Raw genomic sequence first — 460,312 nt, 5'->3', positions numbered from 1 at the left:
AGCAGCCAGGTCTCGACGATCGCGGGCACCCGGTCGGCGAAGGGCAGCGCGACGACGCCGCCGTTCGAGAGCACGACGACCGTCGCGGGATTCGCCTCGATCACGGCGTCGAGCACCGCCAGCTGAGCCGCCGGAAGGTCGATGTGCTCGCGGTCGAAGCCCTCCGACTCCTCCGCGGCGGGGAGGCCGAGGAACACGACCGCGACATCCGCTGCGGACGCGGCGGCGACCGCCTCCGCGCGCAGGTCGTCAGCGGAGCGACCGGATGCAGCGGTGTCGCCGCCTTCCACGGCGAAGCCCGGCGCATATGCGACGTCGTCCCCACCGATCGCGCGCAGCTCGTCCAGCGCCTTGTCGACCCTGGTCGGGTTGATGAGCGACGATCCTGCTCCCTGGAATCGCGGCTCGGTGGCGAAGGCGCCGATGACCGCGATGCGCTGCTCGGGGGCGAGCGGCAGCAGGTCTCCGTCGTTCTTGAGCAGCACGATCGAGCGACCGGCCGCCTCCCTGGCGAGCGCATGGTGCGCGTCGACGTCGAGCGGGCCGGAGACGGCCGGACGCCGCTGCGCCTTGCGGACCAGATCGATCGCGCGGTCGGCCGCTGTGTCCAGCACGCTCTCAGCGAGCTCGCCGGCCCGCACGGCAGCGACGAGCTGCGCATCCGTCCGACCTCCCGACGACGGCATCTCGAGATCGAGGCCGGCGGCGACGCCCGCCACACGGTCGTTCACGGCGCCCCAGTCCGACACGACGAGGCCGTCGAAGCCCCAGTCGTCGCGGAGCACCTGGGTGAGCAGCCAGGGGTCCTCCGATGCGTAGACGCCGTTGATGCGGTTGTACGAGCACATGACCGTCCATGGCTGAGCGTCCTTGACCACGCGCTCGAAGCCACGCAGGTAGATCTCGTGCAGCGGTCGCGGGTCGACGTCGGAGCTCGCCCGCATCCGGTCGAACTCCTGGTTGTTCGCGGCGAAGTGCTTCAGCGACGTGCCGACGCCCTGCGACTGCACACCGCGCACCGAGGCGGCACCCAGGGTTCCCGAGACGATCGGGTCTTCGGAGAAGTACTCGAAGTTGCGGCCGCACAGCGGCGACCGCTTGATGTTGATGCCGGGGCCCAGCACGATCGCGACGTCTTCGATGGCCGCCTCGACTCCGATGGCGGCGCCGACCCGCTCGATGAGCTCGGGGTCGAACGACGATCCGATGCCGACGGCCGGTGGGAAGCACGTCGCCGGCACGCTGCTCGAGAGGCCGAGGTGGTCGGTTCCCGCCGACTGCTTGCGCAGGCCGTGCGGCCCGTCGGTCATCATGATCGACGGCAGACCGACGCGATCGATGGCCTTCGTGGTCCAGAAGTCCGCGCCGCTCGTGAGCGACGCCTTCTCCTCGAGGGTGAGATCGGATGCCGAGGTGTCGGTCATGGTCTTCCTTTCGCGCGCGACAACGGTGTCTTGCGAAAACTATATGCCAGTAAGTATTGGATCTCAAACGTTGTTCAGGATTACTCTCGAGGAATGGCACGACGAGGTTCATACGCGAAGGGCGTCGCCAGGCGCGAGGAGATCCTCGAGAGCGCTCTCGATGTGATCGGCCGCAAGGGCTATCAGAACGCCTCACTCAAGCAGATAGCGGAACTCGTCGGCGTCACCCCGGCCGCCCTGCTGCACTACTTCGGCAGCAAGGAGGAGCTGTTCACCGAGGTGCTGCGCACGCGCGACGAACACGACGGGATGGCGCCGCAGACCTCGAACTCCGAAGACGCGAAGTCCGCCTTCGTCGACGTCATCCGCCACAACACCGAGGTCCCGGGTGTCGTGGAACTGTTCTCCCGACTCTCCGTCGATGCCGTCGACCCCGCGCATCCCGCGCATCAGTACTTCCTCGAGCGCAGCGAGCGACTCCGCGAGAGCATCACCGACGCCTTCGCCCACGATGCCGACCGTCGAGCCACTCTCGATCCGGACACCATGGCGCGCGTGATCCAGGCGGTCGCCGACGGACTCCAACTGCAGTGGATGATCGACCGCTCGGTCGACATGCCCGGCATCATCAGCGCTCTGATGGATGTGCTCTACCCGCCGACCGATCAGCCCGACGCGCAACAGGGCTGAATGCGGAGAACCGCCCCTCGCGCTGTAGGCGAGGGGCGGTTCTTCGTGACGGAGAGTGCAGTCGGCGCGTCAGCGCACGTTCCCGTTCGAGCAGGTCTGCTGTGCGGCCGAGTTGCCCTTGATCGTGTCGGGCAGCGCCACCACGTTCTCGGGTGCGGCCGAGGGGTCCGGCGTCGCCGCCTCCGCTCCCGGCTCCGCCGGTGCCTGCGTTCCCGGGTCCGTGACGACGACGCCGTCGTTCTCGGTGTTCTGATGCGTGACCTGCAGCTGAGCGTTCTGGTTGATCGCGTCCCACATGGCCTCTGCTGACGTCTTGTCCGGCACGACGCGGTTGGGGTCGTCCGGGTCCGTGAAGGTCGGGTACTGCAGGAAGACGATGTCCTCGAAGGGCACGGACTTCACCGCGAGCGCGATCTGCACGATCTTCATCGGGTCGGCCAGCGACGTGCTCGCCTCGACGTTGTCGAGACCGGTCGTCGCCAGCTTCAGCATCATCGGCACGTTGCCGAGCGTCTCGCCGCTGATGAGCGTGCGCGCGAGGCTCGACATGTACTGCTGCTGGTTGCCGATGCGGCCGAGGTCGCTTCCGTCGCCGACTCCGTGTCGGGTCCGCAGGAACTGCAGCGCGGTGATGCCCTCGATCACATGGTTTCCGGCTGCGAGGTCGAGGCCCGTGTACCGGTCCTTGATCGGGGAGGCGAGGCACACCTCGACGCCGCCGATCGCGTTGGTGATCTCGATCACGCCGCCGAAGGTGACCGAGGCCGCGAACTGGATGTCCTGACCGGAGAGGTCGGAGACCGTCTTCGCGACGCAGTTGAGTCCTCCGTCGGTGTAGGCGACGTTGATCTGCTGCTTGTTCATCGCGGAGTGCACCTCGCCCTCTGCGTCCTCGCACTCGGGGATCGGGACCATCATGTCGCGCGGAAGGCTGACGACGGTGATCCGGCGCGGCTCCTCCGACACATGCATGAGGAGGTTCACGTCGTTGAGGGTGCCTTCGGAGTCCGCGCCCGTGCAGCGGTCGCCGAAGTACTGCGCGTACGCCTCTTCGCACGTGTCGACACCGGTGAGCAGCAGATTGAATCCGCCCTTGTACTCACTGATGTCGGGCGGCAGCTCCTCGGTGCTGTCGAGTTCGACAGCGTTGGCCGAGACGGTGCTCGAAAGGTCGTAGACGATGTAGGAGACGACGCCGAAGCCGCTCACCAGGACGACGGCGAGACCGATCGCGATGAACTTGAGCAGTTGGCTGAGGGGGCCCGGCGTGTGGAGCTGACCGTGGCGCGCGATGGTGCGGCGGCGTCGCGTGGTGGGACTCACTCGGGGCCTTTCGGTTCAGCGTACGGCGCGGAGGCACCGTCCCTGGAATGCGGAGGGTGTGGGATTCGAACCCACGAGACATCTCTGCCCACTGGTTTTCAAGACCAGCTCCATCGGCCACTCGGACAACCCTCCCGACAGACGAATCTGCCGACAAGCCGTGAGTCTAGCCGAGTTCTATTCTCCCGCGCTGACCTGGGCGGCCGCTGGAAGCGTGTTCAGCGCCATCGCGAGACCGCCGTCCTCGACATCGCCGGTCACCTCGCCCGCGGCATCCTTCACCTCTGTCGGCGCCTGCCCCATGGCGACCGCCCGGCCGTCGAGACCCAGCGCCCAGCCGAACATGCCGATGTCGTTGCGCCCGTCGCCGGCCACGAAGACGTGCCCGCGCTCGAAGCCGAGCTCGGTGCGCACGCGCTCCAGCGCCGTGCCCTTGTCCACTCCCTGCGGTGCGATGTCGAGCCACGCCGTCCAGCCGATCGCGTAGGAGACCTCATTCAGCCCGGCGTCCGCGACGAGGCGGTGGAAGTCCTCCTCATCGTGCCCGGGAGAGACGACGACGACACGGGACACCGGTTCGGCGACGAGCTCTTCGAAGCCGACCTGCCGTCCGCCGTCGAGCGTCCAGTCGTCCAGGTGCTCGGTGTAGAGCCGCAGCCCTGACCCGAGCTCGACCATGTAGCGGGCTTCCGGGAGCCGCTCGCGCAGCAGAGCGAGCACAGGAGACGGATCGAACGTCTCGATGTGCCACCGCTCCCAGTCGTCTCCCACACGGCGCATGGTCACCGCACCGTTCGAGCACACCACGAAATCGGCGGTCAGCTCGAGCTGCTCGACATAGCGACGCGTCGCCATCCAGCTGCGTCCGGTGGCGATCGTGACCACATGGCCGGCGTCTCGCAGGCGCGCGACCGCCTCGGGAACACCGGGACTCATCGTCTCGTCCTGCAGGATGATCGTGCCGTCGACGTCGAGCCCGACGAGCCAGGGAGCTGTCACGCGGTCGGCTCCAGAACCTCGAGCCCGCCGAGGTACGGGCGCAGCACCTCCGGCACGCGGACCGATCCGTCGGCCTGCTGGTGCGTCTCGAGCAGCGCGACGATCCATCGGGTCGTCGCGAGGGTGCCGTTGAGGGTGGCGACCGGCTGCGTCTTCGCGGTCTGCCCCTCCTGAGCCTCGGGTCGGTGGCGGATGTCGAGACGACGCGCCTGATACGTCGTGCAGTTCGAGGTGGAGGTGAGCTCGCGGAACGCGCCCTGCGTCGGGACCCACGCCTCGATGTCGTACTTGCGTGCGGCGCTGGAGCCCAGGTCGCCGGCGGCGACGTCGATCACGCGGTAGGCGAGACCGAGCGAGGTCAGCATCTCCTCCTGCAGCGCGACGAGGCGCAGGTGCTCGGCCTCGGCGTCCTCCGGGTTGGTGTAGACGAACATCTCGAGCTTGTTGAACTGGTGCACCCGGATGATGCCGCGGGTGTCCTTGCCATGGGAGCCCGCCTCGCGGCGGTAGCAGGTCGACCATCCGGCGTACCGCAGCGCGCCTTTGCCGAGGTCGAGGATCTCGTCCTTGTGGTATCCGGCGAGTGCGACCTCGCTGGTGCCGACGAGGTAGAGGTCGTCGTCCTTGTCCAGGTGATACACCTCGTCGGCGTGCTCGCCGAGGAATCCGGTGCCCTGCATGATCTCGGGCCGCACCAGGGTGGGCGTGATCAGCGGGATGAAGTCGTTCTGCAGCGCCTTGTCGAGGGCGAGGTTCATGAGCGCGATCTCGAGCCGCGCTCCGATCCCGCGCAGGAAGTAGAAGCGGGCGCCCGACACCTTCGCGCCGCGCTCCATGTCGATCGCGCCGAGGATCTCGCCGAGCTCGAGGTGGTCTCGCGGCTCGAAGTCGAATGCGGGGACCTCGCCCACGCGTCGCAGCTCGACGAAGTCCGCCTCGCCGCCCGCGGGGACGCCGTCGACGACGACGTTCTCGATGCGTGCGAGAGCCACCGCCAGGGCGTCTGCCGCCTCATTCGCCGCCTGCTGCGCCTGCTTGACGCGCTCGGCGAGGTCTTTGACCTGAGCGACGAGTGCCGCCTTCTCCTCCTTGGGAGCCTTCGCCACCAGCTTGCCGAAGGCGTTCTGCTCGGCGCGCAGCTCTTCGAACGCGGCGAGCGCCGCTCGGCGCGATCGATCAGCCTCGAGCGCGGTGTCGACGGTGCCCTGGTCGTTGCCACGGGCGGCCTGAGAGCGGCGGACGATCTCCGGATTTTCGCGGAGGAGTGCGAGGTCGATCATCCATCAAGTCTATGGTGCGGCCCGGGCGCGTCCGCCGCGTTCGGGCGGGCCGACGCCCGGGCTAGAGTAGCGCCATGACCACGAGCGCCACCGGCCGACGCCAGGCAGCGCTCGTCTACAACCCGATCAAGGTCGACGGGAAGCAGCTGCGGGCGCGAGTCCGCGCTCTCTCGCACGAGGCCGGGTGGGAGCATCCGGCCTTCTATCCGACCACGATCGAAGATCCCGGTCAGGGTGCGACGGCCGAGGCCCTCGCACGCGGCGTGGATGTCGTGCTGGTGGCCGGCGGAGACGGCACGGTACGCGCTGTCTCCGAAGCCATCGCCAACACCGGGGTGCCGCTCGCGATCCTGCCGAGTGGCACGGGCAACCTGCTGGCGCGCAATCTCGGACTCCCGCTGGCCGATCCCGACGAGATGATCCGCGCGGCGCTGGGCGAGTTCCGCCACGCGATCGACATCGGCTGGGCGCGTCTGACGAGAGAGAGCGGGGAAGACGAGGAGCACGCCTACGTCGTGCTCGCCGGCGTCGGGCTGGATGCGGACATGATCGCCAACACGCGCCCCGACCTCAAGAAGTCGGTCGGCTGGATCGCGTACGTCGACGGCGCGGCGAGGTCGCTCGTGAGCGCCGAGCCGTTCCGATCCGTGTTCCAGATCGACGACGGCCGCCTGCACTCGACGAAGGTGCACAGCATCCTGTTCGCCAATTGCGGGACCCTGCCTGCGGGAATCGCGCTGATCCCCGACGCCTCCATCACCGACGGCGTCCTCGACGTCGCCGTGATCCAGCCGACCGGCGTCTGGGGCTGGCTCGGCGTGTGGCGCAAGATCTGGTGGGACAACTCGGTGCTGCGACGCTCGCGCGCCGGCCGTCGCGTGCTCGAGCGACGGGGCCGGGACGCATCGGTGCACTACTTCCGCGGAGCCGTCGCCGAAGCCGCGGTGACCTCTCCCACCCCGATCGAGCTCGACGGCGACGAGTTCGGGACAGCGGTGCGCATCACGTGCCGGGTCGATCCCGGGGCTCTTCTGCTGGCGCTCCCCGCCGATCACCCGGTCGCATCGCTCTGATCCACCGGGGCGCGCACTTCTTACAGCGTCAGCTGCGCACCTCGACCGTGCCGTCGAGGTTCCCGCCGACGAGCGTGAGGGTGAAGGCGTCATCATCGACGGCGTCCTCGCCGAATTCCAGGATCGTCGCGCGCGGTGCCATGTCCATGGTGCACACCTGATCGTCGTCGGTCGTGAAGGTCGCGGTGCCCGATGCACCAGATCCCTCGAGGCTCTCGACCACCGGGGGGCAGCCTGACGAGCCCCACGTGAGCAGCACCAGCGAGCCGTCATCGAACCAGCCGGCACTCGGCGCGTACTCCGTCGATGAGCCGGGGGTGCCGGTGAACGACGGGTCGCCGTCGAGCTCGACGTCGTCGACCATGTCGCCGTACGTCACCTGCAGAGTGATCTCCTTCGTCGGGTCGACTCCCTCGGGCAGTGCGCCGATGCTCGCGCGGGAGGCCAGGTCAGCGGTGCACGCCTTCTCGCCGTCCGTCTCTGACTCCGGCTCGACAAGCGTCACCGATACCGTCTGCCCCTCGGCCGTCACCGCGTCGACCTGGGGAATGCACGTCGAGGAGCCCCACGTCACCACGGCGAACATGCGGCCGTCGTCGAGCAGCGTGCCTTCGACGTCGTCCGAATCGTCGGTGCTCTGCCCGGGCCCGCTCGACGGGTTCGAGGTCGCCTGCGATCCTGTGGCCCCGGGGCCGATCGTGCACCCCGCGATCAGCAGCAGAGCGGCCAGGGACGAGAGAGCGGCGACGACACGCGACGGGGAAGCCATGCACACAGGGTACCGGCCGCGGTCTGCCGAAAGCACCCCCCCTATCGGCGCCCTATTGCAGCGCCGAGGTGAGACGGGCGAGGTTGTCGAGGACTGTCGACCGGAGCGGCTGCTGCATCCACTCCTCGAGAGTGAGCTCCCGGCTGAGCGAGCGGTAGACGTCTTCGACCGCGCGCATCTCGAGGACGAACTCCTCGCCGCGGACGAGCATCGACACCTCGAGGTTCAGACCGAACGAGCGCATGTCCATATTGCTCGAGCCGATCACGGCGACCTGGTCGTCGATGGTCAGGCTCTTCGTGTGCAGGATGTACGGCTTGCGATACATCCAGATCCGCACCCCGGCCTTCAGCAGCGCCTCGTAGTAGCTGCGCTGGGCGTGGTAGACCATCGCCTGGTCGCCCTCTTCGGAGACGAACAGCTCGACCGCGACTCCCCGGTCGACCGCTGCGGTGACCGCGAGCAGCAGCGCTTCATCCGGCACGAAGTACGGGCTGACGATCATGATCTTCTCTTTGGCCGCGTAGAGCAGCCCGAGGAACAGACGCAGGTTGTTCTCGACCTCGAACCCCGGTCCCGACGGCACGACCTGGCAGTCCAGGTCGCCCGAGCCGGCCTCGGCGTGCGAGATGTCGATCTCCTGCAGCACCTCGTCGGTCTCGCTGTACCAGTCGCTGAGGAAGATGGCGTTCACGCTCAGCACGACCGGCCCGTCGATGCGGACCATGAGGTCGACCCAGTGCAGACCCCGCTTGATGTTCTTGGGAAGGTTGTAGGTCGAGTCCGTGACGTTCTGGGAGCCCAGGAACGCGACCTTGCCGTCGACCACGAGGAGCTTGCGGTGGTTGCGCAGGTCGGGCCGCTGCATGCGTCCCTTCAGCGGCTGCACCGGCAGCATCAGGTGCCAGTTCGCGCCCATCCGATTGAGCCGGGCGACGGTCTTCCGGTACTTCGGCTTCCACCTGTTCGCCCAGTGGTCCAGCAGCACGCGGACATGCACGCCGCGTTCTGCCACCTCTTCCATCGCGCGGAAGAAGTTGTCCGTCGACGCATCGGACTGGAGGATGTAGAACTCGATGTGGACGTAGTCCTGGGCCTTGCGGATCTCGTCGGCCATCGCGTCGAGCGAGTCCTGATAGTCCGCGATCAGATGCGCGCCGTTGTCGCCGGAGATCGGCAGCGCTCCGAGACGGTGGTTCATCTCGACGAGCGGGGGAAACCAGCTCGGCGCATTCGGGCGCAGGGTGCCGAAGTGCAGGTGCTCGCTCGTCTCGGCGATGTACTCGTTGATCTGATCCTGCTTGCGACGCCGCGCTCGCGGCAGCCGTGGATTTCCGATGAGCAGGAAGAGGAACACGCCGACGAACGGGATGAAGAAGACCGCGAGCAGCCAGGCCATCGCCGCCGTGGGACGCCGGTTGCGCGGGATGATGATGATCGCCGTGATGCGGATGGTCAGGTCGAGGGCGATCAGGAACGCCGCGGTCCACCAAGCCCAGATCTCGGGCGTCATCCCTCGTCCTCTCGGCCGCTCGGCACTTCGACGCCGGGCGCTTCAGTGGGCACCGATGACGGTGCGCTGGCTACACAGTAGCCGATGGTTCCGACGCCGCTCAGGAGCGCGGCGGCAGACCGCGTGCGGCCCGCTCCTCGGCTTCGATCCGTGCGTGCACCTTGCGTTCGGTGCGATCGAACCGCAGGATTCCGCGGAGCACGAAGAAGAACACGACGCTCACCCCGATGGTCGGGATGAGCGACCATGCGGCTGCGAGCCAGAAGTTCTCCATGGCTCCATGGTACGCGACTCACTACCCCACTGCTCCTCCACACTCGGGCGCAGAAGGGGGATAGGCCATCGGCGCTGTGGAGACCGACCGCGAGCGTGCTCGTGCGATGAGACTCGCCGGATGACAACACTGCTCCGCGCTTCCGGCTCCGCTGAGTTCCTCAGCATCGTCCCCTCTCTCGCAGGCTTCACCCCGACTGAGAGCCTCGTCCTGCTGCCGTTCCGTGGCACCCGCACGTACGGCGCGATGCGACTCGACCTCCCCCGCAGCCACGACGACCTCGCCGACTACGCGGATGCCGCGGTCGGCCTCGTCTCGCGAGTCGAGCGGACGGATGCGGTCGCCCTCGTGGTCTATACGGATGACACCGTGCAGCGCACACGCGACGGGCTGGTGCTCCCCTTCGCCGTCGAGGTCGATGAAGTGCTGGGTCGGGCGGAGGACGCCGGACTGCGTATCGTCGACGCGCTCTGCGTGACCCCCGACGGGTGGTCGAGCTACCTCGACGGCGATCCGCAGGTCCGCCGTCTCGACCGCCTCGCACCCGAGGTGCCGGGCGTCGGTGACGTCTCCGGGGACCAGCTGTCCGGTGCTGCTCTTCCTGCGGTCGGCTTCGCCGGCAAGGAGCGGGTGGGGCGCGCACTGCGTGACGTCGGCGGTCTCCTCGAACGAGGCGGCACACCTGGGGCGACGGGCACGGAGAACCCTCAGGCGATCGCGGCGCTCGTGCTCCTCGAGGACATCCCGGCCTTCTTCGAGTCCGTTCTGGCATCCCCGGACGATCTGCCGCCGTTCGCCACCGCGGCCCTCCTCTGGTGCCTCGATCGCCCGCTCTTCCGAGACGTCGCGCTGACCCAATGGGCGACCGATGCGCGCGGCGGCGAGCGCACGCTCCAGGCGCAGCTCGACTTCGCGGGCGCGATGACCAGGGTGCCCGACGACCTCGGCGATGTCTTCCTCGGTCGGGGACCCACTCCTGATCCGCAGCGACTCGCAGTCGCCCTCTCACTCGTCCGCACGGCTGCCGCTCTCGCCCCGCCTGCGGCGAGACCTGCTCCGCTCACCGCTGCGGCATGGCTCTCGTGGGCACTCGGCCGCTCGAGCCATGCCGCGCAGTACCTCGATCTCGTGCGGGCGATCGATCCCGAGTACGGTCTCGCCGCGCTGCTCGCGTCGATGATCGACGCGGCGATGCTGCCGGAGTGGGCGTTCAGACGCGGCGCGACGCCCGCTATTTGACGAGGGGGAAGAGGATGGTCTCGCGGATGCCGAGCCCGGTGATCGCCATCAGCAGGCGATCGATGCCCATGCCCATGCCCCCGGACGGCGGCATGCCGTGCTCGAGCGCACGCAGGAACTCCTCATCGACCGGCATCGCCTCGACGTCACCGCGGGCAGCGAGCTTCGCCTGCTCGACGAAGCGCTCGCGCTGGATGACGGGGTCGACGAGCTCGGAGTATCCGGTCGCCAGCTCGAACCCGCGGATGTACAGATCCCACTTCTCCACGACGCCCTCGATCGAGCGGTGCTCGCGAACAAGGGGCGAGGTGTCGACGGGGAAGTCCATGACGAAGGTCGGGCGCACGAGGTCGCCCTTCACGAAGTGCTCCCACAGCTCTTCGACGAGCTTGCCGTGCGTGGCCTGAGCGGGCAGGTCCACGCCGTTCGCCTCGGCGAAGGCGATCAGGTCCTCGACCGGATCGCTCGGGGTGATCGTGCGACCGGATGCCGCCGACAGCGACTCGTACATCGAGATGCGATCCCATTCGCCACCGAGGTCGTATTCGGTGCCGTCCGCCCAGGTGACCGTGGTCGAACCGGCGACCGCGATCGCCGCCTGCTGCACCAGCTCCTGCGTCAGCGCGGCCATCTGGTTGTAGTCGCCATAGGCCTGATAGGCCTCGAGCATCGCGAACTCGGGGCTGTGGGTCGAGTCTGCGCCCTCGTTGCGGAAGTTGCGGTTGATCTCGTACACCCGCTCGATGCCACCGACCACGGCACGCTTCAGGTACAGCTCGGGCGCGATCCGCAGGTAGAGCTCCGTGTCGAACGCGTTCGAATGGGTGACGAACGGGCGAGCGGATGCTCCACCGTGCTGCACCTGCAGCATCGGGGTCTCGACCTCGAGGTAGTCGTGGCTGCCGAACGTCGCTCGCAGGCTCGCGTTCACCGCCGCACGAGCGCGGACAGTCGTGCGCGCCTGTTCGCGGACGATCAGGTCGAGGTAGCGGCTGCGGACCCGGCCCTCTTCGCTGAGCTCCGAGTACGCATTCGGCAGCGGCAGGATCGCCTTCGAGGCGATCGCCCACCCGTCGGCCATGATCGACAGCTCGCCGCGGCGGCTGGAGATCACCTCGCCGTGCACGAAGACATGATCCCCGAGGTCGACGTACTCCTTCCAATCGGCGAGTGACTGCTCCCCGACGTTCGCGAGCGAGATCATCGCCTGGATCCGCGAGCCGTCGCCGGCCTGCAGCGTCGCGAAGCACAGCTTGCCCGTATTGCGACTGAACACCACACGACCTGCGACTCCGACGACGACGCCCGTCTCGGCACCCGCCTCGAGCTCGCCGTACTCGGCGCGCAGCGCCGGGATCTGGTGAGTCACCGGCACGCTGACAGGGAACGCTCCCCCGCCGGCGTCCGCGCGGTTCGCGACCAGACGCTCGCGCTTCGCCAGGCGCACGGCCTTCTGCTCGTGGACGTCTTCTTCGGTGGCGGCGGTGGTCGTCTCGGGCGCGGCAGACGCGTCAGTCATTCGGGGCTCCTTGAAAGTCGTGTCCAGTTTACCGAGGTCCGACCCCTCACCCTGCGGTCGAGTCTGGGTAGCCTCGAAGCATGGCAGCCACCAGACTCGCCCGCACGCTCGTCACGATCGGTCTCACCGCCGCTGCACTGCTCGTGCCCACGACACCGGCAGCTGCAGCAGCAGCGGGACCAGCACCCGCCGCCGGCGCCTCGACCGCGATCCGCGCCGACGTGGACGACTTCTCCTACGCATCGTGGGATGCACGGTACGAGGTGGGTCTCGACGACGACGGCCGCTCGCACATGCACGTCACCGAGTCCCTCACGGCTCGATTCCCCGAGGTCGATCAGAACAAGGGGATCGTCCGCGGACTTCCGACGAGCTACGAGAACGCGTGGCTCGATGTGCGAGTGCTGTCGGTGACCGACGAGACCGGGGCCGACGTGCCCTACGAGACCGAGCAGGAGGACGGGCTGCTGCTGGTGCTCACCGGCGACGACGACTACGTGCGCGGACTCACGACCTACGTGATCGAATACGAGATGCGCGACGTGATCCTGGCGGCAGACTCCGGAGTCGACGAGTTCTACTGGGACCTGCTTCCTCTCGACAGCACGCAGCCCGTCGAGGACTTCCGTGCGGAGATCGTGTTCGACGAGACGATGACGGAGCGGATGACCGGAAACGCCCGCTGCTACACCGGCTACCAGGGATCGACGAACGAGTGCGACCTCGTCGCGTCGCCCGACGGCGCGCAGTTCGCTGTCGAGGCGAAAGAGCTCTCCCCCGGCGAGGGGATCACGGTCGCCGTCGGATTCGACCCCGGCACCGCTGTGCAGCCGTCGGCTCGGCAGCCCGATCCCGTGACCGACACCGTTCCCGCGATCGCGGCACTGGGCGGGCTCGGGCTCTCGGTCGGAAGCTGGATCGCCGTGTCGGCGTTCAAGAAGAAGCGACGCACATCCAGCGGCATCATCGTCGCACAGTACGACGTGCCGGATTCGCTGCCGCCACTGCTGGCCGCCGGGATCGTGCCCGGCGCCAAAGACCCGATCCCCGCAGAGATCATCCACCTCGCGGTACGCGGCCTGCTGCGCATCGAGGAGGGCACCGACGTCGAGCAGCCACGGCTGCGACGCCTTCCGGGTGGGAGGATTCCTGACGAGCTCGACGCCCGGGCACTGGATGCGCTCTTCGTCGGCGCCGACGCCGCAGGAGTCGCCGAGGTTCCGAGTTCGAGCGAGGACTTCGTCGCTCGCATGAAGACGCTGTCGCAGAGCGGCATCGAGGCAGCGGTGTCACGCGGCCTCACCACCAAGGCGCGCAGCAGGGGCGCGATGATCCTGCAGTGGTGTGCGATCGGCGTCGTGCTCGCAGGCTTCGCCCTCGGCCTCTGGGGGATCATCGGCGGACGTGTCACAGCGATTCCTGCGTTCGTCGCGATCGCGTTCGGTGTCTTCCTCGTTCTCCTGTCCTCCTTCTACGGCTTCTCGAAGCACACCGTCCTCACCGCCGAAGGCGCCCGACAGTACGAATACCTCATGGGCGTCAGGGAGTTCATCCGCGTCGCCGAAGCCGACCGACTCCGGATGCTCCAGTCGTACACGGGCGCCGAGAGGCGACAGGACGGCAGCGCGAACGTGATCGTCGTCTACGAGCGCCTGCTCCCCTACGCGATGCTGTTCGGCATGGAGAACGAATGGGGCGCCATTCTCGAGCAGGTGTACGCCTACGAGCAACGAGGCGCGTCGTGGATCGGGGATCCCAGCGCGCCCTTCGTCCGCGGTCAGCTCGTGGCGTTCGCTGCGACGTCGCACGCGTCCGCGACGTACGCGGCACCGAGTGCGAGCTCGTCGTCGAGCGCAGGCGGATCGTTCGGCGGCGGCTTCTCCGGCGGAGGCGGTGGAGGCGGCTTCTCGGGCGGTCGCTGACGTCAGAGCAGAGGGGGCGGCCCTGACGCATCGCGGAGCGCCCGTTCGACCGTCGACTGCACCAGGGCGGAGAGGTATCCCCCCGGGTTCTCGACGCCGAGTTCACCGAGGCGCGAGGTGGACTGCGCGATGATCGAGCGTGAGAACTCGGTGACGGTCTGGATCGCGTCGGCGTAGGCCTCCCGATCCGCCTCCGAGATCACGACCGGCTCGCATCCCATCTCGACTGCCAGAGCCTGTGCGATGGGAAGCACCGCCGCCGGAGCGGTGACCGCCGCATAGCTCGCCTGCAGCTGACGCAGATCGATCGATGTGCCCGTGAAGGTGATCGCCGGATGCACGGCGAGCGGGATCGCACCGCTCGAGGCCGCCGGTCGCAGCACCTCGATGCCGTGACCGGGGTCCGTGTGCAGCACGAGCTGGCCGAGCTGCCAGCCTCCGACCTCGGCGATGCCCGCGATCAGGCCCGCCAGCTGATCGTGAGGAACGGCCACCACGACCAGCTCGCTGCGACGCACGACCTCCAGCGCATCGAGGATCGGGACGTCCGGCAGCACCGCTGACGCACGGTCGTCGTCAGAGCCGCTCGTGATGCCGATGATCGCGTGTCCTGCTCCGGCGAGAGCCGCGCCGATGACCGGCCCCACTCGTCCCGCGCCGATGATGCCGACTCCGAGGCGCCCATCGCGGCGCGTCGGATCACTCACCGTTCGGAGCCGGCGGCGCGACAGGCGGAGCCGGAGGCGCGACAGGCGGAGCCGGAGGAGGCAGCGGGGCCCCGGAGACGCCTGCAGCGGCATCCGCCCCGGCGACCGGGTACCCGGGAACCTGCGCTCCCTCGGCATCCGTCACGTATTCGCCCCACCGGTGGGTGTGATCGCGCGCGGCGGCGGCGACCGCTGCCGAGCTCACCCTGTCGAGCAGGTACAGCGCGTCATCGCGTTCGAGACCCGACAGATAGCCCGTGATGAGCCCCTGCACGGAGTGCACCTGCGCACCGGACACACGCTGCGCACGGTCGATCGGCCCCTGCGAGAGCGACACTCCCTGCAGCCGGGCGAGCGGGAAGATCGCCAGCTTGCGCCAGACGATGCCACGCCGGAGCAGGAGTCCGAACTCGGTCAACGCGAAGCCGTGACGCTTCCACGACACGGGCCTGCGCCACCATGCGCGCCGAGGCATCGTCCGGTACGGGTCGCCCTCGACCGGTCCGAGAATGCCGTGCTCCCACACGAGCGGGATGTCGGCGACCGGAGCATCGGGAAGGATCAGCGCGAGCACGCGTTCGACATCGGCGCGCTTGCCGACCGGCAGCACGACGCTGAACTGCTGGGCCGAACCCGACGACTGCTGAGCGGCGCTCTTGCCGCTCATGCGGTTGATCCTGATGGTCCACCAGCCGAACGGCCGCCACAGCAGCGACTGCGTGACCTCCACGGCGAAGATGCGTCCAGGCGGCAGCGTCTCGGTCACGGTCGTCAGCAGACCGTACGTGATCCGCACGCCGTCGGGCGTCGGGGCGATCGAGTAGCGCAGCGACTTCGAGATCTGCGCCCAGGTGATTCCGACGATCGCGATGATCATGGGGATCGCGATGCCCAGCGTGATCCCGAGACCGAGGAACCCGCCGATGGGGTCTCCGTCGATCAGCGAGCCGATCGCGACGCCGCCGACCGCGACCCCGAAGATGATCCCGAAGAAGATGAGCCAGAGGACGCTCGAGATGAGCTGGGAGCCGACGAGACGCCCCGTCGGGATCTTCACCACACTCTCGGGCTCGACGTCGGCGAGGTCGACGCCGCTGATCAGATCGTTGACGCCGGCGTTCATCGATCCGACGAGCTGTGCCCGTGCCGAACCGGGCGCGACCGTCCCCGAGCCTGCGGCGTCAGAGGAGCGCACGCCGGCCGCGGCGTCCGCAGCTGTGAGTCTGGCTGCGCGCGCACCCGAGGCGAGGCGCAGGATGTCGGTGCGCACCGCCTCTGCGCGCGGAGTCGCGAGGTATTCGAGCTCGACGTTGGAATCGGTGCCGGCACCGACGACCTCGAGCTTCGCGAGTCCGATGATGCGCGCGGGGAACGGACGGGTGAGGTTGACGCCCTGCACCCGGTCGAGCGGAGCGCGACGGTGCGAGCGGAAGACGATGCCCTTGCGGACCTCGACGTGGTCCCCCGTGATCCGGAACTGCTGGAAGCGCCAGACGAACCAGAAGATGAGGACGAGGACGACGACCAGTCCGAGCACGCTGAGCAGCACGATGACGATGAGGTTGTTCTGCAGCACCCAGTCGACGGGATCCCCGCCGCTGTAGTCGTACTGCGCCTCTTCGGGGGTGAAGAGGTCGACGAACCAGGCGATCAGACGGTCGCGAAGGTTGGCGATCGCGATGCCCGCGATGATGATGAGGGCCAGCCCGCCCTTGAAGAGCGGGGTGAGCGGATGCATCCGATGCCACTCGCCGTCGGCGAGGGTCTCGCGCCCGGTGGCCGCGCTGGGCCGCTCTCCCGTCGGTGCCGGCGGCTGGTGCTCGCTCACAGGCCCGTCCGGCGAGTCTCGGCGACCTCGATCAGGGTGTCCCGCAGCGCTTCCGCCGCCGTCTGGGTGAGACCGGGGATCTGCACTCCGGTCGTCGCAGCGGCGGTGACCATCTTCAGCTGGGAGATGCCGAACGCGCGGTCCAGCGGCCCCTGGGTGATGTCGACGAGCTGCATGCGTCCGTAGGGCACGGCGATCATGCGCTGCCAGAGGATGCCCTTGCGGAAGACGATGTCGTCTTCGCGGAGCATGTATCCGATGGCCCTCGCCTGCCTCGGCAGGATGACCATGGTGATCAGCGTGATGAGCACGACGACACCCGCCGGGATCCACGCCCAGGTCTGATGCAGCACGAGCGCGAGAACCGCCGCGACCGCGAGGACGACGGCGATGAAGATCAGGTTCTGCACGTTCTGCGAGACCACGTAGCGAGGGGAGATCTGATGCCAGGTCCCGTCGAGCTCGAGTCTCGCCTCGCTGCGCGCGGTGCGCAGCTGCGGGTACGTGCCCTGGTCGAGGGCCGCGCGGTCAGTGACCTCCGCCGAGTTCAGCGGGGCCGGGATCCCCGGCTCGATCTCTGGGTTCTGAGTCATCAGGATCCTTCGGAAGTATGCAGAACTGTTCGGCGATGAGCGCGGCGACGGCCAGCACGACCGCGCTTCCGATCAGTGCCAGCATCGCCACAGTCGACCCTACCGGGGGATCGATCGGCCGGGAGAGGAGGAACGCCAAGAGGCCCGCTCCGAACCCCGCCATGATCGCCCCGACGAGACTGGACGCGCGGGCCAGCGTCACCGCGCGCGTCGCACGGAACGGATCGATGCGGACGCCGTTGCGAACACTCGCGCGCACGGGCCAGGCGACGCCCAGCGAGGCTGCGCCGATGAGCAGGAGCAGCACGGGCAGCAGCAACGACGGCGTGAAGGTCGTGCGGCCCATCGCCGTCAGCATGTGGTCAAGGACGAAGCCCCCGCCGGCGGCGAGCACGGCGAGGAGCACGAGGAGTCCGATCGAGGTGCGCTTCATCGCTGCTCCCGGCGTCGCAGATCCGCGACGAGGTCGGCGACCCGACCCGCACCGGGAAGCACTGCGTCGCGATCGAGTTCGAGCCACGGCTCGAGGACGAACAACCTCTCGAACGCACGGGGATGCGGCAGCTGCAGTCCGTCACCCTCCGCCGACTCGTCACCGTAGGCGATCAGGTCAAGGTCGAGTGTCCGATCGCCCCATCTCTCCAGGCGCTCGCGGCCGTACTCGTCTTCGATCGCGTGCAGCATGCCGAGCAGGATCGACGGAGCGAGGCGGGTGGTGACCAGGGCGACCGCGTTCACATACCCCGGGGCGTCGGGATCCGGCCCGTCGAGCCGCAGCGCGACGGTTTCGATCAACGAGGACAACCGCACGTCTCTGACCAACGGCAGTCGCGAGATGCGCTCGGCGGCGGCGCGGATCGTGCCTTCGCGATCACCGAGATTCGCGCCGAAGGCGACGACCGCGACGGCATCCTCGCGCCCGGGTCGCGGGCCGGGGAGACTCGGCGGGTTCGCCAGATTGCGACTCATCGCGACTCCTCCTCGGCGAACTGCTGTCGCGCCCGGTGCACGGTGACGGCGACGTCCGAGAAGGTCAGGGCGATCGGAGCATGCGGCTTGTGCACCGTGACGGTGGCGGAGTGCACCCGGGCGTCGGCGAGCGCGACAGCCGCGATGCGATCGGCGAGCGTCTCGATGAGGTTCACCGGCTCGCCCGCGACGACCTCTGCGACTCTCTCGGCGAGCTCTCCGTAGTGCACCGTGTCGGCCACGTCGTCCGATGACGCCGCATCGTCCAGCGGCATCCGAAGGCGCAGATCGATCGTGAACTCCTGACCGTTCTCCCGCTCGTGGTCGTACACGCCGTGCCGACCGAACACGGTCAGTCCGGTGAGGACGATCTCGTCGAGGACATCCATGGTTCATCCCTCCCAGGCATGCACGATGGCCAGCGCATCGCGGGTGGCACCGACATCGTGGACTCTGACGGCCCAGACGCCGGCGCGGGCGGCGAGGGCGCTCGTGACTGCTGTCGCGAGGTCGCGACGCGCCTCGGACACCGCCGCAGGGTCGGCGCCGATGGTCTCCGCGAGGAACCTCTTCCGGGAGGTGCCCACGAGCACGCGTGGCCCCAGCGCGACGATCTCGTCGAGGCCGCGGAGGACGCCCCAGTTCTGGCCGCCCTTCTTCGAGAATCCGATCCCCGGGTCGACGATCAGGCGCGACGGCGCGATGCCCGCAGCCGCGGCCTCGCCCATGCGCTCGCGGACCTCTCCCGCGACCTCGCGGGCGGCACGACGATACTCGGCGTGCTCGTACATATCAGCGGAGAAACCACGCCAGTGGCCGATCGCATAGTCCGCGCCGGACTCGGCGACCGCAGCCAGCATGTCGGGGTCGGCAAGGCCGCCGGAGACGTCGTTGACGATCCGAGCGCCCGCTCGGACAGCCGCCGCCGCAGTCGACGCGTTGATGGTGTCGATGCTCACAGGCGCGCCCTCAGCGACGAGACGCTCGATCACGGGGAGCACGCGCTCCTGCTCGATCTCCGCACCCACGCGCTCGGCTCCCGGCCTCGTCGACTCGCCGCCGACGTCGAGCACGGTGGCTCCCTCGGTCCGCAGCCGCAGGCCGTGTTCGACGGCCCGATCCACGTCGAGATACCGACCGCCGTCGCTGAACGAGTCGGGCGTGACGTTGACGATCCCCCAGATCCCCGTCATGCGTGCCCCGCGCTCGGGGCGCCGATCAGCGCGATGAGCTCAGCCCTCGCGATCGGGTCCGTGTACTCGCCGCGGGCGGCGATCGTCAGCGTGGACGCCTCCGGCTGCCGTCCTCCGCGCATCGTCACACAGCCGTGGCTGGCGTCGAGCACGACGAGCACTCCGCGGGTGTCGAGGTGCTCCGCGATCGTGTCGGCGATCTGCTCGCCAAGTCGTTCCTGCACCTGGGGGCGGGTGGCGAGGATCTCGACGACGCGCACGAGCGCGCCCAGCCCGACCACCTGCTCGCCCGGGAGGTAGGCGATGTGCGCGCGCCCCGCGAACGGCAGCAGATGGTGCTCGCACACCGACCGGAATCGGATGTCCCGCAGCAGCACGGCGCCCGAGGGGAGCGTGTCGGGCGCGGGACCCCGGGCGACGCTGATCGTGTGCGCGAGAGGCGCTGCAGGGTCTTCGCCGACCCCGGCGAAGAACTCCGCATACAGATCGCCCATCCGCGTCGGCGTCTGCTTCAGCCCGGGACGGTCAGGGTCTTCGCCGATCGCCTCGAGCAGTTCCCTGGTGAGTCGCTCGACACGCGCGCGGTCGACAGACACGGGTCAGGCCGTCGCTGGTCGAGCCTGACCGGCTCCCGCCGATCCTGGCTGTGTGCGCGGAGCCGACGCCGGCGCCTGGATCGAAGCGGCCAGCGAGACGTCCTTCTTCGGGACCTCGATCGGAGGACGCTCCGAGACGGGGCGGTCTTCGCTCGAGAGCCACAGCGGACGTTCGGGGAGCTTCTTCACCTCGGTGAAGATCTCGGCGATCTGGTTGTGGTCCAGCGTCTCCTCCTCGAGGAGGGCCAGAGCGAGCCTGTCGAGGATGTCGCGGTTGGCGCTGATGACCTCGTACGCCTCGTTGTGCGCCTGCTCGATGAGTGCGCGCACCTCGGCATCCACCCGCTCCGCGACCTTCTCGGAGTACTCGCGGCCACGGCCCATGTCGCGCGCGACGAACATGTCGCCACCCTCGGAACCGAGCTTGACCGGACCCACCTGGGTGGTCATGCCGTACTCGATGACCATCTTGCGGGCGATCGAGGTCGCCTTCTCGATGTCGTTCGAGGCACCGGTGGTCGGGTCGTGGAAGATGATCTCCTCGGCGACGCGGCCACCCATCGCGTACGTGAGCTGATCCTGCAGCTCGTTGCGCGTGACGGAGTACTTGTCGTCGAGCGGCAGCACCATCGTGTAGCCGAGGGCCTTGCCGCGAGGCAGGATCGTGATCTTCGTCACAGGGTCGGTGTAGTTCATCGCCGCAGCTGCGAGAGCGTGACCGCCCTCGTGATACGCGGTGATGAGCTTCTCCTTGTCCTTCATCACGCGGGTGCGACGCTGAGGGCCGGCGATCACACGGTCGATGGCCTCGTCGAGCGCGCGGTTGTCGACCAGCTGCGCATTCGAGCGGGCGGTCAGCAGCGCGGCCTCATTGAGGACGTTCGCGAGATCGGCACCCGTGAATCCGGGAGTCTTGCGGGCGACGACCTCGAGGTCGACGCTCTTCGACAGCGGCTTGCCCTTGCCGTGCACCTCGAGGATCTTCTGGCGGCCGCGGAGGTCAGGGGCGTCGACGCCGATCTGGCGGTCGAAGCGGCCCGGACGCAGCAGCGCGGGGTCGAGGATGTCGGGACGGTTCGTCGCGGCGATCACGATGACGTTCGCGTTCGGGTCGAAGCCGTCCATCTCGACGAGCATCTGGTTGAGCGTCTGCTCGCGCTCGTCGTTTCCGCCGCCCATGCCGGCACCGCGGTGACGACCGACGGCGTCGATCTCATCGATGAAGATGATGGCGGGAGAGTTCTCCTTCGCCACGTTGAACAGGTCGCGCACTCGCGATGCGCCGACACCGACGAACATCTCGACGAAGTCGGAACCCGAGATCGAGTAGAACGGGGCTCCCGCCTCGCCGGCGACCGCGCGGGCGAGCAGCGTCTTTCCGGTTCCGGGAGGGCCGTACAGCAGCACGCCCTTCGGGATGCGGGCACCGATGGCCTGGAACTTGGCCGGGTCCTGCAGGAACTCCTTGATCTCGTGGAGCTCCTCGATCGCCTCGTCCGCACCGGCGACGTCGGCGAAGGTGACGGTCGGGGTCTCCTTGTTGACGAGCTTGGCCTTGGACTTGCCGAACTGCATGACCTTGCCGCCGCCGCCCTGCATCGACGACAGGAGCCACCAGAACAGCAGGCCGAGCAGCACGAGAGGAAGAAGAAGGGAGAGGATGCCGTCGAACCAGGTCGCACGCGGAACGGCATCGTTGAAGCCGTCCTTCGGGTCGGCGTCGTTGATCGCCGTGACCACTTCTTCGGCCCGGGCGTCGACGTAGTAGAACTGCACCTTGTCCGCGCCCTCGAAGGCCTTGGACAGGGTCATGTCGACCCGCTGGTCGCCGTCGGTGTTGACGACCTCGGTCACCGTCTTGCCGCCGAGCAGCTCGAGACCCTCCTGGGTCGTGATCTGCTTGGGGGCGCCGAGGTTCGAGATCAGCAGGAAGCCGCCGAACAGCAGCAGTCCGATCAGAGCGACGTAGATCAGCGGGTTCCGCGTGAGCTTCTTGACATCCATGGTCGGATCAGCGTATCGCGCGCGCCCTAGGTGGCCGCTGTGCGTTCACCCACGGCGTAGCGGGTGCGCCGGACCGTCCGCTCAGCTGTAGACGTGCGGGGCCAGCACGGCCACATCGCGCAGGTTGCGGTAGCGCTCGTCGTAGTCGAGGCCGTAGCCGACCACGAAGTCGGTCGGGATGTCGAAGCCGACGTACTTGCAGTCGATGACCACCTTCGCGGCCTCGGGCTTGCGGAGGAGGGCGAGCACCTCGATGGACTCCGCGCCGCGCGACTCGAAGTTCTCGAGCAGCCAGCTGAGGGTCAGACCCGAGTCGATGATGTCCTCGACGATCAGCACGTGCTTGCCGTTCAGGTCGGTGTCGAGGTCCTTGCGGATCTGCACGACACCACTCGACTTGGTGCTCGCACCGTAGCTCGAGACGGCCATCCAGTCCATCGGAGCGTGGAACGGAAGTGCGCGAGCGAAGTCGGCCATGACCATGACCGCGCCCTTGAGCACGCCGACGAGGATGATCTCCTTGCCCTCGTAATCGATCGCCACCTGGGCCGCGAGCTCATCGAGCTTCGCGATGATCTCCTCCTCTGTGACGAGGATCTGAGCAAGGTCGTCCTGGATCTCCGCGGCGCGCATGGATCGATTTTAGGCGACGCATCACCATGGTTCTGCACAGCATCCGCAGATCGTCGACCAGAATTCCGGATGCGCGCCGGCATCCCCACTACTCTGACGGTGTGACGGGCGGACGCCCCGGACGGAAGGATTCACCCATGGCTCTCGACGACATCCTGAAGCAGGTCCCGATCGACGACATCGCCGCGAAGCTCGGAGTCTCCCCCGACGTCGCCAAGGAGGCGGTCGAACAGGGCGGAGCGGTGCTGCTCGGCGGCCTCGCCAAGAACGCCTCGACCGCCGAGGGCTCCTCCGCGATCGAGAACGCGCTCAAGCGCCACGAGGGACGGACCGGTGCGGCGAAGGTCGACGACATCGATCAGACCGACGGCGGCAAGATCGTCTCGCACATCCTCGGCGACGACGAGCAGAAGGTCACCCAGAAGCTCACCGAATCGAAGGAGACCGCCGGCATCGACTTCGGCAAGCTCCTTCCGATCCTCGCTCCGATCGTGATGGGCCTGATCGCCAACGCCACCAAGGACAAGTCCGCGAAGTCCGCGCCTGCAGAGTCGCAGTCGGGCGGCGGCGGAATCGGTGACGTCATCGGCGGCATCCTCGGCGGCGGCTCCACGGGCGGCGGCGGAATCGGAGACATCCTCGGCGGCCTCCTCGGCGGCGGAAGCTCGTCGGGCGGCGGCGGAATCGGAGACATCCTCGGCGGCCTGCTGGGCGGAAAGAAGTAGCCCCCGCCAGCCTGCCGGACGACACCCCTGCGGCCCCCTCCTGAGGAGGCGACCGCGGGAGTTCTCCGTCGCCGCGAGGAGTGGGATGCCGCGGCTCAGCGCGCGGTGAACACGATGCGACCGCCCGCTCGAGCCGCCGAGCACCCCGGCAGATCGATGGGCCCCTGACCCGACCAGTCGATCGCCAGACGAGCGACCTCGAGGGTCTGCGATCGGGTCAGGCTCACGCCGAACTCGCTGTCGACCACGAGTCGGATGATGCGGTTGCGGAGAGCGGCGGGGTTCGCGGCGAGTGCGGCGACGCTCACGGAGATCCCCGCCTCGGCGTGCTCGACGATGTCCTCGATCGTCTCGTGGATCATCTCGTCGAACGCCTCGGCGTCTTCGCGCAGCTGCTCGGCGGTGCGCGCGAGCGCCTCGGCGATGCCGGGGCCGAGCTCGGTCTCGAGCACCGGAAGGACCCGGTCGCGCACCCGCACCCGGGCGAACCGATCCTCTGTGTTGTGCGGGTCGTCCCAGACCTCGAGATCGGATTCCGCGCAGAACGCTCGTGTGGTCTCGCGCCGCACCCCGAGCATCGGGCGCACCCAGCGCAGTCCGTCATCGTCCTCTCGCACGGGAGCCATCCCCTGCAGGCTCGCGGCGCCGGATCCGCGTGCGAGACCGAGCAGCACCGTCTCGGCCTGGTCGTCGAGCGTATGCCCGAGGATCACGGCCGCCGCACCGGCATCCGTCGCGGCGTCCTTCAGCACCCGGTACCGCGCGTCTCGCGCCGCTGCCTCAGGGCCTCCGTCAGCGCCGACCTCCACGCGCACGACCAGCGCGTCGAGCCCCAGCGCGGCCGCCGCTCTCGCAGCGCGCGCGGCGACGGCATCCGACCCGTTCTGCAGCCCATGGTCGACGGTGAGCGTGCCCACCCGAAGCCCGAGCTTGGGCGCCTCGAAAGCGGTCGCCGCGGCGAGCGCGAGGGAGTCCGCTCCCCCGGAGAGAGCGACGACGACTGTCGACCCCTCGGGCAGATCGGCGAGCGCGGTGCGCACGGCGAGGCGGATCTCGGCGATGACGGGAGAGAGCGACGGCACAGACCAACGGTAGATCACGGGGACGGATCACCGCACAGCGCTCGCGCTCGACGGGCATCGCGCTCTAGCCTGGCGCCGTGACGGATCACGTGCTGCGGTTCAGGACCGAACGATTCAAGGCGTTCGTCGACGCGGTCGTCGCCATCGCGATGACGCTGCTGATCCTGCCGCTGATGGAGTCCGTGTCCGAGGCCGCCGCCGGAGGTCTGGGCACCGCCGAGTTCTTGCAGGAGCATGCAGGACAGCTGCTGAGCTTCGGGCTGAGTTTCGTCCTCATCGCCAATTTCTGGATGGGGCACCACCGACAGTACGACGAGGTCACGCGGATCACGAGACCGCTTCTCTGGCTCAACGTGGCCTGGATGGCGACGATCGTCTGGCTGCCGGTGCCTACGGCGATGCTCGGTCAGATGGACACCGACCCACTGCAGGTGGTCCTCTACATCGGCACGCTCATCGCCACGCAGATCACCACGCTCGGCGCGCGCATCTATCTGCTGCGGCACCCTGACCTGACGAAGACGCCGCCCTCCCGCATCCGTCACGGTGCCGCCGCCGACATCGCCTCGATCCTGCTCTCGGCGGTGGCGATGCTGCTGGCGAGCAGCCTCGGAGGGGTGGGGTACCTCGCCCTGCTGCTGCTCTGGCTCACCGGACCTCTGTCATCGCTCCTGGATCGACTCTGGACGCGGCTCGTTCCTCATCGCGCCGACCAGCCGCCGTCCATCGCGTAGCTCGCCCCGGTGACCATCGACGCCTCGTCGCTCGCCAGCCAGGCGACCAGCGATGCCACCTCGTCGGGCTCGATCAGGCGCTTGATCGCGCTTTCGGTCAGCATGATCTTCGCCAGCACCTCGGCTTCAGGGATGCCGTGCACACGCGCCTGGTCGGACAGCTGCTTCTCGACCAACGCCGTGCGCACGTAGCCGGGGTTGACGCAGTTGCTGGTGACGCCGTGCTCCCCTCCTTCGAGCGCGGTGGCCTTCGACAGTCCCTCCAGCCCGTGCTTGGCCGCGACGTAGGCGGACTTGTAGGGCGATGCGCGCAGTCCGTGCACCGATGAGACGTTCACGATGCGGCCGAACCCGTTCGCGTACATCTCCGGCAGAGCCGCGCGGATCAGCAGGAACGGAACCTCTAACATGAGGGTCACGATCTGTCGGAAGTCCTCGGGATCGAAATCCTGGATCGGGCTGATGTGCTGGATCCCGGCGTTGTTCACCAGGATGTCGACACCGGCCAGCACGTCGGCCAGCCGGTCGTCGGTGACGGCGGCCGGCTCCAGCAGATCGACCACCCAGCTCGAGCCTCCGACCTCGGCCGCGGCGGCCTCGCACTGCGCGCGATCCTTGTCTGCGACCACGACGTGAGCGCCACGCGCGGCCAATGCTCGCACGACCGCCAGGCCGATCCCGCTGGCGCCTCCCGTCACCAGGGCTCGGCGGCCGCTCAGCGACAGACCGGCCCCACCCGGCCTCTCGATGCTTCGCTCGGTCATGCCGCGCTCACCCGGGGAGTGTTCAGCCCGTGCTTGCGTGCATCCGCGTCATCGATGTCGTGCAGGGACACCCCGCGGGTCTCCTTGAGGGTGACCACCGCGACCGCGGTGACGGCGCAAGCTGCCGCGACGTAGATCGCCACCGGCAGCCACGAGCCGAAGTCCTGCAGCAGGGCCGTGGCGATGATCGGCGCGAGCGAGCCCGCGACGATCGAGGTGACCTGGTACCCCAGGGAGACGCCGGAATAGCGCATGCGGGTCGGGAACATCTCGGCCATGATCGCCGGCTGCCCCGCATACATGAGCGCGTGGAAGCACAGACCGATCGTGACCGCCGCGATGATCACGAACGGGTTCTGGGTGTCGAACATCGGGAATGCGAAGAACGCCCAGCTGGCTCCGAGCACCGCGCCGGCGAGGTAGACGGGCTTGCGTCCCCAGGCGTCCGAGAGCCGGCCGACCTGCGGGATCACGACGAAGTGGATGGCATGCGCGACCAGAAGCGCCAGCAGCAGCTGACTCGTGTCGTAGGCGTGCACCGTCTTCAGGTACACGATCGTGAACGAGACGATGATGTAGTACAGGATGTTCTCCGCGAAGCGCAGGCCCATGGCTCCGAAGATGCCGCGCGGGTACTTGCGCACGACCTCGAGGACTCCGTAGCTCACGGCCTTGTCGGCCTCGACCTGTGCGCGGGCCTCGAGGAAGATGGGCGCCTCGCTGACGTGCCGGCGGATGTAGTAGCCGATGACGACGACGATCGCCGAGACCCAGAACGCCACGCGCCATCCCCAGCTCAGGAACTGGTCGGCGGGAAGCGCCCAGGACATGCCGAGCAGCACCAGGGTCGCCAGCAGGTTGCCCACCGGGACGGCGGCCTGGGGCCAGCTCGACCAGAACGCGCGAGACCTGTCGGGGCTCTGCTCGGCGACCAGCAGCACGGCACCGCCCCATTCACCGCCGACGGCGAACCCCTGGATGAATCGCAGGAGCACGAGCAGCGTCGGCGCCCAGTAGCCGATCGAATCGAAGCCGGGCAGGCACCCCATCAGGAAGGTCGCGACCCCGACGAGGATGATGGTGATCTGCAGGGTGTGCTTGCGGCCGAGCTTGTCGCCTATCTGGCCGAACACGATGCCGCCGAGCGGTCGGGCGATGAATCCGACCGCGTAGGTCAGGAATGCGGCGATGATGCCGTCGAGCTCGGTGCCGGCGTTGGGGAAGAAGAAGGTGCCGAACACGAGCGATGCGGCGGTGGCGTAGAGGAAGAACTCGTACCACTCCACCACCGTGCCCACCATCGAGGCGGCCACGATCTTCTTCAGCCCGGATGTTCGGGTCTCGACCTGCGAGTCGACCGGTTGCTCGACGCCCATGAATGCACTCCTTCGTGTTCTGCAGCGTCCTCGTCGACAGCTGCCTGGCGGGCCGGTATCCCGTCTGCGGGCGGCCTCCGCCAGTATGTGCACGCCCGGCTCTGTGCGCCAATGACCAGTCGAGCAGAGACGGAGTGCACAATTGCAGATGTGACATCTTCCCCGAGTACCTCCGAGCCGCACGCCGACGATCTCCTCATCCTTCTCGCCGTGTCGCGCACCGGTCGCTTCACGACTGCCGGCCAGAGCCTGGGGCTGAATCACACGACAGTCTCGCGACGCATCGCCGCATTGGAGAGAGTCCTGGGCGGGCGGGTCCTCGCCCGCAGCTCGGGAGGGTGGGAGTTGACCGACCTCGGGCGTCGGGCGGTGCGCGCTGCCGAGGACGTGGAGACGGCGGTGGCGACGATCCATGAAGGAGAAGCCGCGTCCGATCAGATAGCCGGGGTGGTGCGGATCTCCGCCACCGACGGGTTCAGTGCGTTCGTCATCGCGCCCGCGGTCGCGCAGTTGCGGCGAAAGTATCCGAGACTCAGCGTCGAGATCGTCAACGTCACCCGGCGGGCTCTGCAGTACCGTTCCGGGCTGGACTTGGAAGTGGTGGTCGGAGAACCGCAGGTGCACCGCGCCGAGGCCATCCGACTCGGCTTCTACACCTTGGGAATGTACGCGTCGCACGGGTACCTGGACGAGCACGGGACGCCCGGCGACTCCTATGAGCTGAGCAGGCATCCGCTGGTCTACTTCGTGGATTCGATGCTCCAGGTCGACGATCTGGATGCTCCTCGACGACTCGTGCCGGGGATGCCGGATTCGCTCAGCTCGACCAACGTCTTCGTCCACGTCGAGGCCACACGCGCCGGCGCGGGGATCGGCTTCCTTCCGTGCTTCCTGGCCGACGGCCACGCCGATCTGGTGCGGCTCCTCCCCGACGACTTCGCCGAGCGCCTGCCCTACTGGATGGTGCTGCGTCCGGACTCGCTGCGCCAGCCCGCGGTCGCCGCGGTGGCTGCCGCCATCCGCGACCGCACGGCGGCCGTCCAGGATGCACTGCTCGGCATCGCCCCGGCCGCCGAACGCTGACAGCACCCGTCGACGGCCCGGCTAGGCTAGTGCGCGGCATCCAACCGTCATTTCTGAGGAGCACACGCATGGGCGCACACGACGCCGTCATCGAGATCCCGCGCGGCAGCCGCGTGAAGTACGAGGTCGACCACGAGACCGGACGAGTGCACCTCGACCGCGTGCTCTACACGACCTTCGGGTACCCCGCCGACTACGGCTACTTCGACAACACCCTCGGCGAGGACGGCGACCCGCTCGACGTTCTCGTGCTCCTCGACCACGCCATCTACCCCGGCGTCGTCGTCGAGGTGCGCCCGGTCGCCGTGCTCAAGATGAGCGACGAGGCCGGCGGAGACGACAAGCTCGTCGCCGTGCTGTCGAAGGACCCCCGTTGGGCCCACATCCAGGACATCGGCGACGTCGCCGAGTACACCAAGAAGGAGATCGAGCACTTCTTCGAGCACTACAAGGACCTCGAGCCCAACAAGTGGGTCAAGGTCGACGCATGGGGCGACGCCGCAGAGGCGCAGCGCATCCTCGACGAGGCGATCGTCCGTTTCGGCGAGCAGGGTCACTGACCCCAGGCTCCGACGAGAAGACCCCCGGTTCCGCTCAGCGGCCGGGGGTCTTCTCGTCGTGGTCGATCTCAGACCGAGACGCCGCGATCTGCGAGGAACGTGATCGGGTTGGTGTACGCGCCGTTGATGTACACCTCGAAGTGCAGGTGGCAGCCGACGGATGCTCCGGTGTTGCCGGCATAGGCGATGACCTGACCGGAGTTGACCCACGACCCGCTGCGGACGGCGAAGCCGCCGTCCCTGATGTGGGCATAGCCGGAGGAGACTCCCCCACCGTGCTGGATGCGGATGTAGTTGCCGTAGTTGCCGCGCGGACCGGCGTAGTCGACGGTGCCGGACTGCGCCGCATAGATCGCCGCGCCGCACCCGTTCGCGAGGTCGACGCCGTAGTGGTAGCCGGAGCAGGCTGCGCAGGGCTTGGGCCGGGGGCCGAATCCGGCGCTCCGGTGTCCTCCGTGCGGTCGAACCCAGCCGCCGGAACCCGGCGAACCGCCGACGCCTCCGCCGCCACCTCCGCCGCCGCCGTTGCCTGCGGCGGCTGCCGCGGCCTCGGCCGCTTCGCGACGCTTGCGCTCCTCCTCCGCGACGCGCACGCCCTCCTTGTACCCGGCCACGGTCGTCGCCGTGGCGTCTTTCAGGGCTGAGAGCTGTGCCTGCATCGTCGCGAGGTTCGCCGACTGCTCGTCGAGCGCAGCCTGAGCGGCGTCCGCAGCGGCCTGAGCCTCGATCATCTTCTGCTCGGCGATCTGCTGCAGGCGATCGCGCTCCGTGCGGGCGACGACAGCCTGATCGGTGAGCTGCTGGGCCGAGTTGCGGGCAGCGACCGCGTTGTCGTGCACCGTCTGGTTGTACTGATAGACCTTGTCCATCGTGCCGAGACGCGAGAGCAGCTGGTCGGCGTTGTCGGCCGAGCCGGCGAAGAACAGCTCGAGGGCGGTATCGTCGCCGCCGTTGCGATACAACTGCGCCGCGAGCTGGGCCGCCTTCTTCGTGGCGTCATCGGCGGCGACGGCCTGCTCATCGGCCTTCGACTGGAGCTCCTCCGCGACGGCGATGGCATCGAAGTAGGCGAGCTGCGCGGCGTTGTACTCCTCGCCCGCGAGCACGGCCTTGGCCTGCGCATCCGCCACCCGCTGCTTGAGCGACTGGATGAGTCCCTCGATGCGCGTGACCTCCGCTGCCTTCGCGGACTCGTTGTTCATGGCGTTCTGCACGTCGTCCCAGCTGGGGTACGAGGCTGCGTACGCGGCGGTCACTCCTGAGGAGACGCCGAAGGCGCTGAGGGCGACGACGCTGAGCGCGCCGAATGTGAGGGCGCTGCGACGGGTGACCGAACGGTCCTTCCAGAACGCGCGGCTCTCCGCAGGGGTCGGCGCGCAGCCGCAGTCGTCGGACGCCGCCGCAGCAGCATCCGACGTGGAGTGATGGTCGTTCACACGGCCCCTTTCGCCGGTTTCACAGATGCCACACTAACAACTTCTTTCACATCCGCACCAGGGGGCGGACAGCGGGAGAGGGCACAGCGATGTGAGTCCATCGTCCTCCTGAACACGCCCGGGAGGCAGCAGGCTCGCCCTCGATTCGCGTTTTGCTCAGATCTTCCCTTATGCTTGAGCGTCGGCAAGGAAGTCCTCCGGGACAGACTTCGGCCCCATCGTTTAGCGGCCTAGGACGCCGCCCTTTCACGGCGGTAGCACGGGTTCGAATCCCGTTGGGGTCACTCCTTCCGGTACAATTGAAAACAAGTATGGCCCTGTAGCGCAGTTGGTTAGCGTGCCGCCCTGTCACGGCGGAGGTCGCGGGTTCAAGTCCCGTCAGGGTCGCTCTAAGCGACGGGCCCTTTTCTTCGAGAAGGGCCTTTCGTCTAGATGCGACAGGTCTAGCCGGTCGCATGGCTCTGTAGCTCAGTTGGTAGAGCGCACGACTGAAAATCGTGAGGTCACGGGATCGACGCCCGTCGGAGCCACAGGGTGATCATTGCAGTCACCTTAGGAACCCTCGCCTAGCTTCTACATGGCGGGGGTTTCCGCTTTTTCCGGTGAGAGTCGGTGTCTGCTCCGCTCCCCTGGGCTGCTGGTTCTGCGCCTGTCGTCACGCGCTCCAGCCACGAGACGACACGTCTCAGGACGACCGTCTCGATGCGTCGAGCAGGTGCACGGGCCGCAGGTCAAACACGCATTCGCTCGGTGGACAGCCCCGCCATACCTATGCGTCGTAATATACCGATATGGGACCTGAACTGCCCGTTGTGCCTGGGGCGCAGCGGAACCTCGGAGCTGAAGAGCTCTTTCGTCGACTCGCGACGTCGATCGCCGACGGCACCTACGCGCCTGGCGCGAAACTGAGCGACAAGGCGATCGCAGACGATCTGGGAGTCACCCGCACCCCCGTCCGAGAGGCCGTGCAGCGACTGGCGCGCGCCGGTCTGATGGAGGTCCACGCGAACCGCTACTCGATGGTCACCGACATCACCGACGAGCGGTCCCGCATCACCCGCGAGTTCGCCGCCTCTCAGGGCGGGGAGATCATCCGTGAGGCCGCGCTTGCGCTGTCCGAGGCGGATCTCGCCATCGCGTGCGAACTGATCGCCGACGCCATCCGGTCCGTCGAGACGGGCGAGGGATGGATCGAAGCCCATGTGGAGCTCTTCGAGTTCCTCACCGACCGCGCGCTCAACGATCTCTATCGACTCATGCTGAGCGACTTCTGGTATCTCGTGTTCCGCGACCTCTACCTCGGCGAGCCCCGGGTGGACACGAAGGAATCGCTCGAGGAGCTCGAGTCCGCGATGCGCGCCCGCAGCGCGAACGCCGGCGTGAAGGCCGTGCAGAGGATGCTCCGCCTGAAGTAGCGGCCACTCCCGAGGGAGTTGGTTCCGGTCCCCCGCGCCCGAACGGGGGGACCGGAGCAGTCGATGAGAAGGTCCGCAAGCGCACCCACCCCCATGTGGGCGCTCAAGACCGAGAGAACTCGAGGGCACCGTCTGGTTCGACCGACGGAGAGCGGCAGATGCTGCTCGTCGTGTTCTCAGCGTATGGCCGCACCCCGTCTTGACGCTGATCGGAGCTCATCCATTGACGCGGGCCCACTCCGACTGCTACGGCGGACTCCCGCGCGCCGACCGTGCCGGTGGCGGCGACGTGCCTCCGGGCTGGATACGCTCGAACCATGCTCGAGACGCTCACCGGATTCGCCGTCGTGGGAGTCGCGATCGCACTCGGCTATCTGCTCGGCCGGATCGACCTGCTCGGACCGCACGCCCGGCACGTGCTCGGGCGTCTGATCTTCTTCGTGCTGTCGCCGTTCCTGCTCTTCACCGTGCTCGCCCACGCCGATGCGAAGATGCTCTTCTCCTCGCTGCTCCCCGTGTCGGCGATAGCGGCCGTCGCGATCATCGGGATCTACACACTCATCGCGCGGCTCTGGTGGAAGCGTCCGGTCGGAGAGACCCTGATCGGAGCGCTGTCGGCGGGGCAGGTCAACTCGAACAACATCGGCATCCCGTTGTCGCTCTACCTTCTCGGCAGCGCCGCGTACCCCGCACCGGTGGTGCTCATGCAGCTGCTGGTGTTCACCCCGATCTCGCTGACGATCCTCGACGCCGTCACGAGCGATCGCGTCTCGCTGCGCAAGACGCTCGTGCGCACGGCGACGAATCCCATCATCATCGCGTCGCTCCTCGGCACGCTCATCTCGGTGCTGGGCCTCACAGTACCGCCCATCATCATGGAGCCGGCTCAGCTGATCGCCGATGCCGCCGTGCCGGTTCTGCTGATCAGCTACGGCATCTCCCTGCACGGCCAGCGCGTGCTCGGGGCTCCCGGCCACCGGCGGGACATCATCCTCGCCACCTCGCTCAAGCTCCTCGCGATGCCGCTGATCGCGTGGGTGGTGGCCGAGTTCGTCTTCGGGCTCTCGCCGGCCGAGGTGCTGATCGTCGTGATCCTCGCCGCGCTCCCCACCGCACAGAACGTCTTCAATTACTCGCAGCGCTACGACATCGGCGAGACGATCTCGCGCGACACCGTATTCCTGACCACTCTCGGCTGCCTGCCCGTGCTGATCCTCATCATGTTCCTGCTGGGCTGAGCACCGCGTCGATCCGGGACTCGCGCACGTCCGACAGCGTCAGCGGAAGATCGCGCATCACGACGACACTGTCGAACACCGCTGAGCCGGCGGGAAGAGCGTCGAAGAACGACGAGCTCACGCTGTGCAGGTGTGCGTTCTCGACCCTCCACGCGTCGGTGGTGAGCGCGACCGATTCGACGCTGCGCCCTCCCCGCGCCGCCGACCAGCCGAGCCGACCGGCGCGATAGAAGTCCGAGGCCTCGTCGATCGAGGCGAAGAGAGAGCTCGACCATGCGCCTCCCACCTCGACATCCGCGCAGAGACTGTGCTCGCCGGCATCCATCGTGACCGCGTAGCGATCATCCCCCTCCTCGATCTCGAACCTCGCTCGGCGATGCACCCCCGGGAACAACCGTCCGCCGAAGATGACCGGATGCCACGACGAGCTGTGCCGACCGACGATGAAGACGCCTTTCTGCACGCCATCCGCGGTGTCCCACTCGACGGCGACCCGGTGGGCGGCGTTCTCGGAGCGCAGACCCCACCGGCGCCGCGCCCAGCTCGGTCGGATCGACTCCAGCCCCAGCACGCACACGCCGGCCACCGCAGACCCGTCGACGATCTGCGGGCGGAATCCCGTGGGCAGCAGGGAGGCGGCGACCTCCGGCTCGACCCGATAGGTGATCAGGAGTCGCCGACGGAGCTGAGCACGGACACCGCGGACGATCGTCATGCTCCGAACGTAGCACTAGAGCTAAATTCCTCCAAGGCCTCGGGGACGAGGTGCACGTAGGTTGTATCCGTGGACAATCCGCTCATCTACATCGCCGCGATCGGCGCGATCATCGTGCTCGCGCTCCTCCTTCCCCGCTGGGTCCGTCGCTCCACCGGCGCCGCCGGCGGCAGAGCAGAGCAGCGTCACGCGGCCGACCGCCTCAGCGGGATACTCGAGGAACTGGGCGCGACGCTGGTGCTGCAGACCTCTGAGGCCACGGCGAGGGAGATCGTCGACGGGGTCGTGCGTCAGCAGCCACGCAAGTTCACCTCGCTCGCGAGCGGAGGCTACGGCATCCGATTCGTCGAACCGGATGACGCGATCGTGCGGGTGGTCGACGATGAGAACGGGACCCGTCTGCAGGTGGAGAGGATCCGCGAACATCTGGGCGTTCCCAACACTTCCGAGTTCTGGTCAGACCTGCGCTCCGCCGTCTCCGCCGCAGCACGCGCTGAGGGCGTCCAGGTCTCGCCCGGGCCGCCCTTGCGGCACCGGCGCGACGATGCGACCGAGTCGTGGATCGCGGAGTAGAGAAGCCCAGTGCGTACCGGAACATCGGGTGCATCTCACAGCCGCCGCAACTAGGCTGTGTTACTGCTGATCACGCACCGGCCAGCCCACAGCCGGCCTCGCGACGGCACCATTTCTCATCACAGCTCTCAGTCCCTGTGACCTGCGCCGGAAAGGCCGACCCATGAGTGAATCCCCCGACAACGACCGGACCCCCGACTTCTTCGACAAGCTGATCGAAGAGACGCCGCGCGAGCAGTCCGGCTTCACGGCCTCGTTCCGCGGCTACGACAAGGCGGAGGTCGACTCGGCCCTCAGCACTCTGCGCAATCAGCTGAAGCAGGCGAAGGCCGACCTCGCCGCCACCGAGGCACGTCACGAGGACGCAGTCGAGGCGCTTCGCGAAGAAGAGCGCATCGCCCGCGAAGAGCTCGAGGCGGAGCTCCTCGCCACCAAGGCGAAGGCTGCCGAGACCGAGCAGCAGGTCGCCACCCTCACCAACGAGCTCGTCGACACCCCGCGCGCGGATGGCCAGGAGGCACCGTCGCGGGAGCAGTTCGAGGCGATCCTCCGGGTGGCCGAGGAGCAGGCCAACGTCCTCATCCAGAACGCCGCCGTGCAGGCCGACCGTCTGATGGCGGCCGCGCGCGAAGAGGTCACCGCACAGCGGGCCGAGGCGGATGCCGACGTCACCCGCATCATCGCGCACGCTCAGCACGACGCCGACCAGGTGCGCCTGAAGATCGACACCGAGTACACCGCCCACCAGGCGACGCTCGAGCGCGAGGCCGCGCACGCCGCAGAGCGGGTGCATCAGGCGACGCAGGAGGCCACGGCCATCCGCACCGAGGCGGAGAAGGGCGCTGCGGCGCTCCGCTCGCTCGTCACCCGCGAGACCACCCAGCTGCGCGCCGAGGCCGAGCGCGAGGTGCGCGAGATGAACGCCCGCGTCCTCGAGTTCGAGGAGACGCTCACCCGTCGGCAGGACGACGCTCAGCAGGAGTTCCTGGTGCTGCACAACCAGGCCGTCGCCCACGCCGAGCGCATCACCACCGATGCCAACGAGCAGGTGGCCGCTTCGCTCGATCACGCGCAGCGCATCTCGGCGAAGGCTGACGACTACGAGCGCCTGATGCGGTCGCAGGCGCAGACCATCGAAGCGGATGCTCAGGTGCGCGCCCGCGACACCCTGGACCGTGCCCGCGTGAAGTCGCAGAAGATCGTCGACTCGGTGACGGGTCACACGTCCGCCGTGCTGCGGGATGCCGAGGACCACGCGCGCCAGCTGCGCTGGCAGCAGCAGCAGCTCGCCAGCTTCATGGCCGAGGTGCGCGAGCTGATCCGCCCGGAGGGCATCTTCAGCGACGAGGCATCATCCGTCGGCTCTGCAGCAGCCGCGTCGCAGGTCGATGACGACACCGACACCGAGACCGTCGAAGTCGAGGAAGCCGAGCTGATCGACGACTCCGACGACGCGGTCGACGAGGTCACCGGCGACGAGGAGTTCCGCGGTGACGAGGCGCTGGAGGACGAGCTCCTCGACGAGAACGCCGAGACGATCGACGGCAAGATCACCATCGAGGTCGTCGAGTCCGATCAGAAGGCCTCCCGCTGAGCGACTTCTCCTGACTGACCGAGCGAGGGCGTGGGCGGATATCCGTCTACGCCCTCGCTCGGTTCACCCGTCCTGCTATCGCTCGGAGCCGTCAGCGTGCACGCTGTACCTATGACAGACAGCGTGATCGAGGTGCGGGATCTCCGCAAGGAGTACGGGGGTGCCGTCGCAGTCGACGGCATCAGCTTCGACATCCGCCGGGGAGAGACCTTCGCTCTTCTGGGCCCGAACGGCGCGGGCAAGTCGACGACCATCGAGATCCTCGAGGGCTATCGTCACCGCACGTCCGGCGACGTGCGCGTGCTCGGTGTCGACCCCCAGCGCGGCGGTCTGGCGTGGAAGGCGCGACTGGGGATCGTCCTGCAGTCCACCGGAGAGGCCGGCAACTTCACCGTGCGGGAGCTGCTCACCGAGTTCGCCGGTTACTACCCCCACCCTCGTCCGGTCGACGAGGTGATCGCCGCCGTGGGGCTCGAGCACAAGCAGCGATCCAGAGCGGGCAAGCTGTCCGGTGGTCAGCAGCGCCGTCTCGATGTCGCCCTCGGGATCATCGGACGCCCCGAACTCCTGTTCCTCGATGAGCCGACGACCGGCTTCGATCCCGAGGCCCGACAGCAGTTCTGGCAGCTCATCCGCACCCTGAAGTCCGAGGGCACCAGCATCCTGCTGACCACTCACTATCTCGATGAGGCCGCCCGGCTGGGCGATCGCGCGGCGGTGATCACAGACGGGCGCATCGTGGCGATCGGGAAGATCGACGAGATCGGCGGGCCCGAGGCGAGGACGCCGATGGTTCGCTGGAGGGATGCCGCCGGCGTGCGCCACGAGCAGCGCACGACCGCTCCCGGTGCGGTCGTCTCCGAGCTTCAGCGAGCGGGCGGCGAGCCGGACGGCCTCGAGGTCGTGCGCCCCACTCTCGAGCACATCTACCTCGGCCTCATCCGTGAGCACGGAGCCGCATCCGATTCCGATCCGACCGCAGAGGCCCTGCGGGCAGATGTGGCGGAGTCCGCATGAGCACCACGACTGCCACGCCGAACTTCGGGCTCGCTCGCACGGTTCGCCTCGGGGTACGCCGCATCCCGTTCGAACTGCGTCAGTACTTCCGCGCCAGCGACCAGGTCTTCTTCACCTTCCTGTTCCCCACCCTCATGTACCTCATCTTCGCGACGATCTTCACGGGCGACATCGGCGAAGGGCCCGACAAGATCAGCATGGCGACGTACTACCTTCCCGGTCTCGTCGCAGGAGGCATCTTCCTCTCCGGGATGCAGGGCCTGTCGATCGAGATCGCAGTGGAGAAGAGCGACGGAACCCTCAAGCGGCTGGGCAGCACGCCGATCTCACCGGCGACGTACTTCATCGGCAAGATCGGTGAGGTCTTCGTCACCGCGATCCTGCAGATCACTCTGCTGCTGGTCGTCGCGGTCGTCCTCTATCAGGTCGAGCTGCCCTCGGATGCTGAGGCCTGGGGTCGCTTCGCCTGGGTCTTCGTGCTCGGCCTGCTCTCCTGCACGCTTCTCGGCATCGCACTGTCTGCCGTGCCGCGGTCGGGCAAGACGGCGTCCGCCGTGGTGATCCCGGTCGTGCTGCTGCTGCAGTTCATCTCCGGCGTCTACATCGCCTTCACCGCGCTGCCGGAATGGCTGCAGAACGTCGCTTCCGTCTTTCCCCTCAAGTGGATGGCTCAGGGTATGCGCGCGGCGATCCTGCCCGAGTCGTTCTCCTCGGCAGAGCCGAGCGGATCATGGGATCTCGGGCTCGTGGCGGTCGCCCTCGCCGCATGGCTCGTGGTCGGCTTCATCCTCAGCCGCGCGACGTTCCGCTGGATCCGGCGGAACTGACCGTCTGGCATGCGAACGGCCCCATCCCGAAGGATGGGGCCGTTCGATGTGCGGGTCGGCTGCGATGCCGCGAGAGTGTCTACGCCCGGACGAACTGGGCCGCTGCGGGGCAGTCGAACGGATCAGCACCGGCGGCGAGACCGACGCGGTTGAGGTACTCGATCACGATCGCGTACGACCGGCCGAGGCTGGTCTCGGTGTAGGGCACGTTGTTGGCGGCGCAGTAGTCGCGCACGACCTCGCGAGCCTTCGAGAGGTGCGGGCGGGGCATGTTCGGGAACAGGTGGTGCTCGACCTGGTAGTTGAGTCCGCCCATGAGCCAGGTGGCCCACCATCCGCCACGGATGTTGCGAGAGGTGCGCACCTGCTTCGAGAAGAAGTCGAGACGGGCGTTGGGATCGATGATCGGCATGCCCTTGTGGTTCGGCGCGAAGGACGCGCCCATGTAGACGCCGAAGACGGCGAGCTGCACACCCATGAAGGCGAATGCCATGCCGAGCGGCAGCATCAGGAACACAGGCACGAGGACGATCGCGAACCGGAGGGCGATGAGGCCCAGCTCGATCCAGCGACCCTTGGCCTTCTTGCTGGTCACCAGGTGCTTCACGCCCAGGTAGTGGAGGTTCAGGCCCTCGAGCGTCAGCAGCGGGAAGAACAGCCACCCCTGCTTGCGCGTGATCAGACGGACGATACCGCGGGACTGCGCGGCGTCGGTCTCGAGGAACGAGATCGTGTCGACCTCGATGTCGGGGTCCTTGCCGACCTGGTTCGGGTTGCCGTGGTGCTTGGTGTGCTTGGAGTCCCACCAGGAATAGCTGATTCCCACCACGCCGGCGGCGAGGATGCGGGCGAGGCGGAAGTTCGCCGGGCCCGTGGAGAGGATCTGACGATGCGCGGCCTCATGGGCGAGGAACGCCACCTGCGTGAGGATGATGCCGAGTGCCCCGGCCATCAGGAGCTGGAGCCAGCTGTCGCCGAGAAGGATGAAGCCGGTGATGACTCCGCCCAGAGCCACGGCGATGCCGGCGGCCACGAAGATGTAGAACCATCCGGCGCGCTGGAGGAGGCCGGTTTCGCGGATGACCTGCGAGACCTGCTTGTAGGCGTGGGTCATCGGAGGAATGTCCGCATTGCCCGAATACGTCTGACGTACCGGTCCGAGAACTGCGTCGGTCTTTTCGACCTGTGAAATGGAGATGTTGCTCTCCCGTCGATCGGAGCCCTTGAGCTGATGTGAAGCCCAAGGCAGATCGCCGAACGCTTAACTCAGGCTAACCCTGCCCTCATGCGATTTGGGGAATACATCAGCATCCCTTGACGATTCACAGTTCCCCCGCATGGAACGGTCAGGCGCGTGCGCGACGCGGTCGGCTGCGGAGGGCGCGGCGAAAGGGAGAGGTGAGGCTGCGCGGGCGAGATCTCGGCGCATTCGCGCTCTCGAGGGCGTCACGGGCGGCATCCAGCGACTCGAACGAGCCGAGGTCGTCACCACGCTGGTCGCGGGCGACATGCGCGGTGCCGTCAAATTCGACGAACCCGGCGAACTCGCCGCCGCGGGTCGCGACGTGCACATCTGTGTCGGCCTGTTTCCAGGTCAACGGATCGGAAGGAGGAAAAGTGGTCGTGCTCATGGTGATACTCATTGCTGTGTGACGGGCACGCGTTGTCGCGACCCGCAAGATGTGAGATCGAAGGCGGATGCCGCGCGCATCGATGCGCTTGGTCCGTAATGGCCCTGATCAGTGGCTCCGTGGTGGCCTAGAGGGCGGCCAGAACTCACGTTGCTCAATCAGTCTAGCAGGTCGGCGCCGCGCACGCGGGCCTCCGCCTCAGCGGGCTTCCACACGCGCCGTGGATGACCGGACGATCCAGCCACGATCCAGCGCCCCTCGGGCTCCGGCTGCGGGGCCTCAGCGGCTTTCGAGCCGTCCGACTCCTCCCCCGCATCCCACGCCTCGCGGATGATCTGCCTCGGGTCGTACCGCCGAGGATCCACGGCGGTCCATTCCTGGCGGATGCTCGCCACTCCGGCCTCCTGCTCGGCTCGCCGCGCCGCCTCGCGGACGGTGAGCGTCACCCGGCGGACGAGGGCGCCGAGACGGCCCGCATACTCCGGCAGTCGCCGAGGACCGATGATCACGGCTGCGATCAGCGCGACGAGGAACAGCTTCTCGATCGTGAGTCCGAACATCGTCATGCCTCCGTCGTGCCGACGGCCGACTCCCCGACCCTGCGATCATGCAGCCATGCGAGCAGCAGGGCGATCAGGAACAGCAGGGTCATGGGAATCGCGATCAGGAACATCGACAGCACGTCGGCCGCGGGGGTCACGACCGCACTGAAGAGGACGATCGCGACGACGACGAGACGCCAGCTCCGCGCGATCGCCGCCGCCGACACGACACCGAGCAGGTTGAGCATCACGACGAACACCGGGAGCACGAAGGCGACCCCGGTCGCGAGAACGATCTTGAGGATGAAGTCGACGTAGTACGACGCCTGCAGCAGCGTGCTGTCCTCGGTCGAGGCGAAGCTCGCGAGCAGCTCGACCATGTGAGGGAAGAGAAGGAAGCCCATCAGGCATCCGCCGACGAACAGGGGAACGGATGCTGCCAGGAAGCCGAACGTGTACCTCTTCTCTCTGGTGGTCAGACCCGGAGCGAGGAACGCGAGCAGCTCGTGCATCCAGACGGGACTCGACAGCGCGACACCGGCGAAGACCGCGATCTTGAGCCGAAGGTCGAAAGCCCCGGTGATGCTGTCGTAGTTGAGGCTCGCATCGCGCGATTCGGCGAGCGCACTGATCGGTGCTCGCACGACCTCGAGGATCTGGTCCGAGAGGAGATACCCGGCGACCACCCCGGTCAGGAGCGCCGCCGTCGCACGGAACGAGCGCGTGCGCGCCTCCCGCAGGTGCGAGGACAGCGGCATCCGGGCCAGGGCGGGCGCGGTGCTCGCCTCGACGGCATCAGCGGCGAGCGAGGACACGGTTTACTCCGCGGGCCGCAGGACGGGCTGCGGGAGGTCTGCGGACTCCCGAGCGTCGACACGGTCCCGGCCCCTCGGCATCGGCTCGACCCGTGCCTCGTTCGAAGGCTCGGCCACCTCCGATCTGAGGATGCGCATCGACTGGCCGACGCTCTTGGCGAGGGCGGGGAGCTTCGCGGCGCCGAAGACGAGGACGACGATCGCGAGGATGATCAGGGCGTGCCACCCTGTGAGGTTCTGGAGCATGGTCTCTGTTCTTTCGCGTGGAGGGGTTGTCGGGGTTCGGGTTCAGTCGGACGGCGGCTCGCCGCCACCACCGGGGCCGCCCGCGCCGCCCGACGGCGCGGAGCCTGCGCTGGGCGTCGTGGCCGTGTCGACGCCGACCACGAGCGTCGCGGTGTATCCGCTGCCGCCGCCGGTGACAGTGGCCAGCTGAAGGGCCCCGGAGTCGTCGCCGAAGACGTTGTCGCCGGAGAGGCTCGTCTGCGACAGGTTCTGCGTCGAGCCCGGGTAGCGGGAATCGGCGTAGACGGTGGCGCAGACATCTTCGGGCAGTGCCAGCTGGGACGTGGCGATGGCGTTGGCCGAGTCGGTGATCGAGGCGAGGTCGGGGTAGACCTCGAAGTGGATGTGCGGCCAGCGGCCCGAGTAGCAGCCGGGGAAGATCGACGTGAACGAGACCTTCCCCTCGGCATCCGCCACCTGCACTCCACGGAGGTAGGTGACATCCTCGAGCCCCGACGAGTACATCGAGTACTCCCCCTCAGCCGTGCAGTGCCATGCGTACACCGCGACGCCCTCGAAGGGGACGCTGCCGTTCGCGAGGTCGACCACCTGGAACTCGAAGGTCAGCGGGATGCCGTCGGCTGTCGCCGACCCGTCGATCGACGTCGTGATGTCCTGTCGCACGATGCCCGAATCCTCGAGGACGTCCGGTCCGTTCGATCCGTCTCCGGGGTAGGGACCTGCGGTCTCGTCGGGTATCTCGCCGGCCGCTGTCGTGGTCGACGATCCGGACGTCGTCCCCGTATCGCTCGTCGATGTCGACTCGCTCGTGCTGCCGCTGCCCGACGGGGCGCACGCGGCGAGCACCATCGCGCCCACCCCGAGTCCGGCGAGTCCGAGAATGCCGCGGCGCGTCACCAGGGTGCGGATGTCGAAGGCGGCGCCCTGATCCACGACCTCCTCATCGGTACGGTCGAGCAGCCGCCCCTCGTAGGTCGGGCCCTCAGGGGTCTGTACGGGTTCGGGGATGCGGCTCATGATCGTGCTCCTCTCGATGTGGATGGGTGTCGATGTACCCATGGTCACGGAGGAGGCGATCAGCGAGCTATGCCGCGCCTATGCAGAATCTATGGCTCTCGACGCACCGGCGGATGGAGGACGAGGACGACCACGATCACCACGAGAACGAGGGCGCTGACCGCGACAGGGATGGGCAGCACGGCGTCGAGGAGGACGACAGCCGCACCGACCGGCACGACGGTGTTCACCACCCTGTCGGCGTTCTCGCGGATCGCGATCCACCAGACGCCGAGCAGGAAGATCGCGATCGGGATGGTCACGGTGAACGACGCCTGGATGGTGGAGAGATGGCTCTCCCCTATCAGGACGTCGAGTTCGACCTCGATGCCCGCCGAGAAGGCGGCGGCCGCGGCGAAGACGAGATAGTGCGTGTACCCGTAGCGGAGCGAGCGGCCGAACGTCGTGATCGCCCTGTGGTGCGGCGCCCAGAAGTAGATCCACCAGAGAGATGCGGTCACGACCAGGGTCAGCACGGAGATCGAGATGAGAGGGACGAAGGAGTCGAGTTCGTTCTTCGCGTCGATGATCGCATTGGCGGAGGCGAGGAGGCTCTCGCCGAGCACGATCAGGGTGAACAGCCCGTAGCGCTCGGTGATGTGATGCGGATGCCAGGGCGTCTGTCTGCGGCGCTCGGCGAACACGGGCACGCTGACCTCGACGAGAGCGAAGACCACGAAGGCCACGAGCTGGAGGGGGCCCGACGGGATGAGCAGGAACAGCACCCAGAGCACCTGCACACCGGCGATCCCGATGGCGTACCGACGCGCGGCGGCCTTGAGATCTCCCGCACCGCGGGACGCCCGGAGCCACTGCGCGATCATGGCCACGCGCATGACGATGTAGCCGATCACCGGGACGGTGAAGTCCCCCTCCTCGAACGCCGCAGGGATGCCGGCAGCGAGCACGAGCACTCCGCCCATCTGGATGATGGTGGTGACGCGATACAACCAGTCGTCTGTGTCGAAGGAGGTGGCGAACCAGGTGAAGTTCATCCACGCCCACCACACCGCGAAGAACACCATCGCGTAGGAGGTGATTCCGTGCACGAAGTCGCCGTGGCTCAGCGCGTGGTGCAGTTGGGCTGAGGCGATGCTCACCGCGACGACGAAGACGAGATCGAAGAACAGCTCGAGCGTGCTGGCCGTGCGATGAGGCTGAGCCGGATCCCTCGGCAGCATGCGGCTGAGATGGAATCGAGGCGCTGAAGTGGTGGTCACGCGGTCAGAATATCGGGGGCCATTCTCCGACTAAGCAGATGTACCGGAATACAGGTTGATCCACTCCCGTGAATTATCTTCCCCTGAACGTTTGGTTCCGCTAGAGTGAACGAAGTCTGCAGTGCCTGCTGCCAGCACCACCGTGTGGGACGGTGACCGCAACCCGTGATGTGGGATCACGGATGCAGCAGGACCCGAGGGGTCGGGAACGCAGACGATGCCATGGACGTGGGGTCCGTGGTCTGGGGAATATCTGGGGATAACTATGGCGCACTGGGGAATTCTGCGTACATTCAAGGCTCAAGGGGCCTCGGCATGACTTCCGTCGAGGATGCTCTGAGCATCACTCGCGCGGGTTCGGTCTTCACGCCGGTCTCTGCTCCGCGAGCCGCGAAGTCGGTCACCCGCACGGTGGTCACACCGCGCGTGTCCGCAACGCTGGAGCGACGTCGCCAGTGGGAGCGGCGTTATCGGATGCGACTGCGGATCACGGATGCTGGGGTCATCCTGTTCGCGGTCGGAATCACAGCAGCGGTCCAGATGATGACCGGTGTCGCGGGGGAAGAGGCCCTGCGCAACGGCATTCTGCTGGCCACGCTCTGGTATCTGATGCTCGGCGCGCTGCACACCCGTGACGCAGCGCTGTTCCGCGCCAGCGCCACCGAGTACCGCGGTGTGGCACACGCGAGTGGATTGGCGTTCGGGATCATCGCCATGCTCAGCGTCGTGCTCGGCTGGCAGACGATGCAGCTCGTGCTGCTCGTCGGCCTGCCGCTCGGTGTCCTCACACTGCTCGTCACGCGCTGGGCGTGGCGGCACTGGCTGACGGCGCAGCGTGCGCGAGGTCGTTTCGCCTCGCGCACGCTCGTCGTCGGCAACCGCGACGACGTCGAGTACGTCATCCGCACCCTGCACCCGATCGGCGCCTCCGGGTACCAGGTGGTGGGCGCGACGCTGCTCGACGGCAACGCGCGAGATGTCGAAGCACGCGGCGAGCAGTTCCCGGTGCTCGGCAACGTCAACTCCGTCTCCACCGTGGCTGCCGAACTGGGCGCCGACACGATCATCGTCGCAAGCCGCCCAGACGGCGAGCCCGACTTCGTGAAGCACCTCAGCTGGCAGCTCGAGGGCACCGCCGCAGAGCTCGTGCTCTCGAGCCGCCTCACGGATGTCGCCGGCCCGCGCATCTCCTTCGCTCCTGTCGAAGGTCTTCCGCTGATCCAGGTGCAGATCCCCTCGTACGAGGGCGGTCAGCACGTGCTGAAGCGCGCACTCGACATCGCCGTCGCGTCCGTTGCTCTCATCCCGATCGCACTCATCACGCCGATCCTCGCGCTCCTCGTCAAGCTGGACTCGCCCGGACCGCTGTTCTTCTCGCAGGAGCGCGTCGGTCGCGACGGTCGCACCTTCAAGATCATGAAGTTCCGCTCGATGAAGACCGACGCCGAGCAGCAGCTCGCGACGCTCAAGGAGCAGAACCAGGGAGCGGGCCTGCTGTTCAAGATGAAGGACGACCCCCGCGTCACGCGGGTGGGCAGGATCCTGCGCAAGCTGTCTCTCGACGAGCTGCCGCAGTTCTGGAACGTCCTCATCGGCGACATGAGCGTCGTGGGTCCGCGCCCGCCGCTGCCCACCGAGGTCACCGCCTACGACGGCACCGTGTTCCGTCGGCTCTACATCAAGCCGGGCATCACGGGCCTGTGGCAGGTCTCCGGGCGCAGCGATCTCTCGTGGGACGAGAGCGTTCGCCTCGACCTGCGCTACGTCGAGAACTGGTCGGTCATGAACGACCTGCAGATCATGTGGCGCACCGCCAAGGTCATGGTCCAGCCCAGCGGGGCATACTAGGTACAGAACACTGTGGTTCGGTCTGCCGGGGAGGCGGATGCAGGGCCGTGATGCAGTGAAATGGGTGCGGGAGCACCCGACATGAGGGGGAAATCACCGTGCCATCAACCGTTCGGATACTTGGCACCCACGGCGTTCCTGCCGCCTATGGCGGCTTCGAGACGGCGGCCGAGAACGTCGGTCTGTATCTTCGCGATCAGGGGTGGAACGTCATCGTCTACTGCCAGCTCCCGGGCGAGGGTCCGACCACGGTCGACGACTGGAACGGTCTCCAGCGCGTGCTCGTGCACGAGCCACGTGAAGGCTGGAAGGGCACGTCGGCATTCGACCTGACCACGATCCGTCACGCGATGCGCGAGCACATCGACGGCGACGTCTGGCTGACCTTCGGCTACAACACCGGTGTCTTCGACGTCTTCCCGCGGCTTCGGCGGATCCCCAACGTCATCAACATGGACGGCATGGAGTGGACACGCAAGCGCTGGGGCATCGTCAAGCAGGGAATCCTGCTGGCGAACGAGCGTCTCGCCGGCTGGGTCGGCGATGTGCTGATCGCCGACCACCCCGTGATCGCGACGTATCTGCGGCGCCACTTCGGCACGCGGCGCGTTCAGACCATCACCTATGGCGCCCACGAGGTCGTCGATGCTCCGACCGCACCCGTCGAGGAACTCGGCCTCGTGCCCGGCAGGTATGCGACCGTCGTCTGCCGACCGATCCCCGAGAACTCCGTTCTCGAGATCGTGCAGGCGTGGTCGGCCACCTCACGGGGAATGCCGTTGGTGGTCGTCGGCCCCTACGGCGAGGACGACCCTTACCACGTGGCTGTGCGGGCGGCGGCATCCGATGAGGTGCTCTTCCCCGGTGCCATCTTCGAGCCGGAGCGGATGCGGTCGCTCCGGTTCCACTCCGCTCTCTATCTGCACGGTCACACTGTCGGTGGGACCAACCCCTCGCTCGTCGAGGCCATGGCCGCAGGCAACCCCGTGATCGCTCACGACAACTCTTACAACACCTGGGTCGCAGGACCCGACAACGCCTACTTCACCGGAGCCGACGATCTCGCCGGCCTGCTCGACGACGTGCTCTCCGATGACAGCAGACGGCAGCGCATGGGCGCCGCCAGCCGCGACAGGTTCCACGCGGAATTCACCTGGACCAAGATCGGCGCCGAGTACGAGAAGGCGCTACAGACGGCACTCGCGCGACGAGGCCACACGCATCAGCAGACAGGGGTAAACGCATGATCGATGTCGCGGTAGTCGGACTGGGGAAGATGGGACTGTCCCACCTGTCGATGATCAAGGCCCACCCAGACGTGAATCTCGTCGGAGTGTGCGATGCGACGGGGTACCTTCTCGACATCCTCGCGAAGTACACGGGGGTCACGACATACAAGGACCTCGACAAGATGCTCGACGAGGCTCGTCCGCAGGCAATCATCATCGCGACGCCGACGCACCTGCACGCCGGCATGATCCGGCGGGCGCTCGAACGCGGCATCCACGTGTTCTGCGAGAAGCCTCTCGTCATCGACCCCGCTGACAGCATCGAGCTCACCGCACTCGCCGAGCAGAAGGGTCTGGTCACACAGGTCGGTTACCACAATCGGTTCGTCGGCGCCTTCCGCGAAGTCAAGCGACTCCTCGACCTCGACGCGATCGGCACCGTGAACACCGCGCTCGCCGAGGCGTACGGCCCCGTCGTGCTCAAGCCCGCCGGGCGCACCTGGCGAAGCGAGCGAGCGACCGGTGGAGGGTGCCTCTACGACTACGCGGCGCATCCGCTCAACCTCCTCACCTGGTACCTGGGCACACCGGAGTCGGTGAGCGGCAGTCAGCTGACGAGCATCTTCTCCGCCCAGATCGACGACGCTGTCGCGAGCACTCTGCACTACCCCGACGGCACGGCGCAGATCATCTCCAACTGGTCTGACGAGTCGCAGCGCAAGATGACCACCAAGATCACGCTGTGGGGCACCAACGGTCGCATCTACGCAGACCGCCAGGAGATCCACGTCTACCTGCGAGACACGGCGACGATCCCCGAGGGATACCGTGTCGGTTGGAACGTCCGATACACCACCGAGCTCACCGAGGCACCGTGGTTCTATCTGCGCGGCGAGGAATACAGCGCCCAGCTCGACTCGTTCGTGCAGCGTGCGCAGGCCGGTGCGTCCGCCGGCACGAACGACTTCGCGTCGGCCGCGGTCACCGACAGGGTGATCTCCATGATCAGCGAGGACGCGGTGCGCGAGGACTCGCGCCTCACCTCTGACGCAGCATCCGATCTCGCAGTGAACACCGCACCGAAGGGGCGCATCGCGGCGGCATTGACCGCGCTGCGCGGAGGGAAATGACCATGACGACAACCACTCGAACGATGGACCGGCTGCTGTTCGGTGACAACCAGTTCTTCGGCGTCAATCACATGTCAGAAGAGAAGGCACGGGCGCAGCAGATGCGCTTCCAGGACACAGACGCCATCATGAGCGTCCTCGACGCCGCGTACGACGAGGGTGTCCACACCTTCATGTGCACCACTCACGACCGGATCGCCGAGGTGACGGACCACGTCCGCGCGCACCCCGATCGTTACTCGGACATGACCTTCTTCCCGTGTATGCCGTATGCGCACAAGTACGCCAATGCGGTGACGGAAGACGGCTTCCTCGGCGCAATCCGCAAGTTCCTCCCGGAGGAGGGACTCCTCGACAGCATCGCTCGCGGCACCTCCTCGCTCGCCCGCAAAGACATCGAGGGCGTGACGACGCTGCTCATCGACGCCGAGATGAAGATGTTCGAGGGCCTCGATACCCCCGTCATCTGGCTTCAGAACGTGGTCGTCGATCTGCTCTCGGGACTGGGCTTCACCGACGCGTTCCGCATCTTCGCCGATCACGTGCGCAAGCGCTACAACGCGGAACCCGGGTTCATCACGATGAACCTGCCTCGCCTGCTCGACGACCTCGACAAGGCCGGCGTCGAGAACCCGATCGTGTGCTCGAACATCAACAAGCTCGGCTTCCGTATGTCCGGGGGCGTCGACGCGTACCGCGAGGCGATGGACAAGCGCCCGTTCCGCGCGGTCGCGATGTCGGTGTATGCCAGCGGTGCCATCCCGCCGCGGGAGGCCATCGAATGGGTGACCTCGCTACCGAATCTCGAGTCGATCGTCTTCGGCGCATCGAGCAGGGCGAACATCGCGTCGACAGTGAGTCTGGTCGACGAATACTGGCCGCAGCGCTGACATGCCCACCGGTGATCCCAACGTCGTCCTGATCGCGAACCCCGGTGCCGACCTCTACGGCTCCGATCGGATGGTGCTCGAGACCGTGCGGGCTCTCGTAGATGCGGGGCGACGAGTCGTCGTCACCGTGCCGGCTTCGGGACCTCTCGTGCCGCTGCTCACGCAGGCGGGTGCCGAGGTGGTCGAATGCTCGACTCCCATCGTGCGCAAGGGCCTGTTGAGTCCGCGCGGGCTGATCAGCCTGTTCGTCACCGCTCTGAGGTCGATCGGACCGGGCCTCCGACTGATCCGGCGCGTCGACCCCGGCGCCGTGATCGTGAACACGATCACTCCCCCGCTGTGGATCGCCCTGGCCCGGTGGAGCCGCCGGCTGACCGTGTGCCATGTCCATGAGGGTGAAGGCTCCGTGTCGGGCATCCTGCGACGCGCGCTCTATCTTCCACTCGTGTTCAGCCATCGGGTGATCGCGAACAGCGATTTCACAAGGCGTGTCCTCGCCGAGGCCGCGCCTCGGGTGCGCTCGCGCACTGTGGTGGTGCACAATGCCGTTCCGGGGCCGCCAGAGGTCGTGCCACCGCGTTCGTCCCTCGTCGCGCCGACCCGCCTTCTGTACGTCGGTCGTCTCTCTCACCGCAAGGGTGTGCATGTCGCGGTCGATGCGCTCGACATCCTCGTCCGCGGTCGCCGGGACGCCCGCCTCGACATCGTCGGAGCCGTCTTCCCGGGCAACGAGTCCTACCTCGAGGAGCTGCACGCTCGCATCGAGCAGCGCGGACTCGGCGAGCGCGTATCCTTCCTCGGCTTCAAGGCCTCCGTGTGGGACGACCTGGCCCGCACAGATCTCTCGCTCGTCACCTCTTTGGTCGACGAGACGTTCGGGAACACCGCTGTCGAGGCCGCGCTGTCCGCGCGCCCCGCAGTCGTGAGCAGGGTCGGGGGTCTGCCCGAGGCTGTCAGCGCCTCGCAGAGCGCCACGCTCGTCACCCCCGGCGACGCCGCCGAACTGGCTGCGACCATCGCCGCGAAGATCGACGACTGGCCCGCGCAGGCTCGGCTCGCACTGGCGGATTCCGTCGCCGTCGCTGAGGCGTTCTCGACTGCGCGCTATTCGGACGGCATCCTGGCCGCGCTTGCCCTGAAGGTCTAGCGAACTCTATCCACAGGTCTCTTGTCCCCCATCCGGTGGACATGATATGATCTCGCCACTGGGGATAGTGTCATTTGGGGATGACACAAGCTGACCGATCCGTTCTGAACGGATCGATGTCGGCAACCCTGATTGGGGAATCTGGGGATCGACAATCATGATGATTGCGCGTATAAGCATGTCCATCGCGACCCTCGCGCTCTGCGTGAGCCTGGTCGCTTGCACCGGCAGCAGCGAGGCACCGAGCGGCGGGGGGCCGTCGGCGAATCCGTCGGCGACGTCCACTTCGGATCCGACCGCGGGTGCCGTAGCACCGAGCGAGTCCGACGGGCCGTCTCCGGACGAACCGGTCGCGAAGATCGAGAGGGCGGGCCAGTCGGGCGAACCGAGCGTGAAGGCGGATCCCGCCCGCACCTCGGATGCGGTGTCCTATGACGACGGCGTGAGCGTCGCGATCGACGATGTCACGTTCGCAGCAGAGACGGCGCAGGGCCCCGGGAGCTTCCCGGACCGCGAGTACGCCCGCCTGACGATCACGATCGACAACGGCTCCTCGCAGGCGATCGACCTCGGCACCTCCGTGCTGACATTGCTCGACGCTAACGGCGCGACCGCCGTGCGCGTATACGCCGCAGAGGCTGAGACCGTCGACCTCGCCGGTGTCCTGGCAGCCGGAGAGAGCGCCACCGCCGCGTACGCCTTCGCCGTTCCCGCCGATGCGCGCGACGAGGTCACGCTGGTCGTCGACTTCGACGGCGACCATACATCCGCAATCTTCCGCGGAGGGCTCGACTGACATGTCATCACTGAGCCCGCGCGCCACCACTCGACTCGACCGCATCTCAGAACGAGGAACTTCCATGACACGCACCGCCCGCGGAGCAGATCGTCTCCGTCGCGTGATCGCCGCGATCGCCACCGCGGCCACGGCGCTCGCCATGATCGCTTTCATCGCGCTGCCGACCGAGTCGGCATCCGCTGAGACCCCCGGCCAGCCCGACACCGTCACCGCCGACGTCCTGCCGACGTGGCAGATCAACGGCGTCGTATGGAGCCAGGCGGTCGCCGGGAACACCGTGTACGTCACGGGCAGCTTCACCAAGGCGCGTCCGCCGGGGGTCGCCGTCGGCGGCCCCGGCGAGATCGACGCGAACAACGTGTTCGCCTTCGACATCACCACCGGCAACCCGGTGCCCAACTTCAACCATGCCTTCGACGGCCAGGGCCTCGTCGTGCGGGTCACCCCCGACGGCAAGACGGTCTACTTCGGCGGCGACTTCACCGCTGTCGACGGACAGGCTCGCGCGCATGTGGCCTCGTTCGACGTCGCAACGGGTGCGATGCTCGATTGGGCACCGCGCGCTGACGGACAGGTACGCGGTTTCGCGTTCGCCGGTGACACGGTCTACGTCGGCGGCAACTTCCGCTCCAGCGGGGGGCAACCGCGCAGCGAGCTGGCCGCCTGGAGCAGCACGACCAAGGCGATCCTCCCGTGGGCTCCGTCTGCCGCCGGCGACGGATTCGTCTGGGACATGCTGATGAGTCCCGACGCGTCCCGCGTCATCATCGGAGGCTCCTTCACGACGCTCAACGGCGCGTCCGCCTACGGCATGGCATCGATCGACGCCGCGTCGGGCGCCGCCCTTCCGTGGGCCGCCACCGACAAGATCAAGACGGCCGGCCTCAATGGCGCGATCTCGAGCCTCAGCACTGACGGCACCCAGGTCTACGGGACGGGCTATGCCTTCGGCGCTGGAGCGTCGTTCGAGGGAACATTCGCTGCGGACCCGTACACGGGCTCGATCAACTGGGTCAACGACTGCCTCGGCGACACCTACGGCTCGTTCCCCAGGGACGGGGTGCTGTACTCCGTCTCGCACAAACACGACTGCAGTGTGGTCGGAGCGTTCGGCGACACGAACCCGCGTTCACGCTGGACCAAGGCCATCGCCGAGAGCACGACACCGACGGGCGTCATCACCAAGAAGGACGCCTACGGCTGGGACTTCACCGGACTCCCGTACACCGAGCAGCTGAACTGGTACCCCGACCTCGAGTTCGGCACCTACACCAGCTCTCGCCAGGCGGCCTGGTCAGTGACCGGCAACGCGAACTACGTGGTGCTCGGCGGCGAGTTCCCGAAGGTGAACAACGTCGCTCAGCAGGGGCTCGTCCGCTTCGGCAAGACGAGCGTCTCGCCGCACGCGGTCGGCCCGGTGTACAACGCGGGCCTCACACCGGCTCCGTACTCGAACGAGTCCGGCGTCGTGCGCGTGCCGTTCACCAGTGTCTGGGATCGTGACAACGCCACGATCACGTACGACGTCTTCCGCAGCCCGTCGGTGAAGATCGCGACCTTCACGCGCAGCGACGGCCGCTTCTGGAACCTCCCGGACCTCAGCATCACCGACACCGGGCAGGCGCCCGGAGCGCAGGTGCGCTACCAGGTCAGGGCCAAGGACGCAGACGGCAACGTCCAGTGGAGCGCGTGGTCGCCCTACGTCACCGTGTCGAGCACGCCGACCGCTGCATACCGCGCGGCAGTGCGAGCGAGCGGAGCCGAGCATTACTGGCGCCTCGATGAGACCACGGGAACCCGCCTCAAGGACGACATCGGAAACGCAGCGGGCACTGCGACAGGCCTCACGCTCGGCTCGAGCGGCGCGATGACGAACGACACGAACGCGGCCATCACCTCCGCGGGCGGCAGCTCACCGAAGATGACGACGCAGGACCTCAACGCCGCGCCCGCCGCAGTCACCGTCGAAGCCTGGGTGAAGACCACGAACACCAGGGGCGGACGAATCGTCGGCTTCGGCGACTCGGCCACCGGCACCTCGACCTCGGGCACCACCGATCGCGTGCTCTACCTCGACACCTCGGGGCGAGCGAACTTCGCGATCAACGACGGCTCCTACCGCACGATCTACAGCCGGACCGCCGTGAACGACGGCAACTGGCACCACATCGTGGGTACCGTCGGCAGTGAGGGGATGCAGCTCTTCGTCGACGGCAAGCGCGTCGACCGCGACCAGGCCAGAACCTCGCCGAGGATCTACGACGGGTATTGGCGCATCGGCGCCGACCAGACCAACGGCTTCACCAACAAGCCCACCAACGCGGGACTCGCGGGAACGATCGACGACGTCGCCGTGTATCCGGCGGCCCTGAGCCCGTCGGACATCCAGTCGCACTACCTCGCGAGCGGGCGTTCCGCAGCCTGGACCTCGACTCCGACGGATGTCTACGGCGCCGCCGTATCCACGGACAAGCCTGACCTGTTCTGGCGTCTCAACGAGACCGTTGCGGGAAGCATCGTCGATTCGGCGACCGGCGGCACGACCGGAAACCTCTCCGGCACCGTGACCCGGGGGCAGGCATCCGCGATCGGGGCCGGCACGGCGACCACGTTCAACGGGACGAGCGCGCTCGTCGTCGCTCAGGAGGCTTGGACGGCGCCGAGCACCTACAGCGCCGAGCTGTGGTTCAAGACGACGTCGACCAGGGGTGGGACCCTGATCGGGTTCGGGAACACGACCAGCGGACTGAGCTCGTCGTACGACCGTCACGTGGTGATGCAGAGTGACGGCAAGATCCAGTTCGGAAGCGGGCAGCCGCAGACGACGCTCGTGACCCCCACGGCCTACAACGACGGGCAGTGGCACCATGTGGTGGCCACTCAGGGCACCGGCGGCATGAAACTGTGGTTGGACACGCAGCTGGTGGGCAGCAACTCGATGGCAGGGGCTGAGAACTACCGCGGCTACTGGCGCATCGGCGCGGACCGCACCTGGGGCAGCACACTCAGCAACTACATCGCCGGCACACTCGACGAGGTCGCCGTGTACCCCACCGCTCTCTCTGAGCAGCGGGTGCGCGATCACTTCGCCGCAAGCGGCCGGACAGTGCCAGGACGTGCCCCGGTGGCAGCGTTCACATCTGTGGCGAACAAGCTGAACATCGCGGTCGATGCCAGCACCTCCACCGACGCTGACGGGGGCCCGCTCGTCTACGCCTGGAACTTCGGTGACGGCACCCTGGCGGACGGGCCGACGGCGTCGCACACCTACGCCGCTGGCGGAACGTACACGATCACGCTCAAGGTGACGGACAGCACATCGTTGGTCAACACCCTCACGCGCGCCGTGACGGTCGCTCCGAACCAGGTCCCGACGGCAGTCGTCACCACGAACGCGGATCACCTCGACGTCGCCTTCGACGGGTCGGCATCGACGGATCCTGATGGCACGATCGCCTCGTACGCCTGGGACTTCGGTGACGGCGGGACAGGCACCGGGGCGACCGCGTCGCACAGCTACACGACGGCGGGCACCTTCACCGCAACGCTCACCGTCACCGACGACAGCGGCGCCACGGCGACCGCGACTCGCACGGTGACGACGACGCTGGCGCCGAACCAGGATCCGACCGCCGCCTTCACGACGGCGACCGACATGCTCCGGGTCTCGACCGACGCGTCCACGTCGGCGGACCCGGACGGCACCATCGAGTCGTACGCCTGGCAGTTCGGAGACGGTGCGACCGCGACCGGAGCCGCCGCGGAGCACACCTACGCGAACGCCGGCACCTACACGGTGACGCTCACGACGACCGACAACAGAGGGGGCACCTCGACGGTCACGCACGACGTCACCGTCGCGCAGAACCAGGCACCGACCGCAGCCTTCACCACGTCGGTCGCGAACCTCACCGCCTCCGTGAACGCTTCCGGCTCGGCGGATGCCGACGGTACCGTCGCCTCCTACGCCTGGGACTTCGGAGACGGCACCTCGGGCTCGGGTTCGACAGCCACGCACGCCTACGCTGTCGGGGGCACGTACACCGTGACATTGACGGTGACGGATGATCGAGGCGCCACTGCCACCACGACGAACGCGGTCACGGTGGCGGCTCCGCAGGTATGGGCGCAGGACGCCTTCACGCGCACGGCGACCAACGGCTGGGGCACCGCGACGACGACGGGCGGCCCATGGACGATGTTCCCGAACAGCGCGACGGCCCTCAGCAAGTTCGCCGTCAACGGCACCGGCGGCACGGTCACGCTGTCCGCCGGCAACAACTACTCGGCATCGCTCGCCGGCTCCACGCCGTCGACGAACACCGAGGAGCGGTTCACCGTGGCATTCAACCAGCCGTCGACCGGCGGCGGCTTCTACTTCTCGGCTCTCGGTCGTCAGATCGACAGTGGCAACGACTACCGCGCGAAGTTCCGTGTAGCCTCCACGGGCGTCGTGTCGCTGTGGCTGACGAAGACGATCGGCGGGGTCGAGACGGTCCTGTCGTCTACGACGATCCCCGGTCTCTCGGTCACCGCCGCAGATCAGCTGAGCGTCAGACTGCAGGTCACCGGGACGAACCCGACCACGTTGAAGGCGAAGGTGTGGCGCACGTCGGCCACCGAGCCCACCGCGTGGGCACTCGCTGCCACGGATGCGACGGCGTCCCTGCAGACCGCCGGCTACGTCGGAGTGAACAGCTACCTGTCGGGGAGCGCGACGGCAGTGCCGGTCGTGTACACCTACGACGACTTCTGGTCCGGCCCGGCTCAGTAGGGGAAGCAAAGAGGCCGGGGTGCTCACGCACCCCGGCCTCTTGCATGTGTTCCGCGATCAGGGGAAGCGGGCCCCGATGGTCGGCGTCGCAGAACCGAGGATCGTCGCCACCACTGCTGGGATCGTCCGGGCCGACGCGGTCACCCCGGCCAGCAGCCTTCCGGAGCGATCGGTGGCCGCACGACCTTCGATCGCGGTCGAGTTCGCGTCCTGCCCGGTCGTGCCGCGGTACGTCGCCCACGTCGAGAAGACGTAGGGGTTCACGTTCTCCGCGCCGCGCGACCAGACGACGAACCAGGTGGGTGCGGCGGCACCGTTGCGCTGGACCACATTGCCGTCCGAGCGGATGTTCAGCTGCGCGGGTGTGTACCGGTGGGTGTAGTCCTCGACGCACACCGTGCAGTTGCCCGCGCTCTCACCGATGACGTTGTTGCCCATCGAGATGTCGCGGATGAGCCACGGCATCGTCGGGTCCGGGAACGGGCGCCGAGCGTTGTGTCCCGGCACCGACGCGTCAGTGGCGCTTCTGCTGTCCTGCACGACGTTGACGGCGCGGTCGCCGCCGATGATCGTGTTGTTCCAGAGGTTCACACCACCGGTGTTGTTGATCTTGACCCCGTTGCCGACGTTTCGCAGCACGAGGTTGTTGACGAAATCGATCTTCTGCGAGAGCTCGAGGAATGCCCCGGCTCCCTTGTTCTCGATGATGTCGGATCCGGCGATGCGGACGTCGTACACGGACTGGTCGAGCCAGACACCCGGCCCGTCGTTGCGCAGCAACGCGGAATCGGTCACCGTCACGCCGCGCGACTTCGCGATCTTCACTCCGCCGGACACCGGCGATGTGTTGAAATGCTCGGCGTTGTTCTCGATAGCGAGCAGATCATCGATGACGAGCGCATCGGCGTAATTCGCGCCGAGGCCCATGAGGCCGTTGCGTGCGAGCGTGACATCGCGGACCGTGGCGTTCGACGACCCGACGAAGAGTCCTGTCGAGGCGTTGTCGTAGATCACGACGTTCTCGAGAGTCGCCCGCGGCGCCTCGACCGTGACGGCGCCCATCATCCACACGGACGTCGCATAGTTGCGGATGCCGATCCCCCGCACCACGGCTCCCTCGCCTCGGAGCGATAGCGCCTTCGTCAGCGTCGAGGTCTTGACGTTGCGTCCGGTCGGATCGGTGCCGAGGTAGAGGCGGTCGTTCGCGACGTCCGTGAAGAATGTGCCCGCCTTGAGATTCGCGAGCGAGGCGACCTCCGCCTGTGCGACGCCATCGATCCAGACCTGCTCGGGATGCGCGGCCATGGGATGCGCGTCGTTCAGCCATCTCCACCCGGCCTCGGTGCCGTCGGCCTCACCCTTCGTGAACGATGGGGTGGAGTCGAAGTCGTACTTCCAGTCGGCGCTGAACCAGCGTCCACTCGAGCCCTGCCAGTTCTTCAGCGTCGACGCCCCGTCGAACCAGACGGCCTCGCCGGGGTAAGACTGCACCGTGAGCTTCTTGCCCGCGGGGATCACGACCGACTCGTGATACGTGCCTGCCCGAAGCACGAGAGTGGCCCCGGATGCTGCACGGTCGACCGCCGTCTGCACGGTGGCGAAAGGCGCTGCGGACGACCCTGTTCCGGCGGCCGTGCCGCTGGGACTCACGAAGAGCGCACCCGATGGAACGGCGTAGTTCGTCGACCCCACCACCGCAGAACCGGCCGCGGTGCGAGTGCCGGCCACGTTCCAGACCGGGGCTCCACCTGCGGGGGCCGCCGGAGCGGTCGGCGTCGTCGGAGTGGTCGGCGTCGTCGGGGCCGTCGGAGCGGTCGGCGTCGCCGGGGGCGTTGTCGGCTTCACCTCCTGCTTCGTCGTCACCCGAAGATCGTCGAACAGGACCGCGAGTGCGGGAGTGCTCCGCGAGACATAGAGTCGCACTCCGGTGCGGCCGGCGACCGTGAGTCGCTTCGTCGCACGGTCGGTGACGCTGAGCTTCCAGGTGGACGGCTTCACGCCCACGGCGTGCACACGCGCGTCGATGGTGACGGCGACCGTCCCCGCGAGACGGGTCTCGAGCACGAAGGGGACTCCGGCCTTGACCCGCAGGTCCGGAACCGAGGTGTGGCCGAGCGAGGTCTGCACGCCCGCGTTGACTCGGAGCGTCTCGAGAAGGATCACGCCCTTCGGGTCGACGCGCACCTGGGTCTGATAGAAGCCGTCGGCGGTGAGGCGCGACTGCAGGCTCAGGTACACGCCGGAGCCTGCAGTCGGAAGCTTCGGAAGGGTGAAGACCGTGGACTGGGTCGAGTCTCTGACCGACAGGCCGACAGGCCGAGCGGTGACCGTGGCGCCCGGGGCCGCGGCGGTCAGCTTGGCCGCGCCGTTGGCGACCGAGGCTGAGGTCACGGGTGCCGCGTCGTAGGTCGTGCCCTGGGCCGATGTGCCGAGGCCCTTGGTGACGGTACGGGTCATGGAGTCCTGAACCACGACCACGTCTGTCGTCGCCGCCGCAGCGGGTGAGACGACGACCAAGGGGAGTAGAAGTGCGGATAGGGATGCGATGAGGGGGAGGGTTTTTTTGCGCATGAGGGGGAGGCTCCGATGTGCTTCTCGTCACTGCAGGGTCGGGGTGGCAGCTACGACATCCGCCTTCGGGTGGCGGATTATCCTAGACCATAGCCTGAATTCCCTGGGTAGTCACGCTGGGTTCGCTGATATCGATTGAGTAAACGACAGCGATCGGAGATCCTTTCGACTCAGCCGAGCGCCGACATCTTTCGGAACCATATGGCCAAGGCCGCGGCCAGGTACAGCAGCGCGGCGAGTCCCAGCAGGCTGTATACCAGCATGAACGCGGGCGCCCAACCCCAGAGCACGAACGCGAAGCACAGCACGCCGTAGTCGGTGGGTAGACCCATCAGAGAACGGACGAGCGAGAATCCCCCGGCCTGCGCCGCCTGCGGCACCCCGCGCTTGCCGCGCAGGAGGTCGTTCAGGATCATCCCGAAGAAGGTGACCGTCGAGATCACGGCGAACCCGAGCGGAACCAGAAGCCAGAGATCGGAGGGCAGCGGGAAGAAGCGGTACCACCCGATCACGACGGCGAGCGGGAGGGAGACGAGCTTGGTCGAATCGAGAACGTGATCGAGCCATTCTCCGGCGAGCGATCCGCCCCCACGCAGTCGCGCCACCTGGCCGTCGGCGCTGTCCCACGCATAGCCGATCGCGAGAAGCAGCCAGACGACGATGCCGAGAACGATGGACGGGGGCACTGTCGCCAGCAGGACGATCCCCGTGAAGGTGAACGCGGCGCTGATGAGCGAGACCTTGTTGGGCGTGAGGCCGGCGGTGTATGCGCCCGCCGCGATCACTCGACCCACCGGACGATTGACGAACACCGAGTAGGCGGGGGCCCCGCGGGCCCTCCCCTTCTGCGCTGCTGAAAGGCTCCGGTAGGCGTCTGCGAAACTCAGGGGGTCACTCCTCGTGCTCGGAAGTCATCGAATGCCACGGTGTACGGAACGCTGCTGAATCCGGACCCCGCGTATGTCGAGATCCCGATGTAGCCGGCGGTCTGCAGGGCTGCGGTGGAATCGGTCGTGGACAGCTGCCAGGCAGCCGGTTCTGTCGTTCCCGCCGCCCAGAGCTTACTCCGCAGCGTCGTCGTACCTGTGCCGAATGCCTGCACTCGCACGTTATATATCGTTCCCGCTGCGAATGTGAACCCGGTGAGGTTCTGCGAGACGAGCGCCGTGCCGCCGCGAGCGAGCTGCGCCGTCACCGAGCCGTCGGCCCCGATCAGCCAGCGTGCACGGTAGTCGTCCGCACCGACGACCCGGGCGAGAGCCGCGACGTAGACCCGCGCGCCCGTCGGCAGTGCGGGGGCCGTGACCGTGAAGGTCAGGTCCGTGCTGGTCGAGGTCGCCGCGTTCAGCGATGCGGTGCGGGTCTGCCCCGCCGCCTGCGTCGTGAACTTCGCGGCGCCGTTGTCGATCGACACGTTCGCCGCTCCGCTGGTCTGCGACCAGACGCCGCCGGTCTGCGCCGTTCCCAGAGCACCGTTCGCCCGACCGAAGTCGTCGGCGGCGAAGGCAGCGCCCGCGGGAGCGACCACGGTCACCGACTGGGTGACGGTGTTCACGGCGCCGGCGTTGTCGGTCACCGTGAGCGTCACCGTGTATGTGCCCGCTGCGGCATACGGGTGCGAAGTCGTCGCGCCCGTGCCGGTGGTGCTGTCACCGAAGTTCCACGCATACGAGGCGATCGAGCCGTCAGGGTCCGTCGATGCCGAGGCATCCACTGCGACGGTGAGATCCGTCGGTGTGGCCGTGAACGAAGCGACCGGGTTCTGGTTCCCCGGGGCCGGAGCCGTCACGGTCACCGGCTTGGTCACCGTGCCCGTCGCACCCTTGTCGTCCGTCACAGTCAGCTTCACCTGATACGTGCCCGCCGCGGCGTACGTGTGCGCCGTCGGCGTCGCTCCCGAACCCGTGGACCCGTCTCCGAACTCCCATGCGTACGACGCGATGGTTCCGTCGGCGTCCGCCGAGGTCGACCCGTCGACCGTCGCTGCGAGGCCGCTCACCGAGCTGGTGAACGCGGCCGTGGGCGCCTGGTTGGCGGGAGGAGTGGGACCGCCCGTGGTCGAGCCTGCCCAGAAGTTGTCGAACCGTGTCTGGAAGGGCACGTTGGTGACGGATCCGCCGAGGTACACGCCGAGTCCGACGTGGCCGGCCGACTGCAGTCCCGCCGTGGAGCTCGTCGTGGTCGACGTCCACGCGGTCGGCTCCGTCGTTCCGACCTTCCAGACCTTCGCCCGGACCGTGGTCGGAGACGTGCCGGTCGCCTCGGTGCGCACATGCAGCGCCTCGCCCGCGGCGACGGTCAGCCCGGTCGGAACCGTGGTCAGCACGGTGGTGGTCTGCTGCAGCTGCAGCTGCACCCCGCCGGTCGGAGACACGATCACACGGGACCTGTAGTCCTCGGTGCCGACGCGGCGTGCCGCCACTGTGTAGTACGCGCTGCCTCCGGTCGGAAGCTGCGGCAGGACCACATCGACGTCCACCGCGGTGTCTGTCGAGGAGACGCCGGTGAGGTAGGCGTACCGCTGCGCTCCTCCGGCGGGCTGCTGGAACGCCGCGTACGCACCGCTGACCAGGTAGTTGGATGCCGTGTTCGACAGCGTCCAGGCCCCACCCGTGTTTGCGGTCCCGAGGCCGCTGGCGGCCGTGCGGTTGAACGAATCCGAGGCGTATGTCACTGCACCGACCGGCGCCGACACGGTGATCGAGGCGGTCTTCTGCGAGGTGGCACCCTCGTCGTCGGTGACGGTCAGGGTGATCGTGTAAGTGCCGGCTGCAGCGTATGTGTGCGTCGCCGTGGCCCCCGAGCCCGCTGCCGTCGAATCACCCCAGTTCCAGGAGTATCCGGCGATCGTGCCGTCGGTGTCCTGAGAAGCGCTCGCGTCGACGTCGACCTTGAGGTCGGCCGCCGCCGAGGTGAACGACGATACGGGCGCCTGGTTGGCCACCGCCTCGACGATCGCCGTCTCGGTGTCGGTCGCGCCCTTGTCGTCGGTGACCGTGAGGGTCACCGTGTAGGACCCGGCGACGGCGTAGGTGTGCGTCGCCGTAGCACCGGAGCCCGCGGGCGATCCGTCGCCCCAGTTCCAGCTGTAGGCCTGGATCGTGCCGTCGGCGTCAGTCGAGGCCGAGGCGTCGACCGCGAGGCCGAGCTTCGTGACCGCGGTGGTGAAGCTGGCGCTCGGCGCGATGTTCGCCGGCGCGCCGGTCGTTCCCAGCGCGTAGTGCTGAGAGACGGCGGTCTCGGAGATGGGCGTCAGATAGACCGCTACCTCGTCGATGGCTCCGTCGAACTCCCAGTCTCCGGGGCCCCAGGTGACGTCGCCACCCACGTGCCAGTATCCGGTGTAGTCCTGCGCGTTCGTCTGGCCGTTCGACCCCTGCAGCACGCCGTCGACGTAGAGACGCATGCCGGTCGCGCCCTGCGTCGCGACCACCTGATGCCACTGACCGTCGTTGTACGACGCGCTGGTCTGCAGCGTCTCGGCGAAACCGACCCACACGCCGTAGATCAGCTTGCCGTCGGGTGTCATGTAGACGTGTCGGTCGTACCCGGAGGAGTTGCCGTCAGCGCTGTTTCCGAATCCGATGATCTTGCCACCGGTCGTGGTGTCCGTCTTGAACCACGCCTCGAGCGAGTACGACCGCGGGTTCGTGAAGGCGTTCTGGCTGATGACCTGGCCGCCCTCGAACGTGGCCGCCGAGTTGCTGACTCCCTCGAGAGCTCCGTTCGCGCCCTTGGTGACAGCGCCGAAGTAGTTGCCCTTCTGGTTGTAACCGGAGGCGTCTGCCGCGACACTGCCGGTCGACTCGCCGAGACGCCAGTACAGCGCGGGGTCGGCGGCGTAGACGGCTGCGCCGTATGCGTCGCTCGGTGCGGTCGAGCCCTCGAGCTCGCGTCCGGATGCGGTGTAATGGGCGGCTGCCTGCTCGCGCGTCAGCGGAGCCCCGTAGATGGCGACCTCGTCGATCTGACCGTCGAAGAACGCGGCTCCAGACCAGGAGGTGTCTCCACCGACACGCCAGTACCCGTTGTACGGCTGGGCAGAGGTGACATCGGTGCGCTGGGCGACCCGGACGCCGTCGATGTAGAGCACCATGCCGCCGTCGCTGAGACCGGCGGACATGTAGTGCCACTGACCGTCGTTGAATGCAGACGACGAACTGATCGTCTGAGATGAGCCGGGGTAGACGCCGAAGGTGACGCGTCCGCTGGCCTCCATGTAGACGTGGCGGTCATAGCTGCCGGATGTGCCGGTCGAGCTGCTGCCGAAGCCGACGATCTTGCCGCCGTCGGTGGAGGTCGTCTTGAACCAGGCCTCGACACCGAAGGTGTCAGGGCCGGCGATGGCCGAGGTGGTCGACGCGAAGCCGTTGGCCGAGCCGTCGAAGTCGGAGGCGTCACGGGAATCCGAGAGCATGGCGCCCGAGGTTCCGCGGGTGACGCCGCTGCGTACCGCGAGGTCCGATGCACCGGCCCAGTCGTACGAGAGGGTCGCGGACGAGTCGTCGAGCGGCCAGTAGCTCAGGGGCGCGTCCTCGAGCACCGCGGTACGGTACGCACTCGGAGCCGCCGAGCCGGACGCCGTCACGGTCGTCGTCCCGCCGAGGATCGAATGACCTTCGTTGTCCGTGGCGCGCACCCGGTATGTGTAGCTCGTGCCGTTCGTGACGGTGGTGTCGACGAACGCCATCGGGGGCAGGCCCCAGTCGGCGGACTTCGACCGGATCTTCTCGTAGGTCTTGACGACCACGTTGTCGCGCAGGACCTCGTACTTCAGGAACTCGCTGTCACGGTCGTAGTTGAGTGGCCAGCTCACGCGGATCGATCCGCCGGTGAGCGCGATCGAGGATGCCGGCCACGCGGTGTTCCAGAGGATAGGGCCCTGTGCGTTCGGAGCCTTGCTGGTCACGGCGAAGCGGGCGAGGCCCTGCTGCCCGGTGTTGTTCACCCGGGTGAACTCGCCGCCGTACACGAGGTACTCGCTGTTGGAGGAGACCGACCACGGACCCTGCGATGCGCCACTGACGTTGCCCGCGTTGAAGGCGGGGAACCAGTGCTGCAGCTTGGGTGCGGGGTTTCCGCCGAAGTCGTAGTAGCCGAGGTTCAGGCCATAGGGCGTGGTGCGCTCGACGTCCTTTGTGACGGCCAGGCCGCGGTAGAACGACCAGGGGTCGCTCTGCGGGAATCCGTCGACGAGGCTGCCGCAGTAGTGCGAGTGGCCAGCCGCGTACACGCTGTCGCCCATGGGCTCGACGTCGTACTGGTCGCCGTGGCAGTCGTTGACCCAGACCAGGTTGCCACTCGACCACGACGCACGGAACGAGCCCTCGAGGTTGCCGCCGTTGCCGAAGACGTAGCCGGTGCCGTAGATGTCGTCGCCGTCGGACTTGAGCGAGAGAATCGCCGCGTCGAGACCGGCGTTGCGGATCACGTTGTTCGCGGAGAAGGGCAGCAGCGAGGCGTCGGATGCCGACACCATGGCCAGTCCGTAACCGGGATTGGAGCTGCCGTTGAGGGTCAGGAAGTTTCCGCCGAGCACGACCTTGTCACCCGCGGGAGAGACGGTGACGACGCGGCCCTGACGTGACTCGAGCACGGGCGCCCAGGGGAGCAGAGTGCCGCTGCGGGTGAAGGCTGCGGCGCCGGAGCGGTCGTTGCCCGAGACTCGGCCGAACGTGCCGGTGATGTACACGGTGTCGTTGGTCGCGGCCACGCCGGAGGTGACGCCGTTGGAGTTCGGGTTGAACGCGGCCAGGTTGCCGCTGGGCAGATCGAACGCGGCGACGCGGTTGCGCGTCTGGGTGTTCACCGTGGTGAAGTCGCCGACGATGTAGAGCCGCGTTCCGTCGGGCGAGGCCTCGACCTGGCGCACCTGGCCGTTGATCGAGGGGGCGAACGACGTGATCAGCGCGCCCGTGCGGATGTCGTAGGCCAGCAGGTTCGATCGGGGCGTCTCGTTCGTCCCCGCGGCCGCGCCCGCCGGGCGTGCGCTGGTGAACTTTCCGGCCGCGTAGACGACGTTGCCCACGACTGCCTGATCCCAGACGATGCCGTTGATCTGAACCGTCGGAAGCGAGTCGGCGGTCACCGTCGGCGCTTCCCCCTCGGGTGGACTGACGTCCGCCTGAGCCGGCGAGATCGCCACCAGCGATCCGAAGGCTATGGCGAGCGTCATCGCGATCGCGATCGATGCTCCCCGTGCGCGGCGTCCCCAAGACAGAGCTGTAGTGCCCATCGTTCATCTCCCCAGATGATGGACCGTTCGCGCTCAACCCCTACATTGGCACCGAACGATGATTCCCCAGTAATCCGTCGTCCGACGGTGACGACCTAAGGTCGAGGACCGACGAAGACGACGTTTGGCGCAGCGGCCAATATATCGACAGTAACACGCACGTCCCCGTCAGGAGAAGAGGGAACTGCAAACTGGTATATCGCATCCGCGCTGGTGCCTGCCGGGATGGAATCCGGCCACACTGTGGTGCCCTCGCCGGTCAAGCCCGCCGCGGGAAGCCGGTCGTCCCCGCCATAGGTCAGCGTGACGTTCGCCCCCGCCGTGTCGACGGGCGCATCCGAATCGTTCGTGAGGCGGACAGTCACCTGGATCGCCGGCCCGCTGGGCTCGCCCGGGATGTCGTTGCCTGCGGTGATCGACTCGATCGTCGTGACTTCGGCGACCACGCCGTCGACCGCGGGGGCGGGTTCGTCGAGAGGCACCTCTTCACCGTTGCCGGGCTTCGCGACGTCGTCGGTGGCACCGGGCGTCGGAGTCTCGAATTCGGTGGGCTGTGGTGTCGGCGTCGGTCCCGGTGTGGTGGTGACCCCCGGTGTGGTCGACGCGCCGGGCTCCCCCTGACCTGAGTTGCTGTTCGCGATCACGCCCCACACGATCCCGCCGATGAGGAGCACGGCGACCACGCCGACGATCGTCCATCCACGCCACCCCATCCGCCGCTGCGGACCTCCGACCGACTCAGTCACTGGTCTCTCCTCCGCGCCGGGTCTCCGCGTCGACGACACGGATATTCCGACATTCTAGGTGAGACTCGCCTGTCGCGACCGGCGCCCGTCCACCCGATCGTATTCGGGTCCGACAGGGTCATCGGCGTGCCTGGAACGATGGGTGAGCAATGAGGCCACGACGAAGAACAGGATGAAGGCAGTCGCACTGTCGATGAGACCGCTCTCCGTGACGGAGCGGATGATGACCAGCGTCAGCAAAGGCGTGATGAGCCATCGGCGCCGAGATGAGATCAGCGCGCTCGCCACGCACCACACGATCAGCGCTCCGATCAGCGCGGTGCCGATGAGCCCCGTCTGGGCGAGCAGCGAGGCCCAACTGCTGTCGAGCACCTGCTCGTCACGCCATTTGATGTCGACCGGGATCTTCTTGGCGGAGAGGCCGATGCCGATCCACTTCTGCCATTCGCTCCAGTCCCATCCGATCACGACCCTCCACACGTCGAAACGCGAGTCGAGAGCGGTGGAGGTGTCGTTCGACCCTGCTCGGGTGGCGAGGCTGCCGAAGACGTCGGTGAACGACCCGATCGCGTAGCCGAGTGGAAGAGCGCCGAGAAGAAGGTAGACGACGCTGCGGTCCCGGATGCCGTTGACCACCACTGCGACGCCGATTCCGACCACGATCGCGAGCAGGCCGGTGCGTGATCCGCTCGCCACGGCGATGCCGACCAGGAGGACGGCGGCGAGCAGCCGCCAGACCCGCACGCCGTTGCGCAGCATGAGGATGACGAGACCGACGATCGGCGCCGCCACAAGGCCGGCGAGTTCGTTCGGGTGGATCTCGGGGATACCCCCACCGAGACGACCGCTCGCCGCCAGGCTCGGCAGTCCGGTCACCGCCGCGACGACGGCCACTGAGGCCATCGCCGCGAGCAGGCACACGATGCTCGTCACCCACGGCACCGTCGTGAGGAGGAAGAGGATCGTCGCCATCACTAGGAACATCCTGCCGACGAGGACGATCGTCGCAGAGTCGTTGCCCGCGAGAATCGACCCGAGAACACTGACGAGCAGCGCGACGGCGATCACTCCCGCGGGTGCGATACCGACGGCGACCCGCTCGCGCGTCCTCGCCGCCAGCGCGACCGTCGCGGCGAGCGCGAGAAGCGCGATGAACGCCTTGGCGACAACCACCCCATCCGCGCCGCCGGAGTAGATCGTCGCGCTGCGCCAGGGGATCACGCTCACGATGATCAGCACATAGAGAGCCCCCACCACCGCCACTCTCGCCGCGCTGGGATGGTGCGCGGACTGCTGCCGAGGCGGGCGCTGAAGATCAGTCGGAGCGAGCATGCGAGCCTCCGGCGCCCGCGGCGACGGTGTCGCGATCGGAGACTCGCCACGACTCGGCGATCGAGCCCAGCGACCGAGACCCCGTGTGCAGCATGACGACGCCCAGAGGGCGGACGCCCATGACCCGCAACCGTGTCGCCACGGCGACGAGGTCGGTCGCCGACGTCGAGTTGTGCCTCACCGTGAGGATGAGACCGGCGCCCGGGCCCATGAGCTGTTCGATGAGCGCGGATGCGCCGGGTTCGCACACGACGATCACCACGTCGAAGCTGTCGTGCATGGAGCTGACCAGCTCGGGGAGCTCGGAGACGAGCCTCTCGAGCGTGATGGGCTCCGCGGCGACGAAGACCGCTCTCTTGTCCTCATCGTCCGAGATCGTCGCCCCGTCGAGCACCTCGTTCAGGGTGTGCCCATGACCGGCAACGTGGGCCTCGCGGGTATCGATGACACAGGCGGTCGCGCCGATCAGACGCTGCGCTTCGAGCATCCCGGTGACCGCATCGTCGTCGATCGCTCCGTCCGAGGCGGGGACGAGCACATGCGTTCGCATGCGCCCTCCGGCGAGCGCCACGAGGTTCCCGGCCGCCTCCTCGTATGCGACGATCGCGCCGGAGCCGTCATCGGGACGGAGTCGACTGCGCCGCGGGATCTGCCCGATGACCGGGAGACCCGAGGAGCGCCGCACGTCGGAGATGGTCCGAAGCCGACGGTTCGTCGTCGTGCGATAGACCGCGATGATGGCGCCGATCGCGAGGCCCGCGATGCCGCCGAGTCCGGTGATCGCGGTCACCTGAGGCGAGATCGGCGCAAGGGGAGCGACGGCCGGAAGCACCTGATCGAGTGCCACGGTGTACCGTGCGTCGTCCTCGTCGTTCTCGGTCTCGCCGATCAGCTCCGAGAGATGCGTCGCGGCCGAGTTGGCGATGTCGGTGGCGAGCTCAGCGGTGGGAGCATCAGCGCGCACCACGAGCAGCACCGTGTCGGCCGTGTTCTCGGCGGACAGCATCTGTCGAATGTCACGGTCGGTGTACTCGTCCTCGTCGAGGTCGAGTTCTGCGCGCACCTTGTCGATCACCTCGGGGCTGTCGACCAGCGGCGGATAGGACTTGATGCGGGCGAGGCTGAACTGATTCCGCTCGAAGAGAGACGCCTCGGTCGAATCGACGCGGAGCAGCAGTGTCGACGTGGCCGCGTACGTCTCGGGCAACAGCTTCGTGACGAACCACCCCATGCCGGCACCGAGTACCGCGAGTACGACGATGACAACCCATCCCTCGCGCAGGATACGTCCATAAGGGACATCTTCCATCGCCAACCCCCTCAGCCGAAGACAGGGCCTAAACCTATCATTCACGGTCCTGTGCTCTGTCACCACGCGGGCTGCCGGGGCCACGACCCGCGACGACCAGCCAACGCAGGCCCAGACCCCCGAGCAGTGATGCGACGGCGAGCGCGAACGGCAGCGTCGACGGTTGCGCACCCAGCGCGATCATCACGATCACGGCCACGATCGCGAGGATCGTGTCGGAGAGACGGATCACGAATACCGCTACCTGGCGACCGGCGACCGCCCCCAACGCCCCGTACGGGGTCACGACAGCGACGGACATTCCGTAGGCCAGCCATGCGATCACAGCAAGCGGGTCGACCTCGACATCGAACAGGAGCGGACTCACCCACGGGATGAGCACCACGGCGATCGCGCTCATCACCACCGTGCCTGCGAGCAGGAAGACCACGACACGGTCGGCCTCGCGTATGGATCCGCTTCCGCCTGCCTTGTGCTGGTCGGCGAAGCGCACGAAGAGGAAGGACGAGAGCCCGCCTATCACGAGGATCAGCGGAGAGGTGTAGGTGCGAGCGGCCTCGAGCAGACCGACGGCGGTGAGCCCGGCGCCGGCGAGCACCAGCAGACGCAGCACGGTGAACAGGCTCGGGCGCAGCACCTGCTGAAGCCCACGCCACATTCCATACCGCCAGACCGCGGCCATGTCCGCACCACGGAGGCCCACGAGACGCCTGTCGCTCCGAGGTGACAGGAACCAGCCGACGAACGTCGCGACGATCTGTCCCGCGGCGATGCCGCCGAGGAAGGCGGCGAGTGTCAGGGTGCCCGTGACATGCACCGTGAGGATGATGGCGAGCGCGACGACGAATCCTGCGACGTCGGTGATCGCGGTGCGGATGAACAACAGATGCGCGATCAGCATCCGCCGGACGATCTCCTCGACCGCGAACGCGGCGAGAGCAAGTGCGAACAGCGCGGATTCCCCTGCGTCAGAGAATCCGGTGAGCCAGGCGATCAGGAAGGAGCCGACCGCCAGCACCGCGGATGATGCGAGCAGCATCGCCTCGAGGCCTGCCCTGATCGGGCGCTGCGAGCGGTCGAGCACCACGAGGGAATCGCCGACCAGGCCGGTGACGACAGCGGTGGCGACGATCACCACCCCGTACAGGATCGCGAATCGGCCGTACTCCTCGATGCCGAGCAGTCGGGCGACGAGGATCTGCAGGAGCAGACCGATACCCGCCTGCGCCGCCTGCGCGATCACGGCCCCCAGTGCCTTGCGCTTCATGTCGCCTCCCCGCCTGACATCCTCGCACGCCATCGACGTCGCTCGATCCCGGCGTCGGAGCGCGGCCATCCGCAGCACCGGCGGCCCCGGTCGTACGCTCTTCGACTCAGAGCTCGCCGGGCTTCATCGCCTCGGCATCGATCGCCCGTATGATGCGCAGCGTCGCCGTATCCGGCTTCGGCTCCCCGTCCTCCGTCGCCTCCTTCGCCCGCCGCTGCGGCGCGTAGACCACGAGGGAGTGGAAGAGGAATCGCGCGAAGAAGGCGACGATGAGCGACAGCCCCGTCGCGAGCACGCTGGAGATATGCCAGGTCTCGACCATGAGCGCCATCACGGGGATCCGCAGTGCGGCTTCGACGTTGTTGAAGGTGAACGACGCGGCGAATCGGCCGCCCAGTCCGCGTGCGTCCGTGCGCATGTCTGCGAAGACGAACCGCTCCTGCAGGAGGAAGTTGCCGATGATCGTGACCTCGGCGCCGATGATCGCGGCCCATATATAAGGAACACCTGCGGCGGTGAGCAGCCACATGATCCCCAGGTTCGCGGCCGCACCGATCACTCCGATGATCGCGAAGAGCGACATCTTGCCGAATCGGAGTCTGGCCAGGTGCGCCACGAAGGTCGCCCCCTGACGCAGGCTCGCCTTGGAGGTCCCGTGACGACGCTCGCCGAACTCCATCGGCACCTCGGCGATGCGGAGGTCCGTGCGAGCGAGGATCTCGAGGAGGATCTTGAATCCCTGCGGCTTGAGGGCGGCCAGGTCCAGACGCGACCGGTCGACGAGGAAGAACCCGGTCATCGGATCGGTGCTGCGGGCGAGACGGATCGGGAACATCGCCCGTGTCAGCCAGGTGGCCGCCCTGGAGACACCGAAGCGGACCGCCGTTCCCAAGCCGCTCGTGTCGCCGCCGCCGATGTATCTCGAGGCGGCGACGAGATCGGCACCGCCTTCGCCGTGCCTTCCCAGGAGAACGGGAAGCAGCTCGGGCGGATGCTGCAGGTCGCCGTCCATGACGATGCAGAGATCGTGCTGTGCGGCCTCCAGCCCGACGACGACCGCTCCCCCGAGCCCACCGGTGTTGTCGGCCCGGTGGATCACGCGCACGGGCAGCGGAGCATCGGCTGCCACCCGCTCGACCTCGGCGGCCGTGCTGTCTGTGCTGTCGTCGACGAACAGGATCTCGGCGTCGTACGCGGCGAGCGCGAGCGCGGTGCGGGCCACCAGTTCAGCGACGTTGTCGCGTTCGTTGAAGGTCGGCACGATGACGGTGACCGCTGTCCCCACTGTCCGCCCCCTTCGCCTGTACCGGCATCACTGCGGACTCCATAGTTCCATGTGTTCCTATGCGTCGGGAAACCGCGACCTGCTAGAGTGACGGGATGCGGCTGTGGGAGTCGCTGGGCGGATGGGGATCCGCCTCTGGGGAAATACTGATCTGGGGAGATCATGGGGACGCGCATCGGCTATGCCGTGGGTGCTTTCGACCTGTTTCATGTCGGGCATCTCAACCTTCTTCGTCACGCCAAGCAGCACTGCGACATTCTCGTCGCCGGTGTCGTCAGCGATGAGATGCTGCGGCAGGTGAAGGGCATCGAGCCCGTCATCCCGACCGTTGAGCGGGCGGAGATCGTCCGTCACATCTCGTTCGTCGATGATGTGTACGTCGAGACCACGCCGTCGAAGATGGATTCGTGGCGAGACGTGCAGTTCACGCACTTCTTCAAGGGCGACGACTGGCGGGGCACCGAGAAGGGCCTGCGGCTCGAGAGGGAGTTCGGGGAGGTCGGCGTCGAGGTCGTGTACTTCCCGTACACCGCGCACACGTCGAGCTCGTCGCTGCGTCGTGCGCTCGATGCGATCAGCGCAGGCGCGACCGTCGGCGGCGCTCCTGCGCTCGCGACGCGCTGACTGCCCCTGACTGACGGCGGGGCGGGCCCGGGCCGGACCCTGCCGTCAGTCAGTTCGCGACGCCGAGCAGGCTGCGCGCCATCCGTGCGACGTGCGGCGGCGTGTGCGCACCGAGCCAGACCGTCCATTGCAGCGCCGGCTCCGCGCACGTCCACTCGACGCACCAGGAGTGCACCGCGTTCGCGAGGCGCTCGCCTTTCGCATGCTGACGGGCACCGTCACCGCGCAGCAGCCACCGCACGGACACTCCCTCGGGCACGTCGATGTGGCGGAACTGGATGCGAGCGGCCGCCTCGATGAGGATGACCCCCTCGGCATCCCACGGCATGCGAGCGGCGATGGCAGCGATGGCCCCGGCATCGGTCGAATCACCCGCGATCAGCACGACTCCCTCGATGTTCTCCCATTCCGGATCCTCGAGGTGCTCGCATGCGCTGTTCATACGCCCGAGTATAGGTAAGGGTACCCTTATCTATCAATGGCGGATCAGTCGCATCGCCGCATCCGCCGTCTCGGCGCCTGCCCAGCCGAGCGGCTCTACGCTGGATACATGACTTCTCCTGCAGACTCCGCCATCACGATGTTCGGTGCCGATTGGTGCCGCGACTGCATCCGCACCAAGAAGCAGCTCGACTCCCTCGGCGTGGAGTACACCTATGTCGACCTCGTCGCCGACCCCTCCGCGGCCGACGTCGCGAAGGAGATCTCCGGTCGCACGAACATCCCCGTCGTGGTCTACCCCGATTCCTCGCACCACGTCGAGCCGTCGAACGCGGACGTCGAGTCGAAGCTCCGCGAACTCTCCCTGATCTGACCTGAAGCGGCCTCGTCGCGCACCGATACACTGGCGCGATGAGCACCGCGGCTCGGCCCGAACGAGCGTCCGTCCGCCTGCCCGTTCGCACGGTCGCCCTGTACGCGATCGGCTCGCTCGGCACAGGCGGCTACGCCACGCTGCCCGGGCTCGTGCTGACGTACTTCCTGACCGACAATCTCGGCGTCGCCGCACTCGCGGCCGGTCTCATCGTGACCGCGGCGAAGATCTGGGACGTCGTCATCGACCCCCTGATCGGCGCAGCCTCGGACCGCCAGTACGCGAAGACCGGTTCGCGTCGCGGACTCATGGTCGTCGGCGCTCTGACACTCCCCGTGTTCTTCGCGTTGACTTTCGCGGTGCCGCCGGCGTGGGGGCCCCTCGCCGGCGCGGCGTGCGTGCTGCTCGCGTTCCTCGCCACCGCGACGTCATTCAGCCTGTTCCAGGTGCCTTACGTCGCGCTGCCCGCCGAGCTGACGTCAGGGTACGACGAGCGCACCCGCCTGCTCGGGTGGCGCGTGGTCGTGCTCACCGCATCCATCCTGCTCTTCGGCGCCGGTGGACCCGAGTTGAGACGGGCGACCGCCGACCCCGTCACGGGATACCTGCTGATGGGCGTGGTCGCCGGTGTGGTCATCAGCATCGGCATGCTCATCGCATCGCGGACAGCCGATGCGGCCGCGCGGAGCATGGCCGCGGCTGACCGACCGAAGGCCCTCGCCCCCGTGGGCCTGCGTGAGCAGTACGCTGCGGGCCTGCGCACGTTGCGTCGCAGCCAGCCCTTCCGCGCACTGCTCGGCACGTTCCTCCTGCAGGCGCTCGCCACCGGCACGATGCTCGCCGGCGCGCAGTACGTGGCGACTTGGGTGCTGCGCTCGGAGGACGCCGTCACGCTGGTCTTCCTGGCACTCGTCGGTCCCGCCCTGGTGGCGACGCCGGGGTGGACGATCGTGGCGCGACGCCTGGACAAGGAGCGGGCGTTCGCGATCGCGAGCGGGGTCTTCCTGATCGCCGCCGCATCGCTCGTCGTCGCGGTCTGGACGCCGGGAGCGTGGATGTACGGCTCGATCGCGGTGGCGGGCATCGCCTACGCCGGGCTGCAGTCGCTGCCCATGGCGATGCTCCCTGACGTGATCTCGCACGATGAGCGGCACAGCGGGCGCGGGCAGGCGGGCACCTTCACGGGAGTGTGGACGGCGGGAGAGACCATCGGATTCGCGCTCGGAGCGAGCGCTGTGTCCCTCACCCTCGCCGCGACGGGCTACGTGTCGAGCGTCGCAGGTGCCACAGTCTCACAACCGGATGCCGCGATCACGGGCATCGTACTGGCGTTCAGCATCCTCCCCTCGTTCCTGATGGCAGCGAGCCTGCTGACGCTCCGCCGCTACCGTCTGCGTCGCGCCGACATCGACACCCGACCGGAGTACGCGACATAAGCTGGGATCCCGTCCGAAGGAGACGCCGATGACTTCTGCGACAACGCCCGCCGCTTCGACGGCGAGCCCCGAGCTGGGTGAGGCCGAGCGCACTCGCCTCGACACCGCGATCGAGGACCTGCACGCCGGCACCCGAACCTGGGCAGCGCTGACGCTGGCTCAGCGGGTCACGCTCCTGCGGGCCGTCCGCTCGAGCGTCGCCGCCGCGGCTGAGGACTGGGCGCACACCGCAGCCGCCTCGAAGGGCCTCGACGCCCGGCATCCGCTGCGTGGCGAGGAATGGCTCAGCGGTCCCTACAGCGTTCTTGGCGCCCTCGACGCCTACATCGAGACCCTCGCGCGCCTCGCGCACGGCACCAACCCGCTCGACGGGATCACGATCGACCGCGCCCCGGGTGGACGCACCCGCGTGCATGCCTTCCCTCTCACGGGCCTCGATCGGTTCCTGCTCTCGGGCTACACGGGCGAGGTCTGGCTCGAACCCGGGGTGACCCCGAACGGCGCACGCGCCGCGGCCGGACTGGCCCAGCGCACACCCTCGGAATCGGGAGGCGTGGGGCTCGTGCTCGGCGCCGGCAACATCACCTCGATCCCCGTGCTCGACGTGCTCTACGAACTGCTCGCGCACAATCGCACGGCGCTGCTCAAGGTCAATCCGACCCAGGATGCGCTGGTGCCCGTCTACAAGCGGGCGCTCGCACCGCTCATCGGCCCAGGACTGCTGCGCATCACCCGTGGCGGGCCCGAGGTCGGCACCTACCTCACCGGCCATTCCGGCCTCGCGCACGTGCACATCACCGGATCGGCCGCGACCTTCGACACGATCGTGTGGGGCACCGGAGCTGCCGCCACCCGGCGACGCCGTGAGGACCGCCCGCTGCTGAACAAGCCCATCACCGCCGAGCTCGGCGGAGTATCGCCCATCATCATCGTGCCGGGCGAGTGGACCGACGCCGATCTCACGTACCAGGCCGAGCACGTCGCCACCATGCGCCTGCAGAACAGCGGCCACAACTGCATCGCCGGGCAGGTGGTCATCATGTCCTCCGACTGGGCGCAGGCCGATGACTTCCGGGCGGCCCTCCGCCGCGCCTATGCGAACGCTCCGGAACGACCGATCTGGTACCCGGGCTCCCCCTCGCGGATGCACCTCGCGACCGACGCGTACCCCGATGCCCTCGTGCTCGGCGACAGAGTGCTGGTCGAGGTCTCCGAGGGCGACGACGCCACGGCGCTGCAGAGCACCGAGTACTTCGCCCCGGTGCTGGGCGTCGTCTCGCTCACCGGAACCGGTCAGGAGTTCCTCGACTCGGCGGTGGCCTATGCGAATGACCGGCTGCAGGGGACCCTCGGGGCGAACCTGCTCATCGAGCCGTCGACTGAGAAGGCCCTCGGCGCCGGATTCGACCGTGCCATCGCCGCCCTGCGCTACGGGTCTATCGCGATCAACGGCTGGACCGCCTTCGGCTTCATCACCCCGACGATGACCTGGGGAGCATTCCCCGGCAGCACGATCGCCGACGTCGGCAGCGGCATCGGAGTGGTCCACAACGCGCTCCTGCTCGACCGCGTCGAGCGCTCGGTGATCCGCGGACCGTTCCGTCCCTTCCCCCGGTCGCTCCCGGTGGCGAATGGCGGCGGACTCCTCAGCATCCTCCCGAAGCCGCCGTGGTTCGTCTCCGCGCGCACGGGGGCGACGGTCAGCGAAGGGCTCACGCGATTCCGCGCCGACGGCGGTCTGATCCGGCTGGTGAAGACGCTGACTGCGGCTCTGCGCGCCTGACGCACTCCCTGCGGCCGCGAGCCGTCAGGCCGAGAAGCGGTCGGTCGCTGCACGCAGCGCTCGCTGGATGCCGGGCTCCGTCGCCGAGTGACCCGCGTCGTCGACCACGACGAACTCCGCCTCCGGCCAGGCCACGTGCAGATCCCACGCCGTCATCATCGGCGTGCACACGTCGTGGCGTCCCTGCACGATGACCGTCGGGATATGGCGGATGCCGTCGACACCGTCGATCAGCTGACCCTCGCTCCACCATCCGCGATTCACGAAGAAGTGATTCTCGATCCGGGCGAAGGCGATAGCCGTGTCCGGGTCTGACATCGCCTCGATCTGCGCGGCGTCCGGGCGAAGGGTCACGGTCGACGCCTCCCACCGTGACCAGGCCACCGCCGCCGGACCATGCACCGCAGGGTCGGCGTCGAACAGACGCCGGTGGTAGGCCTCGATCATGTGCGAGCGCTCGAGCACCGGAATCGGAGCGATGAACTCCTCCCACAGGTCGGGGAACAGCGCGGCGGCCCCGCCCTCGTAGAACCATTCGAGCTCTGCGCGCCGAAGGGTGAAGATGCCTCGCAGGATCAGCTCGCTGACGGCATCCGGATGAGCCTGCGCATAGGCGAGTGCGAGCGCGCTACCCCACGATCCCCCGAACACCTGCCACTGCTCGACGCCGAGGTTCTTGCGCAGCAGCTCGATGTCGGCGATCAGGTGCGCGGTGGTGACGAAGCGGAGGTCGGCGTCCGGCGCACTCGCGTGCGGGGTGCTGCGCCCGCAGCCCCTCTGGTCGAGCAGCACGATGCGGTAGACCTCCGGGTCGAAGAATCGTCGCTGCCAGGGCGAGGTGCCACTGCCCGGTCCGCCGTGGAGGAAGACCACGGGCTTGCCCTCGGGGTTCCCGCTGACCTCCCAGTACATGCGGTGTCCGTCACCGACGAGCAGCTCGCCCGTCTCATGGGGCTCGATGGGCGGGTACAGCGCGTCCAGGTCCATCGCGCCTGCCTACAGCTCTCCGCCGGACACGGTCAGCGGCTGCTCACAGACGTCCAGACCGTTGGTGTATCCCTGGGCGAACCAGGCCTTGCGCTGCACACTCGTGCCGTGCGTGAAGCTCTCGGGATTGACGGTGCCGGACGACTGCTGCTGGATGTTGTCGTCGCCGACGGTGTTCGCGGCGTTAAGGGCGTCCTCGAGCTCCGCCTCGGTCGGCGGCAGGAGGTAAGGAACCCCGTCGGGGTCCTTCTCCTTCGTCATCTGCCCGATCCACGCACCCGCATAGCAGTCGGCCTGCAGCTCGACGCGCACGCCGTTGCTGTCCGGCCCCGTGCCGATGTTCGGGTACCTGTCCATGACGCCGGTGATGTACTGGATGTGGTGTCCCCACTCGTGCCCGACGACGTACAGCTGGGCGAGGTTGCCGGCGGATGCTCCGAACTGCTGCTCCATCAGATCGAAGAACGTGGGGTCGATGTAGACCGTCTCATCCGGCGGGCAGTAGAAGGGACCGACCGCGTTCGACGCGGTGCCGCAGGCGGTCGAGGTCGCTCCATCGACCACGATCAGCTGCGGCGGCCGATACGGATCGATGTAGTCCTCCCAGTAGCCGTCGAGCGCGAGCTGGGATGCGGCGACACGGCAGTCGACGTTCTCGTTGGCATCCTCGCCGGTCTGGCAGTTCTCGATCACACTGCCACCCTGCGGCTCCGTCCCGCCACCCGTCGTGCCGCCGCCCAGGAGGCCGGTCAGATCGATGCCGAGCAGGGGTCCGGCGATCAGGGCGATGATGCCGAGCAGGCCGACGCCGCCCGCTCCGGCGACGACGGCACCACGGCCACGTCGGCGGGCCGTGTTGCCGGAGACGTCTGCGTCAGGGTTGAAGGTCATGCCACGAGGGTACTCTGCGCCACGGGCTCGCACCGTCGTAGGCTCGAGGCATGACGACCACCATCACGCTCACGGGTGCGGGCGGACAGATCGGCTACGCACTGCTCTTCAGGATCGCCGCGGGAGACCTGCTGGGCCCCGACGAGAAGGTAAGGGTGCGGCTGCTGGAGATCCCTCAGGGGCTCGGCGCCGCCGAGGGTGCGGCCCTCGAACTGCAGGACGGCGCCTTCGGACTGCTCGAGCACGTCGAGGTCACGGACGACCCGGCCGTCGGCTTCGACGGGTGCGATCTCGCTCTGCTCGTCGGCGCGAGACCGCGCGGGCCGGGCATGGAGCGCGGAGACCTGCTCGCGGCCAACGCCGGCATCTTCGGTCCCCAGGGTGCCGCTATCGCCGCCCATGCCGCGGATGGCGTGCGGGTCACGGTGGTCGGCAACCCGGCGAACACGAACGCGCTGATCGCGTCGGCCTCGGCGGACGGCGTTCCGGCCGAGCGATTCGCGGCGCTCACCCGGCTCGACGAGAATCGCGCCAGAGCCCAGCTGGCACAGACGCTCGCCGTGCCGGTCGACACCGTGCGACGTGTGCCGATCTGGGGCAATCACTCCGCGACGCAGTTCCCCGACGTCTCGCACGCGACCGTCGGCGGCAGGCCCGTCGCGGATGCGCTCGAGGCCATCGTCGGCGATGTGCCCACGTGGCTCGAGCAGACCTTCATCCCCCGGGTCGCGAAGCGAGGTGCCGAGATCATCGAGGTGCGCGGCTCATCGTCCGTCGCCTCCGCCGCGAACGCCACGATCGAGCATGTGCGCGACTGGGTGCGCGGCACCGACGACTGGACCTCGGCCGGCGTGGTCTCGCATGGCGAGTACGGCGTGCCCGCCGGCCTGATCTCGTCGTTCCCCGTGCGGTCGGTCGACGGAGAATGGCAGATCGTCGAGGGGCTCGAGGTGAGCGAGTGGGCCCGCACGCGCATCGACGCCTCGGTGGCCGAGCTCGTCGAGGAACGGGACGTGGTCACAGCCCTCGGGATGCTCTGAAAGGTCACCGCTCCGGCTCCGCGCAGGGCAGAATGGATGCCGGAGGTGCGCGATGAGCGAGACGATCGATCCCATGAAGGCGACGGCATCCGTCGACGAGGCCCTGACGAGCCCGCTGCATCTGCCGCACGCGGCTGCGGAGTGCCCCAAGTGCTTCACCGAACTGCAGCAGAATCGCGACTTCTGGCTCGCACGCCCGGACGGTTCACGTCTGGTCGGGCTCGTGGTCTCCCGCGAGGGCATGCCCTCGGTGGTCGAGCAGCGCGACGATCTCACGCGTTTCGGGGTGCCGATCGAAGGATTCCGGCACCCCGCTCCCGACATCCTCGAGAGCTGGAGCGATCGGCTGTCGCGATTGATCAGCACGCTGAAGCCCGGTGACATCCTGGTCGTGGCGAACATCAACGCTCTCGGCCGCGACTCCGAAGAGGGCGCACGTACCGCCAAGGAGCTGCGTCGCCACGGCATCATCGTCAAGGTGCTGAGTCACGACGCGCGTCATCTGGCCGACGCCACGCGCTGAGGTCGCGGATTCACACGTCTCGCGCTCAGAAGTCTCCCGAGCGAAGTCGAGCGAGAGTTCCCGCTCCGATCTCGGCGCGGGCCTCGGGGCGTTTCCCGTAGAAGGAGACGAGTTCCGCGAGGATCACCGGATCACTCGCGAGATCGCGCGTCGCCCACGAGGATGGACGCGTCGTCGTCGTCCGGACGACCACGCGATCGCCCTCCAACGATGCAGCCGAGATCTCATCCCAGGCCGCATTCACGCGGTTGCGTGGAATCCGCAGCTCGACCCCGTCACGACGCAGGGTGAGGCGATGGCCGTCGAGAGGACGGAACCACGAGCGCACGCCGACGGTGAGCAGGATCAGCCCGATCACCGGCACGCCCAGCAGAGTCAGTATCGTCATCCGTTCGGAAGGAACGGTGAAGATGCTCCACGCCCATCCGGTGAGGAGCAGCGCTCCGGCTGCGACGAACGCGCGCAGCGGCCAGACGACCTCCGCAGCACCGCCGAACACGACCGTCGATCCGTCGACCGCAACCCGTACGACCCTCACTCGTTCGATCCGGAGATGAGCGGTCAACAGCCACGCCGCGACGCCGACCGCCAGCACGACCCCCGATCCGAGGAGCTTCATGGCCGGGGCGGGGTCGGCCAGCAGTGTCACCGCATAGAAGACGACTGCTGCCGTGAGCACGACGCCGAGCACCACCAGCCCCGTCGTCGACCCCTTCTGGCCCTGCCATCCGGCATGGCCGGGAACCCAGACGGTCTCCGCGGTCTTCTCCTGCCCCATCACCCGAACAGACCCTTCCACGCCTTCCCGACGCCGTCACCGACGTCGCCGACGAAATCGGTGGTGTTCTCCCACGCGTCCTCGGCGAAGTCCGTGGTCGCGTCCCATGCGTTCTCCATCCCTGCATCGATGGACTCCCGCACGTCCTGCGGCACCCAGCTCTCGTACGCCCAGACAGCGCCGGCGCCCACTGCCACCGCAGCCCCGCCGACGACGACCGCAGTGCCCCAGACCGGCAGAGTGATCACACCCGCCGCGGCGAGAGCCGCGACGCCGGCGGTGGCAGCGATGCCGCCGACGACACCGCCGCCGATCTCCACAGCAGTGGAGGAGGGGTCGTCACCTGTGGACATGTCGGAACCCAGGTTCCAGATGTCGATGCCCCAGCCCACGACCGGCAGCGCCTTGCCCGCTCGGGAGAGTCGCCGAGCGAGGTCTTCCGCCTCGTCCGCCGCCCAGCGCATTCCGCCGGGGTTGGCCGCCTCCGCAGCCGCCTTCACAGCCGGGTTCCCGGACCGCAGCTCACGCACGAAGTCGGAGGCCCCGAGGCGGAGATCCTCCGCATGGGAGACAAGGTCGCTCGCCGTCGTCTTCCACGCGAGCGCCTGCCCTTCGAGGTAGATCTTCGGAGCCTCACCGCCCGCCTCGTGAAGCCCGGCGAGGATCTTCTGTGCGGTGGACTGCGTCGGGAGCCCATCGAGGAAGCCGTCGAGATTCTCGCTGATCCAGACTTCGAGCTCGCCCCACCACGAACCGACGTCCTCGGCGATCTTGTTGTACAGGTCGATGCGGTCGAGGTGCTGCTGCCACTCATCCCAGTACGGATCGTCGCGCGTCGCAGGACACACGGGAATCAGGGAGACCGGCCGACCGATCACCATTCCGTTCACGGGGAGCCCCTCGCCACGGGCCTTCTCCCGATGCGCGGCGAAGTCCTCCTTCATCCGCTCCAGCTGGCCGGCGTACGAGCGCAGCTTCTCCGCCGCGTCGCGCGCCAACCCTGCGATCTCGTCCGCCGCGTCCGTGGTTCGCGACAGGATGGTGACGTAGTCGTCAGCCGATTCGCCATACCAGTGCGATCGCACGCCCGTGGGGATGAAGCTCGTCGTGCGGGACGACCCGTCGGCCGCGTCTTTCAGACCGGGATCGAGCCACTCCGCAGCCGCCCGCACCTGCGCGGCGTCACCATGGGTGGTCGTGTCGATCGTCATCAGAGGTCCTCGACGATCGTCGCGACCGGGGTGAGCTGATCGATCACGTCCTGCTCGTTCGTCGCCGAATCCTGTGCGATGGCACGGACGATCTCTCCGAGCGTGCCGTTGATCCGGTACAGCGCGTCGACGCCGTCACCGACCCGCATCATGATCGCCGCCACCGCATCGGAAGCGAGGCCACCGTCGACGGCGGTCGGAATGGCGGCGAGCTTGCCTTCGATCGCCTCCACGGCCTCCTCATGCATGCTCGCGTGAACGGCCATGACCTCCGGGTCCATCGCGATGCGAGTCATGCGATCGCCCCGTCCCGTCGATACGACGCGGGCACATCGAGATCGAAGATCACGACGTCGTACGGCTGCGCGCGCTTGATCTCCGCGAGGTCCTCGGTGCGCACCAGGATCCACGGCTGCCGTTCGCCCGCAAGCGTCAGCAGCCGGTCGAGCGCCGTGTATGCGAGGAGAGCGAGCCGCCCGTCCTTCAACTCCCTGATCTCGACGAGCTGCGCCTCCGGAGTCGACGTCACGCTCAACGGCAGATACAGCACGGGCGGCACCATCGGCTGAGACGGCGTTAGGGGTTCGAAGGTCATGACGGCCTCTCTCTCGGTCCTACTGGTAGCTCGGCGGCACCCACAGCAGCTGGGCGGCGACCAGCCCGCGGTCTCGGCTGACGATCTGGGCACGCCCCGGAATGGCCGGGATCGCCTTGACCTTGCCGATCAGCTGACCCTCCTCGGGGTTTCCCGAGAGCAGGATGCCGGTGGCACCCAGGTCGGTCATCCGCTGAATGATCGGATCGTAGGCCGCGCGGCTGGCTCCGCCGGTGCGACGCGTGAGGATCACGTGGAGCCCGAGGTCGGCGGCCTGCGCGAGCAGAGGTGCGAGCACAGCGACCGGATTGCCCTGCGACGTCGCCACGAGGTCGTAGTCGTCGATCAGCACGAAACCTTCGGCGCCCTTCCACCACGACCGGGAGCGCAGCTGGTCGGGCGTGACATCGGCGCCGGGGATGCGGCTCTGGAAGAACTGCGCGAGCTCGCTCATCCCGCCCTCGGTCATCTCGTGCGACGTGAGGTAGGCGCCGAGATACTCCTGCGGTATCTCGCCCAGCAGCGCTCGGCGATAGTCGACGACGAAGACCTTCGCCTCCGTCGGGCCGTAGAGACGCGTGATCTCATGCACGACACCACGGAGCATCGACGACTTGCCCGAGTCGGCGTCGCCGTAGAGGTAGAGCAGAGGCTCTTCGAGCGGATCGATCGAGAACGGGGCCAGGTTGGCCTCGTCGATTCCCAGCAGGATCTCGCGGGGTTCCGAGCCGTCGGTCGAAGCGGCGGCGGCGACCGCTCGCAGATCGGCGTGGCTGATGCGCGACGGCAGCAGACGAAGCTTCGGACCCGCGGGGCCGTGCCACGCTGATGCCACCCGGGTGACCAGGTCGTCGATGCCGTCGGCCAGCGAGGAGGCGTCATCGACACCGTCGATGCGCGGCAGTGCGGTCAGCATCTGCAGGCCGTTCTCGTTGAGTCCGCGGCCCGGGATCGACGTGACGTTCTCGGCGGCCTTGCGGTTGACCTCGGAGTCGGTCGGATCGCCGAGGCGCAGCTCGATGCGGGTGCCGATGAGGTCCTTGATGTTGGCTCGGACCTCCATCCAGCGCGACGCCGTGATGACGATGTGTACACCGTAGGTGAGGCCGCGCGCGGCGATCGCCTGGATCTGCGGTTCGAGCATCTCGAACTCGGCACGCAGGGTTCCCCAGCCGTCGACCAGCAGGAAGATGTCGCCGTAGCCGTCGTCGGCGAGTCCCTGGGCGCGGCGCTGGCGATAGGTGTCGATCGAGTCGATGCCGTTCTGACGGAAGTACACCTCGCGGGCGTTGAGCAGGCCCGTGACCTCGGCCACCGTGCGACGCACGATGTCGGGTTCCGAACGCGTGGCCACCCCGCTGATGTGCGTGAACCGCTGCAGGCCGGTGAAGCTGCCGCCGCCGAAGTCGATGACGAAGAACTGCACCTCCTGCGGAGTGTGCGTGAGCGCCAGCGCGACCAACGTGGTGCGGGCGAGGGTGCTCTTGCCGCTGAGCGGAGCGCCCACGATCGCCATGTGACCGGCCGCCCCTCCGAGCGAGATCGCGAGGTTCTCGCGTCGCTGTTCGAGCGGCACGTCGACGATTCCCAGCGGCACGGTGAGTGCGCCGGCGCCCCGCCAGCGCGGGGAGATGAGACCGAGGGCGGGGTCTTCGACGAGGTCGCCGAAAAGCTGGTCGAGCGTCGCGGGCGTCTCGAGCGGCGGGAGCCACACCTGATGGGCGGCCGGTCCTCGGCCACTCATCGTCTCGACGGCGATCTCGAACGTGTTGCGCTTCTCTTCGGGCTCGGCGTCGACGACGACCTCCGGCTCGTCGACGGGCGTCTCGGCCCGCCACACGGGTGCTGCGGTGAAGAGCTCGACCGCTGTCGACCCGGTGCTCTGCGCAGAACCCGATGTCGCGCGGCGCCGACGGCGGGGCGGGGGCCCGGACACATAGGCGGCGCGGAACTGCGTCATCGTCTCGGTGTCGGACTTCAGGATTCCGGCACCGGGCTGAGTGGGCAGGTGGTACGCGTCAGGAACTCCGAGCACGGTGCGCGACTCGGCGGCTGAGAACGTGCGGAGACCGATCCGGTACGACAGGTGCGTGTCGAGACCGCGCAGCTTGCCTTCCTCCAGGCGCTGCGAGGAGAGCAGCAGGTGCACTTGGAGCGAACGTCCGAGGCGACCGATGTTGACGAACGTGTCGACGAACTCCGGCTTCGCCGACAGCAGCTCCGAGAACTCGTCGGCGACGATGAGCAGAGCGGGAAGCGGAGCGAGGTCCGTGCGTCCGCCACGGCGGGCCTTCTCGTAGTCTGCGACGTTGGCGAAGGGCCCCGTCGCCCGCAGCAGCTCCTGACGGCGGACCATCTCGCCTTGCAGCGCATCCTGCATACGGTCGACGAGCGAGATCTCCTCGCCGAGGTTCGTGATGATCGCCGAGACGTGGGGCATGTCCGCCATACCGGCGAAGGTGGCACCACCCTTGAAGTCGACCAGCACGAAGTTGAGCTGCTCGGGAGAATGCGTCATCGCCAGCGCGAGCACGAGCGTGCGGAGGACCTCGGACTTGCCCGAACCCGTCGCACCGATGATGAGGCCGTGCGGGCCCATGCCCTGCTGGGCCGATTCCTTGATGTCGAGGATCAGAGGGCTGCCGTCTTCGGTCTGCCCGATGGGCACCCGGAGACGGTCGCGCTCGAGACGCGGGGCCCACGCGGCATCGAGATCGAGATCGCGGACGTCGGGAAGGCCGAGCAGCTCGACGAGCTCCGCCTGATCGGTCGCGCTCTTCTTCTTCGCGATGGTCGTGCCACCCGCGTAGAGGGCGATGAGTCGACGCGCTGTCGCCTCGGCCTCGACGATGCTGATCGAGTCTGCTTCGAACGGACGCGCGGGAACCTGCAGGCTGACCAGCTCGGCTCGGCGACCCTTGTCCCCCGGCTCGAACGCGATGCGCAGGGCGTTCGGATCGTCGAGATCGCCCCACCGTGAGGGGAGGTCGATCACGGTCACACCCTGCACGCCGTCGCCGCTGACGAGCGCGTCGTTGAAGGAGGTGCTGACCCCATCGGTCAGGATGACGATGTGCGGCACCTTGGCACCGGATCCGTCACGCGCGAAACGCGACCGCTCCCTGACCTCGGCCGGAAGCATCTCCTCGAGCTCCGACAGCTGAGATCCGATCATGCGCGCAGCGCCGAGCCCGTCCCTGACCGTGCGCGAGTGCGTGTGCGGCATCCACTTCGCCCACTCCCACTGCGGGAGCACCGCCGCGTCCGCCGCGATGACGACCTGCACCGTGTCGGGATCGTGCATCGTCGCGAGGTGCAGCAGGATGGCGCGCGCGAGGCCGCGGGACTCGGTCTCGTCTCCCGTGATCTCGACACGGGCGTAGTCGCGCAGCGTGATGCCGAGCGAGAGGTTCTTCTGGATCTCGTGCGTCAGCATGAAGCGGTGCGCGGCAGAGGCGGCGACCGGGTCGAGCTGGGCGAGCGGCGGCAGCTCCGGTGCCTCGAGCGAGATGCACAGCGGCTGGTCGCTCGTGCCGACACGCACCGTGAGGAAGTCGGGGTCGTTCATCCCGCGTTCCCACACCCTGGTGCGCTCTTCCGCGATGTACGGCAGCGCCGACGGTGCGGGGAGGTGCCAGTTCGCGGCACGGCGCTGCTGGCGAGCCGCGACCCGCACGGTCTGACGCAGCTCGGTCAGGTAGGCGAGATACTCACGGCGCGAGCCGAGCGTCGCGGCCTGCCGCTGGGATCGCTGACGCCATCCGTTCACCGCCACGAAGCCGAGCGACGACAGCAGGAACATCCCGCCGGTGAGCAGTCCGGTCACCGACTGGTTCGACATCGTGACCATGACGATCGCGCCCACGCTGCCCAGCATCGGCAGGAGGGATCCGAGGATTCCCATACCGCCGTCATTGGGCTGCAGCTCGGGCGGCGCCTGGACGGGGAGCTTTCCAGAGGGGACTCGGGGCGGCGCGAGACGGGGTCCTGTCATGCTCTCTCTCCGGCGCTGCTGTCGGTGGCCAGCAGGAGGCTGATGGTAAAGCTCCGATTGCCGATGCGCACCCGGTCGGCATCGTCGAGCAGAACGCGCTCACCGGCGACGAGCTCGGTCGTCTGCCCGTCGTCGGATCGGATGTCGGACCCGTTGGTGGAGCCGAAATCGGTCACCCAGGTTCTGCCGCGCGAGTGCTCGAGCCGGAGGTGCGTCTTCGACACCGAGGAGTCGGGGTCGGTCACGGTCACCAGCCGATCGTCGTGCACACTCGCCACCGGCGCGCGACCGATGTTCGCCGCCAGAGGGAGCCCCAGCTGCACGCGCTGGCCGGTGTCGAAGATCAGGAGCAACGCCCCGGACTCGGATGCCGGAGTCGGAGCATCGGAATGCTGCGCAGCCGCCGGGGCGACCGTGAAGAGCGGCTTGTCGTCACCCTGCGCCGCGGGGGCGGGCTTCTCGGTGCGGTGCGAGGCCGCGCGGGCGTCGGTGGGCTCGGAGTCCTCGTCGACGACGGACGGATGGGCACCGAGAGGCACGACCTGCGGAGGAGCGAGCGGAGTGGCGACCTCGGCGACCGTCGCCTCCTGCGGCGCATCGGCGGGCGCCCGAGGCGGGACGGCGACGACGACCGTGCCGGCCACGCGATCGGCCCACGATTGACGACGTCCGCCACGGTCCCATGCGCTCGAGGCGACGACGACCCAGCTGCCGACCGCGACGAGGAAGCCGGCGCCGGTGATGATCCCCCGCACGAACTGGCGCCCCACGCCGGGCGAGTACGGCCGGTCGCCGCGAGACGCGCGCAGACGCAGCACGGCGTTGCCCAGGGTGAGTCCTGTGCGCGCTTCGAGCACGCACAGGAAGATCGCGAGCTCGGCGACCGTGAGGCCGGCCAGCAGCATGCTGCGAGTGGTGATGAGGACGATGGACGCGGCGAGGATGACGGCGGCGCTGTCGAGCGTGAAGGCGGCGATCCGCGCCCCGGTCCCCGCGGGCGAGCCGACGAAAGCCGGACCGAGCCCGTCTTCGGGTCGTCTCGTCCTGGCGCGTGTCGAGACGATCGGAGTGGGGCTGGGAGGCGCGGATGCGGACCGGAGGGGCGCGCCGTCGACACCGGGGGCCGCGGCGATCAGTGCCGGTGGCAGCGCCGGGACCTCCCCGAGCTGGCCGGGTCCGGGCTGGACGGGTGGGATCGCTCCACCGCCCGGCCAGGACTGTGGTTCACCGTTCCCGCTCATCCGGCCATCATTCCACGAACGAGGGACAGCACATTCGCGTAGAGCAGCGCCGCGGGAAGGGCGAGGGCGACGGCGAGCCATTCGAAGGCGTCACCGAAGCGCGACCAGATGAGCGAGCTCGCACCGCGGGAGACGGGGATGATCACGGCGACCGCCGCGAGGCCCACCGCGAACAGCACGGCGGCGCCGAGCACCTGGAAGCCGGAGCCCAGCGCTGCGGCCGCCTGCAGCCCGGCGACCACGGACACCACCGCTGCCGCCGCACGCGGGAGCCAGCGGAGGATGCGCGATGTCGTGTGCCGAGGGGTCAGGAGGAGTGCGAGCGCGACGCAGACGAGGAGTGCGATACCACCCGAGATCACGAAGGGGTCGTCCGGCCACGGGCGCAGGAAGGCGAGAGGAGCCATGAGCGCGGCGACGACGCTGAGCACCGCTGTTCCGGCGATGAGCCGGGCCGAGGAGTCATCGACGACGGCGATGATGCGCTCGGGCCGGAGCAGCCCGACCGACTCCGGGATCGCTCCTCGAACCGTCCACCGGCTGGTCATGAAGTGCTTGTAGTCGATGAAGTACCCCTCCGGGAGGTTCACCAGGCTGCTGGGCAGTGCGCGCAGCCCGAGCGGCACGAGTCCGAGAGAGATGGCTGCGGCCTCGGCGGGGCCCCATCGCAGCAGCAGCGAGAGCCCCCAGACCGCCGCGAGCCCCACGAGGAGCACCGTCGCCGTTCCGGCGGCCGCGCGCATCGGACGGGCTCGGGCAGAGACGGCGATGACCGAAGTGGTGATGCCCGCGGCGAGGAACCCGGATGCGGCAGAGAGGTGCGCACTCGCGTCGAGCTGAGCCGGGATCAGGAGCGCTCCGGCCGAGAACGACAGGAGGACAGGCGCGAGGACGCCGAGGATGCCGCGCACCCCCGCTGCGGAGTCCCGGCGCGACCATGCGACGGCACCGCTCACGGCGCCGACCACGAGGAGGAGACCGATCAGGAGCCTGAGCAGCGGATCTCCGGCCCCCTGGGCGAAGACCGCGACGAGCAGCAGTCCGCTGACGCCGAGCATCCACCATCGGGCGCCGTGGTCCGCGCGCGAAGGCCGCTCCGGCGCGCCCGTGGCTCGCGCCTGCGGCGCGAGTGCCGTGCGGTCGATCAGCGCGTAGAGGCCTCCGTCGATGAGGTCCTCGCATTCGGTGTCGCCGGGGATCTCGAATCCGCCGGGACCGATCGTCGCGAAGCGATCGGCCGTCGACAGTCCGCTGAGGACGAGCGCGTCATCGAGGGTCTCGTCGAAGGGAAGCGAGAGGTCGAAACGACGGTCCTCGCTCTGAAGAACGATCCGACGCCGTTCTACCGTTTCGACTGACATACCTGAACCCTATCGACCGTGTGCGGCTGCTCACTCCGCGGCGTGACCGACCACCGACCATGCACGCGTGCGGGTCGTGGACGGCATCCGCCGTCCACGACCGCCGCGGTGATCCTGATCAGTCCGCGTGCTCGTCGCGGGAGCCCGCCTGGGCGCCCTTGGCACGCGGACCGCGCTCCTCGTCGTCTTCGAGCTTGGGAGCGATCGGACCACCGAGACCGGAGCGCTTGGCCTTCTCCTCCTCGTCGGCGCCTCCCGCGCCGCCCATCATTCCCATACCCGGACGCATGCCGGAGCCTGCTGCGCCGGACGAGCCCGCCGCACCGCCTGCTCCGCCGACACCGCCAACACCGCCAGCGCCACCGACGCCGCCAGCGCCACCGACACCTGAGCCGAATCCACCCGCGCCGCGCGCACCCACTCCGCCGACGGCGGACTTGCCCAGCAGGCCGCCACTGCCTCTCTGGCCGGCGCCGGACGAGCCTCCGAGTGCCGATCCGCCGAGGGTGCCCATGCTGCCGATACCGGCGATCTTGGATCCCGCAGCGATGGCCGCGGCTCCTGCGCCGCCGCCCACGATGCCGCCGATGCCGCTGCCCCCACCGATGACTCCGCCGGGGAGCGTCGAACCGGGGTGCAACGGATACCCGCCTCCGGTTCCTGAACCGCCGCCGCCGGTGCCTCCCGGCAGCACGCCGCCGCCGGGGAAGTCGACCGTCGGGTCATCGCCGCCGGTATCACCGGGGCCTCCCGGTCCGTCGGGGTCGTACTCCCAGTCTCCGGGACCATCGGGAATCGTCGGATAGGTGGGGTCAGGCAGGTACTCGGGGACGGTCGGGTCCGTCGGCGTCGGCGGGACATACTCGCCGACCCCGCCTCCACCGCCACCGGTCTGGTATCCACCGCCACCGGGCGTGTACCCGGACGGGCCGCCGCCGATCCCCGGGGATCCGATCCTCGGGGCGTCGATCTGCGTGCCCGGGATCGGCTCGTCAGAACCGGACGGGGCCTTCGACGACCGGTAGTCCACCTCGTTCATCGCGCGGGCCGCCTGAGCCAGCTTGTTCGTCGGCTCCGTCAGCGACGCCTCGACCTTCTGAACGACCTCGCGCGCGGCATCCTCCCGCTGGTTGCCGAGGAAGTCGCCGATGGCGTCCAGAGCCTTGTCCGCCGCGAGCGGACCGAGGACCGGGTGCACCACCAAGGACGCGCCCTTGGCAGCGTTCGCCCAGAAGGGGTCGATCGATGCCGACGGGAGTTCGGCGGCCGCGATCTCGCGTCGAGCCGAGTTGCCTTCGACGACCGCGGAGTCCACGGCCTCGACGAGTCTGAGAATGGCCGATACCTTCGACCGGATCTCGTCGATGTCAGCGGTCGCCCCCTTGGCGGACTCGCCCTCCCAGAACTCGGAGAGGCGCACGGCCGAGAGCGCCCGCTCCAGTGAGGTGAACGCATTCGTCACGGCGGAGAGCCGCGGGATGATCGAGTCGTCGAGCTGCCGGATGCGGTTCAGTTCCGCCTCGTACCCGCCCGGGCCCATCTGCTTACCGGCCATGGTTTCCCCCTTGTTCGGTGGTGTCTCGTCGTGAGGAGCGTGTCAGTACGATCGCGAGGATGATCCCGCCGATCACCAGCAGCAGGAGGACGATCCCTCCGCCGATGAGCCAGGGCGTGATCGGCGATGCCTGATGATCGGGTCGCTCGGCGACCGGCGCGTCCGTCGGGACGGATGTCTGCGCGCCGCCTCCGAGCGCTGCCTTCGCCTCGTTCACGTCGCCGAGAGACGGCTGCGCGTACGTGTCCTCGGTGTCGAAGAGCGGATTCACGTCAGGATATTTCGACGGGTCGATCGCGAGCATCCCGGTGAGGGAGGCCGCTCCATACCCGGTGCTGTCGTTCCACTCCGGCTCGTGCTCGCCCTTGGTTCCCGTGTTGTGGATCAAGCTCTGGATCAGCTGCCCTGCTGTCGCATCCGGGTACTTCTGCTTGACCATCGCGAGGAAGCCCGCGACGATCGGCGTCGAGAAAGACGTGCCCGACCCGATCTGCTGGGCGTCCCAGGAATCCGGGGTCCCCTGCAGGAGGAGCCCGACCCCGGGTGCGGCGACGACGACGTCCTCCGCCAGGTTCGGCTTGCCGTTCGTTCCGGTCTGGATCTTGCCGTCCTCACCGAAGGCCTGCACCGCGACGACTCCGTTGAGCCCCGCGGGCCACAGGCTGATCCCGTCCTCGTTCGACATGCCGGCGACGACGACCGCGTCGGAGGCATAGGCATCGGCGAGACCCTGCCGCATGTTGATGCTGCTTCCGGAGGAGATCGAGATGATGTCGGCGCCATCTGCCGCGGCGTCCGAGATCGCGCGGTCGAGAGCGAAACGACCGTCGTCGCCCAGCTCCTCGCCGTTCTCCTGGAGGCACTCCGCATCGCCGCCGTCTTCGCCGATGACGCCGTCGAGGACGCCGGTGCTGTAGAAGACCACCTCTGCCCCCGGCGCCACACCCTTGACCGGGGCGCCCCCGGCCGGAGCCTCGCCGGTTCCGGCGATCATCGAGACCACCTGGGTGCCGTGAGAGGACTTGCCGTACTCGGCAGAGACCGCCGGATACGGCTGGCCGGTCGCGTCGAAGCAGTACGAGGAGTCATCGACGGTGACGTTCGCCCCGCGGAGCCCGACCACGTCGGGGTTGATCTGACTGTCGATCACGGCGATCTTGATTCCCGCCCCGTCGAAGCCCGCATCGTGCGCCTCTTGGACCTTGCCGCGATCGAACCACCACAGACCCGATGCGGCGGCCGCTGTCGCGCTCGAGGGCACCGCGATCGCGGCGGCCAGCGCCATAGCGCCGACCGCCGCGATCACTCCGCGGCGAGTGCGTCTCATCAGTAGTCGGCCTCTTCGGGCTCATCGGCACCTGTAGACGTCGGTGCAGATGCCTGGACTCCGGCTGAGCCCCCACCCGTCGCGCCGGTCCCAGCGCCTGTCGATGTCGCGGTGTCGCCGTCGCCCTGGGCGACGGCCGAGTCCAGCAGCGACACGATCAGCTTCGTCTCGTCGGCGAGCGACGCGTCCTGCTCGGCGATCTGCATCACGGCGGCGCGAATCACGTCGTGGGTGTCCTGGATCTTGGCGATGGTCCGGGCCGTGGCGTCTCCCATCGACTGCGCGGCATCGGCCACGGCCCGCCGGAAGTCGACGGTGGCCTTCGACGACCCTCCCTCCGAGACCGCCACCTCAGACGGGCTGGGGAACTCCTGCAGCTCACGCAGGATCCGCTTCAGCTCAGCGAACACTCCATCGAAGTCGATTGCGATGCTCATCGACGCCCCTCCCCTTCACAACGGCAGATGATTCCGAAACATCTGCTGCGCCCTCCGACTCGATCGCCGAACAGCACAGCAGACGGCGCGGGCCCGGCGCATCGCTGCGTCGGGCCCGCGCCACGGATCAGGCCCCGAAACGCCCAGCGGCCGACTTGTCGGTCTGGACGTACTGGCCCGAGATCTCCTCGGTCTTGCCCGCGATCTGCGTGAGAAGCTGCTGCATCTCGCTCAGCGAACGGTTCCACTTGGCCTGAGCCTGGTCATACGCCTGCTGCGCGGAACCATCCCACGCCGCACGGAGCTTGCTGACCTCGGACTCGAGACGGTCCAGCTCGGAACGAATACCCTGCGACCCGCTGCGGATCTGCGCTGCCAGAGCGTTGACCTGCTCCGGGCGAACTGACATCGACTGCATCATGTTCTCCTTGAAATCTCTGTGGTCTACGCTCAGGCGCCCATCATCGAGCCGAGGCCCGAGATGGTCTGCTGGTGAGCTTCTTCGGTCGCAGCCTGGTCACGCTCGGTGCCCGCAAGAGCATCCTCGAGCGTCACGAGGACCTCGTTCAGCTGACGCGCCTGCTCGTCCCAGCGCGACATCAGCGTCGTGAACGACACAGCAGCCGCACCGGTCCAGAAACCACGCAGCTGCTCGATCTCACCGCGGACCTTCTTGGTCTGCTGGTCGATCCCGGACTTGGTCTCCCGCACCGCCTGGGCTCCGCGACGCAGAGCCCCTTCTTCTGCGGAGATGACATCAGCCATAACTCACTCCCTCCGGTCCACATGGGACACACGTGCGGGGGAGCGCATCCCAGTCTTGGGACGACAACGAAACAACCCCCCACGAATCTGTTTCACGACACAGGCTAGAACACATCGGAACGAATCGCCAGATTTCATGATGCATACGAGCGGAGATCCTGCAGTCGATGGAGAAAATCGAAGATGCTCAGTTCCGCGCCCTGTCACGGGCACACGATCAGCGCACTGGTTCCCCCGCGCTTCGAGTATCGAGTAGAGGCTCGAGGGGTCCTGCCTCCGATCACCAGAACGCACAGCGCATCCTCCGGGAGATCGTGCAGTCGATGGAGAAACGTCGCATCCTGCGACTGTGCGTTGTCGCACGCCTCAACTAGGGTGAAAGGCGGAATGCGCAGCCACGGGTCTCCTCCCGCCCGGCTGCACACCATGGAGGGGGCATCGTTCCATGACTCAGAGCAGCGCAACGGCAGGCACCGTGCTGCGGCTTTCCGTCGTCAGCGACGACCGTCGGCTCGACGTCGGCGTGCCGTCGCAGGTCCCGCTGGTCGAGATCATCCCCGGGTTCGCCCGGAGTCTCGGCGTGCTCGACCCGACCCTCACCCACGGCGGCTACTCGTTGCAGCGAGCCGATGGCACACCGCTGGACCCGGCACGCGGCGCGGCGGCGCAGGGGGTGCACGACGGAGAGCTGCTCACTCTCGTCCGCGGCGGCCTCATGCAGGAGCCGCGCGTCTACGACGACGTCGTCGAAGCGGTGATCGACGCGACGGCAGAGCAGCACGGCTCCTGGACGCCCGCGGACAGCTCGCGCACAGCGCTCTTCGTCAGCCTCACCTTCCTCGCCCTCTGCGCGCTGCTGCTCGTCGCCACACCGCCGACGTCCCTCCTGCCCGCAATCATCGCGGGCTCGGGAGCCATCGTCCTCAGCGTCGCGGCCGCCGTGCTCATGCGTCTCCGTCAGCCGGAAGCCGGACACGCCCTGGGACTCACCGCCGCAGCCTACGGAGGGCTCGCGGGTTTCCTCGCCGTTCCCGTGCAGAGCATCTGGGGCTGGCCGCTCGCGGCCATGGGACTGGGTCTCGTCATCGTCGGCGGCCTCGGCCTCGCCGTCACCCAGGAGAAGCCCGAGATCCATCTCGTGCCGATCGCGCTCGGCGCCTCGATCGGCATCACCGCGACGACCGCCGCGATCTTCGGCGATGCGCTCGCTCCCTACGCGATCATGCTCGCCACGACCGCACTGCTCGCGAACGGCATCCCGTGGCTCGCTCTCAGCTCGACGCGCATCAGAGTCATCTCCCCTCAGAGCGACGCCGACATGTTCGCCGCACCCGAGCCCATCGATGCCGACGAGGTCAAGCGCCGCGCCGCCGCGGGGACGCGCACTCTCATCGCACTGCGCGCTGCGCTGGGCCTCGCGGCGCTGATCGCGACCTCTCTGGTCGCCGGGAGCGGCGTCTTCGGCGCTCTGCTCTGCGTGCTCGCGTTCGTGGGCATGATGTTCCAGTCGCGTCAGATCCACGCGCGCCTCGGCGTGCTCGTCCTCATGGCCATCGGCGCGATCGGGCTCGCCGTCACCGGTGTGACGGTGGCACTCGCTCTGCCCGACGTCCGCACCTGGATGCTTCTCATCCTGGTCGTGGCCACCGTGATCCTGGTCGGTCTCACGCTGCTCACGCCGAAAGCGCGTCTGCGGCTCACGAGGCTGGGCGACACGGTCGAGGTCATCGCACTCGCTCTGCTGCTGCCGCTCGGCGTCACGACGGCCGGACTCATCTGACCCATGGCGACCAAGAAGGATCTGATCGAGGCCCAGGGCTTCAGCAGGCGCCGCCTCCTCTCGGCGTTCACCGGCGGAGCCCCCGGGGGCAAAGAGCTCGACCCCGCGAAGCCCCTGCGCGCGGTCGTCGCCGGAGTCGCACTCACGGTCGGCGTGATCCTCGTCGGGGTGTTCTGGGGAATCATGCAGCCCGGGCTCCCCGGCGACTGGCAGAACAACCGCCTGATCGTCGCCACCGACACCGGTGCCCGCTACGTCTCCGTCGAGGGCACGCTGTACCCGGTGATCAACACGGCCAGCGCGCGGCTTCTGATCCCCGCCGGAGAGTTCAAGGTGGTGCGCACGGATCAGGCGGCGCTCGACGGGATCCCGGTCGGCCCCTCGATCGGCATCCTCGGTGCGCCCGATGATCTGCCCGCGCCCGCGGCGCTGATCAACTCCTCCTGGACAGCGTGCATCGACGACACGGCCGGCGCCGCCGTGTCACTGTCGAGCGCGCCGATCGCCGAGGTGTCGACGGGAACCGGTGCCGTCGTCCAGCGCGGCGACGAGCTGTTCGTGATCGCAGACGGCAAACGCCACGCAGTGCCCGCCGACGATGCCAACGCCGTGCTCCGCGCCGTCGGACTCGGCACCAGCGACGTCCTCGAGGTCGACGGACGATGGCTCAACCTCTTCGAGTCCGGTGACGAGCTCGAACCGATCCGCATCAACGGCGTCGGCGCATCGGTCCCCGGAACGGATCTGAGAGCCGGCACGATCGTGCACACACAGGGCAGCCCTGCCGACGAGCGCTACGTGGCGCTCGGCACCGGCGAGCTCGCCAGACTCAGTCCCCTCGCGTATCAGCTCTACCTCCTCGGCAGCGGCCAGGAGGTCGGTGCTCAGCAGGAGGTCTCCCCCGCCGAGGTCGCCGACGTGGAGACCCGCCCGTACATCGGGGGTGAGGACTGGCCGACGCTGCCGTTGACCACGCTCGCCGCCGGCGAGACGCCCTGCGCGATGCTCACCGATGACGCGCACACGGTGCTCGCGGCGACGACCACCGAGTTGCCCGAGCAGCGCTCCGGCGTCGCTGTGAAGGTCGGTGGCGGCGCCCTCGTCGAGGTCACGGGTGGGTCCGAGGACGCGGCGGGTCTGGCCGTGCTCATCGACGAATCCGGCACCGCGTTCGCGATCCCCGGTGCTGCAGCAGCGCAGAACGCCGAGGAGTCCGCAAGCGGCCCCATCGCTCAGCTCGGGTACTCCCCCGATGACGTCGGACAGGTGTCGGACGCGTGGATCGAGTTCTTCGCCGCCGGCCCCGCGCTGACCTCCGATGCTGCGAGAGAGTCGCCCGGCTCGGGGACCGACTGATGCGCGGCCGCACAGCCGCTCTCACGGCCGTCATCCTCGGCGCCACGCTGCTGGGCGCACCGGCATCCGCTCTGGCATCGCCTGCCGTCCCGACGTCGATCGCATCGATGGCGACGTCCGGCGATGCCTGCACACCCGGCAACGTGGTGTTCACGCCCGAGGTCCCACCCGCCCTCGCACTGCTCGGTGCTGACGAGGCCCACCGCGTCGCCACGGGCCGAGGGGTCGTCGTCGCCGTCGTCGACTCGGGCATCGATGCCGGCAATCCGCATCTCGCCGGAGCCGTGATCGGCGGTGTCGATCTCGTCGGAGACGGTGAGCGGGCTGACGGTCTGACCGACACGACCGGGCATGGCACGGCGATCGCCGGGCAGATCGCCGCACAGCCGGTCGCGGACTCCGGCGTCGTCGGACTCGCGCCCGACGCCCGGCTGCTCTCCGTGCGAGTGTTCCGCAGCGAGCAGCAGCAGGACAAGGACAAGGGGTACGGGCCCACCTCGCAGCGCATCGCGGACGGCATCCACTGGGCGGCCGACAACGGCGCGGACATCATCAACGTCTCGATCTCGCAGACAGCCGACTCCCCCGATCTCCGCGCGGCGGTCGAACACGCGTCCGCCGTCGGCGCCCTGGTCGTGGCGAGCGCCGGGAACAGGGCGTCAGATCCGGACGCGGAAGACGGCGCTCGCTACCCCGCGGCCTATGAGCAGGTTCTCGGGGTCAGCGCGGCCGACGCCACCGGACGCGCGACCGATGACTCGATCCACGGCCCCCAGGTCGGCGTGACAGCCCCCGGAAGCACGGTGCTGAGCGCCGCGGTCGGCGGGGGCGACTGCGTCTTCGCCGCCGATGCCCCTGCCTCGAGCTTCGCGACCGGATACGCGAGCGCGGCCGCCGCACTGGTGGCGCAAGCGCACCCCGAGGATCCGCCCGCCGGCTGGGCGTATCGGCTCACCGCCACCGCGCTGCGAACCGACGCCGACAATCGGGACGACATCGACGGCTGGGGCTTCATCCAGCCGCTCGCCGCCATCGAGCTGCTCCCGGATGAGACGACGCGCGGGCCCGTGAGCCCATACTTCGACACCTCGGAGAGCGCCGTGCGACCGCCCGCAGCCACCGCCGACCCCGACCATGGAGCGTCGCCGTTCCTGCTCACACGGGAGGCCGCGCTGTTCACCGCGATCGGCGGAGCGACTCTGCTCGGTGTGCTCGGCATCCTCATCGTGCTGCGTCGCCGCAGAGAGCAGCCGGTCGTGGATCCGGTCGAGGTCGAACGCGAAGGCGGACTGCTCAACATCCCTGGTCCGGCATCGGGTGACCCGAGCACGTTTCACTGAGACGCGCGGCGCGATGGTCCGCAGCGGCACGGCGCGGCCGCTTCAGGGCACCCAGGCGGCCCGACGGCCGGTGGGAGTGCGCGGACGCTGAGCACGGCTCCGTCAGGGTGAGGGCGTCACCCGAAGACGAAGAAGCCCAGACCCACCAGACCCGCGACGGAGACGACGCAGGCTGCTGCGAACGTGATGAGGGCCGCCCGGCTCCAGCGCAGTCCCTGCTTCGCGACCGACGGGAGATCCGGGTCCACCGTGCGCGTGGGCGCCGCGGCGCCGATCACGACGGGCGGGGCAGAAGGGCCGAGCGGGGCCGGACGCGGCCGGTAGATCTCCGGTGCCGGCGCATCCGTCGGCGCCTCGAACGAGGCGGGCACGTCAGCCTCTGCGCGGTCGGCAGAGTCGTCGCTGTCGGCGGGCTGTTCCGATCTCTTGCGTCGCACACGACGCGGCGTCCGGGAGACGAGCATCGTCGACTCGTCGACAGGGTCGTCCTCCCGATCGGCACCTGGCTCCTCAGCCTCCGCGGGTCTCCGGTCGACGACGACCGTCGCCTCGTCCACGTCATCCGCTGGCTCAGCGGGTTCGGCGACTTCGGCGGGCTCGGCAGGCTCGACGGGCTCAGCGGGTTCGGCGACTTCGGCAGACTCGGCAGGCTCGACGCGCTCAGCGGGCTCGGCGACTTCGCCGGGCTCGGCGACCGATCTCCCCCGGCGCCGATCGCGTCGGGTCAGCATGACGGTCTCTTCGACCTCGGTCTCGTCGTCCGTCATCTGGCTCGAACCGGGATCGTCGTGCCCTCGAGCATCGAATCGGTCAGCGAGGCGGATGCGGCATCGCGGCCCGCAGTGAGGTCGTCCGGGCGCCCGTTCGCGCCTCCCGAGATCACGTCGATCACGACGACCGACACGTTGTCGCGACCACCCGCTTTGAGCGCCCGGCTCACGAGAGCCGCTGCCGCGGTCTCCGGCCGCCCGTTCATCGTCAGGGTCGCTCGGATCGCCTCGTCGCTCACCTCGCCGCTCAGGCCGTCGGAGCAGATCAGCAGTCGCTCGCCGTCGACCACGGGCAGCAGCCAGCTGTCCGCGGTGCTGTCGGGAGCACCGATCGCCCTCGTGATGACGTTGCGCTGCGAGAACGTCGAGAGATCCTCGGCGCGGAGCTCACCGGCATCCACCAGTTCCTGCCCCAGCGAATGATCGATCGTCAGCTGCGTCAGCTCGTTGCCGTGGTGCCGGTAGACGCGGGAATCGCCGACATTGAAGACGAGCCAGTGCGGCACGCCGTCGTGATCGACGAGAGCGACACCGGTCACGGTGCTTCCTGCCCCGCGCTTGTGATCGGCGGAGATGTCATCGACCACAGCCGAAGCGCGACTCAATGCCTGTCCGATGTCGGCGACGTCGACCGTCGCCCCGCGAAGCGGCTCGAACGCCTCCACCACCGCAGCGCTCGCACGATCCCCCGCCTCATGCCCGCCCATGCCGTCCGCGACGAGGAAGACCGGGGACGCCACCAGCAACGAGTCCTCATTCGCCGAGCGCGTGAGACCGGTGTCGGTGAGTGACGCGACGCTGAGGACGACCGAGGAGAGCGTCATGAATCGCGCTCCGCGATCACATGCATCCCCACTTCACCGAGGATGAAGCGGCCGTTGCCGGTGACGCTCTCTCCGGGATCGAGCAGGGTCTCGGTGCCGTTCTCCTCGACCACGACGACGCCGTTCGTGGCGTGCAGATCGGTGAGACGCCACTCGTCGTCGTGCACGACGAGACGAGCGTGCGTCTTCGACAGCGTGCGGGTCGTATCGGAGATGGCGAGTCGCTGCTCGCCCGGCTCGCCGATCGGATTGCGGCCGATCACGACGCTGGCGCCGGACAGCGAGAACTTCCGTCCGTCATCGAGCACGAGCGATCGGCGGACTCCGCGCTTGCGGGCGACGACGACGGTGGCGTCGAGGTCCTCGTCGACATCGTGCGTCGGACGCGGTGTGACGACCGTCTTGTCGACGTCGGCCGCGAGGCCTCCGAACGGCATCGCGAGGGGCGCCGGGACGGGTTCCTCGACCGCGGGTGCGGGCGCTGCATCGGCCGGGGGCACCACGGCGGCCGCAGGCACATCCGCGGTGGCGCCCGCAGCTGCGGGGGACGACGGGACAGGACGGATCACCGCCGCCTGCGGCTGTTCATCCGAGAGGCCACCATCTCGGAACGAGGGCGGAGCGGGCCGCACCATCCGCTGCGCCTCTTCGGCGGGCGCCGCGGCAGGCGGGTTCTCCGCCGGCCGCTCGAACTCGGGCACGGGAGCGGATGCCGGGGCCGCCGCCGGTGTCTGTGCCGGTTGCTGAGGCACGACGTCGTCGGATACCGGTACCGGCGGCGCGGGTGGCTGCGGCGCCGCCGGAGCCGCAGGCGCGCCACCCATTGCGGCCATGATGCCGGTGGTCGGGTGCGCCTCGGTCGGAGCCGGCGGGTTCACGGCGGGTGGCTGCTCCACCGCAGGGGGCTCAGGTGCGCGCACCGGCGCGGGCGGCGCAGGAGGCTGCAAAGCCGGCGCCTGAGGAGCCGCAGGCTGAGGAGCAGGAGGCTGAGGAGCAGGAGGCTGAGGCGCAGGAGGCTGAGGAGCAGGAGGCTGCTGCGCGAAGGACGAGGCGGGCGGCTGCGGCGGAGCGAATGATGCCGCCGGCGCACCCTGCACCGGGGGCTGTCCGGCGACGGGAACCGGCGGGGCGCCCGGGACGGGAGGCGCGCCCCACCCTGAACCCGCGGGACCACCGCTCGCCGCGGCTGCGGTCGCATTCCGGTCGGGCTGCACGGCCGGACGGCTCGGTGCGGCGTAGTCGGGGAACACGGGCGCGGGGGCGTCAGGCTGGCTCTGGGTATGCGGAGCCAGGGACGGGATCGTGTACCCCGATGCGTCCCTCGCCGGGGTGGCCGTGGGCTGCGAGCTTCGGCGCGGGCCGGGCTGCAGAGCGGCCAGCCGTTCGCCCTCGGGATACGGCGGGGCGCCCCAGGCGAGAACCGTCGCCCAGACCGGAGGTAGAAGGATCGCGAGCACCGTCATTCCCGCACCGCGACCGAACCTCCGATTGATGCGGTGGGTCGCGACGACCTTGAGGTAGATGCCGTACAGCTGCACGATCGGGATGAAGTAGAACACCACCGACCACGCCGGCACTCCGCCGCGCGCCAGGATCTCCGCCTCGTTGAGGATGGGGACCCAGCCCTTCCACCCCTCTCCGTCGATGCGCGGGAAGAGGCGCGACAGCGCCAGCGCGTACCAGACGTAGACGGCGAGGCCGATGAGCACGCCGACGCCGCCGACGATGGCGAGCATCGTGACGTAGCCGGTATCCACGGGCGCGATCATGAGTTCCCCTTCTTCCGGTCGCCGGGCGACCAGGTCAATCCGAGCGTAGCGAGCACAGGCACGGCGGCCGTGAATCCACGACCGTTCGCGCCCCGTATGCGACCGACGAACGACGTCGGTCGCACGCGCATGACGATGCGATGCCACCATCTGCCTGCCGCTGCGAGCTCCGTCCGCTCGGCGTCGACGATCTCCCAGGCGGCGCGCGCATCCTCGTCCGTCGGAGGATGCTCGGCGAACACGGCGCGATCGACGATCTCTGCCAGGCGGTCCGCTGCCTCTCGGTCGGTCGAGAGTGCGCGCTGGATGCGGGTGCCTTCGGCATCCATCGGCACATCGTGGTCGGCGTACACGTCGACCAGCTCCTCCCACGCCCCGGCGAGACGCACCTCGGGATCTTCGGCGGTTCGGCGGGCCCTGGCTCGCTGCCGTTTGGCCAGCAGCAGCACGAGGAAGGGCAGCGCGAGCAATGCCAGCGCGAGCATGCCGAGCCCCACAGCGCGGAGGATCGGCAGCAGGACGGCGAGCACCTCTGACTGCGGCGACTCGAGTGGAGGCGCGTCATTGTTGGAATCGCTCTGCGCCTGAGGCGGATCCAACGCCTCCGACCGGGGCTGCTCGGGCACCGTGGGATGCTCGGGCAGCTGCTCGCCCTCGGTGATGGAACTCGGAAGCATCGCGTACTGCGGTGTGGTGTCGACCGGCATCCACTCGCCGCCCGATCCTCTCACCTCGACCCAGGCGCTCATGTTCGCGCCCGTGCAGGTCTCCGTGCAGGCGGGAATGCCGGGCACCTCTTCTGCGGCCGCAAGGCGCGCACCGATCACGACTCGGGACTCGAGCCCCCAGTGCTCGGCGAGAAGCGCCGCTGCCACTGAGAACTGCTCATCGTCGCCGACCGCCGACACGAGCAGCTCGGGCGCGGCATCCGAGCCTGCCCTGCGCTCCTGTTCGAGCAGGTCGGTGAACAGCTCCTCGATGCGGGCCGCGGAGTGTCCCGCATAGCTGGGTGCGAACGCGTATCCCTCGGACTCCTTCAACGAGGCGATCCATCCCGCCGCCGCCTCATCGTCGATCAGCGCGTGGCTGAGGTAGCCGCGGGAGCGCAGGCGGTCGATGATCTCGAGATACCCGGCCCCGGTGCGGGGCTGCTCCTGCATCTCGGCCCACTCGGTGAGCGCGGGATACAGGTCGGTGTCGAGGTTCGAGGCACCGCCCTGCACGGCGGTGATGTCGCCGGGGCTCGCCGGGGCGTCCACGAGCACTCTGTAGCGATCGCCCGGAACGAGCCCTTCTCCCCCGCCGGGCGCCTCTGCCACGGTGATCGCCGTGTCGCCGCCCGAGTTGACGTGGAACCCGTCGGCGAGCGCTTCGGCGCGCGCACCCGAGAAGTCCGGCGCCTCGGCGAGACCGGCCGGCGAGGGGACCCAGATGCCCCGGTAGGCGTCGCCGATCGTGATCCCGAGCGACACGCGGCCCTCGCCGGGCATCGCGCTGCGGGGCAACCGGCTGAACCGGTCGTCCGGCGCGATGTGGAAGTCCTCGCCGTCGTACGAGTCGAGGGTGACGAGCCGGAGGCGCTCCAGCGCTCCAGGATCACCCTCCACCTGCACGACCGTGTCATCGAGAGTGCTGCCGGCGAACCACGACCGGTAGGCGCTGAGGGGGCTCGCCTGCTGCTGCACGACGATCATCGGCTCGACCTCGTCGCGCAGAACGGAGCGGTCGCTCCACCCTGCCGCGGCGGGCGCCACCGCGAAACCGGCGACGAGGGCGATCACCGCGAGACCGGCCGACAGGAGATGCCGACGGATCGTGAGCCACACCGGGGTCGCCCGGCGCGAGATGTTCGCCGCCGCGACGGTGCGCAGCGCCTGTGCCCGCTGAAGCCGCGAGCGTCCGACCAACCAGACGAGAGAGACCACGAAGAGCGCGACGCCGATCAGCCATTCCCGAGGAGCGGGAAGCGCGACGCCGAGCACCGAGACCGGAGCCGTCGTGCCGCTCACACCGAAGGCGATGCCGAAGACGCTCATCGCGGTCACGACGGGAACCGCTATGGTCGCCCGGCGTCCGCCTTCGAGCACGAGCAGAGTGGCGATGAAGGAACCGAACAGCATGACCACGAGGAGCGGGATGAGCACCGCCTGGTACTCACCGAGGGGCGGGTTCAGCGTCAGCATCTGCTTCCAGCCGAGCACCACCCCCAGCACCGCGTCGCGGATTCCGCCCAGGAACGCGGGAAGCGACGAGAGCGCCGATGGGATGGCGAGCGGAACCGAGACGACCAGATAGACGCCGGTCACCGCGAGCGCACCGATCAGCAGCCCCCACCGCAGCAGCCGGGTCAGCACGGCGACGACCATGCCCAGCAGGCCGCCGATCAGGCCGACCGCCAGCGCCCGGGGGGACTCGTACACCGGCCATGCAGCCGCCGTGGCGAGACCGATGCCGACCAGCACATATCCGAGAGACCAGAGGGTCAGAGCCGAGAGCGCGAACGTCCGGCGCGACCTCGCGACGCCGCGCCGCGGACCCGCGGCGCTCATCGCAGTGCTCCGCGGGCGAGCATCTGCGGAAGGTCGCCGAGTGCGCCCAGCGTCATCACGGCGAGTTCGCGCGCCGTGCGCAGGGTGGGCTGCTCGCCGAGTTCGCTGCGCACCGCGACCGCCTCGACCGCCGCCGGCAGCGTGATGGCGGCGTGGCGCAGCCGCTCGAGCGGCATGCGCGAGCCCGTCATCAGGAATCCGATCGACAGGTCGGGGTAGGACTGGGCGGTGAGCGCGGCGACCGCCTCGAGCCGCATCACGCGGTCGGCCGGATCGATGGTCGAGGTGGCATCGAGGAGGGCCTTGGGAGTCACCGTGGGAAGAGTGCGTATCGACAGCAACTCGGCACGGCTGTGCTCGGGGATCTCGTTGCTCACCGAGAAGAGCACGTCACGACCGTCGCGCACACCCTGCAGGGCGAGGGATGCGGCGGCGCTGACCGTGTTCTCGAACTCGTCGTCGCTCTCGTACGACTCGCTGTCGAGGTCGAGGATGATGGCGATGCGAGCGTGCCGCGACTCCTCGTACTGACGCACCATGAGCTTGCCGGTCTTGGCGGTCGACTTCCAGTGCACGTGCCGCTGCGAATCGCCCACGACGTACTCGCGCACCGCGTGGAACGAGAGGTCGGCATCGACGAGGGTCGAACTCGGCGTGCCCTCGAGATCGCGGATGAGACCGGCGCTGGTGCTGGGCAGGCGCACCGTGACCGGATGCACGTGGATGCGCTGGACATCGGGCCAGCGCAGCTCACGGCGGAGGATGCCGATCGGATCACCGCGGGTGATGGTCATGGGGCCGACGTCGATGACACCGCGGCGGTGGGCGGCGATCGTCAGCTGCTCGCGATGGTGGGCGGCGGGGCGCAACAGGGGGACGTGCGCTTCGACGAGCCCCTCCCCCACGGGAACGTCGACGATGCCGGGCAGCGACAGACGCTCGCTGTTGTTGCGCACGTCGAGCGTCGCACCGATCTCGGCACCGGCGACCACGCGGTCGCGGTCGAGGGTCAGCTCGATGCGATAGTCGTGGGTGCCGAGGATGAAGGGGATGCAGGCGATCAGCAGCACGAGCGCGATCGCCGCCACCGCCCACGCCTCGACCCAGCCGAACAGCAGCCCGGCGGTGACGCACAGGACCAGCGCCGCGACGACCAGCATCCCGGCGGATGTGACCGTCTCACGCACCCACGCGACAGCCGCTCGGGTTGCGCGCTCCGTGCTGCGAGCGGCCCGACGCACGCCGAAGACGGCGCCGCGGACGGGGCCGCGGCGCGTGCGGTCGTAGCGCGTGACCGTCGACGTGCGCGTCGACGTGCTGGTGCCCGCCGTGGTGCGCGTCAGACGGGACTCGGTGCTGAAGCTCACGCAGTGCCGTTCTCGCGCGGCGGCTCGACGTCGAGCAGGATCTGCCCCACCACGGCGACCGCGGTGACGCCGTCGAACTCGGCCTCCGGCTCGAGCACCAGGCGGTGCGCGAGGGCGACGACGGCGAGCTCTCGGACGTCGTCGGGGGTGACGAAGGTGCGACCGTTCTTGGCAGCCCACGTCATCACGAGACGTGACAGGGCGAGGGCTCCTCGCACACTGGCACCGAGGCGGACCTCGGACGCTCGACGCGTCGCATCGACGATGCGCATGATGTAGTCGGAGACCAGCGGGTTCACGTACACGCCGCGGGTCATCTCGGCCATCGTGAGGATGGTGTCGACGCCGACGATGCCGTCGAGCACGTGCTTCGGCTGGGCTGCTCCCTGGAGGATGCGCATGGTCGCGGCTTCGTCGGGGTATCCGATCGACGTCTTGATCATGAAGCGGTCGAGCTGCGCCTCGGGCAGACGGTAGGTGCCGCCCTGCTCGATCGGGTTCTGCGTCGCCATCACGAGGAACGGCGATCCGACCGGCCGCGTGACGCCGTCGACCGTGACCGTGCCCTCTTCCATGACCTCCAGCAGCGCCGACTGCGTCTTCGGGCTCGCCCGGTTGATCTCGTCGGCGAGCACGATGTTCGCGAAGACGGGACCGGCGTGGAACTCGAAGGCGCCCTCCTTCTGGTCGTAGACGGTGATGCCCGTGACATCGCCGGGGAGCAGGTCGGGCGTGAACTGGATCCGGGTGCTCGTTCCCGTCACGGTCTGCGCGATCGCCCGCGCGAGAGCCGTCTTGCCTGTGCCGGGGAAGTCCTCGAGCAGCACGTGGCCGCCGCTGACCGCCGCGGCGAGCACGAGCTCGATCACGTGCCGCTTGCCGAGGATCGCCTGTTCGACGTTGGCGGTGAGGATCGAGAACGTCTCGGCGAACCAGGCTGCCTGTTCGGCGGCGATGGTCACGGGAGCAGCGGAGGGAGCAGGCATAGGGCAACCGTATTCGTCTCTGGCACCTGCGGTGTGCAGGGCGGTGGGGAGGAGGGAGTCGTCATCGCGGCGGGTTCATCCGGCAGGATCGGCGGGGTCGGCGGGCTTGTCGGAGTCCTTCGGATCCTCCGGCTCCGGCTCCGGTTGCGTGCACAGCGTCACGCGGTGCGTGATCGGCTTGAGCGAACTGAAAGCGCCCGTCCACGTGATCTTCATGTCGACCATGGAGATGCCGTCGACGATCCTCGGAGTCACGGCGAGGGAGTACGAACCGCGGGCGGCAGGGCTGACGACGAACGCGTCATCCGGGTTGGCGGGCACGCACTCGCGGAACTCGACCGCCACCGTCGTCGGCGCCGTCCGGGGCGAGATCTCGACCGAATCGGAGCAGTACTCCCGCAGCACCGCGTGGCAGGAGCGCGCCCCGACCGGCAACGGTGATGAGTCGGTGCTCAGCTGGAAGTCCGACCGCCAGGACCCGTACATGTAGTACTGCGGAACGAAGCCGTCTCGCACGGCGATGTCGGGCGCAGACTCGAGCCGGTAGGAATAGCGGTTCTCCTGGACCGACGGCTGGGTGGCGATCGTGTAGCTCGTGTTGCCCTTCGGGCCTTCCACGAAGGTGAACGTGAAGACCTGGGTGGTCGCCGACTCGGCGACGCCGAAGCCGTTCGATGCGCACGCCTTCACGTTGTAGGTCGAGTACTCGGCGAGCTTGGTGAGTGTGGGCGACGAGGACTGCGCCTCCGCACCCGAGACCTGCAGACGACCGTCGCCGTCAGCGGTGCAGCTCGCGTTGCCCGATCGCCAGGCGAGGTACACGACGTCGACGCCGAGGGCGCTGCCGTTCGGCTGCGCAGCCACTCCCGAGACGTCGATCGAGGTGTTCGACGTCGCGGTCGCGCGTGCTCCCGAGGGGTCGAAGTAGACGGTTCCCGCAGCGGTGACGGACGTGCGGAAGGCTCCGCCCTCGTTTCCACCATCGCCCGTCGGCGGCTGGAACTGGCTGATCGGGACGATCGTGATGTTCTGCGGGCCCGGCGCCAGCGCGATGTCGGCCGTCGTCGTCGCGCCGGTGCGGTTGATGACCTGCCCGGTCTCCTCGACTCGGAACGCGAGGGAGTCGTCCGACGCATCGACCGCGAGAGCGACGATGCCGCGCCCGCGTTCCGTGCTGCCGGGGCGATAGACGGGTGTGGCGTTCGCCTTCGACACCACAGGGGCGGCGTACGCCCAGCTGGTGTGCGGTGACGTCGCCGCCGATGTGCCGACCGCGTTGACGGCCGCCGCGGTGAAGACGTGCGGCGCTCCGTTGACGAGTCCGTTCACCGTGCACCGGTACGCACCTGCCGCCGGGCTGCACGACGCGTTCGCCGGCGCTCCGTCCTGCAGGATCTCGACCCCCGTGACGCCGGGGTGCGCGCGACCGGCCTCGCCGAGGGGCACGTCGAGCACCACGGTCGAGCGGGTGAATCCGACCGTCGTGACGCTGGCGGGTGCCTGCGGGAAGCCCTGCAGATCGAGGGTCAGGGTTCCGGTGCCGGTGCGCCCCTGCGCATCCTGCACGACGAAGGGGATGATGCACTGTCCACCCGGTGCCTGCCCTCCGCCGGGCCAGCTCGCCGTGATCGCCTTGCTTCCCGAGGTCGAAATCGACGCGACATCGCATCGTGTGCCCCCGCCGAGGGACATCAGTCGGAGGCCCGATCCGGGCTTCCCGGCGAACGGGTCGTACTCCCCGGCGACGTCGACGACGTCGATGGTGCAGCTGGGGTTCGTCACGATGCACTGCTTCGTGAAGGTCGCGCCGCGCGGCGCATCCGGCGGCGCTGCTCCGACGACGAGGCGGACGGATGCCGACGGCTCGCCGTACTGGGGCACCGTGACGCTGACGTTCTCGGCGTTGCCGGGTCGCGCGTCTGCGCGTGCCTCGATGGTCAGCTGAGGCCCGTTTCGGGTGACGATGAAGGCCGAGCCCGAATAGACGATCCGGTACTCGAGGGATCCCGCGTCACCCTCACGTCCGCCCTCCCACGCGGCCATGTTCGCGTACATGTCGACCGTCTCGGTGGTCCCGGGGGCGATCGTGTGCGAGATCGACGACAGCAGCAGCTGCGGCTCGGCAGGACGGATGCTGATCGGCACGTCTATGAACGACCAGCGCTCCTGCCCCTGCAACCGCACCTGGACCAGGCAGGTGTCCGACCATGGCGCTTCACGGCCGGCGCGATACGTCACGCTGCCTGAGCCCTCGGCCGAGCACGATGCGGCCGCCCGCTGCGCGGTGAACTGCCCGGATCCCACTTCGAGGGCATCTGAGGAGGTCAGGTCGACGTAGTCGGCCGCATCGAACGAGACCGAGGCGTCCTCGTCGACCACGACAGGAGTCGAGGCGGGCTTGAGCTGGACCTGCATGTCGTCGAAGGCGGGTATGCGCAGGAACCCGTAGGCGACCACCGCTCTGCCGCCCGATCCCTCGCCCTTCAGCTGGAACGGAACGAGCGCACCGTCTTCGGGGGCCGCGCCCACGATACGGTTCCCCTGAACAGTGAACCCGGGCTGGTCGCCCCACAGGCTCAAGGTGAGGGAGGAGGCGTCACCCGAGGGCCAGCTGACACGATCGGTCACGACGTCGATGCCGCGATCCGGGAGCTCCTCCCGATCGCGCGCAGTGAGCACCGTGTCGGCGACGCTCGGCTGGTCGGCGACCGCACCGTCGGTCACGGTCACGACGATGAGACCCTGCGACGTGCTGGATGTGCGAGTGGACCTGACCGTATAGAAGTAGGAGTTCGTGCCGGCGGTGTCCCCCGCGCGGAGCACCACACGGCCGTCTTCGAGAGAGGTGTCGGGATCGATCAGCGCGTTCAGGCGGTCGTAGAGCGGATTCCCCTTGACCGGTGGCGCGTTCGGGACGAGTTCGGTGATCTCGAGCTCGCTCTGCGCCGGATCGAGGTCGTTGAGACGCGGGTCGAGGACGATCGGTGTCGTCGACCCGGCCTCGACGCGCACGTAGTCGCTGAAGGTCACGGGCGCCGCGTCGTCGATGTCCGCGTCGAGCACGCCGACGCGGACGGTGCCCGTCCCCTGCTCGCCCTGCGGGTCGCGTACCGTGTATCCGAAGCTGACCTGACCGCCGTCGACACCGCCCGCGGGCGCCCGGTAGACGATCGCGTCGCCGTCGGCCGAGATCGTCGCCGTGCCCGCACCCTTCTGGGGCTGGTCGACGCCCGCGAGCACGACTCGATCGCCATCGCTGTCCATGCCGGTCGAAGGCACGGGCAGCGACACGGTCTGACCGCTGAGGACTCGGCCGGTCAGGGTCGACGGCGTCGGGGCACGGTTGGTGCCCGGAGGCACGACCGTGACCGTCACGACACCGTTGTCGGCGAGAGCGGGGTTGCGCTCGAGTGACACCGAGTACGACAGACGGTAGGTGCCGGGCGTCGTGGGTGCGAGGTAGCGCAGCGCGTTGCGGTCGGCGAAGACGAGCTCACCCGATTCGCCCGAGCCGGTCACCTCGGGGAGAACGACCAGAGGCTCCCCTCGCGGCGCCACGTCGTTGGCCGTGACAGCGATACGCGTGAGCGAACCTGCGCGCACGGTGATCGCGTCGGGGAAGACGATCGGACGCGTCACCGTCGACGGCGGCGTGAGGAAGACCGTGACGGTTCCCTGCACTGCGGCGCCGGTGCCGTCGGCGATCGTCACGGTGGCCTTGCCGATCACCCCGGGCTCGCCGTCCTCCGTGGTGCCGTTCACCCGGATGCTCTCGTTGCCGACCACACGCACCCCGAGCTGCGGCGTCGAGCTCACCGCATCGGCCAGCATCAGCACCCGACCACTGGTGTTCTGCACGGCGCGGATGACGTCGACCGTCGTGTCCTCGCCCTCGCGGACGAACGCGGTCAGCGGTGCCATCGCGAGGCCCGCGGATCCGTCGACCGCGGTGATGCGGATGACAGCCGACTGCTCGGCCTGGGTGGTGACGTCCTGAGCCGTGTAGGTGACGACGTACTGCCCCGGTTCGGCCACCGTCATCTCGACGGTGCCGGATGCCGCGTTCGGGTTGACCTCGAGTCCCTGCGCGGTCGCCGCGGTCTGCACGGCGTCGACGAGACGATACGAACCGGAGCCGCCGGACAGATGATCTGAGATGCGCACCGATTGGAGCTCCCCGACACGCGCGGTCAGCGCGACCGGCGAGGCGACGAGAGCCGGGCTCCCTGTGACCTGCACATCGAGGGTCTTCTCCGCGGTCGCACCGTGCACGTCCTCGACCACCACGGTGACCGAGATCACGGCATCCGCGGCATTCGGGTCGGTGTGGCGGATGGCCACCCGTCCGTCGGCCATCGGCACGACCATGACGGGCGACGAGGAATCGGTCTCGTAGGCATCGCTGAGCACGAACGGATCGCCCTCGGGATCGACCCAGCCCGACAACGCCGAGACGACCGTGCTGCCGCCCGGAAGGAGCTGGGGCGTCGGCCACTCCTGCTGGCAGGCGTCGACTCCGCACCACACGGGCGCGGAGTTCGCTCCCGGATCGACGACGGTCAGGGTCACGGTCGCCGGAGCCGACACCGCGGCGCCGTCGGTGACCGCATATGTGAAGCTCGCCAGCCCCGAGCCCGCCTTGACGTCGACCACCAGCGACTGCCCGTTCGCGACGAGAGTCAGGTCACCGAACGCCGGGTCGCCGAGCCCGCCCGAGACCGATTCGGGATCGATCGACAGCACGTCCTTCTTGTTCGGATCGTGGTCGTTGAGGAGCACCGGCAGGATCACCTGCTCGCCCGCACGGACACCGAATGCGTCGTCGACGGCGACGGGCGGCATCTGCTCGGCCACGTCCTCGACGATGATCGTGCCCTCCTGCTGCTCGGTGTCGTCTTCGATCGCCCACTGCTCGAGCGGAATGAGCACGCCGTCGGGGGCCGTCCAGATGAGTCCGGTGCCGATCTCGCTCAGCACCGCTCGATCGCCGTTCTCCTGGAAGACCGGTTCGATCGTCGAAGAGTCGAGGGCCTCGTCCGGAACACGCAGCGGAACGGTCTCGCCACCTGCCCACAGAGTGCCCGCACCCGTGTCGAGCCAGGCGGCATAGACCTCGCCGTCGACGACGACCGGCGTCGCCGGCACGCCCGACGCGTCAGCGACCCGCTCCGACTCTCCGGAATCCAGATCGACCGACACGAGTCCGTCGGAGTCGGCGATCGACACGTTCTCGCCCGACTCAGCGCCCTCCTGGAGACGCGCGTCCTCAGCGACGTCCAGCTCCACGGGTTCGTCGCGCCCCTGCAGCCACAGCTCGCCGGTGCCCGCCTGGAGCATCGCCCAGCGGTCGCCCACGACCGTGACGAGGAGGCCCTCTGCGGCATCCGGAGCCTGCGAGACGGACTCGGGATCGCCGAGGAAGCGGTGCTCGTCGATGTCGAACCGGCGGATCGCGCCCTCGTCTGCGGAGAAGAGCACCAGCAGGCCCGCGGGCGACAGCCCGATCGCATCCGCCGTGTACGTCGGAGGGTCCTCGCCCTCCTCGACCTCGACGCCCGCGAACGGGTCGACGAGAGCAGTGGCGGCACCCGCCTCGAGAGTGGTGACCGATACCTGGCCGGTGTCGGTGCGATACGCCACATAGGCACCGGCCGACAGGATCTCCCGCGTGCCCGCCGGCGTCGGCTCGGAAGCGATCGGCGTGCCTTCATCCGACGCGTCGGAGAGCAGGTCGGCGGGATTCGCGGGGTCGAGATCCCACCGCTGCCTGTTGCCCTGGGCGTAGATGACGGCCGCCGAGCCGCTCTGCCAGACGGCCTCGGGATCGTCGACGTTGCGCACGGTGTCGATCTCAGCGAGCTCGGTGTTCACGCGGGCGTACTGGCCGCTGTCGCGCATGACCCAGACGGACGACTCGAGGCGGGGCACCTCCTGCGACTGGTATCCCTGGGCCGTGATGGCGAGCGTGAGCACCACCGCCAGGGCGGCGACACCCGAGATCGCCGCGATCAGGCGTCCGCGCGATCGGGGGTTCGCCTCCGCGCGAGCGCGGTCGCCGATGGCCATCACAGAACCCCGGTCAGGTAGAGCACGCCGACGCCGACGCCACCGAGGACAGCTGCTCCGATCAACGCGCCGATCACGCCGGCGACGAGGGGCGAGCGGGTCTTCGCACGCGCGGCGGGCAGCTCGTCGCGGTCGCGCGGCATCGCCTGCTGCTTCGCGGCGCGCACTGCACGTCGCGAGTCGGGGGCGACGGTGGTGATCACCGGGCCGCGGGCGCTGGAGTCGGAGAAGCTGACGGGCGCTGCTGCGGCCCATTCAGCGGACGCCGCCTCGAAGGCCGTCGGGTGCAGACCCAGCTCGAACTGCGCCCAGCGCAGGCGTTCCGCGAAGTCGGCCATGCTCGCGAACCGTCTGGCCGGATCACGGTGCATCGCGGTCGCGAAGATCTCGTCGATGATCGGCGGGATGCCGGGTATCGGCACCGCGGTATAGCGCGCCTTGATGATGCGCTCGGTGAGCTGGTCGCGGGAGTTGGAGCCTCGGTCGGCGCGTTCGAACGGGCTTCTTCCCGCGAGGAGCGTGTACAGGGTGGCTCCGAGACTCCAGATCTCGCTCGGGACGGATCCAGAGACGCGCTCCTGCAGCACCTCCGGCGAGCTCCACGGCACCGACATCGCGATGGTCTCTCCGTCGCCCTCGTCGATCACGGCGGCCGCGATGCCGAAGTCGGCCAGCACGGGGGCGCCGAGGGAGTTGATGAGCACGTTGGACGGCTTGATGTCGCGATGCAGGAGTCCGGCCCTGTGCACGGTCTCGAGGGCGCCTGCCATGCGCACGCCCGTGTCGAGCACCTCGGCAAGCGCCAGCGGCGCCTTCTTGTACCGGGCGCTCATGGTGTCGGGGCAGTACTCCATCGCGAAGTACGGCCGACCGTCTGCAGAGATGGACGCCTGGTAGATGGTGACGATCGAGGGGTGGGCGCTGAGCCGCGCGGAGATGTCGGCCTCGACGTTGAAGGTGCGGAGAACCTCGCGGTTCACGGCATCCGCCAGCAGCACCTTCACAGCGGCGACGCGTCGCGGCATGTCCTGTTCGTAGAGGAAGACATCTGCGAACCCGCCGGATCCGAGCGGACGCACATAGCTGTACCCCGCCAGCGTCGGCGGTGTCGATGCCATGCGCGTGGCCACCCATGCTCCTCACGGTCGGTCGGGAGACCGCGCTCTGCATGATCCCTGCGCGCCGCGCTGGGCGATCCCCCCGACCACGAGTATATCGAGGGTGTGGACGATCCCGAAGGCGGGCGATCGCCCCTGCACTCGCCCCGACACGGCGGGCGCGCCCAGCACGCCTCGGTGGTCAGGCGCGCCAGCACCCGACGACATGATCGTCGACCATGCCCGCGGACTGCATGAGCGCGTACATCGTCGTCGGACCCACGAATCGGAAGCCGCGACGACGCAGTTCCTTGCTCATCGCCGTCGACTCCGGCGTCACCGCCGGAACATCCGCGAACGATGCGGGCCGCGGTCCCGATGCCGGCGCGAACGACCACATCAGCTCATCCAGCTCGCCGTCTGCCATCGAGCGCACGATTCGGGCGTTGCCGATGGTGGCCTCGATCTTCGCCCGGTTGCGGATGATCCCCGCATCCGCCATGAGCCGCTCGACGTCGGATCGGTCGAACTCGGCGACCCGCTCGGGCTCGAAGCCGGCGAAGACCTCGCGGAACCGGGGGCGCTTGCGCAGGATGGTGATCCACGAGAGCCCCGCCTGAAACCCCTCGAGGGCCATCTTCTCGAACAGCGCCCGGTCGCCGTGGAGCGGGGTGCCCCATTCCTCGTCGTGATACCGGCGGTATTCGGCGTCGTCGCCCACCCACCCGCATCGGTCGCGGAGGTCGGGGCCGGCGATCAGAGACGTCATGAGCCCACGCTAGCCGCCGCCACCGACACGGCGGGTGATCCCGGCTCTCCTGCCGGGACTACGCAGCGGCCTCTGCGGGGCCGGATCCGAGCGCGTCGATGAACGACGTCGAGAACCCGTCGAGAGCTTCGCGCGCCGCGGCAGCATCCTGTCGTTCGATGGCGGCGAGGGCGGCGGAGAGGAGACGGCGGCGGGAGGCCCGATCCGTGTCGAGATCGATGCCGTGGTGGCGGGCCGTCTGCGGATCCACGAACAGCCGCAGCGGGTCGATGTGGTCGCGGGCGAGGCGGGGGCCCAGACGGCCGAGCTCCCGCGAGATGAGGATCTCGGAGAGCTCGAGGTAGCCGAGCAGCTCGCAGGTCTCGTCCGCCAGTCGCGTCGACTGCTGGTGCGTGCGCACGGGCGGGCCGATGCAGCTCTTCTCGACGATCAGGCGACCGACGACGTGAGCGCGCTCGATCATGTCAGCGCGCGACCACTCCGCCACACGAGTTCCGGCGCTCGGAGACACCTGGACGAACCGCATCTCGACAAGCCGTTGCAGCGCCTCGCGCACCGGCGTCCGGGAGACGGCCCACGCGTGGGCGAGCAGATCGAGCCGCAGTCGCTGGCCGGGCGGGATGCGGCCGCTCACGATCTCGGCGAGCAGGCGCTCGTATGCGAGACCGCTGAGAAGCTGCGGGCGCAGTTGGTCCTCGAGGGAGCCCATGGGCATGATCACATCGCTCTCATCAACTAACATATTGGATGATTAGAGGATGACATAAGTTAGCCGCGGACACAAATCATCTGATATTTCAATGCTCGGGCACCCTGCCTGAAGTCGTCGCCTCATCCACCGAGAGCAAGGGCATGGGTATATATTGCGGGCGATTGATATATCAGGTACCCAGATGATTCCGACTAGCATTGACCCATGCCTGTGCCCAAGACCCCGGCGCAAATGCCCCGAAAGCTGCTGCGCGACCAGATCTTCGACACGCTTCTGGATGCCATCGTCGCCGGTGACCTGGCCGCAGGGGAGCCGATCTCCGACAAGCAGCTCGAGAGCTGGTTGGGCGCCTCGCGCACGCCGATCCGGGAGGCGGTGAACCGGCTCGCCGGCATGGGGCTGATCGAAGTGCTTCCTCAGAGGGGCACCCGCATCGCACCTCTCGATCCCACGAGGTTCGCAGAGGAGATGGAGATGCTCGGCGTCGTGTACTCGGCGACGGTGCGCGAGGCTGTCCCGCTCCTCACCGACGCGGACCGGACGCAGATCGCCGACCTGCACACGACGGTGAGCCGGACCTCGAACGCCCTCGAACGCGCACGGATCGTGAACAACCTGATGAACGTGTTCGTCGACCGCTACCGCAACACCCTCGTTCAGCGCATCCGCGAGAAGTCGGTGCCGCACGTCACCCGGATGATCACCGCTCGACCCGGCGCACTCGACGCGACCGACACATCGGCCGCGCTCGACGCGCTTGCCTCCGCCGCCGCCACAGGGAACGCGGATGCCGCAGCCGTGGCCGCACAGGCGTACTTCACTGCAGGGGCCGCAAGCGTGCAGGCACGAGATGCGGCCGAATCGAGCCCGCAGGTCGCTGCTGGCGCCGATACAGCTGAGCGGCGCGGAAGCGAGGACGCGTGATGCCCACGAGGGACACACCTCCGCCGCGGCGGCTGCTTCGCGACGAGGTCTACGACACGATCCTCGGGGCGATCCTCGACGGGACGTTGGAACCCGGGGAAGTTCTCCACGACGAGGAGCTCATGACGTGGCTCGGGTCGTCGAGAACCCCGATCCGCGAGGCGCTCAATCGACTCGCCGAGGAGGACGTCGTCGAGTTGGTGCCGCACCGTCACACCCGGGTGGCCCCGGTGAACGTCGCGGCGATCAACGAGAGCCTGTTCGTGATCGGAGTGATCCACGAGCACCTTGCCCGCACCACCACCGCCGACCTCGCGGATGCGCATATCGCCGACCTGCGTCGCGAGCTGGCGCATGTCGAGGATGCGGTGGATGCAGATGACGCGGCCGCTCTCGGACGAGCGATCCGCCGGTATTTCCTCGTCGTCGTCCGCGCCGCGACGAACTCCGTGCTGCGAGCGAAGGCCGAGACCCTGTCGCTGCAGCTGGTGCGCTTCCTCACGCCTCGCGAGAACCTCGTCACGCCTCTCCAGGCGCGCGATTTCATCCGCGCGATCACTGCAGCGGCCGAAGCCCGTGACGGCCAACGAGCCGGAGATCTGATCCACGAGCTGCACGCCGCGACGCGCATCAACTTCCTCGAGTACTACCGCGAGCCGGATCCCGCGAACTGAGCGCGGCTACGGCTACGGCTACCGCGCCGCCCTGCCGCACAGGCCCAGCACCACCCCGACCCACACCGCCGCACCCACTGCGCGAACGGTCCCAGGGGAGCAACCGACGGGGGTCCCCTGGGGCGTACCCCGAGGACCCCCTCCGGAACTCAGTCGGCGATGGTCGCGGCGTCGATCACGAAGCGATAGCGCACGTCAGAGGCGAGCACGCGCTCGTACGCCTCGTTGATCTGCGATGCGCTGATGATCTCGATCTCGGCTGCGATGCCGTGTTCGGCGCAGAAATCGAGCATCTCCTGGGTCTCCTGGATGCCGCCGATGTTGGACCCCGCGAGCGATCGACGCCCGCCGATCAGAGACGAGACGTTCACTGAGAGCGGTTCTGCGGGGGCTCCCACGCAGACCATCGACCCGCCCACGTCGAGCAGACCGAGGTAGGCGCGGAGGTCGACGACCGCGCTGACCGTGTTGAGGATGACGTCGAACGACCCGCGCAGCGAGCGGAACGTCTCGGGATCGCTCGTCGCATAGTAGTGATCGGCACCGAGACGGAGGCCGTCATCCTTCTTGCTGAGCGTCTGCGACAGCACGGTGACCTCTGCTCCGAGAGCGTGCGCGATCTGCACGCCCATGTGGCCGAGTCCGCCGAGGCCGACGACCGCCACGCGCGTGCCGGGTCCGACGTTCCAGTGCCGCAGCGGGGAGTACGTGGTGATTCCTGCGCAGAGCAGGGGTGCCGCGACGTCGAGCCCGAGCGCGTCGGGGATGCGCACGGCGAAGGACTCGGTCACCACGACCTGCTCGGAGTATCCGCCCTGAGTGACGCTGCCGTCACGGTCGGTGCTGCCGTAGGTGAAGATCGCACCGTTGGAGCAGAACTGCTCGTCGCCGCGCAGGCAGTTGCGGCATTCTCCGCACGAGTTCACGAGACAGCCGACGCCGACCCGATCGCCGACGGCGTGCTTGGTGACATCCGATCCGATGGCCGCGACGGTTCCGGCGATCTCGTGTCCGGGTGCGAGCGGGTACTGCTGCGGCCCCCAGTCTCCGCGCACCGTGTGGATGTCGGAGTGGCAGATGCCGGCGAACGCGATGTCGATCAGGATGTCGTTCGGGCCGAGCTCGCGGCGCTCGATGACGGTCTTCTCGAGCGGTGCGGCCTCGCTGGGTGCGGCATAGGCGGTGACACGGGTCATCTCGGACTCCTCTGATCGGTGCGGATGGGCCAGATCGACACTACTCGCGCCCTCCTCTGCGGCACCTGACCGCCCACGACGAAGGCCGGGACCACTGATCCCGGCCTTCGTCAGCGGAGCGAGGAGGAAACCTCAGCGCTTCGCGTTCTTCTTGAGCGCCTTCTCCAGCACAGGGGCGTCACCGGATGCCGCGAGCGCCGCGTAGTACTCCCGAGCCTCGTCCTGCCGCACGCGCTCGGCGCCGGAGGCGATGGGCGCCCGGACGTGCTCCGGCTCGTAGCCGAACGCGTCGACCAGGTCGAGTGCGTACGGACGGAGCCTGGCGCACAGACGGTCGATGTATCGCGAGACTGCGGCGGCGCGCTGCGCCGAGAGACGCCCGTGGATGAGGTGCCAGGCGAGGTGCTTCTCGATGAGCTGCAGACCGAAGAGGTCGCGCAGCCACGTGAGCACCTTCTTGGTGTCGGCGTCGTCGACGCGGTGGACGGCATCCGTGAACGCCTCCCACTGCAGCAGCTCACCGTGCGCACGGGCCGCCTCGATCAGCTCGGCCTGATTCTCGTTGAACAGCTTCGCGCCGAGGGCCTTGTCCTTGCCCGCCGGACGCAGCCGGCCGGCGATGTCGGCGACCATCTGCTGCACGCGCTCGGCGAGCAGCTGGTGCTGCTGCTCCTCACGCAGACCGTTCTCGACCGAACGCGAGACCTGACCGAGGTCGACGACCGACTGGCCGAACTGACGAAGGCCTGCGCCGTGGAACAGCTTGCCGGCGGTCATGCCTACGGCGAACTTGGCCAGGGCCGCAGCATCCTTGCCGGTGAACTGCTTGGCGTAGTCGGTGAGCAGCCGCTTGCCGACCAGCTGAAGGAGCACATTGTTGTCGCCCTCGAAAGTGACATAGATGTCGAGGTCGGCGCGAAGTCCCACGAGACGGTTCTCGAACATGAAGCCCGCTCCGCCGCAGGCCTCGCGAGCCTCCTGGAGGGTGTCGAGCGCGTGCCAGGTCGACAGCGGCTTGAGGGCTGCCGCCAGGGTCTCGAGGTCCTCACGGTCATCAGGGGTGTCGATGCGCCCGGAGAACACGCCGTCGAACTTCTGCAGGAACTCGTCGTGCGCGAAGATCTGCGCGTAGGTCGTCGCCAGGCGCGGCAGCAGGCGGCGCTGGTGCTTGCCGTAGTCCATGAGCACGACCTCCTGGCCGTCTGCTCCGTCGAACTGGCGGCGCTGCGTCGCGTAGGTGATCGCGATCTTCAGCCCGAGAGCCGAAGCCCACGACGCGGCGCCGTCGAGCGAGACCCGTCCCTGCACCAGCGTGCCGAGCATCGTGAAGAAGCGGCGACCGGGGCTGTCGATCGCGCTCGAGTACGTGCCGTCGGCCGCCACATCGCCGTACTTGTTCAGCAGGTTCGTGCGGGGGATGCGGATGTGGTCGAAGCTGAGGCGGCCGTTGTCGATGCCGTTGAGTCCGCCCTTGAGTCCGTCATCCTCACGACCGATGCCGGGAAGATCGACGCCGTCTTCGCCGCGCAGCGGCACGTAGAAGCAGTGCACCCCGTGGTTCACGCCGTTCGTGATCAGCTGAGCGAACACCGTCGCCGCCACGCCGTGCAGCGCCGCGTTGCCGAGGTACTCCTTCGTCGCGCCGCGGAACGGCGTGTTGATCACGAACTCCTCGGTGCTCGGGTCGTACGTGGCGGTGGTGCCGACCGCTGCCACGTCGGAGCCGTGCCCGATCTCGGTCATCGCGAAGGCGCCGGGGATCGAGAGATCCATGACGCCGGGCAGCCACTTCTCGTGGTGCTCGGCGGTGCCGAGCTGCAGGATGGCGGAGCCGAACAGCCCCCACTGCACTCCCGACTTGATCTGCAGACTCGGATCGGCGACGACGAGCTCCTCGAAGCCGGCGATGTTGCCGCCGTTGTTGTCTTCTCCGCCGAGTGCGGTCGGGAACGCCCGGTGCACTGCCTTGTTCTCGACGAGCAGGTGCAGCTGGCTGAGCACGCGCTCGCGGTGCTCGTCCTTGCTCAGCGCGTCATCGCGCCAGAACGCCGAATCCTTGATCAGTTCGCGCGCCTCGCGGCGCGTGTCGGCCCAGGTGCCCATCAGCAGATCGGTGACCCGGGCGACATCGAACCTCAGGTTCGCATCTGCGCTGTCGGTGTGCGGGCGAGTCGTCTTCGGACGGACGGCGGCGTCGACCATGAGCGTTCCTCTCAGAGGGAAGTAGGGATACTCCCATGGTAGGTCTGCCACAACCAGGAGCGAACTGCTGTGTGCGCATCCTCCAACAAGCTCCCGGGACGGCGCCCGGTCGGATTGTCGTCAGACCACAGTCTCAGCCCAGCCGCAGTCTCAGGCCTCGACGCGTGCGGGCGTGGGAGGCGCGGTCTGCGCCTGCTCCCACCGCCGTCTCGTCCCTTCGCTCAACCGCGCCCACGTCCGATCGCGGATGAAGATCGAGTCGATCGCGATCATCGTCAGCGAGAACCACGGCAGCCCCATCAGCACGCCGATGCCGATGTGGAAGGAGAGGATGCCGATGAGGCCGATCAGCCGAGTGGGCCGTGTGAGCAGCATCAGCGGGAACGCCACCTGCAGGATGATCGAACCCCAGGTCGCCGCGACGACCATCGGGCCCCAGGTCGTGACCAGGTCACTCAGCACCGGCCATGTGCCGAACCGAGCGGTCTGCAGCGGGTTGTACACCGCGTAGCCCTCTTCCCAGGGCGCGCCTCCCGCCTTGTAGAGAGCACCCGATGCGTACACGAAGCACACCTGCGCGGTCAGCGCCACGAGGGCCAGATTGTGGAAGACCGTTCCCAGGAGGGCGGGCTGGCTTCCCGGAGCGAACCACTCCCCCTTCTTGGCGCGACGTCTGGCATCGATCGACCAGCGAGCGGCCGGGTCGGCGAAGAACAGCAGGAGCAGCGCGATGCGGAACATGTTGTCGCCCTGATCGCCCACCATGTCGTTCGCCTCGATGAACCCGACCCAGAGGCAGAAGAACACCGGGAGGACGATCCGGAAACGCCAGCCGAGGACGAACAGCACCGCCAGCACGCCGAGCAGCAGATAGAGGGCGGTGTAGAGCGCGTCATTGCCCATCGCGGCATGGAACGCGCTGAAGATCCAGATCTTCGGGAACTCGCTGACGGGTTCGGCGAGTTCGCCGTTCCACGCCGACCCCGAGCCGAACGTATAGAGACGAGTGCTGAAGTTCGACGCGAGCAGGCCGATCGCTGTGACGCCGAAGAGGATGCGGGTGACCGCGAGACCGTAGAGGGCCTTCTTGCCGTTGAAGAGCCAGTCCCCCACGAACGCGGAGATCCGGTCGATCGCCGAGAGGACCATCGACCACAGTCCGCCGATCATCGACGAGGCGAAGCTCAGCAGGCGGGTCACGAAAGACCGGGGAGGCGGGGCGGCAGGCGCGGGCGTGCGCGGCGGCGAAGGCTCGGGCGCAGAGGCGGGCGGAGCGGATGCCGGAGCGGGCGCCGTCACGGTCGACCGCCCGGCAGCATCCTTCTTCCGGTCCCGGTTCGCGGCGCCGTTCGTCTGGGGCGCGGTCTTGGTGGGCGCGCTCACGGCTGGATCCTCTCGAACTGGGCGCGGAAGGTGTTCGCGAAGTTCTCGCGACTCTGCCCTTCCTCTTCTATAGGCAGGCGCCACCCGGTGGTCGAGAACGTGGGGTCGGGGCGCTGCGCGCTCGGATCGTTGCGATCCGCATAGGGCACCACGTTCTGGCGGCTCACGCGGTACTGGACCTTGATGACGGAGTCGGCGCCCCAGATCGCATAGGCCACCTGGGTGGCGTAGGCGGTGGAGAGGTGCTCTTCCGCCATGTACGCGTCGGTCGACGGGTTGTCGCCCTCGAGTTCGTCGAAGGAGCGCACCATCCACTCCTCCCAGCCATCCTCGGCGAAGTCGAGCCCGACGACGGCCTTCTGGTCGTCGTCCAGCTTGTTGTAGGCGTTCATCTGGCCGCTCGCGACCTCGCTCGACTGGATCCCCGCTCGGGGCGGGAAGAGGTTGTAGCGGATCATCGAGAGCTCGACGTCGGTGGCGCTCACCCACCCGGTCTCGATCTCCTCACCGTCCTTCTCGATGACGGCACGCACGTTGAAGTGGTAGTCGCCGTTGATGGGCTCGGGCGCGAAGACGCTCCACGACTGACCGAACATCGGCAGCATGTACCCGGCGAGGACTTCTTGCGTGGGGATCTCGCGGAGCGCCGAGTACGGAGCGATCCACAGGAACGACGCCCCCACGTGCCACAGGGTGAGCAGACACGCGGCGAACGCGATGAGCTTCACCCACCAGGTCGGGCGCGGTCGAGGGGCGGTCGCGGCGACCGCCGCATCCTGCACTTCGGGTGAGGTCTCAGTCATCGTGCCCATCCACATCCTTCTCACCGCTGAAGGTCGGGGCCGCCGCAGCGACGGCCCCGACCTCTCAGCGTTCCTGCACTGCGTTACTCCGTCTGGACGAGCGGCCGTCTGGAACGCGCGACCCTCGTCATTCCGAGTCCGAGCATCAGCAGCAGAGCCGCCAGCGCGATCCACCCGCCCTGGATCTCACCACCGGTGGTGGCGAGGCCCGTGGCCACGACCTGGAACGAGGCCGACACGCTGCCGGAGGTCGCTCCGGTCAGTGTCACGGCGTGGGTTCCGAGGTCGGTGCCGGAGGGGATCGTCCAGGTGAAGGTGACCGTGCCCTGCGCATCGGCGACCTGGGTGCCCAGTGCGATCGGCTCGGACGTCATCACACCGGTGACGGACTCGCCGGGCTGGAACCCGGTGCCGACCGCCGTCTGCTTCTCTCCGCGCTCCAGAACCGGGACCTTGATCGTGATGGCGATCGGTCCGGTCGGGTCGGCTGCCGCGTCTGCAGACGCCGAGGCCTCAGCAGTCGCCGAGGCGGATGCCTCGGCAGCAGCCTCAGCGGAGGCATCAGCCGCCGCCGACGCGGACGCCGTGGCCGACGACGAGGCGTTGGCCGCCGCGGCCGCCGACGCGTTCGGATCAGCGTCAGCCGAAGCCGATGCGTCAGCCGCACTCGTCGAGGTCGCGTCGTTCTGCGCCGACGCCTGCGCCGCTGCCGCGGAGGCGGCCGACGCGTTCGCATCCGTCGTGGCCGTGGCCGAGGCGTCCGTGGATGCGTCGTCCGTCGCCGCCGCAGACGCGGCCGCATCAGCCGTCACGTCAGCCGCCGCCGAAGCGGAACTCGTCGCATCGGCCAGAGCCGCAGCGACAGCCGCCGCCTGAGCCGCCGCGTTGCTGTCGTCATCAGCCTGAGCCGACGCCGCAGCGGATGCCGAGGCGTTGGTGTCGACCTCAGCCGACGGGTCGGCCGCAGCCGAGGCATCAGCCGTAGCCGCAGCGTCAGCCGTGGTCGCAGCGGATGCCTCGACCTCTGCCTCAGCGGAAGCGTCAGCCGCCGCCGTCGCGGACGCCGTGGCCGACGACGAGGCGTTGGCCGCCGCGGCCGCCGACGCGTTCGGGTCGGCATCTGCCGCCGCGGACGCGTCAGCCGCACTCGTCGAGGTCGCATCGTTCTGCGCCGCCGCCTGAGCGGCCGCTGCAGCAGACGCGTCCGCATCCGTCGTGGCCGTGGCCGAGGCGTCCGTGGATGCGTCGTCCGTCGCCGCCGCAGACGCGGCCGCATCAGCCGTCACGTCAGCCGCCGCCGAAGCGGAACTCGTCGCATCGGCCAGAGCCGCAGCGACAGCCGCCGCCTGAGCCGCCGCGTTGCTGTCGTCATCAGCCTGAGCCGACGCCGCAGCGGATGCCGAGGCGTTGGTGTCGACCTCAGCCGACGGGTCGGCCGCAGCCGAGGCATCGGCCGTGGCGACTGCGTCGGAAGAGGCGTCGGTCGATGCACTGGCGATCGCCGCCGCGCTCGAGTTCGATGCTGCGCTCGTCGAGGCGTCCGATGTCGCCGAGGCCTCAGCCGCGGTATCCGTCGTCGCGTCGGCCAGCGCCGCAGCCTGAGCCGCGACCGCCGCACCGGCGTTCGCCTCCGAGGTGGCGTCCGCCGTGGCTGCCGTGGACGATGTCGCCGTCGCCGCCGACTCCGCCGCAGCCTCAGCCGTCGGGTCAGCCGCAGCCGATCCCTCTGCCGTGGCGTCCGCGAACGCCGCCGCCTGCGCGGCCGCTTCAGCGATCGCGTCGGTCGATGCATCGGCGTTCGCCGACGCGGATGCCGACGCCGCCGCGTTCGTGTTGGCCGCAGCCTCGGACGAGGCATCCGTCGACGAGTCGGCGATGGCCGCCGACTCCGACGACGACGCCGAGTTCGACTCCGCCGCCGTCGATGCATCCGCGTTCACGTCATCCGACGCGTCGGCCTGAGCCGCCGCCTGCGCAGCAACTGCCGCCGAGGCGTTGGCCGTCGACGTGACATCGGTCGTCGCGGCCGACGAGGCATCCGGCGTCGCCGCCGCATCCGCCGCCGAGGTGGCGTCCGAGGTCGCCGCCGCTGAGGCCGCCGACGTCGCGTCTGCGAGGGCCGCGGCCTCAGCCGCCGCCTGCGCCGACGGGTCGCCGTCTGCGGTCGCGTCAGCCGAAGCGGATGCCGATGCAGCCGCGTTGGTGTTGACGTCACCCGGGTCGCCCGCGGTCACCTCGGTGGTGTCCGTGTCGCTGGACGCGCCGGATGTCGCGGTGAGCAGGTAGCCCGCGCCGGGCTCGGCATCAGCCGGAACCGGGTAGTTCTCCGTGAACGCACCGAACTCGTCAGTGGTCGCGATGACCGGGCCTCCGATGTCCGCTCCCCCGCCTGGCGCGGTGAGCTGCAGCGACACGGTGGAGTTCACCGGCCAACCCGTGCCGGTGACGGCGAGGTTGGTACCTGCCGGAACCGACGAGGCCGCGTCGACGACGACCGGAGCAGCCGTCACCTCGGTCGTGTCGGTGGCTGTCTGCGTGCCCGCGCTCGCGGTGACCGTGTATCCCGTGCCCGCGGGAGTTCCCGCCGGCACCGGATAGTCGATCGCGAAGCCGCCGAGAGCACCGGTCGTCACCGTCTGGGGCGTGCCGATGACCGCACCACCGGGGGCTGTCAGCTGCACGGTGACCTCGGTGTCGGCCGGCCACTCAGCACCGGTGATCGTCAGGTCCGCCCCGGCCTCGACGGTCGCGGCCGCGTCGACGGTCGCCGCTGCGGTCACCTCCGTCGTGTCGGTCGCCGTCTGGGTGCCGACGGTCGCGGTGATCGTGTAGCCCGTGCCCGGCGTCGCCGAGGCGGGAACCGGGTAGTCGAGCGTGAACCCGCCGTCGCCATCGGTCGTGACCGTCTCAGGACCACCGACGGTCGCTCCGCCCGGAGCGGTCAGCTGCACCGAGACCTCGGTGTTCGCCGGCCAGCCGGTGCCGGTGACGGGAAGGCTCGTGCCCGCCTGCACCGTGTCCGCGGCATCCACCGCTGCCGCGGCGGTCACCTCGGTCGTGTCCTCAGCCGTCTGGCCGCCGACCGTCGCGGTCACGGTGTACCCCGTGCCCGGGGTCGCCGACGCGGGAACCGGGTAGTTCAGCGTGAACCCGCCGTCGCCATCGGTCGTGACCGTCTCGGGACCCCCGACGTCAGCGCCGTCCGGGTCCGTCAGCTGCACCTCGACGACGGTGTTGGCCGGCCAGTTCGCACCGGCGATGGGGAGAGAGGTTCCCGCCTGCACCGTGTCGGCCGCATCCACCGCAGCGGCGGCCGTCACCTCGGTGGTGTCGATCGCCGTCTCGGCGCCAGCGGTCGCGGTGACCGTGTAGGCCGTGCCGGGCGTCGCCGATGCGGGCACCGGGTAGGAGAGCGTGAACTCACCGTCGCCGTTCGTCGTGACCGTCTCGGGGCCACCGACGTCCGCGCCTCCGCCCGGAGCCGTCAGCTGCACCGAGATCTCGGTGTTCGCCGGCCAGTTGGAGCCGGAGACCGCGAGATCGGTGCCTGCCTGAACGGTCGGCGCCGCATCGATCGAGGCGACCGGAGCGTTCGTCACCTCGGTGGTGTCCGTCGCCGTCTGCGCGCCCAGCGTCGCGGTGACCGTGTAGCCGGTTCCCGCAGGAGTTCCGGCCGGAACGGGGTAGCCGAGCACGAAGGCACCCGACCCGTCCGTCGTGACGAGCTCGGGGCCGCCGATGTTCGCGCCGCCGCCGGGAGCGGTCAGCTGCACCGAGATCTGTGTGTTCGCGGGCCAGTTGGTGCCCGAGACGCCGAGGTCGGTTCCGTCCTGCACGGCAGGTGCCGCATCGATCGCCGCCGCGGCGGTCACCTCGGTGGTGTCCGTCGCCGTGCTGGTGCCGTCGGTCGCCGTGACGATGTAGCCGGTGCCGGGCACGGTCGAGGCCGGGATGAAGACCGTGCCGGTGAAGTTGCCCGACGCGTCGGTGGTCACCGGCGCTGATTCGTTGACCGGAGTTCCGTCCGGTGCTGCCACCTGGATCGTCACCTGGGTGTTGGCCGGCCAGCCGGAGCCGGTGACCGGAAGATCGGTTCCGGCCTGCACGGTGGTTGCGGCGTCGATAGCCGCGACTGCCGCCGCCGCTGCCTTGACGGTCGACGACGCGAGATCGAGTTCGACCCCTCCGCCCACGGCCGGGAGCAGATCGATGGCGAGCGCCCGCACGGTGAAGCTGTCACCGGGGATGTCTCCCGGCTCGGACTGCTCGTTGATCGTGATGGTCGCGATGCCGGACAGCACGCCCTGCAGCACGGGGTCCAGCGTCGAGAGCACGGGGCCGGTGACCGCTGCGAGGGCCGGCTGGACGAGCGGGATGACGCTGGTCAGCGCGGTGTTCACCAGAGGGCCGGTGGTCGTGGTGACCGCCGTGGTCACAGCGCTCACCACCGGGTTGAGCAGCGCACCGATGTTGAGCCCGGCGAGCGAGATGTCGGTGGTCACCGTCGGAACCGGCGTGGCCGTGCCCGCGAACTGAGCGAGCGAGCCGGCGATCGTGACATCGCCGGAGACCAGGTCGATCCCGGTGAGCGGGTTGGTGAGATCCACCCCGACGGTGAGCGTGACCGCCAGCGAGTCGAGGGTGGAGCCGAGGATGGTCGCGACCTTGCCGTTGAGGCTGTTCGGGTGCGTTCCGGTCAGAGCAGAGGTGATCCCCTGCTGGATGGCGGCGATCGTCGTCGCAGACAGCACAGGGGTGTTCGCGGGAAGCGAGTTGAGGTCGGCTCCTGCGCCCGTCTCCACGAGGATCTGAGCGAGGTCGACCGAGATCGTCCCGTCGCTCAGGTCGACGAGCACCGAGCCCGTGGTGTTCTCGAGCGGCTCCGTCAGGAGCTCCGTGACGACCGTCGCCCCGACAGTGTCGAGGCCGGCGATAGCGACCGTTCCGCCCGTCGCCTCGAAGGCGGCGACGAGGGGCACATCCGGAATCGCGTTGATCGTGTTGACCACGGTCGTGACGAGCCCAGTGAGCGCTCCGCCGGGACCGGCGAGGTCGCTGACCGGGGTCACCGTGCCCTGGATGGCCGTGCCCAGAGTGGTCGCGAGCCCCGCAACCAGGTTGCTGTGCAGGTCGAGGTCCAGGCCCGCGATGCGGTATTCGGAGCCGGCGACGCCGGCGTTCGACTCCGCCCGCGATGCGAGGGCTCCGATGCCGACCGACGCTTCGTCGAGGACGGCGTCGGTGAGACCGGCGACGCTGAGCTGGTCGAAGAGATCGGTGAGTTCGAGGGTGGCGGGGTTGACGCTTCCGTCGATCGCCCCCGCATCGATCGCACCACCGGAGGTGATCGCGCCGGAGGACGCGATCGACTGGGTCTGCGTGGGTGAGGAGCTGAAGCTCTGCGCGCCCCCCAGATCGCCCAGCTGCAGCAGACCGGGCGACGTGCCGTCGGTCAGCAGCGGCACGTTGAGCGTGCCCACGTCGATGCTGAGCGCCTCGAGCACGTCGAGGTCGAGACCGCCGAGCTCAGGGCCGACCGCGGCCGGGTTGCTCGTCAGCGTGTGCCCGAGTGCGGCGACGTCCAATCCGCCGAGCAGGTCGGCCGGCAACTGGATGATCTGTCCCTGCGCGACCGACGGATCGTTCGGATTCGCGTCATCGAGCGCATTCGCCGCCGTCGGTACCAGTGCACCCGCAAGGATCATCGCGCCGACGGTCACGCCGGCGATGCCTCCCCCGATGGCTCTGCGTCGCCGCAGAGTCTTCCCCTCCAAGAATTCCATTCGCCTCTCCCGTGATGCAGATGTTCCGCGTCACAAGGCCCTCCCCAGGCGTCGACAGGTGCCGACCGAGCGCATGTCCAGACAGTATTGCCGGATCGAGAATGTTAAGTCCAGCGATTGTCCAGTTATCTTTCAGGAAACGTCATCAGATGAGACATTTCGTCATCAGTCATTGAGACCTGCCCACAGGTCTGTCGGCGAGGACGTCTTTTCCAGGACGAATAGGAGGGGTCCAGCGCACTCCGCGCAGGCGCGACACGCACTCCGGCCACACGACGAAACCGCCCCGCAGACCGAGGTCTGCGGGGCGGTTCAGGGCGTGAAGCGAGGGCTACAGAGCGAGCCCGTCGCCGAATCGGAAGAGCGGATCAGCGGTGTCGAACGGCACATCGGGTCGCGAGGCGACGACCGCGGCCATCGACCTCGGCAGGTCGAACGGGAGCCTGCCCTGCGCGCTCGCCACGCCGCTCAGCACATCGAGCAGCGCCGCCCCTGAGACACCCCAGTTGACGGTGACGGCCGCCGCACCGGCCACGATCGGTTCGAGAATGGGCGGTCGATCGGCGAGCACATCGACCACGGTCGGCACGGCTCCGGCGATGGCGCCGACATGCGCGAGCACCTCGTCGGAGAACTCGAGCGACCCCGCATGGAAGAAGTTCTCGAAGGTCGTGTCGCGCTGCTCGAACGGCGCCTGGAGACGGAGGATCGCCAGGTCGGCCTCGTCGACGGTCGCCACGACGTCGCCGTACGCGGCTGCGACGGATGGTTCGATCCCCTCGACGTAGAGCTTGATCCCGGGGGCGAAGGGCAGCGAGCCATCGTTCGTCAGCACGGTCACGGAGGCGCGCTGGGCCGCCTCTCCCGCGGCGCGGAACTCCGCGCTGCCGACGATCTCGTCCGCCGCGTCCTCGTCGACGAACGGGTTCTCGAAGAGCCCGAGCTCGAACTTCTCCCGCAGGATCCGTCGCGCGGAGAGGTCGAGCCTCTCCTCCGAGACCGAGCCCTCGGCGACCAGCCCGAGCAGCAGTTCGGGGCAGTCCTCGCCACCGAACTGATCGACACCCGCATCGAGCACCTTGAGCATCCGCTCTCGCGGCGTCAGATCCTCCACGCCCCAGGCGCGGGCAGGGAACGGCTGGCCGAAGATCTCCGCATCGTTGATCAGACCCCAATCGGTGCACACCAGGCCGTCGAACCCGAATCGCTCGCGCAGCAGCCCGGTGATCACCGACCTGTTGAAGCCGAACCCGACCTCCTCGTACTCGGTGCCGACGGGCATGCCGTAGTACGGCATCATCTGACGCGTGCCGGCGGCCAGTGCATCCTCGAAGGGCTTGAGGTGCAGGTCGAACGCACCCCCGGGATACACCTGCTCCCGCCCGTACGGGAAGTGCGGGTCCTCGCCGTCGAGCTGCGGCCCGCCGCCGGGGAAGTGCTTGGTCATGGTCGAGACCGATCCGGGACCGAACGAGTCGCCCTGGAACCCGCGGATATATGCCGCTCCCAGAATGCCCGTCAATTCGGGGTCTTCTCCGAACGTCGCCGTCTGCCGCGCCCACCTCGGTTCGGTGGCGAGGTCGACCTGCGGGTGAAGGGCGACGCGCAGGCCGACAGCCGTATATTCCTGACGAGCGATATCTGCGAACCGTTCGACCAGCTCGGGGTCACGGGTGGCTGCGAGACCCAGGGTCTCCGGCCATTGCGAGAACGGTCCGGCGAGGATCGACGCCCCGGGATTCTCGCTGAACGAATGCCGCGGGTCGGTCGACAGCGTGACCGGGATGCCGAGCCGGGTCGAGGCCGCCAGCCGCTGCAGCTCGTTCTGCCAGGCGGCTATCTCTCGCCCGGTGGGCGCCGCCCCCAGCAGGTTGAAGTGCGTCATGTTCTTGAGGTCGATGAACTCGCGGGCGCTCGGTGTGCCGAAGATCGGGTTCGCCTCATCGAGGTCTCCGATCGCGATCATCGTGTGGAAGAACAGTCCGGCCTTCTCCTCGACGGTCATCTCGTCGAGGAGGAGCTGCACTCTCTCATCGACCGGCAGGGCCGCGTCGAGCCACGGTCGGGCAGTGGTCACGTCGGTGTCGGTCATGGTCACTTAACTCCCTTGATGCGGTAAACGAGAACGGCGCCGGCGAGTGCGACGAGAGCTCCGAAGAGGTACCAGGTCGTGTAGCCGCCCAGCGGCGTCGCGGCGCCGAGAGCGATGATGCTCGGCGCGATGGCCGGGGCGATCGACTGGGGAAGGGCGTTGGCGATGTTGAGCACGCCGAGGTCCTTCGCCACGTCGTCGGGGTTGGGCAGCACTTCGGTCGCCAGCGCGAGATCGACCGACAGGAACGACCCGGCACCGAGTCCGATGATGGCCTGAGCGACGATGACGACGGCGATCGACGGAGCGATCGCGAGGATCAAGAGGCCCACGACCATGATGACGCCGGCGATCGCGACGAACGGCCGGCGCTTGCCGATCTTGTCGGAGAGGAATCCGCCGAGCGGCGCGGAGATAGCCATCGCGGCCATGGAGGCGAGGTTGGCGATCAGGATCGTGCCGACTGCGCCCTGCTCGTCGAGCTGGAACTTGGTCACCAGGTAGAGCGGCAGGAAGGTGGCGATGCCCGCGTAGCCGAACATCACGAAGAACTTCGTGAGCCAGGTCCATCCGAAGTCGGGGTGCTTGCGGGGGTTGAACACGAACGAGCCGAAGAACGTGCCGACCGTGAAGCGCGTGGCGGGCTTCTCGGTGAGACGACGGTCCTTGAGGGTGAGCACGAACACGATGACGAGGATCAGCGCGATGGCACCGGGGACGAAGAAGCGCTCGAAGTCGCCGGGGAGGAAGTTGACGATGAAGCTGCCGGCGAGGATGCCGATGGGGGTCGTGATGCCGATGATGCCCGACACCTTGCCACGGCTCGAGACCGGCACCTGATCGGGCAGGGTCGCGTTGGCCGCCGCGAGCACGGCGTTCATGGATGCCTGCACGAGGCACCACGCGAGAAGAACGACGAGCACCGAGGTCGCGGCGCCGATGATCGCGAAGCCGCCGAGGCCGACGATCGCACCGCCGAGGATCCAGGGGCGACGCATGCCCCACCGCGAGGTCGTGCGGTCGGAGAGGCGACCGACGAGGGGATTCGCGATGAGCGCGAAGGCCGCACCGACACCCATCACCAGTCCGAGGCTCGCCTCGGTGTTGGTGGGGTCGAGCCGCTGGATCTTGAAGGCCATCGACACCATCACCGGGGTGAGCAGGGCGAGGTAGACGCCGAAGTTCACGGCGGCGAGTCCGGGGGTGTAGCCACGGGGCGTCTTCAGCGGGGTGGTGCCGGGAACTTTGAAACCGGTCGTTCCTACGGCGGCCGCGGTGGCGGCCGATGACAGCTCTGTCACGGGTGGATCCTTTCGGGCAAGGTGCGCCGGTCATCTGCGACACGACGTGAGGATGACAATACCGGAATATCGACCGATTGGTAAGTGAATGTCTACCGATTGGTAATGAGAGAGAATGAGAGGGAAGGGTGGACGGGATGACGACAGCAGCCACGACGGGCTCGCGCCAGGCGCGCGCCGCGGCCACGCGTCAGCGGATCGTGGACGCGGCCCGAGAGCTCTTCGTCTCGAACGGATACCGTTCGACGTCCCTGCGCGACATCGCCGCCGCGGCATCCGTGAGCCATCCGGGGCTGCTCGGACACTTCGCGTCGAAGGACGACCTGCTCGCCGAGGTCGTCGCCGGTTTCGAGGACGACAACGAACGGGCATTCGACCTGCTCGCTGCGGCATCCGATTCCGGTGAACTGATCTTCGCGGACGTGGCTCGACGCAACGCGCGCACCCCCGGCTACCTCGAGCTCTTCGCCGCACTCACCGGGGAAGCATCCGCCTCCGGACACCCGGCGCACGAGCGGATGCGCCAGCGGTATGCACGCCTGCACCGCCTCAGCACGGATGTCCTCGAAGATGCGGCGCTGCATGGGACGATCGGCGCCGACCGCGACGTCGCGGACGAGTCCGTGCGTCACAGCGCGGGCTGGGACGGGCTGCAGCTGATCTCTCAGTATCTGCCTGAGCGGGTCGACGTCGTGCAGACGCTCGAGGAGCGCGAAGCCCTGTGGGCACTGCCCTACGGGTGGCGGGATGCCGACAGCCCCGACCCTTCTTCGACCGCTGCCGGCCCCCTGCCGCCTGTGTTCGGAGAGCCCGCCGTCGACGACTCGCCGGGATACGAGGTGGGACGGCGCCGCCGCGCGCAGATCCTCGCCGACGCCTCACGCCTGTTCTCCCAGGACGGCTACGGGGACACCAGTCTTCGGGACATCGCCCAGGCTGTCGGCGTCTCGAAGTCCACTCTGCTCCACCACTACCCGTCGAAGGAACTGCTGCTCAGCGCGGTGCTCTCCGAGCGCGACAGCGCGATCCGTGTGCGCAGCGAGTCCACCCATGCCGAGCGAGCCTCCGACGCGCTGCGCGCGATCCCGCTCGGAGCACGGGTGAGCGCACTCGACGAGCCCGGCCTCATCGAGGTCTACGCGGTGCTCTCCTGCGAAGCGGTGCCGGCCATGCACCCTGCGCACGACTACTTCGCCACGCGGTTCTCCCAGGCGATCGATTACTTCACCGAGCTGTTCCGTCTCGCCCGCATCGACGGCGATCTGCCCGAGCACCGCGACCCCGAGCACGAGGCGATCTGGCTGATCGCCCTGTGGGACGGCCTGCAGTACCAGTGGCTCTACGACCGCGGGGCCGTCGACGTCGGCGCCCACCTGCGCGCGCATCTCGAAGACGTGCTGCCGAGCTGAACGGCGCCCTGCGTCAGCCGGCCGCGATGACGGTGAGCACTCCCTCGCCGTAGGCATCCCGCTTCTTGGCGCCGATCCCCGTGATCCCGTCGAGGTCGGCCAGCGAAGCCGGACGATGCTCGGCGAGCGCACGCAGCGTCGCATCGCCGAAGACGATGTACGCCGGAACGCCCTGCTCGCGCGCCGTCTCGGCGCGCCACGCCCGCAGCGCCTCGAAGAGCGGGCGGTCGGACTGATCGAGCGCGTCCGCCGCACTCGCCTTGCGTGCCCGCGGCGACGAAGCGGGGCGTCCGATCGTGTCCTTGCGCAACGGCACCGGGGTCTCGCCCTTCAGAACGCCGGCCGACTGCTCGCCCGGAGCGAGCGTGCCGTAGTCGCCCTGGGCCACGATGATCCCCCGTGCGAGCAGCTGGCGGACGACGCTGCGCCAGTCCTGGTCGGAGAGGTCGGCGCCGATTCCATAGGTCGCGAGCTTCTCGTGCCCCTGCTGACGGATGCGCTCGGTCGAGGCTCCGCGGAGGATGTCGATCAGATGCCCGGCTCCGAAGGCCTGATTGCGCTCGCGCTTGAGCCGCACGATCGTCGAGAGCAGCTTCTGTGCCGGGATCAGGCCGTCGAAGGTCTCGGTCTCGTCGAGGCACGTGTCGCAGTTGCCGCACGGCTGCGAGTCCTGCCCGAAGTAGCCGAGAAGGTTCTGGCGGCGGCACTCGACCGTCTCGCACAGCGCGAGCATCGCGTCGAGGTGCTGCCCCAGGCGCATCTTGAACGTGCGATCGCCCGGGCTCTGGTCGATCATGCGGCGCTGCTGCACCACGTCACCCAGGCCATACGCCATCCAGGCGATCGACGGCTCGCCGTCACGGCCCGCGCGACCGGTCTCCTGGTAGTAGCCCTCGACGGACTTCGGCAGGTCGATGTGAGCGACGAAGCGCACATCGGGCTTGTCGATTCCCATGCCGAAGGCGATCGTCGCGACCATCACGACGCCGTCCTCGCGCAGGAACCGGGACTGGTTCTTCGCGCGCACCTCGGCCGGAAGACCGGCGTGATACGGCAGCGCGTCGAAGCCCTGAGCGGCGAGATAGGTCGCGGTCTGCTCGACGGACTTCCGGCTCAGCGCGTAGACGATGCCGACTGAGCCCTCCGGCTGCGCGCGGATGAACGAGACGAGCTGCTTGCGCGGATCGACCTTGGGCACGATCCGATACTGGATGTTGGGCCGGTCGAAGCTGGCCACGTAGTGCTGGGCGGCGTCGAGACGCAGTCGCTCGGTGAGCTCCTTGTGCGTCGCCCGGGTGGCGGTGGCCGTGAGCGCCATGCGCGGAACACCGGGGAACCGCTCGCCCAGATCGCCGAGTGCGAGGTAGTCGGGGCGGAAGTCATGACCCCACTGCGACACGCAGTGCGCCTCGTCGATCGCGATGACGCTGAGCGTGCCGCGCTGCAGCAGGGCGGTCGTCTGCGGCGAGGACAGCCGCTCGGGGGCGACGTAGATGAGGTCGAGTTCGCCGGCGACGTACGCCCGTTCGACCTCGCGCCGCTCTTCGATCGCCTGGGTCGAGTTGAGATAGGCGGCGTTGACGCCGTTGGCCCGGAGCGCGTCGACCTGGTCGTGCATGAGAGCGATGAGCGGGCTGATCACGAGGCCGGTGCCCTCGCGCACGAGTGCGGGCACCTGATAGGTGACGCTCTTGCCGCCGCCGGTGGGCATGAGCACGACAGCGTCACCGCCCGAGATGACCTGATCGACGATCGCGGCCTGATCGCCGCGGAACTCGTCGTAGCCGAAGACCGTGTGCAGCGCCTCGGCCGCAGTCGCGTATCGACTGGGGGCCGCCTGTCGCGCGGCCGTCGCCGTCACCCCGGGAGCAGATGAGCGTGCGGATGACCGCGCGGACGCCGATCCGACCGGTGTCACGGGGCCCTGGCCCCAGTCGAGCGGCGGCTCGTACCCGGCGCCCTGCGGCTCCCAGTCCATCGGCTCGGGCGGCTCGGAGGGCTCCCACCCTGCGCCGTCCCACGGCTCGTCGGCGTAGGGCAGATCCTCGTACGGGTCACGGGGAGTCTGCGGCATCCCTCCAGCGTAACGACCCCCGCCGACGTCGGCCGCGCCTGTGGACGCTCAGCGGGCGTAGGTTTGTGGCAGACGCCCGAAGGAGCCCCGATGACCGACATCACCGTCACCCGCAACGACGACGCCTCCCGCTACGAGATCCACTCGGATGAGACGCTCGCGGGCTTCGCCGAGTTCGAGCTGCGTCCGGGCGCGATCCGCTTCATCCACACCGAGATCGACCCCGCGTTCCAGGGTCAGGGACTCGCGGGGATCCTCGCTGAGCGCGCCCTGACGGATGCCGCGGCATCCCGCGACGCGATCATGCCGCTCTGCCCGTACATCGCGAAGTACCTGACGACGCATGAAATCCCGGGCGCCGAGATCCGCTGGCCCAAGCGGCCCGGCGCTGCTCCGACGGAGGCGTGATGATCGGCGAACGACGCATCGTGCTCGAGCCACGCGAGGTGCCGCTCGGCGGGGTGCGCGGGATGAACGTGCTGCGCGTGCTGCCGCATCGCAACCTCCCGACCATCGGTGCGTGGTGCTTCCTCGACCGGTTCGGCCCCGCCGACACCAGGATGCGGGTCGAACCGCATCCGCACATCGGCCTGCAGACCGTGACCTGGCCGCTGGTCGGAGAGATCCGTCACCGGGACTCGGTCGGCAGCGACGCCGACCTCCGCAGGGGCCAGCTGAACCTCATGACCGCCGGCAACGGCATCTCGCATTCGGAGTACTCGATCGGTGATGATCCGATCCCCCTCGACGCCCTGCAGTTCTGGGTGGTGCTGCCCGAGAGCGCACGGCACGGCGCTGCCGGTTTCGAACGGCACACCGAGCTGCCACAGCTGCCGCTCCCTGCCGACGAGGGTCAGGACGCCACCGCCACCGTCGTCCTCGGCGAGTTCGCCGGCACCTCATCGCCCGCCACCGTGCACACCCCGATCGTCGGCGCGGAAATCCGGATCCCCGCGGGCGCTCGTCTGCACCTGCCCTTGCGTTCGGGATGGGAGCATGGCCTCATGCTCGTCGAGGGTGATGCCGTCGTCGCCACGCACGGGATGTCGTCGAACGACATGCTGTACCTCGGCGACTCGAGGGACTCGGTCGAGGTGTCCAGCGCACAGGGAGCGCTGCTGTTCCTCATCGGCGGCGAGCCCTTCGAGGACGAGATCGTCATGTGGTGGAACTTCGCCGGACGCACGCACGAGGAGATCGTCGAGGCTCGCACCGAGTGGGAGGCGGCCTCCGCTCGGTTCGGTGTCGTCGAAGGGCACGACGTCCGCATCCCCGCTCCGCCTCTTCCCGACGTGCGGCTGATGCCGCGCGGCCGCAAGATCTGACGGCTCTGACTGCGACGCCGCGCCCCGCGCGCGACGCGACGCGGCCTCGACGCGGCCTCGACGATGCGGCGACCGCACGCGACGGCGCCCCGCGCTCCGAAGAGCACGGGGCGCCGGCGCTGATCGCTACTGCGCGTCGACCGTCACGATCGTGCGCACGGCGGACTCGCCGTACTGCACGAGGCCGAGGTACCGGGTGCCGGCGGTGAGGCCGGTCCAGCTCAGCTCGTAGCTCGTCGCCTGGCCGCGGACGGCCTCGATCGGGTTCGGGGTCGCGGTGAACGCCCCTTCACCCTCGGGCTGCACGTTGGCGTAGGTCAAGTCCCACGTCATCGGGGCCGAGGTCGAGTAGACGTTCGCGACCACCAGGTAGGTGCCCGCCGTCGGAGCCGGGAGTGTGACCTGCTCATCCGCCGAACCGGTCGCCGACTGCCAGCGCTCGTAGTAGCGCAGGTCGTCGGCGCTCACGACCCGGTAGACGGTCAGGTCGAGGTCGCTGCCCGCGTCATCCGACGAGTCGAGGTCGAAGCGCGAGAGCGTCGTGCCCGCCGGCACGTCGACGATCCACGACACGTCCTTGTTCTCATCGCCCGACGCCTCATCGCCCGAGTGTCCGACGACACGGCCGTCGGGGTCCTCCAGCAGAGTGAACGGCGTGAGTCCCGAGAGCCCGAGCGCCAGAGCACCGTCGACGCCGGGGGTGATCTCGACCGTGGTCGCCCCCTCGACTCCGGTGCCCTCGACCTCGGCCGGCGCGTCGGCCGTCACGGGGAAGACCGCGATCGGCGAGCGCACCGAGTTGCTCTTGCTCGTCCAGGTGAGCGACCCGGTCGCCCACTGCTCGACGGGAGCACTCTGGTTGTCGAACGTGACCGTGTAGGTCGCGGTCTGGCCGGGCTTGGTGAACTTCAGCGTCGAGGGCTCGACGGTCACGTCGACGCCGGGCAGATCGACGGATGCCGTGAACGTGCCCTTCTCGGTCGCCGTGACCGTGCGGGTGACGCTCTGCGCGCTCGCGAGCGATCCGATCGAGAACGATGCGATGTTCAGGTCGCTGCCGTCGATCGGCTCGACGCCGTCGAACTCCGCCAGACCCTTGCCCTCGAGGAACGCGGCCCAGTCGGGCACGTCGTTCAGGTAGAGCAGGCCCGGGTTGAAGTAGCGCTTCGGGTCGACCTGGCCCGCACCCTGCTGGAACGGGTCCTTGTTGGCCGAGCCGTCGGGGTTCACCGTGTCGTAGGCGGTCGTCATCATGGCCGACTTGACCTCAGCCGGCTTCGCGTTGGGACGCTCGCCGAGGTACAGCGCCGCGAGACCGGCGATGTGCGGTGACGCCATCGACGTGCCCGACAGGATGCCGAAGGTCGGCGCCTCTCCGGGCCCGTTCTGCGTGGCCGCGAGGATCGCGACGCCGGGGGCTGCGATGTCGGGCTTCATGATGTCGCTGCCGTCGGCGAGCATCGGGCCACGGCTCGAGAAGCCGGCGATCTGGGGCACCGGGGTCACGACACCGGTCGTGTTCTCGCCGACGAGCGTGATCGGGCGATCGGTGCCGCCCTGCACATAGGCGAGCACGGCTGCGCGATGCACGGACGAAAGGTGCACGGTGGGCACCGCGTGGAAGTCGTTGTCGAGCGAGTCCGCACCACCGGGCACGTTCACGAGCACGACGCCCATGCCGCCGGCATCCTTCACGACCTGCGACTTCTCGGCGCGGGCGTTGCCCCCGCGGTCGCAGACCACGATGTGAGCCGTGACCTTCGCCGCATCCAGCGTGCCCGGAAGGCACAGCGCGGCATCGGCGGCAGCCTGTCCGGCAGCCGGCGCGTCACCCGCGTAGATCGACGGCCCGGTGACAGTCGTGCCGAACGGCACGCTCACCGATGCGCCGGCCTGGGCGAAGCCGTCGAACTGCACGGTGCCCTCCCACGTCGGGATCGTCGATGCCGCGACCGTGGTGTACCAGGGGGAGGCGTGGTCGGCGGTGACGGAGTCGGGACCGTCGTTGCCGGCGCTCGTGGCGACGAAGACGCCGGCTGCCGCCGCGTTGAAGAACGCGATGTCCTCGGGGGCGAGCACGGTGGATGCCGCTCCGCCGCCGATCGAGTAGTTGATCACGTCGACGCCGTCGGCGACCGCCTGGTCGATTGCGGCGATCAGGTCGCTGCCCGCGCAGATGTCATCGGTGGTGACGGCCTCATCGGGCCCGACGTAGCAGGCCTTGTAGGCGGCGACCTTGGCTCCGGGGGCGACCCCCGAGATCTTGCCGAAGTCGACGTCCTCGATCGAGGCCTTCACGCCGAAGTTGCCGGCCGCCGTGCTCGCGGTGTGCGAACCGTGGCCGTCGCCGTCGCGCGGCGAGAGGTAGTCGTACTGGAAGTCGAATCCGGCCGCCTCGGCGCCGGTGTAGAAGTACTGGGCTCCGATGAGCTTCGACGAGTAGTCGCCCTTGTCCCACTCCTGAGCCTCGACCATCGTGCTCTGGAACTGGCCGCCGTCGGACTTGTCGAAGTAGACGAAGGTGCCGTCGGTGTACGGCTGACCGCCCTTGTGGCGCTTGTCGTTCTTCGGCTGCTTCTTGAGCTTCTTGCTCTCGAAGGAGGGGTGCTCGGGAGCGATGCCCGTGTCGATGACACCCACGACCACGCCCTCGCCGGCCTTGTCGACGCCGCCGGTCTGCTGCCAGACGCCGCCACGCCCCTTCTTGTCATCGCCGAGACCGAGGAAGTCCGTCGAGGTCTGCGCGTCGGGGTGACGGATGAAGTCGGGGTAGACGTCGTACACGTCCTTCGACGCACGCAGCTTGTCGACCTGCGCGCCCGTGAGCTCGGCGCTGAAGCCGTTGAGCACGACCTGGTAGCTGATCTCGGGAGTGACTCCCGCCTCCTGCGCGACCGTCTGCTGCTCGGCCTCGAGGTGCTGCACGTAGCGCTGCGAATCCTGCGACTGCGTCTCGAGCTGCTCGCCTTCGGCGGGCTTGGTGGCCTTGAGCCCGTTGACGTCGCCGGTGTAGCTCGCGAGCGGATCGGACTTCAGCACGACGATGTAGTGACCGGGCGTGCCGTCGACCGGAGTGGGGTTTGTCACCTCCTCCGTGCCTGCGTAGCCTGCGGTTGCCGTCGATGCGATGAACAGCGTTGCCAGGGTGGTGGCCGCTGCCATCCGGAGGGGTGTTCGACCCATGTGCTTCTCCCGATGATCACGGTGCGACTGCGGTGCCGCACCGCCGTTCAAGCTACGCCCGGCTTCCGTCCACACACCAGGGTCGGGGATTATTCCTGGACGAACGGCCAGCCGTGTCGACAATGGTCGACAGTAGGCTGGAGGGGTGGCCCCCTCCCCCGTTCTGACGACCCGCGTGCTGCTGGTCTGCGCCGCGATCGGCGTCGCCACGGGCATCCTCGGGGGGATCGCCGGGCTCATCACGCCGATCGTCATCGTGGGCGCTCCGTATCTCTACGGACTCGTGCTCGGCTCGCACGTGCTGCCGGGGATCATCGCTCAGGAGGTGCTGCGCCGCCCCTTCGTGGCCCTCGTCACGCACGTGTTCGCCGCCCTCATCTCGAGCGCGTTCAATCCCGCCTGGACGCTGCGCTTCATCGGCACCGCGCTGCTGTTCGGGGCGATCCAGGAGGGCATCGCCGCGCTCACCCGCTACCGCTCCTGGGGCCCTTGGCGCTTCTTCATCTCCGCAGCGATCATCGGGGTCATCGTGGCCGTCGTGGTGTTCTTCGCCGTCGACCTCGCGACCTTCCCGCTGTGGGCGGAGATCTCCTACCTCGTGATCGCGGTGCTCGGTCCGATCGCGTGGACCGCAGCAGGACTCGCGATCGGATCTTCTCTCAGCCGCGCAGGCGTCGCTCGGCGCTGATCACGGCGTCCGACCCTTCCGAGCCGTCCGGCCTGTGCAGATCAGGTAAGGCTCAGCTAAGTTAGAACGGTACCGATCCGCTGAAACCGGGGTTATGCCGTGCGCTCATCTGCGCCTCTCCTCCGCGTGCGTGACCTCTCGATCACCCACGCCGATGCTGTGCACCCCTCGCCGCGGGACGTCACCTTCGACATCGATGCCGGCGAGGTGGTGCTGCTGCTCGGCCCTTCGGGTTCGGGCAAGTCGACGCTCACGCTCGCGCTCAACGGGCTGATCCCGCACGCCGTGCCCGCGACCATGACGGGATCGGTCGAGGCCGGCGGAGTCAGCACGGCGGATGCCGACACCGCATCGCTGAGCACCCACGTCGCGATGGTCTTCCAGGACCCGGACGCCCAGATCGTCACCGGCACGGTCTACGACGAGGTCGCCTTCGGCCCCGAGAACCTGGTGCTGTCGCTCGACGAGGTGCGCACGAGAACCGAAGACGCACTACGCCGTGTCGGCCTGTGGGAGCGGCGCGATGAGAACCCCGATCGCCTGTCCGGCGGCGGGCGTCAGCGTCTCGCGATCGCGTGCGCGCTGGCGATGGGGTCGCCCCTGATCGTGCTCGACGAACCGACCGCGAACCTCGATCCGCAGGGCATCGACGACGTCTACGCCGCACTGACCGACGTCATCGCAGCGGGCGACCGCGGCATCCTGCTCGTCGAGCACAATCTCGACGCCGCGATGGGGTTCCTGACCCGCACGATCGTGCTCGACCGCGCAGGGCGGGTCGTCTTCGACGGGCCACCGGCCCGGATCATCCGGGGGCACGCGGCGGAGCTCGTCGAGATGGGTGTCTGGCTGCCTGCGGCGACACTCGCGGCGCTGCGGATGCGGGATGCCGGAACACTGCATCTCGACGACCTTCCATTGACACCCGAGGAGCTCGCCGCGGCACTGGCGGCGGCATCCGCCACTCCTGATCCGTCCGGTGTGCAGGACCACGGCACGGATGCAGGACCGGATACCGCTGTCTCCTCCGGCATCCGTGCGTCGGTCCTGCAGACGCACGAAGGAATGACGGATGCGGCAGACCGTGCAGCCACTCCGATCGTCCGCGCCCGCGGGCTGATGGTTCGTCGTCACCGCACGGAGATCCTGCACGGCATCGACCTCGACATCGAGGCGGGAACCCTGACGGCGATCGTCGGCACCAACGGCGCCGGAAAGACCACCCTTCTGCAGGCGCTCGCCGGTGTCGTCCCGCCGCCCCGGCGGCAGGTCACGGTCGACGGCATGGACCCCGGGTCGGCCTCGCCGCGCGAGCTCTCGAGCCGCATCGGGTTCGTGTTCCAGAACCCGGAGCACCAGTTCATCGCGCACACCGTGTTCGACGAGCTCGCGCACGGACTTCGGCTGCGGCACACCCCGGATGCCGAGACGCGCGAGCGCGTCGACGCCATGCTGATGCGCTTCGGCCTCGAGGCCAAGGCCGATGTGCATCCGTTCCTGCTCTCGGGCGGCGAGAAGCGCCGCCTCTCGGTCGGCACGGCCCTGATCACCCGCCCGCGGGTGCTCGCCCTCGACGAACCGACCTTCGGCCAGGATCGTGCACGGGCGTCCGAGCTCCTCACTCTGCTGCACGACCTGCGTGACGAGGGGACGACGATCGTCATAGTGACCCATGACCTGCAGCTCGTCGCCGAGCACACGTCGCACACGGTGATCCTGAAAGACGGTCGCGTGCACGCCGCCGACCGCACCGACGCGCTCTTCGCCCACGAGACGCCGTTCGTCGAGGCAGGGCTCCGCCTTCCGGCGCTGCAGCGCGTGCTCGCCGCAGCGGGACGGGCGATCGCATGACCGCCCACGCCTTCGACCCGTATGCCGCGATGTCGGCATCGTCTCGGCGCCAGTTCCTGTATGCGCTCAATCCGCTGGCGAAGATCGCGGGAGTCGCCCCGGCCATGGTGCTGCTGATCTTCGTGCGCGACCTCGCCACGCCCGCCGCCTTCCTGGCGCTGTCGCTCGCGGTGATCGTCATCGGATCGCGGGTGACCTGGCGCATCGCCGCGGTGCTGTTCCTCGCACTCCCACTCGGCATGATCGCCATCGGGCTCGGGTTCTCGCTGTGGGTCGACGCCGAGATCGTGCGCGACACCGCTGCCGTGGTGCAGCTCGGCGACTGGACGCTGCGCCAGGGCGCCCTCGCGATCGGCTTCGCCACGGCTCTGCGGCTCGGCGCGATCGTCTCGCTCGCACTCATCGGCGGCCTGACCACCACCGGCCCCGACCTCGTGCGCGCCAGCGTGCAGCAGCTGCGGGTGCCCTACCGCATCGGCTACACGGCCCTGGCCGCGTTCCGCTTCGTGCCGCGCTTCGGGCACGAGCTCGCGGTGATCAGAGCCGCGCATCGCGTGCGAGGGCACCATGGGGGCAGCAGTCCCTTCGCGCGCATCGCTCGCGGCTGGGGATACATCGTTCCGCTGCTCGCGGGTGCGATCCGCCACGCCGAGCGCGTGGCCCTGGCCATGGACTCGCGGGCCTTCGGCGCGCACTCGACGCGCACCGAGAGGCACCTCGTGCCGTTCCGCATCCGAGACACCGTCTTCATCGTCGCCTCGATCGCCGCATCCGCCGCGATCTTCATGCTCTTCTTCCCCTGGCAGCTGCCCTGAAAGGCGCCCGCATGGCATACAGCAGACTGGTCAAGCCCGAGACCGCCGAACTCCTCCATCTCAGCGTGCTGCGCACCGAGCGCCTCTCCGAGCACTGGATGAGGGTCACGCTCGGAGGCGGTGAGATCGAGAAGTTCCGCCCGATGGGCTTCGACCAGTGGTTCCGCCTGTTCCTGCCGATCGGCGGCGATGCGGGGCTCGACCGCGTTCCCGCGAAGGCGAACAAGATGTTCGGATACCTCAGGTTCCTGCGGATCCCCGACGGCGAGCGCCCGGTCATGCGCAACTACAGCGTGCGCGCGTACCGGGCGGCCACCGCCGAGTCGGGCGCCGAGATCGACGTCGACTTCGTGCTGCACGGGTCTGCGGCCGACGGCACGGCCGGCCCCGCGTCACGCTGGGCGGAGACCTGCGAACCCGGCGAGCACGTGCTCATCATCGACGAGGGCCTCACGTTCAACCCGCAGCGCGGAACGGATCGCGTGGTGCTGGTCGGCGATGAGACGGCGCTCCCCGCGATCGCCTCGATCTGCGCGTCACTGCCTGCGGACGCGACGGGAACGGCGATCATCGAGGTGCCGTCCGAGGCCGACGCTCTGGAGTTCCCGCACCCCGCCGGCGTCGAGATCATCTGGCTCGCGCGGCCGCACGAGTTCGACCCCGGATCGTTCGCCCTCGCCCGGCTGCGCGAGCTGACACTGCCGGCAGCGCCTTTCCACGCGTACGCCGCGGGCGAGCAGTCGCTGGCCTCGGGTGCACGCAAGCATCTCGTCGGCGAGCGCGGTGTCGACAAGAACGACGTGAGCTTCTGCGGCTACTGGAAGATCGGCGCGGCCTCGCCCACCTCGAAGGCGGCGCGCGAGGCTGCGGCGGAGCCCCTCGCATGAACGACGCGGATGCATCGGGCTCGAACCCCTACGCGGAAGTGTCGGCCGCTGCGGGGTCGGGAACGCACCGCGAATCGGGCTCCGAGGTGCAGAATCGACCCCGCACCGGCGGCGGACGCTCGCGATTCCGCATCCCGACGGCGATCCTGCTGACGTGCGCGGCACTCGGAGTCGCCGGTGGCGCGCTCCTCGCCCCGGCGAACTGGATCTCGACGATCCTCTTCCCCGGCCTGCCCTTCGTGAGCGTGGCGCTGGCCGGCCTCTGGCTGCTCCCCTCGGTGATCGCCCTCCGCCTGCTGCGGCGCCCACTCGTCGGCCTGCTGGTGGGCCTGCTGGCCGGTCTCGTGATCGTGCCGTTCTCGGGCTACGGCTTCAGCAGCGTGGCCACCAACCTCTGGTGGGCGGCGTTCACCGAGCTGCCGTTCCTGTTCGTCCTCTGGCGCTACTGGGGAACCTGGCTGCACTACCTCGGGGCACTGATCGTCGGCATCGTCTACCCGATCCTCGCCTGGGCCTCGTTCGATCTCGGCAGCTTCGGGCTTCCCCTTCAGATCACCTTCTTCGCCGTGACCCTCGGCAGCTGCCTCGGCGCCACCGCACTCGGCATCCTCATCGCCGATCGGCTGCGCAAGGCCGGCGTCGGTGGCCGACTGCCCCGCTGACCCGCGCTGGCTCGTGTCCGCCTGCGCGCCTGCAGGCCCGTTTCCTGCGGTCAGCCGTGCCATCGACAGGAGAAGGGCCCCGGATGCCGGCATCCGGGGCCCTTCTCTGAGAGGTTCGTCAGCGCTTGCCGACGATCTGGCGGCCGACGAGGTCGCGCATGATCTCGTTCGTGCCGCCGTAGATGCGGTGCACGCGGGCGTCGGTGAAGGCGCGGGCGATCGGGTACTCCATGATGTAGCCGTAGCCGCCGTGCAGCTGCACACCCGTGTCGAGCACCTCCCACTCGCGCTCGGTCGCCCAGAACTTGACCTTCGCAGCGTCCTCGGCGGTGAGGGTGCTGTTCTTGTAGGCGAGCAGCGCACGGTCGATGTACGCCCACATCGCGTCGGTGGTCGCCGCCATGTCGGCGAGCCGGAAGCGGGTGTTCTGGAAGTCGGCGATGCGCTCACCGAACGCCTCACGGTCCTTCGTGTAGGCGACGGTCCAGTCGAGGGCGGCCTGGGCGGCAGCGGCCGCGGCCACGCCGATCGACAGCCGCTCGAGCGGCAGGTTCAGCATCAGTTGGATGAAGCCCTGCCCCTCCTTGCCGCTGATGAGGTTCTCGTCGGGGATGAACACGTCGGTGAAGCTGAGCTCGGCCGTGTCCCAGCCGTGGAAGCCCATCTTGCTGAGCTTCTTGCCCTGATCGAAGCCCTCCATGCCCTTCTCGACGAGCAGCAGGCTGAACGCGTCGGGACGGTTGCCCTCACCGGTCTTGACGAAGGTCACCACGACGTCGGCCGTCGAGCCCGACGAGATGAACGTCTTGGCGCCGTTGAGGATGTAGCCCCCGTCGACCTTCTTCGCGTTGGTCTTGATGCCGCGCAGGTCAGAGCCCGCGCCGGGATCGGTCATGGCGAGCGCACCGAGCACCTCGCCCGTGGCCATGCGGGGCAGCCACTTCTCCTTCTGCTCCTGCGTGCCCATGTGCACGAGGTAGGGCACGGCGAGGTCGTCCTGGATGCCGAAGGCACCGGCGAGCGACCCTGCTCCGGAAGCGATGACCTCCTCCATGACGATGGTGCGGAAGCGGTAGTCCTGCAGCATGCCGGCACCGCCGAACTCCTCGGGGACGGACAGTCCGATCAGACCGGCCTCGCCTGCGGCCAGCATCGTCGCCCGGTCGATCTCACCCGCGGCATCCCACCGCTCGATGGCCTCGTTGTTCACGTGGCGCTTGACGAAGTCCTTGACGAGGTCGCGGAAGGCCTCGTGATCCTCTTCGTAGATGTCGCGTTCCATTGCGTCCTCCCGAACGTTCGTGCGTCATTGCTCCGGCGATTCTATGCCGGGTCGCCGACACCGCGACAGCTCGTTGTGAGAATGCATCCCACAATCCGTGAGACTCGGTACCGCGATTGTCGGATGCCGCAATGCGGTCGCACACGCGCCGCTGTCACTGCGCTCAGTGGGCGTAATCAGGGGCCGCGGGGAGCCCGAAGAACTCCTCCAGCGTGTGATACCCGCCGTGGTGATACGCCGCCGCGAGCTCGCGTCCGAGATATCGCAGGTGCCAGGGCTCGGGCTTGTATCCGGTGATGCCGGAGCCGACCTGCTCGTAGCGCACGATGAAGCCGTACTCCCAGGCGTTCGCCGCGATCCACTGCCCCTGCACCGTCGCGCCGAACGACTCGATGGCTCCGCACGACGAATCGCACGCCACGAGATCGAGCGCCAGCCCCGTCTGATGTTCGCTGTGACCGGCACGCGCCGACGAGGCGTCCGCACCCGCCTGCCCGCTGTTGCGCACATGGGAGGCGTGGGTCACGACCTGCAGCTCATACGATCGGTAGCCGTTGTTCGCTCCGATGCGCCCCGCGCCCTCTGCGGCCGCCGCATCCGCCATCTCTCCGACCGCCGCGGCGACGTCCGTCCGCGCCTGACCGGAGCGGGTGGTCATCTGCAGCGGAAGGTCGGCGAGCGACGACGGCGCGAAGGAGACCGGAGCGAGCGGACGCGCCTTGTTGACGACGACCCAGACGTGAGCCGGGTCGTCGAGCGCGATGCAGGGTGCGTTGCCCGCCACGACAGCGGAACGGAAGCTCTCGCCACCCCCGAAGCCGGCGATGATCGCCGCATCGTCTGCGACGGCTATCGCCTCGAGCACGCTCGGCTCCGAACACGGATCGGCAGCGGTGGTCGCACCGACCTCGACCGCCGGCACCTCCTGCACGACGGACGGCTGCGGCATCGCCAGCTCGTCGGTCGTCTCGGCCACCGGCGCACCGGCCAGCGACAGCAGCACGCCGATCGCCGTCGCCGCGAGACCGATGGGCAGCGCGGGACCGCGGATCGGGGAGCGCGGCGCCGCATGCTGAGGCTGCGGCGGGAAGAACATGCTTCCATTGTCCCTCATGTCCATTCGAACAGAATTCACACGCTCGGTTGACGGAGTATCGTCTTTATGTTCGAATGGAGGACATGCGGTGGCAAGGACAGAAACTCGGTGACGTCGACGCCGCTGCGCTGCCCGGCCTCGAAGATCGCTCCAGCGTGCTCCGCACGGTGACCACGCCGGAGTTCGCAGGCATGACGTTCCATGAGGTGCTGTCGAAGTCGGCCCTCAACCATGTGCCCGGCGCATCTCGCATGCCGTTCGCCTGGACCATCAACCCGTACCGCGGGTGCAGCCATGCCTGCGTCTACTGCTTCGCCCGAGGAACGCACGAGTATCTCGATCTCGACGGCGGATCGGACTTCGATTCGCAGATCGTCGTGAAGGTCAACGTCGTCGAGGTGCTGCAGAAGGAGCTGCGTCGCGGCAGCTGGGAGCACGAGACGGTCGCTCTGGGCACGAACACCGATCCGTATCAGCGCGCCGAGGGTCGGTACAAGCTGATGCCGGGGATCATCGATGTCCTCGCGACGTCGGGCACACCGATGTCGATCCTCACCAAAGGCACCCTGATCAGGCGCGACATCCCGCTGCTGGTGCGGGCGGCGCAGCGCGTTCCCGTCGACATCCAGATGTCCATCGCGATGTACGACGACGATCTGCAGAAGGCGATCGAACCCGGGACTCCGACGACCCAGGCACGGCTCGACACGGTACGCGCACTGCGGGATGCCGGCTTCCGCGTCACCGTCTTCCTGATGCCGATCATGCCCCACATGACCGACTCGGTCGAGGCGATCGACACCGCCCTGCGGCGCATCAAGGAGGCCGGAGCGAGCCGCGTGATCTACGGCGCTCTGCACCTGCGCGCCGGAGTGAAGCCCTGGTTCATGCAGTGGCTCGAGGGTTTCCGCCCCGACCTCGTGTCGTCGTATCGCGGGTTGTACCCCGGAGTCTCCGCCGAGGCGCCGAAGGGCTACCGCCAATGGCTCGCGAAGCGCGCACGGCCGCTGATCAGACTGCACGGACTCGATGGGCAGCACGAGGACGACTACCCCGTGCGCGGCATCCGGGCTTCTGCACCGCACGGGAGGCCGGCGCCCGCATTCACGCCAGCGCCCGCCCCCGCACAGCCGATGCTGTTCTGAACGCCGGTCCGGTGGAGCGTCGGAGGTCGGGAAGCCACCCCCGGGGCGCGTAGGCTCGAGCGTTATGGCTACCGGCTCCACGATGCACACGTTCGACGTCCAGTTGGCCGACATGGATCGCGGTGTCTACGACGACTACTCGCTGCGCGTGGCGCGGCATCCGTCCGAGACCGACGCCTACATGCTGACCCGCGTGCTCGCCTATGGACTCGAGTTCACCGAGGGCATCGCATTCGGTGGCGGCATCTCGCAGACCGATGAGCCCGCCGTGCTGGTGCGCGACCTCACCGGGAAGACGACGGCGTGGATCGAAGTCGGCGCGCCCGATGCAGAGCGCCTCCACTACGGCAGCCGCCTCGCCGAGCGCACCGTCGTCTATACGCACCGCGACCCCGCGAAGGTCATGGCGCCGTGGGCCGACAAGCGCATCCACCGCTCCGAGGACCTCCGGGTCTACAGCTTCGACCCCGGCTTCATCGACTCCGCGGCACCGCTCATCGCACGCCGCAACACGATGACGCTCACCGTGACCGAGCAGGTGCTCTACCTCGACCTCAACGGCACGACACTGACCACGGCCATCCACGAACACCAGCTCGGCTGAGCCGCCGCTCGGAAGGAGATCACGCGCTCCGTAGGAGCGATCCGACGCGTCAGCCCTTCGGAGTGAGAGATCTCCTTCGCTGGGCGCGCACCCGACCGCACCGCGCATCCCTGTAGCGCAGATCGGCCGAGCAAACGACGAAGGCCCCGCCGCCGCGAATGCGGGAGCGAGGCCTTCGAACGTGACGGATCAGGCCGTGAGGTCGGCGGCGGTCGGCACGCGACCGGCGATCTCCTCGATCAGGTCGTCGTCGATGCGCGCGTTCTCGAACGGCGCGTCGATCTCCGCACGCTCCAGCAGCTCGGTCATGCGACGCTGGCGCTGACGCGTGATGAGCGTGACGACGCGTCCCGAGCGACCGGCGCGGCCGGTGCGGCCTGAACGGTGCAGGTACGTCTTGTACTCGTCAGGAGCGTCTGCCTGCACGACCAGGTCGATGTCGTCGACGTGGATTCCGCGGGCGGCGACGTCGGTGGCGACGAGCACGTTCACGCGACCCGACGTCAGGCGCTCCAGGTTGCGCGTGCGCTTGGCCTGGTTGAGGTCACCGTGCAGCGAGACCGCGGGGATGCCGGCGTCGTCGAACTGCTCGGCGAGCATGTCGGCGTAGGCGCGGGTGCGGGCGAAGACCAGGGTCTTGCCGTCGCGGTCGACGAGCGAGGTGAGGATCTCGGCCTTGTCGCGGTGCTCGATCACGAGCACACGGTGCTCGATGGTGCTCGAGTCCTGATCTTCACCGGCGACCTCGTAGACGGCCGGGTCGACGAGGAACTCGTCGACGAGTGCCGCGACCTCACGGTCGAGCGTGGCCGAGAAGAGGAGCTTCTGGCTGCCGTCGGCCGTGTGACGCAGGATGCGCTGCACGGGCTCGACGAATCCGAGCTCGCACATGTGGTCGGCCTCGTCGAGCACCGCGATGCGGCAGTCGGAGAGGTCGAGCTTGCCCTGGTTGATGAGGTCCTCGACACGACCGGGGGTGCCGATGACGATGTCGACGCCCTTCTTCAGCGCACCCACCTGACGGCCCTGCGGGACGCCACCGTAGATCTGCGTGGTGAACAGGCCGACGCTGCGGGCGATCGGCTGGATGGTCCGGTCGATCTGCAGTGCGAGCTCGCGCGTGGGAGCGAGGATGATCGCGCGCGGCGAGCGGCCGAACTCACGGCGCTTGCCCGCCTGCGACTGCAGCACGCGCTCGACGAGCGGTGCGCCGAAGGCGATGGTCTTGCCTGAGCCGGTGCGGCCACGGGCGAGGACGTCGCGCCCCTCGAGCACGGCCGGGATGCTGGCCGCCTGGATGGGGAACGGAGTCGCCGCACCCATGCCGACGAGGGTCTCGACGATGTTGGATCCGAGACCCAGGTCGCCGAAGGTCACACCGTCGACCTCGACCGCCGCGACGGACTTGGCCTCGAGGCGCTCGTGCACGACGTCGTCCGTCGGCTCGAACTTCTTGGCGGGTGCCGCGCTCGATGTGGCGTTCCAGTCGTTACGGCTGGGTCGCTCATTGCGCGACGGCCGCCCGCGGGTGTCCGACGTCAGCGGGCGGGGACGATCGGTGCGGTACGCGCCACCGGTCGAGGGACGCGAACGCTCGTCACGCCCACCCTCGATCGACCGCTGCGTGCGGTCGCGGTCGAAGGCACGGCGTGCGCGGTCGGCGTCGTAGGAACGCTCGGCGCCGCGGTCATCGCGACGCGGGCCCGCGCCACGGTCGTCACGACGCGGGCGGTCGTCACGGTCGAAGCGGGGACGCTCGGATGCCGCGCGGTCGAAGCGCGGACGCTCGGTGCGGTCGCCCGAACGCGGCGAGCGGTCGTCGCGGTTGAAGCGCGGACGCTCGGATGCGCCGCGGTCGTCGCGCTGCGGGCGCTCGTCACGGGAGAAGCGCTGACCACCGCGATCGTCGCGGAAGCCGCCGGAGCGCTGGTCACGGCCCGGACGTCCGCCATCGCGGTGATCGTTGTCGCGGAAGCCCTGGCGCTGCGTGCCCGCACCGCGGTCGTCGCGGCGCGGACGCTCGTCGCGCTGGCCGCCGCGCTCATCGCGGTACGTACCGGGACCGGTCGGACGCTGGCCGCCGCGGTCATCGCGACGCGGACGGTCGAAGCCCGTGGAGGAACGGTCGTTGTAGCGGGGGCGCTCGGCACGATCGTCGAAGCGCGGACGCTCGGAACCGCCGCGGTGCGGTGCCTCGCGGCGACCCGACTCCGCACGGTTGCGGATGCCACGGGCCTCATCGCGACCCGCGCGCTCCTGCGAGGACCAGCGCTGCTTGGGTGCGCCCTCTTCTGCGGGACGGTAGCCGCGGTGGCTGGCGCTGCGGCTGCCGGGACGACGGTCGAAGCCGGCCGCCGGGGTGCGCCGCTCGCCGGCATCCGCTCGTCCGCCCCGCACGTCGCGGGAATCGCGGGTGTCGCGAGCGCTGTCGCGCCCACCGGCGTGGCGGTCGTGGAACGAGGTCTTGTTCGCGCCGTAGCGCGGCTCGAAGTTGGCGGAGGGGCGTCCGCCGCGGGGCTTCTTGTTCTTGGGCATGGGTGTGTCCTTCTGAGTTCTCGCACGAGAACAGCGCCGCGCACACGCGCGAGCACCCAGCGCCGGATCGGATGCGATCGGACGGGGTTCCGGACTGTCAGCGGCCGGGGCCATTCATGTGATGGTTGATTAGCGTCGAGCGACGCTCACCATCGGCCCCTGGACTCACACTTCTTACACAAAAACGTCCGCGCCATGCGCGGGTGTCCGAAGCCGACCCATCAAGTGTAGCGGTCGCACCTGAAAAACCGCCCAGCCCCATCGCGGATGCTGCTCGCCATACGATTGCGGAGTGAACTCCGCATCCGCCACCGGCACACAGGTGCACCTCCAGCTCGGCGACGTCAGCGCTCAGATCGCGCAGGTCGGCGCATCCCTCCGCTCGCTCCGCATCGGATCCGTCGATCTGATCGCCCCGTATCCACTCGACTCGCCGACCCCTTCCTGCTCGGGCGTCGTGCTCACGCCCTGGCCGAATCGCGTCAGGGATGGAGCCTGGAACGACGAGGGCACCGAGCGGCAGCTCGCGATCACCGAGCCGAAGTTCATGAACGCCAGCCACGGGCTGCTGCGATTCACGGCCTACGCGATCGAGGAGACGGCGTCGGCGACGACGCTGAGCGCCACGATCGTGCCGCAGACGGGCTACCCCTATCTCGTCGAGACCAGTGTCACCTACGTGCTGCGTGCCGACGGGATCGACGTCACGCACGCGCTGACCAACCGTTCCGCCACTGCGGCACCGGTGGCACTCGGCACGCATCCGTTCGTGACGATCGGCGACGTCGACCCGCACGAGCTCGTGCTGCGGGTGCCGGCGCAGACCGCGTTCGACACCGACGAGCGCATGCTCCCCACGGGCACGCACCCGGCGGATGCCGCGCTGCGCGACGGAGTGCGCATCGGCGATGTGAGCCTCGACACCGGGTTCACCGACCTCGACCGTGATGCCGACGGGCTGGTCCGGCACTCGCTGACCGCCCCCGACGGTCGGCGACTCACCCTCTGGCAGGGCGCCGGGTTCGACTTCGTGCAGGTCTACACGACCGACAAGTACCCGGGCCAGTCCCTCGCGGTGGCGATCGAGCCCATGACCGCGCCCGCCGATGCACTGAACAGCGGTGTCGGCCTGCGCCGCCTCGCCCCCGGTGAGACCTGGACCCTCGACTGGGGCATCACGCTCGACTGAGCTCGGCGGCGCCCGCTCCACAACTCCGCCGGAAACGGCTGACGCCCGCTCGGAATGAAGTTCCGGGCGGGCGCCAGACTCCGTCGTGCGGAGGACGGGACGGCGAGGGCGACTACTCGCCGCGCTCGCGCAGCTCCCGGCGCGTCAGCTGATTCGCGTGCGGCAGCGACGAACCCGATTCCGCCGAGCCCGATTCCGACATGCCCGCGCCGGCCAGCGCCAGATCGCCCGAAGGACGAGGGCCGTCCGAGGGGTCCGAGTCGCCGTTCGGTGCAGAGCCGTCGTCGCCCGACCCCGCCTTGCGGGCGCGTCGACGCTCCTTCGCACCCTCGACCAGGTTGTAGAGCGTCGGCAGGACGATCAGCGTCAGAACGGTCGATGAGATGAGTCCACCGATCACGACGATGGCGAGCGGCTGCGAGATGAACCCGCCGTGCCCGGTGATGCCGAGTGCCATCGGGGTGAGCGCGAAGATCGTCGCCAGCGCCGTCATGAGGATCGGACGCAGACGCTTCTCGCCACCGGCCTTCACCGCATCGATCGTCGACAGCCCCTTCTCGCGATACTGGTTGACGAGGTCGATGAGCACGATCGCGTTCGTCACCACGATGCCGATGAGCATCAGCACACCGATCAGCGAGGCGACGCCGAGCGGCACACCCGTGACGATCTGCAGCAGGATCGCGCCCGTGGCCGCGAACGGCACAGAGACGAGCAGCAGCAGCGGCTGACGCAGCGACTTGAACGTCGCGACCATCACGACGTAGACGATCAGGATCGCGGCGAGCATGGCGAGCCCGAGCTGCGAGAACGAGTCGGCCTGCTGCGAGGCGACACCGCCCACCTCGGCCGACCCGCCGTCAGGCAGCTCGACCGCGGCCAGCGCCTCGGTGACCGACTGGGTCGCCACGGCGAGGTTGTCGGATGCCGGGGGCACCGTGATCGTGGCGGTGCGGCGTCCCTGCTCGGTGGTGATGGAGGTCGGGCCGTTGCGCTCCTCGACGGTCGCGATGTCCTGCAGCTGCACCACACCGGTGGCACTCGGGATGGTGAGCTCACGAAGCGCCTGCGCGGTGGCGGGCGGCTCGGATGCGGCGAGGTAGATCGTCAGCGCGGTGTCGTCGATCTCGACCGTGCCCACCTGCTGGGGGCGCATCGTGTTCGAGACGATGGATCCGACGGCGACCTCCGACAGTCCACGCTGCGCGGCGGCGTCGCGGTCGACGACCACGGCCAGGTACGGCAGAGCCGCGGCGAGGTTGTCGGTGACCTGTCCGATGCCGTCCCGACCGTCGAGCTCGTCCACCACGGCGGTGGTGGCGGTCTGCAGGTCTTCGGAGTCGGATGCCGAGACGGTGATCTCGATGTCGCTCGAGCCGAGTCCGGCGGAGGCGGCGACCGACACCTCGCCGACATCGGTCAGCCCCTCGATCGCGTCCTGGACGTCGGCTCGGAGCTTCTCCTGGTCGGCATCCGCGTCGGTGAGCACCGAGTAGGTCACGCCCGCTCCGCCCGAGAACGCGTCACGCAGGGCGGATCCGCTCGAGCCGATCGAGGCCTGCACGTGGGTGATGCCGTCGATGTCGAGCAGTGCGTCCTCGACGGCGATCGCCGCCTCCGACTTGGTCTCCAGGCTCGCGGTCGGGCCGAGGTCCTGCGTCACCGTCATGGTGTTCTGACCGGAGTCGCTGAGGAAGTTGATCTTCATGAGCGGTGCGGCGGCGAGCGTCGCACCGAGCACCACGACGGCGAGCACGACGGTCAGGCCGGAGTGCTTCAGCGTCCAGCCGAGGATCGGACGGTAGCCCTTCTGCAATCGCGTCGGCGGAGCGTCCGGGTCCTCCGGGTCGATCTGCACGCCGTTCTCATCGAGCAGCGGCTTGCCCGGGCGGAGGAACCAGTACGCGAGCACCGGCACGATGGTCAGCGAGACCAGCAGCGACGCGACCATCGCGATCGACACGGTCATGGCGAACGGCCGGAACAGCTCGCCGACCATGTCGCCGACGAACACGATGGGCAAGAAGACGGCGACCGTCGTGATGGTCGAGGATGTGACCGCCATCGCCACCTCGCGCACCGCCAGACGGATGGCGTCTCCCTTGTCGGCATCCCCCACGTAATGGCGTTTGATGTTCTCGATCACGACGATCGAGTCGTCGACCACACGGCCGATCGCGATCGTGAGCGCGCCGAGGGTGAGGATGTTCAGCGAGTAGCCGAACGCCTGCAGCCCGATGAAGGTGATGAGCACGCTGGTGGGGATCGAGATCGCCGTGACGAGCGTCGAGCGGATCGACAGCAGGAACACGAGGATGACGATCACGGCGAAGACGAGTCCGAGCAGGCCCTCGGTGGCGAGCGTCTCGATGGACTGCTGGATGAACGGAGCCTGGTCGAAGATGATCGTGAACTCGGCGTCGGGGAAGGCCTCGCCGATCGTGTCGAGCGCGGCGATGACACCCTGCGACACCTCGACGGTGTTCGCGGCCGGCAGCTTGGTGATCGAGATCGAGAGGGCGTCCTTGCCGTCGACGCGCGAGATCGACGAGATGGGGTCGCTCTCCTGCACCACCGTGGCGACGTCGCCGATGCTCTCGGTGGTGCCGACGAGCGGCAGCGCCGCGAGTTCATCGACCGAGGTGATCTTCGCGCCGGTCTGGACGGTGAGCGTCTGGCCGTTCTCGGTGATGTCTCCGCCGGGGAACAGCGTGCCGTTCTGCTGCAGCGCCGTGGTGATGGCCTGCGTGCTCTGACCGATCGCCGCCAGCTTCGCGACGTCGGGTGTGATCGTGATGCGCTGGCCGACGCCGCCGATGATCTCCGCGGCGTTGACCCCGTCGACGTCTTCGAGTTCGGGGATCGCGACGCTCTGCAGTTCGGCCTGCGCGTTCTCGGCGTCCTCGAAGCCGGTCACGGCGACCTGGATCACCGGGAAATCATCGATCGACACCGTCAGCACCTGCGGACTCACGTCTTCCGGCAGCTGCCCCGAGATGCGGTTGATCGCCTGCTGGATCTTCTGCTCGGCGGTCGCGAGGTTGGTGCCGTAGGCGAAGGTGGCCTGCACGATCGAGGCGTTCGTCGTGCTCGTGGCGGTCGTGCCCTCGAGGCCGGGGACACCCTGGATCGCCGACTCGATAGGGGTCGAGACGTCGTTCTCGACGACCTCGGGCGAGGCGCCGGGGTAGGTCGTCATGACCATCAGGTTGGGCAGCTCGAGCGACGGGATGAGCTCCTGCTTGAGGTTCGTCAGAGCGAGCCCGCCGAACACGGCGGCGACGATCGTGATCAACGCGATCAGTGCGCGGTTCTTCAGACTCAGGACGGCGAGGTTCGACAAGGCGGATTCTCTCTCTGCGGGTCAGGCGGATGCTGCGGCGGTGGGTGCGGAGGTGGACGCCTGAGGAGTGAGGATCCCGGCGAGGGCGTCGCGGATGAGCTCTTCGTCGAGCGGCTCGTCGTGGATCTGAGAGTGCCAGAGTACGCCGTCGATGAAGACGGCTGCGGCCCTGGCTCTGTCGACCCCGTGAACGGGCGCGATGAAGCCGACGATCTCGTCGGACCACAGTCGCGCGAACTGCCGGACGCGCGGGTCATGCACCGCGGCGGTCACGACGGCGCGGTCGGCCTGGACGGCGCGTGCGTCCTCGAGCCCGCGGCGCACGAGGCGCGCGAGCCCCTCTGGCGTCACTCCCTCGGTCACGACGGCCCGTCGTGTCGCGTCGATGCGCGCCTCGATCTCGGCGGCCAGCGCTCCGATCGCCGCTTCACGCAGATCGTCGAGCGTGGCGAAGTACTGCGTCGTCGATCCCAGCGGGACTCCGGCCCGGGCTGCGACCTTGCGGTGGGTGAGTGCGTCGACGCCGATCTCGACGATCAGCTCGGCTGCCGCGGTGATGATCTCGCGACGGCGCGCTTCAGGATCGCGGCGGCGGCGCGTGCCATCGCTCATCCTGACCCCCAGCGCGATCACCCCTGTACGGGCGTACATGTACGTTTGTACATTCTGCATCGCGAAGCTGTGGGTTCGCCCGGATCCCGGCGTCGACGGTCAGAGCGTCGACCCGAGCGCCAGCCCGAGACCAGCGGCGATCAGCCCGAGCAGCAGCATCCCGATGGCGTTGACCGCGGAAGCTGTGCGCTGACCGTCTCGCCACAGCACGACGGTGTCGAGCATGGCGGTGCTGAACGTCGTGTATCCGCCGAGAAGACCGGCCCCGACCACGAACGACTCGGACGGCAGTGCCGTGGTCAGCAGGCCCAACGCGAACGATCCGGTGAGATTGACGACGAGGATGCCCCAGGGGAAGCGGCGCTCGAGGGCCTTCGAGACACCGAGATCGATGACGTACCGGAGGAGGGCTCCCACCCCTCCGGCGAGCGCGGCCGCGACGAACAGCAGCGGACTCATGCCCTCCCTCCCGCAGGGAGCGTCGGTCGACGCGGCCGTCCGAGTCGCAGGCCCGCCGCGGCGGCAGCGAGCCCCAGGACCAGACTGGCGGCCGCATACGCGAATGCGAGCACCGGGGCGTCGCCCCAGAGCGCGACCGTTCCGGTCATGAACGCGCTGTAGGTCGTGAAGCCGCCGAGCACGCCCGTGCCGAGCAGCAGTCTGAGCTCCGTGGCGCCGGGCAGGCGCGCGGCGAGAAGGCCGATCAGCAGCGATCCGAGCACGTTCACGACGATGGTCGCGAGAGGCACGCCCCCGACATCCGGCAGCAGCAGACCGATCGCGAGCCGAGCGGCGGTGCCGATGCTCCCGCCGACGAAGACGAGGAGCAGGCGGCGAAAGGTCACGCGGCAACTCTATCCGCGCCATTGCAACGCATCCCTCGAATGTCAACCCGTTGGGCGAAGCCGGTCGGCAGGCGAAGACTGAGGCCATGAAGCCACTGTGGAAGCTCGACCGGACCCCGCCCATCGGCACACCGTTCGACCCCGGCGCACGACACGACGTGATCATCGTGGGTGCGGGCCTCACCGGCCTCAGCACGGCGGTCATGCTCACGCGCGCCGGTCTCGACGTCGCGGTGATCGAGGCGGGATCCGTCGCCGAGCTCGCGACCGGCGGCAACACCGGCAAGCTCACCCTGCTGCAGGGGAAGCGTCTCGCCGAGATCCGCAAGCACCACTCCGCGGCGCTCGTGCAGGCCTACGTCGAGGGAAATCGCGAGGGCATGGACTGGCTGGTCGGCTTCGCCGATCACGCGGGAGTCGGCTACGAGCGGCGGATAGACCACTCGTACGCGCAGGACGCCGGCGGCATCGACTCGGTGCGCGAAGTGCACGAGGCGGCGCGGGAGGCGGGCCTCGAGACCAGGATGCTCACGCGAGGAGAGCTGGCCGGTGCGGCCTTCCCTGCGGCGGGAGCCGTGGCGCTCGACGACCAGGTGACCATCGATCCGGCACTCGTCACCCACGCGCTCGCGGACGAGCTTCTCTCCGCCGGAGGAACCCTGCACACCGGCGTCCGGGTCACGGCGACGCATGCGCTGCCCGACCCTCGAGTCGAGACGCTGCTGGGCCCGATGTTCGCCGATCACATCGTGATCGCGACCGGGTACCCGATCCTCGACCGGGGACTCTACTTCGCGAAGATGCGCGCCTTCCGCTCGTACTGCGTCTCGTTCCGCCTCCCCGGCGGCGTGCCGGACAGCACGTTCATCTCGGTCGACAGCCCCACGCGCTCGATCCGCCCGGTGTCGGATGCGGACGGCCCCGGCGGTCCTGCGCGACTGGTGGTCGGCGGAAACGGCCATTCCGTCGGCCGCTCGGACGGCGAGACCGCCGCGATCGACGATCTGGTCGAGTGGACGAGGCGGTACTTCCCGGATGCCGAGGAGACCCACCGCTGGTCGGCCCAGGACTATCAGTCGAACAACCAGATCCCCTTCGTCGGCGCCATGCCCCGGGGTCTCGGCCGCATCCGCTTCGCGACCGGGTACGCCAAGTGGGGCCTGTCGAACGCCCCCGCCGCCGCTCTGCGTCTCACCGCGGAGATCCTCGGTGCGAACTGGCACGACCGACCGTCGTGGATGGTGAAGATCGGCACGAGGCTCACCGTTCCGGCCGATCTGGCCCGCGGGGCCATCGAGGGCGCCAAGGTCGCCGCCGCCGCGACGACAGGGTGGGTCGACGCCGAGCGTCGGCCCGTGCCGGTCCCGCAGCCGGCAGAGGGCGAGGGCGTGATCGCGAACCGCAGCGGCCGACCCGTGGGCATCTCGACGGTCGACGGCGTCACTCGGGCCGTCTCGGCCGTGTGCCCGCACCTCGGAGGCGTGCTCGACTGGAACGACGCCGAGTGCACGTGGGACTGCCCGCTGCACGCCTCGCGCTTCACGGCGGACGGCACGCGCATCGAGGGGCCGGCGCTGCAGGACCTCAAGCCCCTGCCCCGCAAGGTCGGCGGCTGAGTCTCAGCCCGCCGTCGGCGCTCCGGCGCCCGGCGGCGGCGCGTCCCATCCCTGCTGGGGCTGGTCGCAGTTCTCGCGGAACACGTACTGCGAGGCGAGCTTGCGCTGATGGCTCGACCAGTCGATGGCCGGGCGGCGCTGCTCGGGCGGCAGATAGCCGAGGCGGTACACCGCCATGAGCTCGAGGTCGTCCGGCACGCGCAGCAGCTTCACGATCTCGTCCCACTGCCCAGGGACCTCCATCGGGAACGAGATGAACTGGATGCCCATGCCGAGCTCGACCGTGGTGAGCCAGACGTTCTCCATCGCCGCGCCCATGCTGAACACCGAGTAGAACGACGACAGCTGGCCCGGTCGGTACTCGCTGCGATCGAGCATCACGCCGAGCAGCAGCGGCGATCCCGCGACGAGCTTGTGATTCTCCTCCCCGAGGGTCTTCGGCACCCCGAACGTGTTCATCAGCTTCTGCCCGCGCTTGGTGAACACCTGACTCGTGAACGGGCGGAGGGCCGCGGGGAGCTTGTCGAACAGCATCCCGCTGCGCTTCTCCTCCATCTCGGCCTGGCTGAAGCGGAAGTACGGCTTGTAGCGTTCGAAGAATGTGCCGTTCGACATCGCCTCGGTCATGCTGTCGCCCGAGATGCGGGCGATCTTGTCGATCGTGTCGCGGTTCTCGACGACCACGAACCGCCACGGCTGGCTGTTCAGCTGCGACGGCGCCCGACCTGCCGCCTCCAGCAGGATGCGCTGATGCTCCTCCGATACCGGGTCGGGCAGGAAGGGCCCGTTCGTGGTCTTGCGGCGGCGGATGGCGTCGAGCAGTTCCATGCGTTCACTTCCGGTCGGTGGCGAGGCGCGAGCAGACGAGGCCCGCGACGATGAAGGGGGCTGCGGCGAGCGCGACGAGCGGATGCCGTCGGCTGTGCGTGCCGAGATACGGGATGGCGGCGAGCGGTGCGGCGGCGGGCGCGAGCGCCAGGGCCGCGCGACGGCTCGCGCGCTTCGGCCGGCCCCAGAGGATCGCCGAGAACGCGGCGGCCGAAGTGGCGCACGTCGCGATGTAGATCGCATGGTGCAGCCAGCGGAAGCTGCTCGTGTCGATGAGTCTCGCGGCGACGGCCGAACCGAGGGCGACGTTCGCGGTGTAGGCGACGGCCGCCGCCGCGAACAGCGGCGCGGCATCCGTGCGTCTGCGTCGGTGACCCATGCCTTGACCCTACGCCCACCTCCGGCATCCGCTCCCGGCCTTGATCCGGTGTCCGCACCTGTGCAATGCCGTGACTCCCGTGCGGGGTCGAGAACGCATCGGAATCGGGTGATTCGGATGCGCTCTCGACCCCGCGGCGACCGACGAAGGCGGTGCAGCGGGTCACAGGTTGCCGTCCGCGTAGATGCGGAGCGCGTCGCGGACGAACTCGGCGCCCTGCGTTCCGCCGGCGGACGTGGCGTAGTTCGCGCCGAAGCGCGGGTCGGCGACGTACATCTCACCGAGGCCGATGACGTACGCCTTGACGTCGCCGCCGGGCACGGCCGCGGGAGTGCCCGGGATGCCGGTCAGCCACTCGACGTGACGGCGGGCGATGTCCTGAGCCTCGGCGGATGCCGGATCGATGCCCCTCTCGGCGGCAGCTGTCCAGTCCCGGCCGAGGTCGGAGACGCGCTGCTGCCAGTCGGCGCGATCGGCGTCGGTCATCCCGCGCCACCAGCGGTCGCTGTCGGCGTAGGTCTTCCGACCCCAGCGCTGCTCGACCTCCTCCTTGTAACGGGTGTGGTCGAAACCGTCGAACATGTTCTCTGCCATGAGTTCTTCACCTCCTCTCAATGCGTTGATGGTGTTCTCGACCGACGCGATCTGCCGCGCCAGTCGGTTCTGTTCCTCGCGCAGCAGCTCGAGGTGCGTCTCCAGCGCGGATTCCTCGCTCTGCCGTGCGTTCACCGGGTCGAGCACCTCGGCGATCTGCGGCAGACCGAGTCCGAGCTCGCGCAGCAGCAGAATGCGCTGCAGGCGCACGAGCGCCGCCTCGTCGTAGTGCCGGTAGCCGTTGTGCGCGATGCGCGAGGGCGGCAGCAGGCCCACGTCGTCGTAGTGACGCAGGGTTCTGCTCGTGGTGCCCGCGAGACGGGCGATGTCCTGGATCGACCATTCGCGACCGGCCATCTCGTCCTCCTTCCCTGGAACTGATGATGACTCCACGGTAGAAGTTGACGTTGCGTCAATGTCAAGTAAATCCACGCATGTCAGCATTCTGCACTCGAATGACTAGCTTTCGTGGCGCAGCGATGACAGCCTCCGTGTGTAACGACAAAACGGAGGTGGACAGATGTCCCTAATGGCGGCAATGGAGCCGACGCTGATGAAGCGCCGCGCACAGGACGCACTGGATGAGGCGATCATGCGTCTCGATGCCTGGTGGCTGGTGGTGATCGCGGCGATTCTCGTGTTCGGCGTCGCGTTCCTGGCAGCGCTGGCGCTGTGGTGCTTCTTCAAGGCGGGTGGCAGGCGCTTCACCGGCAACTGGCAGTGGGGCAAGAGCGGCGTCTCAGTGTGGATCGAATGCGTCTAACCCCTCGTCGCTTCCGGACATCGACCCCGATGTCCGGAAGCGGCGGCTTCGCACCGGACCCGCACGTCCTCCTCGACGTCTCATCGGTCTCGTTCGCCTACTCGAAGCGCGCTCCTGCGCTCCGTGATGTGTCGTTCGCGATCGAGCGCGGCGAGAAAGTGGGTCTCGTCGGACCCAACGGATCGGGCAAGTCGACGCTCATCCGCCTCACCGCCGATCTGCTGCAGCTCGGCCAGGGGAGCATCCGCATCACCGGGCGCCCTCATCAGGACCGCGCATCGCGCGAGCAGCTGGCTTTCATCGCGAGCAACGACTATCTGCCGCAGTTCCTGACCGGGCGCGAGTACCTCGATCTGATGCTCCGCCTCTATCGCCACCGTGCCGACCCGACCAGGGCCGACGAGCTCCTCAGCCGCTATCAGATGGAGGCGCGTCAGTTCGACCTCATCGAGGACTACTCGCACGGCATGCGCAAGAAGATCCAGCTCATCTCGACGCTTCTGCTCGAGCGCCCGCTCACGATCATCGACGAGACGCTCAACGGCGTCGACGTCGATGCGCTCTTCGAATTCGAGACGGATGCATCCCGGATCGGAGGGGCGAAGGGGCTGCTGCTGTGCAGCCATGACTTCCGTCTTCTCGAGGCCGTGTGCGACCGCATCATCGTGCTGCGTCGCGGAGAGATCGCCTTCGACCTCCCACTGCCCCGCATCCTGCGCGAATTCGGCTCGGTCGACTCCCTCGTCAAGACCGCGATCGCGCAGCCGTCGAGGGCGGTGGAATGACTCCCGCCCTGCAGCTCGCCGGCTTCCTCTCGGTGTTCCTCGTGAGGCGCATCGCTCGTCGGGGCGTGCTGCGCCTGCCGTCCGTGCGCTGGACGATCGCTCTCGCCGGTCTCGCCGCTTTCGTCGGCTTCTGCGCGTTCGGGGTGGTGATCCTCCGCCAGCTGATCAGCGAGCCCGAGCAGCTCTCCCCGCTTCTGCGCGTCGTCGGCGTGTCCACCCCGCTGTGGATCCTGACGGTCTTCACGGTCGTGCGCGTGCTCTTCATGAAGGCGAGCGATCTGGTCGAGCTCACGTTCTCGTTCCCCCTGACCAATCGGGCGCGAACGCTGGGATTCATGCTCTTCGAGTCGCTGGTCGTGGGCCTCGGCGTGATGCTCATGCTCGGCGCATTGGTCACCGGCACGATCTCGATCGGCGGATTCGGGATCCTCGATCAGGTCATCACCTGCCTGGTCATGCCCTCGACCGTCGCCTATCTCGTCGCGAGCGTCTACTACCTGGGCCTGGAGCGACTGCTGCTGCGTCTGCGGCTGGCGAGGCTCCGGGCGTTCATCGTGCCGGTGGTGCTGGCGGCGACCCTCGTCGCCCTCTACCTCGGCGTGTCGACGCAGTCGGAATCCGTGCTCTTCGCGGCGGTCGGCCAGGGCGACGACTACTTCGCGGTGCAGCTGCTCTTCGCCGACATCGCCGCGAGTCACGGGATCATGGCGGCCACGGGCATCTGGCTGGCCGTGCTGGCGCTGCTGGTCTGCGCCGTCTTCGCGATCGCGCCGCGACAGTTCGATCCGACCCGTCGCTTCGCGATCGTGCCCCGCCTGTTCGGCCCCACGGAGTTCGGCGCGTACTTCGCCGCCCACATCAGGGGAATCGAGACGGTGACGGTCTGCGGCATCTCCCTCGCAGGCTCCTACGCGCTCTTCCTCGCCGACATCCGACTCCCGCCGATCCTGCTGCTGGCCGTCACCGTGCAGTCCGTGTACGCCTACGTCTCGACGGAGCCCCTGCGGGCGTGCGGTCCGCGCCGCCACGGTCCAGGCATGCGGTACGTGCTCGTGATCGGACCCCAGCTGGCGACCCTCGCGATCATCGCACCTCCGATCAGCATCCTGTCCGCTCTCACCGGGGCGAGGCTCGACGAGATCCTCTCCGTCGTCGGCTTCGCGGTGTCGAACGTCATCGTGCTCACCCTCGCCGGCATCGCCTTCCCGCCCGAGAAGGGCAACCCCTTCTCGGTCATCGCGGGAGCCGCCGTCGCCGGCCTCGTGACGGGCACGATCATGCTCGGCACCAACCTCCTGGGTCTTCCCCCACAGTTCACGGTCGGAGTGATGCTCGCGCTCACCCTGATCGCCGCCGCACTCTCCATCGCAGGGATGGACAGGATAGAAAGGACCTCTCGTCATGAAGTGGTTGTTTAGGGCCGCCATCAGCGTCGTCGGAGCGCTCGTCGTCATCGCAGGATCCGCCGTCACCGCCGCGATCTGGCTGATGTTCACCGGAGGATCCGCCGAGGGTCGACGCCTGGGGTTCTTCGACTCGGTCTTCGTCGACGTCCGGCAGAGCGCAGAGGGCGCGGTCCAGCTCGGCACCGGCATCAACGATCCCCTTCCGCTGATCCTCGGCGTGATCGTGGTCGCCGTGTTCATCCTCGCCGTGTTCGTCGTGCATGACGGCCTTCTCGAACGGAAGAGGCAGCTCCTCGCCGAGGCCGACTGACATGTGGTCGGTCAGTGCGTCGCGCATCGATGGGGTTCTGGTCTGCCGATGGCTGCTGCTCGCCGCCTGGCCGATGAACACCGTGTTCGCGGTTCTGCTGACCGCGACCGTCGCTCTGGGCGCGATCACCGGGCAGCCCGCGATCGTCGGGGCCGCACTGATGATCGCGGTCCACTACGCCGCCGGCCTCGGCGGGGCGTTCGCGCTGCATGAACTCGGGCACCTCGCCGTGCTGTCCCGGGCGACCGGCGTCACGGCGATCACGCTCGAGCGCTCGCTGTGGAGGACGTCGATAAGTCCGCACGGCCGAGTCGGCGACCGGGACGCCGTGCTCGCCGCCCTCGCGGGTCCTGGCGCGTGCGTCGTCGTCGGAGCCGCCCTGTGGCTGCTCGCGCCGGGACTCCAGCTGCACGGGTGGTACCTGGCGCATGCCGTGTTCCTCATTCCGGTCTTCAACGACGGCCGGATCCTGTGGTCCGTCAGTCGGGCTCGCCGCACCGCCACCTCGCGGGCGGTCGAATGACGCCAACCGATATTCTTCATCCGCTCGTCACACGTTGTGGCCCCACCATCGCTACGGTCGACACGTGCCCGAATCACACTCCGCCATGCATTCGCTCGCCCTCGCTCCGGTGATCGCTCCCCCGAGCACCGTCGACGAGTTCGTGAAGCGATTTCTGCACAACCTCAATCTCGAGCGCGGTGTCGCACTGTCGGCATCGAGCGCGAACGACCGCTATCTCGCCCTCGCGCACACGGTGCGCGACTACCTGATGGCTCGCTGGCTCGAGGATCTGCGTCACCAGAAGGAGACGCAGGCGAAGGGCGTCTGCTATCTCTCGGCGGAGTACCTGCTCGGTCGCCAGCTCGACAACAATCTGCTCGCGGCCGGCCTCACCGACATCGCCGACGAGGCCCTCGCCGCGTGCGGCGTCTCGCTCGACGACCTGCGCGCGCACGAGGTCGAGCCCGGTCTCGGCAACGGTGGGCTCGGGCGCCTCGCGGCCTGCTTCGTCGACTCGCTCGCCACGATGGGCGTGCCCAGCATCGGATACGGCATCCGCTACGAGTACGGGATCTTCCGACAGACGTTCGTCGACGGCCAGCAGGTCGAACAGCCCGACTCCTGGCTCACGCTCGGTTCGCCGTGGGAGTTCGCCCGTCCCGAAGACGCACAGACCATCGCGTTCGGCGGCCACACCGAGAAGTACGACGACGACGGCATCACGCGCAGCCGCTGGGTGCCGGCGTGGAACGTGCAGGCGGTGCCGTACAACTACATGGTCCCTGGGTTCCGCAACGGGCGGGTCAACACCCTGCGCCTGTGGAGCGCCGTCGCCACCAGCGCGTTCGACCTGCGCATCTTCAACTCCGGCGACTACGAAGAGGCGGTGCGCGCGCAGACCTACGCCGAGACCATCTCGAAGGTGCTCTACCCCGAGGACTCCACGCCGCAGGGCAAGGAACTGCGTCTGCAGCAGCAGTACTTCTTCGTCGCCGCGTCGATCCACGACTTCCTCGACAACATGCTCGCCGACGGCTTCGAGCTCGCGAACCTCCCCGACCGCGTGATCTTCCAGCTCAACGACACGCACCCGGTGATCGCTGTGCCCGAGTTCATGCGGGTGCTCGTCGACGAGAGGCATCTCGAGTGGGATGCCGCGTGGGCCATCACGCAGCAGTGCTTCGCCTACACGTGCCACACACTGCTTCCGGAGGCGCTGGAGGTGTGGCCGGTCGAGCTGCTCGGACGCCTGCTGCCCCGCCACCTCGAGATCATCTATCGCATCAACGACGAGTTCCTCGTCGCGGTGCGCGAGCGGTTCGGCGATGACGAGATGCTCGTGCGCAACATGTCGATCATCGCGGAGCACCCGGTCCGCTCGGTGCGCATGGCATACCTGGCGACCGTCGCGGGCGCCAAGGTCAACGGCGTCGCCGAACTGCACTCGCAGCTGCTGCGCGACAAGGTGCTGAGCGACTTCGATGCGTTCTTCCCCGACAAGTTCACGAACGTGACCAACGGCGTGACGCCGCGGCGCTTCCTCCGCCTCGCCAATCCCGAGCTCTCGTCGCTCATCACCGCGGCGATCGGCGAGGGCTGGACCACCGATCTGGAACGCCTGCGCGAACTCGAGCCCTTCGCCGATGATGCCGAGTTCCGCGCCGCGTTCGCCTCGGTGAAGGCCGCCAACAAGCGCCGCCTGAGCGACGTGCTGCGCGAACGCGACGGTGTCGAGATCAGCGACGGCCACATGCTGGATGTGATGGTCAAGCGCCTGCACGAGTACAAGCGTCAGCTGCTCAAGGTGCTGCACATCGTCACCACCTACGAGGGGGTGATCTCCGGACGCCTCGCAGTGTCGGATGTCGTGCCGCGCACCGCGATCTTCGGGGCGAAGGCGGCGCCCGGCTACGCGATGGCGAAGCGCATCATCCACCTCATCAACGCGGTCGGCGAGGTCGTGAACACCGACCCTCGGCTGGAAGGCCGCCTCACGGTCGTCTTCCCTCCGAACTACAACGTGACGCTGGCCGAGCGGGTCATCCCCGCCGCCGACTTGTCGGAGCAGATCTCGCTCGCAGGCAAGGAGGCGTCGGGCACCGGCAACATGAAGTTCGCGCTGAACGGCGCGCTCACGATCGGGACGGACGACGGGGCGAACGTCGAGATCCGCGAGCTCGTCGGAGACGACCATTTCTATCTGTTCGGCATGAGCGAGCCCGAGGTCGAGGCGCTCAGCATCCGCGGTTACCGGCCGCAGGAGTTCTACCAGCACGACGAGGGACTCCGCCGGGCGATCGACCTGATCGCATCCGGGGCCTTCTCCCGCGGCGACCGCTCGGTGTTCGAGCCGGTCGTCTCGAATCTCCTCTACGAAGACCGCTTCATGGTGCTCGCCGACTATGCGTCGTACATCGAGGCACAGAGCAGAGTGGATGCCGCGTACGCCGACCAAGACGCGTGGAACCGCTCAGCGATCCTCAACGTCGCCCGCACCGGTTTCTTCTCGTCCGACCGTTCGATCCGCGATTACATCGACCGGATCTGGCACACCCCGCCTCTCGTCTGAGGCGTCCTCCCGGGCTGTCTCCTGTGTTTCAGGCCCGGTCATCCAGACCGTGTGCAGGCCCGGTCGTCCAGACCGTGTGCAGGCCGGATCGTCCAGACCGCGTGCAGGACCGAAGCACGTCTGTAGGAGCATCCCACGCGGATTCTCCTGCAGACGTGCCGCGATCCTGCAGACGGGATGCTCCGGCCACACCCCCCCCCTTGACAGCGTCGAGATATATCGTGTTACTCTGTGCAGACACGATATATCGTGATCCCTCAAACCAGGAGAAGCAGACATGACCGAGAAGTGGCTCATCGCCCCCGGCGAAGAACGCGTCATCGACATCGAGAACGTCACCCGACTGAAGATCGGCCTGGTCGGCGGTCAGGTCGATGTCATCGCACACGACGAACCCGGCATCCGCATCGAGGTGCACGGCGTCACGACCAAGGACCTCCGCATCGAGGCGAACAACGGCGAGGTCGAGATCGACCACCCGCAGCTCGGCTGGGACAACTTCCTCGAGGTGTTCCGCAACTTCGGATCGGGCGGCCCCAAGGCCGAGGTGAGCGTCGCCGTCCCCCGCTCGATCGCCCTCAACCTCGGCGTCGTGAGCGCCGGAGCGCTCGTCTCGGGGATCCGCAACGACGCCCGCCTCAACACCGTCTCGGGCGACCTCATCGTAGACACCCTCATCGGCGACCTGACCGTCAACTCGGTCTCCGGCGACGTGCAGGTGCGCGGACTCACGGGATCGATCAGCGCGAACAGCGTCTCGGGCGATGTCGCAGTCACGGGCACCATCCGTCGCGCGACCGTCGACATCGTCTCGGGCTCGACACTGGTCGACGCCGCAGGCGACGTGAACACGATCAACGTCAACTCGGTCTCGGGCGGCACCACGGTGCGCCTCGACGAGTCGCTCGCTGCGAACTACGTCATCCGCTCGCTGAGCGGGCGACTCCTGATCGACGGCGTCGAACGCGGCTCCTCCGGCATCAACAACTACACCGGCTCGACGGGCGAGCTCGCAGGACGCTTCGTCGATCTGCGCGCCAACTCGGTCTCCGGCGGCGTGACCGTGCTGCGGCGCACGCCCGAGTCGATCACCGACGATGCGGAGTGGGAAGCATGAGCCCCGCAGTCTTCTCGCACGGCGACCTCAGGCTCTACCTGCTCTCGCTGCTCGCCGAGGCACCGCAGCACGGCTACGGGATCATCCAGGCACTGACCGATCGCACGGGCGGCACCTACACGCCGAGCGCCGGCACCATCTACCCTCGGCTCGCCAAGCTCGAGGAAGAGGGGCTGGTCACCAAGACGGTCGACGGTCGCACCACGATCTACGCGATCACGGATGCGGGACGCGCCGAGCTGGCATCTCGCGAGGGCGACCTCGCGGGAATCGAGGCGGGCCTGACCGACTCGGTGCGACTGATCGCCAACGAGGTGCGGCAGAGCGTCAAGGAGGCCATGAAGAGCCTCCGCGCTGACCTCGCCACGGCGGAGAAGGACGACCGCGCTGCATCCAAGTCCCGTCCGCGGACGGCAGGCGACGACGAGCGCATCGTCACCCGTGAGGAGCTGCACCGAGCGGATGCCGTCATCAACGCCTTCCGCGCACGCGTGCGCACCGACCTCCGCACGCATGTGGCGAAGGGCGGCACGCTGCCGGCATCCGTCGTCTCGCAGCTGGAGGACGGCCTGGACGCCGCGGCGCGAGGCATCACCACCGCGCTGGCGTCACTCGGCCGCTGAGCTCAGCGGCCGACGCCTACTGAGACGCTCGAAGCCCCTCCCGTCACACGACGAGAGGGGCTTCGGCCGTTCGCACCCACAGGAGCTCAGCGAGGGATGCCGAGACCTACTCGGTCCAGATCTCGGGCTGCTCGTCGGGCACGGGCTCCTGCAGCGGCACGACGAGCACCGACCGGTGCTGGCGGTGCGCGAGGCGGGCAGCGACGGACCCCGTGAAGAACTCGCGGATCGACTCTCCGATGCCGCGCTTGCGTGTGCCGACCACGATCAGCTGGGCGTCGAGCTTGTTCGCCAGCTGTTTGATGGCGAGCGCCGGATCACCCACGAGCTGCCGGGCCGTCCATGTCAGGCCCGTTCCGTCGAGGGCCGCAGCCGCCTCCGCCTGCACGGCCTCGAACTCGGCCGTACCGGCATCGAAGTTGATGTCGATGGGCGCCGAGTGCACGTAGCCGTCGGGGTCCTCATAAGTGACGAAGCGCGTGACGTCGACGTGTGCGACCACCAGCGGCACGCGGAGGAGCCGTGCGAATCGCGCCGCCTCTTCGATCACCCGTTTCGGCTGACCCGGCTGCATCCCGACGATCACGGCCTTCTGCAGTGTCGCGTTCTGCGCGGCCTCGTCGGAGGGCGTCGAGGTGTTGTCGGTCATGAGGATCGCTCCCTTCACCAGCTGCCAACGGGCCAGTGCGGTCTGGCCGCGTGCTATTCTGAATGCTACTCTTACCGGCCCTCAGCCGGTGTCGTGAATGACTCGGGCCAGTCGTTGCCCGCAGCTTAACTCGTGAGGGGGTCTCAGGCATGGGCCGTGGCCGTCAAAAGGCGAAACACACCAAGATCGCCCGCGAACTGAAGTCGTTCAGTCCGTCGGTGAACTACTCGGCGCTCGAGCGCGAACTCGCGCACCCGAGCGACGCTGAAGACGCATACGTCGACAAGTGGGCCGACGAGTATGCAGACGAAGACGAGGACGAACTCGAAAAGGCCTGACCGCCTCTTCGCTCGTCATCGATTCCCCCGTGCACCGCACGGGGGTTTCGTCGTGTCCGAAATCCCGGAACTCTCGGCATCCACGCCCGGCTCGTGACGGACGGACACCGCGTGCCCTGAGAGGATCGACCCATGGCCCGCGTCGTCTCCCTCTTCCGTCATCCGATCAAGGGCTTCACGCCCGAGTCGGTCGAGTCCCTCACCGTGCAGCCTGATGGGCGCATCGCCGGCGATCGGGTGCTGGCGTTCCGCTTCGCCGACGCGATCGCGCCGGAGTCTCGTGACGGACTCGACCACTGGCCGAAGGCGAAGGGACTCTCCCTGCAGGACTTCCCGGGCCTCGCGGCGTTGCGCACCGACTACGACGACGATCGGCAGCGCGTGCGGATAGAGCACGAGGGTTCGGTGCTCGTCGAGGCGGGACTCGATGACTCCGGTCGTGGCGAGCTCGCGGACGCGGTGACCGAGTTCGTGCTCGCGAGCCCGGAGGGCCGGCGGATCCTGCGCCCCGGACGACTGCCGCTCGTACTCGTCGGCGACGGTGTGACGTCGAGGTTCCAGGATCGTGAGCGCGGCTACGTCTCCGTGCACAGTCGTGGCAGTGTCGACGCACTGAGCGACTCTCTCGGCTTCGGCATCGATGACCGCCGGTTCCGCTCCAACGTCGTCATCGACGACGTCGCCCCCTGGTCGGAGCTCGACTGGGCCGGCGAGCTGAGCATCGGCGAGGTGACGTTCCGCACCGCGGGGCCGATCGTGCGCTGCCTCGCGACACACGCCAACCCCGACACGGGCGTTCGCGACGCGAAGGTGCTCACGACCCTCACGAGCGCCCACGGTCAGGACGAGCCGACTCTCGGCCGACTCCTTCTGCCGCCGCAGGACCCGGCCGATGCGTCAGCGCCGTGGGTCGGCGGCACGATCAGCGTCGGCGACCAGGTGCGAGCGCACTGACGGACCTCGGGCCCACGCCGATCCACCGGCGCCCCTTCACCGCCGCGAGTCACCAGCGACCGTGGCGACGCTCCCAGTCCTCTTCGATGGTGCGACGTCGACCGGCGATCCATCCGGCGGGGATCACCGCGATCAGAACCCCCACGAGCACCCACAGGGGAATCTCCCAGCTGTCGGTCATGTCGTGCAGCAGGCCGATCAGCAGCGGGAACACCGCGGCGACCGCGTAGCCGATGCTCTGCACGAAACCGCTGAGGGCCACCGCGCTCTCGGGCGTGCGGGCCCGGATGCTGAGCAGCACGAGGGCGAGCGGGAAGAGCCCGGGTGCGAGGCCGTAGAAGACCACCCACAGCGGCAGCGCCACCGTGGGCAGGAACAGGAATCCGAACAGCCCGATGAGCCCGCACGCGATCGAGATGAAGAACACAGGACGGGTCGCCTGGAACCGGACGATGAGAATGGGCACGAGCAGAGAGCACGGCAGGCCCATCAGGCCGAACAGCGAGAGCAGCAGCCCCGCGTTCGCCGGCGAGACCCCGCCCACGTCGATCATGATCGACGGCAGCCATGCGAAGGAGACGTAGGCCAGCGTCGACGACGACGCGAACACCAGCGCGATCGACCAGGCCATGGGCAGCCGCCACAGCCGACCGAAGACCCGCGGATTGGCTGGCGTCGTCGCGATCGGTCCGGTCGCCACGGATGCTGCGTCGTAGCCGTCGCGCTCGATCTCGGTCGCGGCGGACTCCGTACGCGCGGGAGCCGAGGCGACGGCATCCGCCCGGCTCGTGACGAGCATCCCCACCCAGGGCACGAGCGCGATCGCGGCGAACACGCCCCACAGCCCCAGCGACACCCGCCACCCGGCCGAGTCGGCGAGCGGCACTGCGACCAGCGGCGGCACGAACGTCGACACCGCCATCGTGGTCGAGTAGACCGTCATCATCAGGCCGAGGCGATCGGGGAAGTACTTCTTCACCAGCGGCGGCAGCAGCACATTGCCCGAGCCGACGCCCGCGAACACCACTGCCGTCGCGGCGAGCAGCGATGTCGAGTCGACGGCGAGGCTGCGCAGCAGCAGTCCGGCGGCGATCAGGGCGATCGCCACGACAGCCACGCGCTCGAGTCCGAATCTCCGCTCGAACAGCGGCGTCAACAGCCCGAACACCGCGAAGCACACCGGCGGCGCGGCTCCGATCAGGCCGACGACGACCGACGAGACCGGGAAGTCGTCGGCGACGTGGTCGAGCACGGGCGACAGCGACGCCACGGCCGAGCGCAGCGAGAACGCGACCAGCACGATGCCGACCAGCGCGAGCGCACGGCCACGCCAGAGCGGCTGCGCACCCGAGGTCACGAGGTCTGCGACCCCTCCACCCAGGCCAGGTACTCGTCGGAGACCGTGCCGGTGACGTACCGGCCGTCGAAGCAGCTCATGTCGAGGTCGCTCAGCACGGATCCCTCGGTGATCGCAGCCTTGAGGTCCTCGACCTCCTGATAGACCAGGTGATCACAGCCCAGCTCGGCGGCGATCTCGGGGATCGTCCGGCCGTGGGCGATGAGCTCGTGACGCGACGGCATGTTGATGCCGTAGACATGCGGGTGACGCACCGGCGGAGCCGCGGAGGCGAACGTCACAGAGGTGGCACCGGCATCCCGGGCCATCTGGATGATCTCCTTCGACGTGGTCCCGCGCACGATCGAGTCGTCGATCAGCAGCACGTTCTTGCCCTGGAACTCGGTCGACATCGCGTTCAGCTTCTGACGCACGCTCTTCTTGCGCACGGCCTGCCCGGGCATGATGAAGGTGCGGCCGACGTAGCGGTTCTTGTAGAAGCCCTCGCGGTACTCGATGCCCAGCTTGCGGGCGACCTCCATGGCGGCGGGCCGGGACGAGTCGGGGATCGGCATGACGACGTCGATCTTGTCCATCGGCACGTGCTTCGCGATCGTGTCGGCGAGACGGTCGCCCATGCGCAGGCGCGACTCGTAGACCGAGACGCCGTTCATGACCGAGTCGGGTCGGGCGAGGTAGACGTACTCGAACGCGCAGGGCGCGAGAGTGGTCTCCTTCGCACACTGCCGGCTGTGCAGCTCGCCCTCGTTGGTGATGAAGATCGCCTCACCGGGCTCGACCTCGCGCACGACCTCGTAGTCGGCATTCTCGAGCACCAGCGACTCGCTCGCCACGACCCATTCGTCGCGGCCCTCTGCGCCGGGGACGGTCGAAGGACGACGGCCGAGGATCAGGGGACGGATGCCGAACGGGTCGCGGAACGCGAGCAGACCGTAGCCCGCGATCACCGCGATCACGGCGTACGCGCCCTCGATGCGCTCGTGCGTGCGCTCGACGGCCTCGAAGACGCGCTCGGCGTCGAGGTCGACCGTAGACGTCGTGTTCTGCAGCTCGCCGGCGAGGACGTTGAGCAGCAGCTCGGTGTCGCTCGACGAGTTGAGGTGACGGCGGTCGCGCTTGGCCATGTCGGCCGTGAGCTCGCGCGTGTTCGTCAGGTTGCCGTTGTGGATGAGGATGATGCCGTAGGGCGCGTTCACGTAGAACGGCTGCATCTCCTCTTCGTTCGACGCGGTGCCCTTGGTCGCGTAGCGCACATGACCGAGGCCGACGTTGCCGAGGAGTCCGCGCATGTCACGAGTGCGGAACGCCTCGCGGACCATGCCCTGCGCCTTGGCGTTGTGCATCACGCCGTTCGCCTCGGCGGTCGCGATTCCCGTTGCATCCTGACCGCGGTGCTGCAACAGCAGGAGTGCGTCGTAGATGTCCTGATTGACCGGGGCAGAGCCCACCATTCCGACGATGCCGCACATGGACTCTTACTTCGCTCCGTCCGCGTAGGCGCCGATCAGGCGCACCGCTCCACCGTCGACGCCCTTGGCGCCCTGTTCGAACTCTCCTGCCGGCCGCGCGCCGAAGCCCACGGTTCCGACCTGCCACGCGGGCATGCCGTCGGCCGCGAGCGCTGCGATCGCGGCATCCTTCTTGTCGGCTGCGACGATCGCGAGGAACCCGATTCCGAGGTTCCAGGTGCCCTCGGCGGACTCCAGCGTGGACCCGGCGATGTCACTGAGCACGCGGAAGACCGGGCTCGGCGACCAGGTGCTGCGGTCGACCTCGGCCCAGCTGCCCTGCGGGAGCACGCGCGCGAGGTTCGCCGCGATGCCGCCGCCGGTGACGTGGCTGAGCGAGTGGACCCCGCCCGAGCCTGTGCCGCCGCCGAGCTGCTCGATGAGGCGCAGCAGCGGGAGCGTGTAGAGACGAGTCGGCTCGAGCAGCGCCTCGCCCCACGTCTTGCCGAAGTCGGCGGCGTTGTCGCCGTAGCCGATGCCCGCGTTCGTGACGATGTGGCGCACGAGCGAATAGCCGTTGGAGTGCAGTCCGCTGGACTCGACGGCGATGACGACGTCGCCGTCCTGCACGCGGTCGGCCCCGAGGATGCCGTCGGCCTCGACGACTCCGGTCGCGGCTCCTGCGACGTCGTAGTCGCGCGGGCCGAGAAGACCGGGGTGCTCGGCGGTCTCGCCGCCGATGAGCGCGGTCCCCGTCGCGGTGCACGCCTCGGCGATGCCGCGCACGATGTCGGCGATGCGCTGCGGGAAGACCTTGCCGCACGCGATGTAGTCGGTCATGAAGAGCGGCTTGGCGCCCACCACGACGATGTCGTCGACGACCATGCCGACCAGGTCCTGGCCGATCGTGTCGTGCTTGTCGATGGCCTGCGCGATGGCGACCTTCGTGCCGACGCCGTCTGTGCTCGTGGCGAGCAGCGGACGACGGAAGTCGCGCAGCGCACTCGCGTCGAACAGTCCGGCGAATCCGCCGACACCGCCGAGCACTTCAGGGCCGTGCGTCGCGCGCACGGAAGACTTCATCAGCTCGACGGCGAGATCGCCTGCAGCGGTATCGACGCCGGCTTCGGAATAGGGATTGGTGGGGGAGGCAGCCACACCTCCAGCCTACCGCCCGCGGAGACCTCCTCTCCCCTCCCTCCATCTCCTACGATGGGGCCATGGCCGACAAGCCGCAGTGGTTGATCCGCGAGGACGCGAGCGTTCCGGTGCTCGTCGCGCTCGCGCTGCGGCAATCGCTCGGCATCCGCGCACCGGAAGATCTTCCGAGCCTGCGCGATCTGCCCGTCCGGGCACCGGATGCCGCCGAGGTGACGCCCGAGCTCGAGAAGCAGTGGCGCGACTACTGGGACATGACCGTCGAGCCCCGAGCGCATCCGTCCGGCGTGCCGCTCGAGCTCGTCGACGGGTTCGACACGCTGGTGGCGCTGCCGGCGACCGGTGCCGAACAGCTCGCCGAGGCGATCGCGCCGCATGCCGCATCGGCGATGCACTACGCCCGCGTCGCACACGATCGCTACGTGTCGTCGATCCACAGCTCGATCGCCAACCGGTCGGGTGGCGGGACGATCGGGGGCGAGTCGTATCGCGCCTATGCCAGCGCGATCGCCGAGTTCGAGCGCGAGATCGGTCGCCGTGCGCACTCGTTCGAGCTCAACGTGCAGGTGCTGCCGTTCTCGCAGCGGGGGATCTGGTGGATCGGCGCGCTCACCGTCGCGGTGACCGACGGCCTGCGCCGCGACGTGGTCTCGTTCGACGCGGCGATCCGGCCCATCATCGCCGAACTGGCGTGACGCCCCGTGCGTGATCAGTCGTTCGCGATGATCGTCTCGTGCTCGACCCTGACGACGTGGTCGTGGCGACGCGCGACGCGTTCCAGGATCAGCGCGACGACGCTCGCGAGGGCGAAGCCGATCGGCACCGTCCACAGCAGCAGGAATCCGAACACCTGTCCTGGCGGGTAGACGACGTTGACCGCTTCGGACGGCTCGTAGCTGCCCATCATCGTCAGGATGCCGGCGGCGATGATGCCGAGCACGACGCCGATGCCCATGAACACGCCGAAGCGCGGCACGCGGCGGACGGTCGCCTCGACCGTCTGGGAGGAATCGTGGGAGGACATGCATCCATTGTCCCACCGTTGGCTGCGGGTCGCTCCCCCTCCTGCGCACCCAGCCGTGCGACGGGTCAGGGGCGCAGTGGCAGGACGTCCGAGAGATCGGCGCGGGTTCCGGAAGCGCTCACGCGCCCCGAGCCCGCCGCATCCGACCAGTGCTCCGTGCCCGTCGCGACCGCGATCCAGGTCGCCGGGTCCATCTCGACGACATTCGGAGGGGTGCCGCGGGTGTGACGGGGGCCCTGGATCACCTGCACGGCGCCGAACGGGGGCACCCGCACCTCGACGCTGTTGCCCGGGGCCTTCTCGTCGAGCAGCTGCAGCAGGTAGCGCACGGCGGTCGCGAGGGGAGCGCGTTGCGGCTTCTCACCTGCGGCATCCGCGCGCCTGACCTCGTCGAGGGCGGCGCGTCCGTCGATGATGTCGATCTTCCTGGAGGGCATGGAGAAAGGGTACGCCGAGGCGGGTGCGGCGTAGGCGGGGGTGCCTCGTAGGCGCGGGCGCCTCGGACGGAGATCTGCGCCTCCGAAGGACAGATCACCCGAATCCCTCCTTCGCACGCGGAGATCTCCTTCGCACGCGGAGATCTCCTTCGCACGCGGAGATCTCCTTCGCACGCGGATATCTCCTTAGCCGGCGACCTGGATCGGACCGATAGTCGCCCGCCGCCCGCGCGCACAGGAATAGGCTCGAGGCGATGAGCCAGAATCCCGATACCCTGCGTGGCGCGCGAGCCGAGCTGATCGCGGCGACGCGGCGCGGTGATGCGTGGGCGAAGCCGTTCCCGGCGGTCGGTGACGGTGCGCATCCGGCATCCGTGCTCGTGCTGTTCGGGCGGCTGGACAGCATCGCGGCCGGGACCGACGAGGCGACTGTCGCCGCCGACCTCGATGTACTGCTGCAGCGTCGGGCCGCGACCCTCTCGTCGCACCCCGGCCAGGTGTCCTTCCCGGGCGGCCGGGCCGAGGACACGGATGCGGATGCCACCGCCACCGCCCTGCGCGAAGCCGAGGAGGAGACCGGACTCGACCCGGACGGCGTCGAGATCCTCGCGACGCTGCCCGAGCTTCCTCTCGCCGCCAGCAACCACGTCGTCACCCCCGTGCTCGGGTGGTGGCGCACTCCGTCGCGCGTCGCCGCCGTCGATCACGCCGAGACGGTCGAGGTCTTCCGCGTCCCCGTGGCGCAGCTGCTCGACCCCGCCAATCGGCACACGTCGACCATCCACCGCATGGGACGCACGTGGAAGGGGCCCGCGTTCGACATCGACGGCACGATCGTGTGGGGGTTCACGGCGATGGTTCTCGATGCGCTGTTCGATGCAGCCGGGTGGACTCTGCCGTGGGACCCGTCGATCGAGCGGGCGATCGACGTCTGACCGGGAACCCGCCGAAACCCGCGCCCTCGCCTCGGTAGTCTGGACGGGTGAAGATTCTCGTCCTCGGTTCCGGTGCCCGTGAGCACGCGATCATCCTCGCTCTGCGAGCAGAGACCGCGGAGCACGAGATCTTCGTCGCCCCCGGCAACGCCGGCATCGCCCAGGATGCGACCCCCGTCACCCTCGACATGCTCGACGGCGCCGCGGTGACCTCCTTCGCCAACGAGCATGCGGTCGATCTCGTGGTCGTCGGCCCCGAGGCTCCTCTGGTCGCCGGAGTCGCCGATGTCCTCCGGGCCCATGGCATTCCCGTGTTCGGCCCGGGCAAGGCCGCGGCCCAGCTCGAAGGGTCCAAGTCGTTCGCGAAGCGCATCATGGATGCCGCCGGCGTCCCCACCGGTCGCGCAGTGCGCGCCACCACCACCGCAGAGGTCGAGGCCGCGTTCGACGACCTCGGCGCCCCGCACGTCGTGAAGGCCGACGGCCTCGCTGCCGGCAAGGGTGTCATCGTGACATCCGATCGTGCCGAGGCTCTCGCTCATGCCGAGCACTACCTGCCGTCCGGTCCCGTGCTGATCGAGGAGTTCCTCTCGGGCCCCGAGGTCTCGCTGTTCCTCCTGAGCGACGGCGACACCGTCCGAGCGCTCAGCCCGGCCCAGGACTTCAAGCGCGCGCTCGACGGCGACGAAGGCCCCAACACCGGCGGCATGGGCGCCTACTCGCCGCTGCCCTGGCTCGCCGACCAGTTCGGCAGCGAGCAGGCCTTCGTCGAGGAGGTCACCCGCGACGTCGCCCTGCCCGTGATCCGTCAGCTCGACGAAGAGGGCACGCCGTTCATCGGCCTGCTGTACGCCGGCCTCATCCTTACTCCCGCAGGCGTGCGCGTCATCGAGTTCAACGCCCGCTTCGGCGACCCCGAGACCCAGATCGTGCTGCCGCGTCTCGTGACCCCGCTGTCGGAGCTGCTGCTCGCCGCGGCATCGGGCACGCTCGAGGACCAGCCCGAGCCCGTGTTCAGCGACGACGTCGCGATCACCGTGGTGCTCGCGAGCGAGGGCTACCCCGAGGCTCCGCAGACCGGCCGTCCGATCGAGGGCCTCTCCGATGCGGCGGCGGTCGAGGGCGTGCGTCTCGTGCACGCGGCGACCGCGAGCCCCGACGCACCCGGCGGGTCGCTGATCGCCACCGGCGGCCGCGTGCTCAACGTCGTCGCCGTGGGAGCGGACTTCCGCACCGCGCGTGACCGGGCGTACGAGGCCATCGGTCTCATCACCCTCGAGGGCTCGCACTTCCGCACGGACATCGCTGCCCGCGTCGCGGAGTAGTCCGACCCGTCGTCGCTTTCCTGCCGATTCGCGCAGGTACTCCGCCAACTCGGCCGAGAACTGTTGACACCACCAGCTTTCTTCAAGAAAGTTGGCGGATGCCGCTCCGCTCCGACTGGTCGACAGCCACCTGCCCGATCGCCCGCTCCGCCGATGTGCTCGCCGACCCGTGGATCCTCCTGATCCTGCGGGAGCTCTTCTCCGGCCGCTCGCGCTTCGACGAGCTGCGCGATGCGACCGGCGCCGCCGACTCCGTGCTCGCCCGGCGCCTCGCCTCGATGGGCGAGGCGGGTCTCGTCGCACACGGTGACCCCGGCTATCGGCTCACGGATGCCGGACGCGAGACCCTCCCGATCCTGCACGCCTACGCGCGCTTCACGAGCACGACCGATCCTGACGGGTCCTGGGGCCTGACCGTCAGCTGCGGTCGCTGCGGCGAGGCGACGGCATCCGCCGACTGGTGCGCGACCTGCGCCGCCCCACTCGACGCCGACAGCACGCGATGGACCCGCCGCAGCATGGGCGGCGAGCCGTTCGCCCTGACGTCGGGCGACGCAGCGTGACCGCAGACTCAATCGAGGTGCCGACCGGCACCCCGACACCCGCACTCCGGCAGCGCCGCATCCATCCCGCCTGGATCGTCGCACTCGTGGCTCTGATCGCCCTGATCGGAGCCGCCGGATTCCGCGCCGCGCCCGGGGTGCTGATGCTGCCCCTGCAGGACGAGTTCGGCTGGACCACCGCGGAGCTCTCCCTCGCCGTCACGGTCAACCTGCTGCTGTTCGGTCTCACCGCTCCCTTCGCCGCCGCGCTGATGCAGCGCTTCGGCATCCGCGCGGTGACCGTGACCGCTCTGTTCGTGATCGGCGCCGGCGCCGCGCTGAGCGTCTTCGTGGCCACCCCGGCGCAGCTCATACTCACGTGGGGTGTGCTGATCGGACTCGGCACCGGGTCCATGGCGCTGGTCTTCGCTGCGACGATCACCGACACCTGGTTCGCAACCAGACGCGGGCTGGTCTCGGGTGTGCTCACCGCGGGCAGCGCGACCGGACAGCTCATCTTCCTGCCCGTGATCGCCGCGGCGGCCGAGGACATCGGATGGCGCGGAGCATCTCTCATCATCGCCGGCGGCGCTCTCGCGGTCGTCCCCCTGGTCTGGATCTTCGTGCGCAACCGACCGAGCGATCTCGGCGTCACCCGCTACGGCGACACCGGCCCCGTCACCGTGGCCGCGCGGCCGAAGGGCAACGCGTGGGGCGCCGCTCGCCTCGCCCTCACCACGTTGCGCGACGCCGCCCGCACCAAGACGTTCTGGGCCCTCGCGATCGGGTTCGCGATCTGCGGCGCCACGACCAACGGCCTGATCGGCACCCACTTCATCCCCAGCGCGCACGACCACGGGATGCCGACGACGACCGCGGCCGGACTGCTCGCCGTCGTCGGGATCTTCGACATCGCCGGCACCGTGTTCTCGGGGTGGCTGACCGACCGGGTGAACCCCCGCATCCTGCTGGCCGCTTACTACGCGCTGCGCGGCGTGAGCCTGCTCTTCCTGCCGAGCCTGCTGTCGGCCGAGGTGCAGCCGAGCATCATCGTCTTCATCGTGATCTACGGCCTCGACTGGGTGGCGACTGTCCCGCCGACCATCGCGCTGTGTCGCGAGGTCTTCGGAGACCGAGGACCTCTGGTGTTCGGCTGGGTGTTCGCCGCGCACCAGATCGGCGCCGGCATCGCATCGTTCCTCGCGGGCATGGTGCGCGACCACACCGGCCAGTACACGTTCGCCTGGTTCGCCGCCGCCGGGCTCTGCGCGGTCGCGGCGCTGGTCAGCGCGACGATCCGCCGGCATCCGGCGCCGACGCCGACTCCGACGCCCTGACCCGACACGAACGAAGGCCCCCGTGCGGAACCGGATGGGGGCCTTCGTCACGGAGTCCAGCTCAGAGGACCTTCGAGAGGAAGTCCTTCAGCCGCTCGTTCTTCGGCGCGCCGAACAGCTCGGCGGGCGGCGCATCCTCGACGACGACTCCGGCGTCCATGAACACCGTGCGGCCCGAGACCTCGCGGGCGAAGCCCATCTCGTGCGTCACGAGCACCATCGTCATGCCGCCGGACGCCAGGTCGCGGATGACCTGCAGCACCTCGCCCACCATCTCGGGGTCGAGGGCGCTGGTCGCCTCGTCGAACAGCATGATCTCGGGGTCCATCGCGAGCGCGCGGGCGATTGCCACGCGCTGCTTCTGACCGCCCGACAGGGATGCCGGCTTGGCATCGGCCTTCTCGGCCAGGCCCACGCGGTCGAGCAGAGCCAGAGCGCGCTCCTTCGCCTGGGCCTTCGAGAGCTTGCCGAGCTCGACGGGAGCGAGAGTGATGTTCTCGAGCACTGTCATGTGCGGGAACAGGTTGAAGTGCTGGAACACCATGCCGATGCGCTGGCGCACCTCGTCGAGCTTGACGCTCTTGTCGGTCAGGTCGACGCCGTCGACGATGACGTGGCCCGACGTGGGCTCCTCGAGCTTGTTGAGGCAGCGCAGCAGGGTCGACTTCCCCGACCCCGACGGGCCGATGACCGCGACGACCTCGCCGTCCTCGACCGTGAGGTCGATGCCCTTGAGCACGTGGTTGTCGCCGAAGGACTTGTGCAGGTCTCTGACCTCGATCTTGCTCATGCGGTGAACTTCCTCTCCAGGCGGTTCGCGAGCAGCGTCAGAAGCGTGATCACGACGAAGTAGATGATGGCGACGATCGTCAGCACCTGCGCCGACAGGTACGTCGAGGCGATGATCTGACGCGACACGAAGGTCAGCTCTGCGAGGCCGATGACGCTGATGAGCGACGTGTCCTTGAGGGTGATGATGCCCTGGTTGACGAACGAGGGGACCATGATGCGGAACGCCTGCGGCAGCACGACCTTCTGCATCGTCTTCCAGTGTCCGAGACCGAGCGAACGCGACGCTTCGGCCTGGCCCGGGTCGACGGCCTGGATGCCACCGCGGATGATCTCCGTCATGTACGCGCCCGTGTTGAGCGAGAGCGTGATGGCTCCGGCGACGAAGGGGTTGAACGTGAGCCCGGGGAAGAGCTGCGGGATGGCGAAGAACACGAAGAACGCCTGCACGAGGATCGGTGTGCCGCGGAAGACGTAGACGTAGGCCGTGGCCACCCAGCGGAACGGCGCGAAGGCCGAGACGCGGCCGAAGCCGAAGATGAGGCCGAGGATGAACGCGGCCACGATCGCGACGAGCGTCGCGAGGATCGTGAGCCAGAGGCCCTCCATGAGAGCGGGCCAGTACTTCACGGCGACGGAGAAGATGTCGGTCGCCTGCGTGGTCTCCTCGCCGCCGGCGAGGTAGCTGTCGACGATCTCGTCGTACTCTCCGGAGGCCTGGAGATTCGCGAGACCCTCGTTGAACATCTCGATCAGCTCGGGGTTCTGCCCCTTGTTGACGGCGAACCCGTACTCGCCGCCGAGCTCGGGCTCACCGATCAGGCGGAAGCCCGACCCCTGCTGGATCCCGTAGGCGAGCACCGGGAAGTCCTCGAAGTAGCCGACGGCCTGGCCTGCCTTGACAGCGTCGACCATGTCGGTGGTGTCCTGGTAGGGCGTGATGCGGAAGCCGTACTCGTCCTGGTTCTCCTCCGCGAAGGTCTGGCCCTGCGTGCCGGTCTTGACCGCCACGGCCTCGCCGCCGAGGTCGTCGAGCGACTGGATGTCGCTCGACTCGAGCACTCCGAGCTGGATGCCGCTGGTGAAGTACGGCTCGCTGAAGTCGAACGTCTCCTGGCGCTCCTCGGTGATCGACATCCCGGCCATGACCGCGTCGACCTGGTTCGCCTGCAAGGCCTGCACGGCGGCGTCGAATCCGAGCTGACGGATCTCGACCTCGAAGCCCTGGTCCTTCGCGATCGCACGCAGCAGGTCCATGTCGATGCCGACGAGCTCACCGTCGGGAGAGGTGAACTCGAACGGCGCGAACGTGGTGTCCGTGCCGATGACGTAGGTCTCGGAGTCATCGGCCGCGGTCGCGGCGGAGGCTCCGCCGAGCAGGGCTCCGACGGCGACGAACGCCGTGAGCGCCATCGCCCCGGCGGTGCGTCCGAGCGCGCGCAGGCGCGCGGAAGCAGAGGTGGGATTTCGGATCACGACGGATGCTCCTCAGAGGGGACGGGCGGCAGGATGCTGCCACCGGGATGGTCGTCGACCATCAACCCTAACCGGCGACGACCGGCACCCCTGTCCCGGAGGCGCTTCGCGGATCGGCGTCAGAGCGTGATCCAGTAGCGCCGGAGCATGGCGTGTCCACGCTCCGACTGGTCGCTGACGTCCTGCAGCACGCCACCGGAGCCCTCGATCGTTCGGTAGGAGCCGACGTTGTCGTCGTCGCACGTGACCAGCACGCGCTCAAGTCCGATCTCGCGGGCACGCTCGAGTCCGAGCCGCAGCGCGGCCGATGCGTAGCCCTGGCGACGACGGGAGGCGCGCACCGAGTAGCCGATGTGACCGCCCGCCTCACGCAGCCATTCGTTGAGCTCGTGACGGAAGGACAGGAACCCGACGACCTCGCCGTCATCCACGATCCAGTACAGATCGTTGTGCACGGCATCCTCGGGCAGCTGCGCGGAGGTGTCGGAGAGAACCGCCGACTTCTCGATCAGCGCGTCCAGCGTCGCCCGATCCGGGGTGACCGGCGCCTGCAGACCCGACCCGTCGACGTGCCCGTCACCGAACTCGGCGACCGCAGCCGCCCAGGAGTCGAACAGGTCGGTGGTGGGCCTCGTGAGCTCGATCGTCATCGCCCGATGAGATCACATCCGCGGTCACGGCCGCAAACCGGGAGAGCCGGGCCCGCTGCACGATCGCGCAGTCGACCCGGCTCGCCGACGGACCGGTCACGCTGCGGGGGCGGGCGCCTCCGCAGGGGCGGATGCCGCGGCACCCGCCTTGTCGTAGCGGCCGAGGAAGAGCGACGCCACGAGAGCGATGACCATCACGCACGCCGGGAGCAGGATCGCCTGCGACATGCCGGCGGCGAATCCCTCGGCGACCTGCGGAGGAAGCGATCCTCCGCCTTCGATCCCCGCGGGTGCGTCGGCGAGACCCGGCAGGTTCGCTTCGAGACGCGACTGCATGAACGCGGCGATGGATGCCGAGCCGATGACCGATCCGATGGTGCGGGTCGTGTTGTAGATGCCCGCGCCGGCACCGGCCTGGCGGGGAGGCAGCTTGCGCGTCGCGGTGGTGGCGAGCGGTCCCCACATTCCGGCGTTGCCGACGCCCATGAGCGCCGAGGGCAGCAGGAACATCCAGATCTCGGTGTCCATGTTGATCAGGGCCGAATACCAGACGAGCGCGTCGACCACGCAGAGCAGACCGGGGATGAGGATGATCCGCGGGTCGATGCGGTCGAGCAGCTTGCCGGCGAACGGGGCGAGCACGCCCGACAGCACGGCCATCGGGATCAGCAGCAGCGCGGCCTGCGTCGGGGTGAGCCCTCGCGCCGTCTGCAGGAAGAACATCATCGGCAGCGACATGCTCGTCACGGTGAAGCCGACCGCGGCGATCGCGACGTTCGCCCCCGAGAAGTTGCGGTCGCGGAACAGTGCGAGAGGCACCAGGGCCTCGCTGCGCGTGCGCGCCTGCTGCACGATGAAGAGCGCGAGCACGACGAGGCCGGTGATGATGATGCTCCACACCGAGATCGGTCCCCAGATCACGCCCCAATCGAACTTCTCGCCCTCCTGCAGTCCGAAGACGATGAGGAACAGCGCCACCGCGCTGAGGATGACGCCCAGGATGTCGAACCGGTGCGCACTGGTCTGCAGCTTCGGGACGAGCCTCCACGCGAGCACGAAGGCGACGATCCCGACGGGGATGTTCACGAAGAAGATCCACTCCCAGCCGAAGCCGTCGACGAGCAGGCCCCCGACGAGCGGTCCCACGAGGGTCGCGACGCCGGCCGTCGCACCCCACAGCCCCATGGCGGCGCCGCGGCGCTCGGGCGGGAACGTGCGGGTGATCACGGCCATGGTCTGCGGCGTCATGAAGGCGGCGCCGAGCCCCTGCACGGCGCGAGCGGCGATCAGCATCTCGAGCGAGTTCGACAGCCCGCACCAGAGCGAGGCGAGCGTGAAGATCGCGAGGCCGATGAGGTAGATGTTCTTCGGGCCGAACCGATCGCCGAGACGGCCCGTGATCAGCAGCGGCACCGCGTAGGCGAGCAGGTAGGCGCTGGTGACCCACACGACGTTGTCGAGGTTGTTGGTGGTCGGGTCGAGCGCCGCCTTGATCGCGGGGTTCGCGACCGAGACGATCGTCGTGTCGACGAGGATCATGAAGAAGCCGATGACGAGCGCCCAGAGCGCGGGCCAGGGGCTCGCGGGTCGATGCCCGGCGGCGAAGGTGCCGGTCGAGGGACCGGATGACCCGGATGCCGTGGGCTGGCCTCCGGTCGAGGGGGAATCGGTCATTGCTGTGCAGCCTTTCGCTGAGCGAGGTAGCGGTCGGTGTTCTCGAAAGCCGTGGGCCCCCAGGGGAACTCCTCGGCCTCGAGACGATCGAGGAGCGAGTCGAGCCAGCGCAGCTCGGCGTCGAGCAGCACCTCCTGGCGCTCGAACTCGACGAGCACCTGCTCGGGGGCGCCCCTTCTGCGAGCGCCGACCAGCCCGTCACGGTGCAGCGCGTGGCCTTCGGCGAGCGCGGAGCGGCGCTCGCGGAGGCGGTCGATGACGTCGGGACGCTCGAGATTGTGAGCCTCGGCGAGTGCGATGCGGAACTCGGCCGGGCGCTCGATGATCGACAGCTCGCGACGCAGCCAGGCGATCAGCGCGTCCCGTCCGGCATCCGTGAGCGTGTAGGTGGTGCGCTCGGGGCGGTTGCCCTCTCGGTCGATGCCCACCTCGTCGATGAGACCGGCCCGCTGGAGTCGGCCGACCGTGTGATAAAGCGTCCCGTTCGTGACGGCGAGCAGCCGTTCGTCGCGGCGCACGCGCATCAGGCGCACCATCTCGTAGGGGTGCATGTCGCCTTCGCGCAGCAGCGCCAGCACCATGACGCCCATCGGGGTCAATCGCTGCATCGGCCCCTCCCCAGATGGTTCCGCTTGAAATAGTCCATGTGGACTATACGCCTGGCACGCGTCATCGACAAGACGGTGCCCGCGAGCATCAGCTGCTCAGCTTGCGCAGAGCCGATCCGTTGTGCGCCGCGGTGTCGCCGCTCTTCTCCGACTTCACGATGTAGGCGGGATCATCGTCGGAGGCGGTGAAGCTCTGCCCGGCGAACCGGAAGTCCTTCGTCCGCTTCTCCTCGACGGTGCCGTGCGTGCGCCCCTGCGACGTGTTCCAGCTCACCCGGTCCCCCGTGGAGAGATCCTTCGTCATGACTCCTCCGTTCGTCTTCCGTCGAGCCTCGCCGATGCATCGGAGGTCGCACCAGGGCTTGACACGACACCGGCGACGTCGACCCGGGATAATGGGCGGGTGAGCACACCTTCGGACAGCAACGCGCAGACCATCCCCGGCTGGCGCCACATCTACTCGGGCAAGGTCCGTGACCTGTACGCCTCGGACGACGCCGCCGACACCCGCATCCTCGTGGTCGCGTCCGATCGCGTGAGCGCGTTCGACTTCGTGCTCTCGCCCGGCATCCCCGAGAAGGGCGCGCTGCTCACGCGTCTCAGCCGCTGGTGGTTCAGCGAGCTCGACGATGTGCCCAACCACCTCGCCGAGGGTGAGATCCCCGCGAGCGTCGCCGACCGCGCCATGCTCGCGCAGTCGCTGGAGATGCTGCCGGTCGAATGCGTCGTGCGCGGCTACATCACCGGATCCGGATGGGCCGAGTACACCGAGAGCGGCACCGTCTGCGGCATCCCGCTGCCCGCCGGCCTGCAGAACGGCGACCGCCTGCCCGAACCGCTGTTCACCCCGGCCTACAAGGCGCCGATGGGCGAGCACGACGAGAACATCACCTTCGAGCAGACCGTCGAGCTCGTCGGAGCCGAGCGCGCGGCCGAGCTGCGCGACGTCTCGATCTCGCTCTACACACGGGCCGCCGCGATCGCCGAGGAGAAGGACCTGATCCTCGCCGACACCAAGTTCGAGTTCGGGACGGATGCCGACGGCGTCCTGCACCTGGCCGACGAGGTGCTCACGAGCGACTCGTCCCGGTACTGGGATGCCGAGGCCTGGCGCACCGGAACCACGCCGAGCGAGCGCATGGCGAGCTTCGACAAGCAGATCGTGCGCGACTGGCTGGCCGCGAACTGGGACAAGCAGGGTGAACCGCCCGTGCTGCCCGACGACATCGTCGAGCGCACCGCCGCCCGGTATCGCGAGCTCATCGAGCGCCTCGGGGCCTGAGGCCCGGTACCGCCCCCGTCCCTCACTCCGTTTCCCACTCGCTGCTAAGGAGATCTCACCCAGCGAAGGGGCGATCTGCGGATGCGGCCCTTCATTGCGCGAGTTCTCCTTCGTAGCGCGCGGCGACCCCGCCGCTCCTCCGTCCCCCGCGCACCCAGCCAACACTCAGGAATCGGTAGTGTTGCTCCAGCACTCCCACTCCCCCCGATCCTGAGGAGCCCGCATGCCCCTGTGGAAGACCCACGGAAACGGACGCACCGTCGAACCCGGTGCCGTCGTCAAGCCCGAAGAGCGCCTGAACTGGCCGGCCACGATCGCGATCGGTGCCCAGCACGTCGTCGCCATGTTCGGAGCCACGTTCCTGGTGCCGACGCTGACCGGCTTCCCGGTCTCGACGACGCTGCTGTTCAGCGGCCTCGGCACCCTGATCTTCCTGCTGATCACGAAGAACCAGCTGCCCAGCTACCTCGGCTCGTCGTTCGCGTTCATCGCGCCGATCACCGCCGCGGTCGCAGCCGGCGGAACCGGATCCGCCCTCGCGGGCGTGGTCGCGGTCGGCATCCTGCTCACGGTCGTCGGCCTGGTCGTGCAGTTCGCCGGCCTCCGCTGGGTCGACGCTGCGATGCCCCCGGTGGTCGCCGGCGCGATCGTCGCCCTGATCGGCTTCAACCTCGCCCCCACCGCGTGGAACAACTTCCAGATCGACCCCGTGACCGCGACCATCACGCTCGTCGCGATCATCCTGTTCGCGGTGCTGTTCCGCGGATTCCTCGGACGCATCTCGATCTTCCTCGGCGTCGCCGTCGGCTTCATCTACGCCGCCTTCACGGGCTCGTTCGAGGTCCCCAACGCGCTGCGCGGAGGCAAGACGCCGGCGGAGCTCATCGCCGACGCCCCCTGGGTCGGTCTGCCCGAGTTCCAGCTTCCCGACTTCGTCGCTCCCGGCACCTGGTCGACAATCGCGACGTTCCTGCCGGTCGTCCTGGTGCTCGTCGCTGAGAACGTCGGGCACGTGCGCGGCGTCGCGACGATGACCGAAGACCCCGCGATCAACAAGCACACCGGTCGCGCGCTGATCGCCGACGGGGTCGCCACGACCATCGCCGGTGGTTTCGGCGGCTCGGGCACGACGACGTACGGCGAGAACATCGGCGTCATGGCCGCGACCCGCGTCTACTCGACCGCCGTCTACTGGGTCGCCGGTCTCTTCGCCATCCTGCTGGCGTTCTCCCCGAAGGTCGGCGAGGTCTTCAACTCGATCCCCGCCGGTGTGCTCGGCGGTGCGACCACCGCGCTCTACGGTCTCATCGGCATCATCGGCATCAAGATCTGGGTCGACAGCAAGGTCGACTTCTCACGACCGGTCAACCAGTACACCGCGGCCGTCTCGCTCGTGATCGGCGTCGCCGGCTTCTCGATGCAGCTCGGCGACTTCGCCTTCGGCGGCATCGTGCTCGGCACGGTCGCGGCTCTGCTGATCTACCACGTGGGCAACCTCATCGCCCGCGCCCGCAAGACCGGCGCCGACGACCCTCGCCCCCTCGAGGCCGTGGGGCCGCTGGGCGGAGACCCCGCGTAATCACACTCGACTCGCGAACGCGAAGATCCCGGATGCCGCTGCGGCGGCATTCGGGATCTCTGTGTCAGGGCGCGGTAGCTCTCAGGCGATGACGGCGAGCACCGCGTCGGGTGCGACCGAGGCCGAGAGCTCCACGCGGTGCGACAGCGTGCCGGCACGATGGGCGGTGACCGTGGTCTCCATCTTCATGGCGTCGAGCACCGCGATCGAGTCGCCCTCGGCGACGCTCGCCCCGTCGTCTGCGAGCCACCGTACGAGCGTTCCCGGTGCTGGAGCACGCAGCTCGGTCGGATCGGATGCGGCGGGCGCACCTCCGGCAGCCGTCAGTCGGCCGAGCCCCGCGAGCAGCGCCATCGGGAGCCCGAGCACGACACGGCGCCCGTCGATCTCGACGGGGAAGCGCTGGAGAGCGACATCGGGTGCGGGGGCGGGCCGCAGTTGCGGCTCGAGGCGCGGCAGCAGGGTGCTCTCGATCCACTGGGTGTGCACCGCGAAGGTCTCGGTGGCGAACGCCGCGTCGTCGAGCGCGAGCAGATCGAACGGGATGACCGTGGCCGGCCCCTCGACGACCAGCTCGCGCAGCGCCCGACGCGCCCGCACGAGGGCCGCGTCGCGGTCGTCGGCATGCACGACGAGCTTCGCGATCATCGAGTCGAAGGCGGGCTGAACGACGTCGCCCGCCTCGATGCCGCTGTCCCAGCGCACACCGGGCCCGCCGGGGATCCGCAGCACCTCGACACGACCGGGGCTGGGCAGGAATCCGCGACCCGGGTCTTCGGCGTTGATGCGGAACTCGAAGGCGTGCCCGGTCGGCACGGGCGTCTCGGTGAACGAGATCCCCTCGCCGAAGGCGATGCGGAACTGCTCGCGCACGAGATCCGTGCCGGTGACCTCCTCGGTGACGGGGTGCTCCACCTGGAGTCGGGTGTTCACTTCGAGGAAGGAGATCGTCCCGTCGGCCGCGAGGAGGAACTCGACGGTCCCTGCGCCGCGGTACTGCGCCTCGGCGCAGATCGCCCTGGCCGCGTCGTGGAACCGCGTGCGCTGATCCCTCGACAGGCCCGGCGCGGGTGCCTCTTCGATGAGCTTCTGGTTGCGTCGCTGCATCGAGCAGTCTCGATCGCCGACGACCACGACGCCGCCGAGTCCGTCACCGAGCACCTGGACCTCGATGTGGCGCGGGCTCTCGAGGAAGCGCTCGACGAAGCACTCCCCCCGCCCGAAGGCGGCGATGGCCTCGCGCGTCGCGGCCTCGAAGGCATCCGCGACCTCCGACAGCTCATGCACCACCTTCAGCCCCCGGCCGCCTCCGCCGAACGCCGCCTTGATCGCGATCGGAAGCCCGTGCTCCTCGGCGAAGGCGACGGCCTCCTCGGGGCCGGCGAGCGGCTGGTCGGTGCCGGCGGCCAGGGGTGCCCCGACCCGCTGCGCGATCCGGCGCGCGGTCATCTTGTCGCCGAGCGCATCGATGCTGTCGGGCGACGGGCCGATCCAGATGAGGCCCGCACCCTCGACGGCCCGCGCGAACTCCGCGCTCTCCGAGAGGAATCCGTAGCCCGGGTGCACGGCATCCGCTCCGCTCGTGCGGGCCGCGTCCAGCAGCGCATCGATCGAGAGATAGGTCGTCGCAGCGGTGTCTCCCCCCAGTCCGACGGCCTCATCGGCGAGCCGCACGTGCAGAGCATCGGCATCCTGGTCGGCGTAGACCGCGATCGACGTGTACCCGGCTTCGGCGCAGGCGCGGATGACGCGCACGGCGATCTCTCCGCGATTCGCGATCAGCACCTTGGTCATGAGGTCTCCTTGACGATGAAACGGATGCGCACGCCGGGCGGCAGCTGCGCGGCGAGGTCGAGACTGCGATCGGTGAGGGCGCCGATGATCGGATACCCGCCGGTGAGCGGGTGATCCGGGAGGAACAGCACGGGCTGACCGTCAGGCGGCACCTGGATCGCCCCGGTGACCGCCCCTTCGCTGGGCAGCTCGCCTCCGACGGAGCGCGCGAGGGGCCTGTCGCCCTCGAGCCGGATGCCGACGCGGTCGGACCGCGGGGTCACGGTCCACTCCTGGCCGGCGAGCGTCGAGAGCGCTGCGGAGGTGAACCAGTCGTCCCGAGGGCCGAGAGTGATCTCGAGGTCGACGAGTTCGCCGGGTGCCGGCAGTGTGCGCGGGGTGGCCTCCGGCTCGACCGGATGCCGGGCGGAATCGCCGACGCGCAGCACGTCGCCTGCAGCCAGCGGATCGGGCCCGAGCCCGGCGAGGGTGTCGCTCGCGCGGCTGTCGAGCGCCGTGTCGACGGCCACTCCGCCACGGACCGCGATGACGTAGCGCAGCCCGCTGGTCGGATGCCCCAGCATGAGCTCGTCGCCCTCGACGGTGGCGAAGGGCGCGCCATGGGCGATGCGACGCGCCACACCGTCCGCGTCGATCAGGTCGAGCGCCCCGACAGCGCCCGTGACAGCGGCGACCCCGGCGCCCCGGAAACGCAGCACGGCACCGCCGACGCTCTCGAGCACCGCCGTGCCGCTCGCATTGCCCACTGCCCGGTTCGCCTCGCGCATGGCGCGGCGATCGGCGACACCGGACGCTGAGACGCCGAGCGCCGCGAATCCCGGACGACCGGCATCCTGCACCAGCAGCTGCATCGACGGACGCACGACCTCGACGGCCGGGGACGCCGGAGAACCCGGGTCCGTCGCGCTCGCGGCGGCGTCTCGCTCGGTGACGCGCCGCGCGTCGGCACGATCGTCTGCGTTGTCCGACATCACGGCCTGCGCCCGCACCTGCTCGAACCGCACCGTCGTGCCGGGCGACAGCAGCGCAGGAGGGTCGCGATCGATGTCCCACATCAGGGCATCCGTGCGTCCGATGAGCTGCCATCCGCCGGGGCTCTCGCGCGGGTACACGCCGGTGAACTGGCCGGCCAGGGCCACGGATCCGGCCGGCACACGGGTGCGGGGCGACGAGCGGCGGGGCACATCGAACAGCGGATCACTGCTCACCACATACCCGAAGCCGGGGGCGAAGCCCGAGAAGGCGACCGTCCACTCGGCGGCGAGGTGGCGGTTCACGAGCTCGGATGCCGAGACGCCCAGCAGGGATGCCGCCTCGTCGAGGTCTTCCCCGTCGTACCGCACCGGAACAGTGACCTCGCCCGTGGCCGGCAGATGAGCGGTGTCGATCTCGGTCGTGGCGAGCGCGCGGGCGAGATCGGCGGCCGACACCGCCAGCGGATCGAACCGCACGAGCACCGTGCGAGCGCCGGGGATGCGCTCGACCACGCCGTGCACGCCGTCCCACGCGAGGTTCAGACGCATCGCCTCGTCGAGGTCGGCCGCCTCGACGAGAAGCGCGTGGTCGGATGCCGTGAGGATGCGCATCAGACCAGGTACTCCGCATCGGGGACATCGGTGATGAACATGTAGCCGGGCGCGTGGGTGATGGCGAACGGCGGCTTCGAGGCCATGATGGCGGCCTGCGGGGTGACGCCGCACGCCCAGAACACCGGCACCTCGCCCTCGCGCACCTCAGGGGCATCGCCGAAGTCGGGGCGGGCGAGGTCTGCGATGCCGAGCGATGCGGGGTCGCCGATGTGCACCGGGGCCCCGTGCACGGCGGGGGTTCGGCCGGAGATCTGCACGGCATCGGCCACGCGGTCCGCGGGGATCGGTCGCATCGACACGACCATGTCGCCGCTCAGCCTGCCCGCGGGGGTGCAGCGCACTGCGGTGCGGTACATCGGCACGTTGCGTCCGAGTTCCTGATGGCGGATCGGGATGCCCGCCTGCACGAGCCCGGACTCGAACGTGAAGCTGCATCCGATCAGGAACGAGACGAGGTCGGGATGCTCCTCCCACGCCTCAGTCGCATCGGAGACCTCGTCGACCAGTTCGCCGTCGCGCCAGACGCGGTACCGGCCGATATCCGTGCGGATGTCGCTGCCCGGGGCGAGCCGCGATTCCACCTCGCCCTGTTCGATGACCTCGAGCACGGGGCACGGCTTCGGGTTGCGCTGCGCGAAGAGCAGCGTCTCGAAGGCCCAGTCCGCGGGCACCGAGATGAGGTTCGCCTGCGTCAGTCCGACGGCGACGCCGCTGGTCGGCGCGGCGTGCCCCGCCCGGATGGCGGCTCGCGCTGCCCGCGCGGCGGCGAGCTGGTCGGGGGTGGCGAGAACGGTCATCTCAGACTCCCGCGAACGGTGCGATCGTGATGCCGGCGTCCTGCAGCATCCGCTTGGTCTCGGCGGCCATGGCCACCGAGCCGGGGCTGTCGCCGTGCACGCAGATCGACTGCGCGCTGACGGGCACGTCGGTGCCGTCGATCGCGCGGATCACTCCTTCGCCGGCGAGGCGCACCATGCGCTCGGCGACCGCGACGGGGTCGTGCAGCACCGAGCCCGCCTCGGTTCGTGAGACGAGCTGGCCGTCGGGCTGATACGCCCGATCGGCGAAGGCCTCGGCCGCGATCTGCAGGCCCGCACGCTCGGCGACGTCGAGCACGACGCCTCCGGCCAGACCCAGCAGCACGAGGTTCGGGTCGATCGCGCGGATCGCCGCCACCACGTCCTTCGACTGCCGCTCGTCGCGGGCGATCGTGTTGTAGAGCGCTCCGTGCGGCTTGACGTAGGCGACCGTGCCACCGACGGCTGCGGCAAGACCGATCAGGGCACCGAGCTGGTACTCGACGTGCGCCTGCAGGGTGGCCGAGTCGATCTCGACCTTCGTGCGGCCGAAGTTCTCGTAGTCGCGGTAGCCGGGGTGCGCGCCGATCACGACGCCTCCGGCCACGGCGCTCTCGAGAGTCGATCGGATGCCCTCGGGGCTGCCCGCGTGGAACCCGCACGCCACGTTCGCGCTCGTCACGAGGCGCAGCATGCTCTCGTCGTCGCTGACCACCCGGTCGGGGACGTTCTCGCCGAGGTCGGAGTTCAGGTCGATCGATGTCATGGGGTCACGCTCCGATTCCGAGGAAGGCGAAGATGGGGCCGACCGAGACGATGCCCATGTACCAGGTCAGCAGCGTCACGAGCGTGCCGGCGATGAGCAGCCACAGCGGGTACTTCTTCGAGCCGAGCAGGTCACGGCGGAACCAGCCGATGTACATGAACACCGTGAGGCCGATGGGGAGGATGAGCCCGTTGAAGCCGCCGACGAAGACGAGGATCGCGGCCGGCGCCGTGCCGATCGAGAGGTAGACGATCAGCGACACGACGATGAAGGCGACGGTGGCCAGCTGCAGCGGCCACCCGCCCCGGAGCTTCTTCGTGAAGGTCGAGAGGAAGGTCGCTGACGTGTATGCCGCGCCGATCACCGAGCTGATCGCGGCGGCCCAGAAGATCGCGCCGAAGATGCGGAGTCCCGCGTCGCCGAGCACGGCGCCGAAGGCCTGTCCCGCGGGGTTCGCGGCCTGGCTCGACAGGTCGAGCGAGACGCCCGAGGCGACCACGCCGAGGATCGCGAGGAACAGCACGTAGCGCATGATGCCGGTGACGAGGATGCCGTTCGCCGCGGCGCGCATCACAGGACCCGCCTGCTCGGGACCGGTGTGACCCGAGTCGAGGTAGCGGTGGGCACCCGAGTAGGTGATGTATCCGCCGACCGTTCCGCCGACGATCGTGGTGATCGTGGCGAAGTTGAGCTCGTCCGGCGCGAACGTCTGGCGCAGCGCCTCGCCGATGGGCGGTTGGGCGATCACCGCGACGATCACGGTCATCACGATCATGCCGATGCCGAGCACGACGAGCACGATGTCCATCACCGGACCGGCCTTCTTGATGAGGAAGATGATGATCGCGAGGGCGGCGGTCAGCGCTCCGCCGAGCTTGGGATCGATGCCGAGCAGCGCGTTCATGCCCAGGCCGCCACCCGCGATGTTGCCGATGTTGAACGCGAGGCCGCCGATGACGACGAGCACGGCGATCACGTGCCCGGAGAACGGGATGGCCCTGTTGGCGAGTTCCCCGGCGCGCATGCCGGAGGAGGTGATCATGCGCCACACGTTCAGCTGCACGGCGATGTCGACGAGGATCGAGACGAGGATCGCGAACGCGAAGGCCGCCCCCATCGTCGCGGTGAAGGTGGCCGTCTGGGTGATGAACCCGGGACCGATGGCGCTGGTGGCCATCAGGAAGATGGCGCCGATCACGGCGCTGCGGCCGGCGCGTCTCTTGGCGGCGGAGAGCCGGACTTCGTCTTCGGCGGACAGCGGGGCTGCGGTGTTCTCTGACATTGCGGGGGATTCCCATCGTCGTTGGTGGGTGTCGAGTGACACCCAGTGTAGAACGGATCGAGCAATATTGTTCAACAACTTTGTTTCCGCTGTGCTACGGCGGAGTTGCATTCGCGTGATGGCGGAGACGCTTCCTCGAACGATCCGCTCCGGCCGCCGCCTACGATGAAGGCATGAACCAGCAGGGCATGCTCGCCGATGCGCTCCGACAGCAGATCATCGACGGCGCCTTCGCACCCGGTTCCCGACTGTCGGAATCGGCCATCGCGGAGCACTTCGGCGTGGCACGCAACACGCTGCGCGAGGCGTTCCGCGCCCTCTCCGAGCAGGGTCTGCTCGAGCACGTGCCGCACCGGGGCGTCTCCGTCGCCTCGCCGTCGATCGCCGACGTGATCGACATCTATCGCGCACGTCGCATCATCGAGTGCACCGCGCTCCTGCACTCCGAGCCGGAGCATCCGGCGGTCCAGCAGATGCAGGAGGCCGTGCTCGCCGCCGAGGCCGCGGCGCACGACGCACTCCTCGACGACGCCGAGACGTGGCGCGCGGTGGGCAGCGCCAACATGGCGTTCCATGTCGCCCTGGTGTCGCTCGCGGACAGCCCCCGCCTGGCCCGCACCTACCGTGACCTCGCGGCAGAGCTGAGACTCGCGTTCCTGAAGATCGACGATCCTCGCTCGCTGCACGAGCCGTTCGTGCGCAAGAACCGCGCGGTGCTCGACACCTTCCTCGCCCGCGGTGCGGCGGCCGGCGCGGCCGAGCTCGAGCGCTACCTCGTGCAGTCCGAGCGCGTGGTGCTCGGGGCCTTCGCCCGGATGCAGCTGGGCTGACGCCGTCCGCGGTGGAGGGTCGGCCGCAGCTCGGTCACTCCTCGTCCCGCAGAGCCCCCGCCGCCCTGGTCCTCGCGTCCGGATCCCGGGGCGCGAGTTGCAGCGGAAGCGGCGCCTCGGGCTCGGGCAGGCCGTAGAGACGCCGCACCCAGCGTCGGGCGTCTTCGAGCGGGTAGGTGTCGCCGTAGACGGCGTACTTCATGAAGACGCCCTCGAGGGTGGTGCGCAGCATGATCTCCTCGAGCGGAGGATCGGCGGCACCCCTCTCGCGGAAGATCTCGCGGACGGCGTTCTCCGATGCGATCGCCTGCTCGGCGAACCGGGTCTCGGCCTCGGCGAACATGCGGTGGGTGCTGGGCTGCTGCTGCATCGCGAACACCGCTCGCTGCACCGGGAGGGCGAAACCGGTGGCGGCGAGAGCACCATCGATGATCCCGGCGAGCCGGACGTCGGCGGGCCCTTCGACCTGCGGGATCGCGAAGAGCGCCTCGTACCAGCGGTCGATCACGGCGGCCACGAGCTGGTCCTTGCCGCCGAAGTGGTAGCTCACGAGTCCCTGCGCGACCCCGGCGCGGCGGGTGATCTCGGCGATGCTCGCGCCGGAGACGCCTCGTTCGGCGAACAGGATGATGGCCGATTCGAGAATGGCTTCGCGGGCGCGCTCCCGCGCGGCCCGGTTGTGTTCGTCTGAACGTGCCATCGGTGTCCCGCTCCCCAGCATCGGACGACTTCGGATTTCCCCCCCGGAGGCTATATATTAGCGACTGAATAGCTGTTCAAGCTATGAGCGGCCCCAGGCCCCACCCTCAGGAGTGTGATGAGCCCGACATCATGGTTCACGCGTCCCCAGAGGCTCGCGCCATCCGAGCGGTTCTCCACCACCGACACCGAGGCGAACGAGATCGCGCTGGGCCTGCTGCAGATCAGCTCCCTCCCGTCCGGGCCCTGGAACGACCCGACGGCCCCCTCTCTGGGACCTGACGACAGGGCGCTCGTCGCCGAGACGTGGGGCATCCGCTCCCGTGACGACTGGCTCGGCATGATCGACCATCTCAGCACCGTGCGACGTCGACGTCGACGTCAGGCCTGGATGCTCCGTCTGGCTGTCCGCAACGACCTGGACACCGCCCTCGGGCGTGTGCCGACCACGCGGGAGTGGCTCGCGGGGATCGTCGCCGAAGGCGGAGACGCGCGCGACGCGTTGCCGTTCGTGGCCGGCATCGAGCGCATCGAGCGAGAGGTGCGCAGACGAGTCGGAAAAGATGTGGTGACGTCCGATGTGTATGTGCGCACACTCGACGCGTATGCGCTCGGTCAGGCCGTGGCGATGACGACGTGGGGTGTCGCGCTCGGATACGCCGACGTCGCAGAGGCCCGCCGCATCATCCATCGGATCAACGTCGACACCCGCCCGTCGTTCGTGTCATGGGTCGATTTCGGCCTGAGCTACATCGCCGGACGGGTCATGCACTGGAGCGACGGGAACCTCGACGCGGAGTCGTTCGAGAAGTACGGCGAGGTGTGGACGGATTTCGCGACGGCAGTGATGCCCAAGCGCAACGGCCCGTGGGCGACGCTGCCGTGGCCCGCGACGATCGATCAGCGGTCACGGGACCGGATCGGCTGATCGCCCGAAGACCCACGGATGCGGACCGACCTGGAGGGGCGTATGGTCCGCATCCGTGTTCTTCGGTCGCACCCGTTCGATCCCGGCCCGCGCGAGGTCACGACGAGGCGCGCACCACCAGTTCGGTCGGCAGGATCGTCGTGTGCGCCGGGTCGCGTCCGCCCAGGCGCGAGAGCAGCACTCCGGCCATGGCCTCGCCCTGCGCGTACATGGGCTGCCGCATGGTGGTCAGCGGCGGGTCGGTGCTCAGCGCGACCGACGAGTCGTCGAACCCGACGAGCGCCACGTCCTCGGGAACACGGATGCCGGCCGAGCGCAGCGCCGTGAGCGCGCCACGGGCCATGAGGTCGCTGGCGACGAAGATCGCATCCGGACGCCCCGCCGCGAGGATGCGGCGCGCGGCATCCGCTCCGCTGGCTTCGCTGTAGTCACCGGCCTCCTCGGCGAACGGCGAGAGCCCTGCATCGGCCAGTGCCCCGCGGAAGCCCTGCACACGGTCGACGGAGGAGACCATCGTGATGGGCCCCGAGATCGTGGCGATCCGCGTGCGACCGGTCTCGATCAGGTGCTGGGTGGCGGTGCGGGCGCCGGCGACGTTGTCGACGTCGACCACGTAGTCGCCCTCGCGGATGCGCACCGGCCTGCCGCCCCAGACCACGGGCACGGCATCGGCGACCCGGTCGATGAACGCGTCGCTCGTGTGGTGCGAGACGATGAGCGCGCCGTCCACACCGCCGTTGCGCACGAAGCTCGTCATCTTGTCGCCGGGGTCGTCGCTCGCGATCAGCAGGTTGAGCAGGTAGTCCGAGCCCCGGAGCGCCCCCGTGATGCCCGCGACGATCGCCGCGAAGAAGGGATCTCCGAAGAACCGCGTGGTGTCCTCGGGCACGATCAGGGCGATCGCGTGGGTCTGTCGGGACGCGAGTGAGCGAGCCGCGCGGTTGGGCACGTAGCTGAGCTCCTCGATGGCCCGCTTCACCGACTCGAGGGCTTCAGGACTCACCGCCGTCGACCCGTTGACGACGCGTGACACCGTCGACCGTGAGACTCCGGCGGCCGATGCCACCTCTTCGATGGTCGCTCGTGACGACACGACTCTCCCTCCGTCCGGCGGCGAGGCCGGATGCTCCCTGGTGACGCCGCCCGGCGTCAGAGAGCGCGAGCGGCGATGATGCGAGCGTACTCCCGACCGGAGTCCTTCAGACTCCGCTCCTGGGTGTCGTAGTCGACGCGCACGATGCCGAACCGCTTGTCGTAGCCCCAGGCCCACTCGAAGTTGTCGAACATCGACCAGTAGAAGTAGCCGCGCACGTCGACGCCGGCATCCGCCGCATCGAGCACGGCGGCCAGGTGCAGGCGCAGGAACTCGGTCCGGTCCTCGTCGTGCACGCGGGTCTCACCGTCTTCGACGACCGCGACGTCGTCATAGGCGGCACCGTTCTCGGTCATGTACAGCACGGTTCCGGCGGGCTCGGCGTACTCGGTCCACACGCGCTGCAGCAGACGGGTGAGCCCCTCGGGCTGCACCTCCCAGTTCTGCGCCGTGCGGGGCAGTCCGCGTTCGACGGGGTGGATGCCCTCGCTCGACGGATACGGGCTCCGACCGACCCGGTCGGTGGCGGGCCCGCCGCTGAGCGGGGTCCACTCAGGGGCGGGAGCCGTGCCCGAGACGAAGTCGCCGTGGTAGTAGTTGACGCCCTGCGTGTCGATGCGCTGAGAGATGACGTCGAGGTCGCCGTCGTGCACGGCATCCGTGAAGCGGGCGACGGCATCGGCATCCACCGACCGGATGTCCCGGATGATGTCGTCCGGGTACACGCCCCGGTAGATCGGGTCGAGGAACCAGCGGTTGAACTGGCCGTCGACGCGACGCGCGGCGTCGATGTCTGCGGGGTTGGTCGGATCGGCGGGGTCTGCGACCGTGTGGTTCAGCGTGATGCCGAGATTCAGGCTCGCATCCCGGCCACGCAACTCACGGACCGTCTTGCCGTGGGCGAGCAGCAGGTGGTGCGCCGAGAGCAGACCCTCGGCGACGCTCGTGTGACCCGGAGCGTGCTCGCCGCCGGTATAAGAGAGGAACGACGAGCACCACGGCTCGTTCAGGGTCGTCCACACGTTCACCCGATCGCCCAGGGCGTCGTGCATCGTGCCGGCGTACTCGAGGAAGCGTCCGACGGTGTCACGGTTGGTCCACCCGCCGGTCTCCTGCAGCGCCTGCGGCATGTCCCAGTGATAGAGCGTCAGCCAGGGCAGGATGTCGTTCGCGAGCAGCTCGTCGACCAGGCGCTCGTAGAAGTCGACGCCCTTCGCGTTGACCGCGCCGCCGTCGGGCCGAACGCGCGACCACGAGGTCGAGAAGCGGTAGGTCTGCAGCCCGAGCTCCTTCATGAGAGCGACGTCCTGCGGATAGCGGTGGTAGTGGTCGCACGCCACATCGCCGTTGTCGCCGCCGATCACGGCGCCGGGCTCCCTGCTGAAGGCATCCCAGATCGACGCGGTGCGCCCGTCTTCGAAAGCCGCCCCTTCGATCTGGTACGCCGCTGTCGCGGCGCCGAACAGGAAGTTCTCGGGAAAGGCACGGGTCATAGGGGTCATCCTTTCACCGCGCCCGCCATGATGCCACTGACCAGCTGCCGGCCCGCCACGACGAACAGGACGAGCAGCGGAAGGGTCGCGAGCACCGCACCGGCGAGCACGATGGAGTAGTCGATGTAGTAGCCGGACTGCAGTTGGCTGAGGGCCGTCTGCAGTGTCGGGTTCTGCGGGGAGAGCACGATCAGCGGCCAGAGGTAGTCGGTCCACGCAGTCATGAAGGTGAAGAGGCCGAGGATCGCCATGGCAGGGCGAGCGGCCGGGATGCCGACGGTGAGGAACGTGCGGAACTGGTTCGCGCCGTCCATCCGCGCCGCCTCGATCAGCTCGTCGGGGATCACGTCGACCAGGTACTGCCGCATGAAGAAGACGCCGAAGGCGGTGACCAGTGTCGGCACGATGACCGCGCCGATCGATCCGGTCCAGCCGAGCTCCCGCATCAGCATGAACAGCGGGATGATGCCGAGCTGCGTCGGGATCGCCATGGTCGCGATCACGAAGATCATCAGTCCGTCGCGGCCCTTGAAGCGCAGCTTGGCGAAGGCATAGCCGGCCAGCGTCGAGAACGTGACGACCGAGACCGTGATGATCGCCGAGATGAGGAACGAGTTGCCCAGAGCGAGCCAGAACGGGATCGCGTCGAACACCTTGGCGGCGTTGGTGAAGAAGTTGCCGCCGGGGATCAGCGGCAGGGTTTCGCCACGCGTGGCGTTCGTGCCGCTCGCCACGACGACCGACCACCACAGCGGGTAGACGCTGCCGATGATGAACGCGGCGAGCAGGCCGTAGGTGAGGAAGCCGGGGCGGCTGCCGATCCCGGCGTTGCCGCCCACGGCGCCTCGACGGCGGCGGATCTTCTCGGGGACGCTCAGCGCCTGGGTGGCGGTCATCGCGCATTCTCCTCGGTCGTGGTGGCGATCGTCGTGCCGGCGGCGGCCGTCGCGGCTGCGGCGGCAGCGGCGGTGCGGGCTCGTCGGCGCGCGGCGCGGCTCTTCGGAGCATCCCCGGTCGAGATGCGTCGGGAGATCAGGAAGTTGATGACGCCGATGCCGACGATGAGCAGGAACAGCAGGATGGCGACGGCGGATGCTTCGCCGAGGTCCCGGCGGAAGAAGGCGAGCTCCCACAGGAACAGCACGGTCGTCTGGAACTGCCGGTCGCTGCCGCCGATGCCGCCCGCGGTCGAGACGTCGAACAGCCGGGGCTCGGCGAAGATCTGCAGACCGCCGATCGTCGCCGTGATGATCACGAAGATCAGCGTCGGGCGGATCGTGGGGATCGTGATCGAGAAGAACCGGCGAGCAGCGCCGGCTCCGTCGAGGGCTGCCGACTCGTAGAGATCGCGCGGCACCGCCTGCATGGCGGCGAGGAGGATGAGGGCGTTGTAGCCGGTCCAGCGGAAGTTCACCATCACGGCGATCGCGAGGTGCGACAGGGCCGTGTTGTGCTTCCACTCCTGGTCGGCGATGCCGATCAGATTGAGCAGGTTGTTGGCGAGGCCGTCGGCCTCGTTGAAGATGCTCGAGAAGATGATGGCGACGGCGACGGGGGTGACGACGAACGGGATGAGCACGCTCATGCGCCAGAACGTCGGGGCGCGCAGGCCACGGTCGAGGAGGTAGGCGATCACCAGGGCGACCGCGAGCTGCGGGATCGCCGACAGCAGGAAGATGCTCAGGGTGTTGAAGATCGAGTTCCAGAACATCGGGTCGCCGAGGATCTCGACGAAGTTCCCGGCGCCGATGAACTCGCCCTGCCCCTTGAGCAGGTCCCACTCGTGCACGGCCACCCACACCGTGTAGAGCAGCGGGAAGAGTCCGACCAGCCCGAAGAGCAGGAAGAACGGCGAGATGTAGAAGTACGGGGAGGCGTTCTGGTCGAACCGCGAGATGCGGTGCCGCCAGGGACGCCGAGCCGCGGCATCCGTCTTCGGGCTCTTCGCGTCGTTCGACGACGCGGATGCCGTCTCCGAGCGCTCATGCGTGAGGGTCATGACTCTTCCTTGGTCCTGTTCCGGGCTTCCGTGGTGCTCCGGTCGCAGTCCGTGCCGCCCCGGTGAAGGCGGCGCGGCACGAACTGCGACCGGAACGGATGCGGTGGCTGGGTCAGTCGACCAGCTCGTTCAGGAGCTCGACCGCGGCATCCCAGGCGCCCTGGGTGTCGGTCTCGCCACGGTCGAGGCCGCTGAGGGCCGGACCGAAGACGTTCTCCTGAATCACCGAGTCATCGGCGCCCTTGAACTGGGCGACGACGCCCTTGGCGCGCTCGGCGAGGATGGCACCGGTGGGTGCGTCGTTGAAGAACGCGTTCGGAGTCGCCTCGGACGAGAGGGTCTCCTGCGCCTTGATCGTCGACGGGAAGTTGCCCGCGGCGGCGGACTGCTTGACCTGCTGCTCGGGCTGCGTCAGCCAGTTTGCGAGGTCGGCCGCGGCCTCCTTGTGCTGCGAGCTCTCGGGGATCGACAGGAACGCGCCGCCCCAGTTGGCTGCGCCGCCGGGGAAGACGTCGGCGAAGTCCCAGCCGGTGGAGGCATCGCCGCCGCCGGCCTCGACCTGGCCCTGCACGACGCCGAGCATCCAGCCCGGGCAGACGAACGTGGCGAAGGTGCCGTCGACGAACGACTTGCCGCCGTTCCAGTCCCACGCGGTCTGCGCAGCGGACTGACCGCCTTCGGTCGCGGCTCCGAGCAGCTCGAAGCGCTCCTTCAGCTCGGCGTTGTCCTCGACGTTCAGCTCGCCGTCAGAGGTGTAGTACCCCTCGTCGAGCTGGTTGACCATGGCGTTCCAGACGAAACCGGAGTGGTCGTACCAGGCCTTGCCGGTCTTGGCCGTGTACTCGGCGCCGACCGCGAAGTAGTTCTCCCAGTCGCCGTTCAGCAGCTCGGCGACGGACTCGCGGTCGCTGGGCAGGCCGGCTGCCTCGAAGGCGGCGCCGTTGTAGCAGATGCCGCTCGGGCCGATGTCGGTGCCGTAGCCGATCACGCGGCCCTCGGCGTCGGTCGCCTGTCCGTACTTCCAGTCGACCCAGTCGGACTTGCGGTCTTCGATGCCGTAGTCGCGCAGGTCGACGAAGGTGTCGGAGACGTCCATGATCGCGCCGAGCCACCCCTCCTCGATCGCGACGACGTCGCTGAGACCCGAGCCGGCTGCGATCTTCGTGAACGCGTCGGTGCGGGCGTTGCCGCCCGTGTCGATGTTGGTCGCCTCGATCGTGACGTTCGGGTTCGCCTTCTCGTACTCGTCGTAGAGGTCGTCGTATCCGAAGGTGCCGAAGGTGGTGACGGTCAGTGTGACCTTCTCGTCACCGGAAGCGCTGTCGCCGGCATCGGCGGAGGCGCAGCCGGCGAGGGCCAGGGCGGAGACGGATGCGACGGCTGCTGTCGTCAGGATCCGCTTGCGGGCACGTGTGTTCACAGTTCACTCCTTTGTGGTGGGTCGTGCAGTGGTGGTGCGGGTGGTGCTCGGGGTCGTGCGTGGGCTTTCCGTGATGGCTTCCCGTGAGGATTCTTGTGGGAGCGCTCCCATGCACTGTCCAGTGACTCTATGGGAGCGCTCCCACGGTGTCAAGCCCGAGCCTTTCGCGTAGCCTTGACCGGTGCCCGACACCGATCTCTCCCCCGCCCTCGTCCGCGCCGAATCCCTGATCCGCAGCATCCCCGACTATCCCGAGGCGGGGATCATCTTCCGCGACATCACCCCGCTGCTCGCCGACGCCGAGGCCCTGCAGGCGACCACCGATGCGATCATCGCGCCGTTCGCCGGACAGTTCGACGTCGTGGCGGGCATCGAGGCACGCGGCTTCATCCTCGCCGGAGCGGCCGCGATCGCCGCAGGCGTCGGCCTCATCCCGATCCGCAAGGCCGGCAAGCTTCCCCGCCCCGCGGCATCCGTCGACTACGCCCTCGAATACGGCACCGCGACGATCGAGATGCACGACGATCTGCCCGCCGGATCCCGCGTGCTGCTCATCGACGACGTGCTCGCCACCGGGGGCACGCTCGCCGCCGGACGCGAACTGGTCGAGCGCCTGGGCAGCCACGTCGTCGGCATCTCCGTGCTGTTCGAGATCGACGGTCTCGGCGGCCGCGAGGCGATCGGCGACCTGCACACCGTCTTCCACGCCTGAGCCCCGTCACCCGGGAATCGGGCGAGTCCCGAGCCGGTAGACTGGACACGCCCGTCCGCCCGCGACTTCCGGAGCCGTTCATGCCCACCATCGTCGTCGACGTCATGCCCAAGCCCGAACTGCTCGACCCGCAGGGGAAAGCCGTGTCCGGCGCATTCTCCCGTCTGGGCGTCGAGGGCTTCTCCGATGTCCGCATCGGCAAGCGCTTCGAGCTCACCGTCGAAGGCGAGGTCACCGACGAGATCCTCGCCGAGGCCCGCCGCATCGCCGATGAGGTGCTCTCCAACTCCGTGATCGAGGACGTCGTCGGCATCGAGGTCGCCGAGTGACCACGCGCATCGGCGTCATCACCTTCCCGGGCTCGCTCGACGACCGCGACGCCCAGCGCGCCGTGCGCATCGCCGGCGCCGAGCCGGTCGCCCTCTGGCACGGTTCGCACGATCTCGAGGGCGTCGACGCCCTCGTGCTGCCCGGCGGCTTCAGCTACGGCGACTACCTGCGCGCCGGTGCGATCGCCGCGCTCTCGCCGATCATGGCGGAGGTCAAGGACGCCGCGGCCAAGGGCATGCCGATCCTCGGCATCTGCAACGGCTTCCAGATGCTGGTCGAGGCGCACCTGCTGCCCGGCGGGCTGATCCGCAACGACCACCAGCACTTCGTGCGGCGCGATCAGAAGCTGATCGTCGAGAACTCCGACACCGCGTGGACCAACCGCTTCCGCACGGGCCAGGAGATCACGATCCCGCTGAAGAACGCCGACGGCGGGTACATCGCCGACGAGGAGACGCTCGACCGTCTCGAGGGCGAGAACCTCGTGGCATTCCGCTATGCGGGCGTGAACCCGAACGGCTCCCTGCGCGACATCGCCGGACTCACCAACGAGGCGGGCAACGTCGTGGGGCTCATGCCGCACCCCGAGCACGCGACCGAGGCCGGCTTCGGCCCCGACACCTCGGCCGCCATGCGCTCGGGCATCGACGGCGTCGACTTCTTCACCAGCGCGATCGCCGCCGTCGCCCGCGTCGCCGCGTAAGCGGTAGGCGCGCGCAGCCGGGGCCAGTTCCGCACCCCGCCCGCAGCCGGGGCCAGTTCCGCACCGCGCCCGCAGCCGGGGCCAGTTCTGCACCCGCGCGCACAGCCGGGGCCAGTTCCGCATCTGAAACTGGCGATTCGGGTGCAATAGTGACCCCGCACCGCGCCGGAGGTGCACTAGTGACCCCGCACCGCGCCCGACGTGGCGGCAGGCGTCACCGCGCGCGACGGGTCAGTCGACGGGCAGCGCGAAGGGGTTGTCGCCCGCGACGGCGAGCAGGTACCAGGCCGTCGCACCGGTGTGCAGGCTGGCGTAGTAGAGGTCGCCGAAGCCCGAGTCGAGGCCGTCGGTCGACGTCGCCACGATCCCCTTGCCGTCGCCGTTGGCCGCATCGCGCTGACCGAGGCGGATGCTGCTCAGCAGCGACTCCACGCGCTCGGCGTCACCGGGCGCATCGCGCAGCGTGAGAGCGAGCGCCAGGTGGCCGGATCCCTCGAACCACACCTTCGACACGTCGGCGTCGCTGATCGACGCGCCCTGATACTGCCCGTCCGTCGCGATCAGGTGGGTCAGCGTCCAGTCCAGCGAGGTGTCGTAGCGGGGGTCGCGCGTGGCGAGCGAGCTCCAGGTCTGCGCGTCGAGGGGAATGGGGCGGGTGTTGACCGTCGACCCGTCCAGCAGGGTGCCCGTGTCGACATGGCCGTCGGCGCTCTGCATCGCGGCCACGAAGGCCGACGCGACGCCGGCCCGATCGGCCCAGACGGAGTCGCCGGTGAGCTGTGCGAGCTGCGTGAAGAAGCCGGCGATATCGCTGTTGTGCTCGGTGGACTTCCACTCCAGCGACGAGCCGTTCTCGAGCTGACCGCCGGTGTAGCCGAAGGGCGCTCGCACCATGTCCGCGGTGTTGTTCTGGATCCATTCGGCGATCTGCACCGCCCCGTCGAGGTACTTCGAGTCACCGGTCGCGTGGAAGAGACGCGCGAGCGCCATACCGGTCCAGGCCTGGTTGCCGGTGAACGTGCCGGGGCCGGTGATCTCGACCCTCCCCTGACGGATGCCGTGCGGCTCGTACGAGGTGCGCACTCGGCCGTCGCCGATCGGGTCGTTCGCCTGCACGAAGAGCAGGGTGTCGCCGATGGTCCGCGCCCGACGGATGTCGTCGGGGAGCCCGCGTGCCGTGTACGCGATCACGACGAGGGCGTCGTCGTAGACGAACGACGGGGTGAAGTCCCAGGTCGGCAGGTCGGTGAAGAAGCCTCCCTGGTAGCTGCGGGGAAGGCAGTGCCCCGCGCCGTCGCAGAACTCGTCGACGCGCGCATCGAGGAACTCGTAGGCGAGGGCGACCGACAGAGTCGGATCCGGTGCGGCGGTCGGGTCGTCGGCGGGGGCATCACCGGAGGCCGCGGTGGTCACGCCCGCGACCATCGCGGCGGCGATGAGTGCGGCGGCGATCATCCATGGCGCTGAACGGCGCGATGAACCCGACATGAAGACCCCCTCGGTCTGAACCGCAGTCGGCGACCGCAGGCGACCAGGAGGTCACGTGCAAAATGCTGGCATACCAGGAAGTCTCGGCGGAAGTGGCGAAGGTCTAGTCTTTCGAGGCGCCCGGCGTGTCGCGCCCCGCGAGTAGCATGCGAGCCATGCCCATCACACTGGAGAACGTCGGCATCGCCGTGCGCGACCTCGAGGCGACGATCGCCTTCTTCACCGATCTCGGCCTCACCGTGCTCGGTCGGGACGAGGTCAGCGGCGAATGGGCCGACACCGCCGTCGGCCTCGACGGCAACCACGCGAAGATCGCCGTGCTGCAGACACCCGACGGCCACGGTCAGCTCGAGCTGTTCGAATACATCCATCCCGACGCGATCGAGACCGAGCCGACCCTGCCGAACGAGATCGGGATGCACCGGGTGGCGTTCTCCGTCGACGACATCGACGAGTCCCTGGCCATCGCTGCCCGGCACGGATATCACCCGCTGCGAGGAGTCGCGAACTACCAGGACGTCTACCGGCTCACCTATCTGCGCGGCCCGAGCGGGATCCTCGTCATGTTCGCGCAGGACCTCACGACGGATGCCGCGGCGAGCTAGCCGAGAGCCGGCGGCCAGACGCCGATGATCACGGCCATGACCACGATCGTGACGATCTCGTGTGCGATGTTCATGGTGGTCAACGCCGTCGGGCGACCCTCGAAGGCGTCGTGCGTGATGAACCGCGCGGCCGTGAACCCGGCCCACAGCAGCACGCCCGTGACGACGGCGGCCCAGAAGAACGATCCGTCGTAGAAGTGCCAGGCGATCGCGGATGCTCCGGCGAGCACCCACGCCGTCGCGAAGCTCACGATCACGGTGGTGATGATCGCCATCGTCGCGCTCGCCCCCGGACGGTCCATGTCGACGTTCGCGAGCTTCGACCAGCGGGTGCCGAACACCTTCGGCGCGTACCAGATCGAGCCGACGATCATGCTCGAGGCGGTCGCGAGCAGAACGGCCCAGTAGTTGATCTCGGGAACCATGACAGCCTCCTGTGGTCGGATGCCCGAAGCATACTCCCGGGCCTGCAAGCGGCTGCGGACCGGCGCAGAATATCGGCTCCCCGAATCGATTCGATGCTCGCTCTGGCAATCATGTAAGCGTTTGCACTAATCTGTTGCCATGGCACAGCTTGAGCAGATCGCAGCCCCCGGTTCCGAGTGGTGGCGCAGCGCGGTCATCTACCAGATCTACCCCCGTTCGTTCGCCGACGCCTCGGGCGACGGCATCGGCGACCTGCCCGGCATCACCAGCCGGCTCGACTCGCTGAAGGAGCTCGGCGTCGACGCGATCTGGCTGAGCCCGTTCATGACGAGCCCGCAGCGGGACGCCGGCTACGACGTCGCCGACTACCGCGACGTCGACCCGCTGTTCGGCACCCTCGACGACTTCGACACGATGCTGAACGAGGCGCACGCCCGCGGCATCCGCGTCGTCGTCGACCTGGTCCCCAACCACTCGTCGGCGCAGCACGCCTGGTTCCAGGAGGCCCTTAAGGCTGCTCCCGGCAGCCCCGAGCGCGCGCGGTACATCTTCCGCGACGGCAAGGGCAAGAACGGCGAGCTGCCCCCGAACAACTGGGAGTCCGTCTTCGGCGGCGGCATGTGGGAGCGCGTGACCGAGGCCGACGGCACGCCGGGCCAGTGGTACCTGCACATCTTCGACCCGACGCAGCCCGACTTCGACTGGAACAACGAAGAGGTGCGCGAGGAGTTCCGCTCGATCCTGCGCTTCTGGCTGGACCGCGGCGTCGACGGCTTCCGGGTCGACGTGGCCCACGGCATGATCAAGGCCGACGGCCTGCCCGACTACACGCCCCCGGCAGACGCCGACTCGATGGGCGGCGGCGAGGCGAACGTGCCGTACTGGGGCCAGGACGGCGTGCACGACATCTACCGCGACTGGCACAAGGTGCTGGCCGAGTACGACGGCGACCGCGCGCTGTGCGGTGAGGCCTGGATGCCGACACTCAAGCAGACCGCCCTGTGGGTGCGCCCCGACGAGATGCACCAGACCTTCAACTTCCCCTACCTCATGACCGAGTGGGACGCGAAGGCTCTGGGGTCCGTCATCCGCGAGTCCCTCGACGCGTTCGGCGAGGTCGGCGCACCCAGCACGTGGGTGCTGTCGAACCACGACGTCGTGCGCCACGCGTCGCGACTCGCGCTCACGGCCGAGAACCCGCAGGGCGAGGGCATCGGCCCGAACACCCCGCACAAGCCCGACACCGCCATCGGACTCGCCCGCGCTCGCGCGGCGACGACCGTGATGCTCGCGCTTCCGGGTTCGGCATACCTCTACCAGGGCGAGGAGCTGGGCCTGCCCGAGGCGATGGAGATCCCCGACGCCTTCCGTCAGGACCCGACGTGGTTCCGCACCAACGGCGAGCGCTACGGTCGCGACGGATGCCGTGTGCCGCTGCCGTGGGAGGCGGATGCTCCGGCGTTCGGCTTCAACGAGACCGGTGCGTCGTGGCTGCCCCAGCCCGCCGACTGGGCGTCGTACTCGCGCGAGGTCGAGGAGAAGGACGAGACCTCGACCCTGTCGCTGTACAAGCAGCTGCTCGCCGGTCGCCGCGAGCACGGCTTCGGAAGCGGCTCGCTCGTGTGGGAGGACGCCGGAAAGCACGCGGTCGCGTTCCGTCGCGGTGCGGTGCACGTGGTCGCGAACCTCGGCAAGAAGCCTCTCGCGCTCCCGGCCGACGCGACGATCGTCGTCAGCAGCCAGCCGTTCGAGGGCACCGACCTGCCCGTCGACACGGCGGTCTGGTACACCACGGCGTAAGCCGCACGACGTTCAGGTCGCAGTTCGCGCCGCCCCCGGCACCGCCCGACGGCACGAACTGCGACCGGAACGGCTCAGAGAGGATCCCCCATGGCGAGCATCGATGAGGTCGCCCGGCTCGCCGGCGTCTCGACCGCGACGGTCTCGCGCGCGCTGAGCGGCCGAGGCCATGTGTCGGAGTCGGCCCGCCTGCGCGTGCAGGAGGCGGCATCGGCGCTCGGCTACGTCGTGTCCTCCCGCGCATCGAGCCTGGCATCGGGCCGCACCCGCAACATCGGGGTCGTGGTTCCCTTCCTCGACCGATGGTTCTTCAGCACCGTGCTGTCGGGGGTATCGTCCGCGCTGATGCGCGAGGGCTACGACATCACCCTCTACAACATCACCGCCGACAAGGACGTGCGCCGCCACGTGTTCGACACCTTCCTGCGACGGCAGCGAGTGGATGCCGTGATCGCGGTCTCGATCGAGCTCGACGACGACGAGACGCAGTACCTGCTCGACCTCGGCCTGCCGGTGATCGCGATCGGCGGGCCGAACCCCAAGCTCGACACCCTCACCGTCGACGACGTCGCCGTGGCCCAGCTGGCGACCGAGCACCTGATCGGTCTCGGACACCGCGACATCGCCCACATCGGCGCGAACCCCGAGTTCGACATCGACTTCCACATCCCGACGAATCGTCGCCTGGGCTTCGAGAAGGCACTGGCGAAGGCCGGCATCCCTCTGAATCCGGCCTTCCTCGAGCCCGCCGACTTCACGGTCGAGGGCGGATACCGCGCGGCGAAGCAGCTGCTCGGACGTCCCGGCCCGCGACCCACCGCCGTGTTCGCGGCATCCGACGAGATGGCGATCGGGGCGATCCTCGCCGCCCGCGACCTCGGATTCGCCGTGCCGGACGACCTCTCGATCGTCGGCATCGACGGTCACGAGCTCGGCGAGTTCTTCCGACTCAGCACCGTCGACCAGTTCCCCCTCGGGCAGGGCGAGCGTGCGGCGGATGCCGTGCTCGCGAAGCTCGCCGACGGCGAAGCCGCGGGAGTACCGGCCGAGCTCCCCTACGAGCTGAACGTCCGAGGCACGACCGCGCGCTTGGTCGGCTAGCCCCACGCGGGCGAGCATCCTGCCCCGCGCGACGACCCGGACGCTACGCTGACGCGGGTGACGAACATTCGCGACATGGTGCTGATCCCCGGCGGAACCTTCCGGATGGGGTCCGAGGACTTCTACCCCGACGAGCGCCCGGTGCACGAGCGCGAGGTCGCCTCGTTCGAGATCGACCGCTACGAGGTGACCAACGCGCAGTACACGGAATTCGTCGATGCCACGGGATATATCACCGTGGCCGAGCGGCCTCTCGACCCGGCTGCCTTTCCGGATGCGGATCCGAAGGACCTCGTGCCCGGTTCCATGGTCTTCACGCCGACTCCCGGCCCGACCGACCTGCGCAACTGGCGCAACTGGTGGCGCTGGCAGGCTGGCGCCTCCTGGCGGCATCCGTTCGGCCCCGACTCGTCGATCGACGATCGGCTGCAGCACCCGGTCGCGCACATCGCGTTCGAGGACGCGGTCGCCTACGCCGACTGGGTCGGGATGCGGCTGCCCACCGAAGCCGAGCACGAGTACGCCGCCCGGGGCGGGGTCGACGGCGCGCCGTTCGCCTGGGGCGAGGAGATCTACCCCGGTGGCGAGGCGCAGGCGAACTCCTGGCTGGGTCGCTTCCCGTATGACAACCAGGGCGTCGGCGGCACGGCGCCGGTCGGGTCGTACGCCCCCAACGGCTATGGGCTCTACGACATGATCGCGAACGTCTGGGAGTGGACGAGCGACTTCTACACGCCGCGGCATCTGAAGCTGTCGGACAAGCCGGTGGATCCCGGCAAGCGCGCGAACCTGTTGGCGGCAGCGAGCGCGCAGGAGGGCTTCCCGAGCATCCCGCGCCGGGTGCTGAAGGGCGGATCACACCTGTGCTCCCCCGACTACTGCCTGCGCTTCCGCCCGGCCGCCCGCTCGCCCCAGGCGGAGGACACCGGCATGTCGCACATCGGATTCCGCCTCACCCGCTCCGTGTGAGGCCCCCCTGGGCATCGGCCCGAGCCCCTGGTTGGCTGAGCCGCACGGGCGCCTGCCCGGCCTCACCGCCGACCGAGGAGCGACAATGTCCGACAAGCCCAACATCCTCATCATCTGGGGCGATGACATCGGCATCGCCAATCTGAGCACCTATACCGACGGCCTGATGGGCTATCGGACTCCGAACATCGACCGGATCGCCGATGAGGGCGCGAAATTCACCGATTACTACGGCGAGCAGAGCTGCACCGCCGGGCGTGCGGCGTTCATCACCGGACAGAACCCCTATCGCACGGGTCTCACGAAGGTGGGGATGCCGGGGGCGAAGCTGGGGCTCCAGCCCGAGGATCCGACGATCGCGGATGCGCTCAAGCACCACGGCTACGCGACCGGCCAGTTCGGCAAGAACCATCTCGGCGACCGCGATGAGCACCTGCCGACGGCGCACGGCTTCGACGAGTTCTTCGGCAACCTCTATCACCTGAACGCCGAGGAGGAGCCGGAGCACCCGGACTACCCGACCGACGAGGAGTACCCCGGGTTCAGCGAGCGGTTCCGCCCGCGCGGCGTGATCCACTCGTGGGCGAACGACGACGGCACGCAGCGCATCGAAGACACCGGTCCGCTGACGAAGAAGCGCATGGAGACCGTCGACGAAGAGTTCCGCGATGCTGCGGCGGACTTCATCCGCGCTCAGGCCGACGACGACACCCCGTTCTTCGTGTGGTTCAACTCGACGCACATGCACTTCCGCACCCACACCAAGGAGGAGAGCAAGGGGCGGGCCGGACGCTGGCAGTCGGAGTATCACGACACGATGCTCGATCATGACGACGTGGTGGGCAGTCTGCTCGATCTGCTCGACGAGCTCGGCCTCGCCGAGAACACGATCGTCATGTACTCCACCGACAACGGCCCGCACATGAACAGCTGGCCGGATGCCGGCATGACGCCGTTCCGCAACGAGAAGAACTCGAACTGGGAGGGCGCCTACAGGGTCCCGGCGATGGTGCGCTGGCCCGGGCACGTCCCCGCGGGCACGACGCTCAACGGCATCGTGAGCCACAACGACTGGTTCGTGACGCTGCTCGCGGCGGCCGGCGACACCGACATCGCCGAGCGTCTGAAGGCGGGCACGGATCTGCACGGCACCGACTTCAGGGTCCATCTCGACGGCAACAACCAGCTCGACTACATCACGGGAGTCGCCGAGCACAGTCCGCGACGACACTTCTTCTACGTCTCGGACGACGGCGACCTCACGGCGCTGCGCTTCGAGAACTGGAAGTTCGTCTTCCTGGAGCAGCGCGCGGTCGGAACCCTGCAGGTGTGGCAGGAGCCCTACATCGAGCTGCGGTTCCCGAAGCTCTTCAATCTGCGCACCGATCCGTTCGAGCGCGCCGACATCACCTCGAACACCTACTGGGACTGGGTGCTCGACCACATCTTCCTGTTCATCCCGGCTCAGGCGTATGTGGCGAACATGCTGCACACCCTTGCCGAGTTCCCCGCTCGCCAGGAGTCGGCATCGTTCACGATCACCCAGGTGATGGCGAAGCTGCAGTCGACGGTCGGCAGCTCCTGACCGTCGCCCTCAGGCGTCGAGCGGCGATCGGCGGGCGAGCGCGTTGCGCCTCGCGAGCATCAGCCCGCCGATCACCGCGGCGATCAGGGAGCCGAGGAGCACGCCGATCTTGACGTGCTCGTCGGCGACCGAACTCGACCCGTAGGCGAGCTCCCCGACGAGCAGGGAGACGGTGAATCCGATTCCCGCGAGGAACGCCATGCCGGTGAGGTCGGGCCAGCGCAGCGATTCGTCGAGACGCAGAGCGGGCACCCGGCTGAGCAGGAACGTGGTCGCGAGGATCCCGATCGGCTTGCCCAGGACGAGGCCGACGATGATGCCGATCGCGATCGGATCGGTCAGCGCCGACGCGAGCCCCGCGAGTCCGCCGATCGTGACGCCCGCCGCGAAGAAGGCGAACACGGGCACGGCGAACAGCGTCGCCACGACCCCCCACCGGTCGGCGAAGTGCGGGGCGAGGCCGTCGTAGAGAGGCTCGCCGTCGGCATCCGTCCCTCGCGGCACCCGAGCGCGCTCGGTCGGGATGACAGGAACGACGAAACCGAGGAGGACTCCGGCGACGGTCGCGTGGATGCCGGCGGCATGGATGCAGACCCACACGGCGATCGCGAGAGGCATCAGGATCCACCACGCCCGCACGCCCTTCTGCACGAGCAGCGCGAATCCTGCGAGGGGCAGCAGCGCGAGAGTCAGCCAGGGGAAGCTGATCGAATCGGTGTAGAAGGTCGCGATGATCGTGATGGCGATCAGGTCGTCGATGATCGCGAGTGTGAGCAGGAAGACACGGAGCGCCGGTGGGAGGAACTTCCCGACCACGGCGATCACGGCGACCGCGAACGCGATGTCCGTGGCGGTCGGGATGGCCCAGCCGCGCAGGGCGTCGCCGTCGCCCGCGTTGATCAGGGCGAAGATGATCGCCGGCACGATCACCCCGCCGACGGCTGCGGCGATCGGCAGCGCCGCCTGACGCGGATCGCGCAGTCGGCCGGTGACGAACTCCTCCTTCAGCTCGAGACCCACGACGAAGAAGAAGATCGCGAGCAGGCCGTCCGCGGCCCAGGCCCCGATGCTCAGATCGAGATGCAGCTCGGGGATGCCGAACGTGAAGTCGCGCACCGACTCGTACCACGACACGGCGGGGGTGTTGGCGAGGATCAGCGCGGCGACGGTGGCGGCGAGCAGCAGCGAACCACCGAGCACCTCGCTGCGGGCGTTGGAGCGGATGCCTCGCCACAGCTCATGGGGAGCGAGGCGCAGACGGGCACGGGGACGGACAGGAGAAGCGGACATGACGAGACCTCACGCGAGAGAAGGGGTGAACGACGCGGAAGACCGCACCCCACAGAGGCGCGGTCTAGTCGCGTGGCGGCGGGCAGCCCGCGATCTCGCCGTGCGAGAGAGTGCCCCAGACGCTGGTCCACCCGTTCGTGCCCGGGTGGAGCACGACGCGCATCCATTCCTTCATCGGAGTCGCCGAGCGCAGCTCATGCGGAGCGCGCGCCGAACCGGCGATCGAGAGGAGGGCCATGGAATCAGCCTATCGGGATGACCGCACGCCGACCTGAGGAGCGCAGCAGGATCAGACGGCTCGCAGCGCGTCGCCGGCGGCGTCGAGAGCGCCCTCGGCGAGGGAGAAGTACGCCCACTTGCCGCGCTGCTCACGCGTGACGAGTCCGGCGTCCGCCAGCAGCTTCATGTGATGCGAGACCGTGCCCTGCGACAGACCGACCGGATCGGTGAGGTCGCAGATGCAGGCTTCGCCACCCGCGGCCGACGAGATCAGCGAGAGCAGACGGATGCGCGTCGGGTCGCCGAGCGCCTTGAACAGGCGGGCGATCCGTTCAGCCTCGGCGAGCGGAAGAGCGGATGCCGCGCGCGGCGTGCAGCAGCCCGTCTGCTCGATCGTCACCGGAAGCGTCATACGCTCATCCTCTCACGTATTGACAATCTTCGATACGTGGGCGACGCTTCTCATATTGAAGTGTTTCGATCTGAGGAGATGTCGTGTCCGAGCTTCCCATCGTCGTCATCGGCGCGGGGCCGCAGGGTCTCGCAGCGGCGGCGCATCTCGTCGAACGCCGCGAAGACGTCGTCGTCCTCGAACGAGGGAGCGGCCCTGCCGCCGCGGTCTCCGAATGGGGCCACGTGCGCCTGTTCTCGGCGTGGCCCGAGCTGACGGATGCCGCCGCACGTCACCTGCTCGAGCCGACCGGGTGGACCGCACCGACCGCGGGCTGTCCGACCGGGGCGGAATGGGTGAGCGACTACCTGGCGCCTCTCGCGGGCGCACTCGGTGAGCGGATCCGGTACGGCACCGCCGTCACGGGCGTCGCTCGCCAGGGTCGCGACAAGGTCGTCGAGTCCGGACGCAGGAACCAGCCGTTCGTCGTGCACACCCTCGACACGGACGGCACCGAGTCGCGGATCCGCGCCCGGGCGGTCATCGACGCGAGCGGCACCTGGGACCTCCCCCACCCTGCGGGCGCAGACGGCTTCCCCGCCGTGGGCGAGGCCGCGGCATCCGACCTGATCTCCTATCGCATCCCCGACGACGTGTCCGAGCTCGCGGGTTCGCATGTGGTCGTCGTCGGAGCGGGACACTCCGCCACGCACGCCGTGCTGCGCCTGAGCGAACTGGCCCGCCGGTCGCCGGGGACCCGCGTCACCTGGCTGCTCCGCCGAGGGAGCGCCGCGAACGTTCTCGGGGGCGGCGCCGGAGACGAGCTGCCCGAACGCGCAGCGCTCGGCTCTCGGGTGTCGAAGGTGATCCATGACGGTGTCGTCGAGGTGGTGACAGGATTCCGAGTCGCCGAGTTCCGGCGGGACGGGAGGGGCCTGGTGATCGTCGCCGAAGACGGACGCGAGATGGCGGAGATCGCGCACGTGTTCGCGCTCACCGGATTCCGGCCGGACACCGGCATCCTGCGCGAACTCCGAATCGATCTCGACCCCGCTCTCGATGCGGTCGCCGGCATCGCCTCCGAGATCGACCCCAACATCCACTCCTGCGGCTCGGTGGGCGCGACCGGTGCCCGACAGCTCATGCAGCCGGAGGAGGGCCTCTTCATCGTCGGCGCGAAGTCCTACGGTCGAGCTCCGACCTTCCTCGCCCTCACCGGATACGAGCAGGTGCGCAGCGTCGCGGCCCACCTCGCCGGCGATCACGAGGGCGCGGCCCGCAACGAACTCACCCTGCCCGCGACCGGGGTATGCGGGGGGTCCGGTGACTTCGATGACAACGCGGGCAGCTGCTGCGCGGCTCCGGCGGTGCTGCAGATCGGCCGGACGCCGTTGACGACCCTCGACCCCGCACGCTCGCTTACCCTGGAGACATCATGACCACCACCAAGCCCTCCGTCCTCTTCGTGTGCGTGCACAACGCCGGACGCTCGCAGATGGCCGCAGGTTTTCTGCGAGAGGTCGCCGGGGACCGCATCGAGGTGCGCTCCGCCGGATCCATGCCCGCCGACCAGATCAACCCGATCGCGGTCGAGGCCATGAGCGAACTCGGCATCGACATCACCGCCGAGCAGCCCAAGGTGCTCACGACCGAGGCCGTACAGGCATCCGATGTCGTGATCACGATGGGATGCGGCGACGCCTGCCCGTTCTTCCCCGGCAAGCGCTACGAGGACTGGGAGCTCGACGACCCGGCCGGGCAGGGCATCGACTCCGTGCGCCCGATCCGCGACGACATCCGCCGTCGCATCGAGGCGCTCGCGGGCGAACTGCTCGCCTGACTCTCACTCAATCGGGAGGAGATCTGCGGACGGGAGGGCGGATGCCGCGGCATCCTCCTCCGGATCGCGGATCTCCTCCCGATGCGGCCCGTTGGCCACAACGCGGCGCGCTGGCTGCAATGCGGCGCAGATCTCCTCCCGACGCGCTGGCGCCGGGAGGAGATCCGTGAGATTCAGCGGGCGACGATGAGGCCCGCGGTTTTCTCCTGCACAGCCTGGAACCGGCGCTGCACGTCGGACCAGTTGACGAGCTCCCAGAACGCCTTGACGTAGTCGGCGCGCACGTTGAGGTAGTCGAGGTAGTAGGCGTGCTCCCAGACGTCGAGCTGCAGCAGCGGCGTGACGCCGAGCGGGGCATTGCCCTGCTGGTCGAACAGCTGGAAGATGACCGGACGCGCACCGACGCTGTCCCACGCGAGCACAGCCCAGCCCGAACCCTGCACACCGAGCGCGGTGGCGGTGAAGTGCGCGCGGAAGGCGTCGATCGAGCCGAACGCGTCGGTCAGCGCGGCCTCCAGCTCACCCTCGGGGTTGCCGCCGCCGTCGGGCGACAGGTTCTCCCAGAACACCGAGTGGTTGATGTGACCGCCGAGGTTGAACGCGAGGTCCTTCTCGAGCTTGTTCACGGCGGCGAAGTCGCCGGACTCGCGGGCCGCGCCGAGCTGCTCGAGCGCCGTGTTGGCACCGGTGACGTAGGCCTGGTGGTGCTTCGAGTGGTGCAGCTCCATGATCTTGCCGGAGATGTGCGGGGCGAGCGCCGAGTAGTCGTACGGCAGCTCGGGAAGGGTGTACGGAGTGGGCATGCTGTTCCTTTCAGTCGTTCTGATCGGTGGGGAGTGAGTGGAATCGGCGGTCGAGGTAGACGAGCGGTCGGCCCGCCCGCCCGAGCAGCACCTCGTCGATCTCGGCGACCACGACGGTCGATGAGCCGACCGCGACCGTCGACATCGTGTGACCGCGCATCGCTGCGCGCGCCTCGGCGAGGTACGGCTCACCGGTCGGAAGGGTGCCCCACCCCTGCTCGGGGGTGAAGCGGTCGGCGCCGCTCACCGCGAAGCTCTGCGCCAGAGCCGAGTGCTCGTCGTCGATCAGGTGCACGACGAACGACTCGGCGTTGAGGATCGAGCCCGCGCTGCCGGTGGCCCTGGTGACCGAGAACACGATCGCCGCGGGGTCGACCGCGACGGATGCGACGCTCGACGCCGTGAGACCGACGGGACCGGCAGGGGTCATCGCCGTGATGATCGCGACCCCTGCCGGATGCGCGCGGAACGCGGCCTTGAGCCCTTCACCGACCTCGGACGGAACCGGCGCGGCGGGGTGCTGCTGACTGCTCATTCGGGTGCCTCCTGGGGCGGAAGTGCGGCGATGATCGGGTGGTCGCGCTCGATGATGCCGAGCTTCGCGGCGCCACCGGGCGACCCGAGCTCATCGAAGAATTCCACGTTGGCCTTGTAGTAGTCCTGCCACTCGTCGGGCAGGTCGTCTTCGTAGTAGATCGCCTCGACGGGGCAGACGGGTTCGCACGCGCCGCAGTCGACGCATTCGTCGGGGTGGATGTACAGCGAGCGTTCGCCCTCATAGATGCAGTCAACAGGGCATTCGTCGATGCACGCACGGTCCTTGACATCGACGCAGGGCAGGGCGATCACGTAGGTCATCGGGTGGCGGTCTCCGTTCGGGTCACGGTTGCCACCGTATGACCTCAAGTACACTTGAGGTCAAATCGAGGAGGCCGCGATGAGCACCGATCCGGACCGGATTGCGCACGGACCCGACGAGCCGCTGACGATCGGCGAGATGAGCAGGCGCACCGGCGTCGCCCCGTCCGCCCTGCATTTCTACGAGAGCCTCGGTCTCATCGCGTCGACGCGCACCGCCGGCAATCAGCGCCGCTACGCCCGACACATGCTGCGCCGGGTGTCGCTCATCACCGTGGCGAAGCGCCTCGGCATCCCCCTGTCGGATGTGCAGGACGCGTTCGCCGACGTCCCGCTCACGCAGACCCCGAGTCACGCCGACTGGCAGCGGGCATCACGGCGCTGGAAGCGCGAACTCGAGAAGCGCCGCGAGGGCATCGAGCGACTCGAACGAGAGCTGACGGGATGCATCGGCTGCGGATGCCTGTCGATGAAGGCGTGCGGTCTGCTCAACCCCGACGATGCCCTGGGAAGTCAGGGCGCGGGGCCGCAGCGCCTCCGCGACGAGGACGCCTGAGCGCCCTCGTCGCAGACTCATGCCACGGTGAACGCAGCGCTCCGCAGGGCGTCTTCGCGCGAGCTCGGACCGACCAGCAGTTCGAACGCGCCGGATTCGACACGACGGTTGCCGGCCGCATCCACGATCGAGCACTCGGCGACCGGCACCTCGAGCCGCACGCGCGCCGACTCTCCGGGCGCGACGTCGACCTGGCGGTAGGTCTTGAGCTCCTTGTCAGCCCAGCTCACGCTCGTGACGGAGTCGCGGACGTAGACCTGAACCGTCTCGCGCACCGGGCGCGAACCGGTGTTCGTCACCGTCACCTCGGCGACGATCGTGTCGGCGAGACCGAGCCGGTCGGTGTCGAGCGAGAGCTCGCCGTACGAGACCGTCGAGTACGACAGCCCCTCGCCGAACGCCCACGCGGGAGACTGCGTGAGGTCCGCGTAGCGGTCGCCGTGCTGGCCGCGGATCTGGTTGTAGTACGTCGGCTGCTGGCCGACGTGGCGCGCGAAGGAGATCGGCAGGCGCCCCGAAGGCTCGACCGCACCCGAGATGATCTCGGCGAGCGCGCGGCCGCCCTGCATGCCGGGGTTCGCCGCCCAGATCACGGCGGCGGCCTTCGATACGGATGCTGGCAGCACGAGCGGCTTCGAGGCCAGGAGCACCACGACGACTGGCTTCCCCGTCGCGATGAGCGCGTCGAGCAGCGCGTTCTGTCCGCCGATCAGCTCGAGCGTCGCCGTCGAGCGACCCTCGCCCACGAGCTCGATACGGTCGCCGACGACGGCGACCACGACATCGGACGCCTCGGCCGCAGCGACGGCCTCGGCGATCATGGTGTCGTCGGGTGCGCTCGGGACGACGACCGAGGGGCGGGGCTGTCCGTCGGGGAACTTCGTGCCCCGCGGATCGTCTTCGAGCGTGAGGATCTCGGCGCCGCGCGCGTGCGTCACCGACCATCCGTCGATACCGGCGAGACCGTCGAGCACGGTGGTGATCATCTCGCGCGGCTGTCCGTCGAGCCATCCGGCCTGACCCGATCCGCCCGCCCAGTCGCCGAGCTGCGTCTGGGCGTCGTCGGCGAGGGGCCCGACGACCGCGACCGTCAGCGGCGCGGACGCGTCGAGCGGCAGCACGCCGTCGTTCTCGAGCAGCACGATCGAACGGCGGGCCGTCTCGAGGTTGAGCTCGGCGTGGGCGGCGCTGCCGACCACGGCATCCAGATCGGCCTGCGGAAGTCGCGGGTCTTCGAACAGCCCCAGCTCGAACTTGAGCGTGAGGATGCGCGCCACGGCGTCATCGAAGGCGTCCTCCGCGAGCAGGCCGTTCGACACCGCCTCGAGAGCTCCGGCGAAGAAGCCCGGAGTGTTCATCACCATGTCGTTGCCCGCGCTCACCGCGGCGGCCGAGGCGTGCGCGTAGTCGGGCTGCACATGCTGCTCCCAGACCATGCGTCCGACGTTGTCCCAGTCGGTGATGAGCGTGCCGGTGTAACCCCACTCGCCGCGCAGCACATCGCTGAGCAGCCAGTCGTTCACCGTGATCGGCACCCCGTCGGTGGTCTGGTAGCCGAGCATGAACGTGCGGCATCCTTCACGGGCCACCCGCTCGAACGGCGGCAGGAACCACGACCGCAGCTTGCGTCGCGAGATGTCGGCCTCGCTGGCGTCGCGCCCGCCCTGCGTCTCGGAGTAGCCGGCGAAGTGCTTCGCCGTCGCGAGGATCGCGGTGGGGTCGTCGAGGCCCTCGCCCTGGTATCCGCGCACCATGGCGGAGGCGAGCTCGCCGATGAGGAACGGGTCTTCGCCGAACGTCTCGTCGATGCGGCCCCAGCGCAGGTCGCGCGCGATGCAGAGCACCGGCGAGAAGGTCCAGTGGATGCCGGTCGCCGCGACCTCGACCGCGGTGGCCCTCGCCACCTTCTCGACCAGCTCGGCGTCCCACGTGGCCGCCATGCCGAGCTGCGTCGGATAGATCGTCGCTCCCGGCCAGAAGGAGTGGCCGTGGATGCAGTCCTCGGCGACGAGCAGCGGGATGCGCAGTCGCGTCTGGGCGGTCAGCTCGTTCGCCCGGATGATGCGCTCGGGCGAGGTGTGCAGGATCGAGCCGACGTGCTTGCCCAGCACGTGATCGTCGAGGTCGTCGCGAGCGTCGAGCTGCAGCATCTGCCCGATCTTCTCCTCGACCGTCATGCGGTCGAGGAGGTCGGCGACGCGCGCGGCGATCGGCAGTTCTGGGTCGAGGTAGGGCAGGGATTCGGTCAGGGTCTGAGAGGTCATCACTCGGCGTTCTGTGTCTTCTTGTCGGTCTTCGTATGGGTCGTCGTCGCTGTCGCCGCGCTCTGCACGGTACCCGAGTCGGTCGTCGGCGCGCTGCGCACCGCCGTCACCGGATCGTTCACGTCGAGCCCCTTCTTCTTCATCGCGCGGGCACGCTCACCGGCCGACCGCAGCCTCGGGTTGACGTACTCGTCGATGCCGAAGTTGATGAGCGACAGGGCGACGCCGATGATCGCGATGCAGAGTCCTGCGGGCACGTACCACCACCACAGCCTCGGGAAGGCGCCGTTCTGCTGCGCCCAGAACAGGATGGTGCCCCAGTTGAGGTTGCTCACCGGGATCACCCCGATGAAGGCGAGGGTCGTCAAACCGAGGATGGCGGCGGTGACGGTGCCGACGAAGCTCGACGCGATCAGCGCCATGAGGTTCGGCAGCATCTCGACGGTGATGATGCGGTGCAGCGGTTCGCCGTTGGCGCGCGCCGCCTGGATGAAGTCGCGGTTGCGCAGTGACATGGTCTGCGCGCGCAGCACGCGCGCGCCCCATGCCCAGCCCGTGAGGCCCAGCACTGCGGCGATCACGATCAGCGGCGGGTTCTCGAACTGCGACGCCACGATGATGATCAGCGGGATGCCGGGGATCACCAGGAACACGTTCGTGAGCGCCGACAGCGACTCGCTCTTCCACCCGCGCACGTATCCGGCGATGACGCCGATCGTGATCGCGATGACGGTGGCGATGATCGCCGACAGGAATCCGACCACGACGACGCCGCGCGTGCCGAAGATGAGCTGGCTGAGCACGTCCTCGCCCATGTGCGTGGTGCCGAGCCAGTGGTCGAGCGAGGGCGGCTGCCGCAGCGCCGTGCGGTCCTTCTGCGTGGCTCCGTAGGGGGCGAGCAGCGGCGCGAAGATCGCGATCAGCACGAACACCCCGAGGATGATCAGGCCGGCGATCGACTTGGGGTTGCGGAACATCGCGAACGATTGGGCGAGCTGCGACCAGAACGTCTTGCGGGTCGGCTGGTCGCCGTGGGCCGTGCGGAACGTGGCAGTCTCCGGCATCCCGGTGGGGATCGCGCTGCCGTCGGGCGCGGTCGTGTCGGTCGAGGTGGGAACGCTCATGTCAGGCCTCCGTCTGGCGCGTGCGCGGGTCGAGGTATGCGTAGACGATGTCCGCCAGGATGTTGGCGACCAGCACCGACAGCGTGATCACGAGGAACACGCCCTGCATGAGGGCGAAGTCCTTCGCGTTCGTGGCGTCTAGCAGCAGCTTGCCGACGCCCGGGTAGCTGAAGACCATCTCCATGACGATCGTGCCGCCGACGATGAACCCGATCGAGAGGGCGAAGCTCTGGATCTGCGGCAGCACCGCGTTGCGAGCGGCATACGCCCACAGCACCCGCCTGTTCGGCATGCCCTTGGCCTGGGCGACGGTGATGTAGTCCTCGTCGAGCACCGTGAGCATCATGTTGCGCATGCCCAGCATCCATCCGCCGAGCGAGGCGATGATGATCGTGACCGCCGGCAGGGTGCCGTGCACGATGACCTGGCCGATGAAGTCGAGGCTCCATTCGGGTGACTGCCCCTTGTCGTAGGCGTGAGACGACGGGAACCACTTGAGCGTCGACGAGAAGATCGCGATCGCGATGAGACCGAGCCAGAAGTACGGGATCGTGTTGAAGAACGTCGTGATCGGGATGAGGGCGTCGAGCCTGCTGCCGCGCTTCCAGCCGACGATCGCGCCGCCGACCGTGCCGAGCGCGAACGAGATGATCGTGGCGAGACCGACGAGACCGAGCGTCCACGGGAGAGCGGATGCCAGCACCTCGCTCACCGGACGCAGGCCGTGCAGTGTCGAGATGCCGAGGTCGCCGCGGAACAGCATCGCCCAGTACTCGATGTACTGCTGCCACATCGACTTGTCGGTGTCGATGCCGAGCAGCGCCCGCAGCGAGTCCGCCGCCTCGGGACTGATGTTGCGGTTGCGCGCGAGGTACGAGCTGACCGCGTCGCCCTTCATGAACCGTGGGAGGAAGAAGTTGATCGTGATGGCCGCCCACAGCGTGAACAGGTAGAAGCCGGCCCGACCGGCGAAGAACCGCCAGGGCACGACGGCTCGCCCCTTCTGCGCGACGGTCGCGGTGGTGCCGACCTCGAGCGCGTCGCGGTTCTCCTGGTCGATCTGACCCAGATCGGGGGATGCGGTGGTCACAGTGCACCTCCGTGCGAGCCGGTCGTCGCGAAGTGCTTGTCGGGGTCGGGCGACGCCGCCCGCAGCTCGCGCGTGTAGGGGTCCTGCGGGGTGAGGATCACGTCGTCGGCGTCGCCGTACTCGACGACCCGACCCTGGTTCAGCACCATGATCTTGTCGCTGAAGTGACGGGCGGTGGCGAGATCGTGGGTGATGTAGAGCACGCCGAGGCCCTCCTCGCGCTGCAGATCGGCGAGCAGGTTCAGCACTCCGAGACGGATCGACACGTCGAGCATCGACACCGGCTCATCGGCGACGAGCAGCGACGGCCGCGAGGCGAGCGCACGGGCGATGGCGACGCGCTGACGCTGGCCGCCCGACAGCTCATGAGGGCGGCGGTCGATCACGGCATCCGCGTCGAGGCGCACGCGCTCGAGCAGTCGGCGCACCTCGGCCTCGGTGTCCTTCTTGGGCACGACGTCGTCGAGACGGATCGGGCGCTCGAGGTGATAGCGGATCGAGTGGTACGGGTTGAGCGAGGCGAACGGGTCCTGGAACACCATCCGCAGCTGCTGGCGGTACTTCCGCAGTCCCCTGCCGCGCCGCGGGATGGGTGCGCCGTCGAGCCGCACCTCGCCGGACGTGGGCGTCTCGAGCTGGGTGAGGATCTTCGCGATGGTCGACTTGCCGCTGCCCGACTGGCCGACGAGACCGATGGTCTGGCCGGAGTTCAGGGTGAAGCTGACGTCGTCGAGCGCCTTGAGCTGGCCGGCTCCGCGGACGTTGTAGATCTTGCTGACGTGGGCGAACTCGAGAGTGGTCATCGGGTCAGCACTCCTCTCGCACCGGTGAGTCGGGGGAACGACGACAGCAGGGTCTTCGTGTAGTCGTTCTGCGGGTCGGTCCAGATCTGCTCGGCGGAGGCCAGCTCGACGATCTCGCCCTCGCGCATGATGGCGATGCGGTCGCTGATCTCGAGCAGCAGCGGAAGGTCGTGGGTGATGAAGATCACCGAGAAGCCGAACTCGTGCCTCAGCTGCGAGATCTGCTTGAGGATCTCTCGCTGCACGAGCACGTCGAGCGCCGTGGTCGGCTCGTCCATGACCATCAGCTGCGGGCGCAGCGCCAGGGCCATCGCGATCATGACACGCTGGCGCATGCCGCCGGAGAGCTCGTGCGGGAACGACCGGGTGCGCTGACGCCCGACCTTGACGATCTCGAGCAGTTCCTCGGCCTCGGCCCTGCGCTGCCGTCGCGTCATGTCAGGGCGGTGGATCTCGAACACGTCCTCGAGCTGCGAGCCGATCGTCGCCACCGGATTCAGTGCGTTCATCGCACCCTGGAACACCATCGAGACCTTGTCCCAGCGGAACTTCTGCATCGCCTCGACGTCGAGCGCGTTGATGTCGACGTCGACACCGGATGCATCGTGGAAGGTCACGCTGCCGCCCGCGATCACCGCAGGGGCCCGGAGCAGACGCTGCACGCCGTAGGCGAGCGTGGTCTTGCCGCATCCGCTCTCCCCGGCGAGACCGAGGATCTCGCCTCTCTGCAGTTCGAGCGTGACGTTCTTCACCGCCTCGACGGGAGGGTCGACGTCGTACACGACCGAGAAGTCGCGCACGCTGAGCAGTGGTTCTGACATGAGGGGTCCTTCGTCGGTCGGGAGGTCGGTGGGAGGGGCGGATGCCGCTGCATCCGCCCCTCCGGGACTGCTTACTCGGCCGGCTTCAGCTTCGTGAGGATCTGCACGATGTTCTGCTGCGTCGGGTCGCCCGAGGCGTACGGGTCGTCCTCCGAGGGCCACCCGACGTAGTTGCGGGTGTTGTACTCGCCGAGCAGCGGGTGCGCGCCCAGCGGGATCGCCGGGACCTGCTCGACGAAGATCTGCTCGAGCGTGGTGATCGCCGCAGTGCGCTCCTCATCGGACGACGCGTTCGCGTAGGTGTTGAGCGCCTCGGTGGCCGTGGGGTCTTCGAAGCGTCCGAAGTTGAACCCGGCGATGCCCTCGGGCGAGATCCAGCGCGGGTCCATCGTCGACGTGTACAGGCCGTAGGCCGTGCCGCTGTCTTCCAGCCAGTGGATGATGGCCGAGAACGAGCCGTCGTCGCGGGGGCCTGCCCAGCCGCCCCAGTCGGGCATGTCGATCTTGACCTCGGCGCCGATGGCCTCGGTGACGTCTTCGGCGATGAGCTCCTGCGCGGTGTTCCAGTCGCTCCAGCCCGAGGGCACCGAGAGAGTGAACGAGACGGGCGTGCCGTCGGGGTCGATCAGCGCGTCGTCCTTCCACGTGTATCCGGCGCTCTCGAGCAGGTTGCGCGCCTTCTCGGCGTCGACCGAGTACTCCTCGCCCTGGAACTCGGGCTGGATCTCGTCCTCGAGGATCGACGACAGACCGGTCACCGACCAGACCGGCTCGCTCGCGCCCTCACGGGCGATGTCGACGTACGCGTCGCGGTCGATGACCCAGGCGAGCGCCTGGCGGAACGCCACATCGTCGAACGGCTTCTGCTGCAGGTTCATGAACAGCGTCGCCGAACCCGTGGTCGGCGCGACGAAGAACTTGTTGTGCTCGGGGTCGGCGTCGAGGAACTGCTCCTGGATCTGCGGGATGAACGCCTGCGCCCAGTCGGCCTCGCCCTGCGCGAGAGCCGTCGTCAGAGCGGTGTTGTCGCCGTACGAGACGTAGTGCAGCTCGGGAACCGCGAGATCGCCGCCCCAGTAGTCGTCGCGGGCCTCGAGCGTGACCGACTCGGTCGACCAGTTGGACAGGGCGTAGGGGCCGGTGCCGACCAGGTCGTCGCCCTTGACGGGGTCGGTGGCCGGCTCGTCGAGGTTCTCCCAGATGTGCTTCGGCACGATCGGCACGTGCAGGACGCGCGCCTGGTTCACGTACTTCGATTCGCCGAAGTTCAGGGTGACGGCGTCGCCCTCGACGGTCGCCCCCTCGAACTTGAGGCCGGCGGTGTCGAGCTCGGGGGTCGACACGAGCTCGTAGGTGAAGACGATGTCGTCGGCGGTGAACGGCTCGCCGTCGCTCCAGGTGACGTCCTTGCGGGGCACGACGGTGAGGGCCGTGTAGTCGTCGTTCCACTCGATGCTCTCGGCGAGCCAGGGGGTGACCTCGCGGTCGCCGGTCTGGTTGACGAGACCGAGGGTCTCGAAGATGACCTTGCCGTAGCCGTACTTCGACGCCGACGAGTCGCCGACGTAGGGGTTGTTCGACTCGGTGGTGATCGCACCGTCGGGCTTGGCGATCGTCAGTGCTGCGCCGCCGGATCCGGCGTCACCGTCGTTCGATCCGCCGGCTGCGCAGCCGGCGAGGGCCGAGACGCCGAGGGCGGAGATCGCCGCGACGGCGATCATGGACTTTCTGAGCTTCATTGCTTCTCCTTGGGCACGGGTCGTTGTGCTGTGTGGCTGTCGGTGCCCGGGCATCCGACTGCATTCGCTTACTGGCGAGAAAGTAAGCTGGTGCGAGGTTACTCGTTGGTAAGTAGAGTTGGCAAGTACGATCCAGTGCAGGATTCCGTGCAGAAGAGGATGGACCATGTCGAAGGATGCTGTCGCCCACACGTCCGTCCGGCCTGCCACCCGCGAGAAGCGCGAGCAGATCCTCAAAGCCGCCGTCGAGATCTTCGGCAACAAGGGATCGACCAACGGCACCCTCGCCGATGTCGCCGAGCAGGTGGGCATCACCCACGCCGGCGTGCTGCACCATTTCGGGTCGAAGCAGAAGCTGCTGCTCGAGGTGCTCGCCTACCGCGACCAGGCCGACGTCGCCGAGCTCGCCGAGAAGCACATCCCCGGCGGACCCGAGCTCTTCCTGCACCTCGTGCGCACCGCCATCGCCAACGAGCGGCGCCCCGGGATCGTGCAGGCGTACACCGTGCTCTCATCGGAGTCCGTGACCGACAACCACCCCGGCCGCGAGTACTTCGAAGAGCGCTACACGACGCTGCGACGCGAGGTGACGGATGCCTTCCACGCCCTGTGCGCGCAGGAGGGAGTGACCGAGCCCTCGACGATCACGACGGCCGCCGCCAGCATCCTCGCCGTGATGGACGGCCTGCAGCTGCAATGGCTGCTGCATCGCGACGTGTTCGACCTCGGCGAGGCGAGCGAGTTCGCGATCCGGTCGATCGTCAACGGCGTACTGCATCCAGGACCGGCACTGGAGTCGTACCGCCGCGACTAGGCTCGGGCCATGACGATCGACCTCGAAGCGCTCTACACCGACCTGCACCAGCATCCCGAGCTCTCGTTCCAGGAGACGCGCACCGCCGGCATCGCCGCGGGCCACCTGCGGGATCTCGGCCTCGAGGTGCACGAGGGCATCGGCGTCACCGGCGTGGTCGGCATCCTGCGCAACGGCGACGGCCCGGTCGTGTGGGCGCGCGCCGACATGGACGCGCTGCCCGTCGGCGAGGAGACCGGGCTGGCGTACGCGAGCACCGCGACCGGCATCGACCCGGCCGGCAACACCGTGCCCGTCATGCACGCCTGCGGCCACGACATGCACGTCACCGCGATGATCGGCGCCGTCGAGAAGCTCGTCGCCGAGAAGGCCGACTGGTCGGGAACCGTGGTCGTGCTCATTCAGCCCGCCGAGGAATACGGCGCCGGATCCCGTGCCATGCTCGACGCCGGACTGCGCGATCTCGTGCCGCACCCCGACGTCGTGCTCGGCCAGCACGTCACTCCCCTGCCCGCCGGAACCATCGGCGTGCGCCCCGGCACGCAGATGGCGGCATCCGACGGACTCACCGTCGTGCTGCACGGACGCGGCGGACACGGCTCACGCCCGCACTCCACGATCGACCCGGTCGTCATGGCTGCGGCGACCGTCATGCGCCTCCAGACCATCGCATCGCGCGAGGTCGACCCGCGCGATGTCGCGGTGGTGACGGTCGGCTCGATCCATGCGGGTCTGAAGAACAACATCATCCCGGCCGAGGCCAAGCTCGAGCTCAGCCTGCGCTATCCGAACGACGAGATGCGCGACAAGGTGCTCGCGAGCGTCGAGCGCATCGTGCGGGCTGAGGCGGCGGCATCCGGAGCCGAGCGCGAGCCCGAGATCCGCACTGACCACACCCTGCCGCCGACGATCAACGACGCCGATGCCACCGCGCGCGTCACCTCCGCCCTGCAGCGCGCGCTCGGCGAGGCGTCGGTCGTCGACCCCGGGATGTTCACCGGCAGCGAGGACGTGTCGTGGTTCGCCCGCGACACCGGCGCGCCGCTGGTCTTCTGGTTCTGGGGCGGCATCGATGCGGCGAAGTTCGCGGCATCCGCCGCCGCCGGCACGCTCGACAAGGACATCCCGACCAACCACTCGCCGTTCTTCGCGCCCGAGATCCACCCGACGATCGAGGTCGGCGTCACCGCACTGTCGGCCGCCGCGCGGGAGTTCCTCGACTGAGGCGGCTTCTCGCCGTTCACAATTCAGCATGAACGGTCGGGATCGGGCCGGATTCAGGCCCTGAGCACGCGGAACGCACGTTCTCTGCTGAATTGTGAACGCGAAGCGGGGCTGACTCAGCCGCCGATGGCGTTCATGCCTCGGGCGGGCTGCAGGAATGACGGGTCGTTGATCGCGTGCCCCGGCAGCTTGCCGTGCACGCAGGAGCGCAGCATGGCACCGATCGCATCGGCCCGCTGAGCGGGAGCAGCCTGCGCGTCCGGCCGCAGCACGCCGATCAGGTCGTACTCCGCGTTCGAGAACAGGCAGTTGCGCAGCTGTCCGTCGGCGGTCAGTCGAAGTCGGTCGCACGCGCCACAGAAGGGGGCGGTGACCGAGGCGATGACGCCGACCTCGTGCGGTCCGCCGTCGATGCGCCACTTCTCCGCCGGCGCACCGCCGCGGCCGGGAACCGGCTCCAGCTCCCACCGCGCGCTGAGCTTCTCGAGGATCTCCTCGCGCGTGACCATCGAATCGCGATCCCAGGTGTGCCCGGCGTCGAGCGGCATCTGCTCGATGAAGCGCAGCTGCGCACCGACCTCCATCGCGAACGCGACCAGGTCGGGCAGCTCGTCGTCGTTCACGCCGCGCATCGCGACCGTGTTGAGTTTGAGCGGGCGCAGTTCGGATGCCGCCGCTGCCGCGATGCCCTCGAACACGTCGTCGATGCGGTCTCGACGCGTGAGGTCGGCGAAGCGCTGACGATCGACCGTGTCGATGCTGATGTTCAGTCGCGTGAGGCCGGCGTCGATCAGGTCGGGCAGGTGCTTCGCGAGCGTGATGCCGTTCGTCGTCATGGCGACCTCGACAGGGCCTTCGTCCCCCTCGATCGCCGAGACACGGCGCACGACGTCGACGATGTCGGCACGCAGCAGCGGCTCACCGCCGGTGAGACGGAAGGTGCGGATGCCGAGCGATGCGGCGACCTGCGCCACTTCGACGATCTCGTCGGTCGACAGGATGCTGGTGCGCGCCAGCCATTCGTTTCCCTGCTCGGGCATGCAGTACGTACAGCGCAGCGAGCAGCGGTCGGTCAGCGAGATGCGCAGGTCGCGGTGCACGCGACCGTGGGTGTCGATGAGTCCCTGCGACGCGGGCGCGGGGTCTGTGGCGACCACGGGATGCGGCGAGCGCACACCGATCACGACCGGCACGGCCGTCATCGCAGTTTCCCTCTCCCCGACATGTTCCGAGACTACCCGCGCCCCGCGTCGTGCGGCCCATGCGGGCGCGACGACCGGCATATTGCCAGGTCCTCTCGGGACGCGCGGCGCTCGCCCAGGCCACCTGGCTGGAGATTCACCCGGGAGTTCACCAGCGATCGGGCGAGCTCAGCGCACGGCTGCAGCTCGAGGAACTGCGACGAACCGCACCAGCGCCGGATCCACACGCAGACGGATCAGATCGCCGACCGCCACGCCTCCGGCAGCATCCAGCGACAGGTCGATCGCGCCTGCATCGGTGTGCACGCGCACGCCTCCCAGCGTGGGCTCGATTCGCACCACCACAGCCGGCCACGACTCCGGTCCCGCCTCGGCGATCCGCACATCGCCCGGGCGGAAGACCGCGGCGAGTGCCGCGCCGTCGGTCGCCGCGAGAGCACGCGATGCAGGATGGGCGCTGGTCAACCGCGCGTCGCCGCTGCGCCATGCTCCCCCGCTCGCGACGCCCACCAGGCGATTGACCCCGGCGATCGACGCGACGAAACCGGATGCCGGGGCGGCGAGCACGTCGCGCACCGGCCCCTCCTGCGTCACGCGGCCAGCCTCGACGACGATCAGACGGTCGGCGAGCGCGACGGCATCCGCGGCATCGTGCGTGACCGCGACGGTCGTGGTCGAGGCGAGCTGGTCGCGCAGCATCCGCCGGATGTCACCGGCCGTCTCGGGGTCGAGCGCGACGAGTGGCTCGTCGAGCAGTACGACGCGAGGGGATGCGGCGAGCGCGCGAGCGACCGCGACCCGTTGCTGCTCACCGCCGGACAGCTCGTGCGGCATCCGCTCTCCGGAGCCGGGGAGTCCGACCCGTGCGAGCCAATCGTCGGCCCCCGCCCGCGCCGCGCGGGCGTCAGTGCCCGCCGCCCGTGGCCCGAATGCCACGTTCTCGCGCGCCGAGAGATGAGGGAACAGCCGCGGCTTCTGCCCGAGCAGCACGACCCCGCGGCGCATCGGCTCGGTCCTCACCCGCGGCTTCGCTACCCGGTCGACGACCCGGCCCTCGACGGCGATCTCGCCCCCGCCCAGCGGCTCGAGTCCGGCGAGCGCCTGCAGCAGCGTCGACTTGCCCGCTCCGCTGGGTCCCATCACGGCGACCGTCTCGCCGGTCTCGACCTGCAGCGAGACATCGACGGTGAAGTGCTCTCGCGGCACGACCACGCGGGCGCGCAGCCCGGCGACAGCAGGCGCGCTCATCGCGCCGCCCCCGGCCGCCAGCCGCGCACGAGCAGCAGCACGAGGATCGCCGTGGCGAGCAGCAGCAGCGCGAGGGCGACCGCGGCCCCCTGGGTGACGCCTGCGCCGTTGAAGGCCGTGTAGATCGCCAGGGGCATGGTCTGCGTGACGCCGGGGCGGTTGCCCGCGAAGAGTGCCGTCGCGCCGAACTCGCCGATGGCCCGGGCGAAGCACAGCACCACGCCCGCGACGATCCCGGGCGCCGCGAGCGGCAGCGTGATGCGGCGCAGGATCGTCCAGCGGCCGGCTCCGAGCGCGGCGGCTGTCCGCTCGTACTCGACGCCGGAGGTGCGCACAGCCCCTTCGACCGCCAGCACGAGGAACGGCAGCGCCACGAAGGTCTGCGCAAGCACGACGGCCGGCGTGCTGAAGGAGATCCCGAGACCGCCGAACCACCCCGCCCGCCCGAACAGGTAGAGCAGGGCGACACCGCCGACCATCGGCGGCAGCACGAGCGGTACCGTGACCGCGGCCCGCAGCACGGCGGCCAGGCGGGGCCCGGAGCGGGCGATCGTCAACGCCAGCGGCACACCGATCACGATGCACAGCAGAGTGGCGACGAGGCCGGTGCCGAGCGACAGGAGCAGAGCCGAGCGCGCGGCCTCCGACGTCACGTCGGCGATGAAGGTCGACCACTCGACACGGGCGACGAGCGCCGCGAGCGGGAGGATGAGGAACGCGAGACCGATCAGGGCCGGGATGGCCAGGGCACGCGGCGCGTATCCGTGTGAAGCGGCCGCAGTCACGGCGCTCCGAAGCCGAAGTCGGCCAGGATGCTCTGGCCATCATCCGACAGCACGAACGCGACGAACGCGTCGGCGGCCGCAGAGTTCGATGCCTCCGACAGCGTCGCGATCGGATAGTGGTTGACGACCTCGTCGGCACCGTCGGGCACGATCACCTCGACATCGTCGCGACCGACGACGTCGGTGGCGTAGACGAGGCCCGCATCCGCCTCACCGGCTGCGACCTTGGTGAGCACGGCGGTGACGTTCTGCTCGAGGCTCGCGGCGTCGACCACGACGCCGGCGTTCGAGAACAGCGTCGCCGAGGCGGCGCCGCACGGCACCTCGGGGGCGCACAGCACGGTGGTTGCGTCGGCCAGATCAGCGAGGGTCTCGACGCCACCCGGATTGCCCGTGGGAACGGCGATCACGAGCGTGTTGGAGGCGAACAGGGTCGGGTCGACCGCGGCATCCTCGAGCTTGTCCATGTTCGCCTCGTCGGCCGAGGCGAAGACGTCGGCCGGAGCGCCCTCGCGCAGCTGGGTGACCAGCGTCGACGATCCGTCGTAGACGCCGCTGAACGTCACATCGGGGTTCTCGTCGGTGAAGGCCGCACCGATCTCGTCGAAGGCGCCCGACAGCGATGCGGCGGCGTACACCGTGAGCTCGCCGCTGACGGCACTCTCCGGTGCATCTCCCGAGCTGGCAGGGGCCGGGGCTTCGGCGGTGCACCCTGTGAGGGCGAGAGCGGCGGCGGCCAGGACGACCGCGACGGTGCGACGCAGGGCGCGGTTCATGTCAGCCCTTCGGCACTTCGACGACGACGTTGGTCGCCTTGACGGATGCGGTGGCGAGCGAGCCGACCTCCAGGTTCAACTCGCGGGCGGCCTCGGCCGACATGAGCGAGACGACGCGGTGGGGTCCGGACTGCAGATCTACCTGTGCCATGACTCCGTCGATCTGCACGCGCGTCACGATGCCGACGAAGCGGTTGCGGGCGCTCGAGAGAGCATGATCCGACGCCTGCGCCTCCTCGGCGAGCTCCACAGCGCGGGCGGCGAGAGCGTCACCGGGGATCTCGGCCGGGACGGCATCCGCCGTCGGCAGCAGGCCCTGATCGATCCAGCGCCGCACCGTGTCATCGCTCACTCCGAGCAGCTGTGCTGCGCGGGCGATCCGAAAGCTCTGCATGGGTGCACACTACCGCAGACGCGGATGCTGAAACACTAAATCACCGCATTCGCGGAAGCAACGCGCTCGCGCGGCATCCGTCCGCGGCGAACTCCGGACGAATACCCTCGCGCCCGCCGCAATCGCTCACCCCGGGCATAGCCTGGTGCCATGCAGCCGCTCGTCGCTCCCGCGCCCGCCCTCGACCCGGCCGAACTCGTCCGCACCGCCAGGCACGCGGTGCTCACGGGCATCGGAGAGGAGGGGCAGCGCCGTCTCGCCGCGGCCCACGTCACCGTGGTCGGCGCCGGCGGCATCGGCTCCCCCGTGCTCCTCGCACTGGCCGCGGCAGGAATCGGCAGCATCACGGTGATCGACGACGACGTCGTGGAGCTGACCAATCTGCAGCGCCAGCTCGCCCACCGTGTCGAGGACATCGGCCGCCCCAAGACCGTTTCGGCGGCGCGCGCGATCAGCGCACTGTCACCGGGGGCGGAGGTCGTGACGGCCTCCGAGCGACTCGACTCCGAGAACGCCGAGCGCCTGTTCGCCGGGGCCGACATCGTGGTCGACACGAGCGACTCCTTCGCGACCCGCCGCGACGTCGCCGCTGCGACCGAGAGCCTCGGCATCCCGCTCGTGTGGGGTGCCGTGCAGGAGTGGCACGCGCAGGCCACCGTGTTCTGGTCGAATCCCCCCGAAGGCCACACGCCCGTGGTGCTCACCGATCTCTTCCCGCTCGGCACCGAGGGCGAGCCGCCCAGCTGCGCGCAGGTCGGCGTGCTCGGGGCCCTGTGCGTGCAGGTGGGCGGGATGCTGGCGGGCGAGGTCGTGAAGCTCATCACCGGCGCGGGCGAGCCGCTGCTCGGCCGGCTCGCGATGATCGACTCCCTTACCTCGAGACAGCACGAGATCGCCATCCGTTCGGCGGTGTCGGCATGAGCGCTGCGGGCGGCGGTCGCCGATCCGTCGAGGATCAGCTCGCGCGGGTGCTGGATGCCGTACGCGCACTGCCCGCCGAGACACGGGCGATCCGGGACGCGGCCCAGCGCACGCTCGCAGAGCCTGCGACGGCGGCGCACGACATCCCGCTCTTCGACAACTCCGCGATGGACGGCTTCGCCGTGCGGGCAGCGGATGTCGCCTCGGCATCCGACGAGAGCCCTGTCGCGCTCCGCGTCGTCGCAGATCTGCCCGCCGGGGTGTCGGACGACCCGGCACTCGGAGTCGGCGAGGCGGCACGCATCATGACCGGCTCGCCCGCCCCGACTGCGGCGGACGCGATCGTGCCTTTCGAGGACACCGTCGGCGGTCTCGCCGATTCGCTGGGCGAGGTGCGGGTGCTGCGCGCTCCGTCGACCGCAGGAGCGTTCATCCGCCGTCGCGGCGCCGACCTGCGCGCCGGTGACGCAGTGGTGCTCGCCGGCGAGCGCCTCGGAGCGTTCCAGCTGTCCGCCGCCGTCGCCGCCGGGGTCGAGAGCGTGACGGTGACACGCGCACCCCGGGTGGCCGTCGTATCCACCGGCAGCGAGCTGCTCGAGCCGGGCGAGCCCGCAGCGCGCGGCCGCATCCCCGATTCCAACGGTCCGCTGCTCGAGCTCCTCGTCGCCGATGCCGACGCCGAGGTCGTGCTCGTCGCCCGCGTCGCGGATGACGCCGATGCCGTGCGCGCCGTCACGGCGACCGCCGTAGAACGCGGCGCTGACGTGATCGTGTTCACCGGCGGCGTGAGCGCCGGTGCATACGAACCCGTGCGCGGCGCGTTCGACGGACAGGGCGAGGTCGAGTTCGCGAGCGTCGCGATGCAGCCGGGCAAGCCGCAGGCGTTCGGCGTGCTCGACGCCGGCACTCTGGTGTTCGGTCTTCCCGGAAACCCCGTGAGCGTGGCGGTGTCGTTCGAGGTGTTCGTGCGCCCCGCGCTGCTGGCGTTGCAGGGTCGCTCCGAGATCCACCGCCCGCGCGCATCCTTCACCGCGGATGCCGCGTGGACCACCCCGCCGGGACGCCGTCAGTACCTGCCCGCCGTCGTCGACCTCGTGTACAGGACCGTGCGCCCGGCGACCTCGGGCGGCTCGGGATCGCACCTGGCCGGCGGACTCGCCCGCGCCCACGCGTTCGCCGTCGTGCCCGCTGAGGTCGAGGCCGTCGCCGTGGGCGATGCGATCGATGTCATGCTGGTCGGATGAGCTTCACGCATCTCGATTCGGCCGGCCACGCCCACATGGTCGATGTGACCGGCAAGCAGCCGACGGTCCGCACCGCCACCGCGCGCGGATTCGTGCGCTGCGGCGCCGAGGTCATCGCTGCCCTGCGCGACGGCACCGCACCCAAGGGCGACGTGCTCGCGGTCGCCCGCATCGCCGGCATCCAGGCCGCCAAGTCGACACCCGCTCTGCTGCCCCTCGCCCACGTGATCGGCGTGCACCGCGCGTCGGTCGAACTCGACATCGTCGACGACGGCGTGCACGTCGAGGCGACCGTGGGCACCGCCGACCGCACGGGCGTCGAGATGGAGGCCCTCACAGCGGTCTCGGTGAGCGCCCTCGCGATCGTCGACATGATCAAGGGCCTCGACCGCTCGGTCGTGATCGAAGACGTGCGCATCGTCGCGAAGTCGGGCGGGCGCTCGGGCGACTGGGTGCGCGAGGGAGAGACGCTGTGACCACCCGCGTCCGCTATTTCGCTGCGGCCGCCGAGGCCGCGGGCACCGACGCCGAGGACCGCGGCGAGCACTCGCTCGAGCAGCTGCGCGCCGCCGTCGTCGTCGACCATCCGGCGCTCGCCGACATCCTTCCGCGGTGCGCGGTCATGGTCGACGGCGTGCGCAGCGATGACGACCGTCCGCTCGCCGACGCCCAGCTGATCGACGTGCTCCCCCCGTTCGCCGGGGGATAGGCCGCAGGCGAAGCGATGCCCGCGGGGCGTGCGCTTCGTGCGGCGATCTGCGCGTCAGAAGGACGCGGATGCCGAAAACGGCCGTCAGAAGCGCGAATGGCCGCGTGAAGCAGCCGCAACTCGACTCAGCCGCCGATGCCCTTCCACGAGGTCGAGCCGTCCGACTCGACCTGGCGCTTCCACACCGGCAGCGACGTCTTGATGTCCTCGATGACCGCGCGGCACACCTCGAAGGCCTCAGCACGATGCTCTGCCGCGACCGCGATGACCACGGCCGCATCCCCGACGTCGAGGCGACCGATGCGGTGGCTCACGGCGACCACGACCCTGGCGTCGCCGACGGCATGCGCTGCCGCCTCCTCGGCGATGCGTCGCAGCGTCGGCTCCGCATCGGGGTGTGAGCTGTATTCGAGCCCGACCACCGGGGTCGTCGCATCGGGGTCGTTGTCGCGCACGCGCCCGATGAAGGTCGTGACCCCGCCCAGGGCCGGGTCGTCCACCGCAGCGAAATGCGCGTCGACGTCGAGCTTCTCCTCCGAGATCGCTGCGATCCGCACCTCGTTCACGAGTGATCACCGCCCTCGACCTGGTCGACGACGTGTCTGGCGACGGTGAGCACGACGGGAACACCGGATGCCACGGCCCGGGGCGACCCGGGAAGATTCACCACGAGCGATCCGGCCGGGTCGACGATGCCCGCCACGCCACGAGAGAGCAGGGACAGCGGGGTGTCGGCGAGGCCGCTGCGGCGCAGCTCCTCGGCGATGCCGGGCACCTCGCGGGTGATCACCCGACGGGTGCCCTCCGGCGTCTCATCGCGCGGGCTGACGCCGGTCCCCCCGGTCGTCACGATCAGCCTCACGCCGCGGGCCACCGCTCGGCGCAGCGCATCCGCGACCGAGGTGGCGCCGTCGGCGATGACCTCGGCATCCGGGCAGTGCCACCCGGCATCCCGCAGCAGCCCGACCGCGATCGGCCCTCCCCTGTCTTCGCGTTCACCCGCGAAGGATCGATCCGAGACAGTGATCACGCAGGCGGGGAGCGACGTCATGGCTCCCACACTAGGGCGAGACCCGGGGTCGCGCACCGGCATCAGGCGACGCGGATCAGCGACCGCTGCCACCCCGACGAACCGTTCGGCGCGATCGGCGCCCGCTCTTCGATCTGCAGGTCGCCGTTCTTGTTGATGGCTCGCACGGCCACGTAGTGCGTGCCCGGCGTGGCATCCCACTCCATGAACCACTGCACCCAGGTGTCCTCGTTGATCGGTGCCGACAGCGTCGCCGGCATCCAGTCGCCCTCATCGATGCGCACCTCGACCCGCTCGATGCCGACCGACTGCGCCCACGCGACGCCCGCGATCGGGATGCGGCCGGCCTTGACCGCCTCGCCGACCTTGGGAGTGTCGACGCGCGAGGCGAACTTGATCGGCGCCTCGGCGCTGTATCCGCGCGGGGTCCAGTAGGCCTCGTCCTTGTCGAACGTCGTCACCTTGAGCTCGGTCAGCCACTTCGTCGCCGAGACGTAGCCGTAGAGACCGGGAACGACCATGCGCACCGGGAACCCGTGCTCGAGCGGCAGCGGCTCGCCGTTCATGCCCACCGCGAGGATCGCATCGAGGTTGTCGTCGGTCAGCGCCGACAGCGGCGTGCTCGCGGTGTATCCGTCGACGCTCTTCGACAGCACCATGTCGGCTCCGGACTTCACCCCTGCCTTCTTGAGAACATCGCGCAGCGGGACGCCGAGCCACTTCGCATTGCCGACGAGGTCGCCGCCCACCTCGTTCGAGACGCAGGTGAGGGTGATCGCATACTCGTCGAGCCCCATGTCGAGGATGTCCTGGAAGCTCATCTCGACGCGCTGATCGACCATGCCGTCGATCACGAGACGCCAGGTGCTGGGGTCGATCGTGGGCACGGTCAGCGCGGTGTCGACGCGGTAGAAGTCCTTGTTCGGGGTGAACAGCTTGCTCAGGCCCGGGATGTCTAGCTCGGCGCCCTTCGGCACCGTGACCGTCGACTTCGGCGCCGGGAGCTTCAGCGCCTCCCGGATCGACGCCACGGAGGCGACCGTCATGCTCACCGTGCGCGACGCGATGCCGACGACGACCGCCGAGACGCTCGCGATCCCGGCGACGATGAAGAACTGCCGACGCCCCAGATCCTTCGGCGGCTGCGCGGCATCCTGGCCCACCGTCCCGGTGCCGGTCGCGGCGAGACCCTCGCCCTTGCGGTCGGTCATAACGGCGGGAACCGCCGAGGCCCTCCACGTCTTCAGACGGCGGATCAGGAGCACCATCAGGATCGACCCTGCGATGGTGCCGAGCACGGGAGGGAGGAAGGCGAGGGGCGTGACTCCCGCCCTCGTCACGATCGCCGCGGTGGAGAGCGCGCCCGCGACCACCAGGGCGATCACGCCAAGCGGGGGACGGAGCAGCTGAAGGATTCCGGCGATCGCCGACGCGATCACCACCGCGAGACCGAGACCGACCAGCAGCGCGATCTTGTCGTACTCGCCGAAGGTCGCGATCGCGAATTCCTTGAAGGGCTGCGGCACGATGTCGATCACGAAACCGCCGACCGCGAGGATCGGGCTCGCTGAGCGCGCGAAGATCAGCGCGAACAGCTCTGCGGTGGCCAGGAAGACGGCACCGCTGATCACCCCCGAGAGTGCTGCCCAGAGGATGAATCGTCTGCCCTTGCTGCGCTGTGGGTCTTTGCTGCGCTGTGCCATGATCTGCTCCTTCGCACCGCCGACGGTGTGGTCAGCGGTTGTTCGGAGCGAAGGCGCGAACGGATGGTCGCGAGCGCCGGTGCGTCAGAGACGCCGCGCGGTGATGGTGTCGCGGTCCTGCAGCTGGCGCAGAGTGCGCAGGCACCGGGAGCACAGGATCTCGACGCGACGCGGGTGGTTCTCCCCGCAGACGCAGTCGACCGTGACGCGCCACTTGGCCTTGCGTCCGCAGGCGGCATAGGCCTCGTCGTCGCCGTGGTCGCACTCGCACAGCTGGCGTCCTCGGTCGAGACCGGGGAGCTCGACGAGGGTGCGCTCGAGGTCGGCGACCGGGGGCTGCTGCGTCTTCACCACCTGCCCATGCTCCCGGAGCCCGCCGCCGCGCGCAACACCGCGCCGCTCGCGTGCGCCGCGCACCGGAGACGACGAGCGTCGGGTCAGACCTGCACGACGTGCGGCGGGGGCGGCGGCGCGAGCTGGCGCTGCGGCACTCCGTGCGCCTCGCGATGCAGACGCTCCATGCGGCTGTCGAGCTCGGCGGCGGCCTCGGCCGCATCGGTCAGGCTGTCGACGAGGTGCGAGGGCACCTGGTTCGAGAACTTGTAATAGATCTTGTGCTCGAGGCTGGCCCAGAAGTCCATCGCGATGGTCCGGAACTGCACCTCGACCGGCACCGCGAGCGCCCCGGTCGACAGGAACACCGGCACCTCGATGATCGCGTGCAGGCTCTTGTAGCCGTTCTCCTTCGGCGTGGCGATGTAGTCCTTGACGGTGCGCACGGTGACGTCGTCCTGCGCGGTGAGCAGGTCGAACAGGCGGTACACGTCGGCGACGAAGCTGCACGTCACGCGCACGCCGGCGATGTCGGTGATCTCGGAGCGGATGCGCTCGAAGTCCGGCTCGACGATGCCCTTGCGGGCGATCTTCTCGACGATGCTGTCGGGGGTCTTCAACCGGCTCTTGACGTGCTCGATCGGGTTGTACGCGTGGTGATGGGTGAACTCGTCACGCAGGATCGAGATCTTCGTCTCCACCTCCCGCATCCCGAACTCGTACTCGCGCAGGAAGCGCTGGAACTCATCGCGGAGCTCCCGAGTCTGCTGGATCGCATCGTCGGTGAGCTGAAGGGACGTCATGCATCCGACGTTACGCGTTCGTGATCGGCGCAGGCTGTGCATCGCCGATGAGAAATTCGGTCCGGCGCGGTCTTGACGATGTCGGAGGCCGGGTCTACAACGGACGACATGGCTACCGCAGGCGAGAAGTGGACAGAGGCGTACGTCGAGGCGTGGCGATCGAACGATCCGCAGCAGATCGCGGCGCTCTTCAGCGAAGACGCGATCTACCTCACGAGCCCCGACGCCGAGCCGCGGGTCGGTCGGGCCGACATCGTCGCCGGCTGGCTCGAGGACCTCGACGATCCGGGCACGTGGTCGTTCGAGTGGTGGATCGTCCGCGAGGATGACGACTTCGTGGCGATCGAGGGGCGCACGCAGTACCCGTCTGAAAGGGACTATCTCAATCTCTGGATCGTCCGACTGGATGTCGAGGGCCGGGCGACCGCGTTCACCGAGTGGTACATGCCGCGCCCTCATTCCGAGTGACCGCCTCGGCCGCGTAAGGATTCCGTTAGGGACACCGGGGCACCCGTAGGGATTCCGTGAGGAACGCGTGAGGAAGCCGTTCGCGGGCGTAATGTCGCCCGACGTGTCAGATGAAACCCGGGACAACCTCGACGCTCCTCCTCGCGTGAAGCGCATCCTCATCGGCGACCCGCTGACGAGCGCACAGGTCGACGATCAGCTGCTCCCGAAGAAGATGGCGTTGCCGATCTTCGCGTCGGACGCCCTGAGCTCGGTCGCCTACGCGCCGCAGGAGCTCGTGATGATCCTCCTCATCGGCGGACTGACGTTCCTGTCGTTCACGCCGCTCGTCGCGGTCGCGGTCGTCGTGCTGCTGATCGTCGTCGTGCTCAGCTACCGGCAGCTCATCAAGGCCTACCCCTCGGGCGGCGGCGACTACGAGGTCGCCTCGAAGAACCTCGGCGAGATCCCCGGCGTCATCGTCGCGGCCGCGCTGCTGGTCGACTACGTGCTGACGGTCGCCGTGTCGGTGGCATCCGGCGTCGACAACATCATCTCGGCGGTGCCGGGCCTCGATCCGCTGCGCGTCGAGCTGGCGGTCGGATTCGTGATCCTCATCATCCTGGTGAACCTGCGAGGAGTGCGCGAGGCCTCGCTCGTCTTCGCGATCCCGACCTACGTGTTCATCGCCTCCGTCGGCTTCATGATCGTGACCGGGCTGTTCCGCACCTTCCTCGGCGATGCGCCGGTCGCCTCGAGCGCCGAGTTCGCCGTGCACTCCGAAGACCTCGGCCAGGCCGCGGTGATCCTTCTGATCCTGCGGGCGTTCTCGAGCGGATGCTCGGCCCTCACCGGCGTCGAGGCGGTGTCGAACGGCGTGCCCGCCTTCCGCACCCCGAAGGTCCGCAACGCCCAGACCACGCTCGTGCTGATGGGTTCCATCGCCGCGTGCCTGTTCGCCGGGCTCACCGCCCTCGCCCTGATCACCGGCGTGCACTACGCCGAGAACCCGTGCGACCTGATCGGCTTCGACTGCTCGAACCCGCAGCCGAGCCTGATGGCGCAGATCGCGTCTGCGACGTTCGGCGGCGGCAGCATCCTGTTCTTCATCATCCAGGCGGCGACCGCCTGCGTGCTGCTGCTGGCGGCCAACACCGCCTTCAACGGATTCCCGCTGCTCGGCTCGGTGCTCGCCCGTGACGGCTACGCCCCCAAGTCGCTGAACACCCGCGGCGACCGCCTCGTGTTCTCGAACGGCATGATCGTGCTGGGGATCGCGGCGATCATCGTGCTCGTGGTGTTCCAGGCGAAGCTCACCACGCTGATCCAGCTCTACATCATCGGCGTCTTCGTGTCGTTCTCGCTCGGGCAGATCGGCATGGTCCGGCACTGGCGCCGCGTGCTGCGCGGGCCGCTCGAGACGACTCCCGGGTCGGGCGTCGACGGCGCCTCGGCATCCGACCGCCGCTCTGCGAAGATCGGGCTGGTCATCAACTCGGTGGGCGCCGCGATGACGGTGGCGGTGCTGCTGATCGTGACGATCACGAAGTTCACGCACGGCGCCTACCTGGTGTTCTTCGCGATCCCGGTACTGGCGTTCCTGATGATGGGTGTGAAGCGGTACTACCGCGACGTCGAGCATGAGATCGCGATCGACGACACGACGAAGTTCGGCGCGACCGGCGACCTGGCGATCGTGCTCGTCAACCGCCTGCAGAAGCCCGTGATCAAGGCCATCGACTACGCGATCGCCGCCAAGCACGGCAAGACTCTGGCGGTGCACGTCGCCGTCGCATCCGACGATGCCGCGCAGCTGCAGAAGGACTGGGCAGACCACCTGGTGCCGATCCCGCTGGTGATCGTCGAGTCGCCGTTCCGGTCGTTCGCACAGCCTGTGACGCAGTTCATCAAGCAGTACCGCGAGAAGCACGGCTCGTCCGTGGTCACGGTCTATCTGCCGCAGTACATCGTGGGGCACTGGTGGGAGACGTTCCTGCACAACCGCCGCTCCCGCCGCCTGGCCAACCAGCTGATGCTCGTGCACGGGGTCTCGATCACGCTCGTGCCGTGGCTGCTCGACTCGTCGGAGCTGATCTACGGCCGACGCTCGCGCCCGCTGCCGGGGCAGGAGCGCGCAGGGCGACCGGTCGTCGTGAACGGCCGCCGCGCGCACCGGCCCGAGGGCCCGCCCGAGAGCTGACGCCGGTCAGGATGCCGCGAGCACACCGCCGAGGATCTCCGCCGCCTCGGGGAATCGCGTCGGGTCGGCGTTCGCGTAGTTGAGTCGCACATAGGCTCCGGAGGGCTCCGCGGGGAACCATTCGGATCCGGGAGAGATGATGAGGCCGCGTGTCTCGCATCCTCGGACCACGCCGACGACATCGGTGCCCTCCGGAAGCCGCACCCAGAGGTTGAGGCCACCGGGCGGCACCGTCTCGACCGTCGCGGTCGGGGCGTGCTCGGCGAGGCTCGCGAGCAGCAGGTCGCGTCGCGCCCTCAAGTGGTCGCGGAAGCCACGCAGGTGGCTCTTCCACGCCGGCTGGGTCACGACGTCGAGCGCGGCAGCCTGCAGCAGCCCGCTCACGTACATCGACTCGGCGGCACGGTCGGCGAGGATGCGCTCGCGCGCCGGGCCCCGCACGATCACCGCGGCGATCCGCAGTGCGGGCGAGACGCTCTTGGTCAGCGAACGGAGATAGACGACATGGCCGTCATCGTCCATCGCCGCGATCGGACGCGGATCGCCGTCGATGGCCAGATCGTGGGCCCAGTCGTCTTCGATGAGGAAGGCACCGTGTCGCCGCACGCTCTCGAGAACGGCGAGGCCCGTCGACGTCGGCCACCTGGCGCCCGTCGGGTTGGCGAATGTGGGTTGCGCGTAGAACGCGCGAGCCCCGGTCTCGGCGAAGGCCCGCTCGACGGCATCCGGATCGGGGCCGTCCGGCCCCGACGGGATCGGCACCAGCACCACCCCGGCCTGCTCGGCGGCGAGAAGAGCACCCCAGTAGGTGGGCGATTCGATCAGCAGAGGCTGCCCGGCCCCGACCACGGCTCGGAAGATGGAGCTCAGCCCGCTCTGGCTGCCCGCGATCACGAGCGCATCCCTGGCAGATGCCGGAGTGACGTCTGCGGGGGCGGATGCCGCGAGCTCAGCCGCGAACCAGGCCTGCAGCTCCGGCATCCCGGCGGCGGGCGAGCGAGTGAGCGCTGACGAGGTGCGTGCCGCACGGGTGATCGCCTGACGGACCAGCCGCTCGGGAAGCAGGTCGACCGCCGGATACCCCGAATGCATGCCGATCGCGTCGGGAGCGACAGTCCGCTGCGTCGAGGTGAGCCCGGCGAGTCGCGCGGGAGGAGCACCGAGCGCGGATGTCTGCCAGCCGTAGTCGGCGGGGCGCGGCGTCTTCTGCGCGCGCACGAACGTCCCCGCGCCTGGTCGAGATTCGATCAGGCCCAGCCGGGCGAGGCGTCCCATCGCCTTCTGCACCGTCACAGGGCTCGCTCCGTACTGCGCGACGAGCGCTCGATTCGAGGGAACCCGAGACCCCGGAGGCGCCGCCTCGATCCACCGACGCAGTTCTCCTACGATCCGGTCACTGCTATCCTGACTCATGAAAGAACAGAGTAGCGTTATCACTCCTGCTCGCACAGCGCTATCCCGTGCGGGCCTCTGGTGGGGGCTTCTCGGCGTCGCCGCCTTCTCGTTCACCCTCCCCTTCACCCGCATCGCGGTCGGCGGCCTCTCGCCTCTGTTCATCGGATCCGGTCGCGCGGTCGTCGCCGCAGCGCTCGCTGCCATCGCTCTGGCGGCCACCCGGCAGCATCCGCCGACCAGGGTGCAATGGTGGCGACTCGCGATCGTGGCCGGTGGTGTCGTCGCCGGGTTCCCCCTCTTGACGTCGTTCGCCATGACCGCCGCACCGGCGAGCCACGGCGCCGTGGTGATCGGCCTGCTCCCCGCAGCGACGGCCGTCATCGTCGTGCTCCGCACGCGCGAACGGCCGGGACGTGCGTTCTGGTGGTTCGCCGCACTCGGCGCCATCACGGCGGTGGTCTTCGCGTCACTGCAGAACGGGGATCTCGGCGCACTCCACTGGGCCGATCTGCTGCTGTTCGCCGCGGTGCTCGCTGCGGCTGTCGGCTATGCGGAGGGCGGCCTGCTGGCTCGGGAGCTCGGAGCCTGGCAGACCGTGTCGTGGGCGCTCGTGCTCGCCGCGCCGCTGATGCTCGTGCTGACCCTGGCCTCGGCGGTCGCCGACCCGCCGACGGCATCGCCGGTGCAGTGGCTCGCCTTCGCCTACCTCGCCGTGGTGAGCATGTTCCTCGGATTCTTCGCCTGGTACCGCGGGCTCGCGATCGGGCCCATGGCCCCGGTGAGCCAGATCCAATTGGTCCAACCCGTGATGAGCATCGCGTGGGCCGCGCTGCTTCTTCATGAGCAGATCGGAATGCCCACCGCGCTCGGCGGCCTGGCCGTCATCGTGTGCGCCGCGCTCGCGGTGCGCACCCGACTGATCCATCCCCGACCCACCACCCGCCCCCTGAACGAGGAGTTCTGATGCGCCACACACCCCGCTACCTGATGACCGACCCGCTCGAGGTGAAGCGCCTGATCCGCGGCAATCCGTGGGCCACATTCGTGTCGCCCGCGAGCACCGGGCTGGTCGCCTCGCACTACCCCGCTCTGCTGATCGAAGACGAGCACGAGATCGTGATCGCGAGCCACTTCGGCCGCCCCGACGAGCAGCTGCATGAACTGGGCGCGCACGAGGTGCTCGTGATCATCCAGGGCCCCCACGACTACGTGTCGCCCAGCCTCTATGCGCCCGGCGACCTCGTGCCCACCTGGAACCACGTGACCGCTCATCTCTACGGCACTCCCGAGATCCTCACCGAGGAGGAGAACTACGCCATGCTCGCGCAGCTGACCGACCACTTCGAGAAGGGAACGCCGCACGGGCGCAGCCTGTCGGAGGACGAGGCCGGCACCCGGCGAGCGGCGAAGGGAACCGTCGGGCTGAGGATGCGTGTCGACCGGTTCGACGCGCGCGCCAAGCTGAGCCAGAACAAGTCTCCCGAGGTGCGAGACACCATCACCGGGCGGTTCGACGAGACGAACGCGGCACTCGCGGCCGAGATGCGTCGAGTGTCCGGCCACGCCCCTCAATAGGCTGGGGCGATGACCGATTCGCCGCACACCGACGTCTGGCCTGTCCGTACCGAGCGGCTGCAGATCCGGCCGATGACGGCACCCGACGTCGACGTCATGTGGGAGTGGCGTCGACGGCCGGAGGTGAACCGGTGGCTCGGACTCGCGCCGGCCACACTCGAGGAGTTCCGCGAGCTGTATCTCGACCCCGGCCGGCTCACGTCGATGTACCTCGTCGAGCTGATCACGGAGAACGACGGGCCCACGCCGATCGGCGACATCATGATCAGGATCGGTGACGGCTGGGCGCAGCTCGAGGTCGCCGATCAGGCGAGGGGCGTCGAGGCGGAGCTCGGCTGGGTGCTCGACCCCGCGCACACCGGTCGCGGCTATGCGACCGAGGCCATCCGCGCCGTGATCGACGTCTGCTTCGGTCCGCTGGGGCTGCGCCGGGTGCACGCCGGATGCTTCGCCGACAACGAGCCCTCGTGGCGTCTGATGGAGCGGCTCGGCATGCGCCGGGAGGAGTTCAGCCGCAGGACCGCTCTGCACCGGTCGGGCGAGTGGCTCGACGGGCTCAACTATGGCATCCTCGCGGAGGAGTGGACACCGACGCGTCAGAGTTCTGTGACCCCGTCGACCACGAACGTGTAGAGGTCTCTCACCAGATCCGTCGCTTCGAGGCGGTCGCGATCGCGCGCTGCGGCGACGAGCGCGTCGACGACCGATCGGAGCATGGCGGGGTTGCGGGGCCGGCTGAGCGAGCGGATGCCGAGCACCAGCGCCGTGCGCTTCGACGCGTGCAGGGCGCTGAGGTGTCGGTTGCGCGAGAACACCGCGAGCAGGTCGAGCAGTTCCCACAGCCCCTCCGCTCCGATGACCTGATCGCTCTCGTCCGACGCCCAGAGTTCGCGGACGGTCGCCGCCCGCTCGGCGAGATCGGCGATCTGCGCCTCGGTCGCCTCCGCGATGCCGAGGTCGGCCGCCGCGATCGACAGGCCGGAGCACTCAGCGGCGACAGCGACGAACCACGCGGGGGTCGGCGTCACGACGACCGACGCCCTGTTCAGACGGTGCTCGATCAGATGCATCGCTTCAAGGGTGCCGAGGGCTGATCGCACGGTCGCCGCGGCGACGGTGAGCCGCTGTGCGAGGGCGGTGACCGATAAGGGATCGCCGGGCGCCAGTTCGCCCGACTCGATCGAGTGCGCGAGCGAGTCGACGACGGCATCCGCGCGGGAGGTGATGACGGGCGGTGGCTGCTCGACCCCTCCCAGCAGTCGCGTGGAGTTCAGCCTGTCGATCCGCCGGTCGGGCATGTCAGTCCTCGGGTAAGAGGACGGCGGGCGTCGAGCCGGCGGAGACGGAGGCGGATGCCGCGGCGAGCGCCGCCGCCGCGCGGAGAGGTTCGATCGTCGATCTCAGGAACAGCGGTTCGATGAGGTCGCGTACCCCGACGCCGTCGCGCCGATCGAGCAGGGCACGCAGCTGATCGAGGGCCGCGCGCATGTAGTCGACGAGTTCGTCGGGCACGCGTTGCGCGGGCACTGTTCGGGTGAGGTGCAGCACCAGCTGACCGTCGAGGATGTCGATCATCGTCTGGTTGTGGGCGTTGAGCACGATCTCGCCCCACAGCGCGTACCAGAGGCTGAGCCCCTCGCGACTCGAGGTTCCTGCGAGCTCGGCGACCAGGAGTCCGTCGATCCTCTCGTGCAGAGAGGCGACCTGCTCGTCGGTGTAGGTCGGCACTGCTCTGACGGCGCAGTATCCGATCATGGCGACGGCGGTCTCGACACGTTCCGCCTGTGCCTCGAGGTCGACCGGCGCGACGCGTGTGAACCGGTTGGTGCTGACCTCGATGAGTCCGAGGTCGGCGAGACGGTTGAGAGCCTCGCGGATGGGCGTGCGGGAGACGCCGTATTCGGCCTGCAAGTCCTGGTCGCGAATCTCTTCGAGGGGTTGCATGCGCCCAGAGATGATCTCTTCGGCGAGCGTGGCGAAGACCTGGTCGCGGATCAGCTGCCGCGGCCGGATCGGCAGAGATGCGCTGATGTCGCCCACGGGCACACTTTATGCCGGTGTCATGCCGACGCACCATACATCAGGCACTGAAGTTTCACCGGATCCGACGGCATGTGCGTAGCGTTGTGGACTAGGGCAGCGACCCTCACCCGGCACACACTCCCCATGTCGTGCCGCGGACCTCCCCCAGATCCCGTGACGCGAGTCGCTGCCCTTTTCCCTCCCCTGCGGCCGGGATCGGGATGCCGGTCTCAGCCTGCGACCAAGGCGAGCACGAGCGTGGCGACCAGCACCGTCGGCACGGCGACGATCGCTCCCCAGAGCATCAGGCTGCCCCAGCGGATCTCGACCCCCAGCGACACCACCCTGTGATGCCAGAGAAGGGTGGCGAGCGAAGCCCACGGGGTGATCAGGGGGCCGAGGTTCACGCCGATCAGCAGCGCCATGAGCGCGACCGGATCGCCGGCTGTGGGTTCGAGGATCAGGTAGGCGGGCAGGTTGTTGACCCCGTTCGCGGCGAGCGCGCCCGCCGCAGAGAGACGCAGCAGTTCTGCGGGCGCGTGGCCACTGGTCGCGAGGACCGACAGGAAGTCGAGGATGCCGTTCGCGTGCGCGGTCTCGACCACGACGAACAGGGCCGCCGCCAGGCCGATCGCTTGCCATGGCACGAGCGAGAGTCGCAGCACATGGCGACGCCGGATGCCGAACACGACGATGAGCACGAGCGCTGCGACCGTCGCGGGGATCCACACGTCATGGGTCACTGCGAGCAGCGGCATCAGGAGCAGCAGGATGCCGGACGCCGCCCAGAAGAGCACTCGGTCGGAAGAGTCACCGCCTGTCGGCGCCCGATAGGCACCGAAGAGCGTCCGTCGGTGTCGCAGCGTGAGGACCACGACGGGCACGAGCACCCCGACGAGGGTCGGCGCCCAGCTCAGCGCGAGGAACGCGAGCGGGTCGTCGCCGATCGACCGCGCCGCGAGCAGGTTGGTGAGGTTCGAGACGGGCAGTGCGAGGGATGCCGTGTTCGCCAGCCACACGGTGACGAGGGCAAACGGCAGTGGAGGGATGCCGACGCTCTGCGCAAGCACGACCACGACCGGCGTCACGATCACCGCCGTGGTGTCGAGCGACAGGAACACCGTGCTGATGACGGCGAGCACCACGACCGACAGCCACAGCAGGATGACCCGCCCGTGGCCCCATCGAGCAAGACGCTGCGCGACGACGTCGAACACCGCAGCGTCCCGGGCCAGCTCGGCGACGACCGTGATCGCGATGACGAACCCCAGCACCGGTGCGATGCGAGCGCCGAGCGCCCCGGCATCCGCGGGTGGAAGGATGCCCGTGACGATGCAGACGAGTGCGACGGCGATGAGCGCCAGGACGATGATCGTCCCCGCTCCCAGCCGCCGCCGCGTCGCACTCACTCGCTGAGTGTAGATCCGGAGGGGTGTGGCCCTCAGTCCTCGTCCCAGGGGAGCTTCACCACCGGCAGGATGTAGACCCTCCCCATGACGGCGGTGGGATGCTTCGCCATGAAGCTCGCCGCCTCGTCGATCGACTCGGCGGTGACGATGTCGTAGCCGGCGAACCATTCCTTGAACTCCGGGAACGGGCCGTCGGTGACGAGCACCTTGCCGTCTCGCACGGCCACCGACTTGGCTTGGTCCGCCCCGGCGACGGGTGCGCCCTCGCCCAGGCTGCCGGCCGCCCTGCCCTCATCCGCCCAGTCTTCGAGAAGGCGCTGATCCTCTCCCTGCGGCATCGTGCCGCCGGTCGGGTCGGTCATGTGGATCACGAGGTACTTGTTGCTCATCTGCTCTCTCCATTCGTCGTGCGCCCGGGCTCCCCGGGTGCGAGGGGCGCCGCGAGCTCGTCGCGGCGTCGGGTCAGGTGGATGATCTCCGCGGTGTTGTCGGCGAGGGCGATCGCGCGCTCGTAGGCAGCCCGAGCATCGTCCGGCCGGTCCGCAGCGCGCAGCAGCTCTGCGCGCGTCACGTGGAAGGCATGGAACTGATCCAGCGCATCGCGCAGCGTCTCCACGATCAGCAGTGCTCGTTCGGGCGAGTCCCGCTCTGCGACGGCGACCGCCCTGCTGAGGGTCACGACCGGGCTGGAATCGATCCGCTCGAGCTGCTCGTAGAGTCCGACGATGCGCGCCCAATCGGTGTGCTCGGCATCCGTCGCCCGCACATGCACCGCGTTGATCTCGGCCAGCAGTCGGTGACGACCGGGGGCCGCGGTGGGTGGCTCGTCGAGCAGTGCGAGGCCTCGACCGATGAGCTCGTGGTCCCACGCGCCACGGTCCTGTTCGTCCAGGCGCACCAGCTCGCCGCCGTCGGTGACGCGTGCCGCGGCGCGCGCCTCGCTGAGCAGCATCAACGCCAGCAGACCCGTGACCTCCTCGTCGGCGGGCAGCAGCTCGCGGAGCAGTCCGGCGAGCCGGATCGCCTCGCCCGTCAGCTCGCGACGCAGTGCGGGCACTCCGGCCCCGGACGCGAAATACCCTTCGTTGAAGATCAGATAGAGCACTGCGAGCACTCCGTCGATCCGGAGGCGGAGGTCGTCGGCAGCCGGCATCCGATACGGGATCCGTTCGGTCTTGATCTTCGCCTTGGCTCGGGTGATGCGCTGCCGCACCGTGGACTCCGGGATGAGGAATGCCCGCGCGATCTCTTCGACGGTGAGTCCGCCCACGATCCGCAGGGTCAGGGCAACGCGCGCTTCGAGCGACAGCGCCGGGTGGCAGCAGGTGAACAGCAGACGGAGGCGATCGTCGTCGATGACGCCCGTCGGCTCCGGTGGTTCGGGATCGTGCAGCATGAGAGCCTCCCGCTGCTTGGCGTCGCGGAACGACTCCCGGCGGAGCCGATCGATGGCCTTGCGGTAGGCCGTGGTGGTGATCCAGCCAGCAGGGTTGGGCGGCACTCCCTCGTCCGGCCACCGCTCAGCGGCCGAGGCGAACGCCTCAGCCGCCATCTCCTCGGCGAGGTCGAGATCACCGCACCGTCGGGTGAGTCCTCCCACGATGCGCGCCCACTCGTCGCGATAGACCTGCGTGACGTGCGCACCGGCGTCGGCGTTCACCGAGGCTCCTCGATTCGATTCCGGCGCTGCATCACTCAGACTCTCTCCGTCCGCTCGATCGAGCAGGTTCCGCTCCGATCCTGCCGTCAGGACGATCATCCCGGTTCCCCGCTTCCGCCGGAAGAGATGCGCGCCCAGAGGCGGCGAGCGCGCACACGGAGGGAAGGGCGCCGGATCAGACCAGGATGCTCGAGCGCCGTCCGACGTCGCACGATCTGCTCCTCGGCGTGCTCAGCCTCGAGCCGGTAGACGAGGTTCGCCACCATCGGGTCGTTGTACACAGTCACCACCGCACCTCTCGCGTCTGAGGCCCCCCGATCGGGGACCTCCTACCCGAACCACGAACGACGAACGACGAATGCGACAACGAGATGCGAGAAAGTCGGATCGACCCCGAGATGTGAGCAAGTCGCATGCATCCCGCACGGCCCCGTAGGCAAAGCGTGAGGATCGCCATATTCCGGTCTGCACGGGAGTTGTATCGAGTCTCGTGCTCGACATCATCTACATCGCGCTGACTCTCGCGCTGTTCGCCCTCGTCTCTCTGGTCGCGAAGGGGGTGGAACGACTGTGATCGTCTTCGAGATCATCGCCGCCGCCCTCGCCGTGGCCGCCGTCGTCTACCTCGTGGTGGCTCTCGTCGCCCCGGAGAACTTCTGATGGGCGCGGGTGCCGACATCTGGTTCGGCGTCCTGCAGGCCGCCGTCCTCATCATCGCCCTCGTGCTGCTCTACCGCCCGGTGGGCGACTACATGGCCCACGTCTTCAGCACCCCGCGCGACCTGAAGGCCGAGCGCGGCCTGTACCGACTGATCGGCGTCGACCCGGCATCCGAGCAGACCTGGCGGGCCTATGCCCGCAGCGTGCTCGCGTTCTCGGTCGTCGGCCTGCTGCTCGTCTACGGGCTGCAGCGACTGCAGAGCTTCCTGCCCGAGTCGCTGGGACTCCCCGCGGTTCCCGAGGGCCTCGCCTTCAACACCGCGGCCTCGTTCGTCGCGAACACCAACTGGCAGTCGTACTCGCCCGAGCAGACCATGGGCTACACGGTGCAGCTCGCGGGCCTGACGGTGCAGAACTTCGTCTCGGCAGCGGTCGGCCTGGCCGTGGCCGTCGCGCTGATCCGCGGCCTCGCCCGCCGCGGATCGACCACGATCGGCAACTTCTGGGTCGACCTGATCCGCGGGCTCGGACGCATCCTGCTGCCGATCGCTCTGATCGCCGCCATCGCCCTGATCGCAGGCGGCGTGGTGCAGAACTTCGCCGGGTTCACGGATGTGACCACGATCTCGGGTGGCACGCAGACCATCCCGGGCGGGCCGGTCGCCTCACAGGAGGCCATCAAGCTGCTCGGCACCAATGGCGGCGGCTTCTTCAACGCCAACTCGGCGCATCCGTTCGAGAACCCGACCGGATGGACCAGCCTGCTGCAGATCCTGCTGATACTCGTGATCCCGTTCTCACTCCCCCGCACGTTCGGTCGCATGATCGGCGACAACCGCCAGGGCTACGCGATCGCCGCCGTGATGGGAACGATCTTCCTGGTCTCGACCTTCGCCCTCTCCGCCCTCGAGCTGGCCGGCCGCGGCAGCGCTCCGGAACTCGCGGGTGCGGCGATGGAGGGCAAGGAGGTGCGCTTCGGCATCCTCGGCTCGACCCTCTTCGGCAGCGCCAGCACCCTGACGTCGACCGGCGCCGTCAACTCGATGCACGACTCGTACACGGCACTCGGCGGCATGATGCCGATGCTCAACATGATGCTCGGCGAGGTCGCCCCCGGCGGCGTCGGCTCTGGTCTCTACGGCATGCTCGTGCTCGCGATCATCGCGGTGTTCGTCGGCGGACTGCTCGTCGGCCGCACCCCCGAGTACCTCGGCAAGCGCATCGGCCCGAAGGAGATCAAGCTCGCGAGCCTCTACATCCTCGTGACGCCCACCCTCGTTCTTGTCGGCACGGCCCTGAGCTTCGCGATCCCCGGCATCCGCGCCGACGTCGAGGCGACCAGCATCCTCAACCCCGGCGTGCACGGCATGAGCGAGGTGCTCTACGCCTTCACCTCGGCGTCGAACAACAACGGCTCCGCCTTCGCCGGCCTCACCGCGAACACCCCGTGGTTCAACACCGCACTGGGCATCGCGATGCTGCTCGGCCGGTTCATCCCGATCGTGCTCGTGCTGGCTCTCGCCGGTTCCTTCGCCGCACAGCAGCGCGTACCCGAGAACACCGGAACTCTGCCCACGCACCGGCCGCAGTTCGTCGGGCTCCTCGCCGCCGTCGCGGTCATCATCACGGCACTCACCTACTTCCCCGTGCTCGCACTGGGACCCCTCGCTGAAGGACTCGTCTGACATGACCCTCATCACCACGCCCTCGGAACAGCAGGATGCTGCGGCATCCGCCCCCGCCTCGACCGAACCGCCGCGCTCGTTCGGCTGGGCGCAGCTGACGCAGGCCCTGCCCGGCGCCCTGCGCAAGCTCAACCCCGCGTCGCTCGTGCGCAACCCCGTGATGCTCCTCGTCTGGGTCGGTGCCGCATTCACGACCGTGCTCGCGATCGCCGAGCCGTTCCTCGGCGGCCCGGCCGACTCCGGCGGAACACCCGTGCCCGCACCCTTCACCTGGGGCATCGCGATCTGGCTGTGGCTGACCGTGCTGTTCGCCAACGTCGCCGAGTCCGTGGCCGAGGGCCGCGGCAAGGCCCAGGCCGCGAGCCTGCGCAAGACCCGCACCAGCACGATGGCCCGGCGCGTTGTGCGGTACGAAGCGACAGCGGATGCCACGGCCGAGCGCACCGAGACGGTCGACGTCTCATCGGCCGAGCTACAGCGCGACGACATCGTGATCGTCACGGCCGGCGAGCTGATCCCCGGCGATGGCGACATCGTGGCGGGCATCGCGACCGTCGACGAATCGGCCATCACCGGCGAGAGCGCCCCGGTCATCCGCGAATCCGGCGGTGACCGCAGCGCCGTCACCGGAGGCACCCGCGTGCTGTCGGATCGCATCGTCGTGCGCATCACCTCGAAGCCCGGCGAGACGTTCGTCGACCGCATGATCGCGCTCGTCGAGGGCGCCAGCCGTCAGCGCACACCCAACGAGATCGCGCTCAACATCCTGCTCGCGAGCCTGTCGATCGTGTTCGTCGTAGTGGTTCTCGCGCTCAACCCGATCGCGTCGTATGCCGCATCGCCCGTCAGCATCCCGGTGCTGATCGCCCTGCTCGTGTGCCTGATCCCGACCACGATCGGCGCCCTGCTCTCGGCCATCGGCATCGCCGGCATGGACCGTCTCGTGCAGCGCAACGTGCTCGCGATGTCGGGCCGCGCGGTCGAGGCGGCAGGAGACGTCACCACCCTGCTTCTCGACAAGACCGGCACCATCACCTACGGCAACCGCCAGGCCCACGAGGTGCTGCGACTCGGTGGCGTCGACCCCGACGAGCTGCTTCGTGTCCCTGCCCTCTCATCCCTCGCCGACCCCACGCCCGAAGGCGCCTCGATCGTCGAGCTGGCGCTGAGCCGCGGCATCCGGGTCGACGAGCCGGCGGATGCCGTGGTCGTGCCGTTCTCCGCGCAGACCCGCATGTCGGGACTGGACCTCGCCGACGGGACGCAGATCCGCAAGGGCGCAGGGTCGGCGATCGACGCCTGGCTCGGGCTCGACACGGATGCCGAACTCGCCGGCCTCGTCGACGGCGTCGCCTCGAGCGGCGGCACCCCGCTGGTGGTCGCCGTGAAGCGTCCGGCGGGAACCGGCGAGGTGCTCGGCGTCGTGCACCTCAAGGACATCGTGAAAGACGGCCTGCGCGAGCGGTTCGAGGAGCTGCGCAGCATGGGCATCCGCACGGTCATGATCACGGGCGACAACCCGCTGACCGCCGCCGCGATCGCGAAGGAGGCGGGCGTCGACGACTTCCTCGCCGAGGCCACTCCCGAGCAGAAGCTCGAGCTCATCAAGCGCGAGCAGGAGGGCGGGCGACTCGTCGCCATGACGGGCGACGGCACGAACGACGCCCCCGCTCTCGCCCAGGCCGACGTCGGCGTCGCGATGAACACGGGCACGTCGGCCGCGAAGGAGGCCGGCAACATGGTCGACCTCGACTCGGACCCGACCAAGCTCATCGACATCGTGCGCATCGGCAAGCAGCTGCTCATCACTCGCGGCGCGCTCACGACCTTCTCGCTCGCGAACGACATCGCCAAGTACTTCGCCATCATCCCGGCGATGTTCATGGGGGTGTTCCCGGGCCTCGCGGCGCTCAACATCATGCAGCTGCACTCGCCGGCGTCCGCGGTCACCAGCGCGATCATCTTCAACGCGATCGTGATCGTCTTCCTCATCCCGCTCGCGCTGCGCGGGGTGAAGTACCGGCCGGCGAGCGCCTCGCAGATCCTGCAGCGCAACCTGCTCATCTACGGCCTCGGCGGAGTGATCGCACCGTTCATCGGCATCAAGCTGATCGACCTCGTCATCACCCTCATCCCCGGCTTCTGACCGGCGTCCGTCTTCGTCCTTCTCTCATCGAAAGGCACTCCATGTCCTCCTCCCGCACCGTCGCCCGCACCACCGGCGTCGCCATCCGCGCGATGCTCGTGCTCACCCTCGTGCTCGGCGTCGGCTACACGCTCGTCGTCACCGGCATCGGTCAGCTGCTGCTGCCGTTCCAGGCGAACGGCTCGCCGCTGGGCGACGACAAGGGCAGCTCGCTGATCGGTCAGTCCTTCACGGATGCCGACGGCGACGCGCTGCCCGAGTACTTCCAGTCGCGTCCGTCGGCCGCCGGTGACGGCTACGACGGGGCCGCGTCCGGCGGCAGCAACCTGGGCCCCGAGAATCCCGACCTCGTCGCGGCGATCGACGAGCGCCAGGCGGCCGTCGCCGAGCGCGAGGGTGTGAGCACGGATGCCGTGCCGGCCGACGCCGTGACGGCATCCGGATCCGGCCTCGACCCGCACATCAGCGTCGCGTACGCGCTGCTGCAGGTGCCGCGGGTGGCGGCCGAGCGCGACCTGCCCGCGCAGCAGGTGCGCGACCTCGTGGAGTCTAGGATTCAAGGGCGGGATCTGGGATTCCTCGGCGAAGAACGCATCAACGTCGCCGAACTCAATCTCGCGCTCGATGAGCAGGAGGGCTGATGACGGCAGAGCGGATGCCGCGGCGCGGCCGACTCCGCGTGCTGCTCGGCGCAGCCCCCGGTGTCGGCAAGACCTTCGAGATGCTGGTCGAAGGGCGTCGGCTGCTCGACGAGGGCCGCGACGTCGTGATCGCGATCGTCGAGACGCATGAGCGCGCGGCGACCGCCGCGCAGACCATCGGCATCCCCGAGGTCCCCCGTCGCACCGATCTGCACCGGGGCGTGCCGCTCAGCGAGATGGACCTGGATGCCGTTCTCGCACGCCGACCCGAGATCGCGCTGGTCGACGAACTCGCGCATACCAACACCCCCGGCTCGCAGAACCCGAAGCGCTGGCAGGACGTCGGTGCGCTGCTCGACGCGGGCATCGACGTCGTCACGACGGTGAACGTGCAGCACATCGAGTCGCTGAACGCGGTGGTCGAGAAGATCACCGGCATCGCGCAGCAGGAGACGATCCCGGATGCCGTGGTGCGCGCCGCCGACGAGATCGAGGTCGTCGACCTGGCGCCGCAGTCGCTGCGCGACCGTCTCTCCGCCGGACTCGTCTATCCGGCGGAGCGGATCGACGCGGCCCTGTCCAACTACTTCCGCCTGGGCAACCTCACGGCTCTGCGTGAACTCGCACTGCTGTGGCTCGCCGACGAGGTCGACAGCGCGCTGCGCAGCTACCGGGCCGACCACGGCATCGAGGGCACCTGGCAGGCGCGCGAGCGCGTGGTCGTCGCCCTCACCGGCGGACCCGAGGGCGAGACGCTGCTGCGCCGAGGGGCCCGCATCGCCGCACGCTCGGCCGGCGGCGAACTGCTCGCCGTACATGTGGCTGCGCAGGACGGACTGCGCGATGAGACCCCCGGCGCCCTCGCCGCGCAGCGGTCGCTCGTCGAATCTCTCGGCGGCAGCTTCCACCAGATCATCGGCGACGACATCCCCGGCACGCTCGTCGAGTTCGCCCACGGGGCGGATGCCACTCAGCTCGTGATCGGTGTCAGCCGGCGTGGGCGTCTCGCGGCGGCGCTGACGGGACCGGGCATCGGCTCGGAGGTCATCCGCCGCTCCGGCGACATCGACGTGCACATCGTCACCCACGCCGCCGCGGGCGGCCGCGTCGCACTCCCCCGCATCACCGGCGGCGCCCTCGGCTGGCGACGTCAAGCGCTCGGGTTCGCACTGGCGCTCGTCGTCGGCCCGCTGCTCTCGTGGGCGATGTTCGCGTTCCGCAGCCCCGAGTCCATCACGGTCGAAGTGCTCGCCTTCCAGCTGCTCGTCGTGATCGTGGCCCTGGTGGGAGGCGTGCGGCCTGCCGTCTTCGCGGCGGTGCTGTCGGGCATCACCCTCGACTTCCTGTTCGTCGCCCCGCTCTTCACCATCACGATCGCGCACCCGCTGCACGTGCTCGCCCTCGCGCTGTACGTGACCATCGCGATTCTCGTCAGCATCATCGTCGACCAGGCCGCCCGACGAGCCCGCACCGCCCAGCGCGCCGCCGCTGAGGCAGAACTGCTCGCGGCCGTGGCCGGCAACGTGCTGCGCGGCGACAACGCGGTGCTCGCCCTCGTCAGCCGCACGCGCGAGGCGTTCGGACTCACCGGTGTCCGCCTGCTCACCGCCGACGGCGAGGTGCTCGCCAGCGACGGCGAACCCGTGCCCGACGGACGCGCCACGACCATCCCGGTCGGTGCCGGAGGATCGGCACCCGCCGTGCTCGAGCTGCACGGCGAACCGCTCGACACCCCCGCCCGACGCCTGCTCGACGCGATCGTCGCGCAGCTGACGGCGGCCATCGAGCACACCGACCTGCGTGCCACGGCGCGCGAGGTCGCTGCCCTCGCCGAGACCGACCAGGTGCGCAGCGCCCTGCTCTCGGCGGTCAGCCACGACCTGCGCCGCCCTCTGGCCTCGGCCGTCGCCGCGATCGGCGGACTCCGCGGGGCGCACGCGCTGTCGGCATCCGATCGGGAAGAGCTGCTCGCGACGGCCGACGAGAGCCTCGCGACCCTGTCGTCGCTCGTGACCGACCTGCTCGACGTCAGTCGGGTGCAGGCCGGGGTGCTCGCAGTCTCGACCATGCGGCTCGATGTCGCCGGCCCCGTGCTCGCTGCCGTCGACGAGCTCGGCCTCGGGCCGTCGGATGTCGAGCTCGCGCTCGATGCCCGGCTGCCCGCCGTGTCGGCCGACCCGGTGCTGCTGCAGCGAGTGCTCGTCAACGTCATCGCGAACGCCCACCGTCACGCGCCCGCCGACAGCCGGGTGATCGTCTCGACGAGCACGATCGGCGACCACGCCGAGATCCGCATCATCGACCGCGGTGCCGGCGTTCCCGCCGAGAAGCGCGACGAGATCTTCCAGCCGTTCCAGCGCCTCGGCGACACCGACAACACCACCGGCCTCGGCCTCGGCCTCGCCCTCTCGCGCGGATTCGCCGAGGGCATGGGCGGTACCCTGACACCCGAGGACACCCCCGGCGGTGGACTCACCATGGTCATCTCGCTGCCCCTCGCAGCAGAGCCCGACATCATGCAGGAGGAGACGGAGTGAAGCTCCTCATCGCCGACGACGACCCGCAGATGGTGCGCGCACTGCGCATCACCCTCGCCGCCCACGGGTACGAGGTGGTGGTCGCCCCCGACGGCGCGGCCGCCGTGGCCGTCGCCGCACAGACTCACCCCGACCTCATCATGCTCGACCTCGGCATGCCGCGGCTCGACGGCATCGAGGTGATCCAGGCGCTGCGCGGCTGGACGACCGTGCCGATCATCGTCGTGTCGGGTCGCACCGGGTCCGCCGACAAGGTCGAGGCCCTGGATGCCGGAGCCGACGACTTCGTCACCAAGCCCTTCCAGGTCGACGAGCTGCTCGCGCGGCTGCGGGCGCTGTCTCGTCGGGCGGTGCCCGCGGGCGGGGAATCCACCGTCGGATTCGGCGATGTGGTGGTCGACCTCGCGACGAAGACGGTCACCCGGGCGGGTGCGCGCGTGCACCTGACACCGACCGAATGGCGCATGCTCGAGCACCTCGCCCGGCATCCCGGAGCCCTGGTCACCCGGCAGGATCTGCTCAAGGAGATCTGGGGCAGCGAACAGGTGTCCGACTCGGGCTACCTGCGGCTGTACATGTCGCAGTTGCGCAAGAAGCTCGAGGCCGAGCCGAGCGCACCGGTGCATCTGCTCACCGAGTCGGGCATGGGCTACCGGCTCGTCCTCTGAGCCAGGTCTGCCGTTCTCGTCATTCTCGGTTCACAACTCAGCATGAGCTGCTGTCAACCGACGGAATCGGCGGGTTCACCTCGTCGCACGCACGATCTGTGCTGAGTTGTGAACGCCGACCGAGCGCAGAGTCAGAGGGCGATGTCGGCGCGAGGGCGGCGCAGCACTCCCCAGACACCCGCGGCGACGAGGGCGACCGCGACGATGATCGCGGCGATCGCGGTCACGGTGCTCTCGGGTTCGCCGGTCAGACGACCGACGGCGAGCCATCCGAGACCCCATGCGGTCGCGAGGGCAGGGGCGATGCGCTTGGTGACGAGGGCGCTGGCAACCCCGATCACGAGCACGACGGCGAGCACGGCGACCGCCCAGATCTCGGCCTGATCAGCCCAGCTCTCGGGCGCGATCTGCGTGAGCCAGGCAGTGGTGTTCGCGACCGTCGCGATGGTGACCCAGCCGAAGTGCAGGCCGTTCGCGCCGTCGACGACGACGCGCTCGGGCCAGGTGCGGGCACGGCTGCGGCCGAGGATCACGATGACGCGGGCGAGGGTCGCGAGCAGCAGGGCGATCACGATGACCGTCAGCGGCAGCGACAGGAACTGCGCCGTCACGAGCCAGAGCCCGTTGAGGATCATCGACGCGGCGATCCATCCGCCGACAGCTCGCTGGCGCTCATCCGCCCGCTGCGCCGGAAGCGCCTGCCACACCGTGTAGGCGATGAGGCCGATGTAGATCAGCGACCAGATCGAGAAGGCGGGGCCGGCCGGCGCGAGGTATGAGCCCTGCGCCGAGAGCGCTCCATCCTGCAGCTCGCTGACCGAGGTGCCACCGAAGGCACCGGATCCGACGGCCGCTGCGATGAGCATGAAGGTGGCCGAGGCGATGATGATCGTCTGGCGGGCGATGTCCTGCGTCCGGGAGTCCATGCTCGCAACATACGCGCGCGAGGGCGCAAACGCACCAGCCTTGACACCGGGGTGCATAAACGCTAGCCAAGCTAGCTAAATCTGCTCTCCCGTTGCGGTCAGGCGGCGACGGCGGCGTCGATCAGCACTTCGGCGGCGTTGCGCGCGTGCACGGCGACCTGCGGGTCGGCGGCGATCGCCGCGGTGCTCTGCGCACCCTCGGCGAGGATCGACAGCTGCGCGGCGAGGGATGCCGGCGCTCCGGCCGCCACGACGAGGTCGGCCATGTACGCCTGGAACGACGCCTTGTGATCGCGCACGATCTCGGCCACCTCGGGGTTCGCGCCACCGAGCTCGCCGAACGCGTTGATGAACGCGCAGCCGCGGAAGTCGTCAGTGCAGAACCAGTCCTCGAGGTACCCGTAGACGGCGAGCAGGCGTTCGCGGGGGTCTGCCCCGGCGTCCGCCACGGCTCCCGTGAGTCCCGACTCCCACTCCCGATGCTTGCGCGCGAGGACGGCCGTGACGATGTCGGTCTTGGATGGGAACAGGGCATAGAGGCGACGCAGCGACACGCCGGCCGCAGCCCGCAGCTCATCCATGCCGACGGCCGCGTATCCCTTGCGGTAGTAGAGCTCGTCGGCCGCCGCGAGGATCTGTTCACGCACTGTGTCGTCGGTCATCACCCCAGTGTACTTGACACGAGAACGAGCGTTCTCTACAGTGAAGACATCAGCGAGAACGACCGTTCTCACCGGACCGAAAAGGATCAGGATCATGGGCTACATCACCGTCGGAAACGAGAACAGCACCCCGATCGAGCTCTACTACGAAGACCAGGGATCGGGTCAGCCCGTCGTCCTGATCCACGGGTACCCGCTGGACGGCCACAGCTGGGAGCGCCAGACCCGCGAGCTGCTCGCTCAGGGCTACCGCGTCATTACCTACGACCGCCGCGGTTTCGGCCAGTCCTCGAAGGTCGGCACCGGATACGACTACGACACCTTCGCCGCAGACCTCAACACCGTGCTCGAGACCCTCGACCTGCGCGACGTCGTGCTCGTCGGCTTCTCGATGGGCACCGGAGAGCTCGCCCGCTATGTCGGCACCTACGGTCACGAGCGGGTCGCCAAGCTCGCCTTCCTCGCCTCGCTCGAGCCGTTCCTCGTGCAGCGCGATGACAACCCCGAGGGCGTGCCGCAGGAGGTCTTCGACGGCATCGAAGCTGCAGCCAGCCGCGACCGCTACGCGTGGTTCACCGACTTCTACAACAACTTCTACAACCTCGACGAGAACCTCGGCAGCCGCATCAGCCAGCAGGTCGTCGACGCCAACTGGAACCTCTCGGTCACCAGCGCCCCGGTCGCGGCCTACGCGGTCGTCCCGAGCTGGATCGAGGACTTCCGCGGCGACGTCGACGCCGTGCGCGACGCCGGCAAGCCCACCCTGATCCTGCACGGCACGAAGGACAACATCCTTCCGATCGACGCCACCGCCCGCCGGTTCCACCAGGCCGTGCCCGCCGCGACCTACGTCGAGGTCGAGGGCGCACCCCACGGTCTGCTCTGGACCCACGCCGACGAGGTCAACGCCGCGCTGAAGGACTTCCTCAGCAAGTAGTCCGCGAACGGCCCGAGAGCCCGGCATCCGCCTCAGGATGTCGGGCTCTCGGACGTGTTGACGTCAGCGCTTGACCGACACCGTGAGCGTCTTGCTCCGGGTGCTCCCGGCCGCGTTCACGAACTCGACGCGGTAGGTGTGCTTCCCCACCGCGCGATCAGCGACCGGCACCGTCACCCGTTGCGCGGCGGGGCTGTTCGCGACCATGTCGCCCTCGGAGATCAGCATGCCGTCCTCATACAGGCGATACGAGGTCGCATTGGTGCCCCACCACATGTCGGCGGTGAGAGTGTATGAGCCGTCGCCGTCCCAGTTGTCGGCCGAGAGCACGGGCGTGCCGGGCGCGGCATCCTTCACCGTCACCGTCACGGGCTTCACCGCCGTCACGCCGCGCGAATTGACCAGTTCGCCACTGTAGACGTACAAGCCATTCGCCTTGCCGGTCATGGCGATCTGCGCGCTCTGCGCGGAGGTTCCCCCGAAGGTGAGCGGCACGGTCTTGACCAGCACACCGTTCTCGAACACCCGCAGCTTCGTGGCGTTCTGCCCCCACCACAGGTTCATGGTGAGCGTGAAGTCGCCGTCGAGCAGCCCCGTATCGTGACCGTTGTCGTGCGACAGCACTCCGCGAGCGGGCGCGGCGGTCGCCGCATCCTGAAGCAGGAGCGCGTCGACTGCGGCAGACAGTGCGTCCAGCGCCCCCGTGACCGCTGACGCACTCGGACTGGCGGCAGCCAGCACGATGTCGGCGCGAGCGATCGCTCCGGGCAGCGCGACGGTCGACGACTCGACATAGGCATCGAGGTCGAGAGCCGCGGCCTCATCGCGCCGCTCTCGCAGCTGCGAGGTGTCGGCACCGGGCACCGGTGCGCGCACGAGTTCGAGATCGTCGATCGTCCCCCACGCCCCCGCCGGAAGCGCCGCGGAGACCCGCACGACAGCCGTGCCGTCAGCGCCCACCTGCAGCGCTTCGGTCGTCGGCGTCGACCACACGCGCCAGCCGTCGAAGCCGAACGCCGCAGCGGCGCCGGCGACCGACGCAGACGACAGCGACAGCGACGCACGCCCGTCGGCACCCTCCCCGTCGCCCTGCAGCGATGCCCGTGCGACATACGACCCCGCGGGCAGTCCGGAGACCGTCTGCGAGAGGTCGAACGAGTATCCGGCACCCGCATAGAAGTGCGCCGAGTGCGTGCCGCTCCGAGGGTCGTCCCACGCGCGCAGCGTGAGTCCCGATCCGGTGACGCTCCACATGCTCGTGTCCGCGTCCTCGAATCCGGGGTTGCGCAGGTAGTTGCGCGCCGAGACGGTGACGGTGGCCGACGCCGCGAGGCCGGCATCCGTCGCGCCCGAGATCACGTACTCGCCGGCGCCCTCGATGAATCCGGCCGCCGATGACCAGGTGACGGGCTGCTGCTCCGACGACCCGTCGTTGTAGAGCACCGTGACCTCGTCGGGCAGCTCGACGGCATCGCCCTCGGTCACCTGCAGCGCGACCGCCTGCACCGACTCGACGGCCCGCGGGGCCTGGGCGCCGGTGCGCACGTACGAGAAGATGTTCAGCGCATCGGATGCCGTGCCGTCGAAGCCGAACAGCGCCTGGTTGTCCCACGCCGATCCGCCGAACCAGTGCCCCGCGTCCTCGGGCTCGTACTCGCCGGCGAAGCTCGACGCCCAGCCCGATCCGTCGCGCTCCCACAGCGTTCTGTTCTGCTCGAGCTGTGCGGGCGGACCCACCGGCAGCCATGCGGGCTCCCAGTAGTAGACGCCGAGTCCCGCCTCACCCACGTCGGCGACGGCCTGCACGACCGCGCGCACGGCATCGGCCTGACCCTGCACGCTCACCGGGTACTGCGTCGCCTCGGACGCCAGGTCGACGACGTTGCCGTGACCGTCTCCGTCGTCGAGCGTGAACGCCCACGAGGTCTCGGCGACCATGACCTTCTTGCCGTAGGTCTCGGCGACGTGCGAGAGCACGGCCGTGAGGTTCTCGGGAGTCCCGTGCCAGAACGGGTAGTACGACGACGCGAACACGTCGTAGTCGACGTCGCGGCGATCGAGCTGCGCGGCGACGTCGGCGTAGAACCCGGCGCGCTCGGGGTTGGTGAAGTGCAGGGCGACGAGCGTGTCCGGCGCCTCGGCCCGCACGGCGGCGGAACCGGCCGAGAACACCTTCGCCATGTCATCCCAGCCGCGCACTCCGGCGACTCCGCCGTTCGTCTCATTGCCGACCTGCACCATGCGGAGGTCGACACCCGCATCGACCAGGCGACGCACCGCATCGCGCGTGAAGGCACCCACCTCGGTCGCCACCTGGTCGGCGGTCATCCCCTCCCACGCCTTGGGCGCCTGCTGCTTCGCGGGGTCGGCCCAGAAGTCGGAGTAGTGGAAGTCGACGAGCACCCCGAGGCCGGCATCCGTCGCTCGCTGCGAGATCTCGATCGCCCGATCGACGTCGACATCGCCCCCGCCGTAGCCGTTGCCGTTCGCGTCGAACGGGTCGTTCCAGACGCGCACGCGGACGTCGGTGACCCCGGCGTCCGCGAGGATCTCGAACAGGTCGCCCGGCGCGCCCTGGGCGTCGCGGAACACCACCCCCGACTCCTCGAGCGACAGCACCGACGAGACGTCGACGCCGCCGATGAAGTCGTCCGGCAGGTTCTCGACCCGGGGGACGGTGATGGCGGCATCCACCGGCCCGTCGACCGAGACAGCCGCAGGAGCGAGAGCGGATGCCGCCGGCGAGGCGGCCGACGCCGGCAGCGCGACGCCGATCAGGGCGACGGCGGCGACCGTGGCCAGGGCGGTGGAGAGAAGGGAACGCGTGCGACGGTGCATGACGGCCTTTCGAGCGGTGGAGGTGCGGATCAGCCCTTGACGGATCCCTGGGTGAGCCCGCCCACGATGTACTTCTGCAGCGAGAAGAACAGCGCGAGCACGGGCACGGCGGCGACCACGACGCCGGCGGCGAAGAGCCCCCAGCGTGAGGTCAGCTGGTTCGAGACCCACTGGTACATGCCGACGGCGAGGGTCCAGTTGTCCTCGGACGTGAGGATGATCTTCGACAGGATGAAGTCGCCGAACGCCGCGAGGAACGCGAGCAGGGCGACGACCGCGAGGATCGGCACGACCAGCGGCATGATGAGCCGCCAGAAGATCTGCGCGTGGCTGGCCCCGTCGATCTTCGCCGACTCGTCGATCTCGACGGGGATCGTGTTGAAGAACCCATACATCAGGAAGGTGTTCGCGCCGAGCGCGCCACCGAGGTACACGCAGATCAGGGCGATCTTCGAGTTGATGCCGAGCGCCGGCACGACGTCGCCGATCGTCTGCAGCATCAGGAAGATCGCGATGAACGCGAGCGCCTGCGGGAACATCTGCAGCACGAGCAGGGTGGTGAGGCTGGCGCGTCGTCCGCTGAACCGGAACCGGGAGAACGCGTACGCCCCGCAGGCGCCCATGAGCACCGAGCCGACTGCGGTGACGCCGCCGATCAGCAGGGTGTTGCCGAACCAGACCCAGTAGCGGGATTCACCCAGAGCGATGTAGTTCGCCGGGTCGAACGCGCTGAACAGGGCACTGGATGCCGCAAGGCTGCCGTTCGGGTTGAGCGAGGCCGAGAGGACGTAGACGAGCGGGAACGCGGCGAAGAACAGCACGCCGGCGGCGAGGATGTACTTCCAGCCGACCTCGCCCCACCAGCGACGCCGACGTGCGCCCGCGCGCGCGGCCTCGGCATCCTTCGATGAACCGGTCACGATGACTCTGGTCTCACTCATCACTGGTACTCCTCGAGCTTGCGGGTCTGTCGGAAGCTCAGCGCTGAGATGAGACCGACCACGATGAAGGCGATGATCGACAGCGCACTCGCGAGGCCGTAGTCGGCCGCACCACCCGAGACGCCTGAGACGTCGTAGATGGCCGAGACGAGGATGTCGGTCGAACCCAGTGCGTAGGGCGCTCCGGCGATCGCCGGCCCGCCGTTGTTGAAGGTGTAGATCACGGTGAAGTTGTTGAACGCCACCGCGAACGAGGCGATCAGCAGCGGAGCGGTCGAGACGAGCAGCAGCGGCAGCACGATGGCGCGGAAGCGCTGCAGCTTGTTGGCCCCGTCGATCTCGGCGGCCTCGAGCGTCTCGCCGGGGAGCGACTGCAGGGCTCCGGTGCAGACGAGGAACCAGTAGGGGTAGCTCAGCCAGACGTTGACGAAGATCACCGCAGCCCGGGTCAGCCACGGGTCGCCGAGCCAGTTGATCTGCGACCCGAAGAAGAACAGGTCGTTGATGACGCCGAACTCGGCGTTGAACATGCCGCGGAACAGCAGCGCGGCCATGAACGCGGGGAACGCGTAGGGCAGGATGAACAGCGCTCGCAGGAACCGGCGACCCTTGACCCGCGGGTCGTTGTAGACGATCGCGAGGCCGAGCCCCACGGCGAAGCTGAGGACGACCGAGAGGATCGCGAACGCGAACGTCCAGACGGTCACGCTCAGCAGAGTGCCCGCGAGATTCGCGTCGGTGAAGAGCTTCAGGAAGTTGGCGAAGCCGACGTTGACCGACCAGCCCGTCGGCAGCGCCGTGCCGTCCTCGGCCACGAACGCGCCGAGTTCTGTGGCGGTGTAGACCGTGCCCGATTGCGTGTCCGTGATGGTCTGCGCCTCGGCATCCCACACCAGCGTCGGTTCGTACACCGAGCCGGTCGAGCCCTCCCGTGTGCGGATGGAGCCGTCGTTCGGGTCGTCCGACACGGGCACCCTGAGGTCCTTGATGGTGGCGCCGAGTGCCGGATCGGTCAGCACGGTCGCCCTCGGGACGACCTCCCACCCGGGCACCTCGCTGGGGGCGCCGGTCGCGCCGATCTCGGCATCGGATGCGGTGGTCAGCGGCTCGGTGGCCGAGCCGACCTGCACGTCGCCGTCGTCATCGACGATCGCGAAGCCGAGCTCTGCGCCGCGCTGCACGATCGACAGCGGGTAGTCGGACGAGCCCTCGATGCGGCGCTCGCCCTGGATCAGTGCGGCCTCGACCGCCTGCTCCTGGGTGCCGACGTGACCGGTGCCGTAGTTCGTGAAGGCGATGTAGGCCGTGTAGCCGAAGATGAAGATCTGGAAGACGAGCAGGAAGATCAGCCCGGGCAGCAGGTACTTCAGCGGCAGCGCCCTGCGGGTGAAGTACACCCAGTCGGCGATGATCACCAGCAGCACGACGACGCCGAGCACGATCCACGACTCGGCGCTCCAGGCCGAGATGGCCGTCATGATGCCGAAGGCGTTGACCAGCGCCATGAGCGCGAGCTTGATGAGGAAGCCCCAGCCGAGGCCGCGGAAGCGGCGGGCATGGGACTCGCGCGAGGGCTTCACCACGGGAGTGGGCGCCTCGGCGGGCGGTGCCTGGATCGTCATGTGTGCGTCCTGTCTGAGGATCGCAGGACGGGGAGGGGTTCGGGCTCCTCCCCGTCCGGCGGGGTCAGCCGGCGAGGGTCGTCTCGAGGTCGGCGACCATGGTGTTCCACGTCGACACCGGGTCGGCGCCGTTGATGATCTGCGCCTGCGCGGCGTTCCACAGGTCCCAGACGGAGCCCATCTCGGGGATCGACGGCATCGGGACGCCGGTCTGCGCCGAGGCCACGAATCCGGCCGTGATCGGGTCGGACGACACCTCTTCGGCGAGCGTGGTCCACGCCGGGATGCGCGGGTCGGCCTCGTACAGCGCGCGCTGCGCGTCTTCGGTGCCGAGGTAGTTCACGAGGAACTCCTGCGCGAGCAGCGCGTTCTTGCTCTTGCTCGAGAGGTAGAAGCCCTGCACGCCGACGAACGGCGCAGCGGTCTCGCCACCCGCAGACGGGATCGGGTTCACGGCGACGTTGACGCCCTCGAACGCGCTGATGGCCCACGGGCCCTGGATCGTGTACGGGGCCTTGCCCGACGCGAACAGCTCGTTGTTGATGTCGTAGTCGACCGTGGTCGAGATGTAGCCGGTGCCGTTCGACCCGTTGGCTCCGAGCCACGTGGCGAACGCCTCGCCGGGCGCGCCGCCCATGCCGACCTCGCTCGTGTACGAGCCGGTGTCGTCCTGCACGAAGACAGGGGCGCTGAACGAGGTCTGCAGTCCGTACATCGTGTATCCGTCGCCGGTCTCGCCACCCGTGTTGATGACGAACGGGCGCTCGGTGCCGGCGGCGACGCCCTTGGCGATCATGTCGTCCCAGCTGGCGGGAGCCTCCGCGCCGACCAGGTCGACGTTCTGCACGAGGGCGATGGTCTCGAGCGAGTACGGCATCGCATACAGCTGACCGTCGTACGTCATGGCGTCGAGCGCGACCTGCTCGAACTCCGACGCCTTGTCGCCCAGGTCGATCGTGTCGACGACACCGGCCGCGACGAGCGCGCCGAGCCAGTCGTGGGCGCCGACCGTGATGTCGGGGCCCTCTCCGGTCGGGACCTGTGCGATGAAGTCGTTGCGGAGGTCCTCGAAGTTCTTCTGCACGAGGGTGACCTTCGCGCCGGTCTCCTCCTCGAACGCCTCTGCGGCGGCGGTGATCGCGGCTTCGCGCTCGGCGTCCGTCCAGATGACGAGTTCCGCGCCGTCGCCGGATGCGGCGTCGTCGCCGCCTTCGGGTGCGCCGGCGGAGCAGCCCGCGAGGACCACGGCCGCGGCCAGAGCGAGTGCGCCGACTCCGATGTGCTTGCGCATGCGTTTTCCTATCTGTCGTGGCCGACGATGCGCTGCGCGTCATCGCGACCGGTGAGTGGGTGGTGCTGGGTGAAGCGGGTGGTGCGGGGTGAAGCGGTTCGTGCGGTTCGTGCGGTTCGTGCGGTCAGTGGGAGGTGCGGATGACGGCGACGCCGCCCGCCGCGATGGTCAGGGCGCCCGAGACCTCGGCGCCGCTGAGGAGCTCGATGCCCGAGGCATCGAGCTCGACGTCGTCGTCACGGTGGTTCACGGCGATCCGGTAGACCGCGTCGGCGCCGTGACGCGTGATGACCTCGAGGCCGTCGGCGACGCCCGACGGGGTGATGTCGGCATCCGCGCAGACCTCGTGGAGAAGGGCGCGCATGCCCGCGGCATCCAGACGGGTGCCGACGTACCAGCCGGTGCCCGCTCCGTGGCGGTGACGCGTGATGGCCGGCTCGCCCTCTCCGGGTCCTCCCGAGAAGTTCGCGACGACCTCGGCTCCTTCGAGCGCGATGTCCTCCTGCCAGACGTCGGCGACGATGCCCTCGTGATCGACCCAGTCGAGCCCGTGGCTCTCGCCCTCGCGCAGCGGCAGGAACTCCTCGACCGTGAGGCCGAGCGCCTCGCGCAACGGCGCGACGAAGCCACCGGCGTGCACGGCGTCGTTCTCGTCGACGATCGCCGAGAAGAACGACACGAGCAGGGTGCCGCCGTCGTTGACGTAGGCGGTGAGGTTGGCGGCATCCGCCGTGCTCAGCAGGTACTGTGCCGGAGCGACGACCAGGCGGTAGCCCGAGAGGTCCTGGCCGGGCAGGGCGAAGTCGACCGTGATGCCGTCACGCCAGAGCTGCTCGTAGAAGCGGCGCACCTGGGCGGCGTGCGTGACGTCTTCGGACGGGCGCCACTCGAGGTCCTGCGCCCAGAACGATTCGAAGTCCCAGAGGATCGCGACGTCGGCCTTCACGACGCTGCCCTGCACCTCGTCGAGGCGCCCGAGTGCTACACCCAGATCGACGACCTCGCGGAAGACCCGCGACTCGGTGCCGGCGTGCGGCAGCATCGCCGAGTGGAACTTCTCCGCACCGGAGCGCCCGGCGCGCCACTGGAAGAACAGGATGCCGTCGGCCCCGCGACCGAGGTGCGTGAGCGAGTTGCGCTTCATCTCTCCCCGGCGCTTCGCGATGTTGCGCGGCTGCCAGTTCACGGCCGAGGTCGAGTGCTCCATGAGGATCCACGGCTTGCCGCCGCCCACCGAGCGGCTGAGGTCGGCGGCGATCGCCAGGCCGATGTGAGCGTCTTCATCGGCGGCCCACAGGTAGTGGTCGTCTGAGACGATGTCGACCTCGCGGCCCCACGCCCAGAGGTCCGTGGTCCAGCTCTGGTTCGCCATGAAGTTGGTCGTGATCGGCTGGTCGGCGTGCGCGCGGATCGCGTCGCGCTCCGCGATGAAGCACGCGCGCAGCTGGTGATCGGTGAAGCGCGCGAAGTCCAGGCGCTGGGCGGGGTTCACGACGCTCGGGGCGATGGCCGGGGCGGCGACGTGCTCCCATGCCGAGTAGTGCTGGCCCCAGAAGGCGGTGCCCCACGCGCTGTTCAGTGCGTCGAGCGAGCCGTACTTCTCCTGGAGCCAGAGCCGGAAGGCGGCGACCGCGTTCGGCGAATAGTCCTCGCCGACGGGAACGCCGTACTCGTTGTGCACGTGCCACAGCACGACGGAAGGATGCTGTGCGTAACGCGCCGCGAGAGCATCCGCGATCCGCACGATCGCCTCGCGGTAGGCCGGCGACGAGTGCGAGGCCATGCCGCGCGAGCCGAAGCCCATCGTGCGGCCCTCGCGGTCGATGACGTGCGCGTCGGGGTTGCTCGCGAAGAACCAGGCGGGCGGCGAGGCCGTCGGTGTGCCGAGGTCGACCCTGATGTCGTTCTCGTGCAGGAGGTCGAGCAGCTCGTCGAGCCAGGCGAAGTCGAACTCGCCCTTGGAGACCTCGATGAGCGCCCACGAGAAGATGCCGACACTGACCAGGTTCACCCCGGCCTCGCGCATCAGGATGACGTCTTCGCGCCACGTCTCGGGCGACCACTGCTCGGGGTTGTAGTCGCCGCCGTAGGCGATTCCGCGCAGGTCGGGCCAGGCGTGGGGCGAGGTCATCGGCACTCCATCGGGTCGGTGTGGTCGTGGTGCGGGTCCCGACGTGCTGTCGCTCATTCGACTGGGACCGGTCTCAGGTTGTCACGGGGACATGACTGGGACCGGTCTCAGTTCTACCCCAGGTTCGGCGTCGACCACAACCGCCGTTACCGAACTGAGACCGATCCCAGGTTGGACTACCGCTGGACGGGATGCTGTGGGTAGAGTCACAGGCGATGAGTGATGTGAGCGCGAAGCGCAAGCCGACGATCCGCCAGATCGCGGCGCAGGCGGGGGTGTCCCGCAGCACGGTCTCGCGTGTGATCAACGGCGGGCACTGGGTGTCTCCCGACGCCAGGCAGGCCGTCGAAGAGGCGATCCTCGCCACCGGCTACACCGCCAACCATCACGCTCGCAGCCTCGCGACCGGTCGAGCGGGCTCCCTGGCCTTCCTCCTCACCGAGCCGCAGCAGCTGCTGTTCGACGATCCGACGTTCGCACTGCTGCTGCGCGGAGCAGCCGAGGCTCTCGCCCAACGGGCCATGACCCTGGTGCTCCTCGTCGCCGGAACACCCGCCGAGCGCGAGAGCGTCGCCCAGTTCCTCAGCGCGGGACACGTCGACGGCGTCATGCTCATCTCGTCGCACGAGTCCGACCCGCTGCTCGATCAGCTGATCGAGGTCGGCATCCCGACTGTGTGCTGCGGCGTGCCGCTCGGGCACGAACGCGAGCTCTCGACGATCTCCGTCGACGAGATCGCCTCCGCCCGCACCATGGCCGCGCACCTCGTGACGCAGGGACACCGCCGCATCGGCATGATCGCCGGCCCTGACGACACCCCCGGTGGCCGCTATCGCCTGGTCGGATTCCGCGAAGAGCTCGGCGACCTCTACGACGAATCGCTGGTCGAGCGCGGCGACTACTCGTACGAGTCAGGACTCGCCGCCATGACGCGGATGCTCGAGCACGACGTCGACGCGGTGTTCGCGGCATCCGACCGGATGGCGGCCGGAGCCATCGCCGCCGCCCGCCGCGCAGGGCGCCGCGTGCCCGAGGACATCGCGATCGCCGGCTTCGACGACTCAGGCCTCGCCGCGACGCACGAGCCCCCGATCACGACCATGCGCCAGCCGTGGGATCAGATCAGCGCGAAGATGGTCGCCGTGCTGCTCGAGGTCATCGCCGGGGCATCCCCCCGCTCGGTCATCCTCGACACCGAGCTCGTGGTGCGCGCGACCGCGTAGGCGGCATTCGCTCCGCTGCCGCCCCCGCTCCCGCTCCCGCTCGTGCTCGCGCTCCCGCTCCCGCTCCCGCTCCCGCTCCCGCTCGCGCTCCCGCTGCCGCTCGTGCGCGCGCTGCGAAGGTGATCTCTCGCAGCGAAGGACCGAAGGCCGCGTGAGGCCCTTCGCAGCGCGATATCTCCTTCGGTGCGTGCGATGGCTGATGACAGGACGCGTCGACGAGGTCTCGCTCGCCCCCTACGGCCGGTCGAGCACCTCGCGGAGCGTGGCAGCGAAGGCCTCGGGCTGCCCGGCATAGCCGAACTCGCCACCCATGAAGCCGCCGTGGTGACTGGGGAAGACCGTCGCCTGCTGTCCGAGCTTCTCGGCCAGGGCGAGCGCGGTGCGGCCGGTGTAGCCCTTCAGCGACTCCTCCCCGACAGCGACGACGATCCGAGTCGGGGATGCCTTCAGCGCTTCGAGATCCGGCTCGTAGAGCGGCACCGCCCACGAGAGTTCGGACAGCAGTGGATCATTCCGCGAGCCGTCGTCCTCCGTCGGCATCCCGAATGCCGCGGGGTCGGGGGCCGGCTGGGCGAGGAACTCCTCGGTGACCTCTCCCTCCCACGACGTCATCGCGACGAACGCCGCCATTCCGGCACCCCATCCTCGCTCCTGATATGCCCGGGTACAGGCGATTCGCGCTCGATGCACCGCTTCGGCATCAGGCAGCACGCAGTCGATCGGCGGCTCGTGGGCGACCAGAGTCACCACGTCCTGAGGGTGCGCGGTGACCAGAGCGAGAGCACTCACGGCTCCGCCGCTGCTCGCGAACATGTCGACAGGGCCCGCACCGAGCGCCTCGATGATCGCGTGGACATCCTCGGCCTGGAGATCGGGCTCGTTCGTGACTCCGCCGTCCTTGCGCACGCTGCGGCCCAACCCTCGTGGGTCGTAGGTCACGACGGTGCGATCGCCGAGCAGCTTCACCTGCGCCTGGAAGCCGCTCGCATCCATCGGCTGGCCGATCATCATCAACGGAGGGCGGCCATCCTTCGTCGGGAGTGGCCCATGCACGTCGTAGACGAGGTCGACGTCCGGGAGCTCGAGGGTGTGCTGCGTCATCGGGTGGCCTCCTCGGCGTCGAACGATTCCACTGGGATGCTACGGCGCGGCATCCGCTGGCGCCAGCGCTTCGACACTTCTTCGTGACAGCCGACCGCATCCCGTCTCAGCCGACCGCATCCCGTCTCAGCCGACCGCATCCCGTGTCAGTCGACCGCATCTCGTGCCAGCCGACCGCATCCCGTGAAGGAGATCTCGCTCGGCGAAGGATCGGATGCCGGATCCGCGCCTTCGTTACGTGAGATCTCCTGCGATGCGAACGCGAACGCCAACGCGAACGAGAACGGCCCCCCGAACCGCCCGGCCTCAGCCGCGCATGGCGACGCCGCGTCGCCAGTAGCCCATGAAGGCGACCTGCGAGCGGTCGATGCCGAGATCCTTGACCAGGTGGCGGCGCAGCGTCGTGACGACGCCGCTTTCGCCGGCGATCCAGAAGTAGCGCTCCGCGGGAGCATCCGCCTCCGCGATCTCCTCGCCGAGACCCGAGTAGTCGGGGGTCTCCCAGAGCAGGGCCTCCGTGTCGATGTCCTTCACGTCGATCTCGTCGGCAGCATCCGCATCTCCGAGGTACTCGAGCACGGCGGGAATCAGCCGCACACCGTGGGGCTCACCCGCATCGCGAGGCAGCCAGTGCACCTCGACCCCGGCAGGCGCGTCGATGCGCAGGACGTCGGCCGGGGACGGCACCTCGATGAAGGCGCAGCCTCGAAGGTCGCTCGGGGCGTCTTCGAGGATGCGCGCGATCGCGGGAGCCGCCGTCTCGTCACCGGCGAGGACGACCGACGTCGCGGTGCCCGGCTCGTACTCGGCGCCGCCGTGTGCGGCCGCGGCGACGCCTCGACGCGGTCCGACGATGAAGAGCTCCTTGCCGACCGCCGCCGCATCGGCCCAGCGCGACGCCGGGCCCGTGAGACCGGGCGCCAGGTGCAGCACGAAATCGACATCGATCTCGGTGCCCGCATCCGTCACCCGCAGGTCACGCACCGAGTAGGTGCGCATGGATCCGCGGTCCTCCTCGGGGACGGCGAGGAAGGAACCCCACCAGTCGTCGGTCTCACGATCGAGATCGGGGAGGATGCCGGATGCCGGCGGGAACACGATCTTGATCCGGGAGTCGAAGACGTCACCCGGCGTGCCGAACTCGAGAAGATCGTCGCCGCCGAACGTGATCCGCACGAAGTTCGGCGACACCCGTTCGACCCCGCGCACCTCGGCGCGAGCGAGCACGTAGGTGGGGCGTTCGGTCGTGGTCTCAGCGGACATGATGCCTTCCGATCGGGGTGACCATCGGCTTCCCGGAGACCGGGTCGATGGTGATCTGGTTCGCGAGGTCGAAGACCTCTTCGACGAGCTGGGCGGTCACGACATCCTGCGGAGCGCCGGTGGCGTGCACCCTGCCCTCCTTCATCGCGACGAGCTCGTCGGAATACCTCGCGGCGAGGTTGAGGTCATGCAGCACCATCACGATCGTGGTGCCGCGCGAGACGCTGAGGTCGGTGAGCAGATCGAGGACCTCGACCTGGTGAGCGACGTCGAGGAACGTGGTCGGCTCATCGAGCAGCAGGATGTCGGTCTCCTGCGCGAGCGCCATGGCGATCCACACGCGCTGACGCTGGCCGCCCGAGAGCTCGTCGACGCTGCGGTCGGCGAGCTCCGTGGTGCCGGTGGCGGCCAGAGCATCCGCGACGACCTCGTAGTCGTGAGCGCTCCAGCGAGCCAGCATCTTCTGATGCGGATGCCGACCGCGGCCGACGAGATCCGCGACGGCGATGCCCTCGGGAGCGACGGGCGACTGTGGCAGCAGGCCGAGGATGCGCGCGACCTCCTTGGTGGGGCGCGCGTGCACCGACTTGCCGTCGAGCACGACCTGACCCGCCGTCGGCGAGAGCAGACGCGCGAGCGAACGCAGCAGGGTCGACTTGCCGCATCCGTTCGCGCCGACGATCGTGGTGATCTTGCCCGGCGCGATCGCGAGATCGAGGCCGTCGATGATCGTCCGGTCGCCGTAGGCGAGAGTGACGGACTCCGCCGTCAGAGTGTGCGCCTCGGTCACAGGGAGCCTCCCGAGCGGTTCGTGCGGATGAGCAGGTAGATGAGGTACGGAGCGCCGAGCACGCCGGTGATCACGCCGACCGGGTAGCGCTCGCCGAACGCGAACTGACCGATCAGGTCGCCTCCGAGCACGAGCACAGCGCCGATGAATGCGCTGGGGACGAGCAGGTTCGCTCCCGGCCCCGTGATGCGGGCCGCGATCGGACCCGCCATGAACGCCACGAACGCGATGGGGCCGGTCGCGGCGGTGGCGAACGCCAGCAGTGCGACTGCGCCGAGGATGAAGAGCAGACGAGTCGTGTTGACCCGCACCCCGAGACCGGACGCCGAATCGTCGCCGAGCTGCATCGCCCCGAGCGCCCTGCCCTGCAGGAGCAGCAGCGGCACGATGATGACGGCGGCGATCGCGAGCGGCATCACGCGTTCCCACGAGGCGTTGTTCAGGCTTCCGGTGAGCCACTGCATCGCGGTCTGGATGTCCCAGTTCGCCGCCCTCGACAGCATGTACGAGATGATGCTCTGCAGCATCGCCGCGACACCGATGCCGATCAGGATCAGTCGAGTGCCCGCGAAGCCGTTCTTGATCGACAGCAGGTAGATGACTCCTGCCGTGACGATCGCACCGCCGAGCGCGAGCAGCGAGACGATCGGCCCGTTGAGCGACAGCACGATGATGCCGAACACCGCTGCGGCGCCGGCGCCGTTCGAGATGCCGATGATGTCGGGCGAGGCGAGCGGGTTGCGCAGCAGCGTCTGGAACGAGACGCCGGCGATGCCGAACGCGAAACCCGCGAGGATCGCGAGCACCGCGCGGGGCAGGCGCAGCTCGCCGACGGTGAACGACGCCCCCGGCACGGTCTCGCCGAGGATCACGCGGATCACCTCGTCGAGCGGATAGAACGTGTTGCCGATCATGAGCGCCACGGCGAACAGCACGAGCAGCAGCGCACCGAGCACGATCGTGGCCGTGGCGTGGCGGCGGTGGCGTGAACGACGGCCCGCGACGAGCGCGGCGACCTCGTCGCGGGTGCGGTCGGATGCTGCGGGAGTGTGGGCGGGAGCCCGGTCGATGGTGCTCACAGTTCACGCACCTTCTGACGACGGACGATCCAGATGAAGAACGGGGCGCCGATGATGGCGGTGATGATGCCGACCTGGATCTCCTCCGAGGTCGGCGCGATGACGCGGCCGACGATGTCGCTCGCGAGCAGCAGGGCGGCGCCGGCCATGGCCGAGAACGGCAGCAGCCAGCGGTGGTCGGTGCCGATCAGCATCCGGCAGACATGCGGGATCACGAGACCGACGAATCCGATGGGCCCGGCGATCGCGGTGGCTGCTCCGGCGAGGATCACGGCGCCGACCGCCGACATGAGGCGCGTGCGGAAGACGTGCTCGCCGAGTCCCTTCGCCATGTCGTCGCCGAGGGCGAGGGAGTTCATGCCCCGGGCGCTGGCGAAGCAGATCAGTGCGCCGAGCGCGAGCACCGGGGCGGTGATCGCGATGCGCGGCCACTCGGCACCGCCCACTCCGCCGATCTGCCACGACTGGAATGCCTGCAGCAAGTCGACGCGCGGCAGCATGACGGCGCTGATGAGCGAGGCGAAGGCGGCCGAGGTGGCGGCACCGGCGAGCGCGAGCTTGAGGGGCGTGGCACCGCCGCGTCCGAGCGAACCGACGGTGTAGACGAACGCCGCGGCCAGGGCGGCGCCGATGATCGCGAGTGCCATCTGGCTGTAGGCGTCGGTGAGACCGAGGAAGGCGAGGCCGAACACGACGGCGAGCGAAGCGCCGTTCGAGACGCCGAGGATGCCGGGGTCGGCGATCGGGTTGCGGGTGACCGCCTGCATCGTCGCGCCGGAGAGTGCGAGCGCTGCACCGACGAGGATCGCGAGCACCGTGCGCGGAAGGCGCTTGATGATCGCCGCCTGGGCGAGGGTGTCATCCTGCCCGGCGAGGGCGGCGAAGATGTCGTCGATGCTCACGGAGCGCACGCCGAAGCAGATCGACAGGATGCAGAGCACGAACAGCACACCCAGGCCGACGAGCAGCCAGAGCGTGCGCGCCCATGCCGGGCGTCGCAGATCTGCGACGCCCGGCAGGGGAACGGTGACAGCGGTCACGGGAATTCAGTGTGCGAAGGTGACGCCGACGGTCACTTCGCGGCGAGCGGTGCTGCCAGCAGGCCGAGGTAATCGGACAGGCCCCACTGGATCGACAGCGGCGACGGGTTCGCTGAGGCCGCGATCGGGGTGGAGTCGGGCAGGATCACGATGTTGCCGGCGGCGATCGCGGGGATCTTCGACAGCAGCGGGTCGGCCTGCATGGTGGCGATGAGCGAGTCGTCGCCGTAGGTCACGAAGACATCGACGTCGTCGAAGGTGTCAGCCTCTTCGGAGCTCACCGAGAGGTAGAACTCCTTGCTGTCTGCGTTCTCCTCGACGATCGACGGAAGCGGAAGACCCAGGTCGTCGTGCAGGTAGCCGGGGCGCGTGTCGATCGCGGTGTAGTAGCCGACCTGGCTCAGGTCGCTCGGGTCGACATACGCGAACAGCACCTTCTTGTCCTTGAGGGCGCTGTTCTCCTCGAGGGCGGCCTCGGCGTCGGCGTGCAGCTCTTCGATGAGGGCGTCGCCCTCCTCCTCGAGGCCGAGCGCCTTCGAGTTCATCTCGATCATGTCGTCGACCGGGGTGCCCCAGGCGACCTCGGGGTAGGCGACCACCGGTGCGATCTTCGAGAGCTGGTCGTACTCCTCCTGCGTCAGACCCGAGTACGCCGCGAGGATGACGTCGGGCTGCGTGTCGGCGACGGCCTCGTAGTCGATGCCGTCGGACTCGTCGAACAGCACGGGCTCTTCGCCGCCGAGCTCGTCGAGCTTGTCCTCGACCCAGGGCAGGATGCCGTTGTCGTCGTCGTCGCCCCACGTGGCCTTGCTCATGCCGACCGGGACGATGCCGAGAGCGAGGGGAACCTCGTGGTTCGCCCACGCGATCGTCGCGACGCGCTCAGGCTTCTCCTCGATCGTGGTCTCGCCGAACACGTGCTCGATCGTGACGGGGAAGGCACCGTCATCGGCGGGGTTGCCGCCGGCGGAGTCGGAGTTCGAGTCGGTCGACGACGTCGCGCAGGCCGTGAGGCCGACGGCCAGAGCCGCGGCGACACCGGCGGCGATGAGACGAGAGGTGCGCACAGGCGTTCCCTTCGGGTTGGGATGAGGGGGGTGCGGCGCGGAGGGGCGCCAAGGCTTTGGTAAGCCTGGCCTAATCTAACAGAAAGTTAGGCAAGCCTCATCTTGGGTCCCTGGCCCGGGCGTCATCCTCGCCTCTCGCGCGGGGTCGACATCACACCGCACCCGCCCGTTGCGGGGGGGGGCACGTGCACGGGCAGAAAACACCCGGACATGCAGAAAGCCGGCCGGATCCGTGAGGATCCGACCGGCTTCAGGAAGCCTATGCGCGCTCAGAGAGCGCGGATGTTCGCAGCCTGCATGCCCTTGGGGCCACGCTCAGCGTCGAATTCGACCTTCTGGTTCTCACGAAGCTCCTTGAAACCGGAGCCGGTGATTGCCGAGTAGTGGGCGAAGAGGTCGTCCGTGCCGTCATCGGGAGCGATGAAGCCGAAGCCCTTTTCCGCGTTGAACCATTTCACAGTGCCAGTGGCCATGTGTTTTCTACTTTCTGTTTTCAAACGGCCGCTTGCGCGGCCCGCGCCGTGACGGAACGTCCGACATACGCGCCTGCTCAACGTACCACGGCAGGCTGACCGGTGTCCCGGAAGTTCGGATTCTTCTGAAGAACAGCCGCCTCGGTGCGGGTGCTCACCCCGAGTTTGCGCAGCACGGCCGACACGTGGACGCTCACCGTCTTGACGCTGATGAAGAGCCGCTCCCCGATCTGGCGGTTGCTCAGACCCTCGGCGATCAGCTCGAGCACCTGCCGCTCGCGGGCGGTGAGCGGGTCGACATCCGGTTCGACGCCGGCGGTGCCGGATGCTGCGGTGCCGGATGCGGTGCCGGATGCTGCGGCGAGGCCAGCCGCCGCTTGGAAACCACCGACGATCCGCCCCAGGGGAACGTGGCCGAGGCGCTCCGCCTGGCGCATCGCGGCCGAGAGCACGGCGCTCGCCTCCCCTCGGTCTCCTGCGTCGACGAGTGCGCGAGCGAGAGCCAGACGCGTGGTCACCGCGAACGTCACGGGCACATCGCGGTCGTCTGCGTGCTCGACCGCCTGGCGCAGGGCTGCGACGGACGGGAAGAGGAATGCCTCGAGGATCGTCTCCCACCTGTCGCCTCGCAGCTGCGAAGGTTGGGCGCGCCACGCGTCGCGCACGTCTGCGACCGCCGCCTCGACCTCGACGCCGGATGCCCGCAGCTCGGCGATGAACCATGCCGCCTCGAGCAGCAGTCGACGCTGATGCAGGGACACCGGCCCCTGATCGGCGAGCATCGCCCTGACCTCACCGAGAGCACCCGCGAGGTCGCCCCGCCCCTCGGCGACGGCCACGCGCATCATGACCTCGTCGTACCAGATCTGACGTTCGACCCGACCGGTCTCCTCGAATGCGGGGTGCCACTCGCGAAGGATCTCGGCCGCCTCCTCGTGTCTGCCTCGCCAGGAGAGCACCCGCACGCGCGTCATCGTGGAGTACATGTGCGAGATGCGCAGAGTCCGCTGAGCGAGCTCGCGCGCCAGCATCCCCTCGACCCGTTCGATCTCGCCCATCTCGAGCAGTGGCACGGCCATGTTCTGCGTCATCAGCGCGCCCGTGGTGCGCTCGACGCCGAAAGCGCGCGCGGGCGCGAGCCCCTCTTCGGCGACCCTGACGGCATCGCGATAGCGCCCCAGCAGGCCGAGCAGATCCGAATAGTTGACCCGGTATCTCATCTCGGCGTTCGTGCCTTTGGCGAGCTGCAGGGCGAGCGCGTACTCGCGGTGCCCCGCGTCGAGGTCGCCGAGGTGCGCGCGGGCTCCGCCCCGGACGTTCGCGGCGATCGATGCCTCGTCGTCCGACCCGGCGCGCGCGGCCCGCTCGCCCGCCTCCGCCGCCAACGCGATCGCCTCGTCGAGTCGCCCCGAGATCATGTAGCGACTGGCGAGCTGGTTCAGCACCGAGGCGCGCAGCCGGTCGTCGTCGACGCCCGCCTCGAGGATCTCGAGCGCCTGCTGCAGCAGCGGGACCGCCCCGGCGCGGCCGAGGTTCATCGTGTAATACGCCTTGTCGCGCAGCAGCCGGGCGTGCATGCGGGGGTCGACTGTCGTCGGATCGACCTCGGCGAGCGCGAGATCGACCACGGCGAGCGCCCGTTCTCCGTCTCCCGCGTTGCGCAGCACGGAACCGAGAGTGCGCAGCACCTCGAGGCGCGCCACACCCACGACGGCCTCGGCATCCGGCACCTGGATCCACAGGTCGAGGGCGAGCTCGCCGAAGCGGGCAGCGCTCGCGAAGGCGAACCGCGACTTGGCGTCGGCCATCGCGGTGACGGCCGCGGCGAGCGCCCGCCGGTCGTCTTGCGCGAGCTGCCAGTGATAGGCGAGCGCGGCGGAGTCGGCGGTTTCGACCCCTGAGCAGTTCTCCTCGAGCGCCTCGGCATACGCCCGATGCAGCCGCGCTCTCTCGCCCGGGAGCAGATCGTCGTGCACGGCTTCGCGCAGCAGCGCATGCCGGAACCGGTAGTCGTCGTCGACCACGACGAGGATGCCGCTGAGCGTCGCCTCGCGGATCGCCTCGTCGAGGCGGGCTTCGGGCAGACCCGCGAGGCGGGTGACGAGCGGGTGGGTCAGCGGACGCTCGGCTCCCGAGACGAGCTGCACCACCCGCCGGGCGTCATCGCTGAGACGGTCGAATCGGGCGAGCAGCAGGTCGCGCAGACTGCCGGGCAGGGGACCGGTCGAGCACCCGGCGAGCTCTTCGACGAAGAAGGGCACGCCCTCGGCTCGATCGTGGATGCGATCGAGCGCCGCGTCTGTCACGGGCTGCCCGGTGAGCGATTCGACGAGCGCACGGACACCCGAGGTGTCGAGCCGATCGATCGCGACCCTCTCGAGCAGACGCGCGCGGGTGGACTCGCCGATGAAGCGGCTCACGGCATCGCCGCGTCGCACGTCGTCGGAGCGGCAGGTCAGGATCAGGAGGATGCGGCCGTGCCCGAGGGCGCGCAACAGGAAGGAGAGCAGCGCCAGGGTCGACTCGTCAGCCCAGTGCAGGTCTTCGACGACGAGCACCTGCGGCGCGTGTTCGGCGGCCGCCTCGATGAGCGCCGCGATCGCATCGCGCAGGCGGTCAGGGCTCGTCTGGGATCGCTCGGTGGGGTTGAGCTCGGGCAGCAGCATGCCCAGCGCCTCGACGCCGACGCCGATCTCCTCCCGCACCCGGTCGGCGCCCATGCTCGCGACGATCGACCGGAGGATGCCGGCGAGCGGCCCGAAGGGCGTGCGCGACGCCCCGAGATCGAGGCACCAGCCGACATGCACGTCTGCGCGGTTCGTCACCTCGGCGCTGAACTCGCGCAGCAGTCGCGACTTGCCGATGCCCGCCTCGCCCTCGATGAGCGCGGCCACCGGGACCCCGTCGACCGCTCGCCGGAACAGCTCGCGGATGGTCGCGAGTTCGGTCTCTCGGCCGACCATCGCGGCGCTGGGGGCGGACGGGGGCATGAATTCATCGTGCCACTCCCCTCCGACATCCGGCGTCGCGCTGCCGTCTGCCCGCAGCGGAGCGACGATCACCGGGCGGGTGCCGGTTCGCGGCCCGCGGATGCGCGGCGCTCGGGCTGCCGTGCAGCATCCGTCGCCGCGTCGCGCGATGCGTCGGTCGTGTGCAGCAGCCGGCCGGCCAGACGCCGGACCGGGCCGGGCTGTCTGCGGACCAGCTGATCGCTGCGCTCCTCGATGACGCGACGGCGTTCTGCCGCGCGAGCGAGCTGCTCCTGATCGAACTCGGTCGATCTGTAGGCGAGATACGGGTGCTCGAACATGACATCTCCTCGGTGTGCGATGTCCTCAGAATCCGCTCTGAGTCACCCCGACGACATCGGGAGGATGCCCTATCTTCCGTTGATGAGTTCCCTAGTCGACGCCGGGCGTGCCGTCGTCCGGGCAGCGAAAGAGGTCCGAGCGGTGATGGGGGCACCACCGCTCGGACCTCAGCTCAGGGGTCGATCAGGCGTCGACGTCGCCGCGCCACGCACCGGTCTCGGTGCCGCGCTTCTCCATGAACTCCTTGAAGTTCTGGAGATCCTTCTTCACCGCGTGCGAGCCCGCGCCCACGAGAGAGCCGACCTTCTCGAGAAGCCCCTCGGGCTCCCAGTCGATCTGCACGGTCACGCGGGTCGTGAGGTCTTCGAGCTTGTGGAACGTCACGACGCCCGCATGCTCGGTCTCACCGCCGATGCTGTTCCACGCGACTCGCTCGTCGGGGTGCTGCTCGGTGATCTCCGCGTCGAACTCGCGCGTCGCGCCGCCCACGTTCACCTTCCAGCGGGTGTGCGTGTCGTCCAGCTGGACGATCGACTCCACCTCGTCGAGGAACTGCGGGAAGCTCTCGAACTGCGTCCACTGGTTGTACGCCACGTCGATGGGAACGTGTACGTCGATGGTCTCGATGATCTGCACCATGTGATGATCCTCACTGTTCGTCGGTCGTGTCATCCCATTCAGCGGCGTTCGACGACTCTTGGCGACGGGGTTGACATCTCCCCTGACGGCACTCGCTAGCCGAGTAGCGTTGCAGGCATGCGCATCCACGCCGCGATCCGCGCCTCGAAGCGCTCACCCCTGCTGCAGGTGGTGAAGTCCGCCGCGGCGACGATCGCCGCATGGATGCTCGCGGGATGGGTGGTTCCGGGACAGCTCCCCGTCTTCGCCGCGATCGCCGCTCTGCTCGTCGTGCAGCCCAGCGTCAACCAGTCGCTGTCGAAGGCGCTCGAACGCAGCATCGGCGTGATCGTCGGCGTGGTGATCGCGGTCGCCCTGGGCCTTCTCCTGGGGTCACCGAGCTGGATCGTGCTGCTCGCCATCGTGGTGGCCATGCTCGTCGCGTGGGCCTTCCGGGCGACGCCCGGCACCGGCAACCAGGTGGCCATCTCGGCGATGCTCGTGCTCGCGCTGGGCTCGACTCCCGACTATGCGATAGCGCGCATCTTCGAGACCCTGATCGGCGTGGTCATCGGCATCGTCGTGAACGCCCTGATCGTGCCGCCCGTGCTGGTCGCCCCGGCCCGACGCGATCTCGGGCTGCTGGGCAGCGAGCTCGCCTCGAGCCTCGACCGACTCGCCGATGCGCTACCCGAACCCCAGACTCCCGCCACGCTGCATCAGCTCATGCTCGAAGCCAGACTGCTGCGCCCGATGAAGGACGCGGCAGAGGCATCCATCGCTGCGGGTGAGGAATCCCTCACTCTGAACCCGCGCCGGTCAACGCACCGTGAAGAGCTCGTCGAGATGCGCGCACTGCTCGAACGGCTGACGCCCATCGTGACGCAGACCATCGGGATGACGCGCGCCTACTTCGACCACTACGACGACTCCATCGGGGAGGAGCCGGCCGTCACGGCCATCGCGGAGCAGCTGCGGCGCGCAGGGCACGATGTGCGACTGGCTGTGCAGATCGCCGACGTGTCCCCGGAGCCCGAGACACTGACCTCGGCGATCCCGGCACTGACCGCGCCTCTCGTCATCCGGCCGCCCTCGTCGACGCACTGGATCCTCATCGGGTCGCTGATGGAGGACCTCAGGCGCATCCGCGCGGAGCTCGTCGACGAGGAATGACAGGGCGACGCGGCGGCGCCGGTCAGTCCTGCTCGGGGTCGTCGGCGAGCACGTCGCCGTCGTCGTCGTCGCTCTCGTCGCCCGAGCCGGAGGGGACGACCGTCGGCGGCTCTCCCTTGTTGTCCTCGGCGCCGAGGTTGTCGTTCTCCTCGGGGCCGGGCGACGGCTCCGTGCTGATGTCGTTGCGGTCGGTGCTGATGTCGTCGCTGTCGCGAGTCATGGCATTTTCCCTTCGTCGGAGTTCGATCTCCTGCGAGGTTAGGGCCGCATGCCCGCAGAAAGCCCGGGCCTTGACAAGCGCTCCGGGCCTACCCTGGTGACATGTCCGACATGACCGTTCCCGAGGCTCTGGCCGAGCTCGCCGCCCTCGAGGATCCGAAGATGCGCGCCGCGAACGAGAAGCGCGGCGACGACCACGGCATCAATCTCAGCCGCATGCGCACCCTCGCGAAGCGCATCAAGACAGACCAGCCCCTGGCGAAAGAGCTGTGGGCGACCGGCGACACCGCCGCCCGGCTGCTGGCGCTGCTGATCTGCACGCCGCGCGCGTTCACCGCCGACGAGCTCGACGCGATGCTGCGACAGACTCAGGCCCCCAAGGTCAACGACTGGTTCGTGAACTACGTCGCGAAGAAGACCCCCCTCGCGGAGGAGCTGCGGCTGCGCTGGTTCGACGACTCCGACCCGACCGTCGCCGCGGCCGCATGGTCGCTCACGACGGTGCGCGTCGCGAAAGATGCCGAGGGCCTCGACCTCGATCACCTGCTCGATCTGATCGAGCGCGATCTGCAGAACGCGCCCTCGCGGTTGCAGTGGGCGATGAACGAGACGCTCGCCAACATCGGCATCTTCCACCCGGAGCTGCGGTCCAGGGCGCTCGAGATCGGTGAGCGCCTGCAGGTGCTCGCCGACTACCCCACCGCGCCCGGCTGCACCTCGCCGTTCGCGCCGATCTGGATCGGCGAGATCGTGCGGCGGCGCGAGGGCTGAGACCCGACGCGAGGGCTGATCCCCGCATCCGGCGACTCAGCCCTGCGTCCCGCGACTCAGCCCTGCGTCCGTCAGCGAACGCTGCCGACTGCGGCCCGCGGTGCCGTCAGCATCGCTTCGGCGTCGGTGAACTCCTTCTCGATGTCGTCGTTGCGCGTGTAGGTGACGAGGCTCACCACGACGGCCGCGACGAACGCGAACACGAACGCGGGGAGCAGCTCGTACAGGTCGGTGTCCAGGGCCTTCCAGACGAACACCGTGACCGCTCCGACGAACATGCCCGCGAGAGCACCCCAGTTCGTGAGCTTGCGCCAGAACAGGCTGAGCAGGATGATCGGGCCGAACGCGGCACCGAATCCTGCCCAGGCGAACGACACGAGCCCGAGGATCGAGTCGTTCGGCGTGATCGCGAGGATGATCGCGATGATCGCGACGACGAGCACCGCCAGGCGGCCCAGCAGCACCAGCCGTTTGTCGGACGGCGGGGTCTTGCGCACCACCTTGTAGAGGTCCTCGACCAGCGCAGACGAGCACACGACCAGCTGGCTCGACACGGTGCTCATGATCGCCGCGAGCACGGCCGCCAGCACGAGTCCGGCGACGAACGGATGCAGCAGCGTCTGCGACATCAGCAGCACCACGGTCTCGGGGTTGTCGAGGGTGATGCCCTGCTGCGCCATGTAGGCGATGCCGACGAGGCCCGAGATGATCGCGCCGAACATCGAGACGACCATCCAGGAGATGCCGATGCGACGCGCGCTCTTCGCCTCCTGCGGCGAGCGCAGCGCCATGAAGCGCACGATGATGTGCGGCTGCCCGAAGTACCCGAGGCCCCACGCCAGGGCCGAGGCGATGGCGAGGAAGGTGCCGCCGGTGACGGCCCCTCCGCCGAGCAGCGACAGGAATCCCTCTCCGGCGTTCTCGGTGATGAGCGTCGACGTCTCCTCGAGTCCGCCGATCGCGATGACGGCGGCGACCGGCACGACGATCAGCGCGATCACCATCATCAGCCCCTGCACGACGTCGGTGAGGGAGGCCCCGAGGAATCCGCCGAAGAGCGTGTACAGCAGCGTGATGCCGCCGACCAGCAGCATCCCGAACAGGTAGTCGCCGTTGAACGAGCTCTCGAAGAAGACGCCGGCGGCGACCATGCCCGACGAGATGTACAGCGTGAAGAACACCAGGATGATGAGCCCCGAGACGATGCGCAGCGACCGGCTGGTGTCGCGGAGCCGGTTCTCGAAGAAGCTCGGGATCGTGATCGAGTTGCGCGACACCTCGGAGTAGGCGCGAAGCCGTGGGGCCACCAGCAGCCAGTTGAGGTAGGCGCCGATCGTCAGCCCGATCGCGATCCAGGCCTCGATCAGTCCAGCGGCGTAGATCGCGCCGGGAAGGCCCATCACGAGCCAGCCCGACATGTCGGCCGCACCGGCGCTGATCGCGGCGACCCACGACGGCAGGTTGCGTCCGCCGAGCATGTAGTCCTCGTGGTCGGAGGTGCGCTTGTAGGCGAAGTATCCGATGAGCAGCATGCCGGCGAAGTACAGCCCGAGTGCCCCGTACAAGAAGATCTGATCGGACATCGTCGTCCCTTTTCCGCGGTGCCGATCACCGCTCGGTACCGATGATCTCAAGGCGGACGCTGTGGTCCGGGCGCGCCACGCAGAGACCGCTGGTTACGCTGAAGCCATGAGCACGCACATCGCCGCACAGCCCGGTCAGATCGCCCCCGTCGTCCTGTTCCCCGGCGATCCGCTGCGGGCGAAGTGGATCGCCGAGACCTTCCTCGACGACGCCGAGCTGTACTCCGAGACCCGCGGGATGCTGGGCTTCACCGGCACCTGGGAGGGCCACCGCGTCTCGGTGCAGGGTTCGGGCATGGGTCAGCCGTCGATGGCCATCTATGCGACCGAGCTGTTCGAGGAGTACGACGTGCAGACGATCGTGCGCGTCGGCTCGTGCGGGGCGCTGACCGAGAAGCTGCAGGTGCGGGACATCATCATCGCGAACGGCGCCTGCACCGATTCGGGCATCAACAGGGTGCGCTTCCACGGACTCGACTACGCACCTGTCGCGGACTTCGGACTGCTGCGCGCGGCGGTCGAGGCGAGCGAGGCCGAGCCCCTGGACTCGGCCGTCCACGTCGGTCTGCTGTTCTCGAGCGACCAGTTCTACAGCACCCGACCCGAGCTGACCGAGCCGTTCGTGCAGCACGGCGCCCTCGGAGTGGAGATGGAGGCCGCGGGGCTGTACACCCTCGCCGCGTACCACGGGCGTCGCGCTCTGGCCATCTGCACGGTGTCGGATCACATCGTCACCGGCGAGCAGACCACCGCTCAAGAGCGCGAGCAGACCTTCGGCGACATGATCCGCATCGCACTGCGCGCCGCGACGTCCGTCTGAGGCGTTGCGGGCCGGCCGGCGCGCTCGCTTGCAGGCTCGCTCCCTCGCAGGCTCCCTCGCAGGCTCACAGGCTCGCAGCGAAGGAGATCTCATGCTGCGAAGGACCGCATCCAGCATCCGCTCCTGCACAGCACGTGTTCCCCTTCGCAGGAGGTGCCCTGCCGGAGGTGGGATGATCGACAGACCATGCCTGCGATCCTCGACCACACGACGCTGACCGACGGATCCGATGCGGATGCCGTCTACACGGCGTTCGTCGAATGGGCCGAGTCGACCGGCATCAGCCTCTACCCCGCCCAGGACGAGGCGGTCATCGAGATCGTCTCGGGCAACAACCTGATCCTGTCGACGCCCACCGGCACCGGCAAGTCGCTCGTCGCCGTCGGCGCACATTTCGCCGCGCTGGTCGAGGGGCGCCGCTCGTTCTACACCGCCCCGATCAAGGCGCTCGTGAGCGAGAAGTTCTTCTCCCTCGTCGACGTCTTCGGCGCCTCGAACGTCGGCATGATCACGGGCGACTCCTCGGTCAACCCGGATGCCCCGATCATCTGCTGCACGGCCGAGATCCTCGCGAACCTCGCACTGCGCCAGGGCACGGATGCCGCGGTGCATCAGGTCGTCATGGACGAGTTCCATTTCTATGCCGACCCCGACCGCGGATGGGCCTGGCAGGTGCCGCTGCTCGAGCTGCCGCAGGCGCAGTTCATCCTCATGTCGGCCACACTGGGCGACGTGTCGCAGCTGTCGAGCGACCTCACCCGCAGGACGGGCCGTGACACGGCATCCGTCACCGGCGTCGAGCGCCCGGTTCCGCTGCACTACTTCTATGAGACGACGCCGATCCACGAGACGATCGACGACCTGCTGGGCACGGGCCAGGCGCCGATCTACGTCGTGCACTTCTCGCAGGCCGCTGCGATGGAGCGGGCCCAGGCGCTGTCGAGCACCAAGGTCGCCACTCGCGAGCAGCGCGACGAGATCGCGGCCCTGATCGGCGGTTTCCGCTTCACGACCGCCTTCGGCAAGACCCTCTCCCGCTTCCTCCGCGCCGGCATCGGCGTGCACCATGCCGGGATGCTCCCGAAGTACCGGCGCCTGGTCGAGCAGCTCGCCCAGCGAGGTCTGCTGCGCGTGATCTGCGGCACCGACACGCTCGGCGTCGGCATCAACGTGCCGATCCGCACGGTGCTGCTGACCGCTCTGACCAAGTTCGACGGCACCCGGATGCGGCGGCTCAGCGCCCGCGAGTTCCACCAGATCGCCGGGCGGGCGGGCCGCGCGGGCTTCGACACGGCCGGCACCGTCGTCGCCCAGGCTCCGGAGCACGAGAGCGAGAACGTCGCCGCGATCAAGAAGGCCGGCGACGACCCGAAGAAGAAGCGCAAGATCGTGCGCAAGAAGGCTCCCGATGGCTTCGTCTCGTGGGGCGAGCCGTCGTTCCGCAAGCTGATCGACGCCGAGCCCGAGACCCTCACCTCGCACATGCAGATCACGAGCGCCATGATGCTCAACGTGATCGGGCGCGGCGGCGACGTCTTCGGCAACATGCGCGCACTCGTCTACGACAACCACGAACCTCGCAAACGACAGCGCGAACTCGCTCTGCGCGCCATCGGCATCTACCGCACGCTGCTCGAATCGGGCGTCGTCGAGCAGACGGCCGACGGCGAGATCCGCCTGACCGTCGATCTGCAGCCGAACTTCGCCCTGAACCAGCCGCTGTCTCCGTTCGCTCTCGCCGCCTTCGAACTGCTCGACCGCGACCCGGCTGCCGGCACTGGAACCGGGTCGTACGCCCTGGACATGATCTCGATCGTCGAGTCGACGCTCGATGATCCGCGGGCGATCCTCGGACAGCAGGAGTTCCTGGCACGGGGCGAGGCCGTCGCCGTCATGAAGCGCGAGGGCATCGAGTACGACGAGCGCATGGAGCTGCTCGAGGAGATCACATATCCGAAGCCTCTCGACGAGCTGCTGACCGCCGCGTTCGAGACGTTCAGCGCCGCGCAGCCGTGGATCCGCGACTTCGAGCTGCATCCGAAATCCGTCGTCCGCGACATGTACGAACGAGCCATGTCCTTCGGGGAATATGTCGCGTACTACAAGATCGCGCGGTCGGAGGGCGTCGTGCTGCGCTACCTCTCCGACGCCTATCGGGCGGCCTCGCAGACCATCCCCGAAGAGGCGAAGGACGAGGATCTCCGCGACCTGATCGAGTGGTTGGGCGAGCTGGTGCGCCAGGTGGATTCGAGCCTGCTCGACGAGTGGGAGGAGCTGGTCAACGGCGTGCTCCACGGCCCGGACGACGAGCCGATCGTTCCGCCGGCGCCGAAGAGACTGACATCGAACGTCCGCGCCTTCCGCACTCTCGTGCGCAACGAGCTGTTCCGTCGGGTGCAGCTGGCCGCCCGCGAGGACGTCGCCGCCCTCGCCGAACTCGACCCGAGCTTCGGCGCCGACGCCTGGTCGGATGCGCTCGACGGATACTTCGCCGATCACGACGAGATCCTCACGGGCGCGAACGCCCGCAGCTCTCAGCTGCTGCTCCTGACCGAGGGTGCGACGGAGTGGACCGTCCGTCAGATCCTCGACGACCCGGCGGGCGACCACGACTGGGGCATCTCGGCCACCGTCGACCTCGCCGCCTCCGACGAAGAGGGCGCGGCCGTGGTCACCGTGACGGGCGTCGACCGCCTCTAGGCGACCCGCTCGAGGCCGGCCCTCCGGCGCGCACCGTCACCGCCTGGCACCTCAGCGGCTCGCACGAGGCGCGACACGAGGTCGACGTACGACACATCGGCCGCCGCGAACATGCGCGGCGCCTGCGAGGCCGCGGTGAGCCCCGGCATCGTGTTGACCTCGTTCAGCACCGGGCCCTCGGCGGTGAGGAAGAAGTCCATCCTGGCGAACCCGGCGCATCCGAGGGCGTCGAACATGGTCAGTGTCGCACGCGTGAGCGAGGTCGTCTCGGCCGTCGACAGCTGCGCGGGCACGGTGAATCGCGCGCTGCCGTCGTACTTCGTGGCGGTGTCGAAGAGGCCGGCGGCGTGGATCTCGAGCGGCGGCGCCGCCCAGCGGACGCCACCGGCTTCGCGCAGGACGGCGACATCGATCTCCCTCCCCTGCACGACCTCTTCGATGAGGATGCGGCGGTCGAACCGCGCCGCCTCGCGGAGCGCCGGCCCCAGTTCATGCTCTCCCCGCACGAGCGAGACGCCGTAGCTCGAACCGGCCGACACCGGCTTCACCACCACGGGCCCCTCGAACTCGGCATCGCCGCAGTCCGCCGCATCGACGACGCGTCCCCGTGCCGTTCGCAGCCCTGCCGCTTCGGCGACGAGCTTGGTGGCCCACTTGTCCATGCCGATGGCTCCGGCCCGCGGACCCGATCCGACCACGCGCACCCCTGCGAGACCGCACAGTGCCGCGAGTGCTCCGTCCTCTCCCAGGGGTCCATGCACGGCGGGGAATACGACGTCGCAGTCGGCGAGGAGCGGCATCGCGAGAGCGAGGGATCCGGCGGCGGTGGCACCCTCCGAGACGCCCGCCACCTCCCACACGCCCTGCCGCGAGATCGTCACCGTGCTCACGTCGTATCCCCCGAGCCGCAGGGCCTCTGCGACCGCTGCCGCTGAGGCGAGCGACACCTCGTGCTCGGCGTTCTGCCCTCCCCCGATCACCAGCACTCTCATGCGATGGCCCTCTCGACGCGGGAGCCGATGCCCGTCACGACGGTGTGCGGGATGCTCCCCGCCCACCGCGCCCACTCCTGCATACTCGGCACCGCGCCCCCCTCGGGTCCGAAGACCACGGCCGTGGTACCCCTCGGCATCGAGAGGTCACCCGTGTCGATCACGATCTGATCCATCGATACGCGACCGACGATCGGGCACCGGATGCCGTCGACCGCCACTCCTGCGCCCGCACCGAGCTCCCGCGGGATGCCGTCGGCATACCCGACCCCGATCACGCTCAGATGCGAGGTGCGCGTCGTCACATATGCGCCGCCGTAGCCGATCGCGGTGCCCGCCGGCACGACACTGCTGTGCACGACCGATGCCGTCAACCGCGCCGCCTCCTGCAGCGACACCGTCTCCGACGGATCGATGCCGACGAGCCCGGCGCCGACCCGGACCATGTCGAAGTGCGTGGCGGCATCCGTCAGCGTCCCGGACGTCGCCGCGAGATGCACGAGCAGAGGACCGAATCCGGCACGCAGCACGGCATCCCTCGCCTGTCGCATCCGGAGCACGGCGGGCGCGTTCTTCGCCGGGTCGGCGGCGTCGGCGTCTGGCAGGTGCCCCATCACCCCGACGACGTCGATGCGTGCACGACCCGAGTCGCGGCCCGTGCGAGCCACCCGCAGCAGCTCGGCCCAGTCCTCGAGCGGTACGCCGCCCCGCGACATGCCCGTGTCCATGTGCAGATGCACGCGAACGCACCCGTTCGGCAGTGCCGACGCATCCGCGATCAGCTGCCGCAGCTCCTCGACCGAGCCGACAGCCAGATCGACGCGATCCGCGACGACCTGCGCGACGTCGACCCCGGCGGGGTTGAGCCAGGCGAGGATCGGCACCTCGATCCCCGCCGCACGCAGCGGGGCGGCATCCTCGGCATCCGTGATCCCGAGCCACTCGGCTCCGGCCGCGATCGCCGCGAGAGCGACGGTCACGGCGCCGAGGCCGTAGCCGTCGGCCTTGACGACCGCCATGATGCGGGCGTCCGTGGCCGATCGGATCCGCTCGACGTTCGCTCCGATCGCGTCAGGGATCGTGTGCAGTGTCGGCGGGTGAACGCGCGAGAGGGTGAGGCGTGGAGTGGTGAGCGCCGTGGTCATCGCTGCGTCCTGGGATCGGTGGTCGGGTCGTCGTACATCAGCGGGCACCCGTTCGCCGGGGCCGCCGGCCGCAGCTCGAAGTGCCAGCGCTCATTCGCGTAGATCTGGCAGAGGCCGAAGTCCGCGCCGTGGCGTGCCAGCCAGTCCTGAGCGGCGAGAGGGCCGAGGTCGACCGCGTCTCCCGATACGTGCTCGGAGTTCTCGGGGGTGGCGACCCAGCGCGCGGCCTCCTCTTCGGAGCCGTACTCGACGACCGCATCCTGACGCAGCACCTGCTGGTAGCCGGCCGACCGCCAGCCGCTGTTCACATGCATCCGCACGCCGTCGTGCTCGGCAGCGGATGCGGCAGCGCGCACGGCGGCGAGCAGGTCGGAGTCGAGATTCGTCACGGCGGGCGTGTCGTCGAACACCGAGACCGCGCCCTCCTCGCGGATCATCCCGTCCGCCTCGCTGAGGGACGACGGCGCGACGGTCGGCACGACGGATGCCGACGCCAGAGACTGCTGACCGATCAGCACGACCGAGACCGTGAGAGCGACGGCGAGCAGGGCGGCACCGACGATCGCGGTGAGGCGTCGCCGTGAGGAGGTGGAGCGAGTGTTCATGTCCTCAGTCAAGAAGGAGGCGTGTTGCGACGACGTATGCGATTTCTCATATGCTCCCGATATGTCCGGGTGCGTAAGCTCTGAGCACATGGGAGCTGTGTCGTGCGTGTGCTGATCGTCGAGGACGAGCCCTATCTCGCGGAGGCTGTGCGAGACGGCCTGAGGCTCGAGGCGATCGCGGCGGACATCGCCGGCGACGGCGACACGGCCCTCGAGCTGCTCAGCATCAACTCCTACGATCTCGCGGTACTCGACCGCGACATCCCCGGCCCGTCGGGAGACGATGTGGCGAGGTCGATCGTGGCCTCGGGCAGCGGCATCCCGATCCTCATGCTCACCGCGGCCGATCGCCTCGACGACAAGGAGTCGGGTTTCGAGATCGGCGCCGACGACTATCTCACCAAGCCCTTCGAGCTGCGCGAGCTCGTGCTGCGCCTGCGGGCGCTCGACCGTCGTCGCCACCGCGCCAGGCCGCCCGTGCTCGAAGTCGCAGGGCTGCGTCTCGACCCGTTCCGCCGCGAGGTCTTCCGCGACGGCAAGTACGTGGCCCTGACGCGCAAGCAGTTCGCGGTGCTCGAGGTGCTCGTCGATGCGGGCGGCGGAGTCGTGAGCGCCGAGCAGCTGCTCGAGCGCGCGTGGGATGAGAACGCCGACCCGTTCACGAACGCCGTGCGCATCACGGTCTCGTCGCTGCGCAAGCGACTGGGCGAGCCGTGGCTGATCCTCACCGTCCCCGGCGTCGGCTACCGCATCGGAACGGATGCCGATGGCTGATCCCGTTCGGCCCGTGAGGCGCCGAGGCATGAGCGCCCGCTGGAAGCTCACGCTGAGCTATGCGGGCGTCGTGGTCGTGTCAGGCATCGGTCTGCTCGCGGCCGTCGCCGTGTACCTGCTGCGGTATGTACCGGATGCCGCGATCATCGCCGACCGCTTCGTGCCGAACCGCTCGGACCTGATCCGCGCATTCATTCCGGCTGCGATCGTGATGATGCTCGTGCTGCTCGCGATCGGAATCGGCGGCGGATGGATCATCGCCGGACGGATGCTGGCCCCCCTCGACCGCATCGGACGGGCAGCGCAGCTCGCCGCGCAGGGGTCGCTGTCGCACCGGGTCGCCCTCGAGGGACCGCGCGACGAGTTCCGTGATCTGGCCGATGTCTTCGACTCGATGCTCGAGCAGCTCGAGGCGCACATGGGCGAGCAGCAGCGGTTCGCCGCCAACGCCTCGCACGAGCTGCGTACCCCGCTCGCGATCTCGCAGGCGATGCTGGAGGTCGCCCGCAACGACCCCGACCGCGACGTCGACGCGCTGATCGACCGACTGCACGAGGTCAATGCGCGCGCGATCGAGCTGACCGAGGCCCTGCTGATGCTGAGCCGTGCCGAGCGCCGCGCGTTCACCCGCGAGCCGGTCGACCTGTCACTGCTCGCCGAGGAGTCGACCGAGACGCTTCTGCCGTCGGCCGAGCGACGTGGTGTGTCCATCGACGTCGGCGGTGACACCGCGAACGTGCTCGGATCCCCCGCCCTGCTCCAGCAGCTGATCACGAACCTGGTGCACAACGCGATCGTTCACAACCTGCCCGCAGGCGGCACGGTCATCGTGCGGACGCATGTTCTGCCGCAGGCGGTGGCGTTGGTGGTCGAGAACACGGGCGACGTGCTGCCCGCCCATCTCGTCGCGACGCTCGCGGAACCGTTCCAGAGAGGTGCCGACCGCACGCGCGGCGAGGATCACGGCGGTGTCGGCCTGGGCCTCGCCATCGTGCAGCGCATCGCCCAGGCGCATGACGGATCCCTCGTGCTCACCGCTCGGCACGGCGGGGGTCTGAACGTGACGGTGTGGCTGCCGCATCCGTTCCCCCGGCCCCTCGCCTGAGGCGGCGGTCGGTCGTCCGGAGGTCCGGGTCCTGCCGGTCGTCCCGGGTCCTGTGCCGTCTGCAGGACCGAGGCACGGATGCAGGACCAGAAACCGTGTTCTGACCCCGCATCCGTGCCCTGATCCTGCAGACGGGACACCTGGAGGGGCGGGACCAGACGGGACGCCTGGAGGGGCGGGACCGCTCAGGATGCCGGGTCAGGCGACCTGGTCGCCCCGCAGTGCGGCGAGCTCGCGGCCGTACGTGCGCGCCGACTCCTCGGCGTTCTCCTTGAGCTCGCGGGCGGTGTCGGCGAAGGCGTCGAGAGCGGGGTTCACGCCGACGAGGGTGAACGGACGCTCGACGATGCGCAGGTCGAGGCCCCAGACGTCCTCGAGCACGCGGCGCAGCCATCCGGTGGAGTGGTCCCAGCCCTCCTTGGGCGTTCCGGGGGCGTAGTTGCCGCCGAGCACGGTGACGAGGGTCGCCGGCTTGCCGCGCAATGCGGTGCCCTGCGGGTCGATGCGGGAGTCGGTGTAGGCCAGGTCGAACCAGGTCTTGAAGTGCTGCGAGACGCCGTAGTTGTAGAGCGGCACGGCGAAGAGCAGCGCGTCGGCGCCGATCAGCTCGTCGGCGAAGGTGGTGGCGAGGGCGCGCGCTGCGCGCTGAGCGTCGGTGCGCTGGGCGTCGTCGACGAATCCGCCGGTCACGGCATCCGCCCATGCCGTCGCGGGCACGGGGTCGGCGGCGAGGTCGCGGCGGGTGACCGTGGAGTCCGGGTGCGAGGCGGTCCACTCGGCTTCGACGAGGTCGGCGAGCGAACGGCTGGCGGACGACGCGGGCAGGATGCTGGCATCCAGGCGGAACAGGGACATGAGACGTGCCTTTCGTTTTTCGTAGTCACTCTGTTTTTCTTAGCGACTCGCGTTAACGTAGCACAGGTATGATGGGCGCATGGCCGAGATCGACGAAGAGCGTCACGTCTGCGACGCCGCCGTCACACTGGCCTTCAGCGTGCTCGGCAAGCGGTGGAACGGCATGATCGTCTCGTCGCTCGGCGGCGGCCCGTCGACGTTCGTCGCGCTGCGCCGCGGGGTGTCCGGCATCAGCGACACCGTGCTCTCCGACCGGCTGGCAGAGCTCGCCGAGGCCGGGCTCGTGGCCCGCGCAGTCGACGCCGGTCCGCCTGTCACGGTCTCGTACTCACTGACCGACAGCGGACGTGGGCTGCTGCCCATCCTCGATCAGCTCGGCACCTGGGCGTCCGAGAACCTCGAGATCCGCGCGCACTGACCGTCGCGCGCGGCCCAGGGTGGCGACCAGCACACCGTTCGCAGGACCGAAGCCCGGACGCAGGACCAGATTCCCCGTCCCCTCCTGCAGACGGGATCTCACCCTGCAGACGGCACAGGTCGGTCCGTGCAGTCACGGCAGCCCGCAGCTCAGAGGCCGCCGACTCACCAGGGGCTGGGCTCGTAGTCCTTCAGGAACACGCCGTGGATGTCTTCGCCGGCCTCGCCGCGCACGATCGGGTCGTACACGCGGGCCGCTCCGTCAACGAGGTCGAGCGGGGCGTGGAAGCCCTCCTCGGCCAGGCGCACCTTGGTGAAGTGGGGGCGCTCGTCGGTGATCCAACCGGTGTCGACGGCGGTCATGAGGATGCCGTCGGTCTCGAGCATCTCGCCGGCGCTCGTGCGCGTCAGCATGTTCAGCGCCGCCTTGGCCATGTTCGTGTGCGGGTGACCGGGACCCTTGTACCGGCGCGAGAACTGCCCCTCCATCGCCGAGACGTTGACCACGTACTTGCGGTTCGCCGACGAGGCCGCCATCGAGGCGCGCAGGCGACTGATCAACAGGAACGGCGCCGTCGTGTTGGCCAGCTGCACCTCGAGCATCTCGAGCGGATCGACCTGATCGATCGACTGCACCCAGCTGTTCGTGCGGTTGACGTCGGGCACGAGTCCGCCTGCGTCGATGGCGGTGCCGTCGGCGTGCTTCTCGAGCGACGACGAACCGGGGGCCATCGCGAGGCGTGCGAGGTCTTCGGCTGTCAGCGCCTGACCGCCCTGCTCAGCGACGGTGCCGCCGAGCGCCGCGACGGACAGCAGCGGATGCGCATCGACCGAAGCCTGCAGCGCCTGCGGATGCGGATCGGCGGTGTGCCCGAATGTCTCCATCTCGGGCAGCGGTCCGTCGGGAAGCGGCTGCAGCTCGGCATCCGCCAGGAGAGAGTATGACCCCGGTGAGCGGCGCACGGTCTGCGCGGCGTTGTTGATCAGGATGTCGAGCGGTCCCTGAGCCGCGACCGAGTCGGCGAGGCCGATCACCTGAGCGGGGTCGCGCAGGTCGATGCCGACCACGCGCAGGCGGTGCAGCCAGTCGGCCGAGTCGGGCAGCGCCGAGAACCGACGAACCGCATCGCGGGGGAATCGTGTGGTGATCGTCGTGTGCGCGCCGTCGCGCAGCAGTCGCAGGGCGATGTGCATGCCGATCTTCGCGCGGCCGCCGGTCAGAAGCGCGCGCTTGCCGGTCAGATCGGTGCGGGCGTTTCGCTTGCCGTGACTGAAGCGGGCGCAGTCCGGGCAGAGCTGGTGATAGAACGCATCGACCACCGTGTAGGGCTGCTTGCAGATGTAGCAGTTGCGCGGCTTGAGCAGCTCGCCGGCGATCGGGGCGTCGACGACGCTCGTCGCGAGGTCGTGCCCGCGGGTCTCGTCGTCGATGCGGTCGGGAGCGCCGGTCGCCGTGCGGGCGACGACCGCCTTGTCGGCGTCGGCGATCGCGTCGCGGATCTCCTTGCGACGCACGCGCTTGACCGCCTTGAACATCGCCGCCGTCGCATGACGCACGGCCACGAAGTCGGGGTGCTCGTTGTCGATCTGGTGCAGCTCCGACAGGACTCGCAGCGTGGTGGCGAGATCCTCGGGGTCGATACCGGCACCCAGGTCGGAGGCGGCGTCGGGTGCATCGGTCATTGTGCCGATTTTACGCGACTTCTCGGGGTGTCTTCCTGGGAGCGCGGGCGGGGCGCCGGGGCTCGACCTCCACAACTCCGGAGACGCGCGCACCACCGGGTTCGCGCTCCCCGGAACGGCGCACAACGGGGAACGAGAGCCGCGTGGATCTCCGGAGTTGTGGAGCGGTACCTCGCGCCGGTCAGTGGCCGGCGGCGCCGACCACGACGAACTCGCCGGGCACGACGTCGAGCGTCGCCTCGGCCGCGACCTCGCCGGTGTGCAGATCGACGGCGACGATACGGTTCTCTGCCGGCTCGGTCACGTAGGCGACGTCGCCGACCACGCGGAGTCCCGGGTGCGGCTGCTGCCACTCGTCGGGGCTCTCCCACGGCTCGATCACATCCCACGAGTCGACCATCGCGCCGGTCTCGTCGAGCACGTTCAGGGTGCCGTCGGATGCGAGCACGATGATGTTGTCGTGCCCGTCGCGGCCGACTCCGCGCCACGTGTACTCGACGCCCTCCGGGAGGTCGACCACCGACAGGCTCTGCGCGTCGGTGTCGACGAGCGCGAGCTGCGACAGCAGGTAGCCCTCCTGGTCGGGGTCGGACTTGTAGTCCAGGGCGGCGATCGCACTCGTCTCGGTCACGTACGCGTTGCCCGAGCGACCGAAGTCGTCAGGCGCCTCGAGCTTGGTGAACGCTCCGTCGGCGAACACCAGCACGCCGTCTTCGCAGCCGAACACGATGGTCTCGCCCTTGAGCGCGCCTTCGCCGTGCACCCCGGGGCACTGCTCGTTGCGGGCCAGCTCGCCGCCGTCCTCCGCGAGCAGGCGGGCGCCGCTGCGCGACTCCGACGTGCCGATGGTCGACAGCAGCGTGCCGTCGGACAGCTCGATCGCGACTCCGTGATGAGCGGCCTCCGATGCGACCGTCCGCGAGTCCGGCAGCGTGCCGGTGCCGACGGCATCCGTGTCGAAGAGCGTCACGTCTCCGGTGCCGTCGTCGAACAGAGCGGTGCGCCCGGCATGCGGGGTGGCGTGGCCCGGGGTGACGGCGTCGAAGATCTCGCCGGTGAACTCCACCGTGTCCGAGGCGAGGCCGGTGTCGAGCACGTGGAATCCGTCGGCCGCGGTGACGAAGACGTGTCCGTCGTGGTCGCCGGCCGGGTTGACGCGCAGGAAGCCGTTCAGCTCGGCGGAGTCGACGGTCTCGAGGGTCTCGCCGTCGAGCACGGTGATGCCGCCGTCATAGGCGATGGCGACTCTGGTGTCGCCTTCGTGGTCCGACGACGACTCGGGCTTTCCGGATGCCGACGGCGCGGCGGTCGCGCATCCGGCGAGTGCGACCACGGCGAGCGTGGCGATCGCGCCGGCCGCGAGGCGGCTGCGGGCGGGTCGATGCATGGGTGTCTCCTTCTTCTGGGGGGGTGCGCGGGTGCGCGTGACGACGGATGCCGTCGATGAGTCCGGTGTCAGCCGACGAGCTGGAGGTACTGCGGATCGAGGCCGTCGAAAGTGCGGGAGACGGTGCCGTCGCCGTGGTCGATCTCGTGCACCGCGCCTGTGGCCGGGTCGGAGACGTACGCGTGATCGGCGTCGATGACGAGGTGCACGAGGTCGCGCAGGGCAGGGTCCGCGACGGATGCGGCGAGCAGGGCGCTCGTGCGCACGAGTTCCGAGCCGTCGGCGGCCAGCACCCGCACGGTGCCGTCCGCCGCGATCACGACGGTGCGGCTGTCGTCGTCGCCGATGGCCACGGCGCGCAGCAGCGGGGTGTCCGTGGCGAGCAGCATCCATTCGCGGGCTCGGGAGTCGAGCAGCCAGGCGCCTCTGTCGCCGGCGACGCCTGCGAGATCCGGTCGGTCCGCGCGTCCGGCGAGAACCGGTGCCGCGACGGCGCCCGCGGGGTAGGGGATCGACTCGGCGACGAGCGCACCGCCGACTTCGCGGGTCACGAGCACGGCACCGGCGTCGCACGCGAAGACGGCGCCGACACGGGTGAGGTCGACGTCGGTCGCGTTCGTGCAGGGCACGGCGATGCCGGTCGCGGCGCCTTCCGCGTCGAGGATCTCGATCGTCTCGTCGGTGGCGGCGAGGAGGTGCCCGGAGAACGGGATGACGGGTCCGGCCGGGTCGACGGGGAGTGTGAGGTGAGGCGCGTCGTCGAGATCGGCGAGCTTCTCGTGGTCGATGAGGGCGACGTCGCTGCCGAAGCGGATGGCGGTCGCACTGTCACCGACTCGGATGTCGACAGGGCCCTCTCCGTCGATGGTTCCGAGCACCCCCGCGTCGCCGAAGAAGGAGTGCGAGTGGTCGCCGTGCGGCACCGTCCAGCGGCCGGAGTCGATCACGTCGACGACCGTGCGGTCTCCCTCGACATGGGTCACGTGGGCGAAGCGGCCGACGCCGAGCACGGCATCCGCATCCGCGTCCCCCTCTGCGAGCGTCGAGCGTTCTTCGGTCTCGAGGTCGAGCAGGGTCAGCTCGCCGTCCGCGTCGGCGACGACGAGCGCGAGAGCCGGCGATGCGACCTCGGCCGCTCCCCCGCCGTCGACCCCGTCGTTCGGCGGAATGCTCGCGCTCGATGCAGGAGCCGGGGCATCGGATGCTGCGCACGAGGTCACCGTCAGGGTGGCCGCGAGCAATGACACGAACAGGAGAGTGCGGCCGGCGCGGGGAGAGGGGGTCACAGGAGCCCACTTTATTGATAACGATTCTCAGTATCAAGTCGGCGTCATTTCCCGTTATCGTCGTGTCGTTCCGACACCGTCCGTGTGCGCCGGCTCGGTGACACATGCTTCCCTCGGCCAGAGGCCCGGAATCCGGCCGATGCAGGCGCATCCGGCCGACCGAGGCGCACGTACGGCGACTCCGCACGGCCCCGCCAGCCCTCGCCCGAACGTCGGACCCCCGGCGTAGGGTCTGAACATGAGCAGCCACACCGAGATCCCCGGAGTCGTCCCGTCCTACCTGCTCGCGCGCCTGGCCGAGTCGGGCCGCTATCCCCGTGCGGCCGCCGCCGCACGGCAGACGCTGACGGCGGGCAGACCGCCGTTCCGTGCGCGCATCGATCTGTCGATCGACGAGAACGGAGACCTGGTCGCCGAGCTGTCGGACGCGCCGAACCGCACGATCAGCGACGCCGGCAACACCCAGAACCTCCCCGGGGCGATCGTCCGCGCCGAAGACGACGAGCCGGTGGCCGACACGTCGGTCAACGAGGCGTTCGACGGACTCGGGGCGACGTTCGAGATGCTGCTCTCCGCCTTCGGGCGCAACTCGCTCAACGACGCCGGCGCCCCTCTCGACGCCACCGTGCACTACGGCATCGACTACGACAACGCCTTCTGGGACGGCGAGCGCATGGTGTTCGGCGATGGCGACGGCGAGGTGTTCGTCGGCTTCACCTCATCGACCACCGTGATCGGCCACGAACTCGCGCACGGTGTGGTGCAGTACACCGCAAACCTCGAGTACCAGGGTCAGCCCGGCGCGCTGAACGAGTCGATCGCCGATGTCTTCGGCGCGCTCACCGAGCAGTACCTCCTCGGGCAGACCGCCGCAGATGCCACCTGGCTCATCGGGGCGGAGATCTTCACGGAGGCCGTGCAGGGCAGTGCGCTGCGGTCGATGATCGCCCCGGGAACGGCCTACGACGACGACGAGCTCGGCAAAGACCCGCAGCCCGATCACATGAGCGGATTCGTGCGCACGACAGAAGACAACGGCGGCGTGCACATCAACTCGGGCATCCCCAACCGGGCCTTCGCCCTCTTCGCCATCGACCTCGGCGGCAACGCCTGGGAGACCGCCGGAACGGTCTGGTACCGCGCGCTCACCGGCGGCCTGTCGAGCACTGCGAGTTTCACGGAGTTCGCCGACGCGACCCTCGCCGCGGCATCCGCCATCGACGACGCGACTGCCGCAGCCGCTCGACGTGCGTGGGCGACCGTGGGAGTCTATGAGGATGAGCGAGTCCCCAGAGTCGAGTGACGCGCCGGTCGTCATCGCGGTGGTGCGGACGGGCGGCATCGCCGGCATCCGTCGCAAGTGGCGGGTGGAACCAGACCCGACCGAGACGCACCACTGGATCGCGATGATCGACAGCTGCCCGTGGGATGCCGACAGCGATGCCGATTCTGGCGCAGACCGCTTCGTGTGGCTGATCCGCGTGCGCACACCGTCGGAGGAACGCGAACGCGAGCTCCCCGACTCCGCACTCGACGGGCCGTGGCGAGAACTCGTCGATGCGGTCCGCGAGGCCGCGGCCTGACCGAACGATCCACAGACGACGAGAGGCACAACCCCGTGACGACCGAAGAGGCCGCCCGGCTGCTGCAGCTGGCCCGAGACGCCTACCACCGCGGTGACGCGTTGCTGCACCTCAACGTCGAGGTCAGCCGACTCACCGGCGAGGCCTCGACCTGGGGATCTGCGCAGAACGGATTCATGAGCGATGACAGCATCGGCTATTTCCTGAGCGAGGTCGAACGCGTGGGCTGGCGGCTCGATCACACGGGGTACACGTTCGTCGAGTCCGGGGCGACCACCTCGGCGCGCATGCTCAGCACCGGCACCGGCGTCGTCAATCACGGCGCTGTCGAGGGGTACTTCACTTTCCGTCGGCGCCAGCCGGCTGAGGCCTGACCCGATCAATCCGGTGTGAATCCGACCGCCCCTTCGCGAGGCGGGTCGAGAATGGGACCCATGGGACTTTTCCAGCAGCGCTCCGATGACGAAGAGAATCAGTGGACTCTGCCCTCCGAGCCGCTCGAGCGGTCGGAGACCGAGGTGCTCGACGCCGCGCCGGCGGTCGACCCGCTGGCCATAGGACTCGGCCTCGGTGCCGGCGCATCGATCAGCTCCGTCGCCTTCCCCGTCGCCCCGCCCGCTCCCGCGGCGTTCTCGATCGAAGATCGCGAGCCCGAAGACCGCGAGCCCGAAGGCTGACCCGCCTTCTCAGTCCGCGAGCTGCGGGGCACCCAGGTCGACTCGCGTCCGGGGGAGTGCCTCGGGATGCTCACGCTGCAGCCAGCCGATCATCTTCTCCCGTACCTCGCAGCGCAGTGTCCACTGATCGCCCGAGTCCTTGGCCGACATCACCAGGCGCACCGTGACGTAACCGCCCTGTGCCTCCGTCACCGCGGAGTCGTAGGAACGGCCGTCCCAGGCGGGTGACGCCTCGACGATGCGCTGGAACTCCAGCCGCAGCTCATCCATCGGCACTCGCCAGTCGAGATCGAGGTAGACCGTGCCGAGGATCTTGTCGGAACGTCGCGTCCAGGTCTCGATCGGTGTCGTCGTGAAGTAGCTGCACGGAATGACCAGGCGGCGCTCGTCCCAGATGTAGACGACCACGTAGGACAGGTTGATCTCGCCGACCCGCCCCCATTCGCCTTCGACGACGACCACGTCGCCGACTCGGATCGCATCGGTGAAAGCGACCTGCACCCCTGCGATGAGGTTGCCGAGGATCGACTGCGCAGCGAGTCCGGCGATGATGCTCACGATGCCGGCCGAGGCCAGCAGGCTGGTGCCGACGGCCCTCATCTCGGGGAAGCTGAAGAGCACGGCCCCCAGAGACAGCACGGCGATCGTGACCAGAACGAGCCGGTGGATGACGAGCAGCTGCGTGCGACGGCGGCGGGCTTCCGGACCGACGAGCAGCGTCTCCTCTCTGGCCATCAATCGCTCGAAGCCGAATGAGATCGATGCGCCGAGCAACCACGAGCCGGTGAGGATCGTGGCGATCAGGAACAGCCGGGACACCACCGGCCACCATTCCTGTGTCGCCGGCTCTGAGATCGCACCCGCGATCCAGATCGCGACCACAGCGGTCGTCGCGATCATCGCGTTGCGCACGCGTCTGGCGAGATCGCGCACCCATGGCACACGACGGCTGAGCAGCGAGGCGGCGAGCGCCAGCACCGCGAGTGCGGCGGCAGAGATCACCGTGAGGATGGCGATCGACGCGGCGGTGCCGACCCAGGAATCCCAGGAGAAGTCGGTAGGCATCGATCCACACTATGTCCCGCGGCGGGCGGAGGCGAACGCACGTAGCCGCGCAAGGAGTGTCGCCGCGCGCGGCTACGGTTGAGGGATGACGATCACCGCCGCCGCAGACGGCTCCGCCCTGGGCAACCCCGGCCCGAACGGCTGGGCCTGGTACATCGACGACGCCAACTGGGCCGCGGGTGGCTCCCCGCACGGCACGAACAACCAGGGTGAGCTGCGGGCCGTGCTCGAACTGCTGCAGGCGACGGCCGGCATCTCCGAGAAGCTGATGATCGAGTGCGACAGCCGCTACGTGATCGATTCGGTGACCAAGTGGATGCCGGGATGGAAGCGCAAGGGCTGGCGCAAGTCGGACGGCGGGCCCGTGCTCAACCGCGACCTGCTCGAGGGCATCGACGAGGCGATCCGCGGGCGCGACGTCGAGTTCTCGTGGGTCAAGGGCCACGCCGGCCACCCCCTGAACGAGGCGGCCGACGAGCGCGCGAACGCCGCGGCGAAGGCCTACCAGGCACAGCAGGAGCCGCGCCGCGGGCCCGGGTTCACCATGGCGACGGATGCCGGGGCCGCTGCCGCAGCATCCGCCCCGATCGCCGCCGCAGCGACACGCGGCGAGCAGGATGCTGCGGCATCCCCGGCCGTCGCGACGTCTCTCGCCGAACCTCTGTGGGCCGAGCCATCCGATCTGCTCGACAGCCTCTACGCGCCGGTCGACGATCCGATCGAGGTGCGACTCGCGTTGTCGAGCGACGAACACGCCCGCCTGCGCGATCGCGCCGAGGCACAGGGCGTCACGCTCGAAGAGGCGCTCCGCCGCCTGATCTGACGGCCCTCACCCCTGAGGGCCCCGCGTACACTCGCACCATGGCGAAGAATGTCGCACGCACCATCGGCCGGGTCTTCCTGGGTTCCTCGCTCGTCTTCGCGGGCGTCTCGCATCTGACGTTCGCGCGCGAGGAGTTCCAGGCGCAGGTGCCGGAGTGGGTGCCCATCGACCCGGACGTGACCGTGCTCGCCTCGGGGGTCGTCGAGATCGGACTCGGCACCGCGCTGCTCGTCGCGCGCAAGCACCGCGGACTGGTCGGCGTGATCACCGCACTGTTCTTCGTCGCGGTCTTCCCCGGCAACATCGCGCAGTGGACGCATCACCGCGACGGCTTCGGCCTCGACACCGACATGAAGCGATTCGTGCGCCTGTTCTTCCAGCCCGTGCTGATCGCCCTGGCCATCTGGTCGACGCGCCGCCCGCGCCGCGACGCGGCCGGCTCCGCTCCCGCCGCTCCATAACTCCGAAGCTCTGCACCGGAACGGCGGAAGACCGGCCGTTCCCCGAGGGATGCGACCGGCCTTCCGGAGTCGTGGAGCTCAGACCGCGAGCAGCTCCCGCTCGAGGCGGGCGTACGAGGTCTCCATGCCGTCGGCCATGCCGGTGGCGAGGATCATGTCGCGCGTCTCCTTGTCGGGGTACTCGATGTAGAGCGTGATGAGCGTCGCCCCGTCCTCTTCGTAGAGGTTCAGGTCGTTCAGCGTCTCGACCGGCATCCCGATCATCCGCTCGGTCTGCACCGACCGCCGCGGTGCGTCGATCAGCAGCGCCTCGCCCTCGAATCCGAACGGCTGCCCCTCGGTGTCGCCCACGGGCGCCCACGAGTTGCGGTAGGTCTGACCGACCTCGGTGGCAACCACGCACTCGGTCATCTCCCACCCGTCGGGTCCGAGCAGCCACTGCTTCATGAGCTCGGGGTCGTTGTGCGCACGCCAGACCAGTTCGCGCGGTCCCTCGACGAGACGCCTGATGCGCACGTGGGTGTCGTCGAGCAGCTCGACCTGCGTGCCCTTGCCCTGCGCGTAGTCGCGCAGATCCTGCAGCACGGCATCGAGCTGGCTCATCGCCAGCTTCAGACCCTCGATCTGGCCCATCTCGACGACCTGCTCGATCGCCTCGACCGAGTCGAAGTGACTGGTCGTGACCATGCGGGTGCCGCCTGGGGTGGACTCGAAGGCGAACGACATCCGCTGCGCGGGGAAGCCGTCGAGAGGGTTGCCCTCATCGTCGACGAACGAGTCGAGCACCTCGAAGCTGTGCGGGGCATCGATCGAGAGGAACTCCCACGACCCCGACGACTTCTCGCCGCGCGGCCCGCTCATCGAGTACTGCGCACGTCCGCCGACCGTGTGGTCCCAGGCGGTGAAGGTGGCCGGCCATCCGGGAGGGCCCCAGAAGCGCTCGAGCTGGCGCGGGTCGCTGTATGCGGCCCAGACCCGCTCGATCGGCGCCGCGAAATCGGCGACGACGGTCATGGTGAGGTTGTCGGCATCAGTGGTGACATCCGTGACGGGCATGTCAGTCTCCTTCTTCGGTTCGTGGAACATCGGTGGTGTCTGTCGTATCGGTGCGGGATGCCGGCGTCTCGGCCAGCAGCTCGTCGAGCCGGGCGATGCGCGAACGCCACAGCTCTTCGTATCGGGCGAGGAGCGCCCTGGCGCGGGCGATCATCTCGGGGTTCGCGCGGACGAGCCGCTCGCGTCCCTCGGCGCGCTTGACGATGAGATTCGCCGCTTCGAGCACGGCCACGTGCTTCTGCACCGCGGCGAACGACATCTCGTATTCGGAGGCGAGGGTCGAGACGGACTGCTCCCGCTCGATCGTCCGACGCAGGATGTCGCGTCGGGTCGACGTCGCCAATGCGTGGAACACACGGTCGACCTCCGCTTCGCTCAGTTCTCTTTGTGCAACCATTTGGTTGTACGTTAGACCCGAGTGAGAGCGGATGTCAAGGGTTCTTGTGAGTTACGTCTTTAGATCGGACTAACCGCTTTACATCGGATTACCCGCCGCTCGATCGGACTTAGTCCGGGCTAAAGCAAGTGTCGGGAGATTGACAGCGGTGTGCGGCGCTGATCCTGCGGGCAAGCCACAACGCGTGACGAACCTGACGCTCCGCCCTCGGGATGGCAATGCAGCCAGCTGAGGTCACGCAGACGAGTCAGATCTTCAGACTGGCCCATGAGCGACGACGGTTTGACGAGTGAACCTCTAGACCTCGATTACGGGTGCTTTCTTGCTGACAGAGCCTGCGCCGAAACCCACACATCACCTGTTTCGGTGCCCTACGGTTTCGGCAGGGGGTTACGGCGGAGCGAGGCACGGCGTGTCGCGCTTCCCACCAGCACCGAGGATCCCCGGCCGCAAACGATCGTTTTCGGCAGACCGATCGACTATGGGCCGAGGCCTCCAACGCGGTGCATCCGTCTCTCTTTAGAGCTGACCGAGCAGTTGCACGAACTCGTCGGCCATGGCGAGCTGCTCCGTGAGTTTCTGGCGACGCTGGTCGGCGCCGTCGCGGATGTCATCGATCCGGGCGCGCAACGCCACGTCGCTCGGGTCGACGGTGAGGGCGTCGACGACGTCGAGGAGTTCGCGCATCTCGTCGAGGGTGTATCCCAACGGTTTCATTCTGCGGATGATGAGGATGCGATCGACATCTTTCTCGGTGTAAAGCCGGAACCCGCCCTCCGTGCGCGCGGACGGCTGCACGAGCCCCACGTCGTCCCAGTGTCGAAGCGAGCGGAACGAGAGCGCCGTGCGCTCGGCCACTTCGCCGATCCGCATCGTCTCGACGGTCCTGTGTTCGTCTTCCACTGATTTCCCCACAACACTCACGTTACGTTAGAGTCTAGATCGGCGCGGCTCTCGCGCCCGCTCCCCTTATCTTTCCGTGTCGGCCTGACCGACGCCTGCGCACCGCTGCGCTCCCATTCGTTTCCCGCGCTCTCACGAGAGAGCCCAGCACCCGGAGGGCACATGACTGCCGTCACCCCCACCCGCGACTCCGCGTCGCGTTACCGCATCGAACCCACCGTCATGCAGGCGCTGCGCAGCCCGCGCCTTTTGACCCGTGAAGTCCTCGCGGGCCTCGTCGTCGCCCTTGCCCTGATCCCGGAGGCGATCGCGTTCTCGATCATCGCGGGCGTCGACCCCCGAGTCGGCCTGTTCTCGTCCTTCATCATGGCCGTCGCGATCGCGTTCCTCGGCGGACGCCCTGCCATGATCACCGCGGCCACCGGAGCAATCGCGCTCGTCATCGCGCCCGTCGCTCGTGAGTACGGCATGGACTACTTCATCGCCACGGTCCTGCTCGGTGGACTCATCCAGATCGTCCTCGCGTTGCTCGGGGTCGCCAAGCTGATGCGGTTCATCCCGCGCTCGGTGATGGTCGGGTTCGTGAACGCTCTGGCGATCTTGATCTTCACTTCGCAGTTTCCGCAGCTCATCGGCGTTCCCTGGCTGGTCTACCCGCTCGTCGCGGTCGGCCTGCTGGTGATGTATCTCATGCCGCGGATCACGAAGGTGATCCCGGCGCCACTCGTCGCGATCGTGCTGCTCACCGCGGCAGTCGTGGTCTTCGCGTGGAACGTGCCGAACGTGGGCGATCAGGGAGAACTTCCCGAGAGCTTGCCGGCGCTGTTCATTCCGAATGTGCCGCTCACCTTCGAGACGCTGCAGATCATCGCTCCCTACGCGCTGGCTATGGCCGTGGTCGGCCTGCTCGAGTCGCTCATGACCGCGAAGCTCGTTGACGACATCACCGACACCCACTCCCGCAAGACCCGCGAGGCACTTGGACAGGGCGCCGCGAACGTTCTCTCCGGCGCGTTCGGCGGCATGGGTGGCTGCGCGATGATCGGCCAGACCATGATCAACGTCAAAGCCTCCGGCGCACGCACCCGGATCTCGACCTTCCTCGCCGGCGTCTTCCTGCTGGTCCTCGTGCTCGCGCTCGGCGACGTGGTGGCGATCATTCCCATGGCAGCGCTCGTCGCCGTCATGATCCTCGTCTCGATTGCGACTTTCGACTGGCACAGCATCCGCCTGAGCACGCTCAAGCGCATGCCGAAGAGCGAGACCGCCGTCATGCTCATCACCGTCATCGCCACCGTCTGGACCCACAACCTCGCCGTTGGCGTCATCCTCGGAGTCGTGGCCGCGATGATCATGTTCGCCCGACGCGTCGCACACTTCGTCAGCGTCACCCGCACCCTCAGTGACGACGGCGACACAGCGCATTACGCCGTCGATGGAGAACTCTTCTTCGCCTCCAGCAACGACCTCACCACCCAGTTCGAGTACGGCGACGACCCCGACACGGTAGTCATCGACATGAGTCACTCCCACGTCTGGGACGCTTCCACCGTGGCCGCCCTCGACGCCATCGTCACCAAGTACGAAAACCACGGGAAGACCGTCACCATCCAAGGCCTGAACGACACCGCAGCAGCGTTCCACGGCCGCCTCACCGGAAACCTCGGCGCCGGGCACTGAGTCACGATTCACGCAAGAAGAAGGGGCGGCCTCGGGTCGCCCCTTCTTCGTCATCCACCGACGCCGCCGCTCCTCGACCCTCAAGCTCGGCATCGAGCGCGAGGCTCGGCCCTCCAGCGCGCCGAAATAGTCTGCCGAAACCGGCTTCCGGTGCACGTTTGCGGCACCCCTCGCAGAGCAGAATACGAAATCACGCCGTAAACGATCGTTTTCGGCACTCCACAACTACGGAGTATGCCCTTCGTCAGATGAGACCCACCGTAGGCTCAGAGGATGAGCACGGGTCAGGTGTTGCGCATCCCGTTCGAGTCGAAGGGGTTTGCAGGCGTCGTCACTGTAGACACGGTGACGAGCACGAACATTTCGCAGACTGGGCTGAACGCCCTTCTGAACGATGTGCCACACGAACGGCTCATCGGCTACCCGATCATGACGGCAACCGTTGAGCATGCCGGCTCCGGCTACAACGCTGTGTTCGCCTGGGTTCAGTTCGTGGAGATGACCCCCGCAGATGAATCGCCCTCGACAGCGTTCTTGGACAATATGCCGAGCCTGAACCAGCAGGGTCCTTTCAGTTCGCTTGGGTTTCTGCCGACGCTGTTTGACGCCCCCGCGAATCCCAACGCGCCAGACCTTCAATGGCGCGCCCATTCATATCTTGTCCGGTTCTCTGTTTACGAACCGCGAGTGATCACGCCGATTGCAGCGTTCCAATGGGGGTACGACCTATGCGCGGGAAAGCCCAGCGTCGTACATGCGACCCCTCTTCCCTGGCAAGACATGCTGCGCTGGACGAGCTCGCTGCCTGACTCGTTAGGCGGTTGGGACGTTAACGTAGCTCCCGACGCTGACTAGTGGCGAGCTCCTAGCGTCGCTGTCACCCGCACGCTCAGCCGAAAACCTCTGCCGCTTGGTGGTTACGCCGCGCGTTTTCGGCAGGCCTTCCGTTGCACACGCCAGGATCGCGCCGTAAACGATCGATTTCGGCTGCGATCGCGGCTATTCTCCGGGGGATCCCGTTGAACCACATCTCCGACATTTCTCGAGCTTCGGAGTGAGAGAGTGAGAGCGTGGAGATGAGGCGGAAGGGCAGAGCGGGCGCGATGTTCCTCTGCGCAATCGTGGCGACGACAACATTCACAGGATGCGCTGTCGAATACCATGGCTATCCCAGCGGAATAGATGGTGTGCTCTGGCGACAAGTCGCATCCTTCGAAGATCCTCTATCCCAGCGTCTCTACAGTCCCCCAGTTGATGGTCCGACGGCTTACCTCGACACCCTTCCTGGCGCACGGTGGGATGGCGACGCCCTCTCAGCGGCTGAGTTCGAGATCGAGCAGGGTGGCATCGTCCTCTACAACATCTCTTCGACGGATGCCTTCGCTCACGTCTCGGTGTTCATCGCCTCAGGACCACGACCGGCCATCCCGACCGATGATGGCTATGCCTACAACGGGCCAAGCGAGGTTTACACCTGCTACGACGTGAGGGCCGATTTTCGCTCGCAGCCAATGCCGTCAGCAGAACGAGACATCCTCACGAAGTGTCCAACACCCCTCGTGGAACTCTTAGCCGAGGATGCCGCATTTGCTAGTGGTGAGGTGTTCGACGGGTAGGCATCGACTTTTTCCGTCCGCCGGCGATCAACGGGAGCTGCCGAAAGCGCCTGCCGAAACGCGCTTCCGGCGAACGTTAGTGGCACCCTCGAAAGCGCACGACACCTGACCTCACCGTAAACGATCGTTTTCGGTGGGCTAAGGCGAGCAGGTTTGAACAGTCGGGGCGGGCATCTGGCGACCCCGCCCCGACTGTGCATCGCGAGGCAGTGCTCGAGCGATGCGGTGGCGTGCTGTGCACGCAGGTACGTGCTCGTGGGGGCGAGCACGTACGTCTCAGGGCTGCACGACGGGGAGGCCTGTCGTGGCGGCGGCGTCTTCCAGGGAGCCGAGGTTGAGGAGGTCGGTGAAGCCGGCCTGCTTCATCAGGTCGATGGCGACTCCTGCCCGGTTACCTGAACGGCAGTAGACGAGGTAGGTGGCTTCGGGGTCAAGGTCCGGCAGCGCAGCTTGGAGGTCGCCGCCCGTGACGTCGAGCAGGAGGGCGCCGTCGAGGTGGCCGGTGGCGCGCTCGGCGGGGGTGCGCACGTCGATGATGACCGCGTCGGGGCCGAGGTCAGCCTGTGGTGTGGGTGTGCTGGCGCAGGAGGTGAGCGTGAGTGCGGTGATGACGGCGAGGGTGGTGAGGGTTAGGCGGCCCATGTGCGTCCTTTCGTTGTGAGGGAGCGAGAGTGTCAGCGGTCGCAGGCGCCGTTGGCGCAGTGGCGGGTGGGCTGCCTACTGAAGCGTTGGTGCAGGGCACATCCCGCGCACCACCCGAGGGTGGCTTCTAGGAGCAGGACTGTGAAGCAGACTCCGCAGAGCCCGAGAGTCACGGGTAGCGGGACCATTCCAGCGCTCATCGTCACGCACGAGATAGCAGCGAGACCGAGGGCGAGCCACCAGGCGAAGACCTTCTGCGGCGCGCCCACCCAGTGCCGACGGCGGCGGCGTGTCAGAGCACGGCCGAGGGCGAGAGTGAGGGACAGCCGGTCGCTGATGAGTACGCGCGTCGTCATGTCGAGGAGGAAGAACATGCCGAACATCTGCAGCGGCCTGATGCTGTCGGAGGCGAGCGTGATGGTAAGGGCGGTGATGCCTATGGCGAGGAGGATGCCGGCGGCGATGCGGACGGCGTGCTCGTCGAGGACGGGCACCTCGTATCCGTCGACGTGTTCCCCGGTGCGGGGCGCGGTGTCGGTCGCGTGAGGCATGGGCTTCTTTCTGGTGGTGGTCAGGCGGAGAGCGTCTGAATGATGAGGGTGGCGAGCATGGTCAGCCCCACGGCCAGCACCAGAACCCCGAACCCGGTGCGGATGCCGGCAGCCGGGAGGCGATGCGACAGTGCCAGACCGATGAAGGATCCGGCGACGGCGAGCGCGGTGAAGGTGAGGACGATGGGCCAGTGGATGGCCACGGTCGTGATCTGGGTGAGGAAGCCGGCGGACGAGTTCACGGCGATGACTAGTAGCGATGTCCCCACTGCAGCGGCGATGGGCTGGCCGAGGAAGGTGAGGGCGGGGACGATGAGGAACCCGCCGCCTGCTCCCAGTGCCCCTGTGAGGACTCCCACGCCGAGTCCCGTACCTGTCGTTCGGATTCCACGGACGACCGGCCGCGTCGGAGGGCGCGCCGCGCGTTCTCGTCGCGGCCGCATCATGGCGATCGCTGTGACGATCATGATCGCCGCGAACAGAACGGTGAGCACGGTTTCTGGTAGCAGCTGACCAACCATCCCGCCACCGATTCCCCCGATCAAGCCGGTCGCCGCGAAGACGCCGGCGACTTTCCAGCGCACCTCGCGTCGGCGCACACGGAAGGCGGCGGAGACGGCGCTGGTGATAGCGACGACGAAGAGAGAGGAGACGATCGTCTCCCTCGTTCCGATGCCCAGGACGAGGGAGAAGATGGGGAAAGTGAGGATGGAGCCCCCGCCGCCGAGGAGCCCGAGTGCGACACCGACAAGGGCCGCGAGAGTCATCGCGAGGATGATGGAGGTGTCCACTCGAGCTCCTCGGCCGCTCAGGCGGCCGTCGGCCGAGACGGCGTCGCGGCGAGCCAGGCGTTGTAGCTGCCTTCGATCTCGATGACGTCGAGGCCGGCCCGGCGCAGGGCGCTGGCGGCGACGCTGTTGCGGACGCCGCTCTGGCAGTAGGTGAGGATCTTGCCGGCGGGCAGTTCGTCGGTGTGCCAGAGGGCCCGACCACCGGAGAGCTGCGCGGCGCCGGGGATGTGCCCGGCGTTGTACTCGGTACGGTTTCGCACGTCGAGGAGGAGCGCCGCGTCGACCTGGTCCAGGTCGGTGGGGGCGATCGTCTTGGGCTGCACCGTGGGGAGGCCATCGAGTGTGGTGATGAACCCGTCGACCTGATCGATGCCGACCCGCAGCAGATGATCCCGGAACCGGGCCGCGGCGTCCCCCGAGTCGATGATGAGGACGAGCGGCCGCGTCTCGGTGTCGGGGTCGTAGACCCAGGCGCCGTAGCTGGCTGCTTTCGCGACTCCGGGCACGTTCAGCGCGCCCTGAACAGTGCCCTCGTGCACGAGGGAGTGGTGGCGGGTGTCGACCATGATGACCCGGTCGGCGTCGATGTCGGCGTCAAGATCGAAGACGCTGCGCTCGAGGAGCGGAGGAAGTTCGCCCAGCACGGCCGGTCCGACGCGGTTCTGCCGCTTCATTCGTGCGAAGTAGGCGTGTGCGTCGGGCTGATCGTTCAACAGCGTGTCGATGAATCCCTGCTCATCGCCGGCCTCGAGGTAGGGAGCCCACCAGGCGAAACGCCGCTCGTATCCGACTGTCGAGCTTGGGACGGCGCCGAGCGCCTTGCCGCAGGCGGACCCCGACCCGTGCGCGGGGAGCACCTGCACGTAGTCGGGCAGGGTGAGGAAGTGGTCGCGGAGGCTCGCGAATAGATCCCGTGCGCCGTCGAAGCGGGTGTCGATGCCGCCTGCGGCCTCGTCCAGCAGGTCCGGGCGTCCGACGTCCCCGACGAACACGAAGTCACCGGTGAGGACATAGCCCGGCTCGGAGGTCGTGGCGCCGTCGATGACGAGGAAGGACAGGTGCTCGGGGGTGTGCCCGGGAGTGTGGACCGCCTCGACCGTGATGTTGCCGACCGTGATGCGGTGACCGTGCATTATCCGGGTGGCGTCTTGGAACCCGACACCGTACTGCCAGTCCGGGCCGCCCTCGCCGGAGACATACATCGTCGCCCCGGTACGGGCTGCGAGCTCGCGGGTGCCGGAGAGGTAGTCGGCGTGGATGTGGGTCTCGGTGACCGCGGTGATGGTCATGCTGTTCTTCGCGGCGAGGTCGAGGTAGACCTGGATGTCGCGGCGCGGGTCGACGACGATCGCTTCACCGGTGCGCTGGCAGCCGATGATGTAGCTGGCGTGGGCGAGGTCGTCGTCGTAGAGGCGTTCGAGGAGCATAAGGGTCTCCGTCGCTTTCTTCTGGGTCAGTGCGTGCAAGTGCAGCGCTGGGATACGGGGACGCCCGCGAGGGCTTGTTCGATGTGCTGGCCGCAGCCGTCCCAGGTGGGCTTGCCGCAGGAGGAGCAGGTGATTCGTGCGCACATGGTGCCAGGTCCTTTCAGGGGGTAGCGGTGTTGGCGAGCTGGCGGCGGACGTCGTCCATGTCCAGTTCGCGGGCCTTCTCGATGAGCAGCTCGAGCTGCGGTTCGGCAAGAGCTCCCGGCTGCCGGTAGACCAGGACGCCGTCGCGGACGACCATCAGGGTCGGAATCGAGGTGATGCGGTGGGCGGAGGCCAGAGCGGTCTCGGCCTCGGTGTCGACCTTCCCGAAGAGGATGTCGGGGTGCCTGTCGGATGCTGCATCGAATACCGGGGCGAAGGCCCGGCAGGGTCCACACCACTCAGCCCAGAAGTCGATCAGCGCGATGCCCTCGGCGTGGGTGAGCTGTTCGAAGTTCCCGGTGGTCAGTTCAACAGTTGCCATCGCCGATCACCGTCCGAACAGGCGGGCGAAGAAGCCACCCCGCTGAGACTGGGCGGCCTGGACTTCGGCACGGGTATGGCTGCCATTGCACCAGTCGGATGCGGGCACGGATTTCCGCACGGATGCGACGTGCTGACCGCACCCGGTCCAGGTCGTCTTTCCACAGGTGTGGCACTTCGTTGCTCTGCACATACGCTGATCTCCTTGCTCGGCGATACCCCGGGGAGTATCAGTTCATGTGAATACGATACCCCAGGGGGTATAGTGGTTGTCAACTCGACGGAAGGACCACCCATGACCGACACCCTCGTCACCGGCGACCCGCTCGTCCACGACCCCGAAGCCAAGCGCAAAGTCGTCAACCGCCTCAAGCGAGCTCAGGGCCAGCTGGCGGCGGTCATTACGGCCGTCGAGGACGACGCGCACTGCCGCGACGTCGTGCAGCAGCTCTCCGCCGTCTCGAAGGCCCTCGACCGGGCCGGATTCCTCGTGATCTCGACCGCGCTGCGGGAATGCCTCACCGATCCGGACGCCGACGACGTCACCTCCCCCGCCGAGTTGGAGAAGCTCTTCCTCTCCCTGGCCTGAACCGGTCAGGCCCGCTCCTCGGGGCCCTCGCCTGGTGACCTGGGAGGAGTTCGACGATTCCCGTGTCGAACACCGTTAGTCTTCCCAGGGCGCTGTTCGCATGGGACCGGCGCTGAACAATGATGTGTTGAAGCATTCACAGTGATGCCAGATGAGGAGCGGTGCTTCGTGCTTTTGACGAGTCTTCCCAGCCCCCCACCGTCGTGGGCACAGTTCACCCTCGGGCCGCTCACAATCCACACCTACGCGCTGTGCATCATCGCCGGGATCATCGCCGCCGTGATCATCACCCAACGACGCCTGTCGGCACGAGGCGCGGAGGACGGCGTGGTTGTCGACATCGTCATCTGGGCTGTCCCGATCGGCATCATCGGAGCCCGGTTCTATCACGTGTTCACCCACGTCGGGGACTACTTCTATCCGGGCGCGAACCTCGGGAACATCTTCGCCATCTGGGACGGCGGCAACGCCCTCTACGGGTCCCTCCTGGGCGGCGCTGTCGGTGCGTACATCGGCTGCCGACGAACCGGTATCCGGCTGTGGTCCTTCGCCGACGCTCTCGCGCCCGCGATGCTCATCGCGCAGTCCATGGGTCGGATCGGCAACTACTTCAACCACGAACTCTTCGGGCTGCCCACCACGCTGCCGTGGGGGCTCGAGATCCTGCCGACGGACACCATGTTCCCGGACGGCCTCCCGGCCGGAACGCTGTTCCACCCGCTGTTCCTGTACGAGATCATCTGGAACCTGATCGGCGTGGCGATCATCCTCCTCCTCGAGCGCAGATACCGGTTCCGGTGGGGACGAACCTTCGCCCTCTATATGATCTGGTACGGCCTCGGACGCAGCTGGCTCGAGGCCATCAGGATCGACCCCACCAGCGACGCCCTGTTCGGCATCCCCGCGAACGTCTGGGCATCCGTCGTCGTCGTCGCCCTCGGCATCGCGCTATTCGTCGTCCAGGGGCGACGACACCCCGAACCCGAACCCTCCGTGTACCAAGAAGGACGCGCGCCAGCGGTGGAACATCAGCCCAGCAGCGCAGACGAGAGCTGAACGCCACCCACACCTCCAGCTGTCAGCTAGTTCTGTCTAAGCGATCACGGACACAACGCCTCTTGACGTGGTGCGCCGAAAATCCCTGCCGAGAGGGGTTTCCGAAGATCGTTTGTGGCGCCTCATAAGGAGCCACCGGGCCAGTGACGCCAAAACGATCGTTTCTGGTGTGACGGACGACGGCATGCGGAAGATCATCCGGGTTACCCGACCCGGTTTGCGCCGGGCGTACGCTGATGGTCTCGATCGCGGAAGACGGGACGACGACCATGGGCGACTCGGCACAGGGGCCACGCGGTTCGCTGCTCTATGTTGAAGATGATGCGGAGATCGCTGCGCTGACCGTCGAAGTGCTGGAAGAGGTGTACGACGTCGAGCATGCCGCGGACGGCGAGACCGCGCTCCGGCTCGCGCTGAGCAGGCGATACGACGCCATGGTGGTCGATCGACGCCTCCCCGGCATGGACGGCGTCGATTTCATCTGTGCCGTGCGTACCGCGCACATCACGACGCCGGTCCTGATGCTGACCGCGCTCGGCACCGTGGACGATCGTGTCACCGGTCTCGACGGCGGAGCGAACGACTACCTGGTGAAGCCGTTCGATTACGACGAGCTGCTGGCGCGCCTTCGGGCGCTGCGACGCGCGTTCAGGGCTGATGGGGTACGTCGACGCCTCGGCGAGTGGGTGTTCACGCCGGACGCCCAGGCCGCGTACGATCCATCTGGAATCCGAGTGGCGCTGACGGCGACGGAGAGCGCGCTCCTGGAGCTGTTGAGCACCAGCCCCGAGCACGTGTTCAGTCGGGACGAGATCCTCCGCGCCGTGTTCCATGAAGGAGATACGACGAGTTCGGTGGACACGTACGTGCACTATGTGCGGCGCAAGACGTCCCCCGACATGATCGAGACCGTCCGCGCACGCGGCTACCGCGCGGGAACACCGTCATGAGCGACGCCGATAATCGACGCGTGCGTCGCGCAGCGCTATCCATCGGACTCTGGGTCGGAGTCTCGTCGGGTGTGATCGTCGCGATCGGCATCGGCGTGCTGATCGCGGTGGTGCTCTCAACGTCGCGCCGCGAAGGCGAGGAGCACGGCGGCGGCTGGTTCGGCGGTCCCGCCGGAACGCGGGACGACTTCATCGTCGACATCGACGTGATCGTTCCGGCCGTGATCATCATCGGAGTGATCGGCGTGGTGCTGCTCGGGGTTGTCGCCGCGGTCGCCGCTCGACGATCGGTCCGCCCGCTCGGGGAGGCGCTGCGTCGGCAGCGAAACTTCGTGGCCGACGCGAGCCACGAACTGCGTACGCCGCTGACGGCGCTGACGAGCCGTATCCAGGTGTTGCAACGCCGTCATGACCGAGGCGAGGACCTCGGAGCGGGTCTCACCAACCTCCGGCGCGATGCGGACATGATGGCCGACGTGCTCAACGACCTGCTCATCGCCGCGGAAGGAGAATCGTTCGCCGACGGGAACGCGGACGTCGCGACAGCGGCGGCGACAGCGGTCGCAGCGATGACGACGAGCGAGAAGCGCTCCGAGGTCTCGCTCGCGATCACCGTGGATCAGGAGGTGAAGGCGCAGCTGCCGGAAGTCACGCTCGTCCGCATCCTGGTCGCGCTGCTCGACAACGCCGTGCAGCACTCCCCGGCGCGAGGTACCGTCTCGATCCGCATCGCGCGGGACGCCCGCAACGTGACGGTGCGCGTCATCGACGAGGGCTCCGGGATCGAAGGCATCTCGCCCGAGCAGGTCTTCGAGCGCTTCGCGCGTCCGCGCGAGAGTGGGCGCCCTCGCAGCTTCGGTCTCGGACTCTCACTCGTGCGAGATGTCGCTCGCCGTGCCGGAGGGTCCATCGAGGTCGAACGGTCGACAGCATCCGGCACGACTTTCCTGCTCACACTGCCGGCTCATCCCTGAACGAGTGCGTCTCCTCCGATCGGATGCGAACCGACCGTCGTCGTCTGCACGTCCACCATCGTCGTGCCGAGCCAGCGGGTCACGCGACGATCAGCATCGACGACGATGCCGGTGCGCGACCCCGCAGCCGCGATCCACGAGCGGTTCGCCGGGCCGGCCACCACGGCAGCGGTCGCCCAGACGTCCGCTTGCGTGAGACCGTCGGTCACGATCGTGGCCGACGCGGTGCCTGTCGCGGGCCTACCGGTGCGCGGATCGAGGATATGATGCCCGCGCTCCGCCGTCCCTGAGGTCGCCACCGCACCGTTCACCACGTCGACCACCGCGATCAACTGACCGCGGTCGTGCGGGTCGGCGATTCCCACCGGCCATCGCCAGTCGGCTCCCTCGGCTGTGAACAGCTGCAGGTCTCCTCCGGCGTTGATGCCGACCGCGGTCGCGGCAGCCAGCAGCGGCTCGAGGTGCCGACGGCCCGCAGCTTCCACCGCCCAGCCCTTGACGTATCCCGTCGGGTCGAACCTTCCCCGCCACCGGGCGGAGACCAGGCCGCCAGTCTCCTCTTCGGCGCGTTCGCAGGCATCCGCGACCAGCGCCACCCTGCTGTCAGCGTCGGCGATGGAGAGTTCACCGCGACGGATGCGGCTGATGTCGGAATCAGTGCGATATGTCGAGAAGACCCGGTCGATGTCACGCAGTTCGTCGAAGCATGCTCGCACTGCCCGGTCGGCGCCCTCGTCGGTCATTTCCCCCGGAGCAATCAGATGGATGCTCATCGGAATGCCCATGATCTCCTCGACCCAGACCCGCGTCACCTCATTCGCGGTACGCATCAGCTCTGCGCCTGGTCGATCGCGCTCTGCAGCGACGAGAGGTAGCCACCGCTCGTGTATGTGGCACCGGACACCATCTGGATCTTCGAGCTCTGCGCCTGGATCGTCTCCGAGACGAGCCTCGGGATCGCGGTGCCGTTGATCTGCCGGTCCCGACCGTTGCTGTTCGGGTAATCGACCGCCTGTGCGTCCGTGATCTGTCCACCGGAGACGGTTATCTGCACCTGCACCGGCCCGTAGCGGGTCTGCGATGATGCGCCGGTGTAGGTTCCGTCGGCGAGGCCGGTGCCAGACATGGTTCCCGAGTTCGTCGATGTGGTTCCCGAGCCGCTCGCGCCGGTCTCGGCGGTCGTCAATGAACTGCCCGCTGTCGCCGCACTGGCGTCGGTCGGGGTGACCGCCTCCAGAGACGTTCGGTAGCTGAACAGCAGCACGAGTCCGCTGACGGTCGCGAGCAGCGTGTAGAGGATCTTCTTCATGGCCGTCTCCCTGCTCAGATCGTGAACGATTCGGAATGGATGCGATGGGCGGGGAACCCGGCGCCAACCAGGTCGCGCCTGAGGTCTTTCATCCAGGCCTCACCGCCACAGATGAACACGTCGTGGTCCTTCGGCTCCGGCACGAGATGGCGGAGGAGATCTGCGCCCGACCACGCCTCGTGCGTGGCAGGGATCCAGCTCGACGCGCCGGAAGATCGCGGGCCGATGAACGGCAGGTAGCTCAGGCCACGGGTACTGATGAGGTGAGCGATGGCCTCCTGCCGAAGAGCGTCCTCGGCCGCGGACTCCCGGGTGATAAGCATCGCTTCTCCCGGTCCGTAGCCTTCCGTCTCGAGCAGCGAGACGAGCGGTGCGACCCCGGCGCCTGCGCCGATCATAAGCAGCTTCGTCCCGGTCCTGCGCTCACCGGTCATCTCCCCGTATGGTCCTTCCACGATGACCCTGGTGCCAGGGAGCAGCGCGGTGAGGCGTCGCGTGCCGTCGCCCAGCACACGGGCAGTCAACGTCAGCTCGCTTCCCGGCGCAGCGGAGAGCGAGAACGGGTGCGCGCGAGTCCAGCCTGGTCCATCGAGGAACCGCCAGACGAAGAACTGACCAGCCCTGGCACCGAGCGTCGCGAGGTCGCGACCGGTGACCCGGATGGTGACGCCCCGAGCACCGTCCGCCTCGACCCCCGCCACCCGCAGGGCCCGACGAGTGGACCGCAGCAGCGGCATCCCGATGCGGAAGAGCAGTACCGATCCTGCGGAGAGCGCCCAGATCGACCACCAGTAGACGGTCGCGATCGGTGAGGACAGGAAGTCGGCGCCCGTCCACAGCTGGTGCGGCAGCGCGAGCCCGACGCCCAGGTACGCGTACAGGTGCAGGAGGTGCCAGGACTCGTACCGCAGGTGCCGACGAGCACGCCGGATCGAGGTGACGACCACGAGCAGGATCAGCAGAGTGCCGGCAGTCGCCAGGAGCATGCCGGGGTATTCCCAGATGAAGCTCCACAGCTGGACGAGCGGGTTGATGCCGGCAGCCATCGCGTAGCCCACCGCGAGCAGTGCGATGTGCGCGCCCATCAACCAGAACGACCAGAATCCGACGAAGCGATGCAGCCGCGTGATCCCGTCGCGACCGAATCCGCGCTCGAACAGCGGGACGCGCGCCATCAGCAGCACCTGATAGAGCAGCAGATTCGCCGCGACCAACCCGGTGAGGCGTCCGAGCGTCGTGACGGTCTCGGCGTTGACTCCCAGGACTGCGGTCACTCCACCACAGGCGATCCACAAAGCGACGACGAACAGGCTGGTCGCCCAGATCACCGTGATCGCCGCTGCACGCCAGACCCGCGCGCGGCCATGGGCTGCCCGCCGTGGCTCAGGGGAAGCGGCGGGGACGGAAGCACGCGGTCTCGTCGTCAGAGTGGTCATAGGGGAATCGTGCTGCGCCGACTCTGAGACAGGTCTAAGGAACGGCTCCCGATAGGCAACTCATATCTGTCTCTCAGGCAACGCCACTCGTCCCGAGCAGCGTACCGATCGCGAACGTGACCACCAGCGCGATCGCCCCACCGAGCACCACCCTGATCGTGGGCCTCAGCGCGGGGTTCCCGCCGATCCTCGCGCTCAGGAATCCGGTCAGCGCGAGCGCCAGCAGCACCACCGCGAAAGCGACCGGCACCCGGATCTCGGGAGGCGGGAGCAGTATCGCCAAGAGCGGAAGCAGCGCTCCGAGTGCGAAGGCAAGTGCGGAGGCCCCCGCCGCCGCCCACGGACTGACCACCTGATTCTCCGTGATGCCTAGTTCCGCTTCGAGGTGCGCGGTCAGCGGGTCGTGCGCGGTGAGCTCCTCCGCAACGAGGCGTGCGGTCGCCGGGCTAAGACCTTTCGCCTGATAGATGCCCGCCAGCTCCTCGAGCTCGGTCGCAGGATTATCGGCCAGCTCTCCTCGTTCCTTCTCGATCAGAGCCCGTTGGCTGTCTCGCTGGCTGCTCACCGACACGTACTCCCCGAGCGCCATCGAGATCGCACCGCCGACGAGACCGGCGACACCCGCGGCGAGCAGCGTCGCGGAATCGGTCGTCGCCCCCGCGACACCGACGACGAGCGACGCGACCGACACGATGCCGTCGTTCGCGCCGAGCACTCCGGCTCTGAGCCAGTTGAGCCGCCCAGCGAGATCGCCGCGGTGGGGTTCACCCGGATGCGTCGCCAACATCATCGCCCCGTTCTTTCTCCCGGCGCGGCTATGGAAGGCACATCCCGACGTAGGTCGAGCTCTGCGTGCGCGGAATGCCACTTCGTGAGAGGTCGAGTCATCGGACAAGAGTACGCCCGCCACAAACGCGCCCTCCGCAGCTCGACCGCTAGCAAGTCCGGTCGCGGCACCAACCGAAGGCCCATGCCAGAACGGGGTTCCGGCTCCCGTTAGCGGCGACCGCCCCGGCAACCAAGTGATACCGCGCCGGAAACGATCGTTTTCGGTGGGTTGAACAGAGGCAGTAGCCGTACCAGTCAACAGGCGCTTCCGGCACACCCACCAGACCTCCGCAAAGCGATCTTCAGGTAGGTCCGACCGCCCCTGCCATCGGCGTCGTCGACGGGCTTGCCTGGGACGTTTGACACCCGTTCGAGTTCGAGACCATCATGAACCACAACCCGCCCGCCCCTCGGCTTAGCCGAAATGTCGCTATCCATTCAGTAGACCTTCCGCGTCCGATCGATAGAGAGGTAAATGGGATGGCATCGAGATCGAAGACGACGGCAGCACGGTGCGTTGTCGGGACCGCTCTGGGCGCAGCGGTCGCATTGTGGGGAGGGACTCACCTGCTCTCCCGCCGACGGGCGCGCTGGCGTCCCGGCGCGGGAGTGGTGTCGCGGCACGGTCCACTCAGCATCCGAACATTCGGCGACGGTGACCCGATCGTGGTCTTGCTGCCCGGAATCGCCGCAAGCGGATCGTTCTACGGTGCCGCCTTCGATCAGCTCGGTGACATCGCCACCGTCCTCGTGATCGACCCGCTCGGGTTCGGCCAATCGATGGTCGAACCCGACGGCGATGCTCTATTCGGAATCTCCGATCATCAGAACGCGATCATCGATGTGCTGTCTTCTTCCCCTTTAGCATCTCGCCCGGTGACCCTGGTCGGCCACTCGATGGGCGCCTCCCTCGCGATCATCACCGCCGCCGCCGCCGCCGACACCGCGATCACCATTGCAGGGGTGATCGCCTTCGACGCCCCCCTGTTCGTGTCAGAGCAGGAAGCCCGGCAACGAATCTCGGGCATGGGCTGGTTCGAAACCCTGCTGGCCAGCGGTCCGATCGCCCATCTGGTCTGCTCATGGATGTGCCGCCATCGGCGATTCGCCTCCTATGCCGCCATCGCGGTGAACCCATCACTGCCCATAACCGTGGCCAGAGACGGTGTCAGGCACACATGGCTGTCGTACTCCGGCGCCCTGAACTCGATCGTGATGTCGGATGACTGGTTACCCGCACTGGAGGCCCTGGGGCGGCGCAACATCGCCGTCCTCCTTGTCAACGGCACCGATGACCCCGTGCCGGTGCCCGGACTGGCCGATCGGCTCGCACGCTCCTATCCGAACCTCACCGTCTCGACTCATCGGGGTGGACACCAGCTTCCACTGAGTGATCCCGACTGGTGCGCCGAGACCGTGGCAAGGGCGATCAACGGCGACCCGTCCTGAAAAGCAAGCGTATTGAGGGATGTGCGAGAGACATCCTGCCTGACGGGCATCGGACAAGCCGCGGGCCACATCGAGAATCGGTCCCCGAAGGCGATCTCGAGCTGCTGCCAGCGCTGATGCAGAGATGTCGTAGTATCTGCGTATGAGTGCAGATACGCAAGGATGTGGGTATCGGCCGGATAGTTCCTTCGTTGAGCTGGCGGTGGAAGTGTTTGGGATGCTCGCGGATGCAACACGGGTGCGGATCATTCTCGCTCTTCAGGAAGCCTCGGAACTGTCGGTGAACAGCCTCGCCGACGCGGTTGGCAAGTCACCAGCCGCGGTATCGCAGCACCTGGCGAAACTTCGTCTGGCTCGCATCGTCTCCACCCGTCAGGACGGGCAAAGGGTCTTCTACCGGCTAGACAACGAGCACGCATCCCGACTGGTCGCGGACGCCATCTTCCAAGCCGAACACTCCCTGGGTGGCACACCCCGACACCATCATGCGGATCGGGCGAGCGAATGAGTCCGACCCACGATCACTCGCACGGCGGGCACCACGACCACGGCGCCCCGCACGCACACCATGACCACCCGACCGGCATCAAGGGGTTCTTCTACGGACTCTTCGTGCCCCACTCCCATGACGCGGCAGATTCCATCGATGATGCGTTGGAGGCGAACCGGTCAGGCATCCGTGCTCTGAAGATCAGCCTTCTGATCCTGCTGGTCACAACCGTCCTTCAGGCTGTCGTGGTCATCTTCAGCGGTTCCGTCGCGCTCTTGGCTGATACCGTCCATAATTTCTCCGACGCGCTCACCGCTGTTCCTTTGTGGGTTGCCTTCATCCTCGGCCGGCGTGCAGCCTCGCGCCGCTACACCTACGGGCTCGGCCGTGCCGAAGATCTCGCGGGGCTGTTCATCGTTTTCGTGGTCGCCCTCTCCGCAATCGCCGCCGCCTGGCAATCCATCCACCGCATCCTGAACCCGCAGCCCCTCACAAACATCGGCTGGGTCATCGCCGCGGGCATCATCGGATTCCTCGGCAACGAGATCGTCGCCGTCTACCGCATCCGAGTCGGGCAGCGAATCGGCTCCGCCGCCCTTGTTGCCGACGGCATCCATGCCCGCACAGACGGATTCACCTCACTCGCCGTCGTGGCCGGCGGGATCGGCGTGCTCCTCGGCTTCCCTCTGGCAGATCCCATCGTCGGCCTGGTCATCTCGGTCGCGATCTTCGTCCTCCTCATCGGAACGGTCCGCAGCGTCGGACGGCGCCTGCTGGACGGCGTCGAACCAGAACTCGTCGACAAGGTTGCGCACGCCCTCGATCATGTCGACGGCATCACCGCTGTCGACCGCATCAGACTCCGCTGGAACGGACATCGCCTGGAAGGCGACGCGATCCTCGCTGTCGACGCGCACGCCACCCGTGAACGGGTAGATGAAGTCACTGAGCGCGCACGCCGAAGTGTCCACTCCCACCTCCCCAACCTGGATGAGTTTCTTGTCAGCACCCGCAGCTCGATGGCCACAAGCAACACCTGATCCAGAGTCCGCACAGGGGTGACGAAGCTCACGCCTGAGGTCGGTCCGACCCGCGGGAATGATCTGCGTGCCATTGTGTTGGATACCCCCAGGGGGTATCTTGGAAGTATGAACGGCTACGAGAACAACAAGGCTGATCTGCGTAAGCGGTTGAACCGTGTCGAGGGTCAGGTGCGGGGTATCGCGCGGATGGTCGACGACGACAAGTGCTGCATCGACATCCTCACGCAGGTCTCTGCGGCGACGAAGGCTCTCGAAACGGTCGCATTGTCGCTCTTGGGGGACCATCTCAGTCATTGCGTCGCCCAGGCGAGTACCGAGGGCGGCGAGGTTGCGGCAGAGAAGGTCCGCGAGGCCAACGAAGCAATCGCCCGTCTTGTCCGTTCATGACCACCACGTCTGCTGAATTGAAGGAGCGCACCATGACTGATCGCATCGAACTCGGACTCAAGGACGCATCCGCCGACGGTTGCGCCTGCTGCGCTGTCCCATCGACCACCGAGGTATCCGTTTCGGGTGTGTCTCTGGTGTCGGAGGAGATTCTGGTTGCCGGGATGACGTGCTCGCATTGCGTATCCAGCGTCAGCGACGAGCTGAGCACTGTCGATGGTGTCGAATCCGTCACCATCGACCTGAACGCTGGCGCCACCTCCCGGGTGACCATCCACAGTGCCGCACCCGTCGATCACGCCGCCGTGAAGGCTGCGGTCGAAGAGGCCGGCTACACGCTCGCGACCGGCCAGGCCTGAGCGGCTATCTGTCTGCGCCCGGCTTGACCCGGGCGCATCCGAGCAAGGAGTTCCGATGAGCCAGCACGACGAGCACACCAATCAGGCCGCGCACCCCAATCACGGCGGGTTCCCTACCACGGAGCACGACCACGCGGCGATGAGCCACGAGCACGGTGCTTCTCAAGAGCACGCCGGTCAGGAGGGCCACGGTGGGCACGCTGGCCATGCCGATCATGTGGGCCAGTTCCGGCGGTTGTTCTGGATCATGCTGGTCCTCGCGGTCCCGGTTGTCGGGTTCTCGATGATGTTCTCGATGCTGCTCGGATACCCGCTGCCAGACGCCCCGTGGGTCGGGTGGGTGTCTCCGGTTCTCGGAACGGTCATGTATGTGTGGGGTGGGGCGCCGTTCCTCACCGGCGCGGTGAGTGAACTCCGTGCGCGTAAGCCCGGGATGATGCTGCTGATCGCGCTCGCGATCACGGTGGCATTCTTGGCGTCGTGGGGTGCGAGCCTGGGTGTGCTGCATCACGAGCTCGACTTCTGGTGGGAACTCGCGCTGCTCATCGTGATCATGCTGCTCGGTCACTGGATCGAGATGCGCTCCCTCGCCCAGACGACGTCAGCGTTGGATTCTTTGGCCGCGCTGCTCCCCGACGAGGCGGAGAAGGTGGAAGGCGACACGACGGTCACGGTCGCCCCGGCCGACCTGTTGGTGGGGGATGTTGTGGTGGTTCGCCCCGGCGGCCGGGTCCCCGCGGACGGGCGGATCGTGCAGGGCTCGGCCAGCATGGACGAGTCGATGATCACCGGAGAGTCCCGGCCCGTGCGCCGCAGCGACGGCGACCAGGTCATCGCCGGCACGGTCGCGACCGATTCTGGTGTGCGGGTGGAGATCACCGCGATCGGTGAGGACACTGCTCTCGCGGGAATCCAGAAACTCGTCACCGAAGCGCAGAGTTCGTCGTCGCGCGCGCAGCGGCTCGCGGATAAGGCTGCGGGGTGGTTGTTCTGGTTCGCACTGGGCGCTGCCGCGATCACCGCCGTTGTCTGGACGATCGTCGGTCAGCCTGACGCGGCCGTCATCCGCACGATCACCGTGCTGGTGATCGCCTGCCCGCATGCTCTGGGCCTGGCGATCCCACTCGTCGTGTCGATCGCAACCGAGCGGGCCGCTCGCGGTGGCGTCCTGATCAAGGATCGTCTCGCGCTGGAGAGCATGCGCACGGTCGACACCGTCCTGTTCGACAAGACCGGCACCCTCACCAAGGGCACCCCCGCCGTTACTGCAATCGATCCTGTCCTGGAGACTGACCCTGACCAGCTGCTGGCATGGGCCGCCGCGGCAGAGGCGGATTCCGAGCACCCCCTCGCTCGCGCGATCGTAAACGCGGCGAAGGACAAGACTCTCCGTGTCCCGTCCTCGTCGGACTTCGAGTCGTCCCCGGCGGTCGGGGTGCGTGCGCGTGTCGATGGACACGTCGTGCAGGTCGGTGGCCCGTATATGCTCGAGCAGGAGAACGCCCATGAGCTGCCTGTTGCCGACGAGTGGCGTCACGAGGGTGCGATCATCCTCCACGTGCTCGTCGACGGGCAGGTCGCGGGCGCACTGCGCCTCGCGGATGAGATCCGGTCGGAGTCGCGTCACGCGGTCGATGCTCTCCATGAGCGTGGTGTGCAGGTGGTCATGATCACCGGTGACGCTGACGCGGTCGCCGCATCGGTGGCGGGCGATCTGGGTATCGACCGGTACTTCGCGGGAGTGCGGCCGGAGGACAAGGCCTCGAAGGTGAAAGAGCTGCAGAGCGAAGGCCGCAAGGTCGCAATGGTCGGTGACGGCGTGAACGACGCCCCTGCGCTCGCGCAGGCGGATGTCGGGATTGCGATCGGTGCGGGTACGGACGTCGCGATCGCTTCGGCGGGCGTGATCCTCGCCAGCGACGACCCCCGGTCCGTGATCTCCGTAATCGAGCTGTCGCGGGCCAGCTACCAGAAGATGAAGCAGAACCTCTGGTGGGCCGCCGGGTACAACCTCCTCTCCGTCCCGCTCGCGGCTGGCGTGCTCGCACCCATCGGGTTTGTGCTTCCGATGTCCGTGGGGGCGGTGTTGATGTCGCTGTCCACGATCGTTGTCGCTTTGAACGCGCAGCTGCTGCGCCGGCTGAACCTGAGCCCGGACGCCGTCGTCAACGAGTAGGCGCATGGGCGGCGGCGACGTACCCTGGAGGAAAGAGAGGTGGGACGGTGTTGATCACGATTGCACGGCGCGTGCATGACCAGCGCACGCTCACCCGCACTCTCCTCACCGTCGTCGCCGTCGCTCTCTCCGTCATCTTCGGACTCTTAGCGATGCATTCGATGAACACGCACTCGATGCCCTCCGGGCACAGTGAGACCATCACCGTCACGCCCGCTTCTGCCGACGTTCACCCTGCACCCATGCCTGGGGAAGACGCAGCGATCGACGGGGCGGGATGTGCCACGTGTTCTGACGATCCAGGTATGGCGTGGATGGCCTGCGTACTCGCGCTCCTCATCGCCGTCGTGCTGCTTGCGCGACCGTCCGCCTGGTCGCGAGCCCTTGGACGCTCCCCGGGAGCGCCCGTATCGCTCCTGAGCCTCCGAGATTCGTTGCATCCACTGCGGCCCCCATCCCTCACCGTTCTCTGCATCAGTCGCACGTGATGGACGCGCTACCCGCATTCTGCGGGTAACGCCCTTCGCCCAGCCTGTCTCGCTGGGTGCCATCATCGACTCTTGGAGAGAACTCATCATGAAGACCCGTTTTGCGGCGACTGCCGCGCTCACCCTCGTTGCGTTGCTTGGACTCGCCGGCTGCGCCGGAACCACGTCCGGCGGCGGCGATATGCCCGGCATGGACCACGAGAGCAGCAGCTCCGCCCCGGCATCCGCGGACGCCAACGATGCCGACATCATGTTCGCCAGCATGATGAAAGAACACCACGCTCAGGCCATCGACATGTCTGACATGCTCCTCAGCAAGAACGGCGTCGACGCACGTGTCGTCGCTCTCGCTGAAGAGATCAAGGCCGCGCAGGAACCCGAGATCCAGAAGATGGATCAGTGGCTCGAAGAGTGGGGCGCTGACACCGCCGACATGGAGGGCATGGATCACAGCGGCGGCATGATGTCCGACGAGGACATGCAGGCTCTCGAAGATGCCACCGGTGCGGACGCCAGCCGCCTGTTCCTCGAGCAGATGATCCAGCACCACGAGGGTGCCGTCGAGATGGCCCAGGAAGAGGTCGACAACGGTCAGAACAGCGACGCGGTCGCTCTGGCCGAAACGATCATCGAGGCGCAGACCACGGAGATCGCCACGATGGAAGACCTCCTCGCCACGCTCTGATTCACGCCTGGGGTGCGGGATTCCTCCCGCACCCCTCGGCTGGCTCTTCCCCGCAGCTCTCGCCATCACACCGGTGACGCCACGCTGCGTGTCTCATTCGCGCACCCCGGGTGCGTACCCGCACGCACTTCTTCAAGTCGGAGCCATATGAACCGCTACTCACCCCTACCCGCTTTTGCGATCGCTCTTATAGCCGTCACCGCCACCGGATGCGCCGCACCACAAACCTCCGGCACCGATGCGGTTCCCCCCGTCATCGAACACATTCACGGTGTCGCCGCTGACCCAAACAGTGAGAACCTCTTCGTAGCCACCCACGGGGGAATCTTCACCCTCACACCCGAAGGTGCGCTCGCCGGTCCCATCGGAGGCTACGACTTCGATGCGATGGGATTCACCGTCCTCGACGATGCCCTCTTAGCATCCGGACACCCGGGCACGCAGACACCCGCAGAGCTCGGCTCCCCAAACCTGGGCGTCATTCGCAGTGACGACTTCGGCGAAACCTGGTCACCGATCGCTCTCACCGGCACTACGGACTTCCATACCCTCACCGCTGGACCGGACGGCACTCTCTACGGGATCGCTTCTGACGGGGTCGACCTGCTCATCAGCACTGACAACGGTCGCGAATGGAACCGCGGCGCCACACTTGCCGCGGCAGACCTCGCAGCCACCAACGACGGTCTCTACGCGGCGGCAGAAGAAGGACTACTTCTCAGCACCGATAACGGCGCCAGCTTCGCCCCCGTCGCGGACGCCCCACTGCTCTACGCCCTCGACGTCCGACCCGACGGCACGCTCGCAGGAGTCGGAACGGACGGCGCCCTCTGGTCTCAGAACACCGAAGGAACATGGCAGCGCCTCGACCCCCTCCAAGGGGCCGCCCAGGCCTTCACCGCGATCGGTGACGACAGCTTCGTTGTGGTCGATGACCGCGGCATCGTCCAGATCGCACCCGATGACACGACCGTCCTCGCCCCCGTCCGGTAGGTGGCTCACACCAGAACGGTCGCCATGATCAGCGCTGCAACCTCTCCGGACGCATGCCGGTCTTCATCGCCTGCGCCACGGTCCTCGCCATATCGAGCTTCCACCTCATCGGAGCTTTCACGGCACTCCCGGGGGGGGGGTATCAACCGCACTATGGGTGAGTCTATTCTCGACCGGCAAGCGCTAGAAAGTTCACAGACGCGAAGCAGAGGCGGTTCCCCGACGGTCAGCCCAGGCCGCATGATTGGTCAGCTTGGCCTGTATAGTCATCGTGTGCTGACTATTGCTTCTCGTCTTGATGTGATGAACCGTCTCGGTCGCGCGATGGCAGACCCGTCGCGCTCGCGGATCCTTCTTGCGCTCTTGAATGTGCCTGGCTATCCAGCTGAGCTCGCTCGCGAACTGGATCTCACACGTACGAATGTCTCCAATCATCTGACGTGCCTGCGCGGGTGCGGTCTGGTTGTTGCGACCCCGGAAGGCCGGCGCACGCGTTACGAGATCGCGGACCCGCATCTCGCAGTGGGCCTACGACACATGCTGGAAGCGGTCGTCGCCGTTGACGAGGGTTTTCCGTGCACGGACGAGAAGTGTGAGTGCTGCGCATGAGTGAAGAGTGCTGCGGCCCAGACGAGCCCCGGAAGGCTCGCACGATTCAGCGCGTTGAGTTGACGCGTTCCCACAGGACGGGAGACGCATGTTGCGAGCCCGACCCGGTGCGAAATGCCACGTCCTCCGAGGCCCATGAGGAAGGCGATGCTTGCTGCGGACCGGCGCTGCCGTCCAAGGCAGGCGTGGATGACGATGAGATCGAGGTGCGTCCGCCGTGGTGGCGCGACATCGCGCTACTGCCGTCCGCGCTGTCGGGCCTTTTCCTGGTCGCCGGGTACGCGTTCGAGTGGGCGGGTATCGAAATCCCCGCGCTTGTGCTGCAATGGGCTGCTCTGCTGACCGGCGCCTACACCTTCGTTCCTGGTGCGATCCGCCGGTTGATCCGGGGTCGACTTGGCGTCGGGCTGCTGATGACGATTGCCGCGATCGGTGCGGTTCTGCTCGGCCATGTCGGTGAGGCTGCGACCTTGGCGTTCCTGTTTTCGCTGGCGGAGGCTCTCGAGGACCGTGCGATGGATCGGGCGAAAGAGGGTCTGCGTGCCCTGCTGTCCCTGATCCCGGAGACCGTGCGTGTCTCTCGTCTCGCCGGCGACACGACGATCCCGGCCGCGGATGTCCGTGAGCTCGATATCCTCATCGTTGGAGCAGGCGAGCGTGTTGCCACCGATGGTGTTGTTGTCGAAGGGCGTTCGAGCCTGGACACATCCGCGATCACCGGTGAGTCCATCCCGGTCGACGTGCATCCCGGCACTGCGGTCGCGGCGGGCTCGGTGAACGGTGCATCGACGCTGCGGATCGAGGCGACCGCGGACGGGCGCGACAACTCGCTCACCCAGATCGTGTCCCTCGTGGAGCAGGCCCACGCCCGCAAGGGCGACCGCGCGCGGCTTGCTGACCGGATCGCCCGCCCCCTCGTCCCCGTGGTGCTGATCGCCGCGGCCCTTGTCGCCGTGTTCGGATTCATCGTCGGAGATCCGTCGACCTGGATCGAGCGTGCACTCGTCGTCCTCGTCGCCGCGTCTCCTTGTGCTCTTGCGATCGCGGTGCCGGTCACGGTGATCAGCGCCATCGGGTCCGCGTCGAAGTTCGGCGTCGTGATCAAGTCCGGGGAAGCGTTCGAGCAGCTCGGCACCATCCAGGCGGTGGCGCTGGACAAGACCGGTACCCTCACCCGCAACGAGCCGGCCGTCGTCGACGTGCGCCCCGCAGCCGGCATCTCACGGGACGAGCTGTTGACCTGGGCGGGAGCAGTCGAAGAGACAAGCAGCCACCCGCTCGCCGCCGCGATCACCACGGCCGCCCCCGGCGCAGCTGGAGCCGTGGACGTCGTCGAAGACGCCGGCCACGGCATCACCGGCCGCGTCAACGGCACCCTGGTCCGCGTCGGCAACGTCCGGTGGCTCGCCCCCGGAGTCCTCCACTCGGCCGCTGATGAGATGGCCGAAGACGGCATGACCGTGGTCGTCGTTGAAGCCGAGGGCGAGATTGCCGGGCTCATCGGCATCCGCGACGAGCTGCGCCCTGAATCCGCCGCAACCGTGCGACTGCTGCAGGATGCCGGTATCGGGATCACGATGCTCACCGGGGACAACGAACGCACCGCCCGCGCGATTGCGGCACAGGCGGGCATCACCGACGTCCGCGCAGAGCAGCTCCCTGCGGACAAGGCCACGGTCATCGAACAACTCGCCGCCGCGCGCCCGACAGCCATGGTCGGTGACGGCATCAACGACGCCCCCGCCCTCGCGACCGCCACCGTCGGTATCGCCATGGGGCTGAAGGGCTCGGCTGCTGCCATCGAGTCTGCCGACGTCGCCTTTACCGGGAACGATCTCCGATTGATCCCCGGCGCGCTCGCGCACGCTCGTCGCGGTCGCCGGATCATGACCGCCAACATCGTGCTCGCCTTGGCGATCATCCTCGTGTTGTTCCCGCTCGCCCTCTTCGGCGTGCTCGGGCTTGCCGGTGTAGTTCTCGTGCACGAGATCGCGGAAGTGTTCGTCATCCTCAACGGGGTGCGCGCGGCGCGGCGCCCTGCTGCCCTGCGGTCACCTGCCGCAACCTCCGTACCCGCCCAGGTCTGAACCATCCCGCTTCGACGGCACTACCCCGCTCCCACGGAGCCACTTTCGAAGGCCCCGAAATCAACTGGGTTGCTCGGTTGTGGGACGCGGACGCTGACAGTAACTTCAGTTTGACCTTCGGGCGCGTGGCTCTCGGGTTCGCAACAGATCTTGATTGGTGGGGCTGGTACCATCCTGAGGTCATGGTCGTCCAAGGTCGCATTCGCAATAGCGACAGCCGCGCCGACGAGTTCATGATAACGAAGATCATTACGGCCCTCGGATTGGCACTTCTTCTCATCGTCGGAGCGTGGCCGGGCGGCCATCGTGACGCGACGGATGCGACTGCGTATCTGAGCACGACATCCTCGTCGTCACTAGGTACGTCTTCTGCTGGCCCTGTCGCGGCGGGTTCGGGTGAAAGCGGTGTCGGCGCAACTGCGGAACATGTCGTGGCTGGGGATACTGCGAACGACATCATGATCGGCGTCGCCGGGTGCCTCTTGGGTATCCTCTGCTGCTTCTTGGTGCTCATCGTCACGCGGATCTTCCGCCGTCACGTCCCCTCTTCTCGCGTTCGTGAACGTTTGCCGCGCGCACCATCACTGGCGGCCATGACGGGGCGCCTGTTCGTATTGCCTCCTTCTCTCACACAGCTTTCTCTGTCGCGAACCTGATCTGGCGGCGCCATCTCTTCGATGGCGCTCCCCTGGTCGTCCTCGTTCGTTGTGTGTGTCTGGAGTGTCTATGAAATCTTCTATGAAAGCGGTACTTGTCACCGTGGCTCTCGCCGTGGTGTTGCTGATCGTTGCGCTGGTGTTCGTCCTTGTCAATCAGAGTCGAGCTGCCGCACCCGAGACGGGGGCCGCTGATGGTCCACAGGTCGTCCGTGAGAACTCGCATGTCCTCGATGACGGAGGAGATGGGGCGGTGACGGTGGTCGAGTTCCTCGATTTCGAGTGCGAGGCCTGCGGTGCTTTTTATCCCCTCGTCGAGGATCTCCGTGGCAAGTTCGATGGCGAGATCACGTACGTGATCCGCTACTTCCCGTTGCCGGGTCATCTCAACTCGAAGAATGCCGCGATCGCTGCCGAAGCCGCAGCGCAGCAGGGACGGCTGGAAGAGATGTATCACCGCCTGTTCGAGACGCAGTCTCAATGGGGTGAGGCTCAAGAGTCTCGTGCGGACCTGTTCCGGGGATTTGCGGAGGAACTCGGATTGGATATGGCCGCGTTCGATGATGCGGTCGCTGATCCGGCGACTGCAGAACGGGTCCAGTTCGATCTAGACGAGGGTGAGCAGCTCGGTGTCAGCAGTACCCCCTCGTTCTTCATCGATGGGGAGCCTGTCGTGCTGGAGACGTGGAATGACCTGGAGGACACCATTGAAGCCGCGGTGAACGGTGCTGAATGATGGCGCGTTCGCTATCGCACCGTCGCGTCATCATCGTCGGCGCCGGGCACTCCGGGTTGGCGACAGCCGCCGCACTCAGGTCCTCCGGGCTTGAGCCGCAGAAGGACTTCGTGATCATCGATTCTGCACCTCCCGGTCGACGAAGCTGGGCCACACGGTGGCAGTCGATGAAGCTACGCAGCGCGGCCCGCCACAGTGTCGTCCGCGGGTTTCCTTTCCCGGGCGATGGAGACCGTTATCCGAGTAAGGATGAGATGTCCGATTACCTGTCTTCGGTGGAGAACGCCCTCGGTGTGAAGACCGTGTGGGGCACTCGTGCTCTTGGAATCACCCGGTTGGGCGACGGATCCACACTGCATCTGTCGACCTCCGCCGGGGAAGTGCAAACCCGAAATGTGGTCTGTGCAACGGGAGCTGCCGCGGTGCCGCGCGTGCCGGGCTGGCGCCTGGAACTGGCAGTACCCGGTGTTGTGCTGCATTCCAGCCAGTACCTCTATCCCGCCCAGATACCTCCCGGCCGCGTGTTGATCGTTGGCGGTGGATTCAGCGGAGTGGAGATTGCAGAAGAGCTCGCTTCCTCCCACGACGTCACCCTCTCCACTCGAGCGGAATCCTCAGAGGTGTCGGAGCGGCCCATCTGGTCGAGGCTGCGACGTCGGGGTCCGATGTCTGAGTCACGCCCCCGCGTAGCTTCGACAGACGTCACTCATGCCGCCGCCGTGACGGAGGTACACGGAGACACCGTGATGTTCGCCGATGGGGCGTCCGTGAAGCCGCATTCCGTGATCCTTGCGACCGGGTACAGGCCGGCGGACGCATGGCTGCCCGATTCGGAGCCGCCCGGGCAGCCTTTGCACGTCAATGCACGCATCCCGGGACTGTTCACTGTTGGCATGCCGCGTTACTCCCGGGCAGATGCGGGCACCCTCGCTGGGGCGGGTCGTGATGCGGCGATCGTCGCCCGGCACATCGTTGGACGGCCGTAAAGGAGCACCATGACAGACACAGGGCACAGTCACGGTATCGGTGACGCCACTCCCCGCAATCGCCTGGTCATCGCGTTCGCGATCACCTCTTCGGTCTTCATCGTCGAAGTGATCGGCGCAATCATCACAGGCAGCCTCGCACTGCTTGTTGATGCGGCGCACATGCTCACCGATGTCGTCGGGTTGGCGATGGCCGTCACCGCTGCGCATCTGATGAATCGTCCCCCGACTCCCAAGTACACCTTCGGTCTTCGACGCACGGAGGTTCTCGGTGCGCTCGCTCAAGCAACTTTGCTGCTCGGGGTGGGCATCTTCGCGCTCGTGGAAGGCGTACGGCGGCTGTTCGAGCCCCCTGAGATCGCATCGGGGAGTCTGCTGTTCTTCGGCATCGTCGGTCTCGTCGCCAACATCGCCTCCATGCTCGTATTGTTCAGCGGCCGCGGACGCAATCTCAACATGCGCGCCGCGTTCCTCGAGGTCGTCAACGATGCCCTCGGTTCCGTCGGCGTCATCGCCAGCGCCATCCTCATCGCCGTTTTCGGTTGGTATCAGGCGGACGCCGTCGCGGGCGTCTTGATCGCGCTGCTCATCATTCCCCGCACTCTTATCCTGTTGCGAGCATCCGGTCGGGTGCTGTTGGAGTCCACACCCGCCGGCCTCGACCTCGAGGATGTCCGCCGCCACATCCTTGCCCTTCCGCACGTGGTCGCGGTGCACGACCTTCACGCGACCCAAGTCTCGACCGACCTCCCCACGCTCACCGCCCATGTCGTGGTCGATGACACCGTCACGATGGAAGCTTCCGCCGCATTGCTGACATCACTTCAGCAATGCGTCAACGAGCACTTCGCCGTGAGCATCGAACACTCCACCTTCCAGATCGAACCCGAATCCCACCCCGGAGAGCACGACACCCATGCATAAACGCCTCTCGGCACGTATCACAGCCCTCGCCGCCGCCGCCCTGATGGTGTCGGCATCCGTCGTGCTGGGGACCACAGCCCCGGCCGCCGCTCACGACGAGTTCGTCTCGGCGTACCCCGACGCCGACTCGGCCGTCGACGGCTCTCCCGACGAGATCTCTCTGATGTTCACCGGGCTGCTTCCGGATGGTGACGGCGCAACAGTCATCGACGTGGTCGATGAAACCGGAGCAAACGTCGCAGTCGACGCCCCCCAGGCGACCGATGACGTTATCACGCAGCACCTCTCCCCGGACGCCGCGACCGGTGTCTTCACTGTCCGATGGAAGACCGTCTCCGCCGATGGGCATCCGATCAGCGGAGAGTACGTGTACACCGTCAGACCCGCGACGGACACGGGATCCGGCACAACCACCGCAAGCCCCACCCCTGAAGCCTCACCACAGAGCAGCGAAGAAACGGAAACCGCATCGCCGGCACAAACGTACGGCGGCACACCATCCGGAGGCGGTGCCTTCGAAATGCTGCCCCTATTCTTCCTCTCCGGTTTGGCTATCATCCTGGGGGTCGGGGTTGTGGGCGTGATGATGGCCGGGCGCCGCCGTCACCAGCGGGATCGCGCCGAAGTTGCTGAGGATGCCGCGGCCGCGGGGGAAGACGCCGATGCGTGATCGAGTCCGCCGGTCGGCCGTGGTGCTCATCGTCGCCGCCATCGTTATCCTGATCGATCAAGGCACCAAGACTCTTGCTCTGAACACGTTGCGACAGGATGCGCGTATACCGCTGATCGGTGACTGGCTCGGTCTTCAACTGGCCTTCAACCCCGGGGCGATCTTCTCGCTCGGGGAAGGCTCCACATGGGTCATCACCGTCGTCGGGCTCGCTGTCACCGCGGCCCTCATCGGTGCCGCTACCCGAGCCCGCAACGTGTGGTCGGCGGTTGGTTTCGGTTTCATCGTGGGCGGTGCGATCGGGAACCTCATCGATCGCTTATTCTCGCCGCCCGCGTTCGGGATCGGGCACGTCACCGATTTCCTTGCCTACGGGAACCTGTTCATCGGCAACCTCGCCGATGTCGCTCTCGGCATCGGTGCCGTGTTCCTCATCGTCGCGGGTCTGCGCATAAGCCGTCGCCGGCCAGACCCCTCGTCCCGCCCCGATCCCGTCGACCCTGTACCCGCCGAAGAAACGGTTCACCCATGAGTCCCAAAGAACGTGTCCCCTCCACTTACCAGCGGAACGCCCTGGCCCCCAGCCTCGTCGCCGCCGCGATCCTGTTCCTCGCCCCGGCGCTCTTCCAGGCGAATTGGGCGCCCCTCGTCCTCTTCATCGCCTCAATTTTCGGGCTGATCGTCGCGTGGTTTGCGCTGCAGGCACGCCACTGGTGGTGGATCCCGGTCTTCCTCGCGATCGCCGTGCTCTGGAACCCGGTAATGCCCTTCCCCTTCTCCGGTGTCGTGTGGACCACAGCACAGCCCATCGCGGCCGTGGCGTTCCTGGCAGCGGGGGCGACGATCAAGGTGATCCGGAAGTGAACAGCGCGATCTTCTTGTCACGACCATGCGTGTGAGCGGCCAGATCCTCGAAAGTCCCCCGTCTTTGCAGGCGTTCCTCGCACCGGCGGACATCCCGCTTCCGGTGTTACCGATAGTCGCGGGGATCCTCGCTGTGCTGTATCTGGTCGGAGCGATCCGGTTGTGGACGCGCGGGCGTCGGTGGCCCGTGTGGCGAACGGTCAGCTTCCTTCTCGGGTGTGTTCTCCTCGCGGCGGTCACTGGTCTAGGCGTTGAAACCTACGGCCAGGCGCTGGTGTCCGTTTTCATGTTCCAGCAGCTCACTCTGATGATGATGGTGCCGCCGCTCCTCGTCCTGGGCTCTCCCGGCACCCTTCTTCTGCGAGCGACACCGCATCATGGAGCGGGACGGTTAGTCCTCACAGCGGCCCACGGTGCTCTTCGAAGCCCGGCCGCGAAATGGATACTCAGTCCGTGGGCCACTGTCCCGCTCTACCTGTTCGCGTTCTACGGCATCTACCTTGCGGGTGCTGCCGATGCCATCCTCGCTCTCCCCGGGGGTCACGTCGCACTCGAGGTCGGATTCCTCCTCGCCGGCGTGCTCTTCACCATCCCCATCCTGTCCTCCGATCCGCTGCCGGTCAGGTTGGGTCATGGTGCCCGTGCACTGGACGTCTTTGCCGAAGCCGCGCTCCACGCATTCTTCGGGGTGTTTCTCATGATGGCCAGTACGATCCTGGTCGGCTCGTTCGTCGCGCCCACCGAAGCACTGGGCATCGATCCCCTCGCCGATCAGCAGCTAGCCGGCGCTCTGGCATGGTCCTACGGTGAAGCCCCGACCGTACTGATGTTGATCTACGTGATGCATCGTTGGTTCCGAAGCGACACCGCTCGTGCTGCCGCGGCGGATCGGTATGCCGACGTGCACGGGAACGCCGACCTCGACTCGTACAACGCTTACCTGAAAAACCTGGGCACTCATGACCGTGACCGCTGACCCGTTGGTGGGACACGCCCTCTCCGTTCGACCACGGCGCGGCAACGCCAGTGCGCACGATGCGCTCCTGGCAGCTGCGGTGCCATTTCCCGTAGCGATCGTCGCGTCCGCCATCGCAGGAGGCATGCTGGATCTCGCCTACCCCGCGTCCGGGTGGTGGCCCGCGACGTTCGTGAGCGCAACCATCGGGCTGTGGACGCTTCGCGGACGCTCTGTTCCCGGGGCGTTCCTGATCTCCCTCGTCTACGGGACGGCCTTCTACTTCACTCACTTGGTATGGGTGACCCGGTTTCTGGGGCCCATCCCATGGGTCGCGCTGGCTGGCTTGGAATCCCTGCTGTTCGGTGCCGGCGGTGCGCTGATCGCACTCGCCTATCGTGTCGCCACCACGCGGGCGGGATTCGGGTATCACGCGATCACTCCTGTGCTCGTCGCCGGGGTGTGGGTGCTGCGGGAAACGCTGATGGGGAATGCGCCGTACACCGGGTTCCCGTGGGCGCGAATCGGCTTCACTCTTGCCGAGAGCCCGCTCGCGGAAGCCGCTTCCTGGGTGGGGACAACCGGGCTGACCTTCCTGACAATCCTCGTCTGCGCAAGCGTCGTGGAAGCCCTCACCCTCCGCCGGTGGGAGCCGGGAGCAGCAGCGGCGGTCATCGTCGTTGCCGCGATGGCCGTCCCTCTGTTCCCGACTGAGCAAGCGGGAATGATGCGCGTCGGATGGGTGCAGGGCAACGGTCCCAGCGGCTACTTCGACACCAGGACAACAGGTGACATCCTGCGCGCACAGGAAGAAGCGACCGCTCCGCTCCTGGGGCGTGAAATGGACCTTCTCGTCTGGCCAGAAGGGGCCGTCGACGCCGATCCCCTGCGCGATGCCGCCGTCGCAGGCCGCCTTGATCGACTCGTGCAGGGTGCTGGCGCTCCGGCACTGGTGAATGCGGCAACCACCCGCGGAGCTGACACGTTCAACACCTCGATGCTGTGGACCAGCGCCGGGCCGCAGCAGCTCCACGACAAGGCCAACCCCGTCCCTTTCGGCGAATACGTGCCGGACCGTTGGTTCTACGAAGCCATCGCCCCCGATCTCATCGGGTTGATACAACGCGAGTACACGCCCGGCTCCAACACGCCCCTCATGAACGTTGGCGATGTGCCCATCGGTCTGGCGATCTGTTTCGACGTCATCTACGACGACGTCATCCACCAGAGCGCGTCCTCTGGCGCGCAGATGTTCGTGTTTCAAACCAACAATGCGGATTTCAGAGGCACGGACGAGAACCTCCAACAGCTGACCATCGCCCGCATACGCGCGCTCGAAACAGGGAGAACTGCGGTGAACGTCTCCACCACCGGGACCAGTCAAGTCATCGGCCGCGATGGAAAAGTGTTGGCTCAGGTTGCGGTGGACACGACCGCGGCGAAGATCACCGAGGTCCCCCTCCGCGCCGGCACGACTCTCGCTGTCGTGCTGATGCCGTGGCTCGGCTGGATGCTCAGTATCGGAACGGTACTAGCGCTGCTCGTCATGTCGATCCGACAGCGACGGACGCATGCTGACTCCCAGGAAGACGGATGGATGACGTTGTGAAGCTCAAGATTCTGACCTCTGGCGCGGCGCTGTGCGCACTGCTTGTGCTCACCAGCTGCGCACCCACCGTCCACCTCGAGCCCGCAGCGAACGCGAATGACCCGCTGTGCGCAGAGGTCACCGTACGATTACCGGACTCGATTGGCGACCAGGCTCGCGTCTGGACGGACGCTCAGGCCACCGCAGGATGGGGCACCCCCAGTAGCGTGCTCCTCACCTGCGGGTTGGAGCCCCCGGCCCCCACCACGCTGCAATGTGTCAGCTTGGGGGGCGTCGATTGGATCGTCGACGAGGAGGAGACCCCGAATCTGCGGCTCACAACCTACGGCCGAGATCCAGCTGCCCAGGTGTACGTGGACACGACCACCCTGTCGGCGGACGCGGTTCTCGAATCTCTTGCCGGGGCGATCCAGCAGCTCCCCAAGACCGGTGAATGCACGGCACCTGTGACGGAAGACCCGGACGCTGCTGGCGCTCAGACAGGGGATACCACTCCATGAATCCCGTTGTTCTCCGGATCGTTGGACCGACGATTCTCGTTGCCGCCGCACTCATCGCTGTGGTCATCGGGCTCGTGATTGGTGGAGGAGCTGCACCAAGACTCGCGAGTGACCCTGGAGCGCTCGTGCGATGGGGACTCCCGGCCGCGAAACTGTTCGTCAATCTGTCCGGTGCGGCGATGCTCGGGCCCCTGGTGCTGGCGGTGTTCGCTCTCCCCTCGGCAGGGAAGCCCTTCACCGTCGCGCTCGATATTGCCTCCGCCGGCGCCGCGACCCTCACCCTCACAAGCGGGGTGGTGGCTTACCTCACCTTCCTGTCCTCATTCAATCCGCAAGTTAACCTGAGTGCCGAGTTCGGCACGCAGCTCGGTCGCTTCCTCCTCGACACGGAGCTGGGACGATCATGGCTCATCACCGCGATCCTCGCTTCGGTCGTGACAGTCCTCGCATTCGCTGTTCGCAGCTATGGTGCGGTCATGATCACAACCGTGCTTGCGATCATCAGTCTGATTCCCATGGCCACCCAAGGTCATTCGGGTGAGCTCGCCAATCACGATCCCGCTGTCATGTCCCTCGTCCTGCATGTCATTTCAGCAGCAGTATGGCTCGGGGGGCTCATCCTGCTCGTCGTCGCGCGACCGATCAGCTCGCCGCGCGAACTCGAGAACCTGCTCCGCCGGTACTCGACGGTGGCGCTCATCGCGTTCATCGGCGTCGCCGTCTCGGGATACGCGCGGACGCTCACAGCCCTCGGCCGGTGGGAGGATTTGGCCTCACCGTACGGCATCCTCCTTCTCACAAAGATCGGCGCGCTTTTGGTCATGGGCGTCCTGGGTGCCGCCTACCGCCGCCGACTCATCGCAAAGACCAGCGAGGGCCGTGGCGCCTTCTGGATGATCGTGTGCGTCGAACTCGGTTTCATGGGTGTCGCGAGCGGGGTCGCCGCCGCCCTCGCCCGCACCGCCGCCCCCGCCGATGCGATCACCCTGCCGCAGACCACCGCCGCGGAGATCCTCACCGACGCACCCGTCCCGGTCGCACTCACCCTGCAGAGATGGTTCACGGCGTGGAGTCCCGACCTCCTTTGGGTGCTCGTCGCGGGTTTCGGAATCGTCTTCTACCTCGTCGGCGTCCGACGCGCACGGCGCCGCGGGTATCCGTGGCCAGCCAGGCGCACGATCAGCTGGATTGCGGGGATGGGGGCGCTTCTGTGGACGACCAGTGGGCCGATCGCAGCCTATGACGATTCGCTCATCAGTATGCGATTCCTCGCCTTCGCTCTCCTCAGTCTCGCGATCCCCTTGCTCCTTGTCTTCGCGGCGCCGATCACCCTCGCAACCTTGGTCATCCACCCACGGGACGATGGAAGCCGAGGACCGCGCGAATGGCTTCTCTGGGCCGCCCACAGCCCCCTGGCCCGGTTTACTCGTCGCCCCGTCGTCGCCGCGTCCCTGTTCGCCACGTCGCTGTGGTTGTTCCACTACTCCGACCTGTTCCGATGGTCGCTCTACGACCAGCTCGGAGCGGAATGGATGATCAGCCAGCTCCTCGTCACCGGGTGCCTCTTCGTACGATCGCTTTCCCCGAACGCGTCCACGACTCCCGAGGGGCGGTGGCGTGTGGCCTCACTCACTGCGCTCACAGGCGTGGCCACTTTCTTCGGCATCGCCACTATCGCTCGCTCCGACCTCATCGTCGCGGAGTGGTTTGGCGCCATGGGGCGGACGTGGGGACCCACCCCCCTGCAGGACCAGGCCCTCGCCGGAGCCGCCACCTTGATGATCGCGGGAATGCTCGCAATCCTCACCGGCTTCTCCGTCCTCCACACGAAACGCAACAACAGACCTACCGACAGCACCCCCGTGCCCGCCGGACGAAAGGACCCACGCCCGTGACCTCCACCCACCGCACCCGCTGGCTCGCCAGCACACTTCTTGCCCTCATCGCACTGGGAATCGTGGCCGCACCGGCCCCCGCAGCTCTCGCGCACGACAACCTCCTGGACACCGTGCCCGGGGCAGACGAAACCGTCACCCAACTCGACGACGTCGCTCTCACGTTCAGCGGGGAACTCATTGACTTCAGCCAGGCAAGCTTCGCCCAAGTGCAAGGACCCGACGGCCTCTTCTACGAATCCAGCTGCTCCACCATCGACCGCAACATCCTCACCACCCCGGTCGCACTCGGAGAACCCGGCGTCTACACCGTGCTTTGGAACGCCGTCTCCAGCGACGGTCACCCCATATCCGAGAGCTTCACGTTCACGTACGCTCCCACCGGCATCGAGCCAGGGCTGGGATGGGACCAACCAGCATGCGGGAACGAACAATCACGGATGCAACCGGCAAAGGCGTCGCCCTCTGCTGTGCCAACTACCGAACCTCCCGCAGCGGACACCCCTGCCCCGGCGGCATCCGCAGGCGAGAACGAGGTGGCTTCGATCGCGATCCCGCTCATCATCGCCGTGGCTGTCATAGGTGCCGCGGTGATCGCCACCACCGTTGTCGTACGGCAAGTGAAAAAGAACAAACACAACAAGGTGAGCCCCGACATCCACACGGACCCGAAAGCGTGAACTTCGTGTCAGGACAGTCGAACTCGAATTCGATGCGACAGATATGGGCCACTGATCAGAGATCACGAGCGAGTCGGCGCGACTTCGGCGGCCACGTACGGCCGATGGACCAGACGGCGGGCAATGCAAGCGTGGCCAATCTGCGCGCCCATGGCAGCAGAATCCACGAAGCCGAGCTCGAGGAGAGGGCACAGTGAACGGACGACTCGTCTCTGCGGCTACGGAGGCGGCTGAAGAATGCGGTTGTGCACCCACGCCCGCCGAACGCGACTCGTTCTGGAAGCTGAGTGTTACTCGACGTGGCGCTTTCGGGCTCGGCGCGCTCGGTGTCGCTGCATTCGCTGCACTCGGCATCGGCTCCGGCGACTCAGCGGCGTACGCTGCGTCGTACCCGAGTTGGGACGATGTGCAACGCGCCAAGAACAACGAAGCTGCCAAGGCTGCCGAGATCACCCGAATCGAAGGGCTGATCCAGTCCTTGACGCGGAAGGTCGCTGAGACTCAGGTTGCTGCCGATACAGCCTCCGACGAGTTCTATGCAGCGCAGCAGGAGTACTTCGCTGCGATCACGGAAGCTCAGAGCCTGCAGGCGCAGGCGGACGAACAATCAGCGATTGCCGAAACCTCTGCGCGCAGGGCCGGTCAAGTTGCGGCACAGCTGTATCGCAACGGTGGAGATGATTCAGCACTGCAACTGTTCTTCTCCGGTTCCGCGGCCAACGCCGATGAGCTCCTGTCACGCCTGGGCACCATGGACAAGCTTCTCGAGTACAACCGGTCGGTCTACGATGGCGCAATCTCGGCGCGCAACACCGCCCAATCGCTGACCGATCAGGCGAAGGTTGCCCGCGACGAACGAGACCGCCTGCAGCAGGTCGCAGAGCAGAAGATGATTGCGGCACAAGAAGCGGCCGACGCCGCACAGGCCGCGCTCGACGAGCAAGCCGCGAACCTCGAGACGATGCAGGCGCAGCTCGCCGCGCTGAAAGACACCACCACGCAGACTGTCGCTGGTTACCAGTCGGGTGTGGCCGCGCGCGAGGCCGAAGAGCGCGCCCGTCGCGAACGCGAAGCCGCGGAAGCGGCAGCCAACGGTGGCGGCAACGGCGGCGGCGGAGGCTCTGCCGGTAGCGGCGGTTGGGTCCGGCCCCACGGGGGCGGCCGAAGTTCAAGCTACGGCCCGCGGACCCCGATCTGCGGTTCGCAGGGCTGCTCCTCGAGCTACCACTACGGCGCGGACATGGCCAATGGCTGCGGAGCGGCGATCTACGCCGCCAACTCCGGAACAGTGGACTACGCCGGCGCGAACGGCAACTACGGCAATTACGTCCGCATCCAACACGGCGGGGGCGTCAGCACCGGGTACGCGCACATCAAACCCAGTGGCATCCTCGTTGGCAGGGGGCAATGGGTCAATTCGGGCCAGGTCATCGCTTACGCGGGTGACACTGGACGCTCCTTCGGTTGCCATCTGCATTTCGAGGTCTACATCAATGGTGGTTACACCAACCCCGTCCGATTCATGGAAGACCGCGGCGTCTATATCTAAGGCTCCGACATGGGAGCACGAAGTGGCGCCACCCACAATGACCAGTTGGGTAGAGAGGGCTGCTCCAGTCGTCACTCGCGACATCCTTGCTAGGGATCTCAGAGAGGGAGAATGACGCTACCCATCACCGCCGTCAGCCGCGACATGATGTCGGTCCACAGCCCTGTCACCATCAGGATTCCGAGGACGATCAGCAGTATGCCTCCGCATACGTTCACCACCCGGATGTGACGACGGAGGAACTCGACCGTCTTCGCCGCCCAACCGAACCCGAATGCGACCAACAGGAACGGGATGCCGAGGCCGAGCGAATACGCGAGGCCGAGGAAGCCGGCACGGACAGGGTCGCCAGCATTGAACGAAAGCGCGATGATCGCGGCAAGCGTCGGACCCATGCACGGTGCCCAGCCGATACCAAGTGCCACTCCAAGTAGCGGCGCCCCTGCGATTCCGGCCCGGGAGCCGACGTGGAAGCGGACCTCCCGCTGGGCGAAATTGAACAACCCGAGAAAGACGAGCCCCATCAGGATGATGACGACTCCGAGGATGCGTGTGACCAGGTCGCCCCAGCGTAGGAAGAACACGCCGGCCGTGCCGCCCAGCGCGGTGATGAGAACGAAGACGACGCTGAAGCCGAGGATGAACAGCAGTACGCCGACTACGAGCTGACGGCGCTGGGGCGCGACTGCGTTCGTCGCGCGACCCTTCGAGTCCGGCGCGACCACCCCGCCAAGGAAGCCGAGGTAGCCGGGGACCAGCGGGAGCACGCAGGGCGACAAGAACGACACGAGGCCAGCGAGCATCGCGACGGGGACTGCGAGCCAGAGCGCACCGGACCCGATGATGGTGTCGGCGTTCACGGTGTCTCCGCCAGAGCGTCCTTGACGAGCGTCGAGAGGATCGAGGTGCCGTCGATGGGTCCGATGATGCGGGCGGCGACACGGCCCTGCCTGTCGAGCACGAGAGTCGTCGGTGTCGCCTGGATCGGCACGACCTCGGAGAAAGCGAGTTTCGCCTCGGCCGTGTTCACGTCGATCAGGCTCGGGTAGGTGATGCCGAACTCGTGAGAGAAAGCCTGGGCAGTGTCGGCCTGGTCGCGGGTATTGATGCCGATGAAAGCTACATCCTCGCCGCCGTATTCTTGCCAGACGCTTTCGAGATCCTTCGCCTCGATGCGGCACGGCGCGCACCCGGCGTACCAGAAGTTCACCACCGTGACCTTGCCGGCGTTGTCTGCGCTGTCGAAATCATCACCAGTTTCAGTGATGCCGCTGAAGTCGACCGGTTCGCTCCGCTCGTCGATCGGGATCTCGACGATCGCGCCGCCAGCGGCCACATACCCGGTGTTCTCACCCTTGAGGAAGGAATCGCTGACCGGATCCGGCGCACACCCGCTCAGACCGATGGCGAACACCGCGGCGAGCATGGCTCCGATCGCACCACGAATGGTGCGAAAGCGAGGATTTCGAGGCACATCTCGCACTCTACGCAGATCCCCTATGCGTCCGCCGAACCGGGCCACCGTCCTGCGGGCCTCTTACCGCTTCCGACGTCCGCCAGGGCAAGTCGCCGCGTCGGCAACTTCGGTCTGCTGACACACAGAGCACCTCCGGGAGGATGACGTGTCAGCTGAAGGCCAACTGCGTCATTCCAACGCAATTCCGACGACGACCGCCTGCACACCGTCTCAGCGTTGCAGATTGCTCGGCGGTGGCATCAGTGTTCTCGTTCGGTCGTTGCCGGACATCAGATCGAACTCTAATCCGAGCCATACCGGTGTGTCGGGAGCCAGGCAAAGCCGACCCGGCGGATCCTGGGCGCAGGCGACAACGATGTGCCTACTCAGGTACTCCGCCTTCCTTGGAGTGGTGATGAAGCCAGCTGAGATTGCACGGTTGATCGCACGGCGACGATTCTCGAAGGGCTCGGAGCTGCACTGGGTGCCGCGCGATCATCGTTCCGCATCCGGCTACGCGGATAGCGTCTCGTTCGCACCGGTCAACCGAAGTCTCGGCCGTTTGGATTGGTCGGTCATCGACCCGATGAAGGTTCGAGTATCGAAGGGCGCAAGCCACTTTTTCACGGGGTCTGAGTACTTCTGGAGTCGCACCCGTAGCCACGTATGGTGTGAGTCTCAGTTCGAGCGCGACGAGTTGATGTGGCTCGATTTCGGCGGGCAAGTAGCAAAGGTGTGGTCGCAGCCATTTGGCGTGGTGTTCGGCGTTCGCTCGCCGATGGCGGGTCACTGGCACGTGCCGGATTTCCTATTGCAGATGTCGGACGACTCCTACGCCGTTCGAGACGTGAGGCCAAAGGAACGCATCGACAAGTCTGCGCAACTGCAGTTCGATGAAACCGCGGTTGTGTCGGCAACGCTCGGCTGGCACTATCAGGTACTTTCCGGCCACAGCATCCATGCGACCCGCGTGGTCGAATGGTTGTCGGCGTCGCGTCATGACCGTTGCAGGCCGCCTGCTGACGTCGAGGACAGGATCCTCGACGCGGCAACTGACAGCAAGACTCGCCGGGAGTTGTGCGAGCTGGCATCACCAGATTGCCCACCTCTTGCCTGCGCATGGGTTGACAACCTCGCCTGGCGCAGACTTCTCGCGCTCGATCTGTCTGCGGTCTTCAATAGCAACGCGCTACTGACTACCGCACGTCGGGAGAGAACGGATGCGATCAGTGTCTGACGAGAGCAAGCTGAAACTCGGGGACTCTTTCGACATTGACGGCGAGATCTGGGTCTGGGCCCACATCATCCCCGGCCTAGAGGTGAAGCTCCGGTCCGAGAACGCACCCGATCGACACCTCATCATGTCCGTAGACGAGTTCCTGCGCCATGCCGGCACGGCTCAACGCGAGCGCGCGGTATCGCTTCGTCCGGACGGGGACGCGTGGCCGACCAACGTGTGCGATATGGAGGCCCATCTCCTTGAGGCGTTCACCGGGAGACCAATGGATCCGTTGGCTTCCACTCCTCGGGCGCAGTATGACCCTGCGCTGACGACTCAGAACGCACGCGTTGACGCGAAGCTGCTGGAGTTGAAAGGCACGTCACTGGGGCGAGCGCGCAGTACCTTTCACCTCCTATGGAAGACCTACCAGCAAGACGGTGCAGCGGGGCTGAATGCCCGCATGCACCGGAAGGGCGAGCAGCGACTCGCCATCAGCCGGGCAGATCCGCGGCTGGTGACGATCATCGATCGATTCCTCGATCGCCAGACGGACAAGGCCACGAGTAGCAAAAAGCGTTGCGCTGTCTTGGTGAGGCGAGCGCTCGAGACAACCTACCCGGGCGACCCCATTTGTGAGATCAAGGCTCGCACCCTCCAGGGCTACATCAACGAGCGGGCTGCAGGCCGTTACAGCTTCGACAAAGCGACCACCCGGAGAAACACCGACAACAGCCCAAAGCGTCAGTACCACTCCGGAGCTGCCTATCAACTTGGAGAGCGATGCGAGATCGATTCAACGGACCTCGACGTTCTCGTTTGGGATGAGACCAGTGAGTTCCGTCCGAAACTCACCGTGCTTCTCGACGTCGCCAGCCGAGTGCCGCTCGCTTGGGCGATCCACGCGGATAGCCCTGGCGGATTCGATCATGCGCTCCTGCTCGCCCGAGCCATCATCGGGCGCAAAGCCGTGCCTGGTTCGGGCGCTGCCACTCTCTCGGGGTCAGCCGCCTTGCCTTCCGCGCTGATGAAGCAGGTGAACCCCTACCTCAGCGACGAGTCTCTGGCTCTCCCATGGATCTTTCCGCGATCAATCACCATCGACGGCGGAGCTGATTTTCGGTCCCGCACGTTCAGAGATGCCTGCCGTGCGTACGGAATCCACAGGGAGCTCGCGCCCTCCGGAACGCCGACGGTGAAGCCACATGTTGAACGCAACTTCGGCACCCTCTCATCAGATTTCGCCGCATGGTTGGCCGGTTTCGTGGGGAACTCCGTGGCGCATCGAGGCGCCCGCGACAACCCCACGCTCACCTTGGACTCGCTCCGGCTCATCCTGGACAGTTGGATATCCAACATCTACCTGAACAAACCGCACCAGGGCCTGAAGTCGACGAGCTCCCCCGGACGGATCTTCACCCCGAATCAGATGTACACCGAACTCTTCAGCGTCGGGCCTGGCGTCCCAGTGCCTTTCGGAGTCGAGGAGTACCTCGCCCTGTTGCCGACCGAACGTCGCATGATCGGTCGTGCAGGGATCGATCTCCACAATCGCCGCTACGACTCGCCCGACCTGGAGGACCTCCGCAGTCGCTCCCTCACGGGCGCTGAACCGGGATCCGCGAGAGCGAGGAAGTTCCCGGTGAGCTTCGACCCCTACAACGCGAATGCCGTCTGGGTACGTCACCCGGAAACCGGCTTGTGGATCGAGTGTTGGGACGTCGCTCTGCGAGAGAAGACGGCACCGATGGTCGCCGAGATCGACATGAAACTCCTTACCCGATACCCCGACGCCGCTATCGACGATCCCGATCGCCGCCGGGAGTGGATCGATCATGTCGAAAGCCGCGAGCGAGGAGACAAGCGCAAGCGCACCCAACACAAGCGAGAGCAACAGCGCCTCAAGGTCGAAGCTCAACGCGAGTCAGGCCCCTCGACAACGACACCGATCCCATTACGGCAATGGGCCAAACCCGTCGACATCAGCACCATCGATTGGACGTCCCCCGACATACATCTCGCTCAAGCAGAGGAGCTTGATCCATGAAGATCACCCCACTCGTCCTCCACCATGACCGCAAGACCAGCCTTGCAGGGCTTCGAGAAGCATTCGACGCCGAGCCCGCATCGCCGCCGAAGATCACCTTCCGGCAGTACACAGATCTGGATAGTGAAGCCCGAGAGCTATACGACCAAGCTCGCGAAGACTTTCTCCGGCTGACGTTGAGGGTGAAGACGCGCGAGCAAGCAGTCTGCGCTCGCATTCTGGAGGACCTCATCCGAATCAACCCTCGGCTGAAGAACTCGCGGCGCGGGCTGATGGTATCCGCGCCGATGTTCTCCGGCAAGACAGAACTCGCTCTCCTGTTGGCTCGATCCGTAGAACGCAGACACGCAGCCCAACACCCCGACTACCTCAGAGACGGAGACGCACCGGTCGTCTGGGTGGAGATGACCGAACACTCGACCGGGAAAGCTCTCCTTGCCCAGATCGTGGAGTTTCTCGCCCCCACCATCGTTCTCCCCAAACAGATTGCCACCGACCGGCTGCGGAAGCTTGCCGTCGAAGCCCTCCATCGACATGGCACGAAGCTGCTGGTGATCGACGAAGCGCACAAGCTTGGCGGGACTGAACCCTCCAGTGTCATCAAGGCTCTCCAGAATGAGTCCTGTGCGACCGTCGTCCTGGTTGGAATCAATCTCGACCAAGCATTCAAGACGGGCGACGGGCTGCAAGTCAGCGCACGCTGCGACTTCGTCACACTCGACAAGATCGACCCCGCCGTCCAAGAGGACTTCGAACAATGGATCAAATGGGTCGCCACCTTCGACAGCTTCCTACCACTATGTGGGCACGTCCACGGCCTTCTCACCCGCAACGCCGGCACGCTAGTCCACGCCGCCGACGGGAAACTCGCCGTTCTCGCGATGATCGTGGACCGCCTAGTCGCGTCCATCTTGCGCGACGAATCGCGCACCTCGGAGACCGTAACCCGCGAGGGACTCTTCGGGGTTCTCGATACTCTCCGGCGCACCACGCTCAACACACACAACGTCACCCTGGACGACTTGGTGGACGCCGCATGACCAGCACGCAGGCGTGGGCGAAACGACCCAAGTGGCATCATCTTGAGACGCCACGCTCCTACGCGCAGCGGCAATGCCGCGCCGCAGGAGTGCCGTTCGATTTCGCCGAGAGGGCACTGACCAGCCGAGCGCAACCGAACATCCACCGCGTCTGGATCGACGATGAAGCGGCCGCTCGGGCGGTCGAGGCGACGGCAGGGCGCCCGGCCGGTCACTACCTCCGCATGAAACGTCTAGCGCAACCGGACTCCACACGGGCCTACCCGCAGCGCTTCCTGTGCCGCCTATGCAGTGCCGGGGAGACGATCGAGCAAATTTCCCATGATCGGGAAAACTTCTGTCTCCGACACCCGGGGCAGATGGTGTGGGTCGGTCCCGGAACCGAACTCGATACCCAGGTTATCGTTCCCTTCGATCCCACGCTTCGGAACGCGGAACTCTCCTTCCGTCGACTCGTCGCTACTGGTCGGGTCACCACGCAGCTGCACAGTCAAGTGTGGGCCATGGTGCGCGACAACGACACCCTCTCCGCCCAGGACGGAGAGACCGGGCAGAATCAGTCCTTGATGAGCGCGGCACGCGAGATCGATCGCCGCGCACATCTGTACCGCGCGACGGTGCGCGTTCTGCAGATCTTGTCCAATCGTTCGCACTGCGCACGATGGCGCACTCAGTCGGCGGCAGATCTACGACTCGACATCAACGCAACGTTGGGCTTCGCCAACAGCGACGTCCTCGTCGAACGGGTGATTCTCTGGCTCCGACCCCTCCGCCGCCACACCATCCCCACGAAGTTCCGCCCCTTGGAAGCCGCCCTCGACACCGTCGACGTCCCCCGCATCCTCGACGCCACCGCCAACTACCCGCTATGGATCCTCCGACACCCGCAAGCCATCTCCGAATGGGACTGGGATCGCAACCCGCCCACCCGAGACCCCTGGTCGGGAGTAGATGTCTCCCACAAAGCCTGGTGGTTGTGCGAAGAGGGGCACTCCTGGGAAGCAAGCCCCCACGTGCGAGGCTTTGCCGAGACGAACTGCTCATACTGCATCGGCATGGACTTCTGGCCTGGACATACCGACCTCGGCACCCTGCGGCCGGACATCGCCGCGGAATGGGACACCACCCCAGGAGCCAACCGCGGGGACCCTCATCACGTCAGCGTCACCTCCGCACGGAAAATCAACTGGCTGTGTACTGCTCAAGAGCACACCTGGCCCGCCCAGGTGCGCTCCCGCACCACGCAAGAAAGCAGCTGCCCCTACTGCAGCGGTAGCCGGGCGATACCAGGTGAAACAGACTTAGCCACTCTTCACCCAGGCCTCGCAGCAGAGTGGGATTACGAACGCAACGACAGCTCCATCACTCCGGAGACAGTCACCCCCGGATCAGATCGTGTCGTCTGGTGGCGAGGCCCCTGCGACCATAGCTGGGACGCGGCTGTCGGCGGCCGTTGCTCAGGATACGGGTGCCCGTACTGCTCCAACCAACGCACCCTCGCCGGTTTCAACGACCTCGCCACCACCCACCCTCAACTCGCCGAACAGTGGGACCCCGCGAACTCCAAGACTCCGAGCGAGGTCACCGCGGGCTCGGATTACCCCGCGGTATGGCGTTGCGGCCTGAGTCACACGTGGGAGCTTCCCGTCTGGGGTCGCACGACGGACAAGACGGGATGCCCCGTATGCGCGAATCGGGTCGTCCTCGCAGGATTCAACGACTTGGGAACTCTCGACCCTCATCTGGCTTCGGAGTGGGACCACGAAGCAGGGGCGAACGACCGGACACCGTCCGAAGTGACCGTTAGTAGCTCCTATGAAGCCCTGTGGCGCTGCGCGAAGAACCACACCTGGCCAGCGACAGTCGCCAATCGACATGCTGGTTCCGGTTGCCCCTCGTGCTCCGGACGGGTCGCCATCCCGGGAGCCACTGACCTCGCGACACGCCGACCGGATATCGCCGCACAATGGGATCCCAGCAACGACTGCTCACCGAACCAGGTCACAGTCTCATCCCACGTGAAGGTGTCATGGATCTGCCATCGCAACCACTCGTGGCCGGCGACCGTCAAGAACCGCACTTCCGGCTGCGGCTGCCCCTACTGCGCAGGAAAGCTGCCCATCCCTGGCGAGAACGACCTTGCGACGCTGCGCCCCGATCTCGCCAAGCAATGGGATCCAGCGAACGCCCTCTCTCCTACCGAGGTCACCGTCGGGTCTGGTCGAAAAGTCATGTGGATCTGCGCTTGCGGATATTCGTGGCCGTCCAAGATTCAGACCAGAACCCGCAGACCCCACGCCCACTGCCCCGAATGTCGCAAGTAGTAACAGGACCCGATGCGAACCTCGTCTGGGCTTTTTGACCTGTGGCGCTGAGTCCTCCTCGCCCCCAGCGCTAGCTGTTCTTCCCCGTGAGGTTGTGAACGCGGTCTGAGGGTGTGTGGCCGCCGATGCCGGTGTGGGGTCTGTGGTGATTGTAGTGATGGAGCCAGGCGTCGTAGGTGGCTGCTCGGGCTTCGTCGCTGGCGTAGGTCTCGGCGTAGGCCCATTCGTGGGCGAGGGTGCGGTTGAAGCGTTCGACCTTCCCGTTCGTCTGCGGGCGGTAGGGCTTCGTGAATCGGTGTTTGATGTCGGGGCCGAGAGCGGTCGCGAACGCGTGTGAGCGGTAGCAAGAACCGTTGTCGGTGAGGACCTCTCGGACGGTGATGCCCGCGCGTGTGAAGAAGGCCTCGGCTCTGGCCCAGAACGCTGATGCGGTCTCTTTGCGTTCGTCGTCGAGGATCTCTGAGTAGGCGAGCCGGGAGTGGTCATCGACGGCGTGATGGAGGAACGCGTAACCGCGGCCCTTCTTCTTGTTGTTCCGGTTCCCGATGGTGCGGCCCAGCATGCGATGCCCGCCGCCGTCAGGGATGCGGCCTTGCTTTTTGATGTCGACGTGGATGAGGTCGCCCGGCTGTCCTCGTTCGTAGCGAACGGGTTTCGGTCGCCGGACAGGGAGGCCGGTGGCCTGATCGACGTGCGTCAGGATCGGCATCCGGTATCGGTGCAGAACCCGCTCGACGGTGGAGCGGGGCATGCGGAGGTGATATCCGATCCGGTGCGGACCCCATCGTCTCGTGAACCGCAGTGCGATGATCCGCCGCTCGAGGCGCCGCGCGGTGCGCGCAGGACTGCGACGAGGCCGCGAAGAGCGATCCGCCTCAGAGGCGCCCGTGCGAGCTCGCCGGGCCTACTTCGATGCTGTTGCCGGCGACACCTGGAACCGCTCGGCCGCTCGCCGCACCGACCAGCCTTGAGTGTTGATCAGGTCGGCCAGCCGAGCCCGACCAACGGGCGTCAGGGGTGCGTTAGCGTGAGTCACGAAGACCTCCGTGTGTGGAATGTGAGTGTGGTAACCCACATCCTGCCCGGAGGTCTTCGCTAACTCACGTGATCACAACGTCCCGAGGAACTACATCTAGTCGCCTGACATCGACTCTGTGGCGTGCGCGACGTCGATGCCCAGGGAGGCCTCCCCTTCCGGCGAAGGCTCATCTACGCTGTCGCACATGGATGAAACCGATGGCCAGCCACGGACCCGCCCTTGGCATGCACAGCCATCCACCGATGTGATCGCGGCGTTCACTGACGCCGTCGCTCGGTTGAACGCCGACGGGGACTTCATCGTTCGAGCGCTGACTGACCAGCTGCTCGCAGAGCGACCGATCGCGGATCAGGAAGAGCTGACGCCGCAGGAGATCAGCTATCTCACCCGGTCCAAGGCCTTCACGCCCGAGTCGTTCGAGAAGACATCGACTCGGGTTGCTCGCGGCGGTGTTCTGGCGAGTGTAGCGAGCACCCTTCTGACGGGCGTGCTTCAAACCATGTCCGCGTCCGCAGCCGCTGCCTTCTTGAGTATGGACGAGGACTCGCTCTTCGCCGCCGCCGATCGTGGCGAGTTGTACGCCGTCGATGTTGCCCACTCCAGACGGTTTCCGTCGTGGCAGTTCAGTCTCTCGTCGCCAGGAAAAATCCTGCCGCACCTGACCGAGATCATTGACATTGTGAAAGACAAAGGATGGGTGTCGGTATCGGCTCTCATGGCGACGCCCCAGCCGGTCATGGTCACCGACGGGCAGCAGAGCCCTGTGGAATGGTTCAGGCGCGGCGGCGACGTGGAAACCCTGGCTCGGATCATCGAGGCTCAGAAGTGGCGATAGAGCTCCTGCTGGGGACGCGAACTCGTGCGCGCCGCCGCTCTCGCATGTCGCCTACGGCGTTTGGCCTCGAGCTGCGAGAAACTCCGTCGCCGTCTCAACCCGATACCGCTCGTCGACGTAGCTTGCCGGAGTGAGATTACGGGTTACGAAGAGGGTGCTCAGGTGGAACTGCTCTCCCTGCGGGGGGTCGCCGAGTCCCAGACGCGCCGCAATGCTCGCAACGTGGGGCGCCAGTTCGCTCTCCTTTCGGGACAGCTGCGTGGTGTAGCAGGGCTTGGTAGCGCGGGTCCCTAGCTGGTCCCGGAAGAAAGAGCGCAGTTGGCGTGCCGTCTCGGCGAATCCGTGAACTGATGCGGGGTCTTTGGCCTCAATCAGCCACAGGGTGCTGTCTCCAGGGCGTCCGCACACGAGGTCAACTTCGGTAGTGAGAGTCGGCACGCCGAGTCGCGCGTGGTCGTTGGGTTTCACGCGGGCGACCGTGGTGTATCCGAGTTGCTCTAGCCGGTCTTGGAGGAACCTTTCGAACCGAATGTTGCGGCGCGCACGGCGGTCCGCAAGCGCGTCGGTGACAGGCTGAGGAACGTCCCCCGCCCAGGGAAGAACTCCTTGGAGTAGGTGGCGGTAGTAGACCTGAAAGGACGTCAGCAAGTACTGCGGGCTGACAATGAGCCGTCCGTCCGAGTCTTGCACCAGCGGTTGCACGAGGAGCCGGTGACGCCGCGTGCGCGTTTGCCAGGGTTTCCACTCGACGGCTTGTATCTGGACGGCCGTGCTGGTGAGCATCCGGATAGCGGCTTCGACACGCGTTCTCTTCGCCTCATCCGCGCCCGGGCCTAGCGCGTCACAGCCCCATGCTGTTGCCTCGGCCACTGTGACGTGCGCGGTCGTCCTGCCTGGCTCAAAGGTCTCCCATTTCGCGAGTGCGGCGAGGGTGGAGAGCATGTCCTGCGACGTCGCCCCCCATGCACGCTGGAAAGCGCCCTCAAGGTCGTCTCCTTCGTTCGTCTGTAGAAGCGAATCGCCATCTTCAGCGCCATACAGCCGAACGCTCGCGGCCGCGCGGCTCAGTTCGTCGTTTCGCAGGCCCCACGCCGATGCGTCGGGATGCGGATCATCGTCGACGGCGAGCTCGTACATTGGGCTGAGGTTGATGACTGCGGGCGCGACTTGGTGATACATCCGCTCGCTCAGTGTGGTCGCGGTGAGGTATGCGTCTGCGGCGGCAAGAAGACCGCTCCACGCCTGAGGAGTGATCGGCTTCGCTTCCGTCGGCTTGTCCAGGATGCGCAAGGCAGCTTCCACCACGATCTCGTTACATTGACGAAGCTGAAGTGTCTCCGCCGAGAGCTCGGCGGTGCGGGTGAGCGGGTCCCATTCGGTAGAGAGGTTCGCGGCGACTCGGGACAGATCGTCTTGCTGATGAATAGCGCTGTCCATCACTCTCGCCAGCTGCTCCATCCCCGTCAACACCACCTCGCTCACGTCGTGTCTCTTGATTCCTTCCAGCAGAGTTTCGAGAGCAACCGGCGCAAGATGCTCGCGGGTAAGTCGATTCGCGTCGTCCGCTCGGTACTCTCCCGGTTCGACGCCGGCACCGTGGAGTCGTCGCCCCAAAGCCGCAACCATGCGGCTCTCGTCAGAGGGTCGTAGACCCCACGGACCAGGCAGGTGATTGAGAGTGGTCCGCGCCTGCTTCATCTCCAAGATGAGAAAGGGCTTCGCTGTGCGCCACTGGTCGCGGAGCGCCGCCGCCGCTTCGACATCCACGCCTCCCGCGCGGAGCAGATCGAACACTGCGTCCCCTGTTAGGAGATTCGCCGCGTACGGATCTCCATTCGCCGAATCTGCGAATCCCTCGACATCGATGCGCCAAAAAAAGTTGACTGGTTCATCGACGGCACGCGCGTGCGGGTCGAGATACGGCGTGACCACGCCGGATGATTCACCCGAGACCGCTTCCGATGTGTGGAGATGGAGGACGTATCCGGGCACATCGATCGCCTGGTGCGCGGAACGCCATCGATCACCAAGCGCAGCAAAGCCGTAGATCAGCCCGCCGCACAAGTCAAAGACGAACCGTCGGTAGTCGGCGGACAGGTCCTCCGAGCTCGCCCGTGCCACAGCGACGGGGGGTTCGGTAAGCGCGAGGGACCACCCGACGACATCCGGCGCGGTATTGACGCCGCGGTCGACGTCGTAGGTGGCGTCACCTTCGAGCGCCGCGACATTGGCGACCGGCCCCGGAGCAACCTCCGCTGCTCGCAGGTCACGAAGCGGAGGGAGCCCGACTCTGAGGAGCGACGCTTCGAGATCCGATAGCTCTACCGCGCGATCCCACTCGGCCTCGCCCGCGTGGGCTTCAAAGTAGATGGCGGTGGGTACCATGCCACCCTTGAAGAACGACTTGCCATTGGCCTTCCATGGCTCCCAGTAGTTGATCGCCTCCCACCCGAAACTCTCGGGGAAATCGGGAGCGCTCAGATCCCGCGCGAATGCGTAGAGATCATCGCGGGACGTGGCCGTCTCTGAGATCCAAGTCAAGTCTTCGAGCGCGAGGTTTGCTTCGCCGAAAGCTTGCGGCACAGCGATGTGACCGGCCGCGGCGAAAACCGTCAGCGGGATGACCTCCGCGCCCGGCCTGATGGTCCCTTGTCGTCCGCCCGCCATGCGCACCGACAGTGGACCGGCGTGCGACCTCATCTGTTTAGCCAGCTCCACTGAGCCGATGCGCGGCGGTGGGGTGGACCCCAGGTCGGGAACATAGATGACCGAGACAGCTATGCATGTGGATGGATTCACCGGCACCAGCCACTGAACGTCGATCCCTCGAAGCGGGGAATCGACACTTTCGCTGTTCGGAGGGGATTCGATCAAGCTGTTGGAAAAGCGCCATAGGGCCCGGCGGATCTGGTTCAGACAAGAAACCCTGAGGGCTCGTCGCGCATGCCCGTCTCGATCAAGCGCGGATACCAGTTCTTGTACGGCATGAGCCATGATCTCTGGGATGAAGAGTGGCGGCACCCATCGGAATCCGCCCGCTGAGTCAGCAAAGCGAAGGAACCTCCCGAACGGACTGGACGGACTCTCAGCATCGAATGCGGCCTCACTTGCGGAGATCGTCATCCATTCCAACGCTCTCTTGTCAGCCTCACCGAGTTCGATGTGGTCGAGAGGGCCCAGGTTGAGGAAGGCCCGCGTCGCTTCGAACTCAACGTCCGGCAATGAAACCTCATCGTTGAGCTCGAGATCCGGGGCTGGCACCCACGCGTCCGCAAGGTGGCGGACGCAGAAGTCGCCGTACCTCATCGCCACGTTCACCACGTTCGCAATACCGAATCGAAATCGCCTGCGGAGCCGACCGTCTACCGCTTCCGCCATTCGGAGCGAACGCGTGAGGTCGGCGACCGGCCGTTCGGTGAGGCCAGGCACTGCACGCAGCGACTCCGAGCCGACGGTGAGTAAGGCTGTTCGGGTCGGGTCGGTCGGGATGAAGTCTTCACGCGCCGGGCCGATCCCATAGGTGGTAGCCGCTAGATCGGACAGTGCTTGGATCGACGGCAGCGGGTGGTAATCGTCTGATGCCGGAGCGGCGGAGGCTCGTAGTGCGGCCGCGAAGCTGCTTCCCAATGTCACCGATCGATGCCTGTTGCCCGGGGACGTGGCGGCGGCGAATACCAACGTCCAGAGCTCGTCCGGATCGTACGCTGAAAAAGCCTGTTCGAGTGCGTCTGGCTCCCGTTGCGCGGCGCTCACCGCGCGCGGTTGAGATCGAGGCCGCTTGTTTCTACGAGATTTTTTGTTCTTCCCCACGCAAGCATTCAAGCGTAGGCCAACGACACCCTCGCTGATTGCTGCGCGTTGAAGACGTGGCCCGCCGGGGAGGAAGGTGGTCAGGGGATGGGGTGCCGCCTTGAATGCGCGGACGATATGCCTCCTTCAGCGCCCTGCTCCCACGCCAGGGGAGCGCTTGACCGCTCGCACCTTGACACCTTCCTCGGATCCATACACGCAAAAGCGCGCGTAAGATAATGCGTGTACGCGCTAACCAGATGACGACGCGAGGAGGCCAGATGGCAGTGAAGAAAAGTCGCACCCGTGCCGCCTCGGCTCGCGTCGCCGGTCGCGAGGTCGCTGTGGGCCGCGGCACTGTGACAGGTCGATCCCTCGACGGGAACCCAAAGCTCGTCGTGGCGACCAAGGCCCCAGCAAAGACCGACGTACAAGCCGGTGTCGAGCGCCTTGCGCAGGTGGCGAAGACGTCAAACGTCGACGTATCCGTGTTCAACGCACTCATCGACGAGCTCGCCGATGCGATGACCGACCGTCAATCGACCGAACTGGGCCTCACAGAGCAGGAAGCCAACTTCCTGATCGAATCCGGCGATTTCACTCCGGAGGAGTTCGCCGAGGCATCCGCATTCGTCACCAGCGGCGGGCTCGCCAAGCTCGAGCGCGAGACTCACGTGCGCGCCCTCACCAATACGTACACCGCGTCCGAAGTTGCAGCGCTGCTCGGGATCGATGCCTCCAGTGTGCGTCACCGACAAAGCAAGAACACTTTGTACGGCTTCCGGGCCGGAAGGATCCGTCTCTACCCTCGATGGCAGTTCATTCCAGGCGAGAAGGTCTCCACGATCCCCCATCTCCCCCTGCTCGTTAGAGCAATCCCATCCGACTGGGATCCAGCCGACGTCGAAGGCTTCATGACAACGCCTCAGGATGACTTGCGGTCGACCGAGGACTCGGTCGACCCCAAGGAGTGGATGACGCCGATCGAGTGGCTGGCTGCCGCGAAGGACCCCGCACCCGTAGTGGGAATCCTCGAAGACGCCGACATCAGGTGAGCCCGTCGAGCGCGAAGGTCCCCGCAACGCCCCCGGCGTCGCTCACACTCGACGCCAGCGAGCACCTGAGAACATACGATGGGCTCCTCTGGCGGGTCTTCGCTACAAGGGGTGCTCATCCACAGGCGTGGGACGAGCTGCGGCACTTCGGGCCGGTCAGAACCATGCGCTTTGACCCGCATCCCGAGCCGCAGCAGCATCATGCCGATTATGGCGTGATGTACGTAGCCGCTGGATCTACAACAGCTCTCGGCGAGGTGTTTCAGAAGGGGCGGATTATCAACCGGCGCGCTCGTGGAAGTACCCTCGCGGCTTGGCGACCGACGCGGGAGCTTCGGTTGCTGGACCTCACCAGCAACTGGCCTGTGATCAACGGCACGACCTCTTCGATTCAGATGGGGCCCAAGCGATACACCCGGAACTGGGCGAATGCGATTCATGACCAGCTTGGGTCGAGCATCGACGGGCTCTACCATGTGTCATCGATCGACTTCGGCCCGATGGTGACACTGTTCTCGCCCGCCGAGGACTCGTTCCCCCAGCTGCCGTTGGTGCACACCCGCCTGGACTCATCCAGCGCGAACGTGTACCTCGCGAAAGCCGTGAAGAGACTCGGCTACCGCGTCAATAAGTAGGACCGCCTAGATGAGCAGGAGTCATTCGCTAAAGGCGAGACCGCGATTCTCGGTGTATCAGACGGCGTTCAATCCACCCGTACGCTCAGTGTTATGACAAAGCGTTCGACATTGCAGACTCTCGGCGGTGCCGTCGAAGGCTTCCGGGATTTCGCGGCGGCGATCAAGAGTGGAGTGCCCACGGTTCGACAGGGGTCGATGGCAGAGGAAGATCAAGCCCTCGCAGGAAACATCGTCATCCCTCACGCCATAGTCTCCGGGCTCGTCCTCACCGTTGCAGACCATGTATCCGCTTGGGCGGAGCTTGCCGCTAGCCCCGACGAGGACGTGTTGCTCCTCCACATGCAGGCTGACTACACGTTGTTCCGCCCGGTCTTGGAGGGGCTCGTGGAGGTCATCTGGATTCTTGACGGCACCGATTCCTCTACTAGAGTCCGCAGGGCACTCGAGATTGCTCGTATCGAGTACAGGCACGGGCTGAAGCTGACGAACGCTCTGCGCAAAGCGCGAACGCCGGATGACAAGACGGAACAGGGAATAGCAGCACTCGGGCGTTTTCTCAGGACCACGGCGACCAACCTCGGGTCTGATCCCAAGGACATTCTCAGCGCACCATTGATCGACCCCTCCTCGATCACAAGGAAGATAGCGAGTCGCGTTCCAGGCCCCACGCTGCAGACCTTCAACTATTGGGCAATTACTTCGGCTCACGCGCACGGGCAGTTCATCACCACTCTGCGCCACGCGATCGAGACGCCCCCATCTACACCTCAGATGGGCGGGGCTCTATACGAACCAGACGAGGAGTTGATTGCAAACCTCATCGAGTTCATTGGGGCGCTGCTCGAGATCGCAATCAAACTCCTCAACGAGCAGGGCTACGAACTTCGACGCTAGAGCTGTCGTTTCGGGGGATCGGGAAACGACGGGTCGAGGAGATGCACACCATCGAGATGCAGAAGTCTCGGAGGCGGACTGTCCGACCCCATCCGTATGATCGAAACAACCCGTCGCGGGTGCGGGATCGCGACGGAGTGGATCTTGCGCTTTACATCGGACTTAGTCCGATTACATCGCGATTCTGACAGTTCTGCTGCAACAGCTACCACTCACGCCCCGGGCGGATACTGGAAGAGACGGCCTCGAGCGCCCACGCCTCCGCACCGCGCGGCAGAACGCTCGGGCGCCAGGAAGAAGAAGCACATGAAAGCTCTCCGTTACGTCGAGATCGGCAAGCCCCCTGTCGTCGTCGACATCCCGATTCCTCAGCCCGGCCCCGGTCAGGTTCTGCTCAAGATCACTGCGGGCGGCGTCTGCCATTCCGACGACTACGTCATGGGCCTTCCTGAGAAGGACTACCTCGAGCAGAGCTATCCGTTGCCCCTGACGCTCGGCCATGAGGGCGCAGGCATCGTGCACGAGATCGGAGAGGGCGTCGACTCGACGCTGAAGGTCGGCGACGCCGTGGCGGTCTACGGTCCGTGGGGCTGTGGCCGCTGCCACAACTGCTCACAGGGCATGGAGAACTACTGCACCAACGCCGCGGCTGAGGGCATCCGCCCTCCCGGCCTCGGCAGCCAGGGTTCGATGGCCGAGTACATGATCGTCGATGATGCCCGCCACCTCGTGCCGCTCGGCGACCTCGACCCCGTGCAGAACGTCTCGCTGACCGACGCCGGCCTCACCCCGTACCACGCGATCAAGCGCTCACTCCCCAAGCTCGGCGCCGGCACCTTCGCCGTCGTCATCGGCACCGGCGGGCTCGGCCATGTCGGCATCCAGATCCTGAAGGCGATCTCGGGCGCCACCGTCATCGCCCTCGACGTGAACGACACGAAGCTCGAGCTCGCCACCGAAGTGGGCGCAGACCACGTCCTGATCAGCGATGCATCCGCCGCCGACAAGATCCGCGAGATCACCGGCGGTCTGGGCGCCAACGCCGTGTTCGACTTCGTGGGCGCGAACCCGACGATGGCTCTGGCGCAGAGTGTCGCCGCACTCGATTCCGACGTGACGATCGTCGGCATCGGTGGCGGAACCATGTCGCTCGGCTTCGGCGCGATCGCCTACGACGCCGCCGTGCGAATCCCCTACTGGGGATCGCGCTCGGAACTGATCGAGGTGCTCGATCTCGCGCGCGCGGGAAAGATCCACGTGCAGACCGAGACGTACTCGCTCGACGACGGCCCGAAGGCGTACGAGGATCTCGCCTCGAACAGCATCCGCGGCCGCGCAGTCATCGTCCCGTAGACGGCGCTTTCGCACAGCGGCCGCTCCGTCTCACAGGCGGGGCGGCCGCTGCTGTCTGCACCGCCGATCGAGCGCCGTCACCGCGCTGAAGCGCCGGTGAGATCTCGGTGTTCGCGGGATCACCGAGGCGATCCCGCGTCAGGACCGCCCGAGCACACCCCGCACACTCGCCTCGGGCGACAGGTCGATGCGCCGGAGCAGCTGCGCATTGAGCGCGACGACGATCGTCGAGAGCGACATCAGCACCGCTCCGACCGACATCGGCAGGACGAATCCCCCGGGCGCCAGGATGCCGGCGGCGAGCGGCACCGACAGCAGGTTGTATCCGGCCGCCCACCACAGGTTCTGCCGCATCTTGCGGTATGCGGCGCGGGAGAGCTCGATGACGGAGATCACCGAGCGCGGGTCGGAGCTCGCGAGGATCACCCCGGCCGAGGCGATGGCGACATCGGTCCCGGCCCCGATCGCGATGCCGACGTCGGCCTGAGCGAGGGCGGGGGCGTCGTTGACGCCGTCGCCGACCATCGCGACCTTCTTGCCCTCTGCCTGCAGCTCCTTCACCTTGGCTGACTTGTCTTCGGGACGCACCCCCGCGAACACCCGGTCGATGCCGAGCCGGGCTGCGACGGAATCGGCCACGGCCTGGGCGTCGCCGGTGATCATGACGACCTCGACGCCGAGGCGGTGGAGCGCGTCGACCGCCTGCTGAGATTCCGGTCGCACCTCGTCGGCGAGCTTCAGCCCGCCGACCACCTGTCCGTCGACGGTCACGTGCAGGATGATGGCACCCTCGTCTCGCCACCGGTCTGCGGCGGAGATCTCTCGGCCGCCCACCTCGTCGAGGAGCTTCGGCCCGCCCACGCGCACCTCTCTGCCGTCGACGGTTGCGGTCACACCCACGGCGGGAGACGACGTGAACCCGGAGGCCTTCGAGAGCGTCAGCCCTCTCTCCTCCGCCGCGCGCACGATCGCGTGAGCGAGCGGATGCTCACTGTCGGCCTCAGCCGAGGCGGCGAGCGCCAGCAGACGATCGGCGTCGATGTCACCGGTCGGCTCGACGGCGGTCACGGTCGGCGCGCCCTTCGTCAACGTGCCCGTCTTGTCGAACAGCACGGCGTCGACGGTGCGCATGCTCTCGAGCGCGAGGCGATCCTTGACGAGCACCCCGCCCCGGGCTGCGCGCTCGGTCGCGATCGACACGACCAGCGGGATCGCGAGGCCGAGCGCGTGCGGGCAGGCGATGACGAGCACGGTGATGCTGCGCACGACCGCAGCATCCGGATCCCCGACGAGGGTCCACACCAGCGCGGTCAGCGCGGCCGACAGCAGCGCGAACCAGAACAGCAGGGCGGCTGCGCGGTCGGCGATGCGCTGCGCCCGCGACGAGGAGTTCTGTGCATCGGTCACCAGCCGCTGGATGCCGGCGAGCGCGGTGTCATCCCCGGTGGCGGTGATCTCGACCCGCAGACCCGAGTCGGTCGCGACCGTGCCCGCGGTCACCGTGTCACCGGTCGCACGGGTGACCGGGCGGGACTCGCCTGTCACCATGGACTCGTCCAGGGCGGCTGTGCCGTCGATGATGCGACCATCGGCCGGAACGCTCGCCCCGGGACGGATGACGACCACGTCGCCGACGACGAGATCGGCGGGTGCGACCGTGACGATCTCGTCGCCCTCGACCCGTTCGGCCTCGTCGGGCAACAGCGCCGCGAGGGAGTCGAGCGCCGACGTCGTCTGCGCGAGGGACCTCATCTCGATCCAGTGGCCCAGCAGCATGATGACGATGAGCAGTGCGAGCTCCCACCAGAACTCGAGCTCGTGATGGAGGATGCCGAGCGTCGCGCCCCATGAGGCGAAGAACGCGACCGTGATCGCGAGGGCGATCAGCAGCATCATCCCGGGCTTGCGGGCCTTCAGCTCGCTGAGCGCCCCGGTGAGGAACGGCCATCCGCCCCAGACATACATGACGGTGCCGAGCACGGGCGAGATGAACCGGGCCCCTCCGGCGACGTCGTAGCCGAAGATCATCGCGAACATCGGCGAGAACGCCACCACCGGCACGGCGAGCAGGAGATTGACCCAGAACAGGCGACGGAACTGACCGACGTGGTCACCGTGCCCGCCATGCCCGCCGTGCCCACCATGTCCACCGTGCCCGCCGTGGTCCGCGTGCTCGCCGTGGTCCGCGTGCTCGCTGTGAGCCGCGTCCGCGTCCCGAGCGTGATCGTCGTGCGAGACCTGGTGGCCTCCCCCGGGGGTTCCGTGCGCGTCGTGTGCAGCCATGGGTCCCGTCCTCCCGTATCGGGTGTCGTTCTCAGTGTGTCTCGGCGGTCGCCGAGAGCCTAGGGGTCACCGCGTCGCGATGCTGCGGAACCCGCGCAGACGCAGGCTGTTGCCCACGACGAAGACGCTCGACAGCGCCATCGCCGCACCGGCCAGCATCGGGTTGAGCATTCCCAGCGCCGCGACCGGGATGGCCGCCACGTTGTAGGCGAAGGCCCAGAACAGGTTGGTCTTGATGGTCGAGAGCGTCGCCCGCGAGAGCCGGATCGCGTCGACCGCGCTGCGCAGATCACCGCGCACCAGGGTGATGTCGGACGCCTCGATCGCGACATCCGCTCCGGTGCCCATGGCCAGGCCGAGGTCGGCCTGGGCGAGTGCGGGTGCGTCGTTGACGCCGTCGCCGATCATCGCGACCGTCTTCCCCTCACCCTGCAGGCGGGTGATGACCGCGACCTTGTCTGCCGGGAGGACTTCGGCGATGACCTCGTCGATGCCGACCTCCGCGGCGATCCGCCGGGCGACGGCCTCGTTGTCTCCGGTGAGCAGGATGGGCGTCAGCCCGATCGCCCTGAACCGGGCGATCGCCTCGGCACTGCTCGGCTTCACGGTGTCGGCGACGACCAGGATGCCGCGAGCCAGGCCGTCCCATCCGACCGCGACGACCGTCTTGCCCTCGCCCTCGGCGCGGGCCTTCGTGGCGGCGAGCTCGGGGCTCAGCGCCTGCGCCCACTCGGCGAGGAGCGAATCCCGGCCGACGATGACGGTGTGGCCGTCGACGACGCCCTGCACGCCCTTGCCCTCGATGTTCGCGAAGTCCTCTGGTGCGGGCAGTGCGCCGATCTCCTGGGTCGCGCCCTTGGCGATCGCCTGCGCGATCGGGTGCTCGGAGGCATCCTCCAGCGCACCGGCCAGCCGCAGGAGATCCGAACGGTCGGTGCCCGGCTCGACGAACACGTCGACGAGCGTCATCCTGCCGGTGGTGACGGTGCCCGTCTTGTCGAGCACCACGGTGTCGACCGTGCGGGTGGACTCCAGTACCTCCGGCCCCTTGATGAGCACTCCCATCTGCGCACCGCGGCCCGTGCCGACGAGCAGCGCGGTGGGCGTCGCGAGGCCGAGCGCGCAGGGGCACGCGATCACGAGCACGGCGACCGCCGCGGTGAACGCCGCCGTCATGGGGAACCCGGCGCCGAGCCAGCCGCCCAGCGTGACGACGGCGATCACGATCACGATCGGCACGAAGACACCCGAGATGCGGTCGGCGAGGCGCTGCACCTCCGCCTTCCCCGTCTGGGCGTCCTCGACGAGCTGGGCCATCTGCGCCAATTGCGTGTCGGAACCGATCCGGGTGGCGCGAACCACGAGCCGCCCACCGACGTTCGTCGTGGCGCCCGTGACGGCGTCGCCCTCGGCGACCTCGACCGGCACGGCCTCGCCCGTGAGCATCGACGCGTCGACGGCCGACGTGCCCGACACCACGATGCCGTCGGTCGCGATCTTCTCGCCGGGCCGCACGACGAATTCGTCTCCCACCTGCAGGTCCTCGACCGGGACCTTGGTCTCGACTCCACCGCGCAGCACGGCGACGTCCTTCGCGCCGAGCTCGAGCAGCGCACGCAGCGCCGCGCCGGCCTGCTTCTTCGACCGCTTCTCGAAATAGCGCCCGGCGAGGATGAACATCGTGACACCGGCACCCACCTCGAGGTAGATGTTCGCCGCTCCATCGGACGGAGCGAGCGCGAACTCGAAGGGGTGGGTCATGCCCGGCGTGCCGGCCGTGCCGAAGAACAGCGCGTACAACGACCAGAGGAAGGCGGCCGATGTGCCCAGGGAGATGAGCGTGTCCATCGTCGCGGTGCCGTGGCGGAGGTTCATCCAGGCCGCCCGGTGGAACGGCCAGGCCGCCCAGAGGATCACGGGAGCGGCCAGTGCGAGCGACGCCCACTGCCAGTATGTGAACTGCAGCGCGGGGATCATCGCCATGGCGATCACCGGCACGGTCAGCACGACCGCACCGATCAGGCGAGTGCGCAGCGAGCGAAGCTCCGGGTCCTCGGCGTCGAGATCTCCGGCGTCACGCACCACCCCCTTCGGGGCAGGCAGCGACGCCGAGTAGCCGGTCTTCTCGACCTCGGCGATCAGCGCGGCCGGGTCGTACCCCTCGGGAACGGTGACCTTCGCCTTCTCGGTCGCGTAGTTGACGGTCGCCACGACGCCCTCGAGCCTGTTCAGCTTCTTCTCGATCCGCATCGCGCAGGACGCGCAGGTCATCCCGCCGATCTCCAGCTCGAGACCTGTCCCCATGGTCGGGGGTGCTGACGTGCTCATGTTCGTTCCTTCTGTGCGATGTCGTTGTGGGTCGCAGCGGGCAGCCGCGGTGGGGCGATGGGCGACGGTCAGTGCGCGTCGTCGTGCGAGTCGCCGTCGGATTCGGGCGCGCCGTCAGCCGGAGCGGCATCGAGCACGAACGCGGCGGTGTGCACGGCGCCGTCGACCTGGAAGTCCAGGTACAGCAGGTAGCGCCCGGCAGTCGGAGCCTCGGCGGCGAACGCGATCTCCGGCCCCGACGTCTCGCCCGGTTCGGGTTCAGCGCCCGCGGCGTGCACGTGCAGGTAGGCGAGGTCTCCGTCCCGGAGTGCCACGAGATGCCCGAACGCCCCGAGATACGGCTGCAGAGCGGTGACCCGCTGGCCGTCGCGAGTCACGGTGAACGTCAGGTCGCTCACCGCCCCGGCCTCGAGAGCCCCGTCGACCGAGACCGTATAGCCGGCGACCTCGGCGACCTGCGTCGGCTGCGGCGCGACGGGTGCGAACTCGCCCGCCACCTCGACGGTGCGCGCGAGAGTGAGCGACGGCGCATCGGCGCCCGCCGGCGTGAAGTCCGCGAAGACGCGGTATGCGCCGGCATCCGTCCACTCCCACGGCAGCGACCAGGTGCCGGTCGACTCATCGAGCACCGGATGCACGTGGCGGTACTGGCTTCCGTCGGAGCGCACGACGATCAGGTGCAGCTGCTTCTCGTGCGCGGTGGCATACGCCGTCACCGGGATGCCGTCTGCGTCGTCGATCCGGAACGCCAGCTCACCGGGTTCTCCCGTCGATGTCGGGGCCTCGACCGGCGACATCGTGTAGCCGTCGAGACCGAGGGAGAGCCCCTTCAGGTCGTCCGCCGGAGCACTCTCGCCCTCGCCGGAACCGGCGGCACTCGCATCGTGAGTGTCGTGTTCGTCCATCTCCGCACCCTTCGTCCAGTCACTCACGGCACTCGCGGGGATGATGACGCCGGCGAGGCCGAAGGCCGCGCCGAACGCCACCACCAGGCCGGCCCCGAAGAGGCCGAGCCGTGCGCCGGAGTTCATGACGTCCGCACCGCCGAATAGCCCGCCTCGGCGACGGCTGCGAGGATCCGCGTCTCGTCGATCGGGGCGGATCCGGTGACGACGAGCGTGCCGTTCCGAGCGCTCACCTGGACGTCTTCGACGCCGGGAACTTCGGAGACCTCTTCGCGGACCGACATCTCGCAGTGGCCGCACGTCATGCCCGTCACCTGGAACTCGTTCTTCGTCATCATGTCTCCTTGTCTTCGTTCTAGTACCCCAGGGGGGTATTAGACACAAGCGTATACCCTCTCCGGGTATTCCACGATGGGCGCACGAAAATCACACCGCACGAACCGGCCGTGCGGTGCGTGCGGTGCGTGCGGTGCGTGGGAGTGCGGGCGCGTCAGCGCGAGGAGATCGCCAGCTCACTCAGGCGCGGCGGGTTCGCGCCGCGCCGGGACACGGTGACGGCCGCGCCGGCGAGCGCGGCCTCGGTCACGCGTTCGAACTGCGTCAGATCGCGAGCGCCGGGATGGAACGCGTCGGCGGCGAGCGCCGGCGCCAGCCCGCCGGAGACCACGCCGTGGATGAGGCCGGACATGAAGGAATCGCCCGCACCGATCGTGTCGACCACCTGGACCGGCGGCGTCTCTCTCTCGACCGGCCCCGTTCCCCCCTCGATGAGCGAGACGCACCCGTCGCCTCCGCGGGTGACGACGGCGAGCCGCGCACCCAGCGCGATCACCCGCGCGAGCACGTCGTCGATCGGGCATCCGGGATACAGCCACTCGGCATCCTCATCGCTGAGCTTCACGATGTGCGACGCCGCCATGATCGCCTCGACACGCTCGGTCGCGGCCGCGCGCGGCCCGAGAAGCTCGCCCCGGATGTTGGGATCGTAGGTGCGCAGAATGCCGTCGGGCACCGCGTCGATCATCGCGCGGACGGCATCCGCCCCGGGGTCGAGCACCGCGCCGAGCGAGCCGACATGCACCACGTCGACGCCGGCGGCCTCTGCGATCGCGACCTCCGCTGACACCTCCCACTCGATGTCGAAGTCGTAGGCCGCAGCCCCGTCGGCCCCGATCACGGCGACGGCGCGGGACGTGCGCTCCCCTGCTCTCATGCTCGTCGGCACGACGGCGACCCCCTCACGGCCGAGGTGCTGGCCCAGCATCCGTCCGTGCGTGTCGTCACCGATCCGCGTGAGCAGTCTCGTCGCGAGTCCGAGACGAGAGAGCCCCACCGCCACGTTCATCGGCGATCCGCCGGGGTGGGGCACACCGCCGACGACGTCGACGAGCGCCTCCCCCACGACGAGGCACCGCGCGGTCGTCAGCACGGCAGCTCGGCGACGGCGACACGGGCGTCGAGGAGCGCTCCCCCCGAGGCCTCCAGCACGCATGAGCGATGCGCGGCGGCAGGGATCAGCGCCGTGAGCACCCGAACGCCGTCCTCCGCGAAGAGCTCGAGAGACGACACCCTGTCGTTCAGCCGATCGATCCAGATCTCCCAGTCGATCTCGTCCGGGCGAGTGGCGGGCATCGACATCGACCCGCCGACCCCGGCGGGAGGGATCAGCTCGGGGCGGACGACGTCGATGCGCCCGCTCGCGCGGTCCTGACGGATCACGACCCCACCCGCATCCGCGCCCTCGAGGCGCAGTTCGACTCCTCGCGCGTCTCCGAACGCCGCCGAGACCCTGATCCGCGCGGCGTCCGGCAGCTGTTCGGACACCGTGGTCGGACCCGTCATCGAGCCGAGCTCGGTGAACTCGACGGGCGCGGCGTCGACCGCCGGCGCCTGGCGCAGACGCACCACGCCGCTGCGGTCGCGGGTGAGCGAGAGCCGGCGAGGGAGAGTCATCGCGGTGCGGTACTCGGACGACTCGTCCTGGGGGATGCGGCCGGCGTACTCCCAGTTGTCCATCCACGCGATCAGCGTCCGCTCGCTCTCGGCGAGGCCGTCGAAGGTGACACCGGCGTAGCAGTCCGAGCCGAAGTCGATCCAGCCGTACGCCTCGAGCTCGTCTCGTGATTGACTGCGGTCGACCATCAGCCGCCGCGAGGGAGTCGGATGCGGTGCGCTCGCGCGGAACGTCGTGCCGTCGAAGTCCCCCACGACGTAGTGGGTTCCCGATCCCCCCGCGATGCCCCCGGGGTTGAGGCTGATGAGCAGCACCCACCGCGAGTCGGTCTCATCGCCGTCGACGGCGAGCCGGAACATGTCGGGGCACTCCCAGACCCCGCCGACGGGTCCCGCGGGGCCGTACGACGAGAGATACGTCCAGGTCGTGAGATCGTCGGACCGGTGGAACAGCACCTGCCGGTCGTGGGCTTCGACCGCGACCATGATCCAGTACCCGCCGTCGGCGTCGTCGTAGCGGAACACCTTGGGGTCGCGGAAGTCGCTGGTACCGCGGTCGAGCACGGGGTTGCCCTCGTACTTCGTCCAGACGTATCCGCCGTCGGTGCTGTACGCGAGAGCCTGGGCCTGATGCCCTGCAGCGGCCGCCGTGTAGAGGGCGACCAGGGCCGGCTCCTCGGCGGTGCCGAATCCCGAGGTGTTGCCGTGATCGACCACGACGGAGCCGGAGTAGATCTGCGCCGCGTCGTCCGAGAGGATGGCCGGCTCGTGCTCGGTCCACCGTGCGAGATCCGTGCTCGTCGCATGCCCCCAGCTCACGTTCGAGTGCGAGGTCCCGTGCGGGTTGCACTGGAAGTACAGGTGGTGGATGCCGTCGTGGAAGACGAGTCCGTTCGGATCGTTCATCCAGTTGTTCCGCGGTGCGAAGTGCGTGCGCGGGTTCGTGGTGCGGACCGGAGGAGAGTCAGTGGGGGTCACCGGGGTAGTCGTCTTTCTCTGTGATGGGGGCGTGCGTCACTTGCCGACGCCGGCTGTGAGTCCCTCGCGCAGCGGCTTCTGCCCGAAGAAGAACACCAGGAGTGCGGGGATCATCGAGAGGATCACTCCGGCGAGCACCGTCGACACGCTGCCCGTGCCGAGGTTGCCCTGCAGTGTGACCAGACCGAGCGGCAACGTGAAGTTCTGCTCGCTGATCGTCATGATCAGCGGGCGGAAGAACTCGTTCCAGTGGTAGTTGAAGGCGAGGATGCCGACGATCGCGAGACCCGGGGTCGCGAGCGGCAGGTAGACGCCGAAGAACGTGCGCCAGGGGCCCGCTCCGTCGAGCTGGGCGGCCTCTCCCAGCTCGGTCGGGATGCCCATGAAGTACTGCCGCATCAGGAATGTGCCGAATGCCGTCGGGAGCGCGGGGATGATGAGCGCGAGCAGGGTGTCGGCGAGACCCATGCCTCTCACGAGCATGAACACGGGGACGATCGTCACCTGCAGCGGCACCATCATCGTCGCGAGGATCAGGGCGAACAGCAGCTTCTTGCTGCGGAACTCGAACTTCGCGAACACATACCCGGCCATCGCGGCCGAGAGCATCTGACCGGCGGCGACCAGCACCACCACCAGCGCGCTGTTCCATGCGTAGAGCCAGATCGGGATCTTGGCGAAGACGTCGGCGAACGCATCGAACCCGACGCTGACCTCCTGGGTCACGGGGTCGGTCGGCGAGAGCGCCGTGATCAGGGTCCACACGACGGGACCGATGGTCAGCAGGGCGGCGAGCCCGAGAAGGGCGAACTTTCCGCCGGTGCCGAGGGTGTAGAGCCAGGAACGCTTCGAAGACACTGTCGTGGTCATGATGGGCCTCACCCGTAGAAGACGAATCGGCGGCTCAGCCGGAACTGGATGGCCGTGACGAGCATGATGAGAAGGGTCAGCACGATGCCGATGGCCGATGCGCCGCCGAAGTCGAGCTGTCGGAACGCGGACTCGTAGATCACCATCACCGCGGTGCGGGTCTCGTCGCCGGGACCCCCTCGGGTCAGCACCCACGGCTGGTCGAAGATCTGCAGCGCGTTGATGATCGCCATCACGGATGCGACGAGCAGGGTCGGGCTCACCAAGGGCAGCGTGATCATGCGGAACTGGGTCCACCCGGCCGCGCCGTCGAGGGAGGACGCCTCGTAGACCTCGCTCGGGATCGCCGCGAGACCTCCGATGAAGAGCAGGAACGTGAACCCGAAGTTCTGCCACACGTAGACCAGCAGCACCACGACCTTGGCACCGAGGCCGGTCGTCAACCAGCCGACGTCCGCGATGCCGATCAGGTTGAGCGTCTGATTGACGAGCCCGAACTCCTGATTGAACAGGTACGCCATGATCAGCGAGACGGATGCCGCCGACAGGATCAGCGGGAAGAACAGCGCCGACCGGAAGAACGTGCGCAGCCAGTTCGGCATCCTGGACTGGACCAGCACCGCCAGCACCAGAGCCACCGACAGCTGCAGGATGACGGCGACGACGACGAAGCCGATGGTGTTCAGGAACGAGACGCTCACGGTCGGGTTCGCGGCGAGGTCGACGAAGTTGTCGAACCCGACGAACACCGGGTCGGAGATGATGTCCCAGCGGAAGAACGCCAGGACGAACGATCCGATGATCGGCACGAAGTTGAACAGGCCGAGCCCGATCAACGTGGGCGCGAGGAAGACCCAGGTGAAGACGCGCCCCGATCGGGCGACCGTGCCGGTCTCCCGACGCAGCTTCGTGGGCACCGTGACGGTGCGGGTGCTGCTCTCGGACATCAGTTGCCCCCCCAACGCGAGCTCGAGATCTCGCTGCATGGTCTCGAGTCCTCGGCGGACGCCGGACGGACCGTTCGTGATGGTCGACACCACGTTCTTCAGCAGGGCGGATTCGACGGCCGCCTGCTGGGGCGGTGCCGGCATCGGGCCCGTGTCGGGGAACTTGTCGAGCGTGTCGTAGAAGACGTCCCAGTGCGCCGGCCCGACTCCCGCGCCGTAGAGCTTGGCGTTGAGTGAGCGACGGGGGAGCGACGAGTCGGGTTTCGAGTGCGCGATCGTCATGCCCTCGACCGAGACGCAGTACTTGAGCCACTCCCACGCCTCGTCCTTGCGCGGCGAGGTCTCCATGATCGCGTAGCCGCCCGCGCCGAACTGGTGCCGCTGCCCCGCCATCCTCGGGAAGTAGGTGACGTCGTAGGCGTCGTTCGCGACGCCGGCCTCCTCGAGGCCGCGCACCCAGAAGCCGCCGGCCGGGGTCATCCCGACGGAGCCGGTGGAGAACAGGGAGACCAGCTCGTTGCCTCCGCCCTGCGCCGGGTTCGCCGCGAGCCCTTCCGAGACCATGCGCTCGAGCACCGAGAAGCTCTCGACCGCATGCTCGTTGAGCGCGTCGGCCTGCTTCCACACGTAGCCTCCGCTGCGGGCCGGCTGATCCGGATAGAAGCGGTCCCAGAGCCAGTCGCCGCCGGTCGCCTTCTCCTCATGCAAGAAGCTGGTGTTGTTCACATACAGCCAGGGCACCACTCCGCCCCACAGCCGGTTGTTCCAGAAGTACGGCAGGAACTGCCCCGAGGCGCTCTTCTTCATCGCGCGGGCGGTGCCGAGGAAGTCCTCCAGCGTCCAGTTGTCCGCGGGACGCTCCAGCCCCGCGCGCTCCATGGCCGTCGTGCTGTAGAACACGTTGGCGGCGTTGAAGTTGTCGGGCATCTGGAAGAGGCTGCCCTGGTACATGAACGCCTCGATGAGGGTGGGGTTCACGTCATCGAAGTACTCCTGCATCTCGGACGCGTCACGACGCACGAAGTCGTCGAGCGGGTGCGCGAGGCGCGAGGCGAAGAGCTGCGCCCCCTCGGTCGCGACGGTGACGACATCGGGTGGCGTGCCCGCGGCGATCATCGTGAGGATCTTCGCGAAGTACTCGCTCCAGTCCTGACCCTGGATGGCGACGATGCGCACCTCGACGCCGGGGTGCTTGCGCTGGAAGCCGTCGATCAGCGACTGACGAGCCAGCGCATCCTGCGCGGTGCCGAAGAGGGCGACCGTCAGAGTGTCCTTGCCGCGCCCGGGGATGTCCGATCCGGTGAGCCTCGGCCACGAGACGACGGTGCCGACGATGCCCAGTCCGATCGCGCCGAACAGAGCCCTGCGAGTGAGATCAACCACGATGTTCTCTCCTGTGTGATGACTTCGCGGCACGGATCGAGAGTCCCGGGCTGCGATGCTAAATTGATTCAGCATCGCCGAGAGTAGCATCGTCGAATCGCGGTCGCAACGATTTTGCTAAATCAATTCAACACGGGTGGTTTCGGGGCTCGGCATCCACTGCCTATGCTGGATCGCAGCGACTGGAGGACGCCGATGCCGAAGAGAGTGGATCGCAGACCGACGCTCGCCGACGTCGCGGCGCTCTCGGGCATGTCGAAGGCCTCGGTGAGCATGATCCTCAACGATCGACCGGGGTCGCGACTCTCCGTCGACGCGGCGCGACGGGTCAAGGCCGCAGCCGAGGAACTGGGCTATCGGCCGAATCCCGCCGCTCAGAGCCTGCGCCTCGGCAAGACGAAGACGCTGGGCTTCATCTCCGACCAGATCACCGTCACCCGCTACGCCTCCGAGATGATCCGCGGCCTGCTGTCGGCGGCGAAGGAGCACGGCCACACCGTCCTCATCGCCGAGACCGAGGGCGACGACGCGACCATCGCCGATGAGATCCAGGCGATGATCGACCGCCGGGTCGACGGCATCCTGATCGGCCTCCTCGGCGCCCGCATGATCGAGGTGCCCGAGACGCCCGCAGACGTCCCCGTCGTGATCGTCAACGGCACGTCGACGACGGGTCACCCCTCGGTCCTGCCCGACGAGCGCGTCGCGGGCCACGCGATGGCGCGCCTGCTCACCGATGCCGGGCACCGCCGTGTCGGCGTGATCGGCAACAATCCCCGTGCGGTCTCGTCCCCCGTGTACTCCGTGACCATCGGCTCGCGATTCGACGGCATCCGCGCCGCGTTCGCCGAGGCGGGCGTCGATCCGCTCATCATCGACGTCCCCGAGTGGAACCCCGACATCGGATACACGCGGACCCTGCAGATGCTCGACGCGCACCCCGACCTCACGGCGATCCTGGCGGGCAACGACGGCGTGGCGTTCGGCACCTACCAGGCGATCGCCGAGCGAGGGCTGAGGGTGCCGGACGACATCTCGGTCGCCTCCTTCGACGACGAGGAGCTCGCCAGCTTCCAGCGGCCGGGGCTCACGACCGCCCGGCTCCCGTACGACGTGATGGGTCGCACAGCGGTCGAGATGCTGCTCGGCGAGCGGCCACTCGACGCCGTGCTGATCCCCATGCCGGTCATCGAGCGGGCGTCGATCCGCCGTGTGAGCTGATGCGCAGCGGTAACCTCGTTCCATGCCCCCCGCAACGCCGAGTGTCCCCTCGTCGAGCAGCATGGGCCGAGGACTCGATGTGCTCTCCTCCGTCGCGACTCTCACCCGCGACCTCCGACCCGCCACGGTCAGCGTCATCGCGGATTCCCTCGGTCGCGAGCGCTCGCAGGTGTCGCGCACGCTGACGAGCCTGGAACGCTCGGGCCTCGTGACCAGAGCGGCGGACCGTACATTCACCCTCGCGTGGGGATGGTACGCCGCCGCCCAGGAGCTGAGTGCACGGCGGCTGCGCACGCACGGCCTGGTGGTGCTCGAGGACCTGTCGTCGCACCTCGGCGAAGCCGCCTTCCTCAGTGTGCTGCAGGGCAACACGACGCTCACCACGCTCGAGAGCCTTCCCGCGGACTCACGCATGATCGGGTCGTGGATCGGACGCGCCTACCCCGCCTATTGCAGCGACGCAGGCCGTGCCACATTGTGGGACGCGTCGGCCGACGAGATCCGCGCGGTGTTCCGCGCCACCGAGTTCTCACCTCAGGGGCCGAACACCCCCACCTCGATCGACGACTTCCTCGCACGGCTCGACGACGATCGGCGCCGAGGGTTCGCGATCGTCGACCAGGAGGCCGAGCCTGGTCTCTACTCCGTCGCCGCTCCCGTGTGGGACCACCGCGGCGAGGTCGTCGCCGCGGTCCAGGTGATCGGCACGCGCGACGTGATGGCGGAGCGCACGGCGACGTGCGGCGAGGCGTGCGCCCGCGCTGCCGCCGAGCTCTCCCGAGAACTCGGCGCCCCTTCAGCCGTTCTCGCGTGAGGGCTGATCCGCGCCCGCTGCGGCGCTGAGCTCGCCGGCGAACTGCATGAGCAGGGCCCGCGTATCCCGCGTGATCCCTTTCGGCCGATGCCTGCCGCGCACAGCCAGGGAGGCGATGACCTCACCCCTGCTGCGAATGGGGAGAGCGAACTCGTCGATGCCCTCGTCGTATTCCTCCGCCGCCGCGATGAGCGAGTCCGCGCGGTCCCGCTCGAGCAGCGCCCACACGTCGCGCGTCGAACGAGCGGCCGTCGGTCCACCGACCCCGACGAACTGGACGTCCTCGAGCAGCGCCTCGAGCTGCTCGAGCGTGTGATCCCAGAGCAGCGCCCGACCCGCGCCGGTGCACCAGATCGGCGTGACGAGCCCCTCACGGATGGAGCGATCGAACCCGTCCGCCGACCTCTCGCAGCGCAGCAGCACACCGCGCGCGCCGTCGGCGATCGTGATCAGGGCGTTGACACCGCGCTGCGAGGCGAGCGCCCGCAGAGCGGCTCGCGAGGCCCGCAGCCACGTCGTGTTGAGCACGGCGGCGGTGCCGAAGAACTCGGGCCCCGCCGAGAACAGCGCATCGTCGTCTCGGCTGAGGAACTGTCGCGCACGCAGCTCCTGTGTGAGCCTCGACACACGACTGCGCTCGATCCCGGTGTGCTCCGCAAGACGCGACGCGTTGAGACCCGGCCGCGCGCGGCGCTCCTGCGAGACGGCGGCGTCGAGGAGCTTCAGTCCCTGCACCAGAGACGAGGAAGCCACCACCGGTCCTCCTTCGCTGCGGGTCGAGATCACCGCAATCCTATCCGTCGCCGACCACGCGACGACGAGGGAGAAGGCGTCCCCACGCGACGTAGAGGTCGGCGGCGATGTGACCGTGGGCGCCCTCGACATCAGCCGAAGCGATCGTCTGGTCACCCTGACGGCCGAACAGCACGGCCTCGTCGCCGGCCACTGCGTCGTCTATTCGGGTGACGTCGACGAGAAAGCTGTTCATGGCGATCCGATCGACGATCGGTGCACGTCTCCCCCTCACGAGCACCTCGCCGGTGCCGCTGAGGCTGCGATGGATTCCGTCGGCATACCCCAGGGGGATCACGGCCAGACGCGCATCGTGGTCGAGACGGTGCCAGCGTTCGTACCCGACGGTGCTTCCGCGACGGTAGGGGTTGATCGCTGCGATCCGGGACGCGACCCGCATGGCCGGTCGCAACACGCCGCCCACGGCATCGGTGTCCCCGTACAACCCGGCTCCGATGCGCACGAGATCGAACCGGGATGCGGGCACCCTGAGCGCCGCGAACGTGGTCGCGCAGTGACGCACGATCCGATCACCCGCACCCGCCCGCACGCACACCGCGCGCGTCTCCGCGTCGAAGCGGGATGCACCCTCGACCACGTCGGTGATGTCTTCGCAGGGAAAGTGGGAGCACAGGCCGACGACGTCCAGGTTCGGGTCTGCGAGAACGCCGGTCACGGCATCCATCCCCGTGGCCTCGCCGAGGTCGATGCCGTCGCGACCGAGCCCGGTCGAGTTCAGCGAGAGATGGACGCGCATCCTGACCCCCTGCGCTGCCGCGACGGCTCCCACGATTCCCGCGTGCGCGGCACCGCCGATCCACTCCTCCACGCCGAAGCGGATGCCGTCGCCGATCTCGTCGCGTCCGCCGGGGCGCACTCGCATCAGTCGCCCCGTGAAGCCCGCCCGCCGCACGGCGGCCGCGTCGTCGTTGGACGCGACGCCGATGATCGTGACCCCCTGCGCGGCGAGCACCGGAGCGACGATGTCGATCCCGTGTCCGTAGGCGTCGGCCTTCACGACCGCGCAGAACTCGACGTTCTCGCCGAGTTCTGCGCGGATCGTGCGGACGTTGTGGGCGATGGCGCTCTCATCGATCTCCACCCACCCGGCCGCGGACACGGGGGTCGTCACGCCTCGACGGATTCAGCCTCGTGATCCTGCACGACATCTCGCGCGCCCTTGCGACCGTGACGCCACCAGAAGTACAGGTAGCACGCCCCGACGAACGGGATGCCGAAGTAGAGCGCGGCGACCTGATTCGGGTCGAATGCGATCGCGATGATCGAGATGAGCAGCAGCGAGAAGGCGACGATGGGCAGCGCCGGGTAGAGCGGCGTGCGGTAGGCGAGATCCTGCACGCGTCCCCCCTCGCGGAGGAACCTGCGCCGGTGGAAGAACTGCGAGGCGACGATCGACATCCACACCGCGACCACGGCGAATCCGGCGATCGACACCAGCACCAGGTACACCGTGCCCGCCGCGACCACGCTCGTGAGCAGTGAGACGAGGCCGATCAGAATGCTGACGCTCAGCGCGATGAGCGGCACACCACGCCGGGTGAGGCGGGTGAACGCCTTCGGCGCGTGGCCCTCCTCGGCGAGCGAGAACAGCATCCGTGCGCACGAGAAGAGTCCGCTGTTGCCGGCGGAGAGGAGCGCGGTAATGATGACGAAGTTCATGATGTCTGCGGCGTACGGGACTCCGACGTACTGGAAGACGTCGACGAACGGGCTGCTGGTGACGCTGGCCTGGTCGTACGGCAGGATCGCGGCGATGACCGCGATCGCCCCGACGAAGAGCACAACGAGTCGCAGCACCGTCGAGCGCAGGGCACGAGGGATGTTCTTCGCCGGATCCTTGGTCTCGCCCGCGGCGACACCGATGAGCTCCGAGCCGCTGAACGCGTAGAAGACGGCGAGGGCGGTGACGATCACGCCACTGAACCCGTTCGGGAACAGGCCGCCGGGAGTCTCGAAGTTGCTGAAGAGGAGTGCGGGCGGGTGCTCGGGCGAGAGGGGCGTGAACCCGAAGATCGCCGCCCCGCCGAGCACGATCAGGCCGACGATCGCCACGACCTTGACCAGCGAGAACCAGAACTCCGCCTCGCCGAACACACGTGCCGAGATCGCGTTGAGCAGGAACAGCACTGCGGCGAAGATCAGGCACCACACCCACACCGGCACCCCGGGGAACCAGCGCTGCATGAGGATGCCGGATGCCGTGAACTCGGACCCGAGCGCGACGACCCAGCACAGCCAGTAGAGCCAGGCCGTGGTGAAGCCGGTCGCTGGGCCGATCGACCGGGAGGCATAGATGTGGAAGGCACCCGAGACCGGATAGGCGACTGCGAGCTCGCCCAGGCACGCCATGACGAGGTAGACGACGAACGCCCCGATCAGGTACGCGATGATCGCGCCGAGGGGGCCCGCCTGCGAGATGGTGTAGCCGGAGCTGAGGAACAGCCCGGAACCGATCACACCGCCGAGCGCGATCATGATCAGGTGCCGGGCATCCATGGTGCGCTGCAGCCGACGCAGCGGCACCTGAGTGGCCGTCGTGTTCGGCAGGACGTTGGGGAGGGGCTTCTCGCCGGGAAGAGGCGTCATCGGAACTCTCAATCGGGTTGTATGTGCATCATATTCACATCTATGTGCCAATGACGCATCTTGTTGATGATCTGCGGGGACACTATCCGCTGCGTCATCGGGTGCGCAAGAGCACGACCATGGATTGCCGCCTGCAGCCGCCACCGCCGACATTCCGCGCGGGAAGCTGCCGATCCGTCACCTCCCGCTGCCGTTCTGACAGGCGCGTACGGACACCACCGGCGCTGAGGATGGAGCCATGTCAGCACGGCGACGCCGGCGACAGCCCACGTAGAGAAGGAGAACTCCCGTGACTCACCACGACCTCGCCCTCATCGGCTTCGGAGGCGTCAACCGCGCCCTCGCCGAGATCATCCGCGACCGCGGTACGGAGCTCGCGTCCGACCTCGGCTTCACCCTGCGGGTCGTCGCGATCACGGATCTGCGGTTCGGCTCCCTCATGCAGAGCGACGGCATCGACCTCGCTGCGGTGCTCGCGATGACAGGGGATGACTCGTTCGCCGGTATGCCCGGCGGCGACGTCGACCCTCGCAACGACCACGTCATCCGCACCACGACAGCGGGCATCATCGTCGAGGCGACCTATACGAACCCGATCGACGGCGAACCCGCGATCTCGCATGTCCGTGCTGCCCTTGAGAGCGGCAAGAGCGTCACGACCACCAACAAGGGACCCGTCGCGCTCGCAAGTGCCGAGCTCAACCGGCTCGCCGAGCAGAACGGGGCCCGATTCGAGTACGAGGGCTCGGTGATGAGCGGCACGCCCGTGCTGCGGCTGGCGCAGCAGACGCTCAAGGGGCTCCGCATCAGCCGCATCCAGGGGATCCTCAACGGCACGAGCAACTTCGTGCTCGGGCAGATGGAGTCGGGCAAGTCGCTCGACGATGCCGTGGCGGAGGCTCAGGCGCTCGGTTACGCCGAGGCCGACCCCACCGCCGACATCGAAGGGTCGGACGTCCAGTTGAAGGTCGTGATCCTCGCCAATGAGCTGCTCGGCGCCGAGATCACGACGGCCGATGTCTCGCGCGTCGGCATCAGCGGGATCACCGCGACCGATGTCGTCGCGGCAGCGGCGGCCGGCGAGCACTGGAAGCTCCTCGGAACGATCTCGCGCGACGAGTCCGGCGCCGTGACGGCATCCGTCCAGCCCCTCTCGCTGGCCGCCGACCACCCTCTCGCGGGCATCTCGGGAGCGACCAACGCGATCGCGTTCACGACCGATCTGCTCGGCACCGTCACGATGTCGGGCCCCGGTGCCGGACGCCTCGAGACGGCCTACGCTCTGCTGTCGGACATCATCGCGATCGATGCGCAGCAGGCGTCGCTCGTAGGAGCGGCGTGATGAGCGCGCCCTCCGTCGAAGCTCCCGTGGCGCACGCGTCACTTCTCGAAGTGCTCGATCCCTACAACGGAGAGGTGATCGCCCGACTCGCCCAGCACTCGGTCGACGACGTCGACGAGATCATGTCGCGGGCGCGGCTCGGTGCCACGCTCTCGCGCGATCTGTCGAGGTTCGCGCGGCATCGGATCCTGGACCGTGCCGCGCGGATCCTCGAAGGCCGCGCCGAAGAGGCTGCCACGCTCATCGTGCGCGAGGCAGGCAAGACGATCACTCAGGCGCGCAAAGAGGTGCAGCGCGCGGTGACCACGATCTCGCTCTCGGCGGAGACCTCCCGCGCCTTCGACGGCGAGGTCATCCCCTTCGATGCCTACGAGGGCTCCGCGAATCGTCGTGGCTGGTACACGCGGGAGCCGCTCGGGGTGATCCTCGCGATCACGCCGTACAACGACGCCCTCAACCTCGTCGCGCACAAGATCGGACCGGCGATCGCCGGTGGCAACGCCGTGATCCTCAAGCCGTCGCAGTTCACCCCGCTGACCGCGCGGTTCCTCGTCGAGGTGCTGCTGGAGGCAGGACTACCCGATGAGATCATCACCGTCGTGCACGGAGACCGTCATGTGGCGCAGGCGCTCGTCGCCGTGCGCGACATCCGGATGGTGTCGTTCACCGGGGGATTCGCGACGGGCGAGGCGATCGCCCGCGCCGCGGGCCTCAAGAAGCTGGCGATGGAACTGGGCGGCAACGCCCCCGTGCTGGTGTTCGCGGATGCCGACATCTCGGCCGCCGTCGAGGCCTGCGTATCCGGCGCGTTCTGGGCGGCGGGGCAGAACTGCGTCGGCGCCCAGCGCATTCTCATCGAGCGCTCCGTGTATGCCGAGTTCCGTGACCGATTCGCGGCCCGCACTTCGACGTTGCGCGCAGGCGACCCCGTGAACCAGTCGACAGATGTCGGCCCGATGATCTCGGTGGCCGCTGCGACGAACGCGGAGCGTGTGGTTGACGACGCCGTGCGGTCGGGGGCACGCGTGCTCGCCGGACACCGCAGGGAGGGCTCGGTGTACTGGCCGACCGCTCTCGAGAACGTCTCTGCCCATTGCGAAGCGTGGAGCGAGGAGGCCTTCGCCCCCATCGTGGTCTTGACGCCGTTCGACACCGAAGACGAGGCGGTGGCGGCGGCGAACAGCATCGACTACGCGCTGCACGCCGCGGCATTCACCTCCGACATCACCCGCGCGCTGCGAGTCGCCGAAGCGCTCGACGCCGGCGGCGTGATGATCAACGACTCCTCCGACTACCGCATCGACAGCATGCCGTTCGGTGGATCGAAGTACGGGAGCATGGGGCGCGAAGGCGTGCGCTTCGCGTACGAGGAGATGACCCAGCCGAAGGTCACCTGCGTCACCACCTGAGATCTCCTCGCAGAGGGGGAGGGGTCCGCGGGGGATGCCCTGCCCCTCTGCGAGGTCATGACCGATCGACCACCCGGGTCAACGACACCGCCGTCACGGTGTTCACGACTCCGGGCAGCGCGGCGAGGATCTCCCAGATCTCGCCGATGCGATCCATCGACTCCGCCTCCAGCGTCACCAGCAGGTCGAAGTCGCCCGAGAGCACATCACACCGACGCACTTCGGGAATCTGCGCGATCTGCGAGACGACACCGCCGCCGCGCATTCGATCACTGCGGTAGACGAGCACGATGGCCGAGACCGGCGAACCGCCGGCGCGTCCGGGGACGACGCTGTAGCCGCCGATCACGCCCTGCCGCTCCATCCGCTCGATGCGCTGCTTGACCGCGTTGCGCGACAGATGCACCCGAGAGGCGAGAGTGACCAAGGGGATGCGGGCGTCGTCGGTGAGCGCCGTGAGAATCTGGCGATCGATCTGATCGAGATGAAGCCGCTCCATCGGGACCTCCTGGTTCAGTCCGCAAACTGTGCAGTATTGGCAATTGCGTGTGTCTATTATGCACCTTAGGGTGGAAGATGGCACTGGAAGACGGTGCAGAACGAAGGAGTCACGATGAGCGCTCGACCCGACCGCAAGGATCTGCACACGCTGTCCGACCTGAGCTTGGCCGTGCACGGGGGCAATCAGCTCGATTCGACCCTGGCGCTGCGCACTCCCCTCGTGATGGCCAACTCGTACCAGCTGCCCGACGACCCGAGCGAGATCAGCTGGTCGGCGACTGCGCCGGGGCTCTACACCCGCAACACGGGAGTCAATCAGGCCGCACTCGAGCAGAAGCTCGCCGCGCTCGATGGAGCCGAGGACGCGGTCGCCCTCGCTTCCGGAGTCGCCGCCCTGCACGCGGTGTTCTTCACTCATGTGCGCGCCGGCGACCACGTCGTCGTGAGCGACGTGGTCTATGAGGCCACGTGGCGCCTGTGGACAGAGCTGCTGCCCCAGCGCTACGGGCTCGACGCCAGCTTCGTCGACATCAGCGACCTCGACGCGGTGCGGGCGGCCATGCGCCCCGAGACGCGTCTCGTGTGCATCGAGGCCATCGCGAATCCGACCACCAAGGTCGCCGATGTGAGCGCGGTCGCCGAGATCGCCCACTCCGCCGGCGCCATCCTCATGGTCGACTCGACGTTCTCGCCGCCGCCGTTCTACCGACCGATCCACGACGGCGCCGACCTGGTGGTGCACTCCCTCACCAAGTACCTCAACGGCCACGGCGACGCCATGGGGGGCTCGGTCTCCGGCCGGCGCGATCTCATCCAGGCGATCAAAGCCGACGCCATGGTCGACGTCGGCGGCATCATCTCGCCCTTCAACGCGTGGCAGATCCAGCGCGGCACCGTCACCCTGCCGCTGCGCCTGCGCCAGCACTTCTCGTCGGCGCTGCAGATCGCGCAGATGCTCGAAGCCGACACGCGGGTCGAGTACATCTACTACCCGGGTCTCGAATCGCATCCGGACCACGCCCTCGCCGTGCGGCAGTTCGGCGGACGCGGCTTCGGAGGCATGATGGCCTTCGCCGTCACGGGCTCCCCCGACGTGCAGAACCGCTTCGTCGCGAACCTGCGACTCATCACCTCCGGGTTCTCACTCGGCCACGACGACTCGCTCATCGTGCACACGGGCACCGAGGGCGGCCGTGTCGCCACCTATCCGGCACCCTTCCGAGAGTTCGGACACCTGCGTCTGTCCGTCGGCCTCGAAGATGCCGACGACCTCCTCGCCGACCTCTCCGCCGCTCTCGATCTCACCTTCGGCAGCGCTTCGCGGTAGACAGCGGATGCGACGGCACGGATCCATTCACGTGCATCCATCTCCCTGAGACAGGCGTAGGCTGGAGACCTAGGACGGACCGTCCGAGAAGATCTCCCGGCACCGTGACCGTCCGGAAGAGGAGTCACTCGTGGCTCAGTACGACGTCTCGAACCGCTCGGCGATCGTGACGGGAGCAGGCAGCGGAATCGGACGCTCGACCGCTCTGCTGCTCGCCCAGAACGGCGCCTCCGTCGTGGTCAACGACCTGAACGCGGACAACGCGAACGCGGTCGTCGAGGAGATCCGCGCCGCCGGCGGCATCGCCGAGGCATCCGTCGGAGACGCGACGGACACCGACTGGATCGCCAGCTCGGTCGAGCTCGCGAACACGCTCGCCCCGCTGCGCATCGGCGTGAACAACGCCGGCATCGGCGGCGCATCCGCTCCCACTGCCGAGTACGACGACGCCGCGTGGGACAAGGTCATCTCGATCAACCTCAACGCCGTGTTCCGCAACATGAAGGCGCAGATCCCCTCGATCCTCGCGAACGGCGGCGGCTCCGTCGTCAACATCGCGTCGATCCTCGGCAGCGTCGGCTTCGCGAACTCCCCCGCCTACGTCGCCGCCAAGCACGCCGTCGTGGGCATGACCAAGTCGGCCGCCCTCGAGTACTCCGCCCAGGGCGTGCGCGTGAACTCGGTCGGCCCCGGCTTCATCGACACCCCCCTGCTCGCCACCATGGGCGACGAGGCCAAGGCGTTCCTCGTGAGCAAGCACCCGATCGGTCGCCTCGGCCAGCCCGACGAGGTCGCGAACCTCATCGCCTTCCTCGCCAGCGACGCCGCCAGCTTCATCACCGGCAGCTACCACCTCGTCGACGGCGGCTACACCGCCCCCTGAGGCTCAGTCGCCACGCGCCGCTGTCCGCGCCGCGCCGTTTGCAGGACGAAAACACGGATGCAGGGCGAGATCGACCATCTCGCCCTGCATCCGCGCTTCTGTCCTGCATCCGGCACCGACCTACCCGTCGGCACCGGATCAGGCCACCCGACTCCCCTCCGTCACCCGAGACGGTCCAACCGCAGGGTCGCCGTGGCGCTGTGCGCGGCCATGCCCTCGGAGTCCGAGATCACCTGCACGGCGTGCGCGAGCTCGGGCGTGGCCGCACGGCTGATGCGCTGATACGTGAGCGGCTTGAGGAAGCGCGAGACCGAGAGCCCGGCGCTGTGCTTGGCCCCGCCGGCCGTGGGCAGCACGTGGTTCGTGCCCGCCATGCCCTTGTCGGAGTATGCGACCGTGCTCCAGGGCCCGAGGAAGATCGAGCCGTAGTTGCGCAGATTCTCGTGGTACCAGTCGTCGTCGGCCGTGAGCAGTTCGAGATGCTCGGGGGCGAGGTCGTCCATCAGAGCGACCGCCGTCTCGCGGTCTTTCACGACGGTGACGACGCCGTAGTCACGCCAGGCGGCGCCGGCGATGTCGACCGTCGCCAGCGTCTCGAGCTGTCGTTCGATCTCGGCGATCACGGCATGACCGTGCTCGTCGGAGGTCGTGATGAGCGCCGCAGGCGAGTTCGGGCCGTGCTCGGCCTGCCCGAGCAGGTCAGCGGCGACGAGCACGGGGTCGGCCGTCTCATCCGAGATCACGGCGACCTCGCTCGGGCCTGCGAGCAGATCGATCGCGACCGTGCCGAACAGCTGGCGCTTGGCCTCGGCGACGTAGGCGTTGCCCGCGCCGACGAGCATGTCGACGGGCAGGTCGCCCAGCAGTCCGAACGCCATGGCTGCGAGCGCCTGCACCCCGCCGATCACGAACACCCGGTCGACACCCGACAGGTGCGCGGCGTAGACGACGGCGTCGTTCGCTCCGCCGTCGGGCTGCGGGGGCGTGCACGCGATGACGGTCGGCACGCCGGCCGCCTTGGCCACGCCCACGGTCATGAACGCGCTGGCCGTGAGCGGGAAGCGTCCGGCTGGCAGGTATGCGCCGACACGCGACACGGGGATGTACTTCGCGCCGGTCACGATGCCCGGAACGAACTCGGTCTCGAAGTCGGTCAGGTGCTCGCGGGAGGCGCGGGCGAACGCCTGCGTCCGCTCGGCGCCGAGCTCGATGGCCGCCCGCAGGTCGGGGGCGAGGCGTTCTCCGCTGCTCGCGATCTGCTCGGGGGTGAGCTCGATGTCGGTCCCCTGGTAGTTGTCGAGCTTTCGCGCGTAGTCGAGCACGGCGTCGAGGCCGCGCTCGCGGATGTCGGCGAGCATGGCCGTGACCGTCTCGATCACGGCGGGGTCGCGCTGCGCGGCGGGTGCGTCGATGAGCGGGGTCTTGAGGTGGTGGAAGTCGCCGTCGAAGCGGGCGAGCACTGCAGAGGAGTAACGCATGCAGGAAGGCTAGATCCGCTCGCAACCACGAGACAAGCCTGATGATCCTGCACGATCCATCGGGTTTACCATTGGGTGTGACGATCACCCAGCTCACCGCCTTCCTCGCCGCACTGGACGACGGATCCTTCACGGCGGCGGCGAAGACCCTCGGGATGACGCAGGCCTCGGTCTCGGAGCTGGTCGCGCGCCTCGAACGGGAACTCGGCGTCACGCTGTTCGCCCGAGGCAGCAGACGCCTCGTCCCGACGGCCGCGGCGCTCGAACTGCGGCCGCACGCCGCGCAGGCGGTCAGCGCGGTGCAGAACGGCATCGACACGATCCAGGCGCTGGCCTCGCTCGAGCGGGGCACGTGCACCTTCGGCGTGCTGCGCAACGCGGCCTATTACGCGCTCGCCGATCTGGCCGAGACATTCCACCACCGGCATCCCAATGTGCGGTTGCGCCTGGTCGGCATCAACTCGGCGCACGTCGCCCGGTCGATCGCGGCGGGCGAACTCGAGGCCGGACTGCTCGTGCTGCCGGTCGATGAAGACGGCCTCGAGGTGCGCCCGCTCTTTCGCGACGAGGTGCTCTACGCCTCGGCCACGCGGACACCGGAAGCCGGCCCGGTCACGATCGAGGAGGCCGCCGACGCCAAGCTCGTGCTCTACGACGCCTTCGCCGGGTGGGACGACCCGACCCGACGCCAGCTACTCGAACGCGCACGGCTGCGGGGCCTGACCATCGAGCCGGCGGTCGAGGTCGAGCACGTCGAGACGGCCCTCAGCCTGGTCGCCGCAGGCACGGCCGACACGATCGTGTCACGTTCGATCGCCGAGTCCGACGCCTTCCCCTCCGGCATCCGCACCTTCCCCTTCGCCGAGCCGATGCACGACACGATCGCCCTGGTGCAGCGAGCGGGCGTGCTGCTCTCACCCGCGACGCAGAAGCTCGCCGAGCTCGCCGAGCGGATGCTGCGCGAACGCCTGCCGGAGCATCAGGGTCGCACGGCACTGAGCTGAGGCCGACTCCGGGTGGGCGGCGCCACCTCGCCAGCCCACCGCGCGCCGTTTGCAGGACGAGAGCACGGATGCAGGACCAGATCGGCGATCCCGCCCTGCATCCGTGCTCAGGTCCTGCATCCGGCACGGGGCCGGACGTCACATACCCACTCAGTACAGGTCGGCGCGCCGATCGGCGAACAGGTCGTTGTGCGGCGGCAGCGCCTTGCCGCGGGCGGCGTCGAGCGACAGCACGGCCGTCGCCCCCATCACCGCGCGGAAGGCGACGATCCAGCCCTGCTCGTCGATGATCGCCGTGCCGTCGGTCCAGTCGACACCGCGCTCGGACCCCCATCGATCGGCGATCACGACGGGCAGTCGCGAAGACCGCGCCGACGCCATCGCCTGGATCAGCTCGGGTGCATGTTCGCCGTCCGGCCGGGGCACGAGCGGCCAGTTGACCGGCAGCGCGAGCACATCCGCGCCCGCGAGCGCGAGACGGCGCGGCACCTCAGGGAACTCGTTGTCGTAGCAGAGCGCCACGCCGAGACGACCGAACGGGGCGTCCACGACGAGTCCGGCCTCGGACCCGCTGTCGAAGACGAGCTTCTCGGCACCCCACAGATGCGACTTGCGGTAGTCGGCCAGGCGCGCGTCGCGAGTGAGCACGGCGGCGGTGTTGAAGAGCCGCTCCCCGTCTGCTTCGGCGTATCCGACCACGACGACGGCATCCGCGGGGATCGCCTCCTGCAGCGTCGACCACCGCGGGTCGTCGGCGGTGAGAGCGACGCTGTGCGCCTCCTCGCGATCCGCGAACACGTAGCCGCTGGTCGCGAGTTCCGGCAGCACGATCAGCTGCGCCTGCCGACGAGCAGCGGCAGAGATCGCCGAGCGGATGCGGTCGAGATTGCCGTCGACGTCGCCGAGCACGATCTCGGGCGACAGCGCCGCGACGCGCAGCTCAGCGGCATCCGATCCCGTCACGGACGCGCCGGGGCGCGAGAGGGCGGTACCCCCTCGCGCCCCGTCGTTCTCAGTCATCTTCCGTGGCGGTGACCATCACTCCCAGCGGGGCCAGGTAGCCGTTGGGATCGATGGTCCAGTCGGCGGCGGCCGCCGCTTCGACGACCTCCGGAGCCCACTCGAGGTAGACGCGGTCGTCGCCGCCGTTGATCACGAGCACCGTGCCGGTGCCGGACTCGTCGCCCTCGACGCAGACGTACGAGCGCCAGCTGCCCTCCGGAACCGAGAAGGTGTCTCCGGCGCCCAGCGTGACGGCGGTCGACGGGTCGCCGTTGAGGGTGACCTCCCAGCGGCCGGTCTTGAACAGCAGCGCCTGCGTCTTGTCGTGGCGGTGGCGCAGCACTCCCTGACCGGCTTCGGCCCGCACCCACGCGAGGTTGAACGAGTGGGGTTCCGTGACGTTCGGCACCTGGCGACGGTTCTCGCTCATGCCGTATCCGATGGCGGTGGCGAGCTCGACGTGCCCGCCGTCGACCGCCGCGCACAGCAGCGCCGCCGACGAGTACTTGCGGTCGCCGGGCTGGATGACCCGCGAGCGCATGTCCTCGACCGTGTAGGTCGTGAGCTCGTCGATGTAGTGCTGCTTCATCGGGGTGATCAGCGGCACATCGTCGGGCAGCACGTCACCGGCGACCGTGTCGATGAGCTTGTTGTCGGCCGTGAGGTGAAGGCCGTAGGACTCCGCCTCGCGCAGCACCGACGGACCCCAGATGATGCCGCCGTTGTCGTCGCGGCCGAGCACCGTGTAGAGGATGCCGTCATCCGGCCCCTCGTTCGTGAACCCGCGGAAGATCCAGGTGGGGATCGTCACGATGTCTCCGTCGTGACTGATGTACTCGCCCTGCTTGCCGTCGACACCCCAGCGGAGGCGGAACTCGCCGCCGAGATTGATGAAGACCTCCGCAGTGAAGTGCAGATGCAGGTTGTTCGAGATGCCGTTCGGCATCCCGGCGGCTCCGGTGTTGAAGCCGTGATTCACCTCGAGGTTCACGTACTGGCTCGCGTTCTGCGAGACGCCGGCGCCGATGAAGGAGTAGTTCTCCTTGCGGTCGGATCCGGGAGTGCGGCAGTCGATGAAAGCGGAGTTGCACGGCACCCAGTCGGTGCGGCGGATGGTGCGGCGTGCGATCTCGTCCGCGGGGACGATGACGTCGACCTGGTCGACGATGGCGTTGCTCATTTCTTCTTCTCCTTGTCGATCAGTCGATGATCAGTAGATGTTGCTGAAGGCTGCCGGCTCGTCGCCGCGGGTACCCGCGATCTGGGCGCGCAGGGCGATGTCGTCCCACAGGCGCACCTCCTTGACGAGGGCTCCCTGGTGGAAGGTGAACTGCGAGATGCCGAGCACATCGACGGGCTTGCCGGTGAGGCTGCCGTAGTTCGGGGCTCCGTTGTAGTCGCCGACGAACTTCCAGGTGACCGCGACGCGCAGTCCCGCATAGCGGACGTCGTAGTTGGTCTGGATGTCACGGATCTCGAACTGCCCGGCGGGGAACGACTCGAGGAATCGCAGCAGTGCGCGGCGGTAGCCCTCAGGCCGGATGACGACGCGGTTGCCGACCGTGAGCAGCACGAGGTCGCGGTGGAAGAACTTCTCGACCTTCTGCAGGTCGCGGTCGTTCCACACTGTCTGGATCATGTCGATGACGGTCTCGACCTCGGAGCGGTGGTCGTCGGGACGCACGCCCGAGTCGCCCTTCGCGATCGGATCGGCGGGCGCCGGCTCGGTCCACGACCCCGTGTAGCCGCGGAAGGCCTGGGCGCGGGCGAGCTCGTCGAGGTCGTCGCCGCGTTCGAGTGCGCCGGCGAGCGAATCGCGCACGACCCACTCCTCGACCATGCGGCCCTTGCGGTACAGGCAGTTGGCGATGGTGCGGCTGTGCGAGGAGGTCTGCAGGTGCCCCGACAGCACGAGGTGCGAGCTGAGGAACGCATCGTCGCCGCGAGCCTCCCAGATCACGTCTTCGGCCTGGCCGGTGCGATCGGGTGTCGCCGAGATGCGCATGAGCGTTCCTTCGATGACCTCCTGTCGCGTCGTCGAGGTGCCGTAGGCGCCGTGCACGATCGAGTCGGGCTCGTAGTTGTCGCGGATGAAGCTGATCGACCGATCGACCCAGATCAGATCGGTGACCTCACGGATGAAGTCGTCGGGGTCTTGGTAGGGCAGATAGGCAACCGGGTCGAGAGACACGCGTTTCACTCCTTCGAGATGCGAAGCTGCGGTTCATCGGTGATCGCTGGCTTCTTCCTCGTCAGTGTATGCGTATGCACAAAGCAACGCAAGAGACGATCCTGCGCACACGGTGATCATCGCCGAGAGGCGGTCAGTCGGCGCGTGCGGCCGCGAGAGTGCGCCTCGGCACGAAGACGGACTCGAAGCGCGTCTTCTCGAGCTCGGCGCTCGGATCCTCGATGCGGCGCACGATGAGGTCGGCGGCCGTGCGCGCCATGCCGGCGATGTCGTAGCCGATCGTGGCGAGGTCGATGATCGGCCAGGCCGCTTCGGGAAGGTCGTCGAAACCGAGGATCGAGAGGTCGTCCGGCACCCGCAGACCGGCGCGGTGCGCGGCATTGAGCGCACCGTACGCCACCACATCGTTGCCGCAGAACAGCAGGGTCGGGCGCTCCGACCCTTCGAGGAGCTCGGACGCCGCAGCCTCGCCCTCGGCAGCTCCGTAGGGCACCCGGCGCACGTGACTCTCGGGCAGCGTCACACCCTCGGCGACGAGCGCCTCCCGCAGAGCGGCCTCGCGGCTCTGCGCCGTGCTCGTGTTGCTCGGTCCGAGCACCGCGCCGACCCTGGTGTGCCCGAGTGCGACAGCACGCCGAACCGCCTCGCGATAACCGGGAGCCGGGTCGACGACCGTGGCGTCCGCCTCGACGAACGAGCCGGTGCGGTTGAAGTACACGAAGGGCAGCCCGCGATCCTTGAGGCGCAGCGGCGCGACGGAGTCCACGGTGGTGGTCGCGAGGATCACGCCGTCGAGGCCGTTGGCCAGCAGTCGCTCGACGATGGTGTCGTTGTCGGCCGACTCGGTGTGCAGCATCAGCTGATACCCGAGCGTCTCGAGCTCTCGGTGCACCGGGGCGATGATGTGCGAGTAGAACTGGTTGTCGAGATCGGTCAGCAGCAGGCCGATGCGCCGCGTGCGACCGGACGACAGAGCTCGCCCCGCCTCGCTCGGCACGTAGCCCAGCAGCTGGGCCGCCTCGCGCACCCGGAGCTTCGTCGCCTCGGACACCCGCGCGTCGTCGCGCAGTGCCCGAGACACCGTCGGCTGCGAGACTCCCGCCAAGCGGGCCACATCACGACTCGTGACGACCATCTGGCGCCTCCCCCTCGATCTCAGGATTCTACCGCCCTTGACGCCCGAATGCATACGCGGTCATAATCAGCACATACGTATGCAACGGAAGGAAGGGCCATGCCCCTGCATCTCAAGACCGCGCCGACGAAGACGTTCGCGGACACCGCTCAGCAGGACGTCGCCGAGCGGGTGAGGGGAATCATCGGCGACATCCGCGAGAACGGCGACGTCGCCGTGCGGCGGTACGCCGAGCAGTTCGACAACTGGAGTCGCGACTCGTATCGGCTCTCCGATGACGAGATCACCGAGATCATCGGCACGCTCGACGCCCAGGTGATCACCGACATCGAGTTCGTGCAGAGCCAGGTGCGCCGCTTCGCTCAGGCCCAGCGCGACTCGCTCGTCGACATCGAGGTCGAGACGCTGCCCGGGGTGTTCCTCGGACAGAAGCATGTTCCGGTTCAGGCGGCCGGTGCGTACATCCCGGGAGGGAAGTACCCGCTGACGGCATCCGCGCACATGACGATCATCACCGCCAAGGTCGCCGGCGTGCCCCGCGTCGTCGCGTGCACTCCGCCCATCCGAGGCGAGATCCCCGCCGCGACCGTGGCCGCGATGAAGATGGCCGGCGCCGACGAGATCTACATCCTCGGCGGAGTGCAGGCGGTGGCGGCGATGGCCGTGGGCACCGACTCGATCGAACCGGTCAACATGATCGCCGGCCCCGGCAACGCCTACGTCGCCGAGGCCAAGCGCCAGCTGTTCGGCGAGGTCGGCATCGACCTCTTCGCCGGCCCGACCGAGATCCTCATCGTCGCCGACGAGCACGCCGATCCCTTCTTCACCGCCGTCGACCTGCTCTCCCAGGCAGAGCACGGCCCCGACTCCCCCGCCGTGCTCGTCACGACCTCGCAGGCGCTGGCGGAGGAGGTCATGGACTGGATCGAGAAGATCCTGCCCGGCATGCCCACTCGCGACTACGCCGGCCCGGCCTGGCGCGACTGGGGACAGGTGATCGTCGCGGACGACCTCGACGAGGCCTATCGGATCGCCGACGACTTCGCCTTCGAGCACGTGCAGATCTTCACGCAGAACCCGCGCGAGGCACTGACGCGGATGCACGACTACGGCGCGCTGTTCCTCGGCGAGAACACCTGCGTCTCGTACGGCGACAAGGTGATCGGCACCAACCACGTGCTGCCGACGCTCGGCGCCGCGAGGTACACCGGCGGACTCTGGGTGGGCAAGTACCTGCGCACGGTGACCTATCAGGAGATCCAGAACAGCGAGTCGTCGGCCGAGCTCGGAGCCGTGTGCGGCCGCGCTGCACGAGTCGAGCTCTTCGAAGGTCATGCCCGCTCGGGCGATGCCCGCGCCTGGAGGCACGCCGGCACGGAGTTCGCCTGGATCGACGAGAGTCACGCGGCGGTCGGCGCGGAGTCGCGATGACCGACCTCGCCGGTCGCACGGCCGTGGTCACCGGCGGCGGCAGCGGACTCGGGGCGGCCATCGCCCGGTCCCTGCACGCCGCCGGTGCGCACGTGGTCGTGGTCGGGAGGGACGCCGAGAAGCTCGACCGCGTCGTCGCCGACCTCGGTTCACGGACACGCGGAATGACCTGCGACGTGTCGGATCCGGCATCCGTCGACAGGCTGCGGGAGCAGCTGGCGGACACCGAGGTGTCGATCCTGGTGAACAACGCCGGCATCCCGGGTCCGGTCGCAGCGCTCACCGACATCGAGGTCGACGACTGGGACGAAGTGTTCGCCGTGAACGTGCGCGGCACGTTCCTGCTCTGCAAGGCACTCCTGCCCGGCATGGTCGAACGCGGCGACGGCGACGTCATCAACGTGGCCTCCGTCTCGGGCAAGCGTCCGCTCGCGCACCGCACACCGTACTGCGCGTCGAAGATGGCCGTGATCGGGCTCACCTCGACGCTCGCGTTCGAGGTCGGACCGGCAGGTGTGCGGGTGAACTCGCTGTCGCCGGGCCCGGTGCAGGGACCGCGCATGGAGCGCAACTTCCGCCTCGAGGCCGCGAGATCGGGCACGAGCATCGACGACGCCGAGCAGGCGTTCGTCTCGCGCGCGGCGCTCGGACGCATGGTCACAGAAGAGGAGGTGGGCGCAGCGGTCATCGCGATGCTCGGGATGCCGGGCATGTGCGGTGCCGACATCGATCTCTCAGCAGGAATGGTCGCATGATGCGGTCGCTGCGAGCCCGAGCGCTCGCCGGCGAGAAGCTGATCGGGGCACTGCTCCGGATGCCGTCGGAAGAGCTGGTCGAGATGCTCGCCGTCGCCGAGTTCGACTTCGTGCTGATCGACTGCGAGCACGGCCCAGCCGACGTCGTCGCGCTGCGGCAGCACATCGCGCTGGCCCAGGTGCACGGCGTGCCGGTGATCGTGCGCGTCGGCGAGGGCGACCGCGGCCAGATCCTGCGGGTGCTCGACCAGGGAGCCCAGGGCATCCTCGCCCCTCACCTCGACACGACAGCGGATGCCGAGGCGCTGGTCTCTGCGGCGATGTACCCGCCGGTCGGGTTGCGCGGATTCGCGACCTACAGCCGGGCCGGACGCTTCGGTCTCATCGACCCCTCAGAGCACCGCGACTGGTGGCTCGAGAACACTCTCGTGCTCGGGATGATCGAATCGCCCGGCGGGGTCGCAGACGTCGAGGGCATCGCCACGGTGCCACGACTCGACGGCATCATGGTCGGCCCCGCCGACCTCGCAGCGTCGAGTGGACCGGATGATCGACCGGTGCCCGAGGCGATCGCTGCGGTGCATTCGGCGCTGGCCAGGGTCGGTTCACTGCGCATGGACATCGTCGGCACGAGGGATGCGGCGAGCGCGGCCTTCGCCGACGGAGCCGACCTCGTCGTCTACAACCTCGCGTCCTCTCTCATGGCGCACCTGCGCGGCCTCGCGGCGCCCGAGCGCTGAGCGCTCGCCGCATCCCGCGCCGCCCGCGCCCCCCGCGCCCCGCCACCCACCGTCGATCCGGAGGAGATCTGCGATACGGAGGTCAACTCCCCCGCGTCCACCCTCCGAATCGCGGATCCCCTCCCGACTGCCGCAGCACCACAATCCGAGGCGCAGCGAACCCGAGGTCAGACGACGATGCCGGCCAATCGCTGCTGCGACATCCACGACCGGACGAGACGCCCGAACTCACGCGGCCGCTCGAGTGGCAGCAGGTGGCCGGCATCGAGGGTGACGAGACGGGCGTCAGGCATCGCCGACACGATCTCGGTGTGGAAGTGCGGCGGACAGATGGCGTCGTCGAGCCCCGAGACGACGAGGGTCGGCATCGACAATCCGGTGATCCGCGAGAGCAGGTCGGTGCGCGTGAGCTGCATCCGCAGTTGAGCGCGCAGCCGGTCGGCACCGGTCTCCTCCCCCATGCGCAGAGTCCGCTCCACGAGCTCGGGCCGCTCTCGCACGAGCGCCTCCCCCAACAGAGGAATGAGGATGCCGTCCTGCAGCGCGCGCGGCTCGACGCCCTCGTCGAGTGCCGTGAGCCACCCGCCCCATCCTGAACGCTGCGCGTCGGTCGGCGCCTTGGCATTGGTCGACACGAGGCAGAGGCCGGCCACCCTCTGAGGCGCGGCGAGGGCGAGAGCCATGCCGACGATGCCCCCGAGCGAGTGGCCGACGAGCACGAAGGTCTCGGGCAGATCCCGGAGCAGCGCCGCCACCTGCTCGCCGATCGAGGGACGATCCAGCACCGACCGGACCGCCCCCTCGAACCGCGCATCCGTCCACAGGTCGGCCGTGCAGTTCATGCCCGCGAGAAGCACGAGCGGCGGCACCGCGGCAGCCACCTCAGCCCTTCACGGCACCGTCGCTGAGACCCGCGACGAGATACTTCTGCGCGATGAAGGCGATCACGAACACCGGGATCGTCAACAGCATCGACGCCGCTCCCGCCTGCTGCAGCATCGGCAGGGTCTGACCGAGCTGCGTGGCGATGAACACGGGCACCGTCTTCGACGAGGTGTCGGTGAGCACGAGCGCGGTGAGGTACTCCTGGAAGGCGAACAGGAACACGAAGATGCCGGCGGTCAGGATCCCCGGCCCCATCAGCGGGATCATGACCCTGCGCAGCATCCCGATCCTGGTGCAGCCGTCGATCATGGCCGCCTCGTCGAGCTCCTTCGGAATCTCGGCGAAGAAGTTGCGCAGCAGCCAGATCGTGAACGGCTGGTTGATCGCGACGAGGGCGATCGCGAGCGCGAACGTGGTGTCGTAGATGCCGAGCGCGCGGCTGATGTCGTACATCGGCAGCACCACCGCGAAGCGGGGCAGCGCACGGAAGATCAGTGCGAGCACGAGCAGCAGCGCCGAGACGTAGCTGGGGAACCGCGACAGCGCATAGGCCGCCGGGATGCCGATCGCCAGCGCGATCACGGTGGACACGACCGCCACGACCACGGTGTTCACGAGGTAGTCGGCGAAGTACGTGGTCTGCCACAGATCGACGAACGCCTGCAGGGTCGGCTGGTAGTCCCAGAGCACCGGCGGGTTGGCGAAGGCGACGTCGGTGGGCTTGGTCACCGACGTCGTCATCCAGATGAAGGGGCTCAGCATCACGATGCAGAGGATGCCGAGCAGCAGCCCCGTGATCACCGGCGGGCGGTTGGGGCCGCGGCGACGGCGCTTCGGCACGCCCTTCGTGACGATGGCCCTCGTCGAGAGTTCTGCGGAGGTGAGACTCATCGTTCGGCCTTCGCTTCCTTGAAGATGCCCCGGATGAACGGGATCAGCATGATGAGGATCAGGAGGATGGTGAGCACGTTGATCGCGCTGCCGAGACCGAGGTTCTCGGCGCCATCGGCGAATGCCACGGAGTAGACGTAGAGCATGATCGATTCGTTGCCGATGTTCTGCGCCTGCGGCGACAGCGGGATCAGGTTGTCGAACATGCGCAGCACATCCATGATCGTGATCAGTGTCACGAACCCGAGCACTCCGCGGATGGTCGGGATGATCACGTTGAGGTGCGTCTGGAAGCCGTTGGCGCCATCGATCTTCGCGGCCTCCTTCAGCTCGTTCGGCACGCCCTGGAGTCCGGCCAGGATGATCAGCATCGCGAACGGGAGCATGTGCCAGACGGTGTTGGCGATCACGAGGATCGCGTTGGGGACCTGGTCGGTGAACCAGAGCACCTGCGACCCGCCGACGAAGCCGATCAGGCGGTTCACCACACCGCCGAAGTTGTCGTCGAAGAGCCACGAGAAGGCGACGGCGCCGACGAGGTTCGGCAGCACGTACGAGACGAGCATGATGCCGAGCACGAGCGGACGCGACGTGGTGATGCGGTTGATGCCGGTGGCGATGATGTACCCGAAGACGAGCAGGATCGCCGTGGTGACGATCGTGACGGCGACCGTGAACATCACCGCCTTGTGGAAACGGGGATCCGTCAGCGCGTCGGTGAAGTTCTCCAACCCGATGAAGGTGCCTGGTGTGCCGTAGCGGACCTGCTCGAAGCTCCACTGCACCGTGCGCACCAGCGGCAGCACGAGCAGTGCACCCATCACCAGCAGGCTCGGAGCGAAGAGCAGCCAGAATTCGCGTGCCTTCATGTGCGTCCTCCCTTGGACGGACTGTGGCCTGAACTCGCGCTCAGGCCACAGTCATGGACGGTCGGATCGGGGTCAGCCGGCGATCTTCTCGCCGGCGGCCTGCATCTGGGCGAGCCCGTCGTCGACGGACACCTGGCCGTTGAGGATCGAGACCAGGATCGGCCGGATCTCGTTGGTGATGTCGGCGATGACCGGCGACACGATCGGCGGCATGGCGCTCGCGATCGAGTCGTTGGCGGCGGCACCGTACGGGGAGTTCTCCTCCGTCACCATGCCCTCGCGGGCCGGGTAGGCGGCGGGGACGGATGCCGTGGACGCGTCCTCGCTGACGGCGGACGCCATCATCTGGAAGAGCATGTCGTGGTCGAGCTTGGTGTTGAAGGGGATCGACCAGCCGTCGATCGAGAGGCGGTTGTAGGAGTACTCGGCGTCGTCGGAGACCTTGGGCGCACCGGCGAATCCGAAGGAGTCGGACAGCTTGGAGTTCGCGGGCAGGGTCAGGTCGAACATGCGACCGGAGAACATGATAGACATGGCCGCCGTGCCGTTGAACATCTGCTGCTGCACCTTGGGCTGGTCGAAGGTCGTGACCTGCGGGTCCATGTAGGGCTTGAGTGCGAGCATCGCCTCGACGGCCTGCTTCGCCTCGGGTCCGTCGAGCGTGACCTCGCCGTCTGCGGTAACGAAGTCGGCGCCGAGGGAGTTCATCGCCCCTTCGAAGCCGGTCGTCACGTCGGCCGTGGCGAGCCAGGGCAGCGCGATCGGGTAGTCCATGAGGCCCTCGGCCTTGATCGCCTCGGCCGCGGCGATCATCTCGTCGAAGGTGGTCGGCACGTCGAGGCCGAGGTCTTCGAAGATGTCGGTGCGGTAGGCCATGACGAACATCTGCGCCTGCATCGGGATGGCGTAGATGTCGCCGTCGTAGGACATGCCCTCGACCATCGACTCGCTGATCTCGCCAAGCCCGTAGTCCTCGCCATACTTGTCCCAGAGGTCGTTCAGCGGAACGAGCTTCTCCTCTTCGCCGAAGCCGGGGATGACGAATCCGTAGGTCTCGATGATGTCGTAGGTGCCCGTGTCGCCGGCCAGGGTGGCCGTGGTCTTGGTCACCTGCCCGCCGAAGTCGATCGGATCGTGCTTCAGCGTCACGTCATCGGTCGAACAGCTCTTGACCATGGTGTCGGTGAAGGGGTCGATGGCGGAGGAATTGTAGGCGAGGACGTTGACCGTGGTCTTGCCCTCGGGAGCCGTGTAGTCGCACGACACCGTTGTCGCGTTCTCATTGTCGGTTCGGGTCCCGGCGCCGCAGCTGGAGAGGGCGATCATGCCCACTGCTGCGAGGGCGAGTACCGGCAGTGCTCGATGCTTGATGTGTCCCATGACGCTGATGGTATACGTATGCAATCGACTTAGGGAAGCCTATGTTCCCGGAAACTTTCAGGATTGAATACGTATACTGCGAAAACCCGCGATACGGGAGGACGAACACCCTTCCGCATCACTCTCACGGCCCTCCGTGGCCGACCCGAACTGCTACTCCCGAACCCTGCGCTTCTCGAGCACGCCGGCGAGAAGCACCGCGACCAGAGCCGCAGCCGGGGCCACGATCAACCCGGCCCGCAGGCTCTCGGTGTCGGCGATGAACCCGACGATCGGCGGTGACAGCAGGAAGCCGAGCCGCAGCAGCCACGACACGACCGTGAGCCCCACTCCCGGTCGCAGGCCGGGCAGTTCGTCCGCCGCATGCATGGCGGCCGGGATGAGCGTCGCGATGCCGAAGCCGACGGCGGCGAATCCGGCGATGGTTCCCGGCACGCTCGGGAAGATGAGCGCGAGTGTCATGCCCGCTGCGGCGATCAGTCCTCCGACGCGGGCCACCGCGCGCTGCCCGAACCGGTCGGTCATGCCGTCGCCCAGCATCCGGCCGATGAACTGTGCGCCGACGAGCGCGATGAATCCGAGCGGCGCGATGGCGGCCGCGGCGCCGAGCGATTCACTCAGATAGAGAGTCGCCCACGAGTTGCCGGCGTCTTCGGCCACGGCACCGGCCATCGCGATGAGCGTGAGCGCGATGATGATCATCACGGTGCGAGGGCTGACTCCGCGGCGCACGGCGCTGCCCAGCTCGACCGGCTCGGCCGTCGCCTCCGCATCCGCCTCCTCATCGCGTCCGGGCAGGCAGAACCAGAGCGCGGTGAAGGCGACGGCCGCGAACACCGCGGTCGAGATGCCGAGATGCACGCCGAGCGGCAGCTGCAGGGCGATCGCGGCCGCGGCCATGCCTCCGCCGAGAACCGCGCCGATCGACCAGATGGCGTGGAAGGAGTTGATGATCGAGCGGCCGTATCGCCGCTGCACGCGCAGACCGTGCGCGTTCTGGGCGACGTCGGTGATCGCGTCGGATGCTCCGCCGAGCAGAAGGGCGACGGCGAAGAGGATGCCGGAGGGCGCCAGTGCGGCGGCGAGCAGGCCGAGTCCCGTGGCGATCGTGCCGAACACGGCGATCCGCGCCGAGCCGAATCGACGGATCAGCACGGCGGCGAGAAGACCCGCGGCGATCGCGCCGGCAGGGAAGGCCGCGATCGCGAGGCCGTACCCGGCGTTGTCGAGCCCCAGAGCAGCCTTGATCTCGGGGTAGCGGGGCAGGATGTTGGCGAACAGTGCGCCGTTCGTGAGGAACAGCGCCGAGACCGCGATGCGCGCTCGGCGCGACGCTTGATCGACAGCAGGCCGTCGAATCGATTCGATCGAAGTCATAGCAACGACCGTACACGTCGAGGGACGGCGTCGAAAATCGCCTTCCGCGTCGCGTATGCCACCCGTGCGGCGATCGCGATCGACCTCAGTGGAGCTGCGGTTCGCCCTGTGCGATCTCTTCGGCGATCACGGATGCCGCAGCGACCGCAGCCTTGGCGGCATCCAGGTCGTCGAACTGGCCGATGAAGTCGGACTGCGCTCCGAAAGCCCGAAAGCCCTCGCGCGGCGTCCCCGCGATCGATCCGAGGAACTGGCGCCGGTCATTGCCGACGTAGAAGCCGGGATCGACCTCGACCCACAGCCCTCGCGTCCGCGAGGCGCCTCGCACCCGCGCGCTCGTCGCCGCCTTGGCGGCATTCCTGATGCGTGCGGACATGGCTCACGCAGTCATCGCGTGCAGCACACGCGACCCCGTGAGCGCCGGAGCGAACTCACCTCGGGTGAGGTCGAGCCCGCCGGCAGAGTTCGCCGCGTTCATCATCGAGACCACCAGCGAGCGGTCGATGCTCGGCTCCTCGTCCATGGCGAACCGGAGGGGGATGGAGGCGTGTACCCAGAGCGTCTCGACGGCGCCGTCGCCGATCGAGAGGGTCAGGGGGAAGGACTCGTTGCGCCGCAGCTTGGTCACGATCACCAGCCGCAGGTGGGTCAGCAGCTCGTCGTCGATCTCGATCGGTGCGGCGGTGCTTCCGTAGGTCAGGTAACCCATGTTCTCTCCCTCACGCTCAGACTGGCTTGAGAAATAGATTACTAGGTTACCTAGCTAAATCCCAGTCCGGCGTCAGGGAAGGTCGCCGATCTCTTCCGTCAAGCGGTGCAGGAACCGTGAGATCGCATCGGTCTGCTCGGGCGTGAACTCGTCGGCGAGGGCGGCGATGCGCTGCGTGAGCTCGTCGGCGGGCGAGTGGAGATCGCGCAGAGAGGGTCGCAGAACCTTCGATCGCGCGTCAGCCGGATGCGGGGCGACGACGATCTGGCCGCGCTCCTGCAGACGGCGCAGCAGGCTCGTGATCGCGGCCGTGCTCACGTTCAGGTGCGCAGCGAGTCCTCCCGGGGTCGCGGGAGCATCCGCCGGCGCCTCCGTGATGTACCTCATGGCCTCACGATCGGTGTCGTTGGGCGCGCGCAGCGCGGCGAGGCGACGGCCCAGCTGCGCCTCGGCGCGACGGAGTTCGTCGACCCGAGCGACGAGATCGGTCGACGTCGTTCTGATGTCGGTCCTGCTGGCCATGTGTCACCCCCTGACCCCTCCATGCTACTCGAAAGACAGGTAACGAGGTGGCCTAGCGAATTCCAATGCCACCAGGGACTCTGATCGGGTGCGAAGATAGAACACGGGCAGGAAAGGGACGTCATGGTCGAGCGATTCACACTCGGGGATGCGGGGTACATCATGTACGCCGACATGCTCGATCGCCTGCGAGCGCGGTTCCCGTCGGTTCCCGCCTGGCGGCTCGACCAGATCGTGGCCGCCGAGCACGACGCCATCACGGGCGGACTGCTGCGGATCGTCCCTGCCGAGGTCGAAGCCGGCGCGATCGAGATGCTCGCGCGCGAGCATGGAGAGAACGAGGGATCCCTGAGCGATGACGGCGAGGTGGCGTGATGGAGCGCTCTGAAGAATTCGGCCGATCGGGGTACTGGTACCCCGACTCCGACAGCGCGAGCACGGTCGACGTGCTCAACATGCTCCGCCGCTACCGCTCGGCCGAGACCGCCATGCGAGCCCGCACCAGGGCGTCGATGGGTATGAACGAGACCGACCTGGTCGCGCTGCGATTCCTGCTGCGCGAGCAGCGGGCCGGCCGCATCGTGCGCCCGATCGACATCGCCCGCATGCTCGACATCTCCACGGCGTCGACGACGACCCTCATCGACCGCCTCGAGAAGGGCGGGCACGCGAAGCGCGAGCCGCACCCGACCGATCGCCGCGCCGGGGTCGTCGTGCCCACCGTCAGCAGCGACGACGAGGTGCGCGAGACCCTCGGCGCGATGCACCGGCGGATGCTGTCGCTCGTCGACGAGATGAGCGACCGCGAGCGTGGCATCGTGACGCGATTCCTGGCCGGCATGACCTCGGCCATCGAAGAGGCGTCGGATCTCGATCAGGAACTGCGCGACGTCATCCGCTCGCACGAGGAATCCGAGCCCTCCGGCGAGTGATCCCTCCGCCGCGGGTCAGGCCTTCTCGACCTGATCCTCGACCCGAGCGCCGGCTTCTCCGTCGTCGTCCGCGGCGTTCTCGAGGCGTTCGGGGAACAGCTCGTCGAGGTCGAGGTCGGGGTTCTCCTCCTGCGTCTCGACCAGTTCCACGGCCTCCTCGATCGTCTGCACGCTCGGCATCGCACCCGGCAGAGGCCTGCGCGCGGACTCCTTGAGCACCACCACGGCGATGAAGCCGGCGATCGAGGTGCCGATCACGTAGAACGCCGGGGCCAGCGACGATCCGGTCATCTGCACGAGCGCCTCCATCACGACCGGAGCCGTGCCCGCGAACAGGGCGACGGCGAGGTTGTACGAGATGCCCATGCCGCCGTAGCGCGACGACGTCGGGAAGAGCGCGGGCAGAGACGAGGCGAGGTTGGCCACATAGAAGGTCACGGGGAAGGCGAGCAGCACCAGGCCGAGGAGCGTCGACCAGATCTCCCCGCGCATCATGAACAGGAACGACGGCACGGCCAGCACGATCGCCGAGATCGACCCGATGAACAGCACCTTGCGGCGTCCGATGCGGTCGGAGAGCTTTCCGGTGAGCGGGATGCAGAGCGCCATCGCCACGAGCACGGGAAGGGTGAGCAGAGTGCCGTGCACCTCGTCGTAGCCCAGGGTTCCGGTGAGGTACGTGGGCATGTAGGAGGTGAGGGCGTAGCCCACGGTGTTGGCGGCGGCGACGAGCACGAAGGCCGTCAGCAGCTCGCGCCAGTATGCGCGGATCAGTGCGAGCACGCCCTTGGGCGCATCCGCCGACGCCTGTGCGTCGTCGGCCGCGCGCTTCGCCGAGTCCTGTGCCTCCTGGAATGCCGGGGTGTCCTCGATCTTCAGCCGGAAGTAGATCGCGATCAGTCCGAGCGGAAGCGCGACGAGGAACGGGATGCGCCAGGCGAAGCCCTGCATGACCTCGGCCGACAGCGTCAGCTGCAGGATCGAGACGAAAGCGGCGCCGATGGCGAAGCCCATGTACGAGCCGAGGTCGAGCAGGGAGGCATAGAAGCCGCGGCGCCGGTCGGGCGCGTACTCGGTGATGAAGGTCGTGGCGCCCGCGTACTCGCCGCCGGTCGAGAAGCCCTGCGCGAGCTTGAGCACGATCAGGAGGATCGGCGCCCAGACGCCGATGACCGAGAAGTCGGGGAGCACGCCGATGAGGAACGTGGCCGCGGCCATCATGATCAGCGTGAAGGCCAGCACGCGCTGACGGCCGAGTCGATCGCCGAGCTGGCCGAGCACGATGCCGCCGAGCGGACGGGCGACGAAGGTCACCGCGAAGACGCCGAGCGAGAAGAGCGACTGCGCCCCGGCGGATGCGTCCGGCAGGAACGCCCGCCCGATGATCACCGCGAGATAGCCGTAGACGCCGATGTCGTACCACTCCATGAGATTGCCGACCACGGTGCCGGCGACCGCGCGGCGGAGCATCGGGCGGTCGACGACGGTGACGTCCTCGACCGTGAGCCGACGAGGCTCTGCCGCGGCGGGACGCAGCCGTCGCAGCAGGCGCTGCCACAGGTTCGGCGTGTCATTGTTCAGGCGGTCGGACATGCTGTCTCACTCTCTCTCGCGCCGCACGACCATCGCAGGTCGAACCGCACAGAAGGCGGGGAGGTGGCTCGCGCCACCTCCCCGCCGTTGCTCACCGGTGTCAGTTGTTGAACGCGTCCTTCACGTTCTCTCCGGCCTTCTTGACGTCGGCCTTCGCCTGGTCGGCGCGGCCCTCCGCCTCGAGCTTCTCGTTGTCGGTCACCTTGCCGACGGCCTCCTTCGCCTTGCCGGCGAGGTCCTGAGCGGTGTTCTTGATCTTGTCATCGAGTCCCATGGGGGCTCCTCTCTCTTATCAGCGGTGGTCTGTGGTCGAGCGCCGCGCCGTGGGGTCACAGGGGGATGTCGAGGGCGGATGCCACCAGCGGCAGAGTGCCGGCGGCGATGACCGCGATGAGGCCGACGACTCCGGCGGACTTCCAGAACGGCGTGCGCGATGCGGGGAGCGGGACGCTGCGGAGCCCGGTGGAGCGGCCGACAGCAGCACGTGCCGACAGCGGGGCGACGTCGACAGGACCGTTCGGCAGGATTCGCCGAGACCGGAGCTCACGACGGGTGGGGTACTGCGTGGCTGTCGTCATGTGATCACCTTCCTCCGCCAAAAGATTACTAGATGAACTAGTCAATCGCCAGCCTAGTGAAATTTCCGGTCATCACGCCTACGCTCGACACATGACCGAGCTCACCCAGCCCACCGGGCACGAAGAGGCCCTGCGCGCCCTCCCACGCGAAGACGGATCGGCGCCTCGCGCGCTGGTGCTCGGCGCCACGGGATACATCGGCGGGCGGCTGACGCCTCGTCTGCTGAACGCCGGATACCGGGTGCGCGCACTGGCCCGCGACGCCGCGCGCGCGGCATCCTTCCCATGGGGTGCCGACTGCGAGATCGTCGAGGGCTCGGCTGACGACGCGGACGCCGTGGCCGAGGCCATGCGCGATGTCGACGTGGTCTACTACCTGATCCACTCGATGACGGCGGGCAAGGGGTTCGAGGAGAGCGACGAACGAGCGGCCACCACGGTGGCGGATGCCGCGGCGAAGGCGGGCGTGCGCCGCATCGTGTACCTCGGCGGACTGCACCCCGACGACGTGAAGCTCTCGCCTCATCTGCGCTCCCGGGTGCGGGTGGGCGAGATCTTCCTCGAGTCGGGCGTTCCGACGCTCGTGCTGCAGGCCGGCGTCGTGATCGGCTCCGGTTCCGCATCGTTCGAGATGATCCGGCACCTGACCGACGTGCTGCCGTACATGCCGGCGCCGAAATGGGTGCGCAACCGCATCCAGCCGATCGCGGTGCGCGACGTGCTGCACTACCTGCTCGGCGCCGCGCGCGTCGATGACAGCGTCAACCGCGCCGCCGACATCGGCGGACCCGACGTGCTGCGCTACGGCCAGATGATGAACGGCTATGCGCTCGAGGCGGGTCTGCGCCAGCGCGCGATCGCTGCCCTGCCGGTGCTCACTCCGGGACTCGCATCGCACTGGGTGAACCTGGTGACCCCGGTTCCGCGATCGATCGCGCGCCCGCTCGTCGCGTCGCTGCAGAACGAGTGCATCGTGAAGGACCGCGCGATCGATGACCTGATCCCCCGCCCGGACGGCGGGCTGACCCCGTATCGGACCGCCGTCTCGATGGCGCTGGGCCGCCTCGACGCCGACACCATCGAGACGAGCTGGCAGGATGCCGAGGTCTCGGGCGCCCCGAGCGACCCGCTGCCCAGCGACCCGGACTGGGCGGGACGCACCGTCTTCACCGACACCCGCAAGCTGAAGACGTCGGCCCCGGTCGACGGACTGTGGCGGGTGATCATCGGCATCGGCGGGTCGAACGGCTGGTATTCGTCGAAGTTCCTCTGGGCGGTGCGCGGCTGGATGGACCGGCTCGTCGGCGGAGTCGGGCTCCGCCGCGGACGCCGCAGCAAGGCCGAGGCGCGGGTCGGTGATGCGATCGACTTCTGGCGTGTCGAGGCCGTCGAGGAGCCGGGCCGCAAGACCGACTCGTCGCCCGCGAGCGGCGGACTGCTGCGGTTGCGCGCCGAGATGAAGGTGCCGGGCGAGGCCTGGCTCGAGCTGCGCGCACTGCCCGACGGCGACGGATCCCGCTACGAGCAGCGGGCGGTCTTCTTCCCCCGCGGGCTCGCGGGACGGCTGTACTGGCTGGCCGTGCTGCCGTTCCACGGCTTCATCTTCGCGGGCATGGCGGCGAAGATCACCGCCGCGGCATCCGTCCCCGTCGAGACGGTCGCGCCCGGTGTCGGCGAGGCGGGTGTCGGCGAGGCGGGTGCGGGCGAGGCGGGTGCGGGCGAGGCGGGTGCGGGCGAGGCGGCCCCCGTCGCCTGAGCCTCTGGGCCGGGGCTGCGGCGGCATCCGCCTGAGCCCCGGCGCCCCGCGCCTTCAGGCTCCCGCCTCGCGCCTTCGGCCTCCCGCACGCCTTTGCGCTTGCGGGGCCACTTCGGCACCGGGACTCACGTGCGGGGCCACTTTCACATCGGAAACGGCCGATTCGGATGCGTTACTGACCCCGCACCGGGATGGAGCCGCGGGTAGGGGCAACTCACGCCCAACCCACATGGCGGGGCCACTTCGGCACCGGGATCCACCCGCGAGGCGCGTGCGGGGCCACTTCGGCACCGCGACTCACGTGCGGGGCCACTTTCGCGGCGGAAACGGCCGATTCGGATGCGTTACTGACCCCGCACCACGGTGCAACCCGCGGGTAGGGGCAACCTCACGCCCCACCCACGTGGCGGGCCACTTCGGCATCGGGACTCACGTGCGGGGTGCGTGCGGGGCCACTTCGGCATCGCGACTCACGTGCGGGGCCACTTTCTCAGCGGAAACGGCCGATTCGGATGCGTTACTGACCCCGCACCGGGCCGGGGGCGGCGCGGGCGGGGTCAACAATGCGACTGACGTCAGGAAGGACGCTCGGCGAGGCCCGCAGGGTCGCCCCCGTCATCCGACCCGGCGTCCGCGGCCGCACCCGCACTCGCATCGCCGGCATCGGCGCCGGCATCCGCAGCGCCACCACCGGCATCCGGGATGATGTCGATCGCCTCGGTCGCGGTCGCGTAGACCTCGGCGAGGCTGTCGTCGACGTCGGCCTCATCGATCCAGGCGAGGTCGTCTTCGGAGTGGTCGTACTCGACGGGCACGAGCGCGAAGTCGTCGCCGTACTCCTCGAGTCCGGCCATGACGCTGTGGCGAACGGCCATGCGGGCATAGCGCTCGCGCAGGATCATGGGGTCGCGTCGCAGATCCTTCATGAACGCGACCATCATGAAGGCCATGATCACGGCGAACGGCAGCGCCGCGATGATCGTGACGTTCTGCAGCGACTTCAGGCCGCTGCCCTCTTCGCCGGTGACGAGCAGCACCGCCGCGATCACTCCGACCAGGACTCCCCAGACGACGGCGACCCAGCGCGACGGCTCGGGGCGACCCTGCTGCGAGAGCGTGCCCATGACGAGCGAGGCCGAATCGGCGCCGGTGATGAAGAAGATCGAGATCAGCAGGATGAGCACGATGCTGGTGATCAGCGGGAACGGCAGGTTCTCGAGCACGCCGAAGAGCACCTCTTCGGGCGGGTCGACCGTGAGTCCTGCGCCGTTCATCTGCTGCTGGATCGCCGTGGTTCCGAAGATCGCGAACCAGATGAGCGAGATGGCGGCCGGAACCAGGATGACGACGGAGACGAACTGGCGCAGCGTGCGGCCCCGCGAGATCTTGGCGATGAACATGCCCACGAACGGCGACCAGGAGATCCACCATGCCCAGTAGAAGATCGTCCAGCTCGACAGGAACATCTGCGCCTCATCGCCCTGCGACGCCGACCGCGCGACCATCTCGGGCAGGTCGCCGAGGAACTGCACGGCGACCGAGGGGATGACGTTGAGGATCAGCAGCGTCGGTCCGACGAAGAAGACGAAGAATGCGAGCAGCAGCGCGACGACCGCGTTGATGTTCGACAGCGCCCGGATGCCCTTCGAGACGCCCGAGACCGCCGAGGCGATGAAGCAGGCGGTGAGCACGGCGATGGCCGCGATGAGCACGCCGTTGCCGAGTTCGCCGATGCCGCTGACGATCTCGACGCCGTGGCCGATCTGCAGGGCTCCCAGGCCGAGCGACGCGGCCGTGCCGAAGAGGGTGACGATGATCGAGAAGATGTCGATCGTGCGACCGAGGGGCCCGGTGGTGCGGCCCTCGCCGAGCAGCGGCGCGAAGATCGACGAGATCAGGGGGGTGCGGCCACGACGGAACGCGCCGTACGCGATCGCGCCGCCGACCAGCGCGTAGAAGGCCCACGCCTGCGGGCCCCAGTGGTAGAGCACCTGCGCCTGCGCCGTGTGCATGGCCTCGAGGGTGTTCGCCTCGACCGTTCCGGGCGGCGGGTTCTCGAAGAAGGTGAGCGGCTCGGCGGCGCCCCAGAAGACGAGACCGATGCCCATTCCGGCGGCGAAGAGCATCGAGATCCACGAGAACATCGAGAACTCGGGCTCTTCGTCGTCGCGGCCCAGGGGAATGCGTCCGTAGCGGCTGAAGCCGACGAACAGCATGAAGATCAGGATGACGGTCGCGATCGTGGTGAAGAAGAAGCCGAAGTACTCGACGACCCACCCGAGCACGGTCGAGGTCGTGCCCGAGAGGTTGTCACCCGCGAACACGCCCCACGCGATGAACGCGAGGGTCAGCGCGACGGCGATGCCGAAGACGAGCGGATCGGTGCGGTAGGTGCGTCCGGTCTCTTCGACCGAGACGCCGGGCACGAGCGCCGGGTGCACGCCGCGCGGCGGAACCGCGGCGATGTCACGCACGATCTTCTGCGCGGTCTCGGTGGCCTTCGCGGCCTGCCTGATCGCGGCGGTGGAGGTCTTCGGAGGGTGGTTCCTCGTGGGCGTCTTCTCGTCCGGAGTGTCCATGAGAACCCATTCTCCCATGCCGGCATTCTGCGACCTGGACGGAAAGGCCAGATGAACGGGTCGATCCGCGGCGCTCCGGGGCGCACACGCCGGGCGGATGCCGGATGCTCCGGGTTCTCCGGGCGCGTCAGCGCGAGCACCAGGGCGCGTCAGCGCGAGCACCAGGACGCGTCAGCGCGAGCGACGACCGCCGAACACCGAGTGCAGCAGGGGCAGCGCCGAGACGCAGATGAGGGTGATGCCGAGCGGCGGCAGCGGCGTGACGAGCAGCGCGCCTCCGACGAGCATCGCGGCGAACAGCACGCCCGATCCGATGCGGCGGGCGATGCCCTCGAGCCGGTCGAGGCGGCGCTCGAGGGCCGAGGTGTCGAAGGTGACGTTGCCGTCGTCGACGCGGGTGATGATCGCGTCGATCCGCTTCGGCAGGCGGTAGGTGACGGCGGCGGTCTCCATGGCCTGCTGCGCCATGTCCTGCATGAGGTTGCCCGACTCGTCGCGCAGCAGGCGGCCGGCGTAGGGCTCGGCGGCGTCCCACACGTTGAACGACGGATCGAGGCTCGAGCACATGCCCGAGGTCAGCGACACCGCACGGATGAGCAGCAGCATGTTCTCGGGCAGCTGGAGCGGAAGCGAACGCACCATGTCGCCGAACTCGTCGGCGAAGTCGGTGAACTCCCGAGGGTCGACCTTGCTGAGCTCGGCGAAGCCCATGCCGCCGAAGCGGGCGAACAGCGCGCGGAGCGCCCGCTCGAGCTCGGCGGTGTCGGCGGAGGGCAGCAGCACGCCGATCTCCTGGGCCGCGGTGACCAGGCCTCGGCTGTCGCGACCGGCGACCGCGATCAGCAGGGTGCGCAGACCGTCGCGGAGGTTGTCGGGCACCTCGGCCATCATCCCGAAGTCGATGAAGGTGAGGCGGAAGTTGCGGCCGGTCGTCGAGTCGGCCTCCGGAGTCACGAAGATGTTGCCCGGGTGCGGGTCGGCGTGCACGAAGCTGTGCGTGAACACCTGGTCGAACATGACCTCGGCGAACACGTCGGCGACCTCGGCCGGATCGATGCCGGCTGCCCGCAGAGCATCCGTGTCGTTGATCTTGATCGCGGTGACGTCCGAGAGCGTGAGCACGCGCCGGGTCGACCGCTCCCAGACGATCTCGGGGGCGCTGACGCGCGGGTCGCCGGCGAAGTTCTCACGAAAGCGCTCGGCGCTGGCGGCCTCGTGCAGGTAGTCGATCTCCTCGAGGCTGGTCTGCGCGAACTCCTCGACGAGGCCGGGAGCGTCGACCCGATCGGCAACCAGTCGCACGCGCATCGCCCAGCGGGCGACGCGGCGGAGTGCCGCGAGGTCGACCGCGACGATCTCGTCGATGCCGGGGCGCTGCACCTTGACGACGACGTCGCCGAGACCGGTGTCGACGGCATCCTGCGCGGAGAGGCGGGCCCGGTGCGCCTGGCCGAGGGATGCCGCAGCCACCGGCGTCTCATCGAACCAGGCGTAGGCCTCAGCGAGTGGACGGCCGAGTTCGGCCTCGGCGGCCGCGCGGATGTCGGCGAACGGCACGGCCGGGACCTCGTCCTGCAGTCCCTCGAGCTCCTTCGTGATCTCGGGCGGCAGCACGTCGAGACGCGACGACATGAACTGCCCGACCTTGATCATGAGACCGCCGAGTTCGACCGCGAGCACGTGGAACCGCTTCGCGAAGCGCTGCATGCGCGGCGCCCGGGTGCGCTCGGCGATCGAGCTCATGCCGAAGCGCGGCAGCACGAGCTCGAACCACCAGACCTTGAGGAACTCGCGCGCCGCGAACGACAGGATGCGGCGGTACCGGGCACGATGGGCGCCCTGCGCCGCAGCATCCGTCATGTGTCGTCCCTGTGTCGTGTGCGATCAGTCCTGAGCGAGGATCGAGTACAGCCTACGGCGGGCCTCGTCGAGGATCTCGACCGCCTGCTGCACCTGCTCGGTGCTGCCGCTGCGACCGACGGCCGCGGCTGCCGCCGCGAGGTCGACGCCCGCCTTGGGCAGTGCGCTGTAGCGGGGGTTGTCGTGCGAGCCCTCGCTCTTCGACTGCGACTCCCACGGAGCGGGGGTCTCGGTGTGCTCGGCGGCGACGGCGCGGCCGGCCTCGGTGAGCGAGTAGGTCTTGCGACCGTTCTGCTCCTGAGCCTCGATCAGGCCCTCGTCGGCCAGCAGCTGCAGGGTGGGGTAGACCGAGCCTGCGCTCGGCTTCCACGATCCGCCGCTGCGATCGGCGATCTCGTTGATGATCTGGTAGCCGTGCATCGGCTTCTCGGTGAGCAGCGACAGCACCGCAGTGCGGACGTCGCCCTTCGCCATGCGCGAGCCGCCGCTGGGGCGCTGCTCGAAGGACTTGCGGAGCTGCTCCATGGCATCGAAGATCGCGGATGCGGGCCCGCCCTGGCCCGAGCCGAAGCCGGATCCGCCGAACGGGTTCGAGGGGAATGCGTTGTTCATGATGACCTCCCGGAAGTGGTGAGCGATAGTCAACGATATATCGTTAAGGCTGAAAGTGGGGTGGGAATCTCGGCCCGGAAGGTGAACTTCGGCGGATGTGTCGATCGGCCTGCTGATCGATCGTCATCTCTCTGTACGCTGACCGTCGAACAGTGAGGAAGAGACATGCGCTACACACTGCTGTTGCACTACGAAGAGCTCGATGCCGAGACTCTGGGCGCTGAGGCGCTCGCAGAGGGCCAGGCCGCATTCGCGAGCTACGCCGCCACCCTGCAGTCGGCAGGGGTGCTCGTCTCGGCCGAGGTTCTGCAGCCGTCAGCCGTCAGCACCACCGTTCGCGTGCGCGATGACGCGCTGCAGGTGCAGGACGGCCCGTTCGCCGACACGAAGGAGCAGCTCGGCGGCACGGTCGTCATCGACGTGCCCGACCTGGATGCCGCGATCGGATTCGCCCGCCAGGCCCCGCCGGCGTTCTGGGGTGCGGTCGAGATCCGACCGGGTGCCGTGTTCACGGTCGACGGCGTCTGGACGCCGAACCGATGATCCCCGAGGGGGTCCGGGCCGCTGCAGAGAGTGCGGCGCGGACCTCCTACGGCCGGCTGGTCGCGCTGCTCGCGGCGCGGTCCGGCGACCTCGCGCTCGCCGAGGACTCCCTGTCGGGAGCGTTCGAAGAGGCGCTGCGGCGCTGGCCGGATGCCGGAGTGCCCGACAACCCGGAAGGGTGGTTGATGACCGTGGCGAGGAACAGGCTGCGCGATATGTGGAAGTCGGCCGCGGCGACGGCATCCGCTCCCCTCGCCGAGGAGAGCGCTCGCGTCGATCCGCTCGCCGACCACGATCCGCTCGCGATCGGCGACAAGCGACTCGAGCTGCTGTTCGTGTGCGCGCATCCGGCGATCGACCCGGCCGTGCGCGCCCCGCTCATGCTCCAGACCGTGCTCGGATTCGAGGCGGCCGAGGTCGCGCGCGCGTTCGCCGTTCCGGCGACGGCGATGGCACAGCGCCTGGTGCGGGCGAAGCGACGCATCAGAGATGCCCGCATCCCGTTCGCGATTCCGGACCGCCGCTCGATGCCCGAACGATTGCCCGCTGTGCTGGAGGCGGTCTACGGATGCGCCGCGCTCACCTGGCGCGGCGACGCCGAGTCGATGGCGGGCGAGGCGCAGTACCTGGCCGCCACTCTGGCGGGTCTTCTCGAGGACGAGCCCGAGGCGTGGGGTCTGGCCGCCCTCACGACGCTGACTCTCGCGCGGCGCTCTCACGAGTTCATCCCCCTCGACGAGCAGGATCCTCAGACCTGGGATGCGGCGCTGATCGCCGAGGGCGAGGCGTACCTCAGGCGAGCGCGGCCGACCGGTGCGCCGGGACGATTCCAGCTCGAGGCGGCGATCCAGGCGGTGCACTGCGATCGGCTGCGCACGGGGGCGACCGATTGGGACTCGCTGCGGATGCTGTACGCCGCGCTTCTCGCGGTCGCTCCGACCCTCGGTGCCCGGGTCGCGGCCGCCGTCGTCACCGCGCGCATCGACGGAGCCGAGGCGGGCCTCGCCGCGCTCCCGGCCCATGCAGAGGGATTCCAGCCGTACTGGGCGGCTCGGGCGGGGCTGCTCGCCGAGGCCGGACAGGATGCCGGCGAGGCCTACGCGCGGGCGATCGCGCTCGCCGACGACGACGGCGTCATCGGCTTCCTCCGTGGCCGCGCGGCGGCCCACGCACGATCCCACTGACACGCACTGCACGCACACGGCGCACGCACTGCACGCACACGGCGCTGAAAGCAAGCCCCGTGCGCTCCATAGCCGACGATGTTTGACTGCCGTCGATGTCGTCTTCCCCTGCCGTTTCCCCACCGTCCACTTCGATCAGAGTGAGCGTCGTCGTTCCCGTGTTCCGTCCGGGAGCGGCATTCGACGAGCTCATCGCGTCTCTCGATCGGCAGACGCTCGATCACGGCCGGTTCGAGGTGCTGCTCTGCGACGACGGCTCCGGTGAGGAGACGGCGGCTCGACTGGTCGAGATCGCGCGTGATCGTCCCTACGTGCGCGTCGCGTATCTGCCGCATTCGGGGTGGCCGGGAACGCCGCGCAACCACGGGATCGACGATGCGCGCGGCACGTACATCCAGTTCGTCGATCAGGACGACTGGCTCTACGACGGCGCCCTCGAGGCGCTCTGCGACTACGCCGACGAGCATGCATCCGATGTCGTGGTCGGCAGGGAGGTCGGCATCGGCCGGCGGCTTCCGAGTCGCATCTTCCGCCGCGACATCCCCCGTGCGCGCCTCGGCGAGGATCCGCTGCTCGAGATGCTGACGCCGCACAAGATGTTCCGCACCTCGTTCCTGCGCGAGAAGCGCATCCGATTCCCCGACGGCAAGGTGCGCCTCGAAGACCATCTGTTCGTGATGAGGGCGTACTTCGAGGCGTCGACGATCTCGATCCTCGCCAGCCGCCCCTGCTACGCGTGGGTCAAGCACGCGGGCAGTGCCAGTTCGTCGCGGATCGAACCCGAGACGTACTTCCCGCATCTCGAGGCCGTGCTCGATCTCGTCGAGCGGTACACCGAACCGGGGCGACTGCGCGACCGGCTGCTGCGGCACTGGTTCCGCGGCAAGATCCTCAAGCGGGTGTCGGGCAAGAAGTACGCCGGGTACCCCGAGGAGTATCGCCAGCGACTGCTCGACGTCGTCATCCCGCTCGCGCGACGGCGCTTCGGACCCGGCGTCGACGGGGGCCTGGCCTTTCCGAACCGCATCCGGGCCGCACTGCTGCGAGCCGATCGACGCGCCGACCTGCTGACGTTCGCGCGGTTCGAGGCCGAGCTCACCTGCCGGGCGGTGGTGACGTCGGCACGGTGGTCGCGGGGCGGCGGACTGTATCTCACCGTCGATGTCTCGATCACCCGCGACGGGCAGGACGCACTCGAGTTCGAGCCGGGCACGGGCGTCATGACGTCACTGCCGATCGCGATGGACGGCCTTCCGACCGGTCTTCTCGAAGCCAAGCGGGAGATGTCCAACGATCACGTCGAGTTGGTGTGGCGCGACAAGGCCGCGGCGATCGAGCGTCGCGTGGCGAACCTCCACCCGCGCAGCCTCGACTCCCTCCGCATCGCGATCGACCCGCTGAAGGTGTTCCGGCCCGACGACGAGTCGCGCGGGGCGAAGCTCTTCGTGACCGTGCGACGGGCGGGGTGGACCTTCGACGTCCCTCTCCGAGCGGATGCTGCGACGCTCGCCGCCGCGGGACGCTCACCCCTGCTCGCCGGGCGCACGTGCACGCCGGTCGCGGGACGCGGCGGCGCCGTCGAGCTGCGCAGGCAGTACCCCGGCGGCCGGCTCAAGGACCTGGCCGGCCGCGCTGTGCGTCGGGTGCGGAGCGGCTCGCGCACGAAGTGACGAGGGTCAGCGCGGCAGCGTGAGCACCTCGGCCCCGGTCTCGGTGATGGCGATGGTGTGCTCGGTGTGGGCTGTGCGGCATCCGGTCGCACTGCGCAGCGTCCAGCCGTCGTCGTCGGTGACCAGCCGGTCGGTGTCGGCCATCACCCACGGTTCCAGTGCGAGCAGCAGGCCGGGGCGCAGTCTGTAGCCGCGGCCGGGGCGTCCGTCGTTCGCGACGTGCGGATCCTGGTGCATCGTCGAACCGATGCCATGGCCGCCGAACTCGAGATTGATCGGGTAGCCCGCGTCGCCGAGCACCGTGCCGATCGCGTGGGAGAGGTCGCCGATGCGCGCGCCGGGTCGGGCTGCGGCGATCGCGGCGGCCAGCGCACGCTCGGTCGCGTCGATCATGTCGAGGTCGGCGGATGCCGCACCGTCGCCGACCACGAAACTGATGGCGGCATCCGCTGAGATGCCCCGGAGTGTGACGGCGAGGTCAAGAGTGAGCAGGTCGCCGTCGAGGAGGGCGTAATCGTGCGGCATCCCGTGCAGCACCGCGTCGTTCACGGCAGTGCAGACGTAGTGGCCGAAGGGCCCCCGGCCGAAGGAGGGGGCGTAATCGACGTAGCAGGACTGCGCACCGGCATCCTCGATCATCTGCTTCGTCCAGCGGTCGAGGTCGAGCAGGTTCACCCCGACCGCCGCTCGCTCCTTGAGGGACTGGAGGATGCCGTCGACGAGGGCGCCCGCGTCTCGTGCACGAGCCAGTTCGTCGCGGTTCAGGATCTCGATCATGGGGTTCTCCACAGCCCGCCGTCGGTTGTTCCAATAACTATCCCGGTAATACTATCCCGGTATTACAATGGGCACATGATGGTTCGGATGCCCCTGACTCCCGCCGAGGTCGAGCGGGGCGAGCGCCTCGGCGCGCTGCTGCGGCGAGCGCGCGGTGAGCGATCGATGCTGAGCGTCGCCCTCGACGCGGGGGTCTCGCCCGAGACCCTGCGCAAGATCGAGTCGGGTCGCGTGGCGACCCCCGCCTTCTCGACCATCGCCGCGATCGCCGGCGTGCTGCACCTCTCGCTGGATTCGGTGTGGTCCGAGATCGAGCCGGCGGTGCATGCGGTCGGTCGCACGCAGGTCGCGTCCTGAGATGGCGCATGCGCTGATCACGGGCAGCTCGCGCGGCATCGGCCGCGCAGTGGCGCAGGCCTTCGCCCGACGGGGCGACCGGGTCGTCGTGCACTACGGCCGTGATCGCGCGGCCGCGGAAGAGACCCTCGCCTCACTCGAAGGCTCGGACCATGCGATCGTGGGCGGCGACCTCGGGGATCCGGCGGAGGCGCAGCGCGTGGTCGAGGAGGGCATCACAGCCCTGGGTTCACTCGACATCCTGGTGAACAATGCAGCCGTGGCCCCGAGCGCGGCGAACGAGCATCGCGTCGACTCGACGACGTATGCCGAGTGGCAGCGCGCCTGGTCTGCCATGGCCTCGGTGAACCTGCTCGGCGCCTCGAACGTCACGATGCTCGTCGCTCAGCACATGATCGAGCGGGGCAGCGGCGGATCGATCGTCAACATCGGGTCACGCGGCGCGTTCCGCGGAGAGGCCGACCACCCCGCGTACGCCGCGACCAAGGCAGGGCTGCAGGCGTTCGGGCAGTCGCTGGCACTGGTGCTCGCACCCCACGGCATCTCGGTCACCTCGGTCGCTCCGGGAATGGTGGCGACAGACCGGCAGACGGCGAAGCTCGAAGGAGCGCAGGGCGACAGCATCCGCGGTCAGAGTCCGTTCGGCCGGGTGGGCACGCCCGAAGAGGTGGCGGATGCGGTCGCCTATCTCACCTCGCCCACCGCGGTGTGGGCGTCGGGCACGGTGCTCGACCTGAACGGCGCGTCGTACTTCCGCTGAGGCGGTGGGCTCCCGCCTGCGCGGTTGCGGGTCACGAACGCAGCACGGACTCCAGCAGGCCGGGGAACAGTTCGTCGAGCTCTGCGCGTCGCAGCGTCAGCATCCGTCGCCGGCCGTTGGGCTCGTTGCGGATCACGCCCGCTTCGCGCAGCACCTTCATGAAATGCGACTTGGTGGACTTCGGCAGGTTCGGGTCGGTCGCGTGGCATTCCGCCATGTCGAGCGGGCCGTCGGCGAGCTGTCGCGCGATCGCCAGACGCTCGGGGTCGCTGAGGGCGAAGAGCACGTCGGTGAGCTGGATCTCGGATCGCTCGGGGTGCGGGAGTTCGCCAGGCATGGTTCGAGAATAGTTGAACAATCGCGGGATCGCGAGTACGCTCCGATAGTTCGATGAATCTCGAACCGATACCGCGGGAGCACTCATGACCACCACGTCACCGATCGACACGACCGCGACGGCACCTCGGGTCCGTCGCCCGCGCTTCGGCTTCGCGCTGGCCGTTGTGACGCAGATCGCGATGATGATGGGCGCGAGTGCGCCATCGCCGTTCTACCCCGTGCTCGCCGCAGAGATCGGATTCGACGCGATCGTCATCAGCGCCGTCTTCGCCGTCTACGCGGTCGCCCTGCTGCTCGCCCTGCTCACCGCAGGCTCGCTCTCCGACCATGTCGGGCGGCGACCGGTCGCGATCGGCGGTCTCCTGGTGCTCGCCGCGAGCATGGTGCTGTTCTGGCATGCCGATACGGTCGCCACGCTCATGCTCGCCCGCATCCTGCAGGGTGCGGCGAGTGGCGTGCTCATCGCCGCCCTCTCGGCCGCCGCGCTCGACCTCGCCCCCGGCGGCCGTTCGAGGGTCGCCGCACTGTGGAACGCGCTCAGCCCCGGAATCGGCCTCGCCCTCGGCGCACTCGTCTCGGGCATCGCGCTGGACGTGACCGGACAGCCGCTGCTCGACGTGTTCGCACCCCTGACCGCCGTGTACATCGTGCTCGCGGGGCTCTTCTTCCTGGCACCCGAGACCGCTCCGCTGCGGCCGGGAGCACTCGCGTCGCTGAGCTTCCGACTGTCGGTGCCGGCCGGCATCCGCTCGGACTTCTGGCGCGGAGCCCCCGCGATCATCGCCGGCTGGGCGACTGGTGGGCTCTTCCTCTCACTCGGCGCGAACATCGTGCGCACCCAGCTCGGCGGTGAGGCGCACGTCTGGCAGGGACTCGCGGTCGCGATGCTGGCCGGCGTCGGCGCGGTCACCGCATTCCTCTTCCGCAACCGGCGCCCGCGCACCTCGGTGATCTTCGGCACCGCGGCCCTCGCCGTCGGCACCGCGCTGTCGCTCTGGGCGCTCGCGACCGGGTCGCTTCCGTTCTACCTCGCCGCGACCGCCGTGACCGGCATGGGATTCGGCACCGCCTTCTCGGGAGTCGTCGCCTCACTCGCACCCCGCATCCCCCCGACCGACCGCGCCGACACGTTCGCCGTGATCTACCTGCTCGCCTACCTCGCCTTCGGCGTGCCCGCAGTCGTCGCAGGGATGCTGGTCGGAGTCTTCGGACTCGGCGCAGTGTGCGTCGGGTACGGCGTCGCGGTCATCGCGCTCGCGCTCATCGCACTGGTGCTGCGGGTGCGTCGGGCGGAGTAGCGGCTCTCTGTGTGGAGGAGATCTCTCGCGCCGGAGGGGGCCTCTCGCTGCGGAGGAGATCTCTCGCGCCGAAGGACAGATGCCGCCGACACCTCCTTCGGTAGACGCGATCTCCTTCCGAGCGCGCGCTGCCGCCAGCATCCCACCGACTGCGAAGGAGATCTCTCGCCTCGAAGGAGGGATGCCGCCGACACCTCCTTAGGTAGCCGCGATTTCCTTCCGAGCGCGCGCTGCCCCCGGCATCCACCGACTGCGAAGGAGCCCTCTCACTCCGAAGGACGGATGCCGGCGACACCTCCTTCGTTAGGCGTGATCTCCTTCCGAGCGCGCGCTGCCCCCGGCATCCACCGACTGCGAAGGAGACCTCTCACTCCGAAGGAGGGATGCCGCCGACACCTCCTTCGTTAGGCGCGATCTCCTTCCGAGCGCGCGGCCCCGGCACCCACCCCCACTGCGAGGGGAATCTCTCGCCTCGAAGGAGGGATGCCGCCGATATCTCCTTCGTTATGCGCGATCTCCTTCCGAGCGCGCGGCCCCGCATCCGGAGGAGATCTGCGCACCGGCGGAGATCTGCGTAGCGGAGGAGATCTGCGTAGCGGAGGAGATCTGCGCACCGGAGGACGAACTCGCGAAGTTGATCCTCCCTTCCGTAGATCTCCCCCGCATCGAACGCGCCCCGCACATCCACATTGCCGAATCGAACGATTAACGATAGATTTCTGCTGTTGTTCGATGAGGGGTGGAGTCATGGCGAAGTCGACGATCATCGTGCTGCGGGTCGTGATCGCGTTGGCGCTGGTCGGATCCGTGGCCGTGCAGGCGCTCATCGTGCCGCTGCTGTGGCTCGACCTCGCCGACGAAGAGCTGTGGGGACGGATCGCCTTCGTGTCGATCGTCGTCCTCGGGGTCGGCACTCTGCAGGTCTTCGGCATCTGCGTGTGGTTGCTGCTCACGAAGGTGCGTCGCGGATCGATTTTCTCGACCTCGTCGTTCCGCTACATCGACGTGATCATCGGCGCGATCCTCGTGGCCGCGGCCCTTCTGTGGATCCTCGCGGCGATCCTCGCTCCGGGCTCGGCAGCTCCGGGTCTCGTCGCGCTCATCGGCGGAGCCGGCGTGGTGCTCGCCGGCGTCGCCCTGCTGGTCGTGGTGATGAAGGCGCTGCTGCGGCAGGCGATCGACCGCGATGTCGAGGCGCAGGCGCTGCGGTCCGAGCTCGACAACGAGGTCATCTGATGCCCGTCGTCGTCGACATCGACGTGATGATGGCGCGACGCAAGATGGGTGTCGGCGAGCTGGCCGAGTGCATCGGGATCACGCCGACGAACCTGGCCGTGCTGAAGAACGGGCGGGCGAAAGCCGTGCGGTTCTCGACCCTCGACGCACTGTGCGAAGTGCTGGAATGCCAGCCTGGCGACATCCTGCGCTGGGAGGCGTGAGGGGACCTCTTTCGCCGCGGCGCGCACGCACCCACGCACCCACGCAACCACGCACCCACGCACCCACGCACCGGAGGAGATCTGCGCTTCAGAAGGCCTGATCCCGGAATTCTCTCCTTTGGAAGCGCGTTTCTCCTTCGCAGTGCGCGGGTCACACGGCTGCGGCACCCCGCCACGACGGCCGCAGCGCACCTGCGGTGCGGAGGAGAACAGCGCACCGGAGGATGGGATCGTCTATAGGGCCCTCCGCATCGCAGATCTCCTCCGCATCGACGATGGCCAGCACGAGAAGGACAGCAGAGCCGGATGCGCACGCACCGGAGGAGTTCTGCGCCTCGGAAGGCCTGATCCCGGAATTCTCTCCTTCGGAAGCGCATTTCTCCTTCACAATGCGTGATGCGCGCTTCGAGACCTCGACACGGCAGCCATCGCACTCCTACGGTGCGGAGGAGAACAGCGCACCGGAGGATGGGATCGTCGATACGGCCCTCCGCATCGCAGATCTCCTCCGCATCGACGATGGCCAGCAAGAGACGGACAGCACTGGATGCCGGGCGTCGAGCCCCCCGGAGGCCAACACCTACCGCCGCGCGAGCAGGTCTCGCAGTCGCGCGGCCTCGCCCTCGGGCATCCCGTAGCCGTGCTCGGGCGCCGGGTACTGCCCGCCTCGCACCTCGTCGGCATAGGCCGCGACCCCCGCGATGGACACACCGCGCACATCGGCGTAGCGCTTGACGAACTTGGCGGCCCCGCCGGCGTAGATGCCGAGCAGGTCGTGGAAGACGAGCACCTGGCCATCGGCATCCGCTCCGGCTCCGATGCCGATCAGCGGAATGCGCAGCAGGGGCGCGAGAGCGGCGGTGACCTCGGACGGCACTGCTTCGATCACGAGCAGCGAGACTCCGGCATCCTGCAGTGCGAGGGCGTCATCGATCACGGCGAGCGCCGCCTCGGCGGTGCGTCCCTGGGCGCGGTATCCGCCGAGCGAGGTCGCAGTCTGCGGCGTGAGTCCGACATGGCCGACGACGGGGATGCCGGCATTCACGAGCGCTCGGGCGCGGTCGACCGTGGTGCCGCCGCGCTCGATTTTGACCAGGTCGACGCCGGCCTCCTTGATGAAGCGCTGCGCGGTCGCGAGGGCGAGCTCATCCGACGCCTCGTACGAACCGAAGGGCAGGTCGCCGACGAGCAGTGGCTTCGTGAGTCCGCGCCGCACGGCTTTCGTCAGCATCAGCATCTCGTCGATCGTGACGGGCACGGTGCTGTCGTAGCCGAGCACGGTCATCGCGGCCGAATCGCCGACGAGCACCAGGTCGACGCCGGCCTCCTCGACGATCTGCGCACTCGGGAAGTCGTACGCGGTGACCATGACGATCGGCTCGCCGGCATGCTTCTTGGCGTCGAGATCGCGCAGGGTCAGTCGCTTCGTCGGGGCGGCGTGGGCGCTCATGGCGTGAACCCTCTCAGCAGGTGGTTGTCGATCAATCGGGCGGCGCCGACACAGGCGGCGACGAGCAGCAGGGCGTCGCGGTCGGTGCGGGTGACGGGCTGAAGCGTCTCGGCATCCCGGAGTTCCAGGTACTCGACGTCGATTCCCGCCTCGACGAGAACAGCCTGGGCAGCGGACAGGATGGCGCCGCCATCGCCGTCGCCCGAACGGTGCGCCGCATCCGCCGCGTCGAGCGCACGGTTCAGCGCGGTCGCCTGGGCGCGTGCATCCGCGTCGAGGTACACGTTGCGCGAGCTCATGGCGAGTCCGTCGGGTTCGCGGACGATGGGGCACGCCTCGATGCGGACGTCGAGGTTCAGGTCACGCACGACCCGCCGGACGACGAGCACCTGCTGCGCGTCCTTCTGCCCGAAGTACGCGACGTCGGGCTGCACGATGCCGAACAGCTTCGTGACGACGGTCGCGACGCCGTCGAAGTGGTGGGGGCCGCGGCTCGCGCCGTCGAGCACCTCGGTGATGCCCGCCACGTGGATGTTCGTGGCGAAGCCGTCGGGGTAGATCTCGGCCGGCTCGGGGGCGAAGAGGATGTCGACGCCCTCCGCTTCAGCGAGCGCGGCGTCACGCGCTTCGTCGCGCGGGTAGGTGCTGAGGTCTTCGTTCGCGGCGAACTGGGTCGGATTGACGAAGAGCGAGACGACGACGAGGTCGTTCTGCGCCCTCGCCGCGCGCATGAGCGAGAGGTGCCCCTCGTGGAAGGCGCCCATGGTCGGGACGAGCCCGACAGTCCCGCCGTCACCGCGGGCGTCTCGAACCGCGGTGCGCACCTCGGCGATCGTACGGAGGATTCTCATGACCGGGGCTTTCTGTCGGCGACCGCTCGGGTGGCGGTGGCGAGTGCATCGAAGAGGTCGGCGAAGTCGGCGGATGCTGCGCGCTGCCGCGCGACGGTCGCCTCGTCGCCGCGAGCGATCGGACCGGTGAGGGCGGATGCCGCGCCGGACGCCACCCAGTTGTCGACCGTCTGCTGCACGAGCGGTGCGAGATGGGCGCGATCCAGCCCGGAGGGAGCCGCGAGGCGCTCGGCGGCGTCGAGCACCGTGAGCACGAAGTTCGAGGCGAAGGATGCGGCCGCGTGATACTCCGCGCGGTGGGCGTCGTCGACGCGGAAAGGTGTCGCACCGAGCGCTGTGGCGATCTGCTCGGCCACCGCGAGCGCCTCGGGTGTGCGGCCGTCGACCGCGACGCCGATTCCGCGGAAGACCTCGGGCGTCTCGGTGCCGGTGAAGGTCTGCAGCGGGTGGATGCTGAAGTCGACGTCGGTGAGCGGCGTCGCGCCTGAGACGTGCGCGACGAGTCGAGCATGCGGTCGCGCGGCGAAGGCCACCGCCGCGATCGCCGAATCGGGAACGCAGAGCAGCGCGACATCGGCATCCGGCATCCGGTCGTCGCGACGAAGCGGGCCGAGGACGCCGAAGCCCGCTGCACGCAGGGCCCGGGCGAGAACGCCGCCGAGACGGCCGGCGCCGACGATGGCGATGGTCGTGTCAGGGGCGAGAGCAGGGGTGCTGTGCATGTCGATTCCCCGGCCGAGAAGGGCGGCGCGGATGGGATGAGTATCCGCCCGAGACCGGGTAGGCGCAAAATCTCGGAGCATCTTGACAATTCGAACGCGTCCAGCCCTTGTCACTCTGCTGCACAGAACAGGCAAATCCCTGCTCGCATTGACCTCTCGATCTCGCCACCCTCCCGCGACACCACCGATCGGGAGGGGATCCTCGATACGGAGGGCCGATTCCCGGCATCCGCCCTCCGCACTGCAGAAATCCTCCGCATCGAGACCGAGGTCTTACGCTGGAACGTCTGCCCCATCCCCGGGCACCTTCTCTGGAGCATCCCCATGTCTGCACTCGCGGTCGACGATCGCGCCCGCTATCGGGCGAATCCCACTGTCCTCCAGGCGCTGAAGACTCCGCGGATGCTGACGCGCGAGGTGCTCGCGGGTCTGGTCGTGGGTCTCGCGCTGATCCCCGAGGCGATCGCGTTCTCGGTGATCGCGGGCGTCGACCCGAAGGTCGGGTTGTTCTCGTCATTCATCATGGCGGTGTCGATCGCGTTCCTCGGCGGGCGCCCCGCGATGGTGACCGCGGCGACCGGAGCCGTCGCGCTCGTGATCGCACCGGTCGCTCCGACCTACGGGATGGACTACTTCATCGCGACCGTGATCCTCGCGGGCATCTTCCAGGTGCTCCTCGGGGTGCTGGGCGTCGCGAAGCTGATGCGATTCATCCCACGCAGCGTCATGGTCGGGTTCGTGAACGCGCTCGCGATCTTCGTGTTCAGCTCGCAGTTCCCGCAGCTGATCGACGTGCCGTGGCTGGTGTATCCGCTGGTCGCACTGGGGATCGTCGTGATGATCGTGATGCCGAGGATCACCAGGGTCGTGCCGGCGCCGCTCGTGTCGGTGATCATCGTGACCGGTGTCGTGCTGGCGTTCGCGATCACCGTGCCGACGGTCGGCGATCAGGGCGAGCTGCCGAAGAGCCTTCCCGAGCTGTTCATCCCGAACGTGCCGCTCACCTGGGAGACGTTCACGATCATCGCTCCGTTCGCCCTCGGGGTCGCGCTGGTCGGGCTCATGGAGTCACTGCTCACCGCCAAGCTCGTCGATGAGATCACCGACACCCACTCGAACAAGACGCGCGAGTCGTGGGCGCAGGGCGTGGCGAACATGCTCTCCGGAATCTTCGGCGGCATGGGCGGATGCGCGGTGATCGGCCAGACCATGATCGGCGTCAAGGCGTCCGGGGCGCGCACCCGCATCTCGACGTTCTGCGCCGGCATCTTCCTGTTCCTGCTGGTCGTCGTGTTCGGCGACTTCGTCGGCACGATCCCCATGGCCGCCCTCGTCGCCGTGATGATCATGGTCGCGATCGGTGCCTTCGACTGGCACAGCGTGAAGCCGTCGACCCTCAAGCGGATGCCGAAGAGCGAGACCTTCGTGATGGTGGCGACCGTCGTGCTCGTGCTCCTCACCCACAACCTCGCGGTCGGCGTCGTCGGCGGGGTGCTGGTCGCATCCGTGCTGTTCGTGCGGCGGGTGGCGCACTTCGTGTCGGTCGAGCGCTCGCTCGACCGCTCGGTCTCGGGCGACGTCGCGCGCTACGTCGTGAACGGCGAGCTGTTCTTCGCCTCGAGCAATGACCTGACCACCCTCTTCGAGTACCCCGACGACCCCGAGCATGTCGTGATCGACCTGTCGGGATCGCACATCTGGGATGCGTCGACCGTCGCCGCCCTGGATGCGATCGAGACGAAGTACGCAGCGCTCGGCAAGAGCGTCGAGATCGTCGGGATGAACGAGAGCAGTCAGCGGATGCGGGGACGGCTCACCGGCGGGTTCGAGTAGCGATCCACCCGACGCGCCTCAGCGCACGAGGGCGGGCCGCTTGCTGTCGAACTGCCAGTCGGGCACGAGGTACTGCATGCCGATCGCGTCGTCGCGGGCGCCGAGCCCGTGCTCGACATACAGCTCGTGGGCCTCGGCGAGCCGCACGCGGTCGATCGTCACACCGAGTCCCGGCCGGTCGGGCACGCGCACCGCGCCGTCGCGGATCTGCGGCGCATCGACCGTCAGCTGCTGACCGTCCTGCCAGATCCAGTGCGTGTCGAGTGCCGTGATCTCGCCGGGCGCGGCCGCACCGACCTGCGTGAACATCGCCAGCGAGATGTCGAAGTGGTTGTTCGAGTGCGAGCCCCATGTGAGGTCGAAGTCGTTGCACAGCTGCGCGACGCGCACCGACCCTGCCATCGTCCAGAAGTGCGGGTCAGCGAGCGGGATGTCGACGGCATCCGATCGGATCGCGTGCGCCATCTCGCGCCAGTCGGTCGCGATCATGTTCGTCGCGGTCCGCAGTCCGGTGCGCCGCCGGAACTCCGCCATCACCTCTCGGCCCGAGAACCGGCCCTCCGCACCGCAGGGGTCCTCGGCGTAGGCGAGCACGTCGCGCAGTCGTCGACCGATGCGCACCGCATCCTCCAGCAGCCACCCGCCGTTCGGGTCGAGCGTGATGCCCGCCTCAGGAAAGCGCTGGGAGAGGGCGGTCACGACGTCGGCCTCGATCTCGCCGTCGAGCACGCCGCCCTTGAGCTTGAAATCCGAGAATCCGTACCGCTGCTGGGCGGCTTCGGCCAGGCGCACGACGCCCTCGGCCGTCATCGCCTCTTCGCGTCGCACGCTCTCCCAGCTGTCCCCGCTCTCGCGCAGATAGGGGAGGTCGGTCCTGTCGGCATCGCCGACGAAGAACAGATAGCCCAGCATCGGCACGCTGTCGCGCTGCTGACCGTCGCCGAGCAGTTCGGCGACCGGCACACCGAGGTGCTGCGCATGGAGGTCGAGAAGCGCCGACTCGATGCCGGTGACGGCGTGCACGGTGGTGCGCAGGTCGAACGTCTGCAGCCCGCGGCCACCGGCGTCGCGATCGGCGAAGCGCGTAGCGATCGACCGCAGCAGCGAACGGTAGCGGCCGACCGGCTGACCCGAGAGCATCTCGCCGGCCTCGGTGATGGTGCGGCGGATCGGCTCTCCGCCGGGGACCTCGCCGAGACCCTCGCGTCCGTCCGAATCCGTCACGATGACGATGTTGCGGGTGAAGAACGGCCCGTGCGCGCCCGAGAGGTTCAACAGCATCGAGTCGTGGCCGGCGACCGGAACGACCTCGATTCTGTCGACGGTGGGAACGGCGCTCATGCGGACGCCTCGCGCCGCCCGTCGATGAAGCGCGGGACGTGCCACGGGTTGGCATCACGCAGCGCCTCGGGCAGCAGCTCGTCGGGGATGTTCTGATAGGCGACGGGCCGCAGGAAGCGCTCGATCGCGAGAGTCCCGACGCTCGTGGTGCGCGAGTCGCTCGTCGCCGGGAACGGTCCGCCGTGAACCATGGCGTGCCCGACCTCGACCCCGGTCGGCCAGCCGTTCGCGAGGATGCGTCCGACCTTGCGCTCGAGCACCGGCAGCAGCGCCGCGGCGAGCTCATTGTCGTCCGCGCTGAGCTGCAGCGTGGCCGTCAGCTGACCCTCCAGACGCGACGCCGCCTGCACCAGCTCGGCGACTTCGCCGTAACGCACCACCAGCGATGCCGCACCGAAGATCTCCTCGTGCAGCACGTGGTTCTCCTCGAACGATCCGAGGTCGGCCGCGTGGATCACCGGCGCGGGAGCATGCGGACCCTGTCCGTCGGATCCCCTCGCGAGGATCTCGGCGTTGGCGTCCCTCGTCTCGACGCCCTCGCGCCATGCGGCGGCGATGCTCGGCGAGAGCATGGTCTGCCCTGTGGCCGCGCGCAGCGCCTCGGATACGGCCTGCAGGAAGGCGTCGCCCTGCGCGCCCCGCGGGACGAAGACGATTCCGGGCTGCGTGCACAGCTGCCCGCTGGATCCGGTCGCGCTCTGCACGTACCCCGCGGCGAGTGCTCCGACATCGCCGCGCAGAGCGCCGGGCAGGATGAACACGGGGTTCACCGAGCTCATCTCGGCGTAGACGGGGATCGGCACCGGCCGCGCCTGCGAGGCGCGCACGAGGGCGAGACCGCCTTCGCGGGAGCCGGTGAACCCGACGGCCTGGATCTCGGGGTCGGAGACGAGCGCCTGTCCGACGCTGCGGCCCGGGCCGAAGATGTGCGAGAACACTCCCGGGTGGAGTCCATGGGCGTCGATGGCACGCGCGATCGCCGCGGCCACGAGCTCGCTCGTGCCGGGGTGCGAGCTGTGCGCCTTGAACACGACCGGGCAGCCGGCTGCGAGGGCGGATGCGGTGTCTCCGCCGGCGGTGGAGAACGCGAACGGGAAGTTCGACGCCCCGAACACCGCCACCGGCCCGAGAGGGATCTTGCGCTGGCGGATGTCGACGCGGGGCACCGGCGTGCGGTCGGGCTGCGCCGGATCGATGCGCACGCCTCGGTGCTCGCCGGCTCGGACGACCTCGGCGAACAGCCGCAGTTGCCCGGTGGTGCGCGCACGCTCCCCGAGAAGACGCGCCTGCGGCAACCCGGTCTCCTGCATCGCCCGTTCGATCAGCGTGTCGCCGATCGCCTCGATCTCCTCCGCGACCGTCTCGAGGAAGGCCGCGTGGGCCTCGGGCTCGAGGCGCGAGAACGTCACGAACGCCTCGGCGGCGGCCGCCGTCGCCTCGCGGAGCTGGTCGACGTCGATCTGCGAGTAGGGCGGGTCGAGCTGCTCGTCGGTGTCGGGCGCGATGGCGTGCAGTGCCGAGCCGGTGCCGGCGACGGAGCGTCCGGCGATCGAGGAATGCCCGGTGAGGACGGGAACGGTCATGTCACTCTCCTTGAGTCGAGGGTGGGGATGGTGAGGATCAGACGGGGACGGACTCGAGCAGCCCGGCGCGATCGAGAAGCTGCAGGAGGTCGGCGTCATCCTGCTCCGACAGGTCGTGCAGCGGCGGGCGGACCGGTCCGACGCCGTGTCCGGTGAGACGCAGCCCGGCCTTGACGATCGAGACGCCGAAGCCGCGGCCCCGATCGCGGATCGCGATGTACGGCAGCACGAAGCGTCCCAGCTTCTCGGTCACCGCGACTCGGTCCTGGGCACGCACATCCCGGTAGAACTCGAGGGCGAACTCGGGAACGAAGTTGAACATCGCGGACGAGTAGGTGCTCATACCCATCTGCAGCAACGGCAGCGCATACGTCTCCGCCGTCGGCAGCCCGCCCAGGTAGAACAGCCGCTCGCCGTTGCGGACGTAGACCGAGGCGAGGTGCTCGATGTCGGCCGTCGCATCCTTGAAGCCGATGACGTTCTCATGTCGGTCGGCGAGGATCGCCATCGTCTCGGCCGAGTAGATCGCGTTGCCCCGGTTGTAGACGATGATCGCGAGACGGGTCGCTGCGGCGATCGCCGAGACGTGCTCGACGAGACCGGGCTGGTCGCATTCGGTGAGATACGGGGGCAGCACGAGGATGCCCTCGGCACCGGCCTCCTCCGCGGCGCGAGCGTTCGCGATCGCGTTGCGGGTCCAGCCTCCGGCCGACGCGAGCACCGGCACCTCGGGGCGGGATGCCTGCACGGCCGCGCGGACGACCGCGGCCGACTCTGCGGCATCGAGGCTGAAGCCCTCGCCGGTGCCGCCGGCGGCGAACAGACCGGCGACGCCGAATCCGGCCTGCCACTCGACGTGCTCGCGGTAGCGCTTCTCGTCGAACTCGAGCTCCGGCGTGAATGCCGTCGCGGGGAACGAGAGGAGACCTTCGCGAAGGTGGTCGGCCAGCTCGGTGGGCGTGAATCGTGCCACGGTGCACTCCTGGGGTGTCGCGCCGGTGTCCGGCTCGGATCTGAACAATCGTCACGCTATGCGGGAAACGATGCGCCTACAAACCAAATGGTGGATAGATCAATGCGCCACATGCATCAAAGCGCAGACATCTCCGGCACCGGCGTCGGGAGCGGCTCGCCTGCGAGGTACGCCCGGAGGTTCGCCAGCGTGAGGTCTCGCATGTCGCGCCGGGTCTCGTGCGTTCCGCTGCCGACGTGGGGCAGCAGCGTGACATCGTCGCGGATCAACCGTTCGGGCACGTGCGGCTCCTGCGCGAACACGTCGAGACCCGCCCCCGCGATCTCACCGGCCTCGAGAGCGGCGATCAGCGCGTCCTCGTCGACGACCGAGCCGCGGGCGATGTTGACCAGGAACCCGTCCGGTCCCAGCGCCCGGATGACCTCGGCATCCACGAGCCCCACGGTCGCCGCGCCGCCGGGAACCGCGATGACGAGCACGTCCGATCGGCGTGCGAGTTCGACGGCGGAGGCCACGTGCTCCCACGGCACCTCCTCGACGGGGCGTCGGGTCGTGTAGAGGATCGTCGCGTCGAATGCCGCCGCGCGCCGGGCGATCGCCTGCCCGATGCGGCCGAGGCCGAGCACGCCGACCGTGCTGCCCGAGAACCGACGCGTCAGCGGGAAGCCGCCGGACTCCCAGCGGCCCTCGCGCAGGAACCTCTCGGATGCCCCGAACCGTCGGAACACGTCGAGCATGAGCCCGAGGGCCGTATCGGCGACGCAGTCGGTGAGCACATCGGGCGTGTGGGTGACCTGGATGCCGCGTGCGACCGCCTGAGCCACATCGGTCGTGTCGTAGCCCACCCCGAAGTTGGTCACGATCTCGAGGTTCGGGAGCGCAGCCATCAGAGCGGACGGGACGCCGTTGCGACCGCTCGTGACGACGGCGCGCACCTTCGCGGCATCCGCGGGATCGAGGGTCGTGAGGTCGTCGGGAAGACGCACCACGGAGTACTCGTCCTGAAGCGTCCGCTCGAGAGAGTCGAGCAGTGGCCCCGCCTGGGCGACGGAGCCGGGGGCGACGGGCGAGGGGGCATCGATGATGTTCGTCATGGCGCGAGACTACGACCCGCCAACGATGCAGTTCCATAAGCGAAGTTGCATGGATTGATGCGTCCGCTGTATTCATCGGGCGAGAACGGCGGAATCCCGCGGATCGCCGCATGTCGCTCCACCGCTGCCGAGCGCCGAGCCCCGGTTCCGCCCGCCGATGCGTGCCGCGCATCGGTTGACGCTCGGGAAGCGGTCTGCGACATTCTGAACGAGCCGACGACCACTCTGGGCCTCGGCCGTCCCCTACCTGGAGGAACCGATGAAGCTTTCTTCCCCCCGACGCAGAGCGGCCCGCGCGTCCGCCGTCACCGCTGGAATCGCGTCGATCGCACTGCTCGCATCCTGCTCGGTCGCGAACTCGGAGTCGCAAGGCGGCGGCGAGGGTGGCACCGAAGACACCCTCCGCGTCGTGCTCACGCAGGAGCCGCCCACGCTCGAGGCATGCGACGCGAACCTCACCTCGACGGGTGTGGTCGTGCGCAGCACGGTGACCGAGCCGCTCGTCGAGCGCAACCCGTCGACCGGAGAGCTCGAGCCGCTGCTCGCCACCGAGTGGGAGCAGACCGGCGACACCGAGTGGACGTTCACCGTCCGCGACGACGTCACGTTCCAGGACGGCACCCCCTTCGACGCCGAAGCGGCCGCCTACTCGATCGACCGCGCCGTGAACGGCGACCTCGGCTGCAACGTCGAGGGCTACATCTTCGGTGACGACGACCTCGAGGTCGCCGCCACCGATGCCACCACCCTCACCGTGACCACCCCGAGCCCCGACCCGATCCTCCCGCTGAAGCTCTCGTTCATCGAGATCGTCTCCCCCGAGACCTCGAACACGGAGTTCGTGCGCGAGCCCATCGGCACCGGCCCCTACGCGATCGGCGACTGGCAGGCCGGCACGAAGCTCACCCTCGACCGCAACGACGACTACTGGGGCGACGCTCCGCAGTTCGCCGAGGTCGAGTACCAGTGGCGGTCGGAGGGCACCGTCCGTGCCGCGATGATCACCAGCGGCGAGGCGGACATCGCCCTCGGCCTCAGCGCCGAGGACGGCATCGGCGACTTCGGCGTGAGCTACCCGAACAACGAGACGATCGCACTGCGCTTCTCCGGGCAGACGGCGCCGCTCGACGACATCCGCATCCGCCAGGCGATCAACTACGCGATCGACCGCGAGGGCATCGTCTCCTCCCTCTACCCCGACGGCGACGTGGTCGCCGCGCAGCTGATCCCCGAGGGCATCGTCGGCTTCAACTCCGACCTCGAGCCCTGGGAGTACGACCCCGAGAAGGCGAAGGCCCTCGTCGAGGAGGCTGCGGCTGATGGCGTCCCGACGGACACGAAGATCCTCATGCCGGTGCGCACCGCGCAGTTCCCGAAGGTCAGCGAGCTCGGCGAGGTCCTGCGCGAGCAGCTCGCCGCCGCCGGCCTCAATGTCGAGCTCCGCATGGTCGACACCACGCAGCACCTGCAGTACCAGCTGAGCCCGTTCGTCACGAACGAGGGCCCCATCTCGATGCTCATCCAGCACGGCAACCAGGCGGGTGACGCGCAGTTCACGGTCGAGCAGTACATGCTCACGGGCGGTGCGCAGGCCGAGTTCGGCGACCCGGGTCTGGACGAGCTCATCAACACGGCCCGCACCCTGACCGGCGATGAGCGTCAGGCGGCCTACGAGGACGTGTTCGCCTACGAGCGCGAGAACGTCGTGGCCCTCGCCCCGATCGCGCATCAGACGGTCATGCTCGGTCTCGCCGACCGCGTGACATACGAGCCCAACTCGTCGACCGGCGACGAGCTGCGCATCAAGGAGGTCTCGCTCGCGGGCTGACCGCGAGCGAGAGTGAGAGGCGGGCGACCATGTGGACCTACCTGAGAAAACGGATCCTGCAGAGCGCGCTGCCGCTGATCGCCGTCGTACTGGGTGTCTTCGTGCTCGCCCGTCTCACCGGCGATCCGTCGCAGCTGTACCTTCCGCTGAACGCCACCGACCAGATGCGCGAGGACTTCGCCGCGCGCAACGGCTTCGACCAGCCGCTGTGGAAGCAGATGGGCGACTACTTCCTCGGTGTCCTGCAGCTGGACTTCGGTCAGTCGCTGCGCACCGGGGAACCCGCCGCCGAGATGGCGCTGCGCGCCTTCCCCGCCACCCTGCAGCTCGCCGCGGTGACGATGATCCTCGCGATCGTCATCGCCATCGTGCTCGGCAGCTGGGCGTCGCTGAAGCCGAACGGCATCGCCGACCGCATCGTGAGCTTCTTCTCGATGACGGCGGCGAGCGTGCCCGATTTCTGGGTGGCGATCCTCGGCATCTGGATCTTCGCGATCACCCTGGGCTGGCTGCCGACCTCCGGAACCTCCGGCGCTCTCGTCTGGATCCTGCCGGTCGCGACGCTCATGCTGCGACCGGTCGGGGTGCTCGCGCAGGTGATCCGCGGGTCGATGGTGACCGTGCTCGGGCAGCCGTACATCCAGGTCGCCCGCAGTCGCGGCGCCGGCCAGATGCACATCGTCTCGAAGCACGCGCTGCGCAACGCCGCGGCGCCCGCCCTGACCGTCGCCGGCGACCTGACCGTCGGCCTCATCAACGGCGCGGTCGTGGTGGAGTCGATCTTCGGCTGGCCGGGCATCGGCAAGCTGATGATCGACTCGATCCTGCAGCGCGATTTCGCGGTGCTGCAGGCCGCGGTGCTGATCACCGCTCTGGCGATCTTCGCCCTCAACATCATCATCGACCTCGGTTACGCGCTGCTGGATCCCCGCGTGCGGCCGACCTCGGGAGCCAAGGCCCGTCGCCGCGGTCCCGGGGCACTCTCCGACACGAAGGCAGAGGTGCTGACGAATGTCTGACAACGCATCGACCGTCACCGTCCTCACGCAGAAGGCGCGCGGAGCCCGCTCGTCGGGTCGCGCCAACCTCTGGCAGCTGCTGCTGAAGGACAAGGTCGCCACCGCCGCCGCCATCGTGCTGTCGTTCATCGTGCTCACCGCGATCATCGGTCCGCCGCTGTTCGGCGAGATGGCGCAGCGACAGGACCTCGGCGCGCGCAACATGCCGCCGTTCAGCTTCCAGCTCGGCTGGGAGTACGTCCTCGGCAGCGACTCGCTGGGTCGCAGCCTGCTCGCCCGCATCATCACCGCGGCGGGAACCACGCTCGGTGTCGCGGCGGCCGCCGTGGTCGTGTCGGCGGTCGTCGGCTCGATCTGGGGCATGTGGGCGGGATTCCATCGCGGATGGCGCGAATCGGTCTCGATGCGGATCGCCGACGTCATCATGAGCTTCCCCTCGCTGCTGCTCGCCGTCGTGATCCTGTACGTGTTCAACCCGAGTGCGGCCAACATCGTGCTCGTGCTCGCGATCACCCGCATCCCTCTCTACCTGCGCACGGCGCGAGCGGATGCCGCCGAGCTGCGCTCGAGGATGTTCGTCGACGCCGCGACGAACTTCGGAGCCACGAACAAGGCCATCGTCTTCCGGCACATCGTCCCGAACGTCCTGCCCACGCTGGTCACGCTGGCGACGCTGGAGTTCTGCTACGTGATGCTGGCCGAGTCGTCGCTCAGCTTCCTCGGCATCGGCATCCAGCCGCCCGATGTCAGCTGGGGCCTCATGGTCTCGCAGGGACGCCAGTACCTCGCCGAGGCGTGGTGGCAGTCGGTGCTCCCCGGTCTCGCGATCGTCATCACCACGGTGTGCGCGAACGTCCTGGCCGCGTGGCTGCGTCTCGCGACCGACCCGGGCCAGCGCTGGCGTCTGCAGAGCAAGAAGCGCCGTCGTGTGATCGGCTCGATCGCCCCGCGTCGCTGAGTCCGCGGTGACGCCGCTCGAGTTCGTGCTGCTGGGGGCCGTCATCCTCGTCGCCGGCTGCCTGCAGGGCTCGATCGGCTTCGGAATGGGGATGCTGGCCGCACCGTTCATCGCCCTGATCGACACGACGCTGCTGCCGGTGCTCGTGATCATGCTCGCCATGGTCGTGACGCTGATCGTGGCGGTGATGGATCGCGCGGCGCTCGATCTGCGCGGGGCCGGCTGGGCGTTGGCGGGGCGTGTGCCCGGGACCGTCGTCGGCGCGGGTCTCGTCACCGCGATGTCGACGACCGTGCTCTCCTGGGCGGTCGCGGTCGTCGTTCTGCTGGGTGTCGTCGTCTCGCTGCGGGGCTGGCGCCCGAGAGTGACGAGGACGACGCAGGCGGTGGCCGGGGCGCTGTCTGGCGTCATGGGCACGACCACGTCGGTCGGAGGGGCGCCGATGGCGATCATCTGGCAGGGGTCAGACGGGCCGCGGCTGCGCGGCACGATGTCGGCGTTCTTCCTCGTCGGATCATCGCTGTCGCTCATCGCCCTGTTCCTGTGGGGCGCGGTGCCGACGCACGCGCTCGCCACGGCGGCCTGGATGGCGCCGTTCGCGGTGACCGGGGTGGTGCTGTCGCGGTTCGTGAACAGGTTCCTCAACCGCCGGCGCACGCGCGCGATCGCTCTCGGGGCATCCGCCCTCGGTGCGGTGACGCTGATCGTCACCCGCCTGGTCGAGCTCGGCTGAGCGGATGCCGGAGCGATCCGCCCACGGCCAGCCGCCTCAGCGCACCTGACGCTCGAGTGGGAGGCCCGCGTCGAGCAGGTCGATGTTGCGGGCGATGTCGGCGGCCCGCGCGGTGAAGACCTCGCGGGCATGACCCGAGTGGTGCGGGGTCAGCACGACACGGTCGAGCGCGGCGAATCTCTGCACGACCGGCGGCGCCTCGGCACCCTGCGGAGCATCCCACCACACGTCGATCGCCGCGCCCCCGATGCGTACCTCGCTGAGGGCTGAGAACAGTGCGTCCTCGTCGATGAGCGCCCCACGGGCGACGTTGATGACCAGAGCGTCGGCGTTCAGCTGCGCGAGCGCTTCGGCGTCGATCATCCCTCGCGTGCTCTCGGTGAGGGGCGCGGTGACGACGACGACATCGCTCTCCCGCAGCAGCGGATGCAGCTGATCCTCGCCGTACACCTGATCGAGCAGCTCGGTTCCGAGTCCGCCCGCGTCCGGATGCCGGCGCATCGCGACCACGCGCATGCCGAAGGCCTTCGCGAGGTGGGCGACGGAGCGACCGATCTCGCCGTAGCCGACCAGTCCGAGGGTGCTGCCGGCGAGCGAGCGATGGTACGGGGCGCCTGCCGTGGCGATCGTGCGCCACTCCCCTCGACGCATCTCGGCGTCGGCGTCGATCGGGCGACGGCGCAGCATGAGTGCGGTCATGATCACGTGCTCGGCGATCGCGGCGCCGTGGTGACCGGTGTTGCACAGCGGCACATCGTCGGGCACGGCACCGGCTTCCACCCGGTCGACACCCGCACCCGTCGCATGCACGAGTCGCACGTGATCGGCGCCGGCCATCTCGGCGACCGTGAGCCGCGAGCAGATCACCACGTCGGCGCCCTCGATCGCCGCTCGCGTCGAACCGGGCACGTCGAGGTCGGCGAACACCCACTCGTGCGGGCGCGCGGTGCGGCGCAGATCGTCGGCGAACGCCGACATGATCGGATCGGTGACCGCGATGCGCAGCGGCGCGTTCACCAGCGGGGGCTTTCGAGCACGTATCCGGGATCGACGCGCTGCATGTAGCCGGTGTCGTCGCGCTCCCGGATGCCTCCGTCGAGGTACTGCCTGTGCAGCCGCGCCAGCGCCTCCGGGTCGAGCTCGACGCCGAGGCCCGGTGCGGTCGGCACCGCCAGCGATCCGTCGCGGAATGTCAGTGCGCCCGGCGCGATGACGTCTTCGTCCTCGCGCTTCCACGGCCAGTGCGTGTCGCACGCATAGCCGACGCCCGGGGTGGCCGCAGCGAGGTGGGTCATCGCCGCGAGGCTGATCCCGAGGTGCGAGTTCGAGTGCATGGAGAGCCCCCACCCGAGAGTCTCGGCGAAGCCGGCGAGCAGCCGGGATCGTTCGAGACCTCCCCAGAAGTGGTGGTCGGAGAGCACGATGTCGATCGCGCCGAGGCGCACGGCATCCGCGATGTGCGAGAACGCGACGACGCACATGTTGGTGGCGAGCGGCAGGTCGGTGTGGCGGCGAACCTCGGCCATGCCCTCGAGACCCGGGGTGGGGTCTTCGAGGTATTCGAGCACGTCCTTCAGCGCATCGGCGACCCGCAGCGAGGTCTCGACGGTCCAGGCCCCGTTCGGATCGATGCGCAGGGGGTGGTCGGGGAACTCCTCGCGCAGCGCGAGGATCGCGGCGATCTCGTCGTCGGGCGCGAAGACACCGGCCTTGAGCTTGAGCGCTGTGAAGCCGTAGGCGTCGACGATGCGACGCGCCTGCCTGACGATGCCGTCCGGCGTCAGCGCCTCGCCCCATTCGTCGTCGGATCCGCCCGGATGCCCCGCCCACTTGTAGAAGAGGTAGCCGCTGAACGGAACGGCGTCCCGCACCCGTCCGCCGAGCAGCTCACTGGCGGGCATGTCGAGCAGCTTGCCGCGGATGTCGACGGCGGCCACGTCGAACGGCGAGAGCACGCGGTCGCCGGTGCTCGTGCCGGTGACCATGCCCGACATGCCGTGTCCGCCCTGCACCCCGTCGCCGGCCACACTGCGTTCGACCCGCGCGCGCAGGTCGTTCGTGGCGAACACGTCGCAGCCGAGCACGGCGTCGGCGGCGACCCGCAATCGCTGCAGGTGCGCGCTGTCGCCGTAGGTCTCGCCGAGTCCGACGACGCCCGATTCGGTGGTCACCTGCACGATGGCGCGCAGCGCGAGCGGCTCGTGCACGCCGACGGTGTTGAGCAGAGGCGGGTCGTGGAATGCGACCGGCGTGATGCGGACGGACCGCACCGCGTTCTCGGACAACCGCGTGGCAGCCGGGACAGACAGCAGGAGCTCTTCGGACATCACGCCTCCGTTGGTGAGACTCCGGGACTCCGCTTCGACGGATTCCGCGTCATCGAGTTTCTCCGACACTATGGTGGGGACAGATGCGCGGACAAACCAAAACTCGCACTGATTGATGTCGGGAGTGGATCGATGATCTCGCTGGTACAGCTCGAATGCTTCATCGCCGTCGCGGAGGAACTGCACTTCGGTGCGGCCGCGACCCGGCTCAAGATGACGCAGCCGCCGCTCAGTCGGCAGATCCAGCAGCTCGAGCGCGAGCTGTCGACGAGACTGTTCGATCGCACCAGCCGTCGCGTCGCGCTGACCCAGGCCGGGCGCGCGCTGCTGCCCAACGCGCGGCGCCTGATCGACCTCGCGGCGAAGGCGGTCTCGGACGTGCGCTCGGTCGGCGAGGGCGCCGCCGGAACCGTCACGATCGCCTATACCGCGATGGCCGGGCAGGCCGTGGTGCCCGATCTGCTGCGGCGCGCGTCGGCCGAGCTGCCCGGCGTCACCCTGCTGCTTCGCGAACTCGTCTCGCTCGACCAGGTGGAGGAGCTCGAGAAGGGCACGGTCGACATCGGCCTGATGCGGCCACTGCTCGCCCGACCGCAGATCAGCAGCCGCGCGGTGTACCGCGAGCGGCTCGCGGTGGCGCTGCCCAGCGACTCGGCACTGGCGCAGCGCGCGGAGCCCGTGAAGCTCATCGACCTCAAGGACGAGTCGCTGCTCATGTACTCCCCGAGCGGCGCGCGCTACTTCCACGACCTGCTGCTGTCGATGTTCGTGGCGAGCGGGGTGCACCCGCACATCGTGCAGTACGCCGGGCAGGTGCCCGCCCTGCTGGCGATGGTCAGCGCCGGCATCGGGTTCACGCTCGTGCCGCAGTCGGCCGAGCGGATCTCTCCCGACACCGTGACGCTGCTGCCGATCAGCGAGGCCGATCCGTCGTCGCGGGTGAACAGCGTCGAGCTCGACATCGCGTGGAACTCCGAGTCGCACAATCCCCTCGTCGAGCGTCTGCTGAATCTGATCGACGACGTGGATCACGACGACTGATCTATGCAGTGGGCGCATTGCCCAATGCCGATGTAGTGCTTGATCGGGATGAATCCCCACGCCTAGCGTGAACGAGAAGATGATCAGTGCTGATGACACGACCCGTGCTCGACGAGGAGGACGCATGCCGAAGGACATCGCCGCGACCGCCGATGAGTCCGCCCGACTCGGTGAGGCCGTGAACCCGACACCCGGCGGCCGACCCGCCGCGCGTGACGACATCCTGCGCGTCGAGGATCTGCGCGTCGCCTATCGGATCGGCGACCGCGAGGTCGATGCGGTGCGCGGGGTGAACCTCAGCGTGGGCCGCGGTGAAGTGGTCGCGATCGTCGGCGAATCCGGATCCGGCAAGAGCACGGTCGCGCAGTCGATCATGAACCTCCTCGCGCCGAACGCCGAGGTCACCGGTGGGCGCATCGAGTTCGACGGCGAAGACCTGATCCCGCTGAGCGAGCGCCGCTGGCGCAGCATCCGGGGCCGTCTGATCGGGCTGGTCCCCCAGGACCCCGCGCTCTCTCTCAACCCGGTGCGCCGCGTGGGGGTGCAGGTGGCGGAGCCGCTGCTCGTGCATGGACTCGCGACCAAGCACGACGCGCATGATCGTGCGGTCGAGCTGCTCGAGATGGCGGGTCTGACGTATCCGGCCGAGCGGGCGAAGCAGTATCCGCACCAGTTCTCGGGTGGCATGAAGCAGCGTGCGCTGATCGCGGGGGCGCTGGCCGCGCAGCCGAGCCTGATCATCGCCGACGAGCCGACGAGCGCCCTCGACGTCACCGTGCAGAAGCAGATCCTCGACCACCTCGCGAACCTCACGCAGGAGCTGGGCACCGCGATCCTGCTCATCACCCACGACCTGGGCATGGCGGCCGAGCGGGCCGACCGGGTCGTCGTCATGAAGCAGGGCGAGATCGTGGACTCCGGACCGGCGGCGCAGGTGATGACCGCGCCGACGCACGAGTACACCCGCAAGCTCATCGCCGCCGCACCACGGCTGAGCGCACATGAGCGGCGGACGGCATCCACCCAGGCCCGCATCGAGTTCGGCGGCGAGCCGATCGTCCGCGTCTCCGAGCTCACCAAGGTCTTCCCGCTGCCCAAGGGCGAGGGCGAGCGCCGCTCGCTGACCGCCGTCGACGCCGTCTCTCTCGAGGTGCGCCGCGGCGAGACGCTCGCCGTCGTGGGCGAGTCGGGGTCGGGCAAGAGCACGCTCGCGCGACTCGTGCTGCGGCTGGAGGAGCCGACCTCGGGATCCATCTCGTTCGCCGGCGAAGACATCACCCACCTCAAGGGCGAGAAGCTGCGTCAGCTGCGGCGGCGGTTCCAGATGGTCTACCAGAGCCCGTTCGACTCCCTGAATCCGCGCATGACGATCGAGCAGCTCATCACCGAGCCGCTGCTCTCGTTCGGCGAGGGCGACCGGTCGTCACGGTCGAAGCGCGCCGTCGAGCTGTCGGAGCAGGTCGCTCTTCCCGACGGGATGCTGGGTCGGTTCCCCGACGAGCTGTCGGGCGGCCAGCGGCAGCGCGTGGCCATCGCCCGTGCCCTCGCGCTCGACCCGGAGTTCCTCGTGCTCGACGAGGCCGTCTCGGCGCTCGACGTGTCGGTGCAGGCGCAGATCCTCGCGCTGCTCGACGAACTGCAGCGCGAGCGCGAACTGAGCTACCTCTTCATCACGCACGACCTCGGTGTCGTCGCCGAGACCGCCGACCGCGTCGCCGTGCTCAAGCACGGCAAGCTCGTGGAGTGCGGCGATGCCGCGCAGATCTTCACGAGCCCGCAGGAGGAGTACACGCGGATGCTGATCGAGGCCGTTCCGGCGTTCTCCGCCTGACGCTCGCCCTCGGTTCGACCGCGCGTGAGTGGTCACTTTCGCACCCCTTACGGCCACTTCAGGTGCACTACTGACCACCCACCGCACGCCCCTCGCGTGAGTGGCCACTTTCGCACCCCTCGCGGCCACTTCAGGTGCATTACTGACCACCCACCGCACAGGCGTCAGGTGTCAGGCGAGGCACAGCGTCGACAGTTCACTTCCCACTCCCCGTGCGTTCACCTCGGACGCCTATCTTGAGTGCGGTCGCGCGAACGCGGCTAAGAATCAGACAGATCGTTGTACATAAACCACAACATCGCGGTAAAGTCGGATCAGACATACCTCGATGACGAGAAAGGCGACCATGGTCGACATCCGAAAGAAGCGCTGGTCTCTCCTGGGAATCGCTGCGGTGGCGGCCGTGACCCTGACCGGCTGCGCAGGCGGCAGCACCGAGTCCGACGGCGGTTCGAGCGACGGCGGGTCGGATGCGACCCTCATCGTCTATACGAACTCGAACAGCGACGGCCGTGGCGAGTGGATCACCGAGAAGGCCGCGGATGCCGGCATCGACATCGAGATCGTGGGCCTCGGCGGCGCCGACCTCACCAACCGCATCATCGCCGAGAAGAACAACCCCGTCGGCGACGTGGTGTTCGGTCTGAACAACATGTTCTTCGAGCAGCTCAAGGCCGAAGAGGCGATCACCGCCTACGAGCCCGAGTGGAGCGGCGAGGTCCCGGCCGATGCGGGCGACCCCGCTGACGGAGCGTTCTGGCCGCTCGTCGAGCAGGCCATCGTCACGGTCTACGACGAGAACACCATCACCGACGCCCCCTCCGATGAGGAGGACCTCTGGACCGACGAGGAGTACGCGGGCCGCTACGAGGTCAACCCGGCGCTCGGCCAGGCCACCCCGCAGCTCGTGCTCGCCAGCATCCTGTCGCGTCACCTCGACGAAGACGGCGACCTCGGCGTCAGCGACGAGGGCTGGGATCTCGTGAAGTCCTACTACGCCAATGGATCGCCGGCGGTCGAGGGCACCGACCTCTACGCCCGCATCACGCGTGGCGAGATCGACTACGGCGTGCTGCCCTCGAGCGGCATCGCGGCGCGCGACGAGGAGTACGGCACGAAGACCGGCATGATCGTGCCCGACTACGGCGTGCCGTATGTCACCGAGCAGATCGCGCAGATCAACGGCACCGGCAATGAGGAGAAGGCCCAGGAGTTCATCGACTGGTTCGGCAGCGCCGAGGTGCAGGGCGAGTTCGCGGCCGAGTTCAACTCGATGCCCGTCAACGAGGGTGCGGTCGAGCAGGCCAACCCCGAGGTCGTCGAGCTCATGGGCACCCTCGACCGTCAGGACATCGACTTCGGCTTCGTGAGCGAGAACCTCGGTGCCTGGGTCGAGAAGGTCACGCTCGAGTACATCGGCTGATCTCGCACGACACCACCCCTCCTCTCGCACTAGCCGGAAAGACACCATGATCCGTTTCGAAGATGTCGAGGTCGCGTTCGGCGATCACCGCGCGGTCTCGCACCTCGATCTGGAGATCCAGGAGGGTGAGTTCTTCACCCTCCTGGGTCCGTCCGGATGCGGCAAGACCACCGCCCTCCGCACACTCGCCGGGTTCGTCGAGCCGACGGGCGGTCGCATCCACATCAACGGCCGCGACGTCACTCGCGCGCCCAGTGAGAAGCGCGGCGTGGGGATGGTGTTCCAGAACTACGCTCTCTTCCCCAGCATGAACGTGCGCGAGAACATCGCGTTCGGGTTGTCGATCCAGAAGACGTCGAAGGCCGAGCAGCGCCGCCGCGTCGACGAGATCGCCGACCGCACGGGCCTCGCGCCGTCGCAGCTCGAGAAGAACGTCTCGGAGCTCTCGGGCGGGCAGCAGCAGCGTGTGGCCATCGCCCGCGCGCTCGCGCTGACCCCCAGCATCCTCTTGCTCGATGAGCCGCTGTCGAACCTCGACGCGAAGCTGCGCGTGCAGCTGCGTGAACAGCTGAAAGACCTGCAGCACGAGGTCGGCGTGACCACGGTCTACGTCACGCACGACCAAGAAGAGGCGCTCACGCTCAGCGACCGCATCGCCGTGCTCGACGCCGGAACCCTGCAGCAGGTGGGCACTCCCGAGGAGATCTACGACCGCAGCGCGACGCCGTTCGTCTGCCGCTTCATCGGCGAGAACAACCGTCTCAGCCCGGCGCAGATCACGAGCCTCGGCGGCGGACTCGACGCCACGGCCGAGAGCTACGTGCGGCCCGAGAAGCTGCACCTCGCCGAGGCGGGCGACAGCTCGACGGCATCCGCGTCGCTCGCCGGCACCATCGTCGATCGCACGTACCACGGCAGCCACAGCGTCTACACGGTGACGGCAGAGGATGCTGCGCTGCGCGTCAGCGTTCCCGCCGCGGCGAGCGCGCGCCAGTGGAACCCCGGCGACGCGGTGCGCGTCGACGTGGACCCGCGCTGGATCCTGCAGTATCCGGCGGCGTGACATGTCGGACGCTCGGAACCCCCAGAACCCCTCACACCCCGCGGTCCCGCCCTCAGCGGCCGTGACCGGAGAAGCCGGCTCCTTGACGACCGAAGCTGTCGTCGAGGGTCAGACGGCGGGACCGCGGCTCAACAAGAGAGGGCGCCCCGGCAGCGTGAAGGCGATGCTGCGCTCGCCCCTCGCGTGGATCACGGGCATCATCGTGATCTGGTTCGCCGCCGCCTTCCTCGTGCTGCCGAACGCCGCCCTGCTCGGCGTCACCTTCTTCCCCGACGGGCAGTTCAGCATCCGTGCCGTCGAGAAGCTGTTCGGCAGCGAGCGCGCACTGAAGACGCTCGGCAACAGCTTCCTGCTCGCCGTCACCCTGTCGATCACGGTCAACGTGGTCGGTGTGTTCATCGTGCTGGTGACGAAGTACTTCCAGGTGCGCGGGGCGAAGATCCTCTGGCTCGGCTATGCCACGACCCTGATCTACGGCGGCATCGTGCTGGCCGCCGGATACAACTTCATCTACGGCCGGTTCGGGTTCTTCACGAACATGATGGTCAACTGGTGGCCCGACATGGACCGCGACTGGTTCTCGGGCTACTTCGCCGTGGTCTTCGTGATGACGTTCGCGACCACGACGAACCACATGCTGTTCCTGTCATCTTCTCTCGGCAAGGTCGACTACGCGTCTATCGAGGCGGCGAAGCTGATGGGCGCCTCGACCTGGACGATCCTCCGCCGCATCGTTCTGCCGGTGATGAAGCCGATGCTGTTCGCCGTCACCGTGCTGACGTTCCTGATCGGGCTCGGGGCGCTGACAGCTCCGCTCGTGCTCGGCGGGCCGGACTTCCAGACCGTCGCGCCGCTGATCATCGACCTCTCGCGCAGCCCCATCACGCGTGACATCGCGGCCTTGCTGGCGATCGTGCTCGGCATCGCGACGATCATCCTGCTCGCGATCATGAACCGCTTCGAGAAGTCGGGCGTGTACTTCTCGGTCGCGAAGGTGGCGACGCCGATTCAGAAGCAGAAGATCCGCAACCCGTTCGCGAACGTCGTCGTGCACGTCATCGCCTACCTGCTGTGGGTGATCTACCTGATCCCGGTCGTGCTGATCGTGATCTTCTCGTTCGTCGATGCGCGCAGCATCCTCGCCGGGTCCATCACCCTCGACAGCTTCACGCTCGACAACTACGTCACCGTGTTCTCGAGCGCCGAGGCGATCCGTCCGTTCATCGTCAGCGTCGTCTACAGCGCCGTGGCGTCGATCGTCGTGGTCGGCGGTCTGCTGTTCGTGGCGCGGATGCTGCAGAAGCACCGTAACCTGCTGACGACCGCGATCGAGTACGTGCTGCACATTCCGTGGATCCTGCCGATCGTGCTGATCGCGCTCGCCCTGGTGACCGCGTTCGACGAGCCGCGGGCGATCGTGGGCGGCTTCGTGCTCACCGGCACGCCGATCCTGCTGCTCATCGCGTACATCTGCGTGAAGATCCCGTTCACGCTGCGCCTGCTCAAGGCGGGGTTCGCCTCCGTTCCCGATTCTCTCGAAGACGCCTCCCGCATCCTCGGAGCGAAGTCGCTGACGACGTTCCGCAAGGTGCTGGTTCCGCTGGTGCTGCCGACGGCTGCGGCGATCACGGCGCTGAACTTCAACAGCCTGCTCGATGACTACGACGCGGCGATCTTCCTCTATCACCCGCTGTTCAAGCCGCTGGGTGTGGCGATTCAAGAGAGCACGCGCGGCGAGAACAACCTCGATGCGATGCCGATCACGTTCGTCTATACAGTGCTGCTGATGATCATCATGGGTGTCACCATGTATCTCGTGTATGGACGAGGTTCGCGCGCCGGAGCGCCCCGCAAGGCCAAGAAGGCTCGCGCGTGAGTGGTGCATCGCCTTCGGATGCTCCGGGGCTGCGCGTCACGGTCAGTGATGTGGCCGCGGCCGCCGGGGTGTCCCGGGCCACCGCGACCAGGGCGTTGAAGGGCGAGGGGCGATTCGCTCCCGAAACCCAGGAGCGGATCCTCGCCGAGGCCGAGCGCCTCGGATACGTGCGCAACACGATGGCCGCCGAGCTCGCCGCCGGCCGCACCGGCACCGTCGGGCTGATGCTGCGCGACGCGAGCAACCCGGCCTATGGTCTGCTGTTCTCGCGGCTGCAGGATGAGGCCCACAGGCGGGGGCTCGACCTCGTGACCGTGACGATCGGCGCCGACGTGCAGGGAGCCGAGCAGGTCAACGCCCTGCACCGGCTGCTCGGGATGCGCGTCGCCGGACTGATCGTCGCGACCGGTGGCATCACGGCCGCGCAGCTCGAGCCGTTCGCCGACCAGGTGCCGATCGTGCGCGCGGGGCGGGTGGAGACGGCCGAGGGGATTCATACCGCGCACTACGACGATCCTTCGCATGGAAGGATGCTGGCCTCGCATGTCTTGTCGCTGGGGCACCGGCGCGTGGTCGTGCTCTCCGGCGCCGAGGATGTGTCGTTCGCCGAGCATCTTCGAGCTTCGGCGATGGAGTCGACGTTGGTTGCTGGTGGGGCTTCCGTGACTCGGGTGTCTGCGGGGGCTGCGCCGACCGATGGAGTGGACGAGGCGCTGGATGCCGTGCGCGAGGGGGCCACGGCAGTGATGTGCGCGTCGGACTATCGGCAGCTCGCGGTCATGCGCGCTTTGCGTGCTGCGGGGTTGTCTGTGCCCGGCGACGTGAGCGTGACGGGGTGCGATGGCATCCTTCCCGGCGCAGACCTGCTGGGGCTGACAACGCTGCGGATTCCGGTCGAGGCCGTTGCCGCTGCGGCTGTGGAGACGATGCAGCGGTTGCTGAGTTCTGATGCTGATTCGGATTCTGCGGAGACCGTGCGGCAGCCTTTCGTCGGAACCCTCGTGCCCGGGTCGACTGCCGCTCCCGTCTGACTTCTGTCCTGTACTTGTTCGTCGTCTCACTGGAAGAGAAATGATCCTCACCGAACACTCTCGCCCATCGCACACCTTCGTGCACATCTCCGATACGCACCTCCCCGGTGAACGCGCGCCGCTGTATGGCAGTGGGGCGGATGCTGATGCGAACCTGTCTTCTGTGCTGTCGCGGTTGGTGTCTTCTGGCTTGAAGCCTGATGCGCTGTTGTTCACGGGGGATCTCGCGGATCGGGGAGATGCGTCGTCGTATCGGCGGTTGCGGGAGTTGGTGGAGCCGGCGGTTGAGGCGTTGGGGTGCGAGGTCGTGTGGGCCATGGGGAACCATGACGAGCGCGGGGCGATGCGGGCGGAGTTGGGGCTCGCCGGCGGCGCTTCGGATGCTGTGGTCGAGGTGCGCTGGTTCGGCGGGATGCGGGTGATCGTGCTGGATTCGACGGTTCCCGGGCAGCACTGGGGGCGGGTCGATGAGGCACAGCTGGCATGGCTTGCAGCGGAGCTGTCTGTTCCCGCGCCGGAGGGTTCGCTGCTGCTGATCCATCACCCGCCGCTGCCGACGGTACTCGACCTCGCGGTGACGGTCGAGCTACGTGAGCAGGCGGCGCTGGCTGCGGTGCTCGCGGGGTCGGATGTACGGGGGATCCTGTCAGGGCACGTGCATCACCCGTCGTTCGGAACGTTCGCGGGGATTCCGGTGGCGGCTGCGTCGTCGAGTGCGTACGGGCAGGATCTGGCTCAGCCGGTTGGAGCTACGCGGGGGCAGGATGCTGCGCAGGGGTACAACCTCGTGCACGTGTATGACGGGACCATTGTGCACTCGGTTGTCGGGCTCGAGGTCGGGGCGGATGTTGGGGAGCCGGTGGCGGCGGAGGAGGCTGGGCGAAGGATTGCAGGGCGCGGGATTTCATGGCGGGAGCGGGTCTAGTCCAACCCCGTTCGTTGAGCGAGCCCGGCAAAGCCGAGCGAGACGAAACGCCCTAGATCAGTCCACGGCAGCCACTCCGTGCACCAACCAGACTGGTAATCCTGAGGCCGCGCGTGGTGATGACCCGCGGGTCCAAACGCTGGGAATCCCCTTGTGGTTCGAAAGTGAACGCCGTGTACCCGATGAGCCTTCGGCGCAGAGACGTTCAGGACTCGGGAAGCCTGCGAGAAGTACCACGCCACTGAGCGCTCCCGGCTCGGCCAAGCGCCGCCTGAACGCCTGGTGCGACGAAATCATCAGCCGCGATGGTGAGCGTCTTCGATCTCATCACCGCTGTCATCCATCGTTCGTGTCGGCGTCCGCCGGCCACGTCCAATCGATCTCCACCTCCTCGATCTGCTTCGCGACGCGACGCCGTCGTGACGCGGCGCGCTTCGTGCTCGCGTTGGTCAGGTCGGGCCATCGCCACTCCGCCGGGAACATGTGCAGCGAGAGTGTCGTCGCGTCGGCTGCACGCGGATCGGCGGCACACACGAGCGTGAAGGCGTAGTCGGCGACCCGCCACACAGCGCGCGGAAGCGAGATCCGCTCGTCCCGACTCAGCATTGCTCCATACCCTTCGTCGGGGTCGAGAGGCGACTCCGCATGGAATCCGCCCCCGCCGAAGTAGTGCACGAACGCCATTTCGAGTGATCGCTCGAGCGCCGTCACCCTCTCCTTCGCGTCGGTCGACCCGTCGGAACGCGCCAGAGGGATGATCGTCAGAAGTCCGTTCTCCACGGACCAAGGACTGATCTGGCGCCACTCGACATCGAGACTAATCCGCCCGTCTTCGCCTCGCCGCTCCCCCCGCCGGAAGCGGCCCACTCCCTCAACGATCGCGAGACCGTCGCCGAGTTGCACAAAGCTCTCCATGGCTCCAGCATGCCGTGGCGACGAGCCGATGGCGTACGCAGCGACACATGCCGTTGGATCTGATCACGCCTCGGGCAACGCTCCTGCCGTGAGCAAAGCCTCGCGGACGTCTCTGAAGTGAGAAATGATCCTCACGGAGCACTCTCGCCCATCGCACACCTTCATGCACATCTCCAATACGCACCTTCCCGGTGAACGCTCGTCGCTGTATGGCAGTGGGCCGGATGCCGATGCGAACCTCGATTCTCTGCTGTCGCGGTTGGTGGATTCGGGACTTCGCCCTGATGCGCTGCTGTTCACGGGGGATCTCGCTGATAGCGGGGATGCGTCGGCATATCGGCGGTTGCGGGAGCTGGTGGTGCCTGCGGTTGAGGCGTGGGGTGTGAGATCGTGTCGGCCATGGGCAACCACGACGAGCCAGCCGGTCACCAGCGCCCCTTCGTGTCAATATGATCCGGAAGCCCGAGAACCGGCCAGCATCACATCATGCCCTCGCCGCCGGCTTCCCTCCCGGCCCGTGAAGCCGCCGCCGAGCAAGAAGGACGACGATGAACAAAGAAGTCAGACGAGCCGAACGCGCCCGCGTCGCCCTGGAGATCCTCGCCGAGCGCGCTTCCGACGGAACCTACCTCCCGATCTCCACAATCTGGGCTGAGACTCTCGAACGCGTTCCGCTCACCGAGTACGAGTCTGAGCTGAAGGCTCACAACCGCCCGCGCGGCGAGAACGACTGGCGTTGGTCGAGCGCCGACCTGGTGGCGTCTGGATGGCTTCGCAAGAATCCCTCGGGAGTCGGGGAATGGGCGATCACTGCGGAGGGGATCGCCGCCCTGGCAGCTCACCCCGGCAATGCTCTGCTTCTCGAAGCCCAGCGCAACTATGCGCTCGGGCGTGCTCGCCTGCGGGACGAGATCGAGCGGTCGTTGCCGGAGAGCTGGGTCAGCACCGACAGCGCGCAACGGAAGCTGCTCGCCGCTGCGGATGTGATCGTGCAAGAGGGCCTTCGCAACGGCATGTCCGCCTTCGCGCCCGGGCGAGAGGTCTGGAGTAGCGACAACATCCGCGCCGTCCACAAGATCTGGGACGAAGCAGAGGCGACGGCCGGCGAGGGATTCTCCGGCAACCTCACTCGACAGTTCGCTGACGCCACGGATGACCAGTGCCTTCTGATGGCAGAGGTCATCGCCCTGCAGACGCTTCCGGTGGGCTGGATCATCGGCCACGCGAAGAAGCGCGAGCGCGTCGAGTCGATGCTGAAGACCATGCAGCACCCCGTGGAGATTCCTCAGATCTTCGACGAGGCCTTCGGCGGCGGAGCCTTCAACCCCGGGCAGGGGATGCAGACGCACATCAACCGCGCCATCACGGTGATCCTTGACGTGCTGCTGGCATGGTCCGAACTCAGCCAGGACGATCAGCTCGCAGCCCTCGAGGACCCTCGCCGCTGGCGCGACCTCGTCGCCCCCGAAAAGGGCTTCCCGACTCAGCGTTACGCGCTTCTCTATCTGGTGCATCCGGGCTACTTCGGACCGATCGTCTCGACCGATCACCGCCAGCGCATCAGAGAAGCGTTCATCGGCGAGATCGGCGGAGAATTCAGCGACGATCCCGACGCCGACCTGCTGGGCATCCAGATCGCACTCCAGACGAAGGCTGGCAAGGCGGTCAACGTCTACGACGAGCCGCTTCGCAGCCGCTGGCATCCGGATGCTGTCACGACACCCGATCCGGCGCCAAAGAAGGAGCGCGAGGACGAACCTGTCGATGCGGACCCCCGAGGCTTCGCCGTCGCCGACATCGACGTCGCAGGACTCGCAGATGCCACACACCTCGACGCCACGTGGCTCACGAAGGTGACGAGTGCCCTCCACCGCAGGGGTCAGGTGATCCTCTATGGCCCTCCCGGCACCGGCAAGACCTATGTCGCCCGAGCGCTCGCAGAGAAGCTCGGCAAGCCGGGCAGCGTCGTCAAACGCATCCAGTTCCACCCCTCGTACACGTACGAGGACTTCTTCGCGGGGTACCGGCCCGTCACCGACGCCGCGGGCCAGCTGTCGTTCTCGCTCACGCGGGGGCCACTTCGCGAGATCGCGGACGAAGCTCGCAAGAACCCGGATGTGCCGCACGTGCTGATGATCGACGAGATCAACCGGGCCAACATCAGCAAGGTGTTCGGCGAGCTCTACTATCTGCTCGAATATCGCGATGACGCGATCGACGTTCTCTACGCGGGATCGGGCGACGACGGCGGCAAGTCCTTCACGCTGCCCGCCAACGTTCTGATCATCGGCACGATGAACACGGCCGATCGGTCGATCGCACTGCTCGACTCGGCGATGCGTCGCCGGTTCTCGTTCTTCGAGCTGCATCCTGACGTGGCGCCGGTCAAGGGCATTCTCGACCGCTGGCAGAAGCGTCATCCGCAGAGCATGCCCGTCGCAGCGCTGTTCGAGCGGCTGAACCTGAGCATCCGCGATCGGGAGGATCGCATCGGACCCAGCCACCTCCTCAGCCCGGCCGACCTCAGTGAGGATGACCTGCGTGCCGTGTGGGACGAGAGCATCCTTCCTCTGCTCGAGGAGCGCCACATCGGCACCGGCGTCGACGTCCACGTGAAGTACGGTCTGGATGCGCTACTCGTCGCACTGAGACCTGAGTCCGCGGCAACGGAGGCATGACCCCCTCGATGGATGCCGTACGGGTCGAGGAGATCGCCGAGAAGGGCGAGACCTTCGTCGCGTTGACCTCTGCGCAGGCGGCAGAACTCCAGAGCCTGAAGTTCTGCCGGGTCTCGCCGACCCCAACCTCCGGTGTCTGGCGGGTCACCGACGTCACACGCGTCGGAGTGGTGGGAATCGACGACGTCCGGCTCATGGTGCGACCCAAGACACCGCTGCGGAGCCTGATCTTCATGGCCTCTCATGCGGGCGTGCAGGCCGACGTGAGCCACACCTCATTCGAGTTCGAGGCTGAGGATGATCTGCCGGCGGCTCTGGCGTCGGCCCTGCTGAGCGCCCTCGAGAACGCCACGAGCCGGGGTCTCCTCAAGGGGTACGTGCCGGTAGAGGAGACCGGAACGGTGATCCGTGGGCGATGGGACATCGCTCGGCAGCTCAAGGCTCGCCCCGGCATCCCCGTTCCGGTAGAGCTCACCTACGACGACTACACCGAAGACGTGCCGGAGAACCGGATCGTGAAAGCCGCGGTGCGTGCGCTCACGCGGCTCGAGCAGCTTCCCCGAGGAATCGTCCGTGAACTCGGGCCGCTTCTGTCGTTGTTCTCCGAGGTGTCTGACCTGCGCGCTGACGGGCCGATCGTCCTGCCACCGGAGACACGACTGAACGGCCACTACCAGCCGGCTCTGCGCCTCTCGAAGTGGATCATCGAAGCGTCATCGTGGGCTCATGCAGAAGGCTCGCGGGGTGGGTCGACATTCCTGCTGAACGTCGCGAAGGTGTACGAAGATTTCGTCGGTTCCGTGCTTCGGTCGGCGCTGAAGCCCGAGGGGTTCGACGTCGATCTGCAGGTGTCGGACTGGCGGTTGGATGCCGATGGCCAGGTGCGGATGCGCCCCGACATCGTGATCTCCCGCAACGGGGATGTGGTGACCGTCGCCGACACGAAGTACAAGGTCTGGGGTGAGAGTGATGGCTCTCCTCCCAACGCGGATGTCTACCAGGCGTTGGCGTATGCGGTGACAGCGGATGTTCCGGAAGTGCATCTGCTGTATGTGTCTGGTGATGTCGAGCCGCGGCGGTATCGCATCTCGGCCACCGGGACGACGGTGGTCGCGCACTCGGTGGATGTGAGTGGGTCGCCGGAAGAACTCGTGCAGCGGATCGGGGAGCTCGGGCGGCGGTTGGTTGTCGGGAATCTCCATGACATCACTTCCCTTTCGACGGCCTGACGAGAGATCCACGACGCCGAGTTGCTGGCTGGGTCTACGCGGGCTCTCAAGCAGGCTGGATAATGCGGCTACTCACATCCGCATGTCCCATTGGCGTGGAAAGCCATCGTGCATTCAGGGCACGTGCCATAGTCCCGCTTCGATCCGAATTGAGGACCGCCGGAGCGACCGGCGCCATGCTTCGGATGCGTGATCCCCCAGAGGTTGCCTGGCGCGCGCCCACTCGGCCAACGTTCCACATCACCAAGGGCGCTCAGCACCTCATCCTCCGAGACGAAGCCGTTGCTCCAACCAGAAGCGATGCGAATATCGGGCCCGCCGGACGGTCGCACGCCGCGGATGTACGCTGATGTTCCGTAGAACTCGACGATTCCGAGGTGAGCGACCGCTCGCCGGATCAGCGCATGGTTCTCCATGAGAGTGGGTCTTCACGACTCAGCGCGGCACGGTCCCACGCTCCCAGGGGCAAGGATTGATCGCGCCAGCGACTCGGCATCACGGAACCACGATCACCTTCCCTGCGATCGATCCTTCAGCAGCCTCAGCGTGCAACGCCGGAAGCTCGGTCAACGGAATGCGACGAGTAACCTCCAGCGTCAGCTCCCCGCTGTCGACCAGTGACACCAACTCCGCAAGCTTCTCCGCATCACTCCGAACGAACACGACCACAGACGTCACCCCACGGTCGGCGTCATCCGGCGCCGGCATCCAAGCAGTGGTGCTCACCACGACTCCCCCGTCACGCACGAGTCGCACCAGAGCGGTGAACTCGTCCGGCTCGATGGGAGCCAGGTTGAGCAGGAGGTCGACCTGCTCGGTGACGGCATCCAGGACATCGGTCTCGGTGTGGTCGACGATCTCGTCGGCACCCGCCGCGCGCACAGCATCTGCACTCCGCGGGCTGGCCGTCGCGATGACGTACGCGCCCGCACGCTTTGCCAGGGCGATCGCATACTTGCCGACCACTCCGCCAGCCCCGACGATGAGCACTCGCTGGCCCGCCTTGAGGCCGCCGTCGTCGAAGAGCGCCTGACGCGCGGTGAGCGCGACCGACGGAAACGCTGCGGCGTCCGCGAGCGGCACGCTGGTCGGTGCGGCGACGAGCGCGACCGACGGGGCGATGACGTACTCCGCCGCTCCGCCGTCGGTTGCCATCGGCAGGAAGGCGATCACCGCGTCACCCACCGCGAAACCGTCGACTCTGTCGCCCAAGGCGTCGACCGTTCCTGAGACGTCATATCCGGGGATGTGCGGGAGCACCACCGGGATCGGCAGGAAGCCGGCGCGCATGCCGTTGTCGGCGGGACTGAAAGCGGATGCGGCGACGCGCAACCGCACCTGGCCGGCGCCCGGGATGGGCTGGGCGATCTCCTCGTACTGCAGAACCTCGGGGCCGCCCACTTCGTGGAACCGTACTGCCTTCATGATCTTTCCTCTCGTCAGTCGCTTCGAATTCGAAGCAATATGTTGAACGTATCACTGCTTCGAATTCGAAGCAACGCGTATACTGGAACCATGAGCACACGACCCCCTCAGCTCTCCCCGACGGAGCTCGCGGCCTACTTCGCCTTCACCGAGGTGAGCAGCCTGCTGCGGCATGCGGTCGAGAAGCAGCTGCGCGACGTCGGCAAGCTCAGCTACGTGCAGTTCCAGCTGCTCGCACGGCTCGGCGACGCACCGGATGGGTCGCAGCGGATGACGGATCTTGCGGATGGAGTCGTGTACAGCCGGAGCGGGCTGACGTATCAGGCGCAGTCTTTGGAGGAGCGCGGGCTCGTCACGCGTGGGCCGTCACCGGAGGACGAGCGCAGCACCATTGTCGCGATCACAGATGAGGGGCGGGACATGTTGGCGAAGGTGTTCCCGGGGCACATTGAAGCCGTGAAGACGCACCTGTTCGAGTCACTCAGCGCGAAGGATGTGGAGATGCTCGCGCGAGTCATGACGCAGGTCAGCGGGCGCCTACGGGCGGAGCCGCCGCGGAGCGCCGGGGCGCGGAGAGGAGGCATCGCTAACTAGGCGCTAAGGCACATCGTTTTATTGTCCCTGCTAGTCGTCGGTTCGGCGACTTCGCCGGCACGATCCCGATGGCGGCTCGTCGCGGTCATGATCATGGTCACGATCCGAGCGTCCGACTGGCACAGCGGGAAGCCCTGGAGGCTCGAGCGGATGCCGAAGAGCGAGACGTTCGTGATGGTCGCCACCATCGCACGAGTGCTGTCTATCACGTCAGGTTTCCTCCTTTCGGGGGTTAACGTCCTGCGGGGAGGGGAGCTGCCGCGCTTAGAGGTCGTCAGACTGCTAGCTTGACCGAATGCCCCCAACCTCCAGTCCGACGCCAGCCGCCGAGGTCATGACTGCCGTGTCGGCAGCCCCTTGGTGGGGAGTCCCCGTCATCGCGGGGGGCTTCCTAATTCTCGGTGCGGTCCTCGGCTTTCTCTTGAACCGGCTGCAAGACAATCGCAGAGCGAAACGGGAGCACGAGCAGCGCTGGTACGACCACATTCGCGACCTAAGTGGCCGGGCGGTTGCGACCACCCGCGAGTACGCTCACCGCGTCTACAGCATCGACGAAGCGGAAGGCGGTCAAGATGACGACGATGACGGCGACAACCTGACGCTTCGGTTCGCGACCGCGTACGAAGTTTTCGACCGACTACAAAACCTCGCCGGCGAACTGTCGATAGCCGCGCCGAAGGATGTGAACGACGCGATGGAGAAAATTCTGAGCGCCGCGCATGACTTGCGCGTCGCCTTCTACCGGGGCGAACTGGCGCATGACAGCTCCGCGGCCATATCGACGGCAGGAAACAAATTCATCGAGGTAGTGCGGCAGTACCTTCGGGTGGACGATGTGCGACCGGTCGGCTCGAAACCACGAATCCCACGCCCGGACCGACCCCGATCCTGATTGAGATAGTCGGAACGGTATCGCACGCCCATAAACTCCGGTGCGCGGGGGTTCCGACGGCGGTCGGTACGCCGTCGAAACAGCCACACGAGACGAGCCCACGCACCGTGTACCTTCGCGAGGGGGATGCGCCTTTCGGCAGCTACTACGTGTTCTTCTTTGATGTGATCGCCAATTCAAACGTTGTTCTCGCGCTGCACGCGACCACCAACGGCCATCGCGCGCCCTCAAGTGAGGGATAGAAAATCGCGACAGCGAATCGACATCAATATTGAAATCGACCACCGGTCCTATTTGGTCGGCTCTGTATGAATCAGCCGTACTACCAAACGTCACTTTCGCTACCCTTCGTAATGCGCGAGGGGTGGCCGGCGACAGTTTCAAGGGCTCGGCGGACTCTGTTTGCCCGCTCGATCAACCATGCCTGAGCCTCGCTCCCGTCAGCGTCCGGTCTCTCCATGGAGAAGCGCGGTCGATGGTGGAAGCCGATTCCGTCCATCATGAGATCGCCGAAGTGCCAGAACTCCCAGGGAAGTCCAAGATCGTGATAGTACTTGCTGTCGATCAGGTCGAAGAAGAAGAGCAATGCAGCACAGTGGAATGGCGTCGCCTCAAGATCTGAGTATGGTTCAGCGAGCTCTTGCGCGAGCTGCCTCGCCTGTGAAATCGGCGACCATCCGATCGGCGTCGTATACGCCGTCAGTGTCAGCATCGTGGTGCGGGCGATAGTCACCGCTTCTCGCCGTGTCTCCTCAGGAAGCGCCTGCATTCGCATCGCGGCAAGGCGCGCGTCGGCGACCCAGCGCCAGGAGAGCTCATCAGTTGAGTGGCCGTCTTCGGTAGTCATTCTTCCCATTAATCGTTGCGGTCGGCGGACGGGAGTGGATCACCAATCAGAATCGATTCCAGGACGGCAGAGCGAGCGCGGGCGCGTCTATGAACATTCCGGTTCCGTCTACTTCAGCGGAGTACCGCGGACTACCTGGCTCACCGGGTAGGAACGGACGTTCTGAGCGCCGCGGGTCGACTCATGCTTGATGAGGATGTTGCCTGGGCGCGTCGTATCTACACCGACGACGACGCCGGTCCAATCGAGGCCGAGACGATCGACGATGACGACTCTCGCACCGACATTCGCGTTTCCAGCGGCCGCACCGACGCCGGGCGCGGCGGGAGCCGGATCCCGCCCGCCCGCCCCGGCGCGCGCCGGTTGTTCAGCGGGCCGCGAAGGGTTTTGCGAAGGCGGCTTCCCCGCACCAGCGGCTTGCCCTCGTCCGGAGCCCTTCGAGCTCCCGGCAGGAAATAAATCGCGAACTTGCTCCAGCGCAGCGCCGGCCGCTGGTCGCTGGTGCGGTTCGAAGGCGAGCATCGGTGCGATCACTTCGCGAAGCACGGCGCTGAGCGGGCTCAGTCGCGGGCCTTTCACCATTGCGCGGCGCACAGCCTGGTCCTCGCCGAAGGGATCGGTGCCCCAGATGTCTGGGAGGCGAACTCCGGCCGCGATGGCAAGAGTGACCCCGAGCTTGAAGATGTCGGCTGCGGGCGCGAAATCTCGCTCTTCGATCACGTCGTCGAGCTGCTCCGGGGCGAAGAAGCCGGGCGTTCCGCCGAGGCGCCCCTTCTGGTTCGCCTTCGTAACGAGACCGAAGTCAATTAGGCGTGCTCTGCCCGGCTCGAGCATGACGTTGTCGGGTTTGAGATCAAGGTGCACGAGGCCGACATGATGGATCGCAGTGACTGCCGAGAGAATATCGTGCGCGAGATCGAGGAGTTGGTTCTGATCCATCGGCCCGACGGACCCAACTTGTTCAGCAAGGCTCCGTCCGCTGATGAGTTCGGTGGCGAACCACGGCACGTCCCAACCGGCGCGCGTCTGCTGCGTCGCGGCCTCGAAGACGCCTGGGATATACGGGCTATCGACCTTGCTGAGGGCCATAGCTTCATACAGAAACGCCTTCGCTTCGCCCGCAAGCCACGCGTCGAACCTGGCCCCCGGTATTGGCACTTCATCGGGAGCGGGCGGCAGCATCAGTTTGATGACGCCGCGATTGAGTTGTCCGCCAGCCACGCCAACTCGCGTGAGGGAATGATCTTCTCTCTTCCAGATTGCTCGCCAAGTCGTGCCCTGACCTCCCCGGCCGAGTGGCTCCGTGAGCTCCCAGTTCCCGACCTGCCTACCTTGGACGACCTCCCGCAGTCCCGCCTGTGCGGGATGCAGATCGGCCACCGTCACGCACCTTCGATCGATGTGCGGGCGTAGGTGAACGTCGTATCGGACTTGATGCGCCGGAACTCCTGTCGAGCTTCCGCGATCGCATTCGTCGGAGGCTCCCAGATATCAAGACCCTTTCCAAGCAGAATTCGCCAGCCGTGGTCGGTGATGATCGACCGGTCGTGGATTCCATCGACAAGACGGATGTCCAGGTTGACGCCGAAGCGCAGTGCTGCTTCGCGCAGAGAAACTAGGCGCTCAAGCTGGTCCTTCTTCATGTGATCCTTGTCCGTCTGCGTAGTGACGAGCTCGACGGCGACCTCGTCGGCCGGCCCCTTGGCGAGAGCGATCAGCCCAAGGAGATCGCCGAAGTTGCGAACCTGGTGTGGCATGCGGATGTAGGGATCGATGACAGTGATCTTTGTTGCACCGACGACATAGGGCAAAAGCACGTTCTCATACGACACACCCGTCTGCCCGGCCTTGAAATCACGGATGCCCTGGAAGAGCGGCATCGTGTCGTCCGGAACGACCGGTGCGTCGCTACCATCTGGCGTAATCGGCAGCGGCGGGGCAACAGAGACGACGGAGTACGGCGGATGCGCCGGCGCCGGTGGCGTGTAGGTGGGCAAGCCGCTCCCAGCGAGGGTGGGGCCAGGGGCTTCCGCGTCCCAGTCGCGCCGGTACAGCTGCGGGTATTGGTTCTCCTCTACGGTGACCACGTCGTGCCACCCGCCGAGCGAGTCCCGGTAGCCGAAGCGCGCCGGGTCGTCGCGCATGGTCGCGTCGATTCGGAGGATCTGGTCCTTGACTCTCTTGCGACCCTCGATGGCGTAGAGGAGCAACTCCTCCATCTCCTCCGGCGTTGCGACGCCAGTCGGATGGATGAGCTTCATCAGACCGGAGAAGGTCTTGTGTATGCCGTCACGATCGCGTGTGGAGATATCAGAGCCGAGGCTGAAGTGCGTTTGGTATTTGTCGGAGAAGTCCTCGCTACGCTTGGAGTGCAAGATCTCGGCGAGGTAGTCGACGACGAAGCCGTAGCCGTCGGAGAACATCTCCGAGCGGATCGGCGACACTTCCCAGCCCGGGATGTAGTGGTGAATCCGATCGAGCCACGCCGGGTCGCGGTACGAATCAGGAAGTTCGTCGAAGAGATCGGAGTGCTGGAGCATGTATGGCACGGTATGCGACGTGTTGCCGATGAAGACCATGGAGGCTTCAGCTCCGAGCGGCTGGTTTCCGCGGTTGAACTGTTTATTCGCCATGTAGTTCTTCATGATGTTGACCAGGTTCTGGTCGGTACGGCGATTAGCCGCGAATTCGTCAAAGGCGACCACATCCCAATACCCGACGAGGCCGAGCTTGCCGTTCGCGTTATTGACGAAGAGCTTGGCGACCGTGACTTCACCGCCGGAGATGAGGGCACCGTTCGGCGAGAGCTCACTGAACGTGTGCGACTTTCCCGTACCCTTCGGCCCGAGCTCGACGAGGTTGTAGTTGCGCTCGACGAAGGGGACGAGCCGGGTAAGCGCGATCAGCTTGCCTCTGAGGCTGAACTGCTCCGGATTGAGCCCGATGGACTGCATCAGTATGTCGATCCACTCGTCGGTCGTGAACGATGCGCGCGCCGCGTTGTACCGATCGAAGTCGACGCCGGCGATCTGGATCGGCTTCAGGTTCGCGAGCACCCACGGCTCGCTGGGACCGTCGCTCGGCTGATACTCGATATCGCAGATGCACCAGACGCCCCCAACAAGCAGCTTTTGGTTGTTCGTGACGGTGTTGGCGTCGATCGGGACGCCCTTGATATCGAGGTTCTCGAAAGACGCCTCATAGAAATCCTGCTTCGTGTTGAGGTCGACAGTAACGCGATCGATGATCCGGTGCTTGCCCTTCTCCCTGATCGTCGACTGGATAAGTACCTTCTCGTTCCGGTTGACGTAGTGCTCAGCGAGGATGCTGCGCACCATGTCGATACCGTCCTGGATGGTGTCCTCGTCGTCTGAAGCGGCGTACTGACCGAGTAGATACTCGAGCACATATCCGGGCACGACAGCATTGCCGCGCACCGCTTTGACGAGGTCCTTGCGGACCACCGATCCGGCGAAGAGATCGTTTACCTTCCGATCGAGGTCGGACTCCTCCTCGGTGAAGGCAGGCACATAGACCTCTTCATCCGCGGCCGCGCCAAGATCGGTAAGTGCCTCGTCGAGGTTCGTCATAGGTCTTCCTTCTAGAAATCTGGCGTAGCCGTGATCCGGTTCGTGAACATGTGCTTGTAAGGCACCTGCCACGAGTTGCTGTTGGAGTTCGGCTGTTCAAGTCGAAGCTCGACCTGCGCACCGAGCGGGACGCCGGCGTCGGGGCGGATCTGAAGCTTGATCTCCTGCAGGCGATCGCGCTCGTCACCTGTCGCGGCAAAGACGACAACCACCTGGTCGGATATCAAGGCATCACCGTAGTAGAAGGCAGCACGAAGCTCGCGCGCGTGAGTCCGCTCGCTAATCGGTTCGGACTGCAGCAAACTGATACGCACGATCGCGTTCGTCAGCACATCGCTCTTCGGCTTGATCTGCACGTCGACGAGCTTGACGCCGCTCTTGCCCTTGCGGGTGACACTGATAACGGGCACGACGACTTCCTGCAGCATCGCACCACCATGGACGAAACGGTCTGCGGCGCCTTGAAGCTTCTGTGTGAGTCGGTAGATCGACTTCGGGATGTGCACCTGCCAGTCGCCGGCGAGCCCAAGTTGTGACGAGGCGTACGTGTTGAAGGACGCTGTCTGTTTGAAGTCCTCGCCGAGCAGGAAGCGACGGTCTCGGTACTTGATGTCACCGTGCGGTTCTTCACCGAGTTTGCTGCCATCGCCAATCTTTGATTCTTGAAAGAGAAAGCCATGGTCGCTTGTGACAAGCACGTTCGCGTCAGCGGAGGTGAGGTTGCCGATCAGCCTCGTCAGTTCTGCGATGGCATCTCTCGCCGCCTCGGGAGTGCCGGACTCGGCGCCGAGCTTGTGGCTGCGCTTATCGATGGTGTCGTGGTAGACGTACACAACCTTGTGTTGCTGCAAATAGGGCCGCAACTCATCCTTGATCTTTTTCGCGAGCACATGGTCAGCGCTGATGGCGGTGCCTCCGATCGCCTCGAGGACCTTGGTTCGGTTGACGAGGCCACCGGCCGGCTTGCCATCAAGGACGACGTCGCTTCCTTTGCCCGCAAATCCGATGGTCGTATGCGGGAGCAGGGACGCCATGCCCAGTTGCGTGTAGCTCGGCAAGGCACCGAGGATGACGTCGAGCTTCGCGTCGTAAGCGATCTTTGTGTCGCTCCGCAAAGCGGAGGCGAGCTCGTCGGCGACCTCATAGCGAAGCGCATCCGAGACGACCACGACGACGCGGCGCCCTTGCGAGACGATCGGGTCGACGAACGACTTATAGAACGTTAATTGCGGCCGGAATGCGACTGACTTCCACGACTGAACGGCGTCGATCTGCTTCTGCCACTCGGTCGCGAGTGGGAAGACGTACTTGTTCGTGTAGAAAAGCTCGACCTGTTCAACGAGTGGGGCAAGATGATCGGCGTGCTCAGTGGCGCGAGTAGCGAGAAGGAACTGTCGGTACCGCTGGTCGATGCGGTACCAGCGGTCCTTGTACTTCGTCAGCCCGTCGTCGAAGTCCGCAATGGCGACACTCAGTGTGCTGATGTCGTGGAGCAGTTCAGCGGCTGAGCGGATCGCCGTGTAGAGGGCCCGGACTGACGGGTCGAGGGTGTACCAGAACGTGGTCTGGCGAGCCTTCTCCGCATCTTGCACGTCGCGGAGGGTGATGCTCTGGTTGCTGACGCCGAACGCGAGATCGCCGATGATCTTCCAGTCGATCGCCTCGAAAACGTCGGAACTGAGGAGATCGCGGTAGTCCCGATTCCCAATCTGATCTGTTATGCCGAAATCGCGCTCGACGCGGCGGGCGAGCGTTGCCATCGCCTCTCGGCTTCGCACGTCGTTCCGCCAGGCGCTGTAGTCGTGTCGAAGCCCGACTCGAGCGGAACCAAAATCGGTACTCGCCTCCCTGAACACCCACTCGACCAAGTCGCCGATCTTGGGATCGGCCGACGCGTAGCCGTAGATTGCTTCGGCCCCTTCCCAGTAGAAATCAGTCAATCCGTACGACAGGAGTGCGCTGTAGCCGTCCGACGATCCAGCGGCATTCTCGATGAGGAGGGAACGTGTGAGCTCACCGAAGCTGTGTGCCTTGATACCGAGCGCGACTGCACTCATCTTCGCGCGGAGCACCGTGCGGTCGTTTTCGGCGCTGAGTAGACCCTTGAGCTTTGTCTTGCGATCAGCGCTGTTGAAGAACTTCGGATGCTGAGCAACGACCGGTTGCAGGGAAAGCGCGAGGCCGAGATCCTGCGCGTCCATCGAAGCGCGGTCAGCGGTGAAGACGCCGTAGGCGAGTTCGAGGTCCCATAGCCAGTTGCCGATGCCGTCGGGAATGGCGCCTCTGCGGTAGACGATGAAGGCTTGTTCCGGCTGCTCGTTCAGCAGCCGATGTTTGACCGCATACTCGTCACCGTCGACCCGAATGACCTCAACACCGTCGAGCTCCGCCTCGAGCTGATCGAGGTCGCCCTCGTACTCGCCTTCCGGGTCGTGCCAGAAGACGATGTGACGGTCATTTGCTTTCCGCCCGTTCGCGAAGCGCTCAGCGAGTCCCTTCTTCAGGACGCCGACGTCACTCACCACCGCCGCCCTTCTTCAGACCGATGTCCTTGAGTGCAGCACCGAGCTTCTGGTAGTTCACGAGAACGCCGTCGTCGAGATCAAGGACGATCTGCTCGCCCGCGAGCGGGAAGAGCACGTCGTGCTCGTAATCGCGAAGCTCCACCAGGACCTTGCGAATCCGGTCAGCTTCCTTCAGCGCGGTCGCGACATCGCGAGTCGACGCTCCGCCAATACCGGACGCTACGCGCTCCTGGTGCTCCAAGTTGGCCTCCAGCTTGCCGATGAACTCCCGCAGATATCCGGTGAGCACCGTCGATGCTGTGGACGGGGTGTAGCGGTGCAAGTAGATCAAAGCGCTGAACGAACCCTTCGGGCTCCGGAAGAGCCAGTAGATCGGCCGCTTCTTGTAACGCTTCACATGGTCGCCGTAGAACCACTTCACGAAGTAGTCACGGATGTCTTTCACGCCAAGCGAATCGGTAACGAAGCGCAGATTCTCCTCGAAATGCTCTTCACCGAAGGCAGCACGAAGAAACGTGCGGAAGCGAGCGGCGATGTCGTCCTCGAACCAGTCGCCATCGACGATCGGGATCACGTTGTCCTGATCGGGCATGAACGACGGGTTTGGCGACCTTGACAGATAGTCGGCGACCGTGCTGCCCTGATCCGCGAGAATCAGCCCTGACTCGTCGAGGCTGTAACGCCCGAACATGCAACCCACCGCAAACGAAGCCAGGTCTGAAGCCACCTCCGCAAAAGTCGGCGTCGGGCGCTCGGATTGAATGAGGCCACGTACCTCGGACTCGTCGCCGCCGGAAGTTTCCAAAATACGTCGACGCCAGTAGTTATCGCTCTCCGCTTCGAGCTCGGCGATCTGCCGTGCGCGTCTCCGCGCGATCTCAGCGAGGCTCTTATAGGCCTCAGCAACTGGTCGCTCACCGCCGCGCACAAGCGGGCTTGTCTTAAAGCCGTGGGCAGTCTCTTTGTCGGCCCACTCTGCCCGGGCGGCCGCCACAAGCTCGCTAACACGCGAAGCGTCGTCTAGGCCAGTGATGTGTGGCAATCGGGATACGTCGCCAGACTGATAGGTAAGCGTCGGTGCGAGTACATCCAGTCCGTCCCGAGCTGCCTGACTGTTCAGGTACCCAAGCAGGTTCAGTGCGCTTTCCTCGTCCGAGAAGAAAATCGACATCCCGTTGATGTCGAAGATGGAGCCCTGCGGGAGCAGACGAAACTTCGCGCCGTTCGTGCCCGTCTTCGACCAAGTTATACAGGGGCGAAAATAGAACTCGGTGTTCTTGATCGTCCGGCTTGCGCTTCCCCATCTCGAAGCAGCCTCCGCGATAACCGCTTCTCCGTCCTTGGCCCAGTCGATCACGTGCTCCTGGTTTCCCCACCAGGCAATCGGCGACCCCCCCTTGTTGTATAGGAACCATCGGCGGCCGGAGGCTAGCGCCTGAGCGCGCGAACCGATGTCAAACCCTGAGTCCCGTTGCGACACCTCCCACCAATAGCGCAAGAAGCGATCGTTGTCCCCTGTGGCTAGCCCCTGCTTCACATCGAAGTCACTGCCCACACTCTTGGTAGTCAGGTAGGCACGCAGAAGCGGCGCGGGGAAGTCGAACGCGAACGGTGCGCTCGGCAACGCATTGAAGATGCGGACATCGAGTTCGTGAACTTCGGCGCTGGCTGGCGGGAGCGCAGTCACTTCTCCAGCGGCTATCACGGAAGCGGAGATACGGAAGAAGGTCGTCCTGGGCCCCAAACTCGCCCCACTGAGTAGCACAGTGGCCGCAGTGTTCAGAACTACGCCGAACGCCGACCTATCGATTGCGGCGACAGCGATCGGTCGGGCACGCTTCAGCACTGTCGATCGCATTCCTGCAAAGGACGTCGTGAAGATCCAGGATTCGCTCGTGACCAAGGCCGCGATGCCTTTCGTCTTAACGAGTCCGAGTCCCCTGTCAACGAACATGGTGCAGAGGTCTACCCACGACTCTGGGTAACTGCGAGATGCAAGTTCACGAAGTAGGCTGGAGTAACTCTTGCTACCCATGTAGGGCGGGTTCGCCACAACGACCGAGTACCGCTGCGACAGGTAGTTGGCCTGCTGGAGAACGACGGCCGATCTATGGAGTGTCTCCGCGTGTATTATGTCACCGTCGGCGTCGGCAAGGTCGATCGCAGCCTTGAGCGGTTCAGAGAGTTGTACGTTCGGTTGGATGAGTGATCCGAACGTGTCTGCGTGCTCGAAGGCGTTCCAAAACTCGTCAAGGTCGCCGCGGACGTAGGTCCCGTCATCCGTGAGAGACCATAGAAAGTCGAGCTCCGCAGGCTCGAAGTGCACATTCTCCAGCACACAGACGTTCGGCTGGATCGGGTTCTTGAGGAACAGTTTCCGCTTCGCGGCGGCCTTCATCGTCAATGCGAACGCGGCCAGAGCTCCAGCCCGCTGATCGATCTCGGTGCCGTACAGGTTGTGCTGGAGGATCAGTCCGGGGATCTCCGCCGGGTCGTAACCTCTCTCCGTGTAGATCGCGTAGAGCAGGTCGAAGGCGTAGGTGAGCATGTGCCCCGAGCCGGCTGCCGGGTCGATGACCTTCAGTTCCTCTGGTTTCGTGATCTTCAGGAAGTCGGACTCCTCGTCAGCAGGCTCGATGTAGTAGTCCATCTGCTCGGCCAGCCGAGACGATGGGTTGTTCAACAGCCAGAGTCGACCGAGCGAGTTCTCCACGAGGTACCTCACGATCCAGTGCGGGGTGAAGAGCTGGGTGGCGGCAGGGATCTCGGCGGCCCCGGCCTTCCTGTTCTTCTTGAATCCGTCGAAGACCTCGTCTTTTCGCTCCGATATATAGAACTGGTAAAGCCATCCGATCACCTCGACATCGCGGCAAACGTCCCCGGTGAGGGTCTTCACCGCGCGATCGCGGACCGAGTCAACGGCGAGCAGCGCCGCCGGAATGAGCAGTTCCGTGTAATCGCCTTCGCGCTCAAACATGAACGGCATGGCTTTGTGCCAGGAACGACAGTACGCCTCGAGGAGCAGACCATAAGCCTCTCCGTCGGGATCTTGGCTCGGGCGCGTTCGATTGAAGAGCGCAGTGATCGTCTCCTGCGTCTTTGCCGGCACAACGGAGCTGTCGAATGTGCCCGCCTTCGCCTCGGCGAGCACCTCTGGCTGACCAGTAGTGCGGCCAACTTCGGGCGAGACGATGGCGGATGGGGTGTAGCCATTGGCATCCATGAACCGCAACGCGATGATTCGGTTAAACCAGGTGTACGCGACCCGGTCGACGACCTCGTCGCGCCCGTCGCTGACGATTGCCTGCTCCAGGCGGCGGACGGCCGAAAGAGACTCGACGCGGGCGAGCGAGTTCTCCGCGAGCACGACGGACACTCGCGCTCCAACTTCTTTGATCAGATCGGTCCGTGCCTTCGTGGCGAAGGACTTGAGCGTTGCAGTTTCCATCAGCGCGTGATCCGTTTCCCCTCGGCGATAGCGGACTGGAGTGCAACGCGGAGCGCTTCGACGTACTCATCGACATCCGCTGCAGTCGTAAGCACGAACTTCCCGCCGACAATCTCAACGTGCGAAATGTGCACAGCGGGCTTCGGTTTGGGCGGGCGGGGGGGCTCTGGTGATGCTGCTCCCCCGTCCCCGCGCGCGAAGTCGGACTGCTCGCCATCACGCGGAACTGTTACAAGCCGCGCGGCGGCGAGGTCGGCAACGAGCGATGGGAACGTCGACGTCGCGAAGGTATTGGCAGCGAGCTTGATTTTCGAGATGCTGGTCTCTTCCCACATCTGCTGGATCGCGCGGTCAACCCGATCAAGGGCCCGGCCCTGCGCGGCTTCGTTCGCCTCGTTGTACTCGGTTGTGCGCTGCAGCTGAATGCGGCGTTGCTCGATCGCATCAGCCGCCTTCCCCTGCTCATCCCTAACAAGCTCGTCGATCAGCTGCCGCAATGTGTCGGCCTCGTTCTGAAGATCCACGATC

At 68.0% G+C, this 460,312-nt stretch carries 410 protein-coding genes, 4 tRNA genes and 2 pseudogenes (2 of these 416 running past the window's edge); 185 read left to right on the top strand and 231 right to left on the bottom strand.

The genetic code is table 11. The features are described from left to right. On the bottom strand, positions 1-1,424 hold the 5' portion of the coding sequence (locus tag AKG07_RS15695; protein WP_053098744.1) for a glycoside hydrolase family 3 C-terminal domain-containing protein. The gene continues 865 nt to the left of window position 1, outside the view; only the first 1,424 of its 2,289 coding nucleotides appear in the window; it begins with the start codon at positions 1,422-1,424; its stop codon lies off the left edge, out of view. A 93-nt stretch (positions 1,425-1,517) separates the two neighbouring features. Between AKG07_RS15695 and AKG07_RS15690 the strand changes: the two genes are divergently transcribed. Next, positions 1,518-2,114, top strand: a complete 597-nt coding sequence (locus tag AKG07_RS15690) for a TetR/AcrR family transcriptional regulator (RefSeq protein ID WP_053098743.1) — start codon at positions 1,518-1,520, stop codon at positions 2,112-2,114. Positions 2,115-2,183: 69 nt separating this feature from the next. Here the strand turns inward: AKG07_RS15690 and AKG07_RS15685 are convergent, their stop codons facing one another. The 4 genes from AKG07_RS15685 to serS all read right to left on the bottom strand — a co-directional run bounded on the left by AKG07_RS15685 (position 2,184) and on the right by serS (position 5,716). Further along, on the bottom strand, positions 2,184-3,437 hold the full coding sequence (locus AKG07_RS15685) for an LCP family protein (RefSeq protein WP_053098742.1): 1,254 nt from the start codon (positions 3,435-3,437) through the stop codon (positions 2,184-2,186). A 50-nt stretch (positions 3,438-3,487) separates the two neighbouring features. Then, positions 3,488-3,572 (bottom strand) — tRNA-Ser (locus tag AKG07_RS15680). A 42-nt stretch (positions 3,573-3,614) separates the two neighbouring features. Continuing rightward, positions 3,615-4,436, bottom strand: coding sequence for an HAD family hydrolase (locus tag AKG07_RS15675; RefSeq protein ID WP_053098741.1), 822 nt, complete (start codon positions 4,434-4,436; stop codon positions 3,615-3,617). Then, complete coding sequence (serS, locus tag AKG07_RS15670) at positions 4,433-5,716, bottom strand: serine--tRNA ligase (RefSeq protein ID WP_053098740.1); 1,284 nt, start codon at positions 5,714-5,716, stop codon at positions 4,433-4,435. Before serS ends, AKG07_RS15675 begins: the two co-directional genes overlap by 4 nt. Positions 5,717-5,790: 74 nt before the next feature. On the opposite strand from serS, the gene AKG07_RS15665 reads away from it, so the two are divergent. Further along, positions 5,791-6,789 (top strand): diacylglycerol/lipid kinase family protein, encoded by a 999-nt coding sequence (locus AKG07_RS15665; RefSeq protein ID WP_053098739.1) that lies wholly within the window; start codon positions 5,791-5,793, stop codon positions 6,787-6,789. 28 nt (positions 6,790-6,817) lie between these two features. On the opposite strand, the gene AKG07_RS15660 is transcribed toward AKG07_RS15665, so the two are convergent. The 3 genes from AKG07_RS15660 to AKG07_RS17920 form a co-directional block, all read right to left on the bottom strand. Continuing rightward, complete coding sequence (locus tag AKG07_RS15660; RefSeq protein ID WP_053098738.1) at positions 6,818-7,558, bottom strand: hypothetical protein; 741 nt, start codon at positions 7,556-7,558, stop codon at positions 6,818-6,820. A gap of 52 nt (positions 7,559-7,610) precedes the next feature. Further along, complete coding sequence (gene cls, locus AKG07_RS15655; RefSeq protein WP_053098737.1) at positions 7,611-9,071, bottom strand: cardiolipin synthase; 1,461 nt, start codon at positions 9,069-9,071, stop codon at positions 7,611-7,613. A gap of 100 nt (positions 9,072-9,171) precedes the next feature. Beyond that, positions 9,172-9,345, bottom strand: coding sequence for a hypothetical protein (locus AKG07_RS17920; RefSeq protein ID WP_171821981.1), 174 nt, complete (start codon positions 9,343-9,345; stop codon positions 9,172-9,174). Positions 9,346-9,465: 120 nt separating this feature from the next. Here AKG07_RS17920 and AKG07_RS15650 point away from each other — a divergent pair, with 120 nt between their 5' ends. Next, positions 9,466-10,584 (top strand): DUF4192 family protein, encoded by a 1,119-nt coding sequence (locus tag AKG07_RS15650; protein WP_053098736.1) that lies wholly within the window; start codon positions 9,466-9,468, stop codon positions 10,582-10,584. Here AKG07_RS15650 and lysS read toward each other — a convergent pair. After that, positions 10,577-12,103: a lysine--tRNA ligase gene (gene lysS, locus AKG07_RS15645; RefSeq protein ID WP_053098735.1), complete on the bottom strand. Its 1,527-nt coding sequence runs from the start codon at positions 12,101-12,103 to the stop codon at positions 10,577-10,579. The genes AKG07_RS15650 and lysS overlap by 8 nt on opposite strands. Positions 12,104-12,183: 80 nt before the next feature. Between lysS and AKG07_RS15640 the strand changes: the two genes are divergently transcribed. Continuing rightward, positions 12,184-14,025, top strand: a complete 1,842-nt coding sequence (locus AKG07_RS15640; RefSeq protein ID WP_053098734.1) for a DUF2207 domain-containing protein — start codon at positions 12,184-12,186, stop codon at positions 14,023-14,025. 2 nt (positions 14,026-14,027) lie between these two features. On the opposite strand, the gene AKG07_RS15635 is transcribed toward AKG07_RS15640, so the two are convergent. From AKG07_RS15635 to hpt, 10 genes are all read right to left on the bottom strand, one after another. Next, positions 14,028-14,732 carry a DUF2520 domain-containing protein gene (locus AKG07_RS15635; protein ID WP_053098733.1) on the bottom strand — a complete coding sequence of 235 codons (705 nt, stop codon included), beginning with the start codon at positions 14,730-14,732 and terminating at the stop codon, positions 14,028-14,030. Continuing rightward, positions 14,725-16,560: a PH domain-containing protein gene (locus tag AKG07_RS15630; RefSeq protein WP_082297982.1), complete on the bottom strand. Its 1,836-nt coding sequence runs from the start codon at positions 16,558-16,560 to the stop codon at positions 14,725-14,727. Before AKG07_RS15630 ends, AKG07_RS15635 begins: the two co-directional genes overlap by 8 nt. Further along, positions 16,557-17,153, bottom strand: coding sequence for a PH domain-containing protein (locus tag AKG07_RS15625; RefSeq protein WP_053098732.1), 597 nt, complete (start codon positions 17,151-17,153; stop codon positions 16,557-16,559). Before AKG07_RS15625 ends, AKG07_RS15630 begins: the two co-directional genes overlap by 4 nt. After that, entirely contained in the window at positions 17,089-17,586 is a 498-nt protein-coding gene (locus tag AKG07_RS15620) for a DUF3180 domain-containing protein (protein WP_053098731.1), read from the bottom strand. The genes AKG07_RS15625 and AKG07_RS15620 overlap by 65 nt, the downstream gene beginning before the upstream one ends. Beyond that, on the bottom strand, positions 17,583-18,122 hold the full coding sequence (gene folK / locus AKG07_RS15615; RefSeq protein WP_053098730.1) for a 2-amino-4-hydroxy-6-hydroxymethyldihydropteridine diphosphokinase: 540 nt from the start codon (positions 18,120-18,122) through the stop codon (positions 17,583-17,585). Before folK ends, AKG07_RS15620 begins: the two co-directional genes overlap by 4 nt. Further along, entirely contained in the window at positions 18,119-18,511 is a 393-nt protein-coding gene (folB, locus tag AKG07_RS15610) for a dihydroneopterin aldolase (protein ID WP_053098729.1), read from the bottom strand. The genes folK and folB overlap by 4 nt, the downstream gene beginning before the upstream one ends. Before the next feature lie 3 nt (positions 18,512-18,514). Further along, the gene (gene folP, locus AKG07_RS15605; RefSeq protein WP_053098728.1) at positions 18,515-19,315 is read right to left on the bottom strand and encodes a dihydropteroate synthase; all 801 of its coding nucleotides are present in this window, start codon (positions 19,313-19,315) and stop codon (positions 18,515-18,517) included. Next, a complete protein-coding gene (folE, locus tag AKG07_RS15600) occupies positions 19,312-19,911 on the bottom strand; it encodes a GTP cyclohydrolase I (protein WP_053098727.1) in 600 nt (199 codons plus the stop codon). Before folE ends, folP begins: the two co-directional genes overlap by 4 nt. A gap of 3 nt (positions 19,912-19,914) precedes the next feature. Then, on the bottom strand, positions 19,915-21,915 hold the full coding sequence (ftsH, locus tag AKG07_RS15595) for an ATP-dependent zinc metalloprotease FtsH (protein ID WP_053098726.1): 2,001 nt from the start codon (positions 21,913-21,915) through the stop codon (positions 19,915-19,917). An 81-nt stretch (positions 21,916-21,996) separates the two neighbouring features. Further along, positions 21,997-22,548 carry a hypoxanthine phosphoribosyltransferase gene (gene hpt / locus AKG07_RS15590; protein ID WP_053098725.1) on the bottom strand — a complete coding sequence of 184 codons (552 nt, stop codon included), beginning with the start codon at positions 22,546-22,548 and terminating at the stop codon, positions 21,997-21,999. Positions 22,549-22,685: 137 nt separating this feature from the next. Between hpt and AKG07_RS15585 the strand changes: the two genes are divergently transcribed. Then, the gene (locus AKG07_RS15585) at positions 22,686-23,273 is read left to right on the top strand and encodes a DUF937 domain-containing protein (protein ID WP_053098724.1); all 588 of its coding nucleotides are present in this window, start codon (positions 22,686-22,688) and stop codon (positions 23,271-23,273) included. A 95-nt stretch (positions 23,274-23,368) separates the two neighbouring features. Here the strand turns inward: AKG07_RS15585 and tilS are convergent, their stop codons facing one another. Then, the gene (gene tilS / locus AKG07_RS15580; RefSeq protein ID WP_053099371.1) at positions 23,369-24,355 is read right to left on the bottom strand and encodes a tRNA lysidine(34) synthetase TilS; all 987 of its coding nucleotides are present in this window, start codon (positions 24,353-24,355) and stop codon (positions 23,369-23,371) included. 77 nt (positions 24,356-24,432) lie between these two features. Between tilS and AKG07_RS15575 the strand changes: the two genes are divergently transcribed. Further along, positions 24,433-25,089 carry a TMEM175 family protein gene (locus tag AKG07_RS15575; RefSeq protein ID WP_053098723.1) on the top strand — a complete coding sequence of 219 codons (657 nt, stop codon included), beginning with the start codon at positions 24,433-24,435 and terminating at the stop codon, positions 25,087-25,089. Here the strand turns inward: AKG07_RS15575 and AKG07_RS15570 are convergent. Together AKG07_RS15570 and AKG07_RS15565 are read right to left on the bottom strand one after the other, a co-directional pair. Further along, entirely contained in the window at positions 25,056-25,853 is a 798-nt protein-coding gene (locus AKG07_RS15570) for a 3-hydroxybutyrate dehydrogenase (RefSeq protein ID WP_053098722.1), read from the bottom strand. The genes AKG07_RS15575 and AKG07_RS15570 overlap by 34 nt on opposite strands. Beyond that, positions 25,850-27,229, bottom strand: a complete 1,380-nt coding sequence (locus tag AKG07_RS15565; RefSeq protein WP_053098721.1) for an MFS transporter — start codon at positions 27,227-27,229, stop codon at positions 25,850-25,852. Before AKG07_RS15565 ends, AKG07_RS15570 begins: the two co-directional genes overlap by 4 nt. A gap of 111 nt (positions 27,230-27,340) precedes the next feature. Between AKG07_RS15565 and AKG07_RS15560 the strand changes: the two genes are divergently transcribed. Both AKG07_RS15560 and AKG07_RS15555 read left to right on the top strand, forming a co-directional pair. Then, positions 27,341-28,312: a LysR family transcriptional regulator gene (locus tag AKG07_RS15560; protein WP_053098720.1), complete on the top strand. Its 972-nt coding sequence runs from the start codon at positions 27,341-27,343 to the stop codon at positions 28,310-28,312. A 68-nt stretch (positions 28,313-28,380) separates the two neighbouring features. Next, positions 28,381-28,872 carry an inorganic diphosphatase gene (locus AKG07_RS15555; RefSeq protein WP_053098719.1) on the top strand — a complete coding sequence of 164 codons (492 nt, stop codon included), beginning with the start codon at positions 28,381-28,383 and terminating at the stop codon, positions 28,870-28,872. Between the two features lie 68 nt (positions 28,873-28,940). Here AKG07_RS15555 and AKG07_RS15550 read toward each other — a convergent pair whose 3' ends face one another. After that, entirely contained in the window at positions 28,941-30,308 is a 1,368-nt protein-coding gene (locus AKG07_RS15550; protein ID WP_053098718.1) for a peptidoglycan DD-metalloendopeptidase family protein, read from the bottom strand. A gap of 211 nt (positions 30,309-30,519) precedes the next feature. On the opposite strand from AKG07_RS15550, the gene AKG07_RS15545 reads away from it, so the two are divergent. From AKG07_RS15545 to AKG07_RS15525, 5 genes are all read left to right on the top strand, one after another. Continuing rightward, positions 30,520-30,592 (top strand) — tRNA-Glu (locus tag AKG07_RS15545). Positions 30,593-30,621: 29 nt separating this feature from the next. Continuing rightward, a tRNA-Asp gene (locus AKG07_RS15540) sits at positions 30,622-30,695 on the top strand. 70 nt (positions 30,696-30,765) lie between these two features. Beyond that, a tRNA-Phe gene (locus AKG07_RS15535) sits at positions 30,766-30,838 on the top strand. Positions 30,839-31,099: 261 nt separating this feature from the next. Beyond that, complete coding sequence (locus tag AKG07_RS15530; RefSeq protein ID WP_082297981.1) at positions 31,100-31,723, top strand: GntR family transcriptional regulator; 624 nt, start codon at positions 31,100-31,102, stop codon at positions 31,721-31,723. Positions 31,724-32,040: 317 nt separating this feature from the next. After that, entirely contained in the window at positions 32,041-32,961 is a 921-nt protein-coding gene (locus AKG07_RS15525) for an AEC family transporter (protein WP_053098716.1), read from the top strand. Here the strand turns inward: AKG07_RS15525 and AKG07_RS15520 are convergent. Further along, positions 32,942-33,676, bottom strand: a complete 735-nt coding sequence (locus AKG07_RS15520; protein WP_053098715.1) for a DUF2071 domain-containing protein — start codon at positions 33,674-33,676, stop codon at positions 32,942-32,944. The two genes, AKG07_RS15525 and AKG07_RS15520, sit on opposite strands and share 20 nt — an antisense overlap. Before the next feature lie 69 nt (positions 33,677-33,745). On the opposite strand from AKG07_RS15520, the gene AKG07_RS15515 reads away from it, so the two are divergent. The 4 genes from AKG07_RS15515 to AKG07_RS15500 all read left to right on the top strand — a co-directional run bounded on the left by AKG07_RS15515 (position 33,746) and on the right by AKG07_RS15500 (position 37,687). Beyond that, positions 33,746-34,249 carry a hypothetical protein gene (locus tag AKG07_RS15515; RefSeq protein ID WP_053098714.1) on the top strand — a complete coding sequence of 168 codons (504 nt, stop codon included), beginning with the start codon at positions 33,746-33,748 and terminating at the stop codon, positions 34,247-34,249. Between the two features lie 163 nt (positions 34,250-34,412). Next, positions 34,413-35,843 carry a hypothetical protein gene (locus AKG07_RS15510; protein ID WP_053098713.1) on the top strand — a complete coding sequence of 477 codons (1,431 nt, stop codon included), beginning with the start codon at positions 34,413-34,415 and terminating at the stop codon, positions 35,841-35,843. A gap of 111 nt (positions 35,844-35,954) precedes the next feature. Further along, positions 35,955-36,860 carry an ABC transporter ATP-binding protein gene (locus AKG07_RS15505; protein ID WP_053098712.1) on the top strand — a complete coding sequence of 302 codons (906 nt, stop codon included), beginning with the start codon at positions 35,955-35,957 and terminating at the stop codon, positions 36,858-36,860. Beyond that, on the top strand, positions 36,857-37,687 hold the full coding sequence (locus tag AKG07_RS15500; RefSeq protein ID WP_053098711.1) for an ABC transporter permease: 831 nt from the start codon (positions 36,857-36,859) through the stop codon (positions 37,685-37,687). Before AKG07_RS15505 ends, AKG07_RS15500 begins: the two co-directional genes overlap by 4 nt. A 79-nt stretch (positions 37,688-37,766) precedes the next feature. Here the strand turns inward: AKG07_RS15500 and AKG07_RS15495 are convergent, their stop codons facing one another. From AKG07_RS15495 to AKG07_RS15465, 7 genes are all read right to left on the bottom strand, one after another. Next, complete coding sequence (locus AKG07_RS15495) at positions 37,767-38,885, bottom strand: fatty acid desaturase family protein (protein WP_053098710.1); 1,119 nt, start codon at positions 38,883-38,885, stop codon at positions 37,767-37,769. A gap of 148 nt (positions 38,886-39,033) precedes the next feature. Then, entirely contained in the window at positions 39,034-39,318 is a 285-nt protein-coding gene (locus AKG07_RS15490; protein ID WP_150115151.1) for a hypothetical protein, read from the bottom strand. A gap of 158 nt (positions 39,319-39,476) precedes the next feature. Further along, positions 39,477-39,884 (bottom strand): Sec-independent protein translocase subunit TatA/TatB, encoded by a 408-nt coding sequence (locus AKG07_RS15485; RefSeq protein ID WP_053098708.1) that lies wholly within the window; start codon positions 39,882-39,884, stop codon positions 39,477-39,479. Further along, positions 39,881-40,675 carry a twin-arginine translocase subunit TatC gene (tatC, locus tag AKG07_RS15480; protein ID WP_308418034.1) on the bottom strand — a complete coding sequence of 265 codons (795 nt, stop codon included), beginning with the start codon at positions 40,673-40,675 and terminating at the stop codon, positions 39,881-39,883. Before tatC ends, AKG07_RS15485 begins: the two co-directional genes overlap by 4 nt. 3 nt (positions 40,676-40,678) lie before the next feature. Next, on the bottom strand, positions 40,679-40,921 hold the full coding sequence (locus tag AKG07_RS15475; protein WP_053098707.1) for a twin-arginine translocase TatA/TatE family subunit: 243 nt from the start codon (positions 40,919-40,921) through the stop codon (positions 40,679-40,681). 42 nt (positions 40,922-40,963) lie between these two features. After that, on the bottom strand, positions 40,964-41,938 hold the full coding sequence (locus tag AKG07_RS15470; RefSeq protein WP_053098706.1) for an intradiol ring-cleavage dioxygenase: 975 nt from the start codon (positions 41,936-41,938) through the stop codon (positions 40,964-40,966). 89 nt (positions 41,939-42,027) lie between these two features. Continuing rightward, a complete protein-coding gene (locus AKG07_RS15465) occupies positions 42,028-43,158 on the bottom strand; it encodes a low temperature requirement protein A (RefSeq protein WP_053098705.1) in 1,131 nt (376 codons plus the stop codon). 354 nt (positions 43,159-43,512) lie between these two features. Between AKG07_RS15465 and AKG07_RS15460 the strand changes: the two genes are divergently transcribed. From AKG07_RS15460 to AKG07_RS15430, 7 genes are all read left to right on the top strand, one after another. Beyond that, on the top strand, positions 43,513-45,045 hold the full coding sequence (locus tag AKG07_RS15460) for a sugar transferase (protein WP_053098704.1): 1,533 nt from the start codon (positions 43,513-43,515) through the stop codon (positions 45,043-45,045). Positions 45,046-45,143: 98 nt separating this feature from the next. Next, positions 45,144-46,292 (top strand): DUF1972 domain-containing protein, encoded by a 1,149-nt coding sequence (locus AKG07_RS15455; protein ID WP_053098703.1) that lies wholly within the window; start codon positions 45,144-45,146, stop codon positions 46,290-46,292. After that, on the top strand, positions 46,289-47,404 hold the full coding sequence (locus AKG07_RS15450) for a Gfo/Idh/MocA family protein (protein WP_053098702.1): 1,116 nt from the start codon (positions 46,289-46,291) through the stop codon (positions 47,402-47,404). The genes AKG07_RS15455 and AKG07_RS15450 overlap by 4 nt, the downstream gene beginning before the upstream one ends. Positions 47,405-47,406: 2 nt before the next feature. Next, a complete protein-coding gene (locus AKG07_RS15445) occupies positions 47,407-48,294 on the top strand; it encodes a hypothetical protein (RefSeq protein ID WP_200955152.1) in 888 nt (295 codons plus the stop codon). Position 48,295: 1 nt separating this feature from the next. Further along, positions 48,296-49,441 (top strand): glycosyltransferase family 4 protein, encoded by a 1,146-nt coding sequence (locus AKG07_RS15440; RefSeq protein ID WP_053098700.1) that lies wholly within the window; start codon positions 48,296-48,298, stop codon positions 49,439-49,441. Positions 49,442-49,619: 178 nt separating this feature from the next. Further along, positions 49,620-50,237 carry a DUF4352 domain-containing protein gene (locus tag AKG07_RS15435; protein WP_053098699.1) on the top strand — a complete coding sequence of 206 codons (618 nt, stop codon included), beginning with the start codon at positions 49,620-49,622 and terminating at the stop codon, positions 50,235-50,237. Positions 50,238-50,301: 64 nt separating this feature from the next. Beyond that, positions 50,302-55,014, top strand: coding sequence for a PKD domain-containing protein (locus tag AKG07_RS15430; protein WP_053098698.1), 4,713 nt, complete (start codon positions 50,302-50,304; stop codon positions 55,012-55,014). 57 nt (positions 55,015-55,071) lie between these two features. Here AKG07_RS15430 and AKG07_RS15425 read toward each other — a convergent pair whose 3' ends face one another. From AKG07_RS15425 to AKG07_RS15390, 8 genes are all read right to left on the bottom strand, one after another. Beyond that, on the bottom strand, positions 55,072-57,471 hold the full coding sequence (locus tag AKG07_RS15425; protein WP_171821980.1) for a right-handed parallel beta-helix repeat-containing protein: 2,400 nt from the start codon (positions 57,469-57,471) through the stop codon (positions 55,072-55,074). A 284-nt stretch (positions 57,472-57,755) separates the two neighbouring features. Next, positions 57,756-58,379 carry a CDP-alcohol phosphatidyltransferase family protein gene (locus tag AKG07_RS15420; RefSeq protein WP_082298073.1) on the bottom strand — a complete coding sequence of 208 codons (624 nt, stop codon included), beginning with the start codon at positions 58,377-58,379 and terminating at the stop codon, positions 57,756-57,758. A gap of 89 nt (positions 58,380-58,468) precedes the next feature. After that, positions 58,469-63,820 carry a PKD domain-containing protein gene (locus AKG07_RS15415; protein ID WP_082297976.1) on the bottom strand — a complete coding sequence of 1,784 codons (5,352 nt, stop codon included), beginning with the start codon at positions 63,818-63,820 and terminating at the stop codon, positions 58,469-58,471. Between the two features lie 95 nt (positions 63,821-63,915). After that, positions 63,916-64,566 carry a hypothetical protein gene (locus AKG07_RS15410; protein ID WP_053098694.1) on the bottom strand — a complete coding sequence of 217 codons (651 nt, stop codon included), beginning with the start codon at positions 64,564-64,566 and terminating at the stop codon, positions 63,916-63,918. A gap of 54 nt (positions 64,567-64,620) precedes the next feature. Then, a complete protein-coding gene (locus AKG07_RS15405; protein WP_150115149.1) occupies positions 64,621-65,820 on the bottom strand; it encodes an O-antigen ligase family protein in 1,200 nt (399 codons plus the stop codon). A 61-nt stretch (positions 65,821-65,881) separates the two neighbouring features. Continuing rightward, positions 65,882-67,207: a hypothetical protein gene (locus tag AKG07_RS15400; protein WP_053098692.1), complete on the bottom strand. Its 1,326-nt coding sequence runs from the start codon at positions 67,205-67,207 to the stop codon at positions 65,882-65,884. Between the two features lie 37 nt (positions 67,208-67,244). Beyond that, on the bottom strand, positions 67,245-68,474 hold the full coding sequence (locus AKG07_RS15395) for a lipopolysaccharide biosynthesis protein (protein WP_053098691.1): 1,230 nt from the start codon (positions 68,472-68,474) through the stop codon (positions 67,245-67,247). Between the two features lie 106 nt (positions 68,475-68,580). Further along, positions 68,581-69,759 (bottom strand): glycosyltransferase, encoded by a 1,179-nt coding sequence (locus AKG07_RS15390; protein WP_053098690.1) that lies wholly within the window; start codon positions 69,757-69,759, stop codon positions 68,581-68,583. Between the two features lie 162 nt (positions 69,760-69,921). Here AKG07_RS15390 and AKG07_RS15385 point away from each other — a divergent pair, with 162 nt between their 5' ends. Further along, positions 69,922-70,383 (top strand): adenylyltransferase/cytidyltransferase family protein, encoded by a 462-nt coding sequence (locus tag AKG07_RS15385; RefSeq protein ID WP_053098689.1) that lies wholly within the window; start codon positions 69,922-69,924, stop codon positions 70,381-70,383. Between the two features lie 49 nt (positions 70,384-70,432). Here AKG07_RS15385 and AKG07_RS15380 read toward each other — a convergent pair whose 3' ends face one another. Then, positions 70,433-70,825, bottom strand: a complete 393-nt coding sequence (locus AKG07_RS15380; protein WP_053098688.1) for an SIP domain-containing protein — start codon at positions 70,823-70,825, stop codon at positions 70,433-70,435. A gap of 108 nt (positions 70,826-70,933) precedes the next feature. On the opposite strand from AKG07_RS15380, the gene AKG07_RS15375 reads away from it, so the two are divergent. Genes AKG07_RS15375 through AKG07_RS15365 form a run of 3 tightly spaced genes read left to right on the top strand, consistent with a single transcriptional unit; the run spans position 70,934 to position 74,416 of the window. Continuing rightward, positions 70,934-71,197: a glutaredoxin family protein gene (locus AKG07_RS15375; RefSeq protein WP_053098687.1), complete on the top strand. Its 264-nt coding sequence runs from the start codon at positions 70,934-70,936 to the stop codon at positions 71,195-71,197. Positions 71,198-71,235: 38 nt separating this feature from the next. Continuing rightward, on the top strand, positions 71,236-72,633 hold the full coding sequence (locus tag AKG07_RS15370) for an MFS transporter (protein ID WP_053098686.1): 1,398 nt from the start codon (positions 71,236-71,238) through the stop codon (positions 72,631-72,633). A 28-nt stretch (positions 72,634-72,661) separates the two neighbouring features. Continuing rightward, positions 72,662-74,416: an aldehyde dehydrogenase family protein gene (locus AKG07_RS15365; RefSeq protein WP_053098685.1), complete on the top strand. Its 1,755-nt coding sequence runs from the start codon at positions 72,662-72,664 to the stop codon at positions 74,414-74,416. Between the two features lie 24 nt (positions 74,417-74,440). Here AKG07_RS15365 and pip read toward each other — a convergent pair whose 3' ends face one another. Further along, positions 74,441-75,403: a prolyl aminopeptidase gene (pip, locus tag AKG07_RS15360; protein WP_171821979.1), complete on the bottom strand. Its 963-nt coding sequence runs from the start codon at positions 75,401-75,403 to the stop codon at positions 74,441-74,443. Positions 75,404-75,412: 9 nt separating this feature from the next. Further along, positions 75,413-76,294: a KPN_02809 family neutral zinc metallopeptidase gene (ypfJ, locus tag AKG07_RS15355; protein WP_053098684.1), complete on the bottom strand. Its 882-nt coding sequence runs from the start codon at positions 76,292-76,294 to the stop codon at positions 75,413-75,415. A 50-nt stretch (positions 76,295-76,344) separates the two neighbouring features. On the opposite strand from ypfJ, the gene AKG07_RS15350 reads away from it, so the two are divergent. Both AKG07_RS15350 and AKG07_RS15345 read left to right on the top strand, forming a co-directional pair. Continuing rightward, positions 76,345-77,334: a malate dehydrogenase gene (locus AKG07_RS15350; RefSeq protein ID WP_053098683.1), complete on the top strand. Its 990-nt coding sequence runs from the start codon at positions 76,345-76,347 to the stop codon at positions 77,332-77,334. 52 nt (positions 77,335-77,386) lie between these two features. Next, positions 77,387-77,857, top strand: a complete 471-nt coding sequence (locus tag AKG07_RS15345) for a recombinase family protein (protein WP_053098682.1) — start codon at positions 77,387-77,389, stop codon at positions 77,855-77,857. A gap of 25 nt (positions 77,858-77,882) precedes the next feature. Here AKG07_RS15345 and AKG07_RS15340 read toward each other — a convergent pair whose 3' ends face one another. The 12 genes from AKG07_RS15340 to AKG07_RS15285 form a co-directional block, all read right to left on the bottom strand. Then, on the bottom strand, positions 77,883-78,635 hold the full coding sequence (locus AKG07_RS15340; protein WP_053098681.1) for a hypothetical protein: 753 nt from the start codon (positions 78,633-78,635) through the stop codon (positions 77,883-77,885). Further along, entirely contained in the window at positions 78,635-79,846 is a 1,212-nt protein-coding gene (locus tag AKG07_RS15335; protein ID WP_053098680.1) for a hypothetical protein, read from the bottom strand. The genes AKG07_RS15340 and AKG07_RS15335 overlap by 1 nt, the downstream gene beginning before the upstream one ends. Next, entirely contained in the window at positions 79,846-80,142 is a 297-nt protein-coding gene (locus AKG07_RS15330; protein ID WP_053098679.1) for a hypothetical protein, read from the bottom strand. The genes AKG07_RS15335 and AKG07_RS15330 overlap by 1 nt, the downstream gene beginning before the upstream one ends. Continuing rightward, complete coding sequence (locus tag AKG07_RS15325) at positions 80,139-80,441, bottom strand: SAV_915 family protein (RefSeq protein ID WP_053098678.1); 303 nt, start codon at positions 80,439-80,441, stop codon at positions 80,139-80,141. Before AKG07_RS15325 ends, AKG07_RS15330 begins: the two co-directional genes overlap by 4 nt. Before the next feature lie 19 nt (positions 80,442-80,460). Further along, positions 80,461-84,435, bottom strand: a complete 3,975-nt coding sequence (gene eccCa, locus AKG07_RS15320; protein WP_053098677.1) for a type VII secretion protein EccCa — start codon at positions 84,433-84,435, stop codon at positions 80,461-80,463. Further along, positions 84,432-85,676, bottom strand: coding sequence for an FHA domain-containing protein (locus AKG07_RS15315; RefSeq protein ID WP_053098676.1), 1,245 nt, complete (start codon positions 85,674-85,676; stop codon positions 84,432-84,434). Before AKG07_RS15315 ends, eccCa begins: the two co-directional genes overlap by 4 nt. Next, positions 85,673-87,037 (bottom strand): hypothetical protein, encoded by a 1,365-nt coding sequence (locus tag AKG07_RS17750; protein ID WP_053098675.1) that lies wholly within the window; start codon positions 87,035-87,037, stop codon positions 85,673-85,675. The genes AKG07_RS15315 and AKG07_RS17750 overlap by 4 nt, the downstream gene beginning before the upstream one ends. Positions 87,038-87,155: 118 nt before the next feature. Then, positions 87,156-88,592, bottom strand: coding sequence for a hypothetical protein (locus AKG07_RS18190; protein ID WP_053098674.1), 1,437 nt, complete (start codon positions 88,590-88,592; stop codon positions 87,156-87,158). Beyond that, on the bottom strand, positions 88,582-89,919 hold the full coding sequence (locus AKG07_RS15300; protein WP_082297971.1) for a S8 family peptidase: 1,338 nt from the start codon (positions 89,917-89,919) through the stop codon (positions 88,582-88,584). Before AKG07_RS15300 ends, AKG07_RS18190 begins: the two co-directional genes overlap by 11 nt. Beyond that, the gene (locus AKG07_RS15295; protein ID WP_053098672.1) at positions 89,919-90,356 is read right to left on the bottom strand and encodes a hypothetical protein; all 438 of its coding nucleotides are present in this window, start codon (positions 90,354-90,356) and stop codon (positions 89,919-89,921) included. The genes AKG07_RS15300 and AKG07_RS15295 overlap by 1 nt, the downstream gene beginning before the upstream one ends. Positions 90,357-90,483: 127 nt before the next feature. Further along, entirely contained in the window at positions 90,484-90,765 is a 282-nt protein-coding gene (locus AKG07_RS15290) for a WXG100 family type VII secretion target (RefSeq protein WP_082298072.1), read from the bottom strand. Between the two features lie 41 nt (positions 90,766-90,806). Next, entirely contained in the window at positions 90,807-91,121 is a 315-nt protein-coding gene (locus AKG07_RS15285; protein WP_053098670.1) for a WXG100 family type VII secretion target, read from the bottom strand. A 445-nt stretch (positions 91,122-91,566) separates the two neighbouring features. Between AKG07_RS15285 and eccD the strand changes: the two genes are divergently transcribed. Genes eccD through AKG07_RS15270 form a run of 3 tightly spaced genes read left to right on the top strand, consistent with a single transcriptional unit; the run spans position 91,567 to position 95,597 of the window. Next, positions 91,567-92,901 carry a type VII secretion integral membrane protein EccD gene (gene eccD / locus AKG07_RS15280; RefSeq protein WP_053098669.1) on the top strand — a complete coding sequence of 445 codons (1,335 nt, stop codon included), beginning with the start codon at positions 91,567-91,569 and terminating at the stop codon, positions 92,899-92,901. A gap of 3 nt (positions 92,902-92,904) precedes the next feature. Continuing rightward, positions 92,905-94,257, top strand: a complete 1,353-nt coding sequence (gene eccB / locus AKG07_RS15275) for a type VII secretion protein EccB (protein ID WP_053098668.1) — start codon at positions 92,905-92,907, stop codon at positions 94,255-94,257. Beyond that, complete coding sequence (locus AKG07_RS15270; RefSeq protein WP_053098667.1) at positions 94,257-95,597, top strand: S8 family serine peptidase; 1,341 nt, start codon at positions 94,257-94,259, stop codon at positions 95,595-95,597. The genes eccB and AKG07_RS15270 overlap by 1 nt, the downstream gene beginning before the upstream one ends. A 116-nt stretch (positions 95,598-95,713) precedes the next feature. Here the strand turns inward: AKG07_RS15270 and AKG07_RS15265 are convergent, their stop codons facing one another. The 10 genes from AKG07_RS15265 to AKG07_RS15220 form a co-directional block, all read right to left on the bottom strand. After that, positions 95,714-96,364: a hypothetical protein gene (locus tag AKG07_RS15265; RefSeq protein ID WP_053098666.1), complete on the bottom strand. Its 651-nt coding sequence runs from the start codon at positions 96,362-96,364 to the stop codon at positions 95,714-95,716. Beyond that, positions 96,361-97,191, bottom strand: a complete 831-nt coding sequence (locus tag AKG07_RS15260; protein WP_053098665.1) for a PP2C family protein-serine/threonine phosphatase — start codon at positions 97,189-97,191, stop codon at positions 96,361-96,363. Before AKG07_RS15260 ends, AKG07_RS15265 begins: the two co-directional genes overlap by 4 nt. Continuing rightward, positions 97,188-98,960: a DUF5684 domain-containing protein gene (locus AKG07_RS18210; RefSeq protein WP_053098664.1), complete on the bottom strand. Its 1,773-nt coding sequence runs from the start codon at positions 98,958-98,960 to the stop codon at positions 97,188-97,190. Before AKG07_RS18210 ends, AKG07_RS15260 begins: the two co-directional genes overlap by 4 nt. Next, positions 98,957-101,509 (bottom strand): transglutaminase domain-containing protein, encoded by a 2,553-nt coding sequence (locus AKG07_RS15250; protein ID WP_053098663.1) that lies wholly within the window; start codon positions 101,507-101,509, stop codon positions 98,957-98,959. The genes AKG07_RS18210 and AKG07_RS15250 overlap by 4 nt, the downstream gene beginning before the upstream one ends. After that, positions 101,506-102,876, bottom strand: a complete 1,371-nt coding sequence (locus tag AKG07_RS15245; RefSeq protein WP_053098662.1) for a DUF58 domain-containing protein — start codon at positions 102,874-102,876, stop codon at positions 101,506-101,508. The genes AKG07_RS15250 and AKG07_RS15245 overlap by 4 nt, the downstream gene beginning before the upstream one ends. Continuing rightward, positions 102,873-103,838 (bottom strand): AAA family ATPase, encoded by a 966-nt coding sequence (locus AKG07_RS15240; RefSeq protein ID WP_053099368.1) that lies wholly within the window; start codon positions 103,836-103,838, stop codon positions 102,873-102,875. The genes AKG07_RS15245 and AKG07_RS15240 overlap by 4 nt, the downstream gene beginning before the upstream one ends. A 99-nt stretch (positions 103,839-103,937) precedes the next feature. Then, positions 103,938-109,928 carry an Ig-like domain-containing protein gene (locus AKG07_RS15235; protein ID WP_053098661.1) on the bottom strand — a complete coding sequence of 1,997 codons (5,991 nt, stop codon included), beginning with the start codon at positions 109,926-109,928 and terminating at the stop codon, positions 103,938-103,940. After that, positions 109,928-111,058 (bottom strand): serine/threonine-protein kinase, encoded by a 1,131-nt coding sequence (locus tag AKG07_RS15230; protein ID WP_230100873.1) that lies wholly within the window; start codon positions 111,056-111,058, stop codon positions 109,928-109,930. The genes AKG07_RS15235 and AKG07_RS15230 overlap by 1 nt, the downstream gene beginning before the upstream one ends. A gap of 169 nt (positions 111,059-111,227) precedes the next feature. Next, positions 111,228-111,794 (bottom strand): DNA-3-methyladenine glycosylase I, encoded by a 567-nt coding sequence (locus tag AKG07_RS15225; protein WP_053098659.1) that lies wholly within the window; start codon positions 111,792-111,794, stop codon positions 111,228-111,230. A 58-nt stretch (positions 111,795-111,852) separates the two neighbouring features. Then, positions 111,853-112,509 carry a GntR family transcriptional regulator gene (locus AKG07_RS15220; RefSeq protein WP_198032370.1) on the bottom strand — a complete coding sequence of 219 codons (657 nt, stop codon included), beginning with the start codon at positions 112,507-112,509 and terminating at the stop codon, positions 111,853-111,855. 201 nt (positions 112,510-112,710) lie between these two features. Between AKG07_RS15220 and AKG07_RS15215 the strand changes: the two genes are divergently transcribed. Together AKG07_RS15215 and AKG07_RS15210 are read left to right on the top strand one after the other, a co-directional pair. Next, on the top strand, positions 112,711-113,430 hold the full coding sequence (locus AKG07_RS15215; protein WP_082297969.1) for a GntR family transcriptional regulator: 720 nt from the start codon (positions 112,711-112,713) through the stop codon (positions 113,428-113,430). Beyond that, entirely contained in the window at positions 113,430-114,104 is a 675-nt protein-coding gene (locus AKG07_RS15210; protein WP_053098656.1) for a GntR family transcriptional regulator, read from the top strand. The genes AKG07_RS15215 and AKG07_RS15210 overlap by 1 nt, the downstream gene beginning before the upstream one ends. A gap of 149 nt (positions 114,105-114,253) precedes the next feature. Here AKG07_RS15210 and AKG07_RS15205 read toward each other — a convergent pair whose 3' ends face one another. The 7 genes from AKG07_RS15205 to AKG07_RS15175 all read right to left on the bottom strand — a co-directional run bounded on the left by AKG07_RS15205 (position 114,254) and on the right by AKG07_RS15175 (position 128,864). Next, positions 114,254-115,300, bottom strand: a complete 1,047-nt coding sequence (locus AKG07_RS15205) for an NAD(P)-dependent alcohol dehydrogenase (protein ID WP_053098655.1) — start codon at positions 115,298-115,300, stop codon at positions 114,254-114,256. Between the two features lie 132 nt (positions 115,301-115,432). Beyond that, a complete protein-coding gene (locus AKG07_RS15200; RefSeq protein WP_053098654.1) occupies positions 115,433-117,502 on the bottom strand; it encodes an acyl-CoA dehydrogenase family protein in 2,070 nt (689 codons plus the stop codon). Between the two features lie 150 nt (positions 117,503-117,652). Beyond that, complete coding sequence (locus AKG07_RS15195; protein ID WP_053098653.1) at positions 117,653-118,885, bottom strand: HTTM domain-containing protein; 1,233 nt, start codon at positions 118,883-118,885, stop codon at positions 117,653-117,655. Beyond that, on the bottom strand, positions 118,882-119,688 hold the full coding sequence (locus AKG07_RS15190; RefSeq protein ID WP_230100871.1) for a DUF5819 family protein: 807 nt from the start codon (positions 119,686-119,688) through the stop codon (positions 118,882-118,884). The genes AKG07_RS15195 and AKG07_RS15190 overlap by 4 nt, the downstream gene beginning before the upstream one ends. Before the next feature lie 83 nt (positions 119,689-119,771). Beyond that, on the bottom strand, positions 119,772-125,471 hold the full coding sequence (locus AKG07_RS15185) for a choice-of-anchor G family protein (protein ID WP_053098651.1): 5,700 nt from the start codon (positions 125,469-125,471) through the stop codon (positions 119,772-119,774). A 331-nt stretch (positions 125,472-125,802) separates the two neighbouring features. Next, complete coding sequence (locus AKG07_RS15180; protein ID WP_053098650.1) at positions 125,803-127,563, bottom strand: glycoside hydrolase family 3 protein; 1,761 nt, start codon at positions 127,561-127,563, stop codon at positions 125,803-125,805. Positions 127,564-127,565: 2 nt separating this feature from the next. Next, positions 127,566-128,864 carry an MFS transporter gene (locus AKG07_RS15175; RefSeq protein ID WP_053098649.1) on the bottom strand — a complete coding sequence of 433 codons (1,299 nt, stop codon included), beginning with the start codon at positions 128,862-128,864 and terminating at the stop codon, positions 127,566-127,568. Between the two features lie 137 nt (positions 128,865-129,001). Between AKG07_RS15175 and AKG07_RS15170 the strand changes: the two genes are divergently transcribed. Continuing rightward, the gene (locus tag AKG07_RS15170; RefSeq protein WP_053098648.1) at positions 129,002-130,273 is read left to right on the top strand and encodes a TetR/AcrR family transcriptional regulator; all 1,272 of its coding nucleotides are present in this window, start codon (positions 129,002-129,004) and stop codon (positions 130,271-130,273) included. A 13-nt stretch (positions 130,274-130,286) separates the two neighbouring features. Here the strand turns inward: AKG07_RS15170 and recQ are convergent, their stop codons facing one another. Continuing rightward, on the bottom strand, positions 130,287-132,347 hold the full coding sequence (gene recQ / locus AKG07_RS15165; RefSeq protein ID WP_053098647.1) for a DNA helicase RecQ: 2,061 nt from the start codon (positions 132,345-132,347) through the stop codon (positions 130,287-130,289). A gap of 90 nt (positions 132,348-132,437) precedes the next feature. On the opposite strand from recQ, the gene AKG07_RS15160 reads away from it, so the two are divergent. Both AKG07_RS15160 and AKG07_RS15155 read left to right on the top strand, forming a co-directional pair. Further along, complete coding sequence (locus AKG07_RS15160) at positions 132,438-132,755, top strand: GNAT family N-acetyltransferase (protein WP_053098646.1); 318 nt, start codon at positions 132,438-132,440, stop codon at positions 132,753-132,755. Beyond that, the gene (locus AKG07_RS15155) at positions 132,755-133,672 is read left to right on the top strand and encodes a pirin family protein (protein WP_053098645.1); all 918 of its coding nucleotides are present in this window, start codon (positions 132,755-132,757) and stop codon (positions 133,670-133,672) included. The genes AKG07_RS15160 and AKG07_RS15155 overlap by 1 nt, the downstream gene beginning before the upstream one ends. 126 nt (positions 133,673-133,798) lie before the next feature. Here the strand turns inward: AKG07_RS15155 and AKG07_RS15150 are convergent, their stop codons facing one another. Then, positions 133,799-136,855: a S8 family peptidase gene (locus AKG07_RS15150; RefSeq protein WP_171821978.1), complete on the bottom strand. Its 3,057-nt coding sequence runs from the start codon at positions 136,853-136,855 to the stop codon at positions 133,799-133,801. A 145-nt stretch (positions 136,856-137,000) separates the two neighbouring features. On the opposite strand from AKG07_RS15150, the gene AKG07_RS15145 reads away from it, so the two are divergent. The 5 genes from AKG07_RS15145 to AKG07_RS15125 all read left to right on the top strand — a co-directional run bounded on the left by AKG07_RS15145 (position 137,001) and on the right by AKG07_RS15125 (position 141,758). Further along, positions 137,001-137,543, top strand: a complete 543-nt coding sequence (locus AKG07_RS15145; RefSeq protein WP_053098643.1) for an ECF transporter S component — start codon at positions 137,001-137,003, stop codon at positions 137,541-137,543. 99 nt (positions 137,544-137,642) lie between these two features. Then, positions 137,643-139,394 carry an ABC transporter ATP-binding protein gene (locus AKG07_RS15140; RefSeq protein ID WP_053098642.1) on the top strand — a complete coding sequence of 584 codons (1,752 nt, stop codon included), beginning with the start codon at positions 137,643-137,645 and terminating at the stop codon, positions 139,392-139,394. Next, entirely contained in the window at positions 139,391-140,209 is an 819-nt protein-coding gene (locus AKG07_RS15135) for an energy-coupling factor transporter transmembrane component T (RefSeq protein ID WP_053098641.1), read from the top strand. Before AKG07_RS15140 ends, AKG07_RS15135 begins: the two co-directional genes overlap by 4 nt. An 11-nt stretch (positions 140,210-140,220) precedes the next feature. Beyond that, the gene (locus AKG07_RS15130) at positions 140,221-141,096 is read left to right on the top strand and encodes a siderophore-interacting protein (RefSeq protein WP_053098640.1); all 876 of its coding nucleotides are present in this window, start codon (positions 140,221-140,223) and stop codon (positions 141,094-141,096) included. Then, complete coding sequence (locus AKG07_RS15125; RefSeq protein WP_082297967.1) at positions 141,093-141,758, top strand: ECF transporter S component; 666 nt, start codon at positions 141,093-141,095, stop codon at positions 141,756-141,758. The genes AKG07_RS15130 and AKG07_RS15125 overlap by 4 nt, the downstream gene beginning before the upstream one ends. Positions 141,759-141,876: 118 nt before the next feature. Here the strand turns inward: AKG07_RS15125 and AKG07_RS15120 are convergent, their stop codons facing one another. Continuing rightward, on the bottom strand, positions 141,877-143,040 hold the full coding sequence (locus tag AKG07_RS15120) for an acyl-CoA dehydrogenase family protein (RefSeq protein ID WP_053098639.1): 1,164 nt from the start codon (positions 143,038-143,040) through the stop codon (positions 141,877-141,879). A gap of 163 nt (positions 143,041-143,203) precedes the next feature. Then, the gene (locus AKG07_RS15115; RefSeq protein ID WP_053098638.1) at positions 143,204-144,136 is read right to left on the bottom strand and encodes a M15 family metallopeptidase; all 933 of its coding nucleotides are present in this window, start codon (positions 144,134-144,136) and stop codon (positions 143,204-143,206) included. 83 nt (positions 144,137-144,219) lie between these two features. On the opposite strand from AKG07_RS15115, the gene AKG07_RS15110 reads away from it, so the two are divergent. Together AKG07_RS15110 and AKG07_RS15105 are read left to right on the top strand one after the other, a co-directional pair. Then, positions 144,220-145,281, top strand: coding sequence for an Rv2578c family radical SAM protein (locus AKG07_RS15110; RefSeq protein ID WP_053099366.1), 1,062 nt, complete (start codon positions 144,220-144,222; stop codon positions 145,279-145,281). A 64-nt stretch (positions 145,282-145,345) separates the two neighbouring features. Next, positions 145,346-145,885, top strand: coding sequence for a YaeQ family protein (locus tag AKG07_RS15105; RefSeq protein ID WP_053098637.1), 540 nt, complete (start codon positions 145,346-145,348; stop codon positions 145,883-145,885). A 189-nt stretch (positions 145,886-146,074) separates the two neighbouring features. Here AKG07_RS15105 and AKG07_RS15100 read toward each other — a convergent pair whose 3' ends face one another. Beyond that, entirely contained in the window at positions 146,075-148,420 is a 2,346-nt protein-coding gene (locus tag AKG07_RS15100) for a DEAD/DEAH box helicase (protein WP_053098636.1), read from the bottom strand. Between the two features lie 292 nt (positions 148,421-148,712). Here AKG07_RS15100 and AKG07_RS15095 point away from each other — a divergent pair, with 292 nt between their 5' ends. Beyond that, positions 148,713-149,609, top strand: a complete 897-nt coding sequence (locus AKG07_RS15095) for an aldose 1-epimerase family protein (protein WP_053098635.1) — start codon at positions 148,713-148,715, stop codon at positions 149,607-149,609. A gap of 112 nt (positions 149,610-149,721) precedes the next feature. Here AKG07_RS15095 and AKG07_RS15090 read toward each other — a convergent pair whose 3' ends face one another. From AKG07_RS15090 to AKG07_RS15075, 4 genes are all read right to left on the bottom strand, one after another. Then, positions 149,722-152,952 (bottom strand): efflux RND transporter permease subunit, encoded by a 3,231-nt coding sequence (locus AKG07_RS15090; RefSeq protein ID WP_053098634.1) that lies wholly within the window; start codon positions 152,950-152,952, stop codon positions 149,722-149,724. Positions 152,953-152,973: 21 nt separating this feature from the next. Then, complete coding sequence (locus tag AKG07_RS15085; RefSeq protein ID WP_053098633.1) at positions 152,974-153,564, bottom strand: TetR/AcrR family transcriptional regulator; 591 nt, start codon at positions 153,562-153,564, stop codon at positions 152,974-152,976. Between the two features lie 99 nt (positions 153,565-153,663). Further along, complete coding sequence (locus tag AKG07_RS15080; RefSeq protein ID WP_053098632.1) at positions 153,664-154,023, bottom strand: fluoride efflux transporter FluC; 360 nt, start codon at positions 154,021-154,023, stop codon at positions 153,664-153,666. Continuing rightward, the gene (locus tag AKG07_RS15075) at positions 154,020-154,409 is read right to left on the bottom strand and encodes a fluoride efflux transporter FluC (protein ID WP_053098631.1); all 390 of its coding nucleotides are present in this window, start codon (positions 154,407-154,409) and stop codon (positions 154,020-154,022) included. Before AKG07_RS15075 ends, AKG07_RS15080 begins: the two co-directional genes overlap by 4 nt. A gap of 86 nt (positions 154,410-154,495) precedes the next feature. On the opposite strand from AKG07_RS15075, the gene AKG07_RS15070 reads away from it, so the two are divergent. Beyond that, positions 154,496-156,025: an FAD-dependent oxidoreductase gene (locus AKG07_RS15070; protein ID WP_053098630.1), complete on the top strand. Its 1,530-nt coding sequence runs from the start codon at positions 154,496-154,498 to the stop codon at positions 156,023-156,025. 3 nt (positions 156,026-156,028) lie between these two features. Here AKG07_RS15070 and AKG07_RS15065 read toward each other — a convergent pair whose 3' ends face one another. From AKG07_RS15065 to AKG07_RS15055, 3 genes are all read right to left on the bottom strand, one after another. Then, positions 156,029-156,853 carry a nitroreductase family protein gene (locus tag AKG07_RS15065; protein WP_053098629.1) on the bottom strand — a complete coding sequence of 275 codons (825 nt, stop codon included), beginning with the start codon at positions 156,851-156,853 and terminating at the stop codon, positions 156,029-156,031. Positions 156,854-156,857: 4 nt separating this feature from the next. Next, positions 156,858-157,232, bottom strand: coding sequence for a hypothetical protein (locus AKG07_RS15060; RefSeq protein WP_053098628.1), 375 nt, complete (start codon positions 157,230-157,232; stop codon positions 156,858-156,860). Positions 157,233-157,394: 162 nt separating this feature from the next. After that, positions 157,395-158,183 (bottom strand): MerR family transcriptional regulator, encoded by a 789-nt coding sequence (locus tag AKG07_RS15055; protein ID WP_053098627.1) that lies wholly within the window; start codon positions 158,181-158,183, stop codon positions 157,395-157,397. Between the two features lie 196 nt (positions 158,184-158,379). Between AKG07_RS15055 and AKG07_RS15050 the strand changes: the two genes are divergently transcribed. The 8 genes from AKG07_RS15050 to AKG07_RS15015 all read left to right on the top strand — a co-directional run bounded on the left by AKG07_RS15050 (position 158,380) and on the right by AKG07_RS15015 (position 165,904). Next, a complete protein-coding gene (locus AKG07_RS15050) occupies positions 158,380-158,589 on the top strand; it encodes a hypothetical protein (protein WP_201778466.1) in 210 nt (69 codons plus the stop codon). A gap of 29 nt (positions 158,590-158,618) precedes the next feature. Further along, entirely contained in the window at positions 158,619-159,374 is a 756-nt protein-coding gene (locus AKG07_RS15045) for an ATP-binding cassette domain-containing protein (protein WP_053098625.1), read from the top strand. Then, entirely contained in the window at positions 159,371-160,792 is a 1,422-nt protein-coding gene (locus tag AKG07_RS15040) for a hypothetical protein (RefSeq protein ID WP_053098624.1), read from the top strand. The genes AKG07_RS15045 and AKG07_RS15040 overlap by 4 nt, the downstream gene beginning before the upstream one ends. Continuing rightward, on the top strand, positions 160,776-161,090 hold the full coding sequence (locus AKG07_RS15035; RefSeq protein ID WP_053098623.1) for a hypothetical protein: 315 nt from the start codon (positions 160,776-160,778) through the stop codon (positions 161,088-161,090). The genes AKG07_RS15040 and AKG07_RS15035 overlap by 17 nt, the downstream gene beginning before the upstream one ends. A 1-nt stretch (position 161,091) precedes the next feature. After that, entirely contained in the window at positions 161,092-161,613 is a 522-nt protein-coding gene (locus AKG07_RS15030; RefSeq protein ID WP_053098622.1) for a hypothetical protein, read from the top strand. Positions 161,614-161,698: 85 nt separating this feature from the next. Continuing rightward, positions 161,699-164,164, top strand: coding sequence for a glycogen/starch/alpha-glucan phosphorylase (locus AKG07_RS15025; protein ID WP_053098621.1), 2,466 nt, complete (start codon positions 161,699-161,701; stop codon positions 164,162-164,164). Between the two features lie 277 nt (positions 164,165-164,441). Further along, a complete protein-coding gene (locus AKG07_RS15020) occupies positions 164,442-165,281 on the top strand; it encodes a DUF4097 family beta strand repeat-containing protein (protein WP_053098620.1) in 840 nt (279 codons plus the stop codon). Further along, entirely contained in the window at positions 165,278-165,904 is a 627-nt protein-coding gene (locus tag AKG07_RS15015) for a PadR family transcriptional regulator (RefSeq protein ID WP_053098619.1), read from the top strand. The genes AKG07_RS15020 and AKG07_RS15015 overlap by 4 nt, the downstream gene beginning before the upstream one ends. 106 nt (positions 165,905-166,010) lie before the next feature. Here the strand turns inward: AKG07_RS15015 and AKG07_RS15010 are convergent, their stop codons facing one another. Further along, complete coding sequence (locus tag AKG07_RS15010) at positions 166,011-166,553, bottom strand: universal stress protein (RefSeq protein ID WP_053098618.1); 543 nt, start codon at positions 166,551-166,553, stop codon at positions 166,011-166,013. 149 nt (positions 166,554-166,702) lie between these two features. Between AKG07_RS15010 and AKG07_RS15005 the strand changes: the two genes are divergently transcribed. After that, positions 166,703-166,891, top strand: a complete 189-nt coding sequence (locus AKG07_RS15005) for a DUF3073 domain-containing protein (protein WP_042537993.1) — start codon at positions 166,703-166,705, stop codon at positions 166,889-166,891. A gap of 132 nt (positions 166,892-167,023) precedes the next feature. Next, positions 167,024-167,845, top strand: coding sequence for an MOSC domain-containing protein (locus AKG07_RS15000; protein WP_053098617.1), 822 nt, complete (start codon positions 167,024-167,026; stop codon positions 167,843-167,845). Between the two features lie 49 nt (positions 167,846-167,894). Here the strand turns inward: AKG07_RS15000 and AKG07_RS14995 are convergent, their stop codons facing one another. Genes AKG07_RS14995 through purM form a run of 3 tightly spaced genes read right to left on the bottom strand, consistent with a single transcriptional unit; the run spans position 167,895 to position 171,808 of the window. Further along, positions 167,895-169,202, bottom strand: coding sequence for an MFS transporter (locus tag AKG07_RS14995; RefSeq protein WP_053098616.1), 1,308 nt, complete (start codon positions 169,200-169,202; stop codon positions 167,895-167,897). Continuing rightward, positions 169,199-170,671 carry an amidophosphoribosyltransferase gene (purF, locus tag AKG07_RS14990; RefSeq protein ID WP_053098615.1) on the bottom strand — a complete coding sequence of 491 codons (1,473 nt, stop codon included), beginning with the start codon at positions 170,669-170,671 and terminating at the stop codon, positions 169,199-169,201. The genes AKG07_RS14995 and purF overlap by 4 nt, the downstream gene beginning before the upstream one ends. A 6-nt stretch (positions 170,672-170,677) precedes the next feature. Next, the gene (purM, locus tag AKG07_RS14985) at positions 170,678-171,808 is read right to left on the bottom strand and encodes a phosphoribosylformylglycinamidine cyclo-ligase (protein ID WP_053098614.1); all 1,131 of its coding nucleotides are present in this window, start codon (positions 171,806-171,808) and stop codon (positions 170,678-170,680) included. Positions 171,809-171,870: 62 nt separating this feature from the next. Here purM and AKG07_RS14980 point away from each other — a divergent pair, with 62 nt between their 5' ends. Further along, positions 171,871-172,503: a hypothetical protein gene (locus tag AKG07_RS14980; protein WP_053098613.1), complete on the top strand. Its 633-nt coding sequence runs from the start codon at positions 171,871-171,873 to the stop codon at positions 172,501-172,503. 14 nt (positions 172,504-172,517) lie between these two features. On the opposite strand, the gene AKG07_RS14975 is transcribed toward AKG07_RS14980, so the two are convergent. Next, positions 172,518-172,832, bottom strand: a complete 315-nt coding sequence (locus AKG07_RS14975; RefSeq protein WP_053098612.1) for a hypothetical protein — start codon at positions 172,830-172,832, stop codon at positions 172,518-172,520. 65 nt (positions 172,833-172,897) lie between these two features. After that, positions 172,898-173,269: a sterol carrier family protein gene (locus AKG07_RS14970; RefSeq protein WP_053098611.1), complete on the bottom strand. Its 372-nt coding sequence runs from the start codon at positions 173,267-173,269 to the stop codon at positions 172,898-172,900. A gap of 254 nt (positions 173,270-173,523) precedes the next feature. On the opposite strand from AKG07_RS14970, the gene AKG07_RS14965 reads away from it, so the two are divergent. From AKG07_RS14965 to AKG07_RS14950, 4 genes are all read left to right on the top strand, one after another. After that, positions 173,524-174,204, top strand: a complete 681-nt coding sequence (locus AKG07_RS14965) for an NUDIX hydrolase (protein ID WP_053098610.1) — start codon at positions 173,524-173,526, stop codon at positions 174,202-174,204. Positions 174,205-174,251: 47 nt separating this feature from the next. Further along, entirely contained in the window at positions 174,252-175,529 is a 1,278-nt protein-coding gene (gene purD, locus AKG07_RS14960; RefSeq protein WP_053098609.1) for a phosphoribosylamine--glycine ligase, read from the top strand. A 98-nt stretch (positions 175,530-175,627) separates the two neighbouring features. Next, positions 175,628-176,092 carry a winged helix-turn-helix transcriptional regulator gene (locus AKG07_RS14955; protein ID WP_053098608.1) on the top strand — a complete coding sequence of 155 codons (465 nt, stop codon included), beginning with the start codon at positions 175,628-175,630 and terminating at the stop codon, positions 176,090-176,092. After that, positions 176,089-177,408, top strand: a complete 1,320-nt coding sequence (locus AKG07_RS14950; protein WP_053098607.1) for an MFS transporter — start codon at positions 176,089-176,091, stop codon at positions 177,406-177,408. The genes AKG07_RS14955 and AKG07_RS14950 overlap by 4 nt, the downstream gene beginning before the upstream one ends. A 61-nt stretch (positions 177,409-177,469) precedes the next feature. Here AKG07_RS14950 and AKG07_RS14945 read toward each other — a convergent pair whose 3' ends face one another. From AKG07_RS14945 to AKG07_RS14920, 6 genes are all read right to left on the bottom strand, one after another. Continuing rightward, positions 177,470-178,198, bottom strand: a complete 729-nt coding sequence (locus tag AKG07_RS14945; RefSeq protein WP_053098606.1) for an amino acid ABC transporter ATP-binding protein — start codon at positions 178,196-178,198, stop codon at positions 177,470-177,472. After that, positions 178,195-179,673, bottom strand: a complete 1,479-nt coding sequence (locus AKG07_RS14940) for an amino acid ABC transporter substrate-binding protein/permease (protein WP_082297964.1) — start codon at positions 179,671-179,673, stop codon at positions 178,195-178,197. The genes AKG07_RS14945 and AKG07_RS14940 overlap by 4 nt, the downstream gene beginning before the upstream one ends. 119 nt (positions 179,674-179,792) lie before the next feature. Further along, complete coding sequence (locus tag AKG07_RS14935) at positions 179,793-180,323, bottom strand: GNAT family N-acetyltransferase (RefSeq protein ID WP_053098605.1); 531 nt, start codon at positions 180,321-180,323, stop codon at positions 179,793-179,795. A gap of 96 nt (positions 180,324-180,419) precedes the next feature. Then, on the bottom strand, positions 180,420-181,997 hold the full coding sequence (locus tag AKG07_RS14930; RefSeq protein ID WP_053098604.1) for a DHA2 family efflux MFS transporter permease subunit: 1,578 nt from the start codon (positions 181,995-181,997) through the stop codon (positions 180,420-180,422). After that, complete coding sequence (locus tag AKG07_RS14925; RefSeq protein WP_053098603.1) at positions 181,994-182,605, bottom strand: PadR family transcriptional regulator; 612 nt, start codon at positions 182,603-182,605, stop codon at positions 181,994-181,996. Before AKG07_RS14925 ends, AKG07_RS14930 begins: the two co-directional genes overlap by 4 nt. A gap of 88 nt (positions 182,606-182,693) precedes the next feature. After that, positions 182,694-182,909: a DUF2945 domain-containing protein gene (locus AKG07_RS14920; RefSeq protein ID WP_053098602.1), complete on the bottom strand. Its 216-nt coding sequence runs from the start codon at positions 182,907-182,909 to the stop codon at positions 182,694-182,696. A gap of 99 nt (positions 182,910-183,008) precedes the next feature. On the opposite strand from AKG07_RS14920, the gene AKG07_RS14915 reads away from it, so the two are divergent. Continuing rightward, positions 183,009-183,887, top strand: coding sequence for a phosphoribosylaminoimidazolesuccinocarboxamide synthase (locus AKG07_RS14915; RefSeq protein WP_053098601.1), 879 nt, complete (start codon positions 183,009-183,011; stop codon positions 183,885-183,887). 223 nt (positions 183,888-184,110) lie between these two features. Next, positions 184,111-185,466, top strand: a complete 1,356-nt coding sequence (locus AKG07_RS14910; RefSeq protein WP_053098600.1) for a uracil-xanthine permease family protein — start codon at positions 184,111-184,113, stop codon at positions 185,464-185,466. An 81-nt stretch (positions 185,467-185,547) separates the two neighbouring features. Here AKG07_RS14910 and AKG07_RS14905 read toward each other — a convergent pair whose 3' ends face one another. From AKG07_RS14905 to AKG07_RS14885, 5 genes are read right to left on the bottom strand one after another with little or no spacing between them, the layout of a single operon-like run. Next, positions 185,548-187,260, bottom strand: coding sequence for an acetyl/propionyl/methylcrotonyl-CoA carboxylase subunit alpha (locus tag AKG07_RS14905; protein ID WP_053098599.1), 1,713 nt, complete (start codon positions 187,258-187,260; stop codon positions 185,548-185,550). After that, a complete protein-coding gene (locus tag AKG07_RS14900) occupies positions 187,257-188,846 on the bottom strand; it encodes a 5-oxoprolinase subunit B/C family protein (RefSeq protein WP_053098598.1) in 1,590 nt (529 codons plus the stop codon). The genes AKG07_RS14905 and AKG07_RS14900 overlap by 4 nt, the downstream gene beginning before the upstream one ends. Continuing rightward, positions 188,846-189,646, bottom strand: coding sequence for a putative hydro-lyase (locus AKG07_RS14895; RefSeq protein ID WP_053098597.1), 801 nt, complete (start codon positions 189,644-189,646; stop codon positions 188,846-188,848). Before AKG07_RS14895 ends, AKG07_RS14900 begins: the two co-directional genes overlap by 1 nt. Before the next feature lies 1 nt (position 189,647). Further along, entirely contained in the window at positions 189,648-190,412 is a 765-nt protein-coding gene (locus tag AKG07_RS14890) for a LamB/YcsF family protein (RefSeq protein ID WP_053098596.1), read from the bottom strand. A gap of 4 nt (positions 190,413-190,416) precedes the next feature. Continuing rightward, positions 190,417-191,694 carry an NRAMP family divalent metal transporter gene (locus AKG07_RS14885; RefSeq protein WP_053098595.1) on the bottom strand — a complete coding sequence of 426 codons (1,278 nt, stop codon included), beginning with the start codon at positions 191,692-191,694 and terminating at the stop codon, positions 190,417-190,419. Between the two features lie 173 nt (positions 191,695-191,867). On the opposite strand from AKG07_RS14885, the gene AKG07_RS14880 reads away from it, so the two are divergent. Beyond that, positions 191,868-192,524: a GntR family transcriptional regulator gene (locus AKG07_RS14880; protein WP_053098594.1), complete on the top strand. Its 657-nt coding sequence runs from the start codon at positions 191,868-191,870 to the stop codon at positions 192,522-192,524. 34 nt (positions 192,525-192,558) lie between these two features. On the opposite strand, the gene AKG07_RS14875 is transcribed toward AKG07_RS14880, so the two are convergent. Continuing rightward, a complete protein-coding gene (locus AKG07_RS14875) occupies positions 192,559-193,224 on the bottom strand; it encodes a TetR/AcrR family transcriptional regulator (protein WP_082297963.1) in 666 nt (221 codons plus the stop codon). Between the two features lie 117 nt (positions 193,225-193,341). Between AKG07_RS14875 and AKG07_RS14870 the strand changes: the two genes are divergently transcribed. After that, positions 193,342-194,151, top strand: a complete 810-nt coding sequence (locus tag AKG07_RS14870) for a DUF1266 domain-containing protein (RefSeq protein WP_053098593.1) — start codon at positions 193,342-193,344, stop codon at positions 194,149-194,151. 97 nt (positions 194,152-194,248) lie between these two features. Here AKG07_RS14870 and AKG07_RS14865 read toward each other — a convergent pair whose 3' ends face one another. The 5 genes from AKG07_RS14865 to AKG07_RS14845 all read right to left on the bottom strand — a co-directional run bounded on the left by AKG07_RS14865 (position 194,249) and on the right by AKG07_RS14845 (position 200,156). Then, positions 194,249-195,244: a LacI family DNA-binding transcriptional regulator gene (locus AKG07_RS14865; RefSeq protein ID WP_053098592.1), complete on the bottom strand. Its 996-nt coding sequence runs from the start codon at positions 195,242-195,244 to the stop codon at positions 194,249-194,251. Between the two features lie 56 nt (positions 195,245-195,300). Next, positions 195,301-196,737 (bottom strand): glycoside hydrolase family 1 protein, encoded by a 1,437-nt coding sequence (locus AKG07_RS14860; RefSeq protein WP_171821977.1) that lies wholly within the window; start codon positions 196,735-196,737, stop codon positions 195,301-195,303. 5 nt (positions 196,738-196,742) lie between these two features. Next, a complete protein-coding gene (locus AKG07_RS14855; RefSeq protein ID WP_053098590.1) occupies positions 196,743-197,633 on the bottom strand; it encodes a carbohydrate ABC transporter permease in 891 nt (296 codons plus the stop codon). Then, entirely contained in the window at positions 197,630-198,736 is a 1,107-nt protein-coding gene (locus AKG07_RS14850) for a carbohydrate ABC transporter permease (protein ID WP_053098589.1), read from the bottom strand. Before AKG07_RS14850 ends, AKG07_RS14855 begins: the two co-directional genes overlap by 4 nt. Positions 198,737-198,848: 112 nt before the next feature. Continuing rightward, positions 198,849-200,156 carry an ABC transporter substrate-binding protein gene (locus tag AKG07_RS14845; protein WP_053098588.1) on the bottom strand — a complete coding sequence of 436 codons (1,308 nt, stop codon included), beginning with the start codon at positions 200,154-200,156 and terminating at the stop codon, positions 198,849-198,851. Positions 200,157-200,337: 181 nt separating this feature from the next. Between AKG07_RS14845 and AKG07_RS14840 the strand changes: the two genes are divergently transcribed. The 3 genes from AKG07_RS14840 (at position 200,338) to purQ (ending at position 201,901) form a co-directional block, all read left to right on the top strand. Further along, positions 200,338-200,868: an adenine phosphoribosyltransferase gene (locus AKG07_RS14840; protein ID WP_053098587.1), complete on the top strand. Its 531-nt coding sequence runs from the start codon at positions 200,338-200,340 to the stop codon at positions 200,866-200,868. A gap of 80 nt (positions 200,869-200,948) precedes the next feature. After that, positions 200,949-201,197 carry a phosphoribosylformylglycinamidine synthase subunit PurS gene (purS, locus tag AKG07_RS14835; protein ID WP_053098586.1) on the top strand — a complete coding sequence of 83 codons (249 nt, stop codon included), beginning with the start codon at positions 200,949-200,951 and terminating at the stop codon, positions 201,195-201,197. Beyond that, entirely contained in the window at positions 201,194-201,901 is a 708-nt protein-coding gene (purQ, locus tag AKG07_RS14830; protein WP_053098585.1) for a phosphoribosylformylglycinamidine synthase subunit PurQ, read from the top strand. Before purS ends, purQ begins: the two co-directional genes overlap by 4 nt. 231 nt (positions 201,902-202,132) lie before the next feature. Here purQ and AKG07_RS14825 read toward each other — a convergent pair whose 3' ends face one another. Then, entirely contained in the window at positions 202,133-203,389 is a 1,257-nt protein-coding gene (locus tag AKG07_RS14825) for a hypothetical protein (RefSeq protein WP_053098584.1), read from the bottom strand. Between the two features lie 155 nt (positions 203,390-203,544). On the opposite strand from AKG07_RS14825, the gene AKG07_RS14820 reads away from it, so the two are divergent. Further along, positions 203,545-203,994, top strand: a complete 450-nt coding sequence (locus tag AKG07_RS14820) for a VOC family protein (RefSeq protein ID WP_053099364.1) — start codon at positions 203,545-203,547, stop codon at positions 203,992-203,994. Here AKG07_RS14820 and AKG07_RS14815 read toward each other — a convergent pair. Beyond that, positions 203,991-204,419 (bottom strand): DUF1761 domain-containing protein, encoded by a 429-nt coding sequence (locus AKG07_RS14815; protein WP_053098583.1) that lies wholly within the window; start codon positions 204,417-204,419, stop codon positions 203,991-203,993. The genes AKG07_RS14820 and AKG07_RS14815 overlap by 4 nt on opposite strands. 139 nt (positions 204,420-204,558) lie before the next feature. Between AKG07_RS14815 and AKG07_RS14810 the strand changes: the two genes are divergently transcribed. The 4 genes from AKG07_RS14810 to AKG07_RS14795 all read left to right on the top strand — a co-directional run bounded on the left by AKG07_RS14810 (position 204,559) and on the right by AKG07_RS14795 (position 209,875). After that, the gene (locus AKG07_RS14810) at positions 204,559-206,220 is read left to right on the top strand and encodes a glycoside hydrolase family 13 protein (protein ID WP_053098582.1); all 1,662 of its coding nucleotides are present in this window, start codon (positions 204,559-204,561) and stop codon (positions 206,218-206,220) included. A gap of 90 nt (positions 206,221-206,310) precedes the next feature. Then, positions 206,311-207,321, top strand: a complete 1,011-nt coding sequence (locus AKG07_RS14805; RefSeq protein ID WP_053098581.1) for a LacI family DNA-binding transcriptional regulator — start codon at positions 206,311-206,313, stop codon at positions 207,319-207,321. 75 nt (positions 207,322-207,396) lie between these two features. Next, a complete protein-coding gene (locus tag AKG07_RS14800; RefSeq protein ID WP_171822006.1) occupies positions 207,397-208,290 on the top strand; it encodes a formylglycine-generating enzyme family protein in 894 nt (297 codons plus the stop codon). 85 nt (positions 208,291-208,375) lie between these two features. Beyond that, the gene (locus AKG07_RS14795) at positions 208,376-209,875 is read left to right on the top strand and encodes an arylsulfatase (RefSeq protein WP_053098580.1); all 1,500 of its coding nucleotides are present in this window, start codon (positions 208,376-208,378) and stop codon (positions 209,873-209,875) included. A 9-nt stretch (positions 209,876-209,884) separates the two neighbouring features. On the opposite strand, the gene nhaA is transcribed toward AKG07_RS14795, so the two are convergent. The 3 genes from nhaA to AKG07_RS14785 all read right to left on the bottom strand — a co-directional run bounded on the left by nhaA (position 209,885) and on the right by AKG07_RS14785 (position 211,796). Beyond that, positions 209,885-211,165 (bottom strand): Na+/H+ antiporter NhaA, encoded by a 1,281-nt coding sequence (nhaA, locus tag AKG07_RS14790; protein WP_053098579.1) that lies wholly within the window; start codon positions 211,163-211,165, stop codon positions 209,885-209,887. A gap of 64 nt (positions 211,166-211,229) precedes the next feature. Then, a complete protein-coding gene (locus AKG07_RS17915) occupies positions 211,230-211,403 on the bottom strand; it encodes a hypothetical protein (RefSeq protein WP_171821976.1) in 174 nt (57 codons plus the stop codon). Positions 211,404-211,454: 51 nt separating this feature from the next. After that, positions 211,455-211,796, bottom strand: a complete 342-nt coding sequence (locus tag AKG07_RS14785; RefSeq protein ID WP_053098578.1) for an ArsR/SmtB family transcription factor — start codon at positions 211,794-211,796, stop codon at positions 211,455-211,457. Between the two features lie 83 nt (positions 211,797-211,879). Between AKG07_RS14785 and AKG07_RS14780 the strand changes: the two genes are divergently transcribed. Both AKG07_RS14780 and AKG07_RS14775 read left to right on the top strand, forming a co-directional pair. Continuing rightward, positions 211,880-213,214, top strand: coding sequence for an NAD(P)-binding domain-containing protein (locus AKG07_RS14780; protein ID WP_053098577.1), 1,335 nt, complete (start codon positions 211,880-211,882; stop codon positions 213,212-213,214). Next, positions 213,211-213,615, top strand: a complete 405-nt coding sequence (locus tag AKG07_RS14775) for an arsenate reductase ArsC (RefSeq protein WP_053098576.1) — start codon at positions 213,211-213,213, stop codon at positions 213,613-213,615. The genes AKG07_RS14780 and AKG07_RS14775 overlap by 4 nt, the downstream gene beginning before the upstream one ends. Positions 213,616-213,788: 173 nt before the next feature. Here AKG07_RS14775 and AKG07_RS14770 read toward each other — a convergent pair whose 3' ends face one another. The 3 genes from AKG07_RS14770 to fdxA are packed head-to-tail and all read right to left on the bottom strand — an operon-like array spanning position 213,789 to position 215,276. Next, positions 213,789-214,418, bottom strand: a complete 630-nt coding sequence (locus AKG07_RS14770; RefSeq protein WP_053098575.1) for a superoxide dismutase — start codon at positions 214,416-214,418, stop codon at positions 213,789-213,791. A 10-nt stretch (positions 214,419-214,428) separates the two neighbouring features. After that, entirely contained in the window at positions 214,429-214,953 is a 525-nt protein-coding gene (locus tag AKG07_RS14765) for a flavin reductase family protein (RefSeq protein WP_053098574.1), read from the bottom strand. Next, on the bottom strand, positions 214,950-215,276 hold the full coding sequence (gene fdxA / locus AKG07_RS14760; RefSeq protein ID WP_053098573.1) for a ferredoxin: 327 nt from the start codon (positions 215,274-215,276) through the stop codon (positions 214,950-214,952). The genes AKG07_RS14765 and fdxA overlap by 4 nt, the downstream gene beginning before the upstream one ends. A gap of 79 nt (positions 215,277-215,355) precedes the next feature. Between fdxA and soxR the strand changes: the two genes are divergently transcribed. After that, positions 215,356-215,832 carry a redox-sensitive transcriptional activator SoxR gene (gene soxR / locus AKG07_RS14755; protein WP_053098572.1) on the top strand — a complete coding sequence of 159 codons (477 nt, stop codon included), beginning with the start codon at positions 215,356-215,358 and terminating at the stop codon, positions 215,830-215,832. 17 nt (positions 215,833-215,849) lie between these two features. Here the strand turns inward: soxR and AKG07_RS14750 are convergent, their stop codons facing one another. The 6 genes from AKG07_RS14750 to AKG07_RS14725 form a co-directional block, all read right to left on the bottom strand. Beyond that, on the bottom strand, positions 215,850-218,096 hold the full coding sequence (locus tag AKG07_RS14750) for an exo-beta-d-1,3/1,6-glucosidase (RefSeq protein WP_053098571.1): 2,247 nt from the start codon (positions 218,094-218,096) through the stop codon (positions 215,850-215,852). After that, entirely contained in the window at positions 218,096-219,220 is a 1,125-nt protein-coding gene (locus AKG07_RS14745; protein ID WP_233277286.1) for an ABC transporter permease, read from the bottom strand. Before AKG07_RS14745 ends, AKG07_RS14750 begins: the two co-directional genes overlap by 1 nt. A 1-nt stretch (position 219,221) precedes the next feature. Continuing rightward, on the bottom strand, positions 219,222-220,310 hold the full coding sequence (locus AKG07_RS14740; protein ID WP_053098570.1) for an ABC transporter permease: 1,089 nt from the start codon (positions 220,308-220,310) through the stop codon (positions 219,222-219,224). Next, the gene (locus tag AKG07_RS14735; RefSeq protein WP_053098569.1) at positions 220,307-221,113 is read right to left on the bottom strand and encodes an ABC transporter ATP-binding protein; all 807 of its coding nucleotides are present in this window, start codon (positions 221,111-221,113) and stop codon (positions 220,307-220,309) included. Before AKG07_RS14735 ends, AKG07_RS14740 begins: the two co-directional genes overlap by 4 nt. Then, complete coding sequence (locus AKG07_RS14730; RefSeq protein WP_053098568.1) at positions 221,110-221,934, bottom strand: ABC transporter ATP-binding protein; 825 nt, start codon at positions 221,932-221,934, stop codon at positions 221,110-221,112. The genes AKG07_RS14735 and AKG07_RS14730 overlap by 4 nt, the downstream gene beginning before the upstream one ends. A gap of 71 nt (positions 221,935-222,005) precedes the next feature. Beyond that, positions 222,006-223,673 carry an ABC transporter substrate-binding protein gene (locus AKG07_RS14725; protein WP_053098567.1) on the bottom strand — a complete coding sequence of 556 codons (1,668 nt, stop codon included), beginning with the start codon at positions 223,671-223,673 and terminating at the stop codon, positions 222,006-222,008. Between the two features lie 166 nt (positions 223,674-223,839). Between AKG07_RS14725 and AKG07_RS14720 the strand changes: the two genes are divergently transcribed. Together AKG07_RS14720 and AKG07_RS14715 are read left to right on the top strand one after the other, a co-directional pair. Beyond that, positions 223,840-224,487 (top strand): TetR/AcrR family transcriptional regulator, encoded by a 648-nt coding sequence (locus AKG07_RS14720; RefSeq protein ID WP_053098566.1) that lies wholly within the window; start codon positions 223,840-223,842, stop codon positions 224,485-224,487. A 9-nt stretch (positions 224,488-224,496) separates the two neighbouring features. Continuing rightward, complete coding sequence (locus AKG07_RS14715) at positions 224,497-225,711, top strand: amidohydrolase (protein WP_053098565.1); 1,215 nt, start codon at positions 224,497-224,499, stop codon at positions 225,709-225,711. A gap of 116 nt (positions 225,712-225,827) precedes the next feature. Here AKG07_RS14715 and moaA read toward each other — a convergent pair whose 3' ends face one another. The 5 genes from moaA to AKG07_RS14690 all read right to left on the bottom strand — a co-directional run bounded on the left by moaA (position 225,828) and on the right by AKG07_RS14690 (position 230,116). Continuing rightward, positions 225,828-226,913, bottom strand: a complete 1,086-nt coding sequence (moaA, locus tag AKG07_RS14710) for a GTP 3',8-cyclase MoaA (protein ID WP_053098564.1) — start codon at positions 226,911-226,913, stop codon at positions 225,828-225,830. A 168-nt stretch (positions 226,914-227,081) separates the two neighbouring features. Next, entirely contained in the window at positions 227,082-228,161 is a 1,080-nt protein-coding gene (locus tag AKG07_RS14705) for a sulfate/molybdate ABC transporter ATP-binding protein (RefSeq protein WP_171821975.1), read from the bottom strand. Beyond that, complete coding sequence (gene modB / locus AKG07_RS14700; protein WP_053098563.1) at positions 228,158-228,946, bottom strand: molybdate ABC transporter permease subunit; 789 nt, start codon at positions 228,944-228,946, stop codon at positions 228,158-228,160. Before modB ends, AKG07_RS14705 begins: the two co-directional genes overlap by 4 nt. Beyond that, positions 228,943-229,722, bottom strand: coding sequence for a molybdate ABC transporter substrate-binding protein (gene modA / locus AKG07_RS14695; protein WP_053098562.1), 780 nt, complete (start codon positions 229,720-229,722; stop codon positions 228,943-228,945). The genes modB and modA overlap by 4 nt, the downstream gene beginning before the upstream one ends. Position 229,723: 1 nt before the next feature. Then, entirely contained in the window at positions 229,724-230,116 is a 393-nt protein-coding gene (locus AKG07_RS14690; RefSeq protein WP_053098561.1) for a TOBE domain-containing protein, read from the bottom strand. A gap of 150 nt (positions 230,117-230,266) precedes the next feature. On the opposite strand from AKG07_RS14690, the gene AKG07_RS14685 reads away from it, so the two are divergent. Genes AKG07_RS14685 through AKG07_RS14670 form a run of 4 tightly spaced genes read left to right on the top strand, consistent with a single transcriptional unit; the run spans position 230,267 to position 232,990 of the window. Next, positions 230,267-231,037 carry a HesA/MoeB/ThiF family protein gene (locus tag AKG07_RS14685; protein WP_053098560.1) on the top strand — a complete coding sequence of 257 codons (771 nt, stop codon included), beginning with the start codon at positions 230,267-230,269 and terminating at the stop codon, positions 231,035-231,037. Continuing rightward, positions 231,034-232,281, top strand: coding sequence for a molybdopterin molybdotransferase MoeA (locus tag AKG07_RS14680; protein ID WP_053098559.1), 1,248 nt, complete (start codon positions 231,034-231,036; stop codon positions 232,279-232,281). The genes AKG07_RS14685 and AKG07_RS14680 overlap by 4 nt, the downstream gene beginning before the upstream one ends. Next, entirely contained in the window at positions 232,278-232,757 is a 480-nt protein-coding gene (moaC, locus tag AKG07_RS14675; protein ID WP_053098558.1) for a cyclic pyranopterin monophosphate synthase MoaC, read from the top strand. The genes AKG07_RS14680 and moaC overlap by 4 nt, the downstream gene beginning before the upstream one ends. Next, the gene (locus AKG07_RS14670; RefSeq protein ID WP_053098557.1) at positions 232,754-232,990 is read left to right on the top strand and encodes a MoaD/ThiS family protein; all 237 of its coding nucleotides are present in this window, start codon (positions 232,754-232,756) and stop codon (positions 232,988-232,990) included. Before moaC ends, AKG07_RS14670 begins: the two co-directional genes overlap by 4 nt. A gap of 125 nt (positions 232,991-233,115) precedes the next feature. Here the strand turns inward: AKG07_RS14670 and AKG07_RS14665 are convergent, their stop codons facing one another. From AKG07_RS14665 to AKG07_RS14645, 5 genes are all read right to left on the bottom strand, one after another. Then, positions 233,116-233,556, bottom strand: a complete 441-nt coding sequence (locus tag AKG07_RS14665; RefSeq protein WP_053098556.1) for a molybdenum cofactor biosynthesis protein MoaE — start codon at positions 233,554-233,556, stop codon at positions 233,116-233,118. Beyond that, complete coding sequence (locus tag AKG07_RS14660) at positions 233,553-234,041, bottom strand: MogA/MoaB family molybdenum cofactor biosynthesis protein (protein ID WP_053098555.1); 489 nt, start codon at positions 234,039-234,041, stop codon at positions 233,553-233,555. Before AKG07_RS14660 ends, AKG07_RS14665 begins: the two co-directional genes overlap by 4 nt. Positions 234,042-234,082: 41 nt before the next feature. Beyond that, positions 234,083-235,723 (bottom strand): molybdopterin-dependent oxidoreductase, encoded by a 1,641-nt coding sequence (locus AKG07_RS14655; RefSeq protein WP_053098554.1) that lies wholly within the window; start codon positions 235,721-235,723, stop codon positions 234,083-234,085. A gap of 84 nt (positions 235,724-235,807) precedes the next feature. Further along, the gene (locus AKG07_RS14650) at positions 235,808-236,077 is read right to left on the bottom strand and encodes a hypothetical protein (RefSeq protein WP_053098553.1); all 270 of its coding nucleotides are present in this window, start codon (positions 236,075-236,077) and stop codon (positions 235,808-235,810) included. Between the two features lie 83 nt (positions 236,078-236,160). Next, positions 236,161-236,859 carry a GTP pyrophosphokinase gene (locus AKG07_RS14645; RefSeq protein WP_053098552.1) on the bottom strand — a complete coding sequence of 233 codons (699 nt, stop codon included), beginning with the start codon at positions 236,857-236,859 and terminating at the stop codon, positions 236,161-236,163. A gap of 108 nt (positions 236,860-236,967) precedes the next feature. On the opposite strand from AKG07_RS14645, the gene AKG07_RS14640 reads away from it, so the two are divergent. Further along, the gene (locus tag AKG07_RS14640; protein ID WP_053098551.1) at positions 236,968-237,327 is read left to right on the top strand and encodes a nuclear transport factor 2 family protein; all 360 of its coding nucleotides are present in this window, start codon (positions 236,968-236,970) and stop codon (positions 237,325-237,327) included. A 91-nt stretch (positions 237,328-237,418) separates the two neighbouring features. Then, positions 237,419-239,506 carry an APC family permease gene (locus tag AKG07_RS14635; protein ID WP_053098550.1) on the top strand — a complete coding sequence of 696 codons (2,088 nt, stop codon included), beginning with the start codon at positions 237,419-237,421 and terminating at the stop codon, positions 239,504-239,506. Between the two features lie 6 nt (positions 239,507-239,512). Here the strand turns inward: AKG07_RS14635 and AKG07_RS14630 are convergent, their stop codons facing one another. Further along, the gene (locus AKG07_RS14630) at positions 239,513-240,919 is read right to left on the bottom strand and encodes an aminotransferase-like domain-containing protein (protein WP_053098549.1); all 1,407 of its coding nucleotides are present in this window, start codon (positions 240,917-240,919) and stop codon (positions 239,513-239,515) included. On the opposite strand from AKG07_RS14630, the gene AKG07_RS14625 reads away from it, so the two are divergent. From AKG07_RS14625 to AKG07_RS14615, 3 genes are read left to right on the top strand one after another with little or no spacing between them, the layout of a single operon-like run. Beyond that, entirely contained in the window at positions 240,918-241,865 is a 948-nt protein-coding gene (locus AKG07_RS14625) for a DMT family transporter (RefSeq protein WP_053098548.1), read from the top strand. The genes AKG07_RS14630 and AKG07_RS14625 overlap by 2 nt on opposite strands. Then, the gene (locus tag AKG07_RS14620) at positions 241,865-242,476 is read left to right on the top strand and encodes an FMN-binding negative transcriptional regulator (protein ID WP_053098547.1); all 612 of its coding nucleotides are present in this window, start codon (positions 241,865-241,867) and stop codon (positions 242,474-242,476) included. The genes AKG07_RS14625 and AKG07_RS14620 overlap by 1 nt, the downstream gene beginning before the upstream one ends. A gap of 9 nt (positions 242,477-242,485) precedes the next feature. Continuing rightward, the gene (locus AKG07_RS14615; protein WP_053098546.1) at positions 242,486-243,109 is read left to right on the top strand and encodes a GNAT family N-acetyltransferase; all 624 of its coding nucleotides are present in this window, start codon (positions 242,486-242,488) and stop codon (positions 243,107-243,109) included. Here the strand turns inward: AKG07_RS14615 and AKG07_RS14610 are convergent. From AKG07_RS14610 to AKG07_RS14585, 6 genes are all read right to left on the bottom strand, one after another. Continuing rightward, positions 243,073-243,774, bottom strand: a complete 702-nt coding sequence (locus tag AKG07_RS14610; RefSeq protein WP_053098545.1) for a GntR family transcriptional regulator — start codon at positions 243,772-243,774, stop codon at positions 243,073-243,075. The two genes, AKG07_RS14615 and AKG07_RS14610, sit on opposite strands and share 37 nt — an antisense overlap. 1 nt (position 243,775) lies before the next feature. After that, positions 243,776-244,516, bottom strand: coding sequence for a GntR family transcriptional regulator (locus tag AKG07_RS14605; protein ID WP_053098544.1), 741 nt, complete (start codon positions 244,514-244,516; stop codon positions 243,776-243,778). A gap of 212 nt (positions 244,517-244,728) precedes the next feature. Further along, positions 244,729-245,907, bottom strand: a complete 1,179-nt coding sequence (locus tag AKG07_RS14600; RefSeq protein WP_233277285.1) for an SLC13 family permease — start codon at positions 245,905-245,907, stop codon at positions 244,729-244,731. Positions 245,908-245,939: 32 nt separating this feature from the next. After that, complete coding sequence (locus AKG07_RS18130; protein ID WP_053098543.1) at positions 245,940-246,296, bottom strand: YciI family protein; 357 nt, start codon at positions 246,294-246,296, stop codon at positions 245,940-245,942. Continuing rightward, on the bottom strand, positions 246,293-247,567 hold the full coding sequence (locus AKG07_RS14590; protein ID WP_053099360.1) for an RNA polymerase sigma factor: 1,275 nt from the start codon (positions 247,565-247,567) through the stop codon (positions 246,293-246,295). Before AKG07_RS14590 ends, AKG07_RS18130 begins: the two co-directional genes overlap by 4 nt. 95 nt (positions 247,568-247,662) lie before the next feature. Further along, positions 247,663-247,854: a hypothetical protein gene (locus AKG07_RS14585; protein ID WP_150115145.1), complete on the bottom strand. Its 192-nt coding sequence runs from the start codon at positions 247,852-247,854 to the stop codon at positions 247,663-247,665. 283 nt (positions 247,855-248,137) lie between these two features. On the opposite strand from AKG07_RS14585, the gene AKG07_RS14580 reads away from it, so the two are divergent. From AKG07_RS14580 to AKG07_RS14555, 6 genes are read left to right on the top strand one after another with little or no spacing between them, the layout of a single operon-like run. Continuing rightward, positions 248,138-248,227 (top strand): potassium-transporting ATPase subunit F, encoded by a 90-nt coding sequence (locus AKG07_RS14580; protein ID WP_053098541.1) that lies wholly within the window; start codon positions 248,138-248,140, stop codon positions 248,225-248,227. After that, positions 248,227-249,912, top strand: coding sequence for a potassium-transporting ATPase subunit KdpA (kdpA, locus tag AKG07_RS14575; protein ID WP_053098540.1), 1,686 nt, complete (start codon positions 248,227-248,229; stop codon positions 249,910-249,912). Before AKG07_RS14580 ends, kdpA begins: the two co-directional genes overlap by 1 nt. 1 nt (position 249,913) lies before the next feature. Next, positions 249,914-252,058: a potassium-transporting ATPase subunit KdpB gene (gene kdpB, locus AKG07_RS14570; RefSeq protein ID WP_053098539.1), complete on the top strand. Its 2,145-nt coding sequence runs from the start codon at positions 249,914-249,916 to the stop codon at positions 252,056-252,058. Between the two features lie 41 nt (positions 252,059-252,099). Next, positions 252,100-252,699: a potassium-transporting ATPase subunit KdpC gene (kdpC, locus tag AKG07_RS14565; RefSeq protein ID WP_053098538.1), complete on the top strand. Its 600-nt coding sequence runs from the start codon at positions 252,100-252,102 to the stop codon at positions 252,697-252,699. A 14-nt stretch (positions 252,700-252,713) separates the two neighbouring features. Next, complete coding sequence (locus tag AKG07_RS14560; RefSeq protein WP_053099359.1) at positions 252,714-255,236, top strand: ATP-binding protein; 2,523 nt, start codon at positions 252,714-252,716, stop codon at positions 255,234-255,236. Beyond that, positions 255,233-255,904, top strand: coding sequence for a response regulator (locus AKG07_RS14555; RefSeq protein WP_053098537.1), 672 nt, complete (start codon positions 255,233-255,235; stop codon positions 255,902-255,904). Before AKG07_RS14560 ends, AKG07_RS14555 begins: the two co-directional genes overlap by 4 nt. Before the next feature lie 131 nt (positions 255,905-256,035). Here AKG07_RS14555 and AKG07_RS14550 read toward each other — a convergent pair whose 3' ends face one another. Further along, positions 256,036-256,830 carry a TspO/MBR family protein gene (locus AKG07_RS14550; protein ID WP_053098536.1) on the bottom strand — a complete coding sequence of 265 codons (795 nt, stop codon included), beginning with the start codon at positions 256,828-256,830 and terminating at the stop codon, positions 256,036-256,038. Positions 256,831-256,928: 98 nt separating this feature from the next. Then, positions 256,929-257,492, bottom strand: coding sequence for a TetR/AcrR family transcriptional regulator (locus tag AKG07_RS14545; protein WP_053099358.1), 564 nt, complete (start codon positions 257,490-257,492; stop codon positions 256,929-256,931). Between the two features lie 94 nt (positions 257,493-257,586). On the opposite strand from AKG07_RS14545, the gene AKG07_RS14540 reads away from it, so the two are divergent. Then, the gene (locus AKG07_RS14540) at positions 257,587-258,429 is read left to right on the top strand and encodes an alpha/beta fold hydrolase (RefSeq protein ID WP_053098535.1); all 843 of its coding nucleotides are present in this window, start codon (positions 257,587-257,589) and stop codon (positions 258,427-258,429) included. Between the two features lie 63 nt (positions 258,430-258,492). Here AKG07_RS14540 and AKG07_RS14535 read toward each other — a convergent pair whose 3' ends face one another. The 5 genes from AKG07_RS14535 to AKG07_RS14515 all read right to left on the bottom strand — a co-directional run bounded on the left by AKG07_RS14535 (position 258,493) and on the right by AKG07_RS14515 (position 267,252). Next, on the bottom strand, positions 258,493-261,267 hold the full coding sequence (locus tag AKG07_RS14535; protein ID WP_053098534.1) for a glycosyl hydrolase 53 family protein: 2,775 nt from the start codon (positions 261,265-261,267) through the stop codon (positions 258,493-258,495). Between the two features lie 29 nt (positions 261,268-261,296). Next, complete coding sequence (locus AKG07_RS14530; RefSeq protein WP_053098533.1) at positions 261,297-262,208, bottom strand: sugar ABC transporter permease; 912 nt, start codon at positions 262,206-262,208, stop codon at positions 261,297-261,299. Continuing rightward, a complete protein-coding gene (locus AKG07_RS14525; RefSeq protein ID WP_053098532.1) occupies positions 262,208-263,830 on the bottom strand; it encodes an ABC transporter permease subunit in 1,623 nt (540 codons plus the stop codon). The genes AKG07_RS14530 and AKG07_RS14525 overlap by 1 nt, the downstream gene beginning before the upstream one ends. Positions 263,831-263,894: 64 nt before the next feature. Then, positions 263,895-265,121 (bottom strand): sugar ABC transporter substrate-binding protein, encoded by a 1,227-nt coding sequence (locus AKG07_RS14520; RefSeq protein WP_053098531.1) that lies wholly within the window; start codon positions 265,119-265,121, stop codon positions 263,895-263,897. A 124-nt stretch (positions 265,122-265,245) separates the two neighbouring features. Next, a complete protein-coding gene (locus tag AKG07_RS14515) occupies positions 265,246-267,252 on the bottom strand; it encodes a beta-galactosidase (RefSeq protein WP_053098530.1) in 2,007 nt (668 codons plus the stop codon). Positions 267,253-267,467: 215 nt separating this feature from the next. Here AKG07_RS14515 and AKG07_RS14510 point away from each other — a divergent pair, with 215 nt between their 5' ends. Beyond that, positions 267,468-268,475: a LacI family DNA-binding transcriptional regulator gene (locus AKG07_RS14510; protein WP_053099357.1), complete on the top strand. Its 1,008-nt coding sequence runs from the start codon at positions 267,468-267,470 to the stop codon at positions 268,473-268,475. Between the two features lie 234 nt (positions 268,476-268,709). On the opposite strand, the gene AKG07_RS14505 is transcribed toward AKG07_RS14510, so the two are convergent. The 10 genes from AKG07_RS14505 to AKG07_RS14460 all read right to left on the bottom strand — a co-directional run bounded on the left by AKG07_RS14505 (position 268,710) and on the right by AKG07_RS14460 (position 279,238). Next, positions 268,710-269,576, bottom strand: a complete 867-nt coding sequence (locus AKG07_RS14505; protein ID WP_053098529.1) for an alpha/beta fold hydrolase — start codon at positions 269,574-269,576, stop codon at positions 268,710-268,712. A 306-nt stretch (positions 269,577-269,882) separates the two neighbouring features. Then, the gene (locus AKG07_RS14500) at positions 269,883-270,839 is read right to left on the bottom strand and encodes a siderophore-interacting protein (RefSeq protein WP_053098528.1); all 957 of its coding nucleotides are present in this window, start codon (positions 270,837-270,839) and stop codon (positions 269,883-269,885) included. Further along, entirely contained in the window at positions 270,829-271,629 is an 801-nt protein-coding gene (locus AKG07_RS14495) for an ABC transporter ATP-binding protein (protein WP_053098527.1), read from the bottom strand. The genes AKG07_RS14500 and AKG07_RS14495 overlap by 11 nt, the downstream gene beginning before the upstream one ends. Then, positions 271,626-272,699 carry a FecCD family ABC transporter permease gene (locus AKG07_RS14490; protein ID WP_053099356.1) on the bottom strand — a complete coding sequence of 358 codons (1,074 nt, stop codon included), beginning with the start codon at positions 272,697-272,699 and terminating at the stop codon, positions 271,626-271,628. The genes AKG07_RS14495 and AKG07_RS14490 overlap by 4 nt, the downstream gene beginning before the upstream one ends. 5 nt (positions 272,700-272,704) lie before the next feature. Continuing rightward, positions 272,705-273,748, bottom strand: coding sequence for a FecCD family ABC transporter permease (locus AKG07_RS14485; protein WP_072590572.1), 1,044 nt, complete (start codon positions 273,746-273,748; stop codon positions 272,705-272,707). Positions 273,749-273,780: 32 nt separating this feature from the next. After that, a complete protein-coding gene (locus AKG07_RS14480) occupies positions 273,781-274,815 on the bottom strand; it encodes an iron-siderophore ABC transporter substrate-binding protein (RefSeq protein ID WP_053098526.1) in 1,035 nt (344 codons plus the stop codon). Between the two features lie 269 nt (positions 274,816-275,084). After that, positions 275,085-275,288: a cold-shock protein gene (locus AKG07_RS14475; RefSeq protein ID WP_042538190.1), complete on the bottom strand. Its 204-nt coding sequence runs from the start codon at positions 275,286-275,288 to the stop codon at positions 275,085-275,087. A gap of 77 nt (positions 275,289-275,365) precedes the next feature. Beyond that, entirely contained in the window at positions 275,366-278,278 is a 2,913-nt protein-coding gene (locus AKG07_RS14470; protein WP_150115144.1) for a helix-turn-helix transcriptional regulator, read from the bottom strand. A gap of 68 nt (positions 278,279-278,346) precedes the next feature. Further along, entirely contained in the window at positions 278,347-278,598 is a 252-nt protein-coding gene (locus AKG07_RS14465) for a hypothetical protein (protein ID WP_053098524.1), read from the bottom strand. A gap of 184 nt (positions 278,599-278,782) precedes the next feature. Then, complete coding sequence (locus AKG07_RS14460; protein WP_053098523.1) at positions 278,783-279,238, bottom strand: SRPBCC family protein; 456 nt, start codon at positions 279,236-279,238, stop codon at positions 278,783-278,785. A gap of 117 nt (positions 279,239-279,355) precedes the next feature. On the opposite strand from AKG07_RS14460, the gene AKG07_RS14455 reads away from it, so the two are divergent. Further along, on the top strand, positions 279,356-280,390 hold the full coding sequence (locus tag AKG07_RS14455) for an FUSC family protein (protein WP_053098522.1): 1,035 nt from the start codon (positions 279,356-279,358) through the stop codon (positions 280,388-280,390). 22 nt (positions 280,391-280,412) lie between these two features. Here the strand turns inward: AKG07_RS14455 and AKG07_RS14450 are convergent, their stop codons facing one another. Further along, positions 280,413-280,610 (bottom strand): hypothetical protein, encoded by a 198-nt coding sequence (locus AKG07_RS14450; protein ID WP_053098521.1) that lies wholly within the window; start codon positions 280,608-280,610, stop codon positions 280,413-280,415. A gap of 101 nt (positions 280,611-280,711) precedes the next feature. Here AKG07_RS14450 and AKG07_RS14445 point away from each other — a divergent pair, with 101 nt between their 5' ends. Further along, a complete protein-coding gene (locus AKG07_RS14445; RefSeq protein ID WP_053098520.1) occupies positions 280,712-281,380 on the top strand; it encodes a DNA alkylation repair protein in 669 nt (222 codons plus the stop codon). Between the two features lie 71 nt (positions 281,381-281,451). Here the strand turns inward: AKG07_RS14445 and putP are convergent, their stop codons facing one another. Next, positions 281,452-282,963, bottom strand: a complete 1,512-nt coding sequence (gene putP / locus AKG07_RS14440) for a sodium/proline symporter PutP (RefSeq protein WP_053098519.1) — start codon at positions 282,961-282,963, stop codon at positions 281,452-281,454. Positions 282,964-283,069: 106 nt separating this feature from the next. Here putP and deoD point away from each other — a divergent pair, with 106 nt between their 5' ends. Next, positions 283,070-283,783 (top strand): purine-nucleoside phosphorylase, encoded by a 714-nt coding sequence (gene deoD / locus AKG07_RS14435; RefSeq protein WP_053098518.1) that lies wholly within the window; start codon positions 283,070-283,072, stop codon positions 283,781-283,783. Positions 283,784-283,969: 186 nt separating this feature from the next. Beyond that, positions 283,970-286,483 carry a DEAD/DEAH box helicase gene (locus AKG07_RS14430; RefSeq protein WP_053098517.1) on the top strand — a complete coding sequence of 838 codons (2,514 nt, stop codon included), beginning with the start codon at positions 283,970-283,972 and terminating at the stop codon, positions 286,481-286,483. Here AKG07_RS14430 and AKG07_RS14425 read toward each other — a convergent pair. The 3 genes from AKG07_RS14425 to AKG07_RS14415 are packed head-to-tail and all read right to left on the bottom strand — an operon-like array spanning position 286,480 to position 289,225. Beyond that, the gene (locus tag AKG07_RS14425; RefSeq protein ID WP_053098516.1) at positions 286,480-287,475 is read right to left on the bottom strand and encodes a D-alanine--D-alanine ligase family protein; all 996 of its coding nucleotides are present in this window, start codon (positions 287,473-287,475) and stop codon (positions 286,480-286,482) included. The genes AKG07_RS14430 and AKG07_RS14425 overlap by 4 nt on opposite strands. Then, entirely contained in the window at positions 287,472-288,620 is a 1,149-nt protein-coding gene (alr, locus tag AKG07_RS14420) for an alanine racemase (RefSeq protein ID WP_082297959.1), read from the bottom strand. Before alr (AKG07_RS14420) ends, AKG07_RS14425 begins: the two co-directional genes overlap by 4 nt. Beyond that, positions 288,617-289,225 (bottom strand): M15 family metallopeptidase, encoded by a 609-nt coding sequence (locus AKG07_RS14415; RefSeq protein ID WP_053098515.1) that lies wholly within the window; start codon positions 289,223-289,225, stop codon positions 288,617-288,619. Before AKG07_RS14415 ends, alr (AKG07_RS14420) begins: the two co-directional genes overlap by 4 nt. Before the next feature lie 102 nt (positions 289,226-289,327). On the opposite strand from AKG07_RS14415, the gene AKG07_RS14410 reads away from it, so the two are divergent. Both AKG07_RS14410 and AKG07_RS14405 read left to right on the top strand, forming a co-directional pair. Further along, positions 289,328-289,999 carry a response regulator transcription factor gene (locus AKG07_RS14410; RefSeq protein WP_053098514.1) on the top strand — a complete coding sequence of 224 codons (672 nt, stop codon included), beginning with the start codon at positions 289,328-289,330 and terminating at the stop codon, positions 289,997-289,999. Between the two features lie 28 nt (positions 290,000-290,027). After that, the gene (locus tag AKG07_RS14405) at positions 290,028-291,104 is read left to right on the top strand and encodes a sensor histidine kinase (RefSeq protein ID WP_053098513.1); all 1,077 of its coding nucleotides are present in this window, start codon (positions 290,028-290,030) and stop codon (positions 291,102-291,104) included. A 198-nt stretch (positions 291,105-291,302) separates the two neighbouring features. Here the strand turns inward: AKG07_RS14405 and AKG07_RS14400 are convergent, their stop codons facing one another. Continuing rightward, a complete protein-coding gene (locus AKG07_RS14400; RefSeq protein WP_053098512.1) occupies positions 291,303-291,959 on the bottom strand; it encodes an FMN-dependent NADH-azoreductase in 657 nt (218 codons plus the stop codon). A 79-nt stretch (positions 291,960-292,038) separates the two neighbouring features. On the opposite strand from AKG07_RS14400, the gene AKG07_RS14395 reads away from it, so the two are divergent. Further along, the gene (locus tag AKG07_RS14395) at positions 292,039-292,377 is read left to right on the top strand and encodes a winged helix-turn-helix transcriptional regulator (RefSeq protein ID WP_053098511.1); all 339 of its coding nucleotides are present in this window, start codon (positions 292,039-292,041) and stop codon (positions 292,375-292,377) included. Between the two features lie 164 nt (positions 292,378-292,541). On the opposite strand, the gene AKG07_RS14390 is transcribed toward AKG07_RS14395, so the two are convergent. The 3 genes from AKG07_RS14390 to AKG07_RS14380 form a co-directional block, all read right to left on the bottom strand. Continuing rightward, positions 292,542-294,059 carry an SDR family NAD(P)-dependent oxidoreductase gene (locus AKG07_RS14390; RefSeq protein WP_053098510.1) on the bottom strand — a complete coding sequence of 506 codons (1,518 nt, stop codon included), beginning with the start codon at positions 294,057-294,059 and terminating at the stop codon, positions 292,542-292,544. A gap of 181 nt (positions 294,060-294,240) precedes the next feature. After that, a complete protein-coding gene (locus AKG07_RS14385; RefSeq protein ID WP_053098509.1) occupies positions 294,241-295,446 on the bottom strand; it encodes a hypothetical protein in 1,206 nt (401 codons plus the stop codon). 68 nt (positions 295,447-295,514) lie between these two features. Next, a complete protein-coding gene (locus AKG07_RS14380) occupies positions 295,515-296,732 on the bottom strand; it encodes a hypothetical protein (protein ID WP_053098508.1) in 1,218 nt (405 codons plus the stop codon). A 238-nt stretch (positions 296,733-296,970) separates the two neighbouring features. Here AKG07_RS14380 and AKG07_RS14375 point away from each other — a divergent pair, with 238 nt between their 5' ends. From AKG07_RS14375 to AKG07_RS14360, 4 genes are read left to right on the top strand one after another with little or no spacing between them, the layout of a single operon-like run. Next, positions 296,971-298,035, top strand: coding sequence for a M4 family metallopeptidase (locus AKG07_RS14375; protein ID WP_053098507.1), 1,065 nt, complete (start codon positions 296,971-296,973; stop codon positions 298,033-298,035). Beyond that, complete coding sequence (locus tag AKG07_RS14370; protein WP_053098506.1) at positions 298,010-298,315, top strand: protealysin inhibitor emfourin; 306 nt, start codon at positions 298,010-298,012, stop codon at positions 298,313-298,315. The genes AKG07_RS14375 and AKG07_RS14370 overlap by 26 nt, the downstream gene beginning before the upstream one ends. 35 nt (positions 298,316-298,350) lie before the next feature. Continuing rightward, positions 298,351-298,689: a hypothetical protein gene (locus AKG07_RS14365; RefSeq protein ID WP_053098505.1), complete on the top strand. Its 339-nt coding sequence runs from the start codon at positions 298,351-298,353 to the stop codon at positions 298,687-298,689. A gap of 60 nt (positions 298,690-298,749) precedes the next feature. Further along, a complete protein-coding gene (locus tag AKG07_RS14360) occupies positions 298,750-298,992 on the top strand; it encodes a hypothetical protein (RefSeq protein ID WP_053098504.1) in 243 nt (80 codons plus the stop codon). A gap of 9 nt (positions 298,993-299,001) precedes the next feature. Here AKG07_RS14360 and AKG07_RS14355 read toward each other — a convergent pair whose 3' ends face one another. Beyond that, the gene (locus tag AKG07_RS14355) at positions 299,002-300,057 is read right to left on the bottom strand and encodes a mechanosensitive ion channel family protein (RefSeq protein ID WP_053098503.1); all 1,056 of its coding nucleotides are present in this window, start codon (positions 300,055-300,057) and stop codon (positions 299,002-299,004) included. 85 nt (positions 300,058-300,142) lie between these two features. Between AKG07_RS14355 and AKG07_RS14350 the strand changes: the two genes are divergently transcribed. Beyond that, a complete protein-coding gene (locus tag AKG07_RS14350; protein WP_053098502.1) occupies positions 300,143-300,880 on the top strand; it encodes a ribonuclease H family protein in 738 nt (245 codons plus the stop codon). Positions 300,881-300,918: 38 nt separating this feature from the next. Next, positions 300,919-301,341 carry a DoxX family protein gene (locus AKG07_RS14345; protein WP_053098501.1) on the top strand — a complete coding sequence of 141 codons (423 nt, stop codon included), beginning with the start codon at positions 300,919-300,921 and terminating at the stop codon, positions 301,339-301,341. Between the two features lie 78 nt (positions 301,342-301,419). On the opposite strand, the gene AKG07_RS14340 is transcribed toward AKG07_RS14345, so the two are convergent. The 3 genes from AKG07_RS14340 to AKG07_RS14330 all read right to left on the bottom strand — a co-directional run bounded on the left by AKG07_RS14340 (position 301,420) and on the right by AKG07_RS14330 (position 303,667). Further along, entirely contained in the window at positions 301,420-302,397 is a 978-nt protein-coding gene (locus tag AKG07_RS14340) for an SRPBCC family protein (RefSeq protein ID WP_053098500.1), read from the bottom strand. A gap of 1 nt (position 302,398) precedes the next feature. Then, the gene (locus tag AKG07_RS14335) at positions 302,399-302,794 is read right to left on the bottom strand and encodes an ArsR/SmtB family transcription factor (protein ID WP_053098499.1); all 396 of its coding nucleotides are present in this window, start codon (positions 302,792-302,794) and stop codon (positions 302,399-302,401) included. Positions 302,795-303,313: 519 nt separating this feature from the next. Continuing rightward, positions 303,314-303,667, bottom strand: coding sequence for a MerR family transcriptional regulator (locus AKG07_RS14330; protein ID WP_042538356.1), 354 nt, complete (start codon positions 303,665-303,667; stop codon positions 303,314-303,316). Between the two features lie 192 nt (positions 303,668-303,859). Between AKG07_RS14330 and AKG07_RS14325 the strand changes: the two genes are divergently transcribed. The 3 genes from AKG07_RS14325 (at position 303,860) to AKG07_RS17740 (ending at position 306,993) form a co-directional block, all read left to right on the top strand. Next, entirely contained in the window at positions 303,860-305,377 is a 1,518-nt protein-coding gene (locus AKG07_RS14325; protein ID WP_042538242.1) for a SulP family inorganic anion transporter, read from the top strand. Positions 305,378-305,650: 273 nt separating this feature from the next. Beyond that, entirely contained in the window at positions 305,651-306,232 is a 582-nt protein-coding gene (locus tag AKG07_RS14320) for a hypothetical protein (RefSeq protein ID WP_042538244.1), read from the top strand. Between the two features lie 215 nt (positions 306,233-306,447). Next, positions 306,448-306,993: a hypothetical protein gene (locus AKG07_RS17740; RefSeq protein ID WP_136057006.1), complete on the top strand. Its 546-nt coding sequence runs from the start codon at positions 306,448-306,450 to the stop codon at positions 306,991-306,993. Between the two features lie 276 nt (positions 306,994-307,269). On the opposite strand, the gene AKG07_RS14315 is transcribed toward AKG07_RS17740, so the two are convergent. From AKG07_RS14315 to AKG07_RS14290, 5 genes are all read right to left on the bottom strand, one after another. Further along, a complete protein-coding gene (locus AKG07_RS14315; protein WP_042538246.1) occupies positions 307,270-307,635 on the bottom strand; it encodes a rhodanese-like domain-containing protein in 366 nt (121 codons plus the stop codon). A gap of 32 nt (positions 307,636-307,667) precedes the next feature. Then, positions 307,668-308,186 (bottom strand): DUF4395 domain-containing protein, encoded by a 519-nt coding sequence (locus tag AKG07_RS14310; RefSeq protein WP_042538248.1) that lies wholly within the window; start codon positions 308,184-308,186, stop codon positions 307,668-307,670. Between the two features lie 20 nt (positions 308,187-308,206). After that, the gene (locus AKG07_RS14305) at positions 308,207-308,977 is read right to left on the bottom strand and encodes a sulfite exporter TauE/SafE family protein (protein ID WP_042538250.1); all 771 of its coding nucleotides are present in this window, start codon (positions 308,975-308,977) and stop codon (positions 308,207-308,209) included. Positions 308,978-308,994: 17 nt separating this feature from the next. Next, positions 308,995-310,404 carry an MBL fold metallo-hydrolase gene (locus tag AKG07_RS14300; protein WP_042538252.1) on the bottom strand — a complete coding sequence of 470 codons (1,410 nt, stop codon included), beginning with the start codon at positions 310,402-310,404 and terminating at the stop codon, positions 308,995-308,997. A 160-nt stretch (positions 310,405-310,564) separates the two neighbouring features. After that, positions 310,565-310,930: a thioredoxin family protein gene (locus AKG07_RS14290; RefSeq protein ID WP_042538256.1), complete on the bottom strand. Its 366-nt coding sequence runs from the start codon at positions 310,928-310,930 to the stop codon at positions 310,565-310,567. A 294-nt stretch (positions 310,931-311,224) separates the two neighbouring features. Here AKG07_RS14290 and AKG07_RS14285 point away from each other — a divergent pair, with 294 nt between their 5' ends. From AKG07_RS14285 to AKG07_RS14270, 4 genes are all read left to right on the top strand, one after another. Beyond that, positions 311,225-311,518, top strand: coding sequence for a metal-sensitive transcriptional regulator (locus AKG07_RS14285; protein ID WP_042538258.1), 294 nt, complete (start codon positions 311,225-311,227; stop codon positions 311,516-311,518). Positions 311,519-311,686: 168 nt separating this feature from the next. Then, on the top strand, positions 311,687-312,574 hold the full coding sequence (gene lgt / locus AKG07_RS14280) for a prolipoprotein diacylglyceryl transferase (RefSeq protein ID WP_052492873.1): 888 nt from the start codon (positions 311,687-311,689) through the stop codon (positions 312,572-312,574). A 236-nt stretch (positions 312,575-312,810) separates the two neighbouring features. Further along, complete coding sequence (locus tag AKG07_RS14275) at positions 312,811-313,524, top strand: response regulator transcription factor (protein WP_228385636.1); 714 nt, start codon at positions 312,811-312,813, stop codon at positions 313,522-313,524. Then, complete coding sequence (locus AKG07_RS14270; RefSeq protein WP_042538261.1) at positions 313,521-314,498, top strand: sensor histidine kinase; 978 nt, start codon at positions 313,521-313,523, stop codon at positions 314,496-314,498. The genes AKG07_RS14275 and AKG07_RS14270 overlap by 4 nt, the downstream gene beginning before the upstream one ends. Here AKG07_RS14270 and AKG07_RS14265 read toward each other — a convergent pair. The 4 genes from AKG07_RS14265 to AKG07_RS14250 all read right to left on the bottom strand — a co-directional run bounded on the left by AKG07_RS14265 (position 314,489) and on the right by AKG07_RS14250 (position 318,033). After that, complete coding sequence (locus AKG07_RS14265; RefSeq protein WP_052492863.1) at positions 314,489-315,328, bottom strand: FAD:protein FMN transferase; 840 nt, start codon at positions 315,326-315,328, stop codon at positions 314,489-314,491. The two genes, AKG07_RS14270 and AKG07_RS14265, sit on opposite strands and share 10 nt — an antisense overlap. Further along, a complete protein-coding gene (locus AKG07_RS14260; RefSeq protein WP_042538263.1) occupies positions 315,328-315,807 on the bottom strand; it encodes an FMN-binding protein in 480 nt (159 codons plus the stop codon). Before AKG07_RS14260 ends, AKG07_RS14265 begins: the two co-directional genes overlap by 1 nt. A 14-nt stretch (positions 315,808-315,821) precedes the next feature. Beyond that, positions 315,822-317,243: a ferredoxin reductase family protein gene (locus AKG07_RS14255; RefSeq protein WP_042538265.1), complete on the bottom strand. Its 1,422-nt coding sequence runs from the start codon at positions 317,241-317,243 to the stop codon at positions 315,822-315,824. 73 nt (positions 317,244-317,316) lie between these two features. Further along, positions 317,317-318,033 carry a VIT1/CCC1 transporter family protein gene (locus AKG07_RS14250; protein ID WP_136042897.1) on the bottom strand — a complete coding sequence of 239 codons (717 nt, stop codon included), beginning with the start codon at positions 318,031-318,033 and terminating at the stop codon, positions 317,317-317,319. Between the two features lie 710 nt (positions 318,034-318,743). Here AKG07_RS14250 and AKG07_RS14245 point away from each other — a divergent pair. The 23 genes from AKG07_RS14245 (at position 318,744) to AKG07_RS14135 (ending at position 340,861) form a co-directional block, all read left to right on the top strand. Next, positions 318,744-319,520: an alpha/beta fold hydrolase gene (locus AKG07_RS14245; protein ID WP_171821974.1), complete on the top strand. Its 777-nt coding sequence runs from the start codon at positions 318,744-318,746 to the stop codon at positions 319,518-319,520. Between the two features lie 142 nt (positions 319,521-319,662). Beyond that, positions 319,663-320,028 carry an ArsR/SmtB family transcription factor gene (locus AKG07_RS14240; RefSeq protein WP_042538269.1) on the top strand — a complete coding sequence of 122 codons (366 nt, stop codon included), beginning with the start codon at positions 319,663-319,665 and terminating at the stop codon, positions 320,026-320,028. Beyond that, positions 320,025-321,050 carry a cation diffusion facilitator family transporter gene (locus AKG07_RS14235; RefSeq protein WP_042538271.1) on the top strand — a complete coding sequence of 342 codons (1,026 nt, stop codon included), beginning with the start codon at positions 320,025-320,027 and terminating at the stop codon, positions 321,048-321,050. Before AKG07_RS14240 ends, AKG07_RS14235 begins: the two co-directional genes overlap by 4 nt. 108 nt (positions 321,051-321,158) lie before the next feature. Beyond that, positions 321,159-321,440 carry a metal-sensitive transcriptional regulator gene (locus AKG07_RS14230; protein ID WP_042538273.1) on the top strand — a complete coding sequence of 94 codons (282 nt, stop codon included), beginning with the start codon at positions 321,159-321,161 and terminating at the stop codon, positions 321,438-321,440. Positions 321,441-321,472: 32 nt separating this feature from the next. Then, a complete protein-coding gene (locus tag AKG07_RS14225; RefSeq protein WP_042538275.1) occupies positions 321,473-321,799 on the top strand; it encodes a heavy-metal-associated domain-containing protein in 327 nt (108 codons plus the stop codon). A gap of 55 nt (positions 321,800-321,854) precedes the next feature. After that, positions 321,855-323,975, top strand: a complete 2,121-nt coding sequence (locus AKG07_RS14215; RefSeq protein ID WP_396653629.1) for a heavy metal translocating P-type ATPase — start codon at positions 321,855-321,857, stop codon at positions 323,973-323,975. Positions 323,976-324,551: 576 nt separating this feature from the next. Beyond that, positions 324,552-325,148 (top strand): DUF305 domain-containing protein, encoded by a 597-nt coding sequence (locus AKG07_RS14205; RefSeq protein WP_042538281.1) that lies wholly within the window; start codon positions 324,552-324,554, stop codon positions 325,146-325,148. 147 nt (positions 325,149-325,295) lie between these two features. Continuing rightward, positions 325,296-326,141, top strand: coding sequence for a F510_1955 family glycosylhydrolase (locus AKG07_RS14200; protein WP_042538283.1), 846 nt, complete (start codon positions 325,296-325,298; stop codon positions 326,139-326,141). Between the two features lie 273 nt (positions 326,142-326,414). After that, positions 326,415-326,750, top strand: coding sequence for a Cd(II)/Pb(II)-sensing metalloregulatory transcriptional regulator CmtR (gene cmtR / locus AKG07_RS17550; protein WP_074731945.1), 336 nt, complete (start codon positions 326,415-326,417; stop codon positions 326,748-326,750). Positions 326,751-326,956: 206 nt separating this feature from the next. Further along, the gene (locus AKG07_RS14195; RefSeq protein ID WP_052492874.1) at positions 326,957-328,837 is read left to right on the top strand and encodes a heavy metal translocating P-type ATPase; all 1,881 of its coding nucleotides are present in this window, start codon (positions 326,957-326,959) and stop codon (positions 328,835-328,837) included. A gap of 182 nt (positions 328,838-329,019) precedes the next feature. Then, positions 329,020-329,493 carry a hypothetical protein gene (locus AKG07_RS17735; RefSeq protein ID WP_139305307.1) on the top strand — a complete coding sequence of 158 codons (474 nt, stop codon included), beginning with the start codon at positions 329,020-329,022 and terminating at the stop codon, positions 329,491-329,493. A 70-nt stretch (positions 329,494-329,563) separates the two neighbouring features. Next, positions 329,564-330,229: a DsbA family protein gene (locus tag AKG07_RS14190; protein ID WP_136041016.1), complete on the top strand. Its 666-nt coding sequence runs from the start codon at positions 329,564-329,566 to the stop codon at positions 330,227-330,229. Further along, a complete protein-coding gene (locus tag AKG07_RS14185; RefSeq protein ID WP_308418032.1) occupies positions 330,226-331,215 on the top strand; it encodes a flavin-containing monooxygenase in 990 nt (329 codons plus the stop codon). The genes AKG07_RS14190 and AKG07_RS14185 overlap by 4 nt, the downstream gene beginning before the upstream one ends. A 9-nt stretch (positions 331,216-331,224) precedes the next feature. Further along, positions 331,225-332,139, top strand: coding sequence for a cation diffusion facilitator family transporter (locus tag AKG07_RS14180; RefSeq protein WP_042538288.1), 915 nt, complete (start codon positions 331,225-331,227; stop codon positions 332,137-332,139). Continuing rightward, positions 332,132-332,809 (top strand): copper resistance CopC family protein, encoded by a 678-nt coding sequence (locus tag AKG07_RS14175; protein ID WP_052492864.1) that lies wholly within the window; start codon positions 332,132-332,134, stop codon positions 332,807-332,809. The genes AKG07_RS14180 and AKG07_RS14175 overlap by 8 nt, the downstream gene beginning before the upstream one ends. 19 nt (positions 332,810-332,828) lie before the next feature. After that, positions 332,829-333,341, top strand: coding sequence for a signal peptidase II (lspA, locus tag AKG07_RS14170; RefSeq protein ID WP_230100799.1), 513 nt, complete (start codon positions 332,829-332,831; stop codon positions 333,339-333,341). After that, the gene (locus AKG07_RS14165) at positions 333,338-333,673 is read left to right on the top strand and encodes a DUF6804 family protein (protein ID WP_042538290.1); all 336 of its coding nucleotides are present in this window, start codon (positions 333,338-333,340) and stop codon (positions 333,671-333,673) included. Before lspA ends, AKG07_RS14165 begins: the two co-directional genes overlap by 4 nt. Positions 333,674-333,698: 25 nt before the next feature. Beyond that, a complete protein-coding gene (locus AKG07_RS14160) occupies positions 333,699-334,649 on the top strand; it encodes a cytochrome c oxidase assembly protein (RefSeq protein WP_042538291.1) in 951 nt (316 codons plus the stop codon). Further along, on the top strand, positions 334,633-336,237 hold the full coding sequence (gene lnt, locus AKG07_RS14155; protein WP_079112071.1) for an apolipoprotein N-acyltransferase: 1,605 nt from the start codon (positions 334,633-334,635) through the stop codon (positions 336,235-336,237). The genes AKG07_RS14160 and lnt overlap by 17 nt, the downstream gene beginning before the upstream one ends. Further along, on the top strand, positions 336,222-336,737 hold the full coding sequence (locus AKG07_RS14150; protein WP_042538292.1) for a DUF3515 family protein: 516 nt from the start codon (positions 336,222-336,224) through the stop codon (positions 336,735-336,737). Before lnt ends, AKG07_RS14150 begins: the two co-directional genes overlap by 16 nt. Continuing rightward, positions 336,734-338,632, top strand: a complete 1,899-nt coding sequence (locus AKG07_RS14145) for a cytochrome c oxidase assembly protein (protein WP_042538293.1) — start codon at positions 336,734-336,736, stop codon at positions 338,630-338,632. The genes AKG07_RS14150 and AKG07_RS14145 overlap by 4 nt, the downstream gene beginning before the upstream one ends. Beyond that, the gene (locus AKG07_RS14140) at positions 338,629-339,312 is read left to right on the top strand and encodes a copper resistance CopC family protein (protein WP_026049677.1); all 684 of its coding nucleotides are present in this window, start codon (positions 338,629-338,631) and stop codon (positions 339,310-339,312) included. The genes AKG07_RS14145 and AKG07_RS14140 overlap by 4 nt, the downstream gene beginning before the upstream one ends. Before the next feature lie 193 nt (positions 339,313-339,505). After that, complete coding sequence (locus AKG07_RS14135; protein ID WP_026049678.1) at positions 339,506-340,861, top strand: M23 family metallopeptidase; 1,356 nt, start codon at positions 339,506-339,508, stop codon at positions 340,859-340,861. Between the two features lie 98 nt (positions 340,862-340,959). Here AKG07_RS14135 and AKG07_RS14130 read toward each other — a convergent pair whose 3' ends face one another. Together AKG07_RS14130 and AKG07_RS14125 are read right to left on the bottom strand one after the other, a co-directional pair. Continuing rightward, positions 340,960-341,721: a cytochrome c biogenesis CcdA family protein gene (locus AKG07_RS14130; protein WP_017201929.1), complete on the bottom strand. Its 762-nt coding sequence runs from the start codon at positions 341,719-341,721 to the stop codon at positions 340,960-340,962. Next, on the bottom strand, positions 341,718-342,287 hold the full coding sequence (locus AKG07_RS14125; RefSeq protein WP_053098497.1) for a TlpA family protein disulfide reductase: 570 nt from the start codon (positions 342,285-342,287) through the stop codon (positions 341,718-341,720). The genes AKG07_RS14130 and AKG07_RS14125 overlap by 4 nt, the downstream gene beginning before the upstream one ends. Before the next feature lie 445 nt (positions 342,288-342,732). Here AKG07_RS14125 and AKG07_RS14120 point away from each other — a divergent pair, with 445 nt between their 5' ends. From AKG07_RS14120 to AKG07_RS17730, 4 genes are read left to right on the top strand one after another with little or no spacing between them, the layout of a single operon-like run. Continuing rightward, on the top strand, positions 342,733-343,554 hold the full coding sequence (locus tag AKG07_RS14120) for a TnsA-like heteromeric transposase endonuclease subunit (protein ID WP_167347459.1): 822 nt from the start codon (positions 342,733-342,735) through the stop codon (positions 343,552-343,554). Beyond that, positions 343,547-345,583 (top strand): Mu transposase C-terminal domain-containing protein, encoded by a 2,037-nt coding sequence (locus tag AKG07_RS14115; protein WP_053098495.1) that lies wholly within the window; start codon positions 343,547-343,549, stop codon positions 345,581-345,583. The genes AKG07_RS14120 and AKG07_RS14115 overlap by 8 nt, the downstream gene beginning before the upstream one ends. Then, complete coding sequence (locus tag AKG07_RS14110; RefSeq protein WP_053098494.1) at positions 345,580-346,623, top strand: TniB family NTP-binding protein; 1,044 nt, start codon at positions 345,580-345,582, stop codon at positions 346,621-346,623. The genes AKG07_RS14115 and AKG07_RS14110 overlap by 4 nt, the downstream gene beginning before the upstream one ends. Further along, positions 346,620-348,947 carry a zinc-ribbon domain-containing protein gene (locus AKG07_RS17730; protein ID WP_150115143.1) on the top strand — a complete coding sequence of 776 codons (2,328 nt, stop codon included), beginning with the start codon at positions 346,620-346,622 and terminating at the stop codon, positions 348,945-348,947. The genes AKG07_RS14110 and AKG07_RS17730 overlap by 4 nt, the downstream gene beginning before the upstream one ends. Positions 348,948-349,017: 70 nt before the next feature. On the opposite strand, the pseudogene AKG07_RS14105 reads toward AKG07_RS17730, so the two are convergent. Continuing rightward, positions 349,018-349,983 (bottom strand): annotated as a pseudogene (locus AKG07_RS14105) (IS481 family transposase). A gap of 187 nt (positions 349,984-350,170) precedes the next feature. Between AKG07_RS14105 and AKG07_RS14100 the strand changes: the two are divergent. Then, positions 350,171-350,821 (top strand): hypothetical protein, encoded by a 651-nt coding sequence (locus AKG07_RS14100; protein ID WP_139305202.1) that lies wholly within the window; start codon positions 350,171-350,173, stop codon positions 350,819-350,821. 51 nt (positions 350,822-350,872) lie between these two features. Here the strand turns inward: AKG07_RS14100 and AKG07_RS14095 are convergent, their stop codons facing one another. After that, the gene (locus AKG07_RS14095; RefSeq protein ID WP_150115142.1) at positions 350,873-354,631 is read right to left on the bottom strand and encodes a hypothetical protein; all 3,759 of its coding nucleotides are present in this window, start codon (positions 354,629-354,631) and stop codon (positions 350,873-350,875) included. Between the two features lie 377 nt (positions 354,632-355,008). Between AKG07_RS14095 and AKG07_RS14090 the strand changes: the two genes are divergently transcribed. The 4 genes from AKG07_RS14090 to AKG07_RS14075 all read left to right on the top strand — a co-directional run bounded on the left by AKG07_RS14090 (position 355,009) and on the right by AKG07_RS14075 (position 358,550). Next, positions 355,009-355,665, top strand: a complete 657-nt coding sequence (locus AKG07_RS14090) for a hypothetical protein (protein ID WP_139305204.1) — start codon at positions 355,009-355,011, stop codon at positions 355,663-355,665. Next, complete coding sequence (locus tag AKG07_RS14085; protein ID WP_082297958.1) at positions 355,581-356,300, top strand: RES domain-containing protein; 720 nt, start codon at positions 355,581-355,583, stop codon at positions 356,298-356,300. The genes AKG07_RS14090 and AKG07_RS14085 overlap by 85 nt, the downstream gene beginning before the upstream one ends. A 93-nt stretch (positions 356,301-356,393) precedes the next feature. Beyond that, a complete protein-coding gene (locus tag AKG07_RS14080; protein WP_139305205.1) occupies positions 356,394-357,197 on the top strand; it encodes a hypothetical protein in 804 nt (267 codons plus the stop codon). A gap of 306 nt (positions 357,198-357,503) precedes the next feature. Continuing rightward, positions 357,504-358,550, top strand: coding sequence for an NAD(P)-dependent alcohol dehydrogenase (locus tag AKG07_RS14075; RefSeq protein ID WP_053098488.1), 1,047 nt, complete (start codon positions 357,504-357,506; stop codon positions 358,548-358,550). A 138-nt stretch (positions 358,551-358,688) separates the two neighbouring features. Here AKG07_RS14075 and AKG07_RS14070 read toward each other — a convergent pair whose 3' ends face one another. The 9 genes and pseudogenes from AKG07_RS14070 to AKG07_RS17720 form a co-directional block, all read right to left on the bottom strand. Continuing rightward, entirely contained in the window at positions 358,689-360,833 is a 2,145-nt protein-coding gene (locus AKG07_RS14070; protein ID WP_053098487.1) for a heavy metal translocating P-type ATPase, read from the bottom strand. A gap of 66 nt (positions 360,834-360,899) precedes the next feature. After that, positions 360,900-363,161 carry a heavy metal translocating P-type ATPase gene (locus tag AKG07_RS14065; RefSeq protein WP_053098486.1) on the bottom strand — a complete coding sequence of 754 codons (2,262 nt, stop codon included), beginning with the start codon at positions 363,159-363,161 and terminating at the stop codon, positions 360,900-360,902. Positions 363,162-363,229: 68 nt separating this feature from the next. Then, entirely contained in the window at positions 363,230-364,192 is a 963-nt protein-coding gene (locus AKG07_RS14060) for a hypothetical protein (RefSeq protein WP_053098485.1), read from the bottom strand. After that, a complete protein-coding gene (locus AKG07_RS14055) occupies positions 364,189-364,401 on the bottom strand; it encodes a heavy-metal-associated domain-containing protein (RefSeq protein ID WP_053099352.1) in 213 nt (70 codons plus the stop codon). The genes AKG07_RS14060 and AKG07_RS14055 overlap by 4 nt, the downstream gene beginning before the upstream one ends. A gap of 155 nt (positions 364,402-364,556) precedes the next feature. Continuing rightward, the gene (locus AKG07_RS14050) at positions 364,557-365,495 is read right to left on the bottom strand and encodes a carbohydrate kinase family protein (RefSeq protein WP_053098484.1); all 939 of its coding nucleotides are present in this window, start codon (positions 365,493-365,495) and stop codon (positions 364,557-364,559) included. Further along, complete coding sequence (locus tag AKG07_RS14045) at positions 365,489-366,997, bottom strand: glycoside hydrolase family 32 protein (protein WP_053098483.1); 1,509 nt, start codon at positions 366,995-366,997, stop codon at positions 365,489-365,491. Before AKG07_RS14045 ends, AKG07_RS14050 begins: the two co-directional genes overlap by 7 nt. A gap of 36 nt (positions 366,998-367,033) precedes the next feature. Beyond that, positions 367,034-367,867, bottom strand: coding sequence for a carbohydrate ABC transporter permease (locus tag AKG07_RS14040; RefSeq protein WP_053098482.1), 834 nt, complete (start codon positions 367,865-367,867; stop codon positions 367,034-367,036). A gap of 8 nt (positions 367,868-367,875) precedes the next feature. Further along, a complete protein-coding gene (locus tag AKG07_RS17725) occupies positions 367,876-368,814 on the bottom strand; it encodes a carbohydrate ABC transporter permease (RefSeq protein ID WP_201778482.1) in 939 nt (312 codons plus the stop codon). A 279-nt stretch (positions 368,815-369,093) separates the two neighbouring features. Next, a pseudogene (locus AKG07_RS17720) lies at positions 369,094-370,272 on the bottom strand (extracellular solute-binding protein); the annotation flags it as partial. A 120-nt stretch (positions 370,273-370,392) separates the two neighbouring features. Between AKG07_RS17720 and AKG07_RS14030 the strand changes: the two are divergent. Together AKG07_RS14030 and AKG07_RS14025 are read left to right on the top strand one after the other, a co-directional pair. After that, complete coding sequence (locus AKG07_RS14030) at positions 370,393-371,418, top strand: LacI family DNA-binding transcriptional regulator (RefSeq protein ID WP_053098481.1); 1,026 nt, start codon at positions 370,393-370,395, stop codon at positions 371,416-371,418. Positions 371,419-371,440: 22 nt separating this feature from the next. Further along, positions 371,441-372,232, top strand: coding sequence for an IclR family transcriptional regulator (locus tag AKG07_RS14025; protein ID WP_053098480.1), 792 nt, complete (start codon positions 371,441-371,443; stop codon positions 372,230-372,232). On the opposite strand, the gene AKG07_RS14020 is transcribed toward AKG07_RS14025, so the two are convergent. Genes AKG07_RS14020 through AKG07_RS14010 form a run of 3 tightly spaced genes read right to left on the bottom strand, consistent with a single transcriptional unit; the run spans position 372,215 to position 375,631 of the window. Next, entirely contained in the window at positions 372,215-372,985 is a 771-nt protein-coding gene (locus AKG07_RS14020; RefSeq protein WP_162253843.1) for an IclR family transcriptional regulator domain-containing protein, read from the bottom strand. The two genes, AKG07_RS14025 and AKG07_RS14020, sit on opposite strands and share 18 nt — an antisense overlap. 40 nt (positions 372,986-373,025) lie before the next feature. Beyond that, positions 373,026-374,156 (bottom strand): alanine racemase, encoded by a 1,131-nt coding sequence (gene alr, locus AKG07_RS14015; RefSeq protein WP_053098478.1) that lies wholly within the window; start codon positions 374,154-374,156, stop codon positions 373,026-373,028. Continuing rightward, positions 374,153-375,631, bottom strand: coding sequence for an amino acid permease (locus AKG07_RS14010; RefSeq protein WP_082297953.1), 1,479 nt, complete (start codon positions 375,629-375,631; stop codon positions 374,153-374,155). Before AKG07_RS14010 ends, alr (AKG07_RS14015) begins: the two co-directional genes overlap by 4 nt. A gap of 289 nt (positions 375,632-375,920) precedes the next feature. Here AKG07_RS14010 and AKG07_RS14005 point away from each other — a divergent pair, with 289 nt between their 5' ends. Further along, positions 375,921-376,973 (top strand): homoserine dehydrogenase, encoded by a 1,053-nt coding sequence (locus tag AKG07_RS14005; RefSeq protein WP_053098477.1) that lies wholly within the window; start codon positions 375,921-375,923, stop codon positions 376,971-376,973. Continuing rightward, a complete protein-coding gene (locus tag AKG07_RS14000; RefSeq protein WP_053098476.1) occupies positions 376,973-378,382 on the top strand; it encodes an aldehyde dehydrogenase family protein in 1,410 nt (469 codons plus the stop codon). Before AKG07_RS14005 ends, AKG07_RS14000 begins: the two co-directional genes overlap by 1 nt. Before the next feature lie 55 nt (positions 378,383-378,437). On the opposite strand, the gene AKG07_RS13995 is transcribed toward AKG07_RS14000, so the two are convergent. Beyond that, a complete protein-coding gene (locus AKG07_RS13995; RefSeq protein ID WP_053098475.1) occupies positions 378,438-378,881 on the bottom strand; it encodes an Lrp/AsnC family transcriptional regulator in 444 nt (147 codons plus the stop codon). 114 nt (positions 378,882-378,995) lie between these two features. Between AKG07_RS13995 and AKG07_RS13990 the strand changes: the two genes are divergently transcribed. Next, positions 378,996-380,210 carry a trans-sulfuration enzyme family protein gene (locus AKG07_RS13990; protein ID WP_053099350.1) on the top strand — a complete coding sequence of 405 codons (1,215 nt, stop codon included), beginning with the start codon at positions 378,996-378,998 and terminating at the stop codon, positions 380,208-380,210. Positions 380,211-380,340: 130 nt separating this feature from the next. Continuing rightward, positions 380,341-381,093, top strand: a complete 753-nt coding sequence (locus tag AKG07_RS13985) for an SDR family NAD(P)-dependent oxidoreductase (RefSeq protein ID WP_053098474.1) — start codon at positions 380,341-380,343, stop codon at positions 381,091-381,093. Between the two features lie 161 nt (positions 381,094-381,254). On the opposite strand, the gene hisD (AKG07_RS13980) is transcribed toward AKG07_RS13985, so the two are convergent. Further along, complete coding sequence (hisD, locus tag AKG07_RS13980) at positions 381,255-382,571, bottom strand: histidinol dehydrogenase (RefSeq protein ID WP_053098473.1); 1,317 nt, start codon at positions 382,569-382,571, stop codon at positions 381,255-381,257. A gap of 77 nt (positions 382,572-382,648) precedes the next feature. Between hisD (AKG07_RS13980) and AKG07_RS13975 the strand changes: the two genes are divergently transcribed. Beyond that, positions 382,649-383,575 carry a LysR family transcriptional regulator gene (locus AKG07_RS13975; RefSeq protein ID WP_053098472.1) on the top strand — a complete coding sequence of 309 codons (927 nt, stop codon included), beginning with the start codon at positions 382,649-382,651 and terminating at the stop codon, positions 383,573-383,575. Positions 383,576-383,725: 150 nt separating this feature from the next. Here the strand turns inward: AKG07_RS13975 and AKG07_RS13970 are convergent, their stop codons facing one another. The 4 genes from AKG07_RS13970 to AKG07_RS13955 all read right to left on the bottom strand — a co-directional run bounded on the left by AKG07_RS13970 (position 383,726) and on the right by AKG07_RS13955 (position 387,903). Next, positions 383,726-384,595, bottom strand: coding sequence for a nitrilase-related carbon-nitrogen hydrolase (locus AKG07_RS13970; RefSeq protein WP_082297951.1), 870 nt, complete (start codon positions 384,593-384,595; stop codon positions 383,726-383,728). Next, positions 384,588-385,757: a cupin domain-containing protein gene (locus AKG07_RS13965; protein WP_053098471.1), complete on the bottom strand. Its 1,170-nt coding sequence runs from the start codon at positions 385,755-385,757 to the stop codon at positions 384,588-384,590. The genes AKG07_RS13970 and AKG07_RS13965 overlap by 8 nt, the downstream gene beginning before the upstream one ends. A 30-nt stretch (positions 385,758-385,787) precedes the next feature. Further along, a complete protein-coding gene (locus tag AKG07_RS13960; protein WP_053098470.1) occupies positions 385,788-386,768 on the bottom strand; it encodes a nuclear transport factor 2 family protein in 981 nt (326 codons plus the stop codon). Between the two features lie 133 nt (positions 386,769-386,901). Further along, positions 386,902-387,903: a LacI family DNA-binding transcriptional regulator gene (locus tag AKG07_RS13955; RefSeq protein ID WP_053098469.1), complete on the bottom strand. Its 1,002-nt coding sequence runs from the start codon at positions 387,901-387,903 to the stop codon at positions 386,902-386,904. A 99-nt stretch (positions 387,904-388,002) separates the two neighbouring features. Here AKG07_RS13955 and hisD (AKG07_RS13950) point away from each other — a divergent pair, with 99 nt between their 5' ends. The 3 genes from hisD (AKG07_RS13950) to AKG07_RS13940 are packed head-to-tail and all read left to right on the top strand — an operon-like array spanning position 388,003 to position 390,829. After that, complete coding sequence (gene hisD, locus AKG07_RS13950; protein WP_053098468.1) at positions 388,003-389,334, top strand: histidinol dehydrogenase; 1,332 nt, start codon at positions 388,003-388,005, stop codon at positions 389,332-389,334. Continuing rightward, positions 389,331-390,089: an SDR family NAD(P)-dependent oxidoreductase gene (locus AKG07_RS13945; protein ID WP_053098467.1), complete on the top strand. Its 759-nt coding sequence runs from the start codon at positions 389,331-389,333 to the stop codon at positions 390,087-390,089. Before hisD (AKG07_RS13950) ends, AKG07_RS13945 begins: the two co-directional genes overlap by 4 nt. Then, positions 390,086-390,829, top strand: coding sequence for an HpcH/HpaI aldolase family protein (locus tag AKG07_RS13940; protein ID WP_053098466.1), 744 nt, complete (start codon positions 390,086-390,088; stop codon positions 390,827-390,829). Before AKG07_RS13945 ends, AKG07_RS13940 begins: the two co-directional genes overlap by 4 nt. A 167-nt stretch (positions 390,830-390,996) precedes the next feature. Here AKG07_RS13940 and AKG07_RS13935 read toward each other — a convergent pair whose 3' ends face one another. The 8 genes from AKG07_RS13935 to AKG07_RS13900 all read right to left on the bottom strand — a co-directional run bounded on the left by AKG07_RS13935 (position 390,997) and on the right by AKG07_RS13900 (position 397,462). After that, the gene (locus tag AKG07_RS13935; RefSeq protein ID WP_053098465.1) at positions 390,997-391,710 is read right to left on the bottom strand and encodes an alpha/beta fold hydrolase; all 714 of its coding nucleotides are present in this window, start codon (positions 391,708-391,710) and stop codon (positions 390,997-390,999) included. 1 nt (position 391,711) lies between these two features. Next, a complete protein-coding gene (locus AKG07_RS13930; RefSeq protein ID WP_053098464.1) occupies positions 391,712-392,605 on the bottom strand; it encodes a carbohydrate ABC transporter permease in 894 nt (297 codons plus the stop codon). Further along, a complete protein-coding gene (locus tag AKG07_RS13925) occupies positions 392,602-393,474 on the bottom strand; it encodes a carbohydrate ABC transporter permease (protein ID WP_053098463.1) in 873 nt (290 codons plus the stop codon). Before AKG07_RS13925 ends, AKG07_RS13930 begins: the two co-directional genes overlap by 4 nt. A gap of 72 nt (positions 393,475-393,546) precedes the next feature. Then, entirely contained in the window at positions 393,547-394,854 is a 1,308-nt protein-coding gene (locus tag AKG07_RS13920; RefSeq protein ID WP_053098462.1) for an ABC transporter substrate-binding protein, read from the bottom strand. Between the two features lie 153 nt (positions 394,855-395,007). Then, positions 395,008-396,231 carry an MFS transporter gene (locus AKG07_RS13915; protein WP_053098461.1) on the bottom strand — a complete coding sequence of 408 codons (1,224 nt, stop codon included), beginning with the start codon at positions 396,229-396,231 and terminating at the stop codon, positions 395,008-395,010. Positions 396,232-396,316: 85 nt separating this feature from the next. Then, a complete protein-coding gene (locus tag AKG07_RS13910; RefSeq protein WP_053098460.1) occupies positions 396,317-396,607 on the bottom strand; it encodes a hypothetical protein in 291 nt (96 codons plus the stop codon). Between the two features lie 3 nt (positions 396,608-396,610). Next, positions 396,611-396,940: a DUF7882 family protein gene (locus AKG07_RS13905; RefSeq protein ID WP_053098459.1), complete on the bottom strand. Its 330-nt coding sequence runs from the start codon at positions 396,938-396,940 to the stop codon at positions 396,611-396,613. 72 nt (positions 396,941-397,012) lie between these two features. Then, positions 397,013-397,462 (bottom strand): MarR family winged helix-turn-helix transcriptional regulator, encoded by a 450-nt coding sequence (locus tag AKG07_RS13900; protein WP_053098458.1) that lies wholly within the window; start codon positions 397,460-397,462, stop codon positions 397,013-397,015. Between the two features lie 123 nt (positions 397,463-397,585). On the opposite strand from AKG07_RS13900, the gene AKG07_RS13895 reads away from it, so the two are divergent. After that, on the top strand, positions 397,586-397,837 hold the full coding sequence (locus tag AKG07_RS13895) for a hypothetical protein (RefSeq protein ID WP_053098457.1): 252 nt from the start codon (positions 397,586-397,588) through the stop codon (positions 397,835-397,837). Further along, positions 397,837-398,394 carry a MarR family winged helix-turn-helix transcriptional regulator gene (locus AKG07_RS13890; RefSeq protein WP_053098456.1) on the top strand — a complete coding sequence of 186 codons (558 nt, stop codon included), beginning with the start codon at positions 397,837-397,839 and terminating at the stop codon, positions 398,392-398,394. Before AKG07_RS13895 ends, AKG07_RS13890 begins: the two co-directional genes overlap by 1 nt. A 15-nt stretch (positions 398,395-398,409) precedes the next feature. On the opposite strand, the gene AKG07_RS13885 is transcribed toward AKG07_RS13890, so the two are convergent. The 3 genes from AKG07_RS13885 to AKG07_RS13880 all read right to left on the bottom strand — a co-directional run bounded on the left by AKG07_RS13885 (position 398,410) and on the right by AKG07_RS13880 (position 400,565). Further along, a complete protein-coding gene (locus AKG07_RS13885) occupies positions 398,410-399,987 on the bottom strand; it encodes an MFS transporter (protein ID WP_082297950.1) in 1,578 nt (525 codons plus the stop codon). Positions 399,988-400,087: 100 nt separating this feature from the next. After that, entirely contained in the window at positions 400,088-400,261 is a 174-nt protein-coding gene (locus AKG07_RS17520; RefSeq protein ID WP_072590528.1) for a CsbD family protein, read from the bottom strand. Between the two features lie 55 nt (positions 400,262-400,316). Then, entirely contained in the window at positions 400,317-400,565 is a 249-nt protein-coding gene (locus AKG07_RS13880; protein ID WP_053098455.1) for a hypothetical protein, read from the bottom strand. Between the two features lie 91 nt (positions 400,566-400,656). Here AKG07_RS13880 and AKG07_RS13875 point away from each other — a divergent pair, with 91 nt between their 5' ends. Next, positions 400,657-402,321, top strand: coding sequence for an SDR family oxidoreductase (locus AKG07_RS13875; RefSeq protein ID WP_082297949.1), 1,665 nt, complete (start codon positions 400,657-400,659; stop codon positions 402,319-402,321). A 575-nt stretch (positions 402,322-402,896) separates the two neighbouring features. On the opposite strand, the gene AKG07_RS13870 is transcribed toward AKG07_RS13875, so the two are convergent. From AKG07_RS13870 to AKG07_RS13860, 3 genes are all read right to left on the bottom strand, one after another. Beyond that, a complete protein-coding gene (locus AKG07_RS13870) occupies positions 402,897-404,918 on the bottom strand; it encodes a BCCT family transporter (RefSeq protein ID WP_233277284.1) in 2,022 nt (673 codons plus the stop codon). Between the two features lie 153 nt (positions 404,919-405,071). Beyond that, complete coding sequence (locus AKG07_RS13865; protein ID WP_053098453.1) at positions 405,072-406,760, bottom strand: ABC1 kinase family protein; 1,689 nt, start codon at positions 406,758-406,760, stop codon at positions 405,072-405,074. A 24-nt stretch (positions 406,761-406,784) separates the two neighbouring features. Continuing rightward, the gene (locus tag AKG07_RS13860; protein WP_053098452.1) at positions 406,785-407,372 is read right to left on the bottom strand and encodes a PadR family transcriptional regulator; all 588 of its coding nucleotides are present in this window, start codon (positions 407,370-407,372) and stop codon (positions 406,785-406,787) included. Positions 407,373-407,537: 165 nt separating this feature from the next. Between AKG07_RS13860 and AKG07_RS13855 the strand changes: the two genes are divergently transcribed. From AKG07_RS13855 to AKG07_RS13845, 3 genes are all read left to right on the top strand, one after another. Beyond that, positions 407,538-407,915 carry a YciI family protein gene (locus AKG07_RS13855; protein ID WP_053098451.1) on the top strand — a complete coding sequence of 126 codons (378 nt, stop codon included), beginning with the start codon at positions 407,538-407,540 and terminating at the stop codon, positions 407,913-407,915. Then, entirely contained in the window at positions 407,912-409,099 is a 1,188-nt protein-coding gene (locus AKG07_RS13850; protein ID WP_053098450.1) for an RNA polymerase sigma factor, read from the top strand. Before AKG07_RS13855 ends, AKG07_RS13850 begins: the two co-directional genes overlap by 4 nt. Before the next feature lie 140 nt (positions 409,100-409,239). Further along, positions 409,240-410,769 carry a glycosyltransferase family 2 protein gene (locus AKG07_RS13845; RefSeq protein WP_053098449.1) on the top strand — a complete coding sequence of 510 codons (1,530 nt, stop codon included), beginning with the start codon at positions 409,240-409,242 and terminating at the stop codon, positions 410,767-410,769. Positions 410,770-410,775: 6 nt separating this feature from the next. Here AKG07_RS13845 and map read toward each other — a convergent pair whose 3' ends face one another. Further along, positions 410,776-411,546, bottom strand: coding sequence for a type I methionyl aminopeptidase (gene map / locus AKG07_RS13840; RefSeq protein ID WP_053098448.1), 771 nt, complete (start codon positions 411,544-411,546; stop codon positions 410,776-410,778). Between the two features lie 78 nt (positions 411,547-411,624). Here map and AKG07_RS13835 point away from each other — a divergent pair, with 78 nt between their 5' ends. Further along, positions 411,625-411,903 carry a helix-turn-helix domain-containing protein gene (locus AKG07_RS13835; protein ID WP_053099347.1) on the top strand — a complete coding sequence of 93 codons (279 nt, stop codon included), beginning with the start codon at positions 411,625-411,627 and terminating at the stop codon, positions 411,901-411,903. A 1-nt stretch (position 411,904) separates the two neighbouring features. Then, the gene (locus AKG07_RS13830) at positions 411,905-412,663 is read left to right on the top strand and encodes an SDR family NAD(P)-dependent oxidoreductase (protein WP_171821973.1); all 759 of its coding nucleotides are present in this window, start codon (positions 411,905-411,907) and stop codon (positions 412,661-412,663) included. Between the two features lie 31 nt (positions 412,664-412,694). On the opposite strand, the gene AKG07_RS13825 is transcribed toward AKG07_RS13830, so the two are convergent. Further along, entirely contained in the window at positions 412,695-413,000 is a 306-nt protein-coding gene (locus AKG07_RS13825; protein WP_053098447.1) for an ArsR/SmtB family transcription factor, read from the bottom strand. Between the two features lie 85 nt (positions 413,001-413,085). On the opposite strand from AKG07_RS13825, the gene AKG07_RS13820 reads away from it, so the two are divergent. From AKG07_RS13820 to AKG07_RS13810, 3 genes are all read left to right on the top strand, one after another. Next, positions 413,086-414,300, top strand: a complete 1,215-nt coding sequence (locus AKG07_RS13820; RefSeq protein ID WP_053098446.1) for an MFS transporter — start codon at positions 413,086-413,088, stop codon at positions 414,298-414,300. A 747-nt stretch (positions 414,301-415,047) separates the two neighbouring features. Further along, a complete protein-coding gene (locus AKG07_RS13815; protein ID WP_053098445.1) occupies positions 415,048-415,536 on the top strand; it encodes a DUF2975 domain-containing protein in 489 nt (162 codons plus the stop codon). Next, the gene (locus AKG07_RS13810; protein ID WP_053098444.1) at positions 415,536-415,739 is read left to right on the top strand and encodes a helix-turn-helix domain-containing protein; all 204 of its coding nucleotides are present in this window, start codon (positions 415,536-415,538) and stop codon (positions 415,737-415,739) included. The genes AKG07_RS13815 and AKG07_RS13810 overlap by 1 nt, the downstream gene beginning before the upstream one ends. Positions 415,740-416,319: 580 nt before the next feature. On the opposite strand, the gene panB is transcribed toward AKG07_RS13810, so the two are convergent. From panB to AKG07_RS13790, 3 genes are read right to left on the bottom strand one after another with little or no spacing between them, the layout of a single operon-like run. Beyond that, positions 416,320-417,189, bottom strand: coding sequence for a 3-methyl-2-oxobutanoate hydroxymethyltransferase (gene panB, locus AKG07_RS13800; RefSeq protein WP_053098442.1), 870 nt, complete (start codon positions 417,187-417,189; stop codon positions 416,320-416,322). Beyond that, on the bottom strand, positions 417,186-418,040 hold the full coding sequence (gene panC, locus AKG07_RS13795; protein ID WP_053098441.1) for a pantoate--beta-alanine ligase: 855 nt from the start codon (positions 418,038-418,040) through the stop codon (positions 417,186-417,188). Before panC ends, panB begins: the two co-directional genes overlap by 4 nt. Continuing rightward, complete coding sequence (locus AKG07_RS13790; protein ID WP_053098440.1) at positions 418,037-418,762, bottom strand: DUF2520 domain-containing protein; 726 nt, start codon at positions 418,760-418,762, stop codon at positions 418,037-418,039. The genes panC and AKG07_RS13790 overlap by 4 nt, the downstream gene beginning before the upstream one ends. Positions 418,763-419,086: 324 nt before the next feature. On the opposite strand from AKG07_RS13790, the gene AKG07_RS13785 reads away from it, so the two are divergent. Further along, on the top strand, positions 419,087-420,595 hold the full coding sequence (locus AKG07_RS13785) for a SulP family inorganic anion transporter (protein WP_053098439.1): 1,509 nt from the start codon (positions 419,087-419,089) through the stop codon (positions 420,593-420,595). A gap of 18 nt (positions 420,596-420,613) precedes the next feature. On the opposite strand, the gene AKG07_RS13780 is transcribed toward AKG07_RS13785, so the two are convergent. The 4 genes from AKG07_RS13780 to AKG07_RS13765 all read right to left on the bottom strand — a co-directional run bounded on the left by AKG07_RS13780 (position 420,614) and on the right by AKG07_RS13765 (position 425,586). Then, on the bottom strand, positions 420,614-421,936 hold the full coding sequence (locus AKG07_RS13780; protein WP_053099345.1) for an enolase C-terminal domain-like protein: 1,323 nt from the start codon (positions 421,934-421,936) through the stop codon (positions 420,614-420,616). Continuing rightward, a complete protein-coding gene (locus AKG07_RS13775) occupies positions 421,933-423,519 on the bottom strand; it encodes an aldehyde dehydrogenase (NADP(+)) (RefSeq protein WP_053098438.1) in 1,587 nt (528 codons plus the stop codon). Before AKG07_RS13775 ends, AKG07_RS13780 begins: the two co-directional genes overlap by 4 nt. A gap of 37 nt (positions 423,520-423,556) precedes the next feature. Continuing rightward, a complete protein-coding gene (locus tag AKG07_RS13770) occupies positions 423,557-424,492 on the bottom strand; it encodes a 5-dehydro-4-deoxyglucarate dehydratase (protein WP_053098437.1) in 936 nt (311 codons plus the stop codon). 116 nt (positions 424,493-424,608) lie between these two features. Continuing rightward, on the bottom strand, positions 424,609-425,586 hold the full coding sequence (locus tag AKG07_RS13765) for a 2-hydroxyacid dehydrogenase (RefSeq protein WP_053098436.1): 978 nt from the start codon (positions 425,584-425,586) through the stop codon (positions 424,609-424,611). Between the two features lie 259 nt (positions 425,587-425,845). On the opposite strand from AKG07_RS13765, the gene AKG07_RS13760 reads away from it, so the two are divergent. The 4 genes from AKG07_RS13760 to AKG07_RS13745 are packed head-to-tail and all read left to right on the top strand — an operon-like array spanning position 425,846 to position 430,124. Continuing rightward, a complete protein-coding gene (locus AKG07_RS13760) occupies positions 425,846-427,414 on the top strand; it encodes an ABC transporter substrate-binding protein (RefSeq protein WP_053098435.1) in 1,569 nt (522 codons plus the stop codon). Between the two features lie 29 nt (positions 427,415-427,443). After that, the gene (locus AKG07_RS13755; protein ID WP_053098434.1) at positions 427,444-428,433 is read left to right on the top strand and encodes an ABC transporter permease; all 990 of its coding nucleotides are present in this window, start codon (positions 427,444-427,446) and stop codon (positions 428,431-428,433) included. Then, a complete protein-coding gene (locus AKG07_RS13750) occupies positions 428,426-429,391 on the top strand; it encodes an ABC transporter permease (RefSeq protein WP_053098433.1) in 966 nt (321 codons plus the stop codon). Before AKG07_RS13755 ends, AKG07_RS13750 begins: the two co-directional genes overlap by 8 nt. Before the next feature lie 7 nt (positions 429,392-429,398). After that, entirely contained in the window at positions 429,399-430,124 is a 726-nt protein-coding gene (locus AKG07_RS13745) for a sulfite exporter TauE/SafE family protein (RefSeq protein WP_053098432.1), read from the top strand. 36 nt (positions 430,125-430,160) lie between these two features. On the opposite strand, the gene AKG07_RS13740 is transcribed toward AKG07_RS13745, so the two are convergent. Beyond that, positions 430,161-431,141 (bottom strand): 2-hydroxyacid dehydrogenase, encoded by a 981-nt coding sequence (locus AKG07_RS13740; RefSeq protein ID WP_233277283.1) that lies wholly within the window; start codon positions 431,139-431,141, stop codon positions 430,161-430,163. Further along, entirely contained in the window at positions 431,138-432,451 is a 1,314-nt protein-coding gene (locus AKG07_RS13735) for a glucarate dehydratase family protein (RefSeq protein WP_082298071.1), read from the bottom strand. Before AKG07_RS13735 ends, AKG07_RS13740 begins: the two co-directional genes overlap by 4 nt. 132 nt (positions 432,452-432,583) lie before the next feature. Between AKG07_RS13735 and AKG07_RS13730 the strand changes: the two genes are divergently transcribed. From AKG07_RS13730 to AKG07_RS13700, 7 genes are all read left to right on the top strand, one after another. After that, positions 432,584-433,492 carry a LysR family transcriptional regulator gene (locus tag AKG07_RS13730; RefSeq protein ID WP_053098431.1) on the top strand — a complete coding sequence of 303 codons (909 nt, stop codon included), beginning with the start codon at positions 432,584-432,586 and terminating at the stop codon, positions 433,490-433,492. A gap of 124 nt (positions 433,493-433,616) precedes the next feature. After that, positions 433,617-435,323, top strand: coding sequence for a dipeptide ABC transporter ATP-binding protein (locus AKG07_RS13725; RefSeq protein ID WP_150115140.1), 1,707 nt, complete (start codon positions 433,617-433,619; stop codon positions 435,321-435,323). 346 nt (positions 435,324-435,669) lie between these two features. Then, entirely contained in the window at positions 435,670-436,746 is a 1,077-nt protein-coding gene (locus tag AKG07_RS13720) for an extracellular solute-binding protein (protein WP_053098430.1), read from the top strand. 46 nt (positions 436,747-436,792) lie between these two features. Beyond that, entirely contained in the window at positions 436,793-437,809 is a 1,017-nt protein-coding gene (locus AKG07_RS13715; protein ID WP_053098429.1) for an ABC transporter ATP-binding protein, read from the top strand. A gap of 82 nt (positions 437,810-437,891) precedes the next feature. Further along, the gene (locus tag AKG07_RS13710) at positions 437,892-439,685 is read left to right on the top strand and encodes an ABC transporter permease (RefSeq protein WP_308418031.1); all 1,794 of its coding nucleotides are present in this window, start codon (positions 437,892-437,894) and stop codon (positions 439,683-439,685) included. After that, complete coding sequence (locus AKG07_RS13705; protein ID WP_082297947.1) at positions 439,682-440,716, top strand: LacI family DNA-binding transcriptional regulator; 1,035 nt, start codon at positions 439,682-439,684, stop codon at positions 440,714-440,716. Before AKG07_RS13710 ends, AKG07_RS13705 begins: the two co-directional genes overlap by 4 nt. 40 nt (positions 440,717-440,756) lie before the next feature. Continuing rightward, positions 440,757-441,641: a metallophosphoesterase gene (locus tag AKG07_RS13700; RefSeq protein ID WP_053098427.1), complete on the top strand. Its 885-nt coding sequence runs from the start codon at positions 440,757-440,759 to the stop codon at positions 441,639-441,641. A 336-nt stretch (positions 441,642-441,977) separates the two neighbouring features. Here the strand turns inward: AKG07_RS13700 and AKG07_RS13695 are convergent, their stop codons facing one another. Continuing rightward, on the bottom strand, positions 441,978-442,421 hold the full coding sequence (locus AKG07_RS13695; protein WP_053098426.1) for a hypothetical protein: 444 nt from the start codon (positions 442,419-442,421) through the stop codon (positions 441,978-441,980). Between the two features lie 683 nt (positions 442,422-443,104). On the opposite strand from AKG07_RS13695, the gene AKG07_RS13690 reads away from it, so the two are divergent. Both AKG07_RS13690 and AKG07_RS13685 read left to right on the top strand, forming a co-directional pair. Continuing rightward, positions 443,105-445,234 (top strand): McrB family protein, encoded by a 2,130-nt coding sequence (locus AKG07_RS13690; RefSeq protein WP_053098425.1) that lies wholly within the window; start codon positions 443,105-443,107, stop codon positions 445,232-445,234. Further along, complete coding sequence (locus tag AKG07_RS13685) at positions 445,231-446,463, top strand: McrC family protein (RefSeq protein ID WP_053098424.1); 1,233 nt, start codon at positions 445,231-445,233, stop codon at positions 446,461-446,463. Before AKG07_RS13690 ends, AKG07_RS13685 begins: the two co-directional genes overlap by 4 nt. Positions 446,464-446,958: 495 nt before the next feature. On the opposite strand, the gene AKG07_RS13680 is transcribed toward AKG07_RS13685, so the two are convergent. Continuing rightward, entirely contained in the window at positions 446,959-447,888 is a 930-nt protein-coding gene (locus tag AKG07_RS13680) for an NADP-dependent oxidoreductase (RefSeq protein WP_053098423.1), read from the bottom strand. Positions 447,889-447,978: 90 nt separating this feature from the next. On the opposite strand from AKG07_RS13680, the gene AKG07_RS13675 reads away from it, so the two are divergent. Together AKG07_RS13675 and AKG07_RS13665 are read left to right on the top strand one after the other, a co-directional pair. Then, the gene (locus AKG07_RS13675) at positions 447,979-448,482 is read left to right on the top strand and encodes a MarR family winged helix-turn-helix transcriptional regulator (protein WP_053098422.1); all 504 of its coding nucleotides are present in this window, start codon (positions 447,979-447,981) and stop codon (positions 448,480-448,482) included. Positions 448,483-448,777: 295 nt separating this feature from the next. Further along, complete coding sequence (locus AKG07_RS13665; RefSeq protein WP_150115139.1) at positions 448,778-449,374, top strand: hypothetical protein; 597 nt, start codon at positions 448,778-448,780, stop codon at positions 449,372-449,374. A gap of 322 nt (positions 449,375-449,696) precedes the next feature. Here AKG07_RS13665 and AKG07_RS13660 read toward each other — a convergent pair whose 3' ends face one another. The 6 genes from AKG07_RS13660 to brxC all read right to left on the bottom strand — a co-directional run. Further along, positions 449,697-450,221, bottom strand: coding sequence for a hypothetical protein (locus AKG07_RS13660; RefSeq protein ID WP_053098419.1), 525 nt, complete (start codon positions 450,219-450,221; stop codon positions 449,697-449,699). 108 nt (positions 450,222-450,329) lie between these two features. Then, complete coding sequence (locus tag AKG07_RS13655; protein WP_150115138.1) at positions 450,330-451,442, bottom strand: serine/threonine-protein kinase; 1,113 nt, start codon at positions 451,440-451,442, stop codon at positions 450,330-450,332. A gap of 161 nt (positions 451,443-451,603) precedes the next feature. After that, positions 451,604-453,811: a BREX system Lon protease-like protein BrxL gene (gene brxL, locus AKG07_RS13650; RefSeq protein ID WP_053098417.1), complete on the bottom strand. Its 2,208-nt coding sequence runs from the start codon at positions 453,809-453,811 to the stop codon at positions 451,604-451,606. Between the two features lie 11 nt (positions 453,812-453,822). Then, complete coding sequence (gene pglZ, locus AKG07_RS13645; protein WP_171821971.1) at positions 453,823-456,333, bottom strand: BREX-1 system phosphatase PglZ type A; 2,511 nt, start codon at positions 456,331-456,333, stop codon at positions 453,823-453,825. Beyond that, positions 456,326-459,784, bottom strand: coding sequence for a BREX-1 system adenine-specific DNA-methyltransferase PglX (gene pglX, locus AKG07_RS13640; protein ID WP_053098415.1), 3,459 nt, complete (start codon positions 459,782-459,784; stop codon positions 456,326-456,328). The genes pglZ and pglX overlap by 8 nt, the downstream gene beginning before the upstream one ends. After that, positions 459,784-460,312 carry the 3' end of a BREX system P-loop protein BrxC gene (gene brxC, locus AKG07_RS13635; protein ID WP_053098414.1) on the bottom strand. The gene runs 3,032 nt beyond the window's last position, so 529 of the gene's 3,561 nt are visible here — the last part of the coding sequence; the start codon falls outside the window, past its right edge; it ends in the stop codon at positions 459,784-459,786. The genes pglX and brxC overlap by 1 nt, the downstream gene beginning before the upstream one ends.

This window comes from Microbacterium sp. CGR1 (genome assembly GCF_001266755.1).
In the GTDB taxonomy this organism is placed as follows: domain Bacteria; phylum Actinomycetota; class Actinomycetes; order Actinomycetales; family Microbacteriaceae; genus Microbacterium.
This window is presented reverse-complemented; position numbering and strand designations above follow the sequence as displayed.

Excerpts from the sequence above, each read along its gene's own strand:
- AKG07_RS15430 (WP_053098698.1), top strand. The coding sequence starts at position 50,302 with ATGACACGCACCGCCCGCGGAGCAGATCGTCTCCGTCGCGTGATCGCC.
- AKG07_RS13780 (WP_053099345.1), bottom strand. The coding sequence starts at position 421,936 with ATGAGCGCCGTTCCCACCGTCGACAGAATCGAGGTCGTTCCGGTCGCC.
- AKG07_RS14150 (WP_042538292.1), top strand. The coding sequence starts at position 336,222 with ATGGATGACGTTGTGAAGCTCAAGATTCTGACCTCTGGCGCGGCGCTG.
- AKG07_RS15475 (WP_053098707.1), bottom strand. The coding sequence starts at position 40,921 with ATGCTCCAGAACCTCACAGGGTGGCACGCCCTGATCATCCTCGCGATC.
- AKG07_RS14520 (WP_053098531.1), bottom strand. The coding sequence starts at position 265,121 with ATGCGCAAGCACATCGGAGTCGGCGCACTCGCTCTGGCCGCGGCCGTG.
- AKG07_RS13680 (WP_053098423.1), bottom strand. The coding sequence starts at position 447,888 with ATGAAGGCAGTACGGTTCCACGAAGTGGGCGGCCCCGAGGTTCTGCAG.
- AKG07_RS14500 (WP_053098528.1), bottom strand. The coding sequence starts at position 270,839 with ATGTCCGCTGAGACCACGACCGAACGCCCCACCTACGTGCTCGCTCGC.
- AKG07_RS13900 (WP_053098458.1), bottom strand. The coding sequence starts at position 397,462 with ATGGCCAGCAGGACCGACATCAGAACGACGTCGACCGATCTCGTCGCT.
- putP (WP_053098519.1), bottom strand. The coding sequence starts at position 282,963 with ATGTCCGATCAGATCTTCTTGTACGGGGCACTCGGGCTGTACTTCGCC.
- AKG07_RS13815 (WP_053098445.1), top strand. The coding sequence starts at position 415,048 with ATGGCGAAGTCGACGATCATCGTGCTGCGGGTCGTGATCGCGTTGGCG.
- AKG07_RS13775 (WP_053098438.1), bottom strand. The coding sequence starts at position 423,519 with ATGACCGTTCCCGTCCTCACCGGGCATTCCTCGATCGCCGGACGCTCC.
- AKG07_RS13875 (WP_082297949.1), top strand. The coding sequence starts at position 400,657 with ATGACCGAGCTCACCCAGCCCACCGGGCACGAAGAGGCCCTGCGCGCC.
- AKG07_RS14200 (WP_042538283.1), top strand. The coding sequence starts at position 325,296 with ATGAACCGCTACTCACCCCTACCCGCTTTTGCGATCGCTCTTATAGCC.
- AKG07_RS15170 (WP_053098648.1), top strand. The coding sequence starts at position 129,002 with ATGACGACAGCAGCCACGACGGGCTCGCGCCAGGCGCGCGCCGCGGCC.
- folK (WP_053098730.1), bottom strand. The coding sequence starts at position 18,122 with ATGAGTCGCAATCTGGCGAACCCGCCGAGTCTCCCCGGCCCGCGACCC.
- AKG07_RS13860 (WP_053098452.1), bottom strand. The coding sequence starts at position 407,372 with ATGAACAACGCATTCCCCTCGAACCCGTTCGGCGGATCCGGCTTCGGC.
- AKG07_RS13825 (WP_053098447.1), bottom strand. The coding sequence starts at position 413,000 with ATGCCTGGCGAACTCCCGCACCCCGAGCGATCCGAGATCCAGCTCACC.
- AKG07_RS15125 (WP_082297967.1), top strand. The coding sequence starts at position 141,093 with ATGAACGACGCGGATGCATCGGGCTCGAACCCCTACGCGGAAGTGTCG.
- AKG07_RS14100 (WP_139305202.1), top strand. The coding sequence starts at position 350,171 with ATGGATGAAACCGATGGCCAGCCACGGACCCGCCCTTGGCATGCACAG.
- AKG07_RS13835 (WP_053099347.1), top strand. The coding sequence starts at position 411,625 with ATGGTTCGGATGCCCCTGACTCCCGCCGAGGTCGAGCGGGGCGAGCGC.
- hisD (WP_053098468.1), top strand. The coding sequence starts at position 388,003 with ATGCCCCTGCATCTCAAGACCGCGCCGACGAAGACGTTCGCGGACACC.
- AKG07_RS13675 (WP_053098422.1), top strand. The coding sequence starts at position 447,979 with ATGAGCACACGACCCCCTCAGCTCTCCCCGACGGAGCTCGCGGCCTAC.
- AKG07_RS13955 (WP_053098469.1), bottom strand. The coding sequence starts at position 387,903 with ATGGTCGTCACGAGTCGTGATGTGGCCCGCTTGGCGGGAGTCTCGCAG.
- AKG07_RS15210 (WP_053098656.1), top strand. The coding sequence starts at position 113,430 with ATGCCCACGAGGGACACACCTCCGCCGCGGCGGCTGCTTCGCGACGAG.
- AKG07_RS15570 (WP_053098722.1), bottom strand. The coding sequence starts at position 25,853 with ATGACCGAGCGAAGCATCGAGAGGCCGGGTGGGGCCGGTCTGTCGCTG.
- AKG07_RS14000 (WP_053098476.1), top strand. The coding sequence starts at position 376,973 with ATGAGCGCGCCCTCCGTCGAAGCTCCCGTGGCGCACGCGTCACTTCTC.
- AKG07_RS14900 (WP_053098598.1), bottom strand. The coding sequence starts at position 188,846 with ATGCGCATCCTCACGGCATCCGACCACGCGCTTCTCGTCGAGGCGGCC.
- AKG07_RS14360 (WP_053098504.1), top strand. The coding sequence starts at position 298,750 with ATGGGACTTTTCCAGCAGCGCTCCGATGACGAAGAGAATCAGTGGACT.
- AKG07_RS14255 (WP_042538265.1), bottom strand. The coding sequence starts at position 317,243 with ATGACCACTCTGACGACGAGACCGCGTGCTTCCGTCCCCGCCGCTTCC.
- AKG07_RS14120 (WP_167347459.1), top strand. The coding sequence starts at position 342,733 with ATGAAGCCAGCTGAGATTGCACGGTTGATCGCACGGCGACGATTCTCG.
- AKG07_RS17750 (WP_053098675.1), bottom strand. The coding sequence starts at position 87,037 with ATGTCAGTCGAAACGGTAGAACGGCGTCGGATCGTTCTTCAGAGCGAG.
- AKG07_RS14735 (WP_053098569.1), bottom strand. The coding sequence starts at position 221,113 with ATGACCACTCTCGAGTTCGCCCACGTCAGCAAGATCTACAACGTCCGC.
- AKG07_RS14125 (WP_053098497.1), bottom strand. The coding sequence starts at position 342,287 with ATGCTCGCCGCGGTGTTCGCCATCGGTCTGAGCGGGTGTGCGCCGGAT.
- AKG07_RS15190 (WP_230100871.1), bottom strand. The coding sequence starts at position 119,688 with ATGACTGAGACCTCACCCGAAGTGCAGGATGCGGCGGTCGCCGCGACC.
- AKG07_RS14310 (WP_042538248.1), bottom strand. The coding sequence starts at position 308,186 with ATGCCTCACGCGACCGACACCGCGCCCCGCACCGGGGAACACGTCGAC.
- folP (WP_053098728.1), bottom strand. The coding sequence starts at position 19,315 with ATGACGGGGATCTGGGGGATCGTCAACGTCACGCCCGACTCGTTCAGC.
- AKG07_RS15260 (WP_053098665.1), bottom strand. The coding sequence starts at position 97,191 with ATGACGCTCTCCTCGGTCGTCCTCAGCGTCGCGTCACTCACCGACACC.
- AKG07_RS15505 (WP_053098712.1), top strand. The coding sequence starts at position 35,955 with ATGACAGACAGCGTGATCGAGGTGCGGGATCTCCGCAAGGAGTACGGG.
- AKG07_RS15265 (WP_053098666.1), bottom strand. The coding sequence starts at position 96,364 with ATGACGGACGACGAGACCGAGGTCGAAGAGACCGTCATGCTGACCCGA.
- AKG07_RS14980 (WP_053098613.1), top strand. The coding sequence starts at position 171,871 with ATGGCCGACAAGCCGCAGTGGTTGATCCGCGAGGACGCGAGCGTTCCG.
- AKG07_RS14025 (WP_053098480.1), top strand. The coding sequence starts at position 371,441 with ATGCCCCCCGCAACGCCGAGTGTCCCCTCGTCGAGCAGCATGGGCCGA.
- AKG07_RS13870 (WP_233277284.1), bottom strand. The coding sequence starts at position 404,918 with ATGGGAGAATGGGTTCTCATGGACACTCCGGACGAGAAGACGCCCACG.
- AKG07_RS14145 (WP_042538293.1), top strand. The coding sequence starts at position 336,734 with ATGAATCCCGTTGTTCTCCGGATCGTTGGACCGACGATTCTCGTTGCC.
- AKG07_RS13990 (WP_053099350.1), top strand. The coding sequence starts at position 378,996 with ATGAGCGCTCGACCCGACCGCAAGGATCTGCACACGCTGTCCGACCTG.
- ftsH (WP_053098726.1), bottom strand. The coding sequence starts at position 21,915 with ATGGATGTCAAGAAGCTCACGCGGAACCCGCTGATCTACGTCGCTCTG.
- folB (WP_053098729.1), bottom strand. The coding sequence starts at position 18,511 with ATGGATGTCCTCGACGAGATCGTCCTCACCGGACTGACCGTGTTCGGT.
- AKG07_RS13910 (WP_053098460.1), bottom strand. The coding sequence starts at position 396,607 with ATGTCCGCACGCATCAGGAATGCCGCCAAGGCGGCGACGAGCGCGCGG.
- AKG07_RS14240 (WP_042538269.1), top strand. The coding sequence starts at position 319,663 with ATGAGTGCAGATACGCAAGGATGTGGGTATCGGCCGGATAGTTCCTTC.
- AKG07_RS13715 (WP_053098429.1), top strand. The coding sequence starts at position 436,793 with ATGATCCGTTTCGAAGATGTCGAGGTCGCGTTCGGCGATCACCGCGCG.
- AKG07_RS14465 (WP_053098524.1), bottom strand. The coding sequence starts at position 278,598 with ATGTTCGAGCACCCGTATCTCGCCTACAGATCGACCGAGTTCGATCAG.
- AKG07_RS15120 (WP_053098639.1), bottom strand. The coding sequence starts at position 143,040 with ATGGAACGCGACATCTACGAAGAGGATCACGAGGCCTTCCGCGACCTC.
- AKG07_RS14190 (WP_136041016.1), top strand. The coding sequence starts at position 329,564 with ATGAAATCTTCTATGAAAGCGGTACTTGTCACCGTGGCTCTCGCCGTG.
- AKG07_RS15415 (WP_082297976.1), bottom strand. The coding sequence starts at position 63,820 with ATGGGCACTACAGCTCTGTCTTGGGGACGCCGCGCACGGGGAGCATCG.
- AKG07_RS14875 (WP_082297963.1), bottom strand. The coding sequence starts at position 193,224 with ATGGCACGTTCAGACGAACACAACCGGGCCGCGCGGGAGCGCGCCCGC.
- AKG07_RS15555 (WP_053098719.1), top strand. The coding sequence starts at position 28,381 with ATGGGCGCACACGACGCCGTCATCGAGATCCCGCGCGGCAGCCGCGTG.
- AKG07_RS15055 (WP_053098627.1), bottom strand. The coding sequence starts at position 158,183 with ATGGCCGGTCGCGAATGGTCGATCCAGGACATCGCCCGTCTCGCGGGC.
- AKG07_RS14385 (WP_053098509.1), bottom strand. The coding sequence starts at position 295,446 with ATGCATCGACCCGCCCGCAGCCGCCTCGCGGCCGGCGCGATCGCCACG.
- kdpC (WP_053098538.1), top strand. The coding sequence starts at position 252,100 with ATGTCCTCCTCCCGCACCGTCGCCCGCACCACCGGCGTCGCCATCCGC.
- AKG07_RS15395 (WP_053098691.1), bottom strand. The coding sequence starts at position 68,474 with ATGAAGCGCAAGGCACTGGGGGCCGTGATCGCGCAGGCGGCGCAGGCG.
- AKG07_RS15290 (WP_082298072.1), bottom strand. The coding sequence starts at position 90,765 with ATGTCAGTTCGCCCGGAGCAGGTCAACGCTCTGGCAGCGCAGATCCGC.
- AKG07_RS15060 (WP_053098628.1), bottom strand. The coding sequence starts at position 157,232 with ATGGGTCACCGACGCAGACGCACGGATGCCGCGCCGCTGTTCGCGGCG.
- AKG07_RS15025 (WP_053098621.1), top strand. The coding sequence starts at position 161,699 with ATGCATTCGCTCGCCCTCGCTCCGGTGATCGCTCCCCCGAGCACCGTC.
- AKG07_RS15465 (WP_053098705.1), bottom strand. The coding sequence starts at position 43,158 with ATGCTGCCGAGGGATCCGGCTCAGCCTCATCGCACGGCCAGCACGCTC.
- AKG07_RS14645 (WP_053098552.1), bottom strand. The coding sequence starts at position 236,859 with ATGACGTCCCTTCAGCTCACCGACGATGCGATCCAGCAGACTCGGGAG.
- AKG07_RS14615 (WP_053098546.1), top strand. The coding sequence starts at position 242,486 with ATGACCGATTCGCCGCACACCGACGTCTGGCCTGTCCGTACCGAGCGG.
- AKG07_RS15285 (WP_053098670.1), bottom strand. The coding sequence starts at position 91,121 with ATGGCTGATGTCATCTCCGCAGAAGAAGGGGCTCTGCGTCGCGGAGCC.
- AKG07_RS13930 (WP_053098464.1), bottom strand. The coding sequence starts at position 392,605 with ATGAGTCTCACCTCCGCAGAACTCTCGACGAGGGCCATCGTCACGAAG.
- AKG07_RS17725 (WP_201778482.1), bottom strand. The coding sequence starts at position 368,814 with ATGTCCGAGAGCAGCACCCGCACCGTCACGGTGCCCACGAAGCTGCGT.
- AKG07_RS13760 (WP_053098435.1), top strand. The coding sequence starts at position 425,846 with ATGAAGCTTTCTTCCCCCCGACGCAGAGCGGCCCGCGCGTCCGCCGTC.
- AKG07_RS14390 (WP_053098510.1), bottom strand. The coding sequence starts at position 294,059 with ATGACCGATGCACCCGACGCCGCCTCCGACCTGGGTGCCGGTATCGAC.
- AKG07_RS14455 (WP_053098522.1), top strand. The coding sequence starts at position 279,356 with ATGCGCATCCACGCCGCGATCCGCGCCTCGAAGCGCTCACCCCTGCTG.
- AKG07_RS14315 (WP_042538246.1), bottom strand. The coding sequence starts at position 307,635 with ATGGGCCGCCTAACCCTCACCACCCTCGCCGTCATCACCGCACTCACG.
- AKG07_RS15110 (WP_053099366.1), top strand. The coding sequence starts at position 144,220 with ATGCGGTGGCAAGGACAGAAACTCGGTGACGTCGACGCCGCTGCGCTG.
- AKG07_RS14540 (WP_053098535.1), top strand. The coding sequence starts at position 257,587 with ATGGGCTACATCACCGTCGGAAACGAGAACAGCACCCCGATCGAGCTC.
- AKG07_RS15315 (WP_053098676.1), bottom strand. The coding sequence starts at position 85,676 with ATGAGCGGGAACGGTGAACCACAGTCCTGGCCGGGCGGTGGAGCGATC.
- AKG07_RS13660 (WP_053098419.1), bottom strand. The coding sequence starts at position 450,221 with ATGACTACCGAAGACGGCCACTCAACTGATGAGCTCTCCTGGCGCTGG.
- AKG07_RS15585 (WP_053098724.1), top strand. The coding sequence starts at position 22,686 with ATGGCTCTCGACGACATCCTGAAGCAGGTCCCGATCGACGACATCGCC.
- AKG07_RS15100 (WP_053098636.1), bottom strand. The coding sequence starts at position 148,420 with ATGCCCAAGAACAAGAAGCCCCGCGGCGGACGCCCCTCCGCCAACTTC.
- AKG07_RS17915 (WP_171821976.1), bottom strand. The coding sequence starts at position 211,403 with ATGGCCCTCCTCTCGATCGCCGGTTCGGCGCGCGCTCCGCATGAGCTG.
- AKG07_RS14470 (WP_150115144.1), bottom strand. The coding sequence starts at position 278,278 with ATGCCCCCGTCCGCCCCCAGCGCCGCGATGGTCGGCCGAGAGACCGAA.
- modA (WP_053098562.1), bottom strand. The coding sequence starts at position 229,722 with ATGAACCGCGCCCTGCGTCGCACCGTCGCGGTCGTCCTGGCCGCCGCC.
- AKG07_RS15020 (WP_053098620.1), top strand. The coding sequence starts at position 164,442 with ATGACCGAGAAGTGGCTCATCGCCCCCGGCGAAGAACGCGTCATCGAC.
- AKG07_RS15620 (WP_053098731.1), bottom strand. The coding sequence starts at position 17,586 with ATGAAGCGCACCTCGATCGGACTCCTCGTGCTCCTCGCCGTGCTCGCC.
- AKG07_RS15500 (WP_053098711.1), top strand. The coding sequence starts at position 36,857 with ATGAGCACCACGACTGCCACGCCGAACTTCGGGCTCGCTCGCACGGTT.
- AKG07_RS13755 (WP_053098434.1), top strand. The coding sequence starts at position 427,444 with ATGTGGACCTACCTGAGAAAACGGATCCTGCAGAGCGCGCTGCCGCTG.
- AKG07_RS13750 (WP_053098433.1), top strand. The coding sequence starts at position 428,426 with ATGTCTGACAACGCATCGACCGTCACCGTCCTCACGCAGAAGGCGCGC.
- AKG07_RS13730 (WP_053098431.1), top strand. The coding sequence starts at position 432,584 with ATGATCTCGCTGGTACAGCTCGAATGCTTCATCGCCGTCGCGGAGGAA.
- AKG07_RS14680 (WP_053098559.1), top strand. The coding sequence starts at position 231,034 with ATGAGCGCTGCGGGCGGCGGTCGCCGATCCGTCGAGGATCAGCTCGCG.
- AKG07_RS14910 (WP_053098600.1), top strand. The coding sequence starts at position 184,111 with ATGCCCCTGTGGAAGACCCACGGAAACGGACGCACCGTCGAACCCGGT.
- pip (WP_171821979.1), bottom strand. The coding sequence starts at position 75,403 with ATGGACCTGGACGCGCTGTACCCGCCCATCGAGCCCCATGAGACGGGC.
- eccCa (WP_053098677.1), bottom strand. The coding sequence starts at position 84,435 with ATGACAGGACCCCGTCTCGCGCCGCCCCGAGTCCCCTCTGGAAAGCTC.
- AKG07_RS15660 (WP_053098738.1), bottom strand. The coding sequence starts at position 7,558 with ATGGCTTCCCCGTCGCGTGTCGTCGCCGCTCTCTCGTCCCTGGCCGCT.
- brxL (WP_053098417.1), bottom strand. The coding sequence starts at position 453,811 with ATGACGAACCTCGACGAGGCACTTACCGATCTTGGCGCGGCCGCGGAT.
- AKG07_RS13965 (WP_053098471.1), bottom strand. The coding sequence starts at position 385,757 with ATGAGCAACGCCATCGTCGACCAGGTCGACGTCATCGTCCCCGCGGAC.
- AKG07_RS14425 (WP_053098516.1), bottom strand. The coding sequence starts at position 287,475 with ATGAGAGTGCTGGTGATCGGGGGAGGGCAGAACGCCGAGCACGAGGTG.
- AKG07_RS15350 (WP_053098683.1), top strand. The coding sequence starts at position 76,345 with ATGACGACCACCATCACGCTCACGGGTGCGGGCGGACAGATCGGCTAC.
- AKG07_RS14275 (WP_228385636.1), top strand. The coding sequence starts at position 312,811 with ATGGTCTCGATCGCGGAAGACGGGACGACGACCATGGGCGACTCGGCA.
- recQ (WP_053098647.1), bottom strand. The coding sequence starts at position 132,347 with ATGCCGCAGACTCCCCGTGACCCGTACGAGGATCTGCCCTACGCCGAC.
- AKG07_RS13945 (WP_053098467.1), top strand. The coding sequence starts at position 389,331 with ATGACCGACCTCGCCGGTCGCACGGCCGTGGTCACCGGCGGCGGCAGC.
- AKG07_RS15400 (WP_053098692.1), bottom strand. The coding sequence starts at position 67,207 with ATGGAAGATGTCCCTTATGGACGTATCCTGCGCGAGGGATGGGTTGTC.
- AKG07_RS14535 (WP_053098534.1), bottom strand. The coding sequence starts at position 261,267 with ATGCACCGTCGCACGCGTTCCCTTCTCTCCACCGCCCTGGCCACGGTC.
- AKG07_RS13700 (WP_053098427.1), top strand. The coding sequence starts at position 440,757 with ATGATCCTCACCGAACACTCTCGCCCATCGCACACCTTCGTGCACATC.
- AKG07_RS14920 (WP_053098602.1), bottom strand. The coding sequence starts at position 182,909 with ATGACGAAGGATCTCTCCACGGGGGACCGGGTGAGCTGGAACACGTCG.
- AKG07_RS14270 (WP_042538261.1), top strand. The coding sequence starts at position 313,521 with ATGAGCGACGCCGATAATCGACGCGTGCGTCGCGCAGCGCTATCCATC.
- AKG07_RS15485 (WP_053098708.1), bottom strand. The coding sequence starts at position 39,884 with ATGACGATGTTCGGACTCACGATCGAGAAGCTGTTCCTCGTCGCGCTG.
- eccD (WP_053098669.1), top strand. The coding sequence starts at position 91,567 with ATGACTCAGAGCAGCGCAACGGCAGGCACCGTGCTGCGGCTTTCCGTC.
- purS (WP_053098586.1), top strand. The coding sequence starts at position 200,949 with ATGCCCACCATCGTCGTCGACGTCATGCCCAAGCCCGAACTGCTCGAC.
- AKG07_RS14625 (WP_053098548.1), top strand. The coding sequence starts at position 240,918 with ATGAAAGAACAGAGTAGCGTTATCACTCCTGCTCGCACAGCGCTATCC.
- AKG07_RS14855 (WP_053098590.1), bottom strand. The coding sequence starts at position 197,633 with ATGACCGCCACCCAGGCGCTGAGCGTCCCCGAGAAGATCCGCCGCCGT.
- AKG07_RS15050 (WP_201778466.1), top strand. The coding sequence starts at position 158,380 with ATGAAGCGCCGCGCACAGGACGCACTGGATGAGGCGATCATGCGTCTC.
- AKG07_RS14430 (WP_053098517.1), top strand. The coding sequence starts at position 283,970 with ATGCCTGCGATCCTCGACCACACGACGCTGACCGACGGATCCGATGCG.
- AKG07_RS14820 (WP_053099364.1), top strand. The coding sequence starts at position 203,545 with ATGCCCATCACACTGGAGAACGTCGGCATCGCCGTGCGCGACCTCGAG.
- AKG07_RS14805 (WP_053098581.1), top strand. The coding sequence starts at position 206,311 with ATGGCGAGCATCGATGAGGTCGCCCGGCTCGCCGGCGTCTCGACCGCG.
- AKG07_RS14785 (WP_053098578.1), bottom strand. The coding sequence starts at position 211,796 with ATGACGCTTCCGGTGACGATCGAGCAGACGGGCTGCTGCACGCCGCGC.
- AKG07_RS14730 (WP_053098568.1), bottom strand. The coding sequence starts at position 221,934 with ATGTCAGAACCACTGCTCAGCGTGCGCGACTTCTCGGTCGTGTACGAC.
- AKG07_RS15650 (WP_053098736.1), top strand. The coding sequence starts at position 9,466 with ATGACAACACTGCTCCGCGCTTCCGGCTCCGCTGAGTTCCTCAGCATC.
- AKG07_RS14525 (WP_053098532.1), bottom strand. The coding sequence starts at position 263,830 with ATGACGATCCAGGCACCGCCCGCCGAGGCGCCCACTCCCGTGGTGAAG.
- AKG07_RS14250 (WP_136042897.1), bottom strand. The coding sequence starts at position 318,033 with ATGATGTTGGCGACGCATCCGGGTGAACCCCACCGCGGCGATCTCGCT.
- AKG07_RS14395 (WP_053098511.1), top strand. The coding sequence starts at position 292,039 with ATGGCCGAGATCGACGAAGAGCGTCACGTCTGCGACGCCGCCGTCACA.
- AKG07_RS13895 (WP_053098457.1), top strand. The coding sequence starts at position 397,586 with ATGGTCGAGCGATTCACACTCGGGGATGCGGGGTACATCATGTACGCC.
- AKG07_RS14635 (WP_053098550.1), top strand. The coding sequence starts at position 237,419 with ATGTCGCCCGACGTGTCAGATGAAACCCGGGACAACCTCGACGCTCCT.
- AKG07_RS15625 (WP_053098732.1), bottom strand. The coding sequence starts at position 17,153 with ATGACTCAGAACCCAGAGATCGAGCCGGGGATCCCGGCCCCGCTGAAC.
- AKG07_RS14530 (WP_053098533.1), bottom strand. The coding sequence starts at position 262,208 with ATGAGTGAGACCAGAGTCATCGTGACCGGTTCATCGAAGGATGCCGAG.
- AKG07_RS13690 (WP_053098425.1), top strand. The coding sequence starts at position 443,105 with ATGAACAAAGAAGTCAGACGAGCCGAACGCGCCCGCGTCGCCCTGGAG.
- AKG07_RS14515 (WP_053098530.1), bottom strand. The coding sequence starts at position 267,252 with ATGACCTCGCCCCACGCCTGGCCCGACCTGCGCGGAATCGCCTACGGC.
- AKG07_RS14795 (WP_053098580.1), top strand. The coding sequence starts at position 208,376 with ATGTCCGACAAGCCCAACATCCTCATCATCTGGGGCGATGACATCGGC.
- AKG07_RS15335 (WP_053098680.1), bottom strand. The coding sequence starts at position 79,846 with ATGACGATCGACACGACCACCCATGGTGACGCCGCGCAGGTGCGGGCG.
- AKG07_RS14945 (WP_053098606.1), bottom strand. The coding sequence starts at position 178,198 with ATGAGCAAGATCGAGGTCAGAGACCTGCACAAGTCCTTCGGCGACAAC.
- AKG07_RS13765 (WP_053098436.1), bottom strand. The coding sequence starts at position 425,586 with ATGACGAACATCATCGATGCCCCCTCGCCCGTCGCCCCCGGCTCCGTC.
- AKG07_RS15270 (WP_053098667.1), top strand. The coding sequence starts at position 94,257 with ATGCGCGGCCGCACAGCCGCTCTCACGGCCGTCATCCTCGGCGCCACG.
- AKG07_RS15445 (WP_200955152.1), top strand. The coding sequence starts at position 47,407 with ATGACGACAACCACTCGAACGATGGACCGGCTGCTGTTCGGTGACAAC.
- AKG07_RS14415 (WP_053098515.1), bottom strand. The coding sequence starts at position 289,225 with ATGAACACTCGCTCCACCTCCTCACGGCGACGCCTCACCGCGATCGTC.
- AKG07_RS14800 (WP_171822006.1), top strand. The coding sequence starts at position 207,397 with ATGGTGCTGATCCCCGGCGGAACCTTCCGGATGGGGTCCGAGGACTTC.
- AKG07_RS14770 (WP_053098575.1), bottom strand. The coding sequence starts at position 214,418 with ATGCCCACTCCGTACACCCTTCCCGAGCTGCCGTACGACTACTCGGCG.
- AKG07_RS13940 (WP_053098466.1), top strand. The coding sequence starts at position 390,086 with ATGATGCGGTCGCTGCGAGCCCGAGCGCTCGCCGGCGAGAAGCTGATC.
- alr (WP_082297959.1), bottom strand. The coding sequence starts at position 288,620 with ATGACCACGGCGCTCACCACTCCACGCCTCACCCTCTCGCGCGTTCAC.
- cls (WP_053098737.1), bottom strand. The coding sequence starts at position 9,071 with ATGACGCCCGAGATCTGGGCTTGGTGGACCGCGGCGTTCCTGATCGCC.
- AKG07_RS15560 (WP_053098720.1), top strand. The coding sequence starts at position 27,341 with ATGACCAGTCGAGCAGAGACGGAGTGCACAATTGCAGATGTGACATCT.
- AKG07_RS14445 (WP_053098520.1), top strand. The coding sequence starts at position 280,712 with ATGTCCGACATGACCGTTCCCGAGGCTCTGGCCGAGCTCGCCGCCCTC.
- AKG07_RS15200 (WP_053098654.1), bottom strand. The coding sequence starts at position 117,502 with ATGGTCGACGCCGCCGTCCGTCCGAAGACGACTCGCCCGCACACCGAC.
- AKG07_RS13785 (WP_053098439.1), top strand. The coding sequence starts at position 419,087 with ATGTCTGCACTCGCGGTCGACGATCGCGCCCGCTATCGGGCGAATCCC.
- AKG07_RS14110 (WP_053098494.1), top strand. The coding sequence starts at position 345,580 with ATGAAGATCACCCCACTCGTCCTCCACCATGACCGCAAGACCAGCCTT.
- AKG07_RS15005 (WP_042537993.1), top strand. The coding sequence starts at position 166,703 with ATGGGCCGTGGCCGTCAAAAGGCGAAACACACCAAGATCGCCCGCGAA.
- AKG07_RS14165 (WP_042538290.1), top strand. The coding sequence starts at position 333,338 with ATGAGTCCCAAAGAACGTGTCCCCTCCACTTACCAGCGGAACGCCCTG.
- AKG07_RS15070 (WP_053098630.1), top strand. The coding sequence starts at position 154,496 with ATGAAGCCACTGTGGAAGCTCGACCGGACCCCGCCCATCGGCACACCG.
- AKG07_RS14300 (WP_042538252.1), bottom strand. The coding sequence starts at position 310,404 with ATGCTCCTCGAACGCCTCTACGACGACGACCTCGCCCACGCCAGCTAC.
- AKG07_RS14345 (WP_053098501.1), top strand. The coding sequence starts at position 300,919 with ATGGCGAAGAATGTCGCACGCACCATCGGCCGGGTCTTCCTGGGTTCC.
- AKG07_RS14745 (WP_233277286.1), bottom strand. The coding sequence starts at position 219,220 with ATGAGCGTTCCCACCTCGACCGACACGACCGCGCCCGACGGCAGCGCG.
- AKG07_RS13855 (WP_053098451.1), top strand. The coding sequence starts at position 407,538 with ATGCGCTACACACTGCTGTTGCACTACGAAGAGCTCGATGCCGAGACT.
- AKG07_RS15085 (WP_053098633.1), bottom strand. The coding sequence starts at position 153,564 with ATGAGCGATGGCACGCGCCGCCGCCGCGATCCTGAAGCGCGCCGTCGC.
- AKG07_RS14080 (WP_139305205.1), top strand. The coding sequence starts at position 356,394 with ATGACAAAGCGTTCGACATTGCAGACTCTCGGCGGTGCCGTCGAAGGC.
- AKG07_RS14325 (WP_042538242.1), top strand. The coding sequence starts at position 303,860 with ATGACTGCCGTCACCCCCACCCGCGACTCCGCGTCGCGTTACCGCATC.
- AKG07_RS15010 (WP_053098618.1), bottom strand. The coding sequence starts at position 166,553 with ATGACCGACAACACCTCGACGCCCTCCGACGAGGCCGCGCAGAACGCG.
- hisD (WP_053098473.1), bottom strand. The coding sequence starts at position 382,571 with ATGCGTTACTCCTCTGCAGTGCTCGCCCGCTTCGACGGCGACTTCCAC.
- kdpA (WP_053098540.1), top strand. The coding sequence starts at position 248,227 with ATGGGCGCGGGTGCCGACATCTGGTTCGGCGTCCTGCAGGCCGCCGTC.
- AKG07_RS14620 (WP_053098547.1), top strand. The coding sequence starts at position 241,865 with ATGCGCCACACACCCCGCTACCTGATGACCGACCCGCTCGAGGTGAAG.
- AKG07_RS15150 (WP_171821978.1), bottom strand. The coding sequence starts at position 136,855 with ATGGGTCGAACACCCCTCCGGATGGCAGCGGCCACCACCCTGGCAACG.
- AKG07_RS14870 (WP_053098593.1), top strand. The coding sequence starts at position 193,342 with ATGAGCCCGACATCATGGTTCACGCGTCCCCAGAGGCTCGCGCCATCC.
- AKG07_RS14215 (WP_396653629.1), top strand. The coding sequence starts at position 321,855 with ATGAGCCAGCACGACGAGCACACCAATCAGGCCGCGCACCCCAATCAC.
- AKG07_RS14375 (WP_053098507.1), top strand. The coding sequence starts at position 296,971 with ATGAGCAGCCACACCGAGATCCCCGGAGTCGTCCCGTCCTACCTGCTC.
- AKG07_RS14070 (WP_053098487.1), bottom strand. The coding sequence starts at position 360,833 with ATGGCTGCACACGACGCGCACGGAACCCCCGGGGGAGGCCACCAGGTC.
- panC (WP_053098441.1), bottom strand. The coding sequence starts at position 418,040 with ATGAGAATCCTCCGTACGATCGCCGAGGTGCGCACCGCGGTTCGAGAC.
- AKG07_RS15065 (WP_053098629.1), bottom strand. The coding sequence starts at position 156,853 with ATGGAACTGCTCGACGCCATCCGCCGCCGCAAGACCACGAACGGGCCC.
- AKG07_RS18130 (WP_053098543.1), bottom strand. The coding sequence starts at position 246,296 with ATGAGCAACAAGTACCTCGTGATCCACATGACCGACCCGACCGGCGGC.
- purF (WP_053098615.1), bottom strand. The coding sequence starts at position 170,671 with ATGTGCGGCATCGTCGGAATGGTGGGCTCTGCCCCGGTCAATCAGGAC.
- AKG07_RS15250 (WP_053098663.1), bottom strand. The coding sequence starts at position 101,509 with ATGAGCGCCGCGGGTCCGCGGCGCGGCGTCGCGAGGTCGCGCCGGACG.
- AKG07_RS14850 (WP_053098589.1), bottom strand. The coding sequence starts at position 198,736 with ATGACCCTCACGCATGAGCGCTCGGAGACGGCATCCGCGTCGTCGAAC.
- AKG07_RS14660 (WP_053098555.1), bottom strand. The coding sequence starts at position 234,041 with ATGACGTCGCTCCCCGCCTGCGTGATCACTGTCTCGGATCGATCCTTC.
- AKG07_RS13865 (WP_053098453.1), bottom strand. The coding sequence starts at position 406,760 with ATGACGGATGCTGCGGCGCAGGGCGCCCATCGTGCCCGGTACCGCCGC.
- AKG07_RS14040 (WP_053098482.1), bottom strand. The coding sequence starts at position 367,867 with ATGACCACGACAGTGTCTTCGAAGCGTTCCTGGCTCTACACCCTCGGC.
- AKG07_RS15330 (WP_053098679.1), bottom strand. The coding sequence starts at position 80,142 with ATGACTCGCATCGCGATGGACCCGGAGGTCATGGCCGTTCACGCGAGC.
- eccB (WP_053098668.1), top strand. The coding sequence starts at position 92,905 with ATGGCGACCAAGAAGGATCTGATCGAGGCCCAGGGCTTCAGCAGGCGC.
- AKG07_RS14320 (WP_042538244.1), top strand. The coding sequence starts at position 305,651 with ATGAGCACGGGTCAGGTGTTGCGCATCCCGTTCGAGTCGAAGGGGTTT.
- moaA (WP_053098564.1), bottom strand. The coding sequence starts at position 226,913 with ATGACGGCCGTGCCGGTCGTGATCGGTGTGCGCTCGCCGCATCCCGTG.
- AKG07_RS14260 (WP_042538263.1), bottom strand. The coding sequence starts at position 315,807 with ATGAAGAAGATCCTCTACACGCTGCTCGCGACCGTCAGCGGACTCGTG.
- AKG07_RS13915 (WP_053098461.1), bottom strand. The coding sequence starts at position 396,231 with ATGACTTCGATCGAATCGATTCGACGGCCTGCTGTCGATCAAGCGTCG.
- lnt (WP_079112071.1), top strand. The coding sequence starts at position 334,633 with ATGACCGTGACCGCTGACCCGTTGGTGGGACACGCCCTCTCCGTTCGA.
- AKG07_RS14610 (WP_053098545.1), bottom strand. The coding sequence starts at position 243,774 with ATGCCCGACCGGCGGATCGACAGGCTGAACTCCACGCGACTGCTGGGA.
- AKG07_RS13885 (WP_082297950.1), bottom strand. The coding sequence starts at position 399,987 with ATGTCCGACCGCCTGAACAATGACACGCCGAACCTGTGGCAGCGCCTG.
- AKG07_RS15000 (WP_053098617.1), top strand. The coding sequence starts at position 167,024 with ATGGCCCGCGTCGTCTCCCTCTTCCGTCATCCGATCAAGGGCTTCACG.
- AKG07_RS14825 (WP_053098584.1), bottom strand. The coding sequence starts at position 203,389 with ATGTCGGGTTCATCGCGCCGTTCAGCGCCATGGATGATCGCCGCCGCA.
- AKG07_RS14265 (WP_052492863.1), bottom strand. The coding sequence starts at position 315,328 with ATGCGTACCGCGAATGAGGTGACGCGGGTCTGGGTCGAGGAGATCATG.
- AKG07_RS13685 (WP_053098424.1), top strand. The coding sequence starts at position 445,231 with ATGACCCCCTCGATGGATGCCGTACGGGTCGAGGAGATCGCCGAGAAG.
- AKG07_RS14725 (WP_053098567.1), bottom strand. The coding sequence starts at position 223,673 with ATGAAGCTCAGAAAGTCCATGATCGCCGTCGCGGCGATCTCCGCCCTC.
- kdpB (WP_053098539.1), top strand. The coding sequence starts at position 249,914 with ATGACCCTCATCACCACGCCCTCGGAACAGCAGGATGCTGCGGCATCC.
- AKG07_RS13820 (WP_053098446.1), top strand. The coding sequence starts at position 413,086 with ATGACCACCACGTCACCGATCGACACGACCGCGACGGCACCTCGGGTC.
- AKG07_RS17730 (WP_150115143.1), top strand. The coding sequence starts at position 346,620 with ATGACCAGCACGCAGGCGTGGGCGAAACGACCCAAGTGGCATCATCTT.
- AKG07_RS15035 (WP_053098623.1), top strand. The coding sequence starts at position 160,776 with ATGAAGTGGTTGTTTAGGGCCGCCATCAGCGTCGTCGGAGCGCTCGTC.
- AKG07_RS15030 (WP_053098622.1), top strand. The coding sequence starts at position 161,092 with ATGTGGTCGGTCAGTGCGTCGCGCATCGATGGGGTTCTGGTCTGCCGA.
- AKG07_RS14285 (WP_042538258.1), top strand. The coding sequence starts at position 311,225 with ATGACCGACACCCTCGTCACCGGCGACCCGCTCGTCCACGACCCCGAA.
- AKG07_RS14475 (WP_042538190.1), bottom strand. The coding sequence starts at position 275,288 with ATGGCCACTGGCACTGTGAAATGGTTCAACGCGGAAAAGGGCTTCGGC.
- AKG07_RS15220 (WP_198032370.1), bottom strand. The coding sequence starts at position 112,509 with ATGCCCATGGGCTCCCTCGAGGACCAACTGCGCCCGCAGCTTCTCAGC.
- AKG07_RS15510 (WP_053098713.1), top strand. The coding sequence starts at position 34,413 with ATGAGTGAATCCCCCGACAACGACCGGACCCCCGACTTCTTCGACAAG.
- AKG07_RS15440 (WP_053098700.1), top strand. The coding sequence starts at position 48,296 with ATGCCCACCGGTGATCCCAACGTCGTCCTGATCGCGAACCCCGGTGCC.
- AKG07_RS15015 (WP_053098619.1), top strand. The coding sequence starts at position 165,278 with ATGAGCCCCGCAGTCTTCTCGCACGGCGACCTCAGGCTCTACCTGCTC.
- AKG07_RS15385 (WP_053098689.1), top strand. The coding sequence starts at position 69,922 with ATGGGGACGCGCATCGGCTATGCCGTGGGTGCTTTCGACCTGTTTCAT.
- AKG07_RS15370 (WP_053098686.1), top strand. The coding sequence starts at position 71,236 with ATGAGCACCGCGGCTCGGCCCGAACGAGCGTCCGTCCGCCTGCCCGTT.
- AKG07_RS14335 (WP_053098499.1), bottom strand. The coding sequence starts at position 302,794 with ATGGTTGCACAAAGAGAACTGAGCGAAGCGGAGGTCGACCGTGTGTTC.
- AKG07_RS15450 (WP_053098702.1), top strand. The coding sequence starts at position 46,289 with ATGATCGATGTCGCGGTAGTCGGACTGGGGAAGATGGGACTGTCCCAC.
- AKG07_RS18210 (WP_053098664.1), bottom strand. The coding sequence starts at position 98,960 with ATGATCGCGCCCGTGGATACCGGCTACGTCACGATGCTCGCCATCGTC.
- AKG07_RS14340 (WP_053098500.1), bottom strand. The coding sequence starts at position 302,397 with ATGCCCGTCACGGATGTCACCACTGATGCCGACAACCTCACCATGACC.
- AKG07_RS15180 (WP_053098650.1), bottom strand. The coding sequence starts at position 127,563 with ATGACCGACACCGACGTGACCACTGCCCGACCGTGGCTCGACGCGGCC.
- AKG07_RS14545 (WP_053099358.1), bottom strand. The coding sequence starts at position 257,492 with ATGACCGACGACACAGTGCGTGAACAGATCCTCGCGGCGGCCGACGAG.
- AKG07_RS14965 (WP_053098610.1), top strand. The coding sequence starts at position 173,524 with ATGAGCCAGAATCCCGATACCCTGCGTGGCGCGCGAGCCGAGCTGATC.
- AKG07_RS13725 (WP_150115140.1), top strand. The coding sequence starts at position 433,617 with ATGCCGAAGGACATCGCCGCGACCGCCGATGAGTCCGCCCGACTCGGT.
- AKG07_RS14905 (WP_053098599.1), bottom strand. The coding sequence starts at position 187,260 with ATGACCAAGGTGCTGATCGCGAATCGCGGAGAGATCGCCGTGCGCGTC.
- AKG07_RS15215 (WP_082297969.1), top strand. The coding sequence starts at position 112,711 with ATGCCTGTGCCCAAGACCCCGGCGCAAATGCCCCGAAAGCTGCTGCGC.
- AKG07_RS14810 (WP_053098582.1), top strand. The coding sequence starts at position 204,559 with ATGGCACAGCTTGAGCAGATCGCAGCCCCCGGTTCCGAGTGGTGGCGC.
- AKG07_RS13880 (WP_053098455.1), bottom strand. The coding sequence starts at position 400,565 with ATGACGACAGCCACGCAGTACCCCACCCGTCGTGAGCTCCGGTCTCGG.
- AKG07_RS14640 (WP_053098551.1), top strand. The coding sequence starts at position 236,968 with ATGGCTACCGCAGGCGAGAAGTGGACAGAGGCGTACGTCGAGGCGTGG.
- AKG07_RS15040 (WP_053098624.1), top strand. The coding sequence starts at position 159,371 with ATGACTCCCGCCCTGCAGCTCGCCGGCTTCCTCTCGGTGTTCCTCGTG.
- AKG07_RS14400 (WP_053098512.1), bottom strand. The coding sequence starts at position 291,959 with ATGTCCCTGTTCCGCCTGGATGCCAGCATCCTGCCCGCGTCGTCCGCC.
- AKG07_RS14720 (WP_053098566.1), top strand. The coding sequence starts at position 223,840 with ATGTCGAAGGATGCTGTCGCCCACACGTCCGTCCGGCCTGCCACCCGC.
- AKG07_RS15640 (WP_053098734.1), top strand. The coding sequence starts at position 12,184 with ATGGCAGCCACCAGACTCGCCCGCACGCTCGTCACGATCGGTCTCACC.
- AKG07_RS14185 (WP_308418032.1), top strand. The coding sequence starts at position 330,226 with ATGATGGCGCGTTCGCTATCGCACCGTCGCGTCATCATCGTCGGCGCC.
- AKG07_RS14550 (WP_053098536.1), bottom strand. The coding sequence starts at position 256,830 with ATGGACTCCCGGACGCAGGACATCGCCCGCCAGACGATCATCATCGCC.
- AKG07_RS13810 (WP_053098444.1), top strand. The coding sequence starts at position 415,536 with ATGCCCGTCGTCGTCGACATCGACGTGATGATGGCGCGACGCAAGATG.
- AKG07_RS14765 (WP_053098574.1), bottom strand. The coding sequence starts at position 214,953 with ATGAGCAGTCAGCAGCACCCCGCCGCGCCGGTTCCGTCCGAGGTCGGT.
- AKG07_RS13890 (WP_053098456.1), top strand. The coding sequence starts at position 397,837 with ATGGAGCGCTCTGAAGAATTCGGCCGATCGGGGTACTGGTACCCCGAC.
- ypfJ (WP_053098684.1), bottom strand. The coding sequence starts at position 76,294 with ATGACCTTCAACCCTGACGCAGACGTCTCCGGCAACACGGCCCGCCGA.
- AKG07_RS15160 (WP_053098646.1), top strand. The coding sequence starts at position 132,438 with ATGACCGACATCACCGTCACCCGCAACGACGACGCCTCCCGCTACGAG.
- AKG07_RS15045 (WP_053098625.1), top strand. The coding sequence starts at position 158,619 with ATGTCCGGAAGCGGCGGCTTCGCACCGGACCCGCACGTCCTCCTCGAC.
- AKG07_RS15375 (WP_053098687.1), top strand. The coding sequence starts at position 70,934 with ATGACTTCTCCTGCAGACTCCGCCATCACGATGTTCGGTGCCGATTGG.
- AKG07_RS15525 (WP_053098716.1), top strand. The coding sequence starts at position 32,041 with ATGCTCGAGACGCTCACCGGATTCGCCGTCGTGGGAGTCGCGATCGCA.
- AKG07_RS14690 (WP_053098561.1), bottom strand. The coding sequence starts at position 230,116 with ATGCAGAGCTTTCGGATCGCCCGCGCAGCACAGCTGCTCGGAGTGAGC.
- AKG07_RS14330 (WP_042538356.1), bottom strand. The coding sequence starts at position 303,667 with ATGCGGATCGGCGAAGTGGCCGAGCGCACGGCGCTCTCGTTCCGCTCG.
- AKG07_RS14655 (WP_053098554.1), bottom strand. The coding sequence starts at position 235,723 with ATGGCACAGCGCAGCAAAGACCCACAGCGCAGCAAGGGCAGACGATTC.
- AKG07_RS14230 (WP_042538273.1), top strand. The coding sequence starts at position 321,159 with ATGAACGGCTACGAGAACAACAAGGCTGATCTGCGTAAGCGGTTGAAC.
- AKG07_RS14815 (WP_053098583.1), bottom strand. The coding sequence starts at position 204,419 with ATGGTTCCCGAGATCAACTACTGGGCCGTTCTGCTCGCGACCGCCTCG.
- AKG07_RS15300 (WP_082297971.1), bottom strand. The coding sequence starts at position 89,919 with ATGAGACGCACTCGCCGCGGAGTGATCGCGGCGGTCGGCGCTATGGCG.
- AKG07_RS14225 (WP_042538275.1), top strand. The coding sequence starts at position 321,473 with ATGACTGATCGCATCGAACTCGGACTCAAGGACGCATCCGCCGACGGT.
- AKG07_RS15435 (WP_053098699.1), top strand. The coding sequence starts at position 49,620 with ATGTCCATCGCGACCCTCGCGCTCTGCGTGAGCCTGGTCGCTTGCACC.
- AKG07_RS15530 (WP_082297981.1), top strand. The coding sequence starts at position 31,100 with ATGGGACCTGAACTGCCCGTTGTGCCTGGGGCGCAGCGGAACCTCGGA.
- AKG07_RS14970 (WP_053098611.1), bottom strand. The coding sequence starts at position 173,269 with ATGCCCTCCAGGAAGATCGACATCATCGACGGACGCGCCGCCCTCGAC.
- AKG07_RS15520 (WP_053098715.1), bottom strand. The coding sequence starts at position 33,676 with ATGACGATCGTCCGCGGTGTCCGTGCTCAGCTCCGTCGGCGACTCCTG.
- pglX (WP_053098415.1), bottom strand. The coding sequence starts at position 459,784 with ATGGAAACTGCAACGCTCAAGTCCTTCGCCACGAAGGCACGGACCGAT.
- AKG07_RS14075 (WP_053098488.1), top strand. The coding sequence starts at position 357,504 with ATGAAAGCTCTCCGTTACGTCGAGATCGGCAAGCCCCCTGTCGTCGTC.
- AKG07_RS15235 (WP_053098661.1), bottom strand. The coding sequence starts at position 109,928 with ATGGCCATCGGCGACCGCGCTCGCGCGGAGGCGAACCCCCGATCGCGC.
- AKG07_RS14510 (WP_053099357.1), top strand. The coding sequence starts at position 267,468 with ATGAGTGATGTGAGCGCGAAGCGCAAGCCGACGATCCGCCAGATCGCG.
- AKG07_RS14370 (WP_053098506.1), top strand. The coding sequence starts at position 298,010 with ATGAGCGAGTCCCCAGAGTCGAGTGACGCGCCGGTCGTCATCGCGGTG.
- AKG07_RS14030 (WP_053098481.1), top strand. The coding sequence starts at position 370,393 with ATGCCGAAGAGAGTGGATCGCAGACCGACGCTCGCCGACGTCGCGGCG.
- AKG07_RS15490 (WP_150115151.1), bottom strand. The coding sequence starts at position 39,318 with ATGAGCACGACCACTTTTCCTCCTTCCGATCCGTTGACCTGGAAACAG.
- AKG07_RS14935 (WP_053098605.1), bottom strand. The coding sequence starts at position 180,323 with ATGACGATCGAGCTCACGAGGCCCACCACCGACCTGTTCGACTCCTGG.
- AKG07_RS14885 (WP_053098595.1), bottom strand. The coding sequence starts at position 191,694 with ATGTCAGAGAACACCGCAGCCCCGCTGTCCGCCGAAGACGAAGTCCGG.
- hpt (WP_053098725.1), bottom strand. The coding sequence starts at position 22,548 with ATGCGCGCCGCGGAGATCCAGGACGACCTTGCTCAGATCCTCGTCACA.
- AKG07_RS14860 (WP_171821977.1), bottom strand. The coding sequence starts at position 196,737 with ATGACCCGTGCCTTTCCCGAGAACTTCCTGTTCGGCGCCGCGACAGCG.
- serS (WP_053098740.1), bottom strand. The coding sequence starts at position 5,716 with ATGATCGACCTCGCACTCCTCCGCGAAAATCCGGAGATCGTCCGCCGC.
- AKG07_RS18190 (WP_053098674.1), bottom strand. The coding sequence starts at position 88,592 with ATGGCCGGTAAGCAGATGGGCCCGGGCGGGTACGAGGCGGAACTGAAC.
- AKG07_RS15690 (WP_053098743.1), top strand. The coding sequence starts at position 1,518 with ATGGCACGACGAGGTTCATACGCGAAGGGCGTCGCCAGGCGCGAGGAG.
- AKG07_RS14955 (WP_053098608.1), top strand. The coding sequence starts at position 175,628 with ATGCCGCTCCGCTCCGACTGGTCGACAGCCACCTGCCCGATCGCCCGC.
- AKG07_RS14630 (WP_053098549.1), bottom strand. The coding sequence starts at position 240,919 with ATGAGTCAGGATAGCAGTGACCGGATCGTAGGAGAACTGCGTCGGTGG.
- soxR (WP_053098572.1), top strand. The coding sequence starts at position 215,356 with ATGAGCACCGATCCGGACCGGATTGCGCACGGACCCGACGAGCCGCTG.
- AKG07_RS14355 (WP_053098503.1), bottom strand. The coding sequence starts at position 300,057 with ATGCCTACCGACTTCTCCTGGGATTCCTGGGTCGGCACCGCCGCGTCG.
- AKG07_RS14010 (WP_082297953.1), bottom strand. The coding sequence starts at position 375,631 with ATGACGCCTCTTCCCGGCGAGAAGCCCCTCCCCAACGTCCTGCCGAAC.
- AKG07_RS14350 (WP_053098502.1), top strand. The coding sequence starts at position 300,143 with ATGACGATCACCGCCGCCGCAGACGGCTCCGCCCTGGGCAACCCCGGC.
- AKG07_RS14235 (WP_042538271.1), top strand. The coding sequence starts at position 320,025 with ATGAGTCCGACCCACGATCACTCGCACGGCGGGCACCACGACCACGGC.
- AKG07_RS14205 (WP_042538281.1), top strand. The coding sequence starts at position 324,552 with ATGAAGACCCGTTTTGCGGCGACTGCCGCGCTCACCCTCGTTGCGTTG.
- AKG07_RS13850 (WP_053098450.1), top strand. The coding sequence starts at position 407,912 with ATGATCCCCGAGGGGGTCCGGGCCGCTGCAGAGAGTGCGGCGCGGACC.
- AKG07_RS14775 (WP_053098576.1), top strand. The coding sequence starts at position 213,211 with ATGACCACCACCAAGCCCTCCGTCCTCTTCGTGTGCGTGCACAACGCC.
- AKG07_RS15325 (WP_053098678.1), bottom strand. The coding sequence starts at position 80,441 with ATGACCTTCGAACCCCTAACGCCGTCTCAGCCGATGGTGCCGCCCGTG.
- AKG07_RS13920 (WP_053098462.1), bottom strand. The coding sequence starts at position 394,854 with ATGGGACACATCAAGCATCGAGCACTGCCGGTACTCGCCCTCGCAGCA.
- AKG07_RS15080 (WP_053098632.1), bottom strand. The coding sequence starts at position 154,023 with ATGAGTCCGCTGCTGTTCGTCGCGGCCGCGCTCGCCGGAGGGGTGGGA.
- AKG07_RS13735 (WP_082298071.1), bottom strand. The coding sequence starts at position 432,451 with ATGTCCGAAGAGCTCCTGCTGTCTGTCCCGGCTGCCACGCGGTTGTCC.
- AKG07_RS13905 (WP_053098459.1), bottom strand. The coding sequence starts at position 396,940 with ATGGGTTACCTGACCTACGGAAGCACCGCCGCACCGATCGAGATCGAC.
- AKG07_RS13665 (WP_150115139.1), top strand. The coding sequence starts at position 448,778 with ATGCCCCCAACCTCCAGTCCGACGCCAGCCGCCGAGGTCATGACTGCC.
- AKG07_RS17520 (WP_072590528.1), bottom strand. The coding sequence starts at position 400,261 with ATGGGACTCGATGACAAGATCAAGAACACCGCTCAGGACCTCGCCGGC.
- deoD (WP_053098518.1), top strand. The coding sequence starts at position 283,070 with ATGAGCACGCACATCGCCGCACAGCCCGGTCAGATCGCCCCCGTCGTC.
- AKG07_RS13970 (WP_082297951.1), bottom strand. The coding sequence starts at position 384,595 with ATGACTGAGAACGACGGGGCGCGAGGGGGTACCGCCCTCTCGCGCCCC.
- AKG07_RS14560 (WP_053099359.1), top strand. The coding sequence starts at position 252,714 with ATGCCGCGGCGCGGCCGACTCCGCGTGCTGCTCGGCGCAGCCCCCGGT.
- AKG07_RS14065 (WP_053098486.1), bottom strand. The coding sequence starts at position 363,161 with ATGAGCACGTCAGCACCCCCGACCATGGGGACAGGTCTCGAGCTGGAG.
- moaC (WP_053098558.1), top strand. The coding sequence starts at position 232,278 with ATGAGCTTCACGCATCTCGATTCGGCCGGCCACGCCCACATGGTCGAT.
- panB (WP_053098442.1), bottom strand. The coding sequence starts at position 417,189 with ATGAGCGCCCACGCCGCCCCGACGAAGCGACTGACCCTGCGCGATCTC.
- AKG07_RS14180 (WP_042538288.1), top strand. The coding sequence starts at position 331,225 with ATGACAGACACAGGGCACAGTCACGGTATCGGTGACGCCACTCCCCGC.
- AKG07_RS15135 (WP_053098641.1), top strand. The coding sequence starts at position 139,391 with ATGACCGCCCACGCCTTCGACCCGTATGCCGCGATGTCGGCATCGTCT.
- nhaA (WP_053098579.1), bottom strand. The coding sequence starts at position 211,165 with ATGTCCGCTTCTCCTGTCCGTCCCCGTGCCCGTCTGCGCCTCGCTCCC.
- AKG07_RS14705 (WP_171821975.1), bottom strand. The coding sequence starts at position 228,161 with ATGAGCGCGCCTGCTGTCGCCGGGCTGCGCGCCCGCGTGGTCGTGCCG.
- AKG07_RS15105 (WP_053098637.1), top strand. The coding sequence starts at position 145,346 with ATGGCTACCGGCTCCACGATGCACACGTTCGACGTCCAGTTGGCCGAC.
- AKG07_RS14405 (WP_053098513.1), top strand. The coding sequence starts at position 290,028 with ATGAGCGCCCGCTGGAAGCTCACGCTGAGCTATGCGGGCGTCGTGGTC.
- AKG07_RS17920 (WP_171821981.1), bottom strand. The coding sequence starts at position 9,345 with ATGGAGAACTTCTGGCTCGCAGCCGCATGGTCGCTCATCCCGACCATC.
- AKG07_RS15380 (WP_053098688.1), bottom strand. The coding sequence starts at position 70,825 with ATGAACAGCGCATGCGAGCACCTCGAGGATCCGGAATGGGAGAACATC.
- AKG07_RS15365 (WP_053098685.1), top strand. The coding sequence starts at position 72,662 with ATGACTTCTGCGACAACGCCCGCCGCTTCGACGGCGAGCCCCGAGCTG.
- AKG07_RS13925 (WP_053098463.1), bottom strand. The coding sequence starts at position 393,474 with ATGAAGGCACGCGAATTCTGGCTGCTCTTCGCTCCGAGCCTGCTGGTG.
- AKG07_RS15130 (WP_053098640.1), top strand. The coding sequence starts at position 140,221 with ATGGCATACAGCAGACTGGTCAAGCCCGAGACCGCCGAACTCCTCCAT.
- AKG07_RS14880 (WP_053098594.1), top strand. The coding sequence starts at position 191,868 with ATGAACCAGCAGGGCATGCTCGCCGATGCGCTCCGACAGCAGATCATC.
- AKG07_RS14890 (WP_053098596.1), bottom strand. The coding sequence starts at position 190,412 with ATGACATCGATCGACCTGAACTCCGACCTCGGCGAGAACGTCCCCGAC.
- AKG07_RS14930 (WP_053098604.1), bottom strand. The coding sequence starts at position 181,997 with ATGACCGATTCCCCCTCGACCGGAGGCCAGCCCACGGCATCCGGGTCA.
- AKG07_RS15565 (WP_053098721.1), bottom strand. The coding sequence starts at position 27,229 with ATGGGCGTCGAGCAACCGGTCGACTCGCAGGTCGAGACCCGAACATCC.
- AKG07_RS15155 (WP_053098645.1), top strand. The coding sequence starts at position 132,755 with ATGATCGGCGAACGACGCATCGTGCTCGAGCCACGCGAGGTGCCGCTC.
- AKG07_RS14450 (WP_053098521.1), bottom strand. The coding sequence starts at position 280,610 with ATGACTCGCGACAGCGACGACATCAGCACCGACCGCAACGACATCAGC.
- AKG07_RS15460 (WP_053098704.1), top strand. The coding sequence starts at position 43,513 with ATGACTTCCGTCGAGGATGCTCTGAGCATCACTCGCGCGGGTTCGGTC.
- AKG07_RS14060 (WP_053098485.1), bottom strand. The coding sequence starts at position 364,192 with ATGAACTCCGGCGCACGGCTCGGCCTCTTCGGGGCCGGCCTGGTGGTG.
- AKG07_RS14460 (WP_053098523.1), bottom strand. The coding sequence starts at position 279,238 with ATGGTGCAGATCATCGAGACCATCGACGTACACGTTCCCATCGACGTG.
- AKG07_RS15115 (WP_053098638.1), bottom strand. The coding sequence starts at position 144,136 with ATGTTCTTCCCGCCGCAGCCTCAGCATGCGGCGCCGCGCTCCCCGATC.
- AKG07_RS13790 (WP_053098440.1), bottom strand. The coding sequence starts at position 418,762 with ATGCACAGCACCCCTGCTCTCGCCCCTGACACGACCATCGCCATCGTC.
- AKG07_RS15225 (WP_053098659.1), bottom strand. The coding sequence starts at position 111,794 with ATGACGTCTCTGATCGCCGGCCCCGACCTCCGCGACCGATGCGGGTGG.
- AKG07_RS14925 (WP_053098603.1), bottom strand. The coding sequence starts at position 182,605 with ATGCAGCGATTGACCCCGATGGGCGTCATGGTGCTGGCGCTGCTGCGC.
- AKG07_RS15295 (WP_053098672.1), bottom strand. The coding sequence starts at position 90,356 with ATGAGCATCGCAATCGACTTCGATGGAGTGTTCGCTGAGCTGAAGCGG.
- AKG07_RS13995 (WP_053098475.1), bottom strand. The coding sequence starts at position 378,881 with ATGGAGCGGCTTCATCTCGATCAGATCGATCGCCAGATTCTCACGGCG.
- AKG07_RS14975 (WP_053098612.1), bottom strand. The coding sequence starts at position 172,832 with ATGTCCTCCCACGATTCCTCCCAGACGGTCGAGGCGACCGTCCGCCGC.
- AKG07_RS15470 (WP_053098706.1), bottom strand. The coding sequence starts at position 41,938 with ATGAGCCGCATCCCCGAACCCGTACAGACCCCTGAGGGCCCGACCTAC.
- AKG07_RS17735 (WP_139305307.1), top strand. The coding sequence starts at position 329,020 with ATGGTCGTCCAAGGTCGCATTCGCAATAGCGACAGCCGCGCCGACGAG.
- map (WP_053098448.1), bottom strand. The coding sequence starts at position 411,546 with ATGATCGAGATCCTGAACCGCGACGAACTGGCTCGTGCACGAGACGCG.
- AKG07_RS13720 (WP_053098430.1), top strand. The coding sequence starts at position 435,670 with ATGGTCGACATCCGAAAGAAGCGCTGGTCTCTCCTGGGAATCGCTGCG.
- AKG07_RS15665 (WP_053098739.1), top strand. The coding sequence starts at position 5,791 with ATGACCACGAGCGCCACCGGCCGACGCCAGGCAGCGCTCGTCTACAAC.
- AKG07_RS14715 (WP_053098565.1), top strand. The coding sequence starts at position 224,497 with ATGACGATCGACCTCGAAGCGCTCTACACCGACCTGCACCAGCATCCC.
- AKG07_RS14750 (WP_053098571.1), bottom strand. The coding sequence starts at position 218,096 with ATGACCTCTCAGACCCTGACCGAATCCCTGCCCTACCTCGACCCAGAA.
- AKG07_RS14055 (WP_053099352.1), bottom strand. The coding sequence starts at position 364,401 with ATGACGAAGAACGAGTTCCAGGTGACGGGCATGACGTGCGGCCACTGC.
- AKG07_RS15340 (WP_053098681.1), bottom strand. The coding sequence starts at position 78,635 with ATGGGGCAGGAGAAGACCGCGGAGACCGTCTGGGTTCCCGGCCATGCC.
- AKG07_RS14290 (WP_042538256.1), bottom strand. The coding sequence starts at position 310,930 with ATGGCAACTGTTGAACTGACCACCGGGAACTTCGAACAGCTCACCCAC.
- AKG07_RS14895 (WP_053098597.1), bottom strand. The coding sequence starts at position 189,646 with ATGACCGTTCTCGCCACCCCCGACCAGCTCGCCGCCGCGCGGGCAGCG.
- AKG07_RS14175 (WP_052492864.1), top strand. The coding sequence starts at position 332,132 with ATGCATAAACGCCTCTCGGCACGTATCACAGCCCTCGCCGCCGCCGCC.
- AKG07_RS14685 (WP_053098560.1), top strand. The coding sequence starts at position 230,267 with ATGCAGCCGCTCGTCGCTCCCGCGCCCGCCCTCGACCCGGCCGAACTC.
- AKG07_RS15205 (WP_053098655.1), bottom strand. The coding sequence starts at position 115,300 with ATGACCCGTGTCACCGCCTATGCCGCACCCAGCGAGGCCGCACCGCTC.
- AKG07_RS13830 (WP_171821973.1), top strand. The coding sequence starts at position 411,905 with ATGGCGCATGCGCTGATCACGGGCAGCTCGCGCGGCATCGGCCGCGCA.
- lysS (WP_053098735.1), bottom strand. The coding sequence starts at position 12,103 with ATGACTGACGCGTCTGCCGCGCCCGAGACGACCACCGCCGCCACCGAA.
- AKG07_RS15345 (WP_053098682.1), top strand. The coding sequence starts at position 77,387 with ATGAGCGAGACGATCGATCCCATGAAGGCGACGGCATCCGTCGACGAG.
- AKG07_RS14160 (WP_042538291.1), top strand. The coding sequence starts at position 333,699 with ATGCGTGTGAGCGGCCAGATCCTCGAAAGTCCCCCGTCTTTGCAGGCG.
- fdxA (WP_053098573.1), bottom strand. The coding sequence starts at position 215,276 with ATGACCTACGTGATCGCCCTGCCCTGCGTCGATGTCAAGGACCGTGCG.
- AKG07_RS14505 (WP_053098529.1), bottom strand. The coding sequence starts at position 269,576 with ATGACGCAGCACACCCTCGAGCTCCCGGACGTCGACCTCGTCTACGAC.
- AKG07_RS15185 (WP_053098651.1), bottom strand. The coding sequence starts at position 125,471 with ATGGAATTCTTGGAGGGGAAGACTCTGCGGCGACGCAGAGCCATCGGG.
- AKG07_RS15425 (WP_171821980.1), bottom strand. The coding sequence starts at position 57,471 with ATGACCCGTACCGTCACCAAGGGCCTCGGCACATCGGCCCAGGGCACG.